This is a genomic window from Streptomyces sp. NBC_00554 (genome assembly GCF_041431135.1).
GTDB lineage: Bacteria > Actinomycetota > Actinomycetes > Streptomycetales > Streptomycetaceae > Streptomyces.
This window is the reverse complement of record NZ_CP107799.1, coordinates 3904968-4359469: the sequence shown is the minus strand read 5'-3', so window position 1 is coordinate 4359469 and position 454502 is coordinate 3904968. Positions and strand designations below refer to the sequence as shown.

General features: G+C 69.3%; 421 protein-coding genes, 4 tRNA genes, 7 pseudogenes and 3 riboswitches (1 of these 435 only partly in view). Of the genes and pseudogenes, 288 read left to right on the top strand and 144 right to left on the bottom strand.

What is annotated here, in order from left to right; genetic code table 11:
- Positions 1–260: 260 nt before the first annotated feature.
- From kdpF to OG266_RS18945, 5 genes are all read left to right on the top strand, one after another.
- A complete protein-coding gene (gene kdpF / locus OG266_RS18965; protein ID WP_266456782.1) occupies positions 261–350 on the top strand; it encodes a K(+)-transporting ATPase subunit F in 90 nt (29 codons plus the stop codon).
- An 8-nt stretch (positions 351–358) separates the two neighbouring features.
- On the top strand, positions 359–2023 hold the full coding sequence (gene kdpA, locus OG266_RS18960) for a potassium-transporting ATPase subunit KdpA (RefSeq protein ID WP_371547167.1): 1665 nt from the start codon (positions 359–361) through the stop codon (positions 2021–2023).
- The gene (gene kdpB, locus OG266_RS18955; protein ID WP_371547165.1) at positions 2020–4152 is read left to right on the top strand and encodes a potassium-transporting ATPase subunit KdpB; all 2133 of its coding nucleotides are present in this window, start codon (positions 2020–2022) and stop codon (positions 4150–4152) included. The genes kdpA and kdpB overlap by 4 nt, the downstream gene beginning before the upstream one ends.
- Before the next feature lie 6 nt (positions 4153–4158).
- Complete coding sequence (locus tag OG266_RS18950) at positions 4159–4791, top strand: potassium-transporting ATPase subunit C (RefSeq protein WP_371547162.1); 633 nt, start codon at positions 4159–4161, stop codon at positions 4789–4791.
- Between the two features lie 115 nt (positions 4792–4906).
- Positions 4907–5590 (top strand): response regulator, encoded by a 684-nt coding sequence (locus OG266_RS18945; protein ID WP_329546201.1) that lies wholly within the window; start codon positions 4907–4909, stop codon positions 5588–5590.
- 258 nt (positions 5591–5848) lie between these two features.
- Here OG266_RS18945 and OG266_RS18940 read toward each other — a convergent pair whose 3' ends face one another.
- The 3 genes from OG266_RS18940 to OG266_RS18930 all read right to left on the bottom strand — a co-directional run bounded on the left by OG266_RS18940 (position 5849) and on the right by OG266_RS18930 (position 10018).
- Entirely contained in the window at positions 5849–7375 is a 1527-nt protein-coding gene (locus OG266_RS18940) for a HAMP domain-containing sensor histidine kinase (protein WP_329546179.1), read from the bottom strand.
- Positions 7372–8148: a response regulator transcription factor gene (locus tag OG266_RS18935; RefSeq protein WP_371547157.1), complete on the bottom strand. Its 777-nt coding sequence runs from the start codon at positions 8146–8148 to the stop codon at positions 7372–7374. The genes OG266_RS18940 and OG266_RS18935 overlap by 4 nt, the downstream gene beginning before the upstream one ends.
- Before the next feature lie 286 nt (positions 8149–8434).
- A complete protein-coding gene (locus OG266_RS18930) occupies positions 8435–10018 on the bottom strand; it encodes a helix-turn-helix domain-containing protein (RefSeq protein ID WP_371547154.1) in 1584 nt (527 codons plus the stop codon).
- A gap of 297 nt (positions 10019–10315) precedes the next feature.
- Between OG266_RS18930 and OG266_RS18925 the strand changes: the two genes are divergently transcribed.
- From OG266_RS18925 to OG266_RS18910, 4 genes are all read left to right on the top strand, one after another.
- Positions 10316–11722, top strand: coding sequence for a cytosine permease (locus OG266_RS18925; RefSeq protein ID WP_371547151.1), 1407 nt, complete (start codon positions 10316–10318; stop codon positions 11720–11722).
- A gap of 35 nt (positions 11723–11757) precedes the next feature.
- On the top strand, positions 11758–12264 hold the full coding sequence (locus tag OG266_RS18920) for a nucleoside deaminase (RefSeq protein WP_371547148.1): 507 nt from the start codon (positions 11758–11760) through the stop codon (positions 12262–12264).
- Positions 12261–13610, top strand: coding sequence for an amidohydrolase family protein (locus OG266_RS18915; RefSeq protein ID WP_371547146.1), 1350 nt, complete (start codon positions 12261–12263; stop codon positions 13608–13610). Before OG266_RS18920 ends, OG266_RS18915 begins: the two co-directional genes overlap by 4 nt.
- Positions 13611–13683: 73 nt before the next feature.
- On the top strand, positions 13684–14454 hold the full coding sequence (locus OG266_RS18910) for an aminoglycoside phosphotransferase family protein (protein ID WP_371547144.1): 771 nt from the start codon (positions 13684–13686) through the stop codon (positions 14452–14454).
- Between the two features lie 16 nt (positions 14455–14470).
- On the opposite strand, the gene OG266_RS18905 is transcribed toward OG266_RS18910, so the two are convergent.
- Both OG266_RS18905 and OG266_RS18900 read right to left on the bottom strand, forming a co-directional pair.
- Positions 14471–14650 carry a DUF397 domain-containing protein gene (locus OG266_RS18905; RefSeq protein ID WP_371547142.1) on the bottom strand — a complete coding sequence of 60 codons (180 nt, stop codon included), beginning with the start codon at positions 14648–14650 and terminating at the stop codon, positions 14471–14473.
- A 10-nt stretch (positions 14651–14660) separates the two neighbouring features.
- Positions 14661–15506, bottom strand: a complete 846-nt coding sequence (locus tag OG266_RS18900) for a helix-turn-helix domain-containing protein (RefSeq protein WP_371547139.1) — start codon at positions 15504–15506, stop codon at positions 14661–14663.
- Between the two features lie 245 nt (positions 15507–15751).
- On the opposite strand from OG266_RS18900, the gene OG266_RS18895 reads away from it, so the two are divergent.
- Entirely contained in the window at positions 15752–16141 is a 390-nt protein-coding gene (locus OG266_RS18895) for an ATP-binding protein (protein WP_329546170.1), read from the top strand.
- A gap of 14 nt (positions 16142–16155) precedes the next feature.
- On the opposite strand, the gene OG266_RS18890 is transcribed toward OG266_RS18895, so the two are convergent.
- On the bottom strand, positions 16156–17055 hold the full coding sequence (locus OG266_RS18890) for an aminoglycoside phosphotransferase family protein (protein WP_371547136.1): 900 nt from the start codon (positions 17053–17055) through the stop codon (positions 16156–16158).
- 157 nt (positions 17056–17212) lie between these two features.
- On the opposite strand from OG266_RS18890, the gene OG266_RS18885 reads away from it, so the two are divergent.
- The 4 genes from OG266_RS18885 (at position 17213) to OG266_RS18870 (ending at position 20891) form a co-directional block, all read left to right on the top strand.
- Positions 17213–17761 carry a hypothetical protein gene (locus tag OG266_RS18885; RefSeq protein ID WP_371547133.1) on the top strand — a complete coding sequence of 183 codons (549 nt, stop codon included), beginning with the start codon at positions 17213–17215 and terminating at the stop codon, positions 17759–17761.
- Positions 17762–17825: 64 nt separating this feature from the next.
- The gene (locus tag OG266_RS18880; RefSeq protein ID WP_266456696.1) at positions 17826–18161 is read left to right on the top strand and encodes a helix-turn-helix transcriptional regulator; all 336 of its coding nucleotides are present in this window, start codon (positions 17826–17828) and stop codon (positions 18159–18161) included.
- A complete protein-coding gene (locus tag OG266_RS18875) occupies positions 18161–18880 on the top strand; it encodes a cation transporter (protein ID WP_266456690.1) in 720 nt (239 codons plus the stop codon). The genes OG266_RS18880 and OG266_RS18875 overlap by 1 nt, the downstream gene beginning before the upstream one ends.
- 190 nt (positions 18881–19070) lie before the next feature.
- Entirely contained in the window at positions 19071–20891 is a 1821-nt protein-coding gene (locus tag OG266_RS18870) for an APC family permease (protein WP_266456680.1), read from the top strand.
- 113 nt (positions 20892–21004) lie between these two features.
- On the opposite strand, the pseudogene OG266_RS18865 reads toward OG266_RS18870, so the two are convergent.
- Together OG266_RS18865 and OG266_RS18860 are read right to left on the bottom strand one after the other, a co-directional pair.
- Positions 21005–21253, bottom strand: a pseudogene (locus tag OG266_RS18865) (leucine zipper domain-containing protein); the annotation flags it as partial.
- The gene (locus OG266_RS18860) at positions 21253–22050 is read right to left on the bottom strand and encodes an alpha/beta fold hydrolase (protein WP_371547128.1); all 798 of its coding nucleotides are present in this window, start codon (positions 22048–22050) and stop codon (positions 21253–21255) included. The gene OG266_RS18860 and the pseudogene OG266_RS18865, both read right to left, overlap by 1 nt.
- Before the next feature lie 36 nt (positions 22051–22086).
- On the opposite strand from OG266_RS18860, the gene OG266_RS18855 reads away from it, so the two are divergent.
- Complete coding sequence (locus OG266_RS18855) at positions 22087–22707, top strand: TetR/AcrR family transcriptional regulator (protein WP_371547126.1); 621 nt, start codon at positions 22087–22089, stop codon at positions 22705–22707.
- A 10-nt stretch (positions 22708–22717) separates the two neighbouring features.
- Here OG266_RS18855 and lysA read toward each other — a convergent pair whose 3' ends face one another.
- The gene (gene lysA, locus OG266_RS18850) at positions 22718–24070 is read right to left on the bottom strand and encodes a diaminopimelate decarboxylase (protein ID WP_371547124.1); all 1353 of its coding nucleotides are present in this window, start codon (positions 24068–24070) and stop codon (positions 22718–22720) included.
- A gap of 17 nt (positions 24071–24087) precedes the next feature.
- Positions 24088–24447 carry an SAV_915 family protein gene (locus OG266_RS18845; RefSeq protein ID WP_371547121.1) on the bottom strand — a complete coding sequence of 120 codons (360 nt, stop codon included), beginning with the start codon at positions 24445–24447 and terminating at the stop codon, positions 24088–24090.
- Between the two features lie 269 nt (positions 24448–24716).
- On the opposite strand from OG266_RS18845, the gene OG266_RS18840 reads away from it, so the two are divergent.
- Positions 24717–25964: an acyltransferase family protein gene (locus tag OG266_RS18840; RefSeq protein WP_371547118.1), complete on the top strand. Its 1248-nt coding sequence runs from the start codon at positions 24717–24719 to the stop codon at positions 25962–25964.
- A 2-nt stretch (positions 25965–25966) separates the two neighbouring features.
- Here OG266_RS18840 and OG266_RS18835 read toward each other — a convergent pair whose 3' ends face one another.
- A complete protein-coding gene (locus OG266_RS18835; RefSeq protein WP_371547115.1) occupies positions 25967–26512 on the bottom strand; it encodes a universal stress protein in 546 nt (181 codons plus the stop codon).
- Positions 26513–26665: 153 nt separating this feature from the next.
- Positions 26666–27055 carry a contact-dependent growth inhibition system immunity protein gene (locus tag OG266_RS18830; protein ID WP_371552862.1) on the bottom strand — a complete coding sequence of 130 codons (390 nt, stop codon included), beginning with the start codon at positions 27053–27055 and terminating at the stop codon, positions 26666–26668.
- 201 nt (positions 27056–27256) lie between these two features.
- Between OG266_RS18830 and OG266_RS18825 the strand changes: the two genes are divergently transcribed.
- The 3 genes from OG266_RS18825 to OG266_RS18815 all read left to right on the top strand — a co-directional run bounded on the left by OG266_RS18825 (position 27257) and on the right by OG266_RS18815 (position 30450).
- A complete protein-coding gene (locus OG266_RS18825) occupies positions 27257–28162 on the top strand; it encodes an AraC family transcriptional regulator N-terminal domain-containing protein (RefSeq protein ID WP_371547113.1) in 906 nt (301 codons plus the stop codon).
- Between the two features lie 261 nt (positions 28163–28423).
- Positions 28424–28873: a nitroreductase/quinone reductase family protein gene (locus tag OG266_RS18820; RefSeq protein ID WP_371547110.1), complete on the top strand. Its 450-nt coding sequence runs from the start codon at positions 28424–28426 to the stop codon at positions 28871–28873.
- 161 nt (positions 28874–29034) lie between these two features.
- On the top strand, positions 29035–30450 hold the full coding sequence (locus OG266_RS18815) for an aldehyde dehydrogenase family protein (protein ID WP_371547107.1): 1416 nt from the start codon (positions 29035–29037) through the stop codon (positions 30448–30450).
- A 146-nt stretch (positions 30451–30596) separates the two neighbouring features.
- Here OG266_RS18815 and OG266_RS18810 read toward each other — a convergent pair whose 3' ends face one another.
- The 5 genes from OG266_RS18810 to OG266_RS18790 all read right to left on the bottom strand — a co-directional run bounded on the left by OG266_RS18810 (position 30597) and on the right by OG266_RS18790 (position 33755).
- On the bottom strand, positions 30597–30815 hold the full coding sequence (locus OG266_RS18810) for a hypothetical protein (protein ID WP_371547105.1): 219 nt from the start codon (positions 30813–30815) through the stop codon (positions 30597–30599).
- Positions 30816–30846: 31 nt separating this feature from the next.
- A complete protein-coding gene (locus OG266_RS18805; RefSeq protein WP_371547103.1) occupies positions 30847–31500 on the bottom strand; it encodes a DUF433 domain-containing protein in 654 nt (217 codons plus the stop codon).
- A gap of 68 nt (positions 31501–31568) precedes the next feature.
- Positions 31569–32474, bottom strand: coding sequence for a hypothetical protein (locus OG266_RS18800; protein WP_371547101.1), 906 nt, complete (start codon positions 32472–32474; stop codon positions 31569–31571).
- A gap of 272 nt (positions 32475–32746) precedes the next feature.
- Positions 32747–32878 (bottom strand): DUF397 domain-containing protein, encoded by a 132-nt coding sequence (locus OG266_RS18795; RefSeq protein WP_371547098.1) that lies wholly within the window; start codon positions 32876–32878, stop codon positions 32747–32749.
- Entirely contained in the window at positions 32841–33755 is a 915-nt protein-coding gene (locus OG266_RS18790) for a Scr1 family TA system antitoxin-like transcriptional regulator (protein WP_371552860.1), read from the bottom strand. Before OG266_RS18790 ends, OG266_RS18795 begins: the two co-directional genes overlap by 38 nt.
- A gap of 242 nt (positions 33756–33997) precedes the next feature.
- On the opposite strand from OG266_RS18790, the gene OG266_RS18785 reads away from it, so the two are divergent.
- Positions 33998–34405: an ATP-binding protein gene (locus OG266_RS18785; RefSeq protein WP_371547096.1), complete on the top strand. Its 408-nt coding sequence runs from the start codon at positions 33998–34000 to the stop codon at positions 34403–34405.
- Between the two features lie 15 nt (positions 34406–34420).
- Here OG266_RS18785 and OG266_RS18780 read toward each other — a convergent pair whose 3' ends face one another.
- A complete protein-coding gene (locus tag OG266_RS18780) occupies positions 34421–34924 on the bottom strand; it encodes an NUDIX domain-containing protein (RefSeq protein ID WP_371547093.1) in 504 nt (167 codons plus the stop codon).
- A 151-nt stretch (positions 34925–35075) separates the two neighbouring features.
- On the opposite strand from OG266_RS18780, the gene OG266_RS18775 reads away from it, so the two are divergent.
- The 3 genes from OG266_RS18775 to OG266_RS18765 all read left to right on the top strand — a co-directional run bounded on the left by OG266_RS18775 (position 35076) and on the right by OG266_RS18765 (position 37074).
- Positions 35076–35744 (top strand): hypothetical protein, encoded by a 669-nt coding sequence (locus OG266_RS18775; protein WP_371547090.1) that lies wholly within the window; start codon positions 35076–35078, stop codon positions 35742–35744.
- A 175-nt stretch (positions 35745–35919) separates the two neighbouring features.
- On the top strand, positions 35920–36549 hold the full coding sequence (locus OG266_RS18770; RefSeq protein ID WP_371547087.1) for an antibiotic biosynthesis monooxygenase: 630 nt from the start codon (positions 35920–35922) through the stop codon (positions 36547–36549).
- A 63-nt stretch (positions 36550–36612) separates the two neighbouring features.
- Positions 36613–37074 (top strand): hypothetical protein, encoded by a 462-nt coding sequence (locus OG266_RS18765; RefSeq protein ID WP_371547085.1) that lies wholly within the window; start codon positions 36613–36615, stop codon positions 37072–37074.
- Positions 37075–37147: 73 nt separating this feature from the next.
- Here the strand turns inward: OG266_RS18765 and OG266_RS18760 are convergent, their stop codons facing one another.
- From OG266_RS18760 to OG266_RS18750, 3 genes are all read right to left on the bottom strand, one after another.
- Positions 37148–37675: a GNAT family N-acetyltransferase gene (locus OG266_RS18760; protein ID WP_371547082.1), complete on the bottom strand. Its 528-nt coding sequence runs from the start codon at positions 37673–37675 to the stop codon at positions 37148–37150.
- A 93-nt stretch (positions 37676–37768) separates the two neighbouring features.
- Entirely contained in the window at positions 37769–38464 is a 696-nt protein-coding gene (locus tag OG266_RS18755) for a maleylpyruvate isomerase family mycothiol-dependent enzyme (RefSeq protein WP_371547079.1), read from the bottom strand.
- A 109-nt stretch (positions 38465–38573) separates the two neighbouring features.
- On the bottom strand, positions 38574–39113 hold the full coding sequence (locus OG266_RS18750) for a YbhB/YbcL family Raf kinase inhibitor-like protein (protein ID WP_371547077.1): 540 nt from the start codon (positions 39111–39113) through the stop codon (positions 38574–38576).
- A gap of 158 nt (positions 39114–39271) precedes the next feature.
- Here OG266_RS18750 and OG266_RS18745 point away from each other — a divergent pair, with 158 nt between their 5' ends.
- The 3 genes from OG266_RS18745 to OG266_RS18735 all read left to right on the top strand — a co-directional run bounded on the left by OG266_RS18745 (position 39272) and on the right by OG266_RS18735 (position 41765).
- Positions 39272–39976 (top strand): GntR family transcriptional regulator, encoded by a 705-nt coding sequence (locus OG266_RS18745; RefSeq protein ID WP_371547076.1) that lies wholly within the window; start codon positions 39272–39274, stop codon positions 39974–39976.
- A gap of 215 nt (positions 39977–40191) precedes the next feature.
- A complete protein-coding gene (locus OG266_RS18740) occupies positions 40192–40974 on the top strand; it encodes a hypothetical protein (RefSeq protein WP_371547074.1) in 783 nt (260 codons plus the stop codon).
- A gap of 158 nt (positions 40975–41132) precedes the next feature.
- Positions 41133–41765 (top strand): sigma-70 family RNA polymerase sigma factor, encoded by a 633-nt coding sequence (locus tag OG266_RS18735; protein WP_371547072.1) that lies wholly within the window; start codon positions 41133–41135, stop codon positions 41763–41765.
- 42 nt (positions 41766–41807) lie between these two features.
- Here the strand turns inward: OG266_RS18735 and OG266_RS18730 are convergent, their stop codons facing one another.
- Positions 41808–42446 carry a TetR/AcrR family transcriptional regulator gene (locus OG266_RS18730; RefSeq protein WP_266456632.1) on the bottom strand — a complete coding sequence of 213 codons (639 nt, stop codon included), beginning with the start codon at positions 42444–42446 and terminating at the stop codon, positions 41808–41810.
- A 131-nt stretch (positions 42447–42577) separates the two neighbouring features.
- Between OG266_RS18730 and OG266_RS18725 the strand changes: the two genes are divergently transcribed.
- Both OG266_RS18725 and OG266_RS18720 read left to right on the top strand, forming a co-directional pair.
- The gene (locus OG266_RS18725) at positions 42578–43708 is read left to right on the top strand and encodes an FAD-dependent oxidoreductase (RefSeq protein WP_371547071.1); all 1131 of its coding nucleotides are present in this window, start codon (positions 42578–42580) and stop codon (positions 43706–43708) included.
- A gap of 93 nt (positions 43709–43801) precedes the next feature.
- Entirely contained in the window at positions 43802–44350 is a 549-nt protein-coding gene (locus OG266_RS18720; RefSeq protein ID WP_371547068.1) for a GNAT family N-acetyltransferase, read from the top strand.
- A 108-nt stretch (positions 44351–44458) separates the two neighbouring features.
- Here OG266_RS18720 and OG266_RS18715 read toward each other — a convergent pair whose 3' ends face one another.
- Positions 44459–44896: a hypothetical protein gene (locus tag OG266_RS18715; RefSeq protein WP_019061278.1), complete on the bottom strand. Its 438-nt coding sequence runs from the start codon at positions 44894–44896 to the stop codon at positions 44459–44461.
- A gap of 63 nt (positions 44897–44959) precedes the next feature.
- On the opposite strand from OG266_RS18715, the gene OG266_RS18710 reads away from it, so the two are divergent.
- From OG266_RS18710 to OG266_RS18665, 10 genes are all read left to right on the top strand, one after another.
- A complete protein-coding gene (locus OG266_RS18710; RefSeq protein WP_266830892.1) occupies positions 44960–45097 on the top strand; it encodes a hypothetical protein in 138 nt (45 codons plus the stop codon).
- A gap of 371 nt (positions 45098–45468) precedes the next feature.
- Positions 45469–46785 carry a glutamate-1-semialdehyde 2,1-aminomutase gene (gene hemL / locus OG266_RS18705; protein WP_371547065.1) on the top strand — a complete coding sequence of 439 codons (1317 nt, stop codon included), beginning with the start codon at positions 45469–45471 and terminating at the stop codon, positions 46783–46785.
- Positions 46782–47474, top strand: a complete 693-nt coding sequence (locus OG266_RS18700; RefSeq protein WP_371547063.1) for a histidine phosphatase family protein — start codon at positions 46782–46784, stop codon at positions 47472–47474. Before hemL ends, OG266_RS18700 begins: the two co-directional genes overlap by 4 nt.
- 201 nt (positions 47475–47675) lie before the next feature.
- A complete protein-coding gene (locus OG266_RS18695; protein WP_371547061.1) occupies positions 47676–48953 on the top strand; it encodes a hypothetical protein in 1278 nt (425 codons plus the stop codon).
- Between the two features lie 66 nt (positions 48954–49019).
- On the top strand, positions 49020–49655 hold the full coding sequence (locus OG266_RS18690) for a TlpA family protein disulfide reductase (protein ID WP_371547058.1): 636 nt from the start codon (positions 49020–49022) through the stop codon (positions 49653–49655).
- A 51-nt stretch (positions 49656–49706) separates the two neighbouring features.
- Complete coding sequence (locus tag OG266_RS18685; RefSeq protein ID WP_266463887.1) at positions 49707–50444, top strand: cytochrome c biogenesis CcdA family protein; 738 nt, start codon at positions 49707–49709, stop codon at positions 50442–50444.
- 3 nt (positions 50445–50447) lie between these two features.
- Complete coding sequence (locus tag OG266_RS18680; protein ID WP_371547055.1) at positions 50448–52277, top strand: cytochrome c biogenesis protein ResB; 1830 nt, start codon at positions 50448–50450, stop codon at positions 52275–52277.
- A complete protein-coding gene (gene ccsB, locus OG266_RS18675; protein ID WP_326721361.1) occupies positions 52274–53350 on the top strand; it encodes a c-type cytochrome biogenesis protein CcsB in 1077 nt (358 codons plus the stop codon). The genes OG266_RS18680 and ccsB overlap by 4 nt, the downstream gene beginning before the upstream one ends.
- A gap of 525 nt (positions 53351–53875) precedes the next feature.
- The gene (gene iscB / locus OG266_RS18670) at positions 53876–55237 is read left to right on the top strand and encodes an RNA-guided endonuclease IscB (protein WP_371547052.1); all 1362 of its coding nucleotides are present in this window, start codon (positions 53876–53878) and stop codon (positions 55235–55237) included.
- 10 nt (positions 55238–55247) lie between these two features.
- Positions 55248–55649 carry an SRPBCC domain-containing protein gene (locus OG266_RS18665; protein ID WP_371547049.1) on the top strand — a complete coding sequence of 134 codons (402 nt, stop codon included), beginning with the start codon at positions 55248–55250 and terminating at the stop codon, positions 55647–55649.
- On the opposite strand, the gene OG266_RS18660 is transcribed toward OG266_RS18665, so the two are convergent.
- From OG266_RS18660 to OG266_RS18640, 5 genes and pseudogenes are all read right to left on the bottom strand, one after another.
- Positions 55646–57193, bottom strand: coding sequence for an ABC transporter substrate-binding protein (locus tag OG266_RS18660; RefSeq protein ID WP_266456595.1), 1548 nt, complete (start codon positions 57191–57193; stop codon positions 55646–55648). The two genes, OG266_RS18665 and OG266_RS18660, sit on opposite strands and share 4 nt — an antisense overlap.
- Positions 57194–57236: 43 nt before the next feature.
- The gene (locus OG266_RS18655) at positions 57237–59345 is read right to left on the bottom strand and encodes a hypothetical protein (protein ID WP_371547046.1); all 2109 of its coding nucleotides are present in this window, start codon (positions 59343–59345) and stop codon (positions 57237–57239) included.
- A 180-nt stretch (positions 59346–59525) separates the two neighbouring features.
- Positions 59526–60068, bottom strand: a pseudogene (locus OG266_RS18650) (cytochrome P450); the annotation flags it as partial.
- Positions 60069–60800: 732 nt separating this feature from the next.
- Positions 60801–61787 carry an isopenicillin N synthase family dioxygenase gene (locus OG266_RS18645; protein WP_371547044.1) on the bottom strand — a complete coding sequence of 329 codons (987 nt, stop codon included), beginning with the start codon at positions 61785–61787 and terminating at the stop codon, positions 60801–60803.
- The gene (locus tag OG266_RS18640; RefSeq protein ID WP_329546115.1) at positions 61768–62226 is read right to left on the bottom strand and encodes a nucleoside deaminase; all 459 of its coding nucleotides are present in this window, start codon (positions 62224–62226) and stop codon (positions 61768–61770) included. Before OG266_RS18640 ends, OG266_RS18645 begins: the two co-directional genes overlap by 20 nt.
- Positions 62227–62328: 102 nt before the next feature.
- On the opposite strand from OG266_RS18640, the gene OG266_RS18635 reads away from it, so the two are divergent.
- Positions 62329–63624 carry a PucR family transcriptional regulator gene (locus tag OG266_RS18635; RefSeq protein ID WP_371547041.1) on the top strand — a complete coding sequence of 432 codons (1296 nt, stop codon included), beginning with the start codon at positions 62329–62331 and terminating at the stop codon, positions 63622–63624.
- 79 nt (positions 63625–63703) lie between these two features.
- Positions 63704–64282: pseudogene (locus tag OG266_RS18630) on the top strand (SPFH domain-containing protein); the annotation flags it as partial.
- 42 nt (positions 64283–64324) lie between these two features.
- On the opposite strand, the gene OG266_RS18625 reads toward OG266_RS18630, so the two are convergent.
- Both OG266_RS18625 and OG266_RS18620 read right to left on the bottom strand, forming a co-directional pair.
- A complete protein-coding gene (locus tag OG266_RS18625) occupies positions 64325–65278 on the bottom strand; it encodes a glutamate ABC transporter substrate-binding protein (RefSeq protein ID WP_371547038.1) in 954 nt (317 codons plus the stop codon).
- A gap of 214 nt (positions 65279–65492) precedes the next feature.
- A complete protein-coding gene (locus OG266_RS18620) occupies positions 65493–66635 on the bottom strand; it encodes an abortive phage infection protein (RefSeq protein ID WP_371547035.1) in 1143 nt (380 codons plus the stop codon).
- Positions 66636–66820: 185 nt separating this feature from the next.
- Here OG266_RS18620 and OG266_RS18615 point away from each other — a divergent pair, with 185 nt between their 5' ends.
- A complete protein-coding gene (locus OG266_RS18615) occupies positions 66821–67573 on the top strand; it encodes a hypothetical protein (protein WP_371547033.1) in 753 nt (250 codons plus the stop codon).
- Between the two features lie 13 nt (positions 67574–67586).
- Here the strand turns inward: OG266_RS18615 and OG266_RS18610 are convergent, their stop codons facing one another.
- Entirely contained in the window at positions 67587–68507 is a 921-nt protein-coding gene (locus OG266_RS18610) for a LysR substrate-binding domain-containing protein (RefSeq protein WP_329546109.1), read from the bottom strand.
- A gap of 159 nt (positions 68508–68666) precedes the next feature.
- Between OG266_RS18610 and OG266_RS18605 the strand changes: the two genes are divergently transcribed.
- Positions 68667–69677: an aldo/keto reductase gene (locus tag OG266_RS18605; RefSeq protein ID WP_266456568.1), complete on the top strand. Its 1011-nt coding sequence runs from the start codon at positions 68667–68669 to the stop codon at positions 69675–69677.
- 44 nt (positions 69678–69721) lie between these two features.
- Positions 69722–70147 (top strand): SRPBCC family protein, encoded by a 426-nt coding sequence (locus OG266_RS18600; protein ID WP_371547029.1) that lies wholly within the window; start codon positions 69722–69724, stop codon positions 70145–70147.
- A 9-nt stretch (positions 70148–70156) separates the two neighbouring features.
- On the opposite strand, the gene OG266_RS18595 is transcribed toward OG266_RS18600, so the two are convergent.
- On the bottom strand, positions 70157–71542 hold the full coding sequence (locus tag OG266_RS18595) for a cytosine permease (RefSeq protein ID WP_371547026.1): 1386 nt from the start codon (positions 71540–71542) through the stop codon (positions 70157–70159).
- Positions 71543–71717: 175 nt separating this feature from the next.
- Between OG266_RS18595 and OG266_RS18590 the strand changes: the two genes are divergently transcribed.
- Together OG266_RS18590 and OG266_RS18585 are read left to right on the top strand one after the other, a co-directional pair.
- Positions 71718–72134, top strand: coding sequence for a CoA-binding protein (locus OG266_RS18590; protein ID WP_371547024.1), 417 nt, complete (start codon positions 71718–71720; stop codon positions 72132–72134).
- 93 nt (positions 72135–72227) lie between these two features.
- On the top strand, positions 72228–73223 hold the full coding sequence (locus tag OG266_RS18585) for a DMT family transporter (RefSeq protein ID WP_371547021.1): 996 nt from the start codon (positions 72228–72230) through the stop codon (positions 73221–73223).
- Here OG266_RS18585 and OG266_RS18580 read toward each other — a convergent pair.
- Positions 73111–74001 (bottom strand): LysR family transcriptional regulator, encoded by an 891-nt coding sequence (locus OG266_RS18580; RefSeq protein WP_371552858.1) that lies wholly within the window; start codon positions 73999–74001, stop codon positions 73111–73113. The two genes, OG266_RS18585 and OG266_RS18580, sit on opposite strands and share 113 nt — an antisense overlap.
- Before the next feature lie 16 nt (positions 74002–74017).
- The gene (locus tag OG266_RS18575; protein WP_371547018.1) at positions 74018–74413 is read right to left on the bottom strand and encodes a PLD nuclease N-terminal domain-containing protein; all 396 of its coding nucleotides are present in this window, start codon (positions 74411–74413) and stop codon (positions 74018–74020) included.
- Between the two features lie 89 nt (positions 74414–74502).
- Here OG266_RS18575 and OG266_RS18570 point away from each other — a divergent pair, with 89 nt between their 5' ends.
- Positions 74503–75954 carry a menaquinone biosynthesis decarboxylase gene (locus OG266_RS18570; RefSeq protein ID WP_266456554.1) on the top strand — a complete coding sequence of 484 codons (1452 nt, stop codon included), beginning with the start codon at positions 74503–74505 and terminating at the stop codon, positions 75952–75954.
- A 138-nt stretch (positions 75955–76092) separates the two neighbouring features.
- Entirely contained in the window at positions 76093–76995 is a 903-nt protein-coding gene (gene mqnP / locus OG266_RS18565) for a menaquinone biosynthesis prenyltransferase MqnP (protein ID WP_266456552.1), read from the top strand.
- On the opposite strand, the gene OG266_RS18560 is transcribed toward mqnP, so the two are convergent.
- Positions 76985–77614, bottom strand: coding sequence for a rhomboid family intramembrane serine protease (locus OG266_RS18560; RefSeq protein WP_371547014.1), 630 nt, complete (start codon positions 77612–77614; stop codon positions 76985–76987). The two genes, mqnP and OG266_RS18560, sit on opposite strands and share 11 nt — an antisense overlap.
- A 91-nt stretch (positions 77615–77705) precedes the next feature.
- On the opposite strand from OG266_RS18560, the gene OG266_RS18555 reads away from it, so the two are divergent.
- The 6 genes from OG266_RS18555 to OG266_RS18530 all read left to right on the top strand — a co-directional run bounded on the left by OG266_RS18555 (position 77706) and on the right by OG266_RS18530 (position 81936).
- Positions 77706–78389, top strand: coding sequence for a UbiX family flavin prenyltransferase (locus OG266_RS18555; RefSeq protein ID WP_371547012.1), 684 nt, complete (start codon positions 77706–77708; stop codon positions 78387–78389).
- 72 nt (positions 78390–78461) lie between these two features.
- On the top strand, positions 78462–78917 hold the full coding sequence (locus OG266_RS18550) for an Lrp/AsnC family transcriptional regulator (protein ID WP_266456547.1): 456 nt from the start codon (positions 78462–78464) through the stop codon (positions 78915–78917).
- 72 nt (positions 78918–78989) lie between these two features.
- On the top strand, positions 78990–80153 hold the full coding sequence (gene mqnE, locus OG266_RS18545) for an aminofutalosine synthase MqnE (protein ID WP_371547010.1): 1164 nt from the start codon (positions 78990–78992) through the stop codon (positions 80151–80153).
- Positions 80154–80166: 13 nt separating this feature from the next.
- Positions 80167–80700 carry a GNAT family N-acetyltransferase gene (locus tag OG266_RS18540; protein ID WP_266456543.1) on the top strand — a complete coding sequence of 178 codons (534 nt, stop codon included), beginning with the start codon at positions 80167–80169 and terminating at the stop codon, positions 80698–80700.
- Positions 80701–80811: 111 nt separating this feature from the next.
- Entirely contained in the window at positions 80812–81117 is a 306-nt protein-coding gene (locus tag OG266_RS18535; RefSeq protein WP_266456541.1) for a DUF4229 domain-containing protein, read from the top strand.
- Positions 81118–81276: 159 nt separating this feature from the next.
- Positions 81277–81936 (top strand): TetR/AcrR family transcriptional regulator, encoded by a 660-nt coding sequence (locus OG266_RS18530; RefSeq protein WP_371547005.1) that lies wholly within the window; start codon positions 81277–81279, stop codon positions 81934–81936.
- On the opposite strand, the gene OG266_RS18525 is transcribed toward OG266_RS18530, so the two are convergent.
- The 4 genes from OG266_RS18525 to OG266_RS18510 form a co-directional block, all read right to left on the bottom strand.
- Entirely contained in the window at positions 81924–82823 is a 900-nt protein-coding gene (locus tag OG266_RS18525) for a sulfotransferase (protein ID WP_371547002.1), read from the bottom strand. The two genes, OG266_RS18530 and OG266_RS18525, sit on opposite strands and share 13 nt — an antisense overlap.
- A gap of 21 nt (positions 82824–82844) precedes the next feature.
- Entirely contained in the window at positions 82845–83837 is a 993-nt protein-coding gene (locus OG266_RS18520; protein WP_371546999.1) for a hypothetical protein, read from the bottom strand.
- A 131-nt stretch (positions 83838–83968) separates the two neighbouring features.
- Positions 83969–85264 (bottom strand): DUF6716 putative glycosyltransferase, encoded by a 1296-nt coding sequence (locus OG266_RS18515; RefSeq protein ID WP_371546997.1) that lies wholly within the window; start codon positions 85262–85264, stop codon positions 83969–83971.
- Between the two features lie 219 nt (positions 85265–85483).
- Positions 85484–86398, bottom strand: coding sequence for a MaoC/PaaZ C-terminal domain-containing protein (locus OG266_RS18510; RefSeq protein ID WP_371552856.1), 915 nt, complete (start codon positions 86396–86398; stop codon positions 85484–85486).
- A gap of 363 nt (positions 86399–86761) precedes the next feature.
- Between OG266_RS18510 and OG266_RS18505 the strand changes: the two genes are divergently transcribed.
- Complete coding sequence (locus tag OG266_RS18505) at positions 86762–88636, top strand: long-chain fatty acid--CoA ligase (RefSeq protein WP_371552854.1); 1875 nt, start codon at positions 86762–86764, stop codon at positions 88634–88636.
- Positions 88637–88645: 9 nt separating this feature from the next.
- On the opposite strand, the gene OG266_RS18500 is transcribed toward OG266_RS18505, so the two are convergent.
- Positions 88646–88963, bottom strand: coding sequence for an AzlD domain-containing protein (locus tag OG266_RS18500; protein ID WP_329546093.1), 318 nt, complete (start codon positions 88961–88963; stop codon positions 88646–88648).
- Positions 88960–89643, bottom strand: a complete 684-nt coding sequence (locus OG266_RS18495; protein WP_371546993.1) for an AzlC family ABC transporter permease — start codon at positions 89641–89643, stop codon at positions 88960–88962. The genes OG266_RS18500 and OG266_RS18495 overlap by 4 nt, the downstream gene beginning before the upstream one ends.
- A 70-nt stretch (positions 89644–89713) precedes the next feature.
- On the opposite strand from OG266_RS18495, the gene OG266_RS18490 reads away from it, so the two are divergent.
- Positions 89714–90283, top strand: coding sequence for an XRE family transcriptional regulator (locus OG266_RS18490; protein WP_329546091.1), 570 nt, complete (start codon positions 89714–89716; stop codon positions 90281–90283).
- A gap of 106 nt (positions 90284–90389) precedes the next feature.
- On the opposite strand, the gene OG266_RS18485 is transcribed toward OG266_RS18490, so the two are convergent.
- On the bottom strand, positions 90390–90593 hold the full coding sequence (locus tag OG266_RS18485; protein WP_037627265.1) for a cold-shock protein: 204 nt from the start codon (positions 90591–90593) through the stop codon (positions 90390–90392).
- A 357-nt stretch (positions 90594–90950) separates the two neighbouring features.
- Between OG266_RS18485 and OG266_RS18480 the strand changes: the two genes are divergently transcribed.
- A complete protein-coding gene (locus OG266_RS18480) occupies positions 90951–91799 on the top strand; it encodes a menaquinone biosynthetic enzyme MqnA/MqnD family protein (RefSeq protein ID WP_266456514.1) in 849 nt (282 codons plus the stop codon).
- Positions 91800–91879: 80 nt separating this feature from the next.
- Positions 91880–93493 carry a serine/threonine-protein kinase gene (locus OG266_RS18475; RefSeq protein WP_371552852.1) on the top strand — a complete coding sequence of 538 codons (1614 nt, stop codon included), beginning with the start codon at positions 91880–91882 and terminating at the stop codon, positions 93491–93493.
- 64 nt (positions 93494–93557) lie between these two features.
- Here OG266_RS18475 and OG266_RS18470 read toward each other — a convergent pair whose 3' ends face one another.
- On the bottom strand, positions 93558–98126 hold the full coding sequence (locus tag OG266_RS18470) for an FtsK/SpoIIIE domain-containing protein (protein WP_371546988.1): 4569 nt from the start codon (positions 98124–98126) through the stop codon (positions 93558–93560).
- Between the two features lie 255 nt (positions 98127–98381).
- Between OG266_RS18470 and OG266_RS18465 the strand changes: the two genes are divergently transcribed.
- The 6 genes from OG266_RS18465 (at position 98382) to OG266_RS18440 (ending at position 102267) form a co-directional block, all read left to right on the top strand.
- The gene (locus OG266_RS18465; protein ID WP_266456510.1) at positions 98382–98687 is read left to right on the top strand and encodes a WXG100 family type VII secretion target; all 306 of its coding nucleotides are present in this window, start codon (positions 98382–98384) and stop codon (positions 98685–98687) included.
- 117 nt (positions 98688–98804) lie between these two features.
- Complete coding sequence (locus OG266_RS18460; RefSeq protein WP_266456507.1) at positions 98805–99116, top strand: hypothetical protein; 312 nt, start codon at positions 98805–98807, stop codon at positions 99114–99116.
- 2 nt (positions 99117–99118) lie between these two features.
- Positions 99119–100402, top strand: coding sequence for a putative T7SS-secreted protein (locus tag OG266_RS18455; RefSeq protein WP_371546984.1), 1284 nt, complete (start codon positions 99119–99121; stop codon positions 100400–100402).
- A gap of 13 nt (positions 100403–100415) precedes the next feature.
- Positions 100416–100988: a hypothetical protein gene (locus OG266_RS18450; RefSeq protein WP_371546982.1), complete on the top strand. Its 573-nt coding sequence runs from the start codon at positions 100416–100418 to the stop codon at positions 100986–100988.
- Positions 100988–101716, top strand: coding sequence for a hypothetical protein (locus tag OG266_RS18445; RefSeq protein WP_371546980.1), 729 nt, complete (start codon positions 100988–100990; stop codon positions 101714–101716). Before OG266_RS18450 ends, OG266_RS18445 begins: the two co-directional genes overlap by 1 nt.
- Positions 101713–102267 (top strand): hypothetical protein, encoded by a 555-nt coding sequence (locus OG266_RS18440; RefSeq protein WP_371546977.1) that lies wholly within the window; start codon positions 101713–101715, stop codon positions 102265–102267. The genes OG266_RS18445 and OG266_RS18440 overlap by 4 nt, the downstream gene beginning before the upstream one ends.
- A 102-nt stretch (positions 102268–102369) precedes the next feature.
- Here the strand turns inward: OG266_RS18440 and OG266_RS18435 are convergent, their stop codons facing one another.
- From OG266_RS18435 to OG266_RS18395, 9 genes are all read right to left on the bottom strand, one after another.
- Complete coding sequence (locus tag OG266_RS18435; protein WP_371546975.1) at positions 102370–103116, bottom strand: hypothetical protein; 747 nt, start codon at positions 103114–103116, stop codon at positions 102370–102372.
- A gap of 42 nt (positions 103117–103158) precedes the next feature.
- Positions 103159–104076 (bottom strand): hypothetical protein, encoded by a 918-nt coding sequence (locus tag OG266_RS18430; RefSeq protein WP_371546972.1) that lies wholly within the window; start codon positions 104074–104076, stop codon positions 103159–103161.
- Between the two features lie 76 nt (positions 104077–104152).
- Positions 104153–105442 carry an enoyl-CoA hydratase/isomerase family protein gene (locus OG266_RS18425; RefSeq protein ID WP_371546969.1) on the bottom strand — a complete coding sequence of 430 codons (1290 nt, stop codon included), beginning with the start codon at positions 105440–105442 and terminating at the stop codon, positions 104153–104155.
- Between the two features lies 1 nt (position 105443).
- A complete protein-coding gene (locus tag OG266_RS18420) occupies positions 105444–105746 on the bottom strand; it encodes a hypothetical protein (protein WP_371546968.1) in 303 nt (100 codons plus the stop codon).
- A 60-nt stretch (positions 105747–105806) separates the two neighbouring features.
- Positions 105807–106814, bottom strand: a complete 1008-nt coding sequence (locus OG266_RS18415) for a hypothetical protein (RefSeq protein WP_371546965.1) — start codon at positions 106812–106814, stop codon at positions 105807–105809.
- Between the two features lie 20 nt (positions 106815–106834).
- On the bottom strand, positions 106835–107485 hold the full coding sequence (locus OG266_RS18410) for a hypothetical protein (RefSeq protein ID WP_371546962.1): 651 nt from the start codon (positions 107483–107485) through the stop codon (positions 106835–106837).
- 394 nt (positions 107486–107879) lie between these two features.
- A complete protein-coding gene (locus tag OG266_RS18405) occupies positions 107880–108272 on the bottom strand; it encodes a hypothetical protein (RefSeq protein WP_371546959.1) in 393 nt (130 codons plus the stop codon).
- Positions 108273–108424: 152 nt separating this feature from the next.
- A complete protein-coding gene (locus OG266_RS18400; protein ID WP_371546956.1) occupies positions 108425–108769 on the bottom strand; it encodes a hypothetical protein in 345 nt (114 codons plus the stop codon).
- Positions 108766–109077, bottom strand: a complete 312-nt coding sequence (locus OG266_RS18395; protein ID WP_371546953.1) for a hypothetical protein — start codon at positions 109075–109077, stop codon at positions 108766–108768. Before OG266_RS18395 ends, OG266_RS18400 begins: the two co-directional genes overlap by 4 nt.
- A 162-nt stretch (positions 109078–109239) precedes the next feature.
- Here OG266_RS18395 and OG266_RS18390 point away from each other — a divergent pair, with 162 nt between their 5' ends.
- The 5 genes from OG266_RS18390 (at position 109240) to OG266_RS18370 (ending at position 111569) form a co-directional block, all read left to right on the top strand.
- Positions 109240–109467, top strand: coding sequence for a GntR family transcriptional regulator (locus OG266_RS18390; protein WP_266456470.1), 228 nt, complete (start codon positions 109240–109242; stop codon positions 109465–109467).
- A gap of 52 nt (positions 109468–109519) precedes the next feature.
- Positions 109520–109915 carry a VOC family protein gene (locus OG266_RS18385; protein ID WP_371546949.1) on the top strand — a complete coding sequence of 132 codons (396 nt, stop codon included), beginning with the start codon at positions 109520–109522 and terminating at the stop codon, positions 109913–109915.
- A 187-nt stretch (positions 109916–110102) separates the two neighbouring features.
- Positions 110103–110705 (top strand): hypothetical protein, encoded by a 603-nt coding sequence (locus tag OG266_RS18380; RefSeq protein WP_371546947.1) that lies wholly within the window; start codon positions 110103–110105, stop codon positions 110703–110705.
- A gap of 193 nt (positions 110706–110898) precedes the next feature.
- Positions 110899–111180 carry an Arc family DNA-binding protein gene (locus OG266_RS18375; RefSeq protein ID WP_266456465.1) on the top strand — a complete coding sequence of 94 codons (282 nt, stop codon included), beginning with the start codon at positions 110899–110901 and terminating at the stop codon, positions 111178–111180.
- Complete coding sequence (locus OG266_RS18370) at positions 111177–111569, top strand: hypothetical protein (protein ID WP_329546072.1); 393 nt, start codon at positions 111177–111179, stop codon at positions 111567–111569. Before OG266_RS18375 ends, OG266_RS18370 begins: the two co-directional genes overlap by 4 nt.
- Positions 111570–111704: 135 nt before the next feature.
- On the opposite strand, the gene OG266_RS18365 is transcribed toward OG266_RS18370, so the two are convergent.
- Entirely contained in the window at positions 111705–112199 is a 495-nt protein-coding gene (locus OG266_RS18365; RefSeq protein WP_371546943.1) for a MarR family winged helix-turn-helix transcriptional regulator, read from the bottom strand.
- Between the two features lie 77 nt (positions 112200–112276).
- Here OG266_RS18365 and OG266_RS18360 point away from each other — a divergent pair, with 77 nt between their 5' ends.
- A complete protein-coding gene (locus OG266_RS18360) occupies positions 112277–113578 on the top strand; it encodes a multidrug effflux MFS transporter (protein WP_371546939.1) in 1302 nt (433 codons plus the stop codon).
- Positions 113579–113684: 106 nt separating this feature from the next.
- On the opposite strand, the gene OG266_RS18355 is transcribed toward OG266_RS18360, so the two are convergent.
- Positions 113685–113993, bottom strand: coding sequence for a helix-turn-helix domain-containing protein (locus tag OG266_RS18355; protein ID WP_371546937.1), 309 nt, complete (start codon positions 113991–113993; stop codon positions 113685–113687).
- A complete protein-coding gene (locus tag OG266_RS18350; protein WP_371546935.1) occupies positions 113993–114364 on the bottom strand; it encodes a type II toxin-antitoxin system RelE/ParE family toxin in 372 nt (123 codons plus the stop codon). Before OG266_RS18350 ends, OG266_RS18355 begins: the two co-directional genes overlap by 1 nt.
- A gap of 256 nt (positions 114365–114620) precedes the next feature.
- Between OG266_RS18350 and OG266_RS18345 the strand changes: the two genes are divergently transcribed.
- The 11 genes from OG266_RS18345 (at position 114621) to OG266_RS18295 (ending at position 124104) form a co-directional block, all read left to right on the top strand.
- A complete protein-coding gene (locus tag OG266_RS18345; protein WP_329546069.1) occupies positions 114621–115268 on the top strand; it encodes a hypothetical protein in 648 nt (215 codons plus the stop codon).
- Positions 115269–115399: 131 nt separating this feature from the next.
- Positions 115400–117067, top strand: coding sequence for a RecQ family ATP-dependent DNA helicase (locus OG266_RS18340; protein WP_371552851.1), 1668 nt, complete (start codon positions 115400–115402; stop codon positions 117065–117067).
- Positions 117068–117524: 457 nt separating this feature from the next.
- A complete protein-coding gene (locus OG266_RS18335) occupies positions 117525–118235 on the top strand; it encodes a hypothetical protein (RefSeq protein WP_371546933.1) in 711 nt (236 codons plus the stop codon).
- Positions 118236–118255: 20 nt separating this feature from the next.
- Positions 118256–119119, top strand: a complete 864-nt coding sequence (locus OG266_RS18330) for a hypothetical protein (protein WP_266456438.1) — start codon at positions 118256–118258, stop codon at positions 119117–119119.
- Complete coding sequence (locus OG266_RS18325) at positions 119116–120429, top strand: CpaF family protein (RefSeq protein ID WP_266456436.1); 1314 nt, start codon at positions 119116–119118, stop codon at positions 120427–120429. The genes OG266_RS18330 and OG266_RS18325 overlap by 4 nt, the downstream gene beginning before the upstream one ends.
- Positions 120430–120479: 50 nt before the next feature.
- Positions 120480–121475 (top strand): type II secretion system F family protein, encoded by a 996-nt coding sequence (locus OG266_RS18320; protein WP_371552849.1) that lies wholly within the window; start codon positions 120480–120482, stop codon positions 121473–121475.
- Entirely contained in the window at positions 121472–122401 is a 930-nt protein-coding gene (locus tag OG266_RS18315) for a type II secretion system F family protein (RefSeq protein WP_266456435.1), read from the top strand. Before OG266_RS18320 ends, OG266_RS18315 begins: the two co-directional genes overlap by 4 nt.
- Before the next feature lie 49 nt (positions 122402–122450).
- A complete protein-coding gene (locus OG266_RS18310; RefSeq protein WP_266456433.1) occupies positions 122451–122702 on the top strand; it encodes a hypothetical protein in 252 nt (83 codons plus the stop codon).
- 120 nt (positions 122703–122822) lie between these two features.
- Positions 122823–123206 carry a TadE family protein gene (locus tag OG266_RS18305; RefSeq protein ID WP_266456431.1) on the top strand — a complete coding sequence of 128 codons (384 nt, stop codon included), beginning with the start codon at positions 122823–122825 and terminating at the stop codon, positions 123204–123206.
- Positions 123203–123640, top strand: coding sequence for a TadE/TadG family type IV pilus assembly protein (locus OG266_RS18300; protein WP_371546928.1), 438 nt, complete (start codon positions 123203–123205; stop codon positions 123638–123640). The genes OG266_RS18305 and OG266_RS18300 overlap by 4 nt, the downstream gene beginning before the upstream one ends.
- Positions 123637–124104 (top strand): Tad domain-containing protein, encoded by a 468-nt coding sequence (locus OG266_RS18295; protein WP_266456426.1) that lies wholly within the window; start codon positions 123637–123639, stop codon positions 124102–124104. The genes OG266_RS18300 and OG266_RS18295 overlap by 4 nt, the downstream gene beginning before the upstream one ends.
- Positions 124105–124146: 42 nt before the next feature.
- Here the strand turns inward: OG266_RS18295 and OG266_RS18290 are convergent, their stop codons facing one another.
- The 3 genes from OG266_RS18290 to OG266_RS18280 all read right to left on the bottom strand — a co-directional run bounded on the left by OG266_RS18290 (position 124147) and on the right by OG266_RS18280 (position 126265).
- Positions 124147–124473: a hypothetical protein gene (locus OG266_RS18290; protein WP_266456423.1), complete on the bottom strand. Its 327-nt coding sequence runs from the start codon at positions 124471–124473 to the stop codon at positions 124147–124149.
- Positions 124474–124556: 83 nt separating this feature from the next.
- Complete coding sequence (locus OG266_RS18285) at positions 124557–125621, bottom strand: hypothetical protein (protein ID WP_371546924.1); 1065 nt, start codon at positions 125619–125621, stop codon at positions 124557–124559.
- 2 nt (positions 125622–125623) lie between these two features.
- Positions 125624–126265, bottom strand: a complete 642-nt coding sequence (locus OG266_RS18280) for a hypothetical protein (protein WP_371546921.1) — start codon at positions 126263–126265, stop codon at positions 125624–125626.
- A gap of 324 nt (positions 126266–126589) precedes the next feature.
- On the opposite strand from OG266_RS18280, the gene OG266_RS18275 reads away from it, so the two are divergent.
- The 4 genes from OG266_RS18275 to OG266_RS18260 all read left to right on the top strand — a co-directional run bounded on the left by OG266_RS18275 (position 126590) and on the right by OG266_RS18260 (position 132096).
- Positions 126590–129592 (top strand): BTAD domain-containing putative transcriptional regulator, encoded by a 3003-nt coding sequence (locus tag OG266_RS18275; RefSeq protein WP_371546919.1) that lies wholly within the window; start codon positions 126590–126592, stop codon positions 129590–129592.
- A complete protein-coding gene (locus OG266_RS18270; protein WP_371546916.1) occupies positions 129589–130371 on the top strand; it encodes a prepilin peptidase in 783 nt (260 codons plus the stop codon). Before OG266_RS18275 ends, OG266_RS18270 begins: the two co-directional genes overlap by 4 nt.
- A 71-nt stretch (positions 130372–130442) precedes the next feature.
- On the top strand, positions 130443–131642 hold the full coding sequence (mqnC, locus tag OG266_RS18265; protein WP_371546913.1) for a cyclic dehypoxanthinyl futalosine synthase: 1200 nt from the start codon (positions 130443–130445) through the stop codon (positions 131640–131642).
- A 7-nt stretch (positions 131643–131649) separates the two neighbouring features.
- Positions 131650–132096 (top strand): hypothetical protein, encoded by a 447-nt coding sequence (locus OG266_RS18260; RefSeq protein ID WP_371546911.1) that lies wholly within the window; start codon positions 131650–131652, stop codon positions 132094–132096.
- A 33-nt stretch (positions 132097–132129) separates the two neighbouring features.
- Here the strand turns inward: OG266_RS18260 and OG266_RS18255 are convergent, their stop codons facing one another.
- A complete protein-coding gene (locus tag OG266_RS18255) occupies positions 132130–133158 on the bottom strand; it encodes a chitinase (RefSeq protein ID WP_371546909.1) in 1029 nt (342 codons plus the stop codon).
- A gap of 307 nt (positions 133159–133465) precedes the next feature.
- Between OG266_RS18255 and OG266_RS18250 the strand changes: the two genes are divergently transcribed.
- The 4 genes from OG266_RS18250 to OG266_RS18235 all read left to right on the top strand — a co-directional run bounded on the left by OG266_RS18250 (position 133466) and on the right by OG266_RS18235 (position 138369).
- Positions 133466–133849, top strand: coding sequence for a hypothetical protein (locus tag OG266_RS18250; RefSeq protein WP_371546907.1), 384 nt, complete (start codon positions 133466–133468; stop codon positions 133847–133849).
- A 19-nt stretch (positions 133850–133868) separates the two neighbouring features.
- The gene (locus OG266_RS18245; RefSeq protein WP_371546904.1) at positions 133869–136205 is read left to right on the top strand and encodes a bifunctional polysaccharide deacetylase/glycosyltransferase family 2 protein; all 2337 of its coding nucleotides are present in this window, start codon (positions 133869–133871) and stop codon (positions 136203–136205) included.
- Positions 136206–137594 carry an acyltransferase family protein gene (locus OG266_RS18240; RefSeq protein ID WP_266456395.1) on the top strand — a complete coding sequence of 463 codons (1389 nt, stop codon included), beginning with the start codon at positions 136206–136208 and terminating at the stop codon, positions 137592–137594.
- Positions 137595–137676: 82 nt separating this feature from the next.
- Positions 137677–138369, top strand: coding sequence for a demethylmenaquinone methyltransferase (locus OG266_RS18235; protein ID WP_266456393.1), 693 nt, complete (start codon positions 137677–137679; stop codon positions 138367–138369).
- Positions 138370–138427: 58 nt separating this feature from the next.
- Here the strand turns inward: OG266_RS18235 and OG266_RS18230 are convergent, their stop codons facing one another.
- Together OG266_RS18230 and OG266_RS18225 are read right to left on the bottom strand one after the other, a co-directional pair.
- Complete coding sequence (locus OG266_RS18230) at positions 138428–138769, bottom strand: PASTA domain-containing protein (RefSeq protein WP_266456391.1); 342 nt, start codon at positions 138767–138769, stop codon at positions 138428–138430.
- Positions 138770–138850: 81 nt separating this feature from the next.
- Positions 138851–139357, bottom strand: coding sequence for a GNAT family N-acetyltransferase (locus tag OG266_RS18225; RefSeq protein WP_371546898.1), 507 nt, complete (start codon positions 139355–139357; stop codon positions 138851–138853).
- Between the two features lie 99 nt (positions 139358–139456).
- Between OG266_RS18225 and OG266_RS18220 the strand changes: the two genes are divergently transcribed.
- The gene (locus tag OG266_RS18220) at positions 139457–140752 is read left to right on the top strand and encodes a geranylgeranyl reductase family protein (RefSeq protein ID WP_266456385.1); all 1296 of its coding nucleotides are present in this window, start codon (positions 139457–139459) and stop codon (positions 140750–140752) included.
- Positions 140753–140826: 74 nt separating this feature from the next.
- On the opposite strand, the gene def is transcribed toward OG266_RS18220, so the two are convergent.
- Together def and OG266_RS18210 are read right to left on the bottom strand one after the other, a co-directional pair.
- A complete protein-coding gene (def, locus tag OG266_RS18215) occupies positions 140827–141453 on the bottom strand; it encodes a peptide deformylase (protein ID WP_371546895.1) in 627 nt (208 codons plus the stop codon).
- 221 nt (positions 141454–141674) lie between these two features.
- Positions 141675–142511: a C40 family peptidase gene (locus OG266_RS18210; RefSeq protein WP_266456382.1), complete on the bottom strand. Its 837-nt coding sequence runs from the start codon at positions 142509–142511 to the stop codon at positions 141675–141677.
- 714 nt (positions 142512–143225) lie between these two features.
- Between OG266_RS18210 and OG266_RS18205 the strand changes: the two genes are divergently transcribed.
- Genes OG266_RS18205 through nuoN form a run of 14 tightly spaced genes read left to right on the top strand, consistent with a single transcriptional unit; the run spans position 143226 to position 159174 of the window.
- Positions 143226–143585 carry an NADH-quinone oxidoreductase subunit A gene (locus OG266_RS18205; RefSeq protein ID WP_007383963.1) on the top strand — a complete coding sequence of 120 codons (360 nt, stop codon included), beginning with the start codon at positions 143226–143228 and terminating at the stop codon, positions 143583–143585.
- A 14-nt stretch (positions 143586–143599) separates the two neighbouring features.
- On the top strand, positions 143600–144154 hold the full coding sequence (locus OG266_RS18200; protein ID WP_055509252.1) for an NADH-quinone oxidoreductase subunit B family protein: 555 nt from the start codon (positions 143600–143602) through the stop codon (positions 144152–144154).
- Complete coding sequence (locus OG266_RS18195; RefSeq protein ID WP_371546890.1) at positions 144151–144888, top strand: NADH-quinone oxidoreductase subunit C; 738 nt, start codon at positions 144151–144153, stop codon at positions 144886–144888. Before OG266_RS18200 ends, OG266_RS18195 begins: the two co-directional genes overlap by 4 nt.
- Entirely contained in the window at positions 144885–146228 is a 1344-nt protein-coding gene (locus OG266_RS18190) for an NADH-quinone oxidoreductase subunit D (RefSeq protein ID WP_329546052.1), read from the top strand. Before OG266_RS18195 ends, OG266_RS18190 begins: the two co-directional genes overlap by 4 nt.
- The gene (gene nuoE, locus OG266_RS18185; protein ID WP_266456360.1) at positions 146225–147085 is read left to right on the top strand and encodes an NADH-quinone oxidoreductase subunit NuoE; all 861 of its coding nucleotides are present in this window, start codon (positions 146225–146227) and stop codon (positions 147083–147085) included. Before OG266_RS18190 ends, nuoE begins: the two co-directional genes overlap by 4 nt.
- Complete coding sequence (gene nuoF, locus OG266_RS18180; RefSeq protein WP_266456358.1) at positions 147082–148434, top strand: NADH-quinone oxidoreductase subunit NuoF; 1353 nt, start codon at positions 147082–147084, stop codon at positions 148432–148434. The genes nuoE and nuoF overlap by 4 nt, the downstream gene beginning before the upstream one ends.
- A complete protein-coding gene (locus OG266_RS18175; protein WP_371546887.1) occupies positions 148431–150935 on the top strand; it encodes an NADH-quinone oxidoreductase subunit G in 2505 nt (834 codons plus the stop codon). Before nuoF ends, OG266_RS18175 begins: the two co-directional genes overlap by 4 nt.
- Complete coding sequence (nuoH, locus tag OG266_RS18170) at positions 150932–152308, top strand: NADH-quinone oxidoreductase subunit NuoH (RefSeq protein WP_266456354.1); 1377 nt, start codon at positions 150932–150934, stop codon at positions 152306–152308. The genes OG266_RS18175 and nuoH overlap by 4 nt, the downstream gene beginning before the upstream one ends.
- The gene (nuoI, locus tag OG266_RS18165) at positions 152301–152912 is read left to right on the top strand and encodes an NADH-quinone oxidoreductase subunit NuoI (RefSeq protein WP_371546884.1); all 612 of its coding nucleotides are present in this window, start codon (positions 152301–152303) and stop codon (positions 152910–152912) included. The genes nuoH and nuoI overlap by 8 nt, the downstream gene beginning before the upstream one ends.
- Entirely contained in the window at positions 152909–153727 is an 819-nt protein-coding gene (locus tag OG266_RS18160; RefSeq protein WP_266456349.1) for an NADH-quinone oxidoreductase subunit J, read from the top strand. Before nuoI ends, OG266_RS18160 begins: the two co-directional genes overlap by 4 nt.
- On the top strand, positions 153724–154023 hold the full coding sequence (nuoK, locus tag OG266_RS18155; RefSeq protein WP_004927567.1) for an NADH-quinone oxidoreductase subunit NuoK: 300 nt from the start codon (positions 153724–153726) through the stop codon (positions 154021–154023). Before OG266_RS18160 ends, nuoK (OG266_RS18155) begins: the two co-directional genes overlap by 4 nt.
- A 14-nt stretch (positions 154024–154037) precedes the next feature.
- Positions 154038–155951: an NADH-quinone oxidoreductase subunit L gene (gene nuoL, locus OG266_RS18150; RefSeq protein ID WP_329546049.1), complete on the top strand. Its 1914-nt coding sequence runs from the start codon at positions 154038–154040 to the stop codon at positions 155949–155951.
- Between the two features lie 5 nt (positions 155952–155956).
- Entirely contained in the window at positions 155957–157528 is a 1572-nt protein-coding gene (locus OG266_RS18145) for an NADH-quinone oxidoreductase subunit M (protein WP_371546879.1), read from the top strand.
- Positions 157525–159174: an NADH-quinone oxidoreductase subunit NuoN gene (nuoN, locus tag OG266_RS18140; RefSeq protein WP_371546877.1), complete on the top strand. Its 1650-nt coding sequence runs from the start codon at positions 157525–157527 to the stop codon at positions 159172–159174. Before OG266_RS18145 ends, nuoN begins: the two co-directional genes overlap by 4 nt.
- 82 nt (positions 159175–159256) lie before the next feature.
- Here the strand turns inward: nuoN and OG266_RS18135 are convergent, their stop codons facing one another.
- A complete protein-coding gene (locus OG266_RS18135; RefSeq protein WP_371546874.1) occupies positions 159257–159742 on the bottom strand; it encodes a hypothetical protein in 486 nt (161 codons plus the stop codon).
- 235 nt (positions 159743–159977) lie between these two features.
- Between OG266_RS18135 and recQ the strand changes: the two genes are divergently transcribed.
- Positions 159978–161963, top strand: coding sequence for a DNA helicase RecQ (gene recQ / locus OG266_RS18130; protein ID WP_266463868.1), 1986 nt, complete (start codon positions 159978–159980; stop codon positions 161961–161963).
- A 241-nt stretch (positions 161964–162204) separates the two neighbouring features.
- Here recQ and fahA read toward each other — a convergent pair whose 3' ends face one another.
- The gene (fahA, locus tag OG266_RS18125; protein WP_371546872.1) at positions 162205–163476 is read right to left on the bottom strand and encodes a fumarylacetoacetase; all 1272 of its coding nucleotides are present in this window, start codon (positions 163474–163476) and stop codon (positions 162205–162207) included.
- 647 nt (positions 163477–164123) lie between these two features.
- On the opposite strand from fahA, the gene OG266_RS18120 reads away from it, so the two are divergent.
- Entirely contained in the window at positions 164124–164930 is an 807-nt protein-coding gene (locus tag OG266_RS18120; protein ID WP_266456331.1) for an HAD family hydrolase, read from the top strand.
- Here the strand turns inward: OG266_RS18120 and OG266_RS18115 are convergent.
- Entirely contained in the window at positions 164927–167170 is a 2244-nt protein-coding gene (locus OG266_RS18115) for an MMPL family transporter (protein ID WP_371546868.1), read from the bottom strand. The two genes, OG266_RS18120 and OG266_RS18115, sit on opposite strands and share 4 nt — an antisense overlap.
- A 352-nt stretch (positions 167171–167522) precedes the next feature.
- Here OG266_RS18115 and OG266_RS18110 point away from each other — a divergent pair, with 352 nt between their 5' ends.
- Positions 167523–168740, top strand: a complete 1218-nt coding sequence (locus tag OG266_RS18110; protein WP_371546866.1) for a sensor histidine kinase — start codon at positions 167523–167525, stop codon at positions 168738–168740.
- A gap of 11 nt (positions 168741–168751) precedes the next feature.
- Here the strand turns inward: OG266_RS18110 and OG266_RS18105 are convergent, their stop codons facing one another.
- From OG266_RS18105 to OG266_RS18075, 7 genes are all read right to left on the bottom strand, one after another.
- On the bottom strand, positions 168752–169426 hold the full coding sequence (locus OG266_RS18105; protein ID WP_371546863.1) for a response regulator: 675 nt from the start codon (positions 169424–169426) through the stop codon (positions 168752–168754).
- Positions 169427–169613: 187 nt separating this feature from the next.
- Positions 169614–170945, bottom strand: coding sequence for a VWA-like domain-containing protein (locus OG266_RS18100; RefSeq protein WP_371546861.1), 1332 nt, complete (start codon positions 170943–170945; stop codon positions 169614–169616).
- Complete coding sequence (locus tag OG266_RS18095) at positions 170942–172201, bottom strand: AAA family ATPase (protein WP_371546857.1); 1260 nt, start codon at positions 172199–172201, stop codon at positions 170942–170944. Before OG266_RS18095 ends, OG266_RS18100 begins: the two co-directional genes overlap by 4 nt.
- Before the next feature lie 96 nt (positions 172202–172297).
- A complete protein-coding gene (locus OG266_RS18090) occupies positions 172298–173758 on the bottom strand; it encodes a hypothetical protein (RefSeq protein WP_371546854.1) in 1461 nt (486 codons plus the stop codon).
- 185 nt (positions 173759–173943) lie between these two features.
- Complete coding sequence (locus OG266_RS18085; protein WP_371546853.1) at positions 173944–174699, bottom strand: LysM peptidoglycan-binding domain-containing protein; 756 nt, start codon at positions 174697–174699, stop codon at positions 173944–173946.
- 4 nt (positions 174700–174703) lie between these two features.
- Positions 174704–174854, bottom strand: a riboswitch (cyclic di-AMP (ydaO/yuaA leader).
- A 352-nt stretch (positions 174855–175206) separates the two neighbouring features.
- On the bottom strand, positions 175207–177204 hold the full coding sequence (locus OG266_RS18080; RefSeq protein WP_371546850.1) for a CocE/NonD family hydrolase: 1998 nt from the start codon (positions 177202–177204) through the stop codon (positions 175207–175209).
- 18 nt (positions 177205–177222) lie between these two features.
- A complete protein-coding gene (locus OG266_RS18075) occupies positions 177223–178731 on the bottom strand; it encodes a peptide MFS transporter (RefSeq protein ID WP_371546847.1) in 1509 nt (502 codons plus the stop codon).
- Between the two features lie 381 nt (positions 178732–179112).
- Here OG266_RS18075 and OG266_RS18070 point away from each other — a divergent pair, with 381 nt between their 5' ends.
- The 5 genes from OG266_RS18070 (at position 179113) to OG266_RS18050 (ending at position 184697) form a co-directional block, all read left to right on the top strand.
- Positions 179113–180123, top strand: coding sequence for a polyprenyl synthetase family protein (locus tag OG266_RS18070; RefSeq protein WP_371546845.1), 1011 nt, complete (start codon positions 179113–179115; stop codon positions 180121–180123).
- A gap of 157 nt (positions 180124–180280) precedes the next feature.
- The gene (locus OG266_RS18065; RefSeq protein ID WP_371546842.1) at positions 180281–181285 is read left to right on the top strand and encodes a CHRD domain-containing protein; all 1005 of its coding nucleotides are present in this window, start codon (positions 180281–180283) and stop codon (positions 181283–181285) included.
- A 233-nt stretch (positions 181286–181518) separates the two neighbouring features.
- A complete protein-coding gene (locus OG266_RS18060; protein ID WP_371546839.1) occupies positions 181519–182730 on the top strand; it encodes an outer membrane lipoprotein carrier protein LolA in 1212 nt (403 codons plus the stop codon).
- A 64-nt stretch (positions 182731–182794) separates the two neighbouring features.
- Positions 182795–183820, top strand: a complete 1026-nt coding sequence (locus OG266_RS18055; RefSeq protein ID WP_371546837.1) for an ABC transporter ATP-binding protein — start codon at positions 182795–182797, stop codon at positions 183818–183820.
- Complete coding sequence (locus OG266_RS18050; RefSeq protein ID WP_371546833.1) at positions 183807–184697, top strand: ABC transporter permease; 891 nt, start codon at positions 183807–183809, stop codon at positions 184695–184697. Before OG266_RS18055 ends, OG266_RS18050 begins: the two co-directional genes overlap by 14 nt.
- Positions 184698–184714: 17 nt before the next feature.
- Here OG266_RS18050 and OG266_RS18045 read toward each other — a convergent pair whose 3' ends face one another.
- On the bottom strand, positions 184715–185296 hold the full coding sequence (locus OG266_RS18045; RefSeq protein WP_266456290.1) for a flavodoxin family protein: 582 nt from the start codon (positions 185294–185296) through the stop codon (positions 184715–184717).
- 400 nt (positions 185297–185696) lie between these two features.
- Between OG266_RS18045 and OG266_RS18040 the strand changes: the two genes are divergently transcribed.
- Positions 185697–186905, top strand: coding sequence for a tetratricopeptide repeat protein (locus OG266_RS18040; RefSeq protein ID WP_371546829.1), 1209 nt, complete (start codon positions 185697–185699; stop codon positions 186903–186905).
- A gap of 106 nt (positions 186906–187011) precedes the next feature.
- Here OG266_RS18040 and OG266_RS18035 read toward each other — a convergent pair whose 3' ends face one another.
- The gene (locus tag OG266_RS18035) at positions 187012–187959 is read right to left on the bottom strand and encodes a M28 family metallopeptidase (protein WP_371546827.1); all 948 of its coding nucleotides are present in this window, start codon (positions 187957–187959) and stop codon (positions 187012–187014) included.
- 209 nt (positions 187960–188168) lie between these two features.
- Positions 188169–188627 carry a VOC family protein gene (locus OG266_RS18030; RefSeq protein ID WP_326721251.1) on the bottom strand — a complete coding sequence of 153 codons (459 nt, stop codon included), beginning with the start codon at positions 188625–188627 and terminating at the stop codon, positions 188169–188171.
- Positions 188628–188679: 52 nt separating this feature from the next.
- Between OG266_RS18030 and OG266_RS18025 the strand changes: the two genes are divergently transcribed.
- Positions 188680–189261, top strand: a complete 582-nt coding sequence (locus OG266_RS18025; RefSeq protein ID WP_371552846.1) for an ABATE domain-containing protein — start codon at positions 188680–188682, stop codon at positions 189259–189261.
- Between the two features lie 126 nt (positions 189262–189387).
- Here the strand turns inward: OG266_RS18025 and OG266_RS18020 are convergent, their stop codons facing one another.
- Positions 189388–189828: a winged helix-turn-helix transcriptional regulator gene (locus tag OG266_RS18020; protein ID WP_371546824.1), complete on the bottom strand. Its 441-nt coding sequence runs from the start codon at positions 189826–189828 to the stop codon at positions 189388–189390.
- 162 nt (positions 189829–189990) lie between these two features.
- On the opposite strand from OG266_RS18020, the pseudogene OG266_RS18015 reads away from it, so the two are divergent.
- Positions 189991–191082 (top strand): annotated as a pseudogene (locus tag OG266_RS18015) (MFS transporter); the annotation flags it as partial.
- An 80-nt stretch (positions 191083–191162) separates the two neighbouring features.
- Here the strand turns inward: OG266_RS18015 and rarD are convergent.
- Both rarD and OG266_RS18005 read right to left on the bottom strand, forming a co-directional pair.
- Positions 191163–192128 carry an EamA family transporter RarD gene (rarD, locus tag OG266_RS18010; protein ID WP_371552844.1) on the bottom strand — a complete coding sequence of 322 codons (966 nt, stop codon included), beginning with the start codon at positions 192126–192128 and terminating at the stop codon, positions 191163–191165.
- Between the two features lie 204 nt (positions 192129–192332).
- Positions 192333–193187, bottom strand: coding sequence for an NAD(P)H-binding protein (locus OG266_RS18005; protein ID WP_371546821.1), 855 nt, complete (start codon positions 193185–193187; stop codon positions 192333–192335).
- A gap of 89 nt (positions 193188–193276) precedes the next feature.
- Here OG266_RS18005 and OG266_RS18000 point away from each other — a divergent pair, with 89 nt between their 5' ends.
- The gene (locus OG266_RS18000; RefSeq protein ID WP_266456272.1) at positions 193277–193648 is read left to right on the top strand and encodes a helix-turn-helix domain-containing protein; all 372 of its coding nucleotides are present in this window, start codon (positions 193277–193279) and stop codon (positions 193646–193648) included.
- Positions 193649–193680: 32 nt separating this feature from the next.
- Here OG266_RS18000 and OG266_RS17995 read toward each other — a convergent pair whose 3' ends face one another.
- From OG266_RS17995 to OG266_RS17975, 5 genes are all read right to left on the bottom strand, one after another.
- Positions 193681–194760 carry a 2-oxoacid:ferredoxin oxidoreductase subunit beta gene (locus OG266_RS17995; RefSeq protein ID WP_266456269.1) on the bottom strand — a complete coding sequence of 360 codons (1080 nt, stop codon included), beginning with the start codon at positions 194758–194760 and terminating at the stop codon, positions 193681–193683.
- Positions 194753–196684: a 2-oxoacid:acceptor oxidoreductase subunit alpha gene (locus tag OG266_RS17990; RefSeq protein ID WP_371546818.1), complete on the bottom strand. Its 1932-nt coding sequence runs from the start codon at positions 196682–196684 to the stop codon at positions 194753–194755. The genes OG266_RS17995 and OG266_RS17990 overlap by 8 nt, the downstream gene beginning before the upstream one ends.
- Positions 196685–196993: 309 nt before the next feature.
- Positions 196994–197653 carry a response regulator transcription factor gene (locus tag OG266_RS17985; protein ID WP_323183361.1) on the bottom strand — a complete coding sequence of 220 codons (660 nt, stop codon included), beginning with the start codon at positions 197651–197653 and terminating at the stop codon, positions 196994–196996.
- Between the two features lie 246 nt (positions 197654–197899).
- Complete coding sequence (locus tag OG266_RS17980; RefSeq protein ID WP_266456260.1) at positions 197900–199255, bottom strand: sensor histidine kinase; 1356 nt, start codon at positions 199253–199255, stop codon at positions 197900–197902.
- Positions 199256–199527: 272 nt separating this feature from the next.
- A complete protein-coding gene (locus OG266_RS17975) occupies positions 199528–200742 on the bottom strand; it encodes a sensor histidine kinase (RefSeq protein WP_371546815.1) in 1215 nt (404 codons plus the stop codon).
- Positions 200743–200953: 211 nt separating this feature from the next.
- Between OG266_RS17975 and OG266_RS17970 the strand changes: the two genes are divergently transcribed.
- The 14 genes from OG266_RS17970 (at position 200954) to OG266_RS17905 (ending at position 214219) form a co-directional block, all read left to right on the top strand.
- On the top strand, positions 200954–201379 hold the full coding sequence (locus OG266_RS17970; RefSeq protein WP_266456254.1) for an NADH-quinone oxidoreductase subunit A: 426 nt from the start codon (positions 200954–200956) through the stop codon (positions 201377–201379).
- The gene (locus OG266_RS17965) at positions 201370–201972 is read left to right on the top strand and encodes an NADH-quinone oxidoreductase subunit B (RefSeq protein ID WP_371546813.1); all 603 of its coding nucleotides are present in this window, start codon (positions 201370–201372) and stop codon (positions 201970–201972) included. The genes OG266_RS17970 and OG266_RS17965 overlap by 10 nt, the downstream gene beginning before the upstream one ends.
- Positions 201969–203150, top strand: a complete 1182-nt coding sequence (locus OG266_RS17960) for an NADH-quinone oxidoreductase subunit C (RefSeq protein WP_371546810.1) — start codon at positions 201969–201971, stop codon at positions 203148–203150. Before OG266_RS17965 ends, OG266_RS17960 begins: the two co-directional genes overlap by 4 nt.
- Positions 203147–204115 carry an NADH-quinone oxidoreductase subunit H gene (locus tag OG266_RS17955; protein ID WP_371546808.1) on the top strand — a complete coding sequence of 323 codons (969 nt, stop codon included), beginning with the start codon at positions 203147–203149 and terminating at the stop codon, positions 204113–204115. Before OG266_RS17960 ends, OG266_RS17955 begins: the two co-directional genes overlap by 4 nt.
- 2 nt (positions 204116–204117) lie before the next feature.
- Positions 204118–204765 (top strand): NADH-quinone oxidoreductase subunit I, encoded by a 648-nt coding sequence (locus OG266_RS17950; RefSeq protein ID WP_371546806.1) that lies wholly within the window; start codon positions 204118–204120, stop codon positions 204763–204765.
- Positions 204766–204800: 35 nt separating this feature from the next.
- Positions 204801–205439 carry an NADH-quinone oxidoreductase subunit J gene (locus OG266_RS17945; protein ID WP_371552842.1) on the top strand — a complete coding sequence of 213 codons (639 nt, stop codon included), beginning with the start codon at positions 204801–204803 and terminating at the stop codon, positions 205437–205439.
- Positions 205439–205840, top strand: a complete 402-nt coding sequence (gene nuoK, locus OG266_RS17940; RefSeq protein ID WP_371546804.1) for an NADH-quinone oxidoreductase subunit NuoK — start codon at positions 205439–205441, stop codon at positions 205838–205840. Before OG266_RS17945 ends, nuoK (OG266_RS17940) begins: the two co-directional genes overlap by 1 nt.
- Complete coding sequence (locus OG266_RS17935) at positions 205837–207828, top strand: NADH-quinone oxidoreductase subunit L (protein WP_371546803.1); 1992 nt, start codon at positions 205837–205839, stop codon at positions 207826–207828. The genes nuoK (OG266_RS17940) and OG266_RS17935 overlap by 4 nt, the downstream gene beginning before the upstream one ends.
- Before the next feature lie 6 nt (positions 207829–207834).
- Positions 207835–209412: an NADH-quinone oxidoreductase subunit M gene (locus tag OG266_RS17930; RefSeq protein WP_371546801.1), complete on the top strand. Its 1578-nt coding sequence runs from the start codon at positions 207835–207837 to the stop codon at positions 209410–209412.
- Entirely contained in the window at positions 209409–210923 is a 1515-nt protein-coding gene (locus OG266_RS17925; protein ID WP_371546799.1) for an NADH-quinone oxidoreductase subunit N, read from the top strand. Before OG266_RS17930 ends, OG266_RS17925 begins: the two co-directional genes overlap by 4 nt.
- 182 nt (positions 210924–211105) lie before the next feature.
- Positions 211106–211969 carry a zinc metalloprotease HtpX gene (gene htpX, locus OG266_RS17920; RefSeq protein WP_266456232.1) on the top strand — a complete coding sequence of 288 codons (864 nt, stop codon included), beginning with the start codon at positions 211106–211108 and terminating at the stop codon, positions 211967–211969.
- Positions 211966–212358, top strand: coding sequence for a YccF domain-containing protein (locus OG266_RS17915; protein ID WP_266456229.1), 393 nt, complete (start codon positions 211966–211968; stop codon positions 212356–212358). Before htpX ends, OG266_RS17915 begins: the two co-directional genes overlap by 4 nt.
- A 16-nt stretch (positions 212359–212374) precedes the next feature.
- Positions 212375–213532: a barstar family protein gene (locus OG266_RS17910; RefSeq protein WP_371546797.1), complete on the top strand. Its 1158-nt coding sequence runs from the start codon at positions 212375–212377 to the stop codon at positions 213530–213532.
- Positions 213533–213652: 120 nt separating this feature from the next.
- Positions 213653–214219: an SMI1/KNR4 family protein gene (locus tag OG266_RS17905; protein ID WP_371546794.1), complete on the top strand. Its 567-nt coding sequence runs from the start codon at positions 213653–213655 to the stop codon at positions 214217–214219.
- A 195-nt stretch (positions 214220–214414) separates the two neighbouring features.
- Here OG266_RS17905 and OG266_RS17900 read toward each other — a convergent pair whose 3' ends face one another.
- Entirely contained in the window at positions 214415–215722 is a 1308-nt protein-coding gene (locus tag OG266_RS17900) for an APC family permease (protein WP_371546793.1), read from the bottom strand.
- Positions 215723–215930: 208 nt separating this feature from the next.
- On the opposite strand from OG266_RS17900, the gene OG266_RS17895 reads away from it, so the two are divergent.
- A complete protein-coding gene (locus tag OG266_RS17895) occupies positions 215931–216197 on the top strand; it encodes a GlsB/YeaQ/YmgE family stress response membrane protein (RefSeq protein WP_266456218.1) in 267 nt (88 codons plus the stop codon).
- 154 nt (positions 216198–216351) lie between these two features.
- Here the strand turns inward: OG266_RS17895 and OG266_RS17890 are convergent, their stop codons facing one another.
- Complete coding sequence (locus OG266_RS17890) at positions 216352–216840, bottom strand: YajQ family cyclic di-GMP-binding protein (RefSeq protein WP_266456145.1); 489 nt, start codon at positions 216838–216840, stop codon at positions 216352–216354.
- Between the two features lie 200 nt (positions 216841–217040).
- On the opposite strand from OG266_RS17890, the gene OG266_RS17885 reads away from it, so the two are divergent.
- From OG266_RS17885 to OG266_RS17875, 3 genes and pseudogenes are all read left to right on the top strand, one after another.
- A tRNA-Tyr gene (locus tag OG266_RS17885) sits at positions 217041–217122 on the top strand.
- Between the two features lie 101 nt (positions 217123–217223).
- A complete protein-coding gene (locus OG266_RS17880) occupies positions 217224–217436 on the top strand; it encodes a hypothetical protein (protein WP_329546010.1) in 213 nt (70 codons plus the stop codon).
- A gap of 24 nt (positions 217437–217460) precedes the next feature.
- A pseudogene (locus OG266_RS17875) lies at positions 217461–217571 on the top strand (dioxygenase); the annotation flags it as partial.
- On the opposite strand, the gene OG266_RS17870 reads toward OG266_RS17875, so the two are convergent.
- Entirely contained in the window at positions 217568–218224 is a 657-nt protein-coding gene (locus OG266_RS17870) for an SDR family oxidoreductase (RefSeq protein ID WP_266456139.1), read from the bottom strand. The pseudogene OG266_RS17875 and the gene OG266_RS17870 sit on opposite strands and share 4 nt — an antisense overlap.
- 173 nt (positions 218225–218397) lie before the next feature.
- On the opposite strand from OG266_RS17870, the gene OG266_RS17865 reads away from it, so the two are divergent.
- Positions 218398–219381, top strand: a complete 984-nt coding sequence (locus tag OG266_RS17865; protein ID WP_371546790.1) for a hypothetical protein — start codon at positions 218398–218400, stop codon at positions 219379–219381.
- A 165-nt stretch (positions 219382–219546) separates the two neighbouring features.
- Here the strand turns inward: OG266_RS17865 and OG266_RS17860 are convergent, their stop codons facing one another.
- Positions 219547–220797, bottom strand: a complete 1251-nt coding sequence (locus OG266_RS17860; RefSeq protein ID WP_371552841.1) for an amidohydrolase family protein — start codon at positions 220795–220797, stop codon at positions 219547–219549.
- 364 nt (positions 220798–221161) lie between these two features.
- Between OG266_RS17860 and OG266_RS17855 the strand changes: the two genes are divergently transcribed.
- From OG266_RS17855 to OG266_RS17820, 8 genes are all read left to right on the top strand, one after another.
- Positions 221162–221234, top strand: a tRNA-Thr gene (locus tag OG266_RS17855).
- A gap of 46 nt (positions 221235–221280) precedes the next feature.
- Positions 221281–221353: transfer RNA gene (locus OG266_RS17850), tRNA-Met, on the top strand.
- A 91-nt stretch (positions 221354–221444) separates the two neighbouring features.
- Complete coding sequence (gene rpmG, locus OG266_RS17845) at positions 221445–221609, top strand: 50S ribosomal protein L33 (RefSeq protein ID WP_004571794.1); 165 nt, start codon at positions 221445–221447, stop codon at positions 221607–221609.
- Between the two features lie 133 nt (positions 221610–221742).
- Positions 221743–222189, top strand: coding sequence for a MaoC family dehydratase N-terminal domain-containing protein (locus OG266_RS17840; RefSeq protein ID WP_266456114.1), 447 nt, complete (start codon positions 221743–221745; stop codon positions 222187–222189).
- Positions 222190–222191: 2 nt separating this feature from the next.
- On the top strand, positions 222192–222620 hold the full coding sequence (locus tag OG266_RS17835) for a MaoC family dehydratase (protein ID WP_371546789.1): 429 nt from the start codon (positions 222192–222194) through the stop codon (positions 222618–222620).
- A gap of 115 nt (positions 222621–222735) precedes the next feature.
- The gene (locus OG266_RS17830; protein WP_266456108.1) at positions 222736–223335 is read left to right on the top strand and encodes a TetR/AcrR family transcriptional regulator; all 600 of its coding nucleotides are present in this window, start codon (positions 222736–222738) and stop codon (positions 223333–223335) included.
- A 125-nt stretch (positions 223336–223460) separates the two neighbouring features.
- The gene (locus OG266_RS17825) at positions 223461–224900 is read left to right on the top strand and encodes an MFS transporter (RefSeq protein ID WP_371546786.1); all 1440 of its coding nucleotides are present in this window, start codon (positions 223461–223463) and stop codon (positions 224898–224900) included.
- 311 nt (positions 224901–225211) lie between these two features.
- Positions 225212–226267, top strand: coding sequence for a UDP-N-acetylmuramate dehydrogenase (locus tag OG266_RS17820; protein WP_371546784.1), 1056 nt, complete (start codon positions 225212–225214; stop codon positions 226265–226267).
- Positions 226268–226340: 73 nt separating this feature from the next.
- On the opposite strand, the gene OG266_RS17815 is transcribed toward OG266_RS17820, so the two are convergent.
- Positions 226341–226973, bottom strand: coding sequence for an NAD(P)-dependent oxidoreductase (locus OG266_RS17815; RefSeq protein WP_371546782.1), 633 nt, complete (start codon positions 226971–226973; stop codon positions 226341–226343).
- A gap of 126 nt (positions 226974–227099) precedes the next feature.
- On the opposite strand from OG266_RS17815, the gene OG266_RS17810 reads away from it, so the two are divergent.
- Together OG266_RS17810 and OG266_RS17805 are read left to right on the top strand one after the other, a co-directional pair.
- Entirely contained in the window at positions 227100–227711 is a 612-nt protein-coding gene (locus tag OG266_RS17810; protein WP_266456096.1) for a TetR/AcrR family transcriptional regulator, read from the top strand.
- Between the two features lie 30 nt (positions 227712–227741).
- Entirely contained in the window at positions 227742–228032 is a 291-nt protein-coding gene (locus OG266_RS17805) for a hypothetical protein (RefSeq protein ID WP_371553185.1), read from the top strand.
- Here OG266_RS17805 and OG266_RS17800 read toward each other — a convergent pair.
- Positions 228013–229041: an adenosine deaminase gene (locus OG266_RS17800; protein WP_266456091.1), complete on the bottom strand. Its 1029-nt coding sequence runs from the start codon at positions 229039–229041 to the stop codon at positions 228013–228015. The genes OG266_RS17805 and OG266_RS17800 overlap by 20 nt on opposite strands.
- 231 nt (positions 229042–229272) lie before the next feature.
- Complete coding sequence (locus OG266_RS17795; RefSeq protein WP_371546780.1) at positions 229273–230499, bottom strand: pyridoxal phosphate-dependent aminotransferase; 1227 nt, start codon at positions 230497–230499, stop codon at positions 229273–229275.
- 247 nt (positions 230500–230746) lie between these two features.
- Between OG266_RS17795 and OG266_RS17790 the strand changes: the two genes are divergently transcribed.
- From OG266_RS17790 to OG266_RS17745, 10 genes are all read left to right on the top strand, one after another.
- Positions 230747–230819 (top strand) — tRNA-Trp (locus tag OG266_RS17790).
- A 107-nt stretch (positions 230820–230926) separates the two neighbouring features.
- On the top strand, positions 230927–231208 hold the full coding sequence (gene secE, locus OG266_RS17785; RefSeq protein WP_266456088.1) for a preprotein translocase subunit SecE: 282 nt from the start codon (positions 230927–230929) through the stop codon (positions 231206–231208).
- Between the two features lie 77 nt (positions 231209–231285).
- Positions 231286–232167 carry a transcription termination/antitermination protein NusG gene (gene nusG / locus OG266_RS17780; RefSeq protein WP_371546777.1) on the top strand — a complete coding sequence of 294 codons (882 nt, stop codon included), beginning with the start codon at positions 231286–231288 and terminating at the stop codon, positions 232165–232167.
- Between the two features lie 198 nt (positions 232168–232365).
- Positions 232366–232800 carry a 50S ribosomal protein L11 gene (rplK, locus tag OG266_RS17775; RefSeq protein ID WP_030359033.1) on the top strand — a complete coding sequence of 145 codons (435 nt, stop codon included), beginning with the start codon at positions 232366–232368 and terminating at the stop codon, positions 232798–232800.
- Between the two features lie 94 nt (positions 232801–232894).
- Positions 232895–233620, top strand: coding sequence for a 50S ribosomal protein L1 (rplA, locus tag OG266_RS17770; RefSeq protein WP_266456084.1), 726 nt, complete (start codon positions 232895–232897; stop codon positions 233618–233620).
- Positions 233621–233799: 179 nt separating this feature from the next.
- Positions 233800–234720, top strand: a complete 921-nt coding sequence (locus tag OG266_RS17765; RefSeq protein ID WP_371546774.1) for a hypothetical protein — start codon at positions 233800–233802, stop codon at positions 234718–234720.
- Between the two features lie 323 nt (positions 234721–235043).
- A complete protein-coding gene (gene rplJ / locus OG266_RS17760) occupies positions 235044–235574 on the top strand; it encodes a 50S ribosomal protein L10 (RefSeq protein ID WP_266456080.1) in 531 nt (176 codons plus the stop codon).
- Positions 235575–235684: 110 nt separating this feature from the next.
- The gene (gene rplL, locus OG266_RS17755; RefSeq protein ID WP_326721216.1) at positions 235685–236068 is read left to right on the top strand and encodes a 50S ribosomal protein L7/L12; all 384 of its coding nucleotides are present in this window, start codon (positions 235685–235687) and stop codon (positions 236066–236068) included.
- 627 nt (positions 236069–236695) lie between these two features.
- The gene (rpoB, locus tag OG266_RS17750) at positions 236696–240181 is read left to right on the top strand and encodes a DNA-directed RNA polymerase subunit beta (RefSeq protein ID WP_371546769.1); all 3486 of its coding nucleotides are present in this window, start codon (positions 236696–236698) and stop codon (positions 240179–240181) included.
- Between the two features lie 110 nt (positions 240182–240291).
- A complete protein-coding gene (locus OG266_RS17745) occupies positions 240292–244191 on the top strand; it encodes a DNA-directed RNA polymerase subunit beta' (protein ID WP_266456075.1) in 3900 nt (1299 codons plus the stop codon).
- Positions 244192–244430: 239 nt separating this feature from the next.
- Here OG266_RS17745 and OG266_RS17740 read toward each other — a convergent pair whose 3' ends face one another.
- On the bottom strand, positions 244431–245750 hold the full coding sequence (locus OG266_RS17740) for a hypothetical protein (protein ID WP_371546767.1): 1320 nt from the start codon (positions 245748–245750) through the stop codon (positions 244431–244433).
- 374 nt (positions 245751–246124) lie between these two features.
- Here OG266_RS17740 and rpsL point away from each other — a divergent pair, with 374 nt between their 5' ends.
- The 4 genes from rpsL to tuf all read left to right on the top strand — a co-directional run bounded on the left by rpsL (position 246125) and on the right by tuf (position 250475).
- Entirely contained in the window at positions 246125–246496 is a 372-nt protein-coding gene (gene rpsL, locus OG266_RS17735) for a 30S ribosomal protein S12 (RefSeq protein WP_003948652.1), read from the top strand.
- A gap of 2 nt (positions 246497–246498) precedes the next feature.
- Positions 246499–246969 (top strand): 30S ribosomal protein S7, encoded by a 471-nt coding sequence (gene rpsG, locus OG266_RS17730; RefSeq protein WP_055517367.1) that lies wholly within the window; start codon positions 246499–246501, stop codon positions 246967–246969.
- 39 nt (positions 246970–247008) lie between these two features.
- Complete coding sequence (gene fusA / locus OG266_RS17725; RefSeq protein WP_371546765.1) at positions 247009–249138, top strand: elongation factor G; 2130 nt, start codon at positions 247009–247011, stop codon at positions 249136–249138.
- 143 nt (positions 249139–249281) lie between these two features.
- The gene (tuf, locus tag OG266_RS17720) at positions 249282–250475 is read left to right on the top strand and encodes an elongation factor Tu (RefSeq protein WP_266456038.1); all 1194 of its coding nucleotides are present in this window, start codon (positions 249282–249284) and stop codon (positions 250473–250475) included.
- Positions 250476–250568: 93 nt separating this feature from the next.
- On the opposite strand, the gene OG266_RS17715 is transcribed toward tuf, so the two are convergent.
- Positions 250569–251792 carry a cytochrome P450 gene (locus OG266_RS17715; protein WP_371546762.1) on the bottom strand — a complete coding sequence of 408 codons (1224 nt, stop codon included), beginning with the start codon at positions 251790–251792 and terminating at the stop codon, positions 250569–250571.
- A 259-nt stretch (positions 251793–252051) separates the two neighbouring features.
- Between OG266_RS17715 and OG266_RS17710 the strand changes: the two are divergent.
- The 41 genes and pseudogenes from OG266_RS17710 to truA all read left to right on the top strand — a co-directional run.
- A pseudogene (locus OG266_RS17710) lies at positions 252052–252573 on the top strand (putative T7SS-secreted protein); the annotation flags it as partial.
- Between the two features lie 7 nt (positions 252574–252580).
- Entirely contained in the window at positions 252581–253162 is a 582-nt protein-coding gene (locus OG266_RS17705) for a DNA/RNA non-specific endonuclease (protein WP_371546760.1), read from the top strand.
- A 15-nt stretch (positions 253163–253177) separates the two neighbouring features.
- Positions 253178–253723, top strand: coding sequence for a hypothetical protein (locus OG266_RS17700; RefSeq protein ID WP_371546758.1), 546 nt, complete (start codon positions 253178–253180; stop codon positions 253721–253723).
- Between the two features lie 153 nt (positions 253724–253876).
- Entirely contained in the window at positions 253877–254107 is a 231-nt protein-coding gene (locus OG266_RS17695; RefSeq protein WP_371546756.1) for a hypothetical protein, read from the top strand.
- Positions 254104–254586: a hypothetical protein gene (locus tag OG266_RS17690; protein ID WP_371546753.1), complete on the top strand. Its 483-nt coding sequence runs from the start codon at positions 254104–254106 to the stop codon at positions 254584–254586. The genes OG266_RS17695 and OG266_RS17690 overlap by 4 nt, the downstream gene beginning before the upstream one ends.
- A gap of 58 nt (positions 254587–254644) precedes the next feature.
- Positions 254645–255163, top strand: coding sequence for a hypothetical protein (locus tag OG266_RS17685; protein ID WP_371546751.1), 519 nt, complete (start codon positions 254645–254647; stop codon positions 255161–255163).
- A 34-nt stretch (positions 255164–255197) separates the two neighbouring features.
- On the top strand, positions 255198–255581 hold the full coding sequence (locus tag OG266_RS17680) for a hypothetical protein (protein WP_371546749.1): 384 nt from the start codon (positions 255198–255200) through the stop codon (positions 255579–255581).
- Positions 255582–255794: 213 nt separating this feature from the next.
- Entirely contained in the window at positions 255795–257042 is a 1248-nt protein-coding gene (locus tag OG266_RS17675; protein WP_371546747.1) for an acyltransferase family protein, read from the top strand.
- A gap of 446 nt (positions 257043–257488) precedes the next feature.
- Complete coding sequence (gene rpsJ / locus OG266_RS17670) at positions 257489–257797, top strand: 30S ribosomal protein S10 (protein WP_003948644.1); 309 nt, start codon at positions 257489–257491, stop codon at positions 257795–257797.
- Between the two features lie 17 nt (positions 257798–257814).
- Positions 257815–258459 (top strand): 50S ribosomal protein L3, encoded by a 645-nt coding sequence (gene rplC / locus OG266_RS17665; RefSeq protein ID WP_266456024.1) that lies wholly within the window; start codon positions 257815–257817, stop codon positions 258457–258459.
- A gap of 5 nt (positions 258460–258464) precedes the next feature.
- Complete coding sequence (gene rplD, locus OG266_RS17660; protein ID WP_266456022.1) at positions 258465–259121, top strand: 50S ribosomal protein L4; 657 nt, start codon at positions 258465–258467, stop codon at positions 259119–259121.
- On the top strand, positions 259121–259537 hold the full coding sequence (gene rplW / locus OG266_RS17655; RefSeq protein WP_266456020.1) for a 50S ribosomal protein L23: 417 nt from the start codon (positions 259121–259123) through the stop codon (positions 259535–259537). The genes rplD and rplW overlap by 1 nt, the downstream gene beginning before the upstream one ends.
- Positions 259538–259576: 39 nt before the next feature.
- Entirely contained in the window at positions 259577–260413 is an 837-nt protein-coding gene (rplB, locus tag OG266_RS17650) for a 50S ribosomal protein L2 (RefSeq protein WP_043676819.1), read from the top strand.
- Positions 260414–260425: 12 nt separating this feature from the next.
- Complete coding sequence (gene rpsS, locus OG266_RS17645; RefSeq protein ID WP_266456015.1) at positions 260426–260707, top strand: 30S ribosomal protein S19; 282 nt, start codon at positions 260426–260428, stop codon at positions 260705–260707.
- A 42-nt stretch (positions 260708–260749) separates the two neighbouring features.
- Positions 260750–261097 (top strand): 50S ribosomal protein L22, encoded by a 348-nt coding sequence (gene rplV, locus OG266_RS17640; protein WP_266456014.1) that lies wholly within the window; start codon positions 260750–260752, stop codon positions 261095–261097.
- Positions 261097–261951 (top strand): 30S ribosomal protein S3, encoded by an 855-nt coding sequence (gene rpsC, locus OG266_RS17635; RefSeq protein ID WP_371546742.1) that lies wholly within the window; start codon positions 261097–261099, stop codon positions 261949–261951. Before rplV ends, rpsC begins: the two co-directional genes overlap by 1 nt.
- Before the next feature lie 5 nt (positions 261952–261956).
- Positions 261957–262376, top strand: coding sequence for a 50S ribosomal protein L16 (rplP, locus tag OG266_RS17630; protein ID WP_099500627.1), 420 nt, complete (start codon positions 261957–261959; stop codon positions 262374–262376).
- Positions 262376–262600, top strand: a complete 225-nt coding sequence (gene rpmC, locus OG266_RS17625) for a 50S ribosomal protein L29 (protein ID WP_003998824.1) — start codon at positions 262376–262378, stop codon at positions 262598–262600. Before rplP ends, rpmC begins: the two co-directional genes overlap by 1 nt.
- Entirely contained in the window at positions 262600–262884 is a 285-nt protein-coding gene (gene rpsQ, locus OG266_RS17620) for a 30S ribosomal protein S17 (protein WP_266455996.1), read from the top strand. Before rpmC ends, rpsQ begins: the two co-directional genes overlap by 1 nt.
- A gap of 103 nt (positions 262885–262987) precedes the next feature.
- Positions 262988–263356 carry a 50S ribosomal protein L14 gene (rplN, locus tag OG266_RS17615; RefSeq protein WP_003992364.1) on the top strand — a complete coding sequence of 123 codons (369 nt, stop codon included), beginning with the start codon at positions 262988–262990 and terminating at the stop codon, positions 263354–263356.
- A 2-nt stretch (positions 263357–263358) separates the two neighbouring features.
- Positions 263359–263682, top strand: coding sequence for a 50S ribosomal protein L24 (rplX, locus tag OG266_RS17610; RefSeq protein ID WP_266455993.1), 324 nt, complete (start codon positions 263359–263361; stop codon positions 263680–263682).
- Positions 263682–264239 carry a 50S ribosomal protein L5 gene (gene rplE / locus OG266_RS17605; protein WP_266455990.1) on the top strand — a complete coding sequence of 186 codons (558 nt, stop codon included), beginning with the start codon at positions 263682–263684 and terminating at the stop codon, positions 264237–264239. The genes rplX and rplE overlap by 1 nt, the downstream gene beginning before the upstream one ends.
- Before the next feature lie 5 nt (positions 264240–264244).
- Positions 264245–264430, top strand: coding sequence for a type Z 30S ribosomal protein S14 (locus OG266_RS17600; protein ID WP_261705331.1), 186 nt, complete (start codon positions 264245–264247; stop codon positions 264428–264430).
- Positions 264431–264637: 207 nt separating this feature from the next.
- A complete protein-coding gene (rpsH, locus tag OG266_RS17595; protein ID WP_081218894.1) occupies positions 264638–265036 on the top strand; it encodes a 30S ribosomal protein S8 in 399 nt (132 codons plus the stop codon).
- A 24-nt stretch (positions 265037–265060) separates the two neighbouring features.
- Positions 265061–265600: a 50S ribosomal protein L6 gene (gene rplF / locus OG266_RS17590; protein WP_266455979.1), complete on the top strand. Its 540-nt coding sequence runs from the start codon at positions 265061–265063 to the stop codon at positions 265598–265600.
- A gap of 3 nt (positions 265601–265603) precedes the next feature.
- Positions 265604–265987 carry a 50S ribosomal protein L18 gene (rplR, locus tag OG266_RS17585; protein WP_168510320.1) on the top strand — a complete coding sequence of 128 codons (384 nt, stop codon included), beginning with the start codon at positions 265604–265606 and terminating at the stop codon, positions 265985–265987.
- Positions 265988–266028: 41 nt separating this feature from the next.
- Entirely contained in the window at positions 266029–266634 is a 606-nt protein-coding gene (gene rpsE, locus OG266_RS17580) for a 30S ribosomal protein S5 (RefSeq protein WP_006376045.1), read from the top strand.
- Complete coding sequence (rpmD, locus tag OG266_RS17575) at positions 266634–266816, top strand: 50S ribosomal protein L30 (protein ID WP_006376032.1); 183 nt, start codon at positions 266634–266636, stop codon at positions 266814–266816. Before rpsE ends, rpmD begins: the two co-directional genes overlap by 1 nt.
- Before the next feature lie 2 nt (positions 266817–266818).
- Positions 266819–267274, top strand: a complete 456-nt coding sequence (gene rplO / locus OG266_RS17570; RefSeq protein ID WP_266455972.1) for a 50S ribosomal protein L15 — start codon at positions 266819–266821, stop codon at positions 267272–267274.
- A 244-nt stretch (positions 267275–267518) separates the two neighbouring features.
- The gene (gene secY, locus OG266_RS17565; protein ID WP_266455968.1) at positions 267519–268832 is read left to right on the top strand and encodes a preprotein translocase subunit SecY; all 1314 of its coding nucleotides are present in this window, start codon (positions 267519–267521) and stop codon (positions 268830–268832) included.
- Complete coding sequence (locus tag OG266_RS17560) at positions 268832–269488, top strand: adenylate kinase (protein ID WP_266455961.1); 657 nt, start codon at positions 268832–268834, stop codon at positions 269486–269488. The genes secY and OG266_RS17560 overlap by 1 nt, the downstream gene beginning before the upstream one ends.
- A gap of 838 nt (positions 269489–270326) precedes the next feature.
- Positions 270327–271532 carry a hypothetical protein gene (locus OG266_RS17555; protein ID WP_371546732.1) on the top strand — a complete coding sequence of 402 codons (1206 nt, stop codon included), beginning with the start codon at positions 270327–270329 and terminating at the stop codon, positions 271530–271532.
- 285 nt (positions 271533–271817) lie between these two features.
- On the top strand, positions 271818–272174 hold the full coding sequence (locus OG266_RS17550; protein WP_371546730.1) for a hypothetical protein: 357 nt from the start codon (positions 271818–271820) through the stop codon (positions 272172–272174).
- A 179-nt stretch (positions 272175–272353) separates the two neighbouring features.
- The gene (gene map, locus OG266_RS17545; protein ID WP_266455953.1) at positions 272354–273190 is read left to right on the top strand and encodes a type I methionyl aminopeptidase; all 837 of its coding nucleotides are present in this window, start codon (positions 272354–272356) and stop codon (positions 273188–273190) included.
- A 141-nt stretch (positions 273191–273331) separates the two neighbouring features.
- Positions 273332–273553 (top strand): translation initiation factor IF-1, encoded by a 222-nt coding sequence (gene infA, locus OG266_RS17540; protein WP_003948620.1) that lies wholly within the window; start codon positions 273332–273334, stop codon positions 273551–273553.
- 57 nt (positions 273554–273610) lie between these two features.
- Positions 273611–273724, top strand: a complete 114-nt coding sequence (rpmJ, locus tag OG266_RS17535) for a 50S ribosomal protein L36 (RefSeq protein ID WP_003998809.1) — start codon at positions 273611–273613, stop codon at positions 273722–273724.
- A gap of 207 nt (positions 273725–273931) precedes the next feature.
- Positions 273932–274312, top strand: a complete 381-nt coding sequence (gene rpsM, locus OG266_RS17530; protein ID WP_266455950.1) for a 30S ribosomal protein S13 — start codon at positions 273932–273934, stop codon at positions 274310–274312.
- Positions 274313–274381: 69 nt separating this feature from the next.
- Positions 274382–274786, top strand: coding sequence for a 30S ribosomal protein S11 (gene rpsK / locus OG266_RS17525; RefSeq protein ID WP_006376016.1), 405 nt, complete (start codon positions 274382–274384; stop codon positions 274784–274786).
- A gap of 113 nt (positions 274787–274899) precedes the next feature.
- Complete coding sequence (locus OG266_RS17520) at positions 274900–275922, top strand: DNA-directed RNA polymerase subunit alpha (protein ID WP_019055532.1); 1023 nt, start codon at positions 274900–274902, stop codon at positions 275920–275922.
- 177 nt (positions 275923–276099) lie between these two features.
- Positions 276100–276618 carry a 50S ribosomal protein L17 gene (rplQ, locus tag OG266_RS17515; protein WP_266455946.1) on the top strand — a complete coding sequence of 173 codons (519 nt, stop codon included), beginning with the start codon at positions 276100–276102 and terminating at the stop codon, positions 276616–276618.
- Positions 276619–276700: 82 nt separating this feature from the next.
- Complete coding sequence (gene truA, locus OG266_RS17510) at positions 276701–277546, top strand: tRNA pseudouridine(38-40) synthase TruA (RefSeq protein WP_266455944.1); 846 nt, start codon at positions 276701–276703, stop codon at positions 277544–277546.
- 56 nt (positions 277547–277602) lie between these two features.
- Here truA and OG266_RS17505 read toward each other — a convergent pair whose 3' ends face one another.
- The 6 genes from OG266_RS17505 to OG266_RS17480 form a co-directional block, all read right to left on the bottom strand.
- On the bottom strand, positions 277603–279630 hold the full coding sequence (locus OG266_RS17505; protein WP_371546716.1) for an acyltransferase family protein: 2028 nt from the start codon (positions 279628–279630) through the stop codon (positions 277603–277605).
- Positions 279631–279681: 51 nt separating this feature from the next.
- The gene (locus OG266_RS17500) at positions 279682–280779 is read right to left on the bottom strand and encodes an NDP-sugar synthase (protein WP_266455940.1); all 1098 of its coding nucleotides are present in this window, start codon (positions 280777–280779) and stop codon (positions 279682–279684) included.
- A 15-nt stretch (positions 280780–280794) separates the two neighbouring features.
- Entirely contained in the window at positions 280795–282042 is a 1248-nt protein-coding gene (locus tag OG266_RS17495; protein ID WP_266455939.1) for a hypothetical protein, read from the bottom strand.
- A gap of 20 nt (positions 282043–282062) precedes the next feature.
- Positions 282063–283514, bottom strand: a complete 1452-nt coding sequence (locus OG266_RS17490) for a glycosyltransferase family 2 protein (RefSeq protein ID WP_266455937.1) — start codon at positions 283512–283514, stop codon at positions 282063–282065.
- Positions 283515–283767: 253 nt separating this feature from the next.
- Positions 283768–285201, bottom strand: a complete 1434-nt coding sequence (locus OG266_RS17485) for a glycoside hydrolase family 26 protein (protein WP_371546713.1) — start codon at positions 285199–285201, stop codon at positions 283768–283770.
- Between the two features lie 63 nt (positions 285202–285264).
- Entirely contained in the window at positions 285265–286152 is an 888-nt protein-coding gene (locus OG266_RS17480) for a hypothetical protein (protein WP_266455934.1), read from the bottom strand.
- 416 nt (positions 286153–286568) lie between these two features.
- Between OG266_RS17480 and rplM the strand changes: the two genes are divergently transcribed.
- The 3 genes from rplM to glmM all read left to right on the top strand — a co-directional run bounded on the left by rplM (position 286569) and on the right by glmM (position 289152).
- Positions 286569–287012, top strand: coding sequence for a 50S ribosomal protein L13 (gene rplM / locus OG266_RS17475; protein WP_055614906.1), 444 nt, complete (start codon positions 286569–286571; stop codon positions 287010–287012).
- Between the two features lie 42 nt (positions 287013–287054).
- On the top strand, positions 287055–287588 hold the full coding sequence (rpsI, locus tag OG266_RS17470; RefSeq protein ID WP_266455931.1) for a 30S ribosomal protein S9: 534 nt from the start codon (positions 287055–287057) through the stop codon (positions 287586–287588).
- A 205-nt stretch (positions 287589–287793) separates the two neighbouring features.
- A complete protein-coding gene (gene glmM, locus OG266_RS17465; protein WP_266455929.1) occupies positions 287794–289152 on the top strand; it encodes a phosphoglucosamine mutase in 1359 nt (452 codons plus the stop codon).
- Here the strand turns inward: glmM and OG266_RS17460 are convergent.
- Positions 289149–290090: a DUF389 domain-containing protein gene (locus OG266_RS17460; protein WP_371546710.1), complete on the bottom strand. Its 942-nt coding sequence runs from the start codon at positions 290088–290090 to the stop codon at positions 289149–289151. The two genes, glmM and OG266_RS17460, sit on opposite strands and share 4 nt — an antisense overlap.
- Positions 290091–290330: 240 nt before the next feature.
- Between OG266_RS17460 and OG266_RS17455 the strand changes: the two genes are divergently transcribed.
- Positions 290331–291608, top strand: coding sequence for an RNA-guided endonuclease InsQ/TnpB family protein (locus tag OG266_RS17455; RefSeq protein ID WP_371546708.1), 1278 nt, complete (start codon positions 290331–290333; stop codon positions 291606–291608).
- 39 nt (positions 291609–291647) lie between these two features.
- Here the strand turns inward: OG266_RS17455 and coaA are convergent, their stop codons facing one another.
- Positions 291648–292637 (bottom strand): type I pantothenate kinase, encoded by a 990-nt coding sequence (gene coaA, locus OG266_RS17450; RefSeq protein WP_266455923.1) that lies wholly within the window; start codon positions 292635–292637, stop codon positions 291648–291650.
- A gap of 149 nt (positions 292638–292786) precedes the next feature.
- Between coaA and glmS the strand changes: the two genes are divergently transcribed.
- Positions 292787–294634: a glutamine--fructose-6-phosphate transaminase (isomerizing) gene (glmS, locus tag OG266_RS17445; protein WP_326721195.1), complete on the top strand. Its 1848-nt coding sequence runs from the start codon at positions 292787–292789 to the stop codon at positions 294632–294634.
- Here glmS and OG266_RS17440 read toward each other — a convergent pair.
- Positions 294595–294801 (bottom strand): DUF397 domain-containing protein, encoded by a 207-nt coding sequence (locus OG266_RS17440; RefSeq protein WP_371546704.1) that lies wholly within the window; start codon positions 294799–294801, stop codon positions 294595–294597. The genes glmS and OG266_RS17440 overlap by 40 nt on opposite strands.
- A gap of 143 nt (positions 294802–294944) precedes the next feature.
- On the opposite strand from OG266_RS17440, the gene OG266_RS17435 reads away from it, so the two are divergent.
- The 6 genes from OG266_RS17435 to tsaE all read left to right on the top strand — a co-directional run bounded on the left by OG266_RS17435 (position 294945) and on the right by tsaE (position 300953).
- Positions 294945–295316, top strand: coding sequence for a holo-ACP synthase (locus tag OG266_RS17435; protein WP_266455918.1), 372 nt, complete (start codon positions 294945–294947; stop codon positions 295314–295316).
- Between the two features lie 19 nt (positions 295317–295335).
- Complete coding sequence (locus tag OG266_RS17430) at positions 295336–296772, top strand: NAD(P)H-hydrate dehydratase (protein ID WP_371546701.1); 1437 nt, start codon at positions 295336–295338, stop codon at positions 296770–296772.
- A 246-nt stretch (positions 296773–297018) separates the two neighbouring features.
- Entirely contained in the window at positions 297019–297906 is an 888-nt protein-coding gene (locus OG266_RS17425) for a L,D-transpeptidase family protein (RefSeq protein WP_371546699.1), read from the top strand.
- A gap of 52 nt (positions 297907–297958) precedes the next feature.
- Positions 297959–299116, top strand: a complete 1158-nt coding sequence (gene alr / locus OG266_RS17420; protein WP_371546697.1) for an alanine racemase — start codon at positions 297959–297961, stop codon at positions 299114–299116.
- A gap of 99 nt (positions 299117–299215) precedes the next feature.
- On the top strand, positions 299216–300454 hold the full coding sequence (locus OG266_RS17415) for an alpha/beta fold hydrolase (protein WP_371546694.1): 1239 nt from the start codon (positions 299216–299218) through the stop codon (positions 300452–300454).
- Complete coding sequence (gene tsaE, locus OG266_RS17410; protein ID WP_371546692.1) at positions 300420–300953, top strand: tRNA (adenosine(37)-N6)-threonylcarbamoyltransferase complex ATPase subunit type 1 TsaE; 534 nt, start codon at positions 300420–300422, stop codon at positions 300951–300953. The genes OG266_RS17415 and tsaE overlap by 35 nt, the downstream gene beginning before the upstream one ends.
- Before the next feature lie 449 nt (positions 300954–301402).
- Here tsaE and OG266_RS17405 read toward each other — a convergent pair whose 3' ends face one another.
- Positions 301403–301957 carry a hypothetical protein gene (locus OG266_RS17405; RefSeq protein ID WP_371546690.1) on the bottom strand — a complete coding sequence of 185 codons (555 nt, stop codon included), beginning with the start codon at positions 301955–301957 and terminating at the stop codon, positions 301403–301405.
- 122 nt (positions 301958–302079) lie between these two features.
- Here OG266_RS17405 and tsaB point away from each other — a divergent pair, with 122 nt between their 5' ends.
- The 16 genes from tsaB (at position 302080) to OG266_RS17325 (ending at position 318931) form a co-directional block, all read left to right on the top strand.
- A complete protein-coding gene (gene tsaB / locus OG266_RS17400; RefSeq protein ID WP_266455896.1) occupies positions 302080–302727 on the top strand; it encodes a tRNA (adenosine(37)-N6)-threonylcarbamoyltransferase complex dimerization subunit type 1 TsaB in 648 nt (215 codons plus the stop codon).
- 17 nt (positions 302728–302744) lie between these two features.
- Complete coding sequence (rimI, locus tag OG266_RS17395) at positions 302745–303251, top strand: ribosomal protein S18-alanine N-acetyltransferase (protein ID WP_266463855.1); 507 nt, start codon at positions 302745–302747, stop codon at positions 303249–303251.
- A gap of 5 nt (positions 303252–303256) precedes the next feature.
- Entirely contained in the window at positions 303257–304354 is a 1098-nt protein-coding gene (gene tsaD / locus OG266_RS17390; protein WP_266455893.1) for a tRNA (adenosine(37)-N6)-threonylcarbamoyltransferase complex transferase subunit TsaD, read from the top strand.
- A complete protein-coding gene (locus OG266_RS17385; RefSeq protein WP_371546686.1) occupies positions 304351–304602 on the top strand; it encodes a hypothetical protein in 252 nt (83 codons plus the stop codon). The genes tsaD and OG266_RS17385 overlap by 4 nt, the downstream gene beginning before the upstream one ends.
- A gap of 152 nt (positions 304603–304754) precedes the next feature.
- A complete protein-coding gene (locus OG266_RS17380; protein ID WP_371552838.1) occupies positions 304755–305780 on the top strand; it encodes a LacI family DNA-binding transcriptional regulator in 1026 nt (341 codons plus the stop codon).
- Between the two features lie 294 nt (positions 305781–306074).
- On the top strand, positions 306075–307364 hold the full coding sequence (locus OG266_RS17375) for an extracellular solute-binding protein (RefSeq protein ID WP_371552836.1): 1290 nt from the start codon (positions 306075–306077) through the stop codon (positions 307362–307364).
- Positions 307365–307373: 9 nt separating this feature from the next.
- On the top strand, positions 307374–308384 hold the full coding sequence (locus OG266_RS17370; protein ID WP_371546684.1) for a carbohydrate ABC transporter permease: 1011 nt from the start codon (positions 307374–307376) through the stop codon (positions 308382–308384).
- Between the two features lie 47 nt (positions 308385–308431).
- A complete protein-coding gene (locus OG266_RS17365; protein ID WP_371552833.1) occupies positions 308432–309229 on the top strand; it encodes a carbohydrate ABC transporter permease in 798 nt (265 codons plus the stop codon).
- A gap of 33 nt (positions 309230–309262) precedes the next feature.
- Complete coding sequence (locus OG266_RS17360) at positions 309263–311491, top strand: glycoside hydrolase family 3 N-terminal domain-containing protein (RefSeq protein WP_371546682.1); 2229 nt, start codon at positions 309263–309265, stop codon at positions 311489–311491.
- Positions 311492–311614: 123 nt separating this feature from the next.
- Entirely contained in the window at positions 311615–312673 is a 1059-nt protein-coding gene (locus OG266_RS17355; RefSeq protein WP_326721176.1) for a LacI family DNA-binding transcriptional regulator, read from the top strand.
- Positions 312674–312854: 181 nt separating this feature from the next.
- Complete coding sequence (locus tag OG266_RS17350; protein WP_371546681.1) at positions 312855–314207, top strand: endo-1,4-beta-xylanase; 1353 nt, start codon at positions 312855–312857, stop codon at positions 314205–314207.
- A 94-nt stretch (positions 314208–314301) separates the two neighbouring features.
- Positions 314302–315381, top strand: a complete 1080-nt coding sequence (locus OG266_RS17345) for an LCP family protein (RefSeq protein WP_266455873.1) — start codon at positions 314302–314304, stop codon at positions 315379–315381.
- Between the two features lie 272 nt (positions 315382–315653).
- Positions 315654–316502 (top strand): hypothetical protein, encoded by an 849-nt coding sequence (locus OG266_RS17340; RefSeq protein ID WP_266455870.1) that lies wholly within the window; start codon positions 315654–315656, stop codon positions 316500–316502.
- Between the two features lie 59 nt (positions 316503–316561).
- On the top strand, positions 316562–317140 hold the full coding sequence (locus OG266_RS17335; protein WP_266455867.1) for a Uma2 family endonuclease: 579 nt from the start codon (positions 316562–316564) through the stop codon (positions 317138–317140).
- A 117-nt stretch (positions 317141–317257) separates the two neighbouring features.
- Positions 317258–317614, top strand: a complete 357-nt coding sequence (locus OG266_RS17330; RefSeq protein WP_266455864.1) for a YciI family protein — start codon at positions 317258–317260, stop codon at positions 317612–317614.
- Positions 317615–317659: 45 nt separating this feature from the next.
- Entirely contained in the window at positions 317660–318931 is a 1272-nt protein-coding gene (locus OG266_RS17325) for an RNA polymerase sigma factor (RefSeq protein WP_266455861.1), read from the top strand.
- A gap of 28 nt (positions 318932–318959) precedes the next feature.
- Here the strand turns inward: OG266_RS17325 and OG266_RS17320 are convergent, their stop codons facing one another.
- Positions 318960–320228, bottom strand: a complete 1269-nt coding sequence (locus tag OG266_RS17320; protein ID WP_371546677.1) for an SAM-dependent methyltransferase — start codon at positions 320226–320228, stop codon at positions 318960–318962.
- 54 nt (positions 320229–320282) lie between these two features.
- Between OG266_RS17320 and OG266_RS17315 the strand changes: the two genes are divergently transcribed.
- From OG266_RS17315 to groL, 4 genes are all read left to right on the top strand, one after another.
- Entirely contained in the window at positions 320283–321185 is a 903-nt protein-coding gene (locus tag OG266_RS17315; protein ID WP_371546675.1) for a polysaccharide deacetylase family protein, read from the top strand.
- Entirely contained in the window at positions 321182–321958 is a 777-nt protein-coding gene (locus OG266_RS17310; RefSeq protein ID WP_266455853.1) for a polysaccharide deacetylase family protein, read from the top strand. The genes OG266_RS17315 and OG266_RS17310 overlap by 4 nt, the downstream gene beginning before the upstream one ends.
- A gap of 225 nt (positions 321959–322183) precedes the next feature.
- On the top strand, positions 322184–322492 hold the full coding sequence (gene groES / locus OG266_RS17305; protein ID WP_266455850.1) for a co-chaperone GroES: 309 nt from the start codon (positions 322184–322186) through the stop codon (positions 322490–322492).
- A 133-nt stretch (positions 322493–322625) separates the two neighbouring features.
- On the top strand, positions 322626–324254 hold the full coding sequence (gene groL / locus OG266_RS17300; RefSeq protein ID WP_266455847.1) for a chaperonin GroEL: 1629 nt from the start codon (positions 322626–322628) through the stop codon (positions 324252–324254).
- 111 nt (positions 324255–324365) lie between these two features.
- Here the strand turns inward: groL and OG266_RS17295 are convergent, their stop codons facing one another.
- The 3 genes from OG266_RS17295 to OG266_RS17285 all read right to left on the bottom strand — a co-directional run bounded on the left by OG266_RS17295 (position 324366) and on the right by OG266_RS17285 (position 326700).
- Positions 324366–325073 carry an ester cyclase gene (locus tag OG266_RS17295; RefSeq protein WP_371546672.1) on the bottom strand — a complete coding sequence of 236 codons (708 nt, stop codon included), beginning with the start codon at positions 325071–325073 and terminating at the stop codon, positions 324366–324368.
- 77 nt (positions 325074–325150) lie between these two features.
- Positions 325151–325924, bottom strand: a complete 774-nt coding sequence (locus OG266_RS17290) for an SDR family oxidoreductase (RefSeq protein ID WP_266455841.1) — start codon at positions 325922–325924, stop codon at positions 325151–325153.
- Between the two features lie 107 nt (positions 325925–326031).
- Complete coding sequence (locus tag OG266_RS17285; RefSeq protein WP_371546668.1) at positions 326032–326700, bottom strand: MOSC domain-containing protein; 669 nt, start codon at positions 326698–326700, stop codon at positions 326032–326034.
- A gap of 80 nt (positions 326701–326780) precedes the next feature.
- On the opposite strand from OG266_RS17285, the gene OG266_RS17280 reads away from it, so the two are divergent.
- A complete protein-coding gene (locus OG266_RS17280) occupies positions 326781–327677 on the top strand; it encodes a LysR family transcriptional regulator (RefSeq protein ID WP_266831438.1) in 897 nt (298 codons plus the stop codon).
- A gap of 91 nt (positions 327678–327768) precedes the next feature.
- Here OG266_RS17280 and OG266_RS17275 read toward each other — a convergent pair whose 3' ends face one another.
- Complete coding sequence (locus OG266_RS17275; protein WP_266455834.1) at positions 327769–328098, bottom strand: WhiB family transcriptional regulator; 330 nt, start codon at positions 328096–328098, stop codon at positions 327769–327771.
- Between the two features lie 390 nt (positions 328099–328488).
- On the opposite strand from OG266_RS17275, the gene OG266_RS17270 reads away from it, so the two are divergent.
- The 4 genes from OG266_RS17270 (at position 328489) to OG266_RS17255 (ending at position 333243) form a co-directional block, all read left to right on the top strand.
- Positions 328489–329100 carry a response regulator transcription factor gene (locus tag OG266_RS17270; protein ID WP_003948568.1) on the top strand — a complete coding sequence of 204 codons (612 nt, stop codon included), beginning with the start codon at positions 328489–328491 and terminating at the stop codon, positions 329098–329100.
- 268 nt (positions 329101–329368) lie between these two features.
- The gene (locus OG266_RS17265) at positions 329369–329944 is read left to right on the top strand and encodes a sigma-70 family RNA polymerase sigma factor (RefSeq protein ID WP_266455832.1); all 576 of its coding nucleotides are present in this window, start codon (positions 329369–329371) and stop codon (positions 329942–329944) included.
- A 516-nt stretch (positions 329945–330460) separates the two neighbouring features.
- The gene (gene guaB, locus OG266_RS17260; protein ID WP_266455829.1) at positions 330461–331966 is read left to right on the top strand and encodes an IMP dehydrogenase; all 1506 of its coding nucleotides are present in this window, start codon (positions 330461–330463) and stop codon (positions 331964–331966) included.
- Between the two features lie 152 nt (positions 331967–332118).
- Positions 332119–333243 carry a GuaB3 family IMP dehydrogenase-related protein gene (locus OG266_RS17255; RefSeq protein ID WP_266455826.1) on the top strand — a complete coding sequence of 375 codons (1125 nt, stop codon included), beginning with the start codon at positions 332119–332121 and terminating at the stop codon, positions 333241–333243.
- Between the two features lie 105 nt (positions 333244–333348).
- Here OG266_RS17255 and OG266_RS17250 read toward each other — a convergent pair whose 3' ends face one another.
- Together OG266_RS17250 and OG266_RS17245 are read right to left on the bottom strand one after the other, a co-directional pair.
- The gene (locus OG266_RS17250) at positions 333349–333948 is read right to left on the bottom strand and encodes a hypothetical protein (protein WP_266455823.1); all 600 of its coding nucleotides are present in this window, start codon (positions 333946–333948) and stop codon (positions 333349–333351) included.
- A 131-nt stretch (positions 333949–334079) separates the two neighbouring features.
- Positions 334080–335288 (bottom strand): nucleotide sugar dehydrogenase, encoded by a 1209-nt coding sequence (locus OG266_RS17245; protein ID WP_266455820.1) that lies wholly within the window; start codon positions 335286–335288, stop codon positions 334080–334082.
- A 260-nt stretch (positions 335289–335548) separates the two neighbouring features.
- Here OG266_RS17245 and OG266_RS17240 point away from each other — a divergent pair, with 260 nt between their 5' ends.
- Entirely contained in the window at positions 335549–337255 is a 1707-nt protein-coding gene (locus OG266_RS17240; protein WP_329545963.1) for a glycerol-3-phosphate dehydrogenase/oxidase, read from the top strand.
- Positions 337256–337389: 134 nt separating this feature from the next.
- On the opposite strand, the gene OG266_RS17235 is transcribed toward OG266_RS17240, so the two are convergent.
- Positions 337390–338532: a serine hydrolase domain-containing protein gene (locus OG266_RS17235; RefSeq protein ID WP_371546664.1), complete on the bottom strand. Its 1143-nt coding sequence runs from the start codon at positions 338530–338532 to the stop codon at positions 337390–337392.
- Positions 338533–338681: 149 nt separating this feature from the next.
- Between OG266_RS17235 and OG266_RS17230 the strand changes: the two genes are divergently transcribed.
- The 5 genes from OG266_RS17230 (at position 338682) to OG266_RS17210 (ending at position 349754) form a co-directional block, all read left to right on the top strand.
- Positions 338682–340781, top strand: a complete 2100-nt coding sequence (locus tag OG266_RS17230; protein ID WP_371546663.1) for a protein kinase — start codon at positions 338682–338684, stop codon at positions 340779–340781.
- Positions 340782–340951: 170 nt separating this feature from the next.
- A complete protein-coding gene (locus OG266_RS17225) occupies positions 340952–344176 on the top strand; it encodes a protein kinase (protein WP_371546662.1) in 3225 nt (1074 codons plus the stop codon).
- 207 nt (positions 344177–344383) lie between these two features.
- A complete protein-coding gene (locus OG266_RS17220) occupies positions 344384–346192 on the top strand; it encodes a protein kinase (RefSeq protein ID WP_371552831.1) in 1809 nt (602 codons plus the stop codon).
- A 102-nt stretch (positions 346193–346294) separates the two neighbouring features.
- The gene (locus OG266_RS17215) at positions 346295–347944 is read left to right on the top strand and encodes a serine/threonine-protein kinase (RefSeq protein WP_371546659.1); all 1650 of its coding nucleotides are present in this window, start codon (positions 346295–346297) and stop codon (positions 347942–347944) included.
- Between the two features lie 115 nt (positions 347945–348059).
- The gene (locus OG266_RS17210) at positions 348060–349754 is read left to right on the top strand and encodes a serine/threonine-protein kinase (protein ID WP_371546656.1); all 1695 of its coding nucleotides are present in this window, start codon (positions 348060–348062) and stop codon (positions 349752–349754) included.
- A 76-nt stretch (positions 349755–349830) separates the two neighbouring features.
- Here OG266_RS17210 and OG266_RS17205 read toward each other — a convergent pair whose 3' ends face one another.
- Positions 349831–350649 (bottom strand): hypothetical protein, encoded by an 819-nt coding sequence (locus tag OG266_RS17205; protein ID WP_371546654.1) that lies wholly within the window; start codon positions 350647–350649, stop codon positions 349831–349833.
- 236 nt (positions 350650–350885) lie between these two features.
- Between OG266_RS17205 and OG266_RS17200 the strand changes: the two genes are divergently transcribed.
- Complete coding sequence (locus tag OG266_RS17200; RefSeq protein WP_371546651.1) at positions 350886–352586, top strand: succinic semialdehyde dehydrogenase; 1701 nt, start codon at positions 350886–350888, stop codon at positions 352584–352586.
- Positions 352587–352659: 73 nt separating this feature from the next.
- The gene (locus OG266_RS17195; RefSeq protein WP_371546650.1) at positions 352660–354441 is read left to right on the top strand and encodes a GMC family oxidoreductase N-terminal domain-containing protein; all 1782 of its coding nucleotides are present in this window, start codon (positions 352660–352662) and stop codon (positions 354439–354441) included.
- A 109-nt stretch (positions 354442–354550) separates the two neighbouring features.
- Here OG266_RS17195 and OG266_RS17190 read toward each other — a convergent pair whose 3' ends face one another.
- A complete protein-coding gene (locus OG266_RS17190; RefSeq protein ID WP_266455796.1) occupies positions 354551–355579 on the bottom strand; it encodes a hypothetical protein in 1029 nt (342 codons plus the stop codon).
- Between the two features lie 310 nt (positions 355580–355889).
- Between OG266_RS17190 and OG266_RS17185 the strand changes: the two genes are divergently transcribed.
- The 3 genes from OG266_RS17185 to OG266_RS17175 all read left to right on the top strand — a co-directional run bounded on the left by OG266_RS17185 (position 355890) and on the right by OG266_RS17175 (position 368331).
- The gene (locus OG266_RS17185; RefSeq protein WP_371546647.1) at positions 355890–366377 is read left to right on the top strand and encodes a LamG-like jellyroll fold domain-containing protein; all 10488 of its coding nucleotides are present in this window, start codon (positions 355890–355892) and stop codon (positions 366375–366377) included.
- Positions 366371–366907 (top strand): hypothetical protein, encoded by a 537-nt coding sequence (locus tag OG266_RS17180; protein ID WP_371546645.1) that lies wholly within the window; start codon positions 366371–366373, stop codon positions 366905–366907. Before OG266_RS17185 ends, OG266_RS17180 begins: the two co-directional genes overlap by 7 nt.
- Before the next feature lie 230 nt (positions 366908–367137).
- The gene (locus OG266_RS17175) at positions 367138–368331 is read left to right on the top strand and encodes a hypothetical protein (protein ID WP_371546643.1); all 1194 of its coding nucleotides are present in this window, start codon (positions 367138–367140) and stop codon (positions 368329–368331) included.
- A gap of 341 nt (positions 368332–368672) precedes the next feature.
- Here the strand turns inward: OG266_RS17175 and OG266_RS17170 are convergent, their stop codons facing one another.
- The 3 genes from OG266_RS17170 to OG266_RS17160 are packed head-to-tail and all read right to left on the bottom strand — an operon-like array spanning position 368673 to position 369979.
- Positions 368673–368906, bottom strand: a complete 234-nt coding sequence (locus OG266_RS17170) for a hypothetical protein (RefSeq protein ID WP_371546640.1) — start codon at positions 368904–368906, stop codon at positions 368673–368675.
- A 13-nt stretch (positions 368907–368919) separates the two neighbouring features.
- A complete protein-coding gene (locus OG266_RS17165; RefSeq protein ID WP_371546638.1) occupies positions 368920–369114 on the bottom strand; it encodes a DUF397 domain-containing protein in 195 nt (64 codons plus the stop codon).
- A 13-nt stretch (positions 369115–369127) separates the two neighbouring features.
- Positions 369128–369979: a helix-turn-helix transcriptional regulator gene (locus OG266_RS17160; protein ID WP_266455773.1), complete on the bottom strand. Its 852-nt coding sequence runs from the start codon at positions 369977–369979 to the stop codon at positions 369128–369130.
- 239 nt (positions 369980–370218) lie between these two features.
- On the opposite strand from OG266_RS17160, the gene OG266_RS17155 reads away from it, so the two are divergent.
- A complete protein-coding gene (locus OG266_RS17155) occupies positions 370219–370701 on the top strand; it encodes an ATP-binding protein (RefSeq protein WP_371546636.1) in 483 nt (160 codons plus the stop codon).
- Between the two features lie 111 nt (positions 370702–370812).
- Entirely contained in the window at positions 370813–371100 is a 288-nt protein-coding gene (locus OG266_RS17150; RefSeq protein ID WP_266455768.1) for a hypothetical protein, read from the top strand.
- A 595-nt stretch (positions 371101–371695) separates the two neighbouring features.
- Here the strand turns inward: OG266_RS17150 and OG266_RS17145 are convergent.
- Complete coding sequence (locus tag OG266_RS17145; protein ID WP_326721141.1) at positions 371696–371995, bottom strand: chorismate mutase; 300 nt, start codon at positions 371993–371995, stop codon at positions 371696–371698.
- A gap of 374 nt (positions 371996–372369) precedes the next feature.
- Here OG266_RS17145 and guaA point away from each other — a divergent pair, with 374 nt between their 5' ends.
- The gene (gene guaA, locus OG266_RS17140; protein ID WP_326721140.1) at positions 372370–373947 is read left to right on the top strand and encodes a glutamine-hydrolyzing GMP synthase; all 1578 of its coding nucleotides are present in this window, start codon (positions 372370–372372) and stop codon (positions 373945–373947) included.
- A gap of 12 nt (positions 373948–373959) precedes the next feature.
- Here guaA and OG266_RS17135 read toward each other — a convergent pair whose 3' ends face one another.
- A complete protein-coding gene (locus OG266_RS17135) occupies positions 373960–374469 on the bottom strand; it encodes a pyridoxamine 5'-phosphate oxidase family protein (protein WP_371546634.1) in 510 nt (169 codons plus the stop codon).
- A gap of 199 nt (positions 374470–374668) precedes the next feature.
- On the opposite strand from OG266_RS17135, the gene OG266_RS17130 reads away from it, so the two are divergent.
- Positions 374669–375463 carry a class II aldolase/adducin family protein gene (locus tag OG266_RS17130; protein WP_266455757.1) on the top strand — a complete coding sequence of 265 codons (795 nt, stop codon included), beginning with the start codon at positions 374669–374671 and terminating at the stop codon, positions 375461–375463.
- A 4-nt stretch (positions 375464–375467) separates the two neighbouring features.
- Here OG266_RS17130 and OG266_RS17125 read toward each other — a convergent pair whose 3' ends face one another.
- Positions 375468–376349, bottom strand: a complete 882-nt coding sequence (locus tag OG266_RS17125) for a DUF4429 domain-containing protein (RefSeq protein ID WP_371546632.1) — start codon at positions 376347–376349, stop codon at positions 375468–375470.
- 297 nt (positions 376350–376646) lie between these two features.
- Between OG266_RS17125 and OG266_RS17120 the strand changes: the two genes are divergently transcribed.
- Positions 376647–377885 carry a hypothetical protein gene (locus OG266_RS17120; RefSeq protein ID WP_371552829.1) on the top strand — a complete coding sequence of 413 codons (1239 nt, stop codon included), beginning with the start codon at positions 376647–376649 and terminating at the stop codon, positions 377883–377885.
- 562 nt (positions 377886–378447) lie between these two features.
- Positions 378448–378978, top strand: a complete 531-nt coding sequence (locus tag OG266_RS17115) for a DoxX family protein (protein WP_266455751.1) — start codon at positions 378448–378450, stop codon at positions 378976–378978.
- An 81-nt stretch (positions 378979–379059) separates the two neighbouring features.
- On the opposite strand, the gene OG266_RS17110 is transcribed toward OG266_RS17115, so the two are convergent.
- Both OG266_RS17110 and OG266_RS17105 read right to left on the bottom strand, forming a co-directional pair.
- Positions 379060–379296 (bottom strand): hypothetical protein, encoded by a 237-nt coding sequence (locus OG266_RS17110; protein WP_371546629.1) that lies wholly within the window; start codon positions 379294–379296, stop codon positions 379060–379062.
- Positions 379283–380671, bottom strand: coding sequence for a PspC domain-containing protein (locus tag OG266_RS17105; protein WP_371546626.1), 1389 nt, complete (start codon positions 380669–380671; stop codon positions 379283–379285). The genes OG266_RS17110 and OG266_RS17105 overlap by 14 nt, the downstream gene beginning before the upstream one ends.
- A 252-nt stretch (positions 380672–380923) precedes the next feature.
- Between OG266_RS17105 and OG266_RS17100 the strand changes: the two genes are divergently transcribed.
- Together OG266_RS17100 and OG266_RS17095 are read left to right on the top strand one after the other, a co-directional pair.
- Positions 380924–382267: an ATP-binding protein gene (locus OG266_RS17100; RefSeq protein WP_266455745.1), complete on the top strand. Its 1344-nt coding sequence runs from the start codon at positions 380924–380926 to the stop codon at positions 382265–382267.
- Entirely contained in the window at positions 382264–383046 is a 783-nt protein-coding gene (locus OG266_RS17095; protein ID WP_329545939.1) for a response regulator transcription factor, read from the top strand. Before OG266_RS17100 ends, OG266_RS17095 begins: the two co-directional genes overlap by 4 nt.
- Positions 383047–383075: 29 nt before the next feature.
- Here OG266_RS17095 and OG266_RS17090 read toward each other — a convergent pair whose 3' ends face one another.
- Positions 383076–383900 (bottom strand): L-histidine N(alpha)-methyltransferase, encoded by an 825-nt coding sequence (locus OG266_RS17090; protein WP_371546623.1) that lies wholly within the window; start codon positions 383898–383900, stop codon positions 383076–383078.
- A 28-nt stretch (positions 383901–383928) separates the two neighbouring features.
- Here OG266_RS17090 and OG266_RS17085 point away from each other — a divergent pair, with 28 nt between their 5' ends.
- The gene (locus tag OG266_RS17085) at positions 383929–385569 is read left to right on the top strand and encodes a PLP-dependent aminotransferase family protein (RefSeq protein ID WP_371546620.1); all 1641 of its coding nucleotides are present in this window, start codon (positions 383929–383931) and stop codon (positions 385567–385569) included.
- Positions 385570–385605: 36 nt separating this feature from the next.
- On the opposite strand, the gene OG266_RS17080 is transcribed toward OG266_RS17085, so the two are convergent.
- On the bottom strand, positions 385606–386670 hold the full coding sequence (locus OG266_RS17080; RefSeq protein ID WP_266455733.1) for a C40 family peptidase: 1065 nt from the start codon (positions 386668–386670) through the stop codon (positions 385606–385608).
- A 403-nt stretch (positions 386671–387073) separates the two neighbouring features.
- On the opposite strand from OG266_RS17080, the gene OG266_RS17075 reads away from it, so the two are divergent.
- A complete protein-coding gene (locus OG266_RS17075; protein WP_326721131.1) occupies positions 387074–387427 on the top strand; it encodes a hypothetical protein in 354 nt (117 codons plus the stop codon).
- Here the strand turns inward: OG266_RS17075 and OG266_RS17070 are convergent.
- Both OG266_RS17070 and OG266_RS17065 read right to left on the bottom strand, forming a co-directional pair.
- A complete protein-coding gene (locus OG266_RS17070; RefSeq protein WP_371552827.1) occupies positions 387405–388358 on the bottom strand; it encodes a tellurite resistance/C4-dicarboxylate transporter family protein in 954 nt (317 codons plus the stop codon). The genes OG266_RS17075 and OG266_RS17070 overlap by 23 nt on opposite strands.
- A 232-nt stretch (positions 388359–388590) precedes the next feature.
- Positions 388591–389736 (bottom strand): NlpC/P60 family protein, encoded by a 1146-nt coding sequence (locus OG266_RS17065; RefSeq protein WP_371546617.1) that lies wholly within the window; start codon positions 389734–389736, stop codon positions 388591–388593.
- Between the two features lie 7 nt (positions 389737–389743).
- Positions 389744–389916, bottom strand: a riboswitch (cyclic di-AMP (ydaO/yuaA leader).
- Positions 389917–390150: 234 nt separating this feature from the next.
- Between OG266_RS17065 and OG266_RS17060 the strand changes: the two genes are divergently transcribed.
- Positions 390151–393288 carry a BTAD domain-containing putative transcriptional regulator gene (locus tag OG266_RS17060; protein ID WP_371546614.1) on the top strand — a complete coding sequence of 1046 codons (3138 nt, stop codon included), beginning with the start codon at positions 390151–390153 and terminating at the stop codon, positions 393286–393288.
- Here the strand turns inward: OG266_RS17060 and OG266_RS17055 are convergent.
- Positions 393269–394060: an ABC transporter permease gene (locus tag OG266_RS17055; RefSeq protein ID WP_371546612.1), complete on the bottom strand. Its 792-nt coding sequence runs from the start codon at positions 394058–394060 to the stop codon at positions 393269–393271. The genes OG266_RS17060 and OG266_RS17055 overlap by 20 nt on opposite strands.
- Complete coding sequence (locus OG266_RS17050; protein ID WP_371546610.1) at positions 394057–395034, bottom strand: ATP-binding cassette domain-containing protein; 978 nt, start codon at positions 395032–395034, stop codon at positions 394057–394059. Before OG266_RS17050 ends, OG266_RS17055 begins: the two co-directional genes overlap by 4 nt.
- Positions 395035–395338: 304 nt before the next feature.
- Between OG266_RS17050 and pcrA the strand changes: the two genes are divergently transcribed.
- Positions 395339–397834, top strand: a complete 2496-nt coding sequence (gene pcrA / locus OG266_RS17045; protein ID WP_371546608.1) for a DNA helicase PcrA — start codon at positions 395339–395341, stop codon at positions 397832–397834.
- A 63-nt stretch (positions 397835–397897) separates the two neighbouring features.
- On the opposite strand, the gene OG266_RS17040 is transcribed toward pcrA, so the two are convergent.
- Together OG266_RS17040 and OG266_RS17035 are read right to left on the bottom strand one after the other, a co-directional pair.
- Positions 397898–399562 (bottom strand): peptidoglycan DD-metalloendopeptidase family protein, encoded by a 1665-nt coding sequence (locus tag OG266_RS17040; protein WP_371546606.1) that lies wholly within the window; start codon positions 399560–399562, stop codon positions 397898–397900.
- Positions 399563–399862: 300 nt separating this feature from the next.
- Positions 399863–400735 carry a lipase family alpha/beta hydrolase gene (locus OG266_RS17035; RefSeq protein ID WP_371546605.1) on the bottom strand — a complete coding sequence of 291 codons (873 nt, stop codon included), beginning with the start codon at positions 400733–400735 and terminating at the stop codon, positions 399863–399865.
- 699 nt (positions 400736–401434) lie between these two features.
- Here OG266_RS17035 and OG266_RS17030 point away from each other — a divergent pair.
- Entirely contained in the window at positions 401435–401851 is a 417-nt protein-coding gene (locus OG266_RS17030; protein ID WP_266831523.1) for a cobalamin B12-binding domain-containing protein, read from the top strand.
- Positions 401852–402189: 338 nt separating this feature from the next.
- Here OG266_RS17030 and OG266_RS17025 read toward each other — a convergent pair whose 3' ends face one another.
- Positions 402190–403806: a DUF5691 domain-containing protein gene (locus OG266_RS17025; RefSeq protein WP_371546601.1), complete on the bottom strand. Its 1617-nt coding sequence runs from the start codon at positions 403804–403806 to the stop codon at positions 402190–402192.
- A 31-nt stretch (positions 403807–403837) separates the two neighbouring features.
- Positions 403838–405214 (bottom strand): SWIM zinc finger family protein, encoded by a 1377-nt coding sequence (locus tag OG266_RS17020; protein WP_371546599.1) that lies wholly within the window; start codon positions 405212–405214, stop codon positions 403838–403840.
- A gap of 144 nt (positions 405215–405358) precedes the next feature.
- Here OG266_RS17020 and OG266_RS17015 point away from each other — a divergent pair, with 144 nt between their 5' ends.
- The 7 genes from OG266_RS17015 to sucD all read left to right on the top strand — a co-directional run bounded on the left by OG266_RS17015 (position 405359) and on the right by sucD (position 415137).
- A complete protein-coding gene (locus OG266_RS17015; RefSeq protein ID WP_371546597.1) occupies positions 405359–406501 on the top strand; it encodes an AAA family ATPase in 1143 nt (380 codons plus the stop codon).
- On the top strand, positions 406498–408936 hold the full coding sequence (locus OG266_RS17010; protein WP_371546596.1) for a DUF5682 family protein: 2439 nt from the start codon (positions 406498–406500) through the stop codon (positions 408934–408936). The genes OG266_RS17015 and OG266_RS17010 overlap by 4 nt, the downstream gene beginning before the upstream one ends.
- On the top strand, positions 408933–410162 hold the full coding sequence (locus OG266_RS17005) for a VWA domain-containing protein (RefSeq protein WP_371546595.1): 1230 nt from the start codon (positions 408933–408935) through the stop codon (positions 410160–410162). The genes OG266_RS17010 and OG266_RS17005 overlap by 4 nt, the downstream gene beginning before the upstream one ends.
- A gap of 139 nt (positions 410163–410301) precedes the next feature.
- Positions 410302–411294, top strand: a complete 993-nt coding sequence (locus tag OG266_RS17000) for a hypothetical protein (RefSeq protein ID WP_371546593.1) — start codon at positions 410302–410304, stop codon at positions 411292–411294.
- Between the two features lie 158 nt (positions 411295–411452).
- Positions 411453–412583 carry a hypothetical protein gene (locus OG266_RS16995; protein WP_371546591.1) on the top strand — a complete coding sequence of 377 codons (1131 nt, stop codon included), beginning with the start codon at positions 411453–411455 and terminating at the stop codon, positions 412581–412583.
- A 454-nt stretch (positions 412584–413037) separates the two neighbouring features.
- Complete coding sequence (gene sucC, locus OG266_RS16990; protein WP_266455681.1) at positions 413038–414231, top strand: ADP-forming succinate--CoA ligase subunit beta; 1194 nt, start codon at positions 413038–413040, stop codon at positions 414229–414231.
- Between the two features lie 21 nt (positions 414232–414252).
- Positions 414253–415137, top strand: a complete 885-nt coding sequence (gene sucD, locus OG266_RS16985) for a succinate--CoA ligase subunit alpha (RefSeq protein ID WP_326721115.1) — start codon at positions 414253–414255, stop codon at positions 415135–415137.
- Positions 415138–415227: 90 nt separating this feature from the next.
- Here sucD and OG266_RS16980 read toward each other — a convergent pair whose 3' ends face one another.
- Positions 415228–416394: a helix-turn-helix domain-containing protein gene (locus OG266_RS16980; RefSeq protein ID WP_371552825.1), complete on the bottom strand. Its 1167-nt coding sequence runs from the start codon at positions 416392–416394 to the stop codon at positions 415228–415230.
- A 108-nt stretch (positions 416395–416502) separates the two neighbouring features.
- On the opposite strand from OG266_RS16980, the gene OG266_RS16975 reads away from it, so the two are divergent.
- Entirely contained in the window at positions 416503–418068 is a 1566-nt protein-coding gene (locus OG266_RS16975; protein WP_371546589.1) for a DUF6350 family protein, read from the top strand.
- 239 nt (positions 418069–418307) lie between these two features.
- On the opposite strand, the gene OG266_RS16970 is transcribed toward OG266_RS16975, so the two are convergent.
- Positions 418308–419201 (bottom strand): hypothetical protein, encoded by an 894-nt coding sequence (locus OG266_RS16970; protein ID WP_371546587.1) that lies wholly within the window; start codon positions 419199–419201, stop codon positions 418308–418310.
- A 428-nt stretch (positions 419202–419629) separates the two neighbouring features.
- Here OG266_RS16970 and purN point away from each other — a divergent pair, with 428 nt between their 5' ends.
- The 3 genes from purN (at position 419630) to OG266_RS16955 (ending at position 422341) form a co-directional block, all read left to right on the top strand.
- Complete coding sequence (purN, locus tag OG266_RS16965; RefSeq protein WP_326721112.1) at positions 419630–420259, top strand: phosphoribosylglycinamide formyltransferase; 630 nt, start codon at positions 419630–419632, stop codon at positions 420257–420259.
- Positions 420256–421824, top strand: coding sequence for a bifunctional phosphoribosylaminoimidazolecarboxamide formyltransferase/IMP cyclohydrolase (purH, locus tag OG266_RS16960; protein WP_329545919.1), 1569 nt, complete (start codon positions 420256–420258; stop codon positions 421822–421824). The genes purN and purH overlap by 4 nt, the downstream gene beginning before the upstream one ends.
- Positions 421825–421978: 154 nt before the next feature.
- Complete coding sequence (locus tag OG266_RS16955) at positions 421979–422341, top strand: hypothetical protein (protein ID WP_371546583.1); 363 nt, start codon at positions 421979–421981, stop codon at positions 422339–422341.
- 127 nt (positions 422342–422468) lie between these two features.
- On the opposite strand, the gene OG266_RS16950 is transcribed toward OG266_RS16955, so the two are convergent.
- Positions 422469–423056: an RDD family protein gene (locus tag OG266_RS16950; protein ID WP_371546581.1), complete on the bottom strand. Its 588-nt coding sequence runs from the start codon at positions 423054–423056 to the stop codon at positions 422469–422471.
- Between the two features lie 255 nt (positions 423057–423311).
- Here OG266_RS16950 and OG266_RS16945 point away from each other — a divergent pair, with 255 nt between their 5' ends.
- From OG266_RS16945 to OG266_RS16930, 4 genes are all read left to right on the top strand, one after another.
- Positions 423312–424166, top strand: coding sequence for a bifunctional methylenetetrahydrofolate dehydrogenase/methenyltetrahydrofolate cyclohydrolase (locus OG266_RS16945; RefSeq protein WP_266455658.1), 855 nt, complete (start codon positions 423312–423314; stop codon positions 424164–424166).
- Positions 424156–424839 (top strand): DUF3017 domain-containing protein, encoded by a 684-nt coding sequence (locus OG266_RS16940; protein ID WP_371546579.1) that lies wholly within the window; start codon positions 424156–424158, stop codon positions 424837–424839. The genes OG266_RS16945 and OG266_RS16940 overlap by 11 nt, the downstream gene beginning before the upstream one ends.
- A 681-nt stretch (positions 424840–425520) precedes the next feature.
- Entirely contained in the window at positions 425521–426804 is a 1284-nt protein-coding gene (locus OG266_RS16935; protein WP_371546577.1) for an XRE family transcriptional regulator, read from the top strand.
- 461 nt (positions 426805–427265) lie between these two features.
- Entirely contained in the window at positions 427266–428255 is a 990-nt protein-coding gene (locus OG266_RS16930) for a malate dehydrogenase (protein WP_266455649.1), read from the top strand.
- A gap of 84 nt (positions 428256–428339) precedes the next feature.
- Here OG266_RS16930 and OG266_RS16925 read toward each other — a convergent pair whose 3' ends face one another.
- On the bottom strand, positions 428340–429209 hold the full coding sequence (locus OG266_RS16925; RefSeq protein ID WP_371546575.1) for a GNAT family N-acetyltransferase: 870 nt from the start codon (positions 429207–429209) through the stop codon (positions 428340–428342).
- A gap of 238 nt (positions 429210–429447) precedes the next feature.
- Between OG266_RS16925 and OG266_RS16920 the strand changes: the two genes are divergently transcribed.
- From OG266_RS16920 to OG266_RS16900, 5 genes are all read left to right on the top strand, one after another.
- Positions 429448–430968, top strand: a complete 1521-nt coding sequence (locus OG266_RS16920; protein ID WP_371546573.1) for an aldehyde dehydrogenase family protein — start codon at positions 429448–429450, stop codon at positions 430966–430968.
- 103 nt (positions 430969–431071) lie between these two features.
- The gene (locus OG266_RS16915; protein ID WP_266455640.1) at positions 431072–432604 is read left to right on the top strand and encodes a GMC family oxidoreductase; all 1533 of its coding nucleotides are present in this window, start codon (positions 431072–431074) and stop codon (positions 432602–432604) included.
- The gene (locus OG266_RS16910; RefSeq protein ID WP_371546570.1) at positions 432601–433896 is read left to right on the top strand and encodes a glycine betaine/L-proline ABC transporter ATP-binding protein; all 1296 of its coding nucleotides are present in this window, start codon (positions 432601–432603) and stop codon (positions 433894–433896) included. The genes OG266_RS16915 and OG266_RS16910 overlap by 4 nt, the downstream gene beginning before the upstream one ends.
- Positions 433896–435851, top strand: coding sequence for an ABC transporter permease (locus tag OG266_RS16905; protein WP_371546568.1), 1956 nt, complete (start codon positions 433896–433898; stop codon positions 435849–435851). The genes OG266_RS16910 and OG266_RS16905 overlap by 1 nt, the downstream gene beginning before the upstream one ends.
- 70 nt (positions 435852–435921) lie before the next feature.
- Positions 435922–436860, top strand: a complete 939-nt coding sequence (locus tag OG266_RS16900) for an ABC transporter substrate-binding protein (RefSeq protein ID WP_371546567.1) — start codon at positions 435922–435924, stop codon at positions 436858–436860.
- 177 nt (positions 436861–437037) lie between these two features.
- Here the strand turns inward: OG266_RS16900 and OG266_RS16895 are convergent, their stop codons facing one another.
- Together OG266_RS16895 and OG266_RS16890 are read right to left on the bottom strand one after the other, a co-directional pair.
- Positions 437038–437751: an isocitrate lyase/phosphoenolpyruvate mutase family protein gene (locus OG266_RS16895; protein ID WP_371552823.1), complete on the bottom strand. Its 714-nt coding sequence runs from the start codon at positions 437749–437751 to the stop codon at positions 437038–437040.
- 38 nt (positions 437752–437789) lie between these two features.
- Complete coding sequence (locus tag OG266_RS16890; RefSeq protein WP_371546565.1) at positions 437790–438320, bottom strand: carboxymuconolactone decarboxylase family protein; 531 nt, start codon at positions 438318–438320, stop codon at positions 437790–437792.
- Between the two features lie 47 nt (positions 438321–438367).
- On the opposite strand from OG266_RS16890, the gene OG266_RS16885 reads away from it, so the two are divergent.
- Positions 438368–439765: a PLP-dependent aminotransferase family protein gene (locus OG266_RS16885; protein WP_371546563.1), complete on the top strand. Its 1398-nt coding sequence runs from the start codon at positions 438368–438370 to the stop codon at positions 439763–439765.
- Positions 439766–439930: 165 nt separating this feature from the next.
- Here the strand turns inward: OG266_RS16885 and OG266_RS16880 are convergent, their stop codons facing one another.
- A complete protein-coding gene (locus tag OG266_RS16880; protein WP_371552821.1) occupies positions 439931–440788 on the bottom strand; it encodes a hypothetical protein in 858 nt (285 codons plus the stop codon).
- Between the two features lie 142 nt (positions 440789–440930).
- On the opposite strand from OG266_RS16880, the gene OG266_RS16875 reads away from it, so the two are divergent.
- Both OG266_RS16875 and OG266_RS16870 read left to right on the top strand, forming a co-directional pair.
- Positions 440931–441281, top strand: a complete 351-nt coding sequence (locus tag OG266_RS16875; RefSeq protein WP_371546561.1) for a hypothetical protein — start codon at positions 440931–440933, stop codon at positions 441279–441281.
- Between the two features lie 31 nt (positions 441282–441312).
- The gene (locus OG266_RS16870) at positions 441313–442509 is read left to right on the top strand and encodes a glutathionylspermidine synthase family protein (protein ID WP_371546560.1); all 1197 of its coding nucleotides are present in this window, start codon (positions 441313–441315) and stop codon (positions 442507–442509) included.
- 6 nt (positions 442510–442515) lie between these two features.
- On the opposite strand, the gene rocD is transcribed toward OG266_RS16870, so the two are convergent.
- Positions 442516–443730, bottom strand: coding sequence for an ornithine--oxo-acid transaminase (gene rocD / locus OG266_RS16865; protein ID WP_371546558.1), 1215 nt, complete (start codon positions 443728–443730; stop codon positions 442516–442518).
- Positions 443731–443844: 114 nt separating this feature from the next.
- Positions 443845–443931, top strand: a riboswitch (ZMP/ZTP riboswitch).
- Positions 443932–443972: 41 nt separating this feature from the next.
- Here rocD and OG266_RS16860 point away from each other — a divergent pair.
- Positions 443973–445421: a glycine hydroxymethyltransferase gene (locus tag OG266_RS16860; RefSeq protein WP_371546556.1), complete on the top strand. Its 1449-nt coding sequence runs from the start codon at positions 443973–443975 to the stop codon at positions 445419–445421.
- A 75-nt stretch (positions 445422–445496) separates the two neighbouring features.
- Here the strand turns inward: OG266_RS16860 and OG266_RS16855 are convergent, their stop codons facing one another.
- From OG266_RS16855 to OG266_RS16845, 3 genes and pseudogenes are all read right to left on the bottom strand, one after another.
- A complete protein-coding gene (locus tag OG266_RS16855; RefSeq protein WP_371546555.1) occupies positions 445497–446225 on the bottom strand; it encodes a hypothetical protein in 729 nt (242 codons plus the stop codon).
- Positions 446226–446526: 301 nt separating this feature from the next.
- On the bottom strand, positions 446527–447414 hold the full coding sequence (locus OG266_RS16850) for a hypothetical protein (RefSeq protein ID WP_371546553.1): 888 nt from the start codon (positions 447412–447414) through the stop codon (positions 446527–446529).
- Between the two features lie 103 nt (positions 447415–447517).
- A pseudogene (locus OG266_RS16845) lies at positions 447518–448120 on the bottom strand (RNA polymerase sigma factor); the annotation flags it as partial.
- Between the two features lie 77 nt (positions 448121–448197).
- Between OG266_RS16845 and trpS the strand changes: the two are divergent.
- Both trpS and OG266_RS16835 read left to right on the top strand, forming a co-directional pair.
- On the top strand, positions 448198–449211 hold the full coding sequence (gene trpS, locus OG266_RS16840) for a tryptophan--tRNA ligase (protein WP_371546551.1): 1014 nt from the start codon (positions 448198–448200) through the stop codon (positions 449209–449211).
- A 200-nt stretch (positions 449212–449411) separates the two neighbouring features.
- Positions 449412–449996 (top strand): 2'-5' RNA ligase family protein, encoded by a 585-nt coding sequence (locus OG266_RS16835; RefSeq protein WP_266455611.1) that lies wholly within the window; start codon positions 449412–449414, stop codon positions 449994–449996.
- Positions 449997–450120: 124 nt separating this feature from the next.
- Here OG266_RS16835 and OG266_RS16830 read toward each other — a convergent pair whose 3' ends face one another.
- Together OG266_RS16830 and OG266_RS16825 are read right to left on the bottom strand one after the other, a co-directional pair.
- Positions 450121–450876, bottom strand: coding sequence for a decaprenylphospho-beta-D-erythro-pentofuranosid-2-ulose 2-reductase (locus OG266_RS16830; RefSeq protein WP_371546550.1), 756 nt, complete (start codon positions 450874–450876; stop codon positions 450121–450123).
- Complete coding sequence (locus OG266_RS16825) at positions 450873–452234, bottom strand: FAD-binding protein (RefSeq protein WP_371546548.1); 1362 nt, start codon at positions 452232–452234, stop codon at positions 450873–450875. The genes OG266_RS16830 and OG266_RS16825 overlap by 4 nt, the downstream gene beginning before the upstream one ends.
- A 142-nt stretch (positions 452235–452376) precedes the next feature.
- Between OG266_RS16825 and OG266_RS16820 the strand changes: the two genes are divergently transcribed.
- The 3 genes from OG266_RS16820 to OG266_RS16810 all read left to right on the top strand — a co-directional run.
- Entirely contained in the window at positions 452377–452961 is a 585-nt protein-coding gene (locus tag OG266_RS16820; RefSeq protein ID WP_371546546.1) for a phosphatase PAP2 family protein, read from the top strand.
- Positions 452962–453107: 146 nt separating this feature from the next.
- Complete coding sequence (locus OG266_RS16815; RefSeq protein ID WP_371552819.1) at positions 453108–453983, top strand: decaprenyl-phosphate phosphoribosyltransferase; 876 nt, start codon at positions 453108–453110, stop codon at positions 453981–453983.
- Between the two features lie 76 nt (positions 453984–454059).
- Positions 454060–454502 carry the beginning of a YihY/virulence factor BrkB family protein gene (locus tag OG266_RS16810; RefSeq protein ID WP_371546544.1) on the top strand. 505 nt of this gene lie beyond the right edge of the window, so 443 of the gene's 948 nt are visible here — the first part of the coding sequence; its start codon is at positions 454060–454062; the stop codon falls past the right edge of the window.

The window sequence follows — 454502 nt, the reverse complement described above, 5'->3', positions numbered from 1 at the left end:
GGGACCCGGATCCGGTGGTCTGCCGGCTCCGCTTCCGCCTCATCCGAAACATCGCCGTAAGGGATGCGTCAAAGCCGTACCGCGCCCCGTATGGGAGCCGTCAACGGTGGCCGAATCCGGTCGGGGAGGAGCTTTCCTCTACTAGTCCGTTCAATTCCGAACCTCATCTAGGAGCTCACGATGGCCGACGTGGCCTTCGTCGTCACCACGATCGCGGTGTTCGCGCTGGTGGCCCTCGTCGCCAAGGGGGTGACGAAGCTGTGACCGCCGAGAACATCGTCGGCCTGATCGTGGCCGTCGCCCTGCTGGGCTATCTCATCCTCGCCCTCGTCTTCCCGGAGAGGTTCTGAGCACTGTTATGGGACCCGTCCTCGCCGGCGTGCTCCAGATGGTCGCTCTCATAGCGGCTCTGGCACTCGCCTACCGTCCCCTCGGCGACTACATGGCCAAGGTCTACTCCTCCGACAAGCACCTGCGCGTCGAGAAGTGGATCTACAAGGGCATCGGCGCCAACCCGAACACCGAGATGCGCTGGCCCGCGTACCTGCGCAGCGTCCTCGCCTTCTCGGCGGTCGGTGTCCTCTTCCTGTACGTCCTCCAGCGCGTCCAGGGCATCCTGCCCGGCTCGCTCGGCTTCTCCTCCATCGACCCGGACCAGGCGTTCAACACCGCCGCGTCCTTCGTGTCGAACACCAACTGGCAGTCGTACTACGGCGAGCAGGCCATGGGCCACGTCGTGCAGACCGGCGGCCTGGCGGTGCAGAACTTCGTCTCCGCCGCGGTCGGTATCGCCGTAGCGGTGGCGCTCGTACGGGGCTTCGCGCGCTCGCGCACCGGTGAACTCGGCAACTTCTGGGCCGACATGGTGCGCGGTGTCATCCGCATCCTGCTGCCCATCGCGGTGATCGCCGCGATCGTCCTGGTCGCGTGCGGCGCCATCCAGAACTTCGCCGGCATCCACGAGGTCGGCCAGTTCGTGGGCGGCTCGCAGCAGTGGAACGGCGGCGCGGTCGCCTCCCAGGAGGCCATCAAGGAGCTGGGCACCAACGGCGGCGGCTACTTCAACGCCAACTCGGCCCACCCCTTCGAGAACCCCACGCCGTTCTCCAACCTCTTCGAGATCTTCCTGCTCCTGGTGATCCCGTTCGCGCTCACCCGGACCTTCGGCCGGATGGTCGGCTCGCTCAAGCAGGGCTACGCGATCCTCGCCACGATGGTCACCATCTGGATCGGCTTCACGGCCCTCATGATGTGGACCGAGTTCGCCCACCACGGCCCCGCCTTCGACATCGCCGGCGGTGCGATGGAGGGCAAGGAGACCCGCTTCGGCGTCGGCGGTTCGTCGATCTTCGCGGTGGCGACCACGCTGACCTCGACCGGCGCGGTGAACTCCTTCCACTCCTCGTTCACCGGCCTCGGCGGCGGCATCACCATGCTGGGCATGCAGCTCGGCGAGATCGCACCCGGTGGTACCGGCTCCGGCCTCTACGGAATCCTGATCATGGCGATCATCGCGGTGTTCATCGCCGGTCTGATGGTCGGCCGTACGCCCGAGTACCTGGGCAAGAAGATCGGCACCCGCCAGATCAAGTTCGCCGCCTGCTACATCCTCATCACCCCGGCGCTGGTCCTCATCTTCGCCGCCGCCGCGATGGCCCTGCCCACCCCGGGCAACTCGATGACCAACAGCGGGGCGCACGGCTTCTCCGAGATCCTGTACGCCTACACCTCGGCCGCCAACAACAACGGCTCGGCCTTCGCCGGTCTGAACGCGGACACCCAGTGGTTCAACAGCACCCTCGGCCTCTGCATGCTCCTCGGCCGCTTCCTGCCGATGGTGTTCGTGCTGGCCCTCGCCGGTTCGCTCGCCGAGCAGAAGCCGGTGCCCGCGACCGCGGGCACGCTGCGCACCGAGAAACCGCTGTTCACCGGCCTGTTGGTGGGCGCGATCCTGATCATCACCGGTCTGACCTACTTCCCGGCGCTCGCGCTGGGCCCGCTGGCCGAGGGGCTGGCGTCATGAGCACCCGCACAGACAAACAAGAGGACGCCGTGTCCACAACCACCCCGACCCGGGCGCCGCACAGCGATGTGCCGACCGGCCACAAGCCCGACCAAAGTCGTGTCGGCGCCGGGCTCTTCGACCCGAAGCAGCTGCTCAAGTCGCTGCCGGACGCCTGCCGCAAGCTCGACCCGCGGGTGATGGTCAAGTCCCCCGTGATGTTCGTGGTCCTCGTCGGCTCGGTGCTGACGACCGTCTTCTCCTTCAAGGACCCGGGCGACTGGTTCGGCTGGGCGATCAGCGCCTGGCTGTGGCTGACCGTCATCTTCGCCAACCTGGCGGAGGCGGTGGCCGAGGGCCGCGGCAAGGCGCAGGCGGACACCCTGCGCAAGGCCAAGACCGACACGGTGGCCCGGCGGCTCAACGGCGCTACGGAAGAGCAGGTGCCCGGCACCGAGCTGCGCGTCGGCGACCTGGTCGTCTGCGAGGCGGGCGACATCATCCCCGGCGACGGTGACGTCGTCGAGGGCGTTGCTTCGGTCGACGAGTCGGCCATCACCGGTGAGTCGGCCCCCGTCATCCGTGAGTCCGGCGGCGACCGCAGTGCCGTCACCGGCGGTACGAAGGTCCTCTCCGACCGCATCGTCATCAGGATCACGACGAAGCCGGGCGAGACCTTCATCGACCGCATGATCGCCCTGGTCGAGGGCGCCGCACGGCAGAAGACGCCCAACGAGATCGCGCTGAACATCCTGCTCGCGTCCCTCACCATCGTCTTCCTGCTCGCCGTCGCCACGCTGCCGCCGTTCGCGGACTACGCGGGTACGCATCTGACGATGGTCGTGCTGGTGGCGTTGCTCGTCTGCCTGATCCCGACCACCATCGGCGCGCTGCTCTCCGCGATCGGTATCGCGGGCATGGACCGACTCGTCCAGCGCAACGTACTGGCCATGTCCGGAAGGGCGGTTGAGGCCGCGGGCGACGTATCGACCCTGCTCCTCGACAAGACCGGCACCATCACCCTCGGCAACCGCCAGGCCTCCGAGTTCGTGCCGGTGACCGGCACCACCGACGCCGAGGTCGCCGACGCCGCCCAGCTCTCCTCGCTGGCCGACGAGACGCCCGAGGGCCGCTCCATCGTCGTACTGGCGAAGGAGAAGTACGGGCTGCGCGAGCGGCACCAGGGCGAGTTGGCCGGTGCTGAGTGGATCGCCTTCACCGCCCAGACCCGGATGTCGGGTGTGGACGTCGACGGGCGCAGGATCCGCAAGGGCGCGGCAGGTTCGGTCATCTCCTGGGTGCGCGAGCGGGGCGGCACGGTGTCCCAGGACGCCGACACGCTCTCCAACCGGATCTCGGAGGCCGGCGGCACGCCGCTGCTCGTGGCCGTCGAGGACACGCAGGGCGCCCGCGTCCTTGGCGTCATCCACCTCAAGGACGTCGTCAAGGAAGGCATGCGGGAGCGGTTCGACGAGCTGCGCCGCATGGGCATCAAGACCGTCATGATCACGGGCGACAACCCGCTGACGGCCAAGGCGATCGCGGACGAGGCGGGCGTCGACGACTTCCTCGCGGAGGCGACTCCCGAGGACAAGATGGCGCTCATCAAGCGGGAGCAGGCGGGCGGCAAGCTCGTCGCGATGACCGGTGACGGTACGAACGACGCCCCGGCGCTGGCGCAGGCCGACGTGGGCGTGGCCATGAACACTGGTACCTCGGCCGCCAAGGAGGCCGGGAACATGGTGGACCTGGACTCCAACCCCACCAAGCTCATCGAGATCGTGGAGATCGGCAAGCAACTGCTGATCACCCGGGGCGCGTTGACGACGTTCTCCATCGCCAACGACGTCGCGAAGTACTTCGCGATCATCCCGGCGCTGTTCGCGGCGGTCTACCCGGGCCTGGACAAGCTCAACATCATGGACCTGTCCTCGCCCGACTCCGCGATCCTGTCCGCGGTCATCTTCAACGCGCTGATCATCATCGCGCTGGTCCCGCTCGCTCTACGGGGTGTGCAGTACCGGCCGGTGAGCGCGGACCGCCTGCTGCGGCGCAACTTGGGGATCTACGGGCTCGGCGGGCTCATCGCGCCCTTCATCGGCATCAAGATCATCGACCTGATCATCTCCCTCATTCCCGGAATCGGCTGATCGGCTATGAACAACTCGGTTACGAACACTGCCCGGTTGCTCTGGGCCGGCCTGCGAGCCCTGCTCGTACTCACGGTGGTGACGGGCGTCATCTACCCGCTCGCCGTCACCGGTGTCGCCCAGGGCCTGTTCAACGACAAGGCGAACGGCTCGGAGATCAAGGCGAACGGCCAGGTCGTCGGCTCCTCGCTGATCGGCCAACAGGGCTACAGCCTCGACTACTTCCAGCCGCGGCCCGCCAACGGTCTGGGCACGAACTCCGTCAACACCCAGTACAAGCTGATCCTGTCCGGCGCGACCAACCGTTCGGGTGACAACGCCGACCTCATCAAGTGGGTCACGGAGGCGAAGGCCAAGGTCATCAAGGACAACTCGGTGCCCGGCTACACGGTCAAGCCCTCCGACGTACCCGCCGACGCGGTGACGTCCTCCGGCTCCGGCCTGGACCCGGCGATCTCCCCGCAGTACGCGGACATCCAGGTGCACCGCGTCGCGGAGAAGAACAACCTCCCCGTCGCCGAGGTGCAGAAGCTCGTCGACGAGCACACCGACGGCCGCACGCTCGGCTTCATCGGCGAGCCGACCGTCAACGTCCTCGAACTCAACATCGCGCTCAAGGAACTTGTGGCCAAAAGCTGATGGACTTACGTGCGTTACGCGGGAGTTGGCGCCGGGGGAAAACTTCCGGACACGCCAACTCCCGCACCATTTACGACAGTCGCTGTCCGGCGTACGACGTGAAAGGCACACACCGATGACCCGGGTGCTGGTGGTGGAGGACGACCCACAGCTTGTACGGGCGCTCGTGATCAACATGCAGGCACGTGGGTACGGGGTCGACGCGGCCCCCGACGGTGCCACCGCGCTCCGGCTCGCGGCCGGGCGCCAGCCCGACGTGGTCGTACTGGACCTGGGGCTGCCCGACATGGACGGCACGGACGTCATCAAGGCCCTGCGCGGCTGGACGCGCGTGCCGATCCTGGTGCTCTCCGCGCGCCGCGCCTCCGACGAGAAGGTCGCCGCGCTGGACGCGGGCGCCGACGACTACATCACCAAACCGTTCAGCATGAACGAACTCCTGGCCCGGCTGCGCGCCGCGGTCCGTCGCACGGACTCCGTGCCCGTCGCTCCCGAGACCGTCCTCGTCACCACGGACGAGTTCACCGTCGACCTGGTCGCGAAGAAGGCCGGCCGCGCGGGCCGCGACGTACGCCTCACCCCCACCGAATGGCACCTGCTGGAGATCCTGGTCTGCAACCCCGGCCGGCTCATCACACAGCGCCAGCTCCTCCAGGAGGTGTGGGGCGCCTCCCAGAGCAACAAGACCAACTACCTGCGGGTCTACATGGCCCAACTACGGCGCAAACTCGAAGCGGATCCCTCGCACCCGCGCCATCTGATCACCGAGCCCGGGATGGGGTACCGCTTCGATCCCTGAGCGGGCGCGGGTGGTGCCCGGTTCGCTGCAGTTGGATTCGCCCCCTCCGCCCCTTCCCGTCCCGTTCCTGGGGGCTGCCGCCCCCAGACCCCCGCTTTCGGCCTGGACGGCCTCGTCCTCAAACGCCGGACGGGCTAAAAGATCTCTAGCGCCGGCCGGGGAAGGATTCAGCCCCTCCGGCGTTTGAGGAGCGGGGGTTTGGGGGCGGAGCCCCCAAGGGACGGGAATGGGTAGGGGCGGAGGGGGCGAAAAAACCCCTCACGCCCGCCCCGACCCCGGCAGCACCAGCCGGAACGTGCAGCCCTCCCCGGGCGCGGTGTCCAGCTCGAGCCGGCCCCCGTGCCCTTGGGCGATGGCCGCGGCGATGGCGAGGCCGAGGCCGCTGCCGCCCTGGTCGTGGGCTCGGGAGCGGGAGCGGTCGACGCGGTAGAAGCGTTCGAAGACGCGTTGGGCGTCTTCGGGGGCGAGGCCCGGGCCGGCGTCGGCGACTTCCAGGATGCCGACGGGGGTGCCGTGGGGGAGGGGAGGGGACGCGCTGGTGCGGCCCGGGCGGTCCGCGCCGCCGGTGTCCGGGGCGACCCGGGCGGTTCCGACGCGGACGTGCACGGGGGTACCTGGGGGAGTGTGGGTGCGTGCGTTGGAGAGGAGGTTCTCGACGACCTGGCGGAGCCGGTGCGGGTCGCCGAGGGCCTCCACCAGCTCGAGTTCCTCCTCGTCCCGGGAGCCACGGAGCGGCCCCAGATCGATCCGCCGCCCGGAGTCCCCCAGCGCCGCCGCGCTCACCGCGTCGGCGGCCAGGGACAGCAGGTCGACGGATTCACGCCCGTGCGAGGGCCCGTACGACGGCTCCTGGTCGAGCTTGGCGAGGAGCTGGAGGTCGTCGACGAGGAGGCCCATGCGTTCGGCGTTCTGGGCGATGAGCCGGTTCGCCTCGCGGCGGCCCGCGGGGGACTGCTGCTCGTGGCGGAGCGCGAGCTCGGCGAAGCCCTGGATCGCGGTGAGCGGCGTACGCAGTTCGTGTCCGGCGTCGGCGACGAAGCGCCGCAGCCGGGCCTCGGAGGTCTCGCGCTCGCGCAGGGCGCCCTGGAGCCGTTCGAGCATGGTGTTGAGGACCCGGCCGAGCCGTCCGGTCTCGGTGCGGGTGTCGGTGTGGGGCAGCCGCAGGTCGAGGTCGCCGTCGGTGATGTCCTGGGCGGTGCGTTCCATGCGGGTGAGGGGGAGCAGCCCGAGGCGTACGACCCAGCGGCCGAGGAGTACGACGCCGGTGACGGTGAGGGCGAGCAGCGCGCCGTCCACGTAGAGGATCTTGGAGGTGGCGCCGTCGATGGTGGCCAGAGGCAGCGCGACGACCGCCTTCATGTCGTCGGGGCCCTCGCGCAGGACGACCCGCCAGCGCCCGCCGCCCGTGTCGGCGGACACCGTGGCGAGCTGCCCCACGGACAGGCCGAGGCCGTCGACGGTGGACGCCAGCTCGGGCTTGGTCGGCTGGTGGTAGTCGCCGAGCGAGGCGCTGAGGAGGCGGCCGTCGGAGTCGTAGAAGAAGACCCGGAAGTCGGAGGGCAGCGCCCCGGGGGTGGTGAACCTGTCCGGGAACCCCTCGTCGCTCACCGCGTCCTGGTACGCCTTCCTGGGCGTGCTGAAGTGGGCGAGCTGCTCGTCGAGCCCGTCCATCAGCCAGGAACGCATCACGACGAAGCCGACGATCTCGGCGGCCAGCACCGCGGTGGTGGCGAGGACGGCGAGCCCGAGGACGAGCCTGCCCCGCAGGGAGACGGGCCGTTTCACCGCTCGGCGGCCTCGGTGGCGTCGGCGGCCTGCGGGGCGGGCTCGCGCGGCAGCCGCAGCGAGTAGCCGATCCCGCGCACCGTGTGGATCAGCGGCGGCTCGGCGCAGTCGATCTTCTTGCGCAGGTACTTCACGTACGTCTCGACGATGCGTACGTCCCCGGCGAAGTCGTACCCCCACACGTGCTGCACGATCTGCGCCCTGGTCAGCACCCGGTTGGCGTTCGCCATCAGGTAGGCGAGCAGATGGAATTCGGTCGGCGACAGCGGCACGTACCGCTCCGCGCGGTGCACCTCGTACGCCCGCTCGTCGAGCCGCAGGTCGGCGAAGAGCAGGATGCTCTCGTCGTCCTCGTCCGCCTCGCCGGACGGCGGTTCCTCCGCGCCGGTGCGGCGCAGGATCGCCTGGATCCGCAGCAGCACCTCGTCGAGGCTGAAGGGCTTGGTGACGTAGTCGTCTCCGCCGGCCCGCAGCCCGTCGATACGGTCGGACAGGTCGGTGCGCGCGGTCAGGAAGAGCACGGGGGTGTTCTTGCCGCCCGCCCGCATCGCCCGGGTCACCTCGAAGCCGTCCAGGTCGGGCAGCATCACGTCGAGCAGCACCAGATCGGGGCCGAACCTCTCGATCTCCAGGAGCGCGGCACCGCCGGACATCACGCTGCTCACCTCGTAGCCGCTGAGCCTCAGCGTGGACTCCAGCAGGGCCCGGATGCTCGGCTCGTCCTCGACGACAAGGAGCCTGTGGGGGGTGTGGGGCTCGGTGTGCTCGGCCATGGCGCCGACTCTCCACCCTCTTCATGAGCGTTTGATGGGGGAAGCCTGTTGGTTGGCTGAGAGTGGCCCATGTGGAGGCCCCGGCCGCGTGAGCCCCGTATATGCGGAGGCCCCGGACTCCTCCACTGAGGGAGTCCGGGGGCCGCCCCGTGTCTGACTGAGACCCGGCTCCTGATGAGACCTGGCTCCACGAGGTGCTCCGCAGGTTAGGTGCGGTATGTGGGAGATCCCGGGATGTGTGCTGGGAGGTCCTTGTGTAACCGGCCCGTGCAACCGGCCCGGTCGCTCACGTGATGCTGAGCGCCAGGCAGAAGTCCACCCGGTCGCGCAGGGTGGCCAGGCTGTGGCCGGTGAGCTGTTCGACCCGTTGGAGCCGGTATCGCAGGGTGTTGACGTGCACGTGGAGCTGCTCGGCGCAGCGGTGCCAGGAGCCCGAGGCGTCGAGGAAGGCGGCCAGGGTGCCCACGAGGTCGCTGCCGTGCTCGGCGTCGTACCGCTCCACAACCCCGATGAGCCGCTCGCGGTAGAGCCTGCGTACGTCCTCGGGGACGGAGGCGAGCAGCAACAGGTACGAGGACAGGTCGTCGCCCGTCGCCGTGCGCACGGTGCCCGTGCCCAGGCAGGCGATGCGGTGGGCGTGCCGCGCCTCGTCGAGGGAGCGGCGCAGCCCGGCCGCCCCGGTGGCGGGTCCGCCGGTGCCGAGGGCGGCCCAGCCGGGGGCGAGGAGCGGGGTCAGGCGGGTGGCGGCCTTTTCGAGGTGCTCTTCGAGGTGGTCTTCGAGTTGGTCACTCGGGTGGTCTTCGAGGTGGTCGTCAAGGCGGGTCGAGACGGCGCCCGGCACCAGCATCACGTAACCGTCGTCCTCGGCGACCGGCGTGGAGCAGCCGGGTATCTGGTCGAAGACGTCCTCCAGGACGACCGCCGCGAGCTCGGCGCCGTACGGGCTGCCGGTCGTGGTGACGTAGACGCAGGTCAGCGGGGTGTCCGGGTCGAGGCCGAGGCTGCGCAGGCGCCCCTCGGCCGCCTCGGCCCGCCCCTCCCGTACGAGGGTGAGGGACTCGCGCAGGAAGCGTTCCTCGATGCGGCGGCGTTCCTGGCGGGCCACCCGGTCCATCGCGAGGAGCGCGCACACCTCGGTGGCGGCGTCCGCGACGCCCGGCGCCCAGTCGCGGAAGTCGCCGGCGGCGGCGAGGTAGGCGGCGGGCGGGCGCCTGGCGACCGGCGACTGCACCGGGAAGAAGGTCAAGTGGCCGCCGCCGGGCACCGGTTGTACGGAGGGGAAGGCGCCCGCGGCGAGCGCCTCGCGGTGCGCCCGGTCCAGGTGGTGGCCGGTCACTTCGGGTACGCCGCCCGCGGTGGCGCGACCGGTCGCGGACAGCACCGCGCACCACACGCCGGTGGCCCGCGCGAACACCTCGACAAGACCCTCGGGCCCGGCCCCCGACGCCATGCTCGCGACCAGGCCGCGGTGCAGGTCCGCGCCCGGTGAGCGGCGGGCCGGTCCGGCGAGCGCGGCGAGGACGGTCTCGGTCAGTGCCGCGTACGACACGTCGTCGCCGACCGTGAAGAGGGCGAGCCCGTGCCGCTCACAGGCCTGCGCGAGCGCGACCGGCAACATGCCGATGCCCGCGGTCCCGGCGACCAGCGCGGCGGCGCCCGCACCCGCGAGCGCGGCGACGAACGTGTCGGCGTCCCGCGGCTCCCGGTACCAGGTGGTGGAGGTGAGGACGAGTTCCCCGCCGTCGAGGTAGCGGCCCGGGTCGGGGAGGTCGGTCGTGTAGACGCCGCGGATGCGCGGGGTGCGGGGGGTGCCGGGCACGACGGGGACGAGGCCGAGGCGGGGGATGGCGAGGAGTTCGGTCAGCAGCATCGGTGGTCGTCCTCCCTGCTGCCGAGGCGGGCCGAGGCGCTTGCACGCCCTTGCCGGTCTCTTCGACGCATCGGCGCTTGTTACGGGCGTGCACACCGGCGGGCACGGGGTTTGGAGAACAGTACAGGCGGAGGGGGCCAGGGATGCCTGTCGTCTGTAGGGCGGTGCAGGTCCGCGCGGGCCGCGCGACGAGTTCACTGATGGTCACCCGCCCGAACCGCATGCTCCGCTCCCTCGCACCCTGGACGCTCCCGCGCCTCGTCCGGTGCGCTCCCGTCGTCCCATGAGGAGACCGCCGTGCAAACCGAAACCCTGGCCGGCGCCGAGAAGTCCTTCGGCGCCGAGAAGCCCTTCGGCGTCGAGCGAGCCGGAGCCGAACCGGTACTGCCCGACCACCGCCACGGCCGCCCCTGGTCCCTGTTCACGCTCTGGTTCGGCGCGAACGTGCAGTTCGCGACGCTCAGCGTCGGCGCCCTGTCAACGTCCGTCTTCGGCCTCGACCTGCTCCCGGCCGTCCTCGCCATCACCCTCGGCACGCTGCTGAGCTCGGCGCTCGTGGGCCTGTTCTCGACCCGGGGCCCGCTCACCGGAGTGCTCCAACTCATCCAGTCCCGGGGCCCGTTCGGCCGCCTCGGCAATCTGCCGTCCGCCGCGTTCACCGTCGTCAACGGCGTCGGCTGGTGCGTGGTCGACACCCTGCTCGGCATCTTCATCCTGCGCGACCTGACGGGGATGGGCTTCGCCCCGGCCCTGCTGCTCATGGCGGCGGCCCAGCTGGCGATCGCGGTCATCGGCTACCGGATGATCCACTACGTGGAGCGCGCCCTCGCCGTCCTCCTGGTCGTCGTCTTCGCGGTCGTGTCGGTGTACGGCTTCGGCGACGCGCACGCCGCCGCCCCGGTCGAGCCCTTCGACGGGACCACCGCCGCGTTCCTGCTCGTCGTCGCGGTCACCGCGGCCCGCGTCATCGGCTGGTCCGCGTACGCCTCCGACTACAGCCGCTATCTGCCGGCCACCTCCGCGCCGAAGCGGGTCTTCCTCGCGGCGGGCGGCGGCAGTGCGGTCGCCGGTGTGTGGATCGGCGCCCTGGGCGCGGCGATCGGCACGGCGGGCGCGCTCGACAACCCCAGCTCGATGGTGAGCGGCCTGCTGCCGGACGCCCTCGGCACCGTCGTACTCCTGTCTCTCCTCCTGTCCACGCTCGCCTCGACCGTCATCGACCTGTACTCGGGCGCGATGGCCGCGCTGGTCGCCGGGTTCACGATCCCGCGCTGGGTGTCGGTCCTGGTGGTCGGCGGGCTAGGCACGGCGATCTCCTGGTACGCCGGACACGGGGACTTCGCCCAGCAGTTGCAGGACTTCATGCTGATGACCGGCTACTGGCTGGCGCCTTGGGCGGCGGTGATCGTGGTGGCGTACTGGGGACGGCAGCGGGGGACGTACGACATCTCGCGGCTGTACGACACCGGGCACCGCCTCGGCTGGGGGCTGCCGTCGGTCCTGCTCGCCCTGCTCGTCGAGATCCCGTTCATGAACCAGTCCTTCTACACCGGGCCGCTCGCCGAGGCGCATCCCGCGCTCGGTCCGCTGGGGCTGTTCGTCGGGTTCGTGGTGGCGGGGGCGGCGTACGGGGGGCTGTCGGCGTGGCGGCCGGTGAGGGTCGTTGACGCGCCGGAGCCCCGGGTACCCGTGATCGCCGAATAACCCCTTCCCGTACGTCAGTTGAGGAGTCAGCCACTGTGAACGACACCCCCACCGCCGCCGACGAGAAGTTCCTTCTCACGGCGATCGAACTCGCTGCCCGCGCCCGCCGGGACGGCAACCATCCCTTCGGTTCCCTGCTCGTCCTCGACGGCTCGGCGGTGCTGGAGGCGGGCAACACGGTGGTGACGGAGCGGGACGCGACCGGGCACGCCGAGACCAATCTCGTACGCCTGGCGACCCGGACGTACACGGGTGCGGAGCTGGCCCGCGCCACCCTCTACACCAGCACCGAACCCTGCGCGATGTGCGCGGGCGCCGTGTACTGGAGCGGGATCGGGCGGGTCGTCTACGCCCTCGGTGAGGACGAACTCCTCGCCCTCACCGGCGCGAACGACGAGAACCCGACGATGGCGCTGCCCTGCCGCGAGGTGTTCGCGGCCGGGCAGCGGACGGTCGAGGTGGCCGGGCCGTGCCTGCGGGAGCGGGCCGAAGCCGTGCACGCCGACTTCTGGAACCGACCCCGCGAGGAGACACCCGAATGACCCGCACCCGTACGTTGATCCGCAACGGCATCGTCATCCCCTGCGAGGGCCGCAAGACGGTGTACGACCCCGGTTCGGTCCTCGTCGAGGACGGCAGGATCGCCGCCGTGGGAACGGTGGCGGAGCTGGACGCGGCCGCCGCCGACGCGCAGGTCGTGGACGCCACCGGGCACGCAGTGATCCCCGGCCTGCACAACACCCACCTCCACTCGGGCCTGTTGCGCGGCACGGCCGAGTCCAAGTCCCTGTGGGACTGGCTGCGCGATTACGTCGACCCGGCCCACAAGGCGCTCACCCCCGAGATCGCGGAAGCCGCATCCCTCCTCTGCTACACGGAGTCGCTGCGCGCGGGCACGACGTCGGTGATGGACATGTGGCGCCACATGGAGGGTTCGGCACACGCGGCGGAGCGGGTGGGCATCCGCGCGACGCTCGTCCCGTACGTGGCCGACCTCCCGGGCTACGACTACTTCGAGACCCTGGAAACGAACCGCCGGCTGCTTGAGCACTACCGCACGTACGCGAACGACCGAGTCCGCTCCTGGGTCGGCCTGGAGCACCTCTTCTACTGCAGCCCGGAGGCGTTCAAGGCCGCCGCGGCGCTCGCGGACGAGTTCGACACGGGGCTGCACACCCACTCCTCCGAGACCATCTGGGAAGTGGAGGAATCCCTGCGGCAGTTCGGGCGCCGCCCGATCGAGGAGTTCTACAACCGGGGGATCCTCGGCCCCCGCACGGTCGTGGCCCACTGCGTCTGGCTCGACGACCGTGAGATCGAACTCCTCGCCGGGACGGGTACGAGCGTCGCCCACTGCCCCTGCTCCAACATGAAGCTCTCCTCCGGCCCGGCCCGCGTCATCGACATGCGCCGCAAGGGCATCGCGGTCGGCCTGGGCAGCGACGGCGAGAAGGAGAACAACAACCTGGACCTGCTGGAGGAGATGAAGTTCGCGTCGCTGTTGCAGAAGGTCTCCACGCTGGACCCGACGACGGGTGACCCGTGGGACATCCTGACGATGGCGACGTTGGAGGGCGCACGAGCCCTGGGCCTGGACGGCGAGACAGGCTCCCTGGAACCGGGCAAGAAGGCCGACATCGTCACCGTCGACCTCCGCAAGCTCCACACCACCCCACTCCTCCACGGCGAGGACTTCAACGCGGTGGCCCACCTGGTGTTCTCGGCGGGCTCGGCGGACGTCGACCACGTGTGGGTGGACGGACGCCAACTGGTCGCGGGCGGACGGGTGTTGAGCGTCGACGCCGAGCAGGTCCGGCTGCGCGCGCAGACAGCGGCCGAGGAACTCTTCCGGCGCAGGGCGGCTCTTGTGTCCCCGTCCCGCCCCTGAGCCAATGGTTGCCGTGCGTCGCTGCCGGTGATCGACGTACCGCGTGTCCGGGCGGCTGGGTAGCGTGACGCGCGTGCCGGATGAGGAAGTGATGCAGGACGGGGCCCATCGCCGGGTGGTGCGGATCGGTGACACCGTCCGCAGGCCCGTGCAGCCGTGGACACCCACCGTCCACGCACTGCTGCGACACCTGGAGGAGGTCGGGTTCGCCTACGCACCCCGGCCGCTGGGGATCGACGAGGAGGGCCGGGAAGTCCTCACCTATTTCGAGGGTGACTCCGGGGCGTCGGGCTGGGCCAAGGTCGTCGAAGACCAGGGCCTGGCCAACTTCGCCCGGCTGCTGCGCGATTACCACGACGCCTGCGAGGGCTTCTCGCCTCCACCGGACGCGACATGGTCCACGGGCACGGGCGGCCCCGGCCACGAAGAGGTCGTCTGCCATGGGGACTTCGGCCCCTGGAACGTGGTCTGGCAGGGCAACCGCCCGGTGGGAATCATCGACTGGGACTTCGCCCGACCGGCGCCTCCCCTGCACGACGTGGCCTACGCACTGGAGTACGTCGCCCCGTTCCGCGACGACGCCGAGTGCCTGCGCTGGCTGCGGTACCCGGCGCCGCCCGACCGCCGCCTCCGGCTGGAGCGCTTCTGCCGCGCGTACGGTCTCGACTCGACCGAGGGGGTCGTCGACGCCGTCATCGCCCGACAGCGGGAGAACGCCGCGCTCGTACGGCAGTTGGCCGAGCGGGGGCACGAGCCCCAGGCCACCTGGGCCGCCGACGGGCTCCTCGCCGAACTCGACGACCGGATCGGCTGGAGCGAGGCGCATCGGCACCTGGTCGAGTAGGCGGCGTCCGCGCGGGTCAGGACCTCAGGGTGGTGAGGAGGGCGCGGAGGGCGGTGGGGGTGGGGGTGAGGATGGTGGTGGGGTGGTCGCTTTCTCGGAGGTGGAGGGTGGTGGGGGAGGTGGCTATCTCCAGGCAGTCTGTGTCCCCGGCCCCTCCCGAGAACGACGACTTCTGCCAGTGGAGGGCTTCAGACACGGGAGGCCTTTCACAGGTTCTGGGCGATACGGCGGATGAGGTCGAGGGAAGCATCCTGCGGGAGGGCGGTGCTGTCCACGCGTTCGAGCAGGGCTCGGTAGCGGTTCAGTTGGGCCTTGGCATCGATGAACTCGGCGCCGTGCGTGGTGTCGATCTGCACGGTGTCCAGTTGGGGGACGACTCCGCCAACGTACTGCATGGGAAAACCGGCGCCCGCGAAACCGTCGGCCGCGAACGGGATCACGCGAAGGGTGACGTTCGTCCTCTCGGACGCCTGGAGGAGGTGTTCGAGCTGAGCGCGGGCAACCTTGGGACCGCCGACACGCATGCGTAGCGCGGCCTCGTGGATGATCGCGTCGTACGGCATCCCGGATTCGAGTACCTCCCGGCGCCGCATCCGGAAGGAGACGCGAGCCTCGTGCTCGGCTTCTGGACGCTCCGGTTCGACGAAGGTCGAGGCTGCGCGTACGTAATCCTCGGTCTGAAAGATCCCGGGGATGTGCACGACCTGGAACGTGCGGACGTACGACGCATGGTGCTCCAACTCGGCAAGGTCAAGGCCCTTGGGCGGTAGGACACCGCGGTACTCCTCCCACCAGCCCTTTCCTCGTTCGTTCACCATCTCGACCAGTACGTCGACGAGTTGGGTGTCGTCGCAGGCGTACAACCCGGCGAGTCTGCGCAGTCGCTCCTCACTGATCCCGAACCGCCCGGACTCCACATGGCTGACCTGGGTCGGGTTGGAGTTCAGGAATTCGGCAGCGGCTCGATTCGATACACCGGCGGCCTCGCGCAACTTGCGTAGCTCGGCCCCCAATCGCACCTGGCGTGCCGTGGGATTGGGCCTCGGCGGCATGTCGTCCTCCATGTGATCGGTTCCGAGTCTGACGGAACAGGTTGTTACGGCACAACCTGTTCCGCTATCGTCGCAACGTACCTCACGGAGAGTGTCGGACTGACTACTCATCCGCAACTCTCCCCTGCGTACTGCCAGTTGGAAGTGCCACCACGGGCCGTCGACACCCGAGGCGAGGCCACTAGCGCGGCAGGGAACTGACCACCCCTCGTGCCCCCTCACCGCAACGGAGTTGACGGAACCCCATGCCCGAATACGCCCTCTTCTGCCCGCCCTCGGACACGTCCCCCCACGTCGCCCGCGACTTCGTCGCCTCGGTCCTCCGCGCCTTAAGACTCGACGCCCTCGTGGACACGGCAACCCTCTGCACCTCCGAACTCGTCACGAACGCCTGCGTCCACGCGAAGGGCGGGGGCTCGGCGCTGTGGCTCTCAGTGGATCCCGCACGCGTACGAGTCACCGTGTTCGACGGGGACGAGAACCCGCCGGTGATAAGGGAGTTGACCCCCGACGGCGGGGAACTGGGCGGCCGGGGCCTCCACCTGGTGGACGCCCTCACGGACGGCTGCTGGGGCACCGCCCCCGCCGCCCCGGAGGGCAAGGCGGTGTGGTTCTACCTGCCCGCACCGAGGTGAGCGAGATGCCGGGCTCAGCCGATGAGGGCCCCCGTGATCTGACGGGTGGTCTGCGCGGCGACCCGGGGGCTGATGGCGGCGTAGGAGGTGTAGGCGTTCAGGCCGGTGGTCAGGGCCCAGCCGCGGCCCCGGGTCCAAGTGGCGTCGTCCACGTCGAGGGCGGTGCGGAAGGCGGCCCGGGTGTCGGCCGACATCAGGGTGAAGGCGATGATCAGGTCGCGGGCCGGGTCGCCGATGCCGAGTTCGCCGAAGTCGATGACCGCGCTGAGGCGGCCGTCGACGGTCAGCAGGTTGCCGGTGTGGAAGTCACCGTGGAACCAGACCGGAGGGCGGTCCCATCCGGGGGCGTCGAGGGCCGCCGTCCACAGTTCGGTCATGGCCGCGGCGTCGAACACGTCACCGACCTCCGCGATGGCGGCCCGCGTCGCCCGGTCCCGGTCGGCCAGCGATCCGGCGGTGAGGTCCTCGCGGGCGCCCTGGGCCGGGATGTCCTCGGGCGCGAACCGCTGAAGGGCGGTCAGGAACTCTGCCAGTCCGACGGCGGCCACGGACGATTCGGCCAGTAGCTCGACGGTCGCCACCTCGCCCTCCAGCCATCGGGACACCGCCCACGGCCACGGATAGCCGAAGCCGGGCTCACCCACGCCCACCGGCACCGGGACGGGCAGCGGCAGATGCGGGGCGAGCCGGGGCAGCCACTCGGACTCCTTCCTGGCCTGCCCGATGGCCCCGGAGTGACGGGGCAGCCGGACCGACAACTCCGGGCCCAGCCGGTGGATCACATGGTCCGAGCCGGCCGGGTCGACCAACTCCAGCGGCAGTTCGGCCCATTGCGGGAACTGCGCATCGACCAGACGCCCGACCAGGGCACCGTCGATCGAGGGACGGGTGTCCGCGGTTCTCTCGGTCGTCAACAGCAGCTCCTGCGGTCGGTCCGCTCCGGCGCGGCGGACAGCCGGGGCCATCACAGTGCGTCGGGGGCCCGCATGTCGACCGGGTTTTCGCCCCGTGGACCTGCGTAGGGCATGGTGCGATGCTGATGCGCCTGGCGGAACAGTTGGGGGGCTGTCGATGAGCGCGCAGGACGTGGTGACTGTTTCCGTGGCGGTGCTGGTCCCCGTGGTGACCGCGGCCGCCGGTGTGGTGAGCCTGCGGGCGCAGGATCGGCGCGTGCGCCGCTCGCGAGCGGGCCGCCGCCGACTGGCCTTCGAGGACGCGACCCGGCAGGTGGCCTTCGCGGCCGAGTGGTGGAAGGCGAAGCAACTGGTCGCCGCGACTCCGGAAGCACTCCAAGGCCCGACCGCAGTGGCGAACGACTGGCTGGACGAGGCGTCCGCGCGGGTGACCGCGGCGGAGCAGGCGGACATCGACGAGGAAACCCGTGTCTCGGTCAGCAGACTGCTGCTGCTCTACCGATTCCACCGCTGGTCCGCGAAGGCCATCCGGATCGGCTTCTACGCGGCCCTGGCCTTCATGGCCACCGTGATCACAGTCGTCCTGAACGACGCCGAGTCCCGCGAGGCCGTCGGGTTCAACGTATGGGCGCTGACCTCCTCCGCGATGCTCGCGCTGTTCCTGCGCTTCTGGGCCGTCTCGGCGGATACCCCGGACCAGCGCTGAGGCCGCCGGATCCCTCACTGATTCACCTATCTTTGAATTCAGGAGATCCTGTACTCTCAAGTTCATGCTGACCCTGGCCACCGACCTCGACGCCCTCACCCGCTTCGGCCGCGCCCTGGCCGACCCCATCCGCTGCCGCATCCTGCTCATGCTGCGGGAGGCGCCGGCACATCCGGCCGACATGGCTGAGGAGTTGGGGATCTCGCGGACCCGGTTGTCGAACCATCTCGCCTGTCTACGCGACTGCGGTCTGGTCGTCGCCGTCCCGGTCGGGCGGCGTACGCGGTACGAGCTGGCGGATCCGCGGCTCGGACACGCGCTGGACGACCTGCGGAACGCCGTGGTGGCCGTCGAGACCGACCGCAACTGCCCCGACGCCGACGAGAAGGGCTGCTGCTGATGGTCTCCATATCCCTGGGGCCTTCGCCGGTCCGCCGGGACGCGCTGGCCCGGCGGATACGGCTCCTGGTCGCCGCGACGATCGCGTACAACGTCGTCGAGGCCGTCGTGGCGATCACCGCGGGGAAGCTCGCCTCCTCCAGCGCGCTCATCGGGTTCGGGCTCGACTCCGTCATCGAGGTGTCGTCCGCCGCGGCCGTCGCCTGGCAGTTCTCCGCGCGGGAGCACGCGGTTCGGGAGGCCCGGGAGAGGGTGACGCTGCGGATCATCGCCGGGTCGTTCTTCGTGCTTGCCGCGTACGTCGCTGTCGACGCCGTACGCGGTCTGGTGGGGGGTGGGGAAGCGGAGCCCTCCGTGCCAGGGATCGTGCTGGCGGCGCTGTCACTGCTGGTCATGCCGTTCCTGTCGGCGGCGCAGCGGCGTGCCGGGCGTGAACTCGGGTCGGCCTCGGCGGTGGCCGACTCCAAGCAGACCCTGCTGTGCACCTACCTGTCGGGGGTGCTGCTGGTCGGTCTCGTCGTCAACGCCACGCTCGGCTGGTCGTGGGCCGACCCGGTCGCCGCTCTCGTGATCGCGGCCGTCGCGGTCAAGGAGGGGCGGGACGCCTGGCGCGGGGAGGGGTGCTGCGCTCCGGCGTCACCTGCCGTGCCGCCGACGCCCGTTGAAGCCGGGGCGCCGGACGCCTGCGGCTGCAAGCCCGGCTGCGATTGCTGCGCCTGACCCCGCGCCTCTCCCGAGATCCCCCGATCCCCCGATCCCCCGATCCCTCGATCCCTCGATCCCCCGATCTCCAGAAGGACTGTTTGCCGAAGGGCACCCGCCCGTGGCGCGTCCTTGACCCCTCGCGGTGCCCCGGGCCGGTCACACTGACCTCGAACCGCCCCCCAGTCCCCGGCACCGCGAGGTCCCCATGGCATACGGTCTGGCCCGCCGCCAACTGAAGCCGAGAGTTCCATTGCGGCACGGGGAGGGCGACCGGTCCCATCTGACCAGCCTCGAAGGGCTCGCCGCGCTGTCGCTGGACGCGCTGAGTTCGGTGGCGTACGGACCCGAGGCGATCGTGCTGGTGCTGATCGTGGCCGGCACCGGGGCGCTGACCGCGACGCTGCCGGTGACGCTGGTCATCGCGGCGCTGCTCGCGGTGCTCGTGGTGTCGTACGGGCAGGTGATCGCCGTACATCCGGACGGCGGTGGCGCGTATGCCGTGGCCAAGAAGGACCTCGGGCCCCGGATCAGCCTGCTCGCGGCGGCCAGTCTCGTCGTCGACTACGTGCTGACCGTGACCGTCAGCCTGGCCGCGGGCGCCGCCAGTCTCGCGTCGGCCTTCCCCTCCCTCACCCCGTATCTGCTCGAGATCTGCCTGATCGGACTGGCCCTCCTCACGATCACGAACCTGCGGGGCGTCGCCGAGAGCGCGCGGGTGCTGATGCTGCCCACCGTGTTGTTCGTCGTGAGCATCTTCGGCATCGTCGTGCTCGGTCTGCTGCGCGGCCACCCGCTCGCGACCGTCGGGACCGCCCAACCCGTGCACGCCACCGAGGCGTTGGGAGTGGTACTGCTCCTCAAGGCGTTCTCCTCCGGCTGCTCCGCGCTGACCGGAGTGGAGGCCATCGCCAACGGCGTACCCGCGTTCCGCGAACCGCGCGTCAAGCGGGCCCAGCGCACCGAGTTGATGCTCGGCGGGCTGCTCGGGCTGATGCTGATCGGCCTCGCCGTGCTCATCCAGCGCGACGACGTGGTCCCGCGCGGCGGCGTCACCGTGCTCGCCCAGCTCACCGCGGGCTCGTACGGGACGGGATGGGCGTACTACGCGACCAATCTCATCGTCACGGCGGTCCTGCTCTTCGCCGCCAACACCAGTTTCGGCGGCCTGCCCGTGCTGATGAGCCTGCTCGCCAAGGACCACCGGCTGCCGCATCTGTTCGCGCTGCGCACCGAACGCCCCGTGTACCGCTGGGGAGTTGTGGCCCTCGCCCTGCTCGCCGCGCTGCTGCTGATCGCCGTGAACGCCGACACCCACCGCATGCTCCCCCTCTTCGCGATCGGTGTCTTCATCGGCTTCACCATCAGCCAGACCGGGCTGGTGCGGCACTGGGCGAAGGAGCGGCCGCCCGGCTGGCTGCGGCGCGCGGTGCTCAACGGATTCGGCGCGGTGCTGACGAGTGTGGCGTGCGTGGTGCTGCTGGCCTCCAAGTTCCTCGAGGGCGCCTGGGTGGTCGTCCTCGCGATTCCGCTGCTGATGCTGCTCTTCGCCCGCATCCAGCGTTACTACGCCGAAGTCGCCCGGGAGTTGGGGCTCGGCGAGATCCCGCCCCCGGTCCGCGTCACCGCCGACTCCCTCGTCATCGTGCCGGTCGGCGAGGTCAGCAAACTCACGCAGTACGCGCTGACGGCCGCCCGCGCCCTCGGCTCGGCGGAGGTCGTCGCGGTCGCCGTACACGGAAACCAGGCAAGGGCCCAGGCACTGAAGGCGAGTTGGGCCAGCTGGAATCCCGGCGTACGGCTGGACATCGTCGACAGCCCGCGACGCTCCCTCGTCGAGCCCATCGTCGACTACGTCCAGCGGGCGGCGGCGGGCGGACGACAGATCGCCGTCCTCATCCCCGAGGTGGAACCCCTCCACCGCCGCTACCAGATCCTCCAGAACCAGCGCGGCCTGCTGCTCGCGGCCGCGCTGAGGGCTCGTACCGATGTGGTCGTGTGCGTGGTGCCGTACCGGCTGAGCATCTAGCCGACCGCGGGTGCTAGATGTACGAGGCCATGACGTTGACCGCGGAGTGTAGGTACACGCACCCTCCACGGCCGGTCTTCTTCTTGTTCCGGCTGACTGCCCGGGAGTGGTCGCTGTCGGCGCATCTGCTCGATCCGCTCCACTACCTCGCCCGGTGTGGCGGTGGGTTGGCGGTGGGGTGTGGAGGACCGGTCGTGCAGGCCGAGCTCACCGTGACGGCGGTACCGGTTGACCCACTTGGTGGCGCATGCCCTGGAGATGCCCATCTCCGCGGCAACGTGGGCGATCGGACGTGACTGGCATCGCTCGACGAGTCGCCTGCGGCCCTCAACGGAGAGCGGTGCGTTGGCGTGGGTGCCCATCAGATGGCGGCGAGGTTGTTGAGCAGGTGGCCCAGCTCTGCCGACGCCTGAATGTGGGCCAGGTGGCCCTGGCCAGGGAGTTCGTGGACTTCGGCGTGCGCGACGTGCTGCCGCACGTGATCGAACGACGTTCCGTAGGGGGCTGTTCCGCGGTTGCACTGGCCGATGATCAGGTCCACTTGATCTGCCTGTCGCGCCATCACATCCGGAGGCGGCGCCGCGTTGAGCGCGCCGAGTTCGGCGTACAGCGGTTCGCTCAAGCGACGCAAGATCGCCCAACCGTGCTGATCGGCCTGAAGATCCTCGACATGTGCTGCGGAGAAGCCGGAGATCTGCCGATTGACGATCTCGACGCAGCGATCCCAGTCCGCCGTCTCCGCTGCGCTCTTCAGGTCCGGCACTGCATGGCGTCCGAATGGCTGCATCACCGGCTCGTAGGCGATCACATGGGGAATCGGGCGATCGTTGGCGGCCAGCAAGGTGATCAAGCCGCCGTAGCTCCAGCCGAAGAGCGCCCTCGTGCTGTCGAACTCGTCAAGGACCACGCCGAGGTCCTCGACCTCTGTCCGCAGCGAGTAGGAATTGGTCAAGGGCCCCGAGGGAGTGCGTCCCCGACGGTTTACGACTACCACTGAGGGCCAGGCCGCGATGGCGCCCACGACCCGGCGCCACGTGTGCGCATCGCTCATGACGCCCGGGACGATGACGAGGCCCGGAGCATCCCGCTCCCCGTACACATCGACCGTCACCCAACTGTCCCCGCCGACCGGCAGCCTCTTCTGAATCGTTCGCTCCATAAATCTATTATGGAGCGAACGATCTACAATGCAAGCGTGACCGAACGCAACCGTGGACGCCCCCGAGCCTTCGACCGCGACCGTGCGGTCCTCGAAGCCGCTCGCCTCTTCTGGCGACGCGGCTACTCCGGCACCTCGACCCGCGCCCTGACCGCGGCCCTCGGGCTCTCCACGTCCAGCCTCTACGCCGCCTTCGGCAGCAAGGCCGGACTGTTCGAGGAAGCGGTGCGGACCTACGCCGAGCGGTACCGCGAGATCTATCAGCAGGCTGTCGCCGAGAACGTCATCCAGACCGTCATCGAACGCATCCTGACCGACTCGGTGCACGAGTTCACCCAGCCAAGCGGCACGCACCCGGGGTGTCTCATCAGCAGTGCCGTGATGAGCGACAGCACGGGCACGCTCGATACCAGCGCCTACGTCGCCGAACTGCACAGCTCGAACGAGCAGGCCCTCCTTGTGCGCATCGAGCGAGCGATCCAGGACGGGGAACTGACCGCGGGCACCAACGCAGCGGTCCTGACCGGGCTCATCCAATGCGTCTGGCACGGATTGTCAGTGCGATCCAACGGCGACACATCTCGCGAGGACCTGCTCGCGACGGCGCAACTCGCTCACCAACTGATCTGCCAACAACTCACGTCATCAACGTCCTGACCCGCAACAGCTAGAGGCCGACGTCCCGGCGGCTCATGTCGTCCAGCGACTCACGGCGTACGAGGATCCGCGCGATGCCGTCGGCCGCCGCAACGACCGGGGGCCGGCCGACCAGGTTGTAACCGGAGGCCATGGACAGGTGATAGGCCCCCGCCGCCGGTACGGCGAGGAGATCGCCGGGGTGTACGTCGCCGGGGAGCGCCACCTCGTCCGCGAGGATGTCGCCCGCCTCGCAGTGTCGGCCCACGACCGTGACGAGGCGGGGCGGCGCGGTGGAGGCGCGGCCGATGAGCCGGGGTGCGTACCGGACGCCGTACAGCGCGGGCCTCGGGTTGTCGCTCATGCCGCCGTCGACGGCGACGAAGGTGTGCTCCCCGGTGCGCTTGACGGACAGGACCCGGTAGACGGCGACCCCGGCGGGTCCGACGACCGCACGGCCCGGCTCCAACGTCAGCCGGGGGACGGGCAGTTGGGCCCGGGCGCAGCCGTCCGCCAGCTCGGCGCGGACGCGGCCGGCCAGGACGGACACGTCGAGGCTGTCCTCGCCGGGCCGGTAGGCGATGGCGTGTCCGCCGCCGATGTTCAGCTGCGGCAGGGTGACGCCGTGCTGGTCGCGGATCCGGGCCATCAGCCCGACCATGCGGCGCACGGCGGCGACGTACGGCTTCACGGTGGTGACCTGCGAGCCGATGTGGCAGTGCAGGCCGACCAGTTCGAGGTGCGGCTGGTCGAGTATCCGGGTGACGGCGTGCTGCGCGGAACCGTCCGTGATCGACAGGCCGAACTTCTGGTCCTCGGTACCGGTACGGATCTTGGCGTGCCCGCCGGCCGCGATGCCGGGCACCACCCGCACCATGACCTTCTGGCGGGTACCGGCGGGCGTGATCGCGGCCAGCCGGGCGATCTCCGAGGTGCTGTCCACGACGATGCGGCCGACTCCGAGGCGCAGCGCGGTGCGCAGGTCCTCGGGGCTCTTCGCGTTGCCGTGCATCACGATCCGCTCCGGCGGGAACCCGGTGGTGACGGCGAGCGCCAACTCCCCGGCGGAGCACACGTCCAGGCCGAGGCCCTCCTCCTGCACCCAGTGCGCCATCGCACGGCACAGGAATGCCTTGGCCGCGTAGACGATGTCGGCCTCGGGAAACGCCGTGCGGTACGTACGGCAGCGCTCCCGGACCTCCTGCTCGTCCAGCACGTACACGGGGGTGCCGAATCGGTCGGCCGCCTCGGCGAGGGAGACGCCGCCTACGGTGACGTCTCCGTCGGGCTGGGGGCGGGCGGAGCGGGGCCAGACGGACAGGGCGTCCGTGTCGGAGGGGTCGCTCTCGTTGGCGGGTGGGAGGGAGGTGACTGAGATGGTCATGGCGTTTCCTCAGCTCCTCAGCCGATGAGCGGGGTCGGATGCGCGATGGCGACCGGGTGCGGCCACGGGTCGGTCGAGGGCGCGGCTGCAGGCGCGGAGAGCTGCGGGTCGACGGTGAGGGCGCTGACGCCCAGAGGCGCGGCGAGCGCGCGCAGCGCGGGTTCGGACAGTCTGATGCAGACCTGTTCCGTGCCGAGGGTGGCGGTGAGCTTCGCCGCCGAGGTGAATCCGACGGCCGTACGACCGCCCAGGGGGGTGCGGAAGAACCGGGCCGTGCAGCCCGCGGGCCCCGACCGGACGGGTACGTAGAGGCGTCCGGCCGGGATGCGTTCGGAAGGCTCGGGGTCCGGGTCCTCGGGACGGTCCAGTGGGGACATCGTGCAGCTCCTTGACGCAGGTGACGTGCGCCGCTCTGCCGATGCTCTTCTGTATCGACCGGACGCTCCGGTGACGCTATGCCCGGGTGACGGGGTACGGAGCGGGCTGCTGACGGATGCTTGACGTCCAGCCCGGCAGCCGTAACGCGCTGCTTACGGGGGTGTGGCCGGAACGGGGTTCGGCTGGGTGTGTACCTGGCGTTCCCGTCCCGGAGGCCGGACACTGGTGCGGCCACAAGCGACATGCCACACGCCACGGGGGAGGCGGCATGACGGAGCCGGGAGGCGCGTCGGCGGAGCGCTCGGAGCCCGCGGGACCTGCGGGAGCCGCGTCCGGCCGGCGCACGGAGCTGGACGCGATCCGCACACTCGTCGTCGTCGGGCTCGTCTTCTTCCACTCGGCGCTGGTGTTCGCCACGGACACCGACTTCTACGTCCAGAACCGCGACACCACCGACGCGATCCTGGTCATCGCCGGGTTCGGTGTGGTGTGGGCGATGCCGATGCTGTTCTTCGTCGCGGGCCTCGGCTCCTGGCACTCGCTGCACCGCCGCGGCCCCGGCGGCTTCGCGAGGGAACGGCTGCTGCGCCTCGGCGTACCCCTGCTGTTCGCGACGGCCGTACTGCTGCCGGTGCCGCAATGGCTGCGGGAGCGGTCCGCCGACCCCGGCTACGACGAGTCCTACCTCCGCTTCCTGCCCCGCTTCTTCGACGTCCACCTCGACCTCTCCGCGTTCCCCTTCGTCGTACAGGGCAAGTACTTCGAGACGGGCCACCTGTGGTTCGTGGTGCTGCTGCTCACGTTCTCGCTGTTCCTGGTGCCGCTGACCCGGTGGTTCCCCGAGGCACGCGCGCGTCGGCTCCGCGATGCTCTCGCCAGGGCGTGCGAGCGGCGCGGCGTGGTGCTGCTCCCTGCTCTTCCGCTGGCCGCGATGAGCGCGCTGATCGGCCTGGAGGAGGACTACGGAGGCTGGGGCCGATGGGCGTACCTCCTCTTCTTCCTCTACGGCTTCATCCTGGCCACCGATGACCGCCTACGCGCGGCGATGCGCCGGGATGCGGTGGTGGGCGCTGTCCTCGGACCACTCCTCTTCGCCGCCTGCGCGCCCGGCTTCATGACGGCGGACGACGCCTTCACGGACCAGACCGCGCTCGCGGTGGTCTCGCGTGCGCTGTTCGGCGCGGCGGGGTGGTGCTGGATCGTGGGGATCGTGGGGCTGCTGGACCGACGCGGGCGGCGTGACCGGCGTGACCGGCCTGTGCCTGGGGCCGGTGACGATGCGGGTCGTCGCCGCCGCTTCTTCGGCTATCTGGCCGTCGGCGCACTGCCGTTGTACGTCCTCCACCAGCCGATCGTCGTGGCGGTCGCGTACGGAGTGGTCGGCCTGGACGCCCCGATCCCGGTCAAGTACGTCCTGATCGTGGCGGCTTCGCTCGCCCTGACCCTGGCTTCGTACGAACTCCTCGTACGGCGGACGAGGTTGACGCGCTTCCTGTTCGGGATGCGTCCGCGCTGAGCTCAGTTCTGCTTCTGCTTGCCGTCGGTCAACTCCCGTGCGTCGAGGGGCAGTCGCAGGCCGATACGGCGGTGCACGGAGGCAAGCTCGCTCTCCAGGGGTGAGGGCGGGACGGCCAGGACGGGACAGTCGGCGTGGGCGAGGCAGTACCGGGCGGTGGACGGGGAGAACGCCCGGTGGACCCAGCCACGACACCCCGCACCGACCACCAGCAGATCCCCGTCCCGGTCCGCACACTCCACCAGCGCGCGCCCCGGCGTACCCCGTACGACCAGCCCCCGGAACGGAACCCCGGGCCCCGCATCACCGAACGCCGTGCGCAGAGCCCCGAGCAGCCGCTCGCCCGCCGCCCGCCGGAGCTCGTCCACAGGCGACGGGAACACCGCACGCCGGGAGGCGAGTTCACCCCCGGGCAGCTCCCAGGCGAGCACGGCCAGCAACTCGGCACCCCCACGCCGAGCCTCCCCCACGGCCCGATGCAGAGCCACCAGACTCCCCAGCGAACCACTCACCCCGACCACGATGCGCCGCCCCGCGTCCTCACCCATTGCCTGCTCCTGTCCGCACGGATGTCCGCGTCCCATGGAAGGGGCCGGGGAGCCGGTGGAGCGCCGTGTTGGCGGTTACCTGACGCCAGGGGGCCGGTTCGTAACACGCTCCTGACGCCACGCTCCTCGTCAGCCCCAGGACCGGTCCGGGCGTCAGCGACTCGCGGCCAGGAACCGCTCGACGTCCCGCCGGATGAAGGGCGGCAGGTCGGCCAACCCGGAGACGATCATGCGGAGCTCGTGCCTGAGTTCGGCTGACTCACCCCAAACCGAGGGGTTCCTGGTGATGACCGCGGACAGCAGATCACCCGCGTACATGTAGCCCTCGGCCATCGGGTTGTCCCGCAGTACCTCCAGCGCCATCGGCAGCAGGTACTGCAGCCCCACGTCCTGTCCGATCAACAAGCGCATGTCCTCGACGGCCAGCTCTCCGATCGGCCGACGCCGAAGGGCATGCGCGGTCATGACAAGACGGGTCGCGCCGGTAGGAGGCGCCGGCCAGCGGCCGCGTTCAAGTTCCTCAAGAGAGCGGTCACGGTTCACGGGTCGAGCGGTGCACGGCAGCCGCCCCCACAGCGTCAGTAGGAGGTTCTCCTCCGTACCGGCGAGCACGGCGACCGGGGTGCCCGGACCGCACGGAATTGTGTCGATGAGGCTCGGCTGACGCTTTGACGAAACTCGCGAGTCCTTGCACGTTCCTCTCGGTTCTGAAGATCACCCCGGGTCTTGTGCTGAAATCGAGACATGTCTCTGGGCGAACTTCGCGACCTGCTGGAACGGCATGTGCGTCCCGATTTGACCACTGCCATCGACGACGTCCGGATCTGCAAGGCCGACCACGCCGTGCCGCCGGAGTCCGCGATGTCCGGCACGGTCCTGGCGGTTATCGCTCAGGGCCGAAAGCGTCTGGCACTGGGAGACCGCGTCTACGAGTACGGCGCTGGTCAGTACCTCATCACCTCGGTCGACCTCCCGGTGACGGGGCATTTCATCGACGCCGCCCCGGGCCGCCCCACGCTCGGTTTCGGGATGACTCTGGAACCTGCTGCCATCGCGGAGCTGCTGCTGCAGTCCGGGTCGGGGGATCTGCCGAGGTCCCCCGGCACCGTACGCCCGGGAATCGCAGTCAGTGACGCCCCGGACGAGTTGCTCGACGCCATCGTGCGGCTGCTGCGCCTGCTTGACCGGCCACGGGACCGGAAGGCACTGGTCCCGCTGGTCAAGCGCGAGATCCTCTGGTGGTTGATGACGGGGGAACAAGGTGACGCCGTGCGTCAGCTCGGCCTGGCCGACAGCAGCCTGAGCCACATCAGACGTGCGGTGCAGTGGATCCGGGAGAACTACGCCCAGCCTTTCCGGGTCGAGGAAGTGGCACAGCTTTCGGGGATGAGCGTCTCCGCTTTCCACCGGAATTTCCAGGCGGTAACTGCGATGACCCCGATCCAGTTCCAGAAACACATCCGGCTGCAGGCGGCGAGATTGCTGCTGGCGAACCATCCGAACGACATCACCGGCGTCGGGCACCGCGTCGGATACGACAGTCCGGCCCAGTTCAGCCGGGAATACCGGCGCCAGTTCGGTGCCCCGCCCAGCATTGATGCGATGCGCATGCGTGGCGGAGCCGGTCCCGCTGCTGCGGCGCTCCCATAAGAGCCGCTTGGGCGAAGAGGATTGTGCAACCACGCGGGAGGATCTTGCTGGCTTGGCGCCCGCGGCATTGCTTCCATGGAGGTACCGGAACGTTCCATGAATTTCGGGACGAAGCAGAAGGCGGGTAATGAAGGTCGCCGACCACTCACCGAATGCTCTCCGATCACCTCCGAGGGAGAGAATCATGAAGTACCGCACAGTGGGCTGGTTCCGAACCGAGAACTGCGACGTGCCCCTCGGCGATGAAGGGCAGGCCGGGCGGTGATCTTGGACGACGCCGTCGCCCGCGCCCTTGCCATTGGGCCGGACTCCTCGGCGGCCGAGCACACGATCGACATCACGACACGGGGTGCACGCAGCGGCATCGCGCGGCGCATCGAGATCTGGTTCCACCGCGTCGACGGTCGCTGGTACCTGACCGGCGTGCCCGGCCCTCGTAACTGGTACGCGAACCTGCGGGCCAATCCGCGGTTCGTCGTGCATCTCAAACACGGGGTTACGGCTGACCTGCCCGCGACCGCGGCACTGGTCGACGGGCCGACACGGCGGCGAGTGATCACCGAAGTCCTCGAATTGCAGAACCGGCCCGAGATCGCGGCGCGGGTCAGTCGACGCCAGAACTTCGACGAATGGTTCGCGCGCAGCCCGCTGGTCGAGATCGTCTTCGACGACGAGCAGTTGCGGACAGCCTCCTCGGAGTCGGCCCGATAGTCCTCAGCGATCAGCGATCAGCGATCAGCGACGCCGGGCCCGGTCGCCCATGCTGCACGGGCTGGTCCGCGACATGCGCCCAACTGCGCGCGGCGGCCACCGATCAGACAACCGCCGCCCCACTCCGTGGTTTCGGCGGCGAACAAGTCCAGGAGACCACCATGCAAGAGAACGTGATCAACAAGATCTACATAGACGGCGAATTCGTCACCCCGCACGGCACGGAACTCGCCGACCTGTTCAACCCCGCAACCGGGAAAGTGATCGGGCAGGTCCAACTCGCCGACGAGGTGGACACGGACGCGGCTGTCGCAGCGGCGAAGCGCGCGCTACCGGCCTGGTCCGCGACATCGAAGGAGGAGCGGCTCGACGCGCTCCGCCGGCTCCAGGCCGCCGTCGCCGCGCGGACGAGCGAAATCCAGGAGGCCGTCCTCCTGGAGTACGGCGGGCCGGTGCGCAACGCGTGGATGGTCGGTTCGGCCGTCGGTGCGTTCGCCGACATGATCACGACCTTGGAAGGTTTCGACTTCACACGGCAAATCGGCAACGCGACCGTGGAGTTGGAGCCGGTCGGCGTCGCAGGCGTGATCACGCCGTGGAACTCCGATCCGTTCTTCATCTCCAACAACGTCGCGACCGCCTTGGCGGCCGGTTGCACCGTCGTCATCAAGCCGAGCGAGATGAGCGCGATGCAGACCTATGCGCTGACCCGAGCACTTCACGAGGCCGGACTGCCGCGGGGCGTCTTCAACATCGTGACGGGGCTCGGCAATGTCGTCGGGAGCGCGATCACACGTCACCCCGATATCTCCAAGATCACCTTCACCGGTTCGACCCCGGTCGGCAAGGTCATCCTTCGCGACGCGGCCGAGACCTTGAAGCGCGTGACGCTCGAACTCGGGGGCAAGTCGCCGTCGATCATTCTCGACGACGCCGATCTCGATCAGGCCGTTACCGGCGCGCTCATGGCCGGGTTCGCCAACAGCAGCCAGGCGTGTGTCGCCGGCACCCGCATCCTCGTCCCGGAGAGCCGACTGGACGAGATCATCGCTGTCGCCACGGCGAAGATGGCCGACTTCCCGGTCGGCGATCCCAGCGACCCGGCAACGGCCATCGGTCCGATGGTCAGCGAACGGCAGTGGGAGCGTGTCCAGGGCTACATCCGTCGCGGTGTCGAGGAAGGCGCCCGGATCGTCGCCGGCGGACCCGGCCGTCCCGAGGGACTGGCGGACGGATACTTCGTGCGACCGACCCTGTTCGCGGACGTCACCAACGACATGACGATCGCGCGTGAGGAGATCTTCGGGCCGGTGCTTTCGATCCTCACCTACCGTGACGAGGACCACGCGGTGGAGATCGCCAACGACACCGACTACGGCCTGCACGCCTATGTGTTCTCCTCCGACCCCACGCGGGCGCATCGCATCGCGTCGCGGCTCCAGGCGGGCCGGGTGGCGATCAACGGCGGTTTCGAGTCGCTGTCTCCGTTCGGAGGGTTCAAGCAGTCAGGCATTGGGCGGGAGTACGGCACCTTCGGTCTTGAGGAGTTCCTCGAGGCGCGGTCGGTGATGGTCTGACCGCCATGCCAGGGCCGCGTGACTGATTCGCGAACCTGCCGTCCACCGGCGGTCCATCGGCGGTCCCAGAGCGCCTCGGTCAGCCATGACGGCAGCGGCGGTCGGAGATCAAGGTGCCACTCGGTGACACCAGTCGGCGCGGGCTGTCATGGCCAGGTGCGGTCGAGGCCGTTCTGTCGTACGGCGTACGCGGCCGGACCGCCTTTCTCGACGGCTCGGTGGATCGCGCTGCGATGTGTGTCCAGCCGATCCACCATCTCCAGACTGCGGAGTTGTTGGTTGTCGAGGTAGAAGAGCACCGCGCAACGGTCAAGGACGGGCTGGATCTCCAGGTCCCGTGAACGGTCCCTCAGTTCCTCCGTCACACGGCGCCCCAGATTCCGGTCGAGGAAGAACTCAGGCGGCAAGGCGCACCACTGCGTGGCAGAGTTCGTCGACCTGCTCGGGGGTCATGCCGTACTCGTAGGCGATGTCCTCGACGCTTTCCCCGGCCTCCCACAGGTCTGTGACCGCCTTGACCGAGACACGGTTGGCGGCGATGACCGGCAGTCCGTGGCCGAACCGCGGGTCGATGACGACAGGGACGGAGTCCCCGTACTGCCTCAGCCGCAGGCTCGCCGGGTAGTCGTCGTCGCCCTCCCAGTTCAGGTACCGGAGGTAACGGGCCACCACCTCGTGAATGGGGGCCTGACCGTCCCGGGCCCGGCGCAGATCCCCGAAACCGTGCTCGACGAAGATGTCCACCCCGTCGGTCGCGATGCGCTTCGAGACCAGGCCGTAGGGGGTGTCGAACGCCTTTCGTACGGCCGCCGCCTCCCGGATCTCGCTCATGCGCAGACCGAGCGAGCGAAGAGAACGCAGGACGTGAGCCTCGGCCACGGCGATGAAGGGGACCGACGGCTGTCCGTTGCGTACCGGCTCGACCCGGTGCACGAGCGGTGCGCCGGCCGCCGTCCCCTTGAGCCAGCTGGTGAGCGTCGACAAGGGGACCTCCAGGTGGGAAGCCGTCTCCGTGGGCGTCAGAAGCCCGTCGTTGAACCGGTCGACCATGACCCTCCTCCCGCTGATCCCAGGTTTCGCATGCTCGCATACGCGACTCCGTGCCTGCCTCAGGAACATCAGGCCGCCTCCCGACAGTCGCGGCAGGAGGACGGTTCCGGGGCCCGGAAGGCGCGTTCGCAGCCGTCGCAGGTCTGCCAGGGCAGGACGGCCCGTTGCGTGGGCGGAGTGTTTGGGGCCGGTGGCGCCGCGAGTGGGACCTCGCCGAGCCGGTAGGCGAGAATCCGCGCCGGGCGGGACTGGAAGTGCCCGGGGAGTCCGGCGGTGAGCAGGCCGGTGATCTCCTCGGGCCGGAGGCCCCGCGCGAGCCACTTGGCGACGGCCGGGGCCAGCTCGGCGACCTCGCGGCGGGACAGGATCAGTCTGCGGTCGACGATCCGGAGGGAGGCGAGGATGACGACGGCTTGGGGGTCGGCGTTGTCGAGGCGGAGTGGGGGCGGGGTCTCGGATGCGGTGCCTGTCCCGTGTGACGGTGATGGTGGGGCGGCGGGTGAAGGGGCTGGCGCGGCCTCGTCGTTGGCAGTCGTGTCCCCGAGCGGCCGTGGTGGTGGGCCGCCCTCGGCGGACTTCCGTGGCCGGACAGGCCTGTTGGGCGGCGGAGTGGGCTGCCCCTGCCCACGCGGTACGTCGTAGAAGAACGTCCGCGTGCGCACCTGACCGTCGGGCCCGCGCTCGCGCCGCCGCTCCAGGTAACCGGCGGCCTCCAACTCCCGTAGCGCACGGGAGATCAGGATCTCGCCCTCGGTGAAGTGCCTGCAGAGCGCGGCGATGCTGACGATCGCACCGTCCGGCAACGAGAGGATGTAGGCCGCGACGCCGATGGTGACCGCGCTACCGCGCCGCTGCGTAAGGGCGTTGGCGATCACGGTGAAGTCGGCGGTGAGGCGGGTGCGGACGTGGATGACGCCGGAGGTGGGAGCTCCGGCGGTGGCGCGCGAGGGCGCGTTAGACTGCGAATCAGCCATCGGGAAGTCGTTCTCTTCCTGAGCGGTCAGGCCCTCGTTCAGGATTGCCGTCCTGGCGGGGGCCGTCGTTTGTGTGGAGTTGTCGCCGGGAACGTAACCTCCCGCCCACACTCTCCGCAACCGGATCACTCCTGAGGGTGAACGATTCGGTGGGGGAGGGTAGTTGGTTCTTTCCTCATTTGGTTCTTGGGGGAGGGTCGTGGCCCGCCGTCCCCCCGCGCGCGAGGGATCGGCGGGACGGGAACGCAGTTCGGGGCCGGTACCCGGCCGACTCAGACGCGGTGGCGGGCTTCCTTCAACTCGCTTATGAACGCGGCCCAGGAGCCTGCCGCGAAGGCGAGTGCTGGACCGTCGGGGGCTTTGCTGTCACGGACGGGGACGACGCCGGGGATTCCGGCCGCCACCTCCACGCAGTTGCCGCCCTCCTGATTGCTGTGACTGCTCTTGCGCCAGGCGGCGCCGTTCAGTTCGGGACGGGATGTTCGCGTCACGGTGGATGCCCTCCATCGCTGATCGGATCATGTCGAGCGACATGAGCGGGGGCAGGGCTGCCGCCCGGAGCCGATCGTAAAACAGACCGAACCGCTTGACCTCGTCCGGATCCTCGATGAGTTGGCCGTAGTGGGCGCCTTCCGTGTAGGCGACCTCGCGGCCGTCCGGCAGCTCCAGGATGGTCAGCGACCCGCCCATCACGTCGTGCTCGCCCTGTTCGAACGGCAGCACCTGCACCGTGATGTGACGATCGGAGGCGGCATCCAGTAGCCGCGCGAATTGGGCTCGCATGACTGCCCATCCGCCGACCGGCCGCCGTAGCACCGCCTCGTCCAGTACGACCCACAGCTCGGGCCTGTCGGAGGCGGTCAGTCGCCCTTGCCGGCCGAGTCGCGCCGCGACCCGCTCCTCCAGGTGTTCCTCGCCCTGGAGGGAAAGCCCAACGCTGAGCACCGCCCGCGCGTAATCCTCCGTTTGCAAGAGGCCGGGCACGAGGTGCGCCCCGTACTCGCGAATGGAGACCGCCCTCTCCGAGTACGCCATGAACGCCCGCGACCAGTCCGGGAACGCCTCCCGATAGACGTACGGCCACAGCTCCACCAACAGCCCGTCCGTGCCCAGGACTTCATCAAGAACACCGGCCAGTTCCAGGGTCGGCTTCGCCCCCGAGCAGCGTTCGACCTGGGTGATCCGGGAGGCGACCACATGCGTCTTCGCGCCCAGCTCCGCCTGGGTCAGCCCCGCCGCCGTACGGAGTCTGCGTACGCGCGAACCGAAGAGCGCCGCCATCGATGATTCCGGGTCAATTTCCTTGGCCAAGACGCCACTTCCATTCCTTACGGTCCGCACGGTAAGGCTCGATCCCCTTTTGAGCGTAGGTCCGTTTGACGACTCTTGTGTACGGAACGTCACGACTCGCACACGCTGCGGGTCGCGCTCGCGGCTACGAAAGGGATGCGATGGACCACGGCACTGTGTCGAAGGAATCTGCCGCGAAGGAACCTGCGTCGACCGAAAGCCCCGTGTTCTCCATGCAGTTCACGTCGTCGCCCCGAGGCGCCCGGCTCGCCCGGCATCTGACGGTGTGCCGTGTGGCCGAGTGGGGATACCCGTCGACCTCGGACACGTCCGTCACGGTCTCGCTCCTGGTCGCCGAACTCGCCGCCAACGCCGTACAGCACGGCCGGACGCCCGGTCGGGACTTCCACCTCCGGCTCGCCCTCGACGAACGAACGCGCCTGATCCGTATCGAGGTCGCGGACGCTTCCACGCGCCTGCCCCGGTTCGGTTCCGAAACCGTCGCCGGGCCGGAGGACGAGTCCGGCCGTGGACTGCTCCTCGTGGCACTGCTCGCCGCGCGCTGGGGGACGGTGCCCCGAAAGCCGGTTGGGAAGACGGTGTGGGCTGAAGTCGTGGCAGACGCTCCGGAAGGTGCATAACGCTGCCCGGTGCGGTTATGTCCAGCCGTGCAGCGAGACTTCGGGAGCATCAGCAGCGAGGTATCGGCGGAGGGCACAGGCGCTGGACTTCACGAAGTCGTCGGGGATGGCTGCGATGTCGGTCCAGCGCACCTGGGCGTGCTTGAGCGGTTCGCGGTTCTCGGGCTCGCCACTCCATTCGTGGGCGGCGAAGACGACGGTGAGGAAGCCGCTCGGGGCTTCGACGCCCCACGCCCCGTGGATGACGTGCACGAACTTCAGCGACTCCGCCTTCACCGTCAGGCCCGTCTCCTCGTACAGCTCGCGTACGGCGGTCCCGGTGATCGGCTCGCCGGGTTCGCTCTTGCCGAGGGGGAGGTCCCACATGCCCCGGCCGAACTTGGCGTTCTCACCGCGCTGGAGGAGGACGACGCGGTTGGTGGCCCGGTCGTGGACGATGACGGCGGCGACCAGGACGGTCATGGAATCGAGGGCGGGCTTGAGGGCTTCGGGCTGGGCGTTGGAATTCGGCTGAGCCACGGTGATCCGTTCGTCGGGCGTGGGACGGGCGACGCTGCGGTGTCGGAGTAGGCCCAGAGCGGACCGCACTCGGTGACGAGAAGCCGACCGTCAGCGTGCCGACTTCGCTTGGCATAGTTGACCTTGCCAAAGTGGCAGGGAAGGAAGGGACATGGACGAGGAACCGGAGCGCTTCCGGGTCGAGTTCGCGAGTGGTACGGCCGCCTCGGTGGAGAAGCGGCGCTCCTTTCGCGACCACGAGCGCAACGACATAGAACCCGACCTGCCCGGCTGGCCCCCTGGACAGACCTTCGCGGTGAGGGGGTTCTTCGGCAGGCTCGGCCGGTACGTCCTTACTGTCGTCACCCGGCTCCTGATGCTGCCGCTCTACATCCTCGCCAGCGCCCTCGGCAGCCCCGCTTCTCCCGACCAGCGAGGCAAGTTGGAGGAGCGTGAGAACGAGGTCGACGACTTCCCCGTCATGTGGGCGGGCGTGGGCGAGACGGCTCGTACGCTGCCCTGGCAACTCGACCCCTCCCGGCGGTCCTGGCGAACGGTGACCGAGATCGAACTGGCCGAGCCTGAGGGGCTCGTACGCATCACCTCGTACGAGGACACGGCGCGAGGCAGTCGGTTCCTCGAATGGGGCGGCGGCGAGAAGGTCCCGGGATCCGAGGCCGTCCTCTGGACGCTGCCCCGCAAGGAAATCGCCGGCGTGGAACTCAAGCGATTCAGCATGGCCGAGTCCGACTTCAAAATCTCCTTCCGGGACGGGTCGTGGGCCCGGCTGACGACGACTTCGTCGGAGCGTGCGCTGAGGATCGCGGCTCTCCTTGGCTAGCTGATCGATTCCAAGGGGGCAGTGGTCGGCAATCAGGGATTGGGGGGTTGGGTCGGCCGGTGGCGAAGGAGCCCCGCCACGCACAGGTGGGTCGTGGGCATGGCTGCGCCACCCGCCGGGGCGCGTGACCGGATCATCTTGACCTGAAGTGTGGTTCAGGTTTCACGATGGTGTGGTGACTGATGACGGAATCACGCTGATCGACGCGTGGGAACTGCCCGAGGACCGGATCGACGAGTCTGTCGCACGCTGGCGGGAGCGCGTCGGGCTCATTCACGCCGCCCCCGGTTTCCGGGATGCGCGGCTGCACCGCAGGCTGTTGCCGGAGTCCCGGCTAGGCCTGGTCAATGTGGCGCACTGGGACAGCATCGAGGCCCGGGACGAGGCTCTGGCGAATCCCGGCTTCACCGCGTCGGCAGCCACCGCCGCGGACTATGCCACCGTGCACGGCGGATGGTACGAGGTGGCGGCCGAATACCGCGCGGCGGGAAACGGTTCGGGCGTGGGGCCGGGAGTAACCTTCGTCAATGCCTTCGAGCTGCCCGCCGAGCGGATCAATGAATTCCTGCCGTACTGGCTCGGCCACGCAGAGCTGATGAGCAAGGCGCCCGGCTTCCGGGACAACCGGCTGCACCGTGCGGTGGACCCGGACACTCGCTTCCAACTGGTCGACATCGCGCACTGGGACAGCCCCGACGCATGGCGCACAGCAGACAACGACCCCCGCTTCCAACAGCACCCGTCCGCCTCCCCTGACTTCGCCATCGCCGACCCCGCACTCTTCCGGGTTGTCGTCGAGTTCTGAGCGCGGGTCGTAGGCTCTCGAGCCGTTCGCCCCGGTGGTCGGGTCGGCACCGGAAGGCGGGCGATGAGCGGCAACTACCTGACGGTGATTCCGACTGATCCGTACTGGCAGCCCAGTCGGGATGCGGCGGATCGTGCCGCGGGCGTGCTGTCGGGGATGCTTCCCGACGACGACGCCCGCCAGGGCCTGGAAGCCAAGTGGCACGAGTGCGTCGAGGTGGTCTTCTGCGGCGCCAACCTGGAGAAGATCTCCTGCCCGCGCTGCGGTGCGGAGCTCACCCCCGGCTGGTGGGGGGAGGCCGTCTCGGAGCGTTACGACGAAGGCTTTTCGACGCTCATGGTGACGGTTCCCTGCTGTGACGCCGAGACGTCGCTCAACGAGCTGGTGTACGACTGGCCGATGGGCTTCGCGCGGTTCAGGATCGAGGTCCTGTATCCGAACCGGGCATGGCTGACCGACGAGGAACTGGCCTCCGTCACGGACGTGCTCGGACATCCCCTACGACAGATCCTCATCCACATCTAGCACCGTGACCGCATGAGTCCGCCTGGTCCCGCTGCAGTTGTGCAAGCCGCCAGTCGCTCGGGCTGCTCTCGGATCACGCGCGGATCCGGTACAGCACGTTCCGGCGCAGTGGGCCCTCGGGCTCGTTGGGGTCGTCGAAGTCGTCGGCGGGGTCTCGGGTCATTCCGATCCGGCTCATCACGGCCTGGGAACGGAGGTTGGTGGCGGTCGTCACCGCAAGGATTTCGGGGAGTTCGAGGGTCTCGAGGCCGAAAGCCAGGCAGGCCCGGGCGGCCTCGGTGGCGTAGCCGTGCCCCCAGGCCGAACGGGCGAGTCGCCAGCCGGCTTCCACTCCGGTGAACGGCATTCCGTCATCCACCCGGTCCAGGCCGGCGAAGCCGATGAACTCGCCGGTGGCGAGCACCTCGACGGCCCACCACCCGTAGCCCCGCTCGTCGAATTCGGCCTGGAAGCCCGCCACCGAGGCGTCGGTCTGCTCACGGGTGAGGAGAGCCCCGAGGTGTTCCCGGACCTCTGGATCGGCGTTCATCGCCGCCCATGGTCCAAGGTCGGAATCCTGCCATCGACGGAGCGTGAGGCGTTCGGTACGCAGTTCAGGCATGCCGCCCAGCCAACATGACCTGCGGGCAGCGAGTCGATCCCTTTTCCGGCGGGACGGCCAACGTCCGCCCGCCCCGCTTCGAGAGACCCGAGGTCAGGGCACCAACGGCCCGTCCAACACCCGCTCCCCGGTGTGCCGATCGCCCTCCCACGTCAGTGCGTCACCCGTACGCGGCAGCCGTCCCCACAGTGTCAGCAGGAGGCTCTCCGCCGTCCCGGCGAGGACCGCGACCGGGGTGCCCGGGCCGTACGTCCAGGTCGCCCCGGTGTCCGTGGCTTCGAGGCGCAGTGCGACCTGAGGAGGGGCCGCGCGGCCGCGTGCGGTCTGGCGAGGGGCCATGGTGTCGAAGACCTCCGACACGCCGTCGTGGACCAGGCCCGCGTCGAGCGGCGGCGCGGGTATCCCGAGGGCGTGTTCGGCGTCCCAGCCGTGGACGAGAGTTTCCAGGCAGCGGCGTCGTTGCCAGAAGCCGACCGTGTGCGGGGGGTAGAAGGTCCAGGCCGCGGTGGACGGGTCGTTGTCCAGGGCGGCGAGCAAGGTCTCGGACGTGGCGTCGAACCACCGCCCCAGCGCCGCCGGGTCCCGTGGCGCCGCCGCCGGTTTGAGGCCGCCGTGTCCCTCGGTCACAGCGGTGGCCGCCCAGAGGTTCCCGCTGCCCAGATGGTCGGCCAGGTCGTACAGCGTCCAGTCGCCGCAATGCTCGACCGGTGCGGCCAGGTCGCCGTCCAGACAGGCCCGGAAGCGGTCCAACTCGCGGCGCAGATGGAGGAGTAGGGATGCGGAGTCCATGCCGGGAACGTATCCCGATCGGCGCCGGGTGACGACGTCACGCTCACGGCCGCGCGGGGCCGCATCCCGGCGCGCCGCAGGCTGAACGTCGGCTGGGACAAGCTGTTCGTCAGGCGGGAGTCTCGGCGGTGGCGGTCAGGACCGCGCGGCCGAGGATGTGGCCGGCGATGTTGAAGCCGAGGTAGGCCGGGGTGGTGTCGGCCGGGACGCCGATGGACTCGACGTCGAGGGCGTGCACCACGATGAAGTAGCGGTGAGGGCCGTGCCCGGCCGGCGGGGCGGCGCCGATGAAGCGGGCCGCGCGGGCGTCGTTGGGCAGCTGGAAGGCACCTTCCGGCAGGCCCGAACCGGTGTCGTCGCCGGCTCCCTCGGGCAGCTCGGTGACGGCGGCGGGGATGTCGGCGACCGCCCAGTGCCAGAACCCGGACCCGGTGGGGGCGTCGGGGTCGTAGACGGTGACGGCGTAGCTCTTGGTGCCTTCCGGGGCGCCGCTCCAGGACAGCTGGGGCGAGACGTCCTTCCCGCCGGGGACGCCGGAGATACCGGAGAACTGCTCGGGCGACCAGGCGGCGCCGTCGGTGACGGTGGTGCTGGTAACGGTGAAGGAGGGCGCCTCGGGGAGGCGGGCGAAGGGATCGTTGGCGCTCATCGCGTCGTTCCTTTCAGGCCGTGCTGTGGGGTGACGGTGATGCGGCCGGAGGAGGGCCCGCAGCGTCTCGTAGAGACACCGCCGTCATCCTTCATCGACCACTGAATCGACGATAACACGAATAATCGATTATTCACTGGATCGTCTATGATGGGGACATGACTCGGACGGCCGACACCTCAGCCTCCTCGGGGAAGCAGATGCTCTCCGAGCAGGTCTACGCACACCTGCGGGACGCGATCATGCGCGGGGGTTACGCCCCCGGTGACGCCCTCAAACCGCAGGACCTCGCCAGGGAACAGGGCGTGAGCCTGGCCGTCGTACGCGAGGCGCTCGTGCGGGTGGTCGGCGAGGGCCTCGCCGACCGGCTGCCCAATCGCGGCTTCGCCGTCCCGGCCTTCTCCGACAGCCGCTGGCAGGAGATCGCGGAGGCCCGCCGGACCGTCGAACCGGTCGTGCTGCGCATGTCCATCGAGCGCGGCGACGTCGACTGGGAGGCCCGGGTACGAGCCGCCCACCACCGGCTGTCCCGCACCCCGGCGTACGCGCCGGAGGAGAGCGAGTACTACAGCGACGCATGGTCCGAGGCCCACCGGGTCTTCCACCGCACCCTGCTGGAGGGCTGCGGCAACCCCGTCCTCCTTGAGACCTTCGACCGGATGTGGACCGCGAGCGAGTTGGCTCGCCGCTGGTCGGCGCACCGCAACCCCGACCGTGACCACGTCGGTGAGCATCGCCGGCTGGAGGAGGCGGCGCTGGCCCGCGACGCCGACACCGCGGCCGAGGTGCTGGCCCGCCACTTCACCCTGACCGCGGCCGAACTGACCGGCCCCACCCACCATGAATCCGCGAAGGAAACCTGACGCGCCAGCCCGACAGGGCCGGTCAAATGACGTACAGCACAAGCCTGTTGGGGAACTCGCCGGAACTCGCCCATCGGCGCGTCCGACTCCTGACTCGGTACGGCTCCCACCCCACGGACGCCGTACGAGGCGATCCGGAGTCCGTGTGCGCGTACCCGGTGGGTTTCCGTACTGCCCTGGTGACAGCGGAGACGCTGGTGCGAAGATGAGCCGCTATGACGGCTGGACGGTGTTCGCGTGCGTTGAGGGCCGCTGTGTTCGCGGCCGTCTGCGTGCTGTCCGCCGTGCAGGGACACGCGATGGCGTCCGGCTTCGAGGTGCCCTGGTGGGCGCTGGTCGCCGGAGCCGTGGCGACGGGCGGGACGGCGTGGGCGCTGGCCGGCCGCGAACGCGGGCTGTTCGCCGTCGGCTCCGTCACGGTCGCCGCCCAAGTCCTCCTCCACGCGCTGTTCTCGCTCGCTCAGGCGGTCGTACGGCCGGAAGGGGCCGATGGAGCGTCCCTCGCCGGGCGATGGGCGTCGTACCTGCTGTGCTCGCCGGCGGGAACCGGCACGGACACCCACGGCGGGCAGGCGACGGCTGCGCACTCCATGAGCCATGACATGGCGGACATGTCATCGATGTCATCGTCCATGGATTCCTCGGGATCGATGATCTCGATGAGTGGCATGGACGGTATGGGCTCCATGGGCTCGATGGCCCACGCGGGTCATGTCATGGACGGCATGTCCCCGATGGGCATGCTCGCCGCCCACCTGGTCACCGCCCTGCTCTGCGGCTTGTGGCTCGCCCACGGCGAGCGCGCCGCGTTCCGCATCCTGCGGGTCCTCGCCGGCTGGCTCGTCGCCCCGCTGCGGCTGCTGCTCCGGCTGCCCACGCCGCCGCACCGCCCACGTGTCCGCGCCCGCCGGAACCACTCGGTCCAAGCGCTGCGGCAGCTCCTCCTCGTCCATGCCATCACTTCTCGGGGTCCACCCGTCGGGACCGCTGTCATCTGACGACAGCCGGTTCCCCGAGGCCGCCCACGGAGTCCGTCACCGACACTCCGCACTTCGCCTCGGGTATCGGTCGCGCCTGCGCGGCCGGACGTCAACAACCGCCGGAACCGCCGTGCCCGCTGGGCCGGCCCGTTCCCGGACCCCGAGAAGGACACCAGGTGCTCACTACCGCCCTGCCCAACTCACAAGCCGTACCGACCTCTTCCACCTCACCCGCCTCACGCGACGAGTCGATAACCTCCTGGGCGCTCGCCGCCCGAGGCGGTGACCTCGACGCGGTCGAGAAGTTCGTCCGCGCCCTGCACCGGGACGTCATCCGCTACGTGACCCACCTCGGCGCCGACCCGCAGAACGCCGACGACCTGGCCCAGGACATCTTCCTGCGGGCCCTCGGCAGCCTGCACCGCTTCGAAGGCCGTTGCTCGGCGCGCAGCTGGCTGTTGTCCATCGCGCGCCGCGCCGTGGTCGACAGCATCCGGTACGCCGCCGCCCGGCCCCGCCTGTCGCACACCGACGACTGGCAGTCGGCGGCCGAACGCGCACAGCCGCGCGGCCTCCCCGGCTTCGACGACGGCATCGCCCTCGCCGAACTCCTGGCCGCACTGCCCGACGAACGCCGGGAGGCGTTCGTGCTGACCCAACTGCTCGGGCTGCCCTACGCGGAAGCGGCACTCGTCAGCGGCTGCCCGGTGGGCACGGTGCGCTCGCGGGTGGCGCGCGCACGCAGCGCCCTCATCGAGTCGCTGTACGAGGCCGAAGGCCCCCGCCGTGAGGCCGCGTCAGCCGCTTGAGGTGCCGTACGTCGATGCCGCCCGGCGCGTTGGCCGGGCGGCCTACTTCGGTGCGAGAACGGCCTCGATGGCCGGGGCGAGGCCGTCTTCGACCTCGTCCCGGGTGAGGGCGGTCACCGCCGGGAGACGCAGCAGGTAGCGGGTCAGGCCCAGGCCGAGGAGTTGGGCGGAGACCAGTCCGGCCTTGCGTCTGGCTGTTTCCGGGCCCAGCGCGGCGGCCAGCGTCGGGGCGACCTGGGTCGCGAAGATCTCGTGCATCCGCGTCGCGGCGTGCTCGTTGGTGACCGCCGAGCGGAGCAGGACCAGCAGCGCTTCGTCGGCCGGGTTGCCTTCCCAGCGGTCGAGGAAGTGCCGCACCAGCACCCGTGCCAGCTTCTCCGCCGGAACGTCGGTGAGGTCCGGCAGACGCAGGTCGATGGCGAGCGCCGCGTCGAAGAGGTGTGCCTTGTTGCCGAAGTAGCGCATGACCATCGACGGGTCGATGTCGGCGTCGGAGGCCACGGCGCGGATGGTGGTGCGTTCGTAGCCCTGAGCCGCGAACCGCTCACGCGCGGCGCGCAGGATCGCGGCCTTGGTGCGGTCGGAGCGCTTGTCCGTGCCGGTGGTGTCCGTGCTGCCGGTGTCTGTGCTGCTGGTGTCTGTCCTGGTGTCTGTGCTGGTGGGCTCGGCGTCCTGGTTCATGCCAACGATTGTAGGCCAACGCGTGTTGACTTTCCAGCGTGGATCCGGGCATCCTGTCAACAGGCGTTGGCCAACACTCGTTGACCAACATGTGTTGACCTGTTTCCCGGACCAGAACGGAAGGCTCCGCCATGAACACCACCGCACTGCCCGCCCGCACCGAGGTCGCCGTCGTCGGTGCCGGCCCGGCCGGTCTCGCTCTCGCCGTCACGCTCGCCGCCTCCGGCGTCGACTTCGTCGTCCTGGACAAGCTGGCGGAGGGCGCCAACACCTCACGTGCCGCCGTCGTACACGCCCGCACCCTGGAGGTCCTCGACGAACTGGGAGCCTCCGAGGAGCTGATCGCACGCGGCATCCAGGTCACCCGGTTCGCCGTCCGCGAGGGCTCCCGCCGGCTGCTGACCGTGCCGTTCGAAAAGCTCCCCACGGCGCACCCGTACACGCTGATGGTTCCCCAGTACGAGACCGAGAGCGTGCTGCTTGACCGGCTGCGGGCGCTCGGCGGCGATGTGCACCGCCCGTACGAGGTCGCCTCCGTCGTCCAGGACGAGGACGGCGTGACGCTCACCATGAGCACCGGAGAAACGCTGCGCGCCGCATACGCCGTCGGCGCCGACGGCATGCACAGCACCGTCCGCGAAGCCGCGGGCATCGGATTCACCGGCAGCGCCTACGGCGAGTCCTTCGTGCTCGCCGACGCGGTGATGGACTGGGCCCCGGGCCCCGGCGAGGTGTCGCTCACCTTCGGCACCGACGGTCTCACCGTCGTCGCGCCGCTCCCCGGCGGCCACTACCGGGTCGTCGCCACCGTGGACGACGCGCCGCCCACCCCCGACCTCGCCTTCGTCCAGCGGCTGCTCGACGAGCGCGCCCCCGGCCAGGCCAAGGTCACGGGCATTGCGTGGTCCTCACGGTTCCGGGTGCACCACCGGGTCGCCGACCGCTACCGGGCCGGCCGGCTGTTCCTGGCCGGCGACGCCGCGCACGTGCACAGCCCCGCCGGCGGCCAGGGGATGAACACCGGCATCCAGGACGGCTACGCCCTCGGCCAGGCGCTCGCCACCGGGCGGCTCGACGGCTACGAGGCCCGGCGCCGCCCCGTCGCCCAGCGAGTCGTCGCCTTCACCGACCGGATGACCCGCATGGCCACCACCCGCAACCCAATGGCGCGCGTCGTGCGCAACATAGCGCTGCCCCTGCTCGGCCACACCGCCATACCCAAGAAGCTTGCCACCGAGCTCGCCGAGCTCAACTACCGCTGAAATCCCACAGACTGATGCGCGGGTCCTCCGCGCCGCCGGCGCTACGGCACGAACAGCGGAAATCAGGGGGAGGCGATGAGAGGAAGCGAAGACATGGAGACCGCGAGGCTGTTGCTCCGGAAGTTCACCCCGGCAGATGCACCGGCATTGGCGGCGTATCGGTCGGATCCCGAGGTGAGCCGGTATCAGTCCTGGGAATCGCCGGTGTCGATGGAGGAGGCCGAGCGGCTGGCGGCCACGTTCTCCGCCGGGGATCCCCGCGATCCGGGGTGGTTCCAGTACGCCGTCGAGCGGCGGGACACTCCGGGGCTGATCGGCGATGTCGGGGTGTGCCGGAACGAGGACGGACGGCAGGCGGAGCTGGGCTTCACGTTCGCGCCGGAGTTCCAGGGGCGCGGGTACGCCACCGAGGCGGTCGCGCGGATGGTGGAGTTCCTGCTGGTGGAGGAGAGGCTGCACAGGGTCTCGGCCGCCTGCGACGGGCGCAACGCCCGCTCGGCGAAGTTGCTGGAGCGCGTCGGCTTCCGCCGCGAGGGCCACCTCGTGCAGAGCACCTGGATCAAGGGGGAGTGGACCGACGACGTCCTCTTCGGTCTCCTCGCCTCGGAATACCGGGCCGTGCGTGGCGGCCGCGGCCGTTAGCGTCGCGAACCCGGTGTGTTTTCGCCGTCGCCGTAGCGGCACATGACGAGGGCGGGGCCCGAAAACCCCGCCCGCACTTTATGGAACCCCGGCTCACGCAACCTCAGGTCACGGCCAAACCAGGCAGTAGGGCTGATGCCCGGCCTCATGCAACCGGTGGCTGAAGTCCTGCCACTCGTGCAGCAGTTGATACACGTTGAACGCGTCCCGCGGCCCGCCGCGGTCCGGCACCGTCGACCAGATGAAGGCCGCGGCGCCCACCGCTTCCTCACCGATCCCCCGGAGTGGGTCGACGACGGTCATGGGGAGCTTGACCACGGCGTAGTCGGGGTGGAGGACGACGAGCTCGAGCGGCGGCACCTTGTTGAGGGGGACGCCTTCTATGCCGGTGAGGACCATCGCGGCCATCGTTTCCGGCTTGATCTTGGTGAACATGCCGTTCATGCCGAGTTCGTCGCCGCCGAGTTCTTCGGGGCGCATCGAGATCGGGACGCGGGCTGCCGTCGCGCCGTCGGGCGCGCCGAAGTATTTGTACGTCACCCCCACCCGGCCACCATTCCCGCTCCCTGCCCCCAGCCTCTCGACCCTCCGGTCGGCACGCTCGGGCTCATGGCCGGCTCTGGCCTCGGCCGCTTCCTCCGCCTCGCGTCGGTGCTTTCCCCCGCGGGCACGCCGAGGACCGAGGTCATCGGTCCCCTCGCCCAGTCCGCCACCGCGATGCATATCTCCACCCGACTGCTTTTCTAAGGCGCGCGACCCCCGTCACGCAACCCGATCATCGTGACAGTGACCTCCCCCACGGCCGCACGCCGAAACGTGCGCTGAAACACCTGTCCGCAGGATCTTCGCGGCCTCTGAACACCATCGTTCATGTGAGCTGTCCGTACCAGGCCCCAGTTTCGCAGATGGCCGGCGGCCGCAGCCCGTTTGTCGTACCGAGAACGGGCCCGCCGGACGTGCGATGGCTGGGATCTTCCGTACGTGAAGCCGGGCGCCCGCGTTCAAGCGGGTCCGATCCGACGCCCGCGCCGCCGCGCTCTCTCGCCCGCGGTGGCCCGAAGCCGCTGGCCTACCCTGAGTAGGTCACTAGCCCCCCGGAGTCGGAGACGTCGCAGGTCATGACCGAACTGCCTTATTCCTATGAAGCCCCAGTCTCGCAGTCGCTATTCGACCGTGCGTCCATCGTCACACCAGGTGGCGTGAACTCTCCCGTGCGCGCGTTCCGCGCCGTGGGCGGTACGCCCCGGTTCATGGTGTCCGGTAACGGTCCCTACCTGACCGATGCCGACGGGAGGGAGTACGTCGACCTCGTTTGTTCCTGGGGGCCGATGATTCTCGGGCATTCTCAGCCCGACGTCATCGCCGCGATCCAGGACGCCGTATCCCGCGGTACGTCCTTCGGTACGCCCGGCGAGGGAGAGGTCGCCCTCGCCGAGGAGATCGTCGCCCGTGTCGAGCCCGTCGAGCAGGTCCGGCTGGTCTCCAGCGGGACCGAGGCGACCATGTCCGCGATCCGGCTCGCCCGGGGGTTCACCCGGCGCGCGAAGGTGATCAAGTTCGCCGGGTGTTACCACGGTCACGTCGACTCGCTGCTCGCCGCCGCGGGGAGCGGGGTGGCGACGTTCGCGCTGCCCGACACCCCCGGCGTCACCGGGGCCCAGGCCGCCGACACCATCGTCCTCCCCTACAACGACCTCGAAGCCGTGAACGCCGCCTTCCACGCGCACCCCGGTGAGATCGCCTGCGTGATCACCGAGGCCTCGCCCGGGAACATGGGCGTCGTGCCGCCGCGGCCCGGGTTCAACCAGGGACTGAAGGACGCCTGCGCCAAGAACGGTGCCCTGTTCATCTCCGACGAGGTCATGACGGGGTTCCGGACCAGCAAGGCCGGCTGGTACGGCATCGACGGGGTCAAGCCCGACCTCATGACCTTCGGCAAGGTCATGGGCGGCGGCTTCCCGGCCGCCGCTTTCGGTGGACGGGCCGACATCATGGGGCACCTCGCGCCTGCCGGGCCGGTGTACCAGGCGGGCACCCTGTCCGGGAACCCCGTCGCCACCGCCGCCGGGCTCGCGCAGCTGCGGCTGCTCGACGACGCCGCGTACGAGAAGGTCGACGCGGTCTCCGAGCAGATCCGCAATCTCGTCACCGACGCGCTCAGCAAGGAAGGCGTGGCCCACCGGCTGCAGAACGCCTCCAACATGTTCTCCGTCTTCTTCACCGGGCGTGAGGTGCGCGACTACGAGGGCGCGAAGGCGCAGGAGTCCTTCCGGTTCACCGCGTTCTTCCAGTCGATGCTGGCGCAGGGCGTGTATCTGCCGCCGTCGTCGTTCGAGTCCTGGTTCGTCTCCACCGCCCACGACGAACGGGCGATTCAGCGGATCGCCGACGCCCTTCCGGCGGCGGCGCGGGCAGCAGCGGAGGCCACGGCATGAGCGAGCGTAACGACGACAGCGCCATCACCGTCGTACATGTGATGCGGCACGGTGAGGTCGCCAACCCGGACGGCGTTCTGTACGGGCGGCTGCCCGGCTACCACCTCTCCGAGCTCGGGCGGCAGATGGCCGACCGGGTCGCCGAGCACCTCTCGTCGCGGGACGTCACGCATGTCGTCGCCTCGCCGCTGGAGCGGGCGCAGGAGACCGCGACGCCCATCGCCAAGGCGCACGGGCTGGACCTGGCGACCGACGGCCGGCTCATCGAGGCGGACAACGTCTTCCAGGGCAAGACCTTCGGTGTGGGGGACGGCGCGCTGCGGCGGCCCGAGAACTGGAAGCACCTCGTCAACCCCTTCAAGCCGTCCTGGGGTGAGCCGTACGTGGATCAGGTCGTGCGGATGATGGGGGCGCTGGACGCTGCCAAGGACGCCGCCCGCGGGCATGAAGCGGTGTGTGTCTCGCACCAGTTGCCCATCTGGATCGTGCGCTCGTACGTGGAGCGGCGGCGGCTGTGGCACGACCCGCGCAAGCGGCAGTGCACGCTGGCGTCCCTGACGACCTTCACCTATCGCGGCGACAAGATCGTCTCCGTGGGCTACACCGAGCCGGCCCGCGATCTCGTCCCCGCCCATCTCCTCGCGGGCGCCAAGCCGGTGAAGGGGAAGGACAAGGCGTTCGGCGCGTAATTGCCCGTAACGGGCGCAGTGCGTACGTCTCTCCGCAAGGCGTACGCGTCGTCACGTAGCGTATGGATTCCTGCCATCCGAGCGTATCTTCGTAAAAACAGCTAAATATGCGCGAGTTTGGCGGAACCCCCGTCTTCCTCGCGCCCTCTCATGGGATGCCGGCTGACCGCCGGCCGAGAGGGTGCGAGGAACGGGGATGGAATGCGGGACATCAGTCGCAGGGGAATGATCGGCCTCGGGGCGGGTGCCGCGGCCGCGCTGGGACTCACGGCGTGCGGTACCGCACTGCAAGAGGGCGCGGGGCAGGGCGGCGGTTCCAGCAGCGGGCAGCCGGGTGCTCCGAAGCACCCGGTCAGGCCCCTCGGGGACGGCTCCACCGCCTTCACGGGCAAGCAGCCCGGCCGGCCCGGGGAGCCGGTGCCGCTCGAACCCGGCGAGACTCCGCCGCAGTTCGTGATCTTCTCCTGGGACGGTGCGGGAGAGGTCGGGACCGGTCTCTTCTCCCGCTTTCTCGAACTCGCCAAAGACCACGACGCCCACATGACCTTCTTTCTCTCCGGGCTGTATCTGCTGCCCGAGTCGAAAAAGCGCATGTACTCGCCGCCCAACAATCCCAAGGGCGCCTCGGACATCGGTTATCTCACCGACGACCACATCAGGACGACGCTGAAACTCGTCCGCCAGGCCTGGCTCGAGGGCCATGAGATCGGCACCCACTTCAACGGCCACTTCTGCGCCGGCACCGGCACCGTCGCCAACTGGACGCCCGCGCAATGGCGCAGCGAGATCGACCAGGCGAAGTCCTTCGTCAAGGAGTGGCGGACCAACAGCGGCTGGACCGATCTGCCCGCGCTGCCCTTCGACTACGACAAGGAACTCATCGGCGCCCGCACCCCGTGCCTGCTCGGCCAGAGCAACCTGCTGCCCACCGCTCGCGAGCTCGGCTGGCGCTACGACGCCTCCTCGCCCGGCGGCGTCCAGCGCTGGCCGCGGAAGAACCAGGGGCTGTGGGACCTGCCGCTCCAGGCGATGCCCTTCCCGGGGCACAGCTTCGAGGTGCTCTCGATGGACTACAACATCCTCGCCAACCAGTCGATCAACACGACCAGGGCACCCGCGTACAACTACCCGGCCTGGCGCACCCAGGCGACCCAGTCCTACATCGCGGGCTTCAAGCGGGCATACGAGACAAACCGCGCCCCCTTCTTCATCGGCAACCACTTCGAGGACTGGAACGGCGGCATCTACATGGACGCCGTCGAGAACGCCTTCAAGCACATCGCGCGGGAGAAGGAGAAGGGCGAGGACGTACGCCTCGTCTCCTTCCGGGAGTTCGTGGACTGGCTGGACGTGCAGAAGCCCGAGGTGCTGGCCAAGCTGCAGTCGCTGGACGTGGGGCAGGAGCCGGCCGGCAGCTGGAAGGGCTTCCTCGGCGATGTCGGTACACAGTCCTCCAAGGGGTCCGAAAAGGCCGCCTGATATGCGGGTTTCCGCCCGCAAGGGGGGTGCGCAAGATCCCCGGAACGGACATGCGAAACTTTTCACATGAGTGCTGCCTGCCGCACCGACCAGCGTTCGAACCGCACCCGTAGCCGTTCTCGTAGTCGTACCGCCCTGCTGACCGCCGGGGCCGCCGTCGCGGCGCTCGCCCTGTCCGCGTGTGGTTCCGGGGGTACGTCCGGGGGCTCGGGCAACACCAACTTCGTCGCGGGCAAGGACGGCATCGCCACCGTCGCCAAGGGCGAGCGGGCCGACGCGCCCGACCTCTCCGGCAAGACCGTCGACGGCAAGCAGCTCGATGTCGCCGACTACAAGGGCAAGGTCGTCGTCCTCAACGTGTGGGGCTCCTGGTGCCCGCCGTGCCGCGCCGAGGCGCCGAACTTCGTCAAGGTCGCCAAGGACACGGCGGACCAGGGCGTGCAGTTCGTCGGCATCAACACACGCGACGCCAGCACAAGTCTTGCCAAGGCGTTCGAGGAGGAGCAGGGCGTCACGTACCCCAGCCTCTACGACCCGACGGGCAAGCTGATGCTCCGCTTCAAGAAGGGCACGCTGAACCCGCAGGCCATCCCGTCCACGCTCATCATCGACCGGGACGGCAAGATCGCGGCCCGTACGCTGCAGGCGCTCAGCGAAGCGAACCTGCGCAAGATGCTCGCGCCCGTCATCGCGGAGAAGTGACCTGACGTGTCTCTTCTCGCCACGTCCGCCGACCTCGCCGCAACACCCGGGATGAACTCCACGGTCTACAGCGGGGCCCTGCTCCTCGCACTGCCGATCGCGGTGCTCGGCGGCCTCGTCTCCTTCTTCTCGCCCTGCGTACTTCCGCTCGTGCCCGGCTATCTCTCCTACGTCACCGGGGTCACCGGCACGGATCTGGCCGAGGCCCGGCGCGGCCGGATGGTCGCGGGCGCCTCTCTCTTCGTGCTCGGCTTCACCGTGGTGTTCGTCTCCGGCGGGGCGCTGTTCGGGTACTTCGGGCAGACGCTGCAGGAGCACCAGAGCACCCTGTCCAAGGTGCTCGGTGCGCTGATGATCCTGATGGGCATCTTCTTCATGGGGATGATGCCCTGGCTCACCCAGCGCGAGTTCCGCTTCCACACCCGCCCGTCGACCGGGCTCGTCGGCGCCCCCGTCCTCGGCGCGCTCTTCGGCATCGGCTGGACACCCTGCATCGGGCCGACCCTGGCCTCCGTGCAGGCGCTGGCCTTCAACGAGGCGAGCGCGGGCCGCGCCGCCATACTGACTGTCGCGTACTGCGCCGGTCTCGGCATCCCGTTCGTCCTCGCCGCTGTCGCCTTCCGCAAGGCGCTCGGCGCCTTCGGCTGGGTCAAGCGGCACTATGCGTGGGTGATGCGCATCGGCGGCGGCATGATGATCGCGACCGGACTGCTGCTGCTGACCGGGGTGTGGGACAGCCTCGTGTACGACATGCAGGGCTGGACCCAAGGCTTCACGGTAGGGATCTGATCCATGAGCACGACTGACACCGGCAAGACGGCGGCGGACGGCGCCGAAGAGGCGACGGCTCCAGCGCCCGCCAAGCGCCACGTGGGCGTGAGCGCCGACGGTGAACTCGGCGCGGCCGGATCCCAGCTCTCCACCGCCCCGGTCGAGACCGTCGTCCCCGGTTCCTTCGGCGGCGTACGGAAGCCGGGCGCCGCCGGGTGGCTGGCGTGGACCGGGCGTGAGATCACCGGCTGGGCCCGCTGGTTCTGGCGGCAGCTGACCTCGATGCGGGTCGCGCTGCTCCTGCTGTTCATGCTGTCGCTCGGGGCGATCCCCGGCTCGCTGATCCCCCAGTCCGGGACCGACGCGGTGAAGGTGCAGGACTTCAAGGACGCGCACAGCGTGCTGGGGACCGTCTACGACAAGCTCGGGCTGTTCCACGTCTACAGCTCGGTGTGGTTCTCGTCGATCTACATCCTTCTCTTCGTCTCGCTCATCGGCTGCATCGTGCCGCGCACCTGGCAGTTCGTGGGGCAGCTGCGCGGCCGTCCGCCGGGCGCGCCCAAGCGGCTGAACCGGCTGCCCGCGTACGCGACCTGGCGCACGGACGCCGAGCCGGAGCAGGTCCGCGAGGTCGCCCTCAAGGTGCTGAAGAAGCGGCGGTTCCGGGCGCACATCGACGGGAACGCCGTGGCCGCCGAGAAGGGCTACCTGCGCGAGACCGGCAACCTGCTCTTCCACCTCGCGCTGATCGTGATGCTGATCGCCTTCGCCTGGGGCCAGCTCTTCAAGTCCGAGGGCAACAAGCTGATCGTCGAGGGCGACGGCTTCTCCAACACGCTCCTGTCGTACGACGACTTCAAGTCCGGCAACCTCTTCTCCACCGACGACCTCACGCCGTTCAGCTTCGACCTGAAGAAGTTCACCGGCACGTACGAGGAGACGGGCCCCAACAAGGGCACCCCCCGCACCTACCAGGCGGACATCACCTACAGCGTGGGCGCCGAAGGCAAGGAGCAGAAGACCACGGTCAAGGTCAACGAGCCGCTGGAGATCGGCGACTCGAAGGTCTACCTGGTCAGCCACGGCTACGCGCCCGTCGTCACCGTCCGGGACGGCAAGGGCAAGGTCGTCTACTCCGAGCCCGTGCCGATGCTGCCGCTCGACTCGAACGTCACCTCGCAGGGTGCGATCAAGGTCATGGACGGCTACCGGAACGGCAAGGGCGAGAAGGAGCAGCTCGGCTTCTCCGCCTTCTTCGTGCCGACCTTCGCGGGCGCCGGCGAGGGCGACATGTTCTCCCAGTTCCCCGCGCTCAACTACCCGGTGCTCGCGCTGAGCGGGTACCACGGCAGCCTGGGTGTCGACTCGGGTCTTCCGCAGAACGTGTACCAACTGGACACCTCCGAGATGAAGCAGTTCAAGGACTCCAAGGGCGACATCCTCAAGAAGAGGCTGCTGCCCGGCGAGACCATGACGCTGCCGAACGGCGCCGGCTCGATCACCTTCGAGAAGGACATCAAGGAGTGGGCCGGCTTCCAGGTCACTCAGCAGCCCGGCAGTGACTGGGCGCTGGTCGGAGCCTTCACCGCGATCTTCGGTCTCGCCGGGTCGCTCTTCATCCAGCGCCGCCGCGTCTGGGTGCGGGCCGCCACCGGCGCCGACGGTGTCACCGTCGTCGAGATGGCGGGCCTGGGCCGCAGCGAGTCCTCGAAGCTCCCCGAGGAACTCGGCGACCTGGCCGCGCTCGTGCACGAACAGGCGCCCACCAAGCCCGACGAAGACGAACCCGCCGCCCCCGATCCCGACGCCGAACCCCCCGTACCTGCCGCCGGAAAGGCTGAGAAGCGATGACTCTCGCCACCGCAACCAACGAACACCTCGCCAACGTCAGCAACACGCTGATCTACTCCGCGATGGCCGTCTACATGCTGGCCTTCTTCACGTACATCGCCGAGTGGATCTTCGGCAGCCGCAGCAAGGTCGCCCGCACCGCCGCGGCGCTGACCTCTCCGCAGAAAGCGGCTGCACCCGCGGTCACGGTGAAGAAGGCGGGCGGCACCGCGGTACTGGAGCGGCCCAAGGTCGTCACCCGGGCCGCGGCCGGTGCCCGTGATGTGCCCGACGGGCCCGGTGCGCACGGCGGGGACGTGCAGGGCGACCTCTACGGCCGTATCGCGGTGTCCCTCACCGTGGTCGCCTGGGCCGTCGAGACGGCCGGTGTGATCGCCCGCGCTCTGTCGGTGCAGCGGGCGCCGTGGGGCAACATGTACGAGTTCAACATCACCTTCTCCACCGTCGCCGTCACGGTGTACCTGGTGATGCTCGCGCTGAAGAAGAACATCCGCTGGCTCGGCCTCCCCCTGGTCACCACGGTCCTCCTCGATCTCGGTCTCGCCGTCACTGTCTTGTACACCGCCAGTGACCAATTGGTTCCCGCGCTCCACTCGTACTGGCTGTACATCCACGTCTCGACCGCGATCCTCTGCGGCGCCGTCTTCTACGTGGCCGCGGTCGCCACCCTGATGTACCTCTTCAAGGACTCGTACGAGAACAAGCTCGCCTCGGGCGGCAAGCCCGGCCGCTTCGCGACCTCCGTCATGGAGCGGCTGCCCGCCTCCGCCTCGCTCGACAAGTTCTCCTACCGCGTGAACGCCGCAGTCTTCCCGCTGTGGACCTTCACGATCATCGCGGGCGCGATCTGGGCGGGCGACGCCTGGGGCCGCTACTGGGGCTGGGACCCCAAGGAGACCTGGGCGTTCATCACCTGGGTCGCCTACGCCTGCTATCTGCACGCCCGCGCCACGGCCGGCTGGAAGGGCCGCAAGGCCGCGTACATCGCGCTGATCGCCTTCGCCTGCTTCCTCTTCAACTACTACGGGGTGAACATCTTCGTCACCGGCAAGCACTCGTACGCCGGGGTCTGACCCCCATACGACACCAAGAGGCCGGTCTCTCCCCCGTCTGTGACGCGGAGAGGCCGGCCTTTGTCATGCAGGACGACAATCGCGTGACTCGAACGGTCGGTGATCGTTAGTTCGATCGGCGGCTGTTTCCTGCGGCTGTGCGAACGCGGCACCGCAGGACGAAGGCCGGTTCCTGTCACTCGCTCTCCGGCCCCAGGGTCGGGGCCGCCCTGGAACGCAGAGCGGCTCTGAGTGACCAGCCCAAGTCATCACGCGCGAAAAGGGGTGCATTTGATGGCTACGTTTCACGTGGGTGAGCAGACCCACCCTGCCGTGCTTCCTCAGCGGCAGGCTCTGGAATCCGTGGGAGCAGACACCCCTGTGAGCAGGGACGAAACGGCTCACGGACATCCCGTGCACATGCGGGACACCGGCGTGGAACATGGGCGAGAGGAGACTTCGCGGACCCGTACCCGGCCTGCGAAGCGTCACCCTGAGGTCACCACAGTGGTGGCCGAGGGCGCGGGTCGTGAGGCCCACCCTGTTGTGTTCGTCCTGGACAAACGTGGTCGCCCCCTGCAACCCACCACTCCAGTACGGGCGCGCAAGCTCCTCAAGCAGGGCCGGGCGGTTGTCGCCCGGCACACCCCGTTCGTCATCCGGCTGAAAGACCGTGTTGTCGAGAGGTCAGCCGTGGACGGTGTTGCGCTGCGCATCGACCCGGGCTCCAAGGGAACTGGAATCGCGGTTACTTGCGATATCGACAACGTCGACGCAGCCACGGGCGAGACCGTCACGGATCGGCGAGGCCTGTACGCAGTCGAACTCACCCATCGCGGCTCGCTGATCCACAAGAAGATGGGGCAGCGAGCCGCTTACCGGCGTGGCCGCCGGACGCGGAACCTGCGCTATCGCGCCCCTCGTTTCTGTAACCGCACCAAGCGAGAGGGGTGGCTTGCACCGTCCCTCAGACATCGGGTGGACACCACCCTTTCGTGGGTGAGCCGTCTTCAGAAGTTCGCCCCAGTCACCGAACTGCATGTCGAGCTGGTGTCCTTCGACACTCACCAGCTCAGCGCTGGAGGACCCCTGGAAGGTGCCGAGTATCAGCAGGGCGCCCTTGCTGGGTATGAGAGTCGCCAGTACTTGCTGGAGAAGTGGGGGCGAGTCTGTGCGTACTGCGGAGCGACCGGCGTTCCGCTACAGGTGGAGCACATCCGTCCCCGGTGCCGAGGCGGCAGTGACCGCATTTCGAACCTGACCCTCGCCTGTGAGCCCTGCAACCAAGCCAAGGGCAGTCGGCCGATCGAGGAATTCCTTGCAGGGCGACCAGCGCGGCTGGTGAAGGTCCTTGCCCAGGCGCAGAGACCGCTGCGCCATGCCGCAGTTATGAACAGCACTCGCTGGGCGCTGCGAGGCGCCCTCGCATTGCGAGGTCTGCCGCTCCGCGCCTGGTCTGGGGGGCGTACGAAGTACAACCGGGCACGTAGTGACTTGGCCAAGACGCACACCATGGATGCACTTGCCGTCGGCGACCTCCCCGACGGCACCCGTATCACGCGGTTCCCGGCAACGGTGCTCGTCGCAGCGGCTGCCGGACGTGGTGCTCACGCTCGGACCAGCGCAGACAAGTACGGCTTTCCCCGCTTGTACCTGCCTCGGCAGAAGCAGTTCTTCGGCTATCAGACCGGAGATCTCGTACGGGCCGTTCTTCCCGCCAGCAGGTATGTCGGGACGCACATCGGTCGAGTCGCTGTACGGGCTACGGGCAGATTCAACATCCGCACAGCCGACCGCCTCGTTCAAGGCATCCACTGTCGTTATATCCAGTTACTCCAGCGATCCGACGGCTATGGCTACAGCATCCGGAAGGAAGAGGTCGTGTGCGGAACCGGCACGCCTGAGTGAGGCTGGTGTCATGACCCGACCCGTCCCGTCCATCGAAGAGGGCGCCACCGAGACCCGCGAGGACACGCGCACCCTGCACTATCTGCTGCGTCTTCCCCAGCCTGTGGACAAGGTCTGGGCGGCGGTGGCCACCCCCGAGGGCCTGCGGGGGTGGCTGGCCGCCGTCGAGGTGTTCGAGCCGCGGCTCGGCGGAGCGGTCACGCTGAGTGGGCTGGGCAGCGGGCGGATCACCGCCTGGGACGTGGAGCGGGTCGCCGAGTACACGGTCGAGGGGCGGGTCAGGTTCCACCTGGAGCCCGGGGTGCCGGACGGGACCACGGTCCGGTTCACCCACGCGTACGAGGGGGAGCGGAAGCCGCCCGGATGGCGGTCACGCTTCGAGCGGCTCCTCGAAGCGCTTACAGCGAGCTAGGAGCCAGGCGGCAGGCACTCCTTCGCCGGTGGCTTCCCCTCCGGCCAGGCGATCTCCACGAAGCGGGCCTTGCCCTCGGGGGTCAGTTCCACGATCGGTACGGCCTTGTCGTACGGGTTGCCGTGGACGTCCAGGCAGATCCAGCCGCTCGCGCCGCTCACCCGCTGGGAGCCCTTGGTCAGCGTCCACTGGTTGGCGACGTCCGCGATGGGCGGGACCGTCTTCCCGTCGGCCGTGGCCTCGCGGATGCCCTGGACGGCGAGCGTCATGGCGTCGTACGCGATGATCGTCTGGCCGTCTTCGAGGGAGACCTCGCCGATGGGACCGACCGGCTTGCGCTCGCTGCTGCCGAGCAGCTCGTCGAGCACCTTCGCGTCGGCGGCGCTGCCCCCGCTCTTCGGCGCGTCCTTTGCGGCCCAGGCGTCCGGGTGCGCCAGTGCCGTGTAGCGCACCGAGATGCGGTGCTGGAGCGCGGTGCGGTCGAGGTCCTTGTCACCGGTGAGGTACGAACCCTCGTCGCCGGTGAGCAGGGTGAAGCTGCGGTCCTGGCAGCCTCGGTCGCCCAACGCGTTGATGAACTGCCGCAGTTGGGTGTGGCGGCCCGCGAACAGGATGGTGTCCGTGGAGCGTGCCGTGTCGCAGACGAGGTGGGTGATCTGCCGGAAGGTGTTGGCGGTGGTGCCCTCCTGGCTACGGTCGGCGGGCGGGGTGAACGGCTGCGGCTGGTAGGGCGAGCCCTCGAGCAGCTTCTCGAAGGACTGCTGGAGCGTGCGCGAGTAGGGGTCGCCCGGCTTGTCGTAGACCAGGAGCGCCTTGCCGGCCGAGACGTCGGCGAAGGAGGCGAGCGCGCGGGCCTCGTCGGTGTTGGTGGGGGAGACCCGGGCAAGGCCGGGGTAAGGGTCCTTGCCCGACTGCCCGTTGGCGAGGTCGTCGGCCGTGATGGAGGAGCCGATCACCGGGATGCCGAGGCGGGTGAGTTCCTTGACGGCCAGCTTGTTGTTCTCGGTGCTCAGGCCGACGCCGGTCACCGCACGCAGCCGGTCGGGCCCGGTCGTCATCCCCGCCAGTTGGTCGACCGTGTGCTGCCACTGCTCGCCGGTGGCACCGGGGTTGGCAAGCACGAGCCGGATCTTCGGCGTCTGGTCGTTGGAGTCGTGGTTGGCCCGGTACTGGGCGAGATAGGCGCCCTGGAGCTCGTGCAGCGCGTCGCCCAGGTTGTCCGCGTCGGTCGCCGTGAAGGGTTCGAGCAGGGCGACGGTGACCCAACTGCCGGGCTTGAGGCGCTTGTTCTCCGCGTCGATGGCCCGTACGGCCTCGGTGAACTGGGAGCGGCCCCAGTTGTACGAGGTCGCCGAGACGCCCACGCATTCGTCGCTGTCCTCGGGACGCTCGACGCCGGGCGCGCAGGAACGGTCCTCCTTCGCGAGCGTCGTACCACCCCAGACACCGAGGGCGATGAGGACGGCCGCCAGCAGCAGGGCGATGTACCGCCGGAACCGGATCTCCCAGACGTCCTCGCGCAACCACACCCACAAGCGCGCCATCTATCCGCCCCCGTCCTGCGTCATGAGTCGGCTTCGTCCTGCGTCACGGGCCGCCCTCGCCCTCGTCGTCCTCGTCGCCCGGGATACGGAACGGGCGGCCCGCCAGCGCGTCCGCCGGCCAGTCCCTGGAGGCCCGCCACAGCAGCGCGTTGCCCGCGGGCCGCAGATTCGACAGCTGCTCCAGCTCGAACCGCAGCCGGTCGGTCACCTTCGGGTCCGGCAACACCAGCGGATCGGTCAACTGCCAGACGGCGTGCAGGAGTCGGCGTACCCGCAGATGCAGTACGGCATCCACGCCCTCCGGCGGGGACTGCGCGGCGTCCGTGTGGCCGAGCGCTACGGAAGCCCGGTGGTCGTGGCCGTCGAAGTCGCGGCCGTCCGGATCGTGTGCGTGGTAGTAGGGCGCGGAGGCGATGAAGACCAGCGCGGACAGCCACGCGCGGGTCTCGGCCTCGTGGAAGGTGTCGCGCAGGTACGCGATCGCGAAGTCGGCCTTCCCCAGGGCGAGTTCGTGATGCAGGCGGTACTGGGCGCGGCCGGGGTTGTCGTCGCTGCCGGGCACGTCGGCGTAGTGGTCGATGAGGGTGCGGTGCGCGGCCCTCCACCGCTCGTGGCCGGGGTCGTGGTGGTGCAGGCGCAGCAGCAGGAGCGCGCGCAGGAACGGGTCGCCGACGAACTGGTCCGCCGCCACCGGCCAGCCCTCCGCGGCGAGCCGCGCCTCCAGGTCCAGTACGCCCGACGCGCCGAAGTCGTCCGGGAGTTGGGCCTCGGCCAGTGCGCGCGCCGAGTCGGGATCATGGGCGGCGGCGAGCACGGTCAGCTCGTCCAGGCCCCCGCCGGGCACCAGCCGGTCCAGGAGCTCCCGGTAGGTGGCCCGCCCGTCGTGGTCGTCCCGCAGGGCGACATCGGCGGTGAGCAGCGCGCCCAGGGTGGTGGCCTGAGGAAGGTTCTGGTGCGCCGACTCGGCGAACAGGGTGATGCCGAGCGGGCTGCCGCCGGTCAACCGGTGGGTGGCGTGCGGGAGTTGGGGCGGGACCGGGACGTCGAGGCAGGTGGCGCCCACGATGTGCAGGGTGTCGTCCGGGGTGAGCGGCGGCAGCGACACGAGCAGCGCGCGCGAGGAGGGCGAGGTGTCCGGCGTCCAGTCGCAGCGCCTGGCCACGTCGGGCAGCGTGCGGCGGACCGCGTTGCGGAGCGCCGGATGGCTGTATCCCCGCAGCGAGGTGAAGAAGACGACCTGGTCGGCGATGCCGTCGGCGCGGTCCCGCAGCACCGACTCCATGAGGCCCCGACCCGCGGGCTCCTGCACATTGTCGATGAGCACGACCGGGCGGCCGAGCCGGTGCGAGCGCTGCAACGCCCCCGTGTACGCGTCGTCGAGGTCCGCGAGCAGGGCCCGTACGAGATAACGCTCCGCGTGCGTACGGGAGTTGCCGCCCGCCCTGAAGTGCCGGGAGAGCAGGATGAGCCCGAGCTTCGGGTTGCCGCCCGCGTTGGGATAGTCGCGGTACCAGGACGCCGCCCGGCGCAGCCGGTGGTGGGTGGGGGAGACGCCCTCCGAGAACGCCTCCAGGGTCGCCTCGATGATCGGCTCAAGGACCGGTCCCGTACCCGACATGGAGGCGACCAGCTTGGCGACGACCCTGTTCACCCAGCGGTTCGCGAACCCGGAGAGCCAGGAACCCGACTCGTTCAGCAGCAGGATCCGCTCCGCCTCCTGCCGGATGCGCGGCAGGTCACGGTCGCTCCAGCCGCTCGCCGCGACGGCCAGGAGCCCCGCCGCGAGCCGCGGGAAACTGATCCGCCTGGCCCCCGTCACCGGCTCCGCGAGCTGCTCGGCGACCGTGGTGAGCGCCTGCGCGACCGCCGACCAGGACTCCGCGGGCCGCTCCGGCGGCGGCCCCGCGAACTGCGTCTCCTCGCCGTCGATCAGCGCGACCGGCGTATGCCCCTTGCAGGCCTTGCGCAACTCGGCGAGCAGCGCGCTCTTGCCGAGACCCCGGCCGCCCGCGAACACCACGAAGGGCAGTTCCTTCGGATGTTCGTACGGCGTCGAGCGGTGCTGGTACGGACGCAGGCCGATGAGCCGTGGAGCGAGACCGGGCGGATCGGTGTCGAACAGTGCCCCCCGGCCGTGCAGCCCTCTGTGCACCGCATCTCCCCCCGGGGCGGTCCGTTCCGATGTGCTGCTGTGAGGTGTATCAACACCAGTGTAAAAAGGGGGACTTGATTCGGGATAGGGCGCCTGGTGACCGTTGGGTTACGAAAGTTTTCCGCCCCGGGCCCGAGTTTGTCCGGGAAGGCGCCGCCCGTACGGGGCCCGAGGCCGCGGCTACCAGGTCACGGGCAGCTCGTGGACGCCGTAGACGATCCCGTCCTTGAAGGGGACCTTCTCCAGCCCGACGGCCAGGCGGAGTTCGGGAATGCGGCGGAAAAGGGTGCGGTAGGCGATCTGGAGCTCGAGGCGGGCCAGCGGCTGCCCCAGGCACTGGTGGATGCCGAATCCGAACGCCATGTGGCGGCGGGCGTCGCGGGTGACGTCGAGCCGTTCGGGGCCGGGGAAGTGGCCGGCCTCCCAGTTGCCGGTGGCGCCCGGGATGATGACGCCCTCCCCGGCGCGGACGATCTGGCCGCCGATCTCGATGTCCTCCAGGGCGAGACGGCGTTGGCCGCTGTGCACGACGGTCAGGTAACGCAGCAGCTCCTCCGTCGCGTTGGCGATCACCTTCGGGTCGTCGGTGTCGCGGACGACGGCGAGCTGGTCGGGGTGTTCCAGGAGCGCGAGGACCCCCAGGGCGATCATGTTGGCGGAGGTCTCGTGCCCGGCGCCGAGCAGCAGGACGCCGAGCAGGGAGGCCTCTCCGCGTGCAGCGTCGCTGATGAACTGAGGTTTCCTCGGTGATCCTGGGTTCACCTGGATTCCGGGAAAGCGGTCCGTGGTGCGTGGCAGGGTGTGGACGCCTGCGGATGGGCCGCGTGCCGCCGCCGCTGGTTGCGGTGCGGGTGCTCATCGTGTGCGGTGCCCGCCGCCTGTGACGCCGCTGGTCGCGGGGGTTCGGAAGCTGGGGCATCCGCCCCGCCGGACGCTTTCCGCCCGGTGTGGACCCGGGCCGGGCGGGGACCCCGCGTCGCTTTCCTGGGCACGGGGCGGATTCTCAAGGAGACCGGAACCTGATTACTGCTCTCACCGGCCTCGCAGTGACACACACGCTACGACAGCCGACACCTCACGCTCCAGCCTCAAAGGGCACACCCACTCGAATGTGCCACGGAAAGCCGATCCGACCACACCGCATGCGCCAACGTGTTACGTATCAACACCCAGGATTCCCAGGCCACGTCAGGCACTGTGCATACCCTCCGCAGCTCCGGGGGCGGCGTGAACGGGCACGCGGAGTCGCGGGGGAACGGGAACTCGGGGAGAGCCTCGGTCCGGGCGTCGGCAACGGTGTCGGTCATTGCACTCCTCGCGGTGGGGCGCGGTGGGGGATCGTGCGGGAGCATCGAATCCCACGTTCCTGACGGTCCCCTGCCAGAAAACTGACACACCGCTGACGCACCCCACCTCAAGCTCACCTTTGCCAACTCCCAGGCCCCGGCGAGCCGTTCAGTCGACGGTGATCGAGTCCAGCTTCTCGCGCAGGTACACGTGCGAGTCCACCGGCTCGTAGGCCACCCGTCCCACCGGAGCCGGCACCGACTCCACGACCGTCCCCGGTGTGCACTCGCCGAAGTAGACGAGCGACATCAGCTCCTCGGCGGGGACGTCGGCGGGCGGGGGCAGCACGCGGTGCCGGCCCGAGCGCCACCTGTCGCCCGTCCAACGGGCCATCAGATCACCGATGTTGATGGTGAACGCCTCCGCGTCGAAGGGCGCGTCCTCCCAGCCGCCCTCGTCCGTGAAGACCTGCAGCCCGCCCTTGCCCGCCTGCCGGTCGAGGATGGTGACGGTCCCGAAGTCGGTGTGCGGGCCGATGCGGAACTGGCCCGGCTCGGGCTCGCCCACGACCTCCGTACCCGGATACCAGTTGATGTTGAAGCCGTACGTCGGGTGGTCCATGTGCTTCGTGAAGAAGCCCGGCTCCAGACCGAGGGCCTCGCCGAGCAGCGCGAGGAGATGGTTCTCCAGCTCGCCCATCCTCGTCAGGTACTCCTCGCAGAGCTTCTGCAGCTCGGGCGCCTCCGCGGGCCACACGTTCGGCGCGTACCACTCCGCGTTGGTCTCCGGGTCCTCGAACTCCTCGTGCGTCGCGAACGTCAGCGACTCCTTGAGGTCCGGCGGGGTCTCCGTACCCTCCGAGTAGCCGTTCGCCTCGGCACCCGGGCCGAGCCAGCCGCGGCCGCCGACCGTGGCGGCGTACGGCTGCTTCGTCTCCACGGAGAGGGCGAAGAACGCGCGGGCGGCCTCGCGGATGCTCCTGCGGAGTGACGGGTCCACGCCGTGCCCGGTGACGAGCAGGAACCCGGCCGTCTGGAGCGCCTGGTCGACGGTGCGGGCGATGCCGGCGCGGGCGTCCGGGTCGCCGGAGAGCCAGGGGCGCAGGTCGATGGTGGGGATGCGGGGGGTCTTGGGGTCACTCACCGATGTCCTCATTCCACAGTGCCGGGTTCTTCTCGATGAAGTCGCGCATCAGGGCGGTGCACTCGGGGTCGTCGAGCTGCACGATCTGCACGCCGTGCTCGGCGAGCCAGTCGTGGCCGCCGTGGAAGGTCTCCGACTCGCCGACGACGACCCGGGAGATGCCGAACTGGCGCACCAGACCGCTGCAGTACCAGCAGGGGGAGAGGGTGGTCACCATCGTCGTCCCGCGGTACGAGCGCTGCCGGCCGGCGTTCCGGAAAGCGGCGGTCTCCGCGTGCATCGACGCGTCGTCGTCCTGGACACGGAGGTTGTGGCCGCGGCCGAGGAGGGTGCCGTCCGCGCCGTACAGCGCGGCCCCGATGGGGATGCCGCCCTCCGCGAGTCCGGTGCGGGCCTCCTCGACGGCGGTGGCGAGCCACGCGCGTGCCTGTGCCTGATCGATGGGCTTCATACCTCTCACTCTCCTGTGGCCGAAACACCAGGGCAACGTGCGGAAAGTACTCTCCCGGCAACCCGCATCCGGACGAACTGTCAGCGCCTGAAGGAGGTTCCCGTGCCCGCACTCACCCTCCGCGAGATCCTGGCCCTCGACCCCGTACGTGGCAGTGCACCCGAACTCCTCGCGGGCGAGGGTTCCTTGGACCGCCCCGTCCGCTGGGTGCATTCGAGCGAGGTGTACGAGGGCGCGAACTTCCTCGACGGCGGCGAACTGCTGCTGACCAACGGCTTCGGGTTGACCGGTGCCGACGAGGGGACACGGCGGCAGTACGTCCGTGAGCTGGCCGCGCGCGGTGCGGCGGGGCTGGCCGTGGAGGTCGGGCGGTCGCTGGTGCGGATGCCGGAGGAAGTGGTCGACGAGGCCCGGCGGCTGGGGCTGCCGCTGCTCGCCCTGCACCGCGTGGTCCCCTTCGTGCGCATCACCGAGGCGGCGAACCGGGCGATCGTGGCGCGCGGCCTTTCGGGGCGTTCGGCCGGGCGCCCCTGGGGCGGCGACCACACCGCCGCCCTGCTGGCCGACCTCGCCGACGGACAGGCGCTCAACCAGCCCGAGGTGGAGGCGCGAGCGGCGCTCGCCGGGTTCCACCCGGGCTCGGGGGCGCGGCTGGTCGGGGTGTCGGCGCACGGGGCACGGGCGGATCTGGGCGTGATCGACCGCGCCGCGCGGTCCCTCGGCGGGGTCGCGGTGCTGCGGGCGGCGTTCCCGGGGGACGTACTGGCGCTGGTGGCGATGCCCGGGAACGCCGGGGCGGGTGCGCGGGATGTCGTACGGACTGTGCAACGGGATGTCGTACGGGCCGTGCAGGAGGCCTTCCGGGCGGTCGCCGAGGCCGGAGCGACCGTGGCGGTCGGGCACGCGGTCGCGGCGGGCGGCGGCTGGCTGCGCTGGAGCGAGACCCTGCGGGCGGCCCGGACCACCCTGGAGCTGGCCCTCACCGTGCCGTCGGCCGAACCCGGTCCGTCCGGCGGCCCGGTCGTCACCTCCTCGCGCGCCCTCACGCTGGAACGCGAGCTCACCCGCGGCGGTGTGGACGCCAACCGCGACCGCCTCGCCCGTCTCGTCCAGCACACCCTGGGCCCCCTGCTGGCCTGGGAGGCGGCCCACCCCAGCGACCTCGTCCGCACCCTGGAGGTCCACCTCCGCCACGGCTGCTCACCCACCCGCACGGCCGCGCTCCTGCACATCGGCCGCCAGTCCCTCTACCAGCGCCTCGAACGCATCGAGACCCTGCTTGGCCTGGAGATCGACGACCCCGATCTGCTGGGGGAGTTGCTCGCGGCGGCTTGTGCGCACCGGGTGGTGCGAGGGATGGGTGAGGCTTCGGTACGGGGGCTTCGGACGGTGGCCTGAGACCGGGAGGTCTGGGACACTCCGGACAGCGGCATCCGGGGGGCACGACACGGTGGCCCGGGGGACGGGGGGAGTCGCGATGAAGAAGCGGTATGGGTTCTTGATCGCCGGGGGAGCGGTCCCCCTTGTCCTGGGGACGTGCATCCGGCGCCTTAGCAGCGCCAACGCCGTCGTGGTCGAGCGCTTCGGCCGCTACACGCGGACGCTCAACGCCGGCCTCAACATCGTGGTGCCGTTCGCCGACGCCATACGGAACCGGATCGACCTCCGTGAGCAGGTCGTGCCGTTCCCTCCGCAGGAAGTCCTCACCGTGGACGCCCTGGCCCTCAAGATCGACACCGTCGTCTACTTCCAGGTGACCGACGCCCGGGCCGCCACCTACGAAGTCACCAGCTACCTGCAGGCCATCGAGCACCTCACGGTCGTCTCCCTGCGCGACATCTGCGGCTACATGGACCTGGAACGCATTCTGAGCTCTCGCCAGGAGATCAGCGCGGCCCTGCGCGGCATCCTCGACGAGGCCACCGGCAAGTGGGGTATCCGGGTCAACCGCCTCGTCATCAACACGATCGACCTGCCCGCCGCCGCCCGTGAGGCGATGGAGCGGGCGACGCACGCCAGGAGCGACGGACACGTCGCCCACCTGCCGGCCGAAGGCGAAGCCGGCGAGCGGTAAGGGGAGCAGGGGCCACGCTCGCGGTCACTTCAGGTAGCGGGGTGCGGGTGGGTAGAAGTCGCCGTATCCGCCCAGCCACCGTTCGTGCAGGGTACGGAGTCCGCCCGAGGTGCGCAGCCGGGCGAGGACGCCGTTGACGAAGCGGACGAGTTCCGGTGAACCCTTCGCGACGGCGATGCCGTGCGGCTCGTAGGTGAACCGGGGTCCGGAGATGCGGGTGGTGGGGTCCTGGGCGCGCAGCCCGGCGAGGACGTTGTCGGTGGTCGACACGGCGGCCACGTCGCCCAGTTGGAGACGTACCAGGCAGTCGGTCCAGTCGGCGACGGCAACCAGCCGCACCTTCGGACGGGCCCGGCGCAGCGCGGTCAGCGAGGTGGTGCCCTCGGCCGTGCACACTCTCTGTCCGGCGAGGTCGGCCAGGGTCTGCGCAGGGGAGGCGTTGGGGACCAGGACGCGCTGGCCGGAATCGAGGTAGTCGCTGCTGAACAGCACCTGCTCCATGCGCTCGCAGGTGATGGTCATCGAGTGGGCGACCAGGTCGACTTCGCCGCGTTCCAGGACCTCGATGCGCCGCCGGGACGGCACGGTCTTGAACTGCACCCGGTCAGGCTTTCCGAACAGGGCCCTGGAGATCTCCCGCACCAGGTCGATGTCGAGTCCGTCCAACTGCCCGGTGGTGGGGTTGCGGTAGCCGAAGAGGTACGTGTTCTGGTCCACGCCCACGATCAGTCGGCCGCGTTCGACGATCCGTTCCATCGCCGTACCGCTCGGCATCCGGCCGCCTGGCTCCGGCATCCGGGCCGGCGGCTTCAGCGACCGCAGCGGGTCACAGTCCTCGGCCTCGGCCCGCGTGACCACGGATGCGGTGTCGGCGGGCCGGTCCGCCCCGAGGGGCGAGTGGCGGACCGGGGGGCGTACGTCCGCGGAAGACGCCGTCAGTGCCAGGGCGACCAGCGGCGCCATGATCACAGGCAGCACGCGAAGACGTAACGGGACCCGGCCGGACATCTCTTGTCCAGGTGTGTGCCTCCAGCGCCCGCTGTCCGCCACGCACTGCCCCCCGCTGCCGTGGTGCGACGACGCGGGCCCCGCCCGCAGACTCGTTACAGAGTGAGGTGTGAAGGGGCTTCTCCGCCACCGTTCCTGCCCATCAACTCGAAGACCTCGCGTGGCAGTCGGTGGCCTGAAGGGGTCAGCAGCCCCGGGCCGCCCGCCCGTACTGCCGGGCCAGCGCGCGGAACGACTCCTTCGGCTCCCAGTGCCAGTCGGACGCGGGGTCGCCGGGCCGGTCCTTGATCGGCTTCACGATGCTGTAGCTCGCCATGTCGAGGTCGTGGCGCGGGTCTTGGGAGAGGTGCGGGGAGTCCGGGGTGACGAAGGTGAACGCCATCGCCGAGTACAGGCCCATCGACTCGAACACCGAGAGCACGTCCATGAGATACGCGGCCTGGGTGCGCTCGCTCCGCACCAGCTCGCCCTTGATCTCGGGCGGCTCCTTCGTGTAGTCGACGACGTCCCAGCCCATACCGCCCTGCTCCGGCGCCCCTTCGAAGGTGCAGCAGCCGAACTCCGTGATGGCGACCGGCTTCCCGAAGCGCCGGAACCGGTCGAGGTCGCGGACGTACTCGTTGCGGCTCCGGAAGTACGAGTAGTAGTCGATGCCGACCAGGTCGAAGAGGCCCCAGTCGACGTCGTCGTCCTGGGCTGCGGCGTACGTCAGCCGCCCGCCGAAGACCGACCGGCCGACCCGGGCCGCCTTCGCGGTGAAACGGCTCAGGCGGCGCGCCATCAGCACCGGATCGAAGTTGCCGCTCATCAGGTTCTCGATCCGCTCCAGGACATTGTCGCCGGGCACGATGCCGGGCACGAAGAGCCAGAACTCGCAGCCGACGCTGAGGTGCACCCCGGCCCCCTGCCGCCGCAGCCGCTCGGCGAACCGCCCCGTCTCCGCGAGGTGTTCGAGGATCTCCTTCTCCGGTACGTCCCCCAGCGTCGGTTCGAGCCAGACGTTCAGCCCCCGCTCCGCCGCCTCACCCGCCGTCGCGGTGAGCCGCTCGACGCCGTAGCCCGTGACCTTGACGGAGTTGGCGTGCAGATCGCGATCGATGGCCCGCACGTCGGCCCGCATCCGCGCCGGGTTCCACGCGGTACCCGGCGTCTCCCCCTCACCGACCTCGTAGACGACACCCCGGTACGTCAGCCCGTGCCCGCCCCCGCCGCCGCTCGCGCCTGCCCCGCCCCCGGTCGCCGAAGCCCGCCCCGCCGCCGGCAGCACCGCCGCACCCCCGACCCCCGCGGCCATCCCCAGGAACCGTGCCCGAGTGATCTCCTGCATCGCGTCTCCCCATGTCGTCGTCCCGACCCCAGTCTGGGAAACGGCCATGGCCCCCGCCGTCCGCCGATGGTCTACGCAGGGCCGTCGAAGGGATGAACTCGGGCGCGACTTATGGCGCCGCCCCGTCAAGGTGGAGGTTTCGGAAAGCTTCTTCGGCGCGGCTGCCCGTTGGCCACACTGGCGCGGTGGAACTCTCCATATCCCTCACGCCGCAGCAGGCTGCTTCCGGTGCCGTCGTCACCGTTCCTCTGCCGTCCGGCACCACCCGTGTCCGTGTCCCGCCCGTACGGGACGGCGACCTCGTGCGGGTCCGTGCCGGTGAGAGCGAGGTGCTGCTGCGCATACGGGTCACGAACCCGGCGACCCCGTCGCGCGGCCTCCAATGGCTGGGCGTGCTCGCGGTCGCCGCCGTGCTCGTGTTCCTGGTGGTGCTGGCCAACGAGGGCGACGGCAGCGGCAGCGACAGCGCTTCCGGCGTGGACTCGACCAGCTCCCCGTACGCCGAGGAACCGTATTCGGAGGACCCCTACACCGCGGATCCGTACACGGAGGACCCGTACACCGAGGACCCGTACTCGGAGGACCCGTATTCGGAAGAGCCCTACACGGAGGACCCGTACAGCGAAGAGCCGTACACCGAGGACCCGTACGGCACCGAGAGTGAGGCTCCCGACCCATACGAATCCGGCACCTGCCTCAACGGAACCCTGCCGGACTCCACGACCGCCCAGGAGGTCAGCGGCGTCGAGGAGGTCTCGTGCTCGGCGTCCGACGCCCACTACAAGGTGATCGAGACGATCCCGCTGACGTCGGAACTGAGTCGCTGCAACGCCAACCCCCAGACGCAGTACGCGTTTTCCTACAGCTACACCCGCAACGGGATGCCCTACTACGAGTACGTGTACTGCCTGGTCGGCCTCGGATCGTACGGGTACTGACCGGGGGTGAAGGCTAGTCCTGGTGTCCGACAGGGGCGGAAGGCCCACGTTCCGCGAGGACCGTCTCGCGGAACGACGCCACCACCGGGCGGAGATCGACACGGTGCCAGGCCGCCCACAGCTGCACCGAGCCGCCGTACCAAGGGAGTTCGCGCACCACGATGCCCTCGGTCGTGCCCCGCACCATGCTCCGCTGGACGAGGGCGAGGCCGAGGCCGGAGGCGACCAGGCCGAGCGCGGTGAGCGGATCGGCGGCGTCGAGGAGGATGTCGGGGGTGAAGCCGGAGTTCACGCAGGACGCGACGAACGTGTCGCGCCAGGCCGGGTCCGGTGAGTCGGCCACCGCGATCCACGGCTGCCCGTCGAGGTCCTCGGGCGTCAACTCCGCCTGTTCCGCGAGGGGATGGTGCGCGGGCAGGGCGAGCAGCAGCGGGTCCCGCAGCAAGGGGGACGCCTGGAGATCCGGGTCGTCCTCGGACGGCGGTGTGCGGACCAGCGCGATGTCCAGGCTGCGCTGGCGCAGGCCCTCGAACTGCTCGGTGGACTCCTGGTCGTACAGCGCCACGTGAATACCGGGGCGTTCCCCGCGCAGGGCCCGAAGGGCGGTGGGCAGGACGCCCGTGTGCATGGCGTCGGCGACGTACCCGATGCACAGGCCGCCCTCCTCGCCGCGGCCCAGCCGCCGGCCGAGGTTCTCCAGCCTGTCCGCGTGCCGCAGCAGGGCGCGGGCCTCGGTCAGGAAGACCCGGCCGTCGGAGGTCAGCCGGATGCGCTGCTGGCTGCGCTCGAAGAGGGTGAGGTCCAGGTTCTTCTCGAGCTGGGCGATCTGCCGGCTCAGGGGTGACTGGGAGATGTGCAGCTGCTCGGCGGCGCGCCCGACGTGCTCGGACTCGGCGACGGCCACGAAATAGCGGAGTTGTCGCAGGTCAAGCATGTGGGACCTCGGGGGACTCAAGTGAGTCGAAGTAAGTCTTGGACAGTCTCATGCAGGGATCATAACCTCGAAGACACAAGCCCGGCGGATCGCTCATTCAGCAACAGGTCCGCCGAAAACGATCGAAATAGATCGAAATCTATTCGAAGAGGATCTCTCATGACCATCAAGTCCCTCCTTCCCGGTGCGCTCGGATTCGGCACCGCCCCGCTCGGCAACATGTTCCGCGCCATCCCCGACGAAGAGGCGGCGGCCACCGTGGAAGCCGCCTGGGACCAGGGCATCCGCTACTTCGACACCGCGCCCTTCTACGGCGCGGGCCTCTCCGAGATCCGGCTCGGCGACGTACTGGCCCAGCACCCGCGCGACGAGTACGTGCTCAGCACCAAGGTCGGCCGGGTCGTCCTCGACGAGACCGAGGACCCCGCCGCGCGTGACCTCGGCGAAAAGGGCGGCCTCTTCGAGCACGGCCGTCCGAACAAGATGATCAACGACTACACCGCCGACGCCACCCTGCGCTCCATCGAGGACAGCCTCAAGCGCCTCAGGACCGACCGTCTCGACATCGTGTGGGTGCATGACGTCGCGCAGGACTTCTACGGGGACGAGTGGCTGGCCGCCTACGAGACGGCCCGCACGGGTGCCTTCCGCGTCCTGCAGAAGCTGCGCGAGGAGGGCGTCATCAAGGCCTGGGGCCTGGGCGTCAACCGCGTCGAGCCCCTGGAGCTCACCCTCGACCTGGACGAGCCGAAGCCCGACGCCTTCCTCCTCGCCGGCCGCTACACCCTTCTCGACCACGACCGTGCCCTGCAGCGCCTGCTGCCGGCCGCCTCCGCCCAGGACGTGGACATCGTCGTCGGCGGTCCCTACAGCTCGGGAATCCTCGCCGGCGGTACGCACTTCGAGTACCAGAAGGCGCCCGCCGCCATCGTCGACAAGGTGGCGCGGATCAAGGCGATCGCCGAGCGGTACGGGGTCGGCATCAAGGCCGCCGCGCTGCAGTTCTCCCTCGCCCACCCGGCGACGGTCGCAGCGATCCCCGGCGCCACGAAGCCCAGCCGCATCGCGGAGGACGTGGCCGCACTCGGCGAGACGATCCCGGCCGCGTTCTGGACGGCCCTGCGCGAGGAGAAGCTGATCGCCGACTCCGCACCGGTACCGACCGCCTGACCTCTCAGCCCGTAACTCAGCTCCAAGTCCCTCAGGAGACCCCCGTGGCCACCACCACCGCATCCATCGACGTGCCCGCATCCCCCGCCCGCATCTGGCAGCTCATAGGCGGCTTCGACTCGCTCCCCGACTGGCTGCCCTACATCCCCACCAGCGAACTCAGCGAGGGCGGCCGCGTCCGCTCCCTCCGGGACGAGGACGGCGGCGTCATCATCGAGCGCCTCGAAGCCTTCGACAACACGGCCCGCACGTACACGTACTCCATCCTCCAGGCCCCCTTCCCGGTCACCGGCTACCTCTCCACCCTCACCGTGCACACCGTCCCGGGACAGGACACGGCCCGCGTCGAGTGGTCCGGCACCTTCACCCCGACAGGCGTGAGCGACGAAGAGGCCATCGCCATCTTCCACGGCATCTACACCGACGGCCTGACCGCCCTGCACCGGACACTCACCCCGGAAGCCGCCTGAGACCCTGCCCTAGGCCGACCGGCGCCGCAGCCCCGCATACAGCCCCGCGCTCACCACGAACCCGACGAGACAGGTGATGTCTCCGAAGGCCGGCCACTGCTCGGGCACCCACCCCACGTACTTCTCCTGGTTGGAGAAGAGTGGGACGGACACCGCGATGCCGGTCAACAGGGCGGCCATGCCGGGCCAGTTGGTGTAGGAGCGGTCGCCCAGCCTGGGGGTCAGTTCCTCGGCCGGGGTGTGCGAGCGCATCCAGCGCTCGACCAGCACCACGCCCAGCCACGGGCCCACCCAGTACGCGATGACCAGCAGGAACGCCTCGTACGCGTGCCCCGCGTCGGCGAGTGACGCCCAGGCCGCCGCCGTACCCGCCAGGCCCGACAGGACCACCAGCGCGCTGCGGCCCAGCCAGGCCGGCAGCCGCAGGCCCAGTGAGGTGACCGACATGGCGGAGGAGTAGACGTTGAGGGCGTTCGCCGAGACCGCGCCCAGGATGATGGCGAGGAGCACCAAGTTGCTGAGCCAGGACGGGAGATGGCCGGTGAAGGCGGCCGTCGGGGTCGCGCCCTCGGGGGCCACGATCGTCGCCGAGGCCGCGCCGATCAGGGAGACGACCGCGATCGACACGAAGAGGCCCACGGCGGGGTAGAGCGCGGTCTTGAAGCGGTTTGCCGTGCGCGGGAGGTAGCGCGAGTAGTCGGAGGCGCCCGGGTTCCAGCCGGCCGTGTAACCCCAGGCCGTGCTGAAGGCGAGCAGGAAGCCGCCGATGCCGCCGCCCGCGCCGGCCCCGCGGAGGTCGGCCTCCTTGAAGGTCCAGGCGCCGGCCAGCAGGAAGACGACCGCGAGCACGGGGAACGCGTACTTCTCGAAGGCGTGCACGAAGTTGTGGCCGATGAAGCCGATCACGATCTCGGCCGCCACCACTATCAACAGCGAGGGAAGCGGACGCAGGTCCGTCAGCGTGTTCAGCGCGAAAGCCGCGCTCACACTGTTCACGGCGAACCAGCCGACACCCGCGACCAGCGCGTTCACACCCGACGGCAGCAGGTTGCCCCGGTAACCGAAGGCGAAGCGGCCGATCGCCATCTGCGGTACGCCGAACCGCGGCCCGTCCAGCGACAGGATCCCCTGCGTCAGCGAGCCCAGCGCGGTGCCGAGCAGCAGCGCCGCGGCCGCCTGCCAGAAGTTCAGGCCGAAGAAGAGGACGGAGATCACGCCGATGTAGACGGTCGCGAACTCGATGTTCGGGGAGGCCCACGTCCACAGCAACTGGAGCGGGTTGCCGTGCCGTTCGGAGTCGGGGATCGGTTCCGAGCCCGCCGTCTCGACGGCGATGACTTTGTCGCCGTACTCGGGGGCGAGGGCTGGTGCTGAACTGGCGGGAGCGGTCGTCATGCACCGTAAGTGTCCGGGGCCGGGCCGCCGCGGGGCAGAGGCGCATTGTCCGTTTCGGGGGGCATGCGGGCGTACACCTTGTACCGGACCCGGTGCCGTATCGGCCACGGCGGCCCCGCGCTCGATCATGCGCGGGGCCATCGCCATATTGGATTCTGTATGCCATCCTGTGGCGATGACCTATGGCGACGACGCGACGATCAGGGACATCCTCACAAGCGCCGGAGATATCTGGGCTGTGGTCGGTCTGTCCGGCAACCCCGACCGGGCCGCCTACCGCGTGGCCGAGAAGCTGCAGCGCATCGGCAAGAAGGTGGTGCCCGTGCACCCCAAGGCCGAGGCGGTGCACGGCGAGCAGGGCTACGCCTCACTCGCGGACATCCCTTTCCCGGTGGACGTGGTGAACGTGTTCGTCAACTCCGCCCTGGCCGGCGACATCGCCGACCAGGCTGTGACGATCGGCGCCAAAGCGGTCTGGTTCCAGCTCGGCGTCGTGGACGTGGCCGCCTACGACAGGACCCGTGGGGCCGGCCTGCGGATGGTGATGGACCGCTCCGCGGGACGGGAGATCACCCGGCTGGGTCTTGCCTGATCCGACGCGCCATCGGTCCTGCCGATCCCCCCATCGGCAGGACGCCCCACTGGCTCGTGGACCGGCCGGGACCCCCGCTCGTACGTTCAGCCCATGACCTCGAAAAGCACCCTCGAGAACAAGGGCACCGCCCAACTGACCGCCGCCATGGTCCTCTCCGGCACCCTCGGCATCTTCGTCGTCGAGTCCGGCGCCTCCCCCTTCAACGTCGTCTTCTTCCGCGTCCTCTTCGGCGCCCTGGCGCTGGGCGCGTATGTCGTCGCCCGCGGCTGGTTCCGCGGACACGGCTTCACCCCTCGAAAGCTCGGACTCGCCGTACTCGGCGGGGTGTTCATCGTCTTCAACTGGGTCCTGCTCTTCCAGTCGTACGAGAACACCTCGATCTCGGTCGCGACCGTCGTCTACCACACCCAGCCGTTCTACGTGGTCCTGCTGGGCGCCCTCCTCTTCCGCGAGCGCCTCACCACGGCGAAGGCGGGCTGGATCGTCGTCGCCTTCGCCGGCCTGATCCTGGTCTCGGGAATCCGCCCCGCGGACTTCACCGGCGGAGACACCACCTACCTCCTCGGCATCGGCCAGGCGCTCCTCGCCGCCCTCCTCTACGGCCTCTCCACCCTCGTGACCAAGCGCATCACCGGCGTACGCCCCCACCTCATCGCCCTCGTCCAAGTCCTCGTAGGAATCCCGCTGTTGCTCCCCTTCGCCGACTTCGGCGCGATGAGCGGGACCGGCGCCGGATGGGGCTGGCTGGTCGGACTCGGACTCATCCACACGGGCCTGATGTACGTCCTCATGTACTCCGCGTACGCCAAACTGCCGACCGCGAAGATCGCCGTACTCGCCTTCACCTACCCGGCGGTCGCGATGGTCGCCGACTGGGCGGTGTACGGCCACCACATCGGCCTCGTCCAGGCGTTGGGCGTCCCGCTGATCGTGGCGGCCAGCCTGAAGGTCACGCTTACCAAGCCCGTGCAGGTCACGCGCCCGACGACTGCTCCCGCACCAGCCGCCGTGCCTGCTCCACGAACAGCCGCACATGCGCCGGAAGCCGCTTCCCGGCCCGCCACGCCAGCTGCGTCCGAAGTGTGAACGGCACCTCCCACGGCAGCCGGACAAGACTGCCGTCCGCCAGCTCCGCGGCGACCGTCACCTCGGGCAGGAGTGCGATCCCGAGGCCGGCCGCCGCGGCACGCTTGGTCGCCTCGATCGTGCCGAACTCCGTGAAGGCGACCTGCCCAAGGGAGTTGAGCTCCAGCTCGAACAAGTCCCGGTAGGCGCAGCCCGGTTCGGTGGCGAGCAGGGACTCCCGTACGAGATCCGCGGTGACCACAGGCGTGTTGGCGAGCCGATGGCCCGGCGCCGCGACGAGCGTCAGCGGCTCGACCGCGAGCACCGCCGTCTCGAGGCCCGCATGCTCGGTCTCCCGCTCCATCAGGAAGCCCACGTCGTACGTGCCCTGCCGGAGCGCCTGCCGCGTCTCGTCGCCGATGGTCGTGCGCAGCGAGAGCCGGACGCCCGGATAGCGGTGGTGGAACAGTTCGAGGAGGGGCAGCAGCCGGTACGCGGTCAGCGACTCCATCGTGCCGACGGTGAGCGCGCCGCTCGGCTCCCCGGCGCCGACGACCGCCGCCCGCGCCTCCTCGGCCAGCTCGATGATCTGACGGGCGTACGGGAGGAGCCGTTCACCCGCCTCGGTCAGCCGGATCCTGCTCCCCAGCCGGTCGAAGAGCTCGGCCCCGAGCGAGGACTCCAGGGCACGGACCTGACTGGTCACGCTGGACTGCGCGTACTTCAGCTCGGCGGCGGCCTGCGTGAAACTCAGCCCGGTCGCGACCTTCTCGAAGGTGACGAGCAGCCGCAGTTCCATGTCGGCCACGGTGGACTCAGACCTCGTCGTCGCGCTCGCGCCGCTTCAGCTCCTCCTCGCGGCGCTGGAGGTCTGCCTCCCACTTCTTGAGGAGCGCCTCGTCGTCCTCGCCACCGTCCTTGTCGGACTTGAGGGACTTGAGGAACTCGGGGTTGTCGTCGGGCGCGACGAACCCCGTGCGCTGGTCGCGGCGCCACGTGGAGGGCGCGGCGCCGTTCGCGGGCGTCTTACGCGGCCTGCCCGCCACCAGCCAGGCGACCGGGCCGACCAGCACCTCGCCGAAGAGCAGGATGATGATCACCCACACCACCTTCGGCAGGCCCCGGACTTCCTTCTCCGGGGTGTTCAGGCAGTCGATGAAGGCGTAGATCCACAGCGCCAGGACCAGCAGGAAGGGCAGATACCTGAGCATGGGCGGGCGATCCCTCAGTGAGCGGCGGCGGGGCGGCGAAAGGGCCCCGGTGACGGGCACAGGTTAGCGGGTGGCCGATACTTGGAGACATGGCTTATGACGATCTTCGCTCCCTGTTGCGGGCCCTGGAGCGTGAGGGCGACCTCAAGCGCATCAAGGCCGAGGTGGATCCGTATCTGGAAGTCGGGGAGATCGTCGACCGGGTGCAGAAGGCGCAGGGCCCGGCGCTGCTCTTCGAGAACGTGCGCGGGTCCGCGATGCCGCTCGCGATGAACGTGTTCGGGACCGACCGGCGACTGCTGAAGGCCCTGGGGCTGAAGTCGTACGGCGACATCTCCGAGAAGATCGGCGGGCTGCTCAAGCCCGAGCTGCCGCACGGCTTCGTCGGGGTGCGCGAGGCCTTCGGGAAGCTCGGCGCGATGACCCACGTACCGCCGAAGAAGGTCAAGGAGGCGCCGGTTCAGGAGGTCGTGCTCCGGGGTGAGGACGTGGACCTGGACCAGCTTCCGGCGCTGTTCACCTGGCCGCAGGACGGCGGGTCCTTCTTCAACCTGGGCCTCACCCACACCAAGGACCCCGAGTCCGGCATCCGCAACCTCGGGCTCTACCGCCTCCAGCGCCACGACAAGCGCACGATCGGCATGCACTGGCAGATCCACAAGGACAGCCGGAACCACTACCAGGTGGCGGCCCGCAAGGGTGAGCGGCTGCCGGTCGCCATCGCCTTCGGGTGTCCGCCCGCCGTGACGTACGCCTCGACCGCCCCGCTGCCCGGTGACATCGACGAGTACCTCTTCGCCGGGTTCATCCAGGGCAAGCGCATCGAGATGGTCGACTGCAAGACGGTGCCGCTGCAGGTGCCCGCCAACGCCGAGGTCGTACTCGAAGGGTGGCTGGAGCCGGGCGAGATGCTCCCGGAGGGGCCGTTCGGCGACCACACCGGGTTCTACACGCCGCAGGAGCCGTTCCCGGCGCTGACCATCGACTGCGTGACGATGCGGAAGCGACCGCTGATCCAGTCGATCGTCGTAGGCCGCCCTCCGACGGAGGACGGACCCCTGGGCCGGGCGACGGAGCGGTTCTTCCTCCCCCTCCTCAAGATCATCGTGCCGGACATCGTGGACTACCACCTCCCCGAAGCAGGGGGTTTCCACAACTGCGCGATCGTCGCGATCGACAAGAAATACCCCAAGCACGCCCAGAAGGTGATGCACGCTGTGTGGGGGGCGCACATGATGTCCCTCACCAAGCTGATCGTGGTGGTCGACTCCGACTGCGACGTCCACGATCTGCACGAGGTCGCGTGGCGGGCCCTCGGCAACACGGACTACGCCCGCGACCTCACCGTCGTCGAAGGCCCGGTCGACCACCTCGACCACGCCTCCTACCAGCAGTTCTGGGGAGGCAAGGCGGGCATCGACGCGACGAGGAAGTGGCCCGAGGAGGGCTACACCCGGGACGGGGGCTGGCCCGAGATGGTGCTCTCCGACCCGGAGACGGCGGCGACGGTCGACCGCCGCTGGAAGGAGTACGGCTTGTGAGGGGCTTGAACAGCGTGAACAGGTGCGGCTTGTGAGGTGCTTGAGCAAGTGTGAACAGGCGCGGCTTGTGAGGGTGCTTGAACAGCGTGAAGGGGTACGGCTCGTGAGGTCTCTGAACAGCGTGAGGGAGAACGGACTGTGAGTTCAGCTTCCGCAGCGCTCCCGCAGCCGGGCCGCACCAAGGCGTTCCTGCGCCTCGTCATGATCGAGCACTCGGTCTTCGCGCTGCCCTTCGCCTACATCGCCGCGCTGACCGCGATGTTCCAGCTGGACGAGAACATCCACTGGGGACGGCTGCTGCTCGTCACCATCGCGATGGTCGGGCTGCGTACGTTCGCCATGGCCGCGAACCGGATCATCGACCGCGAGATCGACGCCCGCAATCCCCGTACGGCCCATCGCGAGCTGGTCACCGGCGCGATGACCGTGAAGCACGCCTGGACCGGGGCGCTGGTCGCCCTCGTCTTCTTCCTCGGCGCCGCGGCCCTGCTCAACCCCCTGTGCCTGGCCCTCGCGCCCATCGCGGTCATCCCGATGGTCGTCTACCCGTACGGCAAGCGGTTCACTAACTTCCCGCAGGCCATCCTCGGTCTCGCCCAGGCGATGGGCCCGATCGGCGGCTGGCTGGCGATCACCGGCGAGTGGTCCTGGGACGCGGTCATCCTCGGGCTCGCCGTCGGCATCTGGATCGGCGGCTTCGACCTGATCTACGCCTGCCAGGACGTCGAGACGGACCGCGAGGTCGGTGTGATGTCGGTGCCGGCGCGGTTCGGGATCCCCGCGGCCGTCTGGGGCGCGCGCGTCTGCCACACCGTCACCACGGCGCTGTTCGTCTGGTACGCCCTGGCCACCGACGCCGGAACGTTTTTCTGGGTCGGCCTGGTGGTCGTCGCGGGTGCCTTCCTCTACGAGCACTCCATCGTCAAACCGCACGACCTGTCCCGCCTGAACCGCGCGTTCTTCAGCGTCAACGGGTTCATCGGCATCGCGCTGTTCGCCTGCGCCCTGCTCGATCTGCTGGTGCGCGGGCTCACCGTATAGGCGCGGGCGCGGTGGTGGCCCGGCGGCGGAACAGGAACGCCGCCGCCACCCCCGATATCAGGCCGATGAGATGGCCCTGCCAGCTGACGCCCGTCTGTGTCGGGGCGAGGCCCATCAGCATCGAGCTGCCCCAGACCGCGCCGACCAGCAGGCCGACGAGGATGCCCAGCGGGCGGCGCTCGATGAAGCCGGTGACCAGAAGGAAGCCGAAAAGGCCGAAGATCAGCCCGGAGGCGCCCGCCGTGTTGCTGTTCGCCGGGGCTATGAGCCACACGCCCAGACCGTCCGCGACGATGATCATCGCGCAGACCGCGGCGAACCGGCGCAGCCCGCCGAGGGCCGCGAGGAAGCCGAGGACAAGCAGCGGCACGCTGTTGGCGGCGACATGGGCGAAGCCGAAATGGATGAAGGCGGCGGGCACGATGTCGACCAGCTCGGAGGCCTGGCGCGGCATGATCCCGAGGCCGTCAAGGGCGTGGCCGCTGACCACGTCCACGACTTCGAGCAGCCACAGCAGGGCCACCCAGCCCACCATCAGCTTGGCGGCGGCCTGCGCCCGGCCGCCCCGCGTCCACGCGAGTTCCGCACCCTGCCTCGTGCCCGACCCTGTACCCGACATGGCGACCCCCACGGTCAACTCGTCCCCTCCGGGGAACGCTCCGGCCCCCTTGGCCGGTTCCCACCCCACCATGCCGGATAGGCTCGGCACCATGAACCCAGGACAGACGCAGCGCCGGCCTTGGATCGTGGGGGTGTCGGGCGCGTCCGGTACCCCGTACGCCGCTGCCGTCCTGCGTGCGCTTCTGGATGCGGGGGAGAGCGTGGACCTCGTGGTCTCCCGCGCCTCCCGGCTCACCCTGCTCGACGAGACGGGGATCGCCTTCCGGGACGCCCACTGGCAGCAGGACCTGCGCGAGTGGCTGGCCAGGGGCGCCGACGGCAAGCCGGGCGCCTTCAGCGCTTTCGAGGGACGGATGGACGCCGTACGTCACTGGAGTGCCGGGGACCTGGCGGCGGGGCCGTCCTCCGGCTCGTACCCCGTGAAGGGCATGCTCATCGTGCCCGCCTCCACCGCCTGCGTGGCCGGGGTCGCCCTCGGGCTCTCCAAGGACCTGCTCCAGCGCGCCGCGAGCGTCACGCTCAAGGAGGGCCGCAAGCTGGTCGTCGCCGTCCGTGAGACCCCGCTGAACGGGCAGACGCTGCGGCACCTGGTCGCCCTCGACGACGCGGGCGCGACCGTACTGCCCGCCTCACCGGCGTTCTACGCGGGCGCCACGCACATCCAGGACCTGGTGGACTTCGTCGCCGGGCGGATCCTCGACGCGGCGGGCGTCGAGCACGGCCTGTACCGGCGATGGGAAGGCGAACTCGGCGGGGGTTCGCGCACCGTCTGAGCACCGAGCAGTACCCGACATGTCGGGCATTCATCACTTTCAGGAACTCTTCAGCGGAAGGCTATCGATCGCATGGACGCGGTGGACAGGCAGCTCATCCAGGCCCTGAGAGAGAACGGCCGGGCTTCCTACGCGGAACTGGGGCGCCTCGTCGGTCTGTCGGGACCCAGTGTCACCGACCGCATCAACAGGCTGGAGGCGGCCGGTGTCATCACGGGCTACCGCGCCACAGTCGACTCGGCCTCACTCGGTCTCGGTGTCATCGCCCTGATCGGCATCTCGCTCTCCGACGCCGCCGACCACGAGGACGTGGCGCGCCGGATGAAGGACCTCAGCGAGATCGAGGACTGCTGGTTCATCGCCGGCGACGACTCGTTCATGCTCAAGGTGCGGGCGAGCGACGTGGACGGCCTGGAGAAGACCATCCGGCGGCTGTCCGGAACGAAGGGCGTCTCCAGGACCCGTACGACCATCGTGCTCTCCACGAAGTGGGAGAACCGGGTGGGAGAGCTGCCCGAAGAGGAGTAGCCGCCTGCTTCAAAAGGGCGGAGCAGTTAGGCGTACGGTTGACACGGATCGTCATTAGGGAGAGGTACACGCATGGATGTCGGGCTCAAGCGCGAGCTGGAGGACAAGGTCCGGGCCGGTGAGCGGCTGACCCGCGAGGACGGCATCGCGCTGTACGAGTCGGACGACCTGGCCTGGCTGGGCGGGCTCGCCCACGAGGTGCGGATGCGGAAGAACGGCGACGTCGTCCACTTCAACGTCAACCGCCACCTCAACATGACGAACGTGTGCACCGCGTCCTGCGCGTACTGCTCGTTCCAGCGCAAGCCGGGTGAGAAGGACGCGTACACGATGCGCATCGAGGAGGCCGTCCGCCTCGCCAAGACGATGGAGGGCGAGAACCTCACCGAGCTGCACATCGTCAACGGCCTGCACCCGAACCTGCCGTGGCGGTACTACCCGCGCTCGCTCAGCGAACTGAAGAAGGCCCTCCCGAACGTCTCCCTGAAGGCCTTCACGGCGACGGAGATCCACCACTTCGAGACGATCTCCGGGCTCAGCGCCTCCGAGATCCTCGACGAGCTGATCGACGCCGGGCTCGAGTCCCTCACCGGTGGCGGCGCCGAGATCTTCGACTGGGAGGTCCGGCAGCACATTGTCGACCACCGCACCCACTGGGAGGACTGGTCGCGCATCCACCGGCTCGCGCACGAAAAGGGTTTCAAGACCCCGTGCACGATGCTGTACGGCCACATCGAGGAGCCCCGCCACCGCGTGGACCACGTGCTGCGGCTGCGCGAACTCCAGGACGAGACCGGCGGTTTCCAGGTCTTCATCCCGCTGCGCTACCAGCACGACTTCGTGGACGTGAAGGACGGCAAGGTCCGTAACCGCCTCCAGGCGCGTACGCAGATGGCGACCGGCGCCGAGGCCCTGAAGACCTTCGCGGTCTCCCGGCTGCTCTTCGACAACGTCCCGCACGTCAAGGTCTTCTGGGTCATGCACGGCGTCCAGACCGCGCAGCTCGCCCTCCAGCACGGCGCCGACGACATGGACGGCTCGGTCGTCGAGTACAAGATCACGCACGACGCGGACAACTACGGCACCCCGAACAAGCTGACCCGCGAGGACCTGCTCGACCTGATCCGCGACGCCGGCTTCCGCCCGGTCGAGCGGAACACGCGGTACGAGATCATCCGCGAGTACGACGGTCCCGACCCGGCGCGCCGCGAGTCCCCCCAGCCGATGCGGGTCTGAGCGAGCGCGCACGATGGCACTGATCTTCCAACTGGACCCGCCCATAGGTCCGGAGCTCCGTGACGGAGTGATCGGCCTGTGGGCGGACGTCTCCAACGCGGGCGGCTCCGTCGGTTTCGTACCGCCGGTGGACGCCGAGGACATCCGGCCCGAGTGGCTCAAGCACCTCACGGCGATATCGGACGGCCGCACCCGGCTGCTCGTGGGGTACGACGAGGACGGCGCCGTCGCCGCCACCGCGTTCTTCAGCTTCAACACGCACCGGCTGATGAAGCACTGGGTGTGGCTGTACACGGTGATGGTGCATCCCAGGCACCAGGGCAAGGGGTACGGGCGCGAGCTGCTGGCCGCCGCGGAGGAGGCCGGAGCCGGCTTCGAGGGGATCGGGGCGATACGGCTCACCTGCCGGGGCGGCGAGGGCCTTGAGCGGTTCTACGCCTCCTGCGGATACAAGGAGGTCGGCCGCGTGCCCGGCGCGATCCGGGTCGCTCCCGGCGAGGACCGCGACGACATCACGATGCTGCTGCCGCTCGCGTCCCGTGCCTGAGGCGCCTCCTCGCCTTGAGGCCCCCCTGCAAGATCGCCGCCCCGTCGTGCTTCACTGGACGGTGCCCTTTGGGGTGTTCCAAACGGATTCGGATCGGAAGAGTGGATTGACATGGGCCGCTACACGCTGATGCGTCTGGGGATCTTCGCGGGCTGCCTCCTGGTCGTCTGGGGCCTTGTCTCCCTCGGTTTCGCCCCGCGCGGCTTCGGCGACTCCAACTACATGTGGATCGTCCTGCTCTCCCTGGTGATCTCCGCCCCGATCAGCTTCGTCGTCCTGCGCAAGGAGCGCGACCGCGCCTCCGCCCAGGTCGTCGCCCGCGTCGACCGCATCAAGACCAACCTGGACCAGAACCGCACCCAGGAGGACAGCGCAGACGACGCGGCCCGCGGCGGCGCGCAGGGCCAGGCTTCGTAGAGATCTTTCAGCCCGTCCGGCGTTTGAGGACGAGGCCGTTCAGGCCGACAGGGGGGTCTGGGGGCGCAGCCCCCAGGAACGGCACCCCGGCCCAGGACTCAGAATCAGCGAACCGTATCCCCGCCCAGCCGCCGGCAGGCAAACCGTACGCTTGCGCGCATGGGTGCTGTGAAGAGCAAGCGGATGCCGCGCGCGGTACGGGAACAGCAGATGCTGGACGCCGCCGTGCGGACCTTCGGGCAGTTGGGGTACCGGGCCGCGTCGATGGACGAGATCGCCGAACTGGCGGGCGTGTCCAAGCCGTTGGTGTACCTGTACCTGAACTCGAAGGAAGACCTCTTCACCGCCTGCATCCGGCGCGAGGCCCAGGCGCTCACCGGCGCCGTCATGGCGGGCGTACAGCCGGACCTGCCCGCCGACCGCCAACTCTGGGACGGACTGCGGGCGTTCTTCACGCACACCGCGCAGAACCCCGACGGCTGGTCGGTGCTGCACCTCCAGGCGCGTACGCACGGCGAACCGTTCGCCGCCGAGGCCGGCGCGATGCGCGAGGAACTCGTCGCGTTCGTCACGCGGTTGATCGTCGTCGCGGCCCGTGAGGCACACCACGACCCGTCCCTGCCCGAGACGGAGGTCGCCGGGCTCGCTGAGGCCCTGGTCGGCGCGGCCGAGTCGCTCGCGGCCTGGGCCAACGCCACGCCGGGCGTCTCGGCGAAACAGGCGGCAGCGACCTTGATGAACTTCGCCTGGGCAGGCCTCGGCGACCTCATGGAGGGACGCCCCTGGTCACCGCCCGCCAAGGACGCTCAGTCCAGGTAGCCCCAGGCCTTCGCCATCGGCCGCAGGCCCTCCGGGATCTCGCCCGGCTCCGGCAGCGGGCGCCCCGCCTGGACGCTGCCGCTCTTGATCTTGTCCGTCCAGTCGCCGATGCCCTTGGTGAACTCGCCGTGGTCGTGGCGCCCGTACTCCGTCATCGTGGGCTCCCAGCGGATGCCGAAACGTTCGCAGAGCGCGCGGGTCGCCGATTCGGGGTCGGCGGTCAGGTCCTCGTAGCGGATGGTGTGGCCGGGCAGGTGCTGCCTCGCCTGTTCCAGGGTCCGCATGTACTCGCGGGTGTGACGCACCGCCTCCTCCATGGGCCGCGCCTCGGGGGCACCCTCGTGCCAGGAGCGGGCGATCGAGTACGGATGCCGGATCAGGAACACGAAGCGCGCGTCCGGCCAGCAGGTGGCGAGCCGGTTCCAGACGAACACGTTGCTCGGTGTCTTCTCGACGAGGAACTCCTTGCCGCTGAGCGCGAGTTCGCGGTGCAGCAGCCGGTCCCAGAGGATGTGCTCGACGTCGGCGAGATTGTGGCCCGCGGCCTGCATCGCCTGGTTCGCGGGCTCGGTGGTGAAGCGGACCGTGATGCGGCGGAAGTGCGTCTCGTGCGGGGAGTGCAGCTGCGAGTGGCTGTTCAGCAGGACGCGCAGGAGAGTCGAGCCGGAGCGCGGCGCGGAGAGCACGAACACGGGTGCGCGCAGCAGCCGGTCGGTCTCGGGGCGGGCTGGCGGCCGGGCGCTCGCGGCGACCTGGCCGGCCGGAGGTCTGACGAGCGTGGCCTCGGTGGTGCGGGGGAGGGGCCTGCGCGCACGGGTGACGCGCAGGCCGGTACAGCTCTCGAAGGCGGACTTCGCCGTCCGCTTCAGATCGTTGTTCCAGGTCACCTGTGCACTACCTCTTCCAGGTCATTTGCGGATCACTTCTTCCAGGAAGGCTGTCGCCCGCTCGGACGCGTCCGGTTCGAGCCAGTCGGTGACGTCCCCGCAGACGGTGATCTCCACGCCCGTACCGGCGAGCACGAGGGGCAGGGTGTGCAGCACCGTGGAGGGCATGCTGACCAGGGTGTCGGCGACCGGACCCTTCAACAGTTCGAGTTCCAGGGGGAGTTCGGGCCGTACGACTTCCAGCTCGGCGTACTCCGCGATGAGCCGCAGCTTGTCCGGGTCCTCGCGGCGGTGCGCGAAGTAGCGTTCCGCGTTCACCTCGTCGGCGAGGGAGATGATCTCCCGCACATACCGCTCGGGGTCGATCAGGCCGGTCTCGGCGAGCGAGGTGCCGATCACGTCGACGCCGGGGCGGACCTGCGGCGGCCCGTACCGCTGCCGCGCCCAGCTGTAGGTGTTGGCCGAGGCGATACCGCCGGGCGGCAGCCTGAGGTCGGCCGTCAGGCAGGAGAAGACCTCAAGTTGCCGCCCGTGTCCGGGGGTTATCCGGCGCGAGGCGCGGGCGGCCGCCGCCGGTGCGGAGCCCGTGCGGTGCCAGCGGACGAGCGGGCGCCCCGCGAGCAGCTCGCGGGAGAGCTCCAGGGTCGCCGTGCCGTCGTCCACCAGAACCAGGTCCCGCGTCCTGGCAAGCGGCAGCAGCCACTGGATCAGCCCCGAGAACGGGTCGCCGATCACCAGACGCCCCGCCCCGGCCAGCTTCGGCGCGAGCGCCGCCAGGGCGCGCGGAAGGCCGACAGGAACCCTGCGGATGTCGTGCAGAGCGACCCGGATGCCCTCCGCGCGGGCCAACTCCGCCATCACGCCCAGCTGGTGGCGCGTGGTCGCGTCGCGGGGCAGCAGGACCGCCACCTCGCACCGGGCGGGATCCGGCGCGCCGTCGCGCTCGCCCAGCGCCCACTCAAGGAGGTTGAGGAGCTGGGCGGGGCTCTCGACGAGTGCGAGGGTGCGGGTCATGGTCTTCCCCCGGGGTTGTGGATCATTGAGGTCGCGGGCTTCTGGCAGAGGCGGCGCGGGGCACTGGGGATCCCGGTGTTCTGCCGGAGACGGCGCGGGTCATGTCTGTCGCACCGCCGGAGCGTTGCGGGTCACGTCTGCCCCCAGCGCCGGAGCGCGGGTGCGACCCGCTGATAGCCCATGCGGTAGAGCCGCTTGGCGCCGCGGCGCGTGACGCCCCGGACGGCCGATTTCAGGGAGCCGTCGCCCGCTCCCGACGACACGGGCAGCGGCCTGCCCTTCTCGTCGAACCCGTTGCGCTCCAGCACGCCGCCCAGATAGGCGCCGGCCCGCTGGGGCGAGTAGTACGGCCGCAACTGCGGCAGCGGACCCGAGGCGCGCAGCGCGGCGATGCGGGCGCGGGTCGCGGCGTACGGGTCGCTCTTGCCGATGCCCTGCGCGGCCGTCCACGCCGGGTCCGGCCGCGGGCGTGCACCGGCGTCGAGCTCGTCCCAGGAGGTGAGGCAGCCGGATTCCACGAAGTAGTGATTGCCGTGCGCCTCGCGGACACCGAAGTCGGTGAGGATCGCGGTAGGGATGTTCCGGTGCATCGACTCCAGCGCCGCCGTCGAGCTGACCGTCACCAACAGGTCCGTACGGTCGAGGACTTCACCCATGTTTCCGTACACGAGCTGGAGGTTGGACGGGGCCGGCTCGGCCAGCTTCCCGATGAGTTCCTGGTACGGGTTGGCCTCGACGTGGGTCGTGTGCTCGCCTGGCAGGCTGCGCAGCTTCATCAGGACGAGGCGTTCGGGGTGCCGTCGGGCGTGTGCGGCCGCGCGCTCCAGGAGCGAGAGCCGTTCGTCCCTGCTCTTGGGCACCGACGGCTGCACGGCGAAGGTGAGCGTGAAGGGGCGGTCGCCGGAGGGCGCGTACGGGTCGCCGCCGAGGAACGGCAGCGCGCACTCGACGACGGAGTCCGGGTCGACGCCCACGTTCGCGAAGACATCGCGGAACCGGCCCGTGTCGTAGGCGCTGTTGGCGAGGACGACATCGGCGCCGGCGCGGGTGAGCAGGCCGTCGACCATCTTCTCGTAGACGACTCCGACATAGCCGGTGACGGTGACGGGCCGCTCGGCGCGCGCCTCCCACGCCAGACCGAGGCTGTGCACAAGCGCGAGCGCGGTACCGCCGACGATCGCCAGGACCACGATGTCGGCGCTCGCGAACTCCTCGTCGTCGACCAACTCGGCCGCCGTGACCTCGCGTTGGGTGTCCGGCACGATGCCGACCTCGGCGAGCTGGCGCTCGGTCGGGGTGGCCCGGGTGCGCAGGAAGTACGCGTCGAGTGCGTGGTCCGGAGCGATCTGTCGTGCGACGGAGGCGCCCCACTTCCAGCGGGTGTCCGAATCGGCGAGTACGGCGATACGTCTGGGGGTGGAGGGCATGGCTCGGGAGCCTTCCTGGCGCGGTTCCAGCAGGTGGACCGAGGCTAGGAAGGGTGTCTGAGCGTGGAATGAGCGGAGGCTTGAAAGAACCTTGGGGAAGCTAGGGGTTTACTGTGAACGATTTCTTAACTTAGGTGACTCACCTGCGAGTTTGCCCCCCAGGACGTGGGGTGCGCGAGATCGGCAAGTCGCGATTCCCGCTGATTGTTAGCCTGTTGTTCACATGGGGGCGGGCTGGACCTCGCCTGTGAGATGGAGCCGCTGCATCGCACCCCGGAGCTCGAAACGGTTGCCTTCGGCCGCGTAGGTCACCGTTCCCGGGAGTCGTACGGGTGCCTTGAACTCCGCCCGTACGGTGAGGGATTCACCGCCGGCCGGGAGTTCGGCGAGGCAGCGCGCGACGGTCCACATGCCGTGGGCGATGGGACGGGCGAAGCCGAACAGGCGGGCCGTGAGCGGATACAGGTGGATGGGGTTGCGGTCCCGGGACACGGCGCCGTACCGCCGCCCGACGTCCCCGGCGAACCGCCACTCGGCGACGGCGGGCAACGGCGTGCGTTCCGCGACGTCGTCTCGGGGCCCGGGAGCGGCCGCCGTCGTATGCCGCGCCAGATAGGTGTTCCTCGACTCCCATACGAGGGTGCCCGCGAGCCGCGCCTCGGTCACCACGGTCGCCTCCGTACCGCGCCTGTGAGCCGCCAACCCCTCGACGCACACACTGATCTCGTACTCCCCGTCGGCGGGCAGCCCCCGCCGCTGCGTCATCTCCGTCGACGTATGAACAAGCCCGAGCACCGGCAGCGGAAACGCCCGACTGGCCATGACCCGCACGGTCATCGGAAACGCCAGCACATGCGGATACGTGACCGGCATGGCCACCGCCCCGGTGGCGAACCCACACACCCGCTCATAGGCGGCAAGACGGGCAAGATCGACACGAACACGCTTCTGCACGGGGGCTCCGGGGAGAGATCTTTCAGCCCGTCCTGCGGTGCTTGAGGACGGGCCCTTCGATTTCAGCCCGTCCGGCGTTTGAGGACGAGCCCTTCGGGCGAACGGGGGTCTGGGGGCGGAGCCCCCAGGTACGGGACGGGCAGGGGCGGAGGGGGCGAAGAAAGTCCTGGCCCAGCACAGGTGGACGCCACCTCGCCCCGACGCAAGGTTACCCGCGGTAAGCCCAAGTTGAGGCCAAGACCGAAGAGGGCCGAACCGGCACCGAATCAGCCGCCCCCCACCCCCCGGAAGTACCGCCGGTAACCCGCACGCCGCCCGCCCTCCAACCCCACAAACCCCACACTCCGGCGCCGTACGATCCCCACCTCAGCCGGTTTACACGATCCCCACCTCGGCAGGACTACGATCCCGCCCCACCGAACCCCCACACCTGAACTCCCCACCCCCCAGGCCCGTATGAGGATTCGCGCCCTCACCCCGCCCCGGCCCCCGGCCGACAAGGAGCACCCCGTGTCCAGCCAGTACTCCTCCGAACCTCCACACATGGAGCCCGAGATCAAACGGCTGGACGGGGTCGTGCGCGAGGTGGCCCTGCCACCGCTGGTCGCCCCGATGACGCACGGCTCCCTCGCGGACATACCGTTCGACAACGAGGCCGCGGCCCCGCACGAGCCGGCCCTCAGCCGCAAGGGCCCGGACGGCGAGTGGACGGACGTGACCGCGGCCGAATTCGCGGCGCAGGTACAGGCGGTGGCGAAGGGCCTGATCGCGGAGGGACTCGTCCCCGGTGACCGCATAGCCATCATGGCGCGGACGACGTACGAGTGGACCCTCCTCGACTTCGCCGCCTGGGCGGCAGGCCTGGTCACCGTCCCCGTCTATCCCACCTCGTCCCCCTTCCAGGTCCGCTGGATCCTCCAGGACTCGGGAGCCGTCGCACTCGCCACCGAGACCGTCGCGCAGGCCGCCGCACTCGGCCCGGAACGCGACCGGATCCCCGACCTGCGGCACATGTGGGTCTTCGAGAAGGGGCACGTGGAGCGGCTGGCCGAGCTGGGCCAGAACGTCCCGGACTCGGAAGTAGCGGTACGGCGTGGGGTGTTGGGCCCCGACACACTCGCCACCCTCATCTACACCTCGGGCACGACGGGCCGCCCCAAGGGCTGCGCGATCACCCACGGCAACTTCTTCGCCGAGATCGACAACGCGATCGAACTGCTCTACCCGATCTTCAGGGCCCGCACCCAGGACGCGCCCTCCATGCTTCTCTTCCTGCCCCTCTCGCACGTCTTCGGCCGGATGGTCGCGGTCGCCTGCCTGCGCGCCCGAGTGAAACTGGGCCACAGTCCGAGCCTCCAGACCCAGGACCTGCTCGCCGACCTGGGCTCCTTCAAACCGACCTTCCTCCTGGCCATCCCGTACGTCCTGGAGAAGGTCTTCAACACGGGCCGCGCGACCGCCGAGCGGATGCGCCGCGGCTCGTCCTTCGACCGCGCGGCGCGCATCGCGCAGCGGTACGGCGAGGCGCTGGAGGCCCGCCAGCACGGCACAGGCCCGGGCCCGGGACCGGGCCTGCGCGCCGCCCGTGCGCTCTACGACCCGCTGGTCTACCGCCGTATCCGCAACGCCCTCGGCGGCAGGGTCCGTTACGCGATCTGCGGCGGCTCTCCGCTCGGCCGCCGTCTGGCCGCGTTCTACGCAGGCGCCGGCATCGACGTCTACGAGGGGTACGGCCTGACGGAGTCGACCGCGGCCGCCACGGTCACGCCTCCGGACAAACCCCGTCTGGGAACCGTGGGTTGGCCCCTCCCGGGCACCCGGGTGCGGATAGCCGCCGACGGGGAGATCCTGCTGAGCGGCGCGCAGGTCTTCCGCGGCTACTGGGACCCGCACGCGGGCGGAGTCGTCGACGCGTCCCCGGACGGCTGGTTCGCGACCGGCGACATCGGCGAACTCGACGACGGCGGTTACCTGTCCATCACCGGCCGCAAGAAGGAGATCCTGATCACCGCGGGCGGCAAGAACGTCGCCCCGGCCCCCATGGAGGACTGGCTCCGCGCCCACCCCCTCATCGCCCACGTCATGATCCTGGGCGACCGCCGCCCCTACGTCACCGCCCTCATCACCCTCGACCCCGACGGCATCACCCACTGGCGCCAGATGAACGGCAAGCACCCGGTCCCCGCCGAACTCCTCGTCGACGACCCGGAGTTGCTCGCGATCCTCCAGCGCGCCATCGACGAGGCGAACAAACTCGTCTCCCGCCCCGAATCCATCCGCCGCTTCACCGTCCTCCCGGGCGCCTTCACCGAGTACGCGGGCCATCTGACGCCCACCATGAAGCTGAAACGGGACGAGATCGCCCGCGACTTCAGCCGGGAGATCGAGGGCCTGTACGCGGACTACGAGCAGCAGTAGGCGGCCCCACTAGCCCACCCCGACCGCCCGCAGCACCGCCGTCGCCCCGGCCGCCCCCAACACCACCACCACGAACGGCGCCCTCCGCCAGGCCAGCACCCCACCCACCAGCACCCCGAGCGGCCGTGCCCACCCCGCGAACCCCCGCGCCTCGGTGAGTGCCCCGGTGGCGAGCAGGGCGACGAGCAGGACCACCGCTCCGGCGGACAGCAACTCCCGTACCCGTACGGGAATTTCGACCCGCCCGTGCAGGACAGGGCCCACCAGCCGGAAGGCGTACGTCCCCACCGCGAGCGCGAGGATGGCGACGACCAGCGGGGTGGTCATGCCGTCCTCCCTACGACGAGCAGCCCGGCCAGCGCCAGCAGCACCGGCACCCCCGCGGGCACGACCGGTGTGGCCGCCAGCGCCACGACCGCACCGGCGAGCGCGGCCCGCCGTACGCCCGAGTCCTTTCGCAGTGCGGGCAGTACCAGCGCCAACAGCACCGCTGGGAAGGCGGCGTCCAGGCCGAACGTGCCCGTGTCCCCGATCGCCCCGCCCGCCAGCGCGCCCCCCAGCACGCACAGGTTCCAGGCCGCGTACAGACCGAGCCCGGAGAACCAGAAGGCGGCCCGGCGACGGGCGGGGGTGGGCTGGGCGAGTGCGAACGCCACCGTCTCGTCGGTGACGAGGTGTGCCCCGAGCAGCCGTACCGGCCAGGGGCCCCGGCCGAGTACGTCCGCGACGGCGAGGCTGAAGGCCGCCGTCCGGGTGTTGAGCAGCAGCCCCGTCGCCGCCGCCGCGAACGGGCCGCCGCCGGCCAGCAGAATCCCCACCGCGCTGAACTGGGCGGAGCCCGCGTACACGACCAGCGACATCACCACCGGCACCCACACGGGCAGCCCGCCCGCGACGGAGATCGCGCCGAACGAGATGCCGACGACTCCGCTGGCGAGACAGACCAGGGCCACGTCACGGAGGAGGCCGGAATCGAGTGCCCCGGTTGTTCGGAGTAGCGAACGCATGTTTTCTACAATGAACAGTGACCCTGCTGTTCGTCAAGCAGAACGATCGTACCGACGGAGCGAACGACATATGACCGACGACGGCCCCCCGTCCCGCCTCCCGCTCGACTGGATCGCCGCCTCCCTGCGGCGCGAGCGCACCCGCGCCGGGCTCTCCCTCTCCGAGCTGGCCAAGCGCGCCGGCATCGCGAAGTCCACGCTCTCCCAGCTGGAGGCGGCGAGCGGCAATCCGAGCGTGGAGACGCTGTGGGCGCTGGGGGTGGCGCTCGGCGTACCGTTCAGCGCGCTGGTGGAGCCGCCCGCCCCGGCCGTCCAGGTGATCCGCGCGGGCGAGGGGCCGACCGTCCACTCCGAGCAGGCGGCGTACGCGGCCACCCTGCTGTCGGCGAGCCCGCCGGGAGCGCGGCGCGACATCTACCACGTGCGCGTGGAGCCGGGCGCCGCCCGGGAGTCGGACCCGCACATCCCGGGGACGGTGGAGCAACTGATCGTCAGCACCGGGCGGCTGGCGGCGGGCCCGCGGGGCGAGACGGTGGAGCTCGGGCCCGGCGACTACGTGTCGTACCGCGGAGATGTGCCGCACGCGTACGAGGCGCTGGCGCCGGGGACGACGTTCGTACTGGTCATGCAGCACATCTAGGTGCACATGCGCGTAAAGGCAGGAGCCCCACGCCAGGCCGGCGCGGGGCTCCTTGGGTACTGCTAATCGATCCTGTTCAAAGCACTGGGCTCATGGAGCCGCAGGCTTAGAGCGGGGTTACGTTCTCCGCCTGCGGGCCCTTCGGACCCTGCGTCACGTCGAAGGAGACCGACTGGTTCTCCTCGAGTGAACGGAAACCGTTGGCGTTGATCGCAGAGTAGTGGACGAAGACGTCCGGTCCTCCGCCTTCCTGGGCGATGAAACCAAAGCCCTTTTCGGCGTTGAACCACTTCACGGTTCCGGTAGCCATAAGCCCTCCTTGGGCCCAAAGGGTTGCCCTGCTCCAGAACCTGCAAGGTGTAAACAACTGCGTGTAAACAACTGCATTCATCTGAAAACGACGAGAGCCCGCGGTCACATGCTCCGCAGGCTCTGTACTGCAAGGGAAACCAAACTGCAACTTGCGGGCGAGCTTAGCCACCCGGGCAGCTGAAAGCAATAGAGGGCAAGATCACGTCACCCGGAGGTTTGACCAGCAAGGCGTCTGGGTTGACGTCGTAGTGGATCAGTGTCTGTCACGGGGGTTGACACGAGGGGTCCGGGTGGTTTCGAAACCACTCGGGGACCCGAAGCCTGCACCGTACCTCACTGGGGCTAGCCTCGCGATGTGGACAATTCTCGCAACCGGCCGCGCGTCGGCCACATCCAGTTCCTGAACTGCCTGCCCCTCTACTGGGGGCTCGCGAGAACGGGCACGCTCCTCGACTTCGAGCTCACCAAGGACACCCCCGAGAAGCTCAGCGAGAAGCTGGTGCAGGGCGACCTCGACATCGGGCCCATCACGCTCGTCGAGTTCCTCAAGCACGCCGACGAGCTGGTCGCCTTCCCCGACATCGCGGTCGGCTGCGACGGCCCGGTGATGTCCTGCGTGATCGTCTCGCAGGTCCCCCTCGACCAGCTGGACGGCGCCCGCGTCGCCCTCGGCTCGACCTCTCGTACGTCCGTACGCCTGGCGCAGCTGCTCCTCGCCGAGCAGATCGGTGTCCAGCCGTCGTACTACACCTGCCCGCCCGACCTCCCGCTGATGATGCAGGAGGCCGACGCCGCCGTACTCATCGGTGACGCGGCCCTGCGTGCCAACCTGAGCGAGGGCCCCAAGCTCGGCCTCGAGGTGCACGACCTCGGCGCCATGTGGAAGGAGTGGACGGGCCTGCCGTTCGTCTTCGCCGTCTGGGCGGCCCGCCGCGACTACCTGGAGCGCGAGCCGGCCGTCACCCGCAAGGTCCACGAGGCGTTCCTGGCGTCCAGGGACCTGTCCCTGGACGAGGTCGGCAAGGTCGCCGAGCAGGCGGCACGCTGGGAGGCCTTCGACGAGAAGGTCCTGGAGCAGTACTTCACGACGCTCGACTTCCGCTTCGGCGGCCCGCAGTTGGCGGCCGTACGGGAGTTCGCCCGCCGGGTCGGCTCGACCACCGGGTTCCCGGCGGACGTGAGCGTGCGGCTGCTGGAGTCCTGAGGCCCGGGACGCCTCGTACGGCACTACTCTGCTGAGCAGTGCGTGCGGTACGTACGGGGGAGGGTTGAGCTGTGAGCGCCATGCAGCCGCTGGGAGTTGACGAACCCACGGTCGTGGGGCCCTACCGGCTGCTCGGCCGGCTGGGCTCCGGCGGCATGGGGCGCGTGTATCTGGGCCGAAGCACGGGCGGACGTACGGTCGCGGTCAAGATCGTGCACCCGCACTTCGCGCTCGACGAGGAGTTCCGCGCCCGTTTCCGCCGCGAGGTCGAGGCCGCGCGGCGGGTGGGCGGCGCGTGGACGGCCCCGGTCCTGGACGCGGACCCGGAGGCGCCGGTGCCGTGGGTCGCGACGGGATACGCGGCCGGTCCCTCGCTGGCGGCCGCCGTCGCGGACGCCGGCGCGCTTCCGGCCCATTCCGTACGAGTCCTGGGCGCCGGCCTCGCCGAAGCGCTCTCGGCGGTCCACGCGCTGGGCCTCGTCCACCGCGACGTCAAGCCCTCCAACGTCCTGCTCACCCTCGACGGCCCCCTGCTCATCGACTTCGGCATCGCGCGCGCCACGGACGGCACGGCGTCACTGACCTCGACCGGCGTCTCGGTCGGTTCCCCCGGCTACATGTCGCCCGAACAGATCCTCGGCAAGACGGTCGCGGGCCCCGCGGACATCTTCTCGCTGGGCGCGCTGCTGGTGTACGCGGCGACCGGGGAACCGCCGTTCCCCGGCGACTCCTCCGCCTCCCTCCTCTACAAGGTGGTGCACGAGGAACCCCGACTCGGCTCGCTGGAGGGCGAGTTGCGGCAACTGGTCGCTGAGTGCCTGGCGAAGGATCCGGGCGAGCGGCCGGCTCCGGGTGACGTGGCCCGGCGCCTCGCCCCGGAGGGAGCGGCCAGGCTGGTCGCGGCGGGATGGCTGCCGGGGCCGATGGTGGAGCAGGTCAGCCGCAGCGCGGTGCGGCTGCTGAACCTGGAGGCCGGGCTGCCTTCGGGGCCGGTGGAGTTCAGCAACCCTTCCGTGGGCGGGGAGTTCGGCCCGCCGCCGGTCATGACGCCCACACCTACTTATGTGCCCGAGCCGCGCGATGCGCCGCCGCCCCCTGCCGACCGCCCCGGCAAGCTCTCCGTCAGCGTGGCCGCCACCTCCGCGACTGGGGTGAACGGCCGTGGCCGCAGGCTCAGTTGCACGGTAGCCCTGGCGGTCGCGGGGGCGCTGGCGGCGGTGACGGTGGGCTCGGCGTTCCTGTTCGACCTGATGCCGGGCGGGGACAAGTCGACCGGCTCGGGCGACACCTCGGCAGCGGACTCCGCCTACGCGACACCGAGCGCGTCGGCCACCGGGGAACAGTCCATCCCCGCCTCCTACCTGGGCACCTGGGAGGGCCCCGGCCTCGCACTCAGCGGCACCCTCCCCATGGGCACCATCCGCGTCACCGTCCACCAGGCCGCCGTGGGCAAGGAGTTGGGCACCTTCCGCCAGACCGACCAGATCGGCGGCATCTGCGACGACGTACTCATCCTGAAACAGGTCACGTCCAAGCAACTCATCGTCACAAGCATCGCCGACGAGTCCAACCGAGACGTATGCACAACAGGCGAACACGAGGTACGCCTCACCCCCGTCGGAGACGACCTCAAGTACGAGACGGACAACCCGGAGGCGGGGGATCCGGTGGCTCGGATGTCGAAGGTCGGGTAGCGGACGGTTCTCCGGCGGCCCGTCACTCTGACCGGGCCGCCGTCCCTCTGTCGGGCGGTGACCGTCACATCGGCGTGGTGATCGTGATGTGTTCCCCGGTGCCGAGGTGCAGCATTCCCTTTCCGGGGGCGATGGGGCCGCCGACCATGCTGCGGGTCGTGCGGATGCCGATCAGGTCGCCTGCGGAGGAATCCTGTGGGGAGAGCAGGATTCCGCGGCGGGCCTTCTTGGCGTCGACCTGCCAGCCGGAGAAGCCGTCGCAGATCTCTTCCTCGTCGCCGGCGATGACGAGGGCGATCCCGTCCTCGACGCCGCTTTGGAGGATCTTCTTGAAGATGTCCTCGGCGTCGCAGTCGTCCAGTACTTCGGCGTCGTCGACCAGGACGGCGATGGGCTGCTCCGGTGTCGCCGAGGCGATGGCCTCCTCGAGGTCGTCGTCCTCGATGTCGCGGCCGGTGAAGACCTTCAGGACGCCTTCCTGGCCCTCCAGTTCACGCAGGGGCGACTGGCGCGGCGCGGCGACGACCAGGCGTACTCCCTGTGCGAGGTAGGAGCGCGCGAAGTTCAACAGCACCGTGCTGCGACCGGACTTGGCCGGGCCGCCGATCACGAAGGCCGGAACCCCCTCGGCGAGGTCGGGGCCGAACGCGGTGAGTTCGTCGCCGCCGACGCCCACGAGCGCCCACAGCGGGGACGTGCTCGTCTCCGGGTCGCGCATCCCCCAGGCGTCCGCGAAGGAGATCCGGCTCGGCAGCACGTCGACCTTGAAGGGCCGGCGGGAACGCGGGATGGCCGTGTCACGGGCGGCCGCGGCGTCGCCGATGGCGATCAGCGCGGCGGCCTGCCCCTGCCCGGTCGTGTCCTCGGAGAGCAGGGCGAACTGCGTCTCCGTCGCCGTCTCGTTCCTGAAGGCCCGGCCCGGCGGGATCTCCTCGGGAACCTTGCGGGAGTTGATGTCCAGCATCGAGAAGTCGCCGCGGTCGGCAAGGCGCAGGCCGTACTTGTCCTCGGTCAGCGAGCCGATCCGCCCGGACAGGATCTGCCGGTCACCCGTGATCACCACGTGGATGCCGACGCTCGCGCCCTCGCGCATCATGGCCATGAGCTGGTCGGTCAGGTCACCGTGGTCGTACTCGCCGAGCGTGGGCAGCCAGCCCTCCCAGCGGTCGAGCAACAGCACGATGTGCGGCAGCCGCTCGTCCTCGCCCGCGGCGGCCCGCTGCTCGCCGATGTCGGCGTACCCCTGGTCGGCGAACAGGTCCTGGCGACGGGTGAGTTCACCCTTCAGCCGGGCGAAGAGCCGGACAACCCGCTCCAGTTGGTTGCGTCCGACGACCGCTCCGCAGTGCGGCAGCCGGGTCAGCGCGTTGAGGGCGCCGTTGCCGCAGTCGATCCCGTACAGGTGGACGTCGGCCACCGAGTGCGTACGGGCCAGTGAGCCGGCGATCGTCCGCAGCAGCTGCGAGCGACCGGTCCGCGGAGCGCCGCCCACGAGCAGGTGCCCGAACGTGGCGAAGTCCACGGCCACCGGGCGGCGGTCCTGTGCGGCAGGCAGGTCCTCGACGCCGTACGGGGCGGCGGGCAGCGCACCCGCGCTGCGGACCGGCGGAATGGCGTCCAGCAGGAGGGTCTCCTCCAGAGCGGGCAGCCACGGGCTGTGCTGTGCCGGAATCCCCAGTGCCCGGTTGGCCTCCTGCACCGCGTCCACCAGGACCTTGAGGTCGGTGATCTCCTCTTCCTGGCGGGCCTCGGCCTTCGGCTTCACCAGCGCGGCCCGTCCGAGGTCCTCCCACTGCAGCGGTCCCGCCCACGGCGCGAGCGTCTGCGGGTCGGCCGCCCCCGGCCGGCGCCCGCCGACGCGGCCGGACTGGAAGGGGACGAGGGAGGCGTGTCCCAGACGCACATACGCGCGACCGGGTGTGCTCTTGGAGATGTGACCGGCCTCGGGCGAGTCGATGACGTCGCTGGACTCGCTGCCGTCCGTCACGCGCAGCGCGATCCGCAGGTTGGTGTTGGCCCGGATCTCGGGCGAGACGACACCGCTGGGCCGCTGGGTGGCGAGCAGCAGATGGATGCCGAGCGAACGGCCTCGCTGGGCGATGTTGACCAGACCGGTGACGAAGTCGGGCAGGTCACGCACCATCGAGGCGAACTCGTCGATGACGATGAGGAGTCGGGGAACCGGCGGGTTCGAGGGATCCCTGCGTACCAGGTCCTGGTAGTCCTCGATGTCCTTGGCGTCGGCGGCGGCGAGGATGTGCTCGCGCCGCTTCAGCTCCGCGCCGAGCGATTCCAGGGCACGCTCGACGAGGTGGGCGTCGAGGTCGGTCACCATGCCGACGGTGTGCGGGAGCTTCACACAGTCCTTGAACGCCGAGCCACCCTTGTAGTCGACGAGGACGAAGGTCATGTTCTCGGGGGTGTTGGCGACGGCGAGCGCGGCCACGATGGTCTGCAGCAGCTCCGACTTACCGGAACCGGTCGTGCCGGCGATCAGGCCGTGCGGCCCGTCCCGCCGGATGTCGATACCGAAGGGACCGTCGTACGACTCACCGACGACGGCCATCGTCGACTGCCCGCCCATGCGCCAGCGGGCGGCGATCGCGTCCCGCGTCGGCGGTTCCAGCTGCAGTACGTCGAGCAGCCGGCTGGAACCCGGCAGCGCCGAGTCCTCCGTCTCACCGCTGATGTCGCGCAGCGCGGAGAGCGACCGGGCCAGCCGCGCGCACCAGGCGGGCGAGACGAAGTCGGGCCGTACGTCGGTCATACGGCGGTGGCCGCTCTGCTCGACCCGCAGCCTCAGTTCGAGCACCTTCTCCGCGCCCTCGGAGTCCTGCTCGGCCGTCTGGTGCCAGGCGTGGAAGGACGGGAACCCGCCCGCGGAGGGCGGCGCCGCAGCCGCGAAGCCAGCGGCCTGGCCAGGGGTTTCCTCGGTCCGCCTGGGTTCGGCGACGACCACGGCCTGGCACTCTCCGGGCAGGAACCGCTCCTCCTCGTCCAGGCAGATCGCGTACATGGAGACGCCCGGTCCCTCACGCAGCAGACGTACGACACCCGGCATCGAACGCAGCCGACGGGATCCGTCCCATACGACGACGATATCGGCGTCGATGAGGCCGGCACCGGAGCCTCCGGCCTCCTTCACGGCCTTCTGGCGCGCGTCGAGGAGCTGCGTGAGTTCACCGACGCGGGCACCCACGGTCTCGGAGTCCGTGCCGATCAGCACGTTGGCGTCCTGACCGCCCGACGGACGCGCGTGCGGCAGCCAGCGCGTCCAGTCCCAGCGGGTGTGCGCCTCGTTCTCGGTCAGCACGTAGAACTGGACGTCCATGGGGCTGTGCAGGACCGCGGCCTGGGCGACGGCCCAACGGCCCAGCGCATGGGCCGAGTCGCCGGGCCCGGCGATGCCGATGACACCGAGATCCTTGAGCGGCAGCGCCACCGGCGCGTCCTCGATGTCCCAGGTGACCTGGCGCTTGTGGTCGTCCTGCTCCGGGTCGTCGAGCACGACCACGGACGGGACCCGGCCGGTACCGACCCGCATCACCAGGTGGTCCGCATCGGTGCGCCGCCGCTCCCACAGCCGGGTACGGGGGCCGGTCCCGAAGTTGAGTACGGCGGCAGGGTCGGGGATGGCGTTCCGCCGGTCCAGTCGCTCGGTGCGCAGCGCGTCCTGGGCGTCCTTCTCGATCCGCTCCTTGTGTTCCTTGTACTCCTTCAGCTGCTTGGCATGTGACTTCCGGCCGTGCTTCTTGTCCATGAAGTAGTTGCCGAAGAGCATGATCGGGCTCAGCCCGGCCATGATCAGGTAGTACCAGCGCTGGAAGATCATGGCCGCGACCACGGCGCCGACCAGCGGGAACAGTGCCATCAGCCAGGGCAGCGGCCGGGCTTCGAAGTCTCCGGGCGGCGAGGGCAGCCGAAAGTGGGTCTGGCGCTCGGCCGGACGCAGCCGAGGGGGCCGGTTGTAGTCGAGGCCGGATCCGTCGTCCGACCACTTCAGGGCCGCGTTCGGCGGCGTGTAACCGACGATTTCCAGCAGGGTGTTGCCGAGGGCGAGCTGGGAGCCGAGGGGCCAGGAGTCGCCGTCGAGTTCCTCACCGTCGAGGCGGACGCCCTGCTTGTCTCCCTTGTCGTTCTTGTCGCCGTGCACGGCGATCTGGCAGGTTCCGTCGATTGCGATCGACAACGTGGCCGCACGCGCGGCCAGTTCGGGATCGTCGACACGGAGGGGCGCGGCCGAGCCGCTGCCGATGTCGTACCGCCCGACTCCGAGCCGGTGCACCGCACCGGCCGCCGGACCGCCGGCCACCCGCAGTTCCACCACTCCGGTCGGCTCCCCGAGCAGGCAGCCGGCCGGATCGTGGAGGCTGACGACGGCACCCTCCCGCAGCGGCGACCCGACGACGGTCGCGCTCGGGTCCAGGGCGTATCCGTCGACGTACGCCTGCGCTATCCCGCCGCCGGGGCCGCGTTGGGCTCCAATGGGGATGATCTGCGCACTGTCGCCCAGACCGACATGTCGCGCCAGCTCCCGGGTGATGTCGCCGACGGACGACTCGGGATCGGCATCAAGCACCACATCGGCACTCGCACCGCCGATGGGGTCGACGACGGTCAGACTCAGGCGCACGTTCGTCCTCCTCGCTGGGCAGAGGCCGCCCCCGGAACGCTGAACACAGTTGAAGCGACCTTAGCCGCCCCTTCCTTCCCCGTAGCAACGGGATGTGCGCCCGCTCACGATCCTGTTACGGAACAGCCATGTGACCCCAACAGCCCCACCCGTAGGATCTTTGCTCATGCGGACAGGTCGGCGGATGCCCGAGCGATCCGCACAACGCAGCCACGGGGGTAGGCCCTGCGGCGATCTGAACGGGAGGGAGCCGTCATGGGCAAGAAGGATGCAGATCTCACATATGCCGAGATGGAGAAGGAGGCCGGCAAGCTTCTGAAGGACATGGACCGTCTGCACACGGAACTCGACACCATCGACGACCGCATCAAGACGCTCGTGGACAACGGCGGCTACACGACCCAGAAGGGTTCGTCGGCTTTTGAGGAGTCCTTCAAGGACTTCACCAAGGGTGCGAAGAAGGCCATGGAGGGACTTGAGGGCATGTCCAAGTTCCTGACCTCGGCCAAGCAGGCCTACGAGGACCTGGACGACCAGCTGGCGCGCAGCGCCAAGGGCTGACCCGGGATCGCGGGCCGACTCGGGTGCGACAGGGCGTGATCGGCGTCCTGTCGCACCCGCTGTTTCGCTGCCTGGTGTGAAGTAGCCTCACTCGACCGTTGGACAGGAAGCCCGACCGTGGCGGACAAGACTCGATACGACCTCGACATGATCAAGGACTGCTCGGACTCGCTCTACCGCATCCACCGCGAGTTCAAGGAGAACGGCAACCCCGCCGACGGCTATGGCGACGACCTCGGCAGCGACAAACTGCGGGACGTCTTCGACGACTTCTCCGAGACGTGGAAGAAGAACCGCAAGAAGCTGATGAAGGACATCGAGAACCTGGCCAAGTACACCGACAACGCGGCCAAGGCCTACGAGGACATCGACCACGAGCTCGCGCAAGCGCTCCGGGACGCCAAGAAGAGCGACAAGAAGGGGAAGTAGCAGTGACACCCCGTCCAAAGGACTGGACCCCGATGTACGACTCCGACCCGGTGCCCGGTGATCCGTACGAGGTGGCACGGCTCGGCAAGAAGCTCCGTGGCATGGCCGAAGAGATCGACAAACAGGCCCGGAACATCAAGGCGTTGGCATCGGTCGACGGCTGGGACAGCGACGCGGGCCGCGCCTTCCACGAGATCGCGGGCGACGCGTCCGGGCGCCTGAAGAAGGCGTACGACCGCTACGACGAGGCTGCGACGGCGCTCGGTACGAAGGTCAAGGACGGGGAGTCGGAGGAGTACGCCAGTGAGCTGAGCCGGGCGCAGCGGGTCGCCGACAAGGCGCTGGAGGACTTCCGCGCCGCGGAGGTCGATCACAAGGCGGCCCTCAAGATCCTGGAGCCGACCGTCGGCACGGTCCCGTCCAAGGACGACCACGTGGAGCGCACGAAGCAGGAGAAGAAGCGGGACGACGCCGCGCATCTCATGGCTGTGGCGCGCAGCCAGATCGAGGGCGCCAAGGAGATCCGCGACGACGCGGCGAAGCGGGCTGCCAGGAGGATCAAGAACGTGATCCACCACGACGGGGTCCGGGACCCTGGCGGGATCATGAACTGGATTGCCGACAACGCGGACTGGATATCGACCGCGGCCACGGTTCTGGCGGTGGCTGCGCTGATCGCGGCGGTCGTGCTGTCGGGTGGCACACTCGCCGTCTTCCTTGTCGTCGCGGCGGGCGCACTCAGTGCCACCGCTCTGTCGGGCCGTCTGTACGACTACTTCGCGCGCGGCGGGAAGTTCGACTGGTTGAAGATCACCTTCGATGTGCTCGGAATCATCCCGGGACTCGGGGCGGTGAGGGGGCTCACCGCGGCGGCCAAGGGGTCACGGCTGCTGGTCGCGAGCGACGCCGTCTGGGCGGGCTTCACCAACGGCTTCGCCGTGAAGAGCATCAACAGGGGCGTCGGCCTCGCCTCCAAGTTCCTCACCAAACGAGGCATCACCAAGGTCAGACTTCCTGAAGGAGGGTTCGACCCGGTGACCATCACGCGCTACATCAAGGGCGCCGCACTCGGCAACGCATACGTACAGAGCCTGCTGAGGCTGAGGCGCTACTTCCCCCAGGACGACACAGCGAACCCGGTGAGTCCTGCGCCCGGTACCGCCCGGCCCACCACTCCGCCCGACCCGACCCCCAGTCCGTCCGGCGGGGCGAGAACCCCCTCGCCGACGCCGCAACCGAGCCCGTCGCCGACCTCGTTCCACGGCGCGTTGGCGCCCGTCGGGTAAGGAGAACCGATTCATGGGTGACTACCAAGCACTTGAGTTCGGAAAGTTCGTCGATGACCAAGGGGCCGTGCACAACATGGTCTCCTCGTCGGTCATCGCGGCCGTTCCCGCCGCGAAGGCGGCAGCGGAGCGCTACGGACGCGAGGTGCGCTTCGACTTTCTCGATGACCGGGCCGTGCACTGGATGCTGTTCCAGCGGCGCGAGGACACGGAGAAGGCCAGCGTCCTCGGCTGTCTCCTCGCACTGCCGATTTTCGTCTTCGGGTTCGGTGCGTGGCCGTTCTGGGATCTGGTCGCATCACAGAAGTCCCAGCAGTTCCAGATCGCGTTCATCGTCGTGGACGCGCTGATCGTCTGCGGCGCTCTGGTGGGGACCTACCTCGTGCGGCGCCGCACCCTGCTCGACCAGACCATCCGAAACGTTCGCTGCAGGGCACGCCTCTACCGCCAGATCGCCGGCATCGCCCGCCAGGGCGGCGCCGACATCCCGCGTCTCTACCCCTACTACGGGATGTATGCCACCTCCCGGAAGTTCTTCCCCGAGGCTCCCGAGCGCCCCATCCCCGAAAAGGACCAGACTCCCTGATGGCCGAGCTCAATGTGTCGGCGTTCGTCCCCACACACACCGCACCGCCCGTGCTCCGCTCCGACGACGTCCAGGTCCGCTGGGTGATGCCGGAGATCTACCACGACCTCCCCATCCACGAGGCGGACGACGACGAGGCGATACGGCTGCTGGAAGAACTCGTGGACAAGGCCCTCCCGGGGGCGGGGGAGGACGAGAAGACCCAGTTCGGGGTCGTCTGCGCACTCGGCTTCGACGACCTGCTGGCCGCCGGAGCCGAGTACGCCGCGATCGGTGTGACCGCGGTCGACGAAACCCCCTGTACCGCCACGGTGTTCGCGGCTCTGGTGGACAGCCCGGAAGTCGATGGTGGTGTTCCGGGAGCGGTGAGGGAGATCTCATCGAGCCTCCGCCGCCTGGACGCGGGTGACGTTTCCCGGATAGAGCTCCCCTGCGGACCCGCCGTGTCGTACATCGGCGCCCGGGAGTCCCAGTTCACCGGCGAACTGACCGAGTCCGGCGAAGGCTTCACGTTCCCGACCTCGTTCATACGCGTCTACATACCCCTCCCGAACGGCACCACCATGATCATGGAGATGTCCACCCCCACCGCGGCCGGCTGGGACACCTTCTCCACGATGTTCGGCAACACGGTCAGCAGCATCCGCCTCTTCAACGCGGACGGCTCGCCGCTGATCACCTCCGGGACGACGGGGACGACCGGGGCGACCGGGGCGACCGGGGCGTGAGCGCGACCACCGCTGAGACTCCGCCCTCGGACTACCGGCTCCTCGTCCCCCGCGACTGGTTTCGCGTCGACCTCACCCACGAGCGCTGGCGCCGCCAGTTGAAGACCTTCGTGGACAAGGAGTCCGCGGGAAGCGGTGTCTCCGCGGAGGTGGCCCGAACCGTCTGGACCACCCTGCGCAACACCGCCGAACACGGCCTCTCCCAGGGCGCGTTGGAGTTCTTCCTCAAGACGGAGTCGCCCGGCGAGTCGGCCCTGCCCGCCTCCCTCCTCATCTCGCTGGCACAGACCCCCCGCGGATCGGCCCCGACACCGGGCGACTTCGCCCAGGCACTGGCTCAGCGCACCGCCCGGAACGCCGAGGTGGACGTCGTCGAACTACCGGCCGGCCCGACGGTCCGCGCCACCACCGACACGACCATCGACTTCCACGTACACATGCCTGCCGGCGTGGGCTACCTGCACCTGGCCTTCTCCATGCCGCTGAGCGGCACGGAGGGTTCGATGGGGGAACTGTGTGACGCCATGGCGTATTCGCTGCGGTGGGTGTGATCTGCGTTTCACGGCTCGGTGGTCACTTCCGAAGGCGCCGTCGGGGAGACCTGTCGGTGGTGCGGAGGAGTAGGTCTTCGTCGGCGGCGGGGTACCAGTCCATTAGTTCGTCATCTCGCCTGCGTCAGCTTCGGCGTTCGTATCCGCGGCCGGATCTGTGAAGGACAGGGTCTGGAGAATGCCCACGGTCATGTCGCAGAACTCGGCCCAGTAGTTCATGGACGCCGTGTGGAGTGTGAAGACCGCGGTGAACGGGCCCGTGGGGAAGGGGATATGGACCTGGACCTGCCCCGTGAGGAGATCGACCTGCTCGCCGTTCTCCGTCATTTCTGGCTTGATCTTGTACTCGCGCAACGTGACGCAGGAGACCGCGGGTCCGCACGGCAGGTCGAGCCATCGCGCGTCGTTGTACGGGTCGCTGGAGAGGATCGCGAGGATGCCTTGGGCCACGATGTCGGTGTCGTCGCGGTCCTGGTCGGTCGGGACGGCCGCTACGGTGAAGGCGCACTGGGCGACACCGTCGGCACCTTCGTGCCTGACTGCGCTCCCGTCTTCCCCGTCTTCTTCTTCCGCCGTGGAGAACAGTCCCATCGCCGAGTACGAGACCCCGGAGTCCGCCATGAGCTCGGCTATCGCCGCGTAGTACGGGGCGGCGGGCTCCCAGATGTTCTCATCGCCGCGGGAGTAGAGCTCCCGTACGAAGGACTGGGCGCGCTCGGCGCGTTCATCGGGGGTGGCGGCGAGGGGGAGGGCGAAGAAGCCCTCGGGGACATTGAACGAGAGGGGCGGGGGCTCCCCGGCGGTGGACGTGGGTGGGAGCACACTCGTGGAGTCGGCGGGCGTTGTCATGTCGGGTGATGCCGTCCTGGTGGGGTTCAGCGCATTTCGGGGTCAGAAGTCGTCTGGGTGGTAGGCGGTGATCTCCACCTCAACTCCTTCAGAGTCCATGAGCGTGGAGTGTTCGGAGAGCCCGAAGAACGAGTCGACTTGATTCAGCTTCAGAAAATCGATCCGGTAGTGACCGCAGGGGTTGCGACTGACGACCGGCTTTCCGATCTCTTCGGGCGGGGCGGACGAGGCGACGAAGCCCTCGACGGTGCTCCGCTGTGCCGGTGTCAGGGTTTCCAGAGGGATCAAATCGCGAGGGTGGATCAGGTAGCGAGTGAACTTCTCCCGTGTGATGGCCCGAAGCCTGCACCATGAGCCATCGCTGAAGACGATCTTGACGTCATTCCCGTCCTTGAAGGCCTTTGGTTCGACCCGGCTGATCTGCGATCGGGGGATCTCCCAAAGGACTTCGTCCTCGATGAGCTCGTCGTTCTTTTTGGAGTACGGAAACCCCACGATGACCAGTCGCCGGTCGGTGACGATCGCGTGTGTGCGGTAGTGCTCCTCGGGGGAGCGCACGGGATCCAGCTGCCAGGGCAAGGTGCGGGCGATCGTACTGGGTGCGGCCCACACGACGGGGAAGTCCTCGACTTCGTCCGCGCGGTCGTCCGATGTGTCCTTGCCGGAGCCGGGGCCGGAGGAGCCGCCGACACTGCCGCCCTGCGAGGAGAGGATGCCCATGACGGCGACACCCACCGCAATCGCCGCGCCCTTTACGGTGTTTCGCGCGACTGAGTCACCTGTCGAACGGGCCGTGTAAACCGGCCCTTCGGGCCAGCCCGGAAGTTCGTTCTGGATGTCGTTGCGTTCGGTGTCGCGGAACCAGCGCATGCCTCTGACGCGCATGGCCGCGCCTGTAGCGAGGGTGACAAAGGAACGGGTGAGAAGCGTCTCGCCCGGTTCGGGCTGCCAGATGGTCATGGCCTTATCCATCTTCCTGGGTACGAATCCGAATCCGCTGTCCTGCGCGACCACTCTGCCATTACGTTCCGGACCTTCAGTTGCCCGAGGCCGACTTCGCGAACTGGTCGCCGGGGAAGAGGGCCTCTCCCACGTGATCGTGAATACTCGTGATCTTGGGGAGGATCTTGAATCCGGCGTCCATGGCGATGCCGGCTCCCAGTGGATTGATATTCACACCCGGTATGAGGTTGGCTCCCTTGGAGCCGAGCCATTGGCCCGCGTGGTAGCCCTGGTTGGCGATCCCTCCCATCCGCGACGCCAGGCCACTGGTCGCGTGTGAGACGTCGTAGACGTTGTCGGCCATACCACCGAGTACTACCTTGCCGGGCAGCAACTTGATCCCACCCTTGACAAACCCCGCCTGCTCGCCTGTGGACAGCAGCATGCGCGCCCTGCCGATATTGGTTGCCTGGAATCCCTTGCCGAGCGCTCCGGCCTTGCTGGCCGCAGCGGCACTGGCCAGCGCCGGAGTCTTGCCAGCCACCTTGATCCCCTTGCTGAACGCTCCGATCCCTGGCATCAGCCCCACAGCGTCCAACCCGATCTGCATCCAGCTCACGTCGGCGCCGGCAGCCTTGGCGATTCCGTGCGCCACCAGAGCGAGCCCACTGGTGATGAGCGCGGCCGTACCGAAGATCGCCGCGAGAGGCGGAAATGGAAGTGTGACGATGGCCAGCAGGGCCAGAACCGCGGTCAGGTCACTCAGCAGGTCGCCGATCAACTTGATCATGTCGGCGTGGTCCTTGATCCACTGACCAGTGGCGTCCCACGCGTCCGCGACGCCCTTGGTGAGCTTGTCCCAGAAGCCGGGCTCGTCCGGGGCGATGTCGCCGGCCTTGTCGAGCTCCTTGCTGATCTTCCCCGCGGCTTCCTTGTATCGCTCCTCAAGGTCGTGGACCTTGCCGGTGACCTCGTCCACCGCGCCGGAGGCCTTGCCGAGTTCCTCGCTGCCTTTGCCCTCGGCCTTCTGCTCGGCCTTCTCCCGGGCCTCGAGCTTCTCACCGGCGGACTTCTCGAGGCGGTTCGCTTCATCCTGGAAGTCGTGAAGTTCGTTGGCCCACCGGTGCAGGGCGCGCGAGGCCTTGTCGAAGGAGTCGTGGCTCTTGCGAATGAGGGGGGTGACGTCCTGACCGATGTACTCGGTGAAGGCGAGCGCGGTCTTGCCCTGCCACGCCCCGCATTCGATCCGTTCCAGCTCCCGCAGAGCCGTCCCCAACTCGCTTGCCAGTCCGCCGAGTTTCTTGGCGAGGTCCCGGGTGTCTTCCACGTCTCCGGGGGTGGGGTCCCAACCTATGTGCAGAAATGCGGGGCGCTTGCCGGCCACGTCACTTGCCCTTCTTCTTCGGGGCCTTGAGCGATTCGGCGAGGTCCAGGTCGAGCTGGTTGAAGGACTCGCCGATCTTGTTGATCATCTTGACCGCACCCTGAGTGTGCTTGCCGAGCTGCTTGATTCCGTACCCCCACTCGTCGGCGAAGTCCTGTACGTCCTCGACGAGTTGGCTCTGCCCGACTGCCGAGGCGTCCGTGCCTCGCAGGGTGCGGCGCGTTGCATCCATGCGGTCGCTGATGGTGGAGAAGGTCTTCTTCAGATCCTGGAAGATGGTGTCTTCGAGGCGCAGGTCACTCATGTCGTGTCCGGGTTCCTGACGGGTCGACGGCGGCTTCGAGCTCCGGGGTGGTGGCTCTGATCAGCGGTTGACGGACTGGATTTCCTGGACGGTAATGTCCTGGGTTGTCCCGAAGGTGCCGTCAGGAAGATCGCCGCCCGCACCACCTGTGCCGGTCCAGTCGATCTCCCAGGTGATGGTCGCCTTGAGATTGAATGTCCCGCTGCCCGACGACCGGAGGTACTTGATGCCGCAGGGTGGGGTCTCGTCGGACTTGCCCTTGGCGTAGGGCTCGCCGATGGAGCCATCGCCGTTGATCCTGCAGACGCTGGAGGTCGGGTAGGTCTCGGCATCGCCGGTGCCTGGCTCGAGTTCGAGGGAGACGGGCTTCGCCGTGGTCGTCGCCTGGATGTTGAGGCCGGCGACATTGAGAGCCGCGGTCACCGCGACCTCCTTGAACTGGGTCTTGTCGAGCCAAGCCCAGGTGGAGAGGTTGACCTTGGTGATGTCCTCGGGGGCGAGGGTGACCTTGGTACCCGGGAGCTGAATCGCGTTGTAGGCGGCTTCGGCGAGCATCTTTGGCGTGACCGCTTGGTCGACGCCGGGATCATCGTTGTTCTCCACCCAGAACGGCAGCTTGCTGCACTCCCAGCTGGCGGGGTCGTCGACGCGGTCAGGATTCTGGACGGCGACCCACCAGTTGCCCTCGTCGGCCTTGTCGCCGTTGTAATCCTTGTACTCGCCGTCCTTATAGATGTCGCGGAACTGACCAACCGCAGCCTTGGCGTAGTTGGCCTGACCGGGGGTGTTGATCGTCTCCTCGTACATCGTCTCGACGTACTTCTCGAAGTCCGCGACCGAACGAGGCTCGTACCAGCATGCAGGTGGGGTCCAGTTGCCCACAGGCTGGATGGCGCTCTTGCTGCCACCAGAGCGTACGGAGCCGGAATAGGTGACCTTCGAGACCAAGGTGCCGGCGTCGGCGCTGGCGGTCTGCTTGGTGTTGCCCTGGGTGCCCGCGCTTGGCGGCCAGTCCGCGAAGGCGGTTCCCGGTACCAGGACAAGTGCTCCCGAGAGAATGCCGACCACGACGAGGCGACTGCGGGCTGCTACGGCGTGCACGACTTGTGTCCCCTCTCCGAAGTGAGCTTCGTTGTCTGCCAGACGCCCTGCTTGTTCTTCTCGAGCCGTGATGTGTAGAGGACGTACGACTTGTCGGTCGCAGCAGTCTTGTAGACCTTCTCCGACTTGCGGTCCTTCGCGTAGGCCTTCGACTGGTCCTCGCAGTACACGACCCCCGCCGATGAAGCGTCGAAGACGTCAACCTTGGGGTTGTAGTAGCGGTTTGCGCCCGTGATCGAGTAGCCGTCCTTCACGATGGACTGGACCCAGTCTTTGGCGTCGGCCAGCGCCGTTCCGCTGTAGTAGAAGCTGAGGGCGGGCAGCTCGGCGTTGCCCTCGGTGATGGCGTAGTTCGTCGTGTCGACCCTCTTTGCGACATCCGCAAGGACGGCGTCCTGGGTCGCGTCGCCGGTCTTCCAGTTTTCGAAGGTGTCGGTGAGGTCGTCCGGCAGGGTGACCTGGGGGCGGCTCGCAGCGCCCGTTGCGCTCGGCGAAGCCGAAGTCGTCGTGTCGCTGGTGTCGGCCCCTGCGATCTTGTCGTTGTCCTTCGAGCTGTCGTCCCCGCTGCCGCATGCGGTCAGCAGCAGGGCTGCGGTCGCGGCGAGCGCGGCAGCAACGGGCAAAGAGCGGCGCTTCACAGTGGACTCCCCGTGAGACAGATGTTCAGTCAAGAGCACTGACGGTATCTGCGCGGCGATTGGTTTCGCCACAGCGAACTTCCTTGCACGACCGGGCAGACGGGGAGGAATGAGGGCAGGTTGGCTGCGCTTTTGGCGTGATCGTGTCCAGGCGCACAGCGGCCCCGAACGCCTGGTGGGCGTTCGGCGCCGTTATCGAGAGGGTGTTGCCTGTCGGGTTCGTGGATTGCTCGAGCGATGAGAAGGAGCGGTCGCGGTGCCGTCAGAGGATCGCTCTGCGCCCGGGCGCCCGATAGAGCCGCTCGACTGCTTCCCACGCTCGAAGACGCACGGGACCTCGTCGCGGCTCGGAGCCGGGCTGGGCCCCCGAATCGTATGTGCGTCGTCGGAAAGGTCAGGCACTGCGGAACCTCTCCGTGATCGCGGAGCCAGCCACCATCAGCGGGGTGACGAAGGCGCCGAAGACAGCCGGCCAGAAGCCGGTCACGACCGCCGGCAGGACGAGGAGGCAGGAGACGGCGAGGTCGTGGGTGAGGCCTGCGGGCCGACGGCTGTGCCATGGGTGGCGCGTGAAGATCCACAGCACGCCGAGAATGCCCGCGGACACCACCGCACGCTCCGTCCAGACCCAGACCGGGACGAAGGAACGCGGGGTCACGATGGCCAGCAGGAAGTACACGACGATGAAGACCGCCGGAACGATGACACACAGGCGTGCCGCTGCAACGACTCCGCCGCCGAGACGGGCCACCACCGCCGAGTCGGCCAGTGATCTGTTGGGGGACATCAGTTCATGACCTTCAAGAGCGGCGCTTCACAGTGGACTCCCCGTGAGGCCAGGATGAAGCCAAGAGTAATGGCGATATTGGCGGGTCTGGTCCCGGACGCTTGGGGTGGCGCCTGGGGCCAGACCTGTCTGTGTGTCTTCGCGGGAGTTATTCAGGCTGTCCCGCATCTTGGGCAGTTGCACGGAGGGAAAGCCGCGGTCTGCGGGGTGGGGTCGATGCGGCTGCCGGTCCAGGTGCGGATCTCGCCGCGCTCCTGGGCGACGGCACCCTCGGGCGTGACCTTGTAGATACGGATGGTCATCCGGGACGGTCTTGGGGGCTCGGCTTCGAGGAGTTCCAGGGGATCCGTCAACGGCGGGTAATGGTCGGCGCAGTCCGGGCAGGCGTAGACGTTGAAGCCGGGGCCGGTGGCCGCGTGTACCTCGTGGACCAGGACCGGTTCGCTCGTTGTGCGTTGGCAGCGGGCGCACATGCGGACCGGTGGGCGGGCGGTCATCGGGTGGCTCCCACGGGGATGCCGTGGATGCGGTTCGGGCCGATGTCGATGCCCAGGGTCGCGAGGTAGAGGGCGCGGCGGCGTTCGCGTTGGCGGCGGGCTTCCAGGTGTGACTCGGCGTCGCCCAGGAGGTACGGGCGTACGAGGGGTGACGCAGCGCCGTCAAGTGGGCTGGCGTGGTGGGGGAGTTGGGGAGCGCGTGGGTCCGGGAGGTGCCAGGTGAGGTGTGGTGCTCGGTGTCGGCCGCTCGGGCGCGGGGTTAAGGCGGTGAGGGTCCATCCGAGGAGTCGGAGGATAGGGTTTTGCATGCTGGCGCTCCTTCGAAGCGTTCGGCCACGCCCCGGGACGGCTTCCATCCGTCGCCGGGGTCTGTCATCAGAACCGTAGGGGTGCCTGCTGGGGGTTGTCTACCCATATGGGGGGTGAGAGGTCTCTATGACTTCCTGCTGGGTGCTACGTACAGTTTGCCTGTGTTCGAATTTGATCCGACAAGGCCGAAGTGGCAGCAGATCGCCGAGGTGGTTCGGCAGCGAATCGCCAGCGGTGAGTACCCAGTTCGGGGCCTGATCTCCGAAGTGAAGCTGGAGCAGGAATTCGGAGTGGCCCGCGAGACGGTTCGTAAGGCCACCGCGGCCCTGCGGGCGGAGGGCCTGATCACCACCACCCGGGGCATGGGCTCCTTCGTCGCCGACCGGTGACCGGAGGCCAGGCGGCATACTCTGAGCCCCGTCCGCACCCTCTGGGAGAGTCGTGACAAGTAGGTTCACCGAGTTGGTCGTTGACTGCCATGATCCGGAGAGGCTCGCGGCCTTCTGGTGCGAGGTCTTGGATTTCAAGGTGATCGACCGGAGCGAGGGCAAGGTCGAGATCGGCTCGTGGGTGCCGACCGTCGAGGATGTTCGGGCCCGTCAGATGCCGCCCACCCTGATGTTCATCCAGGTGCCCGAGGGCAAGGCCGTGAAGAACCGGCTTCACCTCGACGTGAGCCCAATCGACGGCAGCACCGAGGACGAGGTGACCAGATTGCTCGGCCTAGGCGCCACCAGGACGGACGTTGGCCAGGGCTCGGACCGGAACTGGGTGGTCATGGCAGACCCCGAGGGCAACGAGTTCGACGTCGTACGAAGCCTGGCACCGCAGAACTAGGCCGCGAGCGGGCACCCGCACCCCGTCACGCACCGCAACTTTCGCGTTGCGGTAATGGAGGCTGTGCGGTCGCGGCATGCGGATGCTGTGGAGTCGTGTGGGTGAAACGTTCTTTGCCGCGTTGCGCCACGACTCGGCGCTTTAGCCTGGCGGATCACTCGGGGGAACACGTCTACCAGGAGTTTCTTTGCTTTACAGGAAGACCGCGCTGCGAGTCGCCGCGCCCGTTGCCGTACTCGCTCTCTCGCTGACCGCTTGCGGTGGCGGGGGTGACGACGCGGACGCGAAGCCGCAGCAGTCGGCGGCCGAGGCGTCTCCGTCTCCGTCCGAGGCGGCCTCCGGTGGCGAGCTCGGCACCGGTGAGAGCGCCACGGGGAAGGTCATGGAAGGCGACGCCGAGGTCACGTACGACATCACGGCGCAGAAGGTCGACCTCGGTACGGAGGCCGAGGCGCAGAAGCTGGTGCAGGACCCGGCGGAGGCCAAGGGGATGGTGCTCGCCGTCGCGCACGTGAAGTTCACGCACAAGGTCGGCGCGGCCCTCACGGATTCGTCCGATGCGAACGATGAAACCGAGATCTACGCCGACGGACAGCGCGGTGCGCTGCTGATCGGGGCCTCCGACGACGCGGCCGGCTGCGAGGACCCGTACGACATCGAGGGCTGGAAGCAGGGCGAGAGCCATGTCCTGTGCGAGTCCTACCTGATCCCCGCGAACGCGAAGTCCGTGGAGGTCCACTGGGCGGAGGAGGACGGCGAGCCGTACATCTGGACGTTCGCCGGAAAGTAGCCCGCCGAGGCTGTCGCCGACGCCGTACGTCTGCTGAACACGATCACCTGGCCCCGGACGCCCTCCACGGTGTCCGGGGCCAGGTGTCTCATGCCGCGTGTCCCGGCCGGCCCGTCGGTTCAGGCCCGGAGGTCGACGTGGTTGTCCGCACGGTTCTGCAGTGCCCGGCGTATACGCCACGTATACTCGCCGCATGTCTGACGTCATGATCCGTGTCCCCGCCGAAGTCCGTGACCAGCTCGCCGCCGTGGCCGAAGCGCGTGGCACCAGCCTGCGGGCTCTCATGCAGGAGATAGCGGCTCAGACGCTCACGCCGGATCAGATCAGGGAACGGGCCGATCGCACGCGTTCCCTTCTCTCTGAGCGGTTCGGGCACTACGTGACGGACGAGGAGTCCGCCGAGATGCGCCGCAAGATGCGTGAGGCCACCGCCGCGCATCGGGCCGCCCTCGCCGAGACGGAGTCGTCCCGTTGAGCGAGACCGAGCACTACGTCCTGGATGCTCCGACTCTCCTCGCCCTGGGAGGCAATAAGCAGGTCTCCGGTCTCGTTCATGCGGCAGCGGCCAGCGGGGATGTGCGCCTGTGGGTGCCGGTCCTGTGTCTGCTGGAGGCGGAGCGGGAGCGTGCGGGGATTGTTGGTCATGTCGGTGTGCTGGTGGACGTGATGCACCTGATCGACGATGACTACGCGATGGCTGTGACCATCGCTGAACTGTGCCGCGACGGCGTTTCCTTCGGTGTCGGCGCAGCTGTGCACGCCGCGCGGCCGAATCAGATGCTTCCCGAGGGAGCGCTCGTCGCCACCGTTGCGCCCGAGGCTTACGAGGGCCTCGGAGTCGGGGTCATGGACCTGAATCGCTGAGGAAGCGACCCGGGGAGGGAGGAGGGGCGGGGCAGGGAGAGGAAGCCGGGGGCGGCGAGGTCGGGTCTTCGAGCCGGCCAATGGCCCAGCTCGCGCCGCCCGATTGACTCCACCCACGGCCCCCGGAGCAACGGCTCAGCCCCGCCCCAAATGCCCCTCCATCACCCCGGCCAACCGCTCCAACGCCCCCATGACCCACGTCCGGTCCTCCCCGAGTCCCGCCAACAGCTCAACCTCCGCGGCGAGTTGGCGCGGGAACAAGCCGTCCACGGCCTCCGCGCCCGCCGTTGTGATGGTGACCAGCGCCGTGCGCCGGTCGGCGGGGTTGGGGGTTCGTTGGATGAAGCCGCGCTTTTCCAGTTTGGCGAGGGTTTTGCTGACGCCTGCGCGGGAGAGGCCCATCGTCTGGGCGAGGCGGCGGGCGATGGCCGGTTCGGTCGCGTGGCGGAGCGGGATGAGCATGTCGACTTCCGGTGGGGTGAGCGGGGCACCGTCGTAGAGGGGCTCGATGGCGCGGTCGAGCATCGCGGTGACGCGCTTGAGCAGGACGATGAGTTCCATCGGGGACGTGTCGAGGCCCGGGTTGTGCGCGGCCCACTGGGCGCGGACGTCGGTGGTCGAGAGTGACATGCGGATCGCCCTTTGTTGGCCAGTTGTTTTACCGGTGAAATTCGTTAACCGGTGAACCATCGGTTACCTTTAAGTCCATGGTAGCCCCGTCCCCCGGTCAGAACGCTGTCCCCCACGACGCCGACACTCACGCTGACACGCGCATCCACGCCGAGCCGTCGAAACGCGAGGCCGCGCTCCTCGTGGCGGTCCTCGCGGCGCTCACCGCCGTCGCTCCCCTCGCCACCGACATGTACGTCCCCGGCTTCCCCTCGATGGGCGACTCGCTGCACGCGAGCAGTTCGGCCGTGCAGCTGACGATGACCGCGTTCCTGGCCGGGCTCGTGGTCGGACAGCTGCTGATCGGCCCGATCAGTGACGGCCTCGGACGCCGCACGCTCCTCATATCGGGCACCGCGGGCTTCGCCGTCTTCTCCCTCGCCTGCGCCATCGCCCCGAACGTCACCGTCCTGACCGGCACCCGCTTCCTGCAGGGCGTCGCGGGAGCGGCGGGCATGGTCCTGGCGCGAGCGGTGCTCACGGACCGCTTCCACGGCGCGGACATCCCCCGCTACTTCGCGCTGCTCTCGCAGATCCTCGGCGTGGCGCCCATCGCCGGACCGGTACTCGGCGGCGCGATCCTCTCCGTATCCACCTGGCGCGCGGTGTTCGTCGCGCTCACCGTCATGGGCGGCGCGATGCTGCTCGCCGTACTGCGGAAGGTGCCGGAGACACTGCCGCCCGAGCGTCGGCAGGCCGGCGGCCTCGCGAGCACCTTCCGTGCGATGGGGGAACTGTTCGGCCGCCGGACCTTCCTGGGGTACGTCCTTGTCCTGGCCCTCTGCTCGGCGGCGATGTTCGCGTACATCAGCGGATCGAGTTTCGTCTTCGAGAACCTGCACGGGGTCTCGTCGACGACCTACTCGCTGATCTTCGCCTCCAACGCCGTCGGCATGCTCATCGCCGGTGCCCTCTTCGCCAAGCTGGCGGCGCGCGGCGTACGCCTGAACACCCTCCTCACGGCGGGCGTCTGCACGGCCGCGCTCGGAACACTCGCCCAGGTCGTCCTGGTCACCACCGCCGGCGAGACCCTCGCGGGCACCTGGGCCACGCTGTTCGTGACCATGACGGGCATCGGCATGGTCTTCCCGTCGACCATGAGCCTCGGCCAGACCCTGGGCCGCACCGCCCCGGGCGCCGCCTCCGCACTCCTCGGCGGCTGCCAGTTCCTGTTCGGCGCGCTCGCCTCCCCACTCGTCGGCCTGTTCGGCGAGGACAGCTCGCTGCCGATGGCGCTCATCATGCTGATTGCAGTTGCGGGGGCGGGAGTCGCACTGGTGGGGCTTGCTCGGCCTTGGGAGGGCCGGGGAGAGGTGGACGGCTCGGCGGGCGGGCACTAGACCTGTCCGGCGGATCAGGCCGCAGACGCGGGGAGTGAGGACAGGGTGGGGCTCGCGCGAGCAGTGCGGAGGGTTCGCTCGTACCAGGTCGTCGCGAGTGGGGGTCTCAGGCCGCGTGGCCCTCGAAACGGAACTCGGGGGTCGTACGCGGGTCGATCCGTGCACCCGATTCAAGGGCGGCGGCAAGTCGCTCGATCAACTCAAGAGTCGGATCGACACCGCTCTCCTCGATGGACTCGATGTCCTCCTCGGACATATCTGCCCGGCGAGCCAGCTCGGCCGTGCTCCAGCCCAGGGCGGCACGCCGGTCGTAGACCGCCTGGGCGAAGTCCATCCGCCGTCCCGCGGCGCGGTACTCCGGGTCTTCGCGGTGCTCCGGCGGGACCTTCCAGCTGGTGTGGTATCCGCTGCTCATCAGGCCTCCTCGCCTCTACTGTAGACGTCGTGCTCACTGGCCGGAGGGTGCTCGGACTCGCACCGCTTCCGAGCCCGATGTGCCTTCAGGACCTCGTCGGTCTCACGCATCCTTGTCTTGCGGAACACGGTGAGCAGCACCGCTCTCCTTCCAGGAGCCAGCCAGTACGTCACCCGGATTGCGCCGATACGCAACTCCCGAAGACCGTCGCCCAGATGACTGGCCAGGGGAAAAGGCAGCGCCGGACCCTCGGCCGCGAGCCGATCTGCAAAGCGCTCGACGGCACGGTGGTCCTGCAACGCGAGAGTTTCCAGCCAGGCGCGCACCTCCGGCTCGACTTCGATCGTGTAAGGGGCTGGTGGCTCCGGCATTCGCTGTTCCGCTCGCCTCGGGTGTCGTGGATCTTCACCCAAGGGGCATGAAGCGTCGGCCGGGCCCATTTCCGTCGCAATTCACCGGATCGAGGCGACGGTCCTCTTCGGCGCCTCCGTCGGCGCCGTGTCGAGGGCGCCCGCACCGGGGCCCGGCACCGCCACCTCGTAGGCTGACCCGAGTCGAACAGGCGAGCAGGCGTACGCAGGGGTACGCGCGCACGCAGGGGTAGAGGAACGGAAAGGGGAACACACCATGGCCCGCTACATGGAGACGCTCACCATCGAGCGCGGCGGCTTTCGGATCAAGGTGCCGGAGTCGTGGTGGGAGTTCGACGTGCGGCCCGAGTCGCGTGACGACTCCATCCGGCGGATGGTGAACGAACGGGTGGAGCAGCACCCGGAGTTGGCCAAGTACCGCGACACGTATGCCGCGTTCCTCCAGAAGGCCGCGGCCGACGCCTGGAAGTCCGGTGCCCTGTACTGCGGTTGCATGGCAGAAGCCTTCGGCGGTGACACCCCGATCACCGGCTCGGTCACCGTCTCGATCGTCGGCGGCCGTTCACAGACCGGCGAGCCTCTCTCCACCGACCCCCAGACGATGGCCGGCCAGCTCTCCGTGCGCGAGGCCAAGAAGGAGGGCGACGCCTGGCGCAAGGTCACCACCGTCGACATCCCCGGCGTTGGTCCCGCCGCGCGGACGTACGGCATCGAGGACATCGTCGTACCCGACGACGCGCTGAACCGCACCATCCGCGCGGTACTCATGCAAACCTTCATCCCCGTGCCGGGCCAGGAGGGCAAGGTCGCCCTCGTCGCCGGGAGCAGCCAGGTCCTGGATCTCGCGGACTCCTTCTTCGACATCTTCGACGCGATCACGTCGACGTTCCGGTTCGCGGAGTAGCCGGAGTAGCCCCGGCGGGCTTCTGGCCGGGCGACGGCGGACTGCTTCCGGCCGGGGCGGGCACTAGACCCACCACCGCCCGTCCGGTTCCGTCCCGGCCGCGCACAACTGCTCCGGGAGTCCCTTTGCCGATCAGCCTGTTCGTCGCCCGCCGTCTCCGCAGAGCCGCGCGGGAGGTCTTCGGATGGGACTCGTTGCGTCCCGGCCAGCTCACCGCGATGAAAGCGGTCATGGGCCGTCGGGACGCCATGGTGGTGATGCCTACCGGCTCGGGCAAATCGGCGGTGTACCAGGTGCCGGGCATGCTGCTCGCCGGGCCGACGCTCGTCGTGTCACCGCTGATCGCTCTCCAGCGGGACCAGATCGCCGGACTGCTGCGGAACAGCGGCCGGACCGCCGCCGTCGCGGTCAACTCGTCCATGTCCAAGGCTCAGAACCAGCAGGCATGGGAAAGCGTGAGTGACGGAACGGCCCGGTTCCTGTTCCTGGCCCCGGAGCAACTGGCCAAGCAGGACGTGGTCGAGCGGCTGTCCGCGCTGAGACCGTCTCTCTTCGTCGTGGACGAGGCGCAGTGCGTGTCCTCCTGGGGCCACGACTTCCGCCCGGACTACCTGAGGCTCCGGCAGGCGGCGGAGAGCATCGGGCGTCCTCCGATCCTCGCCCTCACCGCCAGCGCCGCGGCGCCGGTGCGCGCCGACATCGTCGAACAGCTCGGCATGCGCAAGGTCCGCGAAGTGGTGGCCGGGTTCGACCGGCCCAACATCCGCCTGGAGGTCATCCGTTTCCAGGACGACTCGGCGAAGCGGCGAGCTGTGGTGGAGCGGGCGGCGGCCGAGCCCAAGCCGGGCATCGTGTACGTCGCCACCCGCAAGGACGCCGATGCGTACGCCGCCGAGCTGGGCGAACTCGGCCTGAGCGCCGCCGCCTACCACGCGGGCAGCCGGTCGGCCGACCGCAGCGTGGTCCATGACCGCTTTCTCGGCGGGGAGTTGGACGTCGTGGTGGCCACGTCGGCGTTCGGCATGGGCATCGACAAGCCCGACGTACGGTTCGTGCTGCACGCCTCGGTGCCGGGGTCGCTCGACGCCTACTACCAGGAGATAGGCCGGGCGGGCCGGGACGGCGCGGCCTCCAGGGCGATCCTGCACTACCGCACGGAGGATCTGGGCCTCCAGAAGTTCTTCTCCACCGGCCGCCCGGACGCGGACACCATCGCGGACGTCGCCCGCCGGGTGCGGGACCACGCGACCGCGGTGACACCGACGGAACTCCAGCAGGAGACCGGCCTGTCCGCCGGCAGGCTGACCGCCGTCCTCAACCTCCTGGAGAGCGCCGGAGCCCTCACCACCGAGCGCGGAAAGGTGGCCACGGTGCCCGGGGCCGACGCCGATGAAGTCGCCGCGCGGGCGGTGGAGTTGGGCATCGCCCACGAGAGCATGGAACGCTCCCGGGTCGACATGATGCGCGGCCTGGCCGAGACCACCGGCTGCCGACGGCGGTTCCTGCTCGGCTACTTCGGCGAGCGGCTGCCCGGCCCCTGCGGCAACTGCGACAGGTGCGAGCAGCGGCCCACGGGCGCCGGCGGCGTCCCGGGCCTGCACCATCCCCGGACCGCCTCACCCACGCGCCGCGACCACCCGTTTCCGCCGGGCACCAGGGTCCACCACCCCCAGTGGGGTGACGGCGAAGTCCTCAGCGGCGAGGAGAGCCGGATCACCGTTCTGTTCGCCTCGGTGGGCTACCGGACTCTGTCGCTGCCGGTGATCCTGGAGAAGAACCTGCTCACGGCCGTTTCCTGAGGCGAACTCGTCGGCTGCCGGGGACCGTCCCGCGCACGAGAAGGGTCCCCGGGGCCCGTTCCTCACCCTCATGGCTGAAAGATCACCCCGCCCCGCCGACCCGCCCGTGAGCACCTCGTGCAGGCCTCGTGCACACCCCGTAACGATCCCCCCGCGGCAGCACGGCAGCGAATTCGCTGCCGCACAGCATCCCCGCCTCCCGGATCCCCGTGCTCAACAAGGCGTGTCCTGCCCCTCATTGCAGCTGTATAACGCCGAGCCCCCTGAGGTCCGCGAGCTGTAACGCGCCTTGAGGGGCCTATGTGCGGCTGATACGGTGCCATGGCTTGACACTCGCTTCAGCGCTGGCTATTTGGCCAGGTCGGGCGGTACGTCCGGCAAGGGCGGACCGGGGTGGAGTGCCCCAGTTGGCGCGGAAATTGGTAGAAATCACCTTGGGTGTACGGGGAGCGGTTGCGTGAAGATCCAAGAGCGTACGGGGGCGGGCAACCACCGTTCTGCGGCGCCGGTTCAGCCGGCGATGGGCGAGCGCCTTCCCGCGCCGCCTCGCGAGCGCAAACCCGCGCTTGCCGCTCTCGCGGTGCTCCTGATCCTGGTGGGCGCGCTGGGCGCGACCATGCTGGTGCTGCGTGCCGGGGACCGTATCGAGGTCATCAAGGTGACGCAGCAGATCGAGGCCGGGGAGTCCGTCAACAGCACCAACACGACCTCGGTCATGGTCGCGGCAGACACCGGTATCAACTATGTCGAGTGGTCCCAGCTGAACGCCCTCAAGAAGCTCAAGGCCAAGTCCACGATCTACAAGGACACGGTCGTCATGGGCCAGATGTTCGCCGTGGGCGAGTCCATCCCCGCAGGCAAGGCCTCCGTAGGCGTCGCCCTCAAGGAAGGCACCTACCCCGACGGCATCAAGGCGGGTGACACCGTGGCCGTCTACCGCGTCGGCAGCGACAGCGGCACCACCGACAGCTCGTCGAGCACGACAGGCGCCGGAAACACGCTGATCGTCGACAGGGCTGAGATCAGCAAGGTCAAGTACGAGTCGGACAGCACCATCAGCAGCACCAACCTCCCGGTAACCCTCACCGTGGACAGCGCAGACGCCGCCGCCGTCACTCAGGCCTCCGCAGCCGGCGAAGTCGCCCTCGTTCTCATCCCCGGCAACTAAAGGCGAGTGAGTTAAGAGACATGGCGCTCATCGCCCTCGCCGCCGACAAGGGTTCCCCCGGAGTCACCACTGCCGCGGTAGCCCTGTCGGCCGTCTGGCCCCGCCGGGTCCTGCTCGCCGAGACGGACCCCGCCGGCGGCGACCTCGTGTACCGCAGCGCCGCCGCGCACGGTGGGCCGCTCAACCCCAACACCGGCATGCTGTCGATAGCGGCGACGGCCCGCCGCGGCCTCGTACCGGATCAACTCTGGGACCACGTGCAGCCGTTGAGCGGCGGGCTCGAAGTCCTCGTCGGGCTCGGTGTCGCCGAGCAGGCCGCCGGGCTCGCCGGACTGTGGCCCACCCTGGGCCGCGCCTTCGCGCAGCTCGCCGACTCCCCGCACGCGCCCGCCGACGTCATCGCCGACTGCGGCCGGATCAGCGGGGACACCCCCGCCGTCGAACTCTTCCCGCACGCCGCCCTCGTACTGCTGCTGTCGCGGACGGAGCCGGAGGCGATCGCGCGTGTCCGGGACCGGGCCGCGGCCCTCTCCGCCAAGCTGCACGGCGGCCAGCGCGGCGCCGCCACCCTCGCCAACCCCCTCATCGGCGTCATCCTGATCGCCGATCCGAGCGACTCCGCCAAGCTCGTCCACCAGGTCAACGACATGCTCGTAGCGGCGCAGACCGGTGCACGGGTCGTCGGGACGCTGGCCGAAGACCCCTCCGGCGCCGACCAGTTGGCCGGGCGCAAGCGCGGGCGGCTCGACAAGTCGCTGCTCATCCGCTCTGCCCGCAAGGTCACCGCGGACCTGTACCAGCAGTACGGCGCCGCCTGGGCCGTACCCGCGCACGGCCAGGTCCCCGGACCGCACGGACAGCCCGCCGCCGGAGCCGGCCGATGACCGCCGTCGACCACCAGCTGGTCAAGCGGTTCCGGCAGGACGCCGGTGACCGTATCTCCGAACAGCGCCGCGAGGACCAGGTCCGCGGCGTCACGCCGATGTCCAACGAGGACGAACGGCACTACGCGCGCGCCGTCATCGCTCAGATACTCGAGGACTACGCGCGCACCGAGATCAACCTCGGCCGTACGCCCCTCGACGCCGAGACCGAGGAGCAGTACGCGGCCGCCGTGCACGCCGCGCTCTTCGGCGTCGGGCGCCTGCAGCCGCTGCTCGACAACCCCGAGGTCGAGAACATCGACATCAACGGGTTCGACCAGGTCTTCGTCGGTTACGCGGACGGCAGCGAGGTCAAGGGCGACCCCGTCGCCGAGAGCGACGACGAGCTGGTCGAGCTCATCCAGATCCTCGGTGCGTACTCCGGTCTCTCCTCCCGGCCCTTCGACTCCGCCAACCCCCAGCTCGACCTGCGGCTTCCGGACGGTTCGCGACTGTCCGCCGTCATGGACGTGACGCGTCGGCCCGCGCTGTCCATCCGTCGCGCGCGCATGGGCAAGGTGTTCGTGTCCGACCTGGTCGGCAACGGGACGATCTCGCCCGAGGTCGCGCACTTCCTCGCGTGCGCGGTCCGCGCGCGCAAGAACATCATGATCGCGGGCGCCACGAACTCCGGTAAGACGACCCTCCTGCGCGCTCTCGCCAACGAGATCCCGCCGCACGAGCGCCTCATCACCGTCGAACGCGCCCTGGAACTTGGGCTCGACACCTTCGCCGAGCTCCACCCCAATGTGGTGGCCTTCGAAGAGCGCCTCCCCAACTCCGAGGGCCAAGGCACCATCTCCATGGCCGAGTTGGTGCGGCGGTCGCTGCGTATGAACCCCTCACGCGTCATCGTCGGTGAGGTCCTCGGCGACGAGATCGTGACGATGCTCAACGCGATGTCGCAGGGCAACGACGGTTCGCTGTCCACGATCCACGCGAACAGCTCCAGCGAGGTCTTCAACCGCATCTCCACGTACGCCCTCCAGGCCAAGGAAGGGCTGCCGATCGAGGCCAGCCAGATGCTCATCGCGGGCGCGGTGAACTTCGTCGTCTTCATCCAGCGGCGCAACGACTACGAGACCGGCGGCCGCCTCCAGCGCATGGTGACCTCCGTCCGCGAGGTCAACGGCGTCGACGGACGCGTGCTGTCCAGCGAGGTGTTCGCCGAGGCCCCGGACGGCCGGATCGTCCCGCACGCGCCCATAGCGTGCCTCGACGACCTCATCGCGCAGGGCTATCGGCTTCCGGGCAGCGGGAGTTGGGGATGACCATGACCCAGGACACCACCTCACTCGCCGCGCTCGACTCGCTCGGTTCCATGGGCGGGCTGTTCTCCACGACCGTCCTGTACGCGCTCGTGTCCGGGATCGCCGTCGGCGGCGGCCTCGCGCTGTTCGCCGTGGCCGTACGCGGACTTCCCGTCAAGCCCGAGCACGAGAAACAGAAGGCGAGTGAACGGGCGAGCGAGTTGATCCGGTTCGCCGGACAGCGCGGTTCGATCGCCGCCATCGTCGGCCTTGTCGTCCTCCTCCTCACCCGCTGGGCCGTCGCCGGAATCGCGGCCGCAGTCCTCGTCTTCTTCTGGGACAAGCTCTTCGGCGGTGCCGGGGAGGAGAAGGCCGCCATGCGCCGCGTGGAGGCCCTCGCGTCCTGGACCGAGTCACTGCGCGACACGATCGCGGGCGCGGTCGGCCTGGAGCAGGCGATCCCGTCCGCGGCTCGCGCGGCGGCACCCGTACTGCGGCCGCACCTGGAAGCGATGGTCGACCGCCTTCGCTCCCGTACGCCGCTTCCCGAAGCCCTGCAGCACCTCGCCGACGAGATCAACGACGCGTCCGCGGACATCATCGTCGCCGCGCTCATCCTCAACGCGAAGCTGCGCGGACCGGGTCTGCGCCAAGTCCTGGGCGCGCTGGCCAAGTCGGCGCGCGAAGAGGTCGACATGCGGCAGCGGGTGATGGCGCAGCGCGCGTCGACCCGTCGTTCGGTGCAGATCGTCGTGGCCGTGTCGATCGCCTTCGTACTCGGTCTCTCCATCTTCAACCGTGACTTCGTCGAGCCGTACGGCACGGCGGTCGGGCAGGTCGTACTCGCCTGTGTCTGCGGCCTGTTCGCGCTCGGCTTCTGGTGGCTGCGCAAGCTGTCGACGATCGAGACGCCGGACCGGTTCCTGGTGCGCGACGAGGCGTCGGTGCAGTTCGTACGTCCTCGTACGCCTGCCCAGCCCGGCGGACAGACTCCCGGTCAGACCGCCGGGCAGTCCCCGGCCCAGTCCGCTGCTCAGTCCCTTCCGGACGAGGGGGTACGGCGATGAACCTGACCATGCCGATCGTGATCGGTGCCGTCCTGGGCCTGGGCATCTTTGCCCTCGTACGCGCCCTCATGCCGTCCAAGCGCAGCGCTGTCGCCCAGGTCGCGCGCATCGACGCGATGCGGGCGCGGGGAGCGGCGTACGAGTCCGCACACCACGGCGGCAGCAAGGACGACGCCGGGCGGCTCGGCAGCCTGCGGGCCCAAGTGGGCGCCCGGGTGTCCGAGTTCTATATGCAGCAGGGCTGGGAACAGCGCTCTCTCCGTGCCGACCTGGCTGTCCTGGAACGGAGTTGGGAGAACTTCCTCGCCACGAAGGTGCTGCTCGCCGCCGGGGGAGTCTTCTTCGGCCCGCTCATCTTCGCCGTCGTCTGGACGATCGGGTTCAGCCGCAGCCCGATCATCCCGGTCTGGCTGGCCCTGCTCTTCGCCGCCGTCTTCTTCTTCCTCCCGGATCTGGAAGTACGGCGGGACGCGGCCGACAAGCGGCGTGACCTGCGGCGGGTGATCGGCGCGTATCTGGACCTGGTGTCGATGAGCCTGGCCGGCGGCCGGGGTCTCCCCGAGGCGCTGATGGCCGCCGCCGAGATCTCCGACGGCTGGGCGACGCGCCGCATCCGCAGCGCACTGGCCGACGCCCGGATCACCGGCATCAGCCAGTGGCAGGCCCTCGGTTCGCTCGGCGAGGAGCTGGGCGTCGAGGAACTGAAGGATCTGTCCGCCTCGCTTGCGCTGGTCGCGGACGACGGCGCGAAGGTGCGTGACTCGCTGGCCTCACGCGCCGAGACGATGCGGCACCGCGAACTCTCCGACATCGAGGGCAGCGCGGGCGAGAAGTCGCAGTCGATGCTCGTGGCGCAACTGCTGCTGTGCGCCGGGTTCCTGGTCTTCCTGATCTTCCCGGCCGCGATGCGTGTGTTCCAGGTCTGACGTCCATTCCCGCATTCCCTACCGCTTGAACTCGAGAGGACAACTCACCATGAACGGACGGAACTTCAGCACCGGGATCCCGGGGGTGGACTTCCTGATCACCTTCCTCCAGGGCCGGGTGCAGCGTGCCCGCTCCGGCGAACTCGACCGTGGTGCGTCCGCGGTGGAATGGGTCATCATCTCGGCGGTCGTCGTCGCGATCGTCGGCGTGGTCGCCGCGATCATCAACGCCGCGCTGAGCGAGGGCGCCAACAAGGTCGGCGACTGCATCAAGGGCGCGGACGCGGGCAGCACCTGCTGACGTCCGACCGCTGACCTTATTTCTTCTACAACTACGGGGTTACTGGTGCGCGTACGTCGCTGGGTCCACCGCAGGGTGGAGGCCGCCAGAGGTGCCGCCTCCACCCGCGGTGACTCCGGCATGACCGCGATCGAGTTCGTGCTGCTCACGCCGGTGCTGTTCTTCATGATCTTCGCGACGGTGCAGTTCGCGCTGTACTTCTTCGCGGATCACGTGGCCCAGGCGGCGGCCCAGGCGGGCGCGCGCAAGGCCCGCGCCACGGCCGACGAGCAGCCCGGCGCATGGCGCGGCGAGGCCCGCGACGTCGTCGACAGCTACATCCAGCAGCTCGGCCCGCAGCTCGTGCTGTCCCCGAACGTGACGATGCTCCAGCCGGAGCCGAACACGGTCGGGGTGGAGATCACGGCGAAGGTGCCCACGGTGTTCCCCGGGTTCGACCTGACGGTGCATGCGCAGTCCTCGGGGCCGGTGGAGAGGTTCGTACAGGAGGGGGAGAACCCGTGAGTTCGGCTCTCGTCGCCTTCGTATGCGCGCGGGTGGCCGCGGGGCGTGACCGGGGACTGTCCACGATCGAGGTGGTGATCCTCGCTCCCGTGATGATCCTCTTCATCCTCGTCCTGGTGGCCTTCGGTCAACTGGTGGACGGGCGCGGAGCGTTGGACGGCGCCGCACGGGATGCCGCGCGCGCCGGATCGATCCAGAAGGACCACGCCACGGCCATGGCCGAGGCGAGGAAGGCGGCCGAAGCGGATCTCGATGACGTCTGCTCGGGCCCGGTGACCGTGACCCAGACCAGCGCGGGCTTCGAGCCCGACACCATCTTCACCGTCGAGGTGAGCTGCGAGGTGCGAGGTCTGGCGATGCTCGGCCTCGACGTACCGACGACGCTGACAGCCACCTTCAGCTCGCCCCTCGACCCGTTCCGGAGGACGGCGTGACACTTCCTCCGGCTGTACGGAACTGGCTCGACGCCCGGCGAGAACTGCTGGACGACCAGGGCTCGGGCGCCGGCGCGGTCATCATCTTCGCGCTCGTCTTCCTCTCCCTCTCGGCCTTCGTCATCGACGGCGGCATGTCCATCTCCAAGCGCGAACGCGCCGCCGACATAGCCGAACAGGCCGCGCGCTACGCCGCCCAGGACATCGACAAGGAAGCCCTGTACGACAACGAGGGCGGCCCCGCACCCATCAACTTCGAGAACTGCGGCGCCCGTGTAAAGGCCTTCGCCCGCGAAATGGGCATGTCCGGCGCCGACATAGCGGCAACCCACTGCGTCGCCGCCAACGCCGACCAGGTCGAGGTCGAGGTCCGGCTCACCTACTCCCCGATCTTCACCGGGATGTTCTACGACGGCGATGTGGTCGTCCATGGACAGGCGGTCGCGGAGAACGAGGTGGGCTGAGGCGGCGCCCTGGGCTCCGAGCGCCTGGCTCCGGGCGGAGGCCTACTTGCCGGCCCCGCCGTCCTCCTGCTTCACACCCTCCGACACGTCCTTGGCGAGCTGGTCGTCGAGCTTCTTGAACTCGCGGACGACGGCGTCGGACATGTCGGCGAGGGCGTCGAGGGCCTGGGTGATGTCCTCGCGGCCGTCCTCCCAGCCGGACTCGAAGTCGTCGAGGGCGTCGTAGACGGTGTTGTCGCCGAGGTCGTCCTTGTAGGACTCGAAGAGCTTCTTGGTGCGGTTCATACGGGTCTTGATGGACCGCAGCCGCCCGCCGTACTCCTCCAGCTCGCTCAACGGGAGCGCGAGGTCGCTCTTGCCGTTGCCCATGGCAGGTCCCCCCAAGTGTCGTCGTCAGTGCAGTGTCACAGGAATGTACGTGGCACACACACCGCCTGTGAACAGTCGCCCGGTCAGCGGTTGACCGACTGGATCTCCTGGACGTTCATGTCCTGGGTCGTCTCGAAGGTGCCGTCGGGGAGGTCGCCGCCGGTGCCGCCCGTTCCCTGCCAGGTGATCTGCCAGGTGATGGAGGCCTTCAGCTGGTACGGCTTTCCGTTCGTGGCGCGGAGGTAAGTCAGGCCGCAGGGTGGGGTCTTGCCGGCGTCGCCCGTCGTGTACGGGGTGCCGATGGAGCCGTCGGCGTTGATCTCGCAGTCGCCGGAGGCGGGGTAGGTGGTCGCGTCGGCCGTGCCCGGCTCCAGGTGGAGGGCGACCGGCTTGGCGGTCGTCTCCGCCCACAGGCCGGTGTTGGGGAGTTCCGCGCGGACCTTGACCTCCTGGAAGGTGCCCTGGTCCAGCCACACCCAAGTGGGCAGGTTCACCGTGGACTTGGTGGCCGGCTTCAGCTCGATCTCGGTGTCGGGGACCTCGACCTTGTCGTAGGCGTACTCGGCGAGGGTCTCGGCGGTGGGGGCGTGGGGGACCTTCGGGATCTGGCCCGCGTCCTGCCAGAACATGATGAGGCCGCAGTCCCAGGACCTGGGGTCGGTGTCGTCGGGGGCGACGCTCCGCCAGAAGTAGCCGTCCTTGCCGATGTTGTAGTTCTCGTAGCCCGGCGCGGACGTCACGTTCTCGTCCATGTTCGTTTCGGGCTTGCCGTGCTGGTAGTGGTCGGTCCACAGCCCCTTGCCGAACCACGACTGGTGGATGCCGACGTCTCCGTTGCCGTCCGACTCGTCGACGAACGTCCTGAGTCGCTCGGGGGTGAAGACGGGCTCGTACCAGCAGGCGGGGGACTCCCAATTGGGGTCGACCGAGCCGAGGTTGCCCTTCTTGCCGCTGCCGCTGCCCTTCACGTAGGTGACCTTGATCCGGGAGTGGGTGGCGGAGGCGTACAGCGTCTTGTCGTCGGCGCCGCCACCCGCCTCGCCCTCGTGCCCCGGGGTGCCGAGGGCGAGAGCCGGGGACGGAGTCAGAGCGATCGCGAGTACCAGTGGGGCGAGAAGGTTTCCGAGGACCCTGCGGTTCGTTCCCATCGTCAGCAGCCTCCCGGCTCCGTCTCGACCGTCAGGGTCTTCCAGACGCCGTTCGCCTGCTTCCCGAGGCTCGTCCGGTACTGCACCTTCGGGGACTCGCCCGCGGGGGTTCCGGCGGTCTCACCCGTCTTGAGGTCCTTGCTGAAGCCCTTGCTCTCGTCGACGCAGTAGAAGAGCGTGGCGCGTGACTTCGCGTCTCCGAGGTAGCTGATCTCGGGGTCGTAGGCCTTGACCTCGCCGATGATCGTCAGACCCTTGTAGCCCTTGACCCACGCGGAACCGGTGCTCAGCGCCGATGTGTCGCTGTAGTACGCGAGATAGCTCGCCTCGGGATCGCCGTCGATGATCGCGGCGTACGAGGCCCGGAGCCGCTCCTTGCCGTCGTCGAGGGCGGTCTGGAGCTCGGGGTCGCCGTTCGTCCAGCCCTCGAAGTCCGCCTGGAAACTGTCGGGGAGTTCGATGTCCGGGCGGTCCGCGTCCGACGCGGCCGAGGCGGAGACCGAGGCCGACGGGCTGCTCGACCCCGAGTCCGCCCCCTTGATGTCGTCCGAGGACGAGTCGTCGCTTCCGCCGCAAGCGGTGAGCAGCAGTGCCGCGCTCGCGGCGAACGCGACGGCGGCGGTGGTCAAGTTGCGGCGGGCCACGATCGTTTTCCCCCTGTGGTAAGGCGTATGTGCAGCAGAGAACGAAGCTATCAGCGGCAAGTAGAGGGCTTTGGGGTGGCAACGGGGGATTGTGTGGGGACTGTGAGAAGTGTGACGTGACGACTGCGAATGTTCGTGGGGCCCGGGCGTCGCGAGGGCGGCAACGGGGTGGGCAACTCAGGCTTAGGGGGCGGAAGGTGAGGAACCGGGCGCGGTGGCGGCCGGTGCCCCCTGTCTGACCTTCGACACCCTCCTTAGACTCTCAGTAGGCTCAGCACACCCCCCTTTCCCCACCACTCCACACACGACCCCAGGACACCCGACATGGCCCGACGCACCACCTCAAGCTCCACGGGAAGCCCGCCGGGTCCGAGGAATCGGACGCCGCAGCCCCTGCCCCGGCGTCGTCGGACGTTCGGGGACTTCCTGAAGGCGTTCGGGGCGTTTCTCGCTCTGGTCGTGCTGCTCGTCGGGGTGCCCGGTGCGCTGGCGACGCAGATCGGGTGGCCGCTGCCGACCGGAGCGCCGTCGCTGGACTGGCTGCAGCAGGAGATCACCGTCGACACGTTCATCAACGTGCTGACCGTCCTCGTCTGGTTCGCCTGGGCCCAGTTCACCGCCTGTGTGCTCGTCGAGATAAAGGCCGCGCTGTCGGGCGTGGGGATGCCGAACCGGGTCCCCGGCGCCGGGCCCAGCCAGTTGCTGGCGCGGCAGCTCGTCGCCGCGCTGCTGCTCGTCGGCGCCACCGCGGCCAGCTTCACGCCGGGGCTCTCGCAGCTCGGGCACAGCATCGAGGGGAACCAGCGGGGGACCGTCGCCGCCGCGCAGCAGACGCCGGGCGGGCTGTTCGGGCAGCAGCAGGAGCAGGCCGCCTCGAACGCGGCCGCCGCCATCGCCGAGCAGGCCGCCAACGCCGCGTCGCACGCCGAAAGCGGGAGCGGGAGCACGGCCGAGGAAGGCGCCACCAAGTACTACCGGATTCAGCCGCCAGAGGGGCGACACCACGACTCGCTGTGGGAGGTCGCCGAGCGGCACCTCGGCGACGGGCGCCGGTACAAGGAGATCTACCAGCTCAACAAGGACCGTACGCAGCCCGACGGTTCGAAGCTTTCGGAAGCCAGTCTGATCCGGCCCGGCTGGATCCTCGAGATGCCCGCGGACGCCCGCGGCGGCGACCTCGTCGAGATGCCCGACGAGGCGCCCAAGGCCTCGGAGCAGGTTCAGCGGCAGATCCACGAGTACGCCAAGACCGGCGACCAGCAGCAGGGCAGTGGCGGTGAGCAGGGCAGCGGCGGTCAGCAGGGCGCGGGCGCCGGCGACCGGGACACCGCGCACATCAGCGTGCCCCAGCAGCGGCCCGACAGCGACGGGAGCGGCGCGCGCGATCAGCAGGCGCAGGCGCCGCATGCCTCGGGGGCCTCTTCCGAGGAGAGCGGCTTCTCCTTCGGGCTGCCCGAAGCCCTCGTCGGCGCGCCCTTGTTGGCCGCAGGACTGCTCGGCGCTCTCGGGCGCCGCCGCCGTCAGGCGCTGTGGCAGTCGGCGCTCGGTGCCGTCGGCGGGCGGCGCGGTATGGAGCCGCCGATCCCGACCGGCACCGCCGCGGACGCGCAGGACGCGCTGCTCGTGGGGGCCGACCCCGAGGGCGTACGGCTGCTCGACCTGTCGCTGCGCGGGCTCGCGGCGGCACTCGCCGCCGAGTCGCGGCCGCTGCCGACCGTCTACGCGGCCTGGCTCAGCGGCAACGGCGATCTGCACCTCCAGCTCGCCCAGCCGGCCGGAAAGCCGCCCGCGCCGTGGCAGCTCGGCCAGGACCAGACGTTCTGGATGCTCGCGCGGACCGACGCGGAGAGTTACGAGGATGTCGACACCGCCGCTCCCTACCCGGGCCTCGTCAGCCTCGGCACCATGGACGACTCCCGGCTGCTGCTCAACCTCGAGTCCGTCCCGGGCATCGTTTCCCTGAGCGGCAGTGAGCGCGACCGCGCCGGTGTCTTCGCCTCCGTCGCCGCCGAGTTGGCCACCAACGGCTGGTCCGACCGCATGACGATCACGCTCGTCGGATTCGGGCAGGACCTCACGCCGCTCGCGCCCAACCGGCTGCGCCACCTCGACGACATCGAGGCGCTGGTGGAGACCATGGAGGCGGAGACCCGGCAGCGGCGCGGTGCGCTGGGCGCCGCCGGGCAGGACTCCGTCCTCACCGGGCGTACGGGCCCCGCCCAGCACACCCGTTGGGCCCCGCACCTGGTGCTGCTCGCGGCCGAGCCGCAGGGCGAGGACGCGGTCAAGCTCGCCGAACTCGCCGCCGACGCCAGCCGGTTGGGCATCGGATACCTCGTCGGTACCGAGAGCGGTGACCTGCCCGGCGCCGCCTGGGAGATGGAGATCACCGGCGAGGGCAAACTGCTCGCTCCGCTGCTCGGGCTCGAACTCGACGCGCAGACACTGCCGTTGGCCCTGCAGCAGGCGGTCGTCGAGCTGTTCGTCGAGGCGGACCCCGAGCGGGCGAGCACCAACACCGCGACGCCGCCGTTCCTCGTCGACATCAGCGAGCAGGGCCGGCCGGCCGTGTACGCGCGGCTCGTGGGCCCGTACGAGATCATCGGTCTCGAGACGCCCGACGGTGAGCGCAGCCCGCTGATGCACGAGGCGTTGGCGCTGCTGCTGCTGCACCGCGAGGGTGTGCACCCGCGGGTGCTGTCCTCCGCGCTGTGGCCGCGCGGGGTCACCGACGACGTACGTGACGCGCTCGTCGAGCGGCTGCGGGCCTGGCTGGGCGGCGACCCGGACGGCACGCCGCGGCTCGGCACCGACGCGAGCGGGCGGCTCACGCTCGCCAAGTCGGTCGTCTCCGATCTGGATGTGCTGCGGTCGCTGTACCACGAGGCGACCCAGGGGCAGGGCGTCAACAGCCGTGCGGTGCGCGGGCGGCTGCTCACGGACGCGCTCGTGCTGGTACGCGGTCCGCTGCTCGCCGACCGTCCGCAGGGCCGGTACGGCTGGCTCACCCACGAGATCATCGACGCCCAACTCCCGCTGCTCGTCGCGGACATCGGGCTCGCGCTCTCCGCGTTCCACCTGGAGAAGGGGCGCGCGGAGAAGGCCATCGAGGCCCTCAACGCCTCCCTCAACTCCGCCCCCGCCGACGAGCGGCTCTGGAACGAGCTGCTGCGCGCGACGCACGCGACCGGCGACACCGACCGCCTGCAGCGCCTCGCCGCCGACCTCGTCTCCCGCAGCGGCGCGCGCGGGGTGCCGCCTCGTACCGAGGCGCTCCTCGACGAACTGCTGCCGACCTGGCGCAGCGGCGTGGCAGCGGTGGGATGAGCGACCTGCTGCTGACCGCCGTCGCCGCCCTGTGGGGCGCGGCGGCGGGCCTGCTGGTACCCCAGGCCGCGTACCGCTTCGCAGTCGACCCGGACGAGACATGGCGGGACAGCTGCCCCACCGGGCACCCGATCACGGGCACCGCGAGAGGCTGGCTCGGCCTCGCGAGGTGCGGCGACTGTACGGCGGGGGTGGCGCCCGGCAGCACCGGGGCAGCCTCCGCGAGCGGGCCCTCGTACGGCCCCAGCACCCCCCTCGTCTCCCTGGCCACCGCCCTCCTCTGTGCCGTCCTCGCCCTCGCCACCGGCACCCGGCCCGAACTCGGTGTCTGGCTGCTGCTCGCGCCCCTCGCGGTGCTGTTGGCGGTGGTGGACTTCAAGGTGCAGCGGCTGCCGGACGTGCTGACCCTGTCGCTCGCGGCGGCGGCCCTGGTGCTGCTCGGGGTGGCCGCGGCCGTTCCCGAGCACGCGGGGGACTGGCTGACGGCGCTGTTCGGGGCGCTCGCGCTCGGGGGCGGGTACTTCGTGCTCTTCCTCATCAACCCGAACGGGATGGGGTTCGGGGACGTGAAGCTCGCGCTCGGGCTCGGGGCGGTGCTCGGCTGGTACGGGTGGAGCGTGGTGTTCCTGGGGACCTTCGCCGGTTTCCTGCTCGGGGCGCTGTACGGGGCCGGACTTGTCGTGATCCGGCGCGCCGGGCGGAAGTCGTCGATCCCGTTCGGGCCGTTTCTGATCGCGGGGGCGTACGCCGGGCTGCTGGTCGGGGCGTACGCGGCCTGACGTCGGGCCTGTCACATGGCTGGCGTAGGCTGGCCGGGTCTGTCCACACCCTGATGAAAGGGACACTCCCGGTGACCGAGAAGGCCGACCTTCAGTCCGTCCTCGACCGTGCCGCCGAGGGTGGGCGGATCACCCCGGAAGAGGCGCTCGACCTCTACCGGGACGCCCCGCTGCACGCGCTGGGCGTCGCCGCCGACGCCGTACGCAAGCAGCGGTACGCGGGCACCGAGCACATCGCGACGTACATCATCGAGCGCAACATCAACTACACGAACGTGTGCGTCACGGCGTGCAAGTTCTGCGCCTTCTACGCGCCCCCCAAGGACACCGCCAAGGGCTGGACGCGCGACCTCGACGACATCCTGCGCCGCTGCGCGGAGACCGTCGAGCTGGGCGGTACGCAGATCATGTTCCAGGGCGGGCACCACCCGGACTTCGGCGTCGAGTACTACGAGGAGCACTTCGCCGCGATCAAGGCCGCGTACCCGCAGCTGGTCATCCACTCCCTCGGCGCGTCCGAGGTCGAGCACATGGCCCGTATCTCCAAGGTGTCGGCGGAAGAGGCCATCGCGCGGATCCACGCCGCGGGCCTCGACTCCTTCGCCGGGGCCGGTGCCGAGCTGCTGCCCGCGCGGCCGCGCAAGGCCATCGCCCCGCTGAAGGAGAGCGGCGAGCGCTGGCTGGAGATCATGGAGATCGCGCACGGGCTGGGCGTCGAGTCGACGTCCACGATGCTGATGGGCACCGGCGAGACCAACGCCGAGCGCATCGAGCACCTGCGGATGATCCGTGACGTACAGGACCGGACGGGCGGCTTCCGCGCCTTCATCCCGTACACCTACCAGCCCGAGAACAACCACCTCAAGGGCCGCACCCACGCCACGATCTTCGAGTACCTGCGAATGATCGCGATCGCCCGGCTCTTCATGGACAACATCGCCCACATCCAGGGCTCGTGGCTCACCACCGGCAAGGAAGCGGGCCAACTCTCCCTGCACTACGGCGCGGACGACCTCGGCTCGATCATGCTGGAGGAGAACGTCGTCTCCTCTGCCGGGGCCAAGCACCGCTCCAATCGCATGGAGATCATCGACCTGATCCGCAAGGCCGGGCGGGTGCCCGCCCAGCGGACCACGACGTACGAGCACATCGTCGTCCACGACGACCCGGCGAACGACCCCGTCGACGAGCGGGTCATGTCGCACATCTCGTCCACGGCGATCGAGGGCGGCACGGCCCACCCCGAGCTGAAGCTGCTCGCGTCGAACTGACCTCGCTGTGCTGACGATTCACGCCGCCGACGAGGTGCGGCGCACGTGGGATGCCGAACCGCTCAAGGACGCCGGAGTCGTCGTCGAGGGCGACCGGGTCGCGGGAGTCGGGCCGCTCGACGAGCTCCGCGAGCGGTTCCCGGGGGCGCGGGTCCGGCGCTGGCCCGGGGTCCTCGGGCCGGCCCTCGTCCACGAGGGGCCGCTGCCCGAGGCACCGTCACCCCGTGAACGCGTCCACGCCGTACTGAAGTCGGGCGCCACCGCCGTACTGGAGGAGCACGCCGGCGAGCCCGGCCTGCGCGCCGCAGCCTCCCGCAACGACGTCGCCGTACTCCCGCGTACGAAGAAGACCGCGATCGCCGACACGGAACGTGCCGACCTCGCGGTCTTCGACGCGGACGGGGCGTGCATCGCCACCGTGTGCGCGGGGCGCCTGGTGCACCGGCGCCGTTGAATCATCTGGGGCCCGATTCGTCCGGGCCTCAAGTCATCCGGCCAGCGCCTCCGCGAACGCCCCCGCGCTCTGCTCGACCCCACTGCAATCCGTGGCCGCGTCGTCGTTCGCGGTGTCGTCCTCACACTGCTGGTCGCGGAAGGTCGACCACAGTGAGACCCAGGCGACCCCCTGTTCCTCCGCGAACGTGCGGACCTGCGCCGCGTCGGAGAGCGTGAACGTCTCGTTGTCGACGTCGTTGACGCCGATCATCGAGGTGAGGGCGAGGCCCTGCCAGGCGCTCTCGGAGGAGAGCCCGAAGACGTCCTCCAGCTGGGTGTGCGCGGCCTTTGCGGAGGCGATCGCGTAGTCGCCCATGTCACCGTCGTACGAACTGCCGTAGTTCATGGTCATGATGTTGACGGTGGAGACCGCCACGGAGTTGTCGTTGGCGGACTCCAGCAGCGCCAGGCTGTCGGCGTCGAGGCCGGACGGCATGACGGGCAGCGTGAAGGAGACCTTGAGGTCGGTGCGGTCCTTCTGGAGCAGCGCGATCGCCTCGGAGCGCAGCGCGACCGAGGCGGAGTCGGTCAGCGCGTCGCCCTCGACGTCGAAGTCCGCCTGTGTCGAACCGGCGGCGTCGAGCGCGGCACCGTAGGCCGCGGCCAGCTCGGACGCGCTGTCGCAGGTCTCGGCGAGCTCCGTGCCGGACGCCCCGCCGAAGGAGACCCGCACGCTCGCGCCGGACTCGGTGAGGGCGGAGATCCGGGACTTCACGGCCGAGTCGTCGATGGCGGTCGTGCCGTTCCACTTCGGCGTGCAGTCGCTGCCGTCGGAGATCACGAAAGCCAGGTTGTACGTCGTCGGGGACCCGGTGGAGTCCGTGTCGGAGGCGGTGGTGGCGCTCACGTACGGGGCGTACGAGGTGGACGACGCCGTCTCGGTCGGTGAGGGGGTCGAGCCGGCCTGCGAGGGCTCCGAAGTCGCCGTGTCGGAGCCGTCGTCACCGCCCGAAGAGCACCCCGCACAGGCCAGAGTCATCAGGCAGACGAGCCCGGCGGCCGGCTTCAGGAAACTCCTCATTGCGCATGCACCCGCTCTCGTGATTTCCGTCTCAGGATGGAAACAAAGTGCGTTTCCGCAGTGGAAAGGTGTCACATCCGTCCCTGAATCATGAATACAGGAAGGGCACAGGCAGCTCATGGGAAAGGGCTGGCGAATCGGATGAATCGGACGCGAAAATGGTACATAAGGTCTATATCTGTCTGCCCTGAGCTGCGAAGATGGTCATGGATTCTCTCAGGGAAAAGACAGGTTAAGGCGTTTCTCATTGGCGCCTCACATGGGAACCAGAGTTTTTGACACATAAAGGTCTCCTAATGTCTGGGGAATGCAATCCGAGTCCGCCATCGAAAACCGCGCCACCGAGCGCGGCCGCCGCAAGAAACGTGGCAACGGGGCCGCGGACGGTCCCGTGTTCGTTGACAACTCCGGGCGCAGATCACGTCTGCTGCGCCGAATCGGCACCCTCGTCGGTGTCGTCTGCCTCGGGTACGCGGTCGTACTCGGCATGGCCTTCATGGGCTGGGGCATCTCGGTGACCCCTTCCTCGCTGCTCCCCTTCGGGGGCGGCCAGGCGGCCGGTGCACCCGGCGGCGGGGGTTCCGGGCAGTTGCCGGGCGGCGTCGCTCCCACCGGCACCCCGCCCACCGGAGCCCCGCCCACCGGCGCAGCCCCGTCCCCCTCCGCGTCCGCCTCCACCGGCGCCAACTGACCGGGACACACCGACACTTATGACTACGACGTCCTCGCGCGGTCGCCGGCGCGCCCCCTCCAAGATGGGGCGGGCCGCCAGCAGGGCCGCGGCGCTGCAGAAGCCGCGCGTGATCCTCGCGCTGCTGCTTCTGCTGGCGCTCACCAGCGTGATGCTCCTCGACGGCTACCTGCGCTCCGAGGTCGGCAACGACCAGCGCGTGCGCGATGGCGCGGCCTACGACAAGGTCCCGGAGAAGATCCTTGACGGCGGCCCCATCCTGACGTTCAACAACGGCACGTCCAAGACACAGTCCGTGCCGGACAAGACCATCGTGCTCACCTTCGACGACGGTCCCAACCCGACCTGGACTCCCCAGATCCTCAAGGTGCTCGAGGAGAACGACGTCCAGGCCACGTTCTTCGTGGTGGGCTCGATGGTCAGCCGCTCCCCGAGCGTGGTGAAGGACCTGGTGGACCAGGGCAACGAGGTCGGCATCCACACCTTCACGCACGTCGACCTCTCCTACCAGAGCACGGCACGGCTCAAGCGCGAACTGGTGCAGACGCAGCTGGCCCTCGCGGGCGCCGCGGGGATCCAGACGACGCTGTTCCGTGCCCCGTACTCCTCCGAGATCAACGCCGTCGACAACTACAGCTGGCCCGTCTACAAGGAGATCGGCGGCCTGGGCTACACCAGCGTCTTCGTCGACACCGACAGCGACGACTGGAAGCAGCCGGGCGTCTCGAAGATCATCAAGTGGGCCACGCCGGAGGACAACGAGGGCGCCGTCGTCCTCATGCACGACGCGGGCGGCAACCGCGCGCAGACGGTCAAGGCGCTCGGCACGTACATCAAGACGATGAAGGCGAAGGGGTACTCCTTCACCACGGTCAGCGGCGCCGAGGCCAAGCTGCGCAGCGAGGAGTCGGGCAACGCGGAGGCCGTCGGGGTCGCTCAGCAGCCCGGTCAGTCCACCGAGTCCGGCCAGACCGGTCAGTCCGCGGAGTCCGGCCAGCAGCCGCCCGGGGCGCAGGGCACCGGCCGGAACACCGAGCAGGCCGCCCACTCCGAGGCCACCGGCGCCACCCTCTACGAGGGCAAGGCCCTCATCGTGGCGGTCACGGTCGCCGAATGGGTCGTACCGGCGCTCGCCTGGTTCCTTGCCGTCGTCGGCGTCGCCGTCATGGGCAGGTTCGGGATGATGCTGATCCTCGCCCGCCGCCACTACAGACAGCGCAACAAGAAACGCGGCAAGCGCGGCCAGTTCAGCTGGGGGCCGACGGTCACCAGGCCGGTGACCGTGATCGTGCCCGCGTACAACGAGAAGGAGTGCATCGCCAACACCCTGGAGTCGCTGGCGAAGAGCACCCATCCGATCGAGATCATCGTGGTCGACGACGGCTCCACGGACGGCACGTCCGAGATCTCGCGCAGCGCGGCGGAGTCCCTCGGCATGACGAACGTCCGCGTCATCCGCCAGGAGAACGCGGGCAAGCCGGCCGCGCTCAACAACGGTGTGCGCAACGCGAGTTACGACATCGTCGTGATGATGGACGGCGACACCGTCTTCGAGCCGGACGCCGTGCACCAGCTGGTGCAGCCCTTCGCCGACCCGGAGATCGGCGCGGTCGCGGGCAACGCCAAGGTCGGCAACCGCAACACCATCATCGGCGCGTGGCAGCACATCGAGTACGTGATGGGCTTCAACCTCGACCGCCGCATGTACGACCTGCTGCGCTGCATGCCCACCATCCCGGGCGCCATCGGCGCGTTCCGCCGGGACGCCGTCCTCGAGGTCGGCGGCATGAGCGAGGACACGCTCGCCGAGGACACCGACATCACCATCGCCATGCACCGCGGCGGCTGGCGGGTCGTCTACCAGGAGCACGCCATCGCCTGGACGGAGGCCCCCGGCTCCCTCAAGCAGCTGTGGTCGCAGCGCTACCGCTGGTCGTACGGCACCATGCAGGCGCTCTGGAAGCACCGCAAGTCCCTGACGGACAAGGGTCCTTCGGGCCGCTTCGGCCGAGTCGGCATGCCCCTGGTCGTGATCTTCCAGATCATCACGCCGGTCTTCGCGCCGCTCATCGACGTGTTCACCATCTACTCGATGATCTTCGTGGACTTCCAGGCGGCACTGCTCGCCTGGCTGGCCGTCCTCGGCATCCAACTGGTCTGCGCGGCCTACGCGTTCCACCTCGACAAGGAGAAGTACCGCTACCTCGCGATGATGCCGCTCCAGCAACTCGCGTACCGCCAGATGATGTACCTGGTCCTGATCCACTCCAGCGTCACGGCCCTGACCGGCGGACGCCTCCGCTGGCAGAAGCTCAAGCGCACGGGTGAGGTCGGGACTCCGGCAGGGGTGAGCTAGATGAGCTGGGGGTCCGAGCAACAGGGACAGCAGGGGTACGGGTACGGGCAGCAGCCCCAGCCGTACCCGCAGCAGCCCCAGCCGTACGCACAGGGGTACCCCCAGCAGTACGACCAGGGGTACGCGCAGCCGGTGCAGCAGCCGTACGCGCAGCCCGGACAGCAGCCGTACGCGCAGCCCGTTGAGTACGAACAGCCCGCGCAGTACGAGCAGCAGCCTTGGAGTTACGTTCCCGAGGAACCGGAAGCGGTCTCGACCACCGCCCAGTTGGACCCGGTGCAGTCCGAGCCGCCGGCTCCTCCTGAGGAGGAGCTACCGGACTCGGCGCCGGAGGAGCCCGCGCCCAAGCCGAAGGCCGGCGGCCGTGACCGCTACTTCGACGCGCTGCGCGCCGTAGCGCTCGTCCGCGTGGTGACGTACCACACCTTCGGCTGGGCCTGGGCGGGCATGGTCTTCCCGTCGATGGGCGTGATGTTCGCGCTCGCCGGCACGCTGATGGCCAAGTCCCTGGAGCGCCCCGCGTTCAAGGTGGTCAAGAGCCGGATGCGGCGGCTGCTGCCGCCCTTCTGGTTCTGGGGTGCCTTCGTCGTGGTGGCGATGTTGATCCACGACTGGATGCCGGGCTGGCAGATCGTCTTCTGGATCGTGCCGGTCGGTGACCCGCCGGGCAACCAGTGGGGCGTGCAGGCCTGGGAGATTCTCTGGTACCTGCGGACGTACCTCTGGTTCGTGCTGCTGTCGCCGCTGCTCCTGTGGATCTTCCGGAAGGCGCCGATTCCGGTCCTGCTCCTCTCCCTCGTCCCGATCGTGGTGTTCCAGTACGGGTGGACGCCGCCGTGGAACCGCTTCGGCAGCGCGCTCACGGACCTGGCCACCTATCTGTTCTGCTGGCTCGTCGGCTTCGCGCACCGCGAGGGCGTGCTCCAGCGGCTGAAGCCGCCGCTGGTGGTCGTGGCCTCGCTGGCCGCGCTGGCGTTCGGCGGCTGGTACGCCTTCGGCCACCAGGCGGAGTTCGGGACGTACGACCTGGACGAGATCCCGCTCGCCCAGGCCTTCTTCTCGGCCGGCTTCGTGACGCTGCTGATGTACTTCAAGGCGTACTACGAAGTCGACTTCGCCTGGCTCGCCCGCTTCAAACGGCTCGACAGGATCGTGACGATCTTCAACGGGCGAGCCGTGACGATCTATCTCTGGCACGAGATCGCACTGGTACTGGCGGTTCCACTGATCGACCAGTTCTGGAAGGTTCCCGCGTTCGAGAGGTGGCTGCCGCTGGAGAGCCAGTGGTTCATGTTCGGCATCGGCTGGGTGCTGATCTGGATCGCGATCCCGCTCTTCGGCTGGGTCGAGGACGTCGCGGCGAAGAAGAAGCCGAAGCTGCTGCCGTAGGGCGGTAAGGCCCTTTTTATGAAGACCGGCGTACGGGCCGGGTGCTGGAGAGTCGCCCGGTCCGTACTGCCACAATGGGGGCGTGACCCGCGCATCCCTGAACAAGCAGCCGCACGAAGTCGCCTCGATGTTCGACGACGTCGCGGAACGCTACGACCTGACGAACGACGTGCTCTCCCTCGGCCAGGACCGGGTGTGGCGCAAGGAGGTCGCGAAGGCGGTCGACGCGCGGCCCGCACAGAAGATCCTGGACCTGGCGGCGGGCACGGCCACCTCCTCCCTCCCCTTCGCACGCACCGGCGCCTACGTCGTCCCCTGCGACTTCTCCCTCGGGATGCTCCGCGTCGGCAAGAAGAACCACCCCTGGCTCCCGCTGACGGCGGGCGACGCGACGAAGCTGCCCTTCAAGGACGACACCTTCGACGCGGTCACGATCTCCTTCGGGCTGCGCAACGTGCAGGACACCGACACCGCGCTGCGCGAGCTGTACCGGGTGACGAAGCCCGGCGGCCGGGTCGTGATCTGCGAGTTCTCGCACCCGACGTGGGCGCCCTTCCGCACGGTGTACACCGAGTACCTGATGCGCGCGCTGCCGCCGGTCGCCCGCGCGGTCTCCTCCAACCCCGACGCGTACGTCTATCTCGCCGAGTCCATCCGCGAGTGGCCCGACCAGCCCGCGCTGGCCGAGCGTCTGCGCAAGGCGGGCTGGTCCAAGGTGGCGTGGCGGAACCTGACGGGCGGCGTCGTGGCGCTGCACCGGGGCTTCAAGGCCTGACCCGGCCCGACTCGGCCCGAGCCGGTCTGGCCTGATTCGGTCCGATCCGGGGCACCGGTCAGTACCTGAGCACCTCGAACGGGTCGCCCGGCGCGTCGAGTTCGCGGTGCACACCGCCCGGCGGCGGACCGGTCCTGCGCGGCTCGCGCACCCCCGCGCCCCCGCCGCCCTCCGAGTCACCGAAGTCGAACCACACCGTCACCACGGCGCCGCGCGGCACCTCGGCGTCGGGCGGCGGATATTGCCGTACGACGTAATCGACGACGGTGAGATGGAAGTCGGGCCGGTCGGGCGCGGCGAGCAGCACACCTCGCGCCTCGGCCGTCTCACGCGCGTCCACGGCCATCAGCCCCACGAGCCGCGGTACGCGCACTTCGGGTGTCTTGGGTGTTATGCGCACAGACGTCACCCCCAGCGGTACCGGCAGAGTAAGCCCCTGCCGTGCCCTTCCGGAAGCCGTCGGGTGGCTTGCCGACAGCGGTCAGAGGGCCAGCCGGTAGCAGTGCGCGGGCTGCTCCAGGTCGGGGTGGGGGAAGCGTTCGCCCAGTTCCATGCCGAGGCGCCGGGTCACGGCGATGGACCGCTCGTTGTCGGCTCTGACGATGGCGACGACGTGGGAGACGCCCGCCGCTCGCAGCCTCTCCAGGGTGGTCAGGGCGGCCGCCGTGGCGTACCCCTTGCCCCAGTACGCCCGCCCGAGCCGCCAGCCGATCTCGATCTCACCCGTGGGCCCCCATTCCCGCTGCCACGGCTGCGCTCCGGTGAACCCCAGCACCTCATCCGCCGGGCCGACCATCGTCCACAGACAGAACCCCAGCTCCGCGTCGTGCCTGCGCTGGCGAGCGGTGAGCTCCTCGTACACGGACAGTTCGGCCGCCCTGCCCCCGTGGAACTCCATGACCTCCGGGTCGGCGAATACGCGGTGCCAGGCGAAGGCGTCCTCGTCGGTGGGGACACGGAGCGTCACGTCGGGGAGAGCTCGGTTCACGGGGGCAGCCCTTCAGCCAGGTGATCAGTACCGCTGCATAGACTGCCCATGTCCAGTGCCCGTCGGCACGTTGATTGCGAATCTTGGGGAGAACCCGCCGTGACCGAGCCCCAGCCCCTCTCCGAAAACACCGCCGATGTCATCGTCGTCGGGGCCGGGCCAGCCGGTTCGACCACCGCGTACTACCTGGCCAAGGCCGGACTGGATGTCCTGCTCCTGGAGAAGACCGCGTTCCCGCGGGAGAAGGTGTGCGGCGACGGGCTGACCCCGCGCGCCACCAAACAGCTCGTCTCCATGGGCATCGACATCTCGGAGGAGGCCGGCTGGCTCCGCAACAAGGGCCTGCGCATCATCGGCGGCGGCGTCCGCCTCCAGCTGGACTGGCCGGATCTCGCCTCCTTCCCCGACTACGGACTCGTCCGCAAGCGCGACGACTTCGACGAGCAACTCGCACGCCAGGCGCAGAAGGCCGGCGCGCGCCTCTACGAGCGCTGCAACGTCGGCGCCCCGATCATCGACGACCGCACGGGCCGCATCACCGGCGTCCACGCCAAACTCGGCGACACCGGTGAGAAGCGGGAAGTCACCTTCCACGCCCCGCTGGTCGTCGCGGCCGACGGCAACTCCACCCGCCTCTCCCTGGCGATGGGCCTGCACCGCCGCGAGGACCGCCCGATGGGCGTCGCGGTCCGTACGTACTTCACCTCGCCGCGCCACGAGGACGACTACCTGGAGTCCTGGCTGGAACTCTGGGACCGCCGGGGAGCCGAGGACCGGCTCCTCCCCGGCTACGGCTGGATCTTCGGCATGGGCGACGGCACGTCGAACGTCGGTCTCGGTGTCCTGAACACCTCCGACTCCTTCAAGGAACTGGACTGGCGGGAAGTCCTCAAGGCCTGGTGTGCCTCGATGCCGGAGGACTGGGGCTACACGCCGGAGAACATGACGGGCCCGATCCGCGGCGCCGCCCTCCCCATGGCCTTCAACCGCCAACCGCACTACACCAAGGGGCTGTTGCTGGTCGGCGACGCCGGCGGCCTGGTGAACCCCTTCAACGGCGAGGGCATCGCCTACGCCATGGAATCCGGCCAGATCGCCGCCGACGTCATCGTCCAGGCGCACGCGCGGGCGACCGACGGCCAGCGCGAACTGGCCCTCCAGCGCTACCCGCGCGTGCTCAAGGACACCTACGGCGGCTACTACACCCTCGGCCGCGCCTTCGTGAAGCTCATCGGCAACCCGAGGGTCATGAAGATCGCGGCGGAGCGCGGCCTGACCCACCCGCTGCTGATGAAGTTCACCCTGAAGATGCTCGCCAACCTGACGGACCCGACGGGCGGCGACGCGATGGACCGCATCATCAACGGGCTGTCGAAGGTGGCTCCGAAGGCCTGATCAGCCTGGTTTCGAAACCAACCTGGTCTCGAAACCAACCTGCTCTCGAGATCAACCTGCTCTCGAAGGCCTGATCAGCGGCCGAGTTCCGCTGTCCTGACGGCGCGGCGGGCGAAGACCCGCTCGCGCCGGTCTTCCATCTGCCGCAGCGCGTCCCGCCGTTCCCGCTTGGAGAGCCGGTCCAGGTAGACGTGACCGTTGACGTGGTCGGTCTCGTGCTGCAGGCAGCGGGCGAAATACCCCGTTCCCTCGATGGTGAAGGCGTTCCCGTCCTGGTCGAAGCCGCGCACCACGGCACGGTCGGGGCGGGGTACGTCCACGACGGCGCCCGGCACCGACAGGCACCCTTCCCCCTCTTCGAGGAGACGCCGGCCGGCCGGATCGAGCTGATCCAGGACCGGGTTGGCGATATGACCGACATGCCGGACTCCGTCGTCGTCCGGGCAGTCGTACACGAACAGCCGCAGATCCACGCCCACCTGATTGGCGGCGAGACCCGCTCCGTCCGCGACGCGCATCGTCAGGAACATGTCGCCGATGAGCGCGGCGAGATCGGGGCCGAACTCGGTGACGTCCCGGCACGGCCGGTGCAGCACCTCTTCCCCGACCTCGGTGATCCGGCGCACCATCCCGCGCCGTGCTTCCGGCGAGAGCGCCGGATACGAGTCGACGGGCTTTCCCTGCACGAACACTCGTGGCATCGCTGTGTCTCCTTCAGGCGTGAGGCTGTTGTGGACCCTCGCGGGCCCTCATGGACCCTCCTGGGGCCCGCGAGGGCCCTTGCGGGCTCCACGACAACAGAACACCTGGCACAGCGCCAGCAGCACACCGGACATGGCACCAGCACCACGCCGGACATGGCGAAGGGACCGCCGCTCTCCCGAGCGACGGCCCTCAACCCTGACGATTCGTGCGACTCAGCTCAGAGAACGCGCACCGCACCGGTGGCCGGGTAGCCCGAAAGGTCCTGAATCACCACACCCTTGGAGGGGTTGGCCGCGTCCAGGTACTGGCCGTCACCGATGTAGACACCCACGTGGTACGCCGAACCGGCCGAACCCCAGTACAGGATGTCCCCGACCGCGAGGTTGGACAGCGACACCGGCGTACCGGCCGTCGACTGGTCCCCCGAGACGCGCGGCAGGTCCACGCCGGCCTGCTTGAACGCGGCCTGCACGAGACCGGAGCAGTCCCACGAGTTGGGGCCGGTGCCGCCCATCACGTACGCGTCGCCGACCTGCGCCTTGAGGAAGGCGATCACGGTCGCGACACTGCCGCTGGCCGGGGCGGAGACGGACGTGGAGGCGGAATCGGAGGAGGACAGGGTGGTCCGCTCCGCGGAACGCGAGGCGGCCTCCTCCGCGGCGGCCTTGCGCGCGGCTTCGTCGGCAGCCTTCTTCTTGGCAGCCGCCTTCGCCTTGGCGTCCGCGAGGTCCGCCTTGGCCTGCTGTGCGGCCTTGGCGGCGGCAGCGTCACGCTCCGCCTGCAGCTCGTAGTTCGCCGCGGCCTGCTGGGTGGCGTCCGCCGACTGCGCGACCTGGGTGGCCAGATCGGCCGTCAGGGCGGACAGGTCGAGCGTCTGCGTCGTCTCGGCAGCGTTCGCCGAACCGGACGCCCCGGCCACTGCCAGGGTGCTGAGAACGCCACCGGCAACTCCGGCACGCATCGCGAGTGTCGACGCGTTGCGGCGGGGTTTCCGGTGGCTGCGTATGTGAGCGGTGTGGGACATGAGTACAACCGGTACCAGGGACTCCCTCATACCTTCAAGAAACGTGTGCTGCGCCACAGTTGTTCAATCCCTGTGCCGAATTCACCTGGCGTCACTCTTTATTGACGCCGTAACGGGCATTGCGGACACGACCAATCAAGCCCGTGATCATGGGCTTTCCGTATTACGTCCGGATTGCCCGGCACCTACCACCGGTTGGAGCCGATGGCCAAGCCCGGCTTATTCGACCCATAGGTGGATGTGGCGCAGGTCACGGAACGGTCACCGCGGCGACGGCGTCCCGCGCGGGAATCCCGAGCTCCCCCGCTCGTGAATGTGTGCACGCGTCCACATCCCTCCGTCCGTCTCCCCCTGACGTGTGAACGCGTCCTCTATCAAGGCCTCGCGTCCAGCACCAATTTGCATGCATAGGAAGCCTCTTGATATGGAGACGCCGTCCTGGACCTGCGGTGACGAGCGGAAATATCACCTCTGGTGACCGTCCGGACGCTTCACGTGCGAAGATCACCGGTCTTCCGACTTCATGATCGTCCGCCGGGTGGTGGAGATCACAAAGTCGTTGTCGTACCCCGTGTCGCAGATCACAGACCGGCGGGCATAAGATGCGGGGCAGTTGGGCTTGTGACCTGCTTCACATGTGCGCGATCTTCGCCGGGACGGGTGGAGCTCGTGAGGCATGCGGGGCAGGAGTGCTTGCCCGACGCAACCGCCAGCAGTCAACGCCGACTGAGAGGAGCGAGGAGCGTGAACGCGTATGCGCCGATCCTCGTACTGGGAGCCCTCGGGGCAGGCTTTGCGATCTTCTCCGTGGTCATGGCCACGCTTATCGGTCCAAAGCGTTACAACCGGGCCAAGCTCGAGGCCTACGAGTGCGGTATCGAGCCGACCCCCACGCCGGCAGGCGGCGGGCGATTCCCCATCAAGTACTACCTGACGGCGATGCTCTTCATCGTCTTCGACATCGAGATCGTCTTCCTCTACCCCTGGGCCGTCACCTTCGACGCCCTGGGTGTTTTCGGGCTCGTGGAGATGTTGCTCTTCGTGCTCACCGTCTTCGTGGCGTACGCGTACGTATGGCGGCGCGGCGGCCTGGAATGGGACTGAGGGGCCTTTAAGACATGGGACTCGAAGAAAAACTGCCGAGCGGATTCCTGCTGACCACCGTCGAGCAGGCCGCGGGCTGGGTGCGTAAGTCGTCCGTCTTCCCCGCCACGTTCGGACTCGCCTGCTGCGCCATCGAGATGATGACGACCGGCGCCGGGCGTTACGACCTGGCGCGCTTCGGTATGGAGGTCTTCCGCGGATCACCACGCCAGGCGGACCTGATGATCGTCGCCGGCCGGGTCAGCCAGAAGATGGCGCCGGTTCTGCGGCAGGTCTATGACCAGATGCCCAACCCCAAGTGGGTGATCTCCATGGGGGTTTGTGCCTCGTCGGGCGGAATGTTCAACAACTACGCAATTGTGCAGGGAGTCGACCACATCGTCCCGGTCGACATCTATTTGCCCGGCTGTCCGCCGCGGCCCGAGATGCTGATCGACGCGATTCTCAAGCTGCACCAGAAGATCCAGAGCTCCAAGCTCGGCGTGAACGCCGAGGAGGCGGCCCGTGAGGCGGAGGAAGCGGCGCTCAAGGCGCTGCCCACCATCGAGATGAAGGGTCTGCTGCGGTGAGCGACGCGAGCAACGGGGTCAACCCCGAGAAGGACCTCGGCGCCTCCAACCTCCCCGGCCAGCGTGGCGATGGCGGCGAGGAGATCCGCGTCCAGCGCGGCATGTTCGGCGCCAACAACGGCGGCGACACCACCGGCTACGGCGGCCTGGTCCGCTCGATCCGGCTCCCCGGCGAGGCCGCCCGCCCGTACGGCGGCTGGTTCGACGAAGTCGCCGACGAACTGGAAGGCGCCCTGGAGGAACAGGGACTCGTCCCCGAGAACGTCATCGAGAAGACGGTCGTCGACCGCGACGAGCTCACCTTCCACATCGAACGCGAACACCTGGTCCGCGTCGCCCAGACCCTGCGCGACGACCCGGCCCTCCGCTTCGAACTGTGCACCGGCGTCTCGGGCGTCCACTACCTGCACGACAAGGGCCGCGAACTGCACGCCGTCTACCACCTGCGCTCGATCACCCACAACCGGCTGATCCGCCTGGAGGTCAGCGCCCCCGACGCCGACCCGCACGTCCCCTCGCTCGTCCCCGTGTACCCGACGAACGACTGGCACGAGCGCGAGACGTACGACTTCTTCGGGCTGATCTTCGACGGTCACCCGGCGCTGACGCGGATCATGATGCCGGACGACTGGCAGGGCCACCCGCAGCGCAAGGACTACCCCCTCGGCGGCATCCCCGTCGAATACAAGGGCGCCCAGATCCCGGCTCCGGACCAGCGGAGGTCGTACTCATGAGCACACAGACCCCTTCTCCCGAGGCGTCCGCCGCCTCGGCCCGCGAGACGACCGAGGGCACCGTATATACGGTCACCGGTGGGGACTGGGACGAGGTCGCCCAGTCCGCGGTGAAGTCCGACGATGAGCGCATCATCGTCAACATGGGCCCGCAGCACCCGTCCACGCACGGCGTGCTCCGGCTCATCCTGGAGATCGACGGCGAGACGGTCACCGAGGCCCGCTGCGGCATCGGCTACCTCCACACCGGCATCGAGAAGAACCTCGAGTTCCGCACGTGGACGCAGGGCACCACGTTCGTGACGCGCATGGACTATCTGACGCCGTTCTTCAACGAGACGGCCTACTGTCTCGCCGTCGAGAAGCTCCTCGGCATCGAGGACCAGATCCCCGACCGCGCCACGATCATCCGCGTGCTCCTGATGGAGCTGAACCGGCTCTCCTCCCACCTGGTGTGCATCGCCACCGGCGGTATGGAGCTGGGCGCCACCACGATCATGATCTACGGCTTCCGCGATCGTGAACTCATTCTCGACATCTACGAACTGATCACCGGCCTGCGGATGAACCACGCGTACATCCGCCCCGGCGGACTCGCCCAGGACCTGCCGCCCGGCGCGGTGGACCAGATCCGCGAGTTCGTGAAGAAGATGACGAAGAACCTTCCCGAGTACGACAAGCTCGCCACCGGGAACCCCATCTTCAAGGCCCGTATGCAGGACGTCGGCTACCTCGACCTGGCCGGCTGCATGGCCCTCGGCGCCACCGGCCCGGTCCTGCGCTCCGCGGGCCTGCCGCACGACCTGCGCAAGTCGCAGCCCTACTGCGGCTACGAGACCTACGACTTCGAGGTCCCGACCGCCGACACCTGTGACTCCTACGGACGCTTCCTGATCCGCCTGGAGGAGATGCGCCAGTCCCTGCGCATCGTCGAGCAGTGCCTGGACCGGCTGCAGCCCGGCCCGGTCATGGTCACCGACAAGAAGATCGCCTGGCCCGCGCAGCTCGCGCTCGGTCCCGACGGTCTCGGTAACTCCCTCGACCACATCAAGAAGATCATGGGCACCTCCATGGAGGCCCTGATCCACCACTTCAAGCTGGTGACCGAGGGCTTCCGCGTCCCGCCGGGACAGACGTACGCGGCGGTCGAGTCGCCCAAGGGCGAACTCGGGGTGCACGCCGTGTCCGACGGAGGCACCCGCCCCTTCAGGGTCCACTTCCGCGACCCGTCCTTCACCAACCTTCAGGCCATGGCGGCGATGTGCGAGGGCGGCCAGGTCGCCGACGTCATCGTCGCTGTCGCGTCCATCGACCCCGTGATGGGAGGCGTCGACCGGTGACCACCACTCCCTCCCAGGGTGTAGGCCTGGGCATGCCCCAACTGCCCGCGCCCGCATACCCGGACGACGTTCGAGCCCGGCTCGAAACGGACGCGCGCGAGATCATCGCCCGCTACCCGGACTCCCGCTCCGCGCTCCTGCCGATGCTGCACCTCGTGCAGTCGGAAGAGGGCCATGTCACGCGCACGGGACAGCGGTTCTGCGCGGAGCTGCTGGACCTGACCACGGCCGAGGTCGCCGCGGTCGCGACCTTCTACTCCATGTACCGGCGCGGGCCGAGCGGCGACTACCAAGTGGGTGTGTGCACCAACACCCTGTGCGCGGTCATGGGCGGCGACGCCATCTTCGAGGCCCTCCAGGACCACCTGGGCGTCGGCAACGGTGGGACCACCGACGACGGCAAGGTCACCTTGGAGCACATCGAGTGCAACGCGGCCTGCGACTTCGCGCCGGTCGTGATGGTCAACTGGGAGTTCTTCGACAACCAGACCGTGGCCTCCGCGAAGCGCCTCGTCGACGACCTGCGCAGCGGTGTTCAGGTCGATCCCACCCGGGGTGCCCCCTTGTGCACCTTCAAGGACACCGCCCGGATCCTGGCCGGCTTCCCCGACGAACGCGAGGGGGCCGTCGAGGCGGGCGGCAGTGCGGGGCCGGCATCACTGATCGGGCTGCGTCTGGCCAAGGGCGAGACGCAGCCTGTGCGCGTAGTACATCCGCGTGGTGGGGGTCCTAAGGATCAGCCGTCCGCCGAGCGCTCGAGCTCTGCCGAGCACTTGAGCTCACATGACGCGCCGCAGGACACGTCGGCATCCGACCCGTCCCACCCGGCGGGCCCTGTCGCCGAGGAGGGGGAGTGATGACGTTGGCACCCGAAATCAACGAGACGAGCCCCGAGAAGCTGCTCGCACCCGTGCTGTCGGCCTTCTGGGACGAGGAGAAGTCCTGGACTCTCGACGTCTACCGGAGGCACGAGGGGTACGAGGGCCTGCGCAAGGCGCTCGCGATGTCGCCGGACGACCTGATCGCGTACGTCAAGGACTCAGGTCTGCGCGGCCGGGGTGGTGCGGGATTCCCTACCGGAATGAAGTGGCAGTTCATTCCCCAGGGCGATGGCAAACCACACTATCTAGTTGTCAACGCCGACGAGTCGGAGCCGGGAACCTGCAAGGACATCCCGCTCCTCTTCGCGAACCCGCATAGCCTCATCGAGGGCATTGTGATCGCGTGTTATGCCATCCGGTCTTCGCATGCGTTCATCTATCTGCGCGGTGAAGTGGTCCCCGTATTGCGGCGGTTGCACGAGGCCGTACGTGAGGCCTACGCGGCGGGCTACCTCGGCGAGAACATCCTGGGCAGCGGACTCGACCTGCAGCTCACCGTGCACGCGGGCGCGGGCGCGTACATCTGCGGTGAGGAGACCGCACTGCTCGACTCGCTCGAAGGCCGCCGTGGTCAACCGCGGCTCCGTCCCCCTTTCCCTGCCGTCGCGGGCCTCTATGCGTGCCCAACTGTTGTAAATAACGTCGAATCGATCGCGTCAGTTCCCGCAATTCTCCAAAAGGGCAAGGAATGGTTCCGGTCGATGGGCAGCGAGAAGTCTCCGGGCTTCACGCTCTACTCGCTCTCCGGCCACGTCACCAATCCGGGTCAGTACGAGGCCCCGCTGGGCATCACGCTCCGCCAACTCCTCGACATGAGCGGCGGGATCCGCCCCGGTCACCGGCTGAAGTTCTGGACACCCGGCGGCTCCTCGACGCCGATGTTCACCGACGAGCACCTCGACGTCCCTCTTGACTACGAAGGAGTGGGCGCCGCGGGTTCCATGCTCGGCACCAAAGCACTCCAGTGCTTCGACGAGACGACCTGCGTCGTACGAGCGGTCACACGCTGGACCGAGTTCTACGCCCACGAGTCCTGCGGCAAGTGCACGCCGTGCCGCGAAGGGACGTACTGGCTCGTGCAGTTGCTGCGCGACATCGAGGCCGGCAAGGGCGTCATGTCCGACCTCGACAAGCTGAACGACATCGCCGACAACATCAACGGCAAGTCGTTCTGCGCCCTCGGTGACGGCGCCGCCTCACCGATCTTCTCCTCGCTCAAGTACTTCCGTGAGGAGTACGAGCAGCACATCACGGGCCGCGGCTGCCCCTTCGACCCCGCCAAGTCGACCGTCTGGGCGGACAAGCACACGGAGGTGAACGCATGACAGTGACCACCAGCGCTCCCTCCGGAGGCGGGGAGGCGGCCGTCCCGCCGGAGGACCTCGTCTCGCTGACGATCGACGGCGTCGAGATCAGCGTGCCCAAGGGCACTCTGGTCATCAGGGCCGCCGAACAGCTCGGCATCGAGATCCCCCGCTTCTGCGACCACCCGCTCCTCGACCCGGTCGGCGCCTGCCGCCAGTGCATCGTCGAGGTCGAGGGCCAGCGCAAGCCCATGGCGTCCTGCACGATCACCTGTACGGACGGGATGGTCGTCAAGACCCACCTCACCTCGCCCGTCGCCGAAAAGGCCCAGCACGGTGTGATGGAGCTGCTGCTCATCAACCACCCGCTGGACTGCCCGGTCTGCGACAAGGGCGGCGAGTGCCCCCTGCAGAACCAGGCGATGTCGCACGGCAACGCGGAGTCCCGCTTCGAGGGCAAGAAGAGGACGTACGAGAAGCCGGTCCCGATCTCCACACAGGTGCTGCTCGACCGTGAGCGGTGCGTGCTCTGCGCCCGCTGCACCCGCTTCTCCAACCAGATCGCGGGCGACCCGATGATCGAGATGGTCGAGCGGGGCGCTCTCCAGCAGATCGGCACCGGGGAGGGCGATCCCTTCGAGTCGTACTTCTCCGGGAACACCATCCAGATCTGCCCGGTGGGCGCCCTGACGTCGGCGGCGTACCGCTTCCGCTCGCGCCCCTTCGACCTCATCTCCTCGCACTCCGTCTGCGAGCACTGCTCCGGCGGCTGCGCCACCCGCACCGACCACCGGCGCGGCAAGGTCATGCGGCGCCTGGCGTCCCCGGACCCCGAGGTCAACGAGGAGTGGCTCTGCGACAAGGGGCGGTTCGGCTTCCGGTACGCGCAGCAGCGGGACCGTCTGGACACGCCTCTCGTACGGGGCGAGTCGGGAGAGCTGGAGCCCGCTTCCTGGCCCGAGGCCCTGGAGGCCGCCGCTCAGGGCCTGCTGGCGGCCCGCGGCAGGACAGGCGTCCTGACCGGCGGCCGTCTCACCGTCGAAGACGCCTACGCGTACAGCAAGTTCGCGCGCGTGGCCCTCGACACGAACGACATCGACTTCCGCGCGCGCGTGCACAGCGGCGAGGAGGCCGACTTCCTGGCCGCCAAGGTCGCCGGACGCGGACGCGATCTCGACGGTACGGGGGTCACGTACACCGCACTGGAGAAGGCACCCGCCGTCCTGCTCGTCGGCTTCGAGGCCGAGGAGGAGGCGCCCGGAGTCTTCCTGCGGCTGCGCAAGGCGTGGCGCGGGCACGGGCAGAAGACCTTCTCGCTCGCCACGCACGCGACGCGCGGTCTGGAGAAAGCGGGCGGCACGCTGCTGCCCGCCGCGCCCGGCACCGAGACCGAGTGGCTGGACGCGCTCGCCAGTGGCTTCGGCCTGGAGGGCGACGGCGCGAAGGCCGCCGAGGCGCTGCGCGGCGAAGGCGCGGTGATCGTCGTGGGTGAGCGCCTCGCCGCCGTGGCGGGCGGGCTCACCGCCGCCGTACGGGCCGCGTCCGCGACCGGCGCCCAGCTGGTGTGGATTCCGCGCCGGGCCGGGGAGCGCGGCGCGATCGAGGCGGGTGCGCTGCCGTCACTGCTGCCAGGCGGACGTCCGGCCACCGACCCGCGCGCGCGGGCCGAGGTCGCGGTGGCCTGGGGTGTCTCCGAACTCCCGCACCGCTACGGCCGCGACACCGGCCAGATCGTCGAAGCGGCCGTCGGTGGCGAGCTGCAGGCCCTGGTCGTCGCCGGTGTGGAGGTCGCCGACCTCCCCGATCCGGCACGCGCGCGTGAAGCACTTTCCGAAGTGGGCTTCCTGGTGTCGCTCGAACTGCGTCCCAGCGAGGTCACCGAGCACGCGGATGTCGTTCTTCCGGTGGCCGCGGTCGTCGAGAAGGCGGGCACCTTCCTCAACTGGGAGGGCCGGGCACGCCTCTTCGAGTCCGCGCTCAAGCCCGACCAGATGACACGCCGGCTGGCGCCCACCGACGCGCGTGTCCTGCAGATGCTGGCCGACGCCATGGACGTACACCTCGGTCTGCCGGATCTGCAGACCGTGCGCGGGGAGCTGGACCGGCTCGGCGCCTGGGACGGGCCGCGGGCCACCGATCCGCTGGAGACCGCGGTGGGGCTGCCGCGGCCCGCCGCCGGGGAGGCCGTGCTCGCGGGCCACCGGCTGCTGCTCGACCAGGGCCGACTCCAGGAGGGCGACGACGCGCTCGCCGGGACCCGGCACGCGGCACACGCGCGCGTGTCGGCCGCCACGGCCGCCGAGGCGGGCGTCAAGGAGGGCGACCTCCTCGCCGTGACCGGCCTCTTCGGAGTGGTCGAACTTCCGCTGCAGATCACCGAGATGCCCGACCGGGTGGTCTGGCTCCCGCTGAACTCCACCGGAGGGGGCGTCGCCTCCGACACCGGGGCGCTGCCCGGCGCACTCGTCCGCATCGGTCCGGCGACGCTCGCCACCGAGGCCCCCAAGGAGGTGGAGGCATGACGCCGTACCTCGCCGCTGAAGACCTCTCCATGTTCGGCACCGACCCCTGGTGGCTGGTCGTCGTCAAGGCGGTCTTCTGCTTCGCCTTCCTGATGGTGACTGTGCTCTTCTCCATCGTGTGGGAGCGCAAGGTCGTCGCCTGGATGCAGCTGCGCATCGGCCCCAACCGGCACGGCCCCTGGGGCATGCTCCAGTCGCTCGCCGACGGCGTGAAGCTGATGCTCAAGGAAGACCTCATCGTCAAACGCGCGGACAAGGTGGTCTACGTCCTCGCACCGATCATCGCGGCCATCCCGGCCTTCATGGCGATCGCGGTGATCCCCTTCGGGCCGGCCGGCAACGAGGTCTCGATCTTCGGCCACCGCACCACGATGCAGCTCACGGACCTGCCGATCGCGATGCTCTACATCCTCGCGGTCGCCTCGGTGGGCATCTACGGGATCGTGCTCGCGGGCTGGAGTTCCGGATCCACCTACCCGCTCCTCGGCGGTCTGCGGTCCTGCGCGCAGATGATCTCGTACGAGATCGCCATGGGCGCCGCGTTCGCCTCGGTGTTCCTCTACTCGGGGTCGATGTCGACCTCGACGATCGTCGAGGCGCAGCAGGACCGCTGGTACGTCATCCTGCTGCCGGTCTCGTTTCTGATCTACATCGTGACGATGATCGGCGAGACCAACCGCGCGCCCTTCGACATGCCGGAGTCCGAGGGTGACCTGGTCGGCGGCTTCAACACCGAGTACTCGTCGATCAAGTTCGCGCTCTTCATGCTCGCCGAGTACGTGAACATGGTGACGGTCTCGGCCGTGGCGACCACGCTCTTCCTGGGCGGCTGGCGGGCCCCGTGGCCCATCAGCACCTTCTGGGAGGGCGCCAACCACGGCTGGTGGCCGATGCTCTGGTTCGTGGTGAAGGTGCAGTTGCTGCTGTTCTTCTTCATCTGGCTGCGCGGCACGCTTCCGCGCGTCCGCTACGACCAGTTGATGAAGCTCGGCTGGAAGGTCCTCATCCCGGTCTCCGTGGTCTGGCTGATGCTCGTCGCGACGGTCCGGACGCTCAGGAACGAGAACTACGACTTCGCCGACATCGCGTTGTACGTCGGCGCGGGTGTCCTCGCCCTGCTGCTGCTCTCGTTCCTCGTGGACATCTTCCGCGAGAAGCAGGGAGCCGAGGATGCACCGCCCGCCGAGCCCGCGGCATTCGACCCGATGGCCGGTGGATTCCCCGTGCCGCCGCTGCCGGGACAGACGCTTCCACCGGTGCCACGGCGCCGCCCGCGCCGCGAGCGGGAGTTGATTGTCAGTGGTGGGTCCGATACTGCGAGTGACGGATCGATCGGCGGATCACGTGACGGAAAGGAGGGGTCCGATGGCTGAGGAGCCGAAGGAGGCCGGGCAGACGAAGCCAGGCTTCCAGAACCCCGTCGCCGGCTTCGGCGTGACCTTCAAGGCCATGTTCAAGAAGCGGCTGACCGAGCAGTACCCGGAGCAGCAGAAGACCACGGCCCCGCGGTTCCACGGCCGGCACCAGCTCAACCGTCACCCGGACGGCCTGGAGAAGTGCATCGGCTGCGAGCTGTGCGCCTGGGCCTGCCCCGCCGACGCCATCTATGTGGAGGGCGCCGACAACACCGATGAGGAGCGCTACTCGCCGGGCGAGCGGTACGGCGTCGTCTACCAGATCAACTACGCCCGCTGCATCCTGTGCGGCCTGTGCATCGAGGCGTGCCCCACGCGCGCGTTGACGATGACGAACGAGTTCGAGCTCGCCGACAGCAGCCGCGCCAACCTCATCTACACCAAGGAGCAGCTGCTCGCCGGGCTCGAAGAGGGCATGGTCGACAGCCCGCACTCGATCTTCCCCGGGACGGACGAGCAGGACTACTACCGGGGACTGGTCACGGAGGCCGCACCCGGGACGGTGCGTCAAGTCGCCGTCTCCAGGGGCGAGAAGCCCCATGAAGAGGGGGTGGAGGCATGAGCGCGCAGCTCGCCGCCTACTCCACCTCCACCGGAGAGGCCTTCCAGTTCTGGGTCCTCGGCACCGTCGCCGTGATCGGGGCCCTGTGCACCGTCTTCATGAAGAAGGCCGTGCACAGCGCGCTCTGTCTCGCCGGGACCATGATCATCCTGGCGGTGTTCTACCTGGCCAACGGCGCGTACTTCCTGGGCGTCGTGCAGATCGTCGTCTACACCGGCGCGATCATGATGCTGTTCCTCTTCGTGGTCATGCTCGTCGGTGTCACCGCGGCGGACTCCCTGAAGGAGACCATCAAGGGCCAGCGCTGGCTGGCCCTGATGTGCGGACTCGGCTTCGGCATCCTGCTGTTCGCGGGCATCGGCAACGCGTCCATCTCGGAGTTCAACGGCCTGGCCGCGGCCAACGCGGGCGGGAACGTGGAGGGTCTCGCGGCCCTCATCTTCACGAAGTACGTGTTCGCCTTCGAAATCACCGGCGCCCTGCTCATCACGGCCACCATCGGCGCCATGGTGCTCACGCACCGAGAGCGCACCGAACGGGCGCTGACCCAGCGCGAGATGTCCGAGAAGCGTGTGCGCGAGGGCAAGCACCTGCCGCCGCTGCCGGCACCCGGTGTGTACGCCCGGCACAACGCGGTGGACATCGCGGGCCTCCTCCCGGACGGCACCCCGTCCGAGCTGACCGTCAACCAGACGCTGCGGGAGCGCGGCCAGATCCGTGACGTGTCGACCGAGGCGCTGAGTGACCTGAAGGCCCTGGAGCAGCGCGCCGAGGAACGCCTGGAGCGCACGAAGACAGAGGAGGCGTCGAAGTGAATCCCGTCAACTACCTCTACCTCGCCGCCCTCTTGTTCACGATCGGCGCCACCGGTGTGCTGATCAGAAGGAACGCGATCGTGGTGTTCATGTGCGTCGAGCTCATGCTCAACGCCTGCAACCTCGCCTTCGTCGCCTTCTCCCGTATGCACGGCAATCTCGACGGCCAGATCATCGCCTTCTTCACGATGGTCGTCGCCGCCGCGGAGGTCGTGGTCGGGCTCGCGATCATCGTGTCGCTGTTCCGTTCCCGCCACTCGGCCTCGGTCGACGACGCCAGCCTGATGAAGCTGTAAGGGGTCGCTGAATCGTGGAGAACCTGATTGCGCTGCTTGTAGCGGCGCCTCTGCTCGGAGCGGCCGTACTGCTGTGCGGCGGGCGGCGGCTCGATGCCGTCGGCCACTGGATCGGTACCGCCCTCGCGGCCTCCTCCTTCGTGATCGGCGCGATCCTCTTCGCCGACATGCTGGGCAAGGACGCCGAGCACCGGGCCATCGGCCAGCACCTGTTCAGCTGGATCCCGGTCGAGGGCTTCCAGGCGGACGTCGCCTTCCAGCTCGACCAGTTGTCGATGACGTTCGTGCTGCTGATCTCCGGCGTCGGCTCGCTGATCCACCTGTACTCGATCGGGTACATGGAGCACGACGAGCGGCGCCGCCGCTTCTTCGGCTATCTGAACCTGTTCCTGGCGGCGATGCTGCTGCTCGTCCTCGCCGACAACTACCTGCTGCTGTACGTCGGCTGGGAGGGCGTGGGCCTCGCCTCGTACCTCCTGATCGGCTTCTGGCAGCACAAGCCCAGCGCCGCCACCGCCGCGAAGAAGGCCTTCCTGGTCAACCGCGTCGGTGACATGGGCCTGTCGATCGCCATCATGCTGATGTTCACCACCTTCGGGACCTTCGCCTTCGGACCGGTGCTCGGCACCCACGAGGAACCGGGTCTCGTCGGCGACGCGACCGAGGGCAAGCTCACGGCCGTCGCCCTGATGCTGCTGCTCGCCGCCTGCGGCAAGTCCGCCCAGGTGCCGCTGCAGTCCTGGCTCGGGGACGCGATGGAGGGCCCGACCCCGGTCTCGGCCCTCATCCACGCCGCGACCATGGTGACCGCGGGCGTGTACCTGATCGTCCGCTCCGGCGCGATCTTCAACGCGGCTCCGGACGCGCAGCTGGTCGTCACGGTGGTCGGTGCCGTCACGCTCCTCTTCGGTGCGATCGTCGGTTGCGCGAAGGACGACATCAAGAAGGCCCTCGCCGGGTCGACGATGTCGCAGATCGGCTACATGGTGCTGGCCGCAGGGCTCGGCCCCATCGGCTACGTCTTTGCGATCATGCACCTGGTGACGCACGGCTTCTTCAAGGCCGGCCTCTTCCTCGGCGCCGGTTCGGTCATGCACGGCATGAACGACGAGGTCGACATGAGGAAGTACGGCGGCCTGCGGAAGTACATGCCGGTCACCTTCGTCACCTTCGGCCTCGGCTACCTCGCCATCATCGGCTTCCCCGGTCTGTCCGGCTTCTTCTCCAAGGACAAGATCATCGAGGCGGCCTTCGCCAAGGGCGGCACCGAGGGCTGGATCCTCGGCGGCGCGGCCCTGCTGGGCGCGGCCATCACGGCGTTCTACATGACGCGCGTGATGCTGATGACCTTCTTCGGCGAGAAGCGCTGGCAGCCGGACGCCGAGGGCCATGAGCCGCACCCGCACGAGTCGCCCAAGTCGATGACGATCCCGATGATCGTGCTCGCCTTCGGGTCGGTCTTCGCGGGCGGCCTGTTCAGCATCGGCGACCGGTTCCTGCACTGGCTGGAGCCGATCACCGGGCACGACCACGGTGACGCACCGATCAGCGCCACGACGGTCACCCTGGCCACCATGGTGGTGCTCGTCATCGGCGTCGGAATCGCGTACGCCCAGTACGGGCGCCGTCCCGTCCCGGCCGTCGCCCCGCGCGGTTCGCTGCTCACCCGGGCCGCCCGGCGCGACCTGCTCCAGGACGACTTCAACCACGTCGTCCTTGTGCGCGGCGGGGAGCACCTCACGCGCTCCCTGGTGTACGTCGACCACACCCTGGTCGACGGGGTCGTCAACGGCACGGCGGCCTCGATGGGCGGCCTCTCCGGCCGGCTCCGCAAACTGCAGAACGGGTACGCGCGGTCGTACGCGGTCTCGATGTTCGGCGGTGCGGCGATCCTCATTGCCGCGACCCTGCTGATGAGGGCGGTCTGATACCGATGTCCTTTCCTCTGCTGACAGCGACGGCGGCGCTCCCGGCCCTCGGGGCGATCGCCACGGCCGCGGTGCCGGCCGCGCAAAGAGTCGCCGCCAAGTGGCTGGCGCTGCTCGTCTCGCTCGCCACGCTGGTGCTGGCGATCGTGGTCCTGGTCCGCTTCGAACCAGACGGCGACCGCTACCAGCTCACCGAATCCCACGCCTGGATCGCGGACTTCGGGGTGCGCTACGAACTGGGCGTGGACGGCATCGGGGTGGCGCTCGTCGCGCTGACCGCGCTGCTGATCCCGTTCATCATCCTGGCGGGCTGGCACGACGCCGATCCGCACGAGACCGGCAACACGCGCTGGCGTCCGACGCAGGGCTTCTTCGCCCTGATCCTGGCCGTCGAGGCGATGGTGATCATCTCCTTCGAGGCCACCGACGTCTTCCTCTTCTACATCTTCTTCGAAGCCATGCTCATCCCGATGTACTTCCTCATCGGCGGCTTCGGGGACAAGGCCCACGAGCACGGCGACGAGGTGGCGGCCACCCAACGGTCTTACGCCGCCGTGAAGTTCCTCCTCTACAACCTGGTCGGCGGCCTGATCATGCTGGCCGCCGTGATCGGTCTCTACGTAGTGGCCGGGAACTTCTCGCTCCAGGCGATCGCCGAGGCCCGCGCCAACGGCTCGCTGGAGATGGCGACCAATACGGAGCGGTGGCTGTTCCTGGGCTTCTTCTTCGCGTTCGCCGTCAAGGCGCCGCTGTGGCCGCTGCACACCTGGCTGCCCAATGCCATGGGGGAGGCCACGACCCCGGTCGCCGTACTGATCACGGCAGTTGTCGACAAGGTCGGCACCTTCGCGATGCTCCGCTTCTGCCTCCAGCTCTTCCCGGAGGCCTCGAAGTGGGCGACGCCCGTCATCCTCGTACTGGCGCTCATCAGCATCATCTACGGGGCGCTGCTCGCGGTCGGCCAGCGGGACATCAAACGCCTTGTGGCGTACGCGTCGATCTCGCACTTCGGGTTCATCATCCTGGGCATCTTCGCGATGACCAGCCAGGGTCAGTCGGGCGCCACGCTCTACATGGTCAACCACGGGATCTCGACGGCCGCCCTGATGCTGGTGGCGGGCTTCCTGATCTCGCGGCGCGGTTCGCGTCTGATCGCCGACTACGGAGGGGTGCAGAAAGTCGCCCCGGTGCTCGCGGGCACCTTCCTGATCGGCGGCCTGGCGACCCTCTCGCTCCCCGGGCTCGCGCCCTTCGTGAGTGAATTCCTGGTCCTGGTCGGCGTGTTCGCGCGCTACCCGGCCGTCGGCATCATCGCCACCTTCGGCATCGTCCTCGCCGCGCTGTACACGCTCGTCCTCTACCAGCGGACGATGACCGGCCCGGTGAAGCCACAGGTGGCGGCGTTGCCCGACCTCAGGGTGCGTGAGCTTCTGGTCGTCACCCCGCTGATCGCCCTGCTGATCTTCCTGGGCGTCTACCCGAAGCCGCTCACCGACATCGTCAACCCGGCGGTCAAGCAGACCATGTCAGACGTCCATAAAACGGACCCCCAGCCCGAGGTGGAGGCGGCCAAGTGAGCGCAACAGCCGTCCACAGCCTGTGGACAACCGCGGCCGACCCGATCTCCAAGATCGACGCGCCGAAGATCGAATACGGGCAATTGTCGCCCACCTTGATCGTCATCGGGGCGGCGGTCATCGGGGTGTTGATCGAGGCGTTCGTCCCGCGCAAGTCCCGTTACTACGCCCAGGTGTTTGTGTCCGCCGTCGCACTCGCCGCCGCGTTCGCCGCGGTCGTGGCGCTCGCGGCAGGCGGATACGGCACCACGAAGGCGCACATCGCGGCCATGGGCGCGATCGCCGTCGACGGGCCCGCGCTGTTCCTCCAGGGCACGATCCTGCTTGCCGGTCTGCTCGGCGTGTTCACCTTCGCCGAGCGGCGGCTCGACCCGGAGGCGCACGGCAACCGGGTCGACTCGTTCGCCGCGCAGGCCGCGTCCGTACCCGGAAGCGACAGCGAAAAGGCCGCCGTGAAGGCCGGGTTCACCACCACCGAGGTGTTCCCGCTCCTGCTCTTCGCGGTCGGCGGCATGCTGATCTTCCCGGCGGCCAACGACCTGCTGACGCTGTTCATCGCGCTGGAAGTCTTCTCGCTCCCGCTGTACCTCCTGTGCGCCGTAGCCCGCCGCAAGCGGCTCATGTCACAGGAAGCGGCAGTCAAGTACTTCCTGCTCGGCGCCTTCGCCTCCGCGTTCACGCTCTTCGGCATCGCCCTGCTGTACGGCTACGCGGGCTCGGTGTCGTACGCCACGATCGCGCAGGTCGTCGACGGCACCATCCAGAACATCGACCCGGCACTCGCCGACACCATGGGCAACGACGCGCTGCTGCTCATCGGCGCCGCGATGGTCGTCATGGGCCTGCTGTTCAAGGTCGGCGCGGTGCCGTTCCACATGTGGACGCCGGACGTCTACCAGGGCGCGCCGACACCGGTCACCGGCTTCATGGCCGCCGCGACGAAGGTGGCCGCCTTCGGCGCCCTGCTGCGACTGCTGTACGTCGTCCTGCCCGGCCTGCGCTGGGACTGGCGGCCGGTCATGATGGCCGTCGCGATCGTCACCATGCTGGGCGGTGCGATCGTCGCGATCACACAGACCGACATCAAACGGCTCCTGGCGTACTCGTCGATCGCGCACGCGGGCTTCATCCTCGCGGGTGTCATCGCGACCTCGCCGGACGGTGTCTCGTCGGTGCTCTTCTACCTCGGCGCGTACTCGTTCGTCACGATCGGCGCCTTCGCCGTGGTGACCTTGGTGAGGGACGCGGGCGGGGAGGCGACCCACCTGTCCAAGTGGGCCGGGCTCGGACGCAGGTCTCCGCTGGTGGCGGCCGTGTTCGCGGTCTTCCTGCTGGCCTTCGCGGGCATCCCGCTGACCTCCGGCTTCGCCGGAAAGTTCGCCGTGTTCAAGGCGGCGGCGGAGGGCGGCGCGGGCGCGCTGGTCGTGGTCGGTGTGATCTCGTCGGCGATCGCTGCGTTCTTCTACATCCGGGTGATCGTGCTCATGTTCTTCAGTGAGCCGCGGCCGGACGGGCCTACGGTCGCCGTGCCGTCGCCGTTGACCATGACGGCGATTGGGGTGGGTGTGGCGGTCACGCTGGTATTGGGTGTGGCGCCGCAGTACTTCCTGGACCTGGCCGGTCAGGCCGGGGTGTTCGTGCGCTGAGTCGCGCCGAGTTTCGTGCGCTGAGTCGCGCCGAGTGCGGATCGGGACCCGCTCCCCTGGGGGAGCGGGTCCCGACGCGTTTTCAAGGGCACTTCACCTTCGGGTTCCACGGCTCGAACAGGCCGCTGGGGTTGGGCTTGTAGATCCAGGCGTGGAGTGTGTAGAAGCCTGGGAGCACCGTGTTGTCGAGGTCCTTGCCGAACAACGTCGGCGGTTTGGCCTGGCCGGTGTCCTCGACGACCCACTCCACCGCGACCAGCTTGCGCTTGCCGTATGCCCCGGTCTCGTACAGGAGGGCCGCGGGCGTGGCCGGGTCGAGCGAGTTCAGGTACTCCTTGTTGAGGTAGTGGTAGCCCATGCCGCCTGCCGCGCTGGAGGCGCACGTCTCGGTGCGGGCGTATCCCGCCTTGATGCCGAACGGCTCGTACGCGTACGCCCCGGTCGCCGTGTACGTGTCGTTGAGCTCGGTCCAGACGTCGGGGTGTTCGTCGGCGGCGTGGGCCGGGGCGGCGGCCAGGGACAGGGCGGTGGCCAGCGCGAGGGCGCAGGCGGCCTTGAGGGGGGACATGTCGGGGGCTCCTAGGGGAGAGGGGCGCGTGGGGCGCCCGTGAGCGGAGCGGGCCTCCCCCGTCCCGCACGAGCAGAATGTCCCGTTCTGCCTGGTGGCCGCCATCCGGCGAACCCATTGGGCTGACAGGGAGCGGGGTGGTCCATGGGCCGGCCTGTGGATAACTCCGAGGCTGTCGGCGCGGAGCCCTATGGTGGACGCAGTGGTCGAGGCGCGACGTACGGGGGACGGGACGATGGGCGGGACGGGTGTGATGACCGAAGCGGATGCGACGGAGACGCTGGGTGAGAGCGAGGCGCTGGCCACGCTCCACCGGGTCTTCGGGTACGACGCCTTCCGCGGCGAGCAGGAAGCGATCATCGAACATGTGGTGACGGGCGGTGACTCCGTCGTCCTGATGCCGACGGGTGGCGGCAAGTCGCTCTGCTACCAGATTCCGGCCCTGGTCAGACCCGGTACGGGCGTCGTGGTCTCCCCGCTCATCGCGCTGATGCAGGACCAGGTGGACGCGCTGCGGGCGCTGGGCGTCCGCGCCGGCTTCATGAACTCGACGCAGGACTTCGACGAGCGGCGGACGGTCGAGGCGGAGTTCCTGGCGGGGGAGCTGGACCTGATCTACCTGGCTCCGGAGCGGCTGCGTCTGGACAACACGCTGGACCTGTTGTCACGCGGGAAGATCTCGGTCTTCGCGATCGACGAGGCGCACTGCGTGGCCCAGTGGGGGCACGACTTCCGCCCCGACTACCTGGCGCTCTCGGTGCTGGGCGAGCGCTGGCCGGACGTGCCGCGGATCGCGCTGACGGCCACCGCCACGCGCGCCACGCACAAGGAGATCACCCAGCGCCTGGGCATGCCGGACGCCCGGCACTTCGAGGCGAGCTTCGACCGGCCCAACATCCAGTACCGGATAGTCCCGAAGGCCGATCCCAAGAAGCAGCTGCTGGCCTTCCTGCGCGAGGAGCACGCGGGCGACGCGGGCATCGTGTACTGCCTCTCGCGCAAGTCGGTGGATGCGACTGCCGAGTTCCTCGCCCGCAACGGCATCGAGGCGGTGCCGTACCACGCGGGCCTGGACTCTGGCACCCGCGCGCGTCACCAGTCGAGGTTCCTGCGCGAAGACGGCCTTGTCGTGGTCGCCACCATCGCGTTCGGCATGGGCATCGACAAGCCGGACGTACGGTTCGTCGCCCACCTCGACCTGCCGAAGTCGGTCGAGGGCTACTACCAGGAGACGGGCCGCGCGGGGCGTGACGGACTGCCGTCCACGGCCTGGATGGCGTACGGGCTCCAGGACGTGGTCCAGCAGCGCAAAATGATCCAGAGCTCGGAGGGCGACGAGGCGTTCCGCCGCCGGGCGGCCGCCCACCTGGACTCGATGCTGGCCCTGTGCGAGACCGCCCAGTGCCGGCGCTCCCAGCTCCTGGCCTACTTCGGCCAGGACCCGCACACGCCCGCGTGCGGCAACTGCGACACGTGCCTTACGCCGCCCGAGACCTGGGACGGCACGGTCGCTGCGCAGAAGCTTCTCTCCACAGTGGTGCGCTTGCAGCGCGAGCGGGGGCAGAAGTTCGGCGCGGTCCAGATCGTCGACATCCTGCTCGGGCGCCGGACCGCCAAGGTGATCCAGTTCGACCACGACCAGCTGTCCGTGTTCGGCATCGGTGAGGATCTGGCCGAGTCCGAATGGCGTGGTGTCGTGCGGCAGTTGCTGGCGCAGGGGCTGCTCACGGTTGAGGGCGAGTACGGGACGCTGGTGCTGACCGAGGCGAGTGGGACGGTGCTGCGGCGCGAGCGGGAGGTGCCGTTGCGCAAGGAGGCGCCGAAGCCGGTGACTGCGCGCTCGTCGTCCTCTCGGGGCGAGAAGAAGGCCAAGGCCGCCGTGGCCGAGCTGGCGCCGGAGCTTGTGCCCGCCTTCGAGGCCTTGCGGGCCTGGCGTGCCGAGCAGGCTCGTGAGCAGGGTGTTCCGGCGTACGTCATCTTCCATGACGCCACGCTGCGGGAGATCGCCACGGTGTGGCCCGGGTCGGTGGCTGAACTGGGCACCATCAGTGGTGTCGGTGAGAAGAAGCTGGCTACGTACGGGGAAGGGGTGCTGGGGGTGCTTGGCTCGCTGGGCGGCGGTTCTGGGGAGGCGGCGGCTCCGGCCGTCGGTGAGGCGCCGGATCCGGACTGGCCGGAGATGGGTGAGGAGCCGGAACCGGAGCCGGAGGACTGGGGCTAGGCCGCCGGGGCGAGGGCCAGTACCGGGCGGGGTGGCCTCCGCTACCGGGTGGTGGGTGGGTCGGGGCCGTGCCGGTACGTCCCGCCCGTCGCCGCCGGATCAGACGTTGGCCAAGAGGCGTGGCGTCCGGTGACGCGAACGTACGCGACGGGCTTTTGGACGTACCGGCACGGCCCCTTCCGTGGGTGGTGGCTGCGGGTGCGTGGGGGCTCGTGTGCTCTCTGCCGGACGCGGAAGTCCCTCAGGCGGTTGGTTTGATCCGGCCTGTTACCTCGCCCAGGCCTACCCGTGTTTCGCCTGGGCCCGGGGCCCAGGCTGTCAGGGTCACCTCGTCGCCGTCCTCCAGGAATGTGCGCTTGCCGGTGGGGAGGTCGAGGGTGTTTCGGCCGTTCCAGGTGAGTTCGAGTAGGGAGCCGCGTTCGGACTCGGTGGGGCCGCTGACCGTTCCGGAGCCGTAGAGGTCGCCTGTGCGGAGCGAGGCGCCGTTGACCGTCATGTGGGCCAGTTGCTGGGCGGCCGTCCAGTACATGGTGGAGAACGGGGGCTCGGAGACGACGTGGCCGTTGATGGCTACGGAGATGCGGAGGTCGTAGCCGCCCGGCTCGTCGTCGGAGTCGTCCAGGTAGGGGAGGAGGGGGTGTGTGCGCGAAGGCGGTGCGACCCGGGCGTCGGTCAGGGCGTCGAGCGGGGTGATCCACGCCGACACTGATGTGGCGAAGGACTTGCCTAGGAAGGGGCCGAGAGGGACGTACTCCCAGGCCTGGATGTCGCGCGCCGACCAGTCGTTGAGGAGGCAGAGGCCGAAGACGTGGTCGCGGAAGGCGGAGAGCGGGACCGGCGTGCCCATGGCCGAGGGGGCGCCGACCACGAAGCCGACCTCCGCCTCGATGTCCAGCCGGACGGACGGGCCGAAGACGGGGGCCGTGTCGGTGGGGGCCTTGCGCTGGCCCGACGGGCGTACCACCTCCGTTCCCGACACCACGACCGTGCCGGACCTGCCGTGATAACCGATGGGCAGGTGCTTCCAGTTGGGGGTGAGGGAGTCGGCGGCGTCGGGGCGGAAGATCTGGCCGACGTTCCGGGCGTGGTTCTCGGAGGCGTAGAAGTCGACGTAGTCCGCCACCTCGAAGGGGAGGTGCAGGGTCACCTCGGAGAGGGGGTGGAGGTGGGGTTCGAGCGTCTCGCGGTGGGCCGGGACCGTCACCCATGCCGTGAGGGCGCGGCGGACGTCGGACCAGGCCGTGCGGCCGGCTGAGAGGAGGGGGTTCAGGGTTGGCCGGGCGAGTAGTTCGGCGTACGGGGAGCCGAGGGCCCTTGCTGCCGCGCCCGCGTCGAGCACGTGGTCGCCGAGGCGGACACCGACGGTTCGTTGTCGGGAAGATCCCCTGGTTCGCTCACCGGTTCGCTCACCGGTTCGTTCTCCGGGGGTGGGCGGGGGGTTCAGGGAGAACACGCCGTACGGCAGGTTGTGCGGGCCGAAGGGATCGCCCTCGGGGACGTCGAAGGGGGGCATCGGGTGGTGCCTCGCTCTCGTGGCTTGCGGGTGCGTACTCACTACTCACTCACCACGTGGTTCACGTGGTTCACGTGGTTCACGTGGTTCACGTGGTTCACGTGGTTCACGTGGTTCACGTGGTTCACGTGGTTCACGTGGTTCACGTGGTTCACGTGGTTCATACGGTCCGGGCGGTCCGGGCGGTCTTGGGGTTCCACATGTTCCATGTGTTCTACGTGGTCGCGGCACACGTTACGGGGGAGTGAACCTGCTGCGGCAGTGCCTGAAGAGTTCGGAATGTCCAGATGAGTGATATTTCGATAAGTCTTGTTCGGTTACGTCGACTTCTGCCAGGGCAGGCGGTCGGGGATCAGTTCGGGCGGGTTGGCGGGCGGTCCATGTCGAAGACGTGTGTCTCCCCGTACTCTCTGGTCCAAATCGGTTCAGGGGCAGTATCTGTACGGCGGCGATTGCACAACTGCCCTGCGTCCCAAAGGGGTTCGCTGCGGGGCCGCATGGCCGTCAGGGTCGGCGGCGGGTGAAACCCGTATGGGCTGAAGTGAACCTCGTGCTGGCCGTGCGGTGAACGGCGTTGCTGACGGGATACCGGACGTCGTCCGGTTCACGCCGGGCCGATGAGTCGTTCGATCCGTATTCTTCGGATCATGGCCGCTCCGACTGCATATTCACTTATCGCCACTGACCTGGACGGAACGCTGCTGCGCGGCGACGACACCCTCTCCGACCGGTCGCGGGCCGCGTTGGCGAAGGCCACGGCCGAGGGTGCCCGGCATCTGGTGGTGACGGGACGGCCGGCGCCGAGAGTGCGACCGCTCCTCGACGAACTCGGCAGCCAGGGGCTGGCGGTGTGCGGGCAGGGGGCGCAGTTGTACGACGCCGGCGCGGACCGTCTGCTGTGGTCGGTGACCCTGGACAGGGAGCTGGCCGAGACGGCGCTCGGCAAGATCGAGGCGGAGGTCGGGCAGGTCTACGCGGCCGTGGACCAGGATGGTGTGGACGGGCTCACGCTCATCGAGCCGGGGTATGTGATGCCGCATCCGACGCTTCCGGCGATGCGGGTGTACCGGCGTGACGACCTGTGGACGGAACCGATCAGCAAGGTGTTGCTCCGTCACCCCTCTTTGTCCGACGACGAGTTGGCGATGACTGCGCGTGCGGTGGTGGGTTCGCTGGCGACCGTCACCATGTCGGGGCCGGGGACCGTCGAACTCCAGCCATGCGGCGTGACCAAGGCGACGGGCCTGGCCCTCGCAGCCCGCCACCTCGGTCTCGCCTCCTCCGACACCATCGCTTTCGGTGACATGCCCAACGACATCCCGATGTTCGACTGGGCCGCTCGGGGCGTGGCGATGGACAACGCCCATCCGGAACTCAAGGCGGTCGCGGATGAGGTGACGCTGTCGAACGAGGAGGACGGGATCGCGGTGGTGTTGGAGCGACTGTTCGGCTAACCCCGGGCCTTCACGCTGTAGTCGTGAGTGGGGGCGTGGCCTGACTGATCCTCGGCGGCCAACGTGGGCTTGTGGTGCGCCAGTTTCTCTCCTTCGATGTCGACGTTGGGCAGGATGCGATCGATCCGCGCAGGCAGGGACCATGCGCGGTCGCCGAGAAGGGCGAGTACGGCGGGGACGATCGTCATGCGGACGATGAAGGCGTCGAAGGCGACGGCGACGGCGAGTCCGAAGCCCAGCGACTTGATCATGGGGTCGTGGGCACCCATGAAACCGGAGAATACGGTGATCATGATGAGGGCCGCGACGGTGACAACCGTGGCGCTCTGCTTGAATCCCGCCTCGATCGCCGTGCGGGCGTCGGCGCCGTGGACGTACGCCTCGCGCATGCGGGAGACCAGGAACACCTGGTAGTCCATGGCCAGGCCGAACACGATGCCGACCATCAGGACGGGCATCAGGCTCATGATGGGGCCGGTCTGCTCCAGGCCGATCAGATCCTTCAGCCAGCCCCACTGGAACACCGCGACGAGCGCTCCCAGAGCGGCCAGTACGGAGAGCAGGAAGCCGAGGGCGGCCTTGACGGGCACCAGGATCGAACGGAACACCAGGATCAGTACGAGAATGGCCAGTCCGACGACGACCGCCAGGTAGGGCGCGATCGCCTTGCTGAACTTGGCGGAGACGTCGATGTTGAGGGCCGTCGTACCGGTCACCAGGGAGCGGGCTCCCGTTTGGGCGCCGGTGCTGTCGGCCAGGGAGCGGATGTCGCCGACGAGTTCCTTGGTGGAGTCGCTGGCCGGTGGGCTCTTGGGGATGACGGTGATGATGGCGGTGTCGCCCGCTTCGTTGAAGACGGCCGGGGTCACGGCGGCCACATCGGGCAGACCGGTGAGGGACTTGCCCAGCTCCTCCGAGCCGGTGCGTGTGACGGCGGGGTCCTGGTTGTCGACGGTTACCGTGAGCGGGCCGTTGAAGCCGGGGCCGAAGGACTGCGACAGCATGTCGTAGGCCTTGCGCTGGGTGGAGGAGGCAGCCTTGGAGCCGTCGTCCTGCAGGCCGAGTTTGAGCTTCGTGGCGGGCAGGGCGACCACACCGAGACCGACCACTGCCAGGAGCAGGACCTTCGCCGGCTTGCGCAGGACGTAGGAGATCCACCGCTGTGCCAGTCCCGTGCGGCCGGACCGGAGTCGGAGTGCGGCGAGTCGGGTGGTGGACTGCTTGCGGGCCTTGCCGCCGATGCGTTCGCCGGCGAAGCCCAGGAGCGCGGGGATCAGCGTGACGGCGACGAGAACGGCGACGACGACGGCACCGGCTGCGCCCAGACCCATCATGGTCAGGATCGGCAGGTTCACCACGGCCAGGCCCACGAGCGCGATCACCACGGTCAGTCCGGCGAAGACGACGGCTGATCCGGCGGTGCCGTTGGCGCGGGCGGCGGCTTCCCTGGCGTCATGGCCGGCGGCGCGTTCGGAGCGGTAGCGGGAGACGATGAACAGGGCGTAGTCGATGCCGACGGCGATGCCCAGCATCGTGGCCAGGGACGAGGTGCTGCTGCTGAGATTGAGCGGCCCGCTGAGCGCCGTGATGGCGGACATGGTCACGCCCACACCGACCAGCGCGGTGACCAGGGGCAGGCCGGCGGCGATCAGCGAGCCGAAGGTGATGAAGAGGATGACCGCGGCCAGAGCGAAGCCGATGGCCTCGGCCATGGAGCTCTCCGCGGCTTCCGCCACCGCGTTGCCGGACGCCTCCACCGTCAGTCCCTGATCGCGGCCCGACTCGAGTGCCTTGTCGAAGCCGGTGTGGTCACGGTCGGTCAGGTCCGAATCCTTGACGGTGTAGGTGACCTGCGCGTAAGCGGTCGTGCCGTCCGCGCTGATCGTCTTCGCCGTGAACGGGTCGCTGACCTGGGCGACATGCGGCGAGGAGTTCTTCACCTCGGCCAGCGTCGCTTCGAGTGCTTCCTTGTTCTCGGTACCGCTGATCTTCCCCCCGTCGTGGGCCCGTATGACGACGCGGGCGCTGGCGCCTTCGGCATTGGCGGACGGGAACTTCTCCGCCAGCAGGTCATTGGCGCGCTGTGCTTCCGTACCGGGCAGGGAGACGGTTGAGCTCTGCGGGCCCGAACCGCTCGCGGCGGCGGCGCCCATGACGCCCAGGACGAGCGCCCACAGAAGTACGACCAGTCGGCGCCGCTGGAAGGCGGCCAGGCCGATTCGGTGCAGGAAGGTGGCCATGAGGGTGCGAGAACTCTCTGTCTGTCGATGGTCTGTCGAAGGTCTGGCGACGGTCTGTTGATGGTTTGGCGGTGGTTTGGCGGTGCGAACGGGCACTGCGCGGCTACTGGGGTCCAGCGGGAGGGTTCAGCGGGAGGCCGGCACGGCGGAGGCTTCGCCGTCGACGCCCTGGCCGTCATCGCGAGCCGTGCTGGCCGGCGGCCGGGCCTCGGAGGTGGGTCGCCGGCCGCCGTGATCACCATGGTTCCGCCGGGGCGGTGCGTGCTGTGTCGGCCGTTCGGACGCCACGCTCACCGGCCTGTCGGTCATTCGGCCGACACCGATCCAGGCCTGCGCTCCTACGCTGATCCGCGTGGACTGGAAACTCCCGCTCAACCCGGCAGGCGGCAGGCTCATCAAGATCAGCAGCCTGATCGCCTTCACGCTCACCTGGTTCGCGGACTTCGCACTGCTCGGCCGGGGCCCCGATCCGTTCGGATCACCCACGACATGGTTGCCCGTGATCGTCACCGGTCCGCTGATCGGGCTGCTCGCACTCGGCGTGCCGCGCTCGGCGGACCTGGCCAAGCGCGTCATCGGCGCCGTGACGATCTCCCTCGCGGTGACCGTCTGGAGCCTGATCGAACCCCCCACCCTGCATTGGTGGGGAGCGCTGGAGACCTGCGGGCTGCTCTTCCTCACCGTTCACACCACGGCGCACGCCTGGCGGCCCGGTCGCGCGACCGCCTACACCCTCGCGCTGGTCGTCGCGATCCTCGCACTGCCGCTGCGCAGTGGATCATGGGGCGCTTTCCTCGCCGGCGGCTACGTCCTGACCATCGCCCTGGCGATCTGCATCGTCATCGGCTGTGCCATCCGCGCCCTGGAGGTCCGCCGGGAACGCGCCGTGCACGACGTACGCCAGGCGGAACGCCTTGCCCTCGCCCGGGACCTGCACGACCTGATCGCCCACCACATGACCGGCATCATCGTCCAGGCCAACGCCGCGCTGACCATCCAGGCCACCGCTCCCGACAAAGTGGATCCCATCCTGCGCACCATCGCCCGGTCCGGCACGGAAACCCTGGAGTCGATGCGCCGTCTCGTACACGTCCTGCGGGAGGACAAGCACCCCGCCCTGCGTCCCGGCGACCTGCTGACCGAACTGGCCGACCTCGTCTCCGCCCACTCCGCCGCCGGCGGCGACACACCCGCCCGGCTCGAAGTCACGGCAGCCGCCCGAACCACCCTCTTCAGCCCCGAGATCGAGCTCACCGTGCAGCGGCTGGTCCAGGAAGCCCTCACCAACATCCGCCGCCATGCCCCCGGCGCCCGCTCCACCGTCCACCTGGACGCGGACCGCGCGTGGCTGCATGTGACGGTCACCAACACCGCGCCCCCTCACAAGGCCGCGACGCCCGCCGGCGGGCGCGGCGGCTTCGGCCTGCTGGGCCTGCGCGAACGCGTCGAAGCGCTCGATGGAACGGTCCGTGCCGGCGCACTCCCGCACGGAGGCTGGGAGGTCCACGCTGCCGTCCCGCTGGCAGCACCCGCCGCCAATGCCTTCCAGGACGACCAGCCCAAGCGTTGACGGGCGTGGCGTCAGCGGTCCGTGTGCACCGCGCCGTGCTCCCACGCCCACGCCGCGACTTCCACCCGGTTACGGGCCTTCAACTTGGCCTGGATCCGGGCCAGATACGTCTTCACCGTCGACAACGACAGGAATAGCTCGTCGCAGATCTCCTGATTCGTACGTCCCACAGCCACCAGACGCACGATGTCCAGCTCGCGCTCACTGAGCCCGGCAGCCCCCGAGTCACCCGACGTCGAGCCCCGCTCGGTCTCCTCCAGCCGACGCAGCAGGCGGACCGTCACCGCCGGTGACACCAAGGCATCCCCACGGGCCGCCGCCTGCACCGCCTCCACGAGCAGCCCCGGAGAGGCGTCCTTCAGCAGGAATCCGCACGCCCCGTTCCGCAGTCCGGTCCGTACGTAGTCGTCCTGGTCGAACGTGGTGATCAACACGACGTTCATCGGATCGGCCACGCCCGGCCCGGCCAGCTGCCGCACCACGTCCAGACCGTCCAACCGCGGCATACGGATGTCGGTCAGCACCACATCCGGGCGCAGCCGGCGTGCCAGATCGATGCACTCGACACCGTCGGCCGCTTCCCCGACCACGGTGATGCCTGGCTGCGCCCCCAGAATCAGGCTGAATCCGGTCCGCACCAACTGCTGGTCGTCGGCGATCACCACATCGATCTGTGTATCGGCCACTACTTGTTCCTACCACAGTGCGTGTCGGTCGGCCGGGGGCATCTGGCTGCAGGCCTTCCGGTTCCTCGGGGTGAGACACCGGTCGCCATGGTCACCACGATTGCGCCGGGCGAGACCCGTCGCGTCGGCCGTACGTACCGGTTCCACGCGAACCTGTCGGTCATTCGGCCGACACCGCCGCCGGAGATCAGTGAGCCGACCCGATGTCCACCACTCGTGCCCACTCGGGCGGCGACTCCGGTACGTAGTCGGGATCGTCCTCGTCCCAAGACGGGGCCATGTGCTGCCGGGGGAACAGGCCCACCACCGTCCGGCACGGTGGTCGGGTGGCAGGCCAGGGTGTCTGGCCGTCGGTCAGGGCCACGATGACATCCGGCCGGGATCCGGCTCGTAGCGCCTTGGCGAAGCCCGTGCGCAGATCCGTACCCCCGCCGCCCACCAGCGGGATCCCCTCGGCACGGCACAGCGGGTGTGCGATCCGGGCCGCCGCGTCGCACGGCACCACGGTGATCAGGTCGCGACGGCCGCCCAGGGCACGGGAGATCGCGGCAACTTCCAGGAGCGCGCTGCCCAGTTCGGCGTCACTGACCGAACCGGATGTGTCGATGACCACGGAGACCCGGGGCGGTCTGCGTCGGAGGCTCGGCAGGATCGCGCCGGGCACCCCGGCCGAGCGCCGCGACGGCCGGCCGTACGTGTAGTCCTCGCCCGCTCCGGAGCCGGAGGCCGCCGAGCGGACCGCCGCTCCGAGCAACTCCCGCCACGGCTGCGGCGGGTGGAACACCTCCTCCGCCCATCGTCGCCATCCCTGCGGGGAGTGACCCTGGCGGGCCTTGATGCCCTGCGCCACCCGGAACCGGACCGCGTCCCGTTCCTGCGCGCTGAGGCCGTGCGCACCGTCCGGTCCCAGCTCCCACTCCCGGTCGAGTCCGTCGGCGCCGCTGCCGCAGTCCAGCCAGGCCGCGTGCTGTGCGTACAGGCTGAGCCGTATGTGGCCCAGATAGGTCTCCATGAGCTGGCCGTCGGGCAGCCCCAAGGTCCCCGGTACGACGGCGTCCTCGGGCTGGATCAGCCCGTCGCCGAACGCGTCGTCGTTGATCTCGCAGTCGGCGGCGATGTTCATCCGGAGTCGTTCCCCGGGGCCGGTCAGCTCGTGTTCCCGGGCGTATCGGTCGCTGCGCCCGTGGTGGTCGCGGAGCAGGTGGGAGACCTCGTGGACCCATACCGCGGCCAGTTCCTCCACCGGGGTCCGGTCCACGAAGGCCGGCGAGACGTAGCACCGCCAGTGCCGGTCGACGGCCATCGTCGGCACCCGGCGCGACTCCACGGTGTGCAGGGCGAACAGGGCTGTCGCCAAGTAGGGCCGGGCGCGGGCGGCGTGCAGTCGGGCGGCGAAGAGCTTGTCGAGGTCGAGGTCGAGGCCGACGTCGTGGCTGGGGCTGGGGCCGGGGCTCAGCGTCCCCGATGCGTCCGGGTCCGGGTCCGGGTCCGGGGCCAGGCCCGGGTTCGAGGTCGTCATCGTCCGGCCTTCGCGGTGACCGCGGCACGGGTGGCGGCCTGTGTCGCCGCGTGGTCCGCGCGCCGGGACAGGGACACCGCTCCGGCGAGCTGCTCGATCGTTGCCGGAACGTCCCAGTCCTCCTGGCGCAGTGTGGCGAGCGTGGTCGCGGGGACGACCACCAGGTCCGGGGCTCCGGTCTCCACCGCCCGGACCAGGAGCGCCCACGCCGCGTCCCACCGGGACTTCTCCGGACGCTTGCGGACCGCCGCCACCACACCGTCGAGCACTGCTTGGCGCAGGTCTCCCCTCTCGGGCAGGGCGGCACCCGTCGGGTCGGCGAGAAGCGATTCGGGGTCCGGGAGGTCCATCCGGTCCAGGCTTGCCAGCAGTTCCAGGCCCGGACCGTCCCCGACCGTGCCTCTGACCAGCATGGAAAGCACCTCCCGGGAGGAGCCGGCCGCGGTCGCGAAGGCGATCAGGCACAGGGTCATCTCCCAGCTCCGGGGTGAGGGCCAGGGGCCGCCCCGGCGGGTTTCGTTGCTGGGCAGTTGGTGTACGAGTTTGGGCCGGCCGGTGAGGAGTCCGCACACCGCGCGGCGGGCGAAGTCCACGGCCTCCGGCAACCTCTCCGGGGCGAGCAGCGGCAGTGTCGCCCGGGGCCAGGTCCCGCCGAGGCCGCGTACGACGACGTCGTGGTCGTGGGTCCACTGGAGATGGACGAACCGGTTGGCCAGCGGCGGGCTCAGTTCCCAGCCGTCGGCAGCCGAGGATCGCGGATTGGCGGCGGCCACGATCCGTACGCCGGGCGGCAGTTGAAGTGAGCCGATGCGCCGCTCGAGCACGAGGCGGAGCAGGGCGGCTTGAACGGCCGGCGGCGCGGTGGACAGCTCGTCCAGGAAGAGCAGCCCCCGACCGGCCCGTACCAGGCGAACTGCCCAGTCCGGCGGGGCCATTGGGACGCCCTGTTCCGCGGGATCGTCTCCGATGATGGGCAGCCCCGAGAAGTCGGACGGTTCGTGGACGCTGGCGATCACCGTGGTCAGCGGAAGATCGAGGGCCGCGGCGAGCTGTGTCAGGGCAGCGGTCTTGCCGATCCCCGGCTCACCCCACAGGAGTACCGGCAGGTCGGCGGCCACGGCCAGTGTCAGGGCCTCCAGTTGGACGTCGGGGCGCGGTTCGGTGGTGGCGTTGCGCAGCAGGGTCAGCAGGTCGCCGGCTACGTCGAGTTGGGAGGTGGGAGTGGTGGCTGCGGCGGACGGGGTGCAAGTGGGCATGTTTGATCACCTTTGGGTTCGTGGTGGGTACGGGGACGAAGGCCCCTCCGGGAGCGGGGGACGAAGGTCCCTCCGGGGTCGCGAGGTCTCCCCGCGTCAGCGCAAGGTCGCCCGGCGCGGGCGCGGGCGCGAGCGCCCGCGTTCACGGGGACGGTGACAAGCCGGGTGGCAGCTGATGCCGTCGGGCCCGGGTCCCGGCGCGGGTCCGATCAGGCCCGCCCTGAACAACCCGTACGTGATCCGCCGTGCCGCGGCCGCCTCCAGCTCGTCCCGCAGGGCGCCGCCGCGCAGCACCGCGTCGGGGCCGAGCAGGCCTTCGACGACGGCCAGCGCGCCGGCGGTGTCGCCGTGGACCAGGCGTTCGCGGACGCCGGCGAGACAGTCCGGACGCCGGTGTGCCTCGTCGATGGCCTGCAGACAGGGGAGCGGAGTGCCGGTGAGCGCGACCAGCAGTTCCTCCCGGCGGACCTCGGCGGGGTCGTGGTCCAGCGCCGCCAGTACCCCGTCGACCAGGCCGATCCGGTGCTCGGCCCCACGGCACTCCACGAGTCGCGGTTGGCCCGCGGCCCGGTCCGGAACGGGGGAGGAGCGGGTCGGCGAGCGACCCGTCATCAGTGCCGAGGCGACCAGTGGATGCAGCCGGTCGACCTCGAGCGAACCGGTGCGGATCAGCTCCAGGTCGGGCAGCACCCAGGTCGCCGCGTCGGGCAGTACCGGCAGTGCGGAGGCGCTGCCGTCCGTGGGCGCCGCGGCGATCCGCATGACGGGTGGCGCGAGGCCGTCCCTGTCCGCGGTCAGCTTCAGGGCCAGCCGATGCCGGGCCCCGATCCGCACGGCGACGGTACCGGTGCCGTCCGTACGCCCTTCGGCGTGCAGCAGGATCCCCGCCTCGGCCGCCCATCGGTCGACAGCACACCGGCGTTCCTGCGGCACCATCCCCAGCGGATCCGGATCCGGATCCGGGTCGGCGGAGGGGGCGCGCGGCCGATCGGCCCCGGACCGGACCCTCAGCTCGTCGGCCCTGCGCGCGTCCCACAGGTGCCGGTGCAGGTCGAGCCGGTACCGCCGGTTGGGATGAGGATGAGGGTGAGGATGCGGATGCCGGTATGAGCCGGACTCGAAGCCGGGGCCGCCCCACAGCGCGAGGCTGATCCGCTGGCCGGCGTCCGCCCAGGCGGGCGGAGTCCGGACCACGAGGTACACCGGGTGCGCGCCCTCACGCCCCGCGGCCACGTACTCGTACCGTGCCAGGGCGATGGTCAGCCCCGGGCGCAGCAGCCCGTCAGGAGCGACCCTCGGCAGGTGCCAGCGCAACAGGTCGGGAGCCAGATGGCGGAGATCGGCCCGGATCCGGGCCGCGAGGTCGTGGCCATGCGTGCGCGCCACGGAACGCAGATTGAAATCGACGTCGATACCTGCGGCGGCACACGCCCCCGCCCAGTCCCCGGCGGAGCGGCGGGCGGTCGCAGTCTCGATCATGGAGGGCGGCACGGCGAACTCGCGCACGCGCAGCCAGAAGGAAAGGCGGGAATCCCCATTCGCGGTCCGAGTGAGCATCAGCACTCACCTTGCGCGGATGGGACCCCCAATCTGCCTACGGATTGAGTCATCATCGCTGCGAGCATAACGCTCCCGACCGCGATCCGGCAGGTGCATTTTTGTGGCGCATGGAGAGGCGCATGGATCTGCCGGTTCCATGCGCCAGCTGTCCGCCGGCGGTCGTACGGAGATGAACTGCCTGCTCAGTAGGCCCCGTTGACGTTGTCGATCGAACCGTACTTCGCCGCGGCGTAGTTGCAGGCCGCCGTGATGTTCGCGACCGGGTCGTAGGGGTCCATCGAGGTGCCGGCCACGTGGTAGGCGGCGAAGGTCGGGTCGATGACCTGGAGGAGGCCCTTGGAGGGGGTGCCGGCGGCGGCGTTGGAGTCCCAGTTGTTGATGGCCAGGGGGTTCCCCGCGGACTCGCGAATGATGTTGCGGTGGATGCCGTCGTAGGTGCCGGGGATTCCGGCCTTGGCCATGACGTCCAGGGACTCCTTGATCCAGCCGTCGAGGTCGTCCGTGTAGGTCGTGGTGGTGGCGGGGGCCGCCGCGGATTCCGTGGTGGAGCCGGTCGACTTCGTGGACGTTTGGGCAGTTTTCGTGCCAACCGTCAGGGTGGTGCCCGGACGCAGCGCCGCCGGGTCGCTGCCGATGACCGCGGCGTTGGCCTTGTAGAGCGTCTGCCAGCTGCCGTCCTTGGTGTGTTCCCGCGCGATCTTGGACAAGGTGTCGCCCGCGGCGACCTTGTACGTGACGAGCTTGACGTCGGGCACGGCGGCGGGAGCGGACTTCGCCGCCGCGGTCACCTGGGCGGGCACGGACGCCTGGGTGGCGGCGTGGGCGCCGGTCGCGCTCACCAGGGGGAGTGCGAGCGCGGCTCCGCCCGTTCCCGCCGCGACCATGCCGCGGGTGAGGTGGTTGGTCCTGGGGCGGCGGTGCTTGCCTCGTGCGGGCATGACGAATTCCTCTCCGGCGCCTGCGAGGTGAGCTGTCGGGTTCGGGCGGGAGCTGCCCGGCCGCGTGGTGGGTGCGGCTTCACCCCTAGCCGTTCCGGTGTCCGGATCGGCGGCTTACCTGGGTCCCCCGCTCCTGCCGTGAGCGCGTGGGTGGGTGGGTTTCCGGGCGGCGGCAGGATTCGGCGTTCCGCCTGGATCGACGCGAACGTATGCGAGAGCACATGTCGGGAACAAGGCCCGATTTCGCGGCGTAGATCGCTTTTGCCTCGGTGGATTGCAGCGAGAATCGCCCGATTCCACCGGAATGTGAAACTCAACTTGCCTTTCGCGAATGGGCAATTGTGAACCGGGGTCAGATGTCGATCTTGTCCGGACGTGACCCATTTCACGCGACCAAGCATGAACAAAGCGGCGACGCGGGCAATCTAGGTGCAATACGGGCAATCGCTGGACGCTCGAAGGCACGATGACCGGCGGCCGCCTAGGGCCTGTCCGGCGGATCAGGCCCTAGCCCGCAGTCCGCGGAATTCGCCGCTCCCACGTCCGGTGGAACACCACTTCGTCCCCGTCCTTGCAGATCAGCTCGTTCAAGGTGATGAAGTCATCGGCATCGCAGGTGATTTCGGAGGTTGTGGAGACCCGCGCATCCCAAGGCAAATCCGGCCGATGCAGCCGGATCGACCAGGTCGACCGCGTCCGGGCCGACAGCGGATCCGACTCATTGATCGTGTACGTCTCCACCGCGTCCTCCGTGAATTCGAGGCCGTCGGGATAGACGCGGGTGCCGCCGTAGCGGGGGTCGACTTCGAGGCGCCACTCGCCCTTGGCGACGTCGCGTACGACGAGGCGTTCGGGGCGTGGTTCGTCGAGGGTCGCCGGTACGACGACGCCCAGGGGTTCGGACTCCTCCGGCTCCTCGAAGGTGATCGGGGACGACGACTGCCTTGCCCGTACGGGGAGTTCGAGGGCGCTGCCCGCCGGGTCCAGGGTGAAGCCCGCCTCCGAGCCGGGCTGGGGCCAGATCCACGGCCAGTACGCGGAGGAGACCGCGAGGCGGATGCGGTGACCGGACGGGAAGGCGTGGCCGATGCCGTTCAGGTCGAAAAGCACGTCCTCCGTAGAGCCCGGTTTCCAGGGAACCGCCTGGTCACGGCCATGGCGTGCTGACAGGTTCAGGACGCCACGGGTGACGAGTGTGGAGGAGCCGTCGGGGGCCACGTCGCAGACCCGGGCGATCACCTGGCCGCGCTCGGCCCAGGACGTCAGCCGCAACCGCACCTTCGGGCGGCCCAACACCCAGGTCTCCTGCGGGACTTCGAACTCGAAGCAGGCCGAACGCCCGTCCTCCTCCCGCTGGTCCGGCGGCAGGTCCGCGTCGTTCCCGAAGGGGAAGAAGCGGCCCGCGTCCACGCCCGTGTGCTGCGGGGAGCGCACCAGTACCGGCGCGCCCTGGAGGCCGTACGAGACCGGTGTCACGGAGGGGGACGGCCAGGCCTCGTCGCCCACCCACCGGCCCGGCAACACGTCGTACACCGTTGCCGGGCGGTGCGAGTCCATGACGTACGAGCGGAGGAGCGGTTCCGACATCACGCCCGTGTCCCCGTCGCGCAGCCAGTGGTCCCACCAGCGCAGCGTCTCCTGGAGGAAGCCGATCGCCGGTCCCGGCGGCAGGCCCCGGTCCGGGTACTGGTGGGACCAGGGGCCGATCAGGCCTCGTACGCGATCCGGTGGCAGGTTCTCGACCAGGCGCAACACCGTGTCCCGGTACGGGTCGTGCCAGCCGCCCACCGCGAGGACGGCGGCCTGGATCGCGCCGTAGTCCTCGCAGACGCTGCCGTGGCGCCAGTACGCGTCCCGCGTCTGGTGCTCGAGCCAGGTGTGGATGAAGGGGTCCACCGCCTCCAGCCGCTTCACCCACATGTCGTGCCACATCACCTCGCCCACGTGCACCGGGTCCGGCGGGCGGGCGACGAAGGCGAGCATGGTGGCGGCCCAGGCGTGCATGTCGACGGCGAGGACGGAACCTCCCATGTAGTGCACGTCGCTGTCGTAGCGGTCGTCCGCCGAGCAGACCGTGACGATCGCCTTGAGCGGTTCGGGCGCGAGGGCCGCGATCTGGAGCGAGTTGAAGCCGCCCCAGGAGATGCCGAACATGCCGACCCTGCCCGAGCACCAGGGCTGGGACGCCAGCCAGTTGACCACCTCAACCCCGTCGGCCAGCTCCACCGCCGAGTACTCGTCCGTCGGCATGCCCTCCGAGTTGCCGTGGCCGCGGACGTCCACGCGGACGGAGGCGTAGCCGTGACCGGCGTACCAGGGATGGCGTTGCCAGTCGCGCGGCGCGGTCCAGTCCGTGAGCCGGTACGGGAGGTACTCGAGGAGCGCAGGTACGGGCTCGTCGGTCAGCGGGCGCCAGATGCGGGCGTACAGGCGGGTGCCGTCCGGGAGCGGGATGAGGACGTCCTCGTGAGCCGTCTCGTAGGGGAAGGACGTACGGATGCGCATGATGGGATCCCAGTGGCTTCAGTGGACGGGGTGCATCGTGCGGCGCAGCCACGGCGCGAGTGCCATCACGGCGAGGCCCGCGGCCACCGCGATCGCGCCGTTGACGCCGAAGTAGGCCGGCTTGGAGACGTCGTCGTAGAGCTTCACGGTCTGGGCCTGGATGCCGTTGGCGAGCGCGAGGGACAGGAACCAGAGGGACATCGTCTGGCTGGTGAAGGCGGCCGGGGCGAGCTTCGTGGTGGCCGACATGCCGGAGGTCTCCAGGAGGATGTCGCCGAGGCCGAGCAGGAAGTAGGAGCCGACGATCCACCACGCGGACATCAGATAGTCGTCGCTGCTGTGGCCGCTGGTCGGCAGCACCATCAGGAGGAACGACAGACCGCCGAGCACGACCCCGATCGCGATCTTGTTGGAGGCGTGCGGCTGGCGGTGGCCCATCCGGACCCACAGCGCGGCGACCACGGGCGCGAGGGCGACCTCGAAGGCGCCGAGCGCGGAGGCGTACCAGCTGGCCGGGAAGTCGTAACCGAGGATCGTGGTCTCGGCGTTCGACGCCGCGAGCAGCATCATCGTCGAGTACGCCTGGAAGAGGATGAAGTTGAAGACCGTCGAGGCGAGGAAGAGGACGATGTACGGGCGGAGGCGGCCGCGTTCGGCGTCCGTCACCCGGGGGCTCTTGAACATCACTACGAAGTAGACGACCGGCGCGATCACCGAGATGAGGGTGAGCAGGTCGACGAAGCGGTCCATCGTCAGGTAGCCGACCACCGCGAGGAGAGTCGCGAGCACGGCCGCCGCGAGGATGCCGAGGACGATCAGCAGGACCGCGCGGCGCATCGCGTCGGGAGCGAGCGCGAATTCCGCCGCGCGCTTGCGTCCGGCCAGGTGACGGCGGCCCATGACGTACTGGATCAGGCCGAAGGTCATGCCGACCGCCGCCGCCGAGAAACCCCAGTGCCAGCCCCGGTGGTCGCCGAGCCAGCCGGTGATGAGCGGGCCCGCGAAGGCGCCGATGTTGATCGCCATGTAGTAGAGGGCGAAGCCGGCGTCGCGGCGGTCGTCGTCGGTGCGGTAGAGCTTGCCGACCATGGTGGCGACGTTGGGCTTGAGCAGGCCGGTGCCCGCGCTGATCAGGCCCAGGCCGACCCAGGTCATGGTGGCCGTCGGCACCGCCATGGAGTAGTGGCCGCAGGCGATCAGGATGCCGCCCCACAGGACCGCGCGGTACGAGCCGAGCATCCGGTCGGCGAGCCAGCCGCCGGCGACCGAGACCAGATAGACGAGCGTTCCGTACGCGGCCGACACCGAGGCGGCCGTGCCCGACGACATGCCCAAACCGCCGTGGGCGACGGTGTCGGCGAAGTAGAGGACGAGGATCGCCTGCATGCCGAGGAACGAGAAGCGTTCCCAGACCTCCAGGCCGGAGAGGGTGAGCAGGCCCCTGGGCTGGCCGAAGAAGGCGTGGTCGTCACCCGGAGGCGGCGGCGGCTCGCCGCCGGGCTCGGTTTCGACGGTGCTTCGGGACACGGCGGCCGGTCTCCTTGCTGGTCGCTGCGGGGCACGGGGTGACGGGGGCGTTGGGCACGCTGCGGGGCACGGGGTGACGGGGCGCGCCGGGGACGCTGCGGGTCACCGGGGAGTGTGGCAAGTAGGCGGATATCGGCTCGTATTAGTTGATCAAGAACATACCTCTCGTGATCGGATACCGCCCGGGCTGTGCCCCGTCCCTCCCGCCCGGGGGAACTCGTGAGGGAAGTCGGCTACAGGGACGGTGGGCGCTCGTGGTGATCGAAACGTGACCGGATACGCTGACTTGAGTGATGGCAGCGACACATCGACAAACCGCGTCACCGACCGAATGATCGACCGAGTTCGCCATGTGATCGTCAGCAGACAGGAGAACCTCTCGTGACCGTCGTCGGGCCGTTCGGGCTGAGCGTGCGGGACCAGGCTCTCGAAGCCGATGTCCAGGCCGGATTGGCGGCTGTCGAGGAGGGTTTGCTCGAAGCCACCAAGAGCGAGGTCCCCTTCATCACGGAAGCCGCCCAGCACCTCGTGCGTGCGGGTGGAAAGCGGTTCAGGCCGCTGCTCGTGACGCTCGCCTCGCAGTTCGGCGATCCCTACGCGCCGGGTGTCGTGCCCTCGGCCGTGGTCGTCGAGCTGACGCATCTCGCCACGCTGTACCACGACGACGTCATGGACGAGGCGGACGTACGGCGCGGGGTGCCCAGCGCCAACACCCGCTGGGGCAACTCGGTGGCCGTCCTCACCGGAGACTTCCTCTTCGCGCGCGCCTCCTACATCCTGGCGGACCTCGGTCCCGACGCCGTGCGGATCCAGGCCGAGGCGTTCGAACGGCTCGTCACCGGACAGATTCTGGAGACCGCGGGCCCGCGCGACGGGCGTGACCCGGTCGACCACTACCTCGATGTGCTGAGCGGCAAGACCGGCTCCCTGGTCGCCGTCGCGTGCCGGTTCGGCGCGATGATGTCCGGGGCCGACGAGACGGTCGTGGACGTGCTGACCCAGTACGGGGAGCGGCTGGGCGTCGCCTTCCAGCTCGCGGACGATGTGCTGGACATCGCGTCCGACCCGCACGAGTCGGGTAAGACGCCCGGGACGGATCTCCGCGAGGGGATTCCCACGATGCCGGTGCTGCGCCTGCGTGAGCGGGTGGCACGGCTCGGTCTCGCCGAGGACATCGCGCTGTGCGAGTTGCTGGACTCCGACATGACGGACGACGCCCGGCACGCCGAGGCGCTGGCCCGGCTGCGGGAGCACCCGGCTCTTGAGCAGGCTCGCAGGGACACCGTTCGGTACGCGGAGGACGCGCGGGCCGCGCTGGCTCCGTTGCCGGAGTGCGACGCGAAGGCCGCGCTGGTCGAGCTGTGCGACCTGGTGGTGCACCGGGCGGGGTGACCTGCCCCCGTAGCCCCGTAGCCCCTCAGGAACCCGCCGGACTTGTTGTGGCGTACGTCACATACTTGGATTGAGTCCAGTCTGAGATCGAGTCCGTATGTCCTCCCAGAAGCTGACGCAGGGGGCGTCAGCTGAGATACGGGGAGAAAACAGAATCATGGGATCGAACGCCACGTTCACGACGCGTCGCAAGAGCCTGATCCTGACCGGTGTCGCGGTGGCCACCGCGGCCGGAGTCGCCGCCGCCGTCATCCCGGCGGTCGCCGCCGGCGGAAGCGACAACAAGAGCCACGCCGGGCACGGCGACCAGACCATCGCCGTGCAGAGCGGAGTCCTTGGCGGCAAGGGCGGCACTATCCTCGCCACCAGCCTCAACGGCGCCAACGAGGTCCCCGTCCAGGGCGGCCCCGCCGTCGGCGACAAGGACGGCGCGGCCCTGGAGTTCGTCAAGGTCGAGGGCAGCAAGGTGTCCGTCGCCGTGAAGTGGCGCGGCACCGGCAAGCCGACCCTGCTGCACATCCACCAGGGCGCCAAGGGCACCAACGGCGGCGTCAAGGTCGACTTCACCAAGCTGCTGGCCAAGAGCAAGGGCCGCACCGTCACCGGGACCGTGACGGTCAAGGACGCCGCCCTCCTCGATCAGTTGAAGAGCGACCCGGGCGCCTTCTACGCCAATCTGCACACCGCCGAGTTCCCGGGCGGCGCCGTCCGCGGCCAGCTCCACAAGGTCACCGGATCCTTCGACTTCCGCAACGCCCTGAAGAACTTCCAGGCGTCTGTCGTCAAGGGCAAGCAGATCTACGAGTGCAAGGCGGTCGAGGGTGGCGGGTACGCCTTCGCCCAGCGTGATGTCTCGGCCGTACTGGGCGGCAACATCGCACACTCGTTCGTGAAGCCCAACTCCGGAACCCCGCAGTGGATCGCGCCCGACCGCAGCGCGGTCACCGGCGCCGTGATCAGCAAGACCCCGAACGGCGACAAGAACATCCCCGAGCTCGACCTCAAGGCCACCCAGTCCGGCAAGCACCGCGGCCTTCTCGCCGGTACGCAGGAGATCCTGCGCCTCAACACCGTGGGCGGAGTCGCCCCGGCCGGCTCCTGCTCACCGGGCGCCATCGTGGGCGTGCCCTACCAGGCCGATTACGTGTTCGTGCAGCGCTGACGGCCCGATCGACGAGGTGGCGCCTCCTCCGACCCCTACGGGTTGGGGGAGGCGCCACCTCGTGACGTCATACCGCAGGAGTACGTGGAGTTGAGTCCGGGGTCTGACGCTTCTCTCTTGCCGATTTGGTCAGATTGAGAACACCACTCCTCACCGGTTCGGGTGAGAATGGCGGCTAAGAGTGGACCAGTGCAGGACGACGAGCCGCCGCCGACGACGGAGGTAAGGCACACATGGCACCGTACGAATCCGACGACAGCAGCACGAACGCCGGCGAGGCCGAGGATGTGCGCGCAGGCCGGCGGAAGGCGGCGCGTTACGTCGTCCCGGTCGCGGTGATGGGCGTGGCGGCGGCGACGATCGGGCTGGTCCCGGCGCTCGCCGACTCCGGTGACCCCGACCTGCCGAAGATCAGCGCCCAGCAGCTCATCGAGAAGATCGCCAAATCGGACGTCGAGCAGCTGTCCGGCACCGTCAAGATCAGCACCGACCTGGGGCTGCCCGACCTCGGCGGCCTGGAGAGCAGCTTCGCTTCCGGCGCCGTACAGGGCCCCGACGGCGGTTCGTCCGCCGATCCGTCGTCCAAGCTCATGGAGCTGGCCTCCGGCACGCACACCCTGCGGATCGCGGCCGACGGCCCGGACAAGTCCAAGATCTCCCTCCTGGACAGCGCCGCCGAGTACAGCCTCATCCACAACGGCACGGACGTGTGGGGCTACGACAGCGAGTCGAACGAGGTCTACCACGCGACCACCTCCAAGTCCGGGGCGCAGAAGGAGCAGGAGGACGTCCCGGCCACTCCCAAGGAGCTCGCCGACGAGGCCCTCAAGGCCGTCGACGACACCACCTCCGTGACCGTCGACGGCACCGCGCAGGTCGCGGGCCGAGACGCGTACAAGCTGCTCATCAAGCCCAAGCAGTCCGGCTCCACGGTCGGCGCGATCACCATCGCGGTCGACTCGAAGACGGGGCTGCCGCTGAAGTTCACGCTCACCCCGGCGAGCGGCGGCGCGGCCGTCGTGGACGCGGGCTTCACCAAGGTCGACTTCTCCAAGCCGGCCGCGTCGACCTTCGACTTCACCCCGCCCAAGGGTGCGAAGGTCACCGAGGGCGACGAGGTGCAGGCGCCGGAGTCCTCCCAGAAGTCCGACGAGGACCTGGGCGCGGGACTCGACGGACTCGAAGGGCTCAAGACCATCGGCGAGGGCTGGAACGCCATCGCCGAGTTCGACACCGGCGGCGAGGGCGTACCGTCCGGCTCCTCCGGCAACAGCGACGTCGATGGATTCCTGAACTCCCTCGGCGACCAGGTCAGCGGTAAGTTCGGCTCGGGCACGGTCTTCTCGACCCGCCTGGTCAACGCGCTGATCACGGACGACGGCAAGGTGTACGCCGGTGCCGTCACCAAGGACGCGCTGGTCAAGGCGGCCAACGCGGCCCAGTAGGACTCGTAGGGACGCGTCGCGCGAAGTCCCGTACACGCGCGGCGAATCGAGATTGAGGGAGCCCATGGAGGAACTGTCCGCCGCGGAGCCCGACCCGGTGGGCGACACGGGAGGAGCGGTGAGCACGGTCACGGCGAACACGGTTGAGGAAGCCGACGCCGACACCGTGATCGTCACCCGTGCGCTCACCAAGCGCTTCCGCGGCGGACAGCTCGCCGTCGACGGCCTGGACCTGACCGTCCCGGCGGGCAGCGTCTTCGGCTTCCTGGGGCCGAACGGCTCGGGCAAGACCACCACCATCCGCATGCTGATGGGCCTGATCGAGCCGACCTCGGGCACGGCGCGCGTCCTGGGGCAGCCCATGCCCCGGGCCACCCGCGCCGTGCTCCCGCACGTCGGCGCACTCATCGAGGGCCCCGCGCTGTACGGCTTCCTCTCCGGGCGCGACAACCTCCTCCGGTACGACGCCGCAGACCCGACCGCCGACCCGCGCACCCGGCGTACGCGCGTCGCGGCCACCCTCGACCGGGTCGGACTCGCCGCCGCCGCGGGCAAGAAGGCGAAGGCTTACTCACTCGGCATGAAGCAGCGGCTCGGGCTCGCGGCCGCGCTGCTCCAGCCCCGCCGCCTGCTCGTCCTGGACGAACCGACCAACGGCCTCGATCCGCAGGGCATGCGCGAAATCCGTTCCCTGATAAGGGAGTTGGCCTCGGACGGCACGACCGTCTTCCTCTCCTCGCACCTGCTCGACGAGATCGAGCAGGTGTGCACCCACGCGGCCGTGATGGCGCAGGGCCGGCTCATCACCCAGGGTGCGGTGGCCGACCTCGCGGCGGGTGCGCGCGGACGTCTCGTCGTGACGACTCCCGACCCGGCGGACGCGGCGCGCGTACTGAAGGAACAAGGAGTCGGAGATCTCGTCGTGACGGACACAGGGGTGAGCGCCGAGCCTCCGGACCGCGAACTCGCCGAGCTGAACGCCGCGTTGGTCACGGCGGGCGTCCGGGTCCGCGGCTTCGGGGTCGAACGGGCCTCGCTGGAGGACGCGTTCGTGGCGCTGACGGGGGAGGGCTTCGATGTCGCGGGCTGAGGTCGTAGACGTAGGTGTGCGGACGCCACGTACGCCAAGCCCGCTGTGGACGTTCGGACTGTTCCGCAGCGAGCTGGTCACCACCTTCCGGCGGTGGCGGACCATCGCGCTGCTCGGCGTGCTCGCGGCGGTGCCCGTCCTCATCGGTATCGCCATCAAGATCGAGACGGGCGACGGATCCGGGGGCGGCGAAGGCGGCGGCGGTGGGCCGGCGTTCATCTCGCAGATCACCAACAACGGCCTGTTCCTGGTGTTCACGGCGCTCGCCGCGACGCTCCCCTTCTTCCTGCCGATGGCGATCGGCGTCATCGCGGGCGACGCGATCGCGGGCGAGGCGAACGCGGGAACCCTGCGCTACCTCCTGGTCGCACCCGCGGGCCGAACCCGCCTCCTCCTCACCAAGTACGCGACCACCATGACGTTCTGCCTGGTCGCGACCCTCGTAGTGGCGACCTCGGCGCTCGCGATGGGCGCGCTGCTGTTCCCACTCGGCGAGCTGACGACGATCTCCGGGACCCGGATCAGCTTCGCGGAGGGACTTGGCAGAGCCCTGCTCATCGCGCTGGTCGTCGCCGCGTCACTGATCGGCGTCGCGGCGCTCGGCCTGTTCATCTCGACGCTGACCGGCAGTGGCATCGCGGCGATGGCGACGACCGTCGGACTCCTCATCACCATCCAGATCCTCGACCAGATCCCCCAACTCCACGCGCTCCAGCCGTACTTCTTCTCCCACTACTGGCTGTCCTTCGCCGACCTCATGCGCGACCCGGTGTACTGGGACGACCTGGTCCGCAACCTCGGCCTGCAGGCCCTGTACGCGGCGGTGTTCGGGTCGGCGGCCTGGGCGCGGTTCACGACGAAGGACATCACGGCCTGAGGCCCGGCCTGCCCCACTCAGCTCTCGTACGGGAACCGCGCGAGCGGCGGCTGCTGCGCGAAGAACGTCTTCGCGCGGGCCAGGGCCTCGGTGTCATTGAGTACGTCACCGGGCTTGCTGCCGTTGCCGAGCAGGACGCCACCGAAGCGCATGCCCATGTACGCGGCCGAGTGGTTCAGGGTGCCGACCAGCGGATCGGCGACCTCCTGCTCCTCGTGCGCCAGCACGGTGACGCCCCACAGGTTGCGCCCCGCCAGCGTGGCCTTGAAGTCGACGCCGGGGGTGCGCAGCCAGCCCGACCAGTAGTCGAGGTAGCGCTTGGTGAGGGAGGAGACCGAGTACCAGTACAGCGGCGACGCGATGACGATGTCCGTCGCGGCGAGCGTCGCGTCGAAGAGCAGGCCCGTGTTGCCCTCGGTCGGCCGGACATGGTCGCTGTCGTGGCGCAGGTCCGGGAAGTCCGGCAGCGGATGCTCGGCGAGGCGCAGCCAGCGCTGCCCGACCTCCGAGGGCAACTGCTCGGCGGCCTTGCGGGCCAGCATCTCGGTGTTGCTGTCCGAGCGGCTGCTGCCGAGCAGGAACAGGAACTGGCGGGTCATGGGTCCCCCTGGAGTGCGCGTGCCAACGGCGACTGCCGCGACTACATGCGTGCACAATATATGCGTACGCATGTAGCAGTCCAGTCGAGCGGCCACGGAAACCATGCGGTCGGTGATCGGCGTCAGTCTCGGTCAGAAGGCCTGAAGGTCAGAAGGCCAGAAGGCCGGAGGCGGTGCGAACGTGGATCCGGCACCCCGGCCTGGGCCGGGACGAGGAGAGGGGCGAGGATGCGTACGAGGATGATCGCCACCGGGGTCGTGTCCGTCACGGGACTGCCCACGTTGACGGGCTGTGGTCTGCGGGACCAGGGTGAGTCAGTGGGCGCTACCGGTTCGTCACCCTCGGATCTCTCCGCTCCGTCCTCCCCTTCCTCCCCCGATCACCCCGAGTGAGGGCACGATGTCTCGACTCAGCCGCGAACAGAAGCGGGAACTCAAGCGGCGGCGCGCCGAGCAGGATGCCGTCGCCGGGGAGCACCCGGCCGCCGGGGTGACGCCGATCGAGGTACGGGTGCCGGCCCCGGCGGGAGGCGCCGCTCCGGTCGGGGGAGCCGTCCCGGTCGGCGGCGAGGCCACGGTCGGCGGCATGCCGGTCGTCGCCGCCCCCGGCGAGACGGTTCAGGACGCCGTCCTCAACCACCTCCACCGCATCGCCCTCTCCATCGGCCAACCCGTCCTCGCCTCGATCCACGACGAACGCACCGGCTTCGTCGTACCCATTCAGGTGTACGTGGACGGGTCGAGCCACCACATGGGGGAGCCGCAACGGTTCGAGCCGCAGCAGCAGCCGCCCGAGCCCCGGCAGATGCAACAGGCGCCACAGAATGAACAACCGCCGGTGAGGCCGAGGCCCTCGCTGCCCGTGACGCCCACCGCCCCGCCGGCCGAACCGGTGTGGCCCCCGCCGGCCGAACCCGTGTGGCCCCCCGCAGCCACCGGCCCCGAGCCGAGGGACGCCTCGTACGGTGTGGCCGCACCCCCGACGGGTGTGTTCGGCCCGGCACCGGGCCAGGCTCCCGCTCGGGAGACCGCCATGTCCCTGATGCGCCTGGGTCTGGAGCCGGACCCCGAGCCGGATCCGAAGCCCACACCTCCGCGGGGCTTCGACGCCGTCGCCGAATCGGTACTGGCGCCGGTGTCGGAAGCACCGGGCGAGGCGGCCTTTCTCGCGGAACCCCTGACGCGGATCAACGAGGCCGTGAAGGAGGGCAGGATCGAAGAGGCCGCGGGCATGGCGGAGCGGGCCGTTGCAGAGGCGGCGCAGGCGCTGGGCCCGGAGCACCCCGAGGTGCTCCGGCTGCGCGAACTGTCCGCGTACATCGCCTACTTGGCCGGCGACGCGGTCCGGTCCTTCCACCTGTCGCTCGACCTGGCCAGGGTCCTCCGCCGGCACCGGGACCTGGACGCCGCGTACGGCAACGTACAGAGCGCGGCCACGGCCTGGCGCGCCGTCCGCGACCCCTTGCAGGGGCTGAACCTCGGGCGCGATCTGATCGAGGTGTGGACCGAGCTCGTGGCGGGCGAAGGCCCCGCCGCCGACGACATCGAACAACTCGAAAAGGCCCGCACCCGCATGGGCCGCCTGACCGAACGGGCCCGCGACCACTGACGAGCCCGGAACCGAACAGGCCCCGGCGGAACGAGATGTGCTCCGCCGAGGCCGAGTTCAGGCGCGTGCCGCGAATCGCCTACCGCACAGCGCTACCGCCAGCTGCCTATGAGGACAGCTCCCACACCGCGTAGGCCAGTGCGTCCCCGTTCCGGTCCAGCGCCGTGTCGTTGATGTTCGACGTCGTGTCGCACGAGGAGTGGTAGCAGGCGTCGAAGGCTCTGCCCGACGTACCGCCCCACTTCGCAGCCTGGGCCGCCGTCTTGATGTAGTCCGCGCCGCTGAAGAGGCCGCCGACGGGGATGCCCGCGTTCTTGAAGGGGGCGTGGTCGGAGCGGCCGTCGCCCTCGGTCTCGATCTCCGTCGCGATGCCGATGCCCGCGAAGTAGTTCTGGAAGGTCTTCTCGATGGCGGGGTCGTCGTCGTAGACGAAGTAGCCGGGGTTCGGCGAGCCGATCATGTCGAAGTTGAGATAGCCGCTGATCTTCGAACGGTTCGCGGTGGTCAGGCTGTTCACGTAGTACCGCGAACCGACCATGCCCAGTTCCTCCGCACCCCACCAGGCGAACCGCAGATGCTTGGTGGGCTGGTACTGCGTACGGGAGACGGTGAGCGCGGCCTCGAGGACCGCGGCCGATCCGGACCCGTTGTCGTTGATGCCGGCCCCCGCCGTCACGCTGTCGAGGTGGGACCCCGACATGACGACCTGATTGGTGTCGCCGCCGGGCCAGTCGGCGATCAGGTTGTAGCCGGTGCGTCCGCCAGACGTGAACTGCTGGACGGTCGTGGTGAATCCGGCCGCGTCCAGCTTGGCCTTCGCGTAGTCGAGGGACGCCTTGTAGCCGGTGCGGCCGTGGGCGCGGTTGCCGCCGTTGGCGGTGGCGATGGACTGGAGCTGTGCGAGATGGGCCTTGACGTTGGCCACGGGGAGATCGGGCGCGGCAACCGCGAGCGGGGATGCGGGTGCCGCGCCGGTTATCGCGCCGGTGGTGAGGAGCGTGACGGCGGTGACCATGGCAGCCGTACCTGCACGCCCGGGAATGGAGAGCTTCATGTGGGGGGCTCCGAATTCCGTGGGAATCCACAGGGATTCCACAGTGAATGGGGTGCCTGATGGTGAAGCTGAGCCTGAAGCTCCGTCAAGAGCGCAATCCGGTCACGGCTGTTCAGATAGCGGATGCGATCAGTTCGCGCCAGGATCCCCGGCCGTACGACGAACCGCTAAGCCGTGGGACGAACCGCCTTGGCAGTACGGCGAACCGTCTACTGAACGCAGAACTCGTTCCCCTCAGGGTCGGTCATCACCACCCACTCACCCCCGGGCTCCTTCACCTGCCGCAGCACACTCGCGCCGAGCCCCTCCAGCCGCGCGACCTCCGCCTCGCGCCGCTCCGCCCCCGCGTGCAGGTCCAGATGCAGCCGGTTCTTGACCGTCTTCGGCTCCGGCACCCGCTGGAAGAGCAGCCGCCGCCCGAGCCCGGTCCCGCTCGCCTCCTCGTACGGATCGTCCGGATGCCGTACGGCGATCAGGTCCCGGAAGGCCCGGCGGCCGTGGGACTCGACGGTGAGCTCGGCCGGTACGGCACCGGCGCCCAGCAGTTGTTCGACGAGCGCGCTGTTGTCCTCGACCTCGTAGCCGAGCGCGGCGGCCCAGAAGTCGGCCTGGGAGTGCGGGTCGGCAGAGTCGATGACGAGCTTCCAGTGCAGGGTCGCGTGTGTCATGGTAACCACTTATAGTGGTTACGTGAGCGAGCGCGCAATGGAATCGCCAGGGATGACCCTCGTGTCGCACGGCGGAAAGGCCTTCCGCTTCGACCCGGGAGCGCTCTGCCTGGAGCTGCTGACGACCGGCGGTCCGGGCGAGTTCGCCCGCTACGAGGTGCTGCACGAGCCGTCCGACCTGGCGCGCTGGGCGGACCGCAGCCGCCTGTCACCCGGACTCGAACTGTCCATAACCCAGCGGGAGTTGGAGCGCACACGGTCGGTTCGTGACGCCCTGTTCCTGCTGACGGCCGACCGCGCGCACGGCCGCCCCCCGAACCCCCGCGACCTGGCCGTCGTCAACGCGGCCGCGGCCGAACCCCCGCTCGCCGCCCGCATCGAGCCGGACGGCACCCGCGCCTGGGCCCCCGGAGCCACGGGCACGCAGCTTCTCTCCACGGTCGCGCGCGACGCGGTGGACCTCTTCACCGGCCCGCACGCCGACCGCATTCGCGAATGCGGATCCCACAACTGCTACCTGCTCTTCGTGGACACATCCCGCCCCGGCCGCCGCCGCTGGTGCGCCATGGAACACTGCGGCAACCTCAACAAGGTCCGCGCACACCGGGCTCGCTCCAGCACGCCGGACGCTTGAGGGCGAGCCTTTCGGTTCCAGCCCGTCCGGCGTTTGAGGACGAGCCCTTCGGGCGAACGGGGGTCTGGGGGCGGAGCCCCCAGAAACAAGGGACGGGAAGGGGCGGAGGGGGCGAAAAACCCGCCGTCACCCACCCCCCACCGCGGCCCCCCGCGAGTCATAAGCCACCCGAGCCGAAGCAATCTCCCCCCGATGGACCTCCGTCCACGTCACCAGCGACTGGATGGTCGCATGCAACGTCCCACCCAACGGCGTGAGTTCGTACTCCACCCGAGGCGGCACCACCGCATGAACCGTCCGCTTCACCAGCCCGTCCCGCTCAAGCTGCCGCAAGGTAACCGTGAGCATCCGCTGACTGACCCCGTCGATCTCCCGCCGCAACTCCGTGAACCGGAGCACGCGTTGCTCGAGCAGAGCGATCACAAGCAGGGACCACTTGTCGGCGATCCGGTCGAGGATCTGCCGCACCTCGCAGTCCTCCCGGGTGTCCCACTGGAAGGGGTCCGCATCCCCGTAGTCGACGGTACTTTCGCAGTTACTCAGTGACTTTGAAGTGCCTTCTTCCATGCCTGTCGATGCTGCCGCAGGCTGGCGTTGGTTACAAGAGGGAACCGACCCTCACCCGAGTAACCGCCCCCAGTCCAAAAGGAGTTCACCGTGGGTAAACGAGCGTGGGCCCTGCTCCTCGTCCTCTGCGGAACGATCTTCTTGGAGGGCGCAGACGTCGCGATGCTCGCGGTCGCGATCCCCTCCATCAGATCCGACCTCGACCTGACCACAGGCAGCGCGGCCTGGGTGATGAGCGCCTACGTCCTCGGCTACGCCGGCTTCACCCTCCTCGGCGGACGCGCCGCCGACCTGCTCGGCCGCCGCCGGATGTTCCTCCTCTGGCTGACGGTCTTCATCGCCTTCTCCGGACTCGGCGGCTTCGCCACGGAGGGCTGGATGCTGATCGTCGCCCGCTTCGTCACGGGAGTCTCCGCCGCGTTCATGACCCCGGCGGCACTGTCCCTGATCACGACGTCGTACGAGGAGGGTCCCCAGCGCAACAAGGCCCTGCTGGTCTTCGCGGGCACGGGGGCCGGCGGCTTCTCCCTCGGCCTCGTCATCGGCGGCCTGCTCACCGAACTCGACTGGCGCTGGGTGTTCTTCGCGCCGGTCTTGCTGGCGGGCGCGCTCCTGGCCGCGGCGGTCCGGCTGATCCCCGTACAGGAAGGGCGCCCCCAACCCCGTACGACAGAACGGCGATTCGACCTCACCGGCGCCGTCACCGCCGCCGGAGCCATGCTTCTCGCCGCCTACACCGTCCTCCGTCTCGAACACGGCCTGCACGAATGGCAGTTGACGGCGGCAGCGGCACTCGCGGCGCTGCTCCTGGCCACCACCTTCGTCGTCGTCGAACGCCGCGCCGCGACCCCCCTCGTACGCCTCGGCATCCTCCGTACCGGCTCGGTGGTCCGTGCCGACCTCGGTGCGCTGCTCTTCGTGGGCGCCTTCTTCGGCTTCCAGTTCGTGCTGACGCTCTACCTGCAGGAACTGCGCGGCTGGTCGGCGCTCCAGACGGCGATCGCGCTCATCGTGATGGGCTGCGACGCGGTGCTCGCGCCGACGCTCACGCCGAAACTGGTCGAGTGGTTCGGCCACGCGCGGGTGATCCTCGGCGGCTTCGTGCTTGCCGTGATCGCGTACGGGCTGTTCCTGCCCGTCGGCGCGGACTGGTCGTACGCGGCGATGTTCCCGACTCTGATCATCGCGGGGACCGCGTTCGCACTCGCCTACGGGCCGCTGACGATCGCGGCGACGGACGGCGTGGCCGAGTCGGAGCAGGGGCTTGCGAGCGGGCTGCTGCACACGGCGACGCAGTTCGGCTCGGCGATCGGGATCTCGGCGGTGACCGCGGTCTACGGCTTGGCGTCGACGGGATCGGGTTCTGCCGCCAATGATCCGGATGCGATGCTGTCCGCCTTCCGGGCGGCGCTGACGGTGCCGGTGGCGATGGTGGTCCTGGGCGCGCTGGTCTCGGCCCTGAGCGTGCGAGCCGCTCGGCGGGCGGTGCGCAGCGCGTCGAAGGTGAGTAGCGACAGCGCGAGCCAGACCAGTGCGAACCCGGCCCAGCGCTCGGGCGGCATGGCTTCGTGGAAGTAGAGGATGCCCAGGAGGAACTGGAAGACCGGGGCGAGGTATTGGAGGAGTCCCAGCGTGGACAGCGGGACCCTGATCGCGGCCGCGCCGAAGCAGACGAGCGGAAGCGCGGTCACCACGCCCGTCGCGGCTAGGAGCGCCATGTGGCCCACGCCCTCCGTGCCGAAGGTCGCCTTGCCGGACGACCCCAGCCACAGCAGAAAGCCCAGGGCGGGCAGGAACTGGATGGCCGTCTCGGCGGCGAGCGACTCGATGCCGCCGATGTTGACCTTCTTCTTCACCAGCCCGTAGGTGGCGAAGGAGAAGGCGAGGATGAGGGAGATCCACGGCGGGCTGCCGTATCCGAGGGTGAGCACGACCACCGCTGCGAAGGCGACGCCGACCGCGGTCCACTGGAGGGGGCGCATCCGCTCCTTGAGGATCAGCACGCCCATCGCGATGGTGACCAGCGGGTTGATGAAGTAGCCCAGCGAGGCCTCGACCACGTGACCCGAGTTCACAGCCCAGATGTAGACGCCCCAGTTCACGGTGATGACGGCCGCGGCCACCGTGATCAGTCCGAGCTTGCGCGGCTGTCGTATCAGCTCACCGGCCCAGGCCCAGCGCCGCATCACGACGAGCGCGATCCCGACGAAGGCCAGCGACCACACCATCCGGTGGGCGAGGATCTCGACCGCCCCGGCGGGCTGCAGGAGTGGCCAGAACAGGGGGACGAGCCCCCACATGCCGTATGCAGCGATGCCGTTCAGCAGACCTATGTGCTGTTCGCCCCTGGCCTTCGCCGCCACCGCGTCCTCCTTGCCCCTTCGGCCGTATCCGTACGGCCTTCAAGAAGGTAACGCCGAGCGCCCCCGCCTGTCATGCCCGTATCGCCATACGGTCGTTACAGGCGGGGGTTCGGAGAGCGGCACCGAGGGCCCGAGGGGGAGTCAGCCCTTCAGTGCCGCCGCGATGGACTCGGCGATCGGCGTGGTCGGGCGGCCGGTCAGCCGGGACAGGTCGCCGGTCGTGACCGCCAGCTCGCCCTTCGCGATGGACCCGTCGACACCCGCCAGGATCGCGGCGAGGGCCTCGGGCAGCCCGGCGCCGGTGAGGATGCCGGTGTAGACCTCGGCGGGAACGGCGCTGTAGGCGATCTCCTTGCCGGACTGCTTCGCCACTTCGGCGGCGTACTCGGCGAAGCCGAACGTGGTGTCGCCGCTCAGCTCGTACGTCGTGTTCTCATGGCCCTCGCCGGTCAGCACCGCCACGGCGGCGGCCGCGTAGTCGGCGCGCGTGGCGGCGGCGATCCGGCCCTCGCCGGCGGCCTGGACGACGGCGCCGTGCTCCAGGACGGGGGCGAGGTTCTCGGTGTAGTTCTCGTTGTACCAGCCGTTGCGCAGCAGGGAGTACGGCAGACCCGACGCGAGGATCGCCTCCTCGGTGGCCCGGTGGTCGTCGGCCAGGGCGGCCGTGAGGCTGCCGGGAGCGCTGGTGTACGCGAGGAGCGCGGCCCCGGCGGTCTTGGCGGCGTCGAGGACCACCTGGTGCTGGCCCACGCGGCCGAGGTGGAACTCGTTGCCGGAGATCAGCAGCACCGTGTCACCGGCGGAGATGACGCCCTCGAAGGTCTCGGGGGTGTTGTAGTCGGCTACCGCGATCCGCACGCCGCGGGCCGCGAAACCGGCGGCCTTCTCCGTGTCGCGGACGACGGCGGTGATCTGGTCGGCCGGGACCTTCTCCAGCAGGCCCTCGATGACGTGGCGGCCGAGGTTTCCGGTGGCTCCGGTGACGACGATGCTCATGACTGATATCTCCTAGCGGGTGGCTTGGCACTCACCCTAGGAGCTGCACTAACTTCTCGAAAGTACCCACTTTGAAGTAAGGTACTGGCATGTCCGTAAGTATCTGGAGCCTCGAGGGCGAGGCCATGTGCCCGCACCGCCTCGTCCTGGAGCACGTCACCAGTCGCTGGGGCGTCCTCGTTCTGATCGAGCTGAACGAACGCTCGTACCGCTTCAGCGAGCTGCGTCGCGCGATCGGCCGGGTCAGCGAGAAGATGCTGACCCAGACCCTCCAGACCCTGGAGCGTGACGGTCTCGTCCATCGCGACGCCAAGCCGGTGATCCCGCCCCGGGTCGACTACTCCCTCACCGATCTGGGACGCGAGGCCGCCCAGCTGGTGAGCGCGCTGGGGACCTGGACGAACGAGCGGATGGACGACGTGCTGAAGGCGCGCGAGACGTACGACAGGGCCCGCACCTGATGGTCCGGGCCCGGTAGGACGTACGGGACGAACTAGCCGACGACCGTCCAGGTGTCGCCGCCCGCGAGCAGCGCCGCGAGGTCGCCCTTGCCGTTCTGCTCGATGGCCGAGTCGAGCTGGTCCGACATCTGGGTGTCGTAGACCGGCCGGTCCACGGAACGGAACACGCCGATGGGGGTGTGGTGCAGGGTGTCCGGGTCGGCGAGCCGCGAGAGCGCGAACGCGGTGGTCGGGGACGCGGAGTGCGCGTCGTGGACCAGGATCTGCGCCTCGTTCTCCGGGGTGACGGTGACGGCCTTGAGGTCGCCGGTCCGCTCATCGCGTACGACACCGCGGTTGCCGTCGGCGCCGAAGCGGATGGGCTGCCCGTGCTCCAGCCGGATCACCGCCTCCTCGGCCTGCTGCCTGTCCTTCAGTACCTCGAAGGCGCCGTCGTTGAAGATGTTGCAGTTCTGGTAGATCTCGACGAGCGCGGTGCCGGGGTGGGCGGCGGCCTGGCGCAGCACCTCGGTGAGGTGCTTGCGGTCGGAGTCGACCGTGCGGGCCACGAAGGAGGCCTCCGCGCCGATCGCCAGGGACACCGGGTTGAAGGGCGCGTCCAGGGAGCCCATCGGCGTCGACTTGGTGATCTTGCCGACCTCGGAGGTGGGCGAGTACTGGCCCTTGGTCAGGCCGTAGATCCGGTTGTTGAAGAGCAGGATCTTCAGGTTCACATTGCGGCGCAGGGCGTGGATGAGGTGGTTGCCGCCGATGGACAGCGCGTCGCCGTCACCGGTCACCACCCACACGCTCAAGTCCCGTCGGCTGGAGGCGAGTCCGGTGGCGATGGCGGGGGCCCGGCCGTGGATGGAGTGCATCCCGTACGTGTTCATGTAGTACGGGAAGCGGGACGAACAGCCGATGCCCGAGACGAAGACGATGTTCTCCTTCGCCAGGCCCAGTTCGGGCATGAAGCCCTGCACCGCGGCGAGGACCGCGTAGTCACCGCAGCCGGGGCACCAGCGCACTTCCTGATCGGACTTGAAGTCCTTCATGGACTGCCTGGCCTCGGCCTTGGGGACGAGAGAAAGCGCCTCGATCGAGCCCGTGCCTTCCGTGGTCGTCTCAGCCATCGATGGCCTCCTTGAGAGCCGTGGCGAGCTGCTCAGCCTTGAACGGCATGCCGTTCACCTGGTTGTACGAGTGGGCGTCCACCAGGTACTTCGCCCGGATGAGTGTGGCGAGCTGGCCGAGGTTCATCTCGGGGATCACCACCTTGTCGTAACGCTTCAACACCGCGCCCAGATTCCGCGGGAACGGGTTCAGGTGCCGCAAGTGGGCCTGCGCGATGGAGTCCCCGGCCGCGCGCAGCCGCCGTACCGCCGCCGTGATCGGTCCGTAGGTCGAACCCCAGCCCAGGACAAGGGTGTTGGCCGTGCCGGACAGGTCGTCGACTTCCACGTCCGGTACGTCGATACCGTCGACCTTGGCCTGGCGGGTGCGGACCATGAAGTCGTGGTTGGCGGGGTCGTAGGAGATGTTGCCCGTGCCGTCCTGCTTCTCGATGCCGCCGATGCGGTGCTCCAGACCCGGCGTTCCCGGGATCGCCCACGGGCGGGCGAGGGTCTGGGGGTCGCGCTTGTAGGGCCAGAAGACTTCGGTGCCGTCGTCCAGGGTGTGGTTGGGCCCCTGGGCGAACTGCACACGCAGGTCGGGGAGTTGGTCGGTGTCCGGGACCCGCCACGGTTCGCTGCCGTTGGCCAGATAGCCGTCGCTCAGCAGGAACACCGGGGTGCGATAGGTGACGGCGATGCGGGCGGCCTCGATCGCGGCGTCGAAGCAGTCGGCGGGGGTCCGGGGGGCGACGATCGGGACCGGGGCCTCGCCGTTGCGGCCGAACATGGCCTGCAGCAGATCGGCCTGTTCCGTCTTCGTCGGCAGACCGGTCGAAGGGCCGCCGCGCTGGATGTCGATGACCAGCAGGGGCAGTTCGAGGGAGACGGCGAGGCCGATGGTCTCGGACTTGAGGGCGACACCGGGGCCGGAGGTGGTGGTGACGCCCAGCGAGCCGCCGAAGGCGGCGCCCAGCGCGGCGCCGATGCCGGCGATCTCGTCCTCGGCCTGGAAGGTGCGGACGCCGAAGTTCTTGTGCTTGGACAGCTCGTGCAGGATGTCGGAGGCCGGGGTGATCGGGTACGAGCCGAGGTAGAGCGGCAGGTCCGCCTGCTGGGAGGCGGCGATCAGGCCGTACGACAGGGCCAGGTTCCCGGAGATGTTGCGGTAGGTGCCGGTCGGGAAGGTGTGGGAGGCGGGGGCGACCTCGTAGGAGACCGCGAAGTCCTCCGTGGTCTCGCCGAAGTTCCAACCGGCCCTGAACGCCGCGATGTTGGCGGCGGCGATCTCCGGCTTCTTCGCGAACTTGGTCTTCAGGAACTTCTCGGTGCCCTCGGTGGGCCGGTGGTACATCCAGGAGAGCAGTCCGAGGGCGAACATGTTCTTGCTGCGCTCGGCCTCCTTGCGGGAGAGGTCGAACTCCTTGAGCGCCTCGACGGTCATCGTGGTGAGCGGGACGGGGTGGACGCTGTAGCCGTCCAGGGAGCCGTCCTCAAGGGGGTTCGTCGGGTAACCGACCTTCGACATCGCCCGTTTGGTGAACTCGTCGGTGTTGACGATGATCTCCGCGCCACGCGGTACGTCGGCGATGTTCGCCTTCAGGGCGGCGGGGTTCATGGCGACGAGGACGTTGGGCGCGTCGCCGGGGGTGAGGATGTCGTGGTCCGCGAAGTGCAGCTGGAAAGACGAAACGCCCGGCAGGGTGCCTGCGGGCGCTCGGATTTCGGCGGGGAAGTTCGGAAGGGTCGAGAGGTCGTTGCCGAAGGACGCCGTCTCGGAGGTGAAGCGGTCACCGGTGAGCTGCATACCGTCACCCGAGTCACCCGCGAACCGGATGATCACCCGGTCCAGCCGGCGGAGCTCTTTCGCCCCTGCCGGTTTGCGCTGTTCTCCTACGACGGCTCCGTCGGCCTGTTCCGCTGCGCTACTGACCTGGCTGGTCACTGAACTGGACCTCCCTCGAGGCGGGTGTCTGGGAGCGGCCTTCCCGCAGGCCTTCCCAGGATCAACCCTACGTCTGTAAGGGTCGCCTTCTCGGGGTCATTCGCACAGTGGACACCTTTTTGAGACTGCTTGACGGTCTGACTTGTCATGATTTACCCGCCCCCCGACGCTTCCCTTGAAGACGCTCCCACTCTTCGTTCGGTTCTCGTGCCGCACGGCTGTGGTGGTTCTTGTGTCGCCTGGCCGGTTCTCGCGTTCCATGGCGTGTTCCATGGCGTGCCCGCAATCACCTGACACAGTGTCAGATGGTCAGGAGTTCAGATAGGTGAGAACCGCGAGAACACGCCGGTGGTCCCCGTCGCTCTGGGACAGGCCCAGTTTCAGGAAGATGTTGCTGACGTGCTTCTCGACCGCGCCGTCACTCACGACGAGCTGGCGGGCGACGGCCGAGTTGGTCCGCCCCTCGGCCATCAGACCCAGGACCTCCCGCTCCCTGGGGGTGAGCCCCGCGAGCACATGCTGCTTGCGGCTCCGCCCGAGCAGCTGCGCGACCACCTCCGGGTCCAGCGCGGTACCCCCCTGGGCCACCCGTACCACCGCGTCCACGAACTCGCGCACCTCGGCCACCCGGTCCTTGAGCAGATAGCCGACGCCCCGGCTCGAACCGGCCAGCAGTTCGGTGGCGTACTGCTCCTCCACGTACTGCGACAGCACGAGCACACCGAGTCCCGGGTACGCCTTCCGCAGTTGTACGGCGGCCCTGACCCCCTCGTCGGTGTGCGTCGGCGGCATCCGCACATCGGCGACGACGACGTCCGGCAGCGCGTCCCGGTCCGCGAACTCGGTGATCGTCTTGATCAGCGCTTCCCCGTCCCCGACCCCCGCCACCACGTCGTGTCCGCGATCGGTCAACAACCGGGTCAGGCCCTCCCTGAGCAGCACTGAATCCTCGGCGATGACGACCCGCACCCTGTCCTCCACGATTTTCGGCCCCCCAGAGCCCTGCTCCCGGCCGGTGCCGGGTTAGTCCCCACTCGTACGACAGACCCCAGCATTCCAGCATTGGGACCGGAGGGGAGCTGTTCAGCCCGTCCGGCGTTTGAGGACGAGCGCGTCAGCGCGATATGGGGGTCTGGGGGCGCAGCCCCCAGGGGGCGGGAATGGGTAGGGGCGGCGGGGGCGAAAAACACCCACGCCGCCCGGGTCCCGGACCACTCACCCCCGCCAGGGCAGCTCCGCGGTGATCCGAGTGGGCCCGCCCACCGGCGAATCCACCACCAGAATCCCGTCCACCGCCCCGAGCCGCTCCGCGAGCCCCGCAAGCCCGGACCCGCCGGAGCCATCGGCCCCGCCCACCCCGTTGTCCACGACCTGGAGCATCAGCCGGTTCTCGACCCGCCAGACATCCACCGTGGCCCGCGTGGCCCGCGAGTGCTTGCTGATGTTCTGCAGCAGCTCGGAGACCGTGAAGTACGCGATCCCCTCTATCGCGGGCGCGGGCCGCGTCGGCAGATCCACGTCGACCTGCACCGGCACGGTGCACCGCGACGACACCGCGGACAGCGCCGCGTCCAGGCCACGGTCGGTGAGGACCGCCGGGTGGATGCCGCGGGCCAGATCCCGCAGCTCCTGCAACGCCGTCTTGACCTCGCCGTGCGCCTCGCCCACCATCCGCGCGGCCGCCTCCGGATCCTCCGTCAGCTTCTCCTTGGCCAGCCCCAGATCCATCGCCAGGGCGACCAGCCGGGCCTGCGCCCCGTCGTGCAGATCCCGCTCGATGCGCCGCAGATCGGCGGCGGCGGTGTCGACCACGACCCCCCGGTCCGACTCCAGCTCGACCACCCGCGTCGCCAGCTTCGACGGCCCGAGCAGCCCGCGCACCATCACCGCGTCCACCGTCGTCAGCCCGCGCACGATCCACGGCGAGGCCATGGTGAACAGCAGCCCCACCATCGCGGTCACGGCGATCTCGAAGGGGTTGTTCAGGTAGACGCTGTGCGTGTCGTCGCCGTAGAGCTGGAGCCCGTCCTGCCCCCCGTACATCGGGAAGACCCAGAACCACAGCGGATACGTCAGCAGCGCCCACCCGTACGCCCAGATGTTCAGCGCCACCACGAACGAGAACACCGACCACGGGAACTGCACCACCGTGTACAGCAGATGCCGCCAGGACGCACCGCTCTTGAGCATGGCGCCCATCCACGCCCACGCCCCGCGCGTCCGCATCCGCAGCGGCTCCGGCTCGGCCACCTCGACCCCGAGCAGCCCGCGCGCCCGGGCCCGTTCCAGCGAGCCGAACCCGCGACTGCCGGCCAGGGCGGCGGCGAGCACCGGGACCCCGAGGAAGGTGATCAGCAGTCCCGCGCCGAGCGAGAACATCGTGACCGCGTACGTGAACATGAGGATGCCGAGCGGCAGGCTCAGCATCACATAGCCGAACTCGCGCCAGCTGCGGGCCTCGATCGGCGCCCGCAACGGGGCCGGCAGACGGAACCGCCGCTCCTCGACACCCGCCCCGCGGAGTCCGGGCCCGTCGTGCTGCCCGTACCCCTGTCCGTAATCCGTGGCCATCGGTCCCGTCCGTTCTACTCGTCCTGCTCGTCGGCTCGTACCTCAACCCTGCTGTCCACGGCGTCCACCGACCATGGAGCGGGTCGGCGTCTTGGAGCGGGGGTTTTCCCTACCTTGGCGGGGCGGCGGGGGCTCCGCCGGGCTCGGCGGGCGAGGATCGCAGAGGTACTTGCCGATCCGGTCGTATGCCCTGGGCTGAGGCCGCCGTACGCGTAGGTACGGGAGCGCAGTCGGGCGGGTACGGGCGGCGACGGGCGATTGCCGCCAGTGGTTCAGCGGTCGCCGTCCCGGTCCCGGTCCCGGTCCCGCCACGGCAGCTCCGCCGTGATGACGGTCGGACCGCCGGGCGGTGAGTCGATGACGAACAGGCCGTCGACCGCGCCGAGGCGGTCCGCGAGGCCCGCCATCCCCGTACCGCCGTCGAGGCTGGCCCCGCCGCGCCCGTCGTCCCACACCTGGATGAGCAGTCGCTGGTCCGTCTGCCATACGTCGACGGACGCGGACCGCGCACCGCTGTGCTTGCTCACGTTCTGCAGCAGCTCGGAAACCGTGAAGTACGCGATGCCCTCGATCGCCGCGGCCGGTCTCGACTCCAGGTCGGCCGTCACCTTCACCGGCACGGTGCAGCGCGAGGCGACCGCGGACAGCGCCGCGTCGAGGCCGCGGTCGGTGAGGACCGCCGGGTGGATGCCGCGGGCCAGATCGCGCAGCTCCTGCAACGCGAGCTTCACCTCGCCGTGCGCCTCGTCGACCATGGCCGCGACGGTCTCGTCGGCCTGGCCCTCCAGGAGCTTCTCCTTGGCCAGGCCGAGCCCCATCGCCAGGTTGACCAGCCGGGCCTGCGCCCCGTCGTGCAGATCTCGTTCGATGCGCCGCAGGTCGGCGGCGGCCGTGTCGACCACGACCCCCCGGTCCGACTCCAGCTCCGCGATACGCCGCTCCAGGTCCTCGGAGGGCGACAGCAGCCCGCGCACCATGGCCCGGTCGGCGTTCGTCAGCCCCCGCGCGATGAACGGCAGCACCGGCCAGGCCACGAACAGCGATGTGAGCGTGATCGTGAAGGTGGCGATACCCCAGGGCAGCCGTATGAGGTCGTACAGGACCGTGCGCCAGCCCACCGGGTCTTTCAGTGACATCCACAGCTGGGCGAAGAACCCGCCCCGGCCGCGCAACGGCAGCGGACTCGGCTCGTCAACCCGCACCCCGAGCAGCACCCTGGCACGGGCCCGCTCCATCTTGCCCAGCTGGCGGGCGCCCAGCAGACCGGCAGCGAGCAGCGGGAAGCCGATCACCGTCACGGTCAGCCCCAGGCCCGTGAGCATCACCGTCATCACGTAGGTGAAACCGAACAGTGCCACCGGCAGATTGGCCAGCAGATGCGCGATCTCCTTCCACGTCTGCGGGTCGAAGGCGAAGCGCGCGGGAGGCAGCCGGTCGGCGTCGGACGTTCTGTCCGACGGTCCGCTGAGCGTGATGCGTTCGGTCATATCCGCTAGCCTGCCCGGCGGCGAGCCGCCGCGCCATGAGGTGGACCGCCGGGATCCACTGGGGAAAACCCCACCCCCGGGACGGACAGGGGCAGCACATCAGCCCATGCCGAGGCGTGACGGGCTGCTTACCGTTTCTTTAGCAGGCCCTAGACTCCCGTCCGTACAGATCGTCGAACGAGGCGCATCACAGAGGGAGCGAGGGGCTGACGTGCCGGAACCGACCGTGCTCACGGCGACCGGGGCCGCGGCCGGGCCCGTCGTCGCCGCGGACTACTTCCAGTCGTACTCGGTGGTCGGACTGCTCGCCGTCGTCGGCGTACTGTTCGTCGCCGTCGCGTTCGGGGCGGGACGCCTGTTGCGGCCCATGGTCCCCACCCCCGAGAAACTCATGACGTACGAGTGCGGAGTCGACCCCGTCGGCGAGGGCTGGGCCCACACCCAGGTCCGCTACTACGTCTACGCCTTCCTCTACGTGATCTTCGCCGTCGACTCGATCTTCCTCTTCCCCTGGGCGACGATCTTCGCCGCGCCCGGCTACGGAGCGGCGACGCTCGTGGAGATGTTCATCTTCCTCGGCTTCCTGGCCGTGGGCCTGCTCTACGCCTACAAGAAGGGCGTCCTGGAATGGACGTGACCCCCGAGACCCCCGGGCAGCCGGTTTTCGTGCCCGAGCCCAAACGCCTCGGCGCGCTCTCCCGCCTGGCCCCCGAGCCGATGAAGGTGGTCCTCAACTGGGGCCGCCGCTACTCGCTCTGGGTCTTCAACTTCGGCCTCGCCTGCTGCGCCATCGAGTTCATCGCCGCGTCCATGGCCCGGCACGACTTCATTCGGCTCGGCGTGATCCCCTTCGCGCCCGGCCCGCGTCAGGCCGACCTGATGGTGGTGTCGGGCACGGTCACGGACAAGATGGCGCCCGCCGTGAAGCGCCTGTACGAGCAGATGCCCGAGCCCAAGTACGTCATCTCCTTCGGCGCCTGCTCCAACTGCGGTGGCCCGTACTGGGATTCGTACTCCGTCACCAAGGGCGTCGACCAGATCATCCCGGTGGACGTCTATGTGCCGGGCTGCCCGCCCCGCCCCGAGGCTCTCCTCCAGGGCATCCTGAAACTCCAGGAGAAGATCGCGCGCGAGTCCCTGGGCGAGCGGTACGGCGCCACGCCGCGACCGTCGGTGGCCGCCCTCCAGAGCGGTCTGGTCCAGCCCCCGGCCCCGGGAGCCGCCCGATGACCGGCTGGCTCCCCGCCCCCGTCGAGGAACTCTTCGGCCCGGACGCCACGGCCGAGGAGTCGTACGAGGTCCTGACGGTCGACGTCCCGCCGACTTCCTGGATCGCGGCCCTGGAGACCTCGCGCGAGGTGCTGGGCTGCACGTACTTCGACTGGCTGAGCGCGGTCGACGAACCCGGCACGCAACCCGGCGGGGGCTTCCGCGTCATGGCGCATGTGGCGGCGCTCGGTCCGCTACGGCGCCTGCTCGTCCGTACGACGGTTCCGCACTCCGCGCCCGTCCTCCCGTCGGCCGTCTCCGTGTACGCCGGCGCCGGCTGGCACGAGCGCGAGACCCACGAGATGTTCGGCGTCACCTTCGAAGGCCACCCGGGTCTTGCCCCCCTGCTGCTCCCGGAGGGCTTCGAAGGCCACCCCCTCCGCAAGGACTTCGTCCTCGCCGCACGCGTCGCCAAGGCCTGGCCCGGCGCGAAGGAACCCGGCGAGTCCGAGCACGGCGGCCCCAAGCGCCGCCAGATGCTCCCGCCCGGCGTCCCCGACCCCAACGAGTGGGGCCCCCTCAAGGGCCAACTCCCTCCGGCCCCGGCCCGCCCGGCCCGCGGCGCCGCCCGCCCGGCCGGCGACCGCCCGGCGCGCCGTGCCCGCACGGCGGGGGAGGGCTCGGCGAGCCAGACGACGGACGCGGGTCCTGCGGGTACGGGTTCCGTGGCGGCCACGGGTTCCGTGGAGGCGGGCTCGGTGGGCGCGGACTCGGTGGGGGCTGGGGCTGGGGTCGACACCGGCGCTGGTTCCGGCACCGGTGCTCCTGCGTCGCCGCGTCGGGCGCGGAGTGCGAGCCAGGGATCGGCAAGCCAGCAGGCGGCCGCGGCTCCGGCCGCCGAGCAGCAGGGGGCGACATCTGCCCCGGCGACGCCTGCGGATCCGGAAGCTCCTGAGGCTCCGGCTGGCACTGGGCCGACGGCTCCCACCGCGCCGCGCGGTTCGGACGCGCCCTGGCACCACGCCCGCCCTGCCTTCGACGAGGCGGAAGCGGAACCGGAGCAGGAGCGACGCCCTGAGGCCGCGCCGGAGCCGGAGGTCACTCCGGAACCCGAAGCCACCCCGAAGCCGCCGACCGTGCCCCCCGACCGCGACACGCCCACCCCCGACCCCGACGCCCCCTCCGGAGGCCCGCAGTGAACGACGCTCTCGACGTCGCCCTGCGACTTGTCGTCGTCTTCGTCGTGTTCCTGACGTTCCCCCTGATCGTCGGTCAGACCGAGCACAAGGTGATGGCCCACATGCAGGGCCGCCTCGGCCCGATGTACGCGGGCGGCTTCCACGGCTGGGCCCAACTCGTCGCGGACGGAGTCAAGTTCGCGCAGAAGGAAGACATCGTCCCCGCGGGCGCGGACCGCCGTATCTTCCAGCTCGCCCCTGCCGTAGCCCTCCTCCCGTACCTCCTGGTCCTCCTCGCCATCCCCATCGGGCCGGGCGAGGGCGCCGTCGGCGAGGTCGTCGACGCGGGAATCTTCTTCGTACTCGCCGTCATGGGCGTGGGCGTCCTCGGCTCGCTCATGGCGGGCTGGGCCTCGGCCAACAAGTTCTCCCTCCTCGGCGGCCTCCGCACCGCCGCCCAGCTCCTCGCGTACGAACTCCCGATGCTCCTCACCGCCGCCTCCGTCGCGATGGCGGCCGGCACCGTCTCCCTCCCCGGCATCGTGGACGCCTTCGAGTGGTGGTGGCTGCCCTGGCAGATCGTCGGCGCGATCGTCTTCTTCGTAGCCGGCCTCGCAGAGTTGCAACGACCTCCCTTCGACATGCCCGTCGCCGACTCGGAGATCATCTTCGGCGCGTACACCGAGTACACCGGCCTGCGCTTCGCCCTGTTCCTCCTCGCCGAGTACGCCGGAATCGTCGTCCTGTGCGGCCTGACCACCGTCCTCTTCCTGGGCGGCTGGCACGGCCCCTGGGGCGCCGACGGCCTCGGCTGGGTCTGGACCCTGCTCAAGGCGGCCGTCCTGGCCTTCGTCGTCATCTGGCTGCGCGTGACCTACCCCCGTCTCCGCGAGGACCAGCTCCAGAAACTGGCCTGGACCCTCCTCGTCCCGCTCGCCCTCGCCCAGATCGCCCTCACCGGCATCGTCAAGGTGGTGATCTCGTAACCATGGCCCCCATCCCCGGCTCCGGCCTCGCCAAGGGCCTGGCCGTCACCCTCCGCACGATGACGAAGAAGACCGTCACCGCGCAGTACCCGGACGCCCAGCCCGAACTCCCGCCCCGCACCCGCGGCGTCATCGGCCTCTTCGAGGAGAACTGCACGGTCTGCATGCTGTGCGCCCGCGAGTGCCCGGACTGGTGCATCTACATCGACTCCCACAAGGAGACGGTCCCGCCCGCCGCCCCCGGTGGCCGCGAGCGCAGCCGCAACGTCCTCGACCGCTTCGCCATCGACTTCGCCCTGTGCATGTACTGCGGTATCTGCATCGAGGTCTGTCCTTTCGACGCGCTGTTCTGGTCCCCGGAGTTCGAGTACGCCGAGACCGACATCCACGAACTCACCCACGAACGCGACAAGCTCCGCGAGTGGATGTGGACCGTCCCGGCTCCACCCGCCCTGGACCCCGCCGCCGAGGAGCCGAAGGAACTGTCCGCCGCCCGCAAGACAGCCGAGAAGCTCGCGGCAGCCCAGGCCGAACCCGCACCCCAGGCCGAACCCGCACCCCAGGCCGAGCCCTCCCCCCAGGCCGAGCCCGCCGGCCGGCCCGATTCCGCCCAGGCGGACTCCGCCGATCCACAGGAGGGCGAGTCGTGAGCGCCGCAGCAGCCACGGCCACGGCGGCGCACGCCATGACCACCGCTACCGCCGCCGACAACCACGGCTTCCTCTCCCCGACCGGCGTCGAGATCGCCTTCCTCCTCGTCGGCCTGGTCACCCTCGGCGCCGCGATCGTCACCGTCACCACCAAGCAGCTGGTGCACGCAGCCCTGTGGCTGGTGGTGGCGCTCGGCGGCCTCGCCGTCGAATACCTCCTGCTCACCGCGGAGTTCATCGCCTGGGTACAGGTCCTCATCTACGTCGGCTCCGTCGTCGTCCTCCTCCTGTTCGGTCTGATGCTCACCAAGGCTCCCATCGGCCGCTCCCCGGACGCCGACTCCGGCAACCGCTGGGTCGCCCTGACCGTGGCCGTCGCCTCCGCGGCCGCCCTGATCTGGGTCGTCGTCGACGCCTTCCGTACGACGTGGATGGATCTGGACGGCGCCGCCGCCGGCTCCACCGAGGTGACCGGCAAGGCCCTCTTCCAGAACTGGGTGCTCCCCTTCGAGGCCCTCTCCGTACTCCTCCTCGCCGCCCTGGTCGGCGCGATCGTCCTCTCCCGCAAGGCGAAGCCGGACACGGCGATCACCACCGGCGCCCCGGCCCCCGGGAGCCTCCCAGTCACCGGGACCGCCCCGACTCCCCGGAGCGAGAAGGAAGGCACCCGCTGATGCACCTCGCCTATCCCGCCGTGCTCTCCGCCCTCCTCTTCTGCACGGGCCTGTACGGAGTCCTCGCGCGCCGCAACGCGATCCTGGTCCTGATGTCCGTCGAGCTGATGCTCAACGCCGTCAACCTCAACCTCGTCGCCTTCGACGTGTGGCTCAGCAAGACCGCCCAGGACACCCTGCACTCCGGCCAGGCCCTGACCCTGTTCACCATCGCCATCGCCGCCGCCGAGATCGGCATCGGCCTGGCGATCGTCCTCGCCGTCCACCGCAACCGCGGAACCTCGGACATCGACAAGCTCCGCGACACCGCCGAAGGCCCGGACACCGACGGCCCCGACAACGGCGGAGGCTCCGACGAAGCCACCGCCACGCCAGTCGAGAAGGCTGAGGCCACCGCGTGACCACGACCACCCTCGCCGTCCTCGTCCCCCTCCTTCCCTTCCTGGGCGCCGCGGCCGGCCTCCTCCTCGGCCGCACGGCCCCCGGTTTCGTACGCCCCCTCGCCGTACTCCCCACTCTCACGGCGCTCGTCCTCGCCGTCCTCGTCGCCGTACGCCAGGGCGGTAACCAGGCCGTCGACGCCGCCACCGAGCTGACACCCACCGGCTCGGTCCCCATCGAACTCGCCCTGCACATCGACGGCTTCGCCGCCCTCGTAGCCGTCCTGGTCGGCCTGGTCGCCTCCTGCGTGCAGATCTACTCGACGGGCTACCTGCGCGACGACCCGCGCTACCCCTCGTACGCCGCCCTCGTCTCCCTCTTCACCTCCGCGATGCTGCTCGTCGTCTACTCCGGCGACCTGATCGTGCTCCTGGTCGGCTGGGAGATCATGGGCATCTGCTCGTACTTCCTGGTCGGCCACTACTGGGAGACCCCCGAGGCCCGCGCAGCCTCGATCAAGGCCTTCCTGGTCACCAAACTCGGCGATGTCCCCTTCCTGATCGGCCTGTTCGCCCTCGCCACCGACGCCGGGTCCTTCCGCATCACCAAGGTCCTCGGCACCGTCGCGAGCGGCGGCCTCGACCATCCGACGCTGATCGCGCTGCTGCTCCTCGCCGGTGTGGCGGGCAAGTCGGCGCAGTTCCCGCTGCACACCTGGCTGCCCGACGCGATGGCGGGCCCAACCCCCGTCTCCGCGCTCATCCACGCCGCGACGATGGTCGCCGCCGGTGTCTACTTCATCGCCCGACTCCTTCCCGTCTTCCAGGCCTCCTCGGCCGCGATGGTCGTCCTCGCCGTCATGGCCGCCGTCACGATGGCCGGTTCGGGGCTCGCCGCGCTCGCGCAGGACGACATCAAACGCGTCCTCGCGTACTCGACGATCGGCCAGCTCGGCTACATGACCGGCGCCCTCGCCGTCGGCGACCGCGGTGCCGCCGTCTTCCACCTCCTGTCCCACGGCGCCTTCAAGGCGCTGCTGTTCCTCGCCGCCGGCGTGATCATCCACGCCTCCGGCACCAACTCGCTCGCCGCCATGTCCCGTATGAAGGACCTGCGCACCCGCGTCCCCGACGCCTACTGGACGATGACCGTGGCGCTGCTCGCACTCACCGCGATCCCCCCGTTCAGCGGCTTCTTCTCCAAGGAAGCCGTCCTCGGCGCCGCCGAGCACGTCGCCACCGGCCACACCGAACACGCCCCCGGCGCCGCGGGCTGGATCGTCCTCGTCGCCGGCCTTGTCAGCGCCGTGCTCACCGCCGCGTACGCCACTCGCCTGTGGCTGCTCGCCTTCCGCGGCCGGGGCGTCGAGGCCCCTGACCACGGCAGGCAGCCGCTCACCATGACGGTCGTGCTGTGGGTGCTCGCCGTCCCGTCGCTGGCTTTCGGTCTGGCGTACGGCCCGCTGCCCGACTGGTTCGACGACCGTGACCTGACGCCGGTCCTCACCACTTCCGTCCTCGGCACGGGGCTCGCCCTGGTCGGCGTGATCGTCACCTATGGCGCCTGGAAGCACACCAGCGCGATGGCTGCTCAGGTTCCCGTGGGTGCGGTCGCGGCCCATCCCGACGCCGATGCCGGACTGGTCGAGGCCGAGGCGATCGCCAGCCACGCACCCGCCTACGGAGACGTGGCCTACACCCCCGACCCGGCGGACCCCGGCCGATTGCTCCTTGGCCCGCTGCACCGCCACGCGGCCGTCGGCTTCCACCTTGACGCCGTGTACGCGGCGCTGTTCGTCCGCCCGGTCCAGGCCGGAGCCACCCTCGTGCGGTTCCTCGACCGGGAGGTCGTCGACACCTACGTACGCGGCGCGGGCGCCCTGCCCCGCTGGCTCGGCGAGGCCGTCCGGCGTGCCCAGACCGGCAATCTGCAGACCTATGTGAGCGCGCTGCTCGCCGGCACCGTCGTCCTGGTGGTCGCCGCCCTCCTAGTCGCCACGGGAGCGTGAGCAGGCGTGATCGATATCAGTGAATCCGTGATGCAGATCCTTCTGGCATTCATCGTCGTCGGCCCGCTCATCGGCGCGGCGGCGGCTCTTCTGCCGGCCCCGCCCGGGCTGAAGGGGAAGTCGCCCGAGCAGGCCGTGCTGCGGCACGGCGTGACCGTCACCGGCGCGGTCCTCATCGCCGCGATCGTCCTCGTAGTCGGCTTCGACCACGACCACCCGTCGAGGATGCAGGCCACGACGGACATCAGCTGGATCCCCGCACTCGACGTGCGGATCCACCTCGGCATCGACGGCATTTCCCTCCCCCTTCTGGTCCTTACCGCGCTGCTGACCTTCCTCTGCGCGCTGTACAGCTACTTCAAGATGCCCGCGGGCCCGACCCCGAAGGCATTCGTCGCACTCGTCCTCGTCCTCGAGTCCGGCACCCTCGCCACCTTCGCCGTCCTCGATCTCCTGCTGTTCTTCCTCGCGTTCGAGATGGTCCTCATCCCGATGTACTTCCTCATCGCCCGCTGGGGCGGTGAGCAACGGACCCAGGCCGCTTGGAAGTTCATCCTCTACACACTGCTCGGCTCCGTCGTCATGCTGCTGGGCCTGCTCCTGATCGGAATCAAGTCCGGCACATTCGACATGGTGGCACTCGCCACTGACAACGGCCGGTCGCTGACCACATCCGTGCAGGTCATCGCCGTTTTGGCGATCGGGATCGGGCTCGCGGTCAAGACGCCGATGTGGCCGCTGCACAGCTGGCTGCCGGACGCCCACACCGCCGCGCCCACCGTCGGCTCGGTCCTGCTGGCCGGCGTCCTGCTGAAGATGGGTACGTACGGGTTCGTCCGCATTCTGCTGCCGATCGCACCCGAGGGCATGCGCACCTTCGCCCCGTACCTCGCCGCCTTCGCCGTGGTCGGAATCATCTACGGATCCCTGGCCTGCCTCGCCCTCGCCAAACAGGGCGCGAAGGGCGATCTCAAGCGGCTCATCGCGTACTCGTCGGTCGGCCACATGGGCTTCGTACTGCTCGGCATCGCGACAATGACGCCGACCGGTGTGAACGGCGCGCTGTTCGCCAACATCGCCCACGGCCTCATCACCGGCCTTCTCTTCTTCCTGGTCGGCGCGCTCAAGGACCGCACGGGCACCACCGACCTCGACGCCCTCGCCGAGGAGACGGGCGCCGCCCTCTACGGCAAAGCCCCCCGCTTCGGCGGCCTCCTCGCCTTCGCGGCGGTCGCCTCCCTCGGGCTTCCGGGCCTCGCCGGATTCTGGGGCGAGATGCTGGCGCTGTTCGGCGCGTTCAATCCCGCCGATGACCTCAGCCGCCCCGCGTTCCTGACGTTCATGGCGATCGCCGCCTTCGGCACACTGCTCACCGCCGCGTACATGCTCGTCGTCGTACGCCGCGTCTGCATGGGCGCCGCCCCGCGGCCCGACAGCCCGAAGCTCGCCGACGTCCAGAGCTACGAGTTCGCGGCCTGGGCGCCGCTGGTCGCCCTCACCGTCGTCGCCGGACTCTGGCCCAAGGCCCTCCTCGGCCTGACCGACCCGGCCGTACAGCAGCTCCTCGCAGGAGGCACCCGATGAGCGCCCTGGCCGCCCAGTCCGTGGTCCAGTCCGTCGACTGGCTCGCGATCGCGCCGCCCACCATCGCCGCGGTCGTGGGGCTCGTCGTGCTCGTGGCCGACCTCTTCCTCGGCGACTCCAAGAAGGCGCTGCTCGGCTGGCTGTCGGTCGCGGGACTCGCCGCGTCCGCGCTCATGCTGCTGCCCCTCCTGGACGGTGACCGTGCCACCTTCTGCCTGACCGGTGACGCGGACGTCTGCAGCTACACGGCCGACCGCTTCACACTCGTCATCCAGCTCCTGGTCCTCGGCGGCGCGCTCCTTACGGCACTGCTCTCGGTCACGGCCCTCAAGGACTCCAACAAGGAACTCCCCGAAGGGGAGTACTGGTTCCTGCTGCTCTCCTCCGCCGCGGGCGCCGCCCTGCTCCCCGCCTCGCGCGACCTGGCGACCCTCATCGTCGCCCTGGAAGTCGCCTCCCTGCCCGCCTTCGCCCTGGTCGGCATCAAGCGCGGCGACAGGAAGTCCTCCGAAGCGGCCCTGAAGTTCTTCCTGTCCTCAGTCACCGCGACCGCCGTGAGCCTGATGGGCGTCAGCTTCGTCTACGCCACGACCGGCACCCTCTACCTCACCGAGATCGCGGACAAGATCCAGCAGGTCGACGGACAGTTCCACACGCTCGCGCAGGCGGGCGTCGCCCTCACCCTCATCGGCTTCGCCTTCAAGACGGCCGCCGTGCCCTTCCACTTCTGGGTGCCCGACACCTACGTAGGGGCGCCTTTGCCGATCGCCGCCTACTTGTCGGTCGTCGGCAAGGCGGTCGGCTTCTCCGGGCTGATCCTCGTCACCGTCGTCGCCTTCCCGTCGTACGCGGACGTCTGGGGCCCGGCGCTCGCCGCACTGGCAGCCCTCACCATGACGGTCGGCAACGTCGGCGCCCTGAGGCAGCAGTCCACGCGCGCGTACAGCGCGGTACGGCTGCTCGCCTGGTCATCCGTCGGCCAGGCCGGCTACCTCCTGGTGCCGATCGCGGCCGCCGCCTACTCCAAGGACGCCGAAAGGGCCATCGGCTCCACCGTCGCGTACGCCCTGATGTACGCCTCCGTGAACCTCGGCGCCTTCGCGGTGGCCGCCCTCGTCGCCCGTACGAGCCCCCTGAACCGCATCAGCGACTACCGGGGCCTGTACGCGGCGAGCCCCCTGTCGGCGCTGCTCCTCGGCTTCTTCCTGCTCTGCCTCGCGGGCCTGCCGCCGGGCATCATCGGCCTCTTCGCCAAGGTCACCGTCTTCTCGGCGGCCGTCGATGCCGGCCTCGGCTGGCTCGCCGTCGTCATGGCGGTCAACGTGGTGATCGCGCTCTTCTACTACCTCCAGTGGACGACGCTGCTGTTCCGCGCCCCCGAGGGTGAACCCGGCAAACACCGCGTCCCGGCCCCGCTCACGGCGGCGATCGCCCTGACGGCCGTCCTCGGCATCGCCCTCTCAGGAGCACCCCAGTTGGCCCTGCGCTTCTCGGCGACAGGCCTTTTCTGACACCTACTGAGGCACACGCGCGCGTGGACCGTCACCCGGACGGCCCACCCCCGCAGGTGCGCGCACAAGGGAACTAGTGCCTCTCGTCTGGCGTTGACCAGTACGGGAGGGTCCACTGAAGAGTGGAAGCAGAGCATCAGTAGGCAAAGGGTTCCCCTGCCGCACCACTTGGAGGGCGTACCGTGCACCGCCGGCACAACGGGCTCAGGACCGCCGTACTCCTCGGGGGACTGTCCGCACTCATCATCGTCATCGGCAGCTTCTTCGGGCGTACCGGCCTCATCATCGCGCTGTTCATCGCGATCGGCACGAACGCGTACGCGTACTGGAACAGCGACAAACTGGCTCTACGCGCGATGCGCGCGCGCCCGGTGAGCGAATTCGAGGCCCCGGCGCTGTACCGCATGGTCCGCGACCTCTCCACGCAGGCCCGCCAGCCCATGCCGCGCCTGTACATCTCCCCGACGGAGGCGCCGAACGCGTTCGCGACGGGCCGCAACCCGCGCAACGCGGCCGTGTGCTGCACCGAAGGCATCCTGCGCATCCTCGACGAGCGCGAGTTGCGCGGGGTCATCGGCCACGAACTGAGCCACGTCTACAACCGGGACATCCTGATCTCGTCGGTCGCCGGAGCCCTCGCCTCCGTGATCATGTTCCTGGTCAACTTCGCCTGGCTGATCCCGATCGGCCGCTCGAACGATGATGACGGACCCGGCATTCTGGGCATGCTGCTGGTTATGATCCTGGGCCCGCTCGCCGCGTCCCTCATCCAGCTCGCCATCAGCCGCTCCAGGGAGTACGAGGCGGACGCGTCCGGCGCCGCGCTCACCGGTGACCCCCTCGCCCTCGCCAGCGCCCTGCGCAAGCTCGACGCGGGCACCAAACAGCTGCCGCTGCCCCCCGAGCCGCGCATCGAGACCGCAAGCCACATGATGATCGCGAACCCCTTCCGCCCCGGACAGGGCATGTCGAAGATGTTCTCCACGCACCCGCCCATGGCGGAGCGCATCGCCCGGCTCGAGAAGATGGCAGGTCGACACCAGTGAAGACAATCCTGAACGTCATTTGGCTCATCCTGAGCGGCTTCTGGCTGTTCCTCGGGTATCTGTTCGCGGGCTTGCTGCTGTGCATCACGATCATCGGCATCCCGTTCGGTATCGCCGCGTTCCGCATCGCCGTCTACGCCTTGTGGCCCTTCGGCTATACGACGGTGGAGAAACCCGACGCGGGCGCACCGTCCTGCATCGGCAACGTTCTGTGGCTGGTGCTCGCGGGCTGGTGGCTCGCCCTCGCCCACATCGTCACCGGCATCGCCCTGTGCCTCACGATCATCGGCATCCCGTTCGGTATCGCCAACTTCAAGCTCATTCCCGTCTCGCTGCTCCCCTTCGGACGCGAAATCGTGCGCACCGACCAGCCGTTCGCGACGCGCTGACGGGGTGGCCCCGGGGGTGGAGCCGCCGAAGTACCTACTGCTGTCCTACGACGCCGAAGCCGAGTTCAAGGGCGAGGACGGGTACGAGGAGACATGGGCGTCGTGCGCGGACGCCGAGGGTCTCTTCGGTGATCCACCCCGTCCCGCGCGAGGGACGTACGAGCTGCTCGGCTGCGCCCTGGAGGGCGAGCTGAGCACCGCCCTCACGCGCGCGCGTGCCGAGGGTTCGGCGCCGCTCGGTCTTCTCACCCTGGAAGTCCTGGACAAGACAGGCGAGTTCGTCGTCGAGTGGGAGCTGGACGACGCGCGTGTCATCGACGACCGCCCGTGCGCGCGTGACCTGTCACTCCGCGACATCACCGTGGAGGCGTCGGAGTCGATCGACAACGCGTCCGACTATCCGCACTGCCCACCGCTCTCCCCGGGCTACCGGCTGTCCGGCGCGGAGAACCACCCCTGGGGCACCTGCAAGGACCTGGCACACGTCCGCCACGAAACGCTCGAACCGCTGGAGCCGGCACTGCGGCTGCTCGGCTGCTCCCCGAGCGGAGCCCTGCGCGCGGCGCTGGACGCGGGCGAGGAGGACCTGGGGCACGCCAAGGTGCTGCGCCTCGACGCGCACGGCCGCACCGTCCAGCCGGCCGTCGAGGGCGAACTCACCGCGTGGATCCCGTCGGCACGCGGCCGAGGCCTGGTCGACCTCACCCTCGAACCCTGGTCGGAAAGGCCGCCGACCGCGGCCCCCGAGGTCTGGGACCTGTGGTGGGACGGACGACCGTCCGAGCCCAACCTCTGGGCTCAATGCGGTGCCGAAGGCCGCGAGTTCTGGCTCCGCACCGCTCTCACGAACCGCGCACATGGCGAGCCGGACAGACCGCCCGGCACCACCTACCACCTCGACGGCCGCCACATCACCGATGAGCGGGGCTTCTTCTGCGCGATCGGTGAAGCGGTGAACGGGCCAGGCGGATACTTCGGCTGGGCCCTCGGCGCCCTGAACGACTGCCTCCGCGGACGCTGGGGCGCCGAGGGGCCCTTCATTCTCGTCTGGCACGACGCGGACGTCGCCCGCACCTGCCTCGGCGTCACCCCGCATACCGGCTACCGCCCCGCGACCTTCGAGGAACTGCTCGACTTCCTCGCCGAAAGACGCATCGACGTCCGTCTCGCCTGACGGCACGAGAGGGCACCTGACGGCACGGGACAGTGTCGGACGGCACCGGACAGTGTCGGACGGTGCCGAGGGTTATCCACAGGCTGCCCGATTGTCAGTGCTGCGCTGCATCATGAACCCATGACCGAAATCGAGCAGTTGCTGGAGAAAGTGGCGGAAGAGGCCCGCAACACCCGCCCATGGGGCTGGCCTTCGCTGCCGGAGCCCGTGGACACGGCCGCACTCTCCCGCGCCGAAGCCACCCTCGGCTTCCCGCTGCCCGCGCTGCTCGCCGCGCTCTATGTGCGTATAGGGGACGGCGGATTCGGCCCCGAGTACGGTCTGCTGCCTCTGCTCGAAGGCTCTGCGTCCGGTGAACCTGCCGCCGTGCCGCAGTACCTCGCGAATAGAAAGAGCGGCCGCAAGGACCCCGACTGGCCGTGGCCCGAGGGCGTACTGCCGATATCCCACTGGGGCTGCGGAATGTACGCGTGCGTGGACTGCCAGAGCTTGGACGGCACGGTCCTGTTCTTCGAACCGAACGCGGACGAGGCCGACCACGCCTGGTACGTGGACGCACCCGACCTCGCGACCTGGCTGCGCACATGGCTGGACCGCACCGGTTGGTACGAGGAGTCCCACGACGATACGGACATGGCCCCTTGGCCCGAATTCCGCATACGCACGGCGGCGCCACGGGCCTCATAGCCGTTCGCGGAGCTACGGGCGGCCACGTGCCGTCGCCGTCTCCCGCGGCGTCTTCGGCCACCGCCTCCGGCGGCCGTCTTCCGCAGCGGTCTCCCGCTGGAGGCGACCGCACCTCCGTCAGCCGGGCCCGTACGCCCCACCCCCACACCACCCGCGCCCACCGCAACGCAGCGCCTCCGTCCCAGCCCGCGGCCGCTACTGCGAAGCGGCTGCCCACCGCCGTACGCCGTACGCCGCCGCCCCCACCGTCAGCACAGCCGCCCCCAACACCACCGAGACCCCCGGCAGCGCGAACGCCAACGTGACGCACCCGATGAGCCCCACCACCGGCGCGACGCGCGACACGGGAGCCGAACTCAACGTCCAGGCCGAGGCGTTCGCCACCGCGTAGTACGCCAGCACGCCGAAGGAGGAGAAGCCGATCGCGCCCCGCACATCCACCGTCGCGGCCAGCACGGCGACCACCGCGCCCACGGCCAGCTCCGCCCGGTGCGGCACCTGGAAGCGCGGATGTACGGCGGCCAGGGCGCCCGGCAGATGACGGTCGCGGGCCATGGCCAGCGTCGTCCGCGAAACGCCCAGGATCAGGGCGAGGAGTGAGCCGAGCGCGGCCACGGCCGCACCCACCCGCACCACCGGCACGAGCCCCGGCACCCCGGCCGCACGCACCGCGTCGGCCAGTGGCGCCGAGGCGTCCCCGAGCCCACCCGGCCCCAGCACGGAAAGGACAGCCACCGCCACTGCCGCGTACACCACGAGCGCGATGCCCAGAGCCAACGGGATCGCGCGCGGGATGGTGCGCGCAGGATCCCGTACCTCCTCACCGAGCGTCGCGATCCGCGCGTACCCGGCGAACGCGAAGAACAGCAGCCCAGCCGCCTGAAGCACCCCGCCCGCCCCGGCGGAGAGCCCGACGTCCAGCCGCCCGGCGTCGGAGGCGCCCGAGCCGAGGCACACGACGACCACGGAAGTGAGGACCGCGAGGACCACTGCCACGATCGCCCGCGTCAGCCAGGCCGACTTCTGTACGCCGCCGTAGTTCACCGCGGTCAGGGCCACCACGGCCGCGACCGCCACCACGTGCGCCTGCTCCGGCCAGACGTACGCGCCCACGGTGAGCGCCATCGCCGCACAGGAGGCCGTCTTGCCGACGACGAACGACCAGCCCGCCAGGTACCCCCAGAAGTCCCCGAGCCGCTCGCGCCCGTACACGTAGGTGCCGCCCGAGGCGGGATACAGGGCGGCGAGCCGTGCCGAGGACATCGCGTTGCAGTAGGCGACCACGGCGGCGACCGCGAGCCCGAGCAAAAGCCCGGACCCGGCGGCGTGTGCTGCGGGGCCCAGCGCCGCGAAGATCCCGGCACCGACCATCGACCCGAGACCGATGACCACCGCGTCCCCGACCCCGAGCGTCCGCCGCAGCTCCGCCCCGCCCTGCGAGCCGCCGCCCTCCTGCCCGCCTGAACCTCGCCCACCGGGCTGTGCCGCACCGGACTGTGTCATGTGCCGCACCCTACTGATCAGTGCAACCGAGCAGCGCCAACGAGGCGTCCTCCCCACCAACAACCCACGAACACAAGCGCGACCAGCGGTTTGAAGGTCTTCAAGCTCCTTCAATCTCCTTCAAGTCATCACGGCATCAAGGCATGAGCACAGCCTGGCCGGAGCAGGTGCACAGCGCAGGCACAGTGCGGAGAGGCAGGTTCAGGGCATGGGCATCATCAGCTGGATCATTCTGGGGCTGTTGGCCGGAGCCATCGCCAAATTCCTGCTGCCGGGCCGCGACCCGGGCGGCTTCATCGGAACGACCGTCATCGGTGTCGCGGGCGCCTTCATAGGCGGATGGGTATCCGCGCGCTGGCTGGACCACCCGATCACCAAGCAGTTCTACGACGGTGCCACCTGGGCCGCGGCGATCGGTGGGTCGCTCGTCCTGCTGGTCCTCTACCGCATCCTGTTCGGCGACTCGCGCCGCTGAGCGCATACCCCCGAGGCCGCGGCCAGCAGGCGAGAAGGGTGGGCACCCCAGGATCCCGGGTGCTCACCCTTCCTCGTACGCGCAACGACCGACCACTGCCGCCGGATGACGAGGCAGCCGCTGCCGCTGGTTGGCGCAGCAAGGGCAGCATGGGCTACCGGTAGTTCACGAACTGCAGGGCGAAGTCGAAGTCCTTGCCCTTGAGAAGCGCCTGAACGGCCTGCAGGTCGTCACGGCTCTTGGAGCTGACGCGCAGTTCCTCGCCCTGCACCTGAGCCTTCACGCCCTTCGGGCCCTCGTCGCGAATGATCTTCGCGACCTTCTTCGCGTTGTCCTGGGAGATGCCCTCCTCGATCGACGCGAAGATCTTGTACTCCTTGCCGGAGAGCTGCGGCTCACCGGCGTCCAGCGTCTTCAGCGAGATACCGCGCTTGATCAGCTTGGTCTCGAACACATCGAGGATGGCCTTGACCCGCTCCTCGGAGTTCGCCTCCATGAGGATCTTCTCGCCGGACCAGGAAATGGAGGCGCCGACGTTCTTGAAGTCGTAGCGCTGCGAGATCTCCTTGGCGGTCTGGTTGAGGGCGTTGTCGACTTCCTGCCGCTCGACCTTCGAGACGATGTCGAAACTGGAGTCGGCCATGTCCTGTGGCTCCTTGTATCGGGGTGCGTAGGGGCGGCCGTCGAGCCCGGCGTGGTCCCCGGCCGCATCCGCATAAGCCTAGCCACCCCCTACCCCCCGAGCGCAGATCAATCGGGTGGCGAAGCACCCCCGGTCATCAGGTATCGTTTACGTCGTTGCCACAGAGCACCGCCAAAACGGTCCTCACGGCAGCAAACCCTGGCGGTGTGCCCGAGCGGCCAAAGGGAGCAGACTGTAAATCTGCCGGCTTCGCCTTCCGTGGTTCGAATCCACGCGCCGCCACATGAGGGAAACCCCCTCCGAACTGCGATCAAGCAGTTCGGAGGGGGTTTCTTCGTGTTCGGGGCCGGGGGAATCGTCGGTTGCTCGGGCACACTGATCCCATGTCGTCGCGTCGCAGGAACTGCCCCGAGTGCCGTCGGGAGATTGCCGTCGTCGCGGGGCGGTTCGCTCGGCATGATCCGCCGGGCGCGCGGGGTAGCGGGGAGCTGGTCTCGTGCCCGGGATCGCGCAGGCAGGCGCCACTCGGAGCGGCTCAGCCGGCGCTGGACGGGTACGCCGTTCCCGAGTTCCCCGGTCAGATTCCGTTGTTCTGACCGGCGTTTGTTCCGACCGGTGCTCCGACCGGTGCTCCGACCGGTGCTCCGACCGGTGCTCCGACCGGTGCTCCGACCGGTCTTCTGACGCAGGCCCGCAGCGCCTGGCTCCGCGCCCCTGGCCCCCCGCCCTAGTTCCCCGCCACCGACTTCACCGCCACCGAAACCGGCGTAGAACCGCTGATCAATTCCAGCGTCAGGCCGGCCGTCGCAGGGGTGTCGACCATTTCCGCGAGGACCGCGGCGACGTCGTCGCGGGGGATCGTGCCGCGGCCGGTGGAGGCCTCCAGGCGTACAAGGCCGGTGCCGGCGTCGTCGATCAGGCCGCCGGGGCGCAGGATCGTCCAGTCCAGGGCCGTACGACCGCGTACGTACTCGTCGGCCTCGCCCTTGGCGCGCAGATAGGCGTCGAAGATGTCGTCGCCCGGGTGTGCCGGGTCCGCGCCCATGGAGGAGACGACGATGTGACGGCGTACGCCGGCGCGTTCCGCCGCGTCCGCGAACAGCACGGCGGCGCCCCGGTCCACGGTGCTCTTGCGGTCCACGCCGCTGCCCGGGCCCGCGCCCGCCGCGAAGACGGCCGCGTCCGCGCCCTGCAGATGTGCGGCGACCTCCTCCACCGTGGCGGACTCCAGGTCGCACAGGACGGGCTCGGCGCCAGCTGTCCGCAGGTCGTCGCCCTGTTCGGCGCGGCGGATGATCCCCGCGACCTCGTCACCGCGCGCGGCGAGCAGGCGCTCCAGCCGCAGCGCGATCTGACCATGACCTCCAGCGATAACAATGCGCATGTTTCCGACCGTACGCCCGGATGGACGCGTTCGCCGCACAACCCTGTGGATGACTCACGGGTCACATGAGTGATCACTGTGAACGAGGGGATGTCGTGCGTGCCGTGCGGCGTCGTTAGGAGAACACCATCACCGCCATACGCAAGACCGTCATCGCCGCCGGCTGCTCCGCCGTGCTGCTCGCCACCGCGGCCGCCTGCGGCACGGTTCAGAATCTCACCGCAGGTCAGAAGGTCGACCAGGCCGTCGACCGGCTCGGCGAACAGAAGTCGCTCGCCTTCGAGTTGGACCTGGACGCCGACTCCGACGCGCTCACGGCGCTGGCCGGCGAAGCGGGTTCCGAGGAGGACCTGCCGCCGGAGTTCGCGAAACTCCTCGCGGGACTGCGCGTCGAGGTCTCCGTCAAGTCCAAGAAGCCGCTGGCTGATTCGGGTGAGAAAGATCTCGTCGGTATGAGTGCCAGGGTCGAGGGCCCCGAAGGCGTCCTGGTCGAGTACCGGGTCGTCGGCGACTTCACGTACTACCGCGCCGACTTCAAGGCGATGGGCGAGACCATGGGCGTTCCCATGCCTACGGCCGATCAGATCCCGGAGAGCGAGAAGGAGTTCAGGAAGGTACTTGAGGGCGAGTGGGTCAAGATCGACACCAGCGCTCTGGAGAAGGCCCAGAAGTCTGAGTCCTCCTCGGGCGGCGCCGACGGGATCGACGCCAAGACTCAGCAGAAGATCATCGATGCCGTACGTGGTGTCATCGCCCACGAGGTCACCTTCAGCGCCAAGGACGGCAGCGACGGCACCGAACACGTCATCGCCCAGGGCAACTTCCGTGATCTGCTCACAGGAATCCTCGACAAGCTCGGACCGTTGGAGGGAGACCTCCCGCCGGGCGCCGAACTCCCCACGGCCAAGGACCTCAAGGACGCTCCGAACAAGAAGGTCGCGGTCGACTTCACGCTGAAGAACGGCGACCTGACCCAGGTCGAGGTCGACCTCGCCGTCCTCGCCGACGCCCCGAAGGGCACCCAGCTGCCGCTGGTCCTGAAGTTCACCGACGCGGGCGACGTCAGCGCGCCGTCAGGTGCCACGGAGATCCCCACGGACATGGTGCCCGGAGACAGCCTCTTCTCCGGTGGCTTGTTGGGCGGCGGCGAGTTCTGAGTTCCCGGTGCGCCGACCGGCGAGCGCGCCGGTTGTCGCCGGGCACGCGCGCGTGGATGCAAATAGCCCTCCACGCGCGCGTGCGCTCACACAAGCCAGCCACGCGCGCGTGCCCTCACAAAAGCCGGGCCCCGTCCCGTCCGACCCCGTCCCGCCCGCCCCCGTTCAAGACGGCTCCCCCCGCCCCTGCCGGGGCAGATCCAGTCCCGTAGCCGCCGAGTTGCAGTACTCCCGCACCGCGCTGGTCCGCGCCACCACGCGCCCCCGGTGCACCACGATGCGGCTGTACGCCAGTGACAGCACCCCCGCGAGCCGGTCCCCGCGTACGGCGAGCAACTCGGCCGGAAATCCCGCCTCCACGCGTACCTCGGGCAGCCCGAGGGCGGCCCGGGCGACGGAACTCACGGCGTCGTACGCGTCCTCGGGGCGCAGCCCGTGCCGCGAGGCCAGCAGATACGCGGCCTCCAGCGGGTCGCCGCGGCCCACCGGGTTCGCTACGTCGCGCAGGGCGCCGCTGCCCGCGGCGACCCGTACGCCGGCCGCCCGCAACAGCCGTACCGGAGCGGTTCCGCGCCGGTCCACGGCCCCGCACCCGCCCTGCGGCAGGCAGACGACGGTCACCCCGGCCGCGGCGAGCTGGTCCGCCGCGCGGGAGGCGACCTCGGCGGGCAGCCGGCCGAGTCCGCCGCACGGGCCGAGCGTCACTCCGGGGCGCAGCCCGCCCGCCATCGCCGCGAGCCGCCCGAGCCGTGCGGGGTCGGCGGCGTCCGTGTGCAGGTCGACCGGGCAGCCGTGCTCGGAGGCGAGCTCCAGGACCGCCTCCACGTAACCCGTCGGATCGGGGTCGGCGTCCGGGCAACCGCCCACTACGGAGGCGCCCATTTTCACCGCGTCCCGCAGCATCGCGAGCCCGTCCGCCCCGGCGACACCGGTCAGCACCCGGGGCATTGCCACCGTCGTCAGCTCGGCGAGCCCCCGCAGTGACCGCCGCGCCTGGAGCACCGCGGCCAGCGCGTCGAGCCCCTGGACATCGCCGACGCGCACGTGTGAGCGCAACGCCGTGGCCCCGTGCCCTAGTTGCAGCAACGCGGCCTCAGTGGCCCGTCGCTGGACCTCCTCGGCGTCGTACGAGAGGGGGCCGTCGTCCTCCGCCGTCAGCGCCGTTTCGCCGTGGGCGTGCGGCTCGGCAGGGGCCGGCAGGAGGAGGTAGCCGCTCACATCGACGCGCGCGCCGTGGGCGCTGAGGCTCCCGGCGGTGCCGACCGCCTCGATGCGCCCGCCGCCCAGCCGTACGTCCACGGTCCGGCCGTCGGTGAGCCGTGCCCCGCACAGCAGGAGGGTGGCCGTGTCGGTCTGGCCCGACGGTCCCGACTGTCCCGACGAGGAGTGGGGCGGCTGCGGCTGGCTCTCGGGCATCTGACTGTCGGGCATCGCGCTCCTGGGGCTCGGGGGCGGCTGCGGGGCGGGGCGACTGCGGGGAGTGAAGACACAAGATCACACAGCGTGAGCCGAGCCTAGGGCGGCGACCTGTCCGCATCGGGGAGGAGCGCAATAGTCGTACTGGTGTGGTCCGTCGGGGAGAATCCCGGTCCTCCGCCGGGGAGCGGAGGCCGAGGACACGGAAGGCGCGATGGGGTTCGACCACGGGGTCACGGCTGTGGTTCGCGGTGCGTGAGAGGGCCGTGGGAACGCCCGGGAATCGGTGGGGAACAGGCCGGGGCGGTTGCCGCGAAACGGATTTGGGCGATCGGCGGCCGACCGTGTAATGTCTTCATCGCTCGCCCCAATAGCTCAGTCGGTAGAGCGTCTCCATGGTAAGGAGAAGGTCTACGGTTCGATTCCGTATTGGGGCTCTGGTGTGGGAGGTTCCCGTCGCAAGGCGGGAACCGATCGCATCTCAGCGGTGTAGCTCAGTCGGTAGAGCAAGCGGCTCATAATCGCTGTGTCACCGGTTCAAGTCCGGTCACCGCTACTGACAGTAGCCGATTGTGGGGTCGGTCCTTCGATCGGCTACTCTTTCATGCGTCAATAGTCCTACTTTCCGTTCGTCAAGGAGCACTCCTGTGGCTGCCACCGACGTCCGCCCCAAGATCACGCTGGCCTGCGTGGAGTGCAAGGAGCGGAACTACATCACCAAGAAGAACCGGCGTAACGACCCGGACCGACTGGAGATGAAGAAGCACTGCCCGCGTTGCAATGCGCACACTGCGCACCGCGAAACGCGATAAGTTTCAGGCTCGTACACGAGGCCGTCCCCTTCGCGGGGGGCGGCCTCGCGTCGTTGCATCTGCACATCTGTGCATCTGCCTTCGCCACACCCGCGTTCGATTCACCGGCTGAAAGCCAGGAGGTGCCGAGCCCATGGCGCTCGACCAGTCCTTCGTGGGGCGGTCCTACCCGCCCACCGACCCCTATGAGGTCGGGCGCGAGAAGATTCGCGAGTTCGCCGAGGCCGTGGGGGACACCCACCCGGCCTACACGGACCCGGAGGCCGCCAAGGCCCTCGGATACCCCGATGTGATCGCCCCGCCGACGTTCGTCTTCGCGATCTCCTTCAAGGCCGCGGGGCAGGTCATCGAGGATCCCCAACTGGGTCTCGACTACAGCCGCGTGGTGCACGGCGACCAGAAGTTCGCCTACAGCCGCCCGGTGCGCGCGGGGGACCGGCTCACGGTCACCTCGACCATCGAGGCGATCAAGTCCATGGCGGGCAACGACATCCTGGACATCCGCGGCGAGGTCCACGACGAAGCGGGCGAGCACGTGGTGACCGCGATCACCAAGCTCGTGGCGCGGGCGGAGGGCTGACCATGACGGCGAAGATCGCATACGACGACGTCGAGGTCGGCACCGAGCTGCCGGCCCAGTCCTTCCCCGTGACCCGGGCCACGGTGGTGCGGTACGCGGGTGCTTCCGGGGACTTCAACCCGATCCACTGGAACGAGAAGTTCGCGGTCGAGGTCGGCCTCCCCGACGTCATCGCCCACGGCATGTTCACCATGGCCGAGGCGATCCGCGTCGTCACGGACTGGGCCGGCGACCCGGGCGCGGTCGTCGAGTACGGCGTCCGCTTCACCAAGCCCGTCGTTGTCCCGAACGACGACAAGGGTGCGACCGTCGAGGTCAGCGCCAAGATCGGCGCCAAGCTCGACGACAACACCGTCCGCGTCGATCTCACCGCGACCAGCGCGGGCCAGAAGGTCCTGGGCATGTCACGAGCGGTTGTGCGACTGGCCTGAAGGTGTCGTGGGTGACCTAGGTGACTCAGGTAAGGGGCGTCCGCCATTGCGGACGCCCCTTACGCGTTGCGCCTACCTGTTGACGTAGTTAGTGATTGAGTACTAACTTACTTACATGGTCAGGATGAGCGCAGAAGAGAGGCGCGAGAGCGTCATCCGTGCGGCGATGAGCGAGTTCGCCCGCGGTGGCTACAGCGGCACCTCCACCGAGGCGATCGCCAAGCGTGTGGGTGTCTCACAGCCGTACCTCTTCCGGCTCTTCCCGGGCAAGAGGGCGATCTTCCTCGCGGCGGCCGAGCGCTGCATGGAGCTCTTCCGGCAGACGTTCGAGGAGGCCTCCAAGGGGCTGGAGGGCGAAGAGGCCCTGCACTCCATGGCCAACGCCTACACCCGGGTCATCGCGGAGGAGCCCGAGCGGCTGCTCATGCAGATGCAGACGTACGTGGCGGTGGCGGCGGCCGAGGAGGCCGGCGACCACGAACTCGGCGAGTTGGTACGGGACCGCTGGATGCGGCTCTGGGACGCCGCCCACATCCCGCTCGGGGCCGACGCGAACGAAACCACCACCTTCATGGCGTACGGAATGCTTATCAACTGCCTCGTGGCCATGGGTTTCCCGGCGGAGCACCGGGTCTGGGAAGGGCTCTACCCGTCGGCGCGGACCAAGGGGCGGCTCGAAGCCGATCCCCCTGAAGCCGCTCCTGGCGAAGGCTGAACAAGTAAGCCGGATGAAGAGGGCGGAGATCAGTGCCTCTTCATGCCCGTGAAAGTTAGTCAGCAATAACTAACCATCGTTGGTAACCGTCCAACCGTCCACAGTGATCACCCTCTGGGGGAGCGATGTCACAGCAGACAGCACGTCGCGGGGGAGCCGTCTGGGCCCTCGTCATCACCAGCGTCGCCGGATTCATGGCGGCCCTCGACAACCTCGTCGTCACCACTGCCCTGCCCTCCATCCGCGAGGACCTCGGGGGAGGGCTGGACGACCTGGAATGGACCGTGAGCGCGTACACGCTCACCTTCGCCGTGCTGCTGATGTTCGGCGCGGCTCTGGGCGACCGGTTCGGCCGCCGACGGCTCTTCCTCGTCGGGCTCACCGTCTTCACCGGTGCGTCCGCCGCCGCGGCCATGGCGCCCGGCATCGACTCGCTGATCGCCGCCCGCGCGGTCCAGGGCGTCGGCGCGGCGATCATGATGCCGCTGACACTGACCCTGCTGACGGCCGCGGTCCCGGCGGCCAAGCGCGGGATGGCGTTCGGGATCTGGGGTGCCGTCAACGGACTCGCGGTCGCCTCCGGGCCCCTCATCGGCGGCAGCCTCACCGAACACGTGTCCTGGCACTGGATCTTCTGGCTGAACGTTCCGCTGGGCATCGCCCTGCTGCCGCTCGCCCGGCTGCGCCTCTCCGAGTCGTACGGCACCGGCGCCCCGCTCGACATCACCGGCACCGTGCTCGCCAGCGGTGGTCTCTTCGGAGTCGTGTACGCCCTGATCCGCGGCAACATCGACGGCTGGAGCAGCGCCCCCGTACTCACCGGCCTGATCGGGGGCGGCTTGCTCCTCGCCGGCTTCGTATGGCACGGGATCCGTGCCAAGAACCCGATGCTGCCGATGCGGCTCTTCCGTAGCCGCGCCTTCTCCGCGATCAACACCGCCAGCCTGCTGATGTTCGTCGGGATGTTCGGCTCGATCTTCCTGCTGAGCCAGTTCCTGCAGGGTGTCCTCGGTTACTCGCCGACCGAGGCGGGCCTGCGGATGCTCCCGTGGACGGGCATGCCGATGATCGTCGCGCCCATCGCCGGGTATCTGTCGGACCGGATCGGCGGACGCCCGGTGGTCACTGTGGGCCTCGCACTGCAGGCCGTCGGGCTCGGCTGGTTCGCCCTGGTCGTCTCGCCCGAGGTGTCGTACGCGGCCCAGTTGCCCGCCCTGATCATCAGCGGCATCGGCATGGGCCTGTACTTCGCCCCGTCCGCCGCCCTGGTGATGTCCAGCGTCCTCCCGTCCGAGCAGGGCATCGCCTCCGGCGCCAACAACGCCCTCCGCGAGGTCGGCGGCGCACTCGGGATAGCGGTCCTAGCCTCGGTCTTCTCCGCCCAGGGCGGCTACGAGTCCGCGCAGCGCTTCGCCGACGGCCTCTCGCCCGCACTGTGGGTGGGCGCCGTGGTGGTCGGCGCGGGTGCGGTGGCCGCGGCGCTGCTGCCCGGCCGGCACCGGGTGACCGGGACTCCGGTGGCGGCCTCGGATCCGGCGCCCGCCCTGGAAACCGTCTCCTACTGAAGCTGCGGTTCTTCGCGCGGACGCCGAGCGAGGGACGCCAAGTTCCTCTCCTGGACGGCCATGGTCGACGAGCCGTCTCTTGACCGGGTGCAGGTGCTGCGGCGCTTCGACTGAGTCGCTCCTGATGTACGACACGGAAAGGCCCCGCGCGCTTGTGGCGGGGCCCTTTTCGCGCCCGCGCACCAGGAGAGCGCGTTCTGCGGCTGTGCACTGGATCTGCGCACCCCGCGCCCCGGCGCCGAGCGTGCACCTTTCCCGCCCGCGTGCACCGATGACCGGGCGCCCCCGCTCCTTCTCGTACTCTTGGGCCCGTGCAGGTACTCCACGACGCCCCGCTCGCCCCGCTGACCACCTTCAGGCTTGGGGGCCCGGCGACCCGGCTGATCACCGCCACGACCGACGCCGAGGTGATCGCCGCCGTTCGCGAGGCCGACGACGCCGGTACGCCGCTGCTGGTGATCGGTGGCGGATCCAACCTGGTCATCGGTGACAAGGGCTTCGCCGGGACCGCCCTGCGCATCGCGACGAACGGCTTCGAACTCGACGGCGGGAAGCTGGAGCTGGCGGCGGGCGAGGTGTGGACCGACGCGGTCGCCCGCACCGTCGAGGCGGGGCTCGCCGGCATCGAGTGCCTCGCGGGGATCCCCGGCTCCGCGGGCGCGACACCGATCCAGAACGTGGGCGCGTACGGACAGGAAGTGTCCTCGACGATCACCGAAGTGATCGCGTACGACCGGAAGACGCGTGAGACGGTCACGCTGACGAACGCCGACTGCGCCTTCTCGTACCGCCACAGCCGCTTCAAGGCCGACCCCGAGCGCCATGTCGTGCTGCGGGTCCGCTTCGCGCTGGAGGACGCGGAGGGGCTGAGCGCGCCGATCAAGTACGCCGAGACGGCTCGCGCGCTGGGTGTCGAGCCCGGTGACCGTGTGCCGCTCGAGAAGGCCCGGGAGACCGTGCTGAAGCTGCGCTCCGGCAAGGGCATGGTGCTCGATCCCGAGGACCACGACACCTGGTCGGCCGGGTCGTTCTTCACCAACCCGATCCTCACGGACAAGGAGTTCGCCGCGTTCCACGCGCGCGTGGAGGAGCGGCTCGGCTCCGCTGCCGCACCGCCCGCGTACCCGGCGGGCGACGGCCACACCAAGACCTCCGCGGCCTGGCTGATCGACAAGTCGGGCTTCACCAAGGGCTACGGCAGCGGGCCCGCCCGGATCTCCACCAAGCACACACTGGCCCTCACCAACCGGGGCGAGGCCACCACCGAGGATCTCCTCGCGCTGGCCCGAGAGGTCGTCGCCGGAGTACGTGACGCGTTCGGGATCACGCTGGTCAACGAGCCAGTGACGGTCGGCGTGGAGCTCTAGTACGAGCCCTGGCGCTCCAGTACGAGCTCCGGTGCGTCCAGTACGAGCCCTGGTGTGAACCCTCGTTCGGGTCCTAGTAGGCGACTCCGACGCCCTGCTTCACCGTTCCCGGGTCGTCCGTCATCGCCAGCATCGCGTGAGCCACATCGGCGCGTGAGATGAACCTGCCCTTGAGTGGGAAGCCCCCGACAACCGTCCGGTACGAACCGGTCAGCGGCTTGTCCTGGAGGCGGGGCGGGCGTACGGCCGTCCAGTCCGTCCCGCTGCTGGCCAGCTCGTCCTCCATCTCCCTGAGGTCGGCGTAGACGTCCTTCAGGATCCCCGAGATCACACTCCGCATGGCGCGGTCGACGAGCGTGGCGCCCTCGGGATCGGGACCGATCGGACTCGCGCTCACCACGAGCAGCCTCCGTACCGCCTCCGCCTCCATGGCGGCCAGCACCCTGCGGGTCAGCTTCGCCGTGACCCCGGCGTCCTTGCGGCTGCGGGCGCCGAGGCCGGAGAGGACCGCGTCCCGGCCCGCGACCGCGGGGCGCAGCGCCTCCGGGTCGGTGAGGTCGGCGCGGAACACCTCCAGATCCGCGCCGGTGACGGTGAACCGTGCGGGATCCCGCACGACGGCCGTGACCTGATGGCCCGATGCCAGGGCCTGCCGGACGATCTCCTGCCCGATGCCCCCGGTGGCACCGAAAACGGTGAGCTTCATGACGTGCTCTCCTCAGCTGGTCCGTCGGTGGGTGAGTATTCACTCACCGATGCTTACCCCTAGAGTGAGTAAGCACTCACCCACCCGTCAAGTCTGATTGGCTCCTCCATGGAATCCTTGGGCCCCATGCAGCAGAAACCGGCTCGGATCCGTCTCCTCGACGCGGCGCACGAGCTCATGCTCACCGTCGGCCTCGCCCGCACCACCACCAAGGAGATCGCCAAGGCGGCGGGCTGCTCCGAAGCGGCGCTCTACAAGTACTTCGCGAGCAAGGAAGAGCTCTTCATCCGCGTCCTGGAGGAGCGCCTCCCCACGCTGGGCCCCCTCCTGGGCAGACTCACGGCCGAGCCGGGGGAGCACACCGTCGAGGAGAACCTCACGGAGATCGCCCGCCAGGCCGCCCTCTTCTATGAGCAGAGTTTCCCGATAGCCGCCTCCTTGTACGCGGAGAAGCAGCTCAAGCGGCGCCACGAGGAGGCCATGCGGGCGATGGGAGCGGGCCCGCACATGCCCATCCGAGGGGTCGCCGAGTACCTGCGCGCGGAACAGAAGGCGGGTCGCATCCACCTCTGCGCCGACACCTTCGCGGCCGCGTCCCTGCTCCTCGGCGCCTGCGCCCAGCGCGCCTTCGCCTACGACATGACGGAGGACGGCAAGCCCCCGCCCCTGGACACCTTCGCCCCGGCACTCGCCCGCACGCTCCTGCGCGGTATCTCCGTTGCCCAAGGCCCTTACTGACCCGCACGCTTGCCCCATGAGGCACCCCATATGCGGCTGAAGCTCCGCCAGTTCAGACCGCGCACCGGCCCGCACGAACACCGGGTCGTCCAGCCCTGGTCCCCCCTGCGCCACACCTCACTCCGCGACCCGGACCCGTACGGCATGCTCACGGGCGACCACGACGGCCTGAACCGGCTGGCAGGCCTGTGGCGCTCAGCGCTGATCACCGCGATCGGCGGCCTGAAAGCGGACCGTGGCGACAGCTGGCGCGCGCCCGAGGTTCTCATCTGCTTCAAGGCGTATCCGCCGTACGCGCACTTCAGGCGACCGGGCCGCTGAGCCATTCGTCGACTCCGGACAGGAGCTTTTCCCGTACGTCCTCAGGGGCGGCCGAGGCGCGGATGGACTGGCGTGCCAGTTCGGCCAGTTCGGGGTCGGTGAAGTCGTGGTATCGGCGGGCGATCTCGTACTGGGCTGCCAGCCGGGACCCGAAGAGCAGTGGGTCGTCGGCGCCGAGGGCCATGGGGACCCCGGCTTCGAAGAGTGTGCGCAGGGGGACGTCCTCCGGCTTCTCGTAGACGCCCAGGGCGACGTTCGAGGCCGGGCAGACCTCGCAGGTCACCCCGCGGTCCGCGAGGCGTTTCATCAGCCGGGGGTCCTCCGCAGCGCGCACCCCGTGGCCGATCCGCGACGCGTGCAGGTCGTCCAGGCAGTCGCGGACCGAGGCCGGCCCGGTCAGCTCGCCGCCGTGCGGCGCGGCCAGCAGACCGCCCTCACGCGCGATCTCGAAGGCCCGGTCGAAGTCCCGCGCCATGCCCCGCCGTTCGTCGTTCGAGAGCCCGAAACCGACGATGCCCCGGTCCGCGTACCGCACGGCCAGGCGGGCCAGCGTACGGGCGTCCAGCGGGTGCTTCATACGGTTCGCCGCCACCAGGACGCGCATCCCGAGCCCTGTCTCCCGCGAGGCCGAGTCCACCGCGTCCAGGATGACTTCGAGGGCCGGGATCAGACCGCCGAGCCGAGGTGCGTACGACGTCGGGTCGACCTGGATCTCCAGCCACCCGGAGCCGTCCTTCACGTCCTCCTCGGCGGCCTCGCGCACCAGCCGCCGGATGTCCTCGGGCTCTCTGAGGCACGACCGCGCCGCGTCGTACAACCGCTGGAACCGGAACCAACCCCGCTCGTCGGTCGCCCGCAGCTTCGGCGGCTCCCCGCTGGTCAGTGCGTCGGGCAGCCGTACGCCGTACTTGTCGGCCAGCTCCAGCAGGGTCGTGGACCGCATCGACCCGGTGAAGTGCAGGTGCAGATGGGCCTTCGGCAACTGTCCGATATCACGAACCACACCCATCAACGCTCCGTAATCGCTAGGCTCTGCTCCGTACCGGAAGGTGCCGGGCAGGGCTTGTCCGTCATGAGGCCGTCACACGGCCGAGTGAGAAGCCCCCTCGGGGGAGGAGTCACCCCAGGATCTTGCCGTAGAAATCCTGGACCAGGCAGCCGAGTTCACCGAACGAGCGCGTGCCTGAACGCACAAGCGGGCCCCCGGTCCGACCGGAGGCCCGCTTGTGCGTCGTACACGTCAGTCCGTGGCCTCGGCCAGCAGCTTCTGGATGCGCGAGACGCCCTCGACGAGGTCCTCGTCACCCAGCGCGTACGACAGACGCAGGTACCCCGGTGTGCCGAAGGCCTCACCCGGGACCACCGCGACCTCGGCCTCTTCCAGGATGAGCGCGGCCAGCTCGACCGTGTCCTGGGGGCGCTTGCCGCGGATCTCCTTGCCGATCAGGGCCTTCACCGAGGGGTACGCGTAGAAGGCGCCCTCCGGCTCGGGGCAGAGCACGCCGTCGATCTCGTTGAGCATGCGCACGATGGTCTTGCGGCGGCGGTCGAAGGCCTCGCGCATCTTCGCGACGGCCGTCAGGTCGCCGGAGACGGCGGCGAGCGCGGCGACCTGGGCCACGTTCGAGACGTTCGAGGTGGCGTGCGACTGGAGGTTGGTCGCGGCCTTGACGACGTCCTTGGGGCCGATGACCCAGCCCACCCGCCAGCCGGTCATGGCGTACGTCTTGGCGACGCCGTTCACGACGATGCACTTGTCGCGCAGCTCGGGCACCACGACGGGCAGGGAGTGGAACTCGGCGTCCCCGTAGACCAGGTGCTCGTAGATCTCGTCGGTCAGGACCCACAGGCCCTTCTCGGCGGCCCAGCGGCCGATCTCCTCGATCTGCTCGCGGGTGTAGACCGCGCCCGTCGGGTTGGACGGGGAGACGAAGAGCAGCACCTTGGTGTTCTCGGTGCGGGCGGCTTCCAGCTGCTCGACCGAGACGCGGTAGCCGGTGGTCTCGTCGGCGACGACGTCGACGGGGACACCGCCGGCGAGGCGGATCGACTCCGGGTAGGTCGTCCAGTACGGCGCCGGGACGATGACCTCGTCGCCCGGGTCGAGGATCGCGGCGAAGGCCTCGTAGATGGCCTGCTTGCCGCCGTTGGTGACCAGGACCTGGGTGGCATCCACCTCGTAGCCGGAGTCGCGCAGCGTCTTCGCGGCGATCGCGGCCTTCAGCTCGGGCAGTCCGCCGGCCGGGGTGTAGCGGTGGTACTTCGGGTTCGAGCAGGCCTCGATGGCGGCCTGGACGATGTAGTCCGGGGTCGGGAAGTCCGGTTCACCGGCGCCGAAGCCGATCACCGGACGCCCCGCGGCCTTGAGGGCCTTGGCCTTGGCGTCCACGGCGAGGGTGGCGGACTCGGAGATCGCGCCGACTCGGGCGGAGACGCGGCGCTCGGTGGGAGGGGTTGCAGGGCTCATGGCCCCATCGTTTCAGACCGGAAACCTCCCCGGCACGCGGGTTTCACAGACTGAACAGCGACTGAACAACCGTCCGGATCGAGGCGGTGGGCTGGACGATCTTCCGGGATCAAAGCCCGTACGGACACTTTCTGTTCGACGACCGGCCCCGGAGCACGTACACTCATCCCTCGTTGGCCTTCACCGGCCGCACTCACCCGGTGCACACCGTGCACTCGGGCGGATGCGGTACGTTGGGGGAAATCAAAGGGTCGTAGCTCAATTGGTAGAGCACTGGTCTCCAAAACCAGCGGTTGGGGGTTCAAGTCCCTCCGGCCCTGCTACACAATCCTTCGCCAGGATGTGTGCGCATGTACGTACTGCAATGCACCGCCGTGCGGCCTGGCCGGGCACGGCGTAGCCACGACCCGGAATCAGGTGAGGACGAGTGACGGACGCCGTGGGCTCCATCGACATGCCTGATGCCGAGGCACCGGAGTCCAATAAGAAGACTCGCAAGGGCGGCAAGCGTGGCAAGAAGGGCCCTCTGAGGCGCCTTGCCACCTTCTACCGCCAGATCGTCGCGGAGCTCCGCAAGGTCGTCTGGCCGACGCGCAATCAGCTGACGACGTACACCTCAGTGGTAATTGTCTTCGTCGTCATCATGATCGCTCTGGTGACCGTGATTGACTATGGACTCGACCACGCCGCCAAGTACGTATTTGGCTGAGCCAAACGCGAAGGGCGCCGACACCGGCGCCCCTTTCGTGTGTTCCACCCCCATGTATCCAGGAAGAAGCAGCCACCGTGTCTGACCCGAACCTGAACGACGCCATCGAGTCGGTCGAGTCCGTTGAGGACGAGCTCGACATCGTGGAGGGCGCGGACACCGAGGACCCGGACGAGGTCGAGGCTGCCGACGCCGCCGCGGGCGAGCCCGCCGAAGAGGCGGCCCTGCACGTCGAGGACGAGTCCGGTGGGGACGTCGAGTCCGTCGAGGACGACGACGTTTCCGACGAGGACCTCGCTGTCGAGGACGACGAGGCCGAGGCCGAAGAAGAGCCCGAGCCCGTCGACCCCGTCACCGCCCTGCGCGAGGAGCTCCGTGCCCTCCCCGGCGAGTGGTACGTCATCCACACGTACGCCGGTTACGAGAACCGCGTGAAGACCAACCTCGAACAGCGTGCCGTCTCGCTGAACGTGGAGGACTTCATCTTCCAGGCCGAGGTGCCGCAGGAAGAGGTCGCGCAGATCAAGAACGGCGAGCGCAAGACCGTCCGGCAGAACAAGCTCCCCGGCTACGTGCTGGTGCGCATGGACCTGACGAACGAGTCCTGGGGCGTCGTCCGTAACACCCCCGGCGTCACCGGCTTCGTGGGCAACGCCTACGACCCGTACCCGCTGACCCTGGACGAGATCGTCAAGATGCTTGCCCCGGAGGCCGAGGAGAAGGCCGCCCGTGAGGCAGCCGAGGCCGAGGGCAGGCCGGCTCCGGCCCGCAAGCTCGAGGTCCAGGTGCTGGACTTCGAGGTCGGCGACTCGGTCACCGTCACCGACGGCCCGTTCGCCACGCTCCAGGCGACCATCAACGAGATCAACGCCGACTCGAAGAAGGTCAAGGGCCTCGTCGAGATCTTCGGCCGCGAGACTCCGGTCGAGCTTTCCTTCGACCAGATCCAGAAGAACTAGCACCTTCTGGACGTACGTCTTCCGAACAGGTCAGACGGGCTCGCAGCCTGTCTGACCTGCTCGGTTTTTAGCCGCGCATGGATACCCGTTATCGTTGTGCGGTATGCCTCCATCCGGGTCAGAGTCATGGGTTCGGTTGAAGGCAGTCGTCCGAGCGTGTCTCGGGCGTAGGTAGGCGAAAACGAAAGAGGACCCGGAATGCCTCCCAAGAAGAAGAAGGTCACGGGGCTTATCAAGCTCCAGATCCAGGCCGGCGCCGCCAACCCGGCTCCGCCGGTCGGCCCCGCGCTGGGTCAGCACGGCGTCAACATCATGGAGTTCTGCAAGGCCTACAACGCCGCGACCGAGTCGCAGCGTGGCTGGGTGATCCCGGTGGAGATCACGGTCTACGAAGACCGCTCCTTCACCTTCATCACCAAGACTCCGCCGGCCGCCAAGATGATCCTCAAGGCCGCGGGTGTCGAGAAGGGCTCCGGCGAGCCGCACAAGACCAAGGTCGCCAAGATCACCCAGGCGCAGGTCCGTGAGATCGCCACGACCAAGATGCCCGACCTGAACGCCAACGACCTGGACGCCGCGTCGAAGATCATCGCCGGCACCGCCCGTTCCATGGGCATCACGGTCGAGGGCTGACACCCACCTTCGTAGGAACCATGCGGCCTCGGCCGCACGTGGCAGGGCCTGCTCGGTCCGCACCACGACTCCTCAGAACACATCAGGAGAAGCAGTGAGCAAGCGCAGCAAGTCTCTCCGCGCTGCGGACGCCAAGATCGACCGGGAGAAGTTCTACGCCCCGCTCGAGGCCGTCCGTCTCGCCAAGGAGACCTCCACCTCGAAGTTCGACGGCACTGTCGAGGTCGCCTTCCGTCTGGGTGTCGACCCGCGCAAGGCCGACCAGATGGTCCGTGGCACCGTGAACCTCCCGCACGGCACCGGTAAGACCGCCCGGGTCCTGGTCTTCGCGACCGGTGACCGTGCCGAGGCCGCACTCGCCGCGGGCGCCGACATCGTCGGCTCCGACGAGCTCATCGACGAGGTGTCGAAGGGCCGTCTGGACTTCGACGCCGTCGTCGCCACCCCGGACCTCATGGGCAAGGTCGGCCGCCTCGGCCGAGTCCTCGGCCCGCGTGGTCTGATGCCGAACCCGAAGACCGGCACCGTGACCCCGGACGTGGCCAAGGCCGTGACCGAGATCAAGGGCGGCAAGATCGAGTTCCGCGTCGACAAGCACTCGAACCTGCACTTCATCATCGGCAAGACCTCGTTCGACGAGACCCAGCTGGTGGAGAACTACGGCGCCGCGCTGGACGAGATCCTTCGTCTGAAGCCGTCGGCCGCCAAGGGTCGCTACATCAAGAAGGCCACGATCAGCACCACGATCGGCCCCGGCATTCAGCTCGACTCGAACCGCACCCGCAACCTCCTCGTCGAGGAGGACCCGGCCGCCGTCTGAGCCTCCCGCTCACCCCGGTGACCGCGTCGCGTACGCGTATCTGAGACGGGCCCCGCACCTTTCGAGGTGCGGGGCCCGTCCGCATTCGTGGGCAACAAATCCTGATACGGGTGTCAGTGGGCTGCAGTAGCGTGCGGAGCACAGAATTCGCATAGGGGATTCGCATAGGGGTGGGACGAATGATGAGCACGAGTGTGCGCCGCGTGACCCTGTCGCTCGCGCTGACGGGTGTGCTGGCGGGGATGGCCGCCTGCAGTTCCCCGGACTCCTCCGGCGGCTCCGACGGCCGCGACGCCTCTGGCAGGGACGACAAGGCGGTGCACAAGGGCACGGCGCACATAAGCTCCATAACCGCCCTGCGCTCCGCCGAGAAGTCCACGGACGGCGCCGATTCGGCCAGAGTCGAGTCCACGACGACCATGGGCACGATGATGTCCATGACGGCGGACGGCGCCCTGGGATGGGCCGACGGCCTCACGGGCAACCTGACGATCACGTACACCGGCGGCACGATGGCCGACACGATGCGTCAGACGGGCAGCACCACCATGCAGGCCCGCTATCTGCCCGACGCCTACTACGCGAAGATGGGCGACGCGTTCGCCGAGCAGGCGGGCGGCAAGCACTGGATCAGGTACGCGTACGACGACCTGGCGGAGCTCGGCGGCAGCTCGGGCGCGTATCTGCAGGACCAGATGCAGAACACCACGCCGAACCAGTCCGTGAAGCTCCTGCTCGCCTCCGGTGACGTGAAGAAGGTCGGCGAGGAGACCGTCCGCGGCGAGCGGACCACGCACTACTCGGGCACGGTGGACGTCGCGGACCTCGCCACCGACAACTCCAGCCTCACCGAAAGCCAGCTCGCCGACCTGAAGAAGCAGCTCACCCAGGCCGGCGTCACCACGGAGACGGTCGACATCTGGGTCAACGGCGACGACCTGCTGGTCAAGAAGGTCGAGAAGGGCGAGCTGACGACCGGCTCGATGTCCTCGACGGCGTACTACAGCGACTACGGGGTGAAGGTCTCCACCCAGAAGCCCCCGGCGAGTGACACCGCCGACTTCAAGGAGCTGCTGAAGGCGCAGGGTGCGACCTCCTGAGCCCCGGATTCGGGCAGCCCAGGAGGGCTGAGCCGCCCGCAGGGGTTTGGACCGTTCGGGCGGATTTGCTTGACGGCGATCCGGTCGCGTACTCTCCCAGAGAAGCCAAAGACCGCTGGTCGTTGCCGTGTGCTCGTAAGAGGGCGCGGTGACCGAAGGATCCGCTGAAACTGCGGACGACCCGCGTAGGTGACTGTGGACATGCTCCCGGAACTTCGTCAAGGAATTCCGGTCGAGCTACGCCCCGTGCGCCTGCGCCGGGGCGTTTCGTTTTCCTCAGCCCCTTCTGAGCGGTCCTCATCACCCGGAAGGAGGCCACGCTTATGGCAAGGCCCGACAAGGCTGCCGCGGTAGCCGAGCTCGCGGACCAGTTCCGTAGCTCGAACGCCGCTGTGCTGACCGAGTACCGGGGTCTCACCGTGGCGCAGCTCAAGACGCTGCGTCGTTCGCTCGGTGAAGACGCCCAGTACGCCGTGGTGAAGAACACGCTGACCAAGATCGCGGCCAACGAGGCCGGGATCTCTACGCTCGACGACCTGTTCAACGGTCCGACGGCGGTCGCCTTCATCACCGGTGACCCGGTGACGTCGGCGAAGGGTCTTCGTGACTTCGCCAAGGACAACCCCAACCTCGTCATCAAGGGCGGTGTCCTTGACGGCAAGGCGCTGTCCGCCGACGAGATCAAGAAGCTTGCGGACCTCGAGTCCCGCGAGGTTCTGCTCGCCAAGCTGGCGGGCGCCATGAAGGGCAAGCAGACTCAGGCTGCGCAGCTCTTCCAGGCGCTTCCGTCGAAGTTCGTCCGCACTGCGGAGGCGCTTCGCGTCAAGCTCGAAGAGCAGGGCGGTGCCGAGTAATTCGGCTCGCGCATTGACCGCCGCCTGAGGCGACGGTCGCAGCGGGCCGAACGTACGCCCGCCTCACCAGTACATACCGGCACCTGCCGAATGAGTGGAAGGACGCCATCATGGCGAAGCTGTCCCAGGAAGAGCTGCTCGCGCAGTTCGAGAACCTCACCCTCATCGAGCTCTCCGAGTTCGTGAAGGCCTTCGAGGAGAAGTTCGACGTCACCGCCGCCGCCGCGGTCGCCGTTGCCGGCCCCGCCGGCCCGGGCGCCGTTGCCGAGGCTCCGGAGGAGCAGGACGAGTTCGACGTCATCCTCACGGGTGCCGGCGAGAAGAAGATCCAGGTCATCAAGGTCGTGCGTGAGCTGACCTCGCTGGGTCTGAAGGAGGCCAAGGACCTCGTCGACGGCGCTCCGAAGCCGGTCCTCGAGAAGGTCGCCAAGGAGGCCGCTGAGAAGGCTGCCGAGTCCCTCAAGGGCGCTGGCGCCTCCGTCGAGGTCAAGTAACACCTCGCGGGTCCGTACCGGACTCCAGCGGGCTGACAAAGCCGCTCGCGTAGCGCTGTAACGCTGACGCACCGAAGAGCGATCACCCAATTGGGTGGTCGCTCTTCGGCGTTTCCGGGGGTCGTGCGGCGGCTGCCTTGCGCAGGTGTTCGCGACGAGTAAGGTGATCTTCGTTGTGCCTCCGGCCGCCCCTGTGACGGGCTGTACGACGGCTGCACGTGACTATCGCGGCACTCGGTTTGGGCTTGGGGGGCCTTGACGAACCGCACGCAGCGCGCAATTCTCAGGACGCGTCGTCACAACGATCCGGATCCGAGGCATGGATCGGTGGCGAAGAGGGCAGTATCGATGTGCATTGAGGGCGTGGCTTGCCGCAGGTGTTGAGAACAACGAGGGTCTCAAAAAACCGGGACTGGACATCAGTGGGCCTTGTGGCTACACTGACCCTTTGCGCTGCCTGTTAGCTGCCTCCTGCCCGTCACCAGGGGCATACCCGTGTATGAACACCGACGATTGGAACGTCCCTGACCAGGCCTTCTTTGGCTGAATCGGGAACGCCTCTGTCTCTGTGCCCAACATGGGACCGGTACGCGCGTAGTGAGTCCGAGCCCTCGGAAGGACCCCCTCTTGGCCGCCTCGCGCACTGCCTCGACCGCGAATACGAACAACGGCGCCAGCACCGCCCCGCTGCGCATCTCCTTTGCAAAGATCAAGGAGCCCCTCGAGGTTCCGAACCTTCTTGCGCTGCAGACCGAGAGCTTCGACTGGCTGCTCGGCAATGCCGCGTGGAAGGCTCGTGTCGAGGCGGCTCTGGACAGTGGACAGGATGTCCCCACCAAGTCCGGTCTGGAGGAGATCTTCGAGGAGATCTCCCCGATCGAGGACTTCTCCGGGTCGATGTCCTTGACGTTCCGCGACCACCGCTTCGAGCCTCCCAAGAACTCGATCGACGAGTGCAAGGACCGTGACTTCACGTACTCCGCGCCGCTCTTCGTGACCGCCGAGTTCACCAACAACGAGACCGGCGAGATCAAGTCCCAGACGGTCTTCATGGGCGACTTCCCGCTCATGACCAACAAGGGCACCTTCGTCATCAACGGCACCGAGCGTGTCGTGGTGTCCCAGCTGGTCCGCTCGCCGGGTGTCTACTTCGACTCCTCCATCGACAAGACGTCCGACAAGGACATCTTCTCCACGAAGGTCATCCCGTCCCGGGGTGCCTGGCTGGAGATGGAGATCGACAAGCGCGACATGGTCGGTGTCCGCATCGACCGCAAGCGCAAGCAGTCCGTCACCGTTCTCCTGAAGGCTCTCGGTTGGACGACCGAGCAGATCCTCGAGGAGTTCGGCGAGTACGAGTCCATGCGCGCCACCCTGGAGAAGGACCACACCCAGGGCCAGGACGACGCGCTGCTCGACATCTACCGCAAGCTGCGTCCGGGCGAGCCGCCGACGCGTGAGGCCGCGCAGACCCTGCTCGAGAACCTCTACTTCAACCCGAAGCGCTACGACCTCGCGAAGGTCGGCCGCTACAAGGTGAACAAGAAGCTCGGCAGCGAAGCGCCGCTGGACGCCGGGATCCTGACCGTCGAGGACATCATCTCGTCGATCAAGTACCTGGTGAAGCTGCACGCCGGTGAGACCGAGACCGTCGGCCCCAACGGCGCCTCGATCGTCGTCGAGACCGACGACATCGACCACTTCGGCAACCGTCGTCTGCGCAACGTCGGCGAGCTCATCCAGAACCAGGTCCGTACGGGTCTGGCTCGTATGGAGCGCGTCGTCCGTGAGCGCATGACGACTCAGGACGTCGAGGCGATCACGCCGCAGACCCTGATCAACATCCGGCCGGTCGTCGCCTCCATCAAGGAGTTCTTCGGCACCAGCCAGCTGTCGCAGTTCATGGACCAGAACAACCCGCTGTCGGGTCTCACCCACAAGCGCCGTCTGTCGGCGCTTGGCCCGGGTGGTCTCTCCCGTGAGCGGGCCGGCTTCGAGGTCCGTGACGTGCACCCGTCGCACTACGGCCGCATGTGCCCGATCGAGACCCCTGAAGGCCCGAACATCGGCCTGATCGGCTCGCTCGCCTCGTACGGCCGGGTCAACGCGTTCGGTTTCGTCGAGACCCCGTACCGCAAGGTCGTCAACGGCACCGTCACCGACGATGTCGACTACCTGACCGCCGACGAAGAGGATCGCTTCGTCATCGCCCAGGCCAACGCCGGCCTGTCCGACGACATGCGCTTCACCGAGTCCCGCGTGCTCGTCCGTCGTCGTGGCGGCGAGATCGACTACATCGCCGGTGACGACGTCGACTACATGGACGTCTCGCCGCGCCAGATGGTGTCGGTCGCGACCGCGATGATCCCGTTCCTCGAGCACGACGACGCCAACCGTGCCCTCATGGGCGCGAACATGATGCGTCAGGCCGTGCCGCTCATCAAGTCCGAGGCGCCGCTGGTCGGCACCGGCATGGAGTACCGCTGTGCGGTCGACGCCGGTGACGTACTGAAGTCGGAGAAGGACGGTGTGGTCCAGGAGGTCTCCGCGGACTACGTCACCACCGCCAACGACGACGGCACGTACACCACGTACCGCCTGCACAAGTTCTCCCGCTCGAACCAGGGCACGTCCGTCAACCAGAAGGTTGTCGTGGACGAGGGCGCCCGGGTCGTCACCGGTCAGGTTCTGGCCGACGGTCCGGCGACCGAGAACGGCGAGATGGCGCTCGGCAAGAACCTGCTCGTGGCGTTCATGCCGTGGGAGGGTCACAACTACGAGGACGCGATCATCCTGTCGCAGCGCCTCGTGCAGGACGACGTCCTCTCCTCGATCCACATCGAGGAGCACGAGGTCGACGCCCGTGACACCAAGCTCGGCCCCGAGGAGATCACCCGGGACATCCCGAACGTCTCCGAGGAGGTCCTCGCCGACCTCGACGAGCGCGGCATCATCCGTATCGGTGCCGAGGTCGTCGCCGGTGACATCCTCGTCGGCAAGGTCACGCCCAAGGGTGAGACCGAGCTGACCCCCGAGGAGCGCCTGCTCCGCGCGATCTTCGGTGAGAAGGCGCGCGAGGTGCGCGACACCTCGCTGAAGGTGCCGCACGGCGAGATCGGCAAGGTCATCGGCGTCCGCGTCTTCGACCGTGAAGAGGGCGACGAGCTGCCGCCGGGCGTGAACCAGCTGGTTCGTGTCTACGTGGCGCAGAAGCGCAAGATCACGGACGGTGACAAGCTCGCAGGCCGTCACGGCAACAAGGGTGTTATCTCCAAGATCCTGCCGATCGAGGACATGCCGTTCCTGGAGGACGGCACCCCGGTCGACATCATCCTCAACCCCCTCGGCGTCCCGTCCCGAATGAACCCGGGACAGGTCCTGGAGATCCACCTCGGCTGGCTCGCCAGCCGCGGCTGGGACGTCTCCGGGCTCGGCGAGGAGTGGGCGCAGCGCCTGCAGGCCATCGGTGCCGACCAGGTCGTGCCGGGCACCAACGTCGCCACCCCCGTCTTCGACGGTGCGCGTGAGGACGAGCTCGCGGGTCTGCTGCAGCACACGATCCCGAACCGCGACGGATCGCGCATGGTGCTCCCGACCGGTAAGGCACCGCTGTTCGACGGCCGCTCCGGCGAGCCGTTCCCGGAGCCGGTCTCGGTCGGCTACATGTACATCCTGAAGCTCCACCACCTGGTCGACGACAAGCTGCACGCTCGTTCGACCGGTCCGTACTCGATGATCACCCAGCAGCCGCTGGGTGGTAAGGCCCAGTTCGGTGGCCAGCGCTTCGGTGAGATGGAGGTGTGGGCGCTTGAGGCTTATGGCGCCGCTTACGCCCTCCAGGAGCTGCTGACCATCAAGTCCGACGACGTCACCGGCCGCGTGAAGGTCTACGAGGCCATCGTCAAGGGCGAGAACATCCCCGAGCCCGGCATCCCCGAGTCCTTCAAGGTGCTCATCAAGGAGATGCAGTCCCTGTGCCTCAACGTGGAGGTGCTGTCCTCGGACGGCATGTCCATCGAGATGCGCGACACCGACGAGGACGTCTTCCGCGCAGCGGAGGAGCTTGGCATCGACCTGTCCCGGCGCGAGCCGAGCAGCGTCGAAGAGGTCTGACGGGAGTCCGGTACGGGGGCTCAGCGATGAAAATCCATGAGCCCCCGGCCGGCCCCAGGACCCCCGTTTCAGACCCCATGACTTACAACCCTGAGAGGGATTGACGCATAGTGCTCGACGTCAACTTCTTCGATGAGCTCCGGATCGGTCTGGCCACCGCTGACGACATCCGTCAGTGGAGCCACGGCGAGGTCAAGAAGCCAGAGACCATCAACTACCGCACCCTCAAGCCCGAAAAGGACGGACTCTTCTGCGAGAAGATCTTCGGTCCGACCCGGGACTGGGAGTGCTACTGCGGTAAGTACAAGCGTGTCCGCTTCAAGGGCATCATCTGCGAGCGCTGCGGCGTCGAGGTCACTCGCGCCAAGGTGCGTCGTGAGCGGATGGGCCACATCGAACTGGCCGCGCCCGTTACCCACATCTGGTACTTCAAGGGCGTCCCGTCGCGCCTCGGCTACCTGCTCGACCTCGCCCCGAAGGACCTCGAGAAGGTCATCTACTTCGCGGCGTACATGATCACGTACGTCGATGACGAGCGTCGCACCCGCGACCTGCCCTCGCTGGAGGCGCACGTCTCCGTCGAGCGTCAGCAGGTCGAGAACCGTCGCGACTCCGACCTGGAGGCCCGCGCCAAGAAGCTCGAGACCGACCTGGCCGAGCTCGAGGCCGAGGGCGCCAAGGCCGACGTACGCCGCAAGGTGCGCGAAGGTGCCGAGCGTGAGATGAAGCAGCTGCGTGACCGTGCGCAGCGCGAGATCGACCGTCTCGACGAGGTGTGGACCCGGTTCAAGAACCTCAAGGTCCAGGACCTCGAGGGCGACGAGCTCCTCTACCGCGAGCTGCGTGACCGCTTCGGCACGTACTTCGACGGCTCGATGGGTGCCGCGGCGCTGCAGAAGCGCCTGGAGTCCTTCGACCTGGACGAAGAGGCCGAGCGGCTTCGCGAGATCATCCGTACTGGCAAGGGCCAGAAGAAGACCCGTGCGCTGAAGCGGCTGAAGGTCGTGTCTGCCTTCCTGCAGACCTCCAACAGCCCCAAGGGCATGGTCCTCGACTGCGTGCCGGTCATCCCGCCGGACCTGCGTCCGATGGTGCAGCTGGACGGTGGCCGCTTCGCGACCTCCGACCTGAACGACCTGTACCGCCGCGTGATCAACCGCAACAACCGTCTGAAGCGACTCCTTGACCTCGGTGCCCCCGAGATCATCGTGAACAACGAGAAGCGCATGCTTCAGGAGGCCGTCGACGCGCTGTTCGACAACGGTCGTCGTGGCCGTCCGGTCACCGGTCCGGGTAACCGCCCGCTGAAGTCCCTGAGCGACATGCTCAAGGGCAAGCAGGGTCGTTTCCGTCAGAACCTGCTCGGCAAGCGTGTGGACTACTCCGCGCGTTCCGTGATCGTCGTCGGTCCGCAGCTGAAGCTGCACCAGTGTGGTCTGCCCAAGGCCATGGCACTGGAGCTCTTCAAGCCGTTCGTGATGAAGCGCCTGGTCGACCTGAACCACGCGCAGAACATCAAGAGCGCCAAGCGCATGGTCGAGCGCGGCCGCACGGTCGTGTACGACGTCCTGGAAGAGGTCATCGCCGAGCACCCGGTTCTGCTGAACCGTGCGCCGACGCTGCACCGCCTCGGCATCCAGGCCTTCGAGCCGCAGCTGGTCGAGGGCAAGGCCATCCAGATCCACCCGCTCGTCTGCACCGCGTTCAACGCGGACTTCGACGGTGACCAGATGGCCGTGCACCTGCCGCTCTCCGCGGAGGCGCAGGCCGAGGCCCGCATCCTGATGCTGTCCTCGAACAACATCCTGAAGCCGGCCGACGGTCGTCCCGTCACCATGCCGACCCAGGACATGGTTCTTGGTCTGTTCTTCCTCACCACCGACGGTGAGCTGCGTGACGTCAAGGGCGAGGGCCGGTCCTTCGGCTCCACGGCCGAGGCGATCATGGCGTTCGACAACGGCGAGCTCGCGCTCCAGTCGGCCGTCGACATCCGCTTCCCGGTGGGCACCATCCCGCCGCGTGGCTGGGTGCCGCCGGTACGCGAAGAGGGCGAGCCGGAGTGGCAGCAGGGTGACACCTTCCGCCTCCGTACGACTCTGGGCCGCGCGCTCTTCAACGAGCTGCTGCCCGAGGACTACCCGTTCGTCGACTACTCGGTGGGCAAGAAGCAGCTCTCCGAGATCGTCAACGACCTCGCCGAGCGCTACCCCAAGGTCATCGTGGCGGCGACGCTCGACAACCTGAAGGCGGCCGGCTTCTTCTGGGCGACCCGCTCCGGCGTCACCGTGGCCATCTCCGACATCGTCGTTCCTGAGGCGAAGGTCGAGATCGTCAAGGGTTACGAGGCGCAGGACGAGAAGGTCCAGAAGCAGTACGAGCGCGGTCTGATCACCAAGGACGAGCGCACGCAGGAGCTCATCGCGATCTGGACCAAGGCGACCAACGAGGTTGCCGAGGCGATGAACGCGAACTTCCCCAAGACGAACCCCATCTTCATGATGGTTGACTCGGGTGCCCGAGGAAACATGATGCAGATGCGTCAGATCGCCGGTATGCGTGGTCTGGTGTCGAACGCGAAGAACGAGACCATCCCGCGTCCGATCAAGGCCTCGTTCCGTGAGGGCCTGTCCGTCCTCGAGTACTTCATCTCCACGCACGGTGCCCGTAAGGGTCTGGCCGACACCGCCCTGCGTACCGCCGACTCGGGTTACCTGACCCGTCGTCTGGTGGACGTGTCGCAGGACGTCATCATCCGCGAGGAGGACTGCGGCACCGACCGTGGCCTCAAGCTGAAGATCGCGGAGCGCGGCGCGGACGGCGTGCTGCGCATGGCGGAGAACGTCGAGACCAGCGTGTACGCACGTGCGCTGGCCGAGGACATCGTCGTCGACGGTGTGGTGCTGGCCCCGGCCAACACCGACCTGGGTGACGTCCTCATCGCCGAGGTCGTCAAGCACGGCATCGAGGAGGTCAAGACCCGCTCGGTCCTGACCTGCGAGTCCGCCGTCGGTACCTGCGCCATGTGCTACGGCCGTTCGCTGGCCACCGGCAAGCTGGTCGACATCGGTGAGGCGGTCGGCATCATCGCCGCCCAGTCCATCGGTGAGCCCGGCACGCAGCTGACGATGCGTACCTTCCACACCGGTGGTGTGGCCGGTGACGACATCACCCAGGGTCTGCCCCGTGTCGTCGAGCTCTTCGAGGCTCGTACGCCCAAGGGTGTCGCCCCGATCTCGGAGGCGGCTGGCCGCATCCGTATCGAGGAGACCGAGAAGACCAAGAAGATCGTCGTCACCCCGGACGACGGCAGCGACGAGACGGCGTTCCCGATCTCGAAGCGTGCCAAGGTCATGGTGCGTGAGGGTGACCACGTCGAGGTCGGCCAGAAGCTGACCTTCGGTGCCACCAACCCGCACGACGTGCTGCGGATCCTCGGTCAGCGCGCGGTCCAGGTCCACCTGGTCGGCGAAGTCCAGAAGGTCTACAACTCGCAGGGTGTGTCGATCCACGACAAGCACATCGAGATCATCATCCGGCAGATGCTGCGCCGTGTGACGATCATCGAGTCGGGCGACGCGGAGCTGCTGCCCGGCGAGCTGGTCGAGCGTTCGAAGTTCGAGACCGAGAACCGTCGTGTGGTCCAGGAAGGCGGCCACCCGGCCTCCGGCCGTCCGCAGCTGATGGGTATCACCAAGGCCTCGCTCGCCACCGAGTCGTGGCTGTCGGCGGCGTCCTTCCAGGAGACGACCAGGGTTCTGACGGACGCGGCGATCAACGCCAAGTCCGACTCCCTGATCGGCCTCAAGGAGAACGTCATCATCGGTAAGCTCATCCCGGCCGGTACGGGTCTGTCCCGCTACCGCAACATCCGGGTCGAGCCGACCGAGGAAGCCAAGGCCGCGATGTACTCGGCCGTCGGCTACGACGACATCGACTACTCGCCGTTCGGCACGGGCTCCGGCCAGGCCGTTCCGCTGGAGGACTACGACTACGGTCCGTACAACCAGTAAGGCGTACGTCTGCTGAAGGGCGGCCACTCCGTTTCGTACGGGGTGGCCGCCCTTCGGCGTGTCCGGCTCCGGCCCGCTCACGCGCCTTTCCGGCCCGGAGCACGTTCGTTTGGTCGCGTCCGTAGGTTCAGGAGCTGTACGGGCCCTTCAGCGCCGCTCAGGACTGTGCCTGGGGGTGGCCGAGGCGGTGCCGATGGTCTCTCGGAGCCGTCTTGCGGCCCGTCGCGCCCGCGGAACCCCTACGGAATCCCCAACTCGAAGATCACGTAATGCGCGTACCACCCCGACGCCACCGCCGCGGTCGTGAAGAACACCGCCAGGCTCGGGAGCTTCAGGCGGCTCATGGCCGCTGCCGGGGCGAGGAGTAGCGGGAAGCAGGGGAGCAGGTAGCGGGAGGTGTTGCCGAACATCTGCTGGGTGCCCAGTACGGAGACGATGCCGGCCAGGGTGTAGGCGATGAGTACCAGGGGTGGTCGTTTGCGGAGCATCAGGGCGATCAGGAAGGGCAGGGCCAGTACCAGCTGTACGGCGAGCAGGTCCGGGACGGAGAAGGCGAAGATGTAGTCGTGCTTGCCGACCGCCGTGTTGCGCAGGACGTCGAGGGTGTAGTCGCCGAAGTCGAAGTAGTGGGCCCACCCGTCCCGCTGGAGCGTGAAGTAGGCCGTGAGGTCGCCCATGCTGAGGCCGACCCAGGTGATGTACGTGAGCAGGCCGAGCGGCGCGGCGAACATGGCGTACACCGGGCCCGCGACCCCGTGTTCCCGTCTGCTCTCCCGCCGCGCCAGCGTCACCAGTGCGGCCAGCCCCACGGCACCGATGAGCGCGGCGGACGTGGGGCGGTTGAGCCCGGCCAGGAAGGCGAGCAGCCCGGCGGCCACCCAGCGGCGTTTCATCACGCAGTGGCAGGTCCAGGCGGCGATCGCCACGAACACGGACTCCGAGTACACCGCCCACTCGACGCCCGCGCCGGGCGCCACCGCCCACAGCCCGGCGGCGATCGTGCCCGCGCGGGCCCCCGCGAGCAGCGAGATCACGGCGTAGATGCCGGCGGCGGCGACGAACGACGCCAGGACCGAGACCAGGAGGCCGGACCCGAACAGGCCGAGGCCGGTGATCTCGGACACCGTCCGGATCATGCCGGGGTAGAGCGGGAAGAAGGCGACCGAGTTCTGCTTGACCGTGAACATGCCGCCGGGGTCGAGCCGCTCCAGCGGGCGGGGTTCGTAGCCCTTCTCGGCGACCTGGAGGTACCACCAGCCGTCCCAGCTGCCGAGTACGTCCCACCAGTGGGCGCCGCCGCCGAAGCGCGGCTTCTTCTTGTGGTACTCGCCGGCGCTCTCCAGCAGCCAGGCGAAGACGCCGAGCCCTACGAGCTTGGTGACCCCGTAGAGGATCAGCGGGGCGGCGTACGGTCGCACTCCTGCCGGCAGCGCGAGGCGGCCGCGGCCGCCGCCGGGTATTCGGGGACGCCAGGCCCGCCACTCCGGCCGTTCCCACCACTTTCGCCGCGTGTCCGGTATGTCAGAATCGATTGCCGTGTCGTCGGAAATCGTGCTCATGACGGTTCCCCCCGTCCGACCGCCGGACCCAGAGCGTGACTCACTGTCCCGGCGGTTGTGAACTGTCTGTACTGAAGATCGCGACAGACTTGCACATCCGTGTCGGGACCCGGTCGGAACCCCTGGTGTGTCGGCCGCTCGGCATTTGTTTTGACCACAGCGAATGAGGTAGGTACGCTCAAGCCTTGTGCCTGGGGTGTGCCCTGGCTCCCGTGCGTGCCTTCGAACCGCAGGGGAAGTCGTAAGCGGCCACCGTAAATCTGCGCCCTTTTCGCCTCTCGGCGGAAGTCTGCAGGCTTCGACACACCCGACCGCGTGGGTCGGCGATGTTCCAGGTTAGCTCCACCATTCGGCACACAGAAACCGGAGAAGTAGTGCCTACGATCCAGCAGCTGGTCCGGAAGGGCCGGCAGGACAAGGTCGAGAAGAACAAGACGCCCGCACTCGAGGGTTCGCCCCAGCGTCGCGGCGTCTGCACGCGTGTGTTCACGACCACCCCGAAGAAGCCGAACTCGGCCCTGCGTAAGGTCGCGCGCGTGCGTCTGACCAGCGGGATCGAGGTCACCGCTTACATTCCGGGTGAGGGACACAACCTGCAGGAGCACTCGATCGTGCTCGTGCGCGGCGGCCGTGTGAAGGACCTGCCCGGTGTTCGCTACAAGATCATCCGCGGTTCGCTTGACACCCAGGGTGTCAAGAACCGCAAGCAGGCCCGCAGCCGCTACGGCGCCAAGAAGGAGAAGTAGAAATGCCTCGTAAGGGCCCCGCCCCGAAGCGCCCGGTCATCATCGACCCGGTCTACGGTTCCCCTCTGGTGACCTCCCTCATCAACAAGGTGCTGATGAACGGCAAGCGCTCCACTGCCGAGCGCATCGTCTACGGCGCCATGGAGGGCCTGCGCGAGAAGACCGGCAACGACCCGGTCATCACGCTCAAGCGCGCTCTGGAGAACATCAAGCCGACCCTCGAGGTCAAGTCCCGCCGAGTCGGCGGTGCGACGTACCAGGTGCCGATCGAGGTCAAGCCCGGTCGCGCCAGCACGCTCGCGCTGCGCTGGCTCGTCGGTTACTCCCGCGCCCGTCGCGAGAAGACCATGACCGAGCGTCTGCTCAACGAGCTTCTCGACGCCTCCAACGGCCTCGGTGCCGCTGTGAAGAAGCGCGAGGACACCCACAAGATGGCCGAGTCCAACAAGGCCTTCGCGCACTACCGCTGGTAGTCGCTACCCACATCGAGACCGAGAGAAGACCGAAGCCTTATGGCTACCACTTCACTTGACCTGGCCAGGGTCCGCAACATCGGGATCATGGCTCACATCGACGCGGGCAAGACGACCACCACCGAGCGGATCCTCTTCTACACCGGCGTCAGCTACAAGATCGGTGAAGTCCACGACGGCGCTGCCACCATGGACTGGATGGAGCAGGAGCAGGAGCGTGGCATCACGATCACCTCTGCTGCCACCACCTGTCACTGGCCGCTTGAGGACAACGACTACACGATCAACATCATCGACACCCCCGGGCACGTCGACTTCACGGTCGAGGTGGAGCGTTCGCTCCGCGTCCTCGACGGTGCCGTCACGGTGTTCGACGGTGTCGCCGGTGTCGAGCCGCAGTCCGAGACGGTGTGGCGTCAGGCCGACCGTTACGGCGTGCCGCGCATCTGCTTCGTGAACAAGCTGGACCGTACCGGCGCCGAGTTCCACCGCTGTGTGGACATGATCAAGGACCGGCTCGGCGCCGTTCCGATCATCATGCAGCTGCCGATCGGTGCCGAGATGGACTTCAAGGGCGTTGTGGACCTGGTCCGCATGAAGGCGCTCGTGTGGTCCGCCGAGGCGGAGAAGGGCGAGATGTACGACGTCGTCGACATCCCCGCCACGCACGCCGAGGCTGCCGAGGAGTACCGCGGCAAGCTGGTCGAGACCGTCGCGGAGCACGACGACGAGATCATGGAGCTGTTCCTGGAGGGCCAGGAGCCCACGGAGGAGCAGCTGTACGCCGCGATCCGTCGCGTCACCATCGCGTCCGGCAAGTCCGACGGCGTCACGGTCACCCCGGTGTTCTGTGGTACCGCGTTCAAGAACAAGGGCGTTCAGCCCCTGCTCGACGCGGTCGTGCGCTACCTGCCGACCCCGCTTGACGTCGAGGCCATCGAGGGCCACGACGTGAAGGACCCCGAGGTCGTCGTCCAGCGCAAGCCGTCCGTGGACGAGCCGCTGTCCGCGCTCGCGTTCAAGATCATGCGCGATCCGCACCTGGGCAAGCTCACCTTCGTCCGGGTTTACTCGGGCCGCCTGGAGACCGGCACCGCGGTGCTGAACTCCGTCAAGGGCAAGAAGGAGCGCATCGGCAAGATCTACCGCATGCACGCGAACAAGCGTGAGGAGATCGAGTCGGTGGGCGCCGGCGACATCGTCGCCGTGATGGGTCTGAAGCAGACCACGACCGGTGAGACGCTCTGCGATGACAAGAACCCGGTGATCCTGGAGTCCATGGACTTCCCGGCGCCGGTCATCCAGGTCGCCATCGAGCCCAAGTCCAAGGGTGACCAGGAGAAGCTGGGTGTCGCCATCCAGAGTCTCGCGGAGGAGGACCCCTCCTTCCACGTTCACTCGGACGAGGAGACCGGCCAGACCATCCTCGGTGGTATGGGCGAGCTGCACCTCGAGGTGCTGGTCGACCGTATGAAGCGCGAGTTCAAGGTCGAGGCCAACGTCGGCAAGCCGCAGGTCGCTTACCGTGAGACGATCCGTAAGGCCGTCGAGCGTCACGACTACACCCACAAGAAGCAGACCGGTGGTACCGGTCAGTTCGCCAAGGTGCAGATCGCGATCGAGCCGATCCTCGAGGCCGACGGTCCGGCGTACGAGTTCGTGAACAAGGTCACCGGTGGCCGCATCCCGAGGGAGTACATCCCCTCGGTCGACGCGGGTGCGCAGGAAGCCATGCAGTTCGGCATCCTCGCGGGCTACGAGATGACTGGCGTCCGCGTCATTCTTCTCGACGGTGGCTACCACGAGGTCGACTCCTCGGAGCTCGCCTTCAAGATCGCCGGATCGCAGGCCTTCAAGGAGGCCGCGCGCAAGGCGTCGCCCGTTCTGCTCGAGCCGATGATGGCCGTTGAGGTCACCACGCCCGAGGAGTCCATGGGCGATGTCATCGGTGACATCAACTCCCGCCGTGGCCAGATCCAGGCCATGGAGGAGCGTCACGGCGCTCGCCTCGTGAAGGGCCTCGTGCCCCTCTCGGAGATGTTCGGCTACGTCGGCGACCTCCGCAGCAAGACCTCGGGTCGCGCAAGCTACTCGATGCAGTTCGACTCCTACGCCGAGGTTCCCCGGAACGTCGCCGAGGAGATCATCGCGAAGGCCAAGGGCGAGTAACACACCCCGTTTGCACGCTTTAGGCTTGACACCGACCGCCGGGGTAGACCCGGGAGGGTAAACCCCGGCGGGCGGCATCCCAGCAAAGATCACCTGGCGCCGATGAGTAAGGCGTACCAGAACCACTCCGCAGGAGGACCCCAGTGGCGAAGGCAAAGTTCGAGCGGACTAAGCCGCACGTCAACATCGGCACCATCGGTCACATCGACCACGGTAAGACGACCCTCACGGCCGCCATTACCAAGGTGCTGCACGACGCGTACCCGGACCTGAACGAGGCCTCGGCCTTCGACCAGATCGACAAGGCTCCTGAGGAGCGCCAGCGCGGTATCACGATCTCGATCGCGCACGTCGAGTACCAGACCGAGACGCGTCACTACGCCCACGTCGACTGCCCCGGTCACGCGGACTACATCAAGAACATGATCACGGGTGCGGCGCAGATGGACGGCGCCATCCTCGTGGTCGCGGCCACCGACGGCCCGATGCCGCAGACCAAGGAGCACGTGCTCCTGGCCCGCCAGGTCGGCGTTCCGTACATCGTTGTCGCCCTGAACAAGGCCGACATGGTGGACGACGAGGAGATCCTGGAGCTCGTCGAGCTCGAGGTTCGTGAGCTGCTCTCCGAGTACGAGTTCCCGGGCGACGACCTTCCGGTCATCAAGGTCTCGGCGCTCAAGGCCCTTGAGGGCGACAAGGAGTGGGGCCAGACCGTCCTCGACCTGATGAAGGCCGTCGACGAGAACATCCCGCAGCCCGAGCGTGACGTCGACAAGCCGTTCCTGATGCCGATCGAGGACGTCTTCACGATCACCGGTCGTGGCACCGTCGTCACCGGTCGTATCGAGCGCGGCATCCTCAAGGTCAACGAGACCGTTGACATCGTGGGCATCAAGCAGGAGAAGACCACCACCACGGTCACCGGCATCGAGATGTTCCGCAAGCTGCTCGACGAGGGTCGCGCCGGTGAGAACGTCGGTCTGCTCCTCCGTGGCATCAAGCGCGAGGACGTCGAGCGCGGCCAGGTCATCATCAAGCCCGGCTCGGTCACGCCCCACACCTCGTTCGAGGCCCAGGCGTACATCCTGTCCAAGGACGAGGGTGGCCGTCACACGCCGTTCTTCAACAACTACCGTCCCCAGTTCTACTTCCGTACGACTGACGTGACCGGTGTTGTGACCCTCCCCGAGGGCACGGAGATGGTCATGCCCGGCGACAACACTGAGATGACGGTCGACCTCATCCAGCCCGTCGCCATGGAAGAGGGCCTGAAGTTCGCCATCCGTGAGGGTGGCCGGACCGTGGGCGCCGGCCAGGTCATCTCGATCAACAAGTAATTGTCGATCGCCTGACCTGGTAGCTCCTTCAAGAGCTCCTGAAAGGGCCCGTACGACTTCGGTCGTACGGGCCCTTTTGCCATGCTCCGGCCGTCACCAGGTGACCGGCAGAGTCACCGGCCCGCGGATCATCGTGCGCTGCCGCCAGAGGACCTCGTCGGCGGGCACGGCGAGCTGCAGCCCTGGCAGGCGGTCGAGCAGGGTGTTGATCAGGAGATCGGTCTGCATACGGGCGAGGACGGCGCCCGTGCAGAAGTGGGGGCCGTTGCCGAAGGCGAGATGCGCGCTCGTGTCCCTGTCGACGTCGATGCGGTCGGGGTCGGGGAAGACGTCCGGGTCGCGGTTGGCGGCGAGGTAGGAGACGTAGACGGGGTCGCCCGCGCTGATCCGTACGCCCTGGATGTCGATGTCCTCCAGAGCGATACGCGCAAGCCCGACCGAGGTGCGGTGCGGGATGAAGCGCAGGAGCTCGTCGATGGCGGCGGGGCGCGACTCGGCCTGGCAGCGCACGCGGTCGAGCAGCTCGGGGTCGGTCAGGATGAGGTAGAGCATCTGGCCGCAGTTGTGGGTGACGGCCTCTCCGCCGATCTGGAGAGGGCCGGCGATGCCGATGGCCTCCGCCTCACTGATGTCACCGCGTCCGACGGCGGCGCCGAGCAGCGAGAGCACGTCCTCGCTGTCGCTCCGGCTTCGGTCGCGGATGGCCTGCGCGATGTACCCGTACATGCCGTCCTTGGCGCGCTCGGCCGCCTCGGCGCCGCCCGCGGTCGAGATGATCTGCCGGGTCCAGGCGTGGATCTGCTCCCGGTCGGCGACGGGGACGCCCATGACCTCGCAGACGACGGAGATGGGGAACGGTTCGAGGACCCGCTCGATGAGATCGGCGGGGGGACCGTCGTGGAGCACGCCGTCGACGAGGGCGTCGAGCGTCTCCTGCGCGCGCGGGCGCAGCCGCTTCACCGCTCCCACGGTGTACGCGGCCGCCACCGCCTTGCGCAGCCGGTTGTGGTCGGGCTGGTCGGCGAACGCCAGCGACCCCGGCTTGGGCTTGAAGTGCGGTGCGATCCGGGTGACTTGGCGGTCGACGACCTCGGCGCGGCTGAAGCGCGGGTCGTTCGTGATCATCTTGACGTCGTCGTGGCGGGTGGCGAGCCACGCCCAGCCCTCCCCATGGGGGAGGCGAATCCGGGTCATCGGCCCTTCGCGCATCAGCTCCGCCAGCACCGGGTCGAAGTCGGTCGCGTGCAGCTCACGGGGCGGCCAGTCCCGTACGGGGGGAGGGGGCTGGCCGGTCAGGGTGGTGGTCTCTTCTGCCATGGGTCCACCATCAGACGGCGGGGGCCGGGTGTCGCGTGGGGGTGCTCCAGGTGGAGGTGCGGGTAGCCACCCCGGAGATCCGCTGGTTCAAGAGCGGCTGCAGCGACAGCGCCAACAGCAGCAGTGAGTGCGTCGAGATGGCCGCGACCCGCGCGTTTCGTACGCCTCTGAGCGTTGACCTAGGGCAGGCGCCCCCGCCTCCTGTAAATTCGCTGATGCGTACGGTTGTTGGTGGGGCGGGCGTGACGGGGGTTGCGGTGTGGCGGGGAATCGGCCGAGTGACTGGCATGTCCTGGATCTGGAGAGGGATCCGACGCCGGGTGATCCGGACCGGGTGCGCCTGCTGTCCAAGAACCTCCTCGACTTCGCCGATGACGTGGGGGACGCGCTGCGTCTGATCAAGGGGATGGCGGACGAGGAAGCGGTCCTGCAGTGGGCGGGTAAGTCGGCGAAGGCGTTCCAGGATCAGTTTTCGGGTGTGCCGAAGCAGCTGAAGAAGCTGAGGACGTCCTATGACATGGCGGGGGGTGCGCTGGCGGCGTACTGGCCGAAGCTGGAGCGTGCGCAGGCCCTTGCCGACCGGGCGCTGGCCGATGGCCGTACTGCCCAGAGCGATCTCACTTCGGCCAAGTCCCGTCTGTCCTCGGCTGATTCGTGGGTGACGAAGGCCGGTAAGGAAGCGGACAAGTACAAGGACGATCCGACCGGCAGCAAGAGTGCGGAGAAGCCGGACGAGGCGAAGGTCCGGGCGGCCACCCGCGATGCCCAGCACGCCAGGACTGGCTTCGGTGACGACACCGGACGGAACGCTCTGGCGATACCTCCACTATGACCCTGAGACCGCCCGCTACCTGACGCCGGACCCGCTCGGCCTGGCACCGGCGCCGAACCCGGTTACGTACCTGCACAATCCACACACCGGGGTCGACCCCCTTGGGCTGAGCCCGTACTACAGCGAGATCGCCCCGAACGGACAGCGGGGTCCCGCATACGCGGAGGTCACTCCTCAGACTCTGGACGACGCGGCCAACAACCTCATCGGCAGTCCACCAGGGCGAGGCGCCCGGCATGCTCCCGCGGGCTTCCAGGGCGGTGCGGCCGGTCATTCACGGGGACACCTGATCGGGCAGCAGTTCGGGGGCGACGGACGGGACATGCGGAACATCGTCACGCAGGGAACGACGCAGAACAACGGGCCGATCTCGGATGCCGAAGACCTTATCGCCGGTCATGTGAGATCGAGTGGAAACACGGTCATCATGAGCGTTACTCCCGAATATGCTCACGGAGGCAATGTCCCCAGCCATGTTCTCATCGAAGCCGTGGACGACTTCGGCTGGTCATTCAGCACGCGACTTCCCAACATGTAGAAAGGTGCGGACCGGATGACCGACGTGAACCGTGCGGACGATCTGCTGAGCCTGACAGCGCTCTGCCCGCCTCCAGCGGACCCCGGTCCATCTCACCGCGAGCGCGGTGTCCCAACATCAAGACAAATTCCCGAAAGCCACTACGATCTGGTCCGCGCATACGGCACGGGATGCTTCGACGATTTTCTGTGGATCTTCGCGATGGGCGCGGACAATGTGAACCTTGACATCGAATCCACTACCGGTGTGACGCAGTCGATTCTCCGAGCCAAGGCTGCACCTGATCTACGCGAGGCCTTGACCCGATATGGCGTGACACCGCAGGACCTCATCCAGTGGGGAGGCACCGACAACGGCGACTCGTTGTTGTGGATTCCCGCTGGAGAACCTGAGCATTGGCCGACAATCGTCATCCAGGCCGGACAGCTCGCTTTCGCCTGCTCGCCGCGCAGTTCGACGGGAGTGGTGCTGGACATCCTCACGGGAGAACTCCACATCCGATTCTTCCCTGACGACTTCCCGAGCGATCACCCAGAGTTCTCGACGAACCCGTTTGTGTAGAAGACGGTCCTCACCGCGGATCCCCTTGGTCTCGCCCCGCCCCCAACCCAGCACCTATGTTCCGAATCCGAGAGTGCGGCACAAGTAATGACAGAAGAATCCTGGGAAGAGGCCAAGCGTAGGTACCCCGTGGGGTCCACCGCTCGGGGAAGGGTGAAGGACCGGTTCGACTTCGGGGTCTTCCTGGAACTCGAGGACGCTCCCGAAGTTCACGGCTTCATCGACCTCCTGTCGTACAACCCGGACGGCACCATCAACGACCCCGATGCTCCGCCCGTCCCGTTGCCTGAGGTCGGGGATGTCGTCGAGGGAGTCGTCGCGGTGCACGTCGACCGCGACCGGCAGATCCGGATCCGCGTCGGCCGTCCGTATTGGGAGTCGTGATTCCCACGGGCCGGACGTCCCCACACGACTGGGAAAGTGGCGAGGGTCTGCTGGGTGTCGACGACCCCGCCGAGGTGGACGCCGCGTTCGAGCGCGGCGCGGGACATCTTGGGACGGCGGTGATCGGGCTGGCCTTCAACTGTTCGCTGGAGGAGGCGTCGCCTCGGATTGTCCGGGCGATGCGGCTGCCGGACATCGCTCAACGCGGGTTCGCGTTCACCGCGGCGGGCACCGCGGCCCGGCTCAACGGCGAGTTGACACCAGAGCTGTACGCCGCGCTGCGCGCCGAGGGCCCCGTTGGCACCGCCGACGACGCCATCAGAGACACCCTGACCTTTGTGCCGTTCCGGCAGCTGCCGCCGTGGTTCAAGTGGCAGATGGTGCGTATCACCGTGCTGGACAAACTGGAGTACTGGTGGACGCGGTCAGAGGATGCCGTGGGCGATGCCTGGCGGGCCCTGCGCGGACGCCGCCCGTGAGCGGGTGGGTTCCGTATGTGGCCGGTGTCCCCTGGATTTGGGAGCGGAGGAGCACCGCGTGACGCGGCGAGACGGAAAGAGGGCGTCCTACGACCTGTTCTGGGCAGCGCCGGAAACGGGTGCCGCATGGGCGGAGTTGACCAGAACGGTGCTCGAGGTGATCGCGCGGTGTGACGCCGAACGTCTCGAGGTGGAACGGGCGCGGGTCGCGCCGGGGCTACGGGCGTCGATTTCGGAGCCCGTGTACTCGGTGGCGGACCGGGTCGCCTCCTGGGAACGTGTGGTGCGCCGGATGGAACCAGGGTGGTCGAGCGAGGACTTCTATCCCATCAGCGCCTACGGCAATGATCTCGATTCGCGGGACGCGCTGGGGGAGTCGATGCGCGCCATGCCGTTGGAGGTGCGAGAAGGCGCGCTCGGGCAGTTGCTGGCGCGCCTGGACGCGCGCTTCCGCGGCGCGAGTGTGCCGGACTCGGAGCGTTCTCTACGCGCGTGGGTTCGTCCCACGAAGGAGAAGCCCGAGGTCGAGCTCGGGGAGTGGTGGAAACGCAAGCCGGAGCGCCTGCCCTGGGACTGAGCCGGCCATCAGCACGGGACAGGAGGAATCCAGCATGGGTGACGGGGATTGGTCCTGGCCGCCCAAGCGGGGCCGTGACGCGAGAACCGCGGAGTTCCTGCTGCGTCTCGATGAAGGGATGCTCGGATACTTTCGCGAGATGGCGAGCGAAATGGTGGGACGATTCGGGATTTCCCGTGCCGAGGCGGTGGCCAGGATCAATGAGAGGTATCAGGGCCTGGACATCGAGCCTTACCCCGACCTCATGTGTCACGAGGGCCCGGAATTCTGGGCCCATGGCGCGTACTACTACCCCGACGAAAGGGATCGGCTTCCGACGGGAGACGTACACGCGGACGCGGCCATCGACTTCACGCGGCTGCGGGTCCGCCCGCTGCCGCCCCAGGGCTCACCCGTCTGGACTCTCCGGCCCGAGTAGGCGCCCGCCTCCCGGAGTTGAAGCTTCCGCCTTCGCCAGGTGAAGCATCGGGGAACGCCGTGCGGCGTCTCGGTGGCGGTTTCGGCAACTGTGGGTCTCGCGCGTGAGTAATGTTCTTGTCTGGTCGCTGTGGGGTGGTTGTGACGGTCGTAGCCTGAGCCGTTCCGGTGGCTGTTCGGCTCCGGATTCCCTTGTGATGGCGGGTGGGTGCTCATGCGCGGCGCGGCAGGCGAATCGGCGATACCCGTGCGGGGCGCGGGTGGGTTGAAACAGCCGCTTCCCCCGCTCGCCGAGTCGGACTGGCGCACCGGTGTCGCCGCGGCCGAGCGGTTGGTGCAGCCGCCCGCGCCCGTCCGGGAGGGGAAGCCCGCCACCGCTCGCGCGCAGCGGGCGGGCACCCGGCTGTACGCCATCGACGGCATCCGGATAGCCGCCGCGCTGATGGTGGCCGTGCACCACTTCGCCGGCACGAACCGGAGCAACCAGCCGGGCAACATCATCTGGGACCGTCCGGTGTCCGACATCATGCCCAACGTGTTCCGCGTCGCCACATACGGCTGGATCGGCGTCGAGATCTTCTTCGTGATCAGCGGGTTCGTGATCTGCATGTCGTGCTGGGGGCGCACCCCGCGGCAGTTCTTCGTCTCGCGGGTGATCCGGCTCTACCCGGCGTACTGGTTCGCCATCGCCTTCACCACGGCCGTCCTGGTGGCCGTACCCGGGGTGTGGGAGCGACTGCGGCTGCGGGAGATCCTGCTCAACTTCACGATGCTGCAGTCCGGTTCGGATGTGGCCAACGCCGACGGCGTCTACTGGACCCTCTGGGCGGAACTGCGCTTCTACCTGCTCTTCATGATCGTCGTCGCCGCCGGCCTGACGTACCGCAGGGTCGTGATCTTCTGCTGCGTGTGGGGTGCCGCGGCGATGCTCGCCCCGGTGTCCAAGTTCCCCCTGCTGGTGCTCGTCGCCAACCCCGAGGGTGCCTGGTACTTCATCGCGGGGCTCGCCCTCTACCTCATGCACCGCTTCGGCCAGGACCTGCTGCTGTGGGGCATCCTCGCCATGTCGTGGCTGATGGGTCAGCTGGAGCTGGGGCACCGGATCGACTCGGTCGAGCACGTCTCCAGTTGGCGCGGTGCCGTGCTGATCTTCACGGTGTTCCTGCTGGTCATGGTTGGTATCGCGCTCGGCATGACCGACCGGATCCGCTGGAAGTGGCTCGTCACCGCCGGCACCATGACGTACCCGCTCTATCTGATGCACTACGCGGCCGGTACGGCGCTGATCAACCGCCTGCACGACACCATGGACCCCCGGCTGCTGGTCGTCGCCGTGATCGCCGGCTTCCTGGTCCTGAGCTACCTGGTCCACCGCTTCGTGGAGCGTCCCGTGGCGCGGCTGCTGAAGAAGGGGCTCGACACCTCCTTCGCCCGGCTGCGCAACGCCGGAAACACGGCTTGATCAGGAACAGGGCCCGATGGACCGAGCCTGTGTTTGACCTGCGTCACCTTCGGGGTACGATCCTCGGCTCGATTGGCCAGGCCCATGCCCCGTATGGCAGACTGTCGGAGTTGCTCGGTCGAGTGCCGATGCTGCGCGTCTCCCGTCGGGAGGACCGGAAGCGAGTCCCACAGTACTCGTCGCCTCAACTGCCGTAAGGCAGCGCTGAGGCGGACGTACGGGAATCTTTCGGGAAGTGTCAGCGGGGTGCAGGCCAGGCACCCGGTGGGTGTTCCAGCCCCCGGTCCAGCGGTTGCTTTCGGGCGGGCCGCGTCCCTCGCAGGGAAAATCCGTAACGGATATCTGTGCGGCAGGAGCGCGACACACCCGACCGCGTGGGTCGGAGGACGGGACGCGAACCCCCGGGTTCCAGAGCGTTTCACTAGACAAAGGACTACTGAGTAGCCATGGCGGGACAGAAGATCCGCATCCGGCTCAAGGCCTACGACCACGAGGTCATCGATTCCTCGGCGAAGAAGATCGTCGAGACGGTGACGCGTACTGGTGCGTCGGTCGCGGGCCCGGTGCCGCTGCCCACTGAGAAGAACGTGTACTGCGTCATCAAGTCGCCGCACAAGTACAAGGACTCGCGCGAGCACTTCGAGATGCGCACGCACAAGCGCCTGATCGACATTCTCGACCCGACTCCCAAGACCGTTGACTCCCTGATGCGACTCGACCTCCCGGCCGGTGTCGACATCGAGATCAAGCTCTAGGGATCGGTGATCTGAGAATGGCTAAGCAGATCAAGGGCATCCTGGGCGAGAAGCTCGGCATGACGCAGGTGTGGGACGAGAACAACCGTGTTGTTCCCGTCACCGTCGTCAAGGCCGGTCCGAACGTCGTGACCCAGGTCCGTACGAATGACTCCGACGGCTACGAGTCGGTCCAGATCGCCTTCGGCGAGATCGACCCTCGCAAGGTGAACAAGCCCCTCAAGGGTCACTTCGCCAAGGCCGACGTCACCCCCCGCCGCCACCTCGTCGAGATCCGTACCGCTGACGCCAGCGAGTACACCCTCGGCCAGGAGATCACCGCCGAGACCTTCGAGGCCGGCGTCAAGGTGGACGTGACCGGCAAGAGCAAGGGCAAGGGCTTCGCCGGTGTCATGAAGCGCCACAACTTCCGTGGCCTCGGCGCCGGACACGGTGTCCAGCGCAAGCACCGCTCGCCCGGTTCCATCGGTGGCTGTGCCACCCCCGGCCGTGTGTTCAAGGGCATGCGTATGGCGGGCCGTATGGGCAACGAGCGGGTCACCACACAGAACCTGACCGTTCACGCTGTTGACGCGGAGAAGGGACTGCTCCTCATCAAGGGAGCCATCCCCGGTCCGAACGGCGGCCTCGTCCTGGTCCGTACCGCGGCGAAGGGGGTCTGAGGAACATGACCACCATTGACATTCAGTCGCCCTCCGGCGACACCGCTGGGACTGTTGAGCTCCCGGCCGAGATCTTCGATGTAGAGAAGATCAGCATCCCGCTGCTCCACCAGGTCGTCGTCGCACAGCTGGCCGCTGCCCGTCAGGGCACGCACAAGGTCAAGCGTCGTGGCGAGGTCCGCGGTGGTGGCCGCAAGCCTTACCGCCAGAAGGGCACCGGCCGCGCCCGTCAGGGTTCGACCCGCGCCCCGCAGTTCGCCGGCGGTGGCGTCGTCCACGGCCCCACGCCGCGTGACTACTCGCAGCGGACCCCGAAGAAGATGAAGGCCGCGGCCCTGCGCCACGCCCTCACCGACCGGGCCCGCAACGCTCGCATCCACGTCATCACCGACGTGATCGACGGCGAGACCATCTCCACCAAGGCCGCGAAGAGCTTCCTCGGCAAGATCTCGGAGCGCAAGAACGTGCTCCTGGTCATCGAGCGCTCCAACGAGGCCGCGCTGCTTTCCGCGCGCAACCTGCCCCAGGTCCACATCCTGGAGCCGGGCCAGCTGAACACGTACGACGTTCTCGTCTCGGACGACGTGGTCTTCACCCAGGCCGCTTTCGAGTCCTTCGTGTCTGGCCCCCAGGCCGCTGACACCGAAGGGAGCGAAGCCTGATGGCTACGCGTCACCCGAGCATTGCCTCGAAGGCCGCCAAGGCCAAGAAGGTCGCGCGCATCGCCAAGGCGAAGCGCCACGAGACCGAGGGCAAGAACACCGTCGAGACGCCGCTGAGCAAGAGCTTCACGGACCACCGTGACGTCCTTCTCAAGCCGGTCGTCTCCGAGAAGAGCTACGCGCTGCTCGACGAGGGCAAGTACACCTTCGTCGTCGCGCCGGGCGCCAACAAGACCCAGATCAAGCAGGCCGTCCAGGCGGTCTTCTCGGTCAAGGTCACCGGCGTCAACACGATCAACCGTCAGGGTAAGCGCAAGCGGACCAAGAGCGGTTTCGGTAAGCGTGCTGACACCAAGCGCGCGATCGTGACCCTCGCTGAGGGCGACCGTATCGACATCTTCGGCCAGGCCTCCTAACGGAGCGCCCTGGTCCGAATATCGGACGAGGACTGAGAAATGGGAATCCGCAAGTACAAGCCGACTACGCCGGGCCGCCGTGGCTCCAGCGTCGCCGACTTCGTCGAGGTCACGCGGTCCACGCCGGAGAAGTCGCTGGTTCGCCCCCTGCACAGCAAGGGCGGCCGTAACAATTCCGGTCGTGTGACCGTTCGCCACCAGGGTGGCGGACACAAGCGCGCCTACCGCGTCATCGACTTCCGTCGCCATGACAAGGACGGCGTGCCGGCGAAGGTCGCGCACATCGAGTACGACCCCAACCGCACCGCGCGCATCGCGCTGCTGCACTACGCGGACGGCGAGAAGCGTTACATCCTCGCCCCCCGCAACCTGTCGCAGGGCGACCGCGTCGAGAACGGTCCTGGGGCCGACATCAAGCCGGGCAACAACCTGGCGCTCCGCAACATCCCGGTCGGTACCACGATCCACGCGATCGAGCTCCGTCCGGGTGGCGGCGCCAAGTTCGCCCGCTCCGCCGGCGCCTCGGTGCAGCTGCTCGCGAAGGAGGGCACCATGGCCCACCTCCGCATGCCCTCCGGTGAGATCCGTCTGGTCGACCAGCGCTGCCGCGCCACGGTCGGCGAGGTCGGCAACGCCGAGCAGAGCAACATCAACTGGGGTAAGGCCGGCCGCAAGCGCTGGCTGGGCGTCCGCCCGTCCGTTCGCGGTGTGGCGATGAACCCGGTTGACCACCCGCACGGTGGTGGTGAGGGCAAGACCTCCGGTGGTCGCCACCCGGTCTCCCCGTGGGGTCAGAAGGAGGGTCGTACTCGCTCGCCGAAGAAGGCTTCGAGCAAGTACATCGTCCGCCGCCGCAAGTCGAACAAGAAGCGCTAGGAGCGGGTTTAGATGCCGCGCAGTCTCAAGAAGGGGCCCTTCGTCGACGACCACCTGATCAAGAAGGTGGACGTACAGAACGAAGCCGGCACCAAGAACGTCATCAAGACCTGGTCCCGTCGCTCGATGATCATCCCGGCCATGCTCGGTCACACGATCGCGGTGCACAACGGCAAGATCCACATCCCGGTGTTTGTCACCGAGTCGATGGTCGGCCACAAGCTCGGCGAGTTCTCGCCGACGCGCACCTTCCGGGGTCACGTCAAGGACGACCGGAAGACGAAGCGCCGCTAGCGCGGGGTGGAATCGACCATGACAGACACTGGAAGGACAACCATGGAAGCCAGGGCCCAGGCGCGGTACATCCGCGTTACGCCCATGAAGGCCCGCCGTGTGGTGGACCTTATCCGTGGCATGGATGCCACGGAGGCTCAGGCGGTCCTGCGTTTCGCCGCGCAGGCCGCGAGCGTGCCGGTTGGCAAGGTGCTCGACAGCGCCATCGCCAACGCCGCGCACAACTACGACCACACCGACGCCGGCAGCCTTGTCATCTCTGAGGCGTACGTCGACGAGGGTCCGACCCTGAAGCGGTTCCGTCCGCGCGCCCAGGGCCGTGCCTACCGGATCCGCAAGCGGACCAGCCACATCACCGTGGTCGTCAGCAGCAAGGAAGGAACCCGGTAATGGGCCAGAAGGTTAACCCGCATGGGTTCCGGCTCGGCATTACCACGGACTTCAAGTCCCGTTGGTACGCCGACAAGCTGTACAAGGACTACGTCAAGGAAGACGTCGCCATCCGTCGGATGATGACGTCCGGCATGGAGCGCGCCGGCATCTCGAAGGTTGAGATCGAGCGCACCCGTGACCGTGTGCGTGTGGACATCCACACCGCGCGTCCCGGCATCGTCATCGGCCGCCGTGGCGCCGAGGCCGACCGCATCCGCGGCGACCTCGAGAAGCTCACGGGCAAGCAGGTCCAGCTGAACATCCTCGAGGTCAAGAACCCCGAGACGGACGCTCAGCTGGTTGCTCAGGCCGTTGCCGAGCAGCTGTCCTCCCGCGTCTCCTTCCGGCGTGCCATGCGTAAGAGCATGCAGTCGTCGATGAAGGCCGGCGCCAAGGGCATCAAGATCCAGTGTGGTGGACGTCTCGGCGGCGCCGAGATGTCCCGCTCGGAGTTCTACCGCGAGGGCCGTGTGCCCCTGCACACGCTCCGCGCGAACGTCGACTACGGCTTCTTCGAGGCCAAGACGACCTTCGGCCGCATCGGCGTGAAGGTCTGGATCTACAAGGGCAACGTCAAGAACATCGCCGAGGTCCGCGCCGAGAACGCCGCTGCCCGTGCGGGTAACCGCCCGGCGCGCGGTGGCGCGGGTGGCGGCGGTGACCGCCCGGCCCGTGGTGGTGCCCGTGGTGGCGAGCGTGGCGGCCGCGGCCGCAAGCCGCAGCAGCAGTCCGCGCCGGCAGCCGAGGCCCCCAAGGCCGCCGCTCCCGCCGCCGCTGCCGCTCCGGCTGAGAGCACCGGAACGGAGGCCTGACCGACATGCTGATCCCTCGTAGGGTCAAGCACCGCAAGCAGCACCACCCGAAGCGCCGTGGTCAGGCCAAGGGCGGTACGCAGGTCTCGTTCGGCGAGTACGGCATTCAGGCCCTCACGCCGGCTTACGTGACCAACCGCCAGATCGAGGCGGCGCGTATCGCGATGACCCGCCACATCAAGCGTGGCGGCAAGGTCTGGATCAACATCTACCCGGACCGCCCGCTGACCAAGAAGCCTGCCGAGACCCGCATGGGTTCCGGTAAGGGTTCGCCCGAGTGGTGGGTCGCGAACGTGCACCCGGGCCGGGTCATGTTCGAACTGTCCTACCCCAACGAGAAGATCGCCCGTGAGGCCCTTACTCGCGCAGCCCACAAGCTGCCGATGAAGTGCCGGATCGTCAAGCGCGAGGCAGGTGAAGCGTGATGTCGGCCGGTACCAAGGCGTCCGAGCTGCGCGAACTGGGTGACGAGGAGCTTCTCGCGAAGCTTCGCGAAGCCAAGGAAGAGCTGTTCAACCTCCGCTTCCAGGCGGCGACCGGTCAGCTCGAGAACCACGGGCGGCTCAAGGCCGTCCGCAAGGACATCGCGCGGATCTACACCCTGATGCGTGAGCGCGAGCTGGGCATCGAGACGGTGGAGAGCGCCTGATGAGTGAGAACAACGTGACCGAGACCGCTGAGGCTCGTAGCTTCCGTAAGACCCGTGAGGGTCTCGTCGTCAGCGACAAGATGGACAAGACCGTCGTCGTCGCTGTCGAGGACCGCGTCAAGCACGCGCTGTACGGCAAGGTCATCCGCCGTACCAGCAAGCTCAAGGCCCACGACGAGCAGAATGCCGCCGGCATCGGCGACCGCGTCCTCCTGATGGAGACCCGGCCGCTGTCCTCGACGAAGCGCTGGCGCATCGTCGAGATCCTCGAGAAGGCCAAGTAATTACCTGAGGGGTTTCCCTCAGGTTGGTTCCGCCAGGCTCGGGGCGGGGTCGCCGTAAAGGCCGACCCCGCCCCGGGAACCGGCAGACAATCAGGAGATAGACGTGATCCAGCAGGAGTCGCGACTGCGTGTCGCCGACAACACTGGTGCGAAGGAAATCCTTTGCATCCGTGTGCTCGGTGGCTCCGGTCGCCGCTACGCGGGCATCGGCGACGTCATCGTCGCCACCGTCAAGGACGCGATCCCCGGCGGCAATGTGAAGAAGGGTGACGTCATCAAGGCGGTCATCGTTCGCACCGTCAAGGAGCGCCGCCGTCCGGACGGCTCGTACATCCGCTTCGACGAGAACGCCGCTGTCATTCTCAAGAACGACGGCGACCCTCGTGGCACCCGTATCTTCGGCCCGGTGGGCCGGGAGCTGCGCGAGAAGAAGTTCATGAAGATCATCTCGCTCGCGCCGGAGGTGCTGTAAGCATGAAGATCAAGAAGGGTGACACGGTTCAGGTCATCACCGGCAAGGACAAGGGCAAGCAGGGCAAGGTCATTGCGGCCTACCCCCGCGAGGACCGCGTCCTGGTCGAGGGTGTCAACCGGGTCAAGAAGCACACCAAGGCCGGCCCGACCGCAAAGGGTTCGCAGGCCGGCGGCATCGTCACGACCGAGGCGCCCGTCCACGTCTCCAACGTCCAGCTGGTCGTTGAGAAGGACGGCAACAAGGTCGTCACGCGTGTCGGTTACCGCTTCGACGACGAGGGCAACAAGATCCGCGTTGCCAAGCGGACGGGTGAGGACATCTGATGGCTACCACCACGACTCCGCGTCTCAAGACGAAGTACCGCGAGGAGATCGCGGGCAAGCTGCTTGAAGAGTTCGCGTACGCGAACGTCATGCAGGTTCCCGGCCTCGTCAAGATCGTGGTCAACATGGGTGTCGGCGACGCCGCCCGTGACTCGAAGCTCATGGACGGTGCCGTCCGTGACCTGACCACGATCACCGGTCAGAAGCCGGCCGTCACCAAGGCCCGCAAGTCCATCGCGCAGTTCAAGCTGCGTGAGGGTCAGCCGATCGGTGCCCACGTCACGCTCCGTGGCGACCGCATGTGGGAGTTCCTGGACCGCACCCTGTCGCTCGCGCTTCCGCGCATCCGCGACTTCCGTGGTCTGTCCCCCAAGCAGTTCGACGGCCGTGGCAACTACACCTTCGGTCTCACGGAGCAGGTCATGTTCCACGAGATCGACCAGGACAAGATCGACCGCGTCCGGGGTATGGACATCACCGTGGTCACCACGGCGACCAACGACGCTGAGGGCCGCGCCCTTCTCCGTCACCTCGGCTTCCCCTTCAAGGAGGCGTAACCGAGATGGCGAAGAAGGCTCTGATTGCCAAGGCTGCTCGTAAGCCCAAGTTCGGCGTACGTGGCTACACGCGCTGCCAGCGCTGCGGCCGTCCGCACTCCGTGTACCGCAAGTTCGGCCTGTGCCGCATCTGCCTTCGTGAGATGGCTCACCGTGGCGAGCTGCCGGGCGTGACCAAGAGCTCCTGGTAATCCCTTAGTTGGGATTACCCGAGGCTCTCGGTAAGCAATGGGTCGGTAAGGTGCCCTGCTCTCCATGGCTTAGGCTAGGAGGGTTGGGCGCCTGCCGCCCGTACGACTTACTACGCCGTAGGTCCCCGCACCGCACCCGTCCCGCCACTGAGTGGGGAGAGGGATGGCGCACTGGAAACCCCGGCGAGAGAGGCCGAAGGCCAATTCATGACCATGACTGATCCCATCGCAGACATGCTTACTCGTCTGCGTAACGCGAACTCGGCGTACCACGACGATGTCGCGATGCCGCACAGCAAGATCAAGTCTCACATCGCGGAGATCCTCCAGCAGGAGGGCTTCATCACCGGCTGGAAGGTCGAGGACGCCGAGGTCGGCAAGAAGCTCGTCCTCGAGCTGAAGTTCGGCCCGAACCGTGAGCGCTCCATCGCGGGCATCAAGCGGATCTCGAAGCCGGGTCTGCGTGTGTACGCGAAGTCCACCTCCCTGCCCAAGGTGCTCGGTGGCCTCGGCGTGGCGATCATCTCCACGTCGCACGGTCTCCTCACTGGACAGCAGGCCGGCAAGAAGGGCGTAGGCGGAGAAGTTCTCGCCTACGTCTGGTAGCGGAAGGGAACGGAGGAAAAAGCTATGTCGCGTATTGGCAAGCTCCCCATCACGGTTCCCGCCGGCGTGGACGTCACCATCGACGGCCGTACGGTCCAGGTGAAGGGCCCCAAGGGCTCTCTCTCCCACACCGTCGCGGCGCCTATCGATGTCGCCAAGGGTGAGGACGGCATTCTCAATGTCACCCGCCCGAACGACGAGCGTCAGAACAAGGCCCTGCACGGCCTGTCCCGCACGCTGGTGGCGAACATGATCACCGGCGTGACCCAGGGTTACGTGAAGAAGCTCGAAATCAGCGGTGTCGGTTACCGCGTCCTGGCGAAGGGCTCCAACCTGGAGTTCTCGCTCGGCTACAGCCACTCGATCACGGTCGAGGCGCCCGAGGGCATCTCGTTCAAGGTCGAGAACCCGACGCACTTCTCGGTCGAGGGCATCGACAAGCAGAAGGTCGGAGAGGTTGCGGCCAACATCCGCAAGCTGCGGAAGCCCGACCCGTACAAGGCCAAGGGTGTCAAGTACGAAGGCGAAGTCATCCGCCGCAAGGTCGGAAAGGCGGGTAAGTAAGCCATGGCATACGGTGTCAAGATTGCTAAGGGCGACGCTTACAAGCGTGCTGCCATCAAGCGTCGTCACATCCGGATCCGTAAGCACATCTCGGGTACGGCTGAGCGTCCGCGCCTGGTCGTGACGCGCTCCAACCGCCACATCGTGGCCCAGGTCATCGACGACGTTAAGGGTCACACCCTGGCGTCGGCGTCGACCCTGGACACGACCGTCCGCGGTGCCGAGGGCGACAAGTCCGCGCAGGCCAAGTCGGTCGGCGCCCTGGTTGCCGAGCGCGCCAAGGCCGCCGGTGTCGAGGCTGTCGTATTCGACCGTGGTGGAAACCAGTACGCCGGGCGCATTGCCGCTCTGGCGGACGCCGCCCGCGAAGCCGGACTCAAGTTCTGAGTCGGTTCCGTAGCTAGCGGAAACAGAGAGAGGTAATTCCAATGGCTGGACCCCAGCGCCGCGGAAGCGGTGCCGGTGGCGGCGAGCGGCGGGACCGGAAGGGTCGCGACGGTGGCGCAGCTGCCGCCGAGAAGACCGCCTACGTTGAGCGCGTTGTCGCGATCAACCGCGTTGCCAAGGTTGTGAAGGGTGGTCGTCGCTTCAGCTTCACTGCGCTCGTCGTAGTGGGCGATGGTGACGGCACCGTCGGTGTCGGTTACGGCAAGGCCAAGGAGGTGCCGGCCGCGATCGCCAAGGGTGTTGAAGAGGCCAAGAAGCACTTCTTCAAGGTCCCCCGTATCCAGGGCACCATCCCGCACCCGATCACGGGCGAGAAGGCCGCGGGCGTCGTCCTGCTCAAGCCTGCTTCCCCCGGTACCGGCGTTATCGCCGGTGGCCCGGTGCGTGCTGTCCTGGAGTGCGCCGGCGTTCACGACATCCTGTCGAAGTCGCTCGGCTCGTCCAACGCGATCAACATCGTGCACGCGACTGTGGCGGCCCTCAAGGGCCTGCAGCGTCCCGAGGAGATCGCGGCCCGCCGCGGTCTGCCCCTCGAGGACGTCGCCCCCGCGGCTCTGCTTCGTGCACGTGCGGGAGCGGGTGCGTAATGGCTCGCCTCAAGGTCACGCAGACGAAGTCGTACATCGGCAGCAAGCAGAACCACCGTGACACCCTGCGGTCCCTTGGTCTCAAGGGGATCAACACCGTGGTCGTCAAGGAGGACCGCCCCGAGTTCCGCGGAATGGTTCACACCGTCCGCCACCTCGTGACGGTTGAGGAGGTCGACTGAACATGGGTGAGAACAACCCGCTCAAGATCCACAACCTCCGTCCCGCCCCGGGCGCCAAGACCGCCAAGACCCGTGTGGGTCGTGGTGAGGCGTCGAAGGGTAAGACGGCTGGTCGTGGTACCAAGGGCACGAAGGCCCGTTACCAGGTTCCGGAGCGCTTCGAGGGTGGCCAGATGCCCCTCCACATGCGTCTTCCGAAGCTCAAGGGCTTCCGGAACCCGTTCAAGACCGAGTACCAGGTCGTGAACCTCGACAAGCTGGCGTCGCTGTACCCGGAGGGTGGCGAAGTCACTGTCGAGGGGCTCGTCGCCAACGGTGCGGTTCGCAAGAACAGCCTCGTCAAGGTCCTCGGCCAGGGCGAGATCACCGTGGCGCTGCAGGTGACGGTTGACGCCGTCTCCGGCTCCGCCAAGGAGAAGATCACCGCCGCCGGCGGTACCGTCACCGAGCTCGTCTGAATTCTCCAGGCGTCTCGATGACTTGAGCGATCCCAGCCGGGGATGCCCCACAAAAGGGGCATCCCCGGTTGGTCGTTCCAAGGGGGGCAGTGTCGCCGGTAAGGTGGCCTGCGCTGCCGAATTTCGTCCGGTGCGTCTCAAGGGAACTCCGGGCGGCCTTTGACTGTTGGTTAGCTGTCAGATATCCGTCGAACCTCAAGACCGTCACCTCTGACGCAGTAGCGCGGGGGTCGCAGGAGGCACCGTGCTCACCGCGTTCGCCCGGGCGTTCAAGACGCCCGACCTGCGCAAGAAGCTGCTCTTCACGCTCGGCATCATCGTGGTCTATCGGGTGGGTACGCACATCCCGATCCCGGGTGTCGACTACCAGAACGTGCAGACCTGTATCGAAGTGGCCAAGGGCAACCAAGGTCTGTTCGGTCTGGTCAACATGTTCAGTGGTGGCGCGCTGTTGCAGATCACGATCTTCGCGCTGGGCATCATGCCGTACATCACGGCGAGCATCATCCTCCAGCTGCTGACCGTGGTGATCCCGCGCCTGGAAGCCCTGAAGAAGGAGGGCTCGGCCGGCACCGCGAAGATCACGCAGTACACCCGCTACCTGACGGTGGCGCTGGCCATCCTCCAGGGCACCGGCCTGGTCGCGACCGCTCGCAGCGGCGCGCTCTTCAGCGGCTGCCAGGTGGCCACCGAGATCGTGCCCGACCAGTCGATCTTCGTCACCATCACGATGGTCATCACCATGACCGCCGGTACGGCCGTCGTCATGTGGCTCGGTGAGCTCATCACCGACCGCGGCATCGGCAACGGCATGTCGATCCTGATGTTCATCTCGATCGCCGCGACCTTCCCGGCCGCCCTGTGGTCCATCAAGACCTCGGGCACGCTGGCCGACGGCTGGATCGAGTTCGGCACGGTCATCCTGGTCGGCCTGGTCATGGTCGGCCTGGTGGTCTTCGTCGAGCAGGCTCAGCGCCGGATCCCGGTCCAGTACGCGAAGCGCATGATCGGCCGCCGGTCCTACGGCGGCACGTCGACGTACATTCCGCTGAAGGTCAACCAGGCGGGCATCATCCCTGTGATCTTTGCCTCGTCGCTGCTCTACATCCCGGCTCTGATCGCACAGTTCTCCAGCGGAACGTCCAGCTGGAAGACCTGGATCGAGACAAACCTGACCAAGGGTGACCACCCGATCTACATCACGGTCTACTTCTTGCTGATCGTTTTCTTCGCCTTCTTCTACGTGGCCATCTCCTTCAACCCCGAAGAAGTAGCCGACAACATGAAGAAGTATGGTGGCTTCATCCCGGGCATCCGGGCCGGCCGGCCGACCGCTGAGTACCTGGGATACGTACTCAACCGGATCACGTGGCCGGGTTCGCTGTATCTGGGTCTGATCGCTCTCGTGCCGACGATGGCGTTGGTCGGGTTCCAGGCGAACCAGAACTTCCCGTTCGGCGGGACCAGCATCCTGATCATCGTGGGTGTCGGTCTGGAGACGGTGAAGCAGATCGAGAGCCAGCTCCAGCAGCGCAATTACGAAGGGTTCCTCCGCTGATGCGAATCGTCCTCGTCGGGCCGCCTGGCGCCGGAAAGGGTACGCAGGCCGCGTTCCTCGCCCAGAACCTGTCGATCCCGCACATCTCCACGGGCGACCTGTTCCGCGCCAACATCAGTCGGCAGACGGAGCTCGGCAAACTGGCGAAGTCCTACATGGACAAGGGCGAGCTGGTACCGGACGAGGTCACCATCGCGATGGCCAAGGACCGCATGGAGCAGCCGGACGCGGAGAACGGCTTCCTGCTCGACGGCTTCCCTCGTAACGTCTCGCAGGCCGAGGCGCTCGACGAGATGCTGAAGAACGAGGGCATGAAGCTCGACGCCGTGCTGGACCTCGAGGTCCCCGAGGACGAAGTGGTCAAGCGGATCGCCGGCCGCCGCATCTGCCGGAACGACTCGGCGCACGTTTTCCATGTCACGTACAAGGCGCCGAAGCAGGAAGGCGTCTGCGACGTCTGCGGCGGCGAGCTGTACCAGCGTGACGACGACTCCGAGGCCACCGTGCGTACGCGCCTGGAGGTCTACCACACGCAGACCGAGCCGATCATCGACTACTACAAGGCGCAGGGCCTGGTGGTCACTATCTTGGCGCTCGGCAAGGTGGAAGAGGTCACGGCTCGCGCGATGGAGGCGCTTCAGCGCGACGAGGACTGACTAGGGTCTGTTCTGGGTTCGGATCACGAGAAGGCCGGACCCGTCGACCGTGAGAACGCCCGTCCCGGGGGCTTCCTGCCCCCGGGACGGGCGTTTTCGTGCGCCCCTGAGCCTGCCGGTCGCCGCGGGGCCCCGTACCGCCGGGGCGGGCGTTGCGGCGGTACGGGGCCCCGCCCTGATGCGGCTCCACGGTCACGGTGACCGCGTGCGCGCCCATGATCGCGCGAGAGAACGCCGTCACGGGGTATTGGTAGTCGTCCTGGAGCCGGTCGGCCATGGCATGGGCCTGCTCCCACGCCGTGCCGGTCTCGCCGCTCCGGGCAGCGGTGTACCCCGCCTCGAAGGTGAGAGCTCCCGCCACGGCGAGGACATCATCCGAGGCATCTGGCAGGAGCGGTTCGAGATGCATCAGGGTCTTGAAGTTCACTGCCCTGACCGGGATCAAAGCGCCGGGCCGACGTTGCCGAGGCATTCCTCAACTCCGCCGCACTTGTTCGGTCCGCCGCCAGTTATGAGCCCGCACGCGGTGTCAGATCGCTGTATAACCGGAACCCCTCCGTCAGGTCGACCCATAGAGGCTGTGGCGTAGATCACTCCCGACGGTGCGCTCTTACTCAATGTGTTCTCGGCGAGTTCAAATCTGTTCATGTATGTCCAGATTGCCGTGTGGTCGGCGCTCGCCCCTGCATGAAGGCCCCCCGTCTGGTCACCTTCCGTGAGGGCTATGCAAACCTCAGGGAAACCTCAAATTCACTTTCCGCTTGATCACCCTCGCCTAGGGTCCTGTTCAGCCGGACTGAATCCGAAATCCAGTCTTCTTTCCTGTGGGGGTACAGACGTGAAACCCGGACAGTTGGTCCGCGAGGATGTCGAGGGTGCTTCGGAGGGGATGCGCCACGACATAAGCGGGTCGATGTCCGGTGTGCGGCGTCGGAAGGTGCGCCGTTTCGTGATGGCCGGCATCGGTACGGTTCTCGTCGGGGCGGGCATTGCAGCGGCACTCGTCGCAACCAATGGTCAGGAAGAGGAAGAGCCCGTAGGTCGTCCCGCGGGCGTGGCGGCGCATCCGGATCAGTCGCCGCCGACGCAGTTCATAGCCGCAGGGAATGTCGCCGTCTCGGCGTACTACACGGTGAAGTCGGAGAAGCGGGCGAACGGTGACGGAGCCCTTGTCTTCAATTGGAACCTCCTGAACTCGACCACGGATCGGTACGAGGAAACGGACTGGGCTTGGCTCGATGTGGCGCCGGGGATGAAGACCGCAGCGGTCTTGGAGGGTGGCCTGCCGGTCCACCGCATTGGAATCGTGGATCTGGCCACCGGCAAGGTGGAACGGTGGATAAAGACGGACCAGGGCGTTGGCGGTGTGCAGTTCTCGCCGGATGGCAAGCGTCTGGTCGCAACCACCTATGACATCAATCCGGAGGGGCTCTTCAAGGACGCGTCCTACCGGCTGAACGGCAAGATAGTGCCGGGGTCGAAGCCGAGCCGTACGGGGTTCTATGTCATCGATGCCGCCTCTGGTCAGGCGGATTTCAGCGCGCGCCCGCCCAGGAAGGGTGACGACGGGCTCGTCGTCGGCGGCGGGCGCCAGGACATCGCCTGGAGCCGTGACGGCAAGCTGCTGTGGGAGCCCTGGAGCACCAAGGCGGGCAGGGTCTTCTACAGCGTGGACGGTGAAGAGGTGCCTGTCCCGAAGTCGGAGGAGGAGCTGAGCTCGCCGGGAGCCGTCTCCCCTGACGGGAAGCTGGTAACAGGCCGGTTCGTGGGCGAGGGCGGCCAGATCGTCTCTGAGGTGTTGGACGCCAGGACCGGTAAGCGCGAGGCACTCGTGCCCGGTCAGCAGCTGCTGGCCTGGGCCGACGACGATTGGCTCATCGCCTTCAGGTGCGATCCCGAGCAATGTGAACCCAGTAAGGGTGAGTTCCGAAATCAACTCATTCTTGCCAGCTCGGATGGAAAGGAAGTCATCCCCCTTTCCGGCTTCCGGCCATCTTCCCTCAGCGACCCCAGTCGCTGGACTCCAATCCTTAGTAATCGCTGACCGGATTCGTCGGCTCCGGGAATTCCCGTGGTAGCCGGCACATCGGCCGTAAAGACCTGCCTTGCCGTGCCCGATTGTGTTCCTGACTGCTGCTCGTGTCTTGATTCTTCTGTTTATGAAGAGCCGATTGACGGTGGACATTCAGAATCTTGGTCGGTAGGGTAAATCTAGATCGCTGCGGAACCACACAGAAATGGTGTTCTGCAGACTGTCCGGGTCCTTTTAGGGCTCATGAGAAAAAGGGGTGGGAATCGAATGAATAGGACCATGATTAGACGCGGTGTAATGGCCGCCGCGGCCGCCGCCACGGTGGTTGGTTTCTCGGCCGGTCCGGCTGCAGCGGCGACTGGCAGCCAGATAGTCTCCCTGCCGTCCAGCCGTGGCTACATGTACTACAAGGATGACGGTGATGTATTCACCGTCTGCGACACCTACGCTGACGGCTACGGTGTCACCGGGCAGTTGAAGACCCTCAACAGCACGGGCACCGGAATCGTGACCGTCTTGACCGTCGATGACGGTGGTGACTCTGGCTGTGACTCGAGCACTTACGACATCATCGGCGCCAAGTCGTACAGCATGTGGGTGAACTGGCACGGCAATTCCTCCTGGTACGAGTCCGTGGTGTTCTCCGAGTCCTAAACACTGCGATAACTCTGCGATAGACCGAAGCTCCGGCCGGTGCGGGCGATCAACTGGTGTGCCTGCACCGACCGGGGTTTTGTCGTGCTCGGTGTGACGCGCCACTCCCCGTTCGATGGGTGCCAGTCGCCCGCGTATCCTGGAGCGCCGTGTACCAATGGCAGGAGGCGCAATCCATCATGGTGGAAATCAAGACCCCCGCGCAGATCGCCAAGATGCGTGAGGCGGGCCTGGTCGTCGCCGCCATCCACGCGGCCACGCGTGAGGCGGCCGTGCCCGGTGCCACGACGAAGGATCTGGACGAGGTCGCGCGCAAGGTGCTTGCCGAGCACGGGGCCAAGTCGAACTTTCTCGGGTACGGCGGATTCCCTGCCACCATCTGCACCTCGGCCAACGAGGTCGTCGTCCATGGCATCCCGGACGACAAGACCGTCCTGAAGGACGGCGACATCATCTCCATCGACGCCGGCGCGATCGTCGACGGCTGGCACGGCGATGCGGCATACACCGCGTTCGTGGGCACCGGTCACGCCCCGGAGCTCATCGAGCTCTCCCGGGTGACCGAGGAGTCGATGTGGGCGGGCATCGCCGCGATGAAGCTGGGGAACCGGCTCGTCGACGTCTCCCGCGCCATCGAGACGTACATCCGCCGCCAGCCCAAGGTCGGCGGCGGCCGCTACGGCATCGTCGAGGACTACGGCGGCCACGGCATCGGCACCGAGATGCACATGGACCCGCACCTCCTCAACTACGTCGAGCGCCGACGCGGCAAGGGCCCGAAGCTGGTCCCCGGCTTCTGCCTCGCCATCGAGCCGATGGTCTCCCTGGGCACCCCGAAGACCGAGGTGCTGGAGGATGACTGGACCGTCATTACTACGGACGGCACCTGGTCCTCGCACTGGGAGCACTCTGTCGCGCTGACGGAGGAGGGGCCGCTTGTGCTGACGGCTCCCGACGGTGGGAAAGCGAAGCTGGCGGAGTATGGGATTACGGCCGCGCCGGACCCGGTGGCTTAATGATCTTCGAAGCAGGGCATTCTTCCTCGATTCGTCTTTCCGGGTGCCCTGACGTAGACTGACTCGTCGGCTCTCGTGCACCCGCATGCCTGCATGCGCTCGTACAGAGTCGATCAGGGTAGTCGATTCGAAGGGCGAAGCGTGGCCAAGAAGCAAGGTGCCATCGAGATCGAGGGCACTGTCGTCGAGTCTCTTCCGAACGCAATGTTCAAGGTTGAGCTCCAGAACGGCCACCAGGTTCTGGCACACATCAGCGGCAAGATGCGCATGCACTACATCCGCATCCTCCCTGACGACAGGGTCGTGGTGGAGCTGTCTCCGTACGACCTGACGCGTGGCCGGATCGTCTACCGGTACAAGTAGATCTTGCCTGTGCCCCGCTTCCGCGGGGTGGTGGCACTGACCCGGAGAACCTCACCAATGAAGGTCAAGCCGAGCGTCAAGAAGATCTGCGACAAGTGCAGGGTGATCCGCCGTCACGGCCGGGTCATGGTCATCTGCGAAAACCCGCGCCACAAGCAGCGCCAGGGCTGACGCACGACCGACCTTCTGCATCCGCAGATACTTCGCGCGACGCAAGTAGTACATGTTCATACGCAGAGCCCAGGGCTGAGTTCATCAGGCCTGACACCCCCGGTCGGAGGCTGGGGACCCGGTTCGTACCGAATCTTCGACATGAAGAGGACGGCGGGCGGGAGCCGGTTTTGCGGAAGACCTCCGAACGACAACTGGAGCCATTGAATGGCACGCGTTTCCGGTGTTGACATCCCGCGCGAAAAGCGCGTGGAGGTTGCCCTCACCTACGTGTTCGGCATCGGCCGGACCCTCTCGCAGAAGACGCTGGCCGAGACCGGCGTCAACCCTGACACCCGCGTTCGTGACCTCTCCGAGGAGGAGCTGGTCAGGATCCGCGAGTACGTGGACGCCAACTTCAAGACCGAGGGTGACCTCCGTCGCGAGGTGCAGGCCGACATCCGCCGCAAGGTCGAGATCGGCTGCTACCAGGGTCTGCGTCACCGTCGCGGCCTGCCCGTTCACGGTCAGCGCACCAGCACGAACGCTCGTACCCGCAAGGGCCCGCGTCGCGCGATCGCCGGTAAGAAGAAGCCGGGCAAGAAGTAGTCCACAGCGGACAACGCTTCATCAGCGGTCTTCGCTGTAGGACCGACCACCTCCCCGTAGGAGTAATAGATGCCCCCCAAGGGTCGTCAGGGCGCTGCCAAGAAGGTGCGCCGCAAGGAAAAGAAGAACGTCGCCCACGGGCACGCTCACATCAAGAGCACGTTCAACAACACGATCGTCTCGATCACGGACCCCGCGGGCAACGTGATCTCCTGGGCCTCCGCCGGCCACGTCGGCTTCAAGGGCTCGCGCAAGTCCACCCCCTTCGCCGCGCAGATGGCCGCCGAGTCGGCCGCCCGTCGCGCGCAGGAGCACGGCATGCGCAAGGTTGACGTCTTCGTGAAGGGCCCGGGCTCCGGTCGCGAGACCGCGATCCGCTCCCTCCAGGCCACTGGCCTCGAGGTCGGCTCCATCCAGGACGTCACCCCCACGCCGCACAACGGCTGCCGTCCGCCCAAGCGCCGCCGCGTCTGACGCACGGTTGTCTTAGGTTTCGGGCGGTATGGCCTTTCGGGGCCGTGCCGCCCGTACCCTTGTAGTACTCAAGGGCATCAAATAGTGGGTGCCCATGACTGAAGGATTCCTTCATGCTTATTGCTCAGCGCCCGTCGCTGACCGAAGAGGTCGTTGACGAGTTCCGCTCCCGGTTCGTGATCGAGCCGCTGGAGCCGGGCTTCGGCTACACCCTCGGCAACTCCCTGCGTCGTACGCTCCTCTCCTCGATCCCCGGTGCCGCTGTCACCAGCATCCGGATCGACGGCGTTCTGCACGAGTTCACCACCGTGCCGGGCGTCAAGGAGGACGTCACCGACCTGATCCTCAACATCAAGCAGCTGGTCGTCTCCTCGGAGCACGACGAGCCCGTCGTGATGTACCTGCGCAAGCAGGGCCCGGGTCTGGTCACCGCCGCCGACATCGCGCCCCCGGCCGGTGTCGAGGTGCACAACCCCGACCTCGTCCTCGCCACGCTCAACGGCAAGGGCAAGCTGGAGATGGAGCTGACCGTCGAGCGCGGTCGCGGCTACGTCTCCGCCGTCCAGAACAAGCAGGTGGGCCAGGAGATCGGTCGTATCCCGGTCGACTCCATCTACTCGCCGGTGCTGAAGGTCACGTACAAGGTCGAGGCCACGCGTGTCGAGCAGCGCACCGACTTCGACAAGCTGATCGTCGACGTCGAGACCAAGCAGGCCATGCGTCCCCGTGACGCCATGGCGTCGGCCGGTAAGACCCTGGTCGAGCTGTTCGGTCTCGCCCGTGAGCTGAACATCGACGCCGAGGGCATCGACATGGGCCCGTCCCCCACGGACGCCGCCCTCGCCGCTGATCTCGCCCTGCCGATCGAGGAGCTCGAGCTCACCGTTCGGTCGTACAACTGCCTCAAGCGTGAGGGCATCCACTCCGTGGGTGAGCTCGTCGCCCGCTCCGAGGCCGACCTCCTCGACATTCGCAACTTCGGTGCGAAGTCCATCGACGAGGTCAAGGCGAAGCTCGCCGGCATGGGCCTGGCCCTCAAGGACAGCCCGCCCGGATTCGACCCGACCGCCGCCGCGGATGCCTTCGGCGCGGACGATGATGTGGACGCCGGGTTCGTCGAGACCGAGCAGTACTAAGAGCTCGGGACCGACTGCCGGTTCCTGGGTGCGGGTGCGCTGTGGCTTGTCGCGCAGTTCCCCGCGCCCCTTCCGGGCGCCCCTACGGGGCTGCCCGGATCTCCGACGGGCAGCCGCCCGCTCGGACACTGACCTCGGTACCTGATACGGCCGGGGCAGACACCTAGGAGAAACACCATGCCGAAGCCTGCCAAGGGTGCCCGTCTGGGCGGCAGCGCCGCGCACGAGAAGCTGCTCCTCGCGAACCTCGCGAAGTCGCTCTTCGAGCACGGCCGCATCACCACCACCGAGGCGAAGGCCCGCCGCCTGCGCCCGTACGCGGAGCGTCTGGTCACCAAGGCGAAGAAGGGCGACCTTCACAACCGCCGTCAGGTGCTCACGGTGATCACGGACAAGAGCATCGTGCACACGCTCTTCACCGAGATCGGCCCGCGCTACGAGAACCGTCCGGGTGGCTACACCCGTATCACCAAGATCGGTAACCGTCGTGGCGACAACGCGCCCATGGCTGTCATCGAGCTGGTGGAGGCGCTGACCGTGGCCCAGGAGGCCACCGGTGAGGCCGAGGCGGCGACGAAGCGTGCCGTCAAGGAAGACGTTCTCAAGAAGGACGAGGCCGTCGAGGCCAAGTCCGACGAGGTCGTCGAGGACGCGGCTCCGGCTGACGCCGAGGGCAACGAGTCCAAGGACGCCTGAGCTTCGGCTCGCGTCTGAGCGGGTCCGCCCCTTGCGGGGCGGGCCCGCTTTCGCGTTCACGGCCTCTGGAGAGGATCTGTTGGTGAGTGACGAAGTAGAGCCCGGGTTCGTACGGGTGCGGCTGGACCTGTCGTACGACGGGAGCGGGTTCTCCGGGTGGGCCAAGCAGGCCAGCGGGCGCAGGACCGTGCAGGGGGACATCGAGGACGCCCTGCGGACGGTGACGCGGTCGGGGGAGACCACGTATGAGCTGACCGTGGCCGGGCGGACCGATGCCGGGGTGCATGCGCGTGGGCAGGTGGCGCACGTCGATCTGCCGGAGGCGTTGTGGGCCGAGCACCGGGAGAAGCTGCTGAAGCGGCTCGCCGGGCGGCTGTCCCGGGACGTGCGCGTGTGGCGTGCGGCGGAGGCGCCCGCGGGGTTCAACGCGCGGTTCGCGGCCGTGTGGCGTCGCTACGTCTACCGGGTCGGCGACCAGCCCGGCGGAGTGGACCCGCTGCTGCGCAACCATGTCCTCTGGCACGACTGGGAGTTGGACGTCGCCGCGATGGACGCCGCCGCCAAGTCCCTTGTCGGGGAGCACGACTTCGCGGCGTACGCGAAGAAGCGCGAGGGGGCGACCACGATCCGCGAGATCCTCGACTTCGGGGTGGGCCGGCGCGAGGACGGCATCGTCGAGATCGAGGTCCGCGCCGACGCCTTCTGCCACAACCAGGTGCGTTCCATGGTCGGCGCGCTGCTGTTCGTCGGCGACGGGCACCGTGACGTGGAGTGGCCCCGGCGGGTCCTCGACGCGCACGTCCGGGACAGTGCGGTGCATGTCGTACGGCCGGTCGGGCTGACGCTGGAGGAGGTCGGGTATCCGGCGGACGATCAGCTGGCGGCTCGGCAGGGGCAGACTCGGCGGGTGCGGGTCCGGGGGCAGTGACGGCTTGACGGGGTCCGCTCCGGCCGGGTGGCGGCCGGAGCGGAACGGGTCGCGGGCTACGCCTTGTCGAGTATTTCTTCCAGGGCCGGCTTGAGGAACGGCTTCAGGGTCTTCGAGTACGACGACGTGATGTGGCTGTTGTCGAAGTAGACGACCTGGTCGCCGATCACCGCCGGGCAGACGTCCACCGCGCAGAACGCGGGCGTCGTGTCGATGATCTCCGCACCGTACTTCTCGGCCACCTCACGCTCCATGGCGCGGAACTCCGTGTACTCGAGCGCCTGCCACTCCTTGCGGTTGCAGAGGGAGATGTCGTCGATGTGCGTGGCGAGACAGTCGGGGACGTTCTGCCCGGGCTGCGGGGTGTCCGTCATGTAGACGAGCTTGGCGCCCGTCTCCTTGAACACCTTGAACGAAGCCTCGGCGCCCGACCGGTTCGCCTCCTGGCGGGCTCGGTCGGCGATGACGAGGACGTCGGGCTTGATCTTCTTGAGCTCGGCGAAAGCCGATTCGCGCCAGCTGTCGCACTCGGTGTACTCGCGGTTCACGGTGGGGTTGATGATGCGGTAGATCTGTGGCGAGCAGCCGCCCTTCGATATGGTCACCACCCGCACCCCGAGCTCCTTGCCGATCTCGTGGTAGACGTCGTTCCACTGCCACGCGTGGGAGTCCCCCATGAGGACAAGGGTCTTGGTGCCCTCCGGGTCGCCGGCGACACAGCCGTCCCGCATCTCGAACTTCTTGACGTCGAAGTTGTCGATGCAACCGTGCTTGGCGGAGTTCTTGGGCGTGGACTGCAGAGCGCTCTGCACGGTTGCGGAGAGCTCGGTGCGGTGCACGGCGTCCTCGACCGATGCCTGGCTGGTGAACCCGACCGCGAGCGTGCTCGACGACGATGCGGTCGCCAGGTTCAGCGGGATGATCGTGGCCAGGACCATCGCCCCGGCCGTGCCCGCGGTGGTGAACCCGCCGGTGAAGACGCCCTTCCAGGGGCGCGCCACCAGCTTCACGTTCTTCTTGAACTTGCGCTCGACGGCGTAGTGCAGGACCACAGCCACCAGGAACGACAGGACGGCAACCCGTAGCCGGTCCTGGAAGGTGAACTCCCGGTCGGTGATGGACGGCCAGAGCACCAGCAGCGGCCAGTGGGTCAGGTACCAGCCGTAGCTGACGTTGCCGACGAAGTCGAGGACTGGGTTGTCGATCAGCCGCTCCGCGCCGAACCGGGGATTGGCGCAGCCACCGGCGATGATCATGACGGCGCCGAGCACCGGGCCGGCCACCGCGTACCCCGGCAGCGGCGTCTCGTCGGAGATGAGCATCGCCGTGACGAGCACGGTGCCGAGCCCGAGCCACGAAACGACCGCGGCCACGCCGGTGTTCATGCGGGAGACGAGCGGAGCGGCCAGGGCGAGCAGGACGCCGCAGGCGATCTCCCAGATCCGGGTGTGGGTGCTGAAGTACGCGAGCGGCTGGTTCTCGGCAGTCTGGGACCAGCCCTGATAGAACGATCCGCCGATGACGGCCATGAGGAACAGCGCCACCAGAGCGCGGTTGCGGAAGATCTTGCGGCTGATCCACACCACCACGACCAGGACGAGCGGGGCGACGACGTAGAACTGCTCCTCGATGCCCAGCGACCAGAAGTGCTGATACGGGGACTGCGACCCGTCGTTGGCGAAGTAGTCGGTGCCGGTCTCGACCAGGCGCCAGTTCAGGAAGCTGAGGGAGGCGCTGAGACCGTCCTCCATGTACGCGCGGAACCTGAGCGGACTGCCGTACATCCACGCCAGGGCCGCGGTGCCGACGATGACGAGGGCCATGGGCGGCGTCAGACGCCGGAAACGGCGCGCCCAGAACTTGGTCAGGGACACCTTGCCGGTCTTCTCGATCTCGGCGAAGAGCTGGCCGCCGATGAGGAAGCCGCTCAGCACGAAGCTCACGTCCACGCCACCGTGGATGTCGAGGATGCCGCAGTGCATGCTGACCACCATCATGATGGCTACGGCACGCAGGCCCTGAATGTCGGGCCGATACTTGCGAAGACGCTCTGTCTCCACGGCCGATGTGCGATGGCGGGGCATGTCTCTCCAGTAACTGACTGTCCGGTCAAGTTGTGCGGCAGGTAGGCGACTTCAGTGGGCCGTCAGGCAGGCGGCAGCCGTGCCGCTGACGCGTACTCCTTGGGCGGGAATGCGGATGCCGCACGACAGGCGCAGCTGGGCGGGCAGTTCGTTCTCCGCGCCGATGTGCGCATGGCAGCCCACCACGGCCTCACGGAGGAAGGACTCGCCGCCGATCGAGGAGTCGTGGTCCACCACGGACTCGTGGATCCGGGCACCCTCGGCCACGGTGACGCTCCCGCCGAGGATGGAGCGGTCGACGACCACGCGCGGGCCGATGACGGCGTGCGGACCGATCGTCGAGCCTCCCGTGATGCGGGCGGTCGGGTCGACGGTGGCCGTGGGATGGATCAGGGCCTCGGCCTGCCGCTCCACGAGGGGAGAGGTCACCTTGCCGGTGACCAGGTCGGCGGACCCGTGCACGAATGCCAGCGGCGTGCCGAGGTCGCGCCAGTAGTCCTCCGTGGTGTGACCGAACACGCGCCGCCCCTGGGCGACGAGCTCCGGGAAGGTCTCCTGTTCGACGGAGACCTCGCGGTCGGCCGGGATGGCGTCGAGGACGGACCGGCGGAAGACGTAGCAGCCCGCGTTGATCTGGTCGGTGACGCACTCCTCCTGGGTCTTCGGCTTCTCCAGGAAGGACAGCACCCTTCCGGCCTCGTCGGTGGGCACGAGGCCGAAGGCACGAGGGTCGGATACGCGGGTGAGATGCAGCGTCACGTCCGCTTCCCGCGCCTTGTGCTGCTCCAGTACGTCACGCAGGTCGAGCCCGGACAGGATGTCGCCGTTGAGGATCAGGACGGGCGCGTCCGCCGGACCGCGCAGCAGGCGGCCGGCGTTGCGGATCGCCCCGCCCGTACCGAGCGGGACGCTCTCGACCGCGTAGGAGATCTTCAGGTCCTGGGAGAAGTCCTTGAACTCCTCCTCGAAGAGGCTGGCGAGATACGAGGTGGCGAACACCACGTGCTCGACGCCTGCATCCATCAGCTTGGCTATCTGGTGCCGGATGAAGGAGGATCCCGCGACGTTGAGAAGCGGTTTCGGGGTGTGGTTGGTCAGCGGGCGCAAGCGGGTTCCCTTGCCGCCCACCAGGATGATGGCTTCCTGCATGATTGCCTCGCTCGGTCAGCTGGCGGTGTCGGTGCCAGGGCCTGCGTAATCGGAGGTGAAGCAGGCCTTGATGGCCTTCTCAGTAAGAGGGCGTCCGGCGAAGTCGAGCCGGGAGGCGACCTTGTCGTCGGGCTTGGTGTTCGGGTCGTCGTCGAACCAGATCGACCACCAGTAGACGCCGCTCATCTCTCGTTCCTGGACTACCTGACAGACGGCCTCGTACCAGTTGGCCTGCACCGTCGGGTTCACTGCTCGCTTGGTGTAGAAGTCGCCGGGCGCGTGGTAGGCGCCGTTCATCGCGCCGATGCCGGACTCGGCGATGGTGATGTTGGGCAGCGGTCCTGTGGCCTTCTTGTCCAGCCAGGTGTTCCAGCCGTCGACCAGCGTCGAGACGGACGCGGTGTCCGCGACCTTGACGGGGAAGTAGGCGTCGACGCCGAGGTGGCTGACCGGCATGTTGATGCGGCCGGAGACGTAGTTGTCCCAGTTGGCGTCGTAGGCGACCTCACCGGAGAAGGCCGTCTCGGCGGAGGCGACCAGGGAGTCCCAGCCGGTGTCGCCCTCCAAGGAGTTCAGCTCGGTGCCGATCACAAAGGTGTTCGCCTTCTCTTCCTCGGCGACCTTGAGGTACGGGGTGAGGAACTCCTTGTACGACGCGAACCAGGCGGAGCGCGAGGCGGGTTCGATGTTGCCGCGCCAGCCGGTCGGCGGGTCGAGGGAGGCCTCGTCCATGATCGGGCGGACCGTGGTGCGGAAGCCCGCGTCCTCGAACACCTGCAGCACCCGCTGGAGGCGCTCCGGGGACGGCGTCTTGGCCCCGGCGGAGATCTTGTTGGACGTGGAGTCCCCGGTGAAGTAGGGGAAGGACAGGGACACCGAGTTCGCGCCCAGGCCGATGAGGTACTTGGCCTGCTTGCGGGCCTGGTTCTCGATGAACGTGTCGGAGCGCTTCTTCGTCTCCTCCTCCCAGTAGACCTGTACGCCCCACTGCGCCATGCCGGCCTTCCAGGGCTTGGCGACCTTGAGGCCGTCGCCGGAGGAAGAGGAAGGCGTGGAGGACGAGGGGGAGGACGCGTCCGTCGTATCGGAGGGGTCGTCGGTCGGAGTGCTGGATTCCTCGGGGGCGTCGCCCAGGACGAGCTTGGGCAGGGCCGAGCCCGACTCCCAGCGCACAGGGTGGTCGCCGAGGACGAAGGGGGTGCCCAGCACGATGGTGAGCACGCTCACCGGGAAGATGGCGAGCAGGGGCAGTCGCGAGCGCATGTCAGTTGTCTTCCGGGCGATCAGGCGGGCTTGGCGATCACGACGAACTTGTTCTCCTCGCGCCGGACGAACTTCAGGAAGCCCTTGAAGCCTCCGATTCCTTCCAGCACGGAGAAGACGGGGATGAGAGCGATCACCACGATCGGCTCCCACCACTTGCGTCTGCCGCTGACGGACGCGAGCGCGTTGAGCCGCAGTCCCTCCCAGTAGGTCCAGATGACGTAGGCGAAGTTGAACGCCCACAGGATGGTCACGGACTGGGTCGCGGGCGAGGTGTTCATGTCGTTGATGAGCCAGCCGAAGAGCAGCACGGCGCCGATGTGCTGGAGGGGGCCGAGGATCCAGGTGGTCACACAGATCGACAGGAACCAGCGGTAGCGCAAGGGCACGGACCTGTTGAAGCAGAGAGCCACCAGGCCCCAGGCCCACCGGTCGCGCTGCTTGACGAAGTCGGCCGCGGTGGAGGGGGAGGCGCCGTAGCAGCGGCCGTTGAACCAGTCGCTGCGGCCCGGGTACTTGCGGCAGAAGGTCAGGGCGAGGCGAGCGTCCTCGACGATCTCCTTGGGGCCGAAGTCCCAGCCGATCTCAGCCTCGATGGACGCGCGCAGCACCAGCAGCTCGCCGTGCACACCGGCGGCCGGGGTACCCATGCCGGTCAGCGCGCGGAAACGGGCGATGTCGTCGGCGGGGCGTACCGCGTCGGCGAGCCAGGTGAAGAGGTTGACCGCGTTCTCACGCGGATACGTGAGGATGCCTTGGGCCATGTGCTTGGCCTCGTCGGGGTGGGCGCGGCGCTGCCGGTTGATGAACTGGGCGAGCGAGGACGAGGTGTCGGGGCCGACGCCGGTGTCGTCGTCCATGTGCAGCACCCAGACGTAGTCGAGGGCCTCGCCCTCCTCGATACGCAGCTCGTGGGCGTAGTGGTTGGCGCGGGCCTTGAAGCGGGTGCCGTTCTCCGGGACGTACGCCTTGGGGACGGTGATCACCCGGATCAGCGGGTGCGAGTCGGCGAGCCGGTCGATGTCCGCCGCTGCCTCGCAGCCCTCCTCGGTGAGGATGTCGACGCGCATGTACGGAAACCACTCCGGCATGTGCTCGACGTAGGACAGGATCGAGCGTTCCAGGGCCGGGTAGGTGTCGTGACGTCCGATGGTCGGGCAGAGGATGATCAGGAAGTCCTGGTCGACCGGCGCCGGCGGGGCCATCCGGTCGCTCTTGCGGACCCGGCGGCGGAGCAGCACGGCGCCCTGGATACCGACCAGCACACCGACCACCGGCAGGGACCAGACGACGGTCAGGACCCAGCTCAGCGGAGTCGAGCTGGGCCGGTAGGACCACAGCCCGAAGGCGACCAGCAGGACGAAGGGCACCAGGAACGGCAGGATCCCCGGTTTCCACGACGCGGTGCGCTTCGTCAGTTTCGCGTTCTGCCGAGAGTGCGGAACACCCTCGTCGGCGACTGTTGATGCCATGACTTCTGAGGAACTCCTGTGAGATCGCTGGTGCGTTGAGGCAGCCATAGATCTCGGCCGGGGCACGACAAAGCGCGCCACGGCACAGAAACTCTGGGTTCCATGCCCCCCAACGCCTTCTTTGGCGTCATCGGCCACTTGCCTGTCAGAAGCCCCCCCGGGCACCCGAACCACTGGCCGAACAGAAGAGTGATCCTTGCATGTATGTGCCTATGCATGGAACACATGTGAGGGGGATGTGTTCAAAAGTTAATCAACCGAAGTCTTGTGCCGTGATCATGCGCGAAGAGTGATAGGTCCGTTTCACGTCGTCCGCGGTGTTCTTCTTCCGGGGCGCGGACACGTTGTCGTACGACAGGGCCTGGCCCCACACCGTCCACAGCACCCAGGGCGTCCTGGTCAGGGTCCGGGGCTGGGCCGCGTTGAGCGGTACGTGGAAGGACTCGGAGACGATCCGCGGCCTGCGGTACCGCTCCAGGCCGCGGTACCAGACCTCGGTCCAGGCTCCGCCGCCGAACGGGCGGGCCGGGGTGTCGCTGTAGTCGTCGACGCCCACGATGTCGACGTAGCGCCCGCCGGGGTAGTAGGCCCGGGGTTCCCGCCCGTAGGACCCGTCCCAGGAGTTCGGCGCCCACACGAAGATCAGGTTGTGCAGGCCGCGCCGGTTCACGAGGTAGTCGTACGTCAGCCGCCACAGCGTCCGGAACGCGTCCGGGTCCTGGCCCGCCCACCAGAAGCCCCTGCCGGGCGCGGTGTTCATCTCGTGGTACGGCCGCAGCAGTACGGGGACCCCGCGGCCGGCCAGGTAGCCCAGGTGGTCGGCGAGGAAGGCGAGGTCTAGCTGCAGGGACTTGTGCTCGGCGGTGCCCGGGCTTGTCATCCGGGCGAACCAGCGGGGGTCCTTCGCGGCCGGTGAGTTGCGGTGCAGCGTCTGGGTGTAGCCCTTGACGGGGCTGCCCGGGTAGGGCTGGTGGAAGGAGAACCCGACCAGGCCCGCCGGAGCGCCCCCGTTGTGCGGCAGGGAGACCTCGGCCCCGGACGCGCACTCCCGGTGTGTGCCGGAGGGGCGGTACGAGCCGTCGGCCGTCCGGGGCAGGCCCGCCCACACGCCGACGGCGAGGTCCACGGCGTCCTCGGTGTACCCCCAGTAGCGGCGGCAGCTCGGCCAGGCGCCGGAGTAGGAGCGGGCCTGGCCCACCGCCCAGCCGGGTTGGCCGTAGCCGGGGCCGAGGTCCAGTTCCACGAAGCCGGGCAGCCGGCCGGTGATGTCGCGGGCCTTGCGGTAGTAGTAGCCCGGCGCCTTGGTGCCCTGGTAGTCGCCGTACTGCGGGTTGTACCGCTCGTTGTGCAGCTCCACGTGCTGGCCGATCACCGTGCGGCTCGGGCGGCCGCGGCGCGCGGTGTTCTCCAGGTTCGCGAGCATCGCGTACACCTGGCGTGCCTCGGGGGTCGCCTTCGGATCCCGGTCCCGCAGTTCGGTCGGCACCGCCCGGGGCCCGGCCGCGCTCTCCTGCTGCTCGGGCCAGGCCCACACTCCCAGCGGGGCCAGTAGCGCGGCGCCCGCGCAGGTCCCGAGCAGCAGGCGTCGGGACGGGCGCAGCGTGGTCATGGAGTGGTCCCCCCGGGGCCGGCCGTCGGCGACACGGCCAGTGTCCGACTTGCCGGTGAGCGTGCGGGAGAGTCTCACACGTCCTTGTTGCGGGGCACGGCCGCCCGGGGCGGGGCGGTGGTCACCGGGGCGGGGTCCGGGTCACTCGTTGGCCGCGGTAGACGCCTGGGCCTCGCCGCGGCGGCGGATCTGCCGGAAGGCGAACTCGGCGAGGTCGTCGCCGGTGGTGAAGACCGCGGTGTCCTTCGTCGTCACGTCCTTGCCGTTGGTGAAGCCGGCGAGGGTGAAGTAGGCGTAGCGCCCGTAGGAGTTCGTGGTCGAGCGGCAGACCGCCGAGTCGCAGAAGGGCTTGACCTTCCCGCCGGACAGCGAGGCGATGATGCTCTTCGCGTCCGCGTCGCCCTTGGCCTTGACCGCCTGGGCCTCGGTGTCGAAGACGGCCACGCCGACCGTCACGGCGACGCCGTCCTTGCTGTAGGTGACGCGCAGGAGGCGCGTGCACTTGTTCTTGGTGAGGACCGTGGCGAGCGTGCCCTTCGCGGCCGTGGCGCAGTTCGTCGTGTCGGCCGTCGGACCCTTTGTATAGACGCGGTCACCCATGGTCAGCGTCGAGCCGGGGAAGAGGAGACCGGGGCTGAGCGGTGCCGTGTCCTTCTTCACGCTGGATATGAAGTCCTTCGGGTCCAGCGGGGGAGGGGCCGAGGTCGGCGCGAAGGACGGTTCCGGCGCGGTGGTGTCGCTCGGGATGTCCGCGGTGGCGGGCAGGTTGCTGGGCGAGTTCGAGGCCTGGCTGCTGCCGTTCGCGGACACGACGGCCACCGCGACGGCGACGCCGACCGCGACCGTGGCAAGCGCTCCGCCGCTGATCAGCAGCACCCTGCGGCGCTTGTTGCGCGACTCGGAGGCGTCGGCGAGCGCCGCCCAGTCCGGAGTCCGGTCGTCCGTCTGGCTGCCCCACTGGGGCCGCTGGGATCCTGAATTCCAGGGATCCCACGGGGGCTGCCCCTGCCCACCCTGCCCATAGCTCATGTGCCGCATCTTAGACGGGGGTTGGGGTGTGCCGTTCCGCTTCGGCGGGCACTCGGGACCTGGTGCGAGGTGAGCCCGCACGGGCAAAAGTGACATCTCCGGGTGGTTGGTGCGTCGCGGTTCCCGGGGTGCGGGGTGCCGTGAATATTTCGTACGGTTGTACTAGACGTTGCCGGTCGCGGTAGCGGCCGTGAGGCGCGTTTTGACCCTTCCGGGGCAGCGCGAGTACTCTTGCATTTCGTTATGCGTATCGGCTTGGTCGTTCTCACGCGAGAGGCCCTTACGTAGGTTCCCTGGAGCAGTTACCAGTGGGCGGCATACGGGCATCGTTCCCGGCACTGTCGTCCCCAGCTGCATGATCGCTTCAGTGATGCCATGTGTCAGGACCCATCCACTGAAGAAGCGAAGGCTACGAAGTGCGTACGTTTAGCCCCAAGCCCGGCGACATCACTCGCCAGTGGTACGTCATCGACGCTCAGGATGTCGTCCTGGGCCGTCTGGCGACCACCGCCGCGAACATCCTTCGGGGCAAGCACAAGCCGATCTACGCCCCCCACGTCGACGCTGGTGACTTCGTCATCATCATCAACGCCGACAAGGTGCACCTCTCCGGCAACAAGAAGACCCAGAAGCTGGCGTACCGCCACTCCGGTTACCCGGGTGGTCTGCGCTCCGTCCGTTACGACGAGCTGCTGGCGAAGAACCCCGAGAAGGCCGTCGAGAAGGCCATCAAGGGCATGATCCCCAAGAACACCCTGGGCCGTCAGGTGCTCTCGAAGCTGAAGGTCTACTCGGGCGACCAGCACCCGCACGCTGCGCAGCAGCCGGTGCCGTTCGAGATCACCCAGGTCGCGCAGTAGTTCCGGCCACCCCCTAAGACACAGAAAATTCTGAGGAGAATCGTGGCCGAGACCACCGTTGAGCAGCCGGTCGAAGAGACCGAGGGCGAGCTCGTCGAGAACGTCGAGAACTACACCACCGAGTCCGAGGTCCCGCCCGTCGAGGGCGAGTACACCTCGGAGTCGCTCGCGGGCCGCTTCGGCGACCCGCAGCCGGCCGCCGGCCTGGGCCGTCGCAAGAACGCCATCGCCCGCGTCCGGATCGTCCCGGGCACCGGCAAGTGGAAGATCAACGGTCGCACCCTTGAGGACTACTTCCCCAACAAGGTGCACCAGCAGGAAGTCAACGAGCCCTTCAAGGTGCTCGAGCTCGACAACCGCTACGACGTTGTCGCCCGCATCACGGGTGGCGGCGTCTCCGGTCAGGCCGGTGCGCTCCGTCTCGGTGTCGCCCGCGCGCTGAACGAGGCCGACGTCGACAACAACCGCGGCGCCCTCAAGAAGGCCGGCTTCCTCAAGCGCGACGACCGTGCGGTCGAGCGCAAGAAGGCCGGTCTCAAGAAGGCCCGTAAGGCCCCGCAGTACAGCAAGCGTTAATCTTCGCTGCCTGCTCGTACGCGTAGCACGTGTGGTCGGTCGAGCACGTGTGGTTACGCGTAGTACGTCCGAACGCCCCGGCGGCACGCCACAGTGCCGTCGGGGCGTTCGTTTATCACAGCCTTAGGCGTATAACGGCACAAGGTGCTCAAAGGCTCGTGTGATCGGATGACGTCCGAATTCTGAAGCTTTCTCAGGAGGACAAGTGGGACGACTCTTCGGCACGGACGGCGTGCGCGGTGTTGCCAACGCGGATCTGACGGCCGAGCTCGCGCTCGGTCTCTCCGTCGCGGCGGCGCACGTACTGGCCGAGGCGGGCACGTTCGAGGGCCACCGGGCAGTCGCGGTGGTCGGTCGTGACCCGCGCGCGTCCGGGGAGTTCCTGGAGGCCGCCGTGGTCGCCGGTCTGGCCAGCGCGGGCGTGGACGTCCTGCGCGTCGGTGTGCTGCCCACCCCCGCGGTGGCGTACCTCACCGGTGCGCTGGGCGCCGACCTCGGCGTGATGCTCTCCGCCAGCCACAACGCCATGCCCGACAACGGCATCAAGTTCTTCGCCCGCGGTGGCCACAAGCTCGCCGACGAGCTGGAGGACCGGATCGAGGGCGTCTACGAGGAGCACCGCACCGGCGCTCCCTGGGACCGGCCGACCGGCTCGGGCGTGGGCCGCGTGCGCAGCTACGACGAGGGCTTCGACCGGTACGTCGCCCACCTCCTCGGCGTACTCCCGAACCGCATCGACGGTCTGAAGGTCGTCCTCGACGAGGCGCACGGTGCCGCGGCCCGGGTGTCGCCCGAGGCCTTCGCGCGCGCCGGCGCAGAGATCATCACGATCGGCGCCGAGCCGGACGGGCTCAACATCAACGACGGATGCGGCTCCACCCACATGGAGAAGCTCCAGGCCGCCGTCCTCGAGCACGGCGCCGACCTCGGCATCGCGCACGACGGCGACGCCGACCGCTGCCTCGCCGTGGACCACACGGGTGCCGAGGTCGACGGGGACCAGATTCTGGCCGTACTCGCGCTGGCGATGCGGGAGCGTTCCGCACTGCGCTCCGACACCGTTGTCGCGACGGTCATGTCCAATCTGGGCTTCAAGCTCGCCATGGAGCGCGAGGGCCTGTCCTTCGTGCAGACGGCGGTCGGTGACCGCTACGTCCTGGAGGAGATGAAGAAGCACGGGTACGCGCTCGGCGGCGAGCAGTCCGGGCACGTGATCATCCTCGACCACGCCACCACCGGCGACGGCACGCTGACCGGGCTGCTCCTCGCGGCCCGGGTCGCCCAGACCGGTCGTACGCTCCGGGACCTCGCGTCCGTCATGGAGCGGCTGCCGCAGGTGCTCATCAATGTGCCGGACGTCGACAGGTCGCGGGTGGGGACCTCCGCCGAACTGGCCTCCGCCGTGGCCGACGCCGAGCGTGAACTCGGCGCCACCGGGCGGGTGTTGCTCCGTCCCTCCGGCACCGAGCCGCTCGTACGGGTGATGGTCGAGGCCGCCGACATCGACCACGCGCGGTCGGTGGCCGGGCGGCTCGCGGACGCCGTGAAGTCCGCTCTCGGCTAGGCCACTTCAGGTGTACGCGCGCGCTGTCTCGCCCAGAACCACTTCTGGGCGAGCAGCGTGAGCGTGCCGGCGGCGATGATGCCGCCGAGGTTGGCGAGGAGCTGCCAAGTGGAGCCCCAGGTCTGGGAGTAGTCCGTGTAGCTGAAGGCCACCGCCGCGTTCGCCGCCGCCGGGACCGTCGTCACCGAGATCGCGACGCCGATCAGCGCGCCGGACTTCGCGGACGTGAGCGAGAGGGTGCCCGCGACGCCCGCCAGGAAGGCCACGACGAAGGACATCCAGTCGGGCTTCCAGATGAAGGCCGTGTTCGGCCGGGCCGCCTCCACCATCGACCTCTCGAACAGCCCGAGCGCGTCCAGCAGCCAACTGAAGCCCGCCGTCAGCACTATGGCGACGGCGAACCCGGCGAGCAGCGCCCACAGCGACCGCCACACCAGTTGCGGGGCCCGCTGCACCAGCGCCGTGGAGATCCCGGCGAGCGGCCCGAACTCCGGGCCCACGGCCATCGCGCCCACGATCAGGATCGCGTTGTCGAGCATCACACCGCAGGCCGCGAGCATCGTCGCGACCGCCAGGAGCCCCACATAGGTGACGCTGAGCGTCGACTCCTCGTGCGTCGCGTCCGTCAGGTGCTCCCACAGCACCGCGTCCACACCCTCGCCCGGCGCCTCGTCCTCCGCCTTGTCGGCGCGCTTCGACAGTGACAGGTCGATGTTCTCGACGGCGATCGAGCCGGTCTTGTCGAGGTCCAACTCCTGGAGACCGCTGATGAGTTCGTCGCCCGCCTCGCGCGCGACGTCGACCATCACCACGTCTCCGGCGGGGTTGCGGGCGGCGCCCGGCACGACCACGAGATGGGCGGTGCCGACCGTGTTCTCGATCAGGCGCACCACGTCGTCCGTCTTGCCGGCCGGGGTGATCAGGCGCAGATGCAGCATGACGTCTTTCTACACGGCTCGCATGGACTGCTACCGGGATTCATTCTCGGTGCTCCGGCGTTCACGTCGGGGGTGTGGAGAATCCGGCGGCTGTGCCGTGGAGCGGCACGGTCGTGGGTGTCGGTGCACGCTGCTGTCGGCGGAGCCGGGAGGGCTCGTTGTCTTCTGCCTGGCAGGGGTGATGTGGGGAACGGATGTTCCGGGTTCATGAGAGCGGGCCTCGTTCATACGATCGGCGGCATGCAGCTCCGGTACGCCTTTCGCCTGTACCCGGAGCCCGGCCAGGAACGCGCTCTGGCGCGGGCGTTCGGGTGCGCACGGGTCGTGTTCAACGACGCCGTGCGCGCCCGCCGCGACGCCCACGAGACGGGTGCCCCGTACCCGTCGGCGGCCGTGCTGTCCAGGGCGTTGGTGACCGAGGCGAAGAAGCGCCCGGAGCGGTCCTGGCTGGGTGAGGTCTCCGCAGTCGTGCTCCAACAGTCCCTGCGGGATGTGGAGTCCGCCTATCGCAACTTCTTCGCCTGTCTCAAGGGCGAGCGGAAGGGTCCGAAGATCGCTGCTCCCCGGTTCAAGTCCCGCAAGGACACCCGGCAGTCCATCCGGTTCACCGCCAACGCCCGCTGGTCCATCACCCCGGGCGGACGGCTGCACCTGCCCAAGATCGGGGCGGTGAAGGTCGTCTGGTCCCGGACCCTGCCCACCACCCCCACCTCGGTCACTGTCATCAAGGACAGTGCGGACCGGTTCTTCGCCTCTTTCGTGATCGACACCGACCCGGACACCGACGCCGCCACCGTGCCCGACACCGGCCAGAGTGTGGGCATCGATCTCGGTCTCACCCTCCCCCACGCTCGGCTTCGCTCGCGCGGGGGGACCCCCATCGCGGTCCTGTCCGACGGCACGAAGGTCTCCTCCCCGCGCTTCCTGCGCCGGGCGGAGAAGAAGCTGAAGAAGGCCCAGCGGGAGCTGCCCCGCAAACAGAAGGGATCCAGGAACCGTGACAAAGCCCGCCTGAAGGTCGCCCGCGCCCACGTGCAAGTGGCTGATGCCCGCCGCGAGTTCCACCACCAGCTCTCCAGCAAGCTGATCCGCGAGAACCAAGCGATCGCCGTGGAGGACCTGGCCGTGAACGGACTCGCACGGACCCGGCTGGCGAAATCGGTCCACGACGCGGGCTGGTCATCCTTCGTGGACATGCTCCAGTACAAGGCCGCCCGATACGGGCACACCTTCGTCAAGATCGACCGGTTCGAGCCGACCAGCCAGACCTGCTCTGTCTGCGGAGTCAAGGACGGGCCCAAGCCCCTCGACGTGAGGGAATGGACCTGTGCCGCCTGCGGCACCGTCCACGACCGTGACGTCAACGCCGCAACCAACGTCAAGACGGCCGCCGGACTGGCGGTATCAGCCTGCGGAGCGCCGGTAGGACCAGGAGCGATCCTGGCACGGCGTCAAGAAACAGGAAGCCACGGAATCCCCACCAGGAGCCGTGCCGCGCAGCGGCACAGCACTCGGTAGCGACGGCCGGAATCCTCGCCCTTCAGGGCAAGGAGCATGTCAAAGCTTGCGCAGGCTCAGCCTCTGCACCTTGTGGTCCGGGCCCTTGCGCACGACGAGGGTCGCGCGGCCCCGGGTAGGCGCCACGTTCTCCAGCAGGTTCACCTTGTTGATGGTCCGCCAGGTCGTACGGGCGTAGTCGAGGGCCTCATCCTCGGAGACCTGGGTGTACCTGCGGAAGTACGAGGAGGGGTTCTGGAATGCCGTGGCGCGCAGCTTGCGGAAGCGGTTGAGGTACCAGGCCTCGATGTCCTCGGCGCGGGCGTCGACGTACACACTGAAGTCGAAGTAGTCGGCGAGACCGACGCGGGTGCGGCCGTCCTTGCCGGGCAGGGCGGGCTGCAGGACGTTCAGGCCCTCGACGATCAGGATGTCGGGGCGGCGGACCGTGAGCCGCTGGCCGGGGACGATGTCGTAGATCAGGTGCGAGTAGACGGGGGCCGTCACCTCGTCCTTGCCCGCCTTGATGTCGGCGACGAACCGGGTGAGCGCGCGGCGGTCGTACGACTCGGGGAAACCCTTCCGCGACATCAGGCCGCGCGCCTCGAGCTCCTTGGTGGGGAGCAGGAAGCCGTCCGTGGTGACCAGCTCGACGCGCGGGTGCTCGGGCCAGCGGGAGAGCAGGGCCTGCAGGAGGCGGGCGACCGTGGACTTGCCGACGGCCACCGAGCCCGCGACGCCTATGACGAAGGGCGTGCCGGACTGGGAGCCCTTCTCGCCCAGGAAGGTGTTCAGGGCGCCTCTGAGCCCGTCCGTGGCACCGACGTACAGATTGAGCAGCCTGGACAGCGGCAGGTAGATGTCCCGCACCTCGTCGAGGTCGATGACATCGCCCAGGCCGCGCAGCTTCTCGACCTCCTCGGCGTTCAGCGGGAGCGGCGTTTTTTCGCGCAGCGCGCTCCACTCGGCACGGGTGAGGTCGACGTAGGGAGTCGCCTCCGGCTTGGACCGGTGGGCGCTCCGCGGCAACGAGGAGACCGGAGAGATCACCAGCCCATTGTTACGGGAGTGTGGACGTGATGGGGCGTGGGGTCCGTCACGCGGGTTGCTCCTGGGGGAGCGCGGCGAGGGGTGGGAATTTCCGATATCGGGCACGAGGCGCCGGGTTCGGGCGGCTTCCGGCCCTTAGGCTGCCGCCCATGTGCGGAATCGTGGGATACGTGGGGTCGCAGTCGGCGCTTGACGTGGTGATGGCCGGACTGAAGCGACTGGAGTACCGGGGGTACGACTCGGCAGGAGTCGCCGTGCCGGCGGACGGGGGGCTCGCCGCCGCGAAGAAGGCCGGGAAACTGGTCAACCTGGAGAAGGAGCTGGTCGAAAGGCCGCTGCCGACCGGGTCGACGGGGATCGGGCACACCCGGTGGGCCACGCACGGCGGGCCCACGGACGCGAACGCCCATCCGCACCTGGACAACGCCGGCCGGGTCGCCGTCGTGCACAACGGGATCATCGAGAACTTCGCGGTCCTCAGGGCCGAGTTGGCCGAACGCGGGCACCACCTGGCCTCCGAGACGGACACCGAGGTGGTCGCGCATCTGCTCGCCGAGGAGTTCTCGGTCTGCGCGGACCTGGCGGAGGCCATGCGGCTGGTGTGCCGGCGCCTCGAAGGCGCGTTCACGCTGGTGGCGGTGCACGCCGATGAGCCGGACGTGGTCGTCGGCGCGCGGCGGAACTCGCCCCTCGTGGTGGGCGTCGGAGAGGGCGAGGCCTTTCTCGCCTCGGACGTCGCCGCGTTCATCGCCCACACGCGGTCGGCGATCGAGCTGGGCCAGGACCAGGTGGTGGAGCTGCGCCGGGACGGGGTGACGGTCACCGGCTTCGACGGCCTCCCCGCCGAGGTACGCGCCTTCCACGTGGACTGGGACGCCTCGGCGGCCGAAAAGGGGGGCTACGACTACTTCATGCTCAAGGAGATCGCCGAGCAGCCCAAGGCGGTCGCCGACACCTTGCTGGGGCGCATCGACGCGTCCGGCCTGCTGACGCTGGACGAGGTGCGGATCCCGGTCCACGAGCTGCGTGAGGTCGACAAGGTCGTCATCGTCGCCTGCGGTACGGCCTTCCACGCCGGGCTGATCGCCAAGTACGCCATCGAGCACTGGACGCGGATCCCGTGCGAGGTGGAGCTGGCGAGCGAGTTCCGCTACCGGGACCCCATCCTGGGCTCGCGCTCGCTGGTCATCGCCATCTCGCAGTCCGGCGAGACCATGGACACCCTCATGGCGCTGCGACACGCGCGCGAACAGGGCTCCAAGGTGCTGGCCATCTGCAACACCAACGGCTCGACGATCCCGCGCGAGTCGGACGCGGTGCTGTACACGCACGCCGGCCCGGAGGTCGCCGTCGCTTCGACGAAGGCGTTCCTGACGCAGCTGGTGGCCTGCTACCTGGTGGCCCTGTACCTCGGCCAGGTGCGCGGCACCAAGTGGGGCGACGAGATCCAGGCTGTGATCCGCGACCTGTCCCAGATCTCCGCTTCGGTCGACCGCGTCCTGGAGACCATGGAGCCCGTACGGGAGCTGGCGCGCTCCCTCGCCGACAAGAACACGGTGCTGTTCCTCGGGCGGCACGTGGGCTATCCGGTCGCGCTGGAGGGCGCGCTCAAGCTCAAGGAACTGGCGTACATGCACGCCGAGGGCTTCGCGGCGGGCGAACTGAAGCACGGGCCGATCGCACTGATCGAGGATGACCTGCCGGTCGTCGTGGTCGTCCCCTCGCCCCGGGGGCGGTCCGTTCTCCACGACAAGATCGTGTCCAACATCCAGGAGATCCGGGCGCGGGGTGCGCGGACGATCGTGATCGCGGAGGAGGGGGACGAGGCGGTCGTGCCGTACGCGGACCACCTGATCCGGATCCCGGCCACGCCGACCTTGCTGCAGCCGCTGGTGGCCACGGTGCCGTTGCAGGTCTTCGCTTGTGAGCTGGCCACGGCTCGGGGGAACGAGGTGGATCAGCCTCGGAACCTGGCGAAGTCGGTGACGGTGGAGTGAGCTGACTTTAGGGCGTCGAGGAAGGTGGAGAAGGCCCCGGTGGGGAAGGTGAGGATTGCCCTGGCCGGGGTCTTTGAGTCGCGGATGGCTATGTGGGTGGGTGAGTTCGCGATCTCTACGCAGGAGTCGCCGTCGCCTGGGCCCGAGTGACGTGTCCTCCACTCCACGGAAGCTCGTTCGATAGATGTTGAGCTGAGCCTCGGCAGGCGGAGGGTGCGGCGGCTGACGGGGCAAGTACGTGTGGTGCGAGCTTGCTTCCGCGTAGAGGTGGGTTGGAAGGGGCGGTGCTGGAGCGCCGTAGGGTCTCGGCATGAGCATCATCGGGGTCGGTATCGATGTGGCGGAGATCGACCGGTTCCGGGCTTCGCTGGAGCGTACGCCTGGGCTGGCCGAACGGCTGTTCGTGGAGAGCGAGTTGCTGTTGCCGAGCGGTGAGCGGCGGGGTGTCGCCTCGCTCGCGGCCCGCTTCGCGGCCAAGGAGGCCGTGGCCAAGGCGCTGGGCGCTCCGGCGGGCCTGCACTGGACGGACGCCGAGGTCTACGTCGAGGACAGCGGTCAACCGCGGTTGAAGGTGACGGGCACGGTGGCCGCCCGCGCGGCCGAGCTGGGCGTGCGGTCCTGGCATGTGTCGCTTAGCCACGACGCCGGTGTGGCCTCGGCTGTGGTGGTGGCGGAGGGATAGCTGCGGGAAACTCGACCGTATGCGTACTGCGTACAGCGTGGAGACCGTGAGGACTGCCGAGCGAGACCTGATGGCGCGGCTTCCGGAGGGGGCGTTGATGCAGCGCGCCGCCGCCGGACTGGCCGTCGCCTGCGCCCAGTTGCTGGGGCGGGTGTACGGGAGCCGGGTCGTGCTGCTGGTGGGGAGCGGGGACAACGCCGGGGACGCTCTGTACGCGGGGGCGCGGCTGGCGGCGCGTGGGGCGGGTGTCACGGCTGTCCTGCTCAGTCCCGAACGTACGCACCCGGGAGGGGTTGAGGCCCTGCGCCGGGCCGGCGGGCGGACCGTGAGCCCCGCCGCCGCCGAGGAGATCGTCCGCCGGGCCGATCTCGTTGTCGACGGGATCGTCGGGATCGGGGGCAAGGGTGGGCTCCGGGCCGATGCGGCGGCGCTGGTCGGGGTTGTCGACGGCTCCCGCGCGGCTGTCGTCGCCGTCGATCTGCCGAGCGGCGTCGAGGCGGACACCGGCGAGGTGCTCGGGGCCGCTGTCCGCGCCGACCTCACGGTCACTTTCGGGACGCACAAGCCGGGGCTGCTGATCGATCCGGCGCGGGAGTACGCCGGGTCGGTGCGGCTTGTCGACATCGGGCTCGGGGCCGAACTGCCCGCCGAGCCCGAGTTGGAGGCCCTGCAGCATGCGGATGTCGCCGCGCGGCTGCCGGTGCCGGGGGCTGAGAGCGACAAGTACCGGCGGGGGGTCGTCGGGATCGCCGCCGGGTCGGCGCGGTATCCGGGGGCGGCCGTGCTCGCCGTGGCCGGGGCGTTGCGGGGTGGGGCGGGGGCCGTGCGGTACGTCGGGCCCGCCGGGGGCGCGGTTCTCGCCCGCTTTCCGGAGACGCTGGTGTCCGACCAGGGGCCCAAGCATGCCGGGCGGGTGCAGGCGTGGGTGGTGGGGCCGGGGGCCGGGGACGATGCGTCGGGCGTGGGGGAGGCGCTGGCGGCGGATGTGCCTGTGTTGTTGGACGCGGATGGGTTGCGGCTGGCCTCGCGGGTGGTGGTGCGGGGGCGGGGGGCGCCGACGCTGATGACGCCGCACGCGGGGGAGGCGGCGGCGCTGCTCGGAGTCTCGCGGGAGTCTGTCGAGGGGGCTCGGCTGTCTGCCGTGCGGGAGCTTGCGGGGCTTTATGGGGCGACTGTGCTGCTCAAGGGGTCTACGACGTTGGTCGCTGACGCCGGGGGTGGGGTGGTGCGGGTGAACTCGACCGGGACGGGGTGGCTGGCCACTGCGGGGAGTGGGGACGTGTTGTCTGGGCTTGGGGGGTCGTTGCTTGCGGCGGGGCTGTCGGCGCTCGATGCCGGGAGTGTTGCCGCGTATCTGCATGGGCTGGCGGGGCGGTTTGCTGCGGATGGGGCGCCTGTGGGGGCGCATGACGTGGCTGATGCGATTCCGGATGCCTGGCGGGATGTGTGTGGCTGAGGTGAGTGTTTTTCGCCCCCTCCGCCCCTGCCCGTCCCGTTCCTGGGGGCTCCGCCCCCAGACCCCCGCATCGCGCTGACGCGCTCGTCCTCAAACGCCGGACAGGCTGAACCCGGGCGTAGCCCGGAAGTGCGGGACGGGTAGGGGCGGAGGGGGCGAGGAAAACGCGACCCCAGCCCGCCTAACGGGCGACCCCCTCCGCGCGGCTCACCCGTGCTCGCCCTCCCGTTGCGTATGGCTGATCGCATGATCAGCAGACGAATGACGTGTCGTGGGATCGCGGTGATGCTCGCCGCGGTGACCGTCCTGCCTGTCGGGGCGGCGTATGCGGAACCTGTTCCTCCCGCTTCCGGGCCGGAGGCGGAGCTTGTGCCCGGGGTGCCGCCGGGGCCGTACCAGCCGTGGCAGATCGATACGCCCGACCAGGTCCTGGCGCCGAAGGTGTACACACCGACTGCCAAGGAGGACGCGGTCCAGCCGCGGGACGCGATGGAGGCGACGTACGCCCTCGTCGAGTACGTGCCGCTCGGCGACGCCGCCGCGAAGGTGGCGTGCAGCAAGCGGACCGGGCCCTACCAGCGCCAGGTCGAGCGGTGGCTGAAGCTGAAGGTGGACGGGAAGCAGTCCGGCGCGGACTGTCTCGCCATCCGTGGCTTCCAGACGAAGCACAAGATCAAGCCGAGCATCGGTTTCGCCGGGCCTGTCACCTGGGCTCATATGCAGTTGCTGTCGGCGAAGAAGAACCCGAACGCGGCCAAGAAGTGTCCTGTCCGGTCGTACCGCGTGGCCTGCGTGGATCTCACCCGTCAGCTCACATGGGTGCAGAAGGGGAAGAAGGTCATCTACGGGCCGGTGCCGATGAGGAGCGGGCGGGCCGGGTACGGGACGCGGACGGGCTGGAAGAAGGTCTACTGGAAGCACAAGAACCACTGGTCGACGCTCTACAACACCCCCATGCCGTACAGCCAGTTCTTCGACGGCGGACAGGCCTTCCACGCCGTCTACGGCAGCATCTACACCACCGTCGGCTCGTGGGGCTGCGTGAATCTGCGGCTCGCCGACGCCCGCAAGCTGTGGGGCGTCCTCAAGAAGGGCGACCGGGTCTACGTATGGGGCCGCCGGGCCGGTACCTGAGTGCCACCGGTGCCGGGGTGCTGTCGGACCCCTCTGAGACACTGGGGACGCTATGAACGAGACAGCACCCCTGCGCGCCCGCGCCGAGATCGATCTGGCCGCACTCCGGGCCAATGTGCGGACCCTGCGCGCCCACGCGCCGTCCGCGGCCCTGATGGCCGTGGTCAAGTCCGACGCGTACGGCCACGGGGCGGTCCCGTGTGCCCGTGCGGCGCGCGAGGCGGGCGCCACCTGGCTCGGCACCGCCACCCCCGAGGAGGCTCTCGCGCTGCGGGCGGCGGGACTGCCGGGCCGGATCCTGTGCTGGCTCTGGACGCCCGGCGGCCCCTGGGCCCAGGCCATCGAGGCCGACCTCGACGTGTCGGTGAGTGGTCTGTGGGCCCTGCGGGAGGTCATTCAGGCGGCCCGGGGCATCGGCACCCCCGCTCGCGTCCAGCTCAAGGCCGACACCGGCCTCGGGCGCAACGGCTGCCAGCCCGCCGACTGGCCCGAACTCGTTGCTCAGGCTCTGCGCGCCGAGGCCGACGGACTGATCACCCTCACCGGCCTCTGGTCGCACTTCGCCTGCGCCGACGAACCCGGCCACCCCTCCATCCAGGCCCAACTCACCCGTTTCCGCGAGATGGTGACGTACGCCGAGGAGCGCGGCGCCCGCCCCGAGGTGCGGCACATCGCCAACTCGCCCGCCACGCTGACCCTTCCCGAGAGCCACTTCGATCTCGTACGCACGGGAATCGCGGTCTACGGCATCTCGCCGAGCCCCGAGATCGGCACCCCCGCCGACTTCGGGCTGCGCCCGGTGATGACGCTGAGCGCGTCGCTCGCGCTGGTGAAGCACGTGGAAGGGGGGCACGGCGTCAGCTACGGGCATCACTACATCACCCCCGGCGACACGACCCTCGGCCTCGTGCCCGTCGGGTACGCGGACGGCATCCCGCGCCACGCCTCCGGCACCGGACCCGTGCTGGTCGGCGGCAAGCTGCGGACGGTCGCCGGTCGGATCGCGATGGACCAGTTCGTCGTCGACCTCGGCGGGGACGAGCCGGAAGTCGGTGCGGAGGCCGTGCTGTTCGGGCCCGGCGACCGGGGCGAGCCGACCGCCGAGGACTGGGCACGGGCCGCGGGAACAATTGCGTACGAAATCATCACCCGGATCGGAACCCGCGTACCGCGTGTGTACGTGAAGGTGAATGACGAACAAAACGGGTAACGGCGAATAGATGTGCGACGCAGGCGCGCCTGTACCTCCAACGGCGCGGAACACGGCAGTACCCCGAACAGTGCAGAAACCGGCGAAGAGGAGCGGGAAGTGAGCGAGAGCAGCGCGGAGGCCGTCGCGAGTGCGGCCTCGGCGGTCGCCGCCTCCGCCGGGAACTGGCGCAAGGCAACCGGTATCGCGGGCGTCGCCATAGGCGTGGTCGCGGCCGGCGCCGCCGCCGGAGTCGCCATAGAGCGGCTCACGGTCGGCCGCAGCATGCGGGAGAGGGCCCGGCTCGCCCTCGACTCCGCGGGACCGTACGGCGCGCTGCGCGGCACCCCCGGCAAGGCGTACGCCGATGACGGCACCGAGCTGTACTACGAGGTCGACGACGTCGAGCCCGAGGCCCCGCTCGGGGGTCGTCGTCGGCGTCTGTTCGGCCGCAAGGCCCCGGCCCCCGTCACCGTCGTCTTCAGCCACGGCTACTGCCTCAACCAGGACTCCTGGCACTTCCAGCGGGCCGCGCTGCGCGGTGTGGTGCGCATGGTGCACTGGGATCAGCGCAGCCACGGGCGGTCCGGGCGGGGCGTCGCCCAGGTCGAGGAGCACAAGCCGGTCACCATCGACCAGCTCGGCCGGGACCTGAAGGCCGTCATCGACGCGGCCGCGCCCGAGGGGCCGATAGTGCTCGTCGGGCACTCCATGGGCGGTATGACGGTGATGGCGCTGGCCGACCAGTACCCCGAACTGATCCGCGAAAGGGTCGTCGCCGCCGCGCTCGTCGGTACGTCTTCGGGGCGGCTCGGCGAGGTCAACTTCGGGCTGCCCGTCGCGGGCGTCAACGCGGTGCGGCGGGTGCTGCCGGGTGTGCTCAAGGCGCTCGGACAGCAGGCCGCCCTGGTGGAGCGGGGGCGGCGGGCCACGGCCGATCTCTTCGCCGGGGTCATCAAGCGGTACTCGTTCGCGGGACGGGACGTCGACCCGGCCGTCGAGCGGTTCGCCGAGCGGATGATCGAGGGCACGCCGATCGACGTGGTCGCCGAGTTCTACCCGGCGTTCACCGAGCACGACAAGACCGAGGCGCTCGCGTACTTCGCCGACATGCCCGTCCTCGTCCTCGCCGGGGTCAAGGACCTGGTGACCCCGAGCGAGCACAGCGAGGCGATCGCCGATCTGCTGCCGGACGCCGAGCTGGTGCTCGTGCCCGACGCCGGACACCTAGTGATGCTGGAGCACCCCGAGGTCGTCATAGACCGTCTCGCGGACCTCCTCATGCGCGCGGGCGCCGTCCCGGCAGGAGCTACCGTTGGTGGCTATGGAACGACCAGCAGCACCGCACAACCCGGCTGAGCCCGCCGTGGCGGGGGCCCGCGTCCAGTTCACCGTCAACTCCCCTGAACAAATGCGCGAGTTGGGCCTCCATCTGGCCAAGCTGCTGCGCGCGGGTGACCTCGTGATGCTGAACGGCGAGCTCGGCGCCGGCAAGACGACACTGACGCGCGGCCTCGGCGAGGGGCTCGGAGTGCGGGGCGCGGTCACCTCCCCGACCTTCGTCATCGCCCGTGTGCACCCCTCTCTCGGCGACGGTCCGCCGCTGGTCCACGTGGACGCGTACCGCCTCGGCGGCGGGCTCGACGAGATGGAGGACCTCGATCTCGACGTCTCGCTGTCCGACTCGGTGATCGTCGTGGAGTGGGGCGAGGGCAAGGTCGAGGAGCTCACCGACGACCGGCTGCACGTCGTGATCCACCGGGCCGTGGGGGACACCACGGACGAGGTACGGCATGTGACGCTGACCGGGCTCGGCGGGCGCTGGGCGACGGCTGATCTGAGTGTGCTCTCGGCCTGAGCGCGGGCGTTCGCGCAGCCTGGGCGCAGTGGGCGCAGTGGGCGCAGTGGGCGCGGCCGTTTCTTCGTACATTCGAATAACGTTCCGACAAGACGTCGGCAAGATGTTGCTTTTCGCGTCCCGGGCGTGGTCACATGGACATCAGTCCGTGGTTAGGTCTACCTAACCACGGTAGCCCCCGAAGCCCAGGAGGCGTCCATGTCGGCTTCAGAGCGGTCGGCTTCAGAACGTGACGTGCCGGCGCAGCAGCAGCCGCCGCGCGTAGCCGTCGGGGTGTCGATGCGGGACTTGCTGGCGTCGTGCGCCATGGCCGAAGCGGTTTCGCGGGCGCCCCGGGCGCCGCTGCCAGAGGCCCCCGGGGTCGAGCAGCCCCGCAAAGCCGCCTAGTTTTCCCCTGCGGGTCCGGTGGGGGCTGGTCGCGCAGTTCCCCGCGCCCCTAAAGGGGCGCTCTACTGGACGACTACTACCTTTACGCCGACCGTTGCGAAGTTCCACATCGCGTCGCCGTCCGCTCGGGACTCGCGGATGCCGCCGAGCTTCTTGGAACTGTCGGGGGCGGCTGTCGAGCCGTTGAGTGCCGCGCTGAAGCCGATCGCGATGCTGTCGACCGTCGTGAACCGGACGACGTGCTCGATCTGTACCCCGTCCGACCCGGTGACCGTGTTGGCGCGTGTCGTGACGGCGTATGTGCCCGCGGCCGGGTCCACCGTGCCGGGTGTCACCCCGAAGGTGCGCTTCACCTTGTTGTTCGCGGCGACCAGCCACACACGGTCGTCGTCGGTCGAGTAGACGACCCGCTCACCGGTGCCGGACGCGGTGGGCAGCGCCTTCGGGTTCGCCGTGTTCTTGGGGGTCTTCGAGGCGGAGGCCTTGGGCGACGCGCTGGTGTCCGCTTTGCCGAGGGTGTCCGGCACGCTCGCGGACGCCTGGTAGGCGAGGAAGCCGACTGCTGCGATCGCCGCCACGGTGAGCCCGGCCACGAATCCCGAGCTGCTCCTAGCCACCTTGTGTGCCCACCTCTCGAACCGCGTTCTTACCCTGTACGTCGCTTGTGGTGACGGTAGCAGCCGGGGCACGGCAGACCGGGGCGGCCGTGCCTTGCTCCCGGGCGCCGTAGGCTGTTTGCGTGCTCTTGCTCGCTCTGGATACCGCCACCCCCGCAGTGACCGTCGCCCTGCACGACGGCACGTCCGTCATCGCCTCCTCGAGCCAGGTGGACGCGCGTCGGCACGGGGAGCTGCTGCTGCCGGCCGTCGACCGGGTACTCGCCGAGGCCGGCCTGCGTCTCGACGCCGTCACCGGCGTCGTGGTCGGCGTCGGCCCCGGCCCCTACACCGGGCTCCGCGTCGGCCTGATGACCGCCGACACCTTCGGGCTCGCGCTCGGCGTGCCCGTGTACGGCCTGTGCACCCTCGACGGGCTCGCGTACGCGGCCGAGGTCGAGGGTCCCTTCGTCGTCGCCACCGACGCGAGACGCAAGGAGGTCTACTGGGCGCGGTACGCCGATCCCCGTACCCGCGTGTCGGAGCCCGCCGTGGACCGGCCCGCGGACCTGGACCTCGGCGGCCTGCCCGCCGTCGGCGCGGGTGCGCTCCTCTACCCCGACACCTTCCCGGACGCCCGGGCACCCGAGTACGTCTCGGCAGCCGCGCTGGCCTCCCTGGCCGCCGAGAAGCTCGCGGCGGGCGAGGAACTGGCGGCTCCCCGGCCGCTCTACCTGCGCCGCCCGGACGCCCAGGTGCCCAAGAACTACAAGGTGGTCACCCCCAAGTGACCGCCGTGCTGCGCGAGATGCGCTGGTGGGACATCGATCCCGTACTGGAGCTCGAGAAGGACCTCTTCCCCGAGGACGCCTGGTCGCGGGGGATGTTCTGGTCCGAGCTGGCTCATTCGCGAGGCCCGGAGGCGACGCGGCGGTATGTCGTGGCCGAGGAGGGCGGACGCCTTGTCGGGTACGCGGGACTCGCGGCCTCCGGTGACCTCGGTGACGTACAGACGATCGCCGTGCGCCGCGAGCAGTGGGGCACCGGGCTCGGCGCACGGCTGCTGGCCGAACTGCTGCGGGCCGCAACCGCGTTCGAGTGCGCCGAGGTGCTGCTCGAGTGCCGGGTGGACAACGTCCGCGCACAGAAGCTGTACGAGCGCTTCGGCTTCGAGGCCATCGGCTTCCGGCGGGGCTACTACCAGCCGGGGAACATCGACGCCCTGGTGATGCGCCTCCACACAGCGTCCGACAGCGGCTCCGCCGCGGGTTCCCCCTCAGTAAACGGCGTACAAGGAACAGAGATCAATGGTTGAGATCAATGGCTGACGAACCGCTCGTCCTCGGCATCGAGACCTCCTGCGACGAGACCGGCGTCGGCATCGTCCGCGGCACCACGCTGCTCGCCGACGCCATCGCGTCGAGCGTCGATGAGCACGCGCGTTTCGGCGGGGTCGTGCCCGAGGTCGCCTCGCGGGCGCACCTCGAAGCGATGGTGCCGACTATTCAGCGCGCGCTGAAGGAGGCGGGGGTCGCCGCCTCGGACCTGGACGGCATCGCCGTGACCGCCGGGCCCGGCCTTGCCGGCGCGCTGCTCGTCGGGGTCTCGGCGGCGAAGGCGTACGCGTACGCGCTCGGCAAGCCGCTGTACGGCGTCAACCATCTCGCCTCGCACATCTGCGTGGACCAGCTGGAGCACGGCGCGCTGCCGGAGCCGACGATGGCGCTGCTCGTCTCCGGCGGTCACTCCTCGCTGCTGCTCTCGACCGACATCACCTCCGACGTACGTCCCATGGGCGCGACCATCGACGACGCCGCGGGCGAGGCCTTCGACAAGATCGCGCGGGTGCTGAACCTCGGCTTCCCGGGCGGTCCGGTCATCGACCGGTACGCGAAGGAGGGCGACCCGAAGGCGATCGCCTTCCCGCGCGGGCTCACCGGGCCGCGCGACGCGGCGTACGACTTCTCCTTCTCCGGTCTGAAGACCTCCGTGGCCCGCTGGATCGAGGCCAAGCGGGCGGCGGGGGAGGAGGTGCCGGTGCGCGATGTGGCCGCGTCCTTCCAGGAGGCGGTCGTCGACGTGCTGACGCGCAAGGCCGTACGGGCCTGCAAGGACCAGGGCGTCGACCACCTCATGATCGGCGGCGGGGTGGCCGCCAACTCCCGGCTGCGGGTGCTCGCCCAGGAGCGGTGCGAGGCCGCGGGGATCCGGCTGCGGGTACCGCGGCCGAAGCTGTGCACGGACAACGGGGCGATGGTCGCCGCGCTGGGCGCCGAGATGGTGGCGCGGAACCGGGCCGCCTCCGACTGGGACCTGTCGGCGGACTCGTCGTTGCCGGTGACGGACCCGCATGTGCCCGGCCGTGGTCACTCTCATGACCATGTGCATGAGGTCAGCAAGGAGAACCTGTACTCGTGAGCGTCGCGCTGATGTGGGAGGCGCGGGCTGTGTCCGGGCGGGGTGAGGAACTGCTCGACTGGGTGCGGGCGCAGGAGTTGGCGGCCCCGCCGCTGCGTCAGGAGATCTTCCGGGCGCCCCAGGACCGGGTGCTCGTCATCACCTGGTGGGACGCGCCGTACGACGCCGAGTTGCCCGAACTCCCGGAGCCGGACGGGGAGTTGGTGAACCGGGCCGTGCACCGGTGGCGGTTCGAGACGGTGTCCTGACGTCAGTCCTGACGGCTGTCCGGACGTCAGTCCCGACGCCCGCCCGGACACCTCCGTTTCCGGCTGGGCTTCACGTCGGCCCTGGTTTTCCGGAAGACTCCTGCAAAGTTTCGTAAGTGTCGACGGAGGTGGGCGCAGTGGCCCGGGAGAGCATCAAGAAGGCCGCGACCGAGAAGAACAAGGTGACGATCACCGAGATCGCCCGCCAGGCCGGGGTCTCGGTGCCCACCGTGTCGCGTGTCGTCAACGGCCGTTCCGATGTGTCGCCGGAGACCCGTGCCAGGGTCGAGGACCTGCTGCGCCACCACGGCTACCGGCGCAGGCCGTCCGCGCCGGGTGACCGGGCGGCCCTCGTCGACCTGGTCTTCAACGACCTCGACAGCCCCTGGGCCGTGGAGATCATCCGGGGGGTCGAGGAGGTCGCGCACGCGGCCGGTGTGGGGACGGTGGTGTCGGCCATCCATGGCGCCTCGGGCTCGGCCCGGCAGTGGATGACCAACCTGCGGGCCCGCGCCTCGGACGGGGTGATCCTCGTGACCTCCGTCCTCGAACCCGGGCTGCACGAGGAGCTGCGGCGCCTCGGGGTGCCGCTCGTCGTCGTCGATCCGGCGGGGTCGCCGTCGCTCGACATGCCGACCGTCGGTGCCACCAACTGGGCGGGCGGGATGGCGGCGACGGAGCATCTGCTCGGGCTCGGGCACCGCAGGATCGGGTTCGTCGCCGGGCCGGTGCGGTTGCTGTGCTCGCGGGCTCGGCTGGACGGGTACCGGGCGGCGTTGGAGGGGGCGGGGGTCGCGGTCGACGACGCGCTGATCCAGCAGGGGGACTTCTATCACCGGTCCGGATTCGACGGGTGCAATCGGCTGCTTGATCTGGCGGAGGCGCCTACCGCGTTGTTCGCGGCGAGTGATCAGATGGCGCTCGGGGCGATCGAGGCGTTGCGGCGGCGGGGGTTGCGGGTTCCCGAGGACATGAGTGTGGTCGGGTTCGATGATCTGCCTGAGGTTCGGTGGTCTGCGCCGCCGTTGACCACGGTGCGGCAGCCGCTTGCCGATATGGGCAAGCTGGCCACTCGTACGGTGTTGCGGCTGGCGCTCGGGGAGGAGCCGGCGTCGCCGCGGGTGGAGCTTGCTACCGAGTTGGTGGTGCGGGCCAGTACCGCGCCCCTGGGCGTCTGAGGCGGTTCATCGGCCGGCGGTCGGTGGGGGCTGATCGCGCAGTTCCCCGCGCCCCTGAAGGGGCGCTCCTGCGGGCGCCGGACTGAGCCGCGCCCCGCAGGGGCGCGGGGAACTGCGCGACCGGCCACGAACCACCGGTAGTCGAAGAGCTGCGCGACCGGCCAGAACCACCCGCAGCCGATATAACTCCCGATATTTGTCAGGGGCGTTGACATACCTGTCGTACGCCCGTAACTTCCCGCGCACCTCACCGATAATTATCGGCACTCTTCCGGAAGGTGTGCGATGCGAGCGTTGGGCAACACCTCTCTCTCCCGCCGTGGGCTCCTGGCGGCCTCCGCGGCTACCGCTACCGGGCTGGCCCTGAGCGGGTGTGGTTCCTCCGACGGGGGGAGCGGCTCGGGCAAGACCACCGTCGAGTGGTGGAACATCACCACCACCGAGCCCGCGAAGAAGCTGTGGGCCGAGCGGGCCAGGGAGTTCGAGGCCGCTCACCCGGACGTGAAGATCAAGATCGTCACGCTGGAGAACGAGGCGTACAAGTCGAAGATGACCGCGCTGACCACCTCGGGGAAGCTGCCGGACATCTACCACACGTGGGGCGGCGGGGTACTGAAGCAGCAGGTCGACGCCGGTCTGGTCGAGGATCTGACGGACAAGGTGTCCTCCTGGACGAAGGACTTCGTGCCTGCCGCGCTCTCGGCCTACGAGTTCGAGGACAGGTCGTACGCCGTTCCCTTCGACATCGGCATGGTCGGCTTCTGGTACAACAAGGCGCTCTTCAAGAAGGCGAAGATCGACTCGCCGCCCACCACCTGGTCCGGCTATCTCGACGCCGTCCAGGCACTCAAGGACGCCGGGATCACGCCGATCGCCCTCGCGGGCAAGGAGAAGTGGCCCGGCATGTACTACTGGGCATACCTCTCGATGCGGGTCGCCGGGCTCGAAGCGATGCAAAAGGCGGCCACCGAGGCCGACTTCACCGGCGAGGGGTTCGTCACCGCGGGGCAGCACCTCAAGGACCTTGTCGCCCTTGAGCCCTTCCAGAAGGGGTTCCTCGGCGCGGCCTACTCCACGCCCAGCGGCGAGGCGGCCCTGATGGGCAACGGCAAGGCGGCCATGGAGCTGATGGGCCAGTGGGCGCCGGTCGTCCAGGGCGACGCGGGCAAGGGCATCGGCGAGGACCTCGGCTTCTTCTCCTTCCCCGCGGTGGAGGGTGGAAAGGGCGCGCTCACCGAGGTGTTCGGCGGGGGCGGCGGGCATGCGGTGCGCAAGGGCGCTCCCGACGCGGCGGTGGAGTTCCTGAAGTTCTTCGCCGAGAAGGAGTTCGCCGAGAAACTCGTCAAGGACACCGGCCTGATACCGGTGTCCAAGGACGCGCGCGCCGCACTGACCGACCCCAACCTCACCGCCGTATCGGACGCGCTGAACACGGCCACCGGCTTTCAGCTCTACCTCGACCAGGCGTACGCCCCCGCCGTCGGCCAGGAGATCAACGACAGCGTCGCCGCGCTCATCGCGGGCTCCAAGTCCCCTGAACAGGTCACCCGTTCGGTCACCCAGGTCGCCAAGAGCGAGGGCTAGCAGCCGCCGATGACGCACTCGACGACACCGACCTACGTGCCCGACCTCGGCAAGTCCCCCGACTCTCCGGTGCCGACGTCACCGCCCGGCACACAGATCCGCAAGCCCGCCGGGCGCCGACTGCGCGACTGGCTGGGGGCCTTCGTGTTCACGGTCCCGGCGCTCGTGCTGTTCGGGTTGCTGGTGCTGGTGCCGATGGGCTACGCGTTCTACATCAGCTTCTTCAACTGGGGCGGCTTCGGACCGATTTCCGACTTCCGGGGGCTCGGCAACTACACGCGGCTCCTCAAGGACCCGGTGTTCCTGGGGGACTTGTCGCGGGGCGCGCTGCTCATCGGACTCTCCGTCGTCCTTCAGCTGCCGTTCGCGCTCGCCATGGCGGTGCTGCTCAACCAGAAGCTGCGCGGCCGGGCGGTGTACCGGATGCTGTTCTTCGCGCCGTACATCCTGTCCGAGGTCATCACCGGCGTGCTCTTCGGCATGATCTTCGCGCCGGGGGACGGGCTCGCCGACAAGGTCCTCGACGAGGTGGGGCTCAGCGGTCTGGGCGGGGACTGGTTCGCGGGTCAGCACACCGTCCTGCCCACGCTCTTCCTCGTCATGACGTGGAAGTACTTCGGCTTCCACATGATGCTGTACCTGGCGGGCCTGCAGGGCATCCCGGCCGAACTGCACGAGGCGGCGCGCATCGACGGCGCCGGCACCTGGCAGCGGTTCCGCCACATCACGCTGCCGCTGCTCGCGCCGACCATCCGGATCAGCGCGTTCCTGTCCGTCATCTTCTCCGTCCAGCTCTTCGACCTGGTCTGGGTGATCACCACCGGCGGTCCCGACCACGCCTCGGAGACGCTGGCGATCTCCATGGTCCAGTACGGCTTCAAGCGCTATCAGATGGGCTACGCGAGCGCGATCAGCGTCGCGATGTTCCTCATCAGCCTCGTCTTCGCCCTCGCCTACCAGCGTTTCGTGCTGCGCCGTGACACCGAAGGAGCCATCACCACCATGCGAGGGAACCGATGAGCGGGGCGACCCGGGGCAGCCTGCGCCGGAGGCTGCGCAAAGTGCCCATGTACGTGATCCTCTGGCTGGTCGGGGTGTTCATGGTCACCCCGCTCCTGTACGCCCTCATCTCCGGCTTCAAGTCGACCGACCAGCTCTCCAGCAATCCCTTCGGGCTGCCCGATCCCTGGGTGACCTCGAACTACACGTCCCTGCTCGGCTCGGGCGCGTTCTGGCGGTCCATCGGCAGCAGCACGCTGATAGCGGTGGGCGCCACGCTGCTCACGGTGGCGACGGCGGCCCTTGCCGCGTTCGCACTCGCCCGATTCGCCTTCCGTGGGCGGGAGTTCATGTTCACCCTCTTCACGATGGGGCTGATGTTCCCGTTCGCGGTGGCGATCCTGCCGCTGTTCATCCTGCTGCGCACCTTCGGGCTCCTTGACAACCCGTGGGGCGTAATCCTTCCCGAGGCGGCCTTCGGCCTGCCCCTGACGATCGTCATCCTGCGCGGCTTCTTCCGGGAGATCCCCGGAGAACTGGAGGAGGCGGCGACCATCGACGGCTGCTCCCGCTTCGGCTTCTTCTGGCGCATCCTGCTGCCGCTGGCGCGCCCCGCGCTTGGCACGGTCTCCGTCCTCGCCATCGTGGGGAGTTGGAACCAGTTCCTGCTGCCCCTGCTGGTCTTCAGCGAGCCCACCTGGTGGACCGTCCCCGTCGGCATCCAGCAGTTCCAGGGCCAGTACGCCTCCGACGTGGCCCGCATCTTCGCGTACCTGGTGCTCGCCATGGCACCCGCCCTGGCCTTCTACGCGGTCGCCGAACGGCAGTTGATCGGCGGCATCACACTCGGCGCGACCAAGGGCTGACGACCGTACGGACCCATCCATGTGAGGAGTTACATGACCGACCCCTGGCAGGACCCCGCCCTCCCCGCAGGCGTCCGCGCCGCCGACCTGCTCTCCCGCATGACCCTCCTGGAGAAGACCGCCCAGCTCTACAGCGTCTGGCCCGGCTCGGCCGAGACACCGGGCGGCGACATGGCGCCGCTCCAGCACGCGCTGTCGGACGACGTCGACCTGACGGAGCTACTCCCGCACGGCCTCGGCCAGTTGACCCGCCCCTTCGGCACCGCGCCGGTCGAGCCGGCCGAGGGCGCCGCCCGCCTCGGTGCCCTCCAGGAACGCATCCGCTCGGCGAACCGCTTCCGGCTGCCCGCCCTCGCCCACGAGGAGTGCCTCACCGGCTTCACCGCCTGGCGGGCGACGATTTTCCCGACGCCGCTCGCCTGGGGCGCGAGTTTCGACCCGGCCCTGGTCAAGGAGATGGCGGCGGCGATCGGCGCCTCGATGCGGTCGGTGGGCGTGCACCAGGGTCTCGCGCCCGTCCTCGATGTCGTACGGGATCCCCGCTGGGGCCGCACGGAGGAGTCGATCGGCGAGGACCCCTACCTCGTGGCGACGGTCGGCACCGCCTATGTCCAGGGTCTGGAGGAGGCGGGCATCGTCGCCACGCTCAAGCACTTCGCGGGCTACTCGGCCTCACGCGGCGCCCGCAACCACGCGCCCGTGTCGATCGGCCCGCGCGAACTGGCGGACGTGATCCTGCCGCCGTTCGAGATGGCCGTACGGGAGGGCGGCGCGCGGTCCGTGATGGCGGCGTACAACGATGTCGACGGGCTGCCCGCCCACGCACACGGCGCACTTCTCACCCAACTCCTGCGGGAGGAATGGGAGTTCGGGGGAACCGTCGTCTCCGACTACTTCGGCGTCTCCTTCCTTGAGCCGGCGCACGGGCTCACGGACTCCCCGGGCGGGGCGGCGGCGCTCGCGCTCGCGGCGGGTGTCGATGTGGAGCTGCCCGCGGTGCGGTGCTTCGGGGCCGGCACCCTGGACGAGGGGCTGGTGGACCGGGCGGCGCTGCGGGTTCTTACGCAGAAGTGCGAGCTGGGGCTGCTGGATCCGGGCTGGGCGCCGCCGCCTGCCGACGAGGCCCCGGCTGATCTCGATCCGCTCCATATGCGGGCGCTGGCACGCCAGTTGGCGGAGGAGTCGGTCGTGCTCCTTTCCAACGGCGGGGTGCTGCCCTTCGGTCCCGGGGCGCGGCGGGTCGCTGTCCTCGGTCCGCTCGCCGACGACCCGGCGGCCATGCTCGGCTGCTACACGTTCCCCCGCCATGTCCTCCTGGACCACCCAGAACTCCCGATGGGCGTCGCCGTCCCCACGCTGCTCGAAGCGCTGGGCGCCGAGCTGCCGGACGCGGAGTTCACGGACGATCCGGTGGCGGCCGATGTGTGTGTGGTCGCGGTCGGGGACCGCTCGGGGCTGTTCGGGCGGGGCACCTCGGGTGAGGGGTGCGATGTGGCGGACCTCGAACTCCCTGATGGACAAGGTGAGTTGGTGGAGAAGGCGCTCGCGTCCGGGACGCCGGTCGTGCTCGTGGTGCTCTCCGGGCGCCCCTACGCGCTCGGCCGGTGGGCGGACCGGTGCGCGGCGGTGGTGCAGGCGTTCTTCGCGGGCCAGGAAGGTGGCCCCGCGGTGGCCGGGGTCCTGTCGGGCCGGGTGAACCCGTCCGGGCGGCTGCCCGTGAGCGTGCCGCGCGACCCGGGCGGGCAGCCGTGGACGTACCTCGCCCCACCGCTCGGCCTGCGCGGCGAGGCGAGCAGCCTCGACCCGACGCCGCTGTTCCCGTTCGGGCACGGGCTCTCCTACACGACGTACGACTGGCAGGTCCCGTCGGCCGACGCCGACACCCTCCCCACGGACGGCGAGACGACACTGCGCCTGACGGTCCGCAACACGGGCGGGCGGGCCGGTACGGAGATCGTGCAGCTCTATCTCCACGACCCCGTCGGCAAGGTGGCGCGACCGGTGGCCCGCCTGGTGGGCTACGCGCGGGTGCCGCTGGAGGCGGGGGCATCGGCGGAGGTCCACTTCACGGTCCCGGCGGACCTGGCCGCGTACACCGGACCCGACGGCGACCGGATCGTCGAACCCGGGGGGCTGGAACTGCGGTTGGGGGCGTCAAGCGGGGGAGGGGACGTACGGCAGGTGGTGCGGGTGACGTTGACCGGGGCGGAGCGGGTGGTGGGGCGGGGGAGGCGGATGCGGTGTGAGGTGCGGGTGAAGTGACAGCGTGACGCAACGGGGTGTCGTAGCGGTTCGAATGTTTCGCGCCAGATGCCGAATGTTCTGGGAGAGGTATGGCCTCAAAGGGGGTTCGGGCCGCCGGACGCCGGGGCTACGATCGCCGCCATGACTCCCGCCAGACCGGCGCGGCCCCTGGGAACGCGGACGGGACGGCGGTCGACACAGACCGCCACGCTCGCCGAGATCGCCCGCGAGGCCGGCGTATCGGCTCCGACTGTTTCGAAGGTGCTCAACGGGCGCGCCGACGTGGCTCCGGCGACCCGTACCCGCGTCGAGGGACTGCTGCGCGAGTACGGCTACCGGCGCCGCCGCGCCGAGGCCACCCGCTCCCCCCTCATCGACCTGGTCTTCCACGAGCTGGAGAGCGCCTGGGCGATGGAGGTCATCCGGGGTGTCGAGAACGTCGCGCGGGACGAGGGTCTGAGCGTCGTGCTCTCCGAGAGCGCGGGCCGGCTGACCCCCGGCCGCACCTGGGCCGACCAGGTCGCCGCCCGCCGTCCGCACGGCGTGATCCTCGTCCTGTCCGGGCTCGACGCGTCCGGGCAGGCGCTGCTGACCAGCCGGTCCATCCCGTTCGTGGTCCTCGACCCGGCCGGTGACCCCGGCGACGACGTCCCCTCCATCGGCGCCACCAACTGGCACGGCGGGCTGGCCGCGACCCGCCACCTCGTCGAGCTCGGCCACACCCGGATCGGCGCGATCAGCGGCCCCTCGCGGATGATGTGCAGCCGCGCCCGCGTCGACGGCTACCGAGCCGCCCTGGAGACGGCCGGGCTGCCGGTCGACCCGGCGCTGATCCGGCCGGGGAACTTCCACCACGAGTCCGGGTACCGGGCTGGGCTCGAGCTGCTCCGCTCGCCGGACCGGCCCACCGCCGTCTTCGCGGGCAACGACCTTCAGGCCCTCGGCCTGTACGAGGCCGCCCGCGAGCTGGGGCTGCGCGTTCCGGAGGACCTCAGCGTCGTCGGGTTCGACGATCTGCCGGTGGCACGCTGGGTCGGGCCGCCGCTGACGACCGTACGACAGCCGCTCACGGAGATGGCGGAGGCGGCGGCGAGGCTGGTGCTGGAGCTGGGGAGGCGGGAACAGCCCCCCGCGGGAACGCGGATGGAGCTGGCCACGAGGCTGGTGGTGCGGAGCAGTACGGGGGCGCCTCCGGCGTAGGGCGCGGATTGCTGTTCCCGCATTGGCGGCGTGGGGTTGGTGTTCCTGTACTGGCGGTACGGGCTGGTGTTTCTGTACTGACGGAACGTGTCGGTGCTCCCGTATTGACGAGTGGTGCGGGCAGCTCCACACTCTCCGAAGCCAATCGGTTGCACCACCGAAACTTTCGGAGGCACCCGCAATGAGATCTCGGAGATCAGGCTTATCCCCGGCGTCGCTGCTGACCGGCATCGCCACCCTCGGCGCCCTGCTCGTGGCGGCCCCCGCCGCCCACGCCGCGGACACCCCGCTGCGCGACCTCGCATCCGCCAAGGGCAAGGTCATCGGCACCGCCGTCACCGGCTCCAAACTCACCGGCACGTACGGCGACACGGCCGGCGCCCAGTTCAATTCGCTGACCCCCGGCAACGCCATGAAGTGGGAGTCCGTCGAGCCCAGCCGAGGAACCTACAACTGGGCCGAGGCCGACCAGATCGTCGCCTTCGCGCAGGCCCACAACCAGCAGGTACGCGGCCACACTCTCGTCTGGCACAGCCAGAACCCGGGCTGGCTGGCCAACGGCAGCTGGACACCCGCCCAGCTGAGCACGCTGCTCCAGGACCACATCAGCACCGAAGTCACGCGCTACAAGGGCAAGTTGGCTGCCTGGGACGTGGTGAACGAGCCCTTCAACGAGGACGGCACCTACCGCTCGACCCTCTGGTACAACGGCCTCGGCGCCGACTACATCGCCCAGGCCCTCACCTGGGCGCGCGCCGCCGACCCGAGTGCCAAGCTCTACATCAACGACTACAACGTCGAGGGCGTCAACGCGAAGAGCACCGCCCTCTACAACCTGGTCAAGTCGCTGAAGGAGCGCGGCGTTCCGATCGACGGCGTCGGCCTGCAGGCCCACCTCATCCTCGGCCAGGTCCCGGCCACGTTCCAGCAGAACATCCAGCGCTTCGCCGACCTCGGAGTGGACGTCGCCATCACCGAGCTGGACATCCGGATGCAACTCCCGTCCACCGACGTGAAGTTGACGCAGCAGGCCGCCGACTACAAGGCCGTGCTCGACGCGTGCGTCGCGGTCACCCGGTGCACCGGCGTCACCGTCTGGGGCTTCACGGACTCCGACTCCTGGATCCCGGACGTCTTCACGGGCTACGGGGCGGCGACCCCGTACGACGAGAACTACGTGCCGAAACCGGCGTACTACGCGATCGCGACCGCGCTCGGCGGCACGTCCACCCCGCCGACGGGCGCGTGCTCGGCGACGTACAGCGTCACGAATCAATGGAACACCGGCTTCACGGGCCAGGTGCGGATCGCCTGCTCGGGGGCGGCCCTGTCCTCGTGGCGGGTGAGCTGGACCTATGGCGCGGGCCAGCAGATCACGCAGGCCTGGAACGCGACCTGCACGCAGACGGGCGCGGCGGTGAGCTGCCTCAACGCCTCCTACAACGGAACGGTCGCGAACGGTGGTTCGGTGACGTTCGGGTTCAACGCGGCATGGAGCGGGAGCAATCCGGTGCCGACCGTGACACTGGGCTGAGCATTTGCCGTTCAAGCCTTAGCCACGGCTGAGAAGTCTGAGATTTTCCGAAGGAAACCCCAGAAGGTGTTCCTGCTCGTAATAATTCGGACTTATGTTCCTCCGCGTGACTTCTGAAGACGAGCGCGGGGACGAAAACGAGGGCGTCGAAAGACGCGGGGGCCGACGGCGGGGCCTGCTGAAAGCCGCCGGCATCGTGTTCGCCGGCGCCCTCGTACTCTCCGTCGCCGGGGCGGGCTGGGCCTACTGGCACCTGAACCAGAACATCAAGAGCGTCGACATCAACAGCGCGCTCGGCGACGACCGCCCGCCGAAGGCCGTCTCGACCCCGTCGGCCTCCTCCTCCGCCTCCGCGACCCCGCTCCCCAGCGGGGCGCTCAACATCCTGGTCCTCGGCTCCGACTCCCGCAGCGGCGAGGCGAACGCGGCGCTGGGCGGCGGCAGCAGCTCGGGAGCCCGCTCGGACACCGCGATGGTCGTGCACATAGACGAGGGCCGTACGGCGGCGACGGTGGTCAGCATCCCGCGCGACACCCTGGTCACCCGCCCGTCGTGCCCCACCTCCTCCGGCGGGACGACCTCGGTGGCGTACGGCTCGATGTTCAACAGCGCGTACTCGGTGGGCGGTCCGGTCTGCGCCGTGAAGACGGTCGAGTCCATCACCAACGTCCGCATGGACCACTTCATCGAGATCGACTTCTCCGGCTTCGCGGATCTCGTGGACGCGCTCGGCGGCGTCACCGTCACGACGGACGAGGACATCGACGACGACGACAGCCACCTCCACCTGAAGGCCGGCGAACACCACCTCGACGGCGCCACGGCGCTGGCGCTCGCCCGCACCCGGCACGGCATAGGCGACGGCAGCGACCTGGGCCGAATAGGCCTCCAACAGACCCTGGTGAAGGCCCTGTTGGAGCAGATCTCCTCGACCAACCTGCTCACCGACCCCGCCAAGCTGTACAAGGTCGCCGACGCCGTCACCGGCAGCCTCACGACCGACACCGGCCTCGACTCGCTGAGCGAACTGATGAGCCTCGGCCAGAGCCTGAAGTCCCTGCCCTCGGACGCGCTCAAGACGGTCACCATGCCGGTGGTGACTGCGGCGTCGGACCCGAACAGGGTGGTGGCTCAGGAGCCGGAGGCGAGCGAGCTGTGGGAGTCGCTGCGATGAGTGTTCGCCGGAGTAGTTCGCACGTCGGGGCTTGAGCTTCGGGGGCCGGGATTCGAGATTCTTTTTGCAAGGAATGGGTGGGTGGCTCAACCCACCCACCCTCCCTTGGTGGCGGCCCAAGTGCCGCCCGGGCCAGGGAAGATGACTTTTTGTGATCGTGTCGCGGCGGAGCGTGGCGAGCGTGTAGCGTGCGCCGGGAAAGCATCGACCCCCGTGGGTGTTGTCGCACCACGCGGGGGTCTGACCAACAAGATCGAAAGCAGAGTCGATCCATGGCTACCGCCCAGCTTAGTGCTGCCCCGCGCCCGTCCGCTCACCCCAAGGCCAATCCCGGGTACGGAAAAAAGTCGGCGCCCGACCAAGAGCCCCGTACCGGCCGGGACTTCGCACATCTGCCCGTCCGCGAGGCATCGATCGCCGGGTATCTCGACCGGCTCGACGACGAGGCGGACATCTCCATCAAGACGCTGGCCAAGCATCTCTCGTACGGCCAGTGCGCCATCGGCACCGCCCTCAACAACCTCTCCGTGGCAGGCCATCTGCGCCGGGTACGCCGTCCTGTCACCGTCGACGGCTGCCCCCGCTGGGTGTGGCACACCTTCTTCTCGCGTACCGCGCGTGATGACGCCTGGTGGGACGCCTTCCTCGCCGGCGAGGCACCGGTCACCGCGCCCTCGCCGCAAGCGGCGCGCTCGGCCGCGTACGGCGTGCTGGCCCGGCTCGGGCGGATCGACGCGCGCCTCACGCTCTCGGCTGGGGAGTGCGGGGCGTTGGAGGAGCAGGCTGCCGAGTGGTTCGCGCGGGGCGCGGGTGAGGCGCAGCTCGTCGCGGCGGTGACGGCGGGGCTCCCGGAGCGGGTGGCACACGCGCACGGTTTCGTACGGGCTCGGCTGCTCGCCAAGCTGCCACCCGAGCCGCAGCCTCCGTCGTGTGCCCGCTACGAGGTGGTCTGCACGGCGTGCGGCGAGCCGGGCGGGGACGGCGGGCTGTCGGGCGGGTTGTGCGGGGGCTGCTGGGGAGGGCGGCCCGCCCTCCCGGCGGACCGGGTTCACGCCCATGCGGGGCGGCTGCGGGCTGCCCTGCGCACTGGGACACGTACAGAGAAAGGAGCAGGCGCGTGACGACCTTGCAGCACGGTCCGCCCGTAGCCGGGGCAGGATGGAGGGGAGGAGGCGACGCCATGACCCCCAGTACGTCCGACCACCCCCAGATGGGCATCGAGGATTTCGAAGAGCTTGCCCTCCTTGCGCACGAGACGGCGCGCCTGGAGTTCTTGAACGGGAAGATCGGGGTCAAAGCCGTGCCGGACGGGAATCACGGCGAGATGGTCGCCTGGCTTCTCAGGCGGTGCATGCAGCATCGCCCTGAGCTGTTCCTCTATCCGGAACAGGGCCTCAAGGTCGAGGCGTACCGCCAGGGGCGAGCCCGGCCTGACGGTGCACTGGTACCCGAGGAGTACTTCGCCGGAAAGGGTGAGTGGGCGGAGCCCGACGGTGTCCTGATGGTTGTCGAGGTCACGTCCCCCGACAGCGATGCCACCCGGCGGGACCGGATCGAGAAGCCAGAGGCCTACGCGGCCACGAGCATCCCCGTCTACCTGTTGATCGACAGGGAAGCTGCGGCTGTCACCGTGTATTCGGATCCGGAGGACGGCAAATACCGCTCATGTACCGCTCGGCCTTTCGGCGCCGTGATCGAGCTGCCCGATCCCGTCGGGATCACGCTGGACACCGAGAAGCTGAAGGACTTCGCCGACTGAAGTTGTCCCGGAGGAAACGTCGAAGAATTCCGGCGACGGTGTCGAGACAGACGTCTCCCGTTCGACGCAAGGGTGAGAGGCGGGAACAAGCCCCGTCTCCGTACCGAAGGAGTCACCATGCCGCGCTACCTGTCGATGGTCCAGATCGACGAGGCCAACGCGCCCGCCGAGGGCCCCAGCCCCGAACTGATGCAGCGGATGGGTGAGCTGATCGAGGAGATGACCAAGGCGGGCGTGATGCTGGACACCGCCGGGCTCACCCCCACCTCGCAGGGCACCCGCGTCCGCTGGGAGAAGGGCGAACTGACCGTCACCGACGGCCCGTTCACCGAGTCCAAGGAGGTCGTCGGCGGCTACGCGATCATCCAGGCCAAGGACAAGGCCGAGGCGATCGAGTGGACCAAGCGCTTCCTGAAGATCCACGAGGAGCACTGGACCGTCACGTCCGAGGTGCGGGAGATCGCGGAGGGCTGAGCGGGTCCTTGGCCTGAGGGCGCCGGGGGTGTCTTATGGGGGGCTGTGACAGAGCAGCCCCCCGCCGCCGCATCGGGTGCCATCGAAACCGTCTTCCGGATCGAGTCGCCGCGCATCATCGCCGGCGTCGCCCGGATCGTACGAGACGTCGGCATCGCGGAGGAGCTGGCGCAGGACGCGCTGGTCGCAGCGCTGGAGCAGTGGCCGCGTGAGGGAGTCCCGGACAACCCGGGGGCCTGGCTCATGACCACGGCCAAGCGCCGCGCGATCGATCTCGTACGCCGCGAGGAGCGGTACGCGCGCAAGCTGGCGGAGATCGGGCGCGACGCGGACACGACCATCCCTTTCGAGGAACCCTCCGACCCGGACGACATCGACGACGACCTGCTGCGGCTCGTCTTCACCGCCTGCCACCCCGTCCTCTCCGCCGAGGCCCGCATCGCCCTCACGCTGCGGCTGCTCGGCGGCCTGACCACCCCCGAGATCGCCCGCGCCTACCTCGCCCCGGAGGCGACGATCGCCCAGCGCATCGTGCGCGCCAAGCGGAAACTGGCGACGCAGGGGGTCGCCTTCGAGGTGCCGTACGGCCCGGAGCGGGAGGCCCGTCTCGGGTCCGTACTGGAGGTCATCTACCTGATCTTCAACGAGGGGTACGCGGCCACCGAGGGCGAGGACTGGCTGCGCCCCGGGCTGTGCGAGGACGCCCTCCGACTGGCCCGAGTGCTGGCCGAGTTGATGCCGAAGGAGCCCGAAGTGCACGGGCTGGCCGCCCTGTTGGAGCTCCAGACCTCACGCGCGGCCGCCCGCACGGGCCCGTCGGGCGAGCCGGTCCTCCTCAAGGACCAGAACCGCCGCCGCTGGAACCGCATGCTGATCCGCCGGGGTTTCGCCGCCCTGGGTCGCTCGAACGCCGTCACCACCACCGGACCCGGCCCGTACGCCCTCCAGGCCGCCATCGCCGCGTGCCACGCGCAGGCGTACGCCTACGAGGACACGGACTGGGATCGGATCGCCACCCTGTACGGCCTGCTCGCGGCCCGTTCCCCGTCGCCCGTGGTCGAGTTGAACCGTGCCGTGGCCATCTCCATGGCGGAGGGCCCGGAGCCGGCCCTCGCCCTGATCGACACCCTCACCGCCGAACCCGCCCTCCGTGACTACCACTTGCTGCCCAGCGTCCGCGGGGATCTGCTCGCCCGGCTCGGGCGTACGGCGGAGGCGCGGGCGGAGTTCGAGCGGGCGATCGCGCTGACGCGCAACGAGCAGGAGAGGGACCTCCTGCGGGCGCGGGTCCGGGAGCTGGGCCCGCCGCGGTCCTGACCTGGTGGGCGGTCCTGACCCGGCGGGATCAGCCCGCCAGCGGGTGCCCCACCAGCATCGTCGGCGCCCCCGCGACCCGAGTCATGAACACCGTCGCCGAATTCGGACCCTGCGCCTTCGGTAGAACCTTCCGCCGCAACTCCTCCGGCTCGACCGCCGACCCCCGCTTCTTCACCGTCAGTACGCCGACCTGCCGCTCCCGCAGCAGCGCCTTCAACTTCTTCACGCCGAAGGGGAGTTGGTCGGTGATCTCGTAGCCGGAGGCGTACGGCGTCGGACGTGCCTCGTCCGCCGTGATGTACGCGATCGTCTCGTCGATCAGTCCGCCGTCGAGCTCCTCGGCCACCTCCGCGACCAGGTGGGCGCGAATGACGGCGCCGTCGGGCTCGTACAGATACCGCCCGACGGACCGCACCGCCGGATCCGGCAGCCCGCGCCCCCGTACCTCCCGCGGCCCCGGCAGCAGCGTGGCCCGCACAAGCCCCGGCTCGGTGCCGAACCACAGCACCGCCTCCTTCACGTCGCCGCCGTCCGAGATCCACTCGGCCTCGGCCTCGGCGGGGATCGCCTCGTGCGGGATGCCGGGAGCGATCTTCAGTGCGGCGAGCGGAGCCTTCGAAGCCGTGCCGACCGCCCAGGACAGGGGCGGTGAGTAGGCCTCCGGGTCGAAGATCCGGCCTCGGCCGCCCCGGCGCGCGGGGTCCACGAAGACGGCCTCGTACGCGGACACGTCCACCTCGGTGACATCCGCCTCGCGGACCTCGATCAGGCCGGTGAGGCCGAGCGCGTCGGCGTTCGCGCGTGCCACCGCCACCGTCAGCGGGTCCCGGTCGACGGCGAGGACCCGGATCCCGGCGCGGGCGAGCGCGATCGCGTCGCCGCCGATGCCGGAACAGAGGTCGGCGACCGAGCGGACGCCGAGGGCGCGCAGCCGCTCCGCGCGGTGCGCCGCGACCGTCGTACGGGTCGACTGCTCGACCCCGTTGGGGGTGAAGAACATCCGCTCCGCGTCCTCGGCGCCGAACTTCGCCGCCGCCCGCTGCCGCAGCCGCGCCTGCCCGAGGGCCGCCGAGACCAGCTCGGCCGGGTGCTCGCGGCGCAGCCGGGTGGCGACGGCCAGTTCGCGCGCCGGGTCGGTGCCGCGCACCTCGTCGAGCAGGGCGCGGCCCTCGGGGGTGAGCAGGGAGGCGAAGGAGGCGAGGGGGGACGGCGGATCGAGGTCGTTCACCGGGCCATTGTGGGCCAGTCGGTGGACGGCGCGCGTCCGGCCGCGGTGTCGTGGCCCCGTACGGGCCATGGCCTGGGAGGATCCGGCGCCATGCGATCAGTACGACAAAATTACAAAAACGGTATGAAGTTGACGGTTGTCCGGAGCGGCATCGCTGCGCTCACCCTCGCCGCCCTCGTGTCCGGCTGCGCCGAGAGCGCCGGCTCCAAGCCCGTGAAACCGGCGCCCGGCCGCCAGGCACCCCAAGCGCCGCAGGCGCCACCCGCCGCCCGTGCCCTCGACTCCTACGCCGCCAAGCTCCGCCGCGCGCAGGCCGCACGGGCCGCCGCGGCCAAGCGCTGGGGCCTTGCCAAGACACCGCTTACCGCGCCGCCGGCCCCCGCCAAGAAGCCGGTCATCGAGTTCCGCGACGGCTTCGAGGTCGAGGACGGCGAGGATCTGCCGCCGGTCTTCACGACCATCCCCACCAAGGACAAGGTCGTCTTCCTCACCATCGACGACGGCGCCGAGAAGGACCCCGCGTTCCTGCGGATGATGAGCGACCTGAAGATCCCGTACACCGCCTTCCTCAGCGACTACCTGGTCAAGGAGGACTACGGGTACTTCCGCAAGATGCGCGACCGTGGCGTCGTACTCAACAACCACACGCTCCACCACCCCTACCTGCCCGGGCTTTCCTACGAACGCCAGAAGCGCGAGATCTGCGGCATGCAGGACGTGATGAAGAAGCAGTTCGGCAAGCGCCCCACGCTCTTCCGGCCGCCGTTCGGCAACTACAACGAGGACACCCTGCGCGCGGCCAAGGCCTGCGGCATCAAGGCGGCCCCGCTGTGGAACGAGGAGATCTTCGTCGACCACTGGGAGTACCGCGAGTGGGACCGCGATCTGAACCCCGGCGACATCGTCCTCAGCCACTTCCGCGGCAAGGAGGACTGGAAGGGCACGATGCCCGACATGGTCCGCCGCTTCATGAAGATGGTGACCGACAAGGGGTACGCGGTGGCGCGCTTGGAGGACTACCTGTGAGGTCGCGGCCGTACGCGCTCCTTTCCGGGGCGCTCGCCGCCGTACTCCTTACGGGCTGTGCCCAGTCCGTCGACCCGATCGAACGGCTGGGCAAGAAGGCGGCGCACGAGGTGAGCAAAGCGCGCTCGCACGGGCCGACCCTGGCGACGTACCGCCGCTGGGGCCTTTCCGCGCCGCTCGTCCCCGCGCCGAAACCGTCCGCCCGGGTCACCGCGCGCACCGCGGGCCCGGGCCTCGCGCCGGTCGTGGACCGCGTGCCCACCCGCGACAAGGTGGTCTTCCTGACGTACGACGACGGTGCCGAACGGGATCCGCGGTTCGTCGACCTGGTCCGTGAACTGCGGCTGCCGGTCAGCATGTTCGTCACGGACAGCGTGGTCGGGCCGGGGTACGGACACTTCGCGCGGCTGCGGGCGGTCGGCGCGACCGTGCAGAACCACACCCTCGACCACCCCTCCCTGCGGGGCCTGCCGTACGCCGGCCAGCGCGCCGAGATCTGCGGCCAGCAGAACAAGCTCAAGGAGCGCTTCGGCATCCGCCCCCGCTTCCTGCGGCCCCCGTACGGCACGTACGACACCACCACGCTGCGGGCCGCCGCCGACTGCGGGATCGCCGCCGTCGTGCGGGGGCGGGACGCCGACGCGGGCCCCCTGCGGCCGGGCGACATCCTGTCCGGCTCCGAGCACCCGAACCTCACGGAGGCGACGGTCGAGCTGCTGCGCCAAGTCCAGGCGGAAGGGTTCACGCCGGCGCGGCTCGAGGACTACCTGTGACGTGTCCGGGGGCTGTGATTCCGCTCGGGATCCGATGGGCTCGTGAGCGCCGCGTTGGCACTCCGCTTGACCGAGTGCTAATCGCGGTCATAGTCTCGGGTCTGGCACTCCCCACTGGAGAGTGCCAATGACGACAGGTAGATCCGGCTCCCGCGACGACGGGTCCACCTGGTCGCCACCTCAGACAGTTAACCCCGTGAGATCTCCGAAGGGGGAGGTCGGATCGTGACGACCACCAGCTCCAAGGTTGCCATCAAGCCGCTCGAGGACCGCATTGTGGTCCAGCCGCTCGAAGCCGAGCAGACCACGGCCTCTGGCCTGGTCATCCCGGACACCGCGAAGGAGAAGCCCCAGGAGGGCGTCGTCCTTGCCGTGGGCCCGGGCCGTTTCGAGGACGGTAACCGTCTTCCGCTCGACGTCGCTGTCGGCGACATCGTGCTGTACAGCAAGTACGGCGGCACCGAGGTGAAGTACAACGGCGAGGAGTACCTCGTCCTCTCGGCTCGCGACGTTCTCGCGATCATCGAGAAGTAATTCACCCCGGTACCCAACCGGTTTTGTAGTGAACTGCGCCCCTGGCCCCCCGCGACCTCAAGTAGCCGGGCGTCGGGGGCGCCGTTCGTTCTCCCCAGATTTTCCAGAGTTTCGAGAGGGCTGAATCGCTCCCATGGCGAAGATCCTGAAGTTCGACGAGGACGCCCGTCGCGCCCTCGAGCGCGGCGTCAACAAGCTTGCCGACACGGTCAAGGTGACGATCGGCCCCAAGGGCCGCAACGTCGTCATCGACAAGAAGTTCGGCGCTCCCACCATCACCAACGACGGCGTCACCATCGCGCGTGAGGTCGAGCTCGACGACCCGTTCGAGAACCTCGGTGCCCAGCTGGTGAAGGAGGTGGCGACCAAGACCAACGACATCGCGGGTGACGGTACGACCACCGCCACCGTGCTCGCCCAGGCGCTCGTACGCGAGGGCCTCAAGAACGTCGCCGCCGGCGCGTCCCCCGCCCTCCTCAAGAAGGGCATCGACGCCGCCGTCAAGGCCGTGTCCGAGGAGCTCCTCGCGACCGCCCGTCCGATCGAGGACAAGGCCGACATCGCGGCCGTCGCCGGTCTGTCCGCGCAGGACAGCCAGGTCGGCGAGCTCATCGCCGAGGCGATGGACAAGGTCGGCAAGGACGGTGTCATCACCGTCGAGGAGTCCAACACCTTCGGTCTGGAGCTGGACTTCACCGAGGGCATGGCCTTCGACAAGGGCTACCTGTCGCCGTACTTCGTGACGGACCAGGAGCGCATGGAGGCCGTCCTCGAGGACCCGTACATCCTCATCCACCAGGGCAAGATCTCCTCCATCCAGGACCTCCTGCCGCTGCTCGAGAAGGTCATCCAGGCCAATGCCTCGAAGCCGCTCCTGATCATCGCCGAGGACGTCGAGGGCGAGGCCCTGTCGACCCTGGTCGTGAACAAGATCCGCGGCACCTTCAACGCCGTCGCGGTGAAGGCCCCGGGCTTCGGCGACCGCCGCAAGGCGATGCTGGGCGACCTCGCCACCCTCACCGGCGGTCAGGTCATCGCCGAGGAGGTCGGCCTCAAGCTCGACCAGATCGGTCTGGACGTGCTGGGCACCGCCCGCCGCGTCACGATCACCAAGGACGACACCGTGGTCGTCGACGGTGGCGGCGACTCCTCCGAGGTCGTCGGCCGCGTCAACCAGATCAAGGCCGAGATCGAGAACACCGACTCCGACTGGGACCGCGAGAAGCTCCAGGAGCGCCTCGCGAAGCTGGCCGGCGGCGTGTGCGTGATCAAGGTCGGCGCCGCCACCGAGGTGGAGCTCAAGGAGAAGAAGCACCGTCTGGAGGACGCCATCTCCGCGACCCGCGCCGCGGTCGAGGAGGGCATCGTCTCCGGTGGTGGCTCCGCGCTCGTCCACGCCGTCAAGATCCTTGAGGGCAACCTCGGCAAGACCGGCGACGAGGCCACGGGTGTCGCGGTCGTCCGCAAGGCCGCCGTCGAGCCGCTGCGCTGGATCGCCGAGAACTCCGGCCTGGAGGGTTACGTCATCACCTCCAAGGTCGCCGAGCTCGACAAGGGCCAGGGCTTCAACGCCGCCACCGGCGAGTACGGCGACCTGGTCAAGGCCGGCGTCATCGACCCGGTCAAGGTCACCCGCTCCGCCCTGGAGAACGCCGCCTCCATCGCCTCCCTGCTCCTCACGACCGAGACCCTGGTCGTCGAGAAGCCGGCCGAGGAAGAGGCCGAGGCCGGTCACGGCCACGGTCACGGCCACTCGCACTGAGGCACCAGCTTCCGAGGAAGCCCCCGTTCCCACAGGGAACGGGGGCTTCTCCCGTTTATCCACTACGGGCTACGGGCTACGGGTCACTGCTCCAGCGACACGGGCTACGGGTCACTGCTCCAGCGAATCCAGCGCCCCGAGCTGCGCCATCAGTCCCAGCCTGTCGTACTGCCACCAGCCCTCGGCGAGCTTGCCGTCGTCGGTGCACCGGTGGATGGTCGTGCCGGTCATGGCGACCTGCCTGCCGCTGGCCGGGATCCCCATGAAGTCACCCTTGTGGGTGCCGTTCCAGGTCCAGCGCGTACAGACCCGGTCGCCGTCGGCGAGCTGGTCCTCGATGGTGAACGTGAAGTCGAACCCGGTCCGCCACATGTCCACCTCGCGGCGCATGGCGTCCAGGCCGATCACGTCCTGCTCGTTGGACGGATCGTGGTCGTGGTAGTTCTCCGCGACGACCTCGTCCCACGAAGGCAACTCGCCCTTGCCGGCGACCAGCCCGTAGAAATTGCGGACGTTGGTCTTGTAGAGCCACTCGTCCCGCACCACATCCAGATCCGTGAACGTCGGCATCTCGTCGCAGAGCGCCACCATCTCCCGGAAGATCTTGTCCGTCTCGGGAAGATTCGAGTTCGCCATCGCTTCCTCGTACGACGCGAACTCCACGATCTCGATGAAGTGCCTGGCGTCGGACCGGTCCTTGCCGATGACGCTGTGCGTCGCGGTCCGCTTGCCCTTGGTCTGCTCGACCCATGTGTCCATGAGCCGGTCCATCTCGTCGAATCGACCCGTCTTGCAGTCGATGAGCTGCACAAATGTCATGACGCCGCCTTCCGGCCCCCCTGGGTCCGGTCGATACCCCCATCGTCCCACTGGGACGGCGGCGCCACCCCTCTGGCCTACTGGGGCCCGTACTTCCGCCCGGTCCTGGAGGAGATGCCGCCCAGCAACGACCGCGGCGCCACCTTTGCCATGCCCATCAGCACCTTGTAGCGCGGGTCGGGAATCGACAGGGTCTTGCCGCGGGACAGGTCCGTGAGCGCTGCGGCGACCAGCTTGTCGGCGTCCAGCCACATCCAGTTGGGGATGTTGTCGGTGCCCATCCCGGCGCGCTGGTGGAACTCGGTGCGCACGAAACCGGGGCACAGCGCCATCAGCCGTACGCCGCTGCCTGCCAGGTCCTTCGCCGCGCCCTGCGAGAACTGCACGACCCACGCCTTGGACGCCCCGTACGTCCCCCGCGGCAGGAACGCGGCCACCGACGCGACGTTGACGACCCCGCCACGGCCGCGCTCGCGCATGCCCTCGGTCGCCGCGGAGGTCAGCCGGAGGACCGCCTCGCAGTGCACCTTGAGCATCTTCAGCTCGTCGGCGATCGACACGTCGAGATACCGGCCCTTGTTGCCGAAACCGGCGTTGTTGACCAGCAGGTCGACCGGGTTCTTGCGGTCGCTCAAGCGCTCGGCCACGGCCTCGATGCCGTCGTCCGTCGCCAGATCCGCCGTCAGCACCTCCGCCTCGATGCCGTGCCGGTCGTGCAGCTCGGTCGCCTGCTCGCCCAGCCGCTTGGTGTCACGCGCCACCAGCACGAGGTTGTGCCCGTCAGCCGCCAGACGCCGCGCGAAGGCGGCGCCGATCCCCGCGGTCGATCCCGTAATCAGAGCCGTTGTCATGGCCCAAGGTTAGTGACCTGACCTGTGGTCCGGCGCCCCGCGCCCCCAACGTCCGCGCGCCCCACACCACTTCTGCGCGGGGCGCGCGACTGCCTGCGCAGCCCCTGCTAAGCGCCGGGCGTCGCCACGTATTTCTCGGCGATCGCCCGGGATTCCGGATGCAGCGCCTCGCCCGCGTCCAACAGCCTTGGCAGCAGCCCCCGTTCGGTCGTGATCGCACGGAACTGGAGGGCGACCGTGACGTCGTGGTCCGGCCTGTGCACGATCTCGATCGGGTCGCCGGAGCGGATCTCGCCGGGCTCGACGACACGCAGATACGCGCCCGGCGCCCCCTTCTGGGTGAAGCGCTTCACCCAGCCCTTCTCACCGACGTGTTCCTGGAAGGTCCGGCAGGGGATGCGCCCGCAGGTGACCTCGAGGACCACCTCGGGCCCGATCCGCCAGCGCTCGCCGATCAGCGCTCCGGACACGTCGACCCCCAGTGTCGTGAGGTTCTCGCCGAAGGAGCCGGCGGGCAGCGTCCGGCCCAGCTCGCGTTCCCAGTCGTCGAGATCCTCGCGCGCGACCGCGTACACGGCCTGGTGATCCCCGCCGTGGTGCCGCTTGTGGCACACGTCGTCCCCGGCGAGGCCGCTCCCGCCGGTCCCCTTGGGCCCGGGCGCCGCGACCCGCACCGGCCCGGGCACCGGCTGTTTGTCGATGCCGGTCACCCCCTCCGGCTGGTCCGTGTAGTCGACGGCTCGCGCCCGGCCGAGATTCAGCGAGAGAAGCTTCATGACGAGAACGCTAGGCGATGGGAGCCAAAGCGTCGACGCAATATTCGCTTCCATACCCAAGGCACCCTTATGCTCAGAAAATGATCGAGGCCCGCCATCTCCGTGTACTGCGCGCCGTCGCCGCCACCGGCTCCTTCTCGGCGGCCGGGCGCGAACTGGGCTGCACCCAGCCCGCCGTCAGCCAGCAGATGAAGGCGCTCGAAGCGTCCGTCGGCACGCCGCTGCTGGTCCGCACGGGACGAGAGATGCGCCTGACGCAGGCGGGCGACGCGCTGGTCCGGCACGCGGCCGGCATCATCGCGGGACTGACGGCCGCCGAGGAGGAGGTCGCCGCGATCGCGGGCCTGCGCGCCGGCCGCGTACGGCTCGTCTCCTTCCCCAGCGGCAGTTCCACGCTCGTCCCCACGGCCCTCGCCGCCCTGCGCGCAGCGCACCCCGGCACCCGGGTCTCCCTCGAGGAGGCCGAGCCGCCGCGCTCGGTGGAGATGCTCCGCGAGGGCGACTGCGACATCGCGCTCGCGTTCCGGTACGAGGGGGCGGCGGGCGTCGAGGAGTGGGACGACCTGGTCGTACGCCCCCTGCTCCTGGACCGCCTCGTCGGGCTCGTCCCCGAGAGCCACCGCCTCGCCGGGGCCGAGTCGGTCGCGATCGGCGAACTCGCCGGGGACCCGTGGATCGCGGGCTGCCCGCGCTGCCGCCGACAACTGGTCGAGGTCTGCCGCGGCGCGGGCTTCGAGCCCCGTATCGACTTCGCCACCGACGACTACCCGGCCGTGGTCGGCCTGGTGGGCGCCGGTCTGGGGGTTGCGGTCCTTCCGGAACTCGCCATCGAGTCCGTACGGCCGAAGGGGGCGCGCACGGTAAGGGTGGAGCCCCCGGTGCGGCGGGAGATCGTCGCGCTCACACTGCCGGATCTTGCTCAGGTGCCCGCGGTGGCGGCGACGCTGGACCGGCTGGCGCGGGCCGCGCAGCGGTAGCCCCAGCCCTGGGAGAACCCGGGCGCCACGGCGCGCGGCATCGGAAAAGTAGGGGCACGCGTGCGCGTGCCCGGTTAGCAGAAACGTTCCTTCAGTTGTTCGAAGCGGGACTGCTTCCAGTGGCCGACGCTGAGACCAGCCGGTTGCGTGCCCGTCCCATGAGCTCTTCTCGCTCGTCCTCGGTCAACCCGCCCCACACGCCGTACGGCTCGCGCACCGCCAGCGCGTGTGCCGCGCACTCCGCGCGTACCGGGCATCGCATGCAGACCTCTTTGGCCGAGTTCTCGCGAGCGCTCCGTGCCGCACCTCGCTCGCCCTCCGGGTGGAAGAAGAGCGAGCTGTCGACCCCGCGGCAAGCCGCGAGGAGCTGCCAGTCCCAGAGGTCCGCGTTCGGACCGGGAAGGCGGGAGAAATCTGCCATTGCGTGTCCCCTTGTTGCCGTTCTGGGCTGCTATGTGCCCACCGACCGTACATCTACGATCTAAGGAGATGAAAATATGACTCATTGCGAATCTAGCCACAGACACCAGCAAAAGGGAAGAAATCGGGCTAAATGGGGCATGGGTTGTGATGAAAGGTTGTGGGTCCGCCCCGCATGTCTGCACCGTGTCCGCACCCTCACGTACAGTGCCGAAGACGACCGGCTGCCCCGTAACTCTTTCGAGTGACCATCGTTGGAAGTGCCGAGGCGGTTGAAGGAACAAGCGCTCGGGCAGACGGCAGTTTCCGTCGGCGAGTGTCGACCGCACAGATGACGATTCGTACCAGCCTGGAGGCTCAAGGTGACGCGCATCAGCTGCGGAGGACGGCCATGACATCCGTCCTCGTCTGCGACGACTCCCCGCTTGCCCGAGAGGCGCTCCGTCGTGCGGTGGCGACAGTGCCCGGCGTCGAGCGTGTGACGACGGCGGCCAACGGCGAGGAAGTACTCCGCCGCTGGGGTGCCGACCGTTCGGACCTGATTCTGATGGACGTACGCATGCCCGGTCTGGGCGGCGTCGAGACTGTTCGGCGGCTGTTGTCCGCCGACCCCGGTGCGCGCATCATCATGCTCACCGTCGCCGAGGACCTGGACGGCGTGGCGCTCGCCGTCGCCGCCGGAGCCCGCGGCTATCTGCACAAGGACGCCTCGCGTGCCGAACTGCGCGCGACGGTGACCCAGGCGCTCGCCGACCCCACCTGGCGGCTCGCCCCGCGCAGACTGCGGTCGGCCGAGATGGGCGCCGCGCCCACGCTCACCGCGCGGGAGATCCAGGTCCTGGAGGGCATGAGCCACGGCCGCTCCAACGCGGAGATCGGCCGTGAGCTGTTCCTCTCCGAGGACACCGTCAAGACGCACGCCCGGCGGCTCTTCAAGAAGCTCGGCGCCTCGGACCGCGCGCACGCTGTGGCGCTCGGTTTCCGGTGGGGCCTGGTTCGCTAAGTGAGCCGCCGTGGGGGTACAACGGCAGTAGTCCCTGCCCGCCGTGCGGCGGGCGGGGCCGGGCCCTCGGAGAGCGCCTCTTCGATGCCCGATCCCCGTTTCCCGGCGGATGCCGCATCCTTGAGGTGTGGAGTTCCTAGGGGACGATTCGGTCGAGCGGAAGGGGAGGGCGCAGGAGATGAGTTCCGGCGCACCTGCTCATAACGCTTCGGTGCACAACTATGGACGCGGTGCCACGGATCGGACGACGCCGAGGCACCATGGACCGATGCGCGACGACGAGACGACGGTGATCGGTGCGCTCGTCCATCGCGCTGTCGACGGCGACGAGCAGGCCACGCACGACCTGCTCGCTCATGTTCACCCCCTCGCGCTGCGCTACTGCCGCACCCGTCTGTCCCGGCTTCCGGGCGACGCGCGGCACTTCGTGGAGGACCTGGCGCAGGAGGTCTGCGTCGCGGTGCTCCTGGCGCTGCCGCGCTACAAGGACACCGGACGCCCCTTCGAGGCGTTCGTCTTCGCCATCGCCGGCCACAAGGTCGCTGACCTGCAGCGGGCCGCGATGCGCCATCCCGGTTCCACCGCGGTCCCCTCGGACGAGATGCCCGAGCGCCCCGACGACTCCCTCGGCCCAGAAGAGCGCGCCCTGCTCAGCAGCGACGCCGAATGGGCCAAGAAACTCCTGGCCAACCTCCCCGACAACCAGCGCGAGCTGCTCCTGCTGAGGATCGCGGTGGGCCTCACGGCCGAGGAGACGGGGCAGATGTTGGGAATGTCACCAGGGGCGGTACGGGTGGCTCAGCACAGGGCGCTGAGCCGGCTGCGGGCGTTGGCGGAGCAGTAGGCGGGGGTTGTTCGGGGGCCGGGTTTTCCGGTTCTTTCCGCCGCGTCCGCCGGGGCGGAGGTAGCCGGACGGTGGTGTCTGGCGGTGCGGTGGTGCTGGGTGCGGCTCGGCCGGGACGGCGGGTTTTTTCCGCCGCGACGGTGGGAGGCCGTACGGCAGTGTTCGGCGGTGCCGGGCATGGCTCAGCCGGGACGGCAGTTCTTCTCCGCCGCGACGGTGGGAGGCCGTACGGCGGTGTTCGGCGGTGCCGGGCGCGGCCCAGCCAGGACGGCGTTTTTCTCCGCTGCGACAGCGGGTAGCCGCACGGCGAAGACCGGCCCGCGCCCGGCGGGGCGGGTCTACGAACGCCGGGCTCGGGCCCGGGACTGGGCTTCCGGCGCCGTGGATGAACGGCGACGCCACCCGCCCCGTACGAAAGTACGAAGCCCCAGGCCAACCCAAGCCATGGAATGAGAGACCCTTGCTTCCCGTTAGCATGGACATCCGCACCGATCAAGGCCATTTGGGGAAGGTGTCATGACTGCCAACGTCGACGGAGTGCCCGCTAAATTCGCGACACTCGGGCTGACCTACGACGACGTGCTGTTGCTGCCGGGCGCTTCGGAAGTGCTGCCCAACGCGGTCGACACCTCGTCCCGCATCTCGCGCAACGTGCGTGTGAACATCCCGCTGCTCTCCGCCGCGATGGACAAGGTGACCGAGTCGCGCATGGCGATCGCCATGGCCCGGCAGGGCGGCGTCGGCGTGCTGCACCGCAACCTGTCCATCGAGGACCAGGTCAACCAGGTCGACCTCGTGAAGCGTTCCGAGTCCGGCATGGTCACCGACCCGATCACGGTGCACCCGGACGCGACGCTGGGCGAGGCCGACGCGCTGTGCGCCAAGTTCCGCATCAGCGGTGTCCCCGTCACCGACGGCAACGGCAAGCTGCTCGGCATCGTCACCAACCGCGACATGGCCTTCGAGACCGACCGCTCGCGCCAGGTGCGCGAGGTCATGACCCCGATGCCCCTGGTCACCGGCAAGGTCGGCATCTCGGGCAACGACGCCATGCAGCTGCTGCGCCGCCACAAGATCGAGAAGCTTCCGCTGGTCGACGACGCGGGTGTCCTCAAGGGCCTCATCACGGTCAAGGACTTCGTGAAGGCCGAGAAGTACCCGAACGCCGCGAAGGACGCCGAGGGCCGCCTCCTGGTGGGTGCCGCCGTCGGAGCCAGCCCCGAGGCGCTGGAGCGCGCGCAGGCGCTGGCCGAGGCCGGCGTGGACTTCCTGATCGTCGACACCTCGCACGGGCACAACAGCAACGCCCTCAACTGGATGGCGAAGATCAAGTCGAGCGTCGGCGTCGACGTGATCGGCGGCAACGTAGCCACCCGCGACGGCGCCCAGGCCCTGATCGACGCCGGTGTCGACGGCGTCAAGGTGGGCGTGGGCCCCGGCTCGATCTGTACCACCCGTGTGGTCGCCGGTATCGGCGTCCCGCAGGTCACCGCCATCTACGAGGCAGCTCTCGCGGGCCGCGCCGCAGGTGTTCCGGTGATCGGCGACGGCGGTCTGCAGTACTCCGGAGACATCGGCAAGGCCCTCGCGGCCGGCGCCGACACGGTGATGCTCGGCAGCCTCCTCGCGGGCTGCGAGGAGTCGCCCGGCGAGCTGCAGTTCATCAACGGCAAGCAGTTCAAGTCCTACCGCGGCATGGGCTCCCTCGGTGCGATGCAGTCGCGCGGCCAGGGCAGGTCGTACTCGAAGGACCGCTACTTCCAGGCCGAGGTGGCCTCCGACGACAAGCTCGTCCCCGAGGGCATCGAGGGCCAGGTGCCCTACCGCGGCCCGCTGGCCAACGTGCTGCACCAGCTCGTCGGCGGCCTGCGCCAGACCATGGGCTACGTGGGCGCCGCCTCCATCGACGAGATGGAGACCAAGGGCCGCTTCGTACGGATCACCTCGGCGGGCCTCAAGGAGAGCCACCCGCACGACATCCAGATGACGGTCGAGGCGCCGAACTACAGCCGTAGCCAGTAGCCGCAGCGAGTAGCCGTACCAGTAGTCGTCACCACAGCCGTAGCCAGTAGCCGTACGGCTTGAGGGCGGTCCCGGGGGTTCCCGGGGCCGCCCTTGTCGTGGGCGTCGGCGATACTGGGAGACGCAGAAGCGAAGAGGGAAAGGCCACACACGTGACTGAGATCGAGATCGGGCGCGGCAAGCGCGGCCGCCGGGCGTACGCCTTCGACGACATCGCCGTCGTCCCGAGCCGCCGTACCCGGGACCCGAAGGAGGTCTCGATCGCCTGGCAGATCGACGCCTACCGCTTCGAGCTGCCCTTCCTGGCCGCCCCCATGGACTCGGTCGTCTCCCCGGCCACCGCGATCCGCATCGGTGAGCTGGGCGGCCTGGGCGTGCTCAACCTCGAGGGCTTGTGGACGCGGTACGACGACCCGCAGCCGCTGCTCGACGAGATCGCGGAGCTTGACGCGGACACCGCGACCCGTCGCCTCCAGGAGATCTACGCGGCTCCCATCAGGGAGGAGCTGATCGGGCAGCGCATCAAGGAGGTGCGCGACTCGGGCGTCGTCACCGCCGCCGCCCTGTCCCCGCAGCGCACGGCGCAGTTCTCCAAGGCCGTCGTGGACGCGGGCGTGGACATCTTCGTCATCCGCGGTACGACGGTGTCGGCGGAGCACGTCTCCGGTGCCGCCGAGCCGCTCAACCTGAAGCAGTTCATCTACGAGCTGGACGTCCCGGTGATCGTAGGCGGCTGCGCCACGTACACCGCGGCCCTGCACCTGATGCGCACGGGCGCGGCCGGTGTCCTCGTCGGCTTCGGCGGCGGCGCCGCGCACACCACGCGCAATGTGCTGGGCATCCAGGTCCCGATGGCGACCGCGGTCGCCGACGTCGCGGCCGCGCGCCGTGACTACATGGACGAGTCCGGCGGCCGGTACGTGCACGTGATCGCCGACGGCGGTGTCGGCTGGTCCGGCGACCTCCCCAAGGCCATCGCCTGCGGCGCCGACTCCGTGATGATGGGCTCTCCGCTGGCCCGCGCCACCGACGCGCCCGGCAAGGGCCACCACTGGGGCATGGAGGCCGTCAACGAGGAGCTGCCGCGCGGCAAGAAGGTCGACCTCGGCACGGTGGGCACCATCGAGGAGATCCTCGCGGGCCCCTCGCACATCCCGGACGGCTCGATGAACTTCTTCGGGGCCCTGCGCCGCGCCATGGCCACCACCGGCTACAGCGAGCTGAAGGAGTTCCAGCGCGTCGAGGTGACGGTTGCGGACTCGCAGCACAAGCGGTAGACAGTACGAACGGCTCGTACGACAGCTCGTACGACGCGAAGGGGCCCGGTCACCTGGTGGTGACGCGGGCCCCTTCGCCGTACGTGAACCGGTGCGTGAACCGGGTTACGCGGCGGCCTTCTTGGCGCCCGAGAAGGCGGCGAAGGCGCCGATCCCGAAGAACAGGTAGGTCATGAAGTCGGCCGATTCCTTCCAGGCCGAGGTGACCAGGTCGAAGTGGTCGGTGAGGAGTGTGGTCGCGGAGATGCCGGACTCGTCGGCACCGATCATCGCAACACCGATGATCTGGCCCGCGTAGATGGCGCCCAGGGCGAGGGCGGCGCTCAGGACCGGCAGTACGGGGTTGCTGCCGCCGATCTTGCCCGCGGCGAGGCCTGTGAGGAAGCCGACGCCGACCGCGGCGTAGCCGATCTCGTACCCCGAGGCACCGATGATGGCGCCGTAGATGCCGGCGGTCACCAGGGCCGCGACAACGGCGGCCACGATGCCGAGGGCGAGGTTGCCCTGGCGCGGGGCGGGCGGCGCCGGGGCGAAGCCGGGCTGCTGGCCGCCCGCGAACGGGTTGCCGCCGGTGGGCTGCTGCTGACCCGCGAACGGGTTGCCGTCCGAGGGCTGCTGGCCGGCGTAGGGGTTGCCGGCGACGGGCTGCTGAGCGGCGTACGGGTTGCCCTCGGTGGGCTGGGAAGGCGGCGTGGGCTGGCTCATGGTGGATATCCCCCGAATTTGGTGTGGGTGGTGGACGCACTGATGTGCGTGGGGCGCGGGCGCACTCGTGTGCGACAACGGCCCCGGACACTAGCAGTCACCACTGACATACGGGAGAGGGATTTCCGGGGTCAGAGCCGGTGGGCTGCTCCGGTGGGGGTTGCTCCCCTTGTGTCCAGGAGGAGTTGGGCCTTCACGGACAGTCCTTGGAGGTCGTACGTGCGGTGCTGCTGGAGCAGGATCGTGAGGTCGGCGTCGGCCGCGGCCTCGTAGAGGGAGTCCGCGCGCGGGACGGGGCGGCCGAGGACGCGCCATGCCGGGACGAGTGGGTCGTGATAGCTGACGGACGCGCCGAGTTCCATCAGGCGCAGGGCGATCTCGTGGGCGGGGGTGCCCTGTTGGTCGGCGAGGTCCGCCTTGTAGGTGACGCCCAGGAGGAGCACGCGCGCGGCGCGGGCCGATTTGCCGTGCTCGTTGAGGAGCGTGGCGGCGCGCTGGATGACGTACTGGGGCATGTGGTTGTTGACCTGCTGGGCCAGTTCGACCATCCGGAGGGTGCGTCCGGAGTGGCCTGTCAGGTCCTGGGCGATTCCGTGGCCGCCGACTCCGGGGCCCGGCCGGAACGCCTGGAAGCCGAACGGCTTGGTCTCGGCGCAGCGGATGACGTCCCACAGGTCGACGCCCAGGTCGTGGCAGAGCACGGCCATCTCGTTGACGAGGGCGATGTTGACGTGCCGGAAGTTGGTCTCCAGGAGCTGCACGGTTTCCGCTTCGCGTGTTCCACGCGCGCGTACGACCTTGTCGGTGAGGCGCCCGTAGAAGGCGGCGGCCGACTCGGTGCAGGCCGGTGTCAGGCCGCCGATGACCTTCGGGGTGTTGGCGGGGCCGAAGTCGCGGTTGCCGGGGTCGACCCGGCTGGGGGAGTAGGCGAGGTGGAAATCGCGTCCCGCGCGCAGTCCGGAGCCCTCTTCGAGGAGCGGGCGGAGGAACTCCTCCGTGGTGCCGGGGCGTACGGGTGACTCGAGGATCACGGTGGTGTGCGGGCGCAGCTGTGCGGCCAGGGTGCGGGCGGCCGCCTCCAGCTGGCTCAGGTCCAGTGCGCCGTCCGCGCCGCGCGAGGTCGGGGCGCAGATGACCGCGGTGCGGACGCGGCCGAGTTCCGCCGGGTCGGTGGCGGGCCGGAAGCCCCCCGAGAGCATCCGGCGCAGTTCGGCGGGGCTGAGGGAGCCGCCTTCCGGACCGGTTTTGTAGCCGAGTGTGGGGATGCCGGCCGCGACGGCGGCCTGGGCGAGGGGCAGGCCGTGATGACCGAGTCCGATGACGGCGAGGTCTGCGGGCATGGAGTGGGCCGTCCTTCCCAGTAGCCGAAGCGGGACAGGTGCGCAAGCCCTGTGGACAAGACGGGCGAGCGCAATGTCAGACTAGGAGTAAATATGACCGATTTGCGGGATTGCGCGTTCAAGATTCCCCGAGTGTTGTCCACAGGCTGCTGGTGAGTGGTGGCCGAAGGAGGGCAAGAAGGTCAGACTTTGGGCATGGGGGATGTGAGCACGGGTCCCGCCCGAGGGTGAGGCCGCGCGACCAAGAGCGGGAGGCAGCGGTGAGGACAGCGACACTGGGGCCGGCGGAGCGCGCCGAGTCACTGGCGGGAATGGCCGAGCGTGAGCTGGATGTGCTGGTCGTGGGCGCGGGCGTGGTCGGTGCGGGCACCGCCCTTGACGCCGTGACACGCGGCCTGTCCACAGGTCTGGTGGAAGCGCGCGACTGGGCGTCGGGCACGTCGAGCAGGTCCAGCAAGCTGATTCACGGCGGCCTGCGCTATCTGGAGATGCTCGATTTCGCACTGGTGCGCGAGGCGCTGAAGGAACGCGGGCTCCTCCTCGAACGGCTCGCGCCGCACCTCGTGAAGCCCGTGCCGTTCCTCTACCCGCTCCAGCACAAGGGCTGGGAGCGGCTGTACGCGGGCTCGGGCGTCGCGCTCTACGACGCCATGTCGATTTCGAGCGGCCATGGACGCGGACTGCCCACACACCGCCACCTGTCCCGCACCCGCGCCCTGCGCGTCGCCCCCGCCCTGAAGAAGGACGCCCTGGTCGGCGCCCTGCAGTACTACGACGCGCAGATGGACGACGCCCGCTATGTGGCGACCCTGGTGCGCACGGCGGCGGCGTACGGCGCGAAGGTCGCCAACCGCGCGCGGGTGACCGGCTTCCTGCGCGAGGGCGAACGCGTTGTCGGTGCCAAGGTGCAGGATGTCGAAGGGGGCGGGGAGTACGAGGTCCGCGCCAAGCAGGTGGTGAACGCCACGGGGGTGTGGACCGACGACACCCAGGCGATGGTGGGGGAGCGGGGGCAGTTCCACGTACGTGCGTCCAAGGGCATCCATCTGGTCGTACCGAAGGACCGGATCAACTCCACTTCAGGGCTGATCCTGCGTACCGAGAAGTCCGTGCTCTTCGTGATCCCGTGGGGGCGGCACTGGATCATCGGCACCACCGACACCGACTGGGACCTCGACAAGGCCCATCCGGCGGCGTCCAGCGCGGACATCGACTATCTGCTGGAGCACGTGAACTCCGTACTCTCGGTGCCTCTCTCCCGCGACGACGTACAGGGTGTGTACGCGGGGCTGCGGCCACTGCTCGCCGGTGAGTCGGACGCCACCAGCAAGCTGTCGCGCGAGCACACCGTGGCGCATCCGGTGCCGGGGCTCGTGGTCGTGGCGGGCGGCAAGTACACGACGTACCGGGTGATGGCCAAGGACGCGGTGGACGAGGCGGTGCACGGTCTCGACCAGCGGGTCGCCGAGTGCGTCACCGAGGACGTTCCGCTGCTCGGCGCCGAAGGGTACCGGGCGCTGTGGAACGCGCGAGCGCGGATCGCGGCGCGCACCGGGCTCCATGTGGTGCGCGTGGAGCACCTGTTGAACCGGTACGGCACGCTCGCCGAGGAGTTGCTCGACCTCATCGCCGCCGATTCCTCACTCGGCGAGCCCTTGCCGGCCGCCGAGGACTATCTGCGGGCCGAGATCGTCTATGCCGCCTCGCACGAGGGTGCCCGGCACCTGGACGACGTGCTGACCCGGCGCACCCGCATCTCGATCGAGACCTTCGACCGGGGAACGCGCAGTGCGCGGGAGGCCGCGGAGCTCATGGCGCCGGTGCTCGGCTGGGACAAGGACCAGATCGAACGGGAAGTGGAGCACTACGAGAAGCGGGTCGAGGCCGAGCGGGAGTCGCAGCGGCAGCCGGACGACCTGACGGCGGACGCGGCGCGGCTGGGGGCGCCGGACATCGTTCCGCTGTAGCCGTCCTCGTGGCCGTCCTCGTGGCCGTCCTTGTGGCGGTCCGGTCGTCGCCATGGCGGTGTGGCTGGTCCGTGCCGGGGATGTCACTCGAACGAGTGTCGTGAGCTGGGATCTTTGCTCGGAACGTGTCCGTTCTACTCGGTGCGGGGGCAGAACTCGGCGGCGAGCAGGGCCGGTTCGAGGCCAGGGTCTGCGATCCCGTCCGTGTTCACCCGGAAGGTGAGGACACGGCGACCGTCGACGGTGGCTGCGCTGCGCACGTAGCTGCCGGATATGCGGCCGTTGTGCCCCCACACCGTGGTGCCGCACGGCAGCTTCACCGGGTAGAGGCCCATGCCGTACGAGCCGTGTGCGGCGCGGGTGTTGAGCATCTCCCGCAGTTGGCCGGGCGGGAGCAGCTCGCCGGCGAGCAGGGCCCCGTAGAAGCGGTCCAGGTCGGCGAGCGTGGTGACCAGCTCGCCCGCCGCGCCGGCCACGCGCGGGTCGAGCTCGGTGACGTCGGAGCCGTCGGCGGCGTACGCGCGGCCGTGCGGTGAGGGGAGAGAGGTGCGGGCACCCGGGAAGGAGGTGCCGGTCAGACGGAGAGGGGTGATGATGCGGCGCTCGGCCTCGGTGGCGTACGAGTGGCCGGTGACCTGTTCGACGACCATGCCGAGCAGGACGTAGTTGGTGTTCGAGTAGGCGTAGCGGCCGGGGTCGGCCGGGGGGTGGGTGAGCGCGATGCGTACGGCCTGAAGCGGGGTGACGGGGACGGTGCCCAGGGTGTCGGCGGTGAAGTCGTACAGGCCGCTGGTGTGGGTGAGCAGGGCGCGCAGGGTCAGGCGGCTGCCGTCGTTGCCCGCGCCGCTGACCAGGCCCGGGAGGTGGGCGTCCACGGAGTCCGACAGGGACAGCCGGTGTTCGGCGGCCAGTTGCAGGACGACGGTCGCGATGAACGTCTTGGTGATGCTGCCCGCGCGGAAGTGGTCGGAGCGGTCGATTCCGTCACCGGCGTCGGCGAATTGTGAGCCGGAATCGTCCTGGGCGAGCAGGGCCGCGGCCGGGGCCTTGCCGCGGGTGACGAGGAGCGCGAGGGCGGCGTCCGCGGCCGGGGAGACGGGCGATCGCGATCCGGCTGGTGCTGGGGACGTGAGGGTTCGGGAGCCGGACGAGGGCTCGGACCTGGGGGTTTGTGCGCCGGTCGGGGTCGAGGCGAGCAAGCAGGTCGGGGCCAGGCCGAGGAGCGCCAGGGCCGCGGGTATGGCCCGGAGTGTCCGAGGTGTCCGGCGCGGCGGCATCGGCGGTCCTTCCTTGTTGGGGGCCATCATGCGGGACGGCGCGGGGCCAGGTGTCGGGCGGTCCCTTCTTGAGGGGCCCCACGGCATCGTTCACTTGTCCGGTGAGGGACAATGAAGGCTCTGTCAGGGCGGGTTGCTTGAGGGGACGCATGTCGGAGGCGGAGCGGGCGGGAGCATCCCGTCAGGACAAGAGCGAACGTCTCCTCGCCGGGCGCTACCGGCTGGGGGATGTTCTCGGCCGCGGCGGCATGGGCACCGTGTGGCGGGCCAAGGACGAGACCCTGGGCCGCACGGTCGCCGTCAAGGAGCTGCGGTTCCCGTCGAGCATCGACGAGGACGAGAAGCGGCGGCTGATCACGCGCACGCTGCGTGAGGCCAAGGCGATCGCGCGGATCCGTAACAACGGCGCGGTGACGGTCTTCGACGTGGTCGACGAGGACAACCGGCCGTGGATCGTGATGGAGCTCGTCGAGGGCAAGTCGCTCGCCGAGGTCATCCGCGAGGACGGCCTGCTCACGCCGGTGCGGGCCGCCGAGGTCGGGCTGGCGATTCTCGATGTGCTGCGTTCGGCGCACCGGGAGGGCATCCTGCACCGGGACGTGAAGCCGTCGAACGTGCTGATCTCCGAGGACGGCCGGGTCGTGCTGACCGACTTCGGGATCGCGCAGGTCGAGGGCGACCCGTCCATCACCTCGACGGGCATGCTCGTCGGCGCGCCCTCGTACATCTCGCCGGAGCGGGCGCGCGGTCACAAGCCCGGGCCCGCCGCCGACCTGTGGTCGCTGGGCGGTCTGCTGTACGCGTCGGTGGAGGGCGTGCCGCCGTACGACAAGGGTTCCGCGATCGCGACGCTCACCGCGGTGATGACCGAGCCGGTGGAGCAGCCGAAGAACGCGGGTCCGCTGGAGAACGTGATCTACGGGTTGCTCGCCAAGGACCCCGAGCAGCGGCTCGACGTCGAGGGTGCGAGCGCGATGCTCACCGAGGTGCTGCGCGCGCCCGAGCCCAGGCCGACCGCGCCGGAGCCGCCGGACGCGACGAAGGTCGTGGCGTTGCCGCCGGTGCCGGACGAGGGGTCCGGCAAGGGTGGTTCGGGTTCCGGTGGCTCGGGCGGTTCCGGGGCCAAGCGGGGTGAGGAGGCCGGGGAGCGGTTGCGCGGGGCGATGCGTTCCGTGCGGAAGGCTGCCTCGGCGGCCGGGGCGGCCACGGCTGCGGCCGGTGCGGCTGCGACGGCGCGGGCCAAGTCCGGGGGTTCGGGGGCAACTGCCGGGACTGGTACGGGCACGGGTACGGAGGCGGCCACGCATGTGTCCGCACCTGTTTCCGGACCTGTTTCCGGACCTGGGTCGGAGAAGGACGGTGCTGTTGCCGCGACTGCCGTCTCTGCTTCCGTCTCGGCTGATGCGCCTGCTGACTCCGCGTCCGCCGGCAAGGCTTCCGGGTGGCCGGTGGCTCCGGAGCGGCCGCCGCGGCCGGTGCCTCGGGCGCCGTTGACGGATGTGGTGCCGCGGCGGACGTTGATCATCATCGCGGTGGTCGTGGCGCTGGCGGTGCTCGGCACCGTGCTGGCGCTGACCCTCAACGGGGGTGACGACAGCTCGAACTCCAAGAGCGGTGACACCAAGTCCGCGTCCAGCGGGGCGACCGCCGGAAGCGGCAGCGAGGAGAGCAGCGGCGCCCACACGGACAGCGGTGACGGGGCGGACGACTCGGCCACGGGTGCGGCCGGGGAGGCGGGCTCGGGCAGTACGCCGAGCACCAGCGCCAGTGCCGGTACGTCGAGCGGGTCGGACAGCGACGACGAGGGCTCGGACCCGGCGGACGGAACGCCGTACACCAGCAGTCAAGGGTTCTCGATCGTGCTGCCGGAGGGGTGGAAGTACGTGTCCACGGACTCGGCGGGCGCCCGGCTCACCGGTCCCAACGGGCAGAAGCTCCTGATCGGGTGGACGACCACGCCCAAGGACGACCCGGTCGCGGACTGGAAGAACCAAGAGCAGTACATGACGCGGTCGAACTACAAGCGGGTGCGAATAGAGAAGGTGGACTACCGCGGCTGGAACACGGCCGACTGGGAGTTCACCTACGAGGACGGCGGCACGAAGTACCGGTCGATCGACCGCGGCTTCGTCGTCAACTCGAGCCAGGGGTACGCGTTGATGTACACGGCGAAGGCGGCCGACTGGGACAGCGATCTGCGTGAGGACACGTGGAAGCAGTTCACCGAGACGTTCCAGCCGAAGTCGTGACGTACCGCTCGCCGATGTGACGTTCCGCCATGCATGAGCACCCTGAGATATCGCATCCCTACTTTGCGGGTTGCCTCCGGCACGTATCGTGAGTGGTTGCGGACCGTACGGAACCACAACGGGACGCAAGGCGAACGGAATTGACCAACCGGGCGGCCGAGGGAGGCATTGTGGACGAGTACGCGGGACGGATTCTCGCCGACCGCTACCGCTTGCCCCTGCCGCCTTCCGACGAGTACGAACTCGCCGAGACCCGGGCGTACGACACCTACAGCGGGCAGGAAGTCCTGGTCCGGCAGGTGCCGTTGCCGGAGGTCGTCGAGGCTGAGGTGCTCGACGCGGACGGACTGCCCGAGGGGTTCGTGGCGCGGGACGGCGGGGTGCGCCGGGCGTCCGCGAGGACCACGCGCCGGCCCACCGAACCTGCCGTACGGCGGGCGATCGAGGCCGCGCAGGCTGCCGCCCAGATACCCGACCATCCCCGGCTCGACCAGGTCTTCGACGTGTTCGCCGAGGGCGGGTCGCTGTGGATCGTCAGCGAGTTGGTGGCGGCGAGGCGGCTGGACGCGTTGCTCGCCGAGAGGCCGCTCAGTCCCTATCGGGCCGCCGAGATCGCCTCCGATGTGCTCGCCGCGCTGCGGGTGCTGCACGCTCACGGGTGGGTGCACCGGAACATCACCGTGCGCACGGTGCTCGTCTGCGACGACGGCCGCGTGATGCTGACCGGCCTGGCGGCCGGGGCCGCGGAGGAGGCGCTGTGCGGGTATGACCCTGTGCCGGTGCGGGACTTCGAGGGTGACGTCCGGGGTGGAGGTGCTGGAGCCGGTGGGCCGGGCGGGCCGGGTGGGCCCGGGGGTGCGGGGACTGGGCTTTCAGGTGGTGCCGGTGGTGGTGCTTCGCATGGGTTCGGTCCTGGTGGGGCGTCTGGGCTGTCCGGAGCGGTGGGTGGCGCCGGGGCGGGCGGTGCTGCGGCTGGGGGAGATCCCGAGGCGGCGCGGCGAGCTGCGATCGAGGCTCGGGCCAAGCGTGGGGGGCCTGCGGAGGCGGCTGCGGGTGTAGGGCCGCGCGCGCTTGAAGCACGGGGGGCCGGAGGAGCTGGTGGCGCTGGAGGTGCCGCGGGCGCGGGTGGCGCCGGGGGTCCTGGGGGTGGCGCTGGGAGCGACATGCGTGCGGCGCGCGCCGGGGCCATTGCCGCGTACCGTGCCGGAGCGCGTGCCGCGGCCCGCGTGCACGAAGAGCAGCGGGGCGGTCGGGCGGCGCTGCCTGCGGCCCGGCCTTCGGCGCAGGCCGATGCGTCGGCGGCCCAGGCGCAGTCTCCGGTTCAGGCACAGTCTCCGTTCCAGGCACAATCTCCGGTTCAGGCCCAAGGCCAGGCGCAGGGCGCGGCGCAGACGGCGCAGACATCCGGGCACGAGGTCGCCGGGTACAGCGGGTTCCCGCAGGCATCCGGGGGGAGCGGGGGTAGCGGGTTCCCGCAGGCTCCTGGGCACGGTGGCCAGGCCCAGGCCCAGGGTCTTGGCCGCGGGCAAGTCCCGGCCCAGGGGCTTGGTCATGGACAGGCTCCGGCCCAAGCGCCCGGCCACAGCCCGGCCCAAGCTCAGGGTTCGTACCAGGTCCCCAGCCACGGCACGGAACACCGTCCCAACACCGCGCCCCCCGGGCAGATAGCCGACCCGTACGGAGTCGGGCACTCCAACTCCTGGCATGGCGCCCAGCCCCGCGGCGGCAGCGGCGGCGGCAGCGGAACCGCCACGGGAACCGGAACCGGCGGCGGCGTCGAAGGGCGCCCCGCTCTCCCTGGAGTCGCGAGCGGCGGGATGGCGGCCCCGGGGGGTGACACCGGGAGTTACACCGGGAGTGACACCTCACCCGGCATGTACTCCGGGAGCGGTACCTCCACCAGCCCCCTCCCGATGAGCGGCACCCCCACCGGCGCGCCCCCGTCCTCGGGCAACAGCGCTCCCGCCCTCGTCCCCGGCCAGCCGTTCGCCCCCGCCCCCGCCCCCGCACCCGCACCCGCACCCGTGCCCACACCCACCCCGGCTCCCGGCACCCCCGCCACCACCCCCCAAGGCCAGACCGCCCGTTGGGACCAGATCGTCGCCAGTGGGCCCCCGCGCCGGGGACCCGCCACCGCGCTCGCCGCGGAGCGGGCCCGGCAGGCGCGGATGGCCGTGGTCGGGCCCGTGACCGAGCGGTGGGCGCCCGAGCAGGCCGGGCCGGTGCATGAGAACTGGCAGTTGGCGGCGCCGATCGGGCCCGCTACAGACCTGTGGGCGCTGGGGGCGCTGCTCTTCCGGGCTGTTCAGGGGCATGCGCCCTACCCGGAGGAGAACACCGCCGAGTTGGTGCAGCTCGTGTGCGCGGAGCCGCCCGCGTTCGCGGAGGAGTGCGGGCCGCTGAGGCCCGTCGTGGAGTCGCTGCTGCGCCAGGACCCCACCGAGCGGCTCGACTTCGAGGAACTGCGCGGCTGGCTGCGCTCCTTGGTGCGGTCGGCGCCGGAGGCCGAGGCGGGGGCGCATGTCGTCGCCGCGCCGCCGGTCAACCCCAGCCGACTGCCGATCGTGCGGCGCCGGGGCGAGCTCGTCCGCAGGCGCCGCGCCGGGCTGCCCGCGACCAGCCCGCACGCCCGGCACAAGCGGGCCAAGCAGAACAAGCAGGCCAAGCCCAGACGGCTCGGGCGGAATCTCGTCCTGCTGATCCTGCTCCTGCTGGCCGCGGCGATCGCGTACGCCATGGTGTTCATGCCCAAGTCCGGGTCGAACAGCGGCACGGACGACGAGCGGACCGGTTCCGCCGGAGACGTCAGTCCCGCCCCCGACACCGGCGCGGGAGGGAGTGCGAGCAGCGAGCCGCGCCCCGACCAGACCTCTCCGGGTGAAGACAAGAGCCCCTCACCATCGTCCAGTTCGACGAGCCCAGGGTCCAACGACCCCGATGTCGCCCAGGGTTTCACGCTGCGTGAGGACGCCGAGGGCTTCCAGGTGGCCGTGGCCAACGGCTGGGACCGTGCGGCGAAGAACGGGAACGGCCAAGTCGTCTACTCCAACGGCGACTTCGAGCTCATCCTCGTACCCGGTCGGGACAGCACGAGCACGTACGGCAGCGATCCGATGACGTACCAGCGGGAGCGGGAGGGCGAGTTGCAGCCGTTCCGCGACTCGACCTGGGCCACTTCCAGCGGGATGCGGCGGATCGACGTGGGCGGCCTTGCCATGGCCGAGGGGCAGTTCACCTGGACCGACGGCGAAGGGCACGAGCTCTTCGTGCGCAATCTCGCGATCATCATCGACGGGCGCTACCACGTGGTGCAGGTGCGCGGCCCGGAGGCCGAACGGGACGAGGTCACGCGGTTGTACGAGCAGGCTTCGGGGACGTATCGGGTCACGGAGTGACATCAGGTCACGAGGTGACACAGTCTCAGGGCGTCGGCCGAGGCCTTCGTAACCCCACGGCTCCCCCTCGGCTCACTTTGGTTCCCTTGCGCGCGTGGAAGGGATAACCGTCACAGTGCGGTTTCCGTACGGCCACGGCGGTTCCCTGTGCGGGGGCCGCTCCTTAGTCTGACCCTGTCAAGAGCATTGCGGGGAAACGTGAATCAGATGCAGGGCCTGCTCCTCGCGGGCCGCTACCGGCTTGCCGAATCCATCGGCAGCGGCGGCATGGGCCGGGTGTGGCGCGCGCACGACGAGGTGCTGCACCGCCCGGTCGCAATCAAGGAGTTGACCGCCGCGCTCTACGTCGCCGAGAGCGACCTGGCCCCGATGCTCGCCCGCACGCACGCCGAGGCGAGAGCAGCCGCCCGGATCAACCACTCGGCCGTGGTCACCATCCACGACGTCCTGGAGTACGACAGCCGGCCGTGGATCGTGATGGAGCTGGTCGAGGGCAACTCGCTGGCCGACGAGGTCAAGGAGCGGGGGCGCGTCGAACCGGCCGAGGCCGCGCGGATCGGGCTGTGGGTGCTGCGCGGGCTGCGGGCCGCGCACGCCGCCGGCGTGCTGCACCGTGACGTGAAGCCAGGGAACGTGCTCCTGTCCGCCGACCGGCGTGTACTGCTCACCGACTTCGGGATCGCGCAGGTCGAGGGCGATACGACCCTCACGCGCACCGGCGAGATCGTCGGCTCGGTCGACTATCTGGCCCCCGAGCGGGTGCGCGGCCACGATCCCGGTCCGGCCTCCGACCTGTGGGCGCTGGGCGCGACGCTGTACACGGCGGTGGAGGGCAGGTCGCCGTTCCGGCGCACCTCGCCGCTGAGCACCATGCAGGCCGTTGTCGAGGAGGAGCCCGAACCGTCCGAGTACGCCGGTCCGCTCGGGCCTGTGATCACCGCGCTGCTGCGCAAGGATCCCGCCGTACGGCCCACTGCCGCGGAGGCCGAGCAGATGCTCGCCGAGGCGGCGGAGGGGCGGCGGCCGAGCGCGGCGCAGGCGTTCGTGCCGACGCAGCATGTGGAAACCGGGGTGGACCATTCCTTCGGTGGCGGCATCGCTTCCGGACATGGGGCGCCGACACCCGCACATGGCGCGACCACCCCTGCACATGGGTCGACCACCCCTGCACATGGGTCGACCACCCCTGCACATGGGGCGACCACACATGTCCCGGCACCCGATCACTCGGCATCTCATATCTCGGCACCCCATGTCTTGGCACCCCATGTCCCGGGTGGGACCCAGCCCCAGGCCCTGTCCTACCCCACGCCCGCCCCGGCCGGCCCCAGGAAACGGCGTCGGGGTCGCACCATCGCCCTCGTCGTCGTAGCGGCCGCGCTCGTCGGTGGTGGCGGTGCCGTGGTCATGAAGTATGCGGACGACTGGCGGACGGGCGCGGGCGGGGTCACCAGCGGCGAGGAACCCGGCGGTAGCGGGGAATCGGCGGGTACGGAGGAGCCGAGCGCCACCCCCAGCCCGCAGGCCAGCGAGAGCGGGCAGCCGGCGACCGGTGCCCTGCCCGAGGGCTGGGTGCGCGTGGACGACCCCGAGGGCTTCAGCCTCGCCCTGCCCAAGGGCTGGGAGCGGCAGCTCGACGGCACCCAGATCGACTACACACCCGACGGCGGCGAGCACTTCGTACGCATCGCCGTGGACGATTCGCCGGACTTCGACAACCCGTACCTGCACCAGGTGGACCTGGAACAGCAGTTGATGAAGCTGGCCGATTACCACCGGGTGAGCATGGAGGCCAACACCTTCCGTGACTGCGACGGCGCGCTGTGGGACTTCACCTGGACCGCGCTGGCGAAGGACACGTCGTTCCCCGGGCCGCGCCGCGCCATCGAGCAGACGTATCTCAGCCGGGACGGCGTCGAGTACGTGATCTACATGTCGGCGCCGGCGGCGGACTGGGCCACCACGCGCGAGCAGTTCGACACGGTTCTGAAGGGCTGGCGCCCCACGGCCGAATAGCGACGCCGGGCAGGGGAAGCGCCGGACAGCGGCACGGCCGGATACAGCCACCGCCGGTCGCCGACCCGGAGGGCCGGGCTCCATTGCGGCATGATGGGACGCATGGGGACCGAGGGGGACAACGTCCGGGTGATCGCCGGCCGTTACCGGCTGGAGGCCAGGATCGGGCGGGGCGGCATGGGCGTCGTCTGGCGTGCGACCGACCAACTGCTCGGCCGCCAGGTCGCGGTCAAGGAGATCGCCCTCGACACCACACTCTCCGCGGACGAGGCCCGCCAGCAGCGCGACCGGACCCTGCGCGAGGCCCGTGCCGTCGCACAGCTGCGGCACCCGCACATCATCGTCGTGCACGACGTGGTCGAGGACGACGAACGCCCGTACATCGTCATGGAGTTGATCGAGGGCGGCTCGCTCGCCGAGCGGATCTCCGCACGCGGTCCGGTCGACGCGCGCGAGGCCGCCCGCATCGGCATCGGCCTCCTCGGCGCGCTGCGCCGCGCGCACGACGCGGGTGTCCTGCACCGGGACCTCAAGCCCGCCAACGTGCTGATGGCCGAGGAAGGCAGGGTCGTCCTCACCGACTTCGGCATCGCCCAGGTCGCGGGCGCCACGACACTCACCGAGAGCGGGGCGTTCGTCGGTTCGCCCGAGTACACCGCGCCCGAGCGGATGGCCGGGGCCAGGACGGGCCCCGAGTCGGACCTGTGGTCGCTGGGCGTGCTGCTGTGCACCGTCCTGAGCGGCGAATCGCCGTTCCACCGTGACTCGTTGGGCGGCATTCTGCACGCGGTCGTCATGGACGAGATCCGGCCGCCGGCCCAGGCCGCGGCCCTGCTTCCCGTCGTACGGGGGCTGCTGGAGCGCGATCCCGAGCGGCGGCTCGACGCGGCGGAGGCGGAGCGGATGCTGCGCGCGTTCCGGGACACGGGGCGTACGCCGCGGCTCGCGGCCGGGTACACGCCCACGCAACGGGACGTACCGGTGAGGAAGGATGCGCCTGCCCCGCCGTCCTCGTCATCAACCTCGTCGTCCTCCGCTCCGCTTCCCGTGGCGCAGCGCTCCACGCGGGGCATCCTCGTCGCTGCCGCGCTGGTCGCCGCGATGGCCGGGGCGGGGGTGTCGGCGGCGGCGTTGCTGATGAACGACGGTGGCGGTGGAGGCGGAGGCGGGGGTACGCAGGCTCCTTATAGCGCGGTGAGCACGTCGAGTACGCCCAGCGCGACCCGTAGCGGTACGTCGACGACCGGGGCGCCGGGAACGTCGGCGAGTGCGTCGGGCTCGAACCCGCCCGTGAGTCCTGTCGCCCGGACGGTGCCCTCGGGGTACCGCACCGCGCAGGATCCGAACGGGTTCACGCTCGCCGTGCCGGACGACTTCACCCGGGAGCCGCAAGGGGAGCGGGTCTTCTACATGTCGCCGGGGAAGACCTTCCGCCTCGGCATCAAGGTGTCCGATCCCGAACCGGGCGGTCCGTTCGAGGTGATGCGGCGCGGGGACGCCAAGGGGCCCTCCACGAACCCGGGTTACCGCGACGCCGCCGTCACCTCGGCCACGCACGGTGGACAGCCCGCCGCTTTCTGGGAGTTCACCTGGAACGGCTTCACCGAGGCGGAGGGCGCGCGGCATACGTACGACCTGTGCTGGGAGGAGGGCGGGCGGATGTACGACGTGTGGGTGTCGGCGCCGGTCGGTAGGGCGAGGGAGGCGAAGGAGTACCTCGACGTGGCGGTGGACAGCTTCGTACCGTCGTAGCGGGCACCTCCGTACCCGCATAAAGGGGAGATAAAGGGTGGTTCGCGTCACGGGTCTGTGACTGGAAAGCGACGGGGCTGGATGCCGGAGCGCTTGCCGCGATATGGATGGACCCATGAGTGACAACGGGGGAGTCCCTTACGGGGCCGATGAACCAACGAGTTTCGGTCTGCAACCGCCGCGCCAGGGTTTGCCGGGGCAGCAGGCGGGTGTGCCCTACCCCGGTAACCCGTACGCCACGCCGACCCAGGTCGTCCCGGAGCAGCAGGTGCAACAGCTGCAGCAGGCGCAACAGGATCCGGGTCAGGCGCAGCAGGACCCGGGCGTGGGACGTCTCATCGCAGGCCGCTACCGTCTCCTCTCCAAGCTCGGCCACGGCGGGATGGGCACGGTCTGGCGGGCCAAGGACGAGACGGTGGACCGCGAGGTCGCCGTCAAGGAACCCCGCGTTCCGGATCACCTTCCCGAGCGCGAACGCGCCAACGCCTTTGAGCGCATGCGCCGCGAGGCACGCGCCGCGGCTCGCCTCGACCACCCGTCGGTCGTGAACGTCCACGACGTCGCGGTCGTGGACGGACAGCCCTGGATCGTCATGGAGTTGGTGCAGGGCCGCTCGCTGGGTGACGCTCTCCAGGAGGGCACGCTCGGAGTCCGCGAGGCGGCGCGTGTGGGCCTTGAGGTTCTCGGCGCCCTGGAGGCCGCGCACGCGGCGGGCATCCTGCATCGCGACGTGAAGCCCGACAACGTCCTGCTCGGCCGCTACGGCCGCGTCGTCCTCACCGACTTCGGCATCGCCCAGATCGAGGGCGAGACCAGCCTCACGGACACGGGCGGCTTCGTCGGATCGCCCGAATACATCGCACCGGAACGGGTGTTGGGGCAGCGCCCGGGCCCGCCGAGTGACCTCTGGTCCCTCGGCGTCGTGCTCTACGCGGCTACCGAGGGCGTCTCGCCCTTCCGCCGCAGCAACACCCCTGCGACCCTCCAGTCCGTCCTCAACTCCACGCCCGCGGCGCCCGCTTCGGCGAACGGCCCGCTCGCCGAGACCATCAACGGCCTGCTGGACAAGGAGCCGTCCCGTCGCCCGGACGCGGCCCGGGTCCGCAGTCTCCTGGAGGCGGCCGAGCGGCCGCCCGCTCCGGCGCCGACGCAGGTCGTGCGGATCGCGGGGCCGGAGGGCGGCAAGGGGATCCGTGTCGGGCGCAAGACCTTGATCGGCCTCGGCGCGGCGATCGTCGCCGCGGCGGTGGCGGCGTACCTGGTGGTCGCGGATCCGTTCGCGGGGCCGTTGCCGGACGGCTGGAAGCTGCGCGAACAGAAGGCGCTGGGCGCGACGTTGGCGGTGCCGGCGGACTACCAGGTGGGCAGGCCGGACGCCGACGACACGGACAAGAACTGGGTCACGTACTCGGACTTCAGCGGCAGCATCTGGATCGGCCTGAACCTCGCCAAGAAGGCCGAGGACACCAGCGGTCAGATCAAGGGGAACTCCGCCGCCGAAATGTACGCCGACGACGACGAGTTCAAGGAGAGCGGCGCGTACGAGCTCAGCATGCCCGAGGACCCGACGAAGACGGATCCGAAGGAGACCAAGTACCAAGGCAAGAAGTCTGCCGAGAACACGGTGGTCTACACGACCACCGACAGCCAGAACCCGCGCCCCCGCGAGCTGAAGATCTTCTACTACAAGACGTCCAAGGGCGACATGTACAAGCTCACGATCAGCTACCCCGGAAAGGGCGACTTCACCGCGCGCGGCCGCGAAGTCGCGAAGACGGCGATCGCGAACTTGGACATCAACAAGCTGTGAGGAGCCCGCGGCCGGCCAGGGCGTCCAACTGAGCCTGGCCGGCCGGGACTTCAGCTGAGCCTCATCAGCTGGGACTTCAGCTGAGCTTCGCCGCCTGGGCGTCGATGACCTCGGCCGGGACGTCGTAGTCGGCGGTGCCGGCTCCCGCCTCGCCGGAGAAGGCGGCCAGGTTTATCGAGTAGTACGTGGCGACCGTGCTGCCATGGCGTACGACCTCGCCCTTCACCACGACCTCGTCGCCCTCCGCGTCACCGGTCACCGCGAACGCGACCGATTCGTCGCCGCTCCCGGACGCCTTCTCGGACGCCACCTTCGTGAACTTCTGGGTGTCGCTGCCGGCCGCGACGGTGAACCCGCTCGCGCAGCCCTCGACCGCCTCGGAGACCGAGGCGAGGGTCTCCTGGGCGCCGTCACCCTCGTACGAGGAGAGCGAGACGATCGTCATCGTGCTGTTGAGGGCGTCGGTGATCGAATCCAGCGAGTCCTCCAGGCTGTCCGAGGAGGTCGCGCTGGGCGCGATTTCTTCGGTGGCCGGAGTGACCTGGCGGTTGAGGTACGCGGCCTCGGAGTCGCCGGGCGCGAACCCGGTGAGGACGTACGCGATCGGCGCGCACTTCTCGTCGACGACCTTGACCTTCTCCTTGGAGGACGCGAATGGCTCGGAGTCCGTGGCCGATGTGACCTCGAAGCCGTCGACGTCGCCCGTGGCGACTATCGCCTTCTCCAACTCGCTGCTGCTCAGCACCTTCGCGGCGGCCGTCGACTCCTTGCCGCCCGTGGCCTTGTCACCGTCTCCGGAGTCGGATCCACTGTCGGAACAGCCGGTGGCCAGGGCGAGCGAGAGCACCGACGCGGCCGCTGCGATGCCGGTACGCGGCAGCGTGAATCTCTTCATCTTTGGGTGTTCCTTAGGTGTGTTCCGGGTGTGCCTGAAGTGGCGCTGGAGTTTGAGAGCAAGATTAAAGGGATCGCCAAGTGTTGGCTGGGGAGTGACCAACTCGTGATCGCCGCACCTACAACGCCCTGATCAGCGCATTCGTTGCCAGCGATCACTGGCGCTGTGTGAGCAGTCGGTGAAGGCGGATTACTCACGGGTACCCAAAGGGCGCGGTCGGGCATACCCTGCGGCTCATGACGGACTCGCAGGCCACGGAGCAGGCCACGGAAAACACCGGCACCGACGAAGCGGCCGGGACGGGCACCGACGAAGCGGCCGCGGCAGGCGCCACCGGCCCTGCCGTCATGGTCGGCACCAACCCCCTCGCCCCCGCCCCCGCAGGCGCCCGCACCGCCGCCGACGTCGTCACGCCCGAGCTGGTCGCGCAGCTCACGAAGGGTGTCGTCGGATCCGGGCGGACCGCCAACCACACCCCGTTCACCGGGGAGAAGCTGGCCGATCTGCCCGAGTCCACCCCCGAGGACGTACAGGAAGCGTTCGAGCGGGCGCGCAAGGCGCAGGTCGCCTGGGGCGCCACCCCCGTACGGCAGCGCGCCGCCGTTCTGCTCCGCTTCCACGATCTCGTGCTCGCCCGCCAGGCCGAGGTCCTCGACCTGATCCAGCTGGAGACGGGCAAGGCCCGGCTGCACGCGCACGAGGAAGTCCAGGCCGTGGTCGTGGCCGCGCGGCACTACGGCCGCAAGGCCCCCTCTTATCTCCGTCCCAAGGGGCACACTGGCGCCGTCCCGACCCTCACCAAGGTCACCGAGCTGCGTCACCCGCGTGGCGTCGTCGGCCAGATCGCGCCCTGGAACTACCCCCTGGAGCTGTCGGTCGGCGACGCGCTTCCCGCCTTCGTCGCGGGCAACGCCGTCGTCATGAAGCCCGACACCGAGACCTGCCTCACCGCTCTCTGGGCCCGCGACCTGCTCGTCGAGGCCGGGCTGCCCGCCGAGGTCTTCCAGGTCGTCCTCGGCGACGGTCCGGTCGTCGGACCCGAGGTCGTCAAGCACGCCGACTACGTCTCCTTCACCGGGTCCACGCGGACCGGGCGCGAGGTCGCGCAGGGCGCCGCCGCCCGGCTCGTCGGCGTCTCGCTCGAACTCGGCGGCAAGAACGCCATGGTGGTGCTGGCGGACGCGGACGTCGACAAGGCCGCTGCAGGCGCTGTGCGCGCCTGCTTCTCCTCCGCCGGCCAACTCTGCATCTCCATCGAGCGGTTGTACGTCCATGAGGACATCGCCGATGTGTTCGCGGAGCGGTTCGCCGCACGCACCAAGGCGATGCGGCTCGGCACTTCCCTCGCGTACGGGGCCGACATGGGCTCGCTGGTCGGCGAGCGGCAGCTCGAAACCGTCGCCCGGCACGTGGACGAGGCCGTCGCCAAGGGAGCGAAGGTGCTGGCCGGCGGCGTCGCCCGCCCCGACATCGGGCCGTACTTCTACGAGCCCACCATCCTCGACGGCGTAGAGGCCCCCATGGCGGTCTGCGCCGAGGAGACCTTCGGCCCCGTCGTCTCCCTCTACCGCTTCAAGACCGAGGACGAGGTCGTCGAACTCGCCAACTCCACGGCGTACGGCCTCAATTCCTCCGTCTGGACCAAGGACGGGCGGCGCGGTCGCGCGGTCGCGGCACGGCTGCGCACCGGAACCGTCAACGTCAACGAGGGCTACGGGGCCGCGTACGGCAGCGTCCAGTCACCCATGGGCGGCATGAAGGACTCCGGCCTCGGCCGCCGCCACGGCTCCGAGGGCATCCTCAAGTACACCGAGGCGCAGACCGTCGCCCACCAGCGACTGCTGCCGTTGGCACCGTCGCTCGGCATGGACGACGAAAAGTACGCGGCGTTCATGAGCCGGAGCCTCCGGGTCATGAAGGCTCTCCGGCTCCGGTAGATCCCAGATCTGAATAGTTCTCAAAAGTTCTCAACGAGGAGAGCGGCACGTGTCACAGGAGAGCTCTGTCCAAATGCAGGACGAGTCCGCATACGACTATGACGTGATCGTCGTCGGCTCGGGCTTCGGCGGGTCGGTGACCGCCCTGCGACTGACCGAAAAGGGCTACCGCGTAGGCGTGTTGGAGGCAGGCCGCCGCTTCACCCGCGGCTCGCTGCCCAAGAACTCCTGGGATCTGAAGAACTACCTGTGGGCACCCAGGCTCGGCATGTACGGCATCCAGCGCATCCACCTGCTGGGCAACGTCATGGTCCTCGCGGGCGCCGGCGTCGGCGGCGGATCCCTGAACTACGCCAACACCCTCTACGTACCGCCGAAGGCCTTCTTCGAGGACCCGCAGTGGAAGGAAATCACCGACTGGGAAGGGGAGTTGAAGCCGTACTACGAGCAGGCCCGGCGGATGCTCGGTGTGCGGCTCAACCCGACCATGACCCCGTCCGACGTCCATCTCAAGGCGGCCGCCCAGCGGATGGGCGTCGGCGACACCTTCCACATGGCGCCGGTCGGCGTCTTCTTCGGCGACGGGGAGGACGCGGACGGGACGGCGAAGGCGAGGCCGGGCGGCGAGGTGGAAGACCCCTACTTCGGCGGCGCCGGACCCGCCCGCAAGGCCTGCACCGAGTGCGGAGAGTGCATGACCGGCTGCCGGCACGGCGCGAAGAACACCCTCAACGAGAACTACCTCCACCTCGCCGAGAAGGCGGGCGCCGTGGTCCATCCCATGACGACGGTCGTGGCCGTCACCGACGACTCGCAGGGCGGGTACGCCGTCGCCACCCTGCCCACGGACGAGAAGCGCAAGGGCGAGGGGCGGATCCTCAAGGCCCGCCGGGTCGTCATCGCCGCCGGTACCTACGGCACGCAGACCCTGCTGCACCGCATGAAGTCCGGCGGCCAACTGCCGTACATCTCAAGCAGGTTGGGCGAGCTGACCCGCACCAACTCCGAGGCCCTGGTGGGCGCGCAGACCGACAACCGCCGGTACCGCAAGGCGCATGGCGCATCCAAGGTCGACTTCACCCAGGGCGTCGCGATCACTTCCTCGATCCACCCCGACGAGAACACGCACATCGAGCCCGTCCGCTACGGCAAGGGCTCGAACTCGATGGGCGGCTTGTCGATCCTCCAAGTGCCCTACGCGGAGGGCTCATCACTCCTTCTGGGATGGCTGGCCAACGCGGCGAAGCACCCCCTACTCGTGCTCCGCTCGCTCTCCAACCGCCACTGGTCCGAGCGGACCATCATCGGGCTGGTCATGCAGTCGGTGGACAACTCCCTGACGACGTACCTGAAGTCGAAGGGCGTGGGGAAAGGCCTGTTGACGGCACGTCAGGGGCACGGAGCGCCCAACCCCCGGCAGATCAAGGCGGCTTCGGAGGGCGCCTCCGCCATCGCCGCCGAGATCAACGGCTTCGCGGGCAGCAACGTCGGCGAGCTGATGGGGACCCCGCTCACCGCGCACTTCCTCGGCGGTTGCCCGATCGGTGACTCACCGGCCTCCGGGGTCATCGACCCGTACCACCGGCTGTACGGCCACCCCGGCATCTCCGTCGTCGACGGCGCCGCGGTCTCCGCGAACCTCGGCGTCAATCCGTCGCTCACCATCACCGCCCAGGCCGAGCGCGCGATGTCGTACTGGCCCAACAAGGGCGAGGCCGACCCGCGTCCGGCGCAGGGAGCGGCGTACGAGCGTCTGCAGCCGGTCGCGCCGCAGAGCCCCGCCGTCCCCGCGGACGCGTTCGGCGCGCTGAAGCTGCCGTTCCTGGGGATGCCTACGGTGCCGCCGAAGTCGTAACCCTGCTTGCGCAGTCGCGCAGACAGGTCGCGCAGACAGAAAGAAGGACCTGCGCCCCCCTCCGAGCGCAGGTCCTTCATTCAGCTGTGGCTACCAGGGCCGGGCCGCCTTACGCGTGCGCGCCACCCGAGTTGCGGCGACGGACCACGTACACCGCACCCGCACCGGCGACGACGGCGACACCGCCGGTGAGGCCGATCAGCGGCAGCACGGACGAGGAACCGGTCTCGGCGAGCGAGCCGGAGGCGTCCACGGTCTTGACGTCGGTGATCTGATTCGCACCGCCGGTCTGCGGCTTGGCGTCCTCGGGGTCGCCCGCGTCCGAGCCGGCGGAGAGAACGTCGAAGAAGTAGAGCCAGCCGTTCGGGTCGTCGGCGACCCAGCAGCCCTCGTCGTCCTCGTACTGGGCGAAGCCGATGGTCATGCCGATGGAGTCCGGGACGTCGCCGCTGACGCTCAGGCGCACCTGGTACGAGGTCGACTTGCCGGCGGCGAGCTCGAACGCCGGGAAGGTGCCACCCTCGCCCGCGGCGCCCGCGACCTCCTGCCAGGTACCGGAGTCGTTGTCGAAGACCTGCACGCTGATATCGCCGGAGTAGTCCCGGTCGTCCCAGCCGATCGCCGCGACAGCGATCAGCGGAATGATGTCCGTGATCGTGTCGTCGCCGTTGTTGGAGACGTTGAACGAGAACTTCGTCCATCCGCTGCCCGCGACGATGGTGTCGGGCAGGCCCGACAGGCCGCTGGTCAGGTCGTTGCTGATCTCGACGACGTCGCTCTTGTCGACGCAGAGCTCGGGCTCCTCACTCTCCTCCGGGGCGCTCGAAGTGGAGGCCGGCGAGGTGGCCGGGCTGCTGTCGTCGGCGGCCGGGCTGCTGTCGTCCGCGGCGGGGCTGCTGTCGTCGGCCGCGGGGCTGCTGTCGTCTGCGGCGGGGCTGCTGTCGTCGGCCGCGGGGCTGCTCTCGTCCGTGGCGGGGCTGCTGTCGTCTGCGGCCGGGCTGCTGTCGTCGGCCGCGGGGCTGCTCTCCGTCGTGGCCGGAGGAGAGGTGTCCGCGAACGCGGCCGGAGCCGACAGCAGCGCAATTGGGGCCAGGGCGGCCGTCGCGGCCGCAACGGCCATGGCACGACGAAGCTTCATGAAAACCTCGATGGTTCTGGCGCACCGCAACTCCGCGGCACGCACGTGGGGAGGCCTTCGCGTGTGGGGCGCGGGTGTGGCCGTTGATTCTGCAGGTGAGACACGGCAAGGCTGTGAATGGTTGTGCCTTCATTCACAGAACCTTTATGTGAAGTGGATCACATCAATGTCACCTGGAGTTCATCCCGTTAACGCTTGATTGTCGTGTGATCCACCTCACTTGGTGCTTGTGGAACTCTGTGGAGGCCTTGTGCATCTTCAGTAGTTCAGCTTAGAAATTCCCCCTCTTGATCATTCGAGTGGGGGATCTGTGCGACCGGTACGTCCGCTTGCAGTTGCTGTTGCCTTCGTTCTGGCCGTACTGACCGGAACCGAGCAAGCCGCACTAGCGCTTGGCCAGACGACCGCAGGCTCCGGGGCAGATGCCCCGGACCAGCGGTGGGGTTCCGCGGCGGGCCGCGGTCACACCGCGTCCGCGGATGCCACCGACGCCTCGGCCAAGGGCGGCAACTCCGGCCCCAGCACCGGTCGTGGCGAACTGCCCGCCGACGAGACGGCCGGCGTCACCCAGCTGCCCAGCACGGCGAGGACGCCCGAGCCGAGCCCCGTCGAGCCGGTCGAGGCGCCGGACGTGTCCGCCGCACAGGGCTTCGACTCCAAGCGCAGCAAGGAGATCAAGAACGAGCGCGGGGAGCGGGAGCGCACGTACCGGAACCCGGACGGCACCTTCACCACTCGCTTCTACACCGAGCCGGTCAACTTCCGCGCCGAGGACGGCAGCTGGAAGTCCATCGACACCACGCTGGTGCCCCAGGAGGACTCGGGCCCGAGCACGATGAGCGTCGGCGAGGACGACTGGGAGACCAGCTCGACCGAGGCGCAGATCGAGTTCGGCGGGACGGCCGACGCCGACCCGGTGGTGCGGATGCAGGTCGACGAGGGCGTGTCGGTCGGTTACGGCGTGGATGAGGCGAGTGCCGCCGCCGGGCAGGCGGACGGTTCCACGCTGACTTACGAGGACGTGCGCACCAGCTCCGATGTGGAGTTCGTCGCGGGCAGCGACTCGGTCAAGGAAACCCTGGTCCTCAGGGACACCGACGCGCCCACCGAATGGCGATTCCCGCTGGAGCTGGAGGGGCTCACCGCGGCGATCGACGATCAGGGCAACGTGCTCTTCACTGACGCCGGGGGCACCGTCCGTGCCTGGACACCCGCCGGATGGATGGAGGACTCAAACCTCGCGGAGAACGCCAACGAGGGCGTCATCTCCTCAGGGGTCACCTACAGCCTGGCCGAAGAGAGCGGCCGCCAGGTCCTCGTGGTCAAGCTCGACAAGGACTGGCTGAACGCCCCCGAGCGAGTCTTCCCTGTCCGAGTCGACCCCTCGGTGAAGTCCGTCGACGCCACCTCCGGTACCTACGTCGAGTACCCGTACAACCAGAACTTCGCCACGAGCGAGGTGCTGAAGGTCGGCACGCACGACGGTGGCAGCCACAAGGCGTCCTCGTTCCTGCGCTTCACGGGCCTGGAAACCACCCTGAAGAACGCCTGGGTGATCGGCGCCAACCTCGCTCTGTACAACAGCTGGTCGCAGTCGTGCACCGCACGTCCGGTAACCGTCCACCCGATCACGTCGAACTGGGCGGAGTCCACGACCTCCAAGTGGCCGGGCCCGTCCACCGGCGCATCGCTGGCGTCGAAGAGTTTCGCGCACGGCTGGAAGCCCGCGGACACGGAGATCTGGTCGTGCGGCGCGGCCTGGGAGAGCATCAAGCTCGGCTCGGCCGGCCGCAAGCTGGTCGACGACTGGACGCACGCCCGCAAGAAGAACTACGGCCTCGCGGTGAAGGCGTCCACCACGGACTCCAAGGGCTGGAAGCAGTTCGGCTCCGACGACTACCCGAACGGCAAGCCCAGTCTCGACGTCACCTGGACCAAGTACGGCGCCACCTACAAGCTAGGCGACTTCATCGCACCGGTGACCGCCACCAGCGAGGGCATTGAGAAGGTCACCGTCACCAACCAGGGGCAGGAGACCTGGCCCGCGGGCGGCAACTACAAGCTGCGGTACAACCTGTTCGACTCCGCGGGCAAGGAGATCACCGACAGCTCGAAGATCGCGTGGACGGAGATGCCCCAGGCGGTCTCGCCCGGTGAGAGCGTGACGCTGGACGCGAAGATCGCTGCGCTGACGCCTGCCACGTACACAGTGCAGTGGACGATGGACGACTACGGCGTAAGCCGCTTCACCACCGCAGGCGTCCCGGGACCCGCCGTCAAGATCGCCTCAGTGAACATTCCGCCACAGCTGACGGCCGAGTCACCGGGCAGCGGAGCCACCGCCGACACGCTCACCCCCACCCTGTGGGCGAAGGGTACGGACGCCGACAGATACCCGAAGGCGACGCTGCAGTACTCCTTCGAGGTCTGCGAGGTCGAGGGCAGCAACCTGCGCAAGAACTGCAAGACGGGCACGCGCAGCACCGAACAGCAGTGGGCGGTACCGTCCGGCTGGCTCTCCTGGGGCAAGACGTATGCCTGGTACGGATATGCCTACGACGGCGCCGCCACCTCGTCGCGCCCCGGCGCGGCACTGCTGACCACACAGGTGCCACAGCCAGCCGTGACCAGCCACCTCGGCGGCGCGGACGATGGCGGCGAGGTCGGCACACGCGAGGGCAACTACGTCACTGCGGCGACGGACGCGGCGATCTCCACCGTCGGCCCGGAGCTGGCGGTCACTCGTACCTACAACTCCCTGGATCCGCGCCGAGACCCTGCATTCGGCAGCGGCTGGTCCACCCGCTGGGACATGCGCGCGCTGGAGGAGCCCAGCACGTCGACCGTGCTGGTGACCCTCGCCGACGGCTCGCAGATACGGTTCGGCAGGAACCCCGACGGCTCGTACTCCGGCCCGTCCGGCGGGGCGTACACACTGACGCAGAGGTCCGAGAGCTGGACGCTGCGCGAGAGATCCGGCACCACCTACGTGTTCATGGTCAGTGGTTCGCTGGTTTCCGTCACCGACAGCGCGGGCCGGCGTCAGAGCCTCACCCATGAGTCCGAGGACGGTGGCGAGCTGCGCAAGGTCACCGACGCTATGTCCGGCCGCTCCTTGTCCTTCACCTGGTCCGGTGGACACGTCGACTCGGTGACCACAAGCGCCATCGACGCGAGCACCCCCGGTCTGACCTGGCGATACACCTACGCCGGCGACCAGCTGAAGACCGTATGCCCGCCGACGTCCACCACCAAGTGCACGGTGTACGAGTACGGCACAGGCTCGGTCTACCGCAGCGGTGTGCTGGACTCGGCCCCTAGCTCGTACTGGCGGCTGGGTGAGAGCGAGGGCTCCACGGCGGCCAGCGAGGCGGTCTCACGCACGGGCCTCAACGACGCCGTCCACCGGGACGTCCAGCTGGGTGCCGACTCCGCGATCGCGGGCACCTCGGACACCTCAGGTGGCTTCGACGGCGTCGACTCGGCAGTCGAACTACCCGCGGACACACTGAAGGCCGCGGCCTTCCCGACGATCGAGCTGTGGTTCAAGACGAGTACGCCGTCGGGTGTCCTCGTGGGCTTCCAGGACGTGGAGCTGGGTGAGAAGCCCGCCTCGTGGCGTCCGGTGCTGAACATCGACGGCGCGGGCAAGTTGCGCGGCGAGTTCTATCTGTCCGGCGTCTCCGGGGCCACCCCCATCGTGTCGGCGCAGGCGGTGACGGACGGCAAGTGGCATCACGCGGTGCTGTCCGCCGGCGCCGCCACCCAGACCCTCTACCTGGATGGTGCCGAGGTCGGTTCGCTGGACGGCGCCATCGTCGAACAGTCCCGCGACTACGCCTACCTCGGTGCCGGTTACGGCAGCTCAGGCTGGATGGGCCTGGCGAGCGGTGAGTACCACTTCAAGGGGCAGATGGACGAAGTCGCCGTCTACCACCACACCCTGGACGCCGTCACGGTCGCCGAACACTACGCAGGTCGGACCGCGATCGGGCAGGTCACGAAGGTCACCCTGCCCTCCGGCCGGGTGCACGCCACCGCCGCCTACGACCCGGTCAGCGGCCGGGTGACCCAGCACACCGACGAGAACGGCGGCACCTGGAAGGTGTCCGCGCCCTCCTACTCCACCTCCTCGTCCTCCTACGCGGACACGATCCAGCGCAGCGGCCCCACCGGCTACTGGCGGCTCGGCGAGCGCGCCGGCGCCGAAGCGGCGAGTCCCCTCGGCGACGACCTGGCCGGCAGCTACCTGGACGGCGTACGGCCGGGCAGCGCGGGCATCTTCGCCGACGGCGACGACACCGCGGCGAGCTTCACGGGTGACGGCGCGGTCGAGATGCCTCTCGAGTCCGTGGACACAGGGACGGCGATGTCGTTGGAGCTGTGGTTCAAAACGACCAGCCCGGGCGTCCTGGTCGCCAACCAGGACTCCGAGTTCGGCGACACCCCGACCGCCGGGTGGCGGCCCATGCTGCTGATCGACTCCGACGGCAAGCTACGCGGCAAATTCTCGTCCGGCGCATCGAGCATCGATTCCGATCAGGCCGTCACCGACGGCAAGTGGCACCACGTCCTGCTCACTGGGAATGAGGGCAGCCAGGCCCTGTTCGTCGACGGCGACTACCAGGGCATTGCGTTCACCGGTGTCCCCGCCGACCGCTACGCCCACGTGTTCGTCGGCGGCGGCTACTCCTCCTCCGGGTGGGACGGCGAGGCCGCGGGCTACCGCAACTTCACCGGTCAGATCGACGAAGTCGCCTTCTACGACAAGCCGCTGGTCAAGTTCGTGAACGCCGGCTCTGTCTGGATCTACGTCAAGTGGAACCCGGGCCAGACCGACACCCCCAACCGGCACTTCCAGGCCCGCCGTAGTCTCGTCACCGGCCGCGGTGACCAGTACGCCGGCGTCGCCCTCGCCGACGCGCCCGCCGCGTACTGGCGGCTCGGCGAGTACGAGGGCACAGCTCTCGGCAGCGAGGTCGGCGGGTCCGGCATGGGTGCCACGTTCCGCCCGGACTCGGGCGGCATCTCATCGCAGCTGGACAAGGCCGGCGTGTTCGGCCTAGGCGACAACCGGGCTGTGACGCTCGGTGGCGGGGGCACCGTCGAGGTGCCCGGATCGATCCTGGCCGGGGCGACCGAACTGTCCGCGGAGATGTGGTTCCGCACCTCCACTCCCTCGGCCGTCCTGCTCGGCTTCCAGGACACTCCTATCGGCCAGACCCCGACGTCTTGGCGCCCGGTGCTGAACATCGACGGCGCAGGCAAGCTGCGCGGCGAGTTCTATCTGTCCGGTGTCTCCGGGGCCACCCCCATCGTGTCCACGCAGACCGTGACCGACAACGAATGGCACCACGTCGCCCTGTCGGGATCCGGCGCGACCCAGACCCTCTACCTGGACGGCGTCAAGGTCGGCTCGCTGGACGGCACCATCACCGACCAGTCACGCCCGTACGCCTACATAGGCGGCGGCTGGGGCAGCTCCGGCTGGATGGGTCTCGCCTCGAACACCTACTACTTCAACGGGCAGGTCGACGAAGTCGCCCTGTACCGCAGTGCGCTGAGCGCCGATGCGGTCTCGGCCCACTACCGGGCCCAGACCGAGGCAGCTGACTCGGGCTTGACCTCGACCGTGACGGTCTCGGACCCCAAGGGGCGCACCAGCAGCAGTAGTTACGACGCCCTTCGCGGCCAGCGTGTGGTCGCGAGGAAGGACGCCACCGGCGCTGTCACCTCCTACGCCTACGACACCGGCGGCAACCTCCACACCGTCACCGACCCCAACGGCCACACCACCGTCACAGGCCACGACGCCCGCGGCAACGTGGTGTCCTCCACGACCTGTCGCGACGCCGACTCCTGCTGGACGAGCTTCAACTCCTACTACCTCAACGCGAGCGACCCCCTCGACCCGCGCAACGACAAGCAACTGACCTACCGGGACCAGCGTTCGACCGACTACCGCGACGACCGCTACCGCACCGCCTACACCTACAGCACCCTGGGCCTGCCCCTCACCACGGTCCGCCCGGACAACAGCACCGCCTCCACCACCTACACCGCGGGTACCGAGGCCGCGGTCGGCGGCGGCACCGCCCCGGCAGGCCTGGTACTGACGCAGACCACACCGGCCGGCGCGAAGACCTCGTACCGCTACTACTCGAACGGCGACCTGGCGGAGGTCACTTCCCCGTCCGGGCTGGTCACGACGTACACATACGACGGCCTGGGCCGCAAGATCTCCGAGAAGCAGGTCTCCGACACCTTCCCGAGCGGTGTGACCACGGCCTACGCCTACGACCAGGCCTCCCACGTCGTCACCGAGACCGGAGCGGGCGTCAAGAACGAGATCACCGGCACCACCCACACCGCGAAGATCACCCGCGGCTACGACGAGGACGGCAACCTGCTGTCCGAGACGACGGCCGACACCACGGGCGGCGACACTGCGCGGAGCACGGCCTACCACTACGACGAGCACGGCCTCAACGACAGCGTGACCGACGCCGAGCAGCACACCACCCTGCTCGAACACGACGAGTTCGGTCAGGTCAGAGGTATGACGGACCCGGCAGGCGCGCACTTCACGTACACGTACACCCCGCGCGGCCAGCACGCCTCGACCGTCCTCGACGACTGGACGGGCGACCCATCCGGCACTGTCCGGGACCTGACCGTGGTCTCCAACGCCTATGACCCAGCAGGACGCCTGGCCACCACGGCTGATGCGATGGGCGCCACCGCCGCGTACACCTACTACGACGACGGACTCGCGGCCACCACCACGGCCAAACAGGTCACTCAGGCCGACGGCACCAAGCGCGACATCGTCGCGGAGGCCAACACTTATGACTCGGCAGGTCACTTGACCCGTCAGGTCACCGGCGGCGGCAAGACCACTCAGACCTTCACCGTGGACGCTCTGGGCCGCACCGACAGCACCGTCCTCGACCCCGGCGGACTCAACCGGACCAGCACCTTTGTCTACGACCGCGACGACCAGGTGACGGAACAGAAGCAGTCCATCACCGGCGACAAGTCGCTCACCACGACGGCGGAGTACGACCCCGCCGGCAACGTCACCAAGCAGACCGTCACCGACGGCACCAGCACCCACACCACCACGAGCACGTACGACGACCGCGGCTTGCCGCTGACCACGGTCACCCCGCGCGGCAACACCACCGGCGCCGACGCGACCGCGTACACCACCACCCACCGCTACGACGCACTGGGCCGCCTCGCACAGGAGACCGCCCCGGCGGTGCAGACCGAGGAGAACGGCAGCGCGGCCACCACGGCCAAGCCCGCCACCCTCACCGGCTACAACACCTTCGGTGAGGCCACCGAGTCCAAGGACGCCCGGGGGAAGGTCGCCCGCTCCGAGGTCGACCGGCTCGGCCGCACGACCGCGGTGACCCTTCCCGACTACACCCCGCCGGGCGGCACCACCGCGCTCACCGCGACCGCCCGCACCACCTACACCCCGCTCGGCCTGCCGCAGACGGTCACCGACCCGCTGGGCCGCGTCACCCGCTACGACTACGACCAGTTCGGTCAGCTGACGACACAGACGGACCCGGTGGCCGACGCCGCTGCTGCCCTCGCGTCGGAGACCGACTCGGACCTGCTTGCCGCGGCCGCCGACGGCGGCGGAGTGACCCGCCATACCTGGACCCCGACCGGTCTCCAGCTCTCCGCCACAGATCCGACGGGCGCCCGAACCGAGGCCACGTACGACGAACTGGGCCGGCAGCTCACCGCCACCACGGTCGAGCGTTACCCGACCACGGTGAACCTGACCAGCGGCTACACCTGGGACGACGCGAGCAACCAGACGGCGTCGAAGACTCCGGGCGGCATCACCACGACCAGCACCTACAACCCGGCGGGCGAGGTCGAGTCGCTGACAGACCCGGCCGGCACCACCCGCTTCGGCTACGACGGCCTCGGCCGCCAGGCCGAGACCACCGACGCCACCAACCGCTGGACCACGACTACGTACGATGCCCTCGGCGGCGCCACCGCCACGACCGACTACGGCACGGGCACCACCGCACTGCGCACCACCACCGCCGAGTTCGACGCCGAGGGCAACCCGACGGCCGTGATCTCCGCGCAGACCAAGGCACGTACGACGTATGCGTACGACGCGCTGGGTCGCCTGACGACCCAGGTCGAACCGGTCTCCGCCACCGAGTCGATCACGACGACGTCCGGCTACGACGCGGCAGGCAACCGCACCCGGCTGACGGACGGACGCGGCAACAAGACCGTCTACACCTTCAACAGCTGGGGCCTGCCCGAGTCCACGATCGAACCGTCCACGACCGCGCACCCGGCCGCCGCCGACCGCACCTGGACCACCGTCTACGACAAGGCCGGACAGCCCGTCACAGAGCTGCTGCCGGGTGGCGTCAAGCGCGAGAGCGTCTACGACGGCCTCGGCCGCCTCACCCACGAGACCGGCACCGGCGCGGAGGCGGCCACCACCGACCGCACCTTGGAGTACGACCTCGCGGGCCGCCTCACCGCGGTCGGCACGGCCGACGCGCTCACCCGCGACACCTACACCTACAACGACCGCGGCCAGCTCCTGACCGCGGCAGGACCGGGCGGCACCTCCAGCTACTCCTACAACGCCGACGGCAGCATGACGCAGCGCAAGACCAATGCGGGCACCACCAACTACGGCTACGACAGCGCCGGCCGCTTCGACTGGGTGTGGGACTCGATCACCAGCAATTACGTCTGGTACGACTTCGACGCCGCAGGCCGCCTGCGCCTGGAGCAGTACGCAAGCAAGCCGGACGGCGCCACGTCGCACACGGCTACGGCCAAGCGCAACTACGTCTACGACAGCCTCGGCCGCCTGAACACCGACACTGTGACCACCGTCGACACGGCGACCACCGTCGCCTCGACCACGTACGGCTACGACCTGGACGACAACCTGACGTCCAAGAAGACGACGGGCACGGCAGGGGCCGGCACCAACACCTACAGCTACGACTATGCGAACCGCATGACGTCGTGGGCGAAGGACGGCACGACGGTGTCGTACACGTGGGACGCGTCCGGCAACCGCACCAAGGCCGGCTCGACCACAGCGACGTACGACGCCCGCAACCGCCAGCTGACCGACGGCACGACGACGTACGCCTACACCGCACGGGGCACGCTGTCCTCGGTCAACACCGGTAGTGGATCCGCTCGTTCACTGACCTTCGACGCCTTCGAACGCAAGATCACCGACGGCGGCACGACGTTCACCTACGACTCCCTGGACCGCGTCCAGACCCGAGGCGCGACGACCTTCACCTACGACGGGGGCTCCAACAACCTCGCCAACGACGGCACCACCAACTACAACCGCACCCCCGACGGCACCCTCCTCTCCCTCTCCACCGGCACCACCAAGCAGTGGGCCCTGACCGACCAGCACACCGACCTGGTCACCGCCCTGACGGCCGACGGCAAGCAGGTCAGCGGCTCGACGGCCTATGACCCCTTCGGCATGGAGACGGCCACCAACGGAACCACCCCCGCCGTCGGCTACCAGTCCGGCTTCACCGACCCCACCACCGGCGACGTGAACATGGCCGCTCGCTGGTACCAGCCGGGCACTGGGTCCTTTGCCTCGCGGGACACGTGGCAGTTGGACCCGAGCCCCTCGGGGCAGGCCAACCGGTACAGCTACGGCTACGGCGGGTCGCTCAACGGAACAGACCCGACTGGACACTGCTACGGGCCCGCCATTGTGATCTGCGGCGGCGGCGCCATTGCGGCGGGCGAGGCGCTCGGGTGGGGTGTGCTCGGCACGGTCGTTGTGACCGGAGGCGGTGCGGTGGTCTGGGAGGCCACACAGGGCGCGGCCGCAACTGGCAGTCATGCCACCACCAGTGTGCTGTCCCAGTCGTACGCGGGCAGCCTGTCCAGCGCGATCACGGCCCAGGCCAACGCTGTGTACGCCGGGGGAGGCAGCTCCGCGCTTGTCTCCACTGGCACTGGCAGCTGCACCTACCGCTGCGGCGGAGGCACCAATACGCTCACCCAGTCCCGGGTGATCACCCCGCCCCGCCCGCGCATCGATCAGAACCCCAACAACGGCCCGTACGCCAGGCCTGCCCCGACTCGCCCCATGCCCAAGCCCGAGACGCCCAAGGACGGCGGCTGGAAGCCCGGGGATGGCTTGGGCATGGTCGTCGGCGTGCTGAAGATGCTGGACCTCATCGACAGCGGAGACTACGCGCCCGGGGAGCAGTCAGATCCTGCGGAGGTTCCGACCAACGGAGACGGAGGAGGGACCGGTCAAAGGGAGGATCCTTGCTCTCAGCCGCGTGAAGAGCGGTACAACTACCAGCCGTTGCGCAGCGGTCGGCCAGATGGAGCGACTGCGCTCATGTGCCCCAGCGATCTGAAGCCGAAGGGAAGCAAGAGGGACGACGGAGCGAGCGTATATGTGCCCGGTTTCCCCTCCGGAGCTAACATCGACGCTGATGGAAAGCCGATTTACAACCGTACACACATCGTCGGAGATATGTTCCACGGAGAGTGGAGGAGTGAGAATCTCTTCGCAGGGTTCGACCGCATGAATAAGAGCGGGATGAAGCGCTGCGAGAACAAGATGGCGAAGCAGCTGCGTGCCAACAATCCCGTCTTCTACTCCGGCCAGCTGAACTATGCCGATGAGAACAGTGCGATACCCGAGAGTATAAGGATGACGGCGTACACCAAGGAAGGGGAGCTCTTCGACGTGACAGTGGAAAACAGCCAGGATTGGCAGAAGACATGCTGAGGGTGTCGGATCTGGAGCGCGTGGTCAGCGAGCTCTTGCCGCAGAGATCTCCAGGGCCGCGCGGTGTGAATTTCGAGGCGATATATCAGATTCTGGGGGTCGATCTTCCCAGCGACTACCGGGAACTGGCCGATTTTTACCCGACGCTGGAATTCGACGAGTTCTTGCGCGTCCCGACTCCCCTCCCGGGGCAGGAGCGCGCTTTCGTCGACGGTATTTTCCGGGAACTTGAGACGCTGCGGGATCTCCAGGATGACGACATGACTGAGGGGTATGTCGCTCACCCTGATCCGGGAGGTCTGATTCCGTGGAGCGAGTCATTGTCCGGGGATGTATTCTACTGGCGTGTCTCCAGCGGGAATTCCGATGACTGGCCTGTCGTCGTGAACAGTAGGAACGACGACTGGTGGGAGTTTCGGGAGGGTGCACTTGCCTTCCTCGTGGGGCTGATCGACGGCACTATCGAAAGGCGAGGGCTTCCCGATCGGGTACCGGGGCCGAATCCTCGCGTTCGCGGGTTCTCCGTTTGATGCGATGTGGCCGGGGTTCCAGGATCTGAGTCGAGGGCACACGGTGAAGGATCCCATGAGCAGGTGGTAACCCCCTGCTCGAGCGAAGCCCAGCAGTAGTGCCATTTCTGCCCGGGGCCGGTCGGGCTTGATGCGCTGCCGGGCACTGAGGACTGCGAAGGGGAATTTCGGTTAGGTCCCAGTAGGACGGATTAGTTAAAATTAACTCAGAGAAAGACGCACGATCCACCGTGGCCGAAAGACCGTCCGTAGAGCCGAACCCCGACTCTGAAGAGGGAAAGGACGGCTCCTCCGTTCCCTCTTCCCTCCCCTCCTCCATATCCGACGAGGTCTGGGAGAAGTTCGTTCAGGACTCCGAGCTCGACATCCGCGCCTCGGCGCCGAAGGAGCCGTCCGCGCGGGCGCGTGTGGTCACCCGGCGGCTGCGGGAGCAGGATGCGCGGGGTGAGGTGCCCGACGGGTGGCGCACCGGGCCGGCGTGGCGAGAGATGGACGGGCGCGCGGCCCGTCGCCGCCGGCTGTGGGCGTTTTTCGGTGTGCCCCTCGCGATTGCCGTGCTCGTCGTGGCCAACAAGCCGTCACTGCTGCTCGGCGATGACCCCGGCTCGGGCACCGGCGTTCCCGAGGCCGTCGCCGCGTCCCCGCTCCCGGCGGAGACCGCGGCCCCGACCGCCGCGCCCTCCGAGATGGCTCCGGTAACCCCCACCCTGGAACGGCCGTTCGCCGGTTCCCCGGCCGCGCGGTGGGCCGACGGCGCGGCAGGCATCGTCCTGCCGAAGGCGACAGCGGTCAGCTCCTTGTCCAAGGCGGAGGTCGAACAGGCGCTGCGGCAGACCAAGGCGCTCCTGGTCGACGCGAACCTCGACCCGGCCACCCTGCGCGGCGAGCGCCCCGAGACCGCGCTCGGCGTGATCGACCCCCTCCAGACGGACATGATCGACCTGCTGGACACCGCGCTGCGCAAGCCCGACAAAGAGCACGACCCCCTGTGGATGTTCAGCCGCTACGACCCCGCCGAGCTCCGGCTTGCCGGAGACGTGGTCAAGACCCGCGGCCGCATGACGTTCAAGGCCGACAGGCAGGACTCCGTCGTCGTGCACGCCGACTTCACCTTCGTCTACCCGTTCGTCCGCGCCGACGGTTCGACCGAGGTCTCCCGCACCATCGTCCGCCGCGTGCTCGACCTCGAGGTCTCCGATCCGGTCAAGTACCAGGTCACCCCCGGCAAGCTCTTCGTCGTCAGCTACGACCAGGAGATCGGCAACTCGGCCTGCGACACCTACGACGGCTATCTGCACCCCCAGTTCTCGACGGACGAGCAGGCCGGCCCGCTCCCGACAGGGCCGACGATGGACCCGTACGACCGCAGCGAGGGCATCGATGAGGAACGTACGGATGACTGCGGGGTGGTGTCCCGGACCTGACCGGCCGACTGCGACATGGGAACCGCGGGGCGATTCGGCCCCCGGCGCAACCGTCAGACCTGGCTACATCCGGCACGCGAAGAAGAAGGCGCAATGCGAAGATCCGCGGGAGCCCGTGGCCCGAGACTGACTTGGCTGAACTCGGCGCTGGTCCTCATCGCCCTGGGCGCAGCCGGATGCTCGGCCGAGGGGAACACGAGCTCCGAACGTCCGGGAAGTACGACCCCGTCGCCGGAGACATCCGCGTCCGCCTCCGCATCGGCCAGCCCGGCGAAGGGAACGCCTTCGATCTCGGCGTCCCCAACTACCGGCGCCGCCAAGCCGTCGAAGACTCCGGCCCCTCAGCAGACGAGGACCGCGTCGGTCACGTCGTCCCGAACAGGGGGAGCCGACGAGGCGGGCGGCGGAGCGAGCGACTCGGGCAGCATTCCGCAGAACCCCAACACCGGCCCGACCCCTCCGCCGGCCCCGCCCCGGCCGTCGCCCACGCCGGAGTGGAGTTCGGCCGAGTGGTCTCCCGGCGACCCTGTTGAGACGGTGGGGGCCGCGCCGTCGCCGTCCGGTGGCTGACTCAAGTCGTTGGGCGCCTCAGGATGGTGAGTTGCGGAGCGTGTTCCGCAAGGTCGTTATCAGCGCCTCGAGTTGGCGTGGGCCGGTGGTGAGGACGGCCTCGGGTTCGTCGCTTTCGTGGAGGAGGATCGTTCCGGCGGGGGTGGTGGCGAGGTAGACGCAGGAGGAGGCCGCCTCGCTGTAGGTGGACTTCTGCCAGTTGAGTTCGGTCACGGGGTGGCTCTCCTCAGGTGTCCTTGGCGATGCGGCGGATGAGGTCTCGGGATGCTGTGGGTTTGAGGGCGGCTTGCTCCATACGGTTCAGGACCAACCGGTACGTCTCCAATTTCCCGACTGCGTCGATGAGTTCACTGCCGTGGCTGGTGTCCAGCTGCGCGGTGTCGAGGGCTGTCACCGGGCCGTGCGCGTAGTCAAGACCGTGACCGGCAGTCGGGAACGAGGTGCCGTCGAAGGGGATGACCCGAAGGGTGATGTGCGGCTGTTCGCTCACCTTGATTACGTGGTCCAACTGGGCGTGGGTCACCTGCGGGCCTCCGAACTGCATGCGCAGGGCGGCCTCGTGGATGATCGCGGTGTACGGCACCGGTTGGTCGCGGAAGAGGACGGCCTGGCGCTTGATGCGGTGCGAGACGTGGTGCTCGATCTCGTGAGGGCGTAGGGCGGGGACAGCTTCCCGGAACAGCGCGCGGGCGTGGTCGGGGGTCTGGAGCAAGCCTGGGATGTTGATGACCTGGGCGACGCGCAGCGCGGTCGAGTGGTGCTCCATCTCGGCCAGATCGAGGAGCGGAGCGGGCATAGTGCCCCGGTACTCCTCCCACCAACCACGCGTGCGGTCGGCTGCCATGTCGGCGAGGGCGTCGACCAGGGGCTGGTCGGTGCAGCCGTAGATGTGAGCGAGGGTGTGGACGCGGTCGGCGCTCACGCCGAATCGGTTGGCCTCAATGTTGCTGATCTGGGCCTGCGTCGTGCCCAGGGCCCGCGCGGCCTCCACGGCGGCCATGCCCGCGCGTTCGCGCAGTCGGCGCAGCTCGGTCCCGACGCGGAGGCGGCGCGCAGTCGGTGCGCTCCTCGGTGCCATGTCCTCGCTCCGTTCCGTACACCTGGTGGGGCGGTCACCCACACGAGGTAAATCCCTGAAGGTTTTGCAGCTCCAAGCAAAACCTTCAGGGGTTGCAGTCTACGGTGAGTTCCACGTCGCTCAACTGGCCCCACCGGTAAGCCGGAAGCGCCCCGCGCTGCCGTAACCGCACGCGATATGCCACCGCCCGGCCGGGCGCCGTCGAGCGAACCCAAGTCCCCCCACCGCAGGAGGCGTTCATGGTCACCGTATCCCCGCCGAAGTCCGAAGCGTCCGCATCTTGGGCATACGCGCTCCAGTTGCCGAATGATCCGCTCGCCCCGCGGATCGCCCGAACCACCCTCCGGGCAGTCCTGACCGGACACGGCATGCCGCAACTCGCCGACACCGCCGAACTGTTGGCATCCGAACTCGTCACCAACGCCTACCGGTACTCCACCGGCCCCGCGACCCTCCGCCTCCGCGCCCTCGGCGGCACCCGCCTCCGCGTGAGCGTCTGGGACGCCAACCCGCACATCCCGCCTCCCTTCGACAAGCGCTCCGGCCCGCTCCACCCCGTCCCCGCCCAGGCGGATGGCGGACGCGGGCTGTTCCTCGTATGCCATTACGCGGACGCGTGGGGCGGCTACCCGCTCGGCGACGACCTGTTCGGACAGGGCGGGAAGCTGCTGTGGTGCGAACTGGGTCCGCAGGCTGCCGACCGGGCCGGGGTAGTCGCGTGATCGCCGTACGCATGCGGGCGGCACCGCGGAGACGGCAGACTGCTTGGCGTGGTCGAGTGCGGAGACGAAAGCAGCCGGACTCCAACTCGGTGGGGCTATGGCGCCGAGCGCTTGCCGGCGACGCTCGATGAGCTGGACGGGCCGAAGGTGGGTCAAGTCGAGTTGCCGCTCCATCTGGCGTGGTCCGGGCTCCTGGTCTTCGACGTGGGTGACCTGAAGCTGCTGCTGGGGTTGTACCGGATCGTCCTCAACAACGGTTTGCGAGACGACTTCTCCAAGTACTTGGACGGGGAACTGCTTGTCCGTCACTGGCCGATCCTGCGCCAGATGGTCGGGCGCGGTGTGCGGGGGACATGGGAGGAGAGATTCCCCGAGCTGCGGCCCCCTGCCGCCGTATAGCAGTGCCGGATGCCGGATTGCCATCGCCTCGACACTCATGGCGAAGGGCCCCGCGGGACGGAATCCGCAGGGCCCTTCGGCGTCAGCACCGACGTCAGGGCAGCGCCGGTGCCGGGGGAGCGGCGCCGGGGGGTGCGCCGCTGGTTCTGGGGGCCGCCGGTCGGCGCCCCGGCGCACTGGGGGCGTGCGGGTGGTGTCGACCAATGGCGGTGCGGGATGAATTTGGTTGCCCATGGGGGGACTTGGGCTGTTGTCGCATCGTGCGGGATGGGTGACAGGGTGCGCAACCGTTACGACCGGTTCTGTGCAGATTCCGTCGGGCGGCCCCGGGCGTCCCCGGAGCCGACCGTTCTCTTGGGTGACCGGGCTGCTGTCCCCTGCCGTCCGGTCACAACCCTGGAGCGAGGTCCCACGACACACGGCACGATCCGTACGTCTCATCGCTCCAGCGAAGCCACGCGTGGTTCTTTCGGGCCCGCCCCTGGCTGACACGGACATCGGGACCAACGAAGCCCGCGGCGGCCCGGTCACGCGCCGTACGGGTGAGACGGCATGCGTACGTGCGTACGGCGCCGTACGGGATTCCGTACGGGACTCAGATGCGGCCCCGGCACAGCTCAAGGAGCGTCATCGCGAGCGACGTGCCCGGCTTGCCCAGCGCGTCCCTGTAGTGGCCGAGGATCTCCATCTCGCGGGAGAGGTTCACGCGGCGGCCGCCGGAGGAGATCCGGGCCTCCTGGATCACCGCCGAGACGGCCATCCGTTCCTGGACGAGACCGATGATCCGGTCGTCCAGGGCGTCGATGCGCTCACGGGCACCGGTGATCGTGTCGGCGGCCTCGTCGGTGCGCGCGCCGGTCTTCTCGGTCTTTTCGAGGTCGAGTACGTCGGCCATGGTGGGGCTCCTCTTGATGTCTCGTGGTGACGGGGTGCCCCGGAGCGGCGAGGTCCGGAAACGGCAGACGCCCCGGGCCTTGTCGGCCCGGGGCGCCTGGGAAGTCGCTTGTCAGTTGCTCAAGCAGCACGACCATGGCAGCCGGTGGGCCGGTTGCCATAGGTAAAGACGAAGTTCGTCGGGTGCGTGAGCATGGGAGCAGTATGCCCGGGCGGGGGGTCCTGGCCAAGACGGTTCGGATAGTGAGACGGGCCGGGCAGGCAGACGTAGACGCAGGGGCGGAGGCGGCGAAAAAGCCGCCCCAGCCACCCCCCACCCGCACCCCCGGTAGACTCAGCCCCACACACCCACTGCTCACCGCCGGAAGGCAACCCGTGTCATCAGCGACCCCCGCCGCCGCCCCCGACACCGTCCTGGTCGTCGACTTCGGTGCGCAGTACGCCCAGCTCATCGCCCGCCGCGTCCGCGAGGCCCGGGTCTACAGCGAGATCGTGCCGAGCACCATGCCGGTCGAGGAGATGCTCGCCAAGAACCCCGCGGCGATCATCCTTTCCGGCGGCCCGTCGTCGGTGTACGCGGAAGGCGCCCCCCGCCTCGACCGCGCGCTGTTCGAGGCCGGCGTCCCCGTCTTCGGCATGTGCTACGGCTTCCAGCTGATGGCGACGACGCTGGGCGGCACGGTCGACAACACCGGCGCCCGCGAGTACGGCCGTACCGCGCTGCACGTCTCGAAGCCCGGCTCCACCCTCTTCGAGGGCACCCCCGACGAGCAGTCGGTGTGGATGTCGCACGGCGACGCGTGCTCCGCCGCCCCCGAGGGCTTCACCGTCACGGGGTCCACGGACGTCGTCCCGGTCGCGGCCTTCGAGAACGACGAGAAGAAGCTGTACGGGGTCCAGTACCACCCCGAGGTCATGCACTCCACGCACGGTCAGCAGGTGCTGGAGCACTTCCTGTACCGGGGTGCGGGCCTCAAGCCCGACTGGACGACCGGCAACGTCATCGACGAGCAGGTCGCGCTCATCCGCGAGCAGGTCGGCAGCAAGCGCGCCATCTGCGGGCTGTCGGGCGGCGTGGACTCCGCCGTCGCCGCCGCTCTCGTCGCACGCGCCATCGGTGACCAGCTGACCTGCGTCTACGTCGACCATGGTCTGATGCGCAAGGGCGAGACCGAGCAGGTCGAGAAGGACTTCGTGGCCGCGACCGGCGTCAAGCTCGTCGTCGTCGACGCGGAGGAGCGGTTCCTCACCGCGCTCGCCGGGGTCTCCGACCCCGAGGAGAAGCGGAAGATCATCGGCCGTGAGTTCATCCGGGTCTTCGAGCAGGCGCAGGCCGACATCATCGCGGACGAGGGTCCTGAGGTCGCCTTCCTGGTGCAGGGCACGCTCTACCCCGACGTGGTCGAGTCCGGTGGCGGTACGGGCACGGCCAACATCAAGTCCCACCACAACGTCGGCGGCCTTCCCGAGGACCTCGAGTTCGAGCTCGTCGAGCCGCTGCGCAAGCTGTTCAAGGACGAGGTCCGGATGGTCGGGCAGGAGCTCGGCCTGCCCGACGAAATCGTCCAGCGGCAGCCGTTCCCCGGTCCCGGCCTCGGCATCCGCATCGTGGGTGAGGTGACCAAGGAGCGGCTCGACCTGCTCCGCGAGGCCGACGCCATCGCCCGCGAGGAGCTCACCGCCGCCGGTCTCGACCGCGACATCTGGCAGTGCCCGGTGGTCCTGCTGGCCGACGTCCGCAGCGTGGGCGTCCAGGGCGACGGCCGGACGTACGGCCACCCGATCGTGCTCCGCCCGGTGTCGAGCGAGGACGCCATGACCGCCGACTGGTCGCGTCTCCCGTACGACGTACTCGCCAAGATCTCGACCCGCATCACGAACGAGGTCGCGGACGTCAACCGCGTAGTGCTCGACGTGACCTCCAAGCCGCCGGGCACCATCGAGTGGGAGTAGCCGTCCCGCGGCTCATGTCCGCCTGAGAGTGCGCACCGGCTCTCCGGGCTTCCAGATCTCGACGACCAGATACGTGTCGTCCTCGACGTAGGTCCGTACGACCTCCGTCAGCTCGGTGCGGAAGAGGTGGAACGGCTCCGGCGGTTCCACCTCTTTCACGTACGCGGCCTTCGCCGTCGAGGCATCGACCTCGTACGCCCGCCCGCTGATCCGGACGTCGCCGCCCGCCATGGTGGTCCCCGGTCCCTGGTTCGCCTGGAGCGCGAAGCGCGGGTCGCGGCGCAGGTCGAGCGCCTTCAGCGAGTCCGGCATCATCCCGAGCCACAGCTCGCCGTGCAGGAAACGGACCTCGAGGCCCGAGGTGCGGGGGGAACCGTCCTTGCGGAGGGTCGCGAGGGTGTGGTGCGTGAAGGCCGTGAACCGGTCCTCGACCGTTTTGGCCAGGTCCGGTTCCGCGGTGCTGAAAGCCGCCCAGTTCGATGCCGGATTCGATCTCGTACTCGATGTCGTCGGATGCGTCATACGACGAGTCTCGCGCGGATACCCGACATCTTCTGTCCGGTATCCGGGTGCTCTCGGCGACCGTCCGCGTGCACTCGGCGACACAGGGAACCCGGATCTCGTAACGGTTGCGCACTCTCTTCACGGAACGGCCCTGTTCTCTTGGGCTGACCGAGGGTAACTTCCGCTCCGTACCGGACACGCCAGTGCTGGAGGACATATGCACGGGCCCACCCCGCCCCTGCCCCTACCCACCGACCGGCTGCGGTTCGCCATGCCGCCGATGCACGAGTCGTTGGACGACGAGCGGCGGCACCGCAAGGAACGGCTGGCCGGAGCGCTGCGGCTCTTCGGACGGCTCGGGTTCGAGGACGGGGTCTCCGGTCACATCACCGCGCGCGACCCCGAGTACAGCGACTGCTTCTGGGTGAACCCCTTCGGGATGCCGTTCAAGCACGTCACCGTCAGCGACCTCGTCATGGCCAACCAGAGCGGGCAGGTGATCGAGGGCCGCTACCACGTGAACCAGGCGGCCTTCACCGTGCACGCCCAGGTCCACGCCGCCCGCCCCGACGTCGTCGCCGTCGCCCACTGCCACTCCGTGCACGGGCGCGCCCTGTCCGCACTCGGCGACCTGCTCGACCCGATCACCCAGGAGAGCTGCGCCTTCTACGAGGACCACGCGCTGTACGACACGTACACCGGCGTCGCCGTGGACGCCGACGAGGGCCGCCGCATCGCCTCCGCGCTCGGCACCGGCAAGGCGCTGGTGCTGCGCAACCACGGGCTGCTCACGGTCGGGGACTCCGTGGACGCGGCGGCCTGGTGGTTCGTGTCCATGGAACGGTCCAGTCAGGTACAGCTCACCGCGCAGGCCGCGGGCCGGCCGATCCTCATCGACCACAAGCAGGCGGTCGCGACGCGGGAGCAGCTCGGCGGCGATCTGGTGGCTTGGATCAACTACCAGCCGTTGTGGCAGGACATCAGCCGGAGTGAGCCCGATCTTTTGTCGTAGAGGGTCAGAAACCGCGGAGCACCGCCGCCTTCGTCGCCGCGAACTCCTCGTCCGTGAGTACGCCGTCGCGGTGCAGTTCGCCCAACTCCCGCAGACGGCGCAGGAGTACGTCGTGATGGTCGGCCGGAGGCGGTACGGCGGCCCTGAGGTGGGGGCGGTCCACGTACTCGCCCGTGCGGGTGGACGGATGCGGCAAGCGGGCGGTGACGGCGGTGGCGACCAGAGCCGTCAGGAGGTCGCGGTGGGTGTTGCCCCACAGGTCGAGGGAGTACGGGTCCTTCTCGGGCGGCAGCTTCGAGAAGACGGTCTCGCCGGTCACGAAGCGCAGAAAACCGTCCTCGTAACCGGAGTTGGGCAGCCACTCGACCTGTGCGAGGTCGCTCACCGCGATGATCCGCGGGCCCGTCGCCCGCTTGACCCGGTCGGAGGTGTCCGCCCAGTCGATCCGCACCTGCGTCCCGTCGAACGACACCGTGCCGTCACTGGAGCGGACGGAGACGGGAACGGGCGGGCCCGGAAGGAGGTACCCCTTCGTCGGCTCCTTGGGGATCTGGTCGAGGAGCAGCGCGCGGCGGATCTCCTCGGCGACGTACTCCGCGACCCCGGAACGGTCGATGTCGACCGCCAGCCGGTACGGGTCCGCCGCCTCGGGCAGCCGGCCGCCGGTCGCCTGGAGAAGCGGGTCGGCGCCCTCGCGCAGGCTCAGCCGCAGGCGGCCGCGCTTGCGTTCGGGCTCGTAGACGATGCCGGCGATCGCCTCCAGGGGAACCGCGACCTCCCCGTACGTCTGCCGGAACAGCGGCACGGAGCGGTGCAGTCCCGGCGTGATCCTGACCGTGCTGCCGTCGAAGACCCAGGTCCCGTCGCGCTGGATGATCTCGGCCATACGCAAATTCTCGCAGCCGGGTCAACACGGGCGCCCGCGCTTCACCCGCGCTGACCAGACCTGCCGGACGCGGGCCGTGTTTCGTACGGCACAATTCGCTGTCATCGCGACGCAGTTTTAAGGCAGTTGTACGGCAGTCAGGCGTACGGATGGTCTGGCCGCACGGGAGTTCTTGGTGTGGGGAAGGCGGCAGCGGACGTGGCGGTGCAGGAGGCGAGACACGGCGTGGAGCGTGGTTCGGGGCGGGGCGCGGGGCGCGGTGACGGGCTCGGCGCAGGTCAGGGTTCCGGGCAGGGCGTGCACGGCGGTGGGTGCACCTGCGGGGACTGTCCGCACGGGGCGCGCGAGGGGCATCGGCGGGCTGTCGCCGAATTCCTCGCGAAGCGCGACCAGTTGGCGTCCGGGCAGGGGCTGCCCGCCGCCGTCGCCCACTCGGCGTCCGCGTCCCGGCAGTGGGTCTCGGACGAACTGACCCAGTCCGCGGACGTCGTCGCCGAGCGCGGGCGCCTCGACGGTGAGGCGTGGCTCGGGCGGATGTGGCGGCGTACCGCCTACGCGGTGTGGGGAGTTGCCGTCGCGCTGCTCCTGGTGCAGGCGCTCACCGCGATCGGGGCGGGGTGGTCTGCCGCGCGGACTGCCGGGCTGCTTGCCGCGCTTGTGGTGAGCGGGGCGTTGACCGGTGCGGGGTATCTGCACCGGGCGCGGGGTGGTGCCCTCGCGCCTCTCATCGGCGAGGACAACCGGCTCTCCACCTCGCGTGTGGTGGCGGGGGGTTGGGTGCTGTTTGTCGTGTACGCCGTCCTTGTGCTGGTGGGGCAGCTGGCTGCTGCCTCCGCGCATGGCACGCGCGACGAGCTGATTGCCGGGCTTGAACTCGCCCGTGGTGCTGGTGTGGTGACCGTTGTTGCCGTGGTGTGCGGGATTGCTGTGCTGGTGCGGCGGGTGGTGGGGCTGCGGGTGCTCGGGCAGCGGTTGCAGAAGGTGCGGGCGGATCGGCCGCGGGCGTCCGATCTCCTGACCGACGACTCCGGGCGGGGGTCCTTCGCGGACATCCAGTACGTCGTGATCTGTGCGGTTGCTCTCGTGTTCGCGGCGGTGCGGCTGGCGCGGCGGCCCTCGCAGCTGCCGGATCTGCCGTGGGGGCTGGCGGTGCTGGTCCTTGTGTCCGCCGCCACCTATCTCGCCGGGAAGTGGGCCGAGGGCGGGCGGCCGGTGATCCTCTCCGTCGTCCGCGCCCGTGAGGCGGGGGACCTCGACGCGCCCATCCGGACCGGTGACGACATCGAGATCCGGGGGGCCGGGTTCGTGCCGCCCGGCGCGGGGACCGCGGACCGGCTGTCCCGGATGGTGGTGCGGATCGGGCCGGTGCATGTCCATGTGCCGTTGGTTCCCGTGGCCGGGGGGTTCAGTAATCCCACGGATGCGGTGCTTACGGTGCCTGTGCCGGTGGATGTGGAGCCGGGGCGGGTGGAGGTGCAGGTGGTTACGGCTGCGGGGGTGGAGACGAATCGGTGCGTGATTGATGTGACGGATTGAGGGGCGTTGCGCCCTGGGGTTGGATGGGTCGGGGCCGGGGGCCGGTACATCCGCCCGTCGCCGACGGATCAGACCTTGGCCGAGCAGGGAAGCGTCCGGTGACGCGAACGTACGCGACGGGCATTTGATGTACCGGCCCCCGGCCCCTCCCGTGCGTATGTGGCTGCGGGCGCGTGGGCGGCTAGGGGTGTAGGTGTGGGGCGGGTGCGTTCTCGGCCGGGCGGCGTTTGAGGACTCGGTGGTGCCGTCCCGATCCCCCGCCCACCCGTGGGGGCCGCACTCGTCAGCCCGCCCGGGGGAGATCTTTCAGCCCGTCCGGCGTTTGAGGACGAGCCCTTCGGGCGAGCGGGGGTCTGGGGGCGGAGCCCCCAGGTTCGGGTTGGGTAGGGGCGGAGGGGGCGAAAGAAATCGGCCCGGACACCCGCGCCGGGTGGCCATATCGCTCTGGTCACTGGAGGGTGTGAAGGAAAACGGGCACCCCGAGTCTTGAGCGGGGGCCTGCTGTCGTACGTATGGTCTGTTGAGGGGTCAACGGCACGCGGGCGAGAGGCGGCGGAGAGCGATGACTCACGGTATTCGGACGGACACACCGAGCCCCTATCTCGATGGGGGGCGGGACTGGCGGGACACTGCCACCCGTTACGCCCTGCTTCCTCTACGGGTCTTCCTCGGCGTCACCTTCATCTACGCGGGCCTGGACAAACTCACCGACAGCGCGTTCATGTCGGACTCCGGCGCCGGCTCGATCGGCGACATGATGCGCGGGGTCCGGGACTCCTCGGCGATCCCGGCGCTTGTGGATCTGTCGCTGAAGAATCCGGTCGGCTTCGGTTATGCGATTGCCTTCGGTGAGCTCGCCGTCGGGATCGGCACACTGATCGGCCTGCTGGCCCGCCTCGCCGCGTTCGGCGGTGCCCTCATCTCGCTCAGCCTGTGGCTGACCGTGAGCTGGGCCGCCGACCCGTACTACTACGGCAATGACCTGATCTACCTGATGGCCTGGCTGCCGCTGGTTCTGGCCGGTGCGTCGGTGTTCTCCGTGGATGCGGCGTTGAGGGCCAGGCGTAGGCAACGGGCCGGGGGCTATCGCTAGCCATCGGCGACACCGGCCAACGCCGACGGGGTCGTGCGGTCCGTGGGCGTTCGGTGACGTCCGTGGGTGTCCGTTCCCGGTCTACCCTCCCTTGCCCACCGCGGTTGCAGGGTCCCGGCGAGCTGCTCGGCGTCTGCGTATGGCGTGGGTCAGCAGTGCCACCGTGCCCGCTAGGCAGAGGCCGACCGTGACTATGGGGATGATCGCGAACCACGGTGTTTCCCAGAGGCCGCCCGCGTCGCCCGCGTAGACGACGCCCGCGAGAGTGAGGAAGGAACCCGCGACCAGCTTTCCCGGCTGGAACTCATGACGTGGCACGGGTCACCTCCGCCTGGCCCACGCCGACCTGGAGGTCGAGGTCGAGGGTGCCGCCGTTCTTGTCGGCGGTCGTGGGCGACAGTGTCACGCTCTTGTGCTTGCCCGGTGCCACGTCCACGTCCTTCTTGTCGTCGCCCGGCAACTGGATGTCTCCGACGCCGACATCGACGGTCAGGTTCACGGTCAGATCCTTCGGGACGATCACCTTGAGCTGGCCCACACCCACCTCCGCGTTCGTCGACAGGGTCTGGCCCTTGGCGAGGTCGAGGTTGGTCAGGTCCAGGGTGCCCACGCCTGTGCCGAGGTCGTAGGTCTCCTTCACTTGGGCCGCGGTGGTCGGGGTCCACTCCGTTCGTACCCAGTGCGTGCTGATGTCCTTGGGGAGTGCGGCGGAGGCGGCGAGCAGGCCCGCGGTGAGTATCGCGAGGAAGATCGAGCCTGCGCCCGTACGGCCCTTGAACGCGCTGATCGCGATGCCCAGGCCGAACACGATCAGCGCACTGGCCAGGCCGGTCTGCAGGCTGGTGCCCAGCGTGTGTTCTTCCCAGGTCAGGCTGGTGCCGAGGATGCCCGCGACGAGCGCGAGCACGAGCACCCAGCCGCCGATCCAGCGCGGGCCGGGTGGCTTCGGCTGCGGCTGCCATGCCGTGCGTATGTCCGGGCGGCTTGTGCCCCGGGCGATGTTGAGTGCGGCCGCCACATCTCGGTTCCGGGCGTCTCTCGGGCCCCACAGATAGCCGGTACCGCCGACATGGGAGCCGTCCTTGATGATCGGGTCGCGCCACCAGGAGGGGTAGGAGGCGGGGACGGGCGGTGCCTGTGCCTCCGGCGGGGCGTCGGCCACGGCCTGGGCGGCGAGCGGGTCGGGGTCGGGGGCGCCGCGCTGCTGCGACCAGAACCCGGCGCCCGCCAGGAGCAGGGCGAGGACCACGGCGAAGGTCAGCACCCCGCCGTTGTTGATCATCGAGAGGAACACTCCGCAGCCGACCAGGGCGAAGAGCACGGCCGCCAGCGCCTGGCCGTCCACGCGGCCGGTCAGGAGCTTCCGTACCTCGTTCTCCTCGTCGTCGTCGAAGGGGACGAACAGCCAGACGAAGCCGTAGAAGATGAGGCCGAGGCCGCCGGTCGCGGAGAGCACCGCGAGCACGATCCGGAAGATCACCGGGTCCATGTCGCACTGCCGCCCCAGTCCGGCGCACACCCCGCCCAGCATCTTGTGCCGCCGGTCGCGACGGAACTTGCGGGGGACCTCGGGCGCGTGCGGCTCCTCACCTGTGGCGGGCGGCACGGCGTCGCGCGGCCCGGTGCCCGGTGGTGGGGCGCCCGGGCCGGGGCCGGGGTCCGGCTCCGCCGCCGCGTGCTGGTGATCTGTCATGCGTCCATCGTGACGGGCGGGGAGGCGCAACGGCAGTCGGGATGACCCTGGCCGAACCCTGATTTCGGCCCTGACGGGGAGAGGAGGGGGCGGGAGGAGGGCGGAGGGGAACTGTTCGATCACCCGGTTTCCGGGGATCGGCGGTCGGTTCGTCGAAGATCGACTGCCGGATTTCCCGGGGTCGGACACCGGGCGTTCGAAGGTCAGGCGGCGGTTTCTCGAAGATCAGGGGAGTCTCGGGGGTCGACCCTGATGCCCGGGCCCGCCGGGCGTGTGAACATCGATGGCATGCCGGAAGCCGCAGCCATGCCACTGGACGCCCCGCGGCCCCCGCGCAAGCTCTACCGCAGCAGCGACGGACGCTGGCTCGGGGGCGTGGCGCGAGGGCTCGCCGGGCATCTCGGGCTGCCCGTGATCTGGGTGCGGCTCGTGTTCGTCGGCCTGTTCATGGCGGACGGGCTGGGGGCCCTGCTCTATGCCGCGTTCTGGTTCTTCGTGCCGCTCGGCGTCGGCGGGGTCGGAGGAGTCGGCCCGGTCGGTGCGGGGCGTACGCCGGGCATCTCCACCGAGACCGCCCCCGACGGCCGCCGCAGGCTCGTGGCCCGCAAGCCGGACAAGGGACAGATCGTCGCCCTGCTCCTCATGGTCGTCGTGGCCATGGTCTTCGTCGGCAATGTGAACCTCGGCGGCGGAGCGAAGGCGTATCTGTGGCCGACGGTGCTCGTCGGCGCGGGCGTCGCCCTCGTCTGGCGCCAGGCGGACAACGCGCGGCGGGCCCGCTGGGTGGAGGTCGGCCGCCGCCGTCGTACGCTCACGCTGCTGCGTTCCGCTGCGGGTGTCCTGCTGGTCACCGCCGGAGTCTCCGGGATATTCGTCCTCCAGGGCTCGGCCGCCCACCTCGGCTCCGTCCTCCAGGCGGCACTCGCCGTCCTGGTCGGCATAGCGCTGCTCGCCGGCCCCTATCTCGTACGCATGACACAGGACCTCTCCGAAGAGCGCCTGATGCGTATCCGCGCCCAGGAGCGGGCGGAAGTCGCCGCCCATGTCCACGACTCGGTGCTGCACACCCTGACCCTGATCCAGCGCAACGCGGACAACGGGAACGAGGTGCGCCGCCTGGCCCGCGCCCAGGAGCGCGACCTGCGCACCTGGCTCTACAAACCGGAGGGCACCGGCAAGGACGAGGCCGAGGAGCCCGACACCCTCGCCGAGGCGGTCCGGCGCAATGCCGCGGAGGTCGAGGACAAGCACGGCGTCCCCATCGAGGTCGTGGTCGTCGGCGACTGCCCGCTCGACGAGGGCATCACCGCACAGATGCAGGCCGCGCGGGAAGCGATGGTGAACGCGGCCAAGTACGGTGGCGAGGGCGGCGCGGTACAGGTCTTCGCCGAAGTCGAGGGCAGGACGGTCTTCGTGTCCGTTCGTGACCGCGGCCCCGGCTTCGACCTCGACTCGATACCCGCCGACCGCATGGGCGTCAGAGAATCGATCATCGGCCGCATGGAGCGCAACGGCGGCACGGCGCGGCTGCGCGCGGTGCCGGACGGCGGCACGGAGGTCGAGCTGGAGATGGAGAGGGCGGAGAAGACGTCATGAGTGACACGAATGGGCCTGTGGAGTCCGGCAGTTCTGCCGGTGCGGAGGAGACCCCTTCGGCTGCCGCCGCATCCGGAGAGGCCGCGAACAAGGCCGGGTCGGCCGCCGCCGGGAGTGGGCGTCATGCGCGGGTTGTGCTCGTCGACGACCACCGCATGTTCCGTACGGGCGTTCAGGCCGAGATCGGCGAGACCGAGCGGACCGGCGTCGAGGTGGTCGGTGAGGCCGCGGACGTCGATCAGGCGGTCACGGTCATCACGGCCACCCGGCCCGAGGTCGTTCTGCTCGACGTCCACCTGCCGGGCGGCGGCGGTGTCGAAGTGCTGCGCCGTTGCGCCCCGTTGATGGCCGACGCCGAGCAGCCGGTCCGCTTCCTCGCGCTGTCCGTGTCGGACGCCGCGGAGGACGTCATCGGTGTGATCCGCGGTGGCGCCCGGGGCTATGTCACCAAGACGATCACCGGTACGGACCTCGTGGACTCCATCTTCCGCGTCCAGGACGGCGACGCGGTCTTCTCGCCCCGCCTGGCCGGATTCGTCCTCGACGCGTTCGCCTCGACCGACGCCCCGCCCGTCGACGAGGACCTCGACCGTCTCACCCAGCGCGAGCGCGAGGTCCTCCGCCTCATCGCCCGCGGCTACGCGTACAAGGAGATCGCCAAGCAGCTGTTCATCTCCGTCAAGACGGTCGAGTCCCATGTCTCCGCCGTACTGCGGAAGTTGCAGCTCTCCAACCGGCACGAGCTGACCCGGTGGGCCACGGCTCGTCGTCTGGTGTAGCACGGGATGAGGACGCTCACCGGGGCCGGCTAACTGGCCGGTGGATTCACCGCGAGGGCCTTGAAGAACGTGTAGTGGAACGTGCCGTCGTCGGTGGCCGTGCGGTGCAGGTCCCTGATGCCCCGGTCCCAGTCCGTCGGGGTCGTCAGGCCCCCGGCGAGGGCGTCTTCGCGTACGGATTCGATCATCGCGATGAAGGTGTTGCGGGTGAAGCCGTTCACCAGGGTGGGGCGGGAGCTGTCCGCGTAGACCGTACGGGGGCGGACCACGACGTCCTCGTAACCGGCGCCCGTGACGAGTGGATGCAGTTGGCGGCCGAGCAGGGCGTCGCCGCCCGCCGTGGACTGGAGTTGGATCTGACAGTCGATCGCCGCGTGGGCGTAGGTGCTGTCGGGGTGGAAGAACGCCGAGCCGTGGTCGCCCTCGATGACGGTGAGGGTGCCGCCCGGGCGCAGGACGCGGCGCAGTGCGGTGAGGGCCTGGCGTGGGGCGGCGAGATGCTCCAGGACGAAGCAGACGAAGAGGTGGTCGAACTCGGCGTCGGGAAAGGGAAGTTCGAAGAGGTTCGCCTGGTGCCACGAAACGTGTGCGTCGGGGGCGTGGGCGCTCACGCGGGCGCGGGCCTGGGAGAGGGAAGTGGCTGAGATGTCGACAGCGGCGAAGTGCGCCTCCGGGCTCTCCGTCACCAGGTGCACCGTCTGCGCCCCCACCCCGCAGCCGACCTCGAGAACCTTGCTGCCCGCGGGGTATGCCGTGCCGGAGTGCAGCAGGGCCGCCAGGGTGTCGGCCTGATCGCCGAGGCGGCGGGTCTCGTGGGCGGAGTAGCCGTGCACGTAGTCGATTGGCGTGGTCATGGAGCGAGCCTCGTCCGACAATGGCCCGGTGAACAGGTCCAATGGTGACCATGACGACAGGTCCATAAACAACGCATCGGCAGGGTCGTCCGACTTTCTCCAACTCGACATCGGTGAAGCCCCGTTCGGTGGCCGCGCCGACTGGCTGGCGGGGCAGTTGCGGCGGGCGATCTCCGACGGCCGGCTGCCGCTGGGGTCCAGGCTCCCGGCGACCCGGGGCCTCGCCGCCGAGCTCCAGGTCTCGCGCGGGGTGGTGACAGAGGCGTACCAGCGGCTGTCCGAGGACGGGCACGTCGCGGGCAGGGGCCGGAACGGGACGGTGGTCGTGGCGGCGCCCACGGGTGCGTCTCGTTCGCCCGGCCCGTCTCGTTCGTCCGACGTGGCCCGCTCACCCGGCGCGCCCCTAGAGCCCTACCGCAGCGAGCTGCCCGGCGATGCGCTCAGCCGCCTGTTCTCCGCGCCTCCCGGCGACGACATCTTCGACCTGATCCGCTCTGCCCCCGCCCGTATCGACTTCTCGCCCGGCGTCCCCGACCTCACCGCCTTCCCGCGAGCGGCCTGGCTGCGTGCCGAGCGGGAGGTGCTCGGTGGGCTCTCCGCGCCGGGATTCGGGTACGGGGATCCGTGCGGGACACCGGAGTTGCGGCGGGCCGTGGCGCACTGGCTGGCGCGGAACCGCGGGATCAGGGTCGAGCCGGACGAGGTGATCGTCGTCGCGGGGACCGCGCAGGCGCTGGCGCTGCTCGGGCAGGTGCTGCGCGACGACGGGGTGGAGGAGATCGCCGTGGAGGACCCCGGCTCGCTCGGGGTCCGGCAGCATCTGCAATGGCAGGGGCTGCGTACGCCGCCGGTGTCCGTCGACGCCGAGGGGATCCGGGTGGCCGAACTGCGGACGCACGGAGTGGTGTTGCTGACGCCGGCGCACCAGTTCCCGACCGGGGTGGTGCTCGGGGGAGCGCGGCGCCGCGAGCTGATGCGGTGGGCCGGGGACGGCGGGCTGATCGTGGAGGACGACTACGACGCCGAGCACCGCTACGACCGGCCGCCCGTGCCCGCGCTGCGGTCGATGCTCCCGGAGCGGGTCTGTTACGCGGGCAGCGTGTCCAAGCTGCTCGCCCCCGCCCTGCGTACGGGATGGCTGGTCGCGCCGCCGCGCTACCGGGACGCGCTGGTCGCCGCCAAACGCTTCGCCGACCTCGGCAACCCGGCCCTGCCTCAGCTCGTACTCGCGCGGCTCATGGAATCGGGTGAACTGGAGCGGCAGCTGCGCCAGTTGCGCCGCCGTCACCGTCGCCGCCGCGACGCAATGATCGCTGCGATCCGCCACCGACTGCCGGGCGCGGTGGTCCACGGAGCCGCAGCCGGGCTCCACCTGCTGATCACCTTCGAGAGGCCGGAGCTCGGCGAGCCGGAGTTCGCTGGGTCGGATTTCGCCGGGCCGGATTTCGCCGGGCCGGAGTCGGCCCGCCCTCTCGGCGAAGCCTTGCTCGACACCGACCTCGCCGCGGCCTCGCTCGCCCGCGGCGTCAAGGTGCACCCGCTGTCCTGGCATCGCCAGCGCCCCGGCCCGCCCGGCCTGCTCCTCGGATACGCCGCGTCTCCCGCAACGGCCATCGCGGACGGGGTGGCCGCGATCGGCGATGCCCTGCGAGACGTCCGCCGGAACTGAGGACGCGGCGGGAGACCCTTGTGCGCCCCGCCGCTCTCACGCCACCCGAGTGGCCCCGGCGAACGGCATCTCGTCGATCGGAGCCAGTCGCACCGGCGCGCTCGGGTTGGGGGCGTGGATCATCTGGCCGTTGCCCACGTAGATGCCCACATGGCTGATGCCCGAGTAGAAGAACACCAGGTCGCCGGGGGCGAGTTCGGAGCGTGAGACGCGGCGGCCGGCGTTGATCTGGGCGTAGGTCGTACGGGGCAGGGCGATGCCCGCGGCGCGGTACGCGGCCTGGGACAGGCCGGAGCAGTCGAAGGCGTCCGGCCCCGTGGCGCCCCAGACGTAGGGGCTGCCGAGCTTTGCGTAGGCGTACGAGACGGCCGCCGCCGCACGGGAGTTGGGGGCCGCGACCGAGCCCGACGACGGCGCCTGGGTCAGGTCCCGGGCCGAGGAGCGCGAGGCGCGGTCGCCGGAGTCACCGGTGCCGACGGCCTGTGCGCGCTCCTCCTCGCTGAGCCGGCCCAACAGCTGCCTGGCCGCATCCAGCTTCCCGTTGATCGTCTTCTTGTGCCGCTTCAGCTCCGCCTGCCGCGACTTGAGCGAGGCCAGCTCGACATGCGCGGCGCCGCGCAACTGCTCGATCTCCCGCAGCTGCTGGCGTACGCGCTCAACGGCCGACGCCTGCCTGTCGCCCGCACGCTCGGCGAGCGCGGCACCTTCCAGGTACTGGCCGGGATCGTCGGAGAGCGCGAGCTGCAGCGCCGGGTCGAGGCCACCGCTGCGGTACTGCGAGGCAGCTATCGAACCCAGCGCTTCGCGTGCCGAGTTGAGGCGCTCCTCCTTGCGGGCCGCCTCGTCCTGCAACGTGCCCAGCCGCTCCGCAGCCTTGCCGGCCTTCTCCTTGGCGCCGTTGTACTTCTCGGTGGCGACCTCCGCCTCCTCGTACAACTTGTCGACCTTGGCCTTCACCTGTGCCGTCGACAGCTGGGGCTCGGCGTACCCCGTCCCGTCGAAGGCGGTGGCCGTCGCCGCACCCGCGAGGGCGATCGTGGCGGCGGTGCGGGCCTTGCCTCCGCCGAGCGAGCGCTGCCTGGGCTTGCGGTGTGTTGCCACGAGGGCGCCACATCCTTCCGTACGGCCGCCGGAGCTGGAACCCGGCGGTCAGCGGTTACACGTCCGGCGGCGGCCCACACAGGGGGAGCGGGCCGCCGCCGGACCTTCTCGGCGGTGGTGTCCGGATGCCGCCCCTGGCCCGGGCGGCGGTGGGGAGCCGGGCACCTGGTGGAGGACGCTAAACCTGAGCGTGAGGGGTTGGTAACGCCATGTACGGAAGTGGCGCCACTGGATCGTCCAGCGACCGCAAGTGATCGCAATTCCGGTCCGGAGTCGCCGACTTCACACGGTGTGATGACCGATGGGGGCAATCCGGGACAACCAGGGGTGCGTCGGTGCTAGGGGTTACATGGGGTGGGCCGGTGACAAGAGGGGTCAGGGCGCAGGAATAGGCTCCGGCCCCATGGACCTACTCATCCATCTCTTCGTCGGCCTGCACATCATCGGCATCGCCTCGCTCCTTGGTGGCTTTCTCACCCAGATGAAGGCGATGGGCCAGGGCACGGCCCGGTTCGTCCCCGCGATGCTGCACGGCGCGCTGACCATGCTGGTCACGGGAGTTGTGCTGGTCGGCCTCAACCAGGCGGACGACCAGGCGGTCAACAACATCAAGATCGGTGTGAAGCTGGCGCTGCTGATCGTGATCCTGGGGCTCGTCTATGTGAAGCGCGACGACGAGAAGGTGGACAAGGGTCTCTTCGGGCTCGTCGGGCTGCTGACGACGACGGACATCTTCATCGCGGTGCTGTGGACCTGAGGGCTCCGGCTGCCACCGCCAGCCATGCCGCCACTGCGATCCACAGCAGTACCTCACCCGGCCCCTTGAGCCAGTCGACATCAAGGGCGGTCGAGACCGACAGGATCGACACCGCCGTCATCCCCAGCGGGAACACGGTCGCCCAGCGCCGCACGTCGTAGCGAAGGCGCGGCCGGACCAGTTCCGCGGCGCCCAGGACGCAGTACCAGGCGAGGTCGAGGACGAGCAGGGCGACGGTGGCGGCACGCAGGACGCCGTTGTCGTCGTCGTTCCACAGGTACGCGTTGATGTTGTGTGCGGCGACGAGTTCGGCCCCGGCCAGCGCCGAGATCGCGAGCGCGCCGCCCGCGATCCAGTGGTCCCCGGCGCCCGTGGCCACCTCCCTGATGTCGAAGTGCGCGAACGCCACCCCGTAGAGCACGATCCCGAGCCAGAACAGCACCAGCGCGGCGTGCGCGAGCCAGTCCGTGCCCACCGCCGCGGCGAGCGTGGCCGCCAGCACCGCCAGGCTCTCCGTGGCCACGCACACCAGGAACACCCCTCCGGCCATACGACGCTTCCAGTGCCGTACGACGACGAAGAGCAGCACCGGCCACAGCACGGCCGACAGCGCAAGGAGCGCCTCGGCGACCTCCTGCCACCCCAGCGCCGACAGCCGTGTACCGAGGACGGCGGTCGCCGCGACGGCGGTCAGTCCGGCAGGCGTGCCCGCCTCCGCCGCCCAGCGCGTCCGCTCCCGCACCAGTCGCACGACGAAGTCCGCGGCGAGCGCGAGCCAGGCAGCGGCCGCCAGAACCAGCGCGATACGGGACAGCGTCTCGTATCCGGTCAGATGCAACCCGACCGAGACGATGCTGCTGGCCATGACGGCGGCACCGGCGGCGGGCGGCCGCTCGGCCCACCAGGCGCGGAGCTGGGAGACGGCTGGCATGGCTGGCATGGGCCCGATGCTAGGGATCTCCGGACGGGTTGCCCGCGGGGCACGCGCGCGGGGGGTGAAAACGTGCCCCACGCACGCGTGGAGGACGCCGCACGCGCCCGTGGGGGCGTGAAAGAAGGCTGCAGGGCGCCCCGAAGAGGCCGCAGGGCACGCCCCGTAGTGCACGAAAACGTGCTCCACGCGTGCGTGCCCCGCGGAAAGGGTGTCCGGGTGGTGCGGTGCGTTACGCCGGGCGTACCACGCTGTGGATTGCCGACTCGCCGTCGTAGTAGATCGATTCCTCGCGGACGTACGCGCCCGGCTTCGGGGCGTGGATCATCATGCCGTTGCCGATGTAGAGGCCGACGTGGCTGACGTCGTCGTAGAAGAAGACGAGGTCGCCGGGCTGGGCGTCGGAGAGGGCGACGGTCGTGCCCGCGTTCACCTGGTCGTAGGTGACGCGCGGGAGCGTGACGCCGGCGGCCTTCCAGGCGGCCTGGGTGAGACCCGAGCAGTCGTACGAGCCGGGGCCGGTGGCGCCCCAGACGTACGGCTTGCCTACCTGGGCGCGGGCGAAGGCGAGGGCCTTGGCCGCCTTCGTCGCGTACGAGGAGTCGGTGGTGGTGGTCGTGCCGGTCGTGGTGCTCGACGACGACTCCTGGGCCGCCTTCGCCGCGGCCTCGGCGGCGGCCTGCTGCTGCGCCAGCTCCGCCGCCTTGCGCTCGGCCTCCTTGCGCTGCTCCTCCTCGATCGCCGCGAGCCGCGCCTTCTCCTCGGCGGTCAGCTGCGAGAGCAGTTCGCGCGCCGCGGCGAGCTTCTGCTGGACGTCGGCCTTGGACGTCTTGAGGGCGGTCTGCGAGGTGGTCAGCGTCTCCAGGCTCTGGGAGGCCTCCGTGCGCTTCTCGGTGGCGGCGGCCTGCTCCGTGACGTAGTCGTCGACGGCCGCCTTCTGGCGGGTGGTCAGCCGGTCCATCAGCTGGGTCTGGTCGAAGTAGTCCTGCGGGTTGTCGGCCAGCAGGAGGCTCGCGGTGTCGGGGGCGGCGGCCCCGGTGCGGTACTGCGCCGCGGCGAACGAACCCAGCTCCTCACGCGCGGTGTTGAGCTTCTCCGTGCGTTTGGCGACATCGTCGAGAAGGGTGTCGACCTGCTTGCGCTGCTTGGAGGTCTTCTCCTTGGCCGCGTTGTACTTGTCGGTGGCCGACTCCGCCTGCCGGTAGAGGTCGTCGACCTTCTTCTCGACCTCTTCGAGGCTCGGCTTGGGCTCCTCCGAGGGCGCGGCGGTCGCCGTCTGGGAAAGCAGGGCCACGGAGGTGAGGGCGGCGGTGGCGAGGGCGGGAGGCCGTATGCCCGCCACGCGCGTACCCGGGAGCCATTTGCGATGCGACGCCAAGGGAGGCGACTCCTTCCATCATCCGCCTACCGAGTTAGCTGTCGGGTTCGGGCGGGTGGTTCGGAAGGGTTGCCCTACGGTCCATGCCCGACAAGGCAGTTGGACCGATTCACCCCAAGTTCGGTTGGGTCCCCGGCTCCAGCTGCCACGAAGGCGCACCGGACTCGGCGGAGGCCACCACGGCCCGGCGACGTTCGCCGGTGGGGGTCGGGCGGCCTGGTCAGCACGCTAGCCAACTCGTGTGGCCCTTGTGAAGGTTGATGTTCGATATGCCCGATACATTTTCGTGACCTTAGTCATGACCTTCGTCACCCGCGGCCAATCCGGAAGGGTATGGGGTGGGTTGTCCGAGGCGCCGGCGCCCGCCGCTTTCCGCGCGCCGGCTTCCAGTCTTCCCTTGGCTACTGTGCACGGATGACCACCGACCTGACCCTGCTGCCGCGTGTCGCCTATCGCGGGCAGGAGGTCACCGCGCCCCGGCTCCGCGGTCTCCTCGCGCTGCTCGCGGGCGACTTGCGCACGGGCTGCAGCACCGAGCGGCTGGTGGCAGGGCTGTGGCCGGAGGAGTTGCCGGAGCGGCCGGGAAAGGCGGTGCAGGTCCTGGTGTCCAGGGCGCGGGCGCAGCTGGCCGCCGACGTCCTCGTCAGCACGCCGACCGGATACCGGCTCACCCTCGCCGAGGACCAGGTCGACAGTTCCGCCCTGCTGCTGCACGCCGCCGCGAGCGCCGACCGCGCCAGGGCCGGGGACCACGCCGGATCGCTGGCCGCGGCCGAGGCCGGACTCGCGCTGTGGGAGGGCACCCCCGACGAGGCCGGCGACACCGACGACCCGGTGGCCGCGCTGCGCGCCGAGCGCGCTCCCGTCCGCGGCACGCTCGTACGCGCGCAGGCGCTCGCACTCGCCCGGCTCGGCCGGCACGCGGAGGCGGCCGGACCCCTGGCCGTGGCCGCCGCGGAGCGTCCGCGCGACGAGGAGGTGCTCGCCGAGCTGCTGCGCGGCGAGGCGGCCTCGGCGGGCCCGTCCGCCGCACTGATGCGGTACGAGGCGTACCGCCGTGAGCTGCGCGAGACGCTCGGCACCGATCCGGGCGCCGGGCTCAAGGCCGTACAGCAGGAGCTGCTGCGCGGCGAGGCGCCGGTGGCCAGGCACGGCGTGCCGCACGAGCCGAACCCGCTGCTCGGCCGGGACGAGGACATCGCGGCGGTGGAGCGGCTGCTGCGCGCCTCCCGCGCCGTCACCGTCGTCGGCCCCGGCGGCCTCGGCAAGACCCGGCTCGCGCACGCCGTCAGCCGCCGGGCCGAGCAGCGCGTGGTGTATTTCGTGCCGCTCGCCGGCGTCACCGCGGACGCGGACGTCGCCGCGGAGGTGGCCTCCGCGCTCGGCGCGGGCGAGGGACGGCCCGGCGCACTCAGTGGCCACGACCCGGTGTCCGGCATCCTCGGCGTGCTCGGCTCCGGGCCCGCGCTGCTTGTCCTCGACAACTGCGAGCAGGTCATCGCCGGCGCCGCCGACCTCGTACAGGCCCTGGTCTCGTCCTCGAAGGACCTGCGGGTGCTCGCCACCAGCCGGGCGCCGCTCGGCCTCACGTCGGAGGCGGTGTACGCGCTGCCCGAGCTCGGTCTCGGCACCTCGGTCGAGCTGTTCACACAGCGGGCCCGGGCCGCCCGGCCTGGCGTGGAGCTGCCACCGGACGCCATGGCCGAGCTGTGCCGGCACCTTGACGGGCTGCCGCTCGCGGTGGAGTTGGCCGCGGCGCGGGTGCGGGTCCTTTCGGTGCCGGAGATAGCCCGCCGCCTCGGCGACCGGTTCGCGCTGCTGCGCGGCGGGGCACGGGACGCGCCGGAACGCCACCGCACGCTGCACGCGGTCGTCGACTGGAGCTGGAACCTGCTCGACGAGGAAGCCAGGGCCGCACTGCGCATGCTGTCCGTCTTCCCCGGCGGCTTCACCGGCGAAGCGGCGGAGCATGTCCTCGGCGAGGACGCGCTGTTCCTCCTCGAGCAGCTGGCCGACCAGTCGCTGCTCACCGTCGCCGACACCGCGGCCGGCGTGCGGTTCCGAATGCTGGAGACCGTACGGGAGTTCAGCGCGGCCCGGCGTACGGAGGCGGGCGAGGACGAGGAGGCCGTCGGCCGGTTCCTCGCCTGGGCGCGGGACTTCGTGGTCGCCTACCACGACTGGTTCTTCGGCTCGGAACCACGGACCGCCTGGAAGCTGATCAGGGCCGAGCAGGACAACCTCGTACTGGCCCTGCGCCACGCCCTGGCCCGTACGGACGGCCCCACCACAGCCGCCCTCACCGCCGTCCTCGCCGCCCTGTGGTCCACCGACTCCAACTACCTCCGCCTCACCGCCCTCGCCGCGGACACCGGCCCACTGCTTTCGCACTACCACCCCGAACCCGAATACGTCGAAGTCGCCCGCGCCGCCGCGGTGTTGTGCACGGCAAGCCTGTTCATGGGCTACGGCCCGCACGTCGTACGCCAGCTCGTCACCCTCCGGCGGCTGCCCCCGGCCCCGCCGGACACGCTGCTGCGCGCCATCGGGGCAGTGCTGAGCGCGGTCCCCGAGATGCTGCCTCCCGACTACGAGGTGCTGCAGAAGCTCTGCGACAGCGAGCAGCCGCTGCTCGCCGGCGTCGCCGAGTGCGTCGCCACCTTCGTCTGGGAGTCGGAGCACGACATCGACCGCGCGCTCGCCTCGGCTCGCCGGACCGTCACCGCACTGGCGCCGGTCGACAACCCGTTCATGCAGGTCATGGGCCACACCCGGCTGAGCCAGCTGTGCTTGCAGACGGAGCAGGGCGAGGAAGCGTACGGACACCTCAAGGCGGCGCTCGACGTGCTGCCGCGGCTCGGCGACGAGCGCGACTCCATCGGCGTCCGCTGGGGCCTCGCCCTCGCCTGTCTGCAGCGCGGCGACCCCGACGAGGCCGAGTACTGGCTGCGGCAGGCGGAGGACGTCAACGTCCCGCAGAACGACGACTCCGACAGCGCCGACCTCGGAGGCCGCGCCGAGATTGCTCTCTCCCGCGGGCTGACGGAGGTCGGACTCGGCTTGTGGCGCAGCGCCGTGGAGGGGGTGGCCGAGGCCGGCTCTATGTACAGCGGCGATCCCTTCGTCGACCGGTGGATGCTGCAGATCCAGTCGGCGGCGGTGACGGCGCACGCGCATGCCGGGCGTCTCGAGCTGGTCGCGGAGGTGGTCGACCGGCTGCGGCAGGGGCTGCGGACCCTGCTCTCCGGTCCGGCCGGCTCGCCCATGGAGCTCCCTGTGTTCGGGACGGTGCTGCACGCCCTCGGCATGGCGGGGCTCATGTCCGGCGATGCCACCGCCGTACGGATGATCGCGCTGGCCGAACGGCTGCGGGTGCTGCGCTCGTTCCAGCCGACGATGTCGGCGGACCGCGCCCGGCAGGCGGTCGCGGCCGCCGGGAACGCCGAGAGGGCGGCGTACGCCGACGCGGTGTCGGAGTACGCCGCCCTGGGGCGCGACGAGTTGCGGGAGGCAGCCCGCGCCGTCATGGCGGCTACTTCGGGTCGCGGTTGAACTGCGCCATCGACCAGCGGTAGCCGAGCACCGTCAGGCCGACGCACCAGGCGATCGTGATCCACCCGTTGTTGCCGATCTCGGTGCCGAGGAGCAGGCCGCGCAGGGTTTCGATGGCCGGAGTGAACGGCTGGTACTCGGCGATCGGCTGGAACCAGCCGGGCATCGTGTCGGCCGGGATGAAGGCGCTGGAGATGAGCGGGAGGAGGATCAACGGCATCGCACTGTTGCTGGCCGCCTCGGGGCTCGGGCTGGCCATGCCCATTCCGACCGCGATCCAGGTGAGGGTGAGGGAGAAGAGCGCGATCAGTCCGAACGCCGCCAGCCACTCCACGGCCGAGGCGTCGGTGGAGCGGAAGCCGATGGCCACGCCGACGGCACCGACGAGGACCGCGCTTGCGATGCACTGCAGCACGCTGCCCACCACGTGCCCGATGATCACTGAGCCGCGGAAGACCGCCATCGTACGGAAGCGGGCGATGAGACCCTCGGTCATGTCCATGGAGATGTACACCGCGGCCCCGATCACGGTGGAGCCGATGGTCATCATCACGATGCCGGGGACAATGTAGGCGATGTAGGCGGAGCGGTCCCCGCCGCCGTCCCCGATGCCCGCGGCCATGACGTCGCCGAAGATGTAGACGAAGAGCAGCAGCAGCATGACTGGCGTGAGCAGCAGGTTCAGGGTGGCGGACGGGTAGCGCCACGCGTGCAGGAGGTTGCGGCGCAGCATGGTGTTCGAGTCGCGTACGGCGAGGGAGAAGGCGCTCATCGGACGTTCTCCTTGGGCTGGTTGGGGATGGTGTTGGGGCCGGTCAGGGCGAAGAACACGTCGTCGAGGTCGGGGGTGTGCACGGTCAGTTCGTCCGCCTCGACGCCGGTCGAGTCCAGCCAGTCGAGGATGGAGCGCAGCTCGCGCTGGCTGCCGTCGCTGGGGATGCTCAGGGACAGCGACTCGTCGTCCCTGGTGACCTCGCGCAGGGCGACGGCGGCGGACTGGTAGGCGGCCGGGTCGGTGAAGCGGAGCCGGACGTGTCCGCCGGGGATCAGCCGCTTGAGCTCTTCTGCGGTGCCCTGGGCGGCGATCCTGCCGTTGTTGAGTACGGCGATGCGGTCGGCGAGTTCGTCGGCCTCTTCGAGGTACTGGGTGGTGAGGAAGACGGTCACGCCGTCGGAGACGAGCTCGCGGATGATCTGCCACATGTTGTGGCGGCTGCGCGGGTCGAGGCCGGTGGTCGGTTCGTCGAGGAAGATGATCCGTGGGTTGCCGACGAGGGTCATGGCGAGGTCGAGGCGGCGTTTCATGCCGCCGGAGTAGGTGGAGGCGGGCTTCTTCGCGGCCTCGGTGAGGTCGAAGCGTTCCAGGAGTTCGGTGGCGGTGCGGCGGCCTTCGCTGCGGGGCAGGTGGTGCAGGTCGGCCATGAGGAGCATGTTCTCCTCGCCGGTGATCAGGCCGTCGACGGCGGAGAACTGGCCGGTGACGCCGATTGCGGCGCGTACGGCTTGGGGGTGGGTGGCGAGGTTGTGGCCGCCGATGTGGATGTCGCCGGTGCCGGCGTCGGCGGTGATGAGGGTGGAGAGGATCTTGACGGCGGTGGTCTTGCCGGCGCCGTTCGGGCCGAGCAGGGAGAAGACCGTGCCGGTCGGCACCGTCAGGTCGACGCCGTCGAGGACCGTCTTGTCCCCGTAGGACTTGCGCAGCCCCTTGGCCGCGATGGCGGGAGAGTGCGATGTCGTTGTCGTCATGCCGAGGAGGTTGCGGCAGGGCGCATTCAGATCGCATTCAGCGCGGTTTCAGTGCGCTGGAACCGGGCGGCGGAGGGCGCGGAAGCGCAAGGCCCCGACGCTTGGTCGGTCGCCGACTGCGGTCGCCGACCGTGACGGAACCGTTTCTGGAGGGTACGGAACCGTTCTGGAGAGGGTACGAAGGCACCGGGCGCCCGGATCCGGAAGATCCCCGGCGTCCGAGAGCGGTTTCCCGGCGTTTCCTGCGACGGAGTTTTCGGGGTGGCGGCGGGGTGTCAGTGGGGCCGCCTAGACTCGGAGAGCGATGAGCAGCCTCTTTGATGACAGCTTCCTGGCGGACCTCAAGCCCTCCGGGGCCCACGAGGAAGAGCCCCCGCCGCCGCCCGAGGACGGGGCGGCCGAGCCGCTTCCGGACGACCTGTTCGGCGGCCGTTTCGACGTGCCGCCCAGCCGGGACGCGTACTACCGCGACGGCGCCCCGCGCCCCGCCGTGGACGCGGCCGCGCTCCTGGACGGGCTGAACGAGAACCAGCGGGCGGCCGTGGCGCACTCCGGCTCCCCCCTGCTCATCGTGGCCGGCGCGGGCTCCGGCAAGACCCGCGTACTGACGCACCGCATCGCGTATCTGCTGGGCGAGCGCAATGTCCACCCCGGCCAGATCCTCGCGATCACCTTCACCAACAAGGCCGCGGGCGAGATGAAGGAGCGCGTCGAGCACCTCGTCGGCCCGCGCGCCAACTCGATGTGGGTGATGACCTTCCACAGTGCGTGCGTGCGGATCCTGCGCCGCGAGAGCAAGAGGCTCGGCTTCACGTCCTCGTTCTCGATCTACGACGCCGCCGACTCCAAGCGGCTGATGGCGCTCGTCTGCCGTGATCTGGACCTCGACCCGAAGCGCTTCCCGCCCAAGTCGTTCAGCGCCAAGATCTCGAACCTGAAGAACGAGCTGATCGACGAGGAGGACTTCGCCGCCCAGGCCGCCGACGGCTTCGAGAAGACCCTCGCCCAGGCGTACGCGATGTACCAGTCGCGGCTGCGCGAGGCCAACGCCCTCGACTTCGACGACCTGATCATGACGACGGTCAATCTGCTGCGCGCCTTCCCGGACGTCGCCGAGCACTACCACCGCCGCTTCCGGCACGTACTCGTCGACGAGTACCAGGACACCAACCACGCGCAGTACGCGTTGGTGCGGGAACTCGTCGGCACCTCCCAGCACCCCGTGGACGTCCCGCCCAGCGAGCAGGACCTCGGGCCTGCCGAGCTGTGTGTCGTGGGTGACGCCGACCAGTCCATCTACGCCTTCCGCGGCGCGACCATCCGCAACATCCTCCAGTTCGAGGAGGACTACCCGAACGCGACGACGATCCTCCTGGAGCAGAACTACCGCTCCACGCAGACGATCCTCAGCGCGGCCAACGCGGTCATCGAGCGCAATGAATCCCGCCGCCCCAAGAACCTGTGGACGAACGCGGGCGCGGGTTCGAACATCACCGGCTACGTCGCCGACACCGAACACGACGAGGCACAGTTCGTCGCCGACGAAATAGACCGTCTCACCGACGCGGGCGACGCCAAGGCGGGCGACGTCGCCGTCTTCTACCGTACGAACGCCCAGTCCCGTGTCTTCGAAGAAGTCTTCATCCGCGTCGGCCTGCCCTACAAGGTCGTCGGCGGCGTCCGCTTCTACGAACGCAAGGAGGTCCGGGACGTCCTGGCGTACCTGCGGGTGCTGTCCAACCCCGAGGACTCCGTTCCCATGCGCCGGATCCTCAACGTCCCCAAGCGCGGCATCGGCGACCGCGCCGAGGCGATGATCGACGCGCTCTCGCAGCGCGAGAAGATCAGCTTCCCGCAGGCGCTGCGGCGGGTGGACGAGGCGTACGGCATGGCGGCCCGCTCCACGAACGCGGTCAAGCGGTTCAACACGCTGATGGAGGACCTGCGGACGATCGTGGAATCGGGCGCGGGTCCGGCCACCGTCCTGGAGGCGGTACTCGAACGCACCGGATACCTCGCGGAGTTGCAGGCCTCGACGGATCCGCAGGACGAGACCCGCATCGAGAACCTTCAGGAACTCGCCGCCGTGGCCCTGGAGTTCGAGCAGGAGACCGGTGAGACAGAGGCCCCGGCCGGGCTCGCCCCCTTCCTGGAGCGGGTCGCGCTCGTCGCCGACTCCGACCAGATCCCCGACGAGGAGGACGGCAACGGCGTCATCACCCTCATGACCCTGCACACCGCCAAGGGCCTTGAGTTTCCTGTGGTGTTCCTGACCGGCATGGAGGACGGCGTCTTCCCGCACATGCGCGCGCTGGGCCAGGTCAAGGAACTGGAGGAGGAGCGGCGCCTCGCGTACGTCGGCATCACGCGCGCGCGGGAGCGGCTGTATCTGACGCGGTCGTCCATGCGCAGTGCGTGGGGGCAGCCCTCGTACAATCCGCCGTCCCGCTTCCTGGAGGAGATCCCGGACGCGCATCTGGAGTGGAAGCGCACGGGTGCGATGGGTCCCGCCTCGTCGAGCCCCGTGTCGGGGGTGGCGGCTTCGCTGTCTTCGTCGCTGTCGTCCTCGCGGTCGCGGTCCGCGGCCTCGGGTGCCTCCGGGTTCGCGACGCGTCGCGGTATCTCCGAGAAGCCGGTGGTGTCTCTGGCGGTCGGGGACCGGGTCACGCACGACCAGTTCGGCCTGGGCACCGTCGTCGGTGTGAACGGGACGGGCGCGAACGCCGAGGCGACGGTCGACTTCGGGGAGCCGAAGCCGAAGCGGCTGCTGCTGCGGTACGCGCCGGTGGAGAAACTGTAGGCAGGCAGGCGGCCAGTGGGGAGGGGCCCGGCGGCTACGTCGGGTCCAGGCGGGATCCGGTGGCTACGTCGGGTCCAGGCCGTGGCTGTTCAGCCATGCCAGCGGGTCGATCGCCGAGCCGCCGGCCGGGCGGACCTCGAAGTGCAGGTGCGGGCCGGTGGAGTTGCCGGAGTTGCCGGAGTTCGCGATCGGGTCACCGGCCTTCACGGTCGTACCCGACGCGACCTGGTAGCTGGAGAGGTGGCAGTACCACGTCTCCGTGCCGTCCTTCGCGGTCACGATCATCATGTTGCCGTACGCGCTGTTCCACTGCGTCCGTACGGTCCCGTCCGTCGCGGACATCACCGTCGTGCCGTACGACACCGGGAAGTCGATGCCCGTGTGGATGGACATCCAGTTCACGCCCGCCTGGCCGAAGTAGGCGCTCAGCCCCTTCTGCGCGACCGGCAGCGCGAACTTCGGACGCAGCCGCTCCTTGGTCGCCGCCGCCTCGGCCGCCTTCTTCCGCTCGGCCTCCTGCTGGGCCTCGAGGTCGATACGTTCCTGCGTCCGGCTCGCCCGGTCCGCGAAGTCGTCAGCGCCCGCGGAGAGACTCTGCAGCTGGGTGTCCAGCTTGTTGTTCGCGGCCGACGGCTTCACCGCGGTCCCGTCGGATGCGCTGAGCGTCGTGTCCTTGGTCTCGTCCCCGCCGATGTCGACCACCGAGGCGGCGGCGATCCCCGCGACCCCCATCACGCAGGCCGAGGGAACGGCGACGGTCAGCAGCGCGGAACGCTTCGCGGGGGTGCGGCGACGGGAGCGGGAAGCGGGCCGAGCCGCGGACCGCGAGGCGGGGCGGGGGGCCGGGGTGACTTCTTCCATGTCGTCGAGCAGCAGCGGCGCCTGGTGCTCGACGCCGGTGTCGCGCTCGGCGGCCGGGTTCTCGAACTCGTCCTCCGCGGCGGCGACTTGCTCGTACGGGACCTGCTCGAAGGTCGCGGTCGCCTGCTGGTCGAAGGTTGCGGTCGCCTGCTGATCGAGGGGCTCGGGCGCGGGCTGATGCTCGTAGGACTCGGTCTGCGGGTGCTCGCGTTCTCGCTCGTACGCGGCTTCCCGCTCGTACGTGTCGTGGTCACCGGCGGTGTTCCACTGCGTGGCGTCGTAAGCGCCCGTTTCCTGGGTGTGCGCGCTCCACTGCTGGGCGTGGTCGACCGGCTGCTCCGGCTGGAGCCAGGCGGTCGCGTCCCACTGGCCCGAGGTGTCAGGGCCGGGGTGCTGCGCGGGGATGTCGGCGAGCTGCTGGTAACCGGCCGCCCACGTCGTCGTTTCGTAGCTGCCGGTGTCGTAGGCGGCCTGGTGCTGCGCCGCGTACGGGTCGTAGTTCAGCGTCTGGTGACTGCCGGTGCCGGTGCCGGTGCCGGTGCCGGTGCTCCACTGCGTGGCGTTGTACGAACCTGTCGTGTCGTACGAGCCCGTGGCGTCGTGCGAACCCGCGCCGTCGCCCGGCATGTCGCCGAAGAGAGGGTCTGTCGCGAAGCTCGTCGTTTCGAAGGCCGGCGTTTCGAAGTTCCCGGTCGCGTACGCGGCGTTGGCACCCGTCTCAAAACCCGTGGCGGGGTAGCCGTCGTACGTGGTGAAGTCGCCGTACTGAGCTTCCTGCCCGCCGTACGACGACGCGTAGGGCGTCGAGGCGGCATCGGAAGCCGGAGCCGGGGGAGTAGCAATCCCCGACGGGGGACGGTCGTTCACCAACTTCTCTTTCGCCTCGACAACAGGGGCTGGCAGAGCAGTGCGGTGACTGTACCCGGCGGTACGCGGGCACGACAATCTTCGGCAGGTTTCCCTCTCGCAGGAAACGGGCATTCGGCCGTGTTTCGGGGGACTGCGGGCACGGCTTTGGCCTGGCGTTCGATGAGTGTTCGAGTGTGGGGGGCTGTTCGGTGGCCTGTCTGGCCGCCCTTGGCTTGCTCTCGATCCGCTCTCGGCTGGCTCGCGGTCGGCTCTTGGTCCGCGCTCGGCTCGCTCGCGGTTCGCTGTACGGGGTGACTGTCACGCCACTGTCAGGCCGCCTCCGGTGTGGGTGGCGGCGTGCGTTCCCGCTTCCTCGGTGTCGAGCGCCTGCCGTATGCCGGTGGCGACGGCGGGATGCACGGGCAGGGCGAGGTGCCCGACGCCGCTCACCCGCACGTTCTGCGCGAGCAGGTCCGGGTGGTCGACGCAGGCCGTCTCCAGCGGGTCCATCAACTGGTCGAGGTCGCTCCAGAAGCTCACGAAGCGCGTACGGCAGTCCGGCGCGGGCTTGCGCAGTTCCTCGATCACGTCGGAGTCCGGGCGCATCTGACGGACGATCGGGTGCGCGTTCATCAACGGGGCCACGCGGGTGCCCGAGTGCGGTGTGCCCAGCGTGACCAGGGTGCGCACGTGTATGTCACCGCCGAGGCGCTGCACGTAGTAGCGAGCGATCAGTCCGCCGAGGCTGTGCCCGACGATGTCCACGCGGTCCTGGCCCGTGCGCTCGCAGATCTCCTCTATGTGCCGGCCGAGCAGCTCCGCGGCGGTACGGATGTCGCACGTCAGCGGCGAGTAGTTGAGCGACTCGATGTGCTGCCTGCCGTGCTGGGCGAGGTTGCGGCGCAGCAGGACGAAGACCGAGCGGTTGTCTATGAAACCGTGCAGCAGGACGACCGGGGGCTTGGCCTCCGTGGGCAGCCGGGCGGCGTCCGGTGAGGGGAGCGTGGGGGTGGCCCGGCGTTCCTGGGCCATGCCCGACGGATAGAGGAGGAGGTGCCCGGCGAGGATCGCGATCTCCAGGGCTGTCGCCTTCAGGAGGACCATCGAGAGTCCCGCCAGTCTGCTCGGGAGCAGGCGCTGGCAGAGGGGGAGAAGGGGAAGAAAGGGCGACGCCACCCTGGTGACCTTCATGGCCGACCTCCTGTCGGCACGCGGAGGACGGCTCTGTCCCCCGTGTGCACTCGTGGAGAGTCGCATATGCCGGTGGCGGCTCGGTCGAGGTCTGGTCGATGCCGGCTTGACGTCGGCTCGGCGGTCGCTCGGCCGGTGTCGGTGGTGGTCGCGACGGTGCGTCTGTGGCGCGTGGGGCGCCTGTGACGCGACGGGGGCCCGTTCCTTGGTGGTGACGTGGGTTCCGGCCGTCGCTGTCCCTGCGGCGGATGACCTCGCCGGTGTGCGGCGGGGCGTCGGTCCTCGTCTTCCTCGTACGGGTGGTGCTCCCCGCTGTCGTGCCATCGCCGATGTGCCCCACCACTGCGGTGTCTCGCCGACGACGCCGTGGTGCGGCCACCCGATAGCGGCTCTCCTTGCGCACGCTCCGGCTGTGGTCCATGCGCCGCGGGTCCATGCGGTGCGTGTGCCGCAGGAACCCGGAGCGGTGCGCGGCGAACTTGTCCCACCGTGTGATTTCCCCCTCGGTATCCACCGCGAAACTGCCGGTTGCGGGATGCTGGGGATAACGTTCGTTCACTTCCCCGGCCGGTGTGGTGCGGGGCGCCCGTGCCGCGGGTGTGCGGCTGGTGTCGCGTCTGGTGTGGCCAGTGGCGAAATGTGCGATATCTGTCGGTGTGTGTTGGTGCAGGTTGGTGTAATCGGTTCATGGAGGCAGTGATGGGTGTGGCAGCCGGTCCGATCCGCGTGGTGGTGGCCAAGCCGGGGCTCGACGGCCACGATCGCGGGGCCAAGGTGATCGCGCGGGCGCTGCGCGATGCCGGTATGGAGGTCATCTACACCGGGCTCCATCAGACTCCCGAGCAGATCGTCGACACCGCGATCCAGGAGGACGCCGACGCGATCGGCCTCTCGATCCTGTCCGGCGCCCACAACACGCTCTTCGCGGCCGTCATCGAGCTCCTCAAGGAGCGCGACGCGGAGGACATCAAGGTCTTCGGCGGCGGCATCATTCCCGAGGCGGACATCGCTCCGCTCAAGGAGAAGGGGGTCGCGGAGATCTTTACGCCGGGGGCGACCACCGCGTCGATCGTGGAGTGGGTGCGGGCGAATGTTCGGCAGCCCGCCGGGGCGTAGGGCTGGCGGGGGCGCCTTGTGCGGGGTGGGTGGGTCGGGGGCGTGCCGGTACGTCCCGCCCGTCGCCGCCGGATCAGACGTCGGGCTGGTAGCGGGGCGTCCGGTGACGCGAACGTACGCGACGGGCATTTGGACGTACCGGCACGCCCCCTTCCGCCGGTGGGCATCATTCGGCCCGTCCGGCGTCTGGGAAAAGGCTGGGCCATCCCGTCCCCCACCCACCCACGGGGGCCGCGGTGTCAGCCCGTCCGGCGTTTGAGGACGAGCCCTTCGGGCGATCTGGGGGCGGAGCCCCCAGGTTCGGGTTGGGTAGGGGCGGAGGGGGCGAGGAAGTGCTTTTACGTTGGTTGGGGAGGCGTGAGTTCTTTGGTCATGGTTGCGCGTAGGCGCAGGGTCGTGACCAGGCGCTGGAACGCTTCGGCCCAGTAGCTGCCGGCGCCTGGCGCGGCGTTCTCCGGCTCTTCGGGAATGCCCGTGAGCCCTTCGAGTCGGACCGCCTCCGCGGGGTCGAGGCAGCGCTCGGCCAGCCCCATGACCCCGCTGAAGCTCCACGGGTAACTCCCCGCGTCCCGCGCGATATTGAGCGCGTCGACCACCGCCCGCCCCAACGGCCCCGCCCAGGGCACCGCACACACCCCGAGCAACTGAAACGCCTCGGACAACCCGTGCGTGCCGATGAACCCCGCCACCCACTCGGCCCGCTCGGCCGAACCCAGCGTGGCGAGCAGTTTCGACCGCTCCGACAGGGACACCGCCCCCGGTCCCCCGGCCTCCGGGGCGGAGGGCGCCCCGAGGAGCGCCCTGGACCAGCCCGGATCCCGCTGCCGTACCGCGGCCCGGCACCACGCGGCATGCAGCTCGCTCTGCCAGTCGTCCGCCACGGGCAGGGCGACGATGTCCTCCGGCGTACGTCCGCCGAGCCGTCGCGGCCAGGTCGCGAGCGGTGTCGCGTCGACCAACTGGCCCAGCCACCACGACCGTTCGCCGCGCCCGGCGGGAGGCTTCGGCACCACGCCGTCCCGCTCCATGCCCGCGTCGCACTCGTGCGGCGCCTCGACCACGATCGTGGGCGTGCCCCGCGTACGGTCGACGGCCACGCAGGAACCCGCCCTGGCCGCCATCCGCCCGGCGAGCGCCGACTCCGGCAGCGCGGACAGCAACTCCGCCGCCGTCGCCCGTACGTTGCGGCTCCGGTCGGCGAGCGCCCGCTCCAGGAACGGTTCGTCCGCCGCGCACAGCCCCGACCGCAGCGAGTCGAGGAACATCAGCCGGTCCTCGGCCCGTTCGGTGGTCCATGTGGTGGCGAGCAGCTCGCGGGCGGCTGCGGGTTGGCGGGTCCGTATTGCGGTGAGCAGTGCTACCCGTTCGGCGAACAGGCCTTCCTGCCAGAGCTGTTGTACGCGCTCCGGCTCTGCGGGGTCCGGGAGCGCCGTACCGCCTCCTGGAGTGGAGCGCAGTGCGAAGCGCCAGTCCGGGTTCAGCCGTGCAAGCCACAGGGCGCGCGGCCCCGCGAAGGTCAGTGCGGCGGGTCGGAGATCGGTGCGGCCCCGGGCCGCGTCGAGGAGCGCTGGGAGTGCTTGCGGGGGTGGCGCGAAACCGTGCGCGTTGGCCAGGGTGAGCCACTGCGGCAGCAGTTCCATGAGGTCGGGCGCCGTTCCTCTGCGGCCGCCGCCACCGGTGCCGGGGCGGTCCGTCAGCAGCTGTGTGAGTCTTTGGGCCGCGGCGGGCGGCAGGGCCGGGCGCGGATCCGGGGCCGACGGCTCGGGGCGGGCCGCCGCTGGAGCCGGGCGCATCCCGGCCCGCCGCCGCAGTGTTTCCACCGCGGCGGCGTCCAGCAATGCCATGGGTGCTTCCTGTCCCGGGCCGCACCCCGGAGGTGTACGCCGATCCGTCCCGAGCAGTGCCACGGTGACGAGCTCCTCCCAGGAGCCTTCAGGAGCAGAGGTCGTGTTCATGAGCGTTGGCGTCCTTTCTGTACGGAGGTGGTCAGGAGCACAGCGACACCGCTTCTCCTGGGCCCTCCGGCCAGGCCGTCAGCGGAGTGAAGCCGTGGTGGCCGCACTCGCCGAAGACGGTTACGGGGGCGCCGCCAGAGAGGGCGGCGAGGCGCCACAGGCCGGGGAGGGAGTGCGGAGCGAGGGCGATGGGGAGGGCCAAGTCGCCGTCGGCATCTGCCAGTTGCCAGCGTTGTGGTGTCGTGGTTGCTTCGCCGTCGGGGGTCGGTATGACCCGGTCGAGGATGACGGGGTAGGAGTCGAGCCAGGGGTCGGCGCGTAGTGCCTTGCCGTAGTGGGCCGCCGCCTGGGGCGTCGTGACTCCCGGTGGTCGTGTTGCCGTGGGGGTCGGTGGTGTGAACCGTTCGCCCAGTGCCGCTCGTAGTCCGCCGCCCGAGTGTGCGGAGAGTTCCGCCTCGAAGGACAGCCCGACGGGCAGCGTCAGATCCGGTGCGCGGCCGGCGGCTCCGTAGGAGAGGAGCAGAGCCGTGCGGCCGGACTCCGATCCGTGCAGCCAGATCCTGCGCGTGGTGAGACGGCTGTCCGATGTGTCGTACTGGGCGAGGACCAGCCAGCGGTCGTGGATCTGTGGGCCGTCCGCCGATCCGTGCAGGCCGATCCGTGAACGTACCGTCGTGGCAAGGTCGTCCGGCAGTCGCTCGCGGCGCAGCCAGCCCTGGTCGAGGAGATGGAGCAGCGCGCACTCCTCCAGGAGTCGCACCGGCCAGCCGGGGCCCGATGACGGGATCGCTCCCAACTCCCTTACCCGCGCCGCCAGTCCAGGTGCCTGCGCGTCGACCATCCGGGCCGCCGTCTCCTCCCACGTGCCGTACCCGGCCTGCTCGGCCCCGGCCAGGCCGCCCCGCAGCAGATCCGCCAACCGCTGCTCCAGCTCCGTCGCACCCGCGGTGATCCGCTCGGCCCGCCGCTCCGCCCTGCGCCGGGCCGCCTCCGGATCACCCGGCGAGGCCGTCCCAGATGCCCCGCCCGTCGTCGTCGCCTTCTCCTCCGCGCGCTGTCGCCTCCCCTCTGTCCACTGCTCCGCCCAGTCCGGCGCCTGCCCCCGCGGCACAGTGCCCTCCTCGCCCGCCCAGAGCAGCAGCAGCCCCAGCGCGTGCTTGCACGGGAACTTGCGGCTGGGGCAACTGCACTTGTACGCGGGCCCGGTGGAGTCCGCGACGTCGATGACCGTCTGATACGGCTTGCTGCCACTTCCCGCGCACAGTCCCCATACCGTCCCCTCGTCAGAACTGCCTGCCTCCGACCACGGCCCGGCGGCGCCGAGCTTGCTTCCCGCTTTGCGTGACGCTGCGTCAGGCGCCAGTGCCAGCACCTGATCCGCAGTCCAGCGCACCCCCTGCTGAGTCATGTCATCGAAGGTAGATCCCACCACTGACAATCGGCCTCGCGAGCGCGTTTGTGCAGGTCAGGTCGCATTGTCAGTGGCATGGTGCACGGTGGAACCAGTCCGAACCGGCCGATCGAACCGGCCGAGCTGGAGGGGGACCTAGCCATGTCTGTGTCCGTTGAGCCGACTGGGACCACGTCCGTCGATCCGTCCGTGAGCGAGGGGGCGGGCGAGGTGTTGCGGCCGCACGCCGAGGACGCCTTTGCCGCCGAACTCGCCGCGCTGGCCGCGCAGGACGACCGGCCCCGCCCGGCCCGCTGGCGGCTGTCGCCGTGGGCCGTGGCGATGTATCTGCAGGGCGGCACGCTGCCGGACGGCACGGTGATCACACCCAAGTACGTGGGACCGCGCCGCATCGTCGAGGTCGCCGTCACCACGCTCGCCACCGACCGCGCACTGCTGCTGCTCGGCGTGCCCGGCACCGCGAAGACCTGGGTCTCCGAGCATCTGGCGGCGGCGGTCAGCGGCGACTCCACACTGCTCGTGCAGGGCACCGCCGGCACGCCCGAGGAGGCGATCCGGTACGGCTGGAACTACGCGGAGCTGCTCGCGCACGGACCGAGCCGGAACGCCCTGGTACCGAGCCCCGTCATGCGCGCCATGGCGGAAGGGATGACAGCACGTGTCGAGGAGCTGACCCGCATCCCCGCCGACGTGCAGGACACGCTCATCACCATCCTGTCGGAAAAGACGCTGCCGATACCGGAGTTGGGCTCGGAGGTGCAGGCCGTCCGCGGCTTCAACCTGATCGCCACGGCCAACGACCGCGACCGCGGGGTCAACGAACTGTCGAGCGCGCTGCGCCGACGCTTCAACACGGTGGTGCTGCCGCTGCCGGAGAGCGCCGACGCCGAGGTCGACATCGTCTCCCGCCGCGTCGACCAGCTCGGCCGCTCCCTCGACCTGCCCGCCGCGCCCGACGGCATCGACGAGATCCGCCGCGTCGTCACCGTCTTCCGCGAGCTGCGCGACGGAGTCACCGCCGACGGGCGTACGAAGCTGAAGTCGCCCAGCGGCACGCTGTCCACCGCCGAGGCGATCTCCGTCGTCACCAACGGGCTCGCGCTGGCAGCCCACTTCGGGGACGGCGTCCTGCGGGCCAGTGACGTCGCCGCCGGCATCCTCGGCGCCGTCGTCCGCGACCCGGCCGCCGACCGCGTCATCTGGCAGGAGTACCTGGAGGCGGTCGTCCGCGAGCGCGACGGCTGGAAGGACTTCTACCGGGCCTGCCGGGAGGTGAGCGTATGACCGGACTCCAGCAGGAGGCGGCGGAGGAGCGTGTCTCCGGCGTACGGGAGGGCGGGCCGCTGCTGCTCGGCGTGCGGCATCACGGGCCGGGGTCGGCACGGGCCGTGCGGGCCGCGCTGGAGGCGGCCGCTCCCCGGGTCGTGCTGATCGAGGGGCCCCCGGAGGCGGACGCGCTCATCCCGCTCGCCGCCGAAGAGGGCATGCGTCCGCCCGTCGCCCTCCTCGCCCACGTCGTGGACGAGCCCGGCCGCTCGGCCTTCTGGCCGCTTGCCGAGTTCTCCCCGGAGTGGGTGGCGATCCGGTGGGCCCTGGACCACGGAGTCCCGGCCCGGTTCATCGACCTTCCGGCGACCCACACGCTGGTCTGGGGGAAGGACGAATCCCCTTCGGAGGAATCGGAGGAGTCGGAGGGCGAGGCGGGTTCGTCTCCTGACGAGGCTGTTCGTATCGACCCCCTTGCCGTGCTGGCCGAGACCGCCGGTTACGACGATCCCGAGCGGTGGTGGGAGGACGTGGTCGAGCACCGGGGCGGGGCGGCGGGAGGCGATCCGTTCGCGCCGTTCGCCGTACTCGGGGAGGCGATGGGGGCGCTGCGGGAGGCGTACGGGGTCGGGGGTCACGAGCGGGATCTCGTGCGCGAGGCGTACATGCGGCTCCAGTTGCGGTCGGCGCAGCGGGAGTTCGGGGACGACGTGGCGGTGGTGTGCGGGGCCTGGCACGTCCCCGCCCTGCGGCAGAAGACCACGGCCGGCGCGGACCGGGCGCTGCTCAAGGGGCTGCCCAAGGCCAAGGCCGACATGACATGGGTGCCGTGGACGCACCGCCGGCTGTCCCGGGTCAGCGGGTACGGGGCGGGCATCGACTCGCCGGGTTGGTACGGGCATCTGTTCGGCGCCCCCGACCGCCCGGTCGAGCGCTGGATGACGAAGGTCGCCCGGCTGCTGCGCGACGAGGACCGGATGGTCTCCTCCGCGCACGTCATCGAGGCGGTGCGGCTCGCCGACACACTCGCCGCGATGCGCGGCCGCCCGCTGCCGGGACTGACCGAGACCACCGATGCCGTACGAGCCGTGATGTGCGAGGGCTCCGACGTGCCGCTCGCGCTCGTGCGGGACCGGCTCGTGGTCGGAGATGTGATGGGGGAGGTGCCGGAGTCCGCACCCGCGGTGCCCCTGCAGCGCGACCTAGCGCGGCTGCAGCGGCAGCTTCGGCTCAAACCGGAGGCGCTGGAGCGGGAGTTGGAGCTCGACCTGCGCAAGGAGACCGACGCCGGGCGCAGCAGACTCCTGCACCGGCTGCGGCTGCTGGGCATCGGCTGGGGCGAGCCTGTCGCGTCGCGCGGCAGCACCGGTACCTTCCGCGAGACCTGGCGGCTGCGCTGGGAGCCGGAGCTGTCTGTGCGGGTCGCCGAGGCTGGTGTGTGGGGCACCACCGTGCTCGCCGCCGCGACCGCCAAGGCCGACGCGGACGCCATCGGCGCGGGCTCACTGGCCGATGTCACGGCACTCGCCGAGCGCTGTCTCCTTGCCGAACTCCCGGACGCGCTGCCCGTGGTCATGCGGGTCCTCGCCGACCGGGCGGCCCTCGACGCCGACGTCGGCCATCTCGCCCAGGCCCTGCCCGCACTGGTCCGCTCCCTGCGGTACGGCGACGTACGCGGCACGGACACACACGCCCTCAGCGATGTCGCGGTGGGCCTCGCCGAGCGGATCTTCGTCGGGCTCCCACCGGCCTGCGCTGCTCTCGACACCGAGGCCGCGGAGGAGATGCGACGTCATGTGGACGCGGTGCAGGGGGCGGTGGGCCTGCTGGGGGAGACGGGCGGCACCGGGTCCGGCGGCGGCATACGCGGCCGCTGGCACTCCGTGCTCCGAGTGCTGGCCGGGCGCGACACCGTGCCGGGGGTGATCCGCGGACGGGCCGTACGACTGCTGCTTGACGAGGGCGAGTTGGCGCAGGACGAGGCCGCCCGGCTCATGGGGCTCGTGCTGTCGCCGGGGACGGCGCCGGGGGACGCCGCCGCGTGGATCGAGGGGTTCGTCGGGGGCGGCTCCGGCGGCGGGATGCTGCTCATGCACGACGAGCGGCTGCTCGGGCTGGTGGACGCGTGGCTGACCGGGGTTCCGGCGGAGGCGTTCACCGATGTACTGCCGCTGCTGCGACGGACGTTCTCGGCTTACGAGGCCGGAGTGCGCCGGACGCTCGGCGAGTTGATCAGGCGCGGGCCGGGGGCGCGGGGGAGTGCCACGGCAGCGGCCTCCGGGATACCCGGGTTCGCCCCCGACCTCGACGCCGAGCGTGCGGACGCCGTACTGCCGGTGCTGCGTCTGCTGCTCGGGCTGGACGAACCCGACGGCGGCGATGGCGAGGCTGGCGATGGCGAAGCCGACGACCGGGTGAGTGACGACAACGACCTTGTGGAGGTGGCCCGATGACCGCACCGGTGGACGCGACCGACGTAGTCACCGAAGCCGGCGCGACCGGTGTGACCGCCGCGTCCGGCGTGACCGGCGCTACGGACGAGCGGCTGCGGCGCTGGCGGCTCGTGCTCGGGGGCGACGAGGCGGACGGCACCGGGTGCGCACTCTCCGGGCAGGACGCCGCGATGGACGGTGCGCTCGGTGCGTTGTACGGGAACGGGAAGGGAGGCAAGGGGCAGGCAGGGCGGGACCGTTCAGCCGGGCTCGGGGCGTCCGCGCCGTCCGTCGCGCGCTGGCTCGGGGACATCCGGACGTACTTCCCGTCGTCCGTCGTCCAGGTAATGCAGCGGGACGCCATCGACAGGCTCGGGCTGGCCGCCCTTCTGCTGGAGCCCGAGATGCTGGAGGCGGTGGAGGCCGACGTGCATCTGGTGGGCACCCTCCTCTCCCTCAACAAGGCCATGCCGGAGACGACCAAGGAGACCGCGCGGGCCGTCGTACGCAAGGTCGTCGAGGACCTGGAGAAGCGGCTCGCCACCCGCACCCGGGCCACGCTCACCGGCGCCCTCGACCGGAGCGCCCGGATCAGCAGGCCCCGCCACCACGACATCGACTGGAACCGCACCATCGCGGCGAACCTGAAGCACTACGTGCCCGAATACCGCACGATCGTGCCCGAGCGGTTGATCGGCTACGGGCGGGCGTCGCAGTCCGTGAAGAAGGAGGTCATCCTCTGCATCGACCAGTCGGGATCGATGGCGGCGTCCGTCGTCTACGCCTCCGTGTTCGGCGCGGTCCTCGCGTCCATGCGGTCCATCGCCACCCGGCTCGTCGTCTTCGACACGGCCGTCGTCGACCTCACCGACCAGCTCGACGACCCGGTCGACGTCCTCTTCGGCACCCAGCTCGGCGGCGGTACGGACATCAACAGGGCGCTCGCGTACTGCCAGTCGCAGATCACCCGGCCCGCCGACACGGTCGTCGTGCTCATCAGCGACCTCTACGAAGGGGGGATACGGAACGAGATGCTGAAGCGGGTCGCGGCGATGAAGGCGTCGGGGGTGCAGTTCGTGACACTGCTCGCGCTGTCCGACGAGGGGGCACCGGCGTACGACCGTGAGCACGCGGCGGCTCTCGCGGCGCTGGACGCACCGGCGTTCGCGTGCACGCCCGATCTGTTTCCCGAGGTGATGGCGGCGGCGATCGAGAAGCGGCCGTTGCCGGTGCCGGACACCAAGTGAGGAGACCGGACACCGAGTGAGGAGAGTTGAAATTCGGACATGAACGAGCATTGCCTGGAGGGGGCTTGTGCGGCCTCGGGAGTCGCGTGCGAGGATCGACGCGCCTTCACACCCTTCACACGGGAAGCACCCCCTTCTCATGGCCTTGTCAGTCGCACTGCCCGGTGCCGCTCTGCGCGTGACGCGCACGGCGGTCGGACGGCGTGCGCTGCAAGTGGTGCTGCTGGCAGGCGGGTTGTTCGCGCTCGGGCTCCTCTTCGGGGAGCAGGCGCACGCGGCGGACGGGCTGGCGCCGACGACACCGGTGCCGGCCGTGCAGTCGGTGACGGGTGCGGTGACGCGCCCAGTTATCGGTGCGGTGACGCGTTCGGTGGAGCAGTCGCTGGAACGGCCGGTGGCACATGTTGTGAAATCGGCGGGCAGGTCGGTCCTTGAGGTCGGGTCTGTTCCGTCGAGCGCCGTCACGAATGTCACGCACATCACCGACAGCGTCCAGACGCAGGTCACTGAACCCGTTCTGGCGCCCGTCACGGACACCGTCCGGCACGTCGTGCAGCCGGTTGGTGAGCTCGTCGTCCAACCCGTCGTCGACGATGTCGTACTGCCGATCGGTGACTTGGTGGAGACGGTTACCGGCGGGCTGACCGGAACTCCGGCGGAGATATTGCCGGCCCTGCCCGAGCTTCCCTCCCTGCCTGGCCTGCCGGGGCTTCCGGGTGTGGGCGGCCAGGTTCCGCCCGCCGCCGGTTCCGCGCCGCAGCAGTCGGCCGGGGGCGTCGTCGGCGGGGCGGACGAGGGAGTTGCGGGGCAGCAGACGGTCCTCGGGGTCACGTCGGCCTACGGGCCCGCCCGTACAGCCGCGCAGGCCGAAGGCGCTGACGCGTACAGGGGCCACCAAGGCGTACGTCCCGTGCAAGCGCCCGCACCCGCGCACCAGGCGCCCCCCGGCAACCCGACCGGCGCGCTGGGCAACCAGTCGGCGGTCGACAACGGCGGGCCGCGGCACGGCGATGCGCATGCCGTCACTCCTCACCACCGGGTGCCGCTTCGGCTCGTACCCGGCGCGTCCGCGGTTGTGTCCGCGGCCGAGACCCGGGACAGGTTCCGGGACATTCCCGTTTTCCCCGGCTAGACAGCCCTCCCTCGCGCTCGCCTTGGCGAGCGGTGCAGGTCTGTCCGCTGTCCGGACCTCCTCCGATCACCGGATGGAAGCCACCGGAAGCCACCGGAAGCCCCGGAAACCCCAGGAATGTTTCGAAGTCTCGGAATCCCGAAGGATCTGACGTACGCATGAACAAGAACATCCGCCGTTCCATCGTCATAGCCGCAGGTGTCACCGGCGCGTGGGCGCTCGGCTCCGCCGTCGCCAGCGCGGACGAGCTGCCCTCGCCGTCCGTCTCCCTGCCTGACACGACCCTCGACGTCACGGACACCGTCGGCTCGGTCACCGACACCGTCGACGACGTCGCCGGGAATGTCACCGGCGACGTCCAGAGCACCACCGCCTCGGGCGCCACCGGCACCAAGGCCGCACAGGCCAAGGCCTCCGTCGTCACCACCGCCGCGGAGCACACCACGACCGCCGCAGCCGTCACCACCGCTACCGCCGTCAGCGCCCCGCAGGACGAGATCGACTACCTCTTCGGCCCGCTCGCCGCCTTCGCGGACCCGGTCGTGGACGAGACCACCACCGCCGTCGTCCCGCCGGTCGCCGCCACCGCCGTCCGGGGCGTCACGCCGGTCGTGGGTCACGTGGTGGGGAACGTGACGCTGCTGACGTACGGCGCCGTCGCCGACGTACAGCCGCTCGCCGGAGGTCTCGTCGGCCAGGTCGCCGACGACACCGCCTCCGTCCTGCCGCCCGTCGCAGTGACCGCCGTGCACGGCGTCGTCCCGGTCGCCGGGCAGGCAGTCGGGGACGCGGGCGCGCTGGCGTACGGCGTCGTGGGTGACGTCCAGCCCTTCGCGGGCGGTGTCGTGGGCGAGGTCCCGCCGCTCGCGTACGGCGTGGTCGGCCAGGTCGGACCCTTCGCGCAGGGCGTCGTCACCGACGATGTGCAGCCCTTCGCCGGGGGTGTCGTCGGCGCCGTGCGGCCGGTCGTGCGGACGGTCGTCGAGACGGTGCGGCCGGTCGTCGAGACCGTGCACGGCGTCGAAGGCAGCGCCACCGTCCTCGCGTACGGCGTCACGGGTGACGTGCGGCCGCTGGCCGACGGTGTGGTCGGTGAGGTCGACCCGTTCGCGGGCGGTGTCGTCGGCCAGGTCGGCTCCTTCGCGCAGGACCTGACCGGAACCGTCCAGGAGACCGGCGGCCCCCTCGCGGGCAACGCCGTAACCGGCGTCCAGGACGTGGCCGACTCGATCACGCCGGGCTACGCACAGAACGCCGAGTACGCCCAGTACGGGACGTACGGCATCTGACCCCGGCCCCCCCATGCCGTACTACGGCGGCCGGCGAAGCCGTAGTACGGCATCCGACCGACTCCGCGGGGGCGATGGTCCCGGACGGCCGAATGCCGTCGGTCCGTCCGACCGGAACCTCGCGGAAGGGCCGGGTGGTCCCCATTGGGGTGGAGACCACCCGCCCTGGGCCCTTCGGGGCTGTTAGAGGGGCCTCGCCAGGCAAACCCCAGCCTGGCGAGGCCCCTGCCCGGCCCTCGCGTCCCTCTCCTGGCCGGATCTGTGACAGGTATCACCGCTCAGGTGTGACCTGCGATTTAGGGACCCGCGTCCGGCGGCGATAACCTGCGAGACGGACATGCCGCGCGCTCGGACACCGTGTGCGCCACCCTTGTGACAGCGGACGTCACGTTGCCCTTCGCGGCACGCCCACGCAGACAACGAACCGCGAGATCACTGATAGGGACGGACGCGCGTGGACCTGTTCGAGTACCAGGCGAGGGACCTCTTCGCCAAGCACGGTGTACCGGTGCTGGCCGGTGAAGTCATTGACACGCCTGAGGCAGCCCGCGAGGCGACCGAGCGTCTTGGCGGCAAGTCCGTCATCAAGGCGCAGGTGAAGGTCGGTGGCCGAGGCAAGGCCGGCGGCGTCAAGCTCGCCGCCACCCCGGACGAGGCCGTCGCTCGCGCGACGGACATCCTCGGCATGGACATCAAGGGCCACACGGTCCACAAGGTGATGATCGCCGAGACCGCGCCCGAGATCGTCGAGGAGTACTACGTCTCGTACCTCCTCGACCGCACCAACCGCACCTTCCTCGCCATGGCGTCCGTGCAGGGCGGCGTGGAGATCGAGGTCGTCGCGGAGGAGAACCCGGAGGCCCTCGCGAAGGTCCCGGTCGACGCCAATGAAGGCGTGAGCATCGAGAAGGCCCGCGAGATCGTCGCCCAGGCGAAGTTCCCGGCCGAGGTCGCGGAGCAGGTCGCCGAGATCCTGGTGACCCTGTGGGACACCTTCATCAAGGAGGACGCCCTCCTCGTCGAGGTCAACCCCCTCGCGAAGGTCGCCTCCGGCAAGGTCATCGCCCTCGACGGCAAGGTGTCCCTGGACGAGAACGCGGAGTTCCGCCAGCCGGACCACGCCGCGCTCGAGGACAAGGACTCGGCCAACCCGCTCGAGGCCGCCGCCAAGGAGAAGAACCTCAACTACGTCAAGCTCGACGGTGAGGTCGGCATCATCGGCAACGGCGCGGGTCTCGTCATGAGCACCCTCGACGTCGTCGCGTACGCCGGTGAGGCGTATACATCGGTGAATGGCGGCGGCGTGAAGCCGGCCAACTTCCTCGACATCGGCGGCGGCGCCTCCGCCGCGGTCATGGCGAACGGCCTGGAGATCATCCTCGGCGACCCGGACGTCAAGTCCGTCTTCGTCAACGTCTTCGGTGGCATCACCGCCTGTGACGAGGTCGCCAACGGCATCGTGCAGGCCCTCCAGCTGCTCAAGGACAAGGGCGAGGAAGTCACCAAGCCCCTGGTCGTGCGCCTCGACGGCAACAACGCCGAACTGGGTCGCAAGATCCTGTCGGACGCCAACCACCCGCTCGTGCAGCGCGTGGACACCATGGACGGCGCGGCCGACAAGGCCGCCGAGCTCGCGGCTGCGAAGTAAGGGACGAGGGAAACAACCGCCATGGCTATCTTCCTCAACAAGGACAGCAAGGTCATCGTCCAGGGCATGACCGGTGCCACGGGCATGAAGCACACCAAGCTCATGCTGGCCGACGGCACGAACATCGTCGGCGGTGTGAACCCGCGCAAGGCGGGCACGTCGGTCGACATCGACGGCACCGAGATCCCCGTCTTCGGCACGGTCGCCGAGGCCATCGAGAAGACGGGCGCCAACGTGTCCGTCCTCTTCGTGCCGCCGGCCTTCGCCAAGGCCGCCGTGGTCGAGGCCATCGACGCCGAGATCCCCCTCGCGGTCGTCATCACCGAGGGCATCGCCGTCCACGACTCCGCCGCCTTCTGGGCGTACGCGAAGTCGAAGGGCAACAAGACCCGCATCATCGGCCCGAACTGCCCCGGTCTCATCACCCCGGGCCAGTCGAACGCCGGCATCATCCCGGGCGACATCACGAAGCCGGGCCGCATCGGCCTGGTCTCGAAGTCCGGCACGCTGACGTACCAGATGATGTACGAGCTCCGTGACATCGGCTTCTCGTCGGCCGTGGGCATCGGTGGCGACCCCGTCATCGGCACCACGCACATCGACGCGCTGGCCGCCTTCGAGGCCGACCCCGACACCGACCTGATCGTGATGATCGGTGAGATCGGTGGCGACGCCGAGGAGCGCGCCGCGGACTTCATCGCGAAGAACGTGACGAAGCCGGTCGTCGGCTACGTCGCCGGCTTCACCGCGCCCGAGGGCAAGACCATGGGCCACGCCGGCGCCATCGTCTCCGGCTCCTCCGGCACGGCCGCCGCGAAGAAGGAGGCCCTCGAGGCCGCCGGCGTCAAGGTCGGCAAGACGCCGACCGAGACGGCGCAGCTGGCCCGCGAGATCCTCAACGGCTGACGTTTCCTGTCGAACGCACGGACGGGCCCGCACCCCCTCACCGGGGTGCGGGCCCGTCCGCGTACTCAGCGGGCATCCGGTAACTCGTACTCAGCGGGCCTCCGGCACCAGCCTCTCCGGGCCGCTCACCGTCTGGGACTTGAGGAAGGCGTGCAGTTCCAGCTGCTCGTCGGAGAGCGGGCCCGAGGCGGCACGGGGCGGCACACCGCGGATCGTCGCGCCGGGGGCCATGGGGGGCTCGTAGTGGTCCGGAGCCGTGCGCAGGGTCAGCGAGGTGGCGCCGATGAGCAGGACCGTGAACGCGATGGCGGCGCGGGTCCAGGTGCGGGCGCGGTGTTCGCTGCCGTAGCGGACGGAGCGGGGTTTCGCCGCGCGCAGCCGCTCCGTCGCGGCGAGCACGGTGAGACGCCGGTGCAGTTCGTCGGGAGCGGCCAGTTCCGGCAGGCGCTCGGCGACCGCCTCACGCGCGTGCAGCAGCCGGTTGGCCGCCGCGGGCGTGCTCGCCTCCGTCTCGGCCGCGGTCTCCGGCAGGTCGAGCCCGACCCCGTCGTACAGCAGCAGTGTGCGCCGGTACATCGGCGGCAGCTTCAGGAATACGTCGAGCAGCGCGCGGTCCGCCGCATCGGCGGGCGGCGCCTCGGGGTGCCGGTGTCGGGGGCGGAGCCGGTGCCAGGGTGAGAGCGCGTACTCGTACGCCGTCGCCCGCACCCACCCGGCCGGATCCCGGTCCACGGCCACCTCGGGCCAGCGGTGCCAGGCCAGTTGGAACGCCCGCTCCACGGACTCGCGCGCCAGTTCGCGCCGCCCGGTGAGCAGATACGTCTGCCGGACGAGGGCGGGGGTGCAGAACGCGTAGAGGGCGTCGAAGGCCTGAGGTGGCGTCAGGGCGGGGGGTGGGGGTGCGGGTTCCTCGTCGGAATCCGCCTCTGCTTCCGCTTCGGCCTCGACGTTGGATTCCGGCTCGGCTTCGGTGTACGGCTCCTGACGGGCGGTCACCTCGGCCTCGGCTTCGGCCTCGACGCCGGTCCGGTCTTCGGTTTCGGCGCTCGTCGTCGCCGGATCCTGCGCGGTCAGCAGCTCGACGTACGCTTCCCGTTTGCTCCCGCGTGGCGTCGTACGGCCGGTCTCCCACGAGCGCACCGTCTCGCGGGTGACGCCCATCTTGTCGGCAACGTCGGCCTGGCTCAGCGACTTGGCCTCGCGCAGGCGGCGGCGTTCCTTGGGAGAGGGCAGCGGGGGCGCATGGCTCTGTGTCAGCTCGGACTCCACAGCGCGCCCCTTCGTACGAAAAAGTACATAGCTGCATATTGAGCGACACATCGGGGGTTCGCCTGTTACGACGAGAAAGCGCGTGTCGTTGGGAGCATGACGTGCGTGACCCAAATGACCGACCGCAGGCTGTCGTTGTCGCCCCTGCTCACCCGGATGCGCGACCGATCCCCCGGACTGGCCGCCAGCCTCCTGGGTGGCGGCCTCGCGGCGGGGCTCGGACTCGGTTCGTTCGCCGTCCTCGTCATGGTGCTGTGGATCAGCTCCCCCTACCCCGACAGCGGACCGGGCGGCGCGCTGCACGTGGCCGCGGCCCTCTGGTTGCTGGCCCACGGCGTCGAACTCGTCCGCACCGACACCCTCTCCGGAGTGCCCATGCCGGTGGGTGTCACACCGCTGCTTCTCGTCGTGCTGCCGGTGTGGCTGCTGCACCGGGCGGGGCGCGACGCCGCCGACGCCGAGTCGGAAGCCGCGCCGCGGACGGCGTGGGCCGGGGTCGTCGCCGGCTATCTGTCCGTCGGCGGCGCCGCCGCGCTGTACGCCTCGGGCGGGGAGCTGCGGCCCTCCTGGGTGTGGACCGCCGTATGCCTGCCGCTGCTTGCCGCGGGGGCGGCGGGGGCGGGGGTGTGGACGGCGTACGGGCGTCCGCGTGGGCCCATGCCTCCGTGGGGGCACCGGGGGCTCGATGCCCTGCCTTCGGGTGTACGTCGTCACGTGGACGCCTGTGCGCTCGAGCCGGACGCCCGTCGGTTCCTCGCGAGCGCGGCGCGGGCCGCCGGGGCCGGGGCGGCGGTGCTGGTCGGGGGAGGGGCGTTGCTCGTGGCCGTGTCGCTGGTGTGGCACGGGGGTGCGGCGCGCGGTTCGTTCCTTCAGCTCACCGAGGTGTGGTCGGGGCGCTTCGCCGTACTGCTGCTGTGTCTGGCGCTCGTGCCGAACGCCGCGGTGTGGGGGGCGGCGTACGGGCTCGGGCCCGGGGTCGTCCTGGGGGCGGGGCAGGTGGCGGGGCCGTTGTCCTCGGCTGCGCCGGGGTCGCTGCTGCCGGCCTTTCCGCTGTTGGCCGCGGTGCCGGGGGTGGGGGCGCCGTTGAGCTGGGTGGGTGGGGTTGTGCCGGTGGCTGCGGGGGTGACGGTGGCGTGGTTCGTGGTGGCTTCGGCGGTGCCGGGGGGTGGGGTGGTGTGGTCCCGGGGGCGGGCCGTTTGCTGTGTGCTGCTTGCGGCCGGGTTGTGCGGGGTGGTGCTCGCGGTGCTGGCCGGGGTGGCCGGTGGGGCGCTCGGGGTTGGGGGGCTGGCTCATTTCGGGCCGGTGTGGTGGCAGGTGGGGGTGGCTGCGGGGTTGTGGACGGTGGGGGTGGGGGTTCCTGTGGTGGTGGGGGTGCGGGGGTGGCGGGTTCGCGAGCGTCGGGCTTGGAAGGTGGGGGTGTCGTTGCCTTCGTGGCTCTCGCGGGCCGAGGGGGACCGGTCGTCTCCGGCTGAGGCCCCGGAGCGGTCCCCGTCCGATGTCCAGCAGGTGGCGGCTGACCCTAGCCTCGACCTGTACGACTTCCTGCCCTCCGACTCCACGGGGTCTCCGTGGCACGAGGACGTGCCTCGCGAGGCCCGCTGGGCGGCGCTGAAGGAGGCGTCTGCTCCTGGGGAGCCGCTGGAGCCGCCGGAGTCGGGTTGAGGTGTGGGGGCTGGGGGTGGGTTTTTCGCCCCCTCCGCCCCTACCCGTCCCTTGTTCCTGGGGCTCCGCCCCAGACCCCGCTCCTCAAACGCCGGAGGGGCTGAACTTTTACCGCCCGGCGCTGGAAAGGGTTTAGCCCGTCCGGCGTTTGAGGACGAGCGCGTCAGCGCGATGCGGGGGTCTGGGGGCGGCAGCCCCCAGGAGCAAGGGTCGGGTAGGGGCGGAGGGGGCGAAAAAACCTACCCCTGCGTCCCCAGCACCCCCCGCAGCTCCTTCGGCAGAAGGTCGTTGCAGGACTTCTTCGCGACGTTCGTGAGGGCGTCGTTGGTGCAGGCGTAGTAGTCGCTGTAGACGAGCTGGGCGGTGAAGCCGGCGGCGACCATGGCGATGGCGAGGGACGCGGTGACCAGGCCGCTCACCGCGGCGGACTTCTGGGGCCGGGCGTTCGCCGGGTCCGGCGCCGGGCTGTCCGGATCCGGGGTGCGGGGCTTGGCGCGCAGGGCGCTGATGCCCCAGTAGAGGGCGAGCGCGCCGAGCAGCAGAGCCACGTACGGCCAGCTGAAGAGGGCGAAGAAGAACGCCCACATACCGGAGAGCAGGGCGAAGCGCGCTTTGCGCTGCGCCGGATCCGTCGGGTCCCAGCGCATACCGGTACCCGGACCACTGCCGGACCCCTCCGGACCGCCCTGACCCTGCCCCTGCCCTTGTCCTTGGGGCGCACCGGGACGGTCGCCGAAGCCACCACCGCTGGACGGCCCCGGCTGCCGGTCGCTCCACTGGCTGCCCCACGGGGACTGCCCGTCGGAGTCGCCGTGCTCGCCCGAACCCGACCCCTCGGAGCCCTGCCCGTTCGCAGGCCTCCGCGGCTGCCACGGCCGGTCGGGAGCCCCCTCCGGCGGCGGAGCGAACGGATTGTCGTCCGAGCCAGAAGAGCCAGAAGAGCCAGAAGAGCCGGTGGAGCCCGAGGGAGGCGCGTCCGGGCCCTGCGCGCCCGAGCCCCCGTTGCCGTCGGCCGAGCCGCGCTCACCCGAAGGGGCGGAGTCGGGCGTGCCCCCGCCTTCCCGCGGCGGCACAGGCGAAGGGCGCCGCTCGCGCAGCAGGAGCGGAGGGAGTCGGAGACTGCGGTCCGGCATCAGGTGAGCGTCTTCCCCTTGGTGGTTCTGGCGGGCGGCGTGTCCACGGAGCTTGGTGCCCGCCCGTGACTCGCGCCCCGGGCAGCCGACCGTTCGGCGTGCGTACCCAGGACTGGCGCCCCGAGCTTTCGTGTCCGGGACGACCGCCCCGGACCCTCACGTACCCGTCCCAGATCAACGCCCCGCGTGCGCAAGGCGTTCCCCGTGCTGGACGGTGTTCCCAGGTGGATCCTCCCCAGACGCTACCTTCCGGCCACGCCCCCGTCCCGTGGGGGCCGCCCGGTGTGCCGGTATCGTTGCTGACGGTCGGCCGCTTCGTAGACTTCCCCGTATCCCGGGGCGCGATGCATTCGTACGAATGTACAAGTGTGAGCGAAGGTGCAGAACGAGCCGGCCGTGCAAACGCTCCCCCGAGAAAGGGCCCCACCGTGGCCGCCAAGCCCGTGGCCAAGCGCCTGGTCGTGCTGGTCTCCGGATCAGGTACGAATCTGCAGGCACTGCTCGACGCCATCGCGGAGGCGGGGCCCGAGGCCTATGGGGCCGAGATCGTCGCCGTCGGCGCGGACCGGGACGGCATCGAGGGTCTCGCGCGCGCCGAGCGGGCCGGGCTGCCTACCTTCGTGAACCGCGTCAAGGACTACGACACCCGGGACGAGTGGGACGCGGCGCTCGCCGAGTCGACCGCCGCCCATGAACCCGACCTCGTCGTCTCCGCCGGGTTCATGAAGATCGTGGGGAAGGAGTTCCTCGCCCGGTTCGGCGGCCGGTTCGTCAACACGCACCCCGCGCTGCTGCCCAGTTTTCCCGGCGCCCACGGCGTGCGCGACGCACTCGCGTACGGCGCGAGGGTCACCGGATGCACCGTCCACTTCGTCGACGACGGCGTCGACACCGGCCCGATCATCGCCCAGGGCGTGGTCGAGATCCGGGACGAGGACGACGAGAGCGCTCTGCACGAGCGCATCAAGGAAGTCGAGCGAAGGCTGCTCGTGGATGTCGTGGGGCGGCTCGCCCGCAACGGCTATCGCATTGAGGGACGAAAGGTAGTTATCCAGTGACCGCCACCGCCGAGAGCAACAAGCGGGCCATTCGACGCGCGCTGATCAGCGTGTACGACAAGACCGGCCTCGAAGACCTGGCGCGCGGGCTGCACGAGGCCGGTGTCGAGCTCGTCTCCACCGGCTCCACCGCGTCGAAGATCGCCGCGGCGGGCGTCCCCGTCACCAAGGTCGAGGAGCTGACCGGCTTCCCCGAGTGCCTGGACGGCCGCGTCAAGACGCTGCACCCGAAGGTCCACGCGGGCATCCTCGCCGACCTGCGACTCCCCGACCACCAGCGCCAGTTGGCAGAGCTCGGCGTCGAGCCGTTCGGCCTGGTCGTGGTGAACCTCTACCCGTTCCGCGAGACCGTCGCCTCCGGCGCGACCCCCGACGAGTGCGTCGAACAGATCGACATCGGCGGCCCCTCGATGGTCCGCGCCGCCGCCAAGAACCACCCGTCGGTGGCCGTGGTCACCAGCCCCGCGCGGTACGCGGACGTCCTCGCCGCGGTCAAGGACGGCGGCTTCGACCTCACCACCCGCAAGCGGCTCGCCGCCGAGGCCTTCCAGCACACGGCCGCGTACGACGTGGCGGTGGCGAGCTGGTTCGCGGCCGACTACGCGGCAGCCGACGACAGCGGCTTCCCCGACTTCCTGGGTCACACCTACGAGCGCAAGAACACCCTGCGCTACGGCGAGAACCCGCACCAGGGTGCCGCTCTCTACGTCGACGGCACGGGTGGTCTCGCCGAGGCCGAGCAGCTGCACGGCAAGGAGATGTCGTACAACAACTTCACGGACACGGACGCCGCGCGCCGTGCCGCGTACGACCACGACGACCCGTGCGTCGCGATCATCAAGCACGCCAACCCGTGCGGGATCGCGGTCGCGTCGAGCGTCGCCGAGGCGCACCGCAAGGCGCACGCCTGTGACCCGCTGTCCGCGTTCGGCGGCGTCATCGCGGTCAACCGGCCGGTGACGAAGGAGATGGCGGAGCAGGTCGCCGACATCTTCACCGAGGTCATCGTGGCGCCCGAGTACGAGGACGGCGCCCTCGAAGCCCTCACCAAGAAGAAGAACATCCGCGTGCTGCGCGCCCACCACGGCCCGAAGAACCCGGTCGAGGTCAAGCAGATCGACGGCGGCGCGCTGCTCCAGGTCACCGACCGCCTCCAGGCCGACGGCGACAACCCGGCCAGCTGGACCCTGGCCACCGGCGACGCGCTCAGCCAGGGCGAGCTGGACGAACTGGCCTTCGCCTGGAAGGCCTGCCGCGCCGTCAAGTCCAACGCGATCCTCCTCGCCAAGGACGGCGCCTCCGTCGGCGTCGGCATGGGCCAGGTCAACCGTGTCGACTCCGCCAAGCTGGCGGTGGAGCGCGCCGGCGCCGAGCGCGCCCGTGGCTCGTACGCGGCCTCGGACGCGTTCTTCCCGTTCCCCGACGGCCTGGAGATCCTCACCGAGGCGGGCGTCAAGGCCGTGGTCCAGCCCGGCGGTTCGGTCCGCGACGAGCTGGTGATCGAGGCCGCGAAGAAGGCGGGCGTGACGATGTACTTCACGGGGACGCGGCACTTCTTCCATTGAGCCGGGCCGTCTTTGGCCCGCCGGTGATTCGTCGGCGGGCCGAAGGGTTCTGTTCCCGCCTGCGGAATGGCGCATACCCGGGTGCAGAACCCCTCGCTCCGCTGGAAGTGTCGGAGGCCGACCCAACTCGGCCCCGGCGCTCGGAGGTTCAGTCATGCGGAGCAGGCTCAGCGGGATCAGTCGTCTTGCCGTTGTCGGTGCGGCGCTGGCCGTCGCGCTCGGTACGTCGGCGCTCGGAACCGCGTCCGCCGCCGGGGACGCGGCGGCGGTGGACTGCGCGAAGGGGTACGTGTGTCTCCTGCCCCTGTTCGGGAACGGGACCCCGGTCCTGGTGAAGGAGGGGGACAGCGCCAAGTATGATCCCGCGCTGACGGTCGCGGAGGTCACGAACAACACGGCCGTGACGTACTGCGTGGGCGGTGACCTGAACTATCCGCTGGGGGCCGGCCGGACCCAGACCGGGACCAGCGGGGTGACTTCTGTGACCCCGTCGTCCGGGGGCGCTTGTCTGCTCTGACCGCAAGGCCACGCGAGGGGCGCACCGCCGTGAGTGGTGCGCCCCTTTAGCAGGTATCCGCAGCGACGCGAACTGCCCAGCGGTGCCGGAGTGTTCCGGAGTGCTGTCGCTCGCGTCGGCGTATCCGCTACGACGTGCGGATCACGATCGACGAGCACACCTTGTCGGCGAAGGTCTGCTTCTTGGCGTCCCACGCCGGCCACAGCCAGCCCAGGTAGCACGCCAGGCTGTCGAGGAAGTGGGCGAGCCGGCGGACGAACGCCATGCCGACGCCGAGCGGCTGGCCGTCGATCTCGCGCACCAGGCGGATGCCGAGGGCCTTCTTGCCGAGGGTCTGGCCGGTGCGGCCTTCCTGGATCAGCTGCCAGATCGCGAGGCCGATCAGGGCGATGGCGCCGATCGCCATCAGCGCCGGAGTGTCCTTGCCGGCGATCACGATGCCGTAGGGGACGGCGAACACGAGCATGTCGACCAGGGTGCCGAGGAAACGCTGGCCCCAGTTCGCGTACGGCGGCTGGACGCCGTAACCCGGCTGCTGCGGATAGCCGTAACCGGGCTGCTGCGGGTAGCCGTAACCCTGCTGCGGCGGGACGCCCGGGGGTGTCTGCGGGGCGCCGTAGCCGGCGGGCTGGCCCTGCTGGGGATAGCCGTAGCCGGGCTGGCCCTGCTGCGGGTTCTGCGGCTGCTCATACGGGTTGGGTGAGCCGAAACTCATGGCGAATTTCCTCCATGCAAAGGGCGGGGACGGCGCGGATTGCGCGGAGGAACGTCACGATTTTGAGCGGTATGCCCCCCAACACGGACCGCGATGGTGCACCGCATATCGTTCTGCGGCAGGCCAGTTCTTGTCCAGCCGATAGGCACATATGTTGTGCAGCTGCAATCTTCGTGATCTTCCCGGCCGGTCCGCCCGGCTGCGACCACTGCGCCCGATTGGAACCAGGTACCGGTCATCCGGGAGGATGGGGTCATGACCGCCCAGATTCTCGATGGCAAGGCCACCGCAGCCGCGATCAAGTCCGACCTGACCGCCCGCGTGGCGGTCCTGAAGGAGAAGGGCGTGGTGCCCGGCCTGGGGACCGTCCTGGTCGGGGACGACCCCGGCAGCCAGAAGTACGTCGCCGGCAAGCACCGCGACTGCGCGCAGGTGGGCATCGCCTCCATCCAGCGCGAACTGCCCGCCACCGCCACGCAGGAGGAGATCGAGGCGGTGGTACGGGAGTTGAACGAGGACCCCGCCTGCACGGGGTACATCGTCCAGTTGCCGCTCCCCAAGGGCATCGACGAGAACCGCATCCTGGAGCTGATGGACCCGGACAAGGACGCGGACGGGCTGCACCCGATGAACCTCGGCCGCCTCGTGCTGAACGAGCCGGCCCCGCTGCCCTGCACGCCCAACGGTGTCCTCACGCTCCTGCGCCAGTACGGAGTCGAGATCAAGGGCGCCGAAGTGGTGGTCGTCGGCCGTGGCGTGACCATCGGGCGCCCGATGCCGCTCCTGCTCACGCGGCGCAGCGAGAACGCGACGGTCACCCAGTGCCACACCGGCACCCGTGACCTCGCCTCCCACCTCAGGCGCGCCGACATCATCGTCGCCGCCGCGGGCTCCGCGCACCTCGTCCGGCCCGAGGACGTGAAGCCGGGCGCGGCCGTTCTCGACGTCGGCGTCTCACGCGGCTCCGACGGCAAGATCGTCGGCGATGTCCACCCGGGCGTGGCCGAGGTCGCCGCCTGGATCTCCCCGAACCCCGGCGGCGTCGGCCCGATGACCCGTGCCCAGCTGCTCGTCAACGTGGTGGAAGCGGCGGAGCGCAGTGTCGGCTGACGGCAACTCCGGGAAGACCGAAAGCAAGACCGACGGCAAGACCGACGAGCCCGCCGGAGAGCCGGTCGTCGTGCGGAACGCGCTGAGCAACGGCGCGCAGCCCGTCGTACGGGATGTGTCCGGCAACGGCGCCGAGCCGGCCGTACGGGACACACCGGGCGTCAACGGCCAGTCGTCGGCGGTCCGCGCCGGCGAAGAGCCCGGCGGGCCCGACGCGGAGGGTGACGCCGACGAGCCGGTCGTCGTCGACCCGGTGAGCGCACCCGATGCCGAAGGGAACGCTCGCCGCACCACTCGGCGCTTCCCGAAGTTCACGCGGGACACCGCGCGGCCCGAGGGCGGCGGCCGGGCGGCGCCCAGGGACGCCCCGGCGCCCGCGCGCCAGTGGCCGATCCTCGCCGTGCTCGCGTTGGTCGGGCTCGGCCTGCTGCTGACCGCCTTCGACGTGTTCCGCTACGGCACGATCCTGATCGGCGCCGCGCTGCTGATGGGCGGCGTGCTGCGCTGGACACTGCCCGACGTGGGCATGCTCGCGGTCCGCTCCCGCTTCACTGACCTGGTCACGTACGGCGTGCTCGGCACGGCCATCGTGCTGCTCGCGATGATGGCGCAGCCCGATCCGTGGCTGGAGATCCCGTTCCTGGACGACACCCTGCACTTCACCGTCCGCTGAGGGGACCCCGGGTTCCCAGGCTTCTCCCGCAGCCGACATGACGCGGCCCGTCCCCTCCCCCGAGCAAGGACGGGCCGCGGTCGGGCGGGTGTTCCGCCCGGAGACAACATTTGTGCACGGGAACAGGCTGTTCAATATCTGTCAGTTCGCTGTGGCACGGAAGTGACCGTTCCGCTACGGTGTCCGCGCCATGCAACGGAGACCGCGCCCGGCGGGCCTCCGCCGAAGCGGAATTCCATCAACTCCCGTCGAGGGAAGGGTAGTTCGTGACCCTCGGGTGAGCTGACCGCTCCCGGGGCGCGTGAGGTCACTCCCGTGTTCCGGATGTGTCGATGTCTTGACAAGTTCAAGGATTTACTCCGATCCAGCTCAACAGTCGAGTTAACGTGGCCAATCAGGACGGTCCGGGACGTCCTGTGCGCAAGCCAGGAGTTCGACCGGTCGTACAACAATGCCGATGGGACACTGGACCGCAGCCAATGGGCGTGCAACGGTGCATGCCTCCGCCCGAATGCTCCCGTGCGCCCCCATCCCGGGAACTGAGATCCTTACCGAGCGCATCCCTGTGGGTAGCCAGAACGGGGACTCGGCGAAGGGGCGCCGTGCGCGGGGGAACAGTGAGTCACGTACGGGGGAAGAGACCAGTCGCGTACGGGGTGAAGGAAGTAGGGGGGAGAAGCAATGCCTCGTTGGAGGGCCTTGCCGGATGAACTCGATCCGCAGGTCAGAGAGTTCGCCAGCCAGCTGCGCCGGCTCGTCGACCGCAGCGGCCTGAGCATCGCCGCCGTGGCCGACCGCACCGGCTACAGCAAGACGTCCTGGGAGCGTTACCTCAACGGCCGGCTCCTCGCGCCCAAGGGTGCGATCGTCGCCCTGGCCGAGGTGACCGGCACCAATCCCATGCATCTGACAACCATGTGGGAGCTCGCCGAGCGTGCCTGGAGCCGTTCGGAGATGCGCCACGACATGACCATGGAAGCGATCCGGATCTCCCAGGCGCGCGCCGCGCTCGGCGAGTTCGGGGCGCCCCCGGCGAACGGGAGCGGCGGCAAACAGGCCCGCAAAGGCGGCAGCGCCACCGTGACACCGGGGGTCGCCGGTCCTGCGGGGGTGTCACCGACGGTGCCGCCGCAGCCGTCGGCCGCTGACGCGGAGGACTCGTCGGGCGGAGGTTCCTCGCGCGGAGCTTCGCCGCACGCCGCTTCGTCGCAGGGGACCTGGTCGCGCGAGGCACCTTCGTACGGGGGTGGCTCGTCCGGGGGTGGCTCGTCCGGTGGGGCCGGGCGGGGCGGCGGGTGGGGGGTCGTCGCCACGCCGTCCTCCGGCGGGGCCGGGCAGTTCGGGCCGACGGGTCCGTCCGGTCCGTCCAGTCCTGTGGGAGTTGCCAGTTCTGCCGGTTCTGCCGGTGCGGCCGGGGGTCCGCCCCGGGATGCCCGGCCTTCCGGCGGGGGCGGGGGTTCGCCCGACGGGGCGCGGCGCAAGCGGCGGCTCACCATGTTCCTCGCGGGGGTCGTCGGCGCGCTCGTCGTGGTCGCTGCGGCCGTGTACCTCACCAGGGGCGATGACACGAAGGACGAGAGCAAGCCCGAGACGCCCACGACCTCTGTGGCCGCTCCCGATCCCGAGCTGCCGGCCGGAGTGAACTGCTCCGGCGCGGACTGCACGGGCAAGGACCCGGAGAACATGGGCTGCGGCGGCGAACTGGCGACGACCGCCACCAGCGTCACCGTCGGCACGACCCTCGTCGAGGTCCGCTACAGCGAGACCTGCGCCGCAGCCTGGGCCCGCATCACCCAGGCCGCCGTGGGCGACACGGTCGAGGTGTCCTCCGGCACCGCGGCCAAGCAGACCGGGTCGGTCGACGCGGACACCGACGCCTACACCCCGATGGTGGCCGTGAAGGACGCCGGCGATGCGAAGGCGTGCGCGACGCTGGCGTCGGGCGAGACAGGCTGCACGCAGTAGGGGAGGGGTTCCAGCCCGTCCGGCGTTTGAGGACGAGCGCGCAGCGCGAAAAGGGGGGTCTGGGGGCGCAGCCCCCAGGTACGGGACGGGTAGGGGCGGAGGGGGCGGAAAAAACCTCCCCCCACCCTGGAATGCCCGCCCGCATCCGGGGCAGACGCACGTTACCCCCACGGGATCCGGAACATCCGGTACCCCATCGGCGGCCGCCGAGCCCACTCTCCCGAGCCCGGCGGCCGCCTCCCACCCCCATCTGTGGGCTGGGCCACACGGACCCGGACACCGGGGCTCCCGGATGCGCGATAGCCTGACGGCGGATCTCTCTTGACGCCAAGAGATCGATCATCGGTACCCCTGATCGATCAAAGCGATCGGTACCCCTGACCGGTCGGTGGCGGACGCAGGGGAGCTCCTGCACCCCGGGGCAGGGACGCCCCACCGCCAGCTGTCATACGGAGAACGCCATGACCCGCACTCCCGTGAACGTCACCGTCACCGGCGCGGCCGGCCAGATCGGTTACGCCCTGCTCTTCCGCATCGCCTCCGGCCAGCTGCTCGGCGCGGACGTGCCGGTCAAGCTGCGCCTCCTGGAGATCACACCGGCGCTGAAGGCCGCCGAGGGCACCGCAATGGAGCTCGACGACTGCGCCTTCCCGCTCCTTCAGAGCATCGACATCACGGACGACCCGAACGTCGCCTTCGCCGGCACCAACGTCGGCCTGCTCGTCGGCGCCCGCCCCCGCACCAAGGGCATGGAGCGCGGCGACCTGCTGTCCGCCAACGGCGGCATCTTCAAGCCGCAGGGCAAGGCCATCAACGACAACGCCGCCGACGACGTCAAGATCCTCGTCGTGGGCAACCCGGCGAACACCAACGCGCTCATCGCGCAGGCCTCCGCCCCCGACGTACCGGCCGAGCGCTTCACCGCGATGACCCGCCTGGACCACAACCGCGCGCTCACGCAGCTCGCGAAGAAGACGGGTTCGACGGTCGCCGACATCAAGCGCCTGACCATCTGGGGCAACCACTCGGCCACCCAGTACCCCGACATCTTCCACGCCACGGTCGCCGGCAAGAACGCCGCCGAGGTCGTGAGCGACGAGAAGTGGCTCGCCGAGGACTTCATCCCGACGGTCGCCAAGCGCGGCGCCGCCATCATCGAGGCCCGCGGCTCCTCGTCGGCCGCCTCCGCCGCCAACGCCGCCATCGACCACGTCCACACCTGGGTCAACGGCACCGCGGACGGCGACTGGACCTCCATGGGCATCCCGTCCGACGGCTCCTACGGCGTCCCGGAGGGCCTCATCTCCTCCTTCCCCGTCACCACGAAGGACGGCTCGTACGAGATCGTCCAGGGCCTGGACATCAACGAGTTCTCCCGCGCCCGCATCGACGCGTCGGTCCAGGAACTGGCAGAAGAGCGCGAGGCGGTCCGCGCCCTCGGCCTGATCTGAGTTCCTTGCTTCTCCTGATCCCCGGGCGGCTTCGGCCGCCCGGGGATCAGTGCGTTCCGCCCCGAGGACCGGCTGAACGACCGGCTACCGCAGCCGCTTCTCGAACCAGTGGGCCGCGTACACGTTGTCGTCGTAGCGCGGGATCTCCGTGTAGCCGCATGCCCGGTACATCGCCTGTGCCTCCGTGAGTACGGCATGGGTGTCGAGCCGCACGAGTTCGTGGCCGCGCGCGACGGCCTGGTGCTCGAGGACGTCGAGGATCCGTCGGGCGAGCCCGAGCCGTCGGGCGGTGGGACGGACCCACACATGCCGGATCTCGCCCACGCCGGGTTCGAGTCCGCGCAGCGCCCCGCACCCCACGGGTCGCCCTTCCTCGTACGCGACGACGAACGCGCCCCGGTCCCCGGACACTTCGTGAGGCCGTACGAGGGCGGCGGGATCGAAGCCTTCCGGGAACCGTCCGTCGATGTCGGCGGCGTACGCGGCGAGGCAGTCGCGGGCGTCGCGTGAGGCGCCGTCGACGGTCTCGACGGTGATCCCGGCCAGCCGCAGCAGGCGTTCGGCGACGGCGACGGCGGCGGTGAGTTCGCCGCGCTGCCGCTCGTCGAGGCCGCCGAGCAGTCCTTCGGCGAGCTTGTCGGCCCGCCGGTTCTGCTCCTTCACCTCGGTCCGACCGGCCGGCGTGAGTTCCGCGAACCGCAGCCGGCTGTCGTCGGCGTGCACACTCACCCGCAGGAGCCCCTGCGCCTCCAGGGCCCGCACCATCCGGCTCAAGTACCCGGCGTCCAGGCCGAGTCGACTCCTCAGCTCCCTGAGCGAGGCTCCGTCCCCGATCTCGAACAGCAGCCTCGCCTCGCCGAGCGGCCGGTCCTGCCCGAGGTAGTGATCGTCGAGCACTCCGATGCGCCGGGTGAAGTAGCGGTTGAAACGCCGCAGCGCACGCACGTCGTCCATTGACACTGTCTCCATATTTCTTTGACTTTAGTCAAAGAAATAGTTCACGTCTACTGGTCGGTTCGCACCCATATCCCATGGTTTTTCAGTGACACGGCGCACTTTCGGTCACGGATTGTGCATGCACCCGGGGTCGGAGGGCAGGTGCTCACGGTCCCCGGGAGCGACACGCGTGTGACGCATGGGCACGCGTGGGCCCGCAGGGGCACGGAAACAGGAACGGAAGGCAACAGCGAACATGGCCGGACAGCAGGCAGAACAGGCACCGCGGACCATTCACGTGGGCGGGGAGTGGCTCGCCGCCGTCTCGCGCGCCACCCGCGAGATCGTCGACCCCGCGGATGCCAAGCCGTTCGCCGTGGTCGCGGAGGGTGACGAGCGGGACACGGACGCGGCCGTCGCGGCGGCACGCCGAGCCTTCGACGAGGGCCCGTGGCGCCAGGCGCCCACCGCCGAGCGCGCCGCCCTGCTGCGCCGCGTCGCCGATCTCCTCGTACGCGACCGCGAGGAACTCGGGCTGCTGGAGAGCCGCGACGCGGGCAAGACCCTCGAAGAGGGGCGCGTGGACATCGACTGTGTCGCCGACGCCTTCCGGTACTTCGCCGATCTCGTGGTCGGGGAGGGCGGCGGGCGCGTCGTCGACGCGGGCTCCGACGACATCCACAGCGTCGTCGTGCACGAGCCCGTCGGCGTCTGCGCGCTGATCACACCCTGGAACTACCCGCTGCTCCAGGCCAGTTGGAAGATCGCTCCCGCTCTCGCGGCCGGCAACACCTTCGTCGTCAAGCCGAGCGAGATCACCCCGCTGACCACGATCGCCCTGATCCGGCTGCTCGCCGAGGCCGGGCTGCCCGCCGGTGTCGCCAACATCGTCACCGGGCCCGGACACACCGTCGGCGCCCGGCTCGCCGAGCATCCCGGCGTCGACCTCGTCTCCTTCACCGGCGGTCTCGTCAGCGGCACGAAGGTCGCGCAGGCCGCCGCCGTGACGGTGAAGAAGGTCGCGCTGGAACTCGGCGGCAAGAACCCCAACGTCGTCTTCGCCGACGCCTGCGAGACGGAGGAGGGGTTCGACACCGCCGTCGACCAGGCCCTCAACGCCGCCTTCATCCACAGCGGTCAGGTGTGCTCGGCAGGCTCCCGCCTCATCGTCGAGGAGTCCGTGCGCGAGCGCTTCGTCGCCGAACTCGCCCGCAGGGCAGGCGCCGTCCGGCTCGGGCGCGGCACCGAGGACGGTGTCGAGTGCGGCCCGCTCGTCTCCGAGCAGCAGCGCGACAAGACGGAGGCGTACGTCGCCTCGGCACTCGCGGAGGGCGCGGTGCTGCGAGCCGGGGGCAGGCGCCCCGAGCCGTCCGGGACCAGGCCCGCCACCGGGTACTTCTACGAGCCGACCGTCCTCGACCAGTGCCACCGCGAGATGCGGGTCGTGCGCGAGGAGGTCTTCGGGCCCGTCCTGACCGTGGAGACCTTCCGCACGGAGGACGAGGCCGTCGCGCTCGCCAACGACACCGAGTACGGACTCGCGGGCGCCGTCTGGACCGCCGACGCGGGCCGCGCCCGCCGCGTCGCCGGACGGCTGCGGCACGGCACCGTCTGGATCAACGACTTCCACCCCTATCTCCCGCAGGCGGAGTGGGGCGGCTTCGGCAAGAGCGGTGTCGGGCGGGAGTTGGGGCCCGCCGGTCTCGCCGAGTACCGCGAGACCAAGCACGTCTACCAGAACCTCGCGCCGAAGCCCGTGCGCTGGTTCGCGGGCTGACCCGCAACTCCCGTAGCCCCACCCTGCTGACCCCCAACTCCCGTATGCCCCACACCGCTGCCCCCAACTGCCGCAAGCCCCCCACACTTTGGAGCACCGCCCCATGCCCGAAAACAGCCATACCTACGACTACGTCGTCATCGGCGGCGGCACCGCGGGCTCCGTCATCGCCTCCCGCCTCACCGAGGACCCCGACGTCACCGTCGCCGTCATCGAAGGCGGCCCCAGCGATGTCGGCCGCGACGACGTCCTCACCCTGCGCCGGTGGATGGGCCTGCTCGGCGGGGAGTTGGACTACGACTACCCGACGACCTCGCAGCCGCGCGGCAACTCCTTCATCCGGCACAGCCGCGCCCGGGTGCTCGGCGGCTGCTCCTCGCACAACACGCTGATCGCGTTCAAGCCGCTGCCGTCCGACTGGGACGAGTGGGAGGCGGCGGGCGCCAAGGGCTGGGGCGCGGTGCCGATGGAGGCGTACTTCGCGCGGCTCCTCAACAACATCGTCCCGGTCGACGAGAAGGACCGGAACGCCATCGCCCGCGACTTCGTCGACGCCGCACAGACCGCGCTCGGCGTGCCGCGCGTCGACGGTTTCAACAAGAAGCCGTTCACCGAGGGCGTCGGCTTCTTCGACCTCGCGTACCACCCCGAGAACAACAAGCGGTCGAGCGCGTCGGTGGCGTATCTGCACCCGGTGATGGACGAGCGGCCCAACCTGACGCTGCTACTTGAGACTTGGGCGTACAAGCTGGAGCTGGAGGGCACGCGTGCGACCGGCGTGCATGTGCGCACGAAGGACGGCGAGGAGATCCTCGTACGGGCTCAGCGCGAAGTCCTGCTGTGTGCGGGCGCCGTGGACTCGCCGCGGCTGCTGCTGCACTCCGGGATCGGGCCCGCGCCGGACCTGGAGCGGCTCGGCATTCCCGTCGTGCACGACCTGCCCGGCGTCGGCGAGAACCTGCTCGACCACCCCGAGTCCGTGATCGTCTGGGAGACGAACGGGCCCATCCCCGAGAACTCCGCGATGGACTCCGACGCCGGCCTGTTCGTGCGCCGGGACCCCGAACACGCGGGCCCCGACCTGATGTTCCACTTCTACCAAATCCCGTTCACGGACAACCCGGAGCGGCTGGGCTACCAGCGCCCGGAGCACGGCGTCTCCATGACCCCCAACATCCCCAAGCCACGCAGCCGCGGCCGGCTGTACCTGGAGAGCGCAGACCCGGCGGTCAAGCCCGCCCTCGACTTCCGGTACTTCACGGACGAGGACGACTACGACGGCCGCACCCTCGTCGACGGCATCAAGATCGCCCGCGAGATCGCCAAGTCCGAACCGCTCGCCGGCTGGCTCAAGCGCGAGGTGTGCCCGGGTCCTGAGGTCACGGACGACGAGGAGCTCAGCGCCTACGCACGGCAGGTGGCGCACACCGTGTACCACCCGGCGGGCACCTGCCGGATGGGCGCCGCCTCGGACGAACTCGCCGTCGTAGACCCCGAGTTGCGCATCCGCGGCCTCGACGGCATCCGGATCGCCGACGCGTCCGTCTTCCCGACGATGCCCGCCGTGAACCCGATGATCGGGGTGCTCATGGTCGGGGAGAAGTGCGCCGAGCTGATCGGGGGTGAGGTGCGATGAGTACGACGCCCCAGACGGTGACGCCGGTCTTCTCCGTACGCAACCTGTGGAAGGTCTTCGGCCCGAAGGCCGACCGCGTCCCCGCGGACCCCGGACTTGCCGCGCTCACACCCGCCGAACTGCGGTCCCGCACCGGCTGCACGGCCGCCGTCCACGACGTCAGCTTCGATGTGCACAAGGGCGAGGTCTTCGTCGTCATGGGCCTGTCCGGCTCGGGCAAGTCCACACTCGTGCGCTGTCTGACCCGGCTCATCGAGCCGACGTCCGGCGCGCTCGCCATCGACGGCGAGGACGTCCTCGCCATGGACGGGGCCCGGCTGCGCGAACTGCGCCGCCACCGCGCCGCGATGGTCTTCCAGCACTTCGGCCTGCTGCCGCACCGCTCGGTCCTCGACAACGTCGCGTACGGCCTGGAGATCCAGGGGATGTCCAAGGCGGCGAGGCGGGAGCGGGCGCGGGAGATCGTCGCCAAGGTCGGCCTCGAAGGCATGGAACAGCGGCGGCCCGCACAGCTCTCCGGCGGTCAGCAGCAGCGCGTAGGGCTCGCCCGGGCACTCGCCGCCGACCCCGAAGTCCTGCTGTTCGACGAGCCGTTCAGCGCGCTCGACCCGCTGATCCGGCGCGACATGCAGGAGGAGGTCATCCGGCTCCACCGCGAGGAGGGCCGCACGATGGTCTTCATCACCCACGACCTGAACGAGGCCCTGCGCCTGGGCGACCGCATCGCCCTGATGCGCGACGGCCGGATCGTGCAGCTCGGCACCCCGGAGGAGATCGTCGGCTCGCCCGCCGACGACTACGTGCGTGAGTTCGTACGGGACGTTCCGCGCGAGCAGGTGATGACGGTGCGGTCGGCCATGCGGGCGGCGTCCGCCGAGGAGGCTGGCGGCCGGGGTCCGGCCGTGGCGCCGGGCGCGACCGTCTCGGAGGCGATCGAGGCGGTGGCGCGGGCGGGCGCTCCCGCACGGGTGATGGAGCGGGGGCGGTGTGTCGGGGTGGTGGACTCGCCCTCGCTGCTCGGGGTGGTGGCCGGGGTGTCCCCGAACGGCGGGGACGGCGGCAATGGCAGCGACGTCGGCCATGGCAGCGACGGCGGCAACAGCGGTGCCGATGGGAGCCGCGGCTTCGATGCCGACGAACGCTTGGACGGCTTCGGTGCCGACCAAGGCTCGGACGGCTTTGGTGCCGACCAACGCCCGGACGGCTTCGGTGCCGGCGAACGCTCGGACAGTTTCGGTGTCGGCGAACGCCAGGACAGCTTCGGTGCCGTCCCCGGTGAGGAGGTGGCCTGATGGTCGCCGTCACCGCACCCGCCGGCCATACAGGACCGGCCGACCGGGCCAGAGGCCTCCTCCGCCACCGAGCCGCAGGCAAACTCCTGCTGCTCGCCCTGGCGGCAGCCGTCTTCGTTCCCGTCCTCAACTCCCACTGGGCGAGCGGCACTTGGCCCCACGCCCTCACCGTCGACCTCACCGAACCCCTCGGCAGGGCCAGCGACTGGATCATCGACAACCGGGACAGCCACCCGCTGTTCCTCTACTTCTTCGGGTACGTCAGCAACGGCGTCACCCTCGCCGTACGCGTCGTCTACCTGGTGCTGCTCGGCGCCGGCTGGGCCGGTGTGACGGCCGCGGCGGCGTTGGTCGCCTGGCGAACGGCGGGCGTGCGTCCGGCGCTCGGTACGGCCGCCGCGTTCAGCGCCTGCGGCCTGCTCGGTATGTGGGTGCCCACCATGCAGACGCTGGCGCTCATGGTGGTCGCCGTGCTCGCGTCCGTCGCGCTCGGCGCGCTGCTCGGCCTCGCGGCAGGGCTGTCCGACCGTACGTACCGCGCGCTGCGACCGGTTCTCGACACCATGCAGGTACTCCCGGCGTTCGCGTACCTCCTCCCGGTCGTCCTGATCTTCGGCATCGGAGTCCCGGCCGCCGTCCTCGCGACCGTCGTGTACGCGGCGCCGCCCATGGCCCGCCTCACCGCGCTCGGCCTGCGTGACGCCGACGGAGGTGTCATGGAAGCGGTCGCCTCACTCGGCGCCACGGCCCGCCAGCGCCTCCTCACCGCCCGCCTCCCACTCGCCCGCAAGGAACTCCTCCTCGGCCTCAACCAGACGATCATGATGGCGCTGTCCATGGCCGTCATCGCCTCCGTGATCGGCGCGGGCGGCCTCGGCGACCGCGTCTACCAGGCCCTCGCCTCCGTCGACGTGGGCGCCGCGCTCGCGGCCGGAGTCCCGATCGTGCTGCTCGCGGTCGTGCTGGACCGGGTGACGGGAGCGGCGGGGGAGCGGCTGGGGGAATCCGACGGGAGCCTCCTGCACTGGGGTTACTCCGCCGTCGCGGCCCTCGCCGTCGTGGTCGCCGGACGCCTCACGGGCCGCCTCGACTGGCCCGACGCCTGGACCGTGCCCATCGCCGAGCCCGTGAACCGGGCCGTCGACTGGATGACCGACCACCTCTACTCGGGCGTCCCGTACATCGGCGGAACGGCCGACTGGGCGGCCCACTTCACGACCTGGATCCTCAACCCCCTCCGGGACGGCCTGCAATGGCTGCCCTGGTGGTCCGTCCTGCTGATCGTCGCCGCGCTCGCCTGGCTGATGGGCACCTGGCGCACGGCACTCACCGCGGTCCTCGCGATGGCCGCGATCGGCGTACTCGGCGTCTGGAAGCCGTCGCTCGACACGCTGTCGCAGGTGCTCGCGGCGGTCGCCGTGACCCTCGTCCTCGGCCTCGCCACCGGCATCGCGGCGGCGCGCAGCGAGCGCGTCGAACGCCTGCTGAGGCCGGTGCTCGACGTCTTCCAGACGATGCCGCAGTTCGTGTACCTGATCCCGGTGGTGGCGCTGTTCGGCGTGGGCCGGGCGCCCGCGGTGGCGGCGGCCGTCGTGTACGCGCTGCCCGCCGTCGTCCGCATCACCACGCAGGGACTGCGCGCCGTCGACCCCGCCGCACTGGAGTCGGCCCGCTCGCTCGGCGCCACCAGTGGGCAGCAACTGCGCCAGGTCCAGCTGCCGTTGGCCCGCCCGGCGCTGCTCCTCGCCGTCAACCAGGGCGTCGTACTCGTCCTCGCCGTCGTCATCATCGGCGGTCTGGTCGGCGGCGGCGCGCTCGGCTACGACGTCGTATTCGGCCTCGCACAGGGCGACTTGGCGACCGGCCTGGTCGCCGGCACCGCGATCGTCTGCCTCGGCCTGATGCTCGACCGGGTCACGCAGCCGACGGAACGCCGTGCCAAGAAGGGAGCGTGACATGTCTCGTACGCGGATGACGTGTTGTAAGCGAATGAGGTCTCGTACGCGATTGAAGTCTCGTACGCGGATGACAGCCGGCCTGGCGGTACTGGTCCTGGCGACGGGCTGCGGCGCCGCCGACATGACCAAGCAGGCCTCGCCCTTCGCCAACGCGCAGGGCGCGAAGACCGTGACCCTCTCCGTGCAGTCGTGGGTCGGCGCGCAGGCCAACGTGGCCGTGGCGCAGTACCTGCTCGAACACGAGCTGGGCTACCGCGTCGACACCGTCCAGGTCGACGAGGTCCCCGCGTGGGACGCGCTCAGCCAGGGCCGGGTCGACGCGATCCTGGAGGACTGGGGCCACCCCGACCAGGAGAAGCGGTACGTCGAGGACAAGAAGACGATCACTCCCGGCGGCGGGCTCGGGGTGACCGGGCACATCGGCTGGTACGTCCCCACGTACTTCGCCAAGCAGCACCCGGACGTCACCGACTGGAAGAACCTGAACAAGTACGCCGATCAGCTCCGCACGGCGGAGAGCGGCGGCAAGGGCCAACTCCTCGACGGCTCCCCGTCGTACGTCACGAACGACAAGGCACTCGTCGACAACCTGAACCTCGACTACCAGGTCGTGTTCGCCGGTTCCGAAGCGGCCCAGATCACGCAGATCCAGCAGTTCGCGAAGGAGCACAAGCCCTTCCTCACGTACTGGTACGCCCCGCAGTGGCTCTTCAAGAAGGTCCCCATGACCGAGGTGAAACTCCCGGCATACAGGGACGGCTGCGACGCCGACACCACAAAGGTCGCCTGCGCCTATCCCCACACCTCCCTCCAGAAATACCTCAACACCGACTTCGCCCACTCCGGCGGCAAGGCGGCAGCCTTCCTCAAGAACTTCAACTGGACAACCGAGGACCAGAACGAGGTATCCCTGCTGATCGCCAACGACAAGCTGTCGGCCCAGGAGGCGGCGAAGAGGTGGGTGGGGTCCCACGAGGCGACGTGGAGGACGTGGCTGCCGTCGTAACTGCACTGCCTTAGCTGTGGGCATGCGTGCCGCTCTACACCCGCCCCCGCTGTGGGCATGCGTGCCGCTAGGGGCGGCACGGGTGGGCACAGCGGCACCCTGCAAGCGCAGGCAAGCGCACCCACCCCGACCCCAGCCCCCACGCCGGGCGCCCCGCAGGAAGGCGCCCGGCAAGCACTACCCCAACCCCGCGACAACCCCGCGCAACGCATCGACAGAGCACCGCAGCAACCCAGGCCCGAACGTAACCCGCGTAGCCCCGAGTCCGCCCAATTCCCTCACCGAGCCCCCCTCAGGCCGCCCGAGAAAATTGACCGGCCCCAGAATCCCCGCCCGCAACAGCGGAACCACCTCCACCGGAGCCCCGATCGGATACACACAGTCCGCCCCGGCCCCCACGTACAACCCGGCCCGCTCAATAGCCGCCCCCGGATCCGCGACCCCCCGTACAAACGTGTCGATCCGAGCGTTGACGAACAGCTCCCCACCCGCCACGTCCCGCACCTCCGCAAGCCAATCGGCATGCCGAGAGGGCTCCTTGAGCACACCCCCGGCGGAGTCCTCGAGGTTGCAGCCGACCGCCCCGGTCTCGAGGAGCCGCTCCACCAGCTCCGCGGGCGCGATCCCGTACCCGTCCTCGACATCCGCGGACACGGGCACATCGACGGCCCGTACGATCCGCGCGACCGCCGCGAACATCTCGTCCGCCGGCGTCTCCCCGTCCTCGTACCCGAGCGACGCGGCGACCCCGGCGCTGGGAGTGGCGAGCGCCGGGAACCCGGCGTCCGCGAACACCCGCGCGCTGGCGGCGTCCCAGGGCCCGGGGAGAACCAGGGGATCGCCGGGCAGGCGGCTGTGATGCAACGCGCGGAAAACCTCGACCTTGCTCACAACCGATGCCTCTACCTCGCTGACAACCGATACCTCACTCACAACTGGTACCTCGCTCCCGACTTGTACTGCCCCGCCTCGTAGTGCCCCGGCACCAGCCGGCACGCCACCCCGAACCGGTTCCACGCGTTGATCACCGTGATCGCGGCGATCAGCTGAGCCAGCTCCCCCTCCTCGAAGAGCCCGGCGGCACGCTCGTACACCGCGTCCGGCACGAACCCGTCCGTCAGGACAGTCACCGCCTCGGTCAGTGCGATCGCCGCGAGCTCCTTCTCGGTGTAGAAGTGCGGCGACTCCTCCCACGCGCTGAGCTGCACGATCCGCTCGACGCTCTCACCCGCCGCGAGCGCGTCCTTGGTGTGCATGTCCAGGCAGAACGCGCAGTGGTTGAGCTGCGAGGCGCGGATCTTCACGAGCTCCAGGAGGACGGGGTCCAGCCCCTGCCGGGCCGCCGCGTCGAGCCTGACCATGGCCTTGTAGACATCGGGGGCGAGCTTGGCCCAGGGGAGACGGGCGCTGGGCTCGGGGGCGTACGCCGTGGGTTTCGTCGTCATGGTCTTCGTCGTCATGGTGAGGACCCTACGAGCGGAGTAGCCCAGGGGTATGGTCCATTCCCATGGCAAAAGCATGGGCCAATTTGGGGGTCGACCTGCATGTCGAGCCGACCGGGCCCGGCGTCCGCAGAGGTCTGACGGACGCCCTGCGCGAGGCGGTCCGCAGCGGCAGACTCGCCCCCGGAACCCGCCTCCCCTCCTCCCGTTCGCTCGCCGCCGACCTGGGCATCGCCCGCAACACGGTCGCCGACGCGTACGCCGGTCTCGTCGCCGAGGGCTGGCTCACCGCACGCCAGGGCTCGGGCACCCGCGTCGCGGAACGGACGCTGCCGCAACCGGCGCCCGCGTCGGCCGGGGCGCCCCGCACCCGCGAGCCGGGGCGCCCCGCGTACGACCTGATCCCCGGCAGCCCCGACCTCGCCTCCTTCCCGCGCACCGAGTGGCTCAAGGCAGCCCGCCGTGCCCTGACCCGCGCGCCGCACGACGCCCTCGGCTACGGCGACGCGCGCGGCCGCCCCGAACTGCGCACCGCCCTCGCGGGCTACCTCTCCCGTGCCCGAGGCGTACGGGCCGATGCGGACCGCATCGTTGTCTGCTCCGGTTTCTCGGACGCCCTGACGCTGCTCGGCGCGGTGCTGCGGCGGCGCGGTCTGCGTTCGCTCGCCGTGGAGTCGTACGGCCTCGACGTGCACTGGAACCTGCTGCACCGCTCGGGCCTGCGCACCGTCCCCCTGCCCTTCGACGAACTCGGCACCCGCACGGACGACTTGACGGGCGTACGGGCCATGCTGCTGACCCCCGCGCACCAGTTCCCCATGGGAGTGCCCCTCCACCCCGACCGCCGGGCCGCCGTGGTGGACTGGGCCCGCCGCACCGGAGGCCTGATCCTGGAGGACGACTACGACGGCGAGTTCCGCTACGACCGCCAGCCGGTCGGCGCCCTGCAAGGCCTCGACCCCGACCACGTGGTCTACCTCGGTACCGCCAGCAAGTCCCTCGCCCCAGGCCTCCGCCTGGGCTGGCTGGTCCTGCCGCCGTCGCTCGCGGGCGAGGTCACGGCGCTGAAGGACGGCGGCGGTTGGTCCTCCGGCGTCCTGGACCAACTGACCCTCGCGGAGTTCATCACCTCCGGCGCTTACGACCGCCACGTCCGCGCCGCCCGCCTCCGCTACCGCCGTCGCCGCGACGCACTTGTCTCCTCCCTCGCCACCCGCGCCCCCGCAGTCCGGGCCACCGGCATCGCGGCAGGCCTGCACGCCGTCCTCCAACTCCCGCCCGGCACGGAGCAGTCGGTCCTACGCGCGGCGGCGTGGCAGGGCCTGGCCGTCCACGGCCTGTCCCGCTACCGCCACGCGGCCGCGGTCACCGAACCGCTCGACGCACTGGTGGTGGGTTACGGCACGCCACCGGACCATGCGTGGTCGGGGGCGTTGGAGGCGTTGTGCGGGGCACTGGGGTAGGGAGTTCTCGCCCCCTCCGCCCCTACCCGTCCCATCCTTCCGGGGCTCCGCCCCGTCTCAGCCCGTCCGGCGTTTGAGGACGAGCGCGTCAGCGCGATACGGGGGTCTGGGGGCGGAGCCCCCAGGAAGCAAGGGACGGGTAGGGGCGGAGGGGGCGAAAAAACACTACGCACCCCCCTCCGGCGCCTCCCCGAACCGCGCCAGCGCCAACGCCCCAACCACCGCTACTGCGAACCCAAGAACGGCCAGCCACTCCAACCCCTCCCGCGTACGATCCCCCAGCCACACCACCCCCACCACCGCGGGCCCGATGGTCTCCCCAACGACCATCCCGGCAGTGGCCACGGTCACCGACCCCCGCTGCAAGGCGGACGTGAGAAGAAGAAACGCCGCACCCCCACCGACGAAAAGCGCGTACGTCGCCGGATTGCGAAGCAGGGACCCGACCGCAAGGTCGTCGACAAGCCGCACCGCCACCTCAACCACCCCGAACCCGAACCCGGCCCCGAGCCCCAGGACGAGCGCCCGCCCCCGCTCGGGCAAGCGCCCACCCGCCGCCCCCAGCAGCAGCACGCCCACCGCGGTCCCCAACATCGCGTACTTCAGCGCGATGGATCCCGCCCGGTCCCCCTCGGCCCCCGACGCCAGCCCCAACATGGCGAGCCCCGCACACACCACCCCCACCGCACCCCACTCGACCCGGCTCAGCCGCACGTGCAGCAGCCGCGCCGCGACCACCGCCGTCACCGCCAGGCTCGCGGCGAGCGCCGCCCCCACCGCGTAGATGGGCAGCGACCGCAGCGCCACGATCTGGAGCAGAAACCCGACCCCGTCGAGCGCGAGCCCCACGAGATACCGCCACTGCCGCACCGCCCGCAGCAGCAGCGCGGCATCCGCACCGGCCCCGCCGCCGCCCGTCCCGCCGCCCGTCTCGCCACCGGCGGACGCCGCCTCCCGCGCGGCCATCGCCTGCAGCACCGTCGCCGTACCGAAGCAGACCGCCGCACCGAGGGCGCAGATCATTCCAAAGAGCACGAAGCGACTGTAAGTGTCCGCGGGGGAGGGTTTACCCAAGGGGGTCAATGGACGGCCACCGAAGTCGATCTTTAATCTGGTCGCTGAAGAGCTGAGCAGGACATCTGAGCAGGACAACGGGGGCACGGACATGGCGGATTCACGACGGCAACTGCGCTCGGGCACGGTCGTGCTCGGCGGTATGGGACTCCTCGCGGTGGCACTGACCGCCTGCTCCACGGACCCCGACAAGCGCTGCGTCGACCGCGACAGCTACACCGCCACCAAGGGCTACGAGGTCGTAGCCGACAAGAACTGCAAGACCACCACCTCCGTCAACGGCAGCTACTACTACGGCGGCAAGAAGAAGAGCGGCTGGGTCAAGGGCGGCTCCTTCACCAAGTCGGGCTCGGGGAGCGGTTCGAGCAGCGGCGGCAGCGGCGTCGACCGGGGCGGCCTCGGAAGTGACAGCGGCAGCGGCAAGGGCAGCTCCGGCGGCTGAGCGACACGGATCCCGATCGAAGACGTACGCCATGGAACGCCGAACCATCGAGCCCCGCGACGGCTGGCAGCAGACCGTCGAGGAACAAGGCCTGATCTACCCGCTCACCCGCTACCCCGACGACTCCCTGCGCCCCTACTGGGACGAGAGCGCGTACTACGTCTTCTCGCTCCCCGAGGTCGAGGCGCTGGAGGAGGTCGTTGAGGAACTGCACCGCATGTGCCTGGTCGCGGCCGAGCACATCGTCGAGCGGGACCGCTTCGCCGACCTCGGCATCACCGACCCGCGCGTCGCGGGAGCGGTCGCCGAAGCCTGGCACCGCCGAGCCGAACTCCCCTCCGTCTACGGCCGCTTCGACCTCCGCTACGACGGCACGGGCCCCGCCAAGCTCCTGGAGTACAACGCCGACACCCCGACGTCGCTCGTCGAGGCGGCCAGCCCCCAGTGGTTCTGGATGGAGGACCGGTTCCCGGGCGCCGACCAGTGGAACTCCCTCCACGAACGCCTCGTCGCCGCCTGGAAGAAGCACGCCGCCCTCCTCCCGCCGGGCAGCCCCCTCCACTTCGCCCACTCCGCCGCCGACGAACTCGGCGAGGACCTCATGACGGTCGCCTATCTCAAGGAGACCGCCGAGCAGGCCGGACTCGACACGGACTGGATCTCGGTGGAGGAGATCGGCTGGGACCCCCTCTCCGGCCGCTTCGTCGACAACCAACTCCGTTTCATCCGCAGCTGCTTCAAGCTCTACCCCTGGGAATGGCTCACCACCGACCGCTTCGCCGACCACGTCCTGGACACCCTCGACAACGGCGGCGGCACGGGTACCACGCTGTGGATCGAGCCCGCCTGGAAGATGCTCCTCTCCAACAAGGCACTCCTCGCCATCCTCTGGGAGCTCTACCCGGGACACCCCAACCTCCTCCCCTCCTACCTCGACGGCCCCCGCGAACTGGCGACGACGACGGGCTACGTCGCCAAGCCCCTCCTCGGCCGCGAGGGCGCGGGCGTGACGGTCCACCAGCCCGGCGCCTCGCCCGTTGCCTCACCCGTCGCCCGTGAAGAGCCCTGCTGCTACCAGGAGTTGGCCCCTCTCCCTTCCTTCGACGGCAACCGTGTCGTCCTGGGCGCCTGGGTCGTCGAGGACGAGTCGGCCGGCCTCGGCATCCGCGAGTCCTCCGGCCTGATCACGGACGAATACGCCCGCTTCCTGCCCCACGTGATCCTTTAGCCGGATTTAGGCCCCCAGTACCGCGCGGAGCTGGGCGAGCCCCCAGTCCAGGTCCTCCTTGCTGATGACCAGGGGTGGGGCGATCCGAATGGTGGCCCCGTGGGTGTCCTTGACCAGAACACCCCGGTCCATCAGCTTCTCGGAGATCTCCCGGCCCGTGCCGTACGCCGGGGCGATGTCGACGCCCGCCCACAGCCCGCGCCCGCGCACCTGTGTCACATGGCCCGTGCCCGTCAACAGCCCCAGCTCGCGGTGCAGATGATCGCCCAGCTCGGCGGCCCGCCGCTGGTACTCGCCCGACCGCAGCATCGCGATCACCTCAAGCGCCACCGCACAGGCCAGCGGATTCCCCCCGAACGTCGACCCGTGCTCACCGGGCCGGAACACCCCGAGCACCTCGGCCGAGGACACCACCGCGGACACCGGGACGACCCCGCCCCCGAGCGCCTTGCCCAGCACATACACATCGGGCACGACCCCCTCGTGCTCACAGGCGAAGGTCCGGCCTGTCCGCCCGAGGCCCGACTGGATCTCGTCCGCGATGAACAGCACGTTCCGCTCACGCGTCACCTCCCGCACCCCCTGGAGGTATCCCTCCGGCGGCACCAGCACCCCCGCCTCCCCCTGGATCGGCTCAAGGAGCACCGCGACCGTCTCCTCGGTGACCGCCTCCCGCAGCGCCGCCAGATCCCCGTACGGCACGATGTCGAAGCCCGGCGTGTACGGGCCGAAGTCCGCCCGGGCCTCCGCGTCCGTGGAGAAGCTGATGATCGTCGTCGTACGGCCGTGGAAGTTGTCGCTCGCCACGACGATCCTCGCCGCCCCGTCCGGAACCCCCTTGACCCGGTACCCCCACTTCCGGGCCGTCTTCACGGCCGTCTCCACCGCCTCCGCGCCCGTGTTCATCGGCAGCACCATCTCCATGCCGCACAGCTCCGCCAGCTGCGCGCAGAACTCGGCGAACCGGTCGTGATGGAACGCCCGCGAAGTCAGCGTCACCCGCTCCAGCTGTGCTCTCGCCGCGTCGAGCAGCCGCCGGTTGCCATGTCCGAAATTCAGCGCCGAGTATCCGGCGAGCAGGTCGAGGAAGCGGCGCCCCTCGACATCCGTCATCCACGCCCCGTCCGCCGTCGCCACGACGACCGGCAGGGGGTGGTAGTTGTGCGCACTGTGCGCGTCGGCCGCGGCGATGTACGCCCGCGTGGTCTCCGTAGTACTCACGGGGTCTCCGTTTCCTACAGCACAGGGGAATGGGGGCCGACTGGTGGCCTATTCCTATCGTCGCTCGCATGGTGGACCAGGGCCCCCTGTGATCCGGCGCGCCCGGTAGGCTGACCGGCGAGCCGTGACTGGCGCGCTGGGATGGGACCGACCATCGGGGAGCGGCTCGGATTATGAGTGCCGTGCGCCTGGGCCGAACCGTGAATCGTGAACGCAAAACGCCACGCCGTCCGGAGGCCGACATGCCAGAGCAGCCCCTTTCCACCGAGTCCACCGCCTTCCGCAGCGCCCTTGACGTGATCCGTGCTGTGGAGCCCCGCGTCGCCGACGCCATCGGCCAGGAAATCGCCGACCAGCGCGACATGCTCAAACTGATCGCCTCCGAGAACTACGCCTCCCCGGCCACCCTCCTGGCCATGGGCAACTGGTTCAGCGACAAGTACGCCGAGGGCACCGTGGGCCGCCGCTTCTACGCCGGCTGTCGCAACGTCGACACCGTCGAGGCCCTCGCCGCCGAGCACGCGCGCGAACTCTTCGGCGCCGAGCACGCCTACGCCCAGCCGCACTCCGGCATCGACGCCAACCTCGTCGCCTTCTGGGCCGTCCTCGCCCAGCGCGTCGAGGCCCCCGCCCTGGAGCGGGCCGGCGTCCGCAACGTCAACGACCTCACCGACGCCGACTGGGCCCAGCTCCGCCGCGACCTGGGCAACCAGCGCATGCTCGGCATGTCCCTGGACGCCGGTGGCCACCTCACCCACGGCTTCCGTCCGAACATCTCCGGCAAGATGTTCGACCAGCGCTCCTACGGCACCGACCACGCCACCGGCCTCATCGACTACGAGGCCCTGCGCACCTCCGCCCGTGAGTTCAAGCCCCTGATCATCGTCGCCGGCTACTCCGCCTACCCCCGCCTGGTGAACTTCCGCATCATGCGGGAGATCGCGGACGAGGTCGGCGCCACGCTGATGGTCGACATGGCCCACTTCGCCGGCCTCGTCGCAGGCAAGGTCCTCACCGGCGACTTCGACCCGGTCCCGCACGCCCAGATCGTCACCACCACCACACACAAGTCACTGCGCGGCCCGCGCGGCGGCATGGTGCTGTGCGACGAGACCCTCGCCGAGCAGGTCGACCGCGGCTGCCCGATGGTCCTCGGTGGCCCCCTTCCGCATGTCATGGCCGCCAAGGCCGTCGCACTCGCCGAGGCCCGCCGCCCCGAGTTCCGCGACTACGCCCAGGCCGTCGTCGACAACGCCCGCGCCCTCGCCGAGGGCCTGATGCGTCGTGGCGCCACCCTGGTCACCGGCGGCACCGACAACCACCTGAACCTGATCGACGTCGCCTCCTCCTACGGCCTCACCGGCCGTCAGGCCGAGACCGCCCTCCTCGACTCGGGCATCGTCACCAACCGCAACGCCATCCCCGCCGACCCCAACGGCGCCTGGTACACCTCCGGTATCCGCATCGGCACGCCCGCGCTCACCACCCGTGGTCTGGGCACGACCGAGATGGATGAGATCGCGGGCCTGATCGACCGCGTCCTGACCGCAGCCGAGGCCGGCACCACCGCCAAGGGCAAGCCGTCCAAGGCCCAGCACATCCTGGACCCGAAGATCTCCGACGAGATCTCCCACCGGGCCACCGACCTGCTCACCGGCTTCCCGCTCTACCCGGAGATCGACCTCGGCTGACCTCGCGCCCGGGGCTGGTCATCAGAGGGTCCGCGAGCCTCGCAGGTCTCACAACACTCACAGGTCTCGCGAGCCTCACAAGTCGATCAGCTCCTGTCGCGGCCCCGGCTCCCGCTCCTCGCGCCGACGGGCCGGTGACAGCCGACGTGCCATCCCCGGGAGAATCGGCCGCAGCACCAACGCCAGCACCGCTCCGGCCGCCGCTCCCGGTATCGCCCACCACCAGTCGGTACCGTCGCCCGTCGTCGCGGCGGCCGTAGTGCGGGACTGCTGGGCGGGAGCGGGCGAGGCTGAGGCGTCCTCCGTCATCTGCCACGGCGCCGGATAGTCGGCGGCCCCGGATCCCTCGCCCGCCGGCTTGCCGAGCACTCCGAGTTTCTTGAACAGAGTGCGCACCTCGTCCGGTTGCCCGGCCTTGTGCCAGAAGCCGTTCATGGACTTCGGCACGTTGGTCGCCGTGTGTATCCAGACGTCTCCGCCCCCTGCCGTGTCCGGATACACGCGGTCGACCCGCCAAGGCGACACGTCATGGACCAGCCACGTGACATTGATCTGACGGCCGCTGCCCACACCCAGCCCAGGCGGCTCCTCGGGTGTGCCTCTGCCCGGCTCGCCGAGCAGGCTCTGCAACTCCCCGTACTCCTTGTCCGAGTAGTACAGCGCCGCGCTCTCCTCGCTCTCCGGCGAGACCACCAGCACACTCGTCGGGCCGCCTGCCGTCGCAGCCGGCGCACTCAGCAGCACCACGGCAACGGCCATCGCCAACGCTCCCGGCGCCGCGACCAGTTCACGAATCCTGCGCATCCGAACCCCCAACCAGCCAGTCGAGCAATGTGCGGCCGCCCGCACGCCGCGTGTCACTTCTGGTACACCGCTCGACCCGCCGGGGTTCCCATTCCGCCCGGACCAGTTCCTCGACTAGGACCTGTCCGGCCGATCCCGGCGGAGACGCGGGGTGTGGCACGCACATCTGCGGCGTTGTCGTCGGTCACCGACGCTCCGCGTCGACTCCCTCCTCCGCCTTGCAGCTGCACGCACCACACCCCGCTCACCGGCACCATCAAGGCACCGCGGCTTCCCTCCACCGTGATCGGCCGGACAGGTCCTAATTCCCGGACCGGTTGACGGACTTGGCGATCTCCACCGCCCGCGACCTGGACGTGACGCCCTCCAGACGAAGGGTCGTGTCACCCCCGTGCATCCAGAGCAGAGTCGGTCCGGCGGTCCGCTGGGAGCGGGTGAACCGGTCGCCGTGCTCGTCCACCAGCCAGAGCTCCAGGAGATGGGGCCGGGGGAACCACAGCGCCTGATTCGCGTAGTCCGTGCTCGCGCCCAGGGGCACATACTCCGGCTGCTCCCGCACCATCTTGGTGAACATCGGGTCGAGTTGGGCCGCGAACTCGTCAAGCCGGACCGTGTGCCCCTGCTCGCGCCAGCACAGGGTCACCAGGAATCGCCCCTTCGGCTCACGCGTCACCATCACCGCCCCCGGCGTCCCCAGGGCAGGGGGCACGAGTGGTGCGAAGCCCGCACGCCGCCCGGCCTCGGCGAGTGTCAGCGAGGTGCCGTCGCAGCCGGGCACCTCGGCTCCGGGGGAGGGCACCGCCGAAGGGTCGTACCGCACCTCGACCCCGCCGAAGCCGAACCAGTCCGTGACCGCGGCGCGCACCGGAGGCGTGAGCACGAGGACCGTGAGCAGACCGCACAGCCCCGCGGTCAGCGCGCGCCAGCGCACCCGCGCCCAGCGGCGCACCCCACGGAGCCGCTCGCCGCGCCCCGGAGGCTCGGCGACCGGGACCGGGACCGGCACCCGCTCGGCGAGTATCTGCTCCAGCACCCGCTCGACCATCGACTCGCTCCCGGCCACCCCCGGCTCGTCCAGCGAGCGCCCGAGCGCCCGCAGCTCATCGGGCAGCCGCGAGACACCCTCACGCCCACGCCGATCCCGGTCACCGGAGGACCCCGCGCCCCCGGGCTCGTACGGCTCACTCATGCTCATCACCTCCTTCCCGGGACTCCTGACGATCCCGAGACCTCTCACCTTCCCGCGACTCCACACGCCCCCGGGATTCCACACCTTTCCGGGGGCCCTCGCCTTCCCGGGCTCCGCCGGCACCTCGAGGCTCGAAATCCGGCAGCAGTCGGCCCAGCTTTCGCAGGGCGCGGTTGAGCCGTGACTTCACCGTGCCGCGTGGCCAGCCCAGGGCCTGGGCCGTCTCCGGTTCGTCCATCTCCAGCAGGTAGCGGTAGGTGACGACGAGCCGGTGGTCCTCGCTCAACTGGTCCAGGGCGGCCAGCAGTGCCGCGCGGCGCTCTATCTCCAGGGCCGCGGCCGCCGGGTCCGCCGATTCCGGTATCAGCGGCTCCGCTTCCACCAGTGCGGCCTCACGGCCGGCCAGCGTCCGCTGGCGCACCGCCGTCCGCACTGTGTTCCTCGTCTCATTGGCGACAATCGACAGCAGCCACGGCTTGAACGCCGCGCCGTCCCGAAAGCGCCCCAGCGAGCAGTAAGCCTTGATGAAGGCCTGCTGCACCACGTCCTCCGCGTCCGCACCCGCCCCCAGCGCCTTGGCCGCCCTGATCGCGATGCCCGTGTGGGCGCGCACCAGCTCCGCGTACGCCTCCGGGTCTCCGGCGCGTACTCGTGCGATCACCACGGCCTCGTCGACGACGATGCGGCCCCCCTCCCGCGTCCTCACACTCTTGTTACACCGCCCGGCCCCAATCGGTTCCCACCTGTTCCCGAGCAATGAGAGACACCTGAGAGAATGAGGGCATGGCCTCTGATCGTCCCCGCGTGCTCTCCGGAATCCAGCCCACCGCAGGCTCGTTCCACCTCGGCAACTACCTCGGCGCGGTCCGCCAGTGGGTGGCTCTGCAGGAGTCCCACGACGCCTTCTACATGGTCGTCGACCTGCACGCGATCACCCTCCCGCAGGACCCCGCGGACCTGCGCGCGAACACCCGGCTCGCCGCCGCGCAGCTGCTCGCCGCGGGGCTCGACGCGGACCGCTGCACGCTCTTCGTCCAGAGCCACGTCCCCGAGCACGCCCAGCTCGCCTGGGTCATGAACTGCCTCACCGGTTTCGGCGAGGCGAGCCGCATGACCCAGTTCAAGGACAAGTCCGCGAAGCAGGGTGCCGACCGTGCTTCCGTCGGCCTCTTCACGTACCCGATCCTCCAGGTCGCGGACATCCTGCTGTACCAGGCCAACGAGGTCCCGGTCGGTGAGGACCAGCGGCAGCACATCGAGCTCACGCGGGACCTCGCCGAGCGCTTCAACGGCCGCTTCGGCCAGACGTTCACGGTTCCGAAGCCGTACATCCTCAAGGAGACGGCGAAGATCTTCGATCTCCAGGACCCGTCGATCAAGATGAGCAAGTCGGCGTCCACTCCGAAGGGCCTCATCAACCTGCTCGACGACCCGAAGACGACGGCCAAGAAGATCAAGAGCGCGGTCACCGACACGGACACCGTCATCAGGTACGACACCGAGCAGAAGCCGGGTATCAGCAACCTGCTGACCATCTACTCGACCCTCACAGCAACCGGTATCGCCGAACTGGAGGAGAAGTACGCCGGCAAGGGCTACGGTGCGCTGAAGACGGACCTCGCCGAGGTCATGGTCGACTTCGTGACGCCGTTCCGGGAGCGCACCCAGCAGTATCTGGACGACCCGGAAACGCTCGACTCGATCCTGGCCAAGGGTGCCGAGAAGGCGCGTGCCGTCGCCGGGGAGACGCTCTCCCAGGCGTACGACAGGGTCGGCTTCCTGCCTGCCAAGCACTGACACCCCGTACTGGCTTGCGGACCGCGGCCGCCCCGGCGGCCAGGACGACAGCGTGTCCGAAAGCCAGTACGAGACGAGCACAACACCCGTACGACAGCCGGTAACGGGCGGCACCGCCGTACAGTCGATAGCCGTACCAGCCGAGCGGCCTGCCCTGCCCGCGAGGACCGAGAAGAACCGATACGACGACAGGAGACGACGTGGGGACCGTAACGATCGGTGTGTCGATCGCGGTCCCGGAGCCTCATGGCAGCCTGCTCCAGGAGCAGCGCGCGGGCTTCGGTGACCTCGCGGCTTCCGGCATCCCCACGCACGTCACCCTGCTGCCGCCGACGGAGGTCGACGACTCGGCGCTGCCCGCGATCGAGGCGCACCTCGTCGAGGTCGCCGCCGCCGGGCGCCCCTTCCCGATGCGGCTCTCCGGGACGGGCACCTTCCGCCCGCTGTCACCCGTCGTGTTCGTACGGGTCGTCGAGGGGGCCGAGGCCTGCACCTGGCTGCAGAAGCAGGTCAGGGACGCCTCCGGGCCCGTGGCGCGCGAGCTGCAGTTCCCGTACCACCCGCACGTCACCGTGGCGCACGGCATCGACGACGAGGCGATGGACCGGGCGTACGAGGAACTCGCCGAGTACGGGGCCGCGTGGCCGTGCAGCGGGTTCGCGCTCTACGAACAGGGTGCGGACGGGGTCTGGCGCCAGCTGCGGGAGTTCGTCTTCGGCGGCGCGGTGGTGCCTCCGCAGGCCTGCGCGCCGGCGGAGCACGACACCACCTTGCCCGCGCTCTGACCGGGCGCGCCGCGCGCCCCCCCCGGCTGAGCGCTGATCAGGCCGGAGGGAAGCAGCGGCGCCCTGTAAGCCGCAGATGTGCGTGCCAGACCCCGCGTCTCCGGCATGATCCGCCGGACAGACCCTAGATCGGCAGCCGCCTGAACACCGGGCGCGGTACGTGCCGCAGCGCCGACATCGCGATCCGCAGTGCGCCCGGCACCCACACCGTCTCCGAGCGCCGCCGCAGGCCCGTCTCGATGGCCGTCGCGACCGCCTCGGGAGTGGTGGCCAGCGGCGCCTGCGCCAGACCGGCTGTCATCTTCGTGACGACGAACCCGGGGCGTACGACCATCACGTGCACGCCGGTACCGTGCAGAGCGTCGCCCAGGCCCTGCGCGAAGGCGTCCAGGCCCGCCTTGCTGGAGCCGTAGATGAAGTTGGAGCGGCGGGCGCGCTCGCCCGCGACGGAGGACAGCACCACCAAGGAGCCGTGCCCCTGGGCCTGGAGTGCCCGCGCGCACACCAGGCCGGCCGAGACCGCGCCCGTGTAGTTGGTCTGCGCGACCCGCACCGCCGACACGGGGTCCTGCTCGTCCCGCGCCTGGTCGCCGAGCACGCCGAACGCGAGCAGCACCATGTCGATGTCGCCCTCGGCGAAGACCTTGCCGAGCAGAGGCTCGTGGGACTCGGGGTCGAGGGCGTCGAAGGCGACCGTACGGGCGTCCGCGCCCAGCCCGCGCAGGTGCTCGGCAGCCCGCTCCAGGGCGGGCGAGGGCCGTCCCGCGAGCCACACGGTCCGGGTGCGCCGGGCGATCAGACGGCGCGCGGTGGCGAGCGCGATCTCGGACGTGCCGCCGAGGATCAGCAGGGACTGGGGGAGACCGAAGGCGTCCTTCATGACAACTCCTGGAGATTGAGACGACGGGACAGGTCCGACGTGAACACCCCACGTGGATCCAACTCGGCCCGCAGCGAACGGAACTCGGCCAGTCGTGGATACATGTCACCCAGCAGCTCCGGCCGCAGCCGCGAGTCCTTCGCGAGGTAGACGCGCCCGCCGGCCCCCGCGACCTCCTCGTCCAGCTCATCGAGGAATGCCGAGAGGCCGGGCAGTCCGGCCGGGATGTCGAGAGCGAGGGTCCAGCCGGGCATCGGGAAGGACAGCCAGCCCGGATCGCCCTCTCCGAAGCGTTTGAGAACGGCGAGGAAGGACGGGCACCGGTGCCCCGAGATCCTCCCGACGATCCGCCGGAGTACCTCCTCCTGGCCGTGTCCGACGACGAACTGGTACTGCACGAAGCCACCGCGCCCGTAGATCCGGTTCCAGTGGGGGACCCCGTCGAGAGGGTGGAAGAAGGTGGAGATCTTCTGCAGTTCACCGGCACGCGCGCGTGGCGCCTTCCGGTACCAGAGCTCATTGAAGAGGCCGACCGTCGAGCGGCCGAGCAGCCCCTCCGGTACGAAGGCGGGGGCGGCGGGGAACTGCGAGGGACGGAACGCCAATGGGTGTCTACGCGCGCGTGGGGGCAGGGAATCGAGCGGCGCGTGGTCGCCGCGGGTCAGCACCGAGCGCCCCATCGACGTTCCGCGCGCGAGGAGGTCGATCCAGGCGACCGAGTACCGGTAGCGGTGGTCCGTGGCGGTGATGCGGGCCATCAAGTCGTCGAGATCCGCCGCGCGTTCCGTGTCGACGGACATCAGCGAGGTCTCCACGGGCTGGAGCCGGACGCTCGCCTTGAGGATCACGCCGGTGAGGCCCATGCCGCCCGAAGTGGCGTCGAAGAGGGGGGTGCCGGGGTCCACCGTGCGGATCTCGCCGTCCGCGGTCAGCAGCTCGAAGGAGAGCACATGGCGGGCGAACGAGCCCGATCCGTGGTGGTTCTTGCCGTGGATGTCCGCGCCGATCGCGCCGCCGACCGTCACATAGCGGGTCCCGGGCGTGACCGGCACGAACCAACCCAGCGGCAGCAGCACTTCCATCAGCCGGTGCAGACTCACTCCGGCGTCGCAGAGCACGGTTCCGCCGTCGGCGTCGATGGTGTGGATCCGGTCCAGGCCCGTCATGTCGAGCACCGCGCCGCCCGCGTTCTGTGCCGCGTCCCCGTACGCCCGTCCCAGGCCCCGCGCGATGCCTCCGCGTGCCCCGCACTCGCGGACGGCGGCCGCCGCCTCCTCGTAGCTGCACGGGCGGACCAGGCGGGCGCGGGTCGGGGCGGTGCGGCCCCAACCCGTGACGGAGACGGTGTCGGCGGGCATGACCGTGACCGTAGCGTCGGTAAGGGGGTATTACGTCCCGACCTCTCCTACCCTCATGGGTCCTCACCGAAATGGGTGATTAATGGGATGTCGTCATAGATTGTCTTAGTTCTGTGGTCGCTCCCTAGAAGAGTGAGATCACATGGACGAACTTGACGACGACGTTGACGGCAGCCTGCGCGATGACGTTGACGGCAGCCCTCGCGATGACGCTGGTGGCGAGCCCGGCGGCATCGACCACCGGCTGCTGTCGGCGCTCCACGAGTGCGGCGCCGACTCCCGTGTAGCGGCCGTCGCGCGCGCCCTGTCCTGGAGCGGGGAGCACGGCGCGCTGTGGCTGGCCGTGGGGATCGCGGGGGCTGCCGTCGACAGGGAGCGGCGCGGAGCGTGGTTGCGCGCGACGGCGCTCACGGCCACCGCGCACGCCGTCAGCATGGGCGTGAAACGGATTGTGCGCCGTCCGCGCCCCGCACATGTGGTGCCGCTGGTGCGCACGGCCGGACGGCACTCCTTCCCCAGCTCGCACGCCACCTCGGCGGCGGCCGCGACGGTCGCGTACGGCGCGCTGGGGGCGCTCGGGGGGCGTGCGATCCCGCCGGTCGCTGCGGCGATGTGCGTGTCGCGGATGGTCGTCGGCGTGCACTACCCCTCGGACGTCGCCGCGGGTGCTGCGCTGGGGGCCGTGACGGCTCGGCTCGGTGCTCGCTGGATCGGGGGGCGGTCGTGACGGAGCGCACGGAGCGGGCGGAGCGCACGGAGCGCGTGGAGGGGGTGGAGCGTTCTGAGCGGGTGGCCGGCACTGTACTTCTGGAGTGCGCGCCGTTCGCTCCGGCGCGCGCGAAGAGTCTCACGCCCTTCGGGCGGCTTACGCGCCTGGCTCGGGGGCTGTTCATCACCGCGCGCCCCCGCCAGTGGGTGAAGAACGTGCTCGTCGTGGCCGCGCCGGCCGCCGCGGGCCAGCTCTTCTCGCGGCACGCGCTCACCCAACTCTCGCTCGTCTTCGTGCTCTTCACGGCCTGCGCGGCCGCCGTGTACCTGATCAACGACGCCAGGGACGCCGCCGCCGACCGCGCCCACCCCGTCAAGCGCCGTCGCCCGGTCGCCGCGGGCCAGGTCCCCGTCCCGGTCGCGTACGCCGTCGGAGGCGTCCTTGCCGTCCTCGCGCCGACCGCCGCCGCCTGGCTCTGCCCGCCGGTCGTCCCCGCGCTGCTGACCGCGTACATCGGGATGCAACTGGCGTACTGCGTCAGCCTCAAGCATGTCCTGGTCGTCGACCTCGCCGTCGTCACCAGCGGGTTCCTGATGCGGGCGATGATCGGCGGGCTCGCGCTCGGTATCCCGCTCTCGCGGTGGTTCCTGATCACCACCGGCTTCGGGGCTCTGTTCATGGTCTCGGCGAAGCGCTACTCCGAAGCCGTGCAGATGGCCGGGAAAGCGGGCGCCACGCGCGCGTTGCTCACCGAGTACACCACCGGCTACCTGCGCTTCGTCTGGCAGCTGGCCGCCGGGGTCGCCGTCCTCGGCTACTGCCTGTGGGCCCTGGAGGAGGGCGGGGTGCCCAGCACCGGCGTGCTGCCGTGGCGGCAGCTGTCGATGATCGCCTTCATCCTGGCCGTTCTTCGGTACGCCGTCTTCGCCGACCGGGGAACCGCGGGCGAGCCCGAGGACGTGGTGCTCCGGGACCCTGCGCTCGCGCTCATCGGGGTGGTGTGGCTGGCGATGTACGGGCTCGCGGTGGCGAACTGGTGAGCCTCGGCCAACGGCACCGGTCCGCGTTTTGGGGTACCCGCACATTGGTTTTCCGAGGCGAGGGCAGAGTCGGATCATGGACTGGTTGAAGAAGCTTCCCGGCGTGGGACCGTTGGTCGCCCGTCTGATGGCCACGCACGCGTGGCGGTCGTACGAGCGGCTCGACCGGGTGAAGTGGACGCGGCTCGCCGCCGCGATGACCTTCATCAGCTTCATCGCGCTCTTCCCGCTGCTCACCGTCGCCGCCGCGATCGCCGCCGCCACGCTGAGCAGCGAGCAGCAGGAGGAGCTCCAGGACAAACTCGCCGAGCAGGTGCCGGGCATCTCCGACCAGCTCGACATCAACTCGCTGGTCCAGAACGCCGGCACGATCGGCCTCATCGCGGGCGCCGTTCTGCTGTTCACCGGCATCGGCTGGGTCGGCCAGATGCGGGAGTGCCTGCGGGCGGTGTGGGAGCTGCCGGAGCCGGAGGAGAACCCCCTCCTGGCCAAGCTCAAGGACGCTGGCGTGCTCGTCGG

Excerpts from the sequence above, each read along its gene's own strand:
- kdpA (WP_371547167.1), top strand. The coding sequence starts at position 359 with ATGGGACCCGTCCTCGCCGGCGTGCTCCAGATGGTCGCTCTCATAGCG.
- kdpB (WP_371547165.1), top strand. The coding sequence starts at position 2,020 with ATGAGCACCCGCACAGACAAACAAGAGGACGCCGTGTCCACAACCACC.
- OG266_RS18950 (WP_371547162.1), top strand. The coding sequence starts at position 4,159 with ATGAACAACTCGGTTACGAACACTGCCCGGTTGCTCTGGGCCGGCCTG.
- OG266_RS18945 (WP_329546201.1), top strand. The coding sequence starts at position 4,907 with ATGACCCGGGTGCTGGTGGTGGAGGACGACCCACAGCTTGTACGGGCG.
- OG266_RS18935 (WP_371547157.1), bottom strand. The coding sequence starts at position 8,148 with ATGGCCGAGCACACCGAGCCCCACACCCCCCACAGGCTCCTTGTCGTC.
- OG266_RS18930 (WP_371547154.1), bottom strand. The coding sequence starts at position 10,018 with ATGCTGCTGACCGAACTCCTCGCCATCCCCCGCCTCGGCCTCGTCCCC.
- OG266_RS18915 (WP_371547146.1), top strand. The coding sequence starts at position 12,261 with ATGACCCGCACCCGTACGTTGATCCGCAACGGCATCGTCATCCCCTGC.
- OG266_RS18900 (WP_371547139.1), bottom strand. The coding sequence starts at position 15,506 with ATGCCGCCGAGGCCCAATCCCACGGCACGCCAGGTGCGATTGGGGGCC.
- OG266_RS18895 (WP_329546170.1), top strand. The coding sequence starts at position 15,752 with ATGCCCGAATACGCCCTCTTCTGCCCGCCCTCGGACACGTCCCCCCAC.
- OG266_RS18885 (WP_371547133.1), top strand. The coding sequence starts at position 17,213 with ATGAGCGCGCAGGACGTGGTGACTGTTTCCGTGGCGGTGCTGGTCCCC.
- OG266_RS18880 (WP_266456696.1), top strand. The coding sequence starts at position 17,826 with ATGCTGACCCTGGCCACCGACCTCGACGCCCTCACCCGCTTCGGCCGC.
- OG266_RS18875 (WP_266456690.1), top strand. The coding sequence starts at position 18,161 with ATGGTCTCCATATCCCTGGGGCCTTCGCCGGTCCGCCGGGACGCGCTG.
- OG266_RS18870 (WP_266456680.1), top strand. The coding sequence starts at position 19,071 with ATGGCATACGGTCTGGCCCGCCGCCAACTGAAGCCGAGAGTTCCATTG.
- OG266_RS18860 (WP_371547128.1), bottom strand. The coding sequence starts at position 22,050 with ATGGAGCGAACGATTCAGAAGAGGCTGCCGGTCGGCGGGGACAGTTGG.
- lysA (WP_371547124.1), bottom strand. The coding sequence starts at position 24,070 with ATGACCATCTCAGTCACCTCCCTCCCACCCGCCAACGAGAGCGACCCC.
- OG266_RS18845 (WP_371547121.1), bottom strand. The coding sequence starts at position 24,447 with ATGTCCCCACTGGACCGTCCCGAGGACCCGGACCCCGAGCCTTCCGAA.
- OG266_RS18840 (WP_371547118.1), top strand. The coding sequence starts at position 24,717 with ATGACGGAGCCGGGAGGCGCGTCGGCGGAGCGCTCGGAGCCCGCGGGA.
- OG266_RS18835 (WP_371547115.1), bottom strand. The coding sequence starts at position 26,512 with ATGGGTGAGGACGCGGGGCGGCGCATCGTGGTCGGGGTGAGTGGTTCG.
- OG266_RS18825 (WP_371547113.1), top strand. The coding sequence starts at position 27,257 with ATGTCTCTGGGCGAACTTCGCGACCTGCTGGAACGGCATGTGCGTCCC.
- OG266_RS18815 (WP_371547107.1), top strand. The coding sequence starts at position 29,035 with ATGCAAGAGAACGTGATCAACAAGATCTACATAGACGGCGAATTCGTC.
- OG266_RS18805 (WP_371547103.1), bottom strand. The coding sequence starts at position 31,500 with ATGGTCGACCGGTTCAACGACGGGCTTCTGACGCCCACGGAGACGGCT.
- OG266_RS18800 (WP_371547101.1), bottom strand. The coding sequence starts at position 32,474 with ATGGCTGATTCGCAGTCTAACGCGCCCTCGCGCGCCACCGCCGGAGCT.
- OG266_RS18790 (WP_371552860.1), bottom strand. The coding sequence starts at position 33,755 with ATGGCGGCGCTCTTCGGTTCGCGCGTACGCAGACTCCGTACGGCGGCG.
- OG266_RS18785 (WP_371547096.1), top strand. The coding sequence starts at position 33,998 with ATGCAGTTCACGTCGTCGCCCCGAGGCGCCCGGCTCGCCCGGCATCTG.
- OG266_RS18775 (WP_371547090.1), top strand. The coding sequence starts at position 35,076 with ATGGACGAGGAACCGGAGCGCTTCCGGGTCGAGTTCGCGAGTGGTACG.
- OG266_RS18765 (WP_371547085.1), top strand. The coding sequence starts at position 36,613 with ATGAGCGGCAACTACCTGACGGTGATTCCGACTGATCCGTACTGGCAG.
- OG266_RS18760 (WP_371547082.1), bottom strand. The coding sequence starts at position 37,675 with ATGCCTGAACTGCGTACCGAACGCCTCACGCTCCGTCGATGGCAGGAT.
- OG266_RS18755 (WP_371547079.1), bottom strand. The coding sequence starts at position 38,464 with ATGGACTCCGCATCCCTACTCCTCCATCTGCGCCGCGAGTTGGACCGC.
- OG266_RS18750 (WP_371547077.1), bottom strand. The coding sequence starts at position 39,113 with ATGAGCGCCAACGATCCCTTCGCCCGCCTCCCCGAGGCGCCCTCCTTC.
- OG266_RS18745 (WP_371547076.1), top strand. The coding sequence starts at position 39,272 with ATGACTCGGACGGCCGACACCTCAGCCTCCTCGGGGAAGCAGATGCTC.
- OG266_RS18740 (WP_371547074.1), top strand. The coding sequence starts at position 40,192 with ATGACGGCTGGACGGTGTTCGCGTGCGTTGAGGGCCGCTGTGTTCGCG.
- OG266_RS18730 (WP_266456632.1), bottom strand. The coding sequence starts at position 42,446 with ATGAACCAGGACGCCGAGCCCACCAGCACAGACACCAGGACAGACACC.
- OG266_RS18725 (WP_371547071.1), top strand. The coding sequence starts at position 42,578 with ATGAACACCACCGCACTGCCCGCCCGCACCGAGGTCGCCGTCGTCGGT.
- OG266_RS18720 (WP_371547068.1), top strand. The coding sequence starts at position 43,802 with ATGGAGACCGCGAGGCTGTTGCTCCGGAAGTTCACCCCGGCAGATGCA.
- OG266_RS18710 (WP_266830892.1), top strand. The coding sequence starts at position 44,960 with ATGGCCGGCTCTGGCCTCGGCCGCTTCCTCCGCCTCGCGTCGGTGCTT.
- hemL (WP_371547065.1), top strand. The coding sequence starts at position 45,469 with ATGACCGAACTGCCTTATTCCTATGAAGCCCCAGTCTCGCAGTCGCTA.
- OG266_RS18700 (WP_371547063.1), top strand. The coding sequence starts at position 46,782 with ATGAGCGAGCGTAACGACGACAGCGCCATCACCGTCGTACATGTGATG.
- OG266_RS18695 (WP_371547061.1), top strand. The coding sequence starts at position 47,676 with ATGCGGGACATCAGTCGCAGGGGAATGATCGGCCTCGGGGCGGGTGCC.
- OG266_RS18690 (WP_371547058.1), top strand. The coding sequence starts at position 49,020 with ATGAGTGCTGCCTGCCGCACCGACCAGCGTTCGAACCGCACCCGTAGC.
- OG266_RS18685 (WP_266463887.1), top strand. The coding sequence starts at position 49,707 with ATGAACTCCACGGTCTACAGCGGGGCCCTGCTCCTCGCACTGCCGATC.
- OG266_RS18680 (WP_371547055.1), top strand. The coding sequence starts at position 50,448 with ATGAGCACGACTGACACCGGCAAGACGGCGGCGGACGGCGCCGAAGAG.
- ccsB (WP_326721361.1), top strand. The coding sequence starts at position 52,274 with ATGACTCTCGCCACCGCAACCAACGAACACCTCGCCAACGTCAGCAAC.
- OG266_RS18665 (WP_371547049.1), top strand. The coding sequence starts at position 55,248 with ATGACCCGACCCGTCCCGTCCATCGAAGAGGGCGCCACCGAGACCCGC.
- OG266_RS18660 (WP_266456595.1), bottom strand. The coding sequence starts at position 57,193 with ATGGCGCGCTTGTGGGTGTGGTTGCGCGAGGACGTCTGGGAGATCCGG.
- OG266_RS18645 (WP_371547044.1), bottom strand. The coding sequence starts at position 61,787 with ATGAGGACATCGGTGAGTGACCCCAAGACCCCCCGCATCCCCACCATC.
- OG266_RS18640 (WP_329546115.1), bottom strand. The coding sequence starts at position 62,226 with ATGAAGCCCATCGATCAGGCACAGGCACGCGCGTGGCTCGCCACCGCC.
- OG266_RS18620 (WP_371547035.1), bottom strand. The coding sequence starts at position 66,635 with ATGCAGGAGATCACTCGGGCACGGTTCCTGGGGATGGCCGCGGGGGTC.
- OG266_RS18610 (WP_329546109.1), bottom strand. The coding sequence starts at position 68,507 with ATGCTTGACCTGCGACAACTCCGCTATTTCGTGGCCGTCGCCGAGTCC.
- OG266_RS18605 (WP_266456568.1), top strand. The coding sequence starts at position 68,667 with ATGACCATCAAGTCCCTCCTTCCCGGTGCGCTCGGATTCGGCACCGCC.
- OG266_RS18595 (WP_371547026.1), bottom strand. The coding sequence starts at position 71,542 with ATGACGACCGCTCCCGCCAGTTCAGCACCAGCCCTCGCCCCCGAGTAC.
- OG266_RS18590 (WP_371547024.1), top strand. The coding sequence starts at position 71,718 with ATGACCTATGGCGACGACGCGACGATCAGGGACATCCTCACAAGCGCC.
- OG266_RS18585 (WP_371547021.1), top strand. The coding sequence starts at position 72,228 with ATGACCTCGAAAAGCACCCTCGAGAACAAGGGCACCGCCCAACTGACC.
- OG266_RS18580 (WP_371552858.1), bottom strand. The coding sequence starts at position 74,001 with ATGGAACTGCGGCTGCTCGTCACCTTCGAGAAGGTCGCGACCGGGCTG.
- OG266_RS18575 (WP_371547018.1), bottom strand. The coding sequence starts at position 74,413 with ATGCTCAGGTATCTGCCCTTCCTGCTGGTCCTGGCGCTGTGGATCTAC.
- OG266_RS18570 (WP_266456554.1), top strand. The coding sequence starts at position 74,503 with ATGGCTTATGACGATCTTCGCTCCCTGTTGCGGGCCCTGGAGCGTGAG.
- OG266_RS18560 (WP_371547014.1), bottom strand. The coding sequence starts at position 77,614 with ATGTCGGGTACAGGGTCGGGCACGAGGCAGGGTGCGGAACTCGCGTGG.
- OG266_RS18555 (WP_371547012.1), top strand. The coding sequence starts at position 77,706 with ATGAACCCAGGACAGACGCAGCGCCGGCCTTGGATCGTGGGGGTGTCG.
- OG266_RS18550 (WP_266456547.1), top strand. The coding sequence starts at position 78,462 with ATGGACGCGGTGGACAGGCAGCTCATCCAGGCCCTGAGAGAGAACGGC.
- mqnE (WP_371547010.1), top strand. The coding sequence starts at position 78,990 with ATGGATGTCGGGCTCAAGCGCGAGCTGGAGGACAAGGTCCGGGCCGGT.
- OG266_RS18540 (WP_266456543.1), top strand. The coding sequence starts at position 80,167 with ATGGCACTGATCTTCCAACTGGACCCGCCCATAGGTCCGGAGCTCCGT.
- OG266_RS18535 (WP_266456541.1), top strand. The coding sequence starts at position 80,812 with ATGGGCCGCTACACGCTGATGCGTCTGGGGATCTTCGCGGGCTGCCTC.
- OG266_RS18530 (WP_371547005.1), top strand. The coding sequence starts at position 81,277 with ATGGGTGCTGTGAAGAGCAAGCGGATGCCGCGCGCGGTACGGGAACAG.
- OG266_RS18520 (WP_371546999.1), bottom strand. The coding sequence starts at position 83,837 with ATGACCCGCACCCTCGCACTCGTCGAGAGCCCCGCCCAGCTCCTCAAC.
- OG266_RS18515 (WP_371546997.1), bottom strand. The coding sequence starts at position 85,264 with ATGCCCTCCACCCCCAGACGTATCGCCGTACTCGCCGATTCGGACACC.
- OG266_RS18505 (WP_371552854.1), top strand. The coding sequence starts at position 86,762 with ATGGAGCCCGAGATCAAACGGCTGGACGGGGTCGTGCGCGAGGTGGCC.
- OG266_RS18500 (WP_329546093.1), bottom strand. The coding sequence starts at position 88,963 with ATGACCACCCCGCTGGTCGTCGCCATCCTCGCGCTCGCGGTGGGGACG.
- OG266_RS18495 (WP_371546993.1), bottom strand. The coding sequence starts at position 89,643 with ATGCGTTCGCTACTCCGAACAACCGGGGCACTCGATTCCGGCCTCCTC.
- OG266_RS18490 (WP_329546091.1), top strand. The coding sequence starts at position 89,714 with ATGACCGACGACGGCCCCCCGTCCCGCCTCCCGCTCGACTGGATCGCC.
- OG266_RS18485 (WP_037627265.1), bottom strand. The coding sequence starts at position 90,593 with ATGGCTACCGGAACCGTGAAGTGGTTCAACGCCGAAAAGGGCTTTGGT.
- OG266_RS18475 (WP_371552852.1), top strand. The coding sequence starts at position 91,880 with ATGCAGCCGCTGGGAGTTGACGAACCCACGGTCGTGGGGCCCTACCGG.
- OG266_RS18465 (WP_266456510.1), top strand. The coding sequence starts at position 98,382 with ATGGGCAAGAAGGATGCAGATCTCACATATGCCGAGATGGAGAAGGAG.
- OG266_RS18450 (WP_371546982.1), top strand. The coding sequence starts at position 100,416 with ATGGGTGACTACCAAGCACTTGAGTTCGGAAAGTTCGTCGATGACCAA.
- OG266_RS18445 (WP_371546980.1), top strand. The coding sequence starts at position 100,988 with ATGGCCGAGCTCAATGTGTCGGCGTTCGTCCCCACACACACCGCACCG.
- OG266_RS18435 (WP_371546975.1), bottom strand. The coding sequence starts at position 103,116 with ATGACAACGCCCGCCGACTCCACGAGTGTGCTCCCACCCACGTCCACC.
- OG266_RS18430 (WP_371546972.1), bottom strand. The coding sequence starts at position 104,076 with ATGACCATCTGGCAGCCCGAACCGGGCGAGACGCTTCTCACCCGTTCC.
- OG266_RS18420 (WP_371546968.1), bottom strand. The coding sequence starts at position 105,746 with ATGAGTGACCTGCGCCTCGAAGACACCATCTTCCAGGATCTGAAGAAG.
- OG266_RS18405 (WP_371546959.1), bottom strand. The coding sequence starts at position 108,272 with ATGTCCCCCAACAGATCACTGGCCGACTCGGCGGTGGTGGCCCGTCTC.
- OG266_RS18400 (WP_371546956.1), bottom strand. The coding sequence starts at position 108,769 with ATGACCGCCCGCCCACCGGTCCGCATGTGCGCCCGCTGCCAACGCACA.
- OG266_RS18395 (WP_371546953.1), bottom strand. The coding sequence starts at position 109,077 with ATGCAAAACCCTATCCTCCGACTCCTCGGATGGACCCTCACCGCCTTA.
- OG266_RS18375 (WP_266456465.1), top strand. The coding sequence starts at position 110,899 with ATGTCTGACGTCATGATCCGTGTCCCCGCCGAAGTCCGTGACCAGCTC.
- OG266_RS18365 (WP_371546943.1), bottom strand. The coding sequence starts at position 112,199 with ATGTCACTCTCGACCACCGACGTCCGCGCCCAGTGGGCCGCGCACAAC.
- OG266_RS18360 (WP_371546939.1), top strand. The coding sequence starts at position 112,277 with ATGGTAGCCCCGTCCCCCGGTCAGAACGCTGTCCCCCACGACGCCGAC.
- OG266_RS18355 (WP_371546937.1), bottom strand. The coding sequence starts at position 113,993 with ATGAGCAGCGGATACCACACCAGCTGGAAGGTCCCGCCGGAGCACCGC.
- OG266_RS18350 (WP_371546935.1), bottom strand. The coding sequence starts at position 114,364 with ATGCCGGAGCCACCAGCCCCTTACACGATCGAAGTCGAGCCGGAGGTG.
- OG266_RS18345 (WP_329546069.1), top strand. The coding sequence starts at position 114,621 with ATGGCCCGCTACATGGAGACGCTCACCATCGAGCGCGGCGGCTTTCGG.
- OG266_RS18330 (WP_266456438.1), top strand. The coding sequence starts at position 118,256 with ATGGCGCTCATCGCCCTCGCCGCCGACAAGGGTTCCCCCGGAGTCACC.
- OG266_RS18325 (WP_266456436.1), top strand. The coding sequence starts at position 119,116 with ATGACCGCCGTCGACCACCAGCTGGTCAAGCGGTTCCGGCAGGACGCC.
- OG266_RS18320 (WP_371552849.1), top strand. The coding sequence starts at position 120,480 with ATGGGCGGGCTGTTCTCCACGACCGTCCTGTACGCGCTCGTGTCCGGG.
- OG266_RS18315 (WP_266456435.1), top strand. The coding sequence starts at position 121,472 with ATGAACCTGACCATGCCGATCGTGATCGGTGCCGTCCTGGGCCTGGGC.
- OG266_RS18310 (WP_266456433.1), top strand. The coding sequence starts at position 122,451 with ATGAACGGACGGAACTTCAGCACCGGGATCCCGGGGGTGGACTTCCTG.
- OG266_RS18305 (WP_266456431.1), top strand. The coding sequence starts at position 122,823 with ATGACCGCGATCGAGTTCGTGCTGCTCACGCCGGTGCTGTTCTTCATG.
- OG266_RS18290 (WP_266456423.1), bottom strand. The coding sequence starts at position 124,473 with ATGGGCAACGGCAAGAGCGACCTCGCGCTCCCGTTGAGCGAGCTGGAG.
- OG266_RS18285 (WP_371546924.1), bottom strand. The coding sequence starts at position 125,621 with ATGGGAACGAACCGCAGGGTCCTCGGAAACCTTCTCGCCCCACTGGTA.
- OG266_RS18275 (WP_371546919.1), top strand. The coding sequence starts at position 126,590 with ATGGCCCGACGCACCACCTCAAGCTCCACGGGAAGCCCGCCGGGTCCG.
- OG266_RS18270 (WP_371546916.1), top strand. The coding sequence starts at position 129,589 with ATGAGCGACCTGCTGCTGACCGCCGTCGCCGCCCTGTGGGGCGCGGCG.
- OG266_RS18255 (WP_371546909.1), bottom strand. The coding sequence starts at position 133,158 with ATGAGGAGTTTCCTGAAGCCGGCCGCCGGGCTCGTCTGCCTGATGACT.
- OG266_RS18250 (WP_371546907.1), top strand. The coding sequence starts at position 133,466 with ATGCAATCCGAGTCCGCCATCGAAAACCGCGCCACCGAGCGCGGCCGC.
- OG266_RS18245 (WP_371546904.1), top strand. The coding sequence starts at position 133,869 with ATGACTACGACGTCCTCGCGCGGTCGCCGGCGCGCCCCCTCCAAGATG.
- OG266_RS18240 (WP_266456395.1), top strand. The coding sequence starts at position 136,206 with ATGAGCTGGGGGTCCGAGCAACAGGGACAGCAGGGGTACGGGTACGGG.
- def (WP_371546895.1), bottom strand. The coding sequence starts at position 141,453 with ATGCCACGAGTGTTCGTGCAGGGAAAGCCCGTCGACTCGTATCCGGCG.
- OG266_RS18210 (WP_266456382.1), bottom strand. The coding sequence starts at position 142,511 with ATGAGGGAGTCCCTGGTACCGGTTGTACTCATGTCCCACACCGCTCAC.
- OG266_RS18200 (WP_055509252.1), top strand. The coding sequence starts at position 143,600 with ATGGGACTCGAAGAAAAACTGCCGAGCGGATTCCTGCTGACCACCGTC.
- OG266_RS18190 (WP_329546052.1), top strand. The coding sequence starts at position 144,885 with ATGAGCACACAGACCCCTTCTCCCGAGGCGTCCGCCGCCTCGGCCCGC.
- OG266_RS18175 (WP_371546887.1), top strand. The coding sequence starts at position 148,431 with ATGACAGTGACCACCAGCGCTCCCTCCGGAGGCGGGGAGGCGGCCGTC.
- nuoH (WP_266456354.1), top strand. The coding sequence starts at position 150,932 with ATGACGCCGTACCTCGCCGCTGAAGACCTCTCCATGTTCGGCACCGAC.
- nuoI (WP_371546884.1), top strand. The coding sequence starts at position 152,301 with ATGGCTGAGGAGCCGAAGGAGGCCGGGCAGACGAAGCCAGGCTTCCAG.
- OG266_RS18160 (WP_266456349.1), top strand. The coding sequence starts at position 152,909 with ATGAGCGCGCAGCTCGCCGCCTACTCCACCTCCACCGGAGAGGCCTTC.
- OG266_RS18145 (WP_371546879.1), top strand. The coding sequence starts at position 155,957 with ATGTCCTTTCCTCTGCTGACAGCGACGGCGGCGCTCCCGGCCCTCGGG.
- OG266_RS18135 (WP_371546874.1), bottom strand. The coding sequence starts at position 159,742 with ATGTCCCCCCTCAAGGCCGCCTGCGCCCTCGCGCTGGCCACCGCCCTG.
- recQ (WP_266463868.1), top strand. The coding sequence starts at position 159,978 with ATGGGCGGGACGGGTGTGATGACCGAAGCGGATGCGACGGAGACGCTG.
- fahA (WP_371546872.1), bottom strand. The coding sequence starts at position 163,476 with ATGCCCCCCTTCGACGTCCCCGAGGGCGATCCCTTCGGCCCGCACAAC.
- OG266_RS18120 (WP_266456331.1), top strand. The coding sequence starts at position 164,124 with ATGGCCGCTCCGACTGCATATTCACTTATCGCCACTGACCTGGACGGA.
- OG266_RS18115 (WP_371546868.1), bottom strand. The coding sequence starts at position 167,170 with ATGGCCACCTTCCTGCACCGAATCGGCCTGGCCGCCTTCCAGCGGCGC.
- OG266_RS18100 (WP_371546861.1), bottom strand. The coding sequence starts at position 170,945 with ATGACGACCTCGAACCCGGGCCTGGCCCCGGACCCGGACCCGGACCCG.
- OG266_RS18095 (WP_371546857.1), bottom strand. The coding sequence starts at position 172,201 with ATGCCCACTTGCACCCCGTCCGCCGCAGCCACCACTCCCACCTCCCAA.
- OG266_RS18090 (WP_371546854.1), bottom strand. The coding sequence starts at position 173,758 with ATGCTCACTCGGACCGCGAATGGGGATTCCCGCCTTTCCTTCTGGCTG.
- OG266_RS18085 (WP_371546853.1), bottom strand. The coding sequence starts at position 174,699 with ATGCCCGCACGAGGCAAGCACCGCCGCCCCAGGACCAACCACCTCACC.
- OG266_RS18080 (WP_371546850.1), bottom strand. The coding sequence starts at position 177,204 with ATGCGCATCCGTACGTCCTTCCCCTACGAGACGGCTCACGAGGACGTC.
- OG266_RS18065 (WP_371546842.1), top strand. The coding sequence starts at position 180,281 with ATGGGATCGAACGCCACGTTCACGACGCGTCGCAAGAGCCTGATCCTG.
- OG266_RS18060 (WP_371546839.1), top strand. The coding sequence starts at position 181,519 with ATGGCACCGTACGAATCCGACGACAGCAGCACGAACGCCGGCGAGGCC.
- OG266_RS18055 (WP_371546837.1), top strand. The coding sequence starts at position 182,795 with ATGGAGGAACTGTCCGCCGCGGAGCCCGACCCGGTGGGCGACACGGGA.
- OG266_RS18050 (WP_371546833.1), top strand. The coding sequence starts at position 183,807 with ATGTCGCGGGCTGAGGTCGTAGACGTAGGTGTGCGGACGCCACGTACG.
- OG266_RS18045 (WP_266456290.1), bottom strand. The coding sequence starts at position 185,296 with ATGACCCGCCAGTTCCTGTTCCTGCTCGGCAGCAGCCGCTCGGACAGC.
- OG266_RS18040 (WP_371546829.1), top strand. The coding sequence starts at position 185,697 with ATGTCTCGACTCAGCCGCGAACAGAAGCGGGAACTCAAGCGGCGGCGC.
- OG266_RS18035 (WP_371546827.1), bottom strand. The coding sequence starts at position 187,959 with ATGAAGCTCTCCATTCCCGGGCGTGCAGGTACGGCTGCCATGGTCACC.
- OG266_RS18030 (WP_326721251.1), bottom strand. The coding sequence starts at position 188,627 with ATGACACACGCGACCCTGCACTGGAAGCTCGTCATCGACTCTGCCGAC.
- OG266_RS18025 (WP_371552846.1), top strand. The coding sequence starts at position 188,680 with ATGACCCTCGTGTCGCACGGCGGAAAGGCCTTCCGCTTCGACCCGGGA.
- OG266_RS18020 (WP_371546824.1), bottom strand. The coding sequence starts at position 189,828 with ATGGAAGAAGGCACTTCAAAGTCACTGAGTAACTGCGAAAGTACCGTC.
- rarD (WP_371552844.1), bottom strand. The coding sequence starts at position 192,128 with ATGTGGGGGCTCGTCCCCCTGTTCTGGCCACTCCTGCAGCCCGCCGGG.
- OG266_RS18005 (WP_371546821.1), bottom strand. The coding sequence starts at position 193,187 with ATGAGCATCGTCGTCACCGGAGCCACCGGAAACCTCGGCCGCCACGTC.
- OG266_RS18000 (WP_266456272.1), top strand. The coding sequence starts at position 193,277 with ATGTCCGTAAGTATCTGGAGCCTCGAGGGCGAGGCCATGTGCCCGCAC.
- OG266_RS17995 (WP_266456269.1), bottom strand. The coding sequence starts at position 194,760 with ATGGCTGAGACGACCACGGAAGGCACGGGCTCGATCGAGGCGCTTTCT.
- OG266_RS17980 (WP_266456260.1), bottom strand. The coding sequence starts at position 199,255 with ATGGCCACGGATTACGGACAGGGGTACGGGCAGCACGACGGGCCCGGA.
- OG266_RS17975 (WP_371546815.1), bottom strand. The coding sequence starts at position 200,742 with ATGACCGAACGCATCACGCTCAGCGGACCGTCGGACAGAACGTCCGAC.
- OG266_RS17965 (WP_371546813.1), top strand. The coding sequence starts at position 201,370 with ATGGACGTGACCCCCGAGACCCCCGGGCAGCCGGTTTTCGTGCCCGAG.
- OG266_RS17960 (WP_371546810.1), top strand. The coding sequence starts at position 201,969 with ATGACCGGCTGGCTCCCCGCCCCCGTCGAGGAACTCTTCGGCCCGGAC.
- OG266_RS17950 (WP_371546806.1), top strand. The coding sequence starts at position 204,118 with ATGGCCCCCATCCCCGGCTCCGGCCTCGCCAAGGGCCTGGCCGTCACC.
- OG266_RS17945 (WP_371552842.1), top strand. The coding sequence starts at position 204,801 with ATGACCACCGCTACCGCCGCCGACAACCACGGCTTCCTCTCCCCGACC.
- nuoK (WP_371546804.1), top strand. The coding sequence starts at position 205,439 with ATGCACCTCGCCTATCCCGCCGTGCTCTCCGCCCTCCTCTTCTGCACG.
- OG266_RS17925 (WP_371546799.1), top strand. The coding sequence starts at position 209,409 with ATGAGCGCCCTGGCCGCCCAGTCCGTGGTCCAGTCCGTCGACTGGCTC.
- OG266_RS17905 (WP_371546794.1), top strand. The coding sequence starts at position 213,653 with ATGACCGAAATCGAGCAGTTGCTGGAGAAAGTGGCGGAAGAGGCCCGC.
- OG266_RS17900 (WP_371546793.1), bottom strand. The coding sequence starts at position 215,722 with ATGACACAGTCCGGTGCGGCACAGCCCGGTGGGCGAGGTTCAGGCGGG.
- OG266_RS17895 (WP_266456218.1), top strand. The coding sequence starts at position 215,931 with ATGGGCATCATCAGCTGGATCATTCTGGGGCTGTTGGCCGGAGCCATC.
- OG266_RS17890 (WP_266456145.1), bottom strand. The coding sequence starts at position 216,840 with ATGGCCGACTCCAGTTTCGACATCGTCTCGAAGGTCGAGCGGCAGGAA.
- OG266_RS17880 (WP_329546010.1), top strand. The coding sequence starts at position 217,224 with ATGTCGTCGCGTCGCAGGAACTGCCCCGAGTGCCGTCGGGAGATTGCC.
- OG266_RS17870 (WP_266456139.1), bottom strand. The coding sequence starts at position 218,224 with ATGCGCATTGTTATCGCTGGAGGTCATGGTCAGATCGCGCTGCGGCTG.
- OG266_RS17860 (WP_371552841.1), bottom strand. The coding sequence starts at position 220,797 with ATGCCCGAGAGCCAGCCGCAGCCGCCCCACTCCTCGTCGGGACAGTCG.
- OG266_RS17840 (WP_266456114.1), top strand. The coding sequence starts at position 221,743 with ATGGCGCTCGACCAGTCCTTCGTGGGGCGGTCCTACCCGCCCACCGAC.
- OG266_RS17835 (WP_371546789.1), top strand. The coding sequence starts at position 222,192 with ATGACGGCGAAGATCGCATACGACGACGTCGAGGTCGGCACCGAGCTG.
- OG266_RS17830 (WP_266456108.1), top strand. The coding sequence starts at position 222,736 with ATGGTCAGGATGAGCGCAGAAGAGAGGCGCGAGAGCGTCATCCGTGCG.
- OG266_RS17825 (WP_371546786.1), top strand. The coding sequence starts at position 223,461 with ATGTCACAGCAGACAGCACGTCGCGGGGGAGCCGTCTGGGCCCTCGTC.
- OG266_RS17815 (WP_371546782.1), bottom strand. The coding sequence starts at position 226,973 with ATGAAGCTCACCGTTTTCGGTGCCACCGGGGGCATCGGGCAGGAGATC.
- OG266_RS17810 (WP_266456096.1), top strand. The coding sequence starts at position 227,100 with ATGCAGCAGAAACCGGCTCGGATCCGTCTCCTCGACGCGGCGCACGAG.
- OG266_RS17805 (WP_371553185.1), top strand. The coding sequence starts at position 227,742 with ATGCGGCTGAAGCTCCGCCAGTTCAGACCGCGCACCGGCCCGCACGAA.
- OG266_RS17800 (WP_266456091.1), bottom strand. The coding sequence starts at position 229,041 with ATGGGTGTGGTTCGTGATATCGGACAGTTGCCGAAGGCCCATCTGCAC.
- OG266_RS17795 (WP_371546780.1), bottom strand. The coding sequence starts at position 230,499 with ATGAGCCCTGCAACCCCTCCCACCGAGCGCCGCGTCTCCGCCCGAGTC.
- rplK (WP_030359033.1), top strand. The coding sequence starts at position 232,366 with ATGCCTCCCAAGAAGAAGAAGGTCACGGGGCTTATCAAGCTCCAGATC.
- OG266_RS17765 (WP_371546774.1), top strand. The coding sequence starts at position 233,800 with ATGATGAGCACGAGTGTGCGCCGCGTGACCCTGTCGCTCGCGCTGACG.
- rplJ (WP_266456080.1), top strand. The coding sequence starts at position 235,044 with ATGGCAAGGCCCGACAAGGCTGCCGCGGTAGCCGAGCTCGCGGACCAG.
- rplL (WP_326721216.1), top strand. The coding sequence starts at position 235,685 with ATGGCGAAGCTGTCCCAGGAAGAGCTGCTCGCGCAGTTCGAGAACCTC.
- OG266_RS17740 (WP_371546767.1), bottom strand. The coding sequence starts at position 245,750 with ATGAGCACGATTTCCGACGACACGGCAATCGATTCTGACATACCGGAC.
- rpsG (WP_055517367.1), top strand. The coding sequence starts at position 246,499 with ATGCCTCGTAAGGGCCCCGCCCCGAAGCGCCCGGTCATCATCGACCCG.
- fusA (WP_371546765.1), top strand. The coding sequence starts at position 247,009 with ATGGCTACCACTTCACTTGACCTGGCCAGGGTCCGCAACATCGGGATC.
- OG266_RS17715 (WP_371546762.1), bottom strand. The coding sequence starts at position 251,792 with ATGGCAGAAGAGACCACCACCCTGACCGGCCAGCCCCCTCCCCCCGTA.
- OG266_RS17700 (WP_371546758.1), top strand. The coding sequence starts at position 253,178 with ATGACCGACGTGAACCGTGCGGACGATCTGCTGAGCCTGACAGCGCTC.
- OG266_RS17680 (WP_371546749.1), top strand. The coding sequence starts at position 255,198 with ATGGGTGACGGGGATTGGTCCTGGCCGCCCAAGCGGGGCCGTGACGCG.
- OG266_RS17675 (WP_371546747.1), top strand. The coding sequence starts at position 255,795 with ATGCGCGGCGCGGCAGGCGAATCGGCGATACCCGTGCGGGGCGCGGGT.
- rpsJ (WP_003948644.1), top strand. The coding sequence starts at position 257,489 with ATGGCGGGACAGAAGATCCGCATCCGGCTCAAGGCCTACGACCACGAG.
- rplC (WP_266456024.1), top strand. The coding sequence starts at position 257,815 with ATGGCTAAGCAGATCAAGGGCATCCTGGGCGAGAAGCTCGGCATGACG.
- rplD (WP_266456022.1), top strand. The coding sequence starts at position 258,465 with ATGACCACCATTGACATTCAGTCGCCCTCCGGCGACACCGCTGGGACT.
- rplW (WP_266456020.1), top strand. The coding sequence starts at position 259,121 with ATGGCTACGCGTCACCCGAGCATTGCCTCGAAGGCCGCCAAGGCCAAG.
- rplB (WP_043676819.1), top strand. The coding sequence starts at position 259,577 with ATGGGAATCCGCAAGTACAAGCCGACTACGCCGGGCCGCCGTGGCTCC.
- rpsS (WP_266456015.1), top strand. The coding sequence starts at position 260,426 with ATGCCGCGCAGTCTCAAGAAGGGGCCCTTCGTCGACGACCACCTGATC.
- rplV (WP_266456014.1), top strand. The coding sequence starts at position 260,750 with ATGGAAGCCAGGGCCCAGGCGCGGTACATCCGCGTTACGCCCATGAAG.
- rpsC (WP_371546742.1), top strand. The coding sequence starts at position 261,097 with ATGGGCCAGAAGGTTAACCCGCATGGGTTCCGGCTCGGCATTACCACG.
- rplP (WP_099500627.1), top strand. The coding sequence starts at position 261,957 with ATGCTGATCCCTCGTAGGGTCAAGCACCGCAAGCAGCACCACCCGAAG.
- rpmC (WP_003998824.1), top strand. The coding sequence starts at position 262,376 with ATGTCGGCCGGTACCAAGGCGTCCGAGCTGCGCGAACTGGGTGACGAG.
- rpsQ (WP_266455996.1), top strand. The coding sequence starts at position 262,600 with ATGAGTGAGAACAACGTGACCGAGACCGCTGAGGCTCGTAGCTTCCGT.
- rplX (WP_266455993.1), top strand. The coding sequence starts at position 263,359 with ATGAAGATCAAGAAGGGTGACACGGTTCAGGTCATCACCGGCAAGGAC.
- rplE (WP_266455990.1), top strand. The coding sequence starts at position 263,682 with ATGGCTACCACCACGACTCCGCGTCTCAAGACGAAGTACCGCGAGGAG.
- OG266_RS17600 (WP_261705331.1), top strand. The coding sequence starts at position 264,245 with ATGGCGAAGAAGGCTCTGATTGCCAAGGCTGCTCGTAAGCCCAAGTTC.
- rpsH (WP_081218894.1), top strand. The coding sequence starts at position 264,638 with ATGACCATGACTGATCCCATCGCAGACATGCTTACTCGTCTGCGTAAC.
- rplF (WP_266455979.1), top strand. The coding sequence starts at position 265,061 with ATGTCGCGTATTGGCAAGCTCCCCATCACGGTTCCCGCCGGCGTGGAC.
- rplR (WP_168510320.1), top strand. The coding sequence starts at position 265,604 with ATGGCATACGGTGTCAAGATTGCTAAGGGCGACGCTTACAAGCGTGCT.
- rpsE (WP_006376045.1), top strand. The coding sequence starts at position 266,029 with ATGGCTGGACCCCAGCGCCGCGGAAGCGGTGCCGGTGGCGGCGAGCGG.
- rpmD (WP_006376032.1), top strand. The coding sequence starts at position 266,634 with ATGGCTCGCCTCAAGGTCACGCAGACGAAGTCGTACATCGGCAGCAAG.
- rplO (WP_266455972.1), top strand. The coding sequence starts at position 266,819 with ATGGGTGAGAACAACCCGCTCAAGATCCACAACCTCCGTCCCGCCCCG.
- OG266_RS17560 (WP_266455961.1), top strand. The coding sequence starts at position 268,832 with ATGCGAATCGTCCTCGTCGGGCCGCCTGGCGCCGGAAAGGGTACGCAG.
- OG266_RS17550 (WP_371546730.1), top strand. The coding sequence starts at position 271,818 with ATGGCCGCCGCGGCCGCCGCCACGGTGGTTGGTTTCTCGGCCGGTCCG.
- map (WP_266455953.1), top strand. The coding sequence starts at position 272,354 with ATGGTGGAAATCAAGACCCCCGCGCAGATCGCCAAGATGCGTGAGGCG.
- rpmJ (WP_003998809.1), top strand. The coding sequence starts at position 273,611 with ATGAAGGTCAAGCCGAGCGTCAAGAAGATCTGCGACAAGTGCAGGGTG.
- rpsM (WP_266455950.1), top strand. The coding sequence starts at position 273,932 with ATGGCACGCGTTTCCGGTGTTGACATCCCGCGCGAAAAGCGCGTGGAG.
- rpsK (WP_006376016.1), top strand. The coding sequence starts at position 274,382 with ATGCCCCCCAAGGGTCGTCAGGGCGCTGCCAAGAAGGTGCGCCGCAAG.
- OG266_RS17520 (WP_019055532.1), top strand. The coding sequence starts at position 274,900 with ATGCTTATTGCTCAGCGCCCGTCGCTGACCGAAGAGGTCGTTGACGAG.
- rplQ (WP_266455946.1), top strand. The coding sequence starts at position 276,100 with ATGCCGAAGCCTGCCAAGGGTGCCCGTCTGGGCGGCAGCGCCGCGCAC.
- OG266_RS17505 (WP_371546716.1), bottom strand. The coding sequence starts at position 279,630 with ATGCCCCGCCATCGCACATCGGCCGTGGAGACAGAGCGTCTTCGCAAG.
- OG266_RS17500 (WP_266455940.1), bottom strand. The coding sequence starts at position 280,779 with ATGCAGGAAGCCATCATCCTGGTGGGCGGCAAGGGAACCCGCTTGCGC.
- OG266_RS17495 (WP_266455939.1), bottom strand. The coding sequence starts at position 282,042 with ATGCGCTCGCGACTGCCCCTGCTCGCCATCTTCCCGGTGAGCGTGCTC.
- OG266_RS17490 (WP_266455937.1), bottom strand. The coding sequence starts at position 283,514 with ATGGCATCAACAGTCGCCGACGAGGGTGTTCCGCACTCTCGGCAGAAC.
- OG266_RS17480 (WP_266455934.1), bottom strand. The coding sequence starts at position 286,152 with ATGAGCTATGGGCAGGGTGGGCAGGGGCAGCCCCCGTGGGATCCCTGG.
- OG266_RS17460 (WP_371546710.1), bottom strand. The coding sequence starts at position 290,090 with ATGCTGCATCTGCGCCTGATCACCCCGGCCGGCAAGACGGACGACGTG.
- OG266_RS17455 (WP_371546708.1), top strand. The coding sequence starts at position 290,331 with ATGCAGCTCCGGTACGCCTTTCGCCTGTACCCGGAGCCCGGCCAGGAA.
- glmS (WP_326721195.1), top strand. The coding sequence starts at position 292,787 with ATGTGCGGAATCGTGGGATACGTGGGGTCGCAGTCGGCGCTTGACGTG.
- OG266_RS17435 (WP_266455918.1), top strand. The coding sequence starts at position 294,945 with ATGAGCATCATCGGGGTCGGTATCGATGTGGCGGAGATCGACCGGTTC.
- OG266_RS17430 (WP_371546701.1), top strand. The coding sequence starts at position 295,336 with ATGCGTACTGCGTACAGCGTGGAGACCGTGAGGACTGCCGAGCGAGAC.
- OG266_RS17425 (WP_371546699.1), top strand. The coding sequence starts at position 297,019 with ATGATCAGCAGACGAATGACGTGTCGTGGGATCGCGGTGATGCTCGCC.
- alr (WP_371546697.1), top strand. The coding sequence starts at position 297,959 with ATGAACGAGACAGCACCCCTGCGCGCCCGCGCCGAGATCGATCTGGCC.
- tsaE (WP_371546692.1), top strand. The coding sequence starts at position 300,420 with ATGGAACGACCAGCAGCACCGCACAACCCGGCTGAGCCCGCCGTGGCG.
- rimI (WP_266463855.1), top strand. The coding sequence starts at position 302,745 with ATGCGCTGGTGGGACATCGATCCCGTACTGGAGCTCGAGAAGGACCTC.
- tsaD (WP_266455893.1), top strand. The coding sequence starts at position 303,257 with ATGGCTGACGAACCGCTCGTCCTCGGCATCGAGACCTCCTGCGACGAG.
- OG266_RS17370 (WP_371546684.1), top strand. The coding sequence starts at position 307,374 with ATGACGCACTCGACGACACCGACCTACGTGCCCGACCTCGGCAAGTCC.
- OG266_RS17365 (WP_371552833.1), top strand. The coding sequence starts at position 308,432 with ATGTACGTGATCCTCTGGCTGGTCGGGGTGTTCATGGTCACCCCGCTC.
- OG266_RS17360 (WP_371546682.1), top strand. The coding sequence starts at position 309,263 with ATGACCGACCCCTGGCAGGACCCCGCCCTCCCCGCAGGCGTCCGCGCC.
- OG266_RS17355 (WP_326721176.1), top strand. The coding sequence starts at position 311,615 with ATGACTCCCGCCAGACCGGCGCGGCCCCTGGGAACGCGGACGGGACGG.
- OG266_RS17350 (WP_371546681.1), top strand. The coding sequence starts at position 312,855 with ATGAGATCTCGGAGATCAGGCTTATCCCCGGCGTCGCTGCTGACCGGC.
- OG266_RS17345 (WP_266455873.1), top strand. The coding sequence starts at position 314,302 with ATGTTCCTCCGCGTGACTTCTGAAGACGAGCGCGGGGACGAAAACGAG.
- OG266_RS17340 (WP_266455870.1), top strand. The coding sequence starts at position 315,654 with ATGGCTACCGCCCAGCTTAGTGCTGCCCCGCGCCCGTCCGCTCACCCC.
- OG266_RS17335 (WP_266455867.1), top strand. The coding sequence starts at position 316,562 with ATGACCCCCAGTACGTCCGACCACCCCCAGATGGGCATCGAGGATTTC.
- OG266_RS17330 (WP_266455864.1), top strand. The coding sequence starts at position 317,258 with ATGCCGCGCTACCTGTCGATGGTCCAGATCGACGAGGCCAACGCGCCC.
- OG266_RS17320 (WP_371546677.1), bottom strand. The coding sequence starts at position 320,228 with ATGGCCCGTACGGGGCCACGACACCGCGGCCGGACGCGCGCCGTCCAC.
- OG266_RS17315 (WP_371546675.1), top strand. The coding sequence starts at position 320,283 with ATGAAGTTGACGGTTGTCCGGAGCGGCATCGCTGCGCTCACCCTCGCC.
- groL (WP_266455847.1), top strand. The coding sequence starts at position 322,626 with ATGGCGAAGATCCTGAAGTTCGACGAGGACGCCCGTCGCGCCCTCGAG.
- OG266_RS17295 (WP_371546672.1), bottom strand. The coding sequence starts at position 325,073 with ATGACATTTGTGCAGCTCATCGACTGCAAGACGGGTCGATTCGACGAG.
- OG266_RS17290 (WP_266455841.1), bottom strand. The coding sequence starts at position 325,924 with ATGACAACGGCTCTGATTACGGGATCGACCGCGGGGATCGGCGCCGCC.
- OG266_RS17285 (WP_371546668.1), bottom strand. The coding sequence starts at position 326,700 with ATGAAGCTTCTCTCGCTGAATCTCGGCCGGGCGCGAGCCGTCGACTAC.
- OG266_RS17280 (WP_266831438.1), top strand. The coding sequence starts at position 326,781 with ATGATCGAGGCCCGCCATCTCCGTGTACTGCGCGCCGTCGCCGCCACC.
- OG266_RS17275 (WP_266455834.1), bottom strand. The coding sequence starts at position 328,098 with ATGGCAGATTTCTCCCGCCTTCCCGGTCCGAACGCGGACCTCTGGGAC.
- OG266_RS17270 (WP_003948568.1), top strand. The coding sequence starts at position 328,489 with ATGACATCCGTCCTCGTCTGCGACGACTCCCCGCTTGCCCGAGAGGCG.
- OG266_RS17265 (WP_266455832.1), top strand. The coding sequence starts at position 329,369 with ATGCGCGACGACGAGACGACGGTGATCGGTGCGCTCGTCCATCGCGCT.
- guaB (WP_266455829.1), top strand. The coding sequence starts at position 330,461 with ATGACTGCCAACGTCGACGGAGTGCCCGCTAAATTCGCGACACTCGGG.
- OG266_RS17250 (WP_266455823.1), bottom strand. The coding sequence starts at position 333,948 with ATGAGCCAGCCCACGCCGCCTTCCCAGCCCACCGAGGGCAACCCGTAC.
- OG266_RS17245 (WP_266455820.1), bottom strand. The coding sequence starts at position 335,288 with ATGCCCGCAGACCTCGCCGTCATCGGACTCGGTCATCACGGCCTGCCC.
- OG266_RS17235 (WP_371546664.1), bottom strand. The coding sequence starts at position 338,532 with ATGCCGCCGCGCCGGACACCTCGGACACTCCGGGCCATACCCGCGGCC.
- OG266_RS17230 (WP_371546663.1), top strand. The coding sequence starts at position 338,682 with ATGTCGGAGGCGGAGCGGGCGGGAGCATCCCGTCAGGACAAGAGCGAA.
- OG266_RS17220 (WP_371552831.1), top strand. The coding sequence starts at position 344,384 with ATGCAGGGCCTGCTCCTCGCGGGCCGCTACCGGCTTGCCGAATCCATC.
- OG266_RS17215 (WP_371546659.1), top strand. The coding sequence starts at position 346,295 with ATGGGGACCGAGGGGGACAACGTCCGGGTGATCGCCGGCCGTTACCGG.
- OG266_RS17210 (WP_371546656.1), top strand. The coding sequence starts at position 348,060 with ATGAGTGACAACGGGGGAGTCCCTTACGGGGCCGATGAACCAACGAGT.
- OG266_RS17205 (WP_371546654.1), bottom strand. The coding sequence starts at position 350,649 with ATGAAGAGATTCACGCTGCCGCGTACCGGCATCGCAGCGGCCGCGTCG.
- OG266_RS17200 (WP_371546651.1), top strand. The coding sequence starts at position 350,886 with ATGACGGACTCGCAGGCCACGGAGCAGGCCACGGAAAACACCGGCACC.
- OG266_RS17195 (WP_371546650.1), top strand. The coding sequence starts at position 352,660 with ATGCAGGACGAGTCCGCATACGACTATGACGTGATCGTCGTCGGCTCG.
- OG266_RS17190 (WP_266455796.1), bottom strand. The coding sequence starts at position 355,579 with ATGAAGCTTCGTCGTGCCATGGCCGTTGCGGCCGCGACGGCCGCCCTG.
- OG266_RS17180 (WP_371546645.1), top strand. The coding sequence starts at position 366,371 with ATGCTGAGGGTGTCGGATCTGGAGCGCGTGGTCAGCGAGCTCTTGCCG.
- OG266_RS17160 (WP_266455773.1), bottom strand. The coding sequence starts at position 369,979 with ATGGCACCGAGGAGCGCACCGACTGCGCGCCGCCTCCGCGTCGGGACC.
- OG266_RS17155 (WP_371546636.1), top strand. The coding sequence starts at position 370,219 with ATGGTCACCGTATCCCCGCCGAAGTCCGAAGCGTCCGCATCTTGGGCA.
- OG266_RS17145 (WP_326721141.1), bottom strand. The coding sequence starts at position 371,995 with ATGGCCGACGTACTCGACCTCGAAAAGACCGAGAAGACCGGCGCGCGC.
- OG266_RS17135 (WP_371546634.1), bottom strand. The coding sequence starts at position 374,469 with ATGACGCATCCGACGACATCGAGTACGAGATCGAATCCGGCATCGAAC.
- OG266_RS17130 (WP_266455757.1), top strand. The coding sequence starts at position 374,669 with ATGCACGGGCCCACCCCGCCCCTGCCCCTACCCACCGACCGGCTGCGG.
- OG266_RS17125 (WP_371546632.1), bottom strand. The coding sequence starts at position 376,349 with ATGGCCGAGATCATCCAGCGCGACGGGACCTGGGTCTTCGACGGCAGC.
- OG266_RS17115 (WP_266455751.1), top strand. The coding sequence starts at position 378,448 with ATGACTCACGGTATTCGGACGGACACACCGAGCCCCTATCTCGATGGG.
- OG266_RS17105 (WP_371546626.1), bottom strand. The coding sequence starts at position 380,671 with ATGACAGATCACCAGCACGCGGCGGCGGAGCCGGACCCCGGCCCCGGC.
- OG266_RS17100 (WP_266455745.1), top strand. The coding sequence starts at position 380,924 with ATGCCCGGGCCCGCCGGGCGTGTGAACATCGATGGCATGCCGGAAGCC.
- OG266_RS17095 (WP_329545939.1), top strand. The coding sequence starts at position 382,264 with ATGAGTGACACGAATGGGCCTGTGGAGTCCGGCAGTTCTGCCGGTGCG.
- OG266_RS17090 (WP_371546623.1), bottom strand. The coding sequence starts at position 383,900 with ATGACCACGCCAATCGACTACGTGCACGGCTACTCCGCCCACGAGACC.
- OG266_RS17075 (WP_326721131.1), top strand. The coding sequence starts at position 387,074 with ATGGACCTACTCATCCATCTCTTCGTCGGCCTGCACATCATCGGCATC.
- OG266_RS17070 (WP_371552827.1), bottom strand. The coding sequence starts at position 388,358 with ATGCCAGCCGTCTCCCAGCTCCGCGCCTGGTGGGCCGAGCGGCCGCCC.
- OG266_RS17060 (WP_371546614.1), top strand. The coding sequence starts at position 390,151 with ATGACCACCGACCTGACCCTGCTGCCGCGTGTCGCCTATCGCGGGCAG.
- OG266_RS17055 (WP_371546612.1), bottom strand. The coding sequence starts at position 394,060 with ATGAGCGCCTTCTCCCTCGCCGTACGCGACTCGAACACCATGCTGCGC.
- OG266_RS17050 (WP_371546610.1), bottom strand. The coding sequence starts at position 395,034 with ATGACGACAACGACATCGCACTCTCCCGCCATCGCGGCCAAGGGGCTG.
- pcrA (WP_371546608.1), top strand. The coding sequence starts at position 395,339 with ATGAGCAGCCTCTTTGATGACAGCTTCCTGGCGGACCTCAAGCCCTCC.
- OG266_RS17035 (WP_371546605.1), bottom strand. The coding sequence starts at position 400,735 with ATGAAGGTCACCAGGGTGGCGTCGCCCTTTCTTCCCCTTCTCCCCCTC.
- OG266_RS17030 (WP_266831523.1), top strand. The coding sequence starts at position 401,435 with ATGGGTGTGGCAGCCGGTCCGATCCGCGTGGTGGTGGCCAAGCCGGGG.
- OG266_RS17025 (WP_371546601.1), bottom strand. The coding sequence starts at position 403,806 with ATGAACACGACCTCTGCTCCTGAAGGCTCCTGGGAGGAGCTCGTCACC.
- OG266_RS17020 (WP_371546599.1), bottom strand. The coding sequence starts at position 405,214 with ATGACTCAGCAGGGGGTGCGCTGGACTGCGGATCAGGTGCTGGCACTG.
- OG266_RS17015 (WP_371546597.1), top strand. The coding sequence starts at position 405,359 with ATGTCTGTGTCCGTTGAGCCGACTGGGACCACGTCCGTCGATCCGTCC.
- OG266_RS17010 (WP_371546596.1), top strand. The coding sequence starts at position 406,498 with ATGACCGGACTCCAGCAGGAGGCGGCGGAGGAGCGTGTCTCCGGCGTA.
- OG266_RS17005 (WP_371546595.1), top strand. The coding sequence starts at position 408,933 with ATGACCGCACCGGTGGACGCGACCGACGTAGTCACCGAAGCCGGCGCG.
- OG266_RS17000 (WP_371546593.1), top strand. The coding sequence starts at position 410,302 with ATGGCCTTGTCAGTCGCACTGCCCGGTGCCGCTCTGCGCGTGACGCGC.
- OG266_RS16995 (WP_371546591.1), top strand. The coding sequence starts at position 411,453 with ATGAACAAGAACATCCGCCGTTCCATCGTCATAGCCGCAGGTGTCACC.
- sucD (WP_326721115.1), top strand. The coding sequence starts at position 414,253 with ATGGCTATCTTCCTCAACAAGGACAGCAAGGTCATCGTCCAGGGCATG.
- OG266_RS16975 (WP_371546589.1), top strand. The coding sequence starts at position 416,503 with ATGACGTGCGTGACCCAAATGACCGACCGCAGGCTGTCGTTGTCGCCC.
- OG266_RS16970 (WP_371546587.1), bottom strand. The coding sequence starts at position 419,201 with ATGCCGGACCGCAGTCTCCGACTCCCTCCGCTCCTGCTGCGCGAGCGG.
- OG266_RS16955 (WP_371546583.1), top strand. The coding sequence starts at position 421,979 with ATGCGGAGCAGGCTCAGCGGGATCAGTCGTCTTGCCGTTGTCGGTGCG.
- OG266_RS16950 (WP_371546581.1), bottom strand. The coding sequence starts at position 423,056 with ATGAGTTTCGGCTCACCCAACCCGTATGAGCAGCCGCAGAACCCGCAG.
- OG266_RS16945 (WP_266455658.1), top strand. The coding sequence starts at position 423,312 with ATGACCGCCCAGATTCTCGATGGCAAGGCCACCGCAGCCGCGATCAAG.
- OG266_RS16935 (WP_371546577.1), top strand. The coding sequence starts at position 425,521 with ATGCCTCGTTGGAGGGCCTTGCCGGATGAACTCGATCCGCAGGTCAGA.
- OG266_RS16930 (WP_266455649.1), top strand. The coding sequence starts at position 427,266 with ATGACCCGCACTCCCGTGAACGTCACCGTCACCGGCGCGGCCGGCCAG.
- OG266_RS16925 (WP_371546575.1), bottom strand. The coding sequence starts at position 429,209 with ATGGACGACGTGCGTGCGCTGCGGCGTTTCAACCGCTACTTCACCCGG.
- OG266_RS16920 (WP_371546573.1), top strand. The coding sequence starts at position 429,448 with ATGGCCGGACAGCAGGCAGAACAGGCACCGCGGACCATTCACGTGGGC.
- OG266_RS16915 (WP_266455640.1), top strand. The coding sequence starts at position 431,072 with ATGCCCGAAAACAGCCATACCTACGACTACGTCGTCATCGGCGGCGGC.
- OG266_RS16910 (WP_371546570.1), top strand. The coding sequence starts at position 432,601 with ATGAGTACGACGCCCCAGACGGTGACGCCGGTCTTCTCCGTACGCAAC.
- OG266_RS16905 (WP_371546568.1), top strand. The coding sequence starts at position 433,896 with ATGGTCGCCGTCACCGCACCCGCCGGCCATACAGGACCGGCCGACCGG.
- OG266_RS16900 (WP_371546567.1), top strand. The coding sequence starts at position 435,922 with ATGACAGCCGGCCTGGCGGTACTGGTCCTGGCGACGGGCTGCGGCGCC.
- OG266_RS16890 (WP_371546565.1), bottom strand. The coding sequence starts at position 438,320 with ATGACGACGAAGACCATGACGACGAAACCCACGGCGTACGCCCCCGAG.
- OG266_RS16885 (WP_371546563.1), top strand. The coding sequence starts at position 438,368 with ATGGCAAAAGCATGGGCCAATTTGGGGGTCGACCTGCATGTCGAGCCG.
- OG266_RS16880 (WP_371552821.1), bottom strand. The coding sequence starts at position 440,788 with ATGATCTGCGCCCTCGGTGCGGCGGTCTGCTTCGGTACGGCGACGGTG.
- OG266_RS16875 (WP_371546561.1), top strand. The coding sequence starts at position 440,931 with ATGGCGGATTCACGACGGCAACTGCGCTCGGGCACGGTCGTGCTCGGC.
- OG266_RS16870 (WP_371546560.1), top strand. The coding sequence starts at position 441,313 with ATGGAACGCCGAACCATCGAGCCCCGCGACGGCTGGCAGCAGACCGTC.
- OG266_RS16860 (WP_371546556.1), top strand. The coding sequence starts at position 443,973 with ATGCCAGAGCAGCCCCTTTCCACCGAGTCCACCGCCTTCCGCAGCGCC.
- OG266_RS16855 (WP_371546555.1), bottom strand. The coding sequence starts at position 446,225 with ATGCGCAGGATTCGTGAACTGGTCGCGGCGCCGGGAGCGTTGGCGATG.
- OG266_RS16850 (WP_371546553.1), bottom strand. The coding sequence starts at position 447,414 with ATGAGTGAGCCGTACGAGCCCGGGGGCGCGGGGTCCTCCGGTGACCGG.
- trpS (WP_371546551.1), top strand. The coding sequence starts at position 448,198 with ATGGCCTCTGATCGTCCCCGCGTGCTCTCCGGAATCCAGCCCACCGCA.
- OG266_RS16830 (WP_371546550.1), bottom strand. The coding sequence starts at position 450,876 with ATGAAGGACGCCTTCGGTCTCCCCCAGTCCCTGCTGATCCTCGGCGGC.
- OG266_RS16825 (WP_371546548.1), bottom strand. The coding sequence starts at position 452,234 with ATGCCCGCCGACACCGTCTCCGTCACGGGTTGGGGCCGCACCGCCCCG.
- OG266_RS16820 (WP_371546546.1), top strand. The coding sequence starts at position 452,377 with ATGGACGAACTTGACGACGACGTTGACGGCAGCCTGCGCGATGACGTT.